The organism is Sphingopyxis sp. 550B (assembly GCF_057401805.1).
Genome location: NZ_CM171610.1, coordinates 711288 through 1161179 on the forward strand (window position 1 = coordinate 711288; position 449892 = coordinate 1161179).

General features: G+C 68.4%; 430 protein-coding genes, 2 tRNA genes, 2 pseudogenes and 1 riboswitch (2 of these 435 running past the window's edge). Of the genes and pseudogenes, 217 read left to right on the top strand and 217 right to left on the bottom strand.

Features of this window, described 5'->3' with window-relative positions; all coding sequences use genetic code 11:
* The 8 genes from mmsB to AC2S9W_RS03300 form a co-directional block, all read right to left on the bottom strand.
* Positions 1-308: the beginning of a 3-hydroxyisobutyrate dehydrogenase gene (mmsB, locus tag AC2S9W_RS03265; protein WP_486571629.1), read on the bottom strand. Its footprint begins 583 nt before the window's first position; the window shows 308 of its 891 coding nt (coding positions 1-308); it begins with the start codon at positions 306-308; its stop codon lies beyond the left edge, outside the window.
* A 141-nt stretch (positions 309-449) separates the two neighbouring features.
* The gene (locus tag AC2S9W_RS03270; RefSeq protein ID WP_067186494.1) at positions 450-1232 is read right to left on the bottom strand and encodes an enoyl-CoA hydratase-related protein; all 783 of its coding nucleotides are present in this window, start codon (positions 1230-1232) and stop codon (positions 450-452) included.
* A 97-nt stretch (positions 1233-1329) separates the two neighbouring features.
* Positions 1330-2376 (bottom strand): enoyl-CoA hydratase/isomerase family protein, encoded by a 1047-nt coding sequence (locus tag AC2S9W_RS03275; RefSeq protein ID WP_286750121.1) that lies wholly within the window; start codon positions 2374-2376, stop codon positions 1330-1332.
* Positions 2373-3518, bottom strand: a complete 1146-nt coding sequence (locus tag AC2S9W_RS03280; RefSeq protein WP_067109756.1) for an acyl-CoA dehydrogenase family protein — start codon at positions 3516-3518, stop codon at positions 2373-2375. Before AC2S9W_RS03280 ends, AC2S9W_RS03275 begins: the two co-directional genes overlap by 4 nt.
* A gap of 49 nt (positions 3519-3567) precedes the next feature.
* Entirely contained in the window at positions 3568-3873 is a 306-nt protein-coding gene (locus AC2S9W_RS03285) for a GIY-YIG nuclease family protein (RefSeq protein WP_286750122.1), read from the bottom strand.
* 255 nt (positions 3874-4128) lie between these two features.
* Positions 4129-4428: an I78 family peptidase inhibitor gene (locus tag AC2S9W_RS03290; RefSeq protein WP_286750123.1), complete on the bottom strand. Its 300-nt coding sequence runs from the start codon at positions 4426-4428 to the stop codon at positions 4129-4131.
* Positions 4429-4456: 28 nt separating this feature from the next.
* Entirely contained in the window at positions 4457-5029 is a 573-nt protein-coding gene (locus AC2S9W_RS03295) for a hypothetical protein (RefSeq protein WP_255211458.1), read from the bottom strand.
* A 64-nt stretch (positions 5030-5093) separates the two neighbouring features.
* Positions 5094-6587 (bottom strand): CoA-acylating methylmalonate-semialdehyde dehydrogenase, encoded by a 1494-nt coding sequence (locus AC2S9W_RS03300; RefSeq protein ID WP_286750124.1) that lies wholly within the window; start codon positions 6585-6587, stop codon positions 5094-5096.
* 99 nt (positions 6588-6686) lie between these two features.
* On the opposite strand from AC2S9W_RS03300, the gene AC2S9W_RS03305 reads away from it, so the two are divergent.
* From AC2S9W_RS03305 to AC2S9W_RS03335, 7 genes are all read left to right on the top strand, one after another.
* Positions 6687-7571 (top strand): LysR family transcriptional regulator, encoded by an 885-nt coding sequence (locus tag AC2S9W_RS03305; RefSeq protein WP_286750125.1) that lies wholly within the window; start codon positions 6687-6689, stop codon positions 7569-7571.
* 125 nt (positions 7572-7696) lie between these two features.
* Positions 7697-8878 (top strand): efflux RND transporter periplasmic adaptor subunit, encoded by a 1182-nt coding sequence (locus tag AC2S9W_RS03310; protein WP_286750126.1) that lies wholly within the window; start codon positions 7697-7699, stop codon positions 8876-8878.
* Positions 8879-8884: 6 nt separating this feature from the next.
* A complete protein-coding gene (locus tag AC2S9W_RS03315) occupies positions 8885-12073 on the top strand; it encodes a multidrug efflux RND transporter permease subunit (RefSeq protein ID WP_286750127.1) in 3189 nt (1062 codons plus the stop codon).
* Positions 12070-13473 (top strand): efflux transporter outer membrane subunit, encoded by a 1404-nt coding sequence (locus AC2S9W_RS03320; RefSeq protein ID WP_286750128.1) that lies wholly within the window; start codon positions 12070-12072, stop codon positions 13471-13473. The genes AC2S9W_RS03315 and AC2S9W_RS03320 overlap by 4 nt, the downstream gene beginning before the upstream one ends.
* Before the next feature lie 296 nt (positions 13474-13769).
* The gene (locus AC2S9W_RS03325; RefSeq protein ID WP_076077358.1) at positions 13770-14552 is read left to right on the top strand and encodes an ImuA family protein; all 783 of its coding nucleotides are present in this window, start codon (positions 13770-13772) and stop codon (positions 14550-14552) included.
* A complete protein-coding gene (locus AC2S9W_RS03330; protein WP_286750129.1) occupies positions 14455-15993 on the top strand; it encodes a Y-family DNA polymerase in 1539 nt (512 codons plus the stop codon). Before AC2S9W_RS03325 ends, AC2S9W_RS03330 begins: the two co-directional genes overlap by 98 nt.
* Positions 15990-19244, top strand: coding sequence for an error-prone DNA polymerase (locus AC2S9W_RS03335; protein WP_286750130.1), 3255 nt, complete (start codon positions 15990-15992; stop codon positions 19242-19244). The genes AC2S9W_RS03330 and AC2S9W_RS03335 overlap by 4 nt, the downstream gene beginning before the upstream one ends.
* A gap of 321 nt (positions 19245-19565) precedes the next feature.
* Here AC2S9W_RS03335 and AC2S9W_RS03340 read toward each other — a convergent pair whose 3' ends face one another.
* Positions 19566-20465, bottom strand: coding sequence for a flagellin N-terminal helical domain-containing protein (locus tag AC2S9W_RS03340; protein WP_067186514.1), 900 nt, complete (start codon positions 20463-20465; stop codon positions 19566-19568).
* Between the two features lie 199 nt (positions 20466-20664).
* Entirely contained in the window at positions 20665-21573 is a 909-nt protein-coding gene (locus AC2S9W_RS03345) for a flagellin N-terminal helical domain-containing protein (protein ID WP_241942318.1), read from the bottom strand.
* Between the two features lie 245 nt (positions 21574-21818).
* Between AC2S9W_RS03345 and fliE the strand changes: the two genes are divergently transcribed.
* The 17 genes from fliE (at position 21819) to AC2S9W_RS03430 (ending at position 35543) form a co-directional block, all read left to right on the top strand.
* Positions 21819-22160, top strand: coding sequence for a flagellar hook-basal body complex protein FliE (gene fliE, locus AC2S9W_RS03350; RefSeq protein WP_067112328.1), 342 nt, complete (start codon positions 21819-21821; stop codon positions 22158-22160).
* A 3-nt stretch (positions 22161-22163) separates the two neighbouring features.
* Positions 22164-23822, top strand: a complete 1659-nt coding sequence (gene fliF, locus AC2S9W_RS03355; RefSeq protein WP_286749961.1) for a flagellar basal-body MS-ring/collar protein FliF — start codon at positions 22164-22166, stop codon at positions 23820-23822.
* Positions 23815-24855: a flagellar motor switch protein FliG gene (fliG, locus tag AC2S9W_RS03360; RefSeq protein WP_286749960.1), complete on the top strand. Its 1041-nt coding sequence runs from the start codon at positions 23815-23817 to the stop codon at positions 24853-24855. Before fliF ends, fliG begins: the two co-directional genes overlap by 8 nt.
* A complete protein-coding gene (locus tag AC2S9W_RS03365; protein ID WP_067186523.1) occupies positions 24848-25459 on the top strand; it encodes a FliH/SctL family protein in 612 nt (203 codons plus the stop codon). Before fliG ends, AC2S9W_RS03365 begins: the two co-directional genes overlap by 8 nt.
* A complete protein-coding gene (locus AC2S9W_RS03370; protein ID WP_067112339.1) occupies positions 25456-26787 on the top strand; it encodes a FliI/YscN family ATPase in 1332 nt (443 codons plus the stop codon). The genes AC2S9W_RS03365 and AC2S9W_RS03370 overlap by 4 nt, the downstream gene beginning before the upstream one ends.
* Positions 26784-27227 carry a hypothetical protein gene (locus AC2S9W_RS03375; protein WP_212597986.1) on the top strand — a complete coding sequence of 148 codons (444 nt, stop codon included), beginning with the start codon at positions 26784-26786 and terminating at the stop codon, positions 27225-27227. The genes AC2S9W_RS03370 and AC2S9W_RS03375 overlap by 4 nt, the downstream gene beginning before the upstream one ends.
* Positions 27224-28573, top strand: a complete 1350-nt coding sequence (locus AC2S9W_RS03380; RefSeq protein ID WP_486571630.1) for a flagellar hook-length control protein FliK — start codon at positions 27224-27226, stop codon at positions 28571-28573. The genes AC2S9W_RS03375 and AC2S9W_RS03380 overlap by 4 nt, the downstream gene beginning before the upstream one ends.
* A 20-nt stretch (positions 28574-28593) precedes the next feature.
* Positions 28594-29205: a flagellar basal body-associated FliL family protein gene (locus AC2S9W_RS03385; protein ID WP_067112348.1), complete on the top strand. Its 612-nt coding sequence runs from the start codon at positions 28594-28596 to the stop codon at positions 29203-29205.
* On the top strand, positions 29202-30107 hold the full coding sequence (locus AC2S9W_RS03390) for a FliM/FliN family flagellar motor switch protein (protein ID WP_286749957.1): 906 nt from the start codon (positions 29202-29204) through the stop codon (positions 30105-30107). Before AC2S9W_RS03385 ends, AC2S9W_RS03390 begins: the two co-directional genes overlap by 4 nt.
* Positions 30100-30435 carry a flagellar motor switch protein FliN gene (gene fliN, locus AC2S9W_RS03395; RefSeq protein WP_067112354.1) on the top strand — a complete coding sequence of 112 codons (336 nt, stop codon included), beginning with the start codon at positions 30100-30102 and terminating at the stop codon, positions 30433-30435. The genes AC2S9W_RS03390 and fliN overlap by 8 nt, the downstream gene beginning before the upstream one ends.
* On the top strand, positions 30435-30710 hold the full coding sequence (locus tag AC2S9W_RS03400) for a flagellar biosynthetic protein FliO (RefSeq protein ID WP_067112356.1): 276 nt from the start codon (positions 30435-30437) through the stop codon (positions 30708-30710). The genes fliN and AC2S9W_RS03400 overlap by 1 nt, the downstream gene beginning before the upstream one ends.
* Entirely contained in the window at positions 30700-31491 is a 792-nt protein-coding gene (fliP, locus tag AC2S9W_RS03405) for a flagellar type III secretion system pore protein FliP (RefSeq protein WP_104960135.1), read from the top strand. The genes AC2S9W_RS03400 and fliP overlap by 11 nt, the downstream gene beginning before the upstream one ends.
* Positions 31492-31501: 10 nt before the next feature.
* Positions 31502-31771, top strand: a complete 270-nt coding sequence (locus tag AC2S9W_RS03410; RefSeq protein ID WP_067112359.1) for a flagellar biosynthetic protein FliQ — start codon at positions 31502-31504, stop codon at positions 31769-31771.
* A gap of 7 nt (positions 31772-31778) precedes the next feature.
* The gene (gene fliR / locus AC2S9W_RS03415) at positions 31779-32558 is read left to right on the top strand and encodes a flagellar biosynthetic protein FliR (protein WP_286749952.1); all 780 of its coding nucleotides are present in this window, start codon (positions 31779-31781) and stop codon (positions 32556-32558) included.
* 4 nt (positions 32559-32562) lie between these two features.
* Positions 32563-33702 (top strand): flagellar type III secretion system protein FlhB, encoded by a 1140-nt coding sequence (gene flhB, locus AC2S9W_RS03420; RefSeq protein ID WP_067112365.1) that lies wholly within the window; start codon positions 32563-32565, stop codon positions 33700-33702.
* Positions 33703-33765: 63 nt separating this feature from the next.
* On the top strand, positions 33766-35142 hold the full coding sequence (fliD, locus tag AC2S9W_RS03425; RefSeq protein ID WP_286749948.1) for a flagellar filament capping protein FliD: 1377 nt from the start codon (positions 33766-33768) through the stop codon (positions 35140-35142).
* 11 nt (positions 35143-35153) lie between these two features.
* Positions 35154-35543, top strand: coding sequence for a flagellar export chaperone FliS (locus tag AC2S9W_RS03430; protein WP_067112371.1), 390 nt, complete (start codon positions 35154-35156; stop codon positions 35541-35543).
* Positions 35544-35923: 380 nt separating this feature from the next.
* On the opposite strand, the gene AC2S9W_RS03435 is transcribed toward AC2S9W_RS03430, so the two are convergent.
* From AC2S9W_RS03435 to flgB, 14 genes are all read right to left on the bottom strand, one after another.
* A complete protein-coding gene (locus tag AC2S9W_RS03435) occupies positions 35924-36988 on the bottom strand; it encodes a sigma-54 interaction domain-containing protein (RefSeq protein WP_286749946.1) in 1065 nt (354 codons plus the stop codon).
* A 179-nt stretch (positions 36989-37167) separates the two neighbouring features.
* Positions 37168-38028 carry a flagellar motor protein MotB gene (locus AC2S9W_RS03440; RefSeq protein ID WP_067112806.1) on the bottom strand — a complete coding sequence of 287 codons (861 nt, stop codon included), beginning with the start codon at positions 38026-38028 and terminating at the stop codon, positions 37168-37170.
* On the bottom strand, positions 38028-38891 hold the full coding sequence (motA, locus tag AC2S9W_RS03445; protein WP_067112809.1) for a flagellar motor stator protein MotA: 864 nt from the start codon (positions 38889-38891) through the stop codon (positions 38028-38030). The genes AC2S9W_RS03440 and motA overlap by 1 nt, the downstream gene beginning before the upstream one ends.
* 91 nt (positions 38892-38982) lie before the next feature.
* Complete coding sequence (locus AC2S9W_RS03450) at positions 38983-39813, bottom strand: flagellin (RefSeq protein WP_067112811.1); 831 nt, start codon at positions 39811-39813, stop codon at positions 38983-38985.
* Positions 39814-39829: 16 nt separating this feature from the next.
* Complete coding sequence (gene flgK / locus AC2S9W_RS03455; RefSeq protein WP_286749944.1) at positions 39830-41158, bottom strand: flagellar hook-associated protein FlgK; 1329 nt, start codon at positions 41156-41158, stop codon at positions 39830-39832.
* A complete protein-coding gene (locus AC2S9W_RS03460; RefSeq protein ID WP_076077365.1) occupies positions 41155-41451 on the bottom strand; it encodes a rod-binding protein in 297 nt (98 codons plus the stop codon). Before AC2S9W_RS03460 ends, flgK begins: the two co-directional genes overlap by 4 nt.
* Positions 41448-42557: a flagellar basal body P-ring protein FlgI gene (locus AC2S9W_RS03465; RefSeq protein ID WP_082797209.1), complete on the bottom strand. Its 1110-nt coding sequence runs from the start codon at positions 42555-42557 to the stop codon at positions 41448-41450. The genes AC2S9W_RS03460 and AC2S9W_RS03465 overlap by 4 nt, the downstream gene beginning before the upstream one ends.
* Before the next feature lie 17 nt (positions 42558-42574).
* Complete coding sequence (locus tag AC2S9W_RS03470) at positions 42575-43234, bottom strand: flagellar basal body L-ring protein FlgH (RefSeq protein ID WP_067112817.1); 660 nt, start codon at positions 43232-43234, stop codon at positions 42575-42577.
* Positions 43215-44003, bottom strand: a complete 789-nt coding sequence (gene flgG, locus AC2S9W_RS03475; protein WP_067112820.1) for a flagellar basal-body rod protein FlgG — start codon at positions 44001-44003, stop codon at positions 43215-43217. The genes AC2S9W_RS03470 and flgG overlap by 20 nt, the downstream gene beginning before the upstream one ends.
* A gap of 12 nt (positions 44004-44015) precedes the next feature.
* Positions 44016-44759 (bottom strand): flagellar basal body rod protein FlgF, encoded by a 744-nt coding sequence (locus AC2S9W_RS03480; RefSeq protein WP_067112831.1) that lies wholly within the window; start codon positions 44757-44759, stop codon positions 44016-44018.
* Positions 44760-44791: 32 nt separating this feature from the next.
* Positions 44792-45622, bottom strand: a complete 831-nt coding sequence (locus AC2S9W_RS03485) for a flagellar hook protein FlgE (protein ID WP_067112834.1) — start codon at positions 45620-45622, stop codon at positions 44792-44794.
* A 4-nt stretch (positions 45623-45626) separates the two neighbouring features.
* Positions 45627-45941 (bottom strand): flagellar hook assembly protein FlgD, encoded by a 315-nt coding sequence (locus AC2S9W_RS03490; protein WP_067112837.1) that lies wholly within the window; start codon positions 45939-45941, stop codon positions 45627-45629.
* 3 nt (positions 45942-45944) lie between these two features.
* Entirely contained in the window at positions 45945-46352 is a 408-nt protein-coding gene (flgC, locus tag AC2S9W_RS03495; RefSeq protein ID WP_067112841.1) for a flagellar basal body rod protein FlgC, read from the bottom strand.
* Positions 46349-46705, bottom strand: coding sequence for a flagellar basal body rod protein FlgB (gene flgB / locus AC2S9W_RS03500; RefSeq protein WP_067112854.1), 357 nt, complete (start codon positions 46703-46705; stop codon positions 46349-46351). Before flgB ends, flgC begins: the two co-directional genes overlap by 4 nt.
* A 282-nt stretch (positions 46706-46987) precedes the next feature.
* On the opposite strand from flgB, the gene AC2S9W_RS03505 reads away from it, so the two are divergent.
* The 6 genes from AC2S9W_RS03505 to AC2S9W_RS03530 all read left to right on the top strand — a co-directional run bounded on the left by AC2S9W_RS03505 (position 46988) and on the right by AC2S9W_RS03530 (position 52277).
* A complete protein-coding gene (locus AC2S9W_RS03505; protein ID WP_286749937.1) occupies positions 46988-47494 on the top strand; it encodes a flagella basal body P-ring formation protein FlgA in 507 nt (168 codons plus the stop codon).
* A 410-nt stretch (positions 47495-47904) separates the two neighbouring features.
* Positions 47905-48225, top strand: coding sequence for a flagellar biosynthesis anti-sigma factor FlgM (gene flgM, locus AC2S9W_RS03510; RefSeq protein WP_486571631.1), 321 nt, complete (start codon positions 47905-47907; stop codon positions 48223-48225).
* The gene (locus AC2S9W_RS03515) at positions 48219-48524 is read left to right on the top strand and encodes a hypothetical protein (protein ID WP_286749933.1); all 306 of its coding nucleotides are present in this window, start codon (positions 48219-48221) and stop codon (positions 48522-48524) included. Before flgM ends, AC2S9W_RS03515 begins: the two co-directional genes overlap by 7 nt.
* 78 nt (positions 48525-48602) lie before the next feature.
* Positions 48603-49424 carry a transglycosylase SLT domain-containing protein gene (locus AC2S9W_RS03520; RefSeq protein WP_486571632.1) on the top strand — a complete coding sequence of 274 codons (822 nt, stop codon included), beginning with the start codon at positions 48603-48605 and terminating at the stop codon, positions 49422-49424.
* Entirely contained in the window at positions 49421-51544 is a 2124-nt protein-coding gene (gene flhA / locus AC2S9W_RS03525) for a flagellar biosynthesis protein FlhA (RefSeq protein ID WP_486571633.1), read from the top strand. The genes AC2S9W_RS03520 and flhA overlap by 4 nt, the downstream gene beginning before the upstream one ends.
* Complete coding sequence (locus AC2S9W_RS03530) at positions 51534-52277, top strand: sigma-70 family RNA polymerase sigma factor (RefSeq protein ID WP_241942292.1); 744 nt, start codon at positions 51534-51536, stop codon at positions 52275-52277. Before flhA ends, AC2S9W_RS03530 begins: the two co-directional genes overlap by 11 nt.
* Before the next feature lie 19 nt (positions 52278-52296).
* Here AC2S9W_RS03530 and AC2S9W_RS03535 read toward each other — a convergent pair whose 3' ends face one another.
* From AC2S9W_RS03535 to AC2S9W_RS03550, 4 genes are read right to left on the bottom strand one after another with little or no spacing between them, the layout of a single operon-like run.
* Positions 52297-52785, bottom strand: a complete 489-nt coding sequence (locus AC2S9W_RS03535; protein ID WP_067186554.1) for a winged helix DNA-binding protein — start codon at positions 52783-52785, stop codon at positions 52297-52299.
* Positions 52786-52817: 32 nt separating this feature from the next.
* Complete coding sequence (locus AC2S9W_RS03540; protein ID WP_067186556.1) at positions 52818-53228, bottom strand: hypothetical protein; 411 nt, start codon at positions 53226-53228, stop codon at positions 52818-52820.
* Positions 53229-53254: 26 nt separating this feature from the next.
* Entirely contained in the window at positions 53255-53635 is a 381-nt protein-coding gene (locus AC2S9W_RS03545; protein ID WP_486571634.1) for a hypothetical protein, read from the bottom strand.
* Between the two features lie 58 nt (positions 53636-53693).
* A complete protein-coding gene (locus AC2S9W_RS03550; RefSeq protein ID WP_067186560.1) occupies positions 53694-54185 on the bottom strand; it encodes a response regulator transcription factor in 492 nt (163 codons plus the stop codon).
* Positions 54186-54713: 528 nt separating this feature from the next.
* Between AC2S9W_RS03550 and AC2S9W_RS03555 the strand changes: the two genes are divergently transcribed.
* From AC2S9W_RS03555 to AC2S9W_RS03570, 4 genes are read left to right on the top strand one after another with little or no spacing between them, the layout of a single operon-like run.
* Positions 54714-55361 carry a TetR/AcrR family transcriptional regulator gene (locus AC2S9W_RS03555; RefSeq protein WP_212598001.1) on the top strand — a complete coding sequence of 216 codons (648 nt, stop codon included), beginning with the start codon at positions 54714-54716 and terminating at the stop codon, positions 55359-55361.
* On the top strand, positions 55354-57039 hold the full coding sequence (locus AC2S9W_RS03560) for an MFS transporter (protein WP_067110415.1): 1686 nt from the start codon (positions 55354-55356) through the stop codon (positions 57037-57039). Before AC2S9W_RS03555 ends, AC2S9W_RS03560 begins: the two co-directional genes overlap by 8 nt.
* Positions 57036-58175: an HlyD family secretion protein gene (locus AC2S9W_RS03565; RefSeq protein WP_475283135.1), complete on the top strand. Its 1140-nt coding sequence runs from the start codon at positions 57036-57038 to the stop codon at positions 58173-58175. Before AC2S9W_RS03560 ends, AC2S9W_RS03565 begins: the two co-directional genes overlap by 4 nt.
* Positions 58176-58177: 2 nt before the next feature.
* Positions 58178-59545: an efflux transporter outer membrane subunit gene (locus tag AC2S9W_RS03570; RefSeq protein ID WP_486572055.1), complete on the top strand. Its 1368-nt coding sequence runs from the start codon at positions 58178-58180 to the stop codon at positions 59543-59545.
* Positions 59546-59690: 145 nt separating this feature from the next.
* Here the strand turns inward: AC2S9W_RS03570 and ligD are convergent, their stop codons facing one another.
* The 3 genes from ligD to AC2S9W_RS03585 form a co-directional block, all read right to left on the bottom strand.
* Positions 59691-62216 (bottom strand): DNA ligase D, encoded by a 2526-nt coding sequence (gene ligD / locus AC2S9W_RS03575; RefSeq protein ID WP_486571635.1) that lies wholly within the window; start codon positions 62214-62216, stop codon positions 59691-59693.
* Between the two features lies 1 nt (position 62217).
* On the bottom strand, positions 62218-63090 hold the full coding sequence (ku, locus tag AC2S9W_RS03580) for a non-homologous end joining protein Ku (protein ID WP_486571636.1): 873 nt from the start codon (positions 63088-63090) through the stop codon (positions 62218-62220).
* Between the two features lie 90 nt (positions 63091-63180).
* The gene (locus AC2S9W_RS03585; protein WP_486571637.1) at positions 63181-64881 is read right to left on the bottom strand and encodes an N-acyl-D-amino-acid deacylase family protein; all 1701 of its coding nucleotides are present in this window, start codon (positions 64879-64881) and stop codon (positions 63181-63183) included.
* A gap of 122 nt (positions 64882-65003) precedes the next feature.
* Here AC2S9W_RS03585 and AC2S9W_RS03590 point away from each other — a divergent pair, with 122 nt between their 5' ends.
* Positions 65004-67508, top strand: coding sequence for a serine/threonine-protein kinase (locus AC2S9W_RS03590; RefSeq protein WP_486571638.1), 2505 nt, complete (start codon positions 65004-65006; stop codon positions 67506-67508).
* On the top strand, positions 67501-67875 hold the full coding sequence (locus AC2S9W_RS03595) for a sulfatase family protein (RefSeq protein ID WP_286749910.1): 375 nt from the start codon (positions 67501-67503) through the stop codon (positions 67873-67875). The genes AC2S9W_RS03590 and AC2S9W_RS03595 overlap by 8 nt, the downstream gene beginning before the upstream one ends.
* Positions 67876-67926: 51 nt before the next feature.
* Here AC2S9W_RS03595 and AC2S9W_RS03600 read toward each other — a convergent pair whose 3' ends face one another.
* Positions 67927-68472, bottom strand: coding sequence for an ECF-type sigma factor (locus tag AC2S9W_RS03600; protein ID WP_067186572.1), 546 nt, complete (start codon positions 68470-68472; stop codon positions 67927-67929).
* 183 nt (positions 68473-68655) lie between these two features.
* Here AC2S9W_RS03600 and AC2S9W_RS03605 point away from each other — a divergent pair, with 183 nt between their 5' ends.
* Positions 68656-70788: a hypothetical protein gene (locus AC2S9W_RS03605; protein ID WP_286749909.1), complete on the top strand. Its 2133-nt coding sequence runs from the start codon at positions 68656-68658 to the stop codon at positions 70786-70788.
* 47 nt (positions 70789-70835) lie between these two features.
* On the opposite strand, the gene AC2S9W_RS03610 is transcribed toward AC2S9W_RS03605, so the two are convergent.
* The 5 genes from AC2S9W_RS03610 to AC2S9W_RS03630 all read right to left on the bottom strand — a co-directional run bounded on the left by AC2S9W_RS03610 (position 70836) and on the right by AC2S9W_RS03630 (position 74883).
* Entirely contained in the window at positions 70836-71471 is a 636-nt protein-coding gene (locus AC2S9W_RS03610; protein ID WP_286749907.1) for a uracil-DNA glycosylase family protein, read from the bottom strand.
* 55 nt (positions 71472-71526) lie between these two features.
* Positions 71527-72081, bottom strand: coding sequence for a DUF488 domain-containing protein (locus AC2S9W_RS03615; RefSeq protein ID WP_286749906.1), 555 nt, complete (start codon positions 72079-72081; stop codon positions 71527-71529).
* On the bottom strand, positions 72074-72289 hold the full coding sequence (locus AC2S9W_RS03620; RefSeq protein ID WP_067110379.1) for a hypervirulence associated TUDOR domain-containing protein: 216 nt from the start codon (positions 72287-72289) through the stop codon (positions 72074-72076). The genes AC2S9W_RS03615 and AC2S9W_RS03620 overlap by 8 nt, the downstream gene beginning before the upstream one ends.
* A 114-nt stretch (positions 72290-72403) precedes the next feature.
* A complete protein-coding gene (locus AC2S9W_RS03625; protein WP_286749905.1) occupies positions 72404-74425 on the bottom strand; it encodes a TonB-dependent receptor family protein in 2022 nt (673 codons plus the stop codon).
* 68 nt (positions 74426-74493) lie between these two features.
* Positions 74494-74883: a hypothetical protein gene (locus AC2S9W_RS03630; protein WP_067110373.1), complete on the bottom strand. Its 390-nt coding sequence runs from the start codon at positions 74881-74883 to the stop codon at positions 74494-74496.
* A gap of 105 nt (positions 74884-74988) precedes the next feature.
* Positions 74989-75209: riboswitch (cobalamin riboswitch) on the top strand.
* A gap of 180 nt (positions 75210-75389) precedes the next feature.
* Between AC2S9W_RS03630 and AC2S9W_RS03635 the strand changes: the two genes are divergently transcribed.
* Genes AC2S9W_RS03635 through AC2S9W_RS03655 form a run of 5 tightly spaced genes read left to right on the top strand, consistent with a single transcriptional unit; the run spans position 75390 to position 81420 of the window.
* A complete protein-coding gene (locus AC2S9W_RS03635; protein ID WP_486571639.1) occupies positions 75390-77318 on the top strand; it encodes a TonB-dependent receptor plug domain-containing protein in 1929 nt (642 codons plus the stop codon).
* A gap of 16 nt (positions 77319-77334) precedes the next feature.
* Entirely contained in the window at positions 77335-78198 is an 864-nt protein-coding gene (locus AC2S9W_RS03640) for an ABC transporter substrate-binding protein (RefSeq protein ID WP_286749903.1), read from the top strand.
* A 2-nt stretch (positions 78199-78200) separates the two neighbouring features.
* The gene (locus AC2S9W_RS03645; RefSeq protein ID WP_486572056.1) at positions 78201-79199 is read left to right on the top strand and encodes a FecCD family ABC transporter permease; all 999 of its coding nucleotides are present in this window, start codon (positions 78201-78203) and stop codon (positions 79197-79199) included.
* Positions 79193-79969 (top strand): ABC transporter ATP-binding protein, encoded by a 777-nt coding sequence (locus AC2S9W_RS03650; RefSeq protein WP_286749902.1) that lies wholly within the window; start codon positions 79193-79195, stop codon positions 79967-79969. The genes AC2S9W_RS03645 and AC2S9W_RS03650 overlap by 7 nt, the downstream gene beginning before the upstream one ends.
* Complete coding sequence (locus AC2S9W_RS03655) at positions 79966-81420, top strand: cobyric acid synthase (RefSeq protein WP_286749901.1); 1455 nt, start codon at positions 79966-79968, stop codon at positions 81418-81420. Before AC2S9W_RS03650 ends, AC2S9W_RS03655 begins: the two co-directional genes overlap by 4 nt.
* Before the next feature lie 61 nt (positions 81421-81481).
* Here AC2S9W_RS03655 and AC2S9W_RS03660 read toward each other — a convergent pair whose 3' ends face one another.
* The 7 genes from AC2S9W_RS03660 to AC2S9W_RS03690 all read right to left on the bottom strand — a co-directional run bounded on the left by AC2S9W_RS03660 (position 81482) and on the right by AC2S9W_RS03690 (position 92318).
* A complete protein-coding gene (locus tag AC2S9W_RS03660) occupies positions 81482-83239 on the bottom strand; it encodes a DUF885 domain-containing protein (protein ID WP_286749900.1) in 1758 nt (585 codons plus the stop codon).
* 27 nt (positions 83240-83266) lie between these two features.
* Positions 83267-83893 carry a peptidylprolyl isomerase gene (locus tag AC2S9W_RS03665; protein ID WP_286749899.1) on the bottom strand — a complete coding sequence of 209 codons (627 nt, stop codon included), beginning with the start codon at positions 83891-83893 and terminating at the stop codon, positions 83267-83269.
* On the bottom strand, positions 83890-86310 hold the full coding sequence (locus tag AC2S9W_RS03670; RefSeq protein ID WP_486571640.1) for a S9 family peptidase: 2421 nt from the start codon (positions 86308-86310) through the stop codon (positions 83890-83892). Before AC2S9W_RS03670 ends, AC2S9W_RS03665 begins: the two co-directional genes overlap by 4 nt.
* 47 nt (positions 86311-86357) lie before the next feature.
* Complete coding sequence (locus AC2S9W_RS03675) at positions 86358-89354, bottom strand: TonB-dependent receptor (RefSeq protein WP_286749897.1); 2997 nt, start codon at positions 89352-89354, stop codon at positions 86358-86360.
* A gap of 209 nt (positions 89355-89563) precedes the next feature.
* Positions 89564-90313: a FecR family protein gene (locus AC2S9W_RS03680; protein WP_286749896.1), complete on the bottom strand. Its 750-nt coding sequence runs from the start codon at positions 90311-90313 to the stop codon at positions 89564-89566.
* A gap of 295 nt (positions 90314-90608) precedes the next feature.
* On the bottom strand, positions 90609-91226 hold the full coding sequence (locus tag AC2S9W_RS03685) for a sigma-70 family RNA polymerase sigma factor (protein ID WP_286749895.1): 618 nt from the start codon (positions 91224-91226) through the stop codon (positions 90609-90611).
* A 57-nt stretch (positions 91227-91283) separates the two neighbouring features.
* Positions 91284-92318, bottom strand: a complete 1035-nt coding sequence (locus AC2S9W_RS03690; RefSeq protein WP_486571641.1) for a PLP-dependent cysteine synthase family protein — start codon at positions 92316-92318, stop codon at positions 91284-91286.
* Positions 92319-92436: 118 nt separating this feature from the next.
* Between AC2S9W_RS03690 and AC2S9W_RS03695 the strand changes: the two genes are divergently transcribed.
* The gene (locus AC2S9W_RS03695; protein ID WP_067186591.1) at positions 92437-92895 is read left to right on the top strand and encodes an Lrp/AsnC family transcriptional regulator; all 459 of its coding nucleotides are present in this window, start codon (positions 92437-92439) and stop codon (positions 92893-92895) included.
* Between the two features lie 185 nt (positions 92896-93080).
* On the opposite strand, the gene metW is transcribed toward AC2S9W_RS03695, so the two are convergent.
* Entirely contained in the window at positions 93081-93668 is a 588-nt protein-coding gene (gene metW / locus AC2S9W_RS03700; RefSeq protein ID WP_067109378.1) for a methionine biosynthesis protein MetW, read from the bottom strand.
* A 2-nt stretch (positions 93669-93670) separates the two neighbouring features.
* Positions 93671-94789, bottom strand: a complete 1119-nt coding sequence (gene metX / locus AC2S9W_RS03705) for a homoserine O-acetyltransferase MetX (RefSeq protein WP_067109381.1) — start codon at positions 94787-94789, stop codon at positions 93671-93673.
* Positions 94790-94868: 79 nt separating this feature from the next.
* On the opposite strand from metX, the gene hisC reads away from it, so the two are divergent.
* Together hisC and AC2S9W_RS03715 are read left to right on the top strand one after the other, a co-directional pair.
* On the top strand, positions 94869-95984 hold the full coding sequence (gene hisC, locus AC2S9W_RS03710) for a histidinol-phosphate transaminase (RefSeq protein WP_212598013.1): 1116 nt from the start codon (positions 94869-94871) through the stop codon (positions 95982-95984).
* Between the two features lie 5 nt (positions 95985-95989).
* On the top strand, positions 95990-96898 hold the full coding sequence (locus tag AC2S9W_RS03715) for a prephenate/arogenate dehydrogenase family protein (protein ID WP_286749892.1): 909 nt from the start codon (positions 95990-95992) through the stop codon (positions 96896-96898).
* A gap of 335 nt (positions 96899-97233) precedes the next feature.
* Here AC2S9W_RS03715 and AC2S9W_RS03720 read toward each other — a convergent pair whose 3' ends face one another.
* The 4 genes from AC2S9W_RS03720 to ftsE are packed head-to-tail and all read right to left on the bottom strand — an operon-like array spanning position 97234 to position 100124.
* Entirely contained in the window at positions 97234-97959 is a 726-nt protein-coding gene (locus tag AC2S9W_RS03720; protein ID WP_067109394.1) for a lysophospholipid acyltransferase family protein, read from the bottom strand.
* Positions 97956-98486 (bottom strand): YdcF family protein, encoded by a 531-nt coding sequence (locus AC2S9W_RS03725; protein WP_067109397.1) that lies wholly within the window; start codon positions 98484-98486, stop codon positions 97956-97958. The genes AC2S9W_RS03720 and AC2S9W_RS03725 overlap by 4 nt, the downstream gene beginning before the upstream one ends.
* On the bottom strand, positions 98483-99391 hold the full coding sequence (locus tag AC2S9W_RS03730; protein ID WP_067109400.1) for a cell division protein FtsX: 909 nt from the start codon (positions 99389-99391) through the stop codon (positions 98483-98485). Before AC2S9W_RS03730 ends, AC2S9W_RS03725 begins: the two co-directional genes overlap by 4 nt.
* 4 nt (positions 99392-99395) lie before the next feature.
* Positions 99396-100124, bottom strand: a complete 729-nt coding sequence (gene ftsE, locus AC2S9W_RS03735; RefSeq protein ID WP_067109442.1) for a cell division ATP-binding protein FtsE — start codon at positions 100122-100124, stop codon at positions 99396-99398.
* A gap of 188 nt (positions 100125-100312) precedes the next feature.
* Here ftsE and AC2S9W_RS03740 point away from each other — a divergent pair, with 188 nt between their 5' ends.
* The gene (locus AC2S9W_RS03740; protein WP_067109403.1) at positions 100313-101077 is read left to right on the top strand and encodes a zinc-ribbon domain-containing protein; all 765 of its coding nucleotides are present in this window, start codon (positions 100313-100315) and stop codon (positions 101075-101077) included.
* A gap of 158 nt (positions 101078-101235) precedes the next feature.
* Positions 101236-101312 (top strand) — tRNA-Arg (locus AC2S9W_RS03745).
* Positions 101313-101344: 32 nt separating this feature from the next.
* On the opposite strand, the gene AC2S9W_RS03750 is transcribed toward AC2S9W_RS03745, so the two are convergent.
* Genes AC2S9W_RS03750 through AC2S9W_RS03765 form a run of 4 tightly spaced genes read right to left on the bottom strand, consistent with a single transcriptional unit; the run spans position 101345 to position 106566 of the window.
* Positions 101345-102487: an alpha/beta hydrolase family protein gene (locus tag AC2S9W_RS03750; RefSeq protein WP_486571642.1), complete on the bottom strand. Its 1143-nt coding sequence runs from the start codon at positions 102485-102487 to the stop codon at positions 101345-101347.
* A 12-nt stretch (positions 102488-102499) separates the two neighbouring features.
* Positions 102500-103072 (bottom strand): VOC family protein, encoded by a 573-nt coding sequence (locus AC2S9W_RS03755; protein ID WP_067109407.1) that lies wholly within the window; start codon positions 103070-103072, stop codon positions 102500-102502.
* 22 nt (positions 103073-103094) lie between these two features.
* The gene (locus AC2S9W_RS03760; RefSeq protein WP_486571643.1) at positions 103095-104375 is read right to left on the bottom strand and encodes a cytochrome P450; all 1281 of its coding nucleotides are present in this window, start codon (positions 104373-104375) and stop codon (positions 103095-103097) included.
* A 16-nt stretch (positions 104376-104391) separates the two neighbouring features.
* A complete protein-coding gene (locus AC2S9W_RS03765; RefSeq protein WP_486571644.1) occupies positions 104392-106566 on the bottom strand; it encodes a TonB-dependent receptor in 2175 nt (724 codons plus the stop codon).
* A 316-nt stretch (positions 106567-106882) separates the two neighbouring features.
* Here AC2S9W_RS03765 and AC2S9W_RS03770 point away from each other — a divergent pair, with 316 nt between their 5' ends.
* Together AC2S9W_RS03770 and AC2S9W_RS03775 are read left to right on the top strand one after the other, a co-directional pair.
* On the top strand, positions 106883-108271 hold the full coding sequence (locus AC2S9W_RS03770) for a sulfatase-like hydrolase/transferase (protein ID WP_486571645.1): 1389 nt from the start codon (positions 106883-106885) through the stop codon (positions 108269-108271).
* A gap of 25 nt (positions 108272-108296) precedes the next feature.
* On the top strand, positions 108297-109100 hold the full coding sequence (locus AC2S9W_RS03775; protein ID WP_486571646.1) for an enoyl-CoA hydratase/isomerase family protein: 804 nt from the start codon (positions 108297-108299) through the stop codon (positions 109098-109100).
* On the opposite strand, the gene AC2S9W_RS03780 is transcribed toward AC2S9W_RS03775, so the two are convergent.
* From AC2S9W_RS03780 to AC2S9W_RS03795, 4 genes are all read right to left on the bottom strand, one after another.
* Positions 109091-109561, bottom strand: a complete 471-nt coding sequence (locus AC2S9W_RS03780) for a MarR family winged helix-turn-helix transcriptional regulator (RefSeq protein WP_067109418.1) — start codon at positions 109559-109561, stop codon at positions 109091-109093. The two genes, AC2S9W_RS03775 and AC2S9W_RS03780, sit on opposite strands and share 10 nt — an antisense overlap.
* Before the next feature lie 118 nt (positions 109562-109679).
* A complete protein-coding gene (locus tag AC2S9W_RS03785) occupies positions 109680-110921 on the bottom strand; it encodes a cytochrome P450 (protein ID WP_486571647.1) in 1242 nt (413 codons plus the stop codon).
* 28 nt (positions 110922-110949) lie between these two features.
* Positions 110950-112461 (bottom strand): AMP-binding protein, encoded by a 1512-nt coding sequence (locus tag AC2S9W_RS03790; protein WP_486571648.1) that lies wholly within the window; start codon positions 112459-112461, stop codon positions 110950-110952.
* A gap of 120 nt (positions 112462-112581) precedes the next feature.
* Complete coding sequence (locus AC2S9W_RS03795; RefSeq protein WP_286750252.1) at positions 112582-113559, bottom strand: flavin reductase; 978 nt, start codon at positions 113557-113559, stop codon at positions 112582-112584.
* A gap of 96 nt (positions 113560-113655) precedes the next feature.
* On the opposite strand from AC2S9W_RS03795, the gene AC2S9W_RS03800 reads away from it, so the two are divergent.
* Positions 113656-114891 (top strand): acyl-CoA dehydrogenase family protein, encoded by a 1236-nt coding sequence (locus AC2S9W_RS03800; RefSeq protein WP_207797328.1) that lies wholly within the window; start codon positions 113656-113658, stop codon positions 114889-114891.
* Positions 114892-115588: 697 nt separating this feature from the next.
* On the opposite strand, the gene AC2S9W_RS03805 is transcribed toward AC2S9W_RS03800, so the two are convergent.
* The gene (locus tag AC2S9W_RS03805; RefSeq protein WP_234002533.1) at positions 115589-116245 is read right to left on the bottom strand and encodes a TetR/AcrR family transcriptional regulator; all 657 of its coding nucleotides are present in this window, start codon (positions 116243-116245) and stop codon (positions 115589-115591) included.
* A 199-nt stretch (positions 116246-116444) separates the two neighbouring features.
* Between AC2S9W_RS03805 and AC2S9W_RS03810 the strand changes: the two genes are divergently transcribed.
* Positions 116445-118772, top strand: coding sequence for a TonB-dependent receptor (locus AC2S9W_RS03810; protein ID WP_486571649.1), 2328 nt, complete (start codon positions 116445-116447; stop codon positions 118770-118772).
* Between the two features lie 54 nt (positions 118773-118826).
* On the opposite strand, the gene AC2S9W_RS03815 is transcribed toward AC2S9W_RS03810, so the two are convergent.
* The 4 genes from AC2S9W_RS03815 to hemC all read right to left on the bottom strand — a co-directional run bounded on the left by AC2S9W_RS03815 (position 118827) and on the right by hemC (position 122592).
* Positions 118827-119951: a CaiB/BaiF CoA transferase family protein gene (locus tag AC2S9W_RS03815; RefSeq protein WP_104960196.1), complete on the bottom strand. Its 1125-nt coding sequence runs from the start codon at positions 119949-119951 to the stop codon at positions 118827-118829.
* A 68-nt stretch (positions 119952-120019) separates the two neighbouring features.
* A complete protein-coding gene (locus AC2S9W_RS03820; protein WP_076073366.1) occupies positions 120020-120934 on the bottom strand; it encodes a mitofilin family membrane protein in 915 nt (304 codons plus the stop codon).
* A gap of 9 nt (positions 120935-120943) precedes the next feature.
* Entirely contained in the window at positions 120944-121642 is a 699-nt protein-coding gene (locus AC2S9W_RS03825) for a uroporphyrinogen-III synthase (RefSeq protein ID WP_076073367.1), read from the bottom strand.
* Positions 121639-122592: a hydroxymethylbilane synthase gene (gene hemC / locus AC2S9W_RS03830; RefSeq protein ID WP_486571650.1), complete on the bottom strand. Its 954-nt coding sequence runs from the start codon at positions 122590-122592 to the stop codon at positions 121639-121641. Before hemC ends, AC2S9W_RS03825 begins: the two co-directional genes overlap by 4 nt.
* A gap of 441 nt (positions 122593-123033) precedes the next feature.
* Here hemC and tsaD point away from each other — a divergent pair, with 441 nt between their 5' ends.
* The 3 genes from tsaD to AC2S9W_RS03845 all read left to right on the top strand — a co-directional run bounded on the left by tsaD (position 123034) and on the right by AC2S9W_RS03845 (position 126690).
* Complete coding sequence (gene tsaD, locus AC2S9W_RS03835) at positions 123034-124068, top strand: tRNA (adenosine(37)-N6)-threonylcarbamoyltransferase complex transferase subunit TsaD (RefSeq protein WP_212598071.1); 1035 nt, start codon at positions 123034-123036, stop codon at positions 124066-124068.
* A complete protein-coding gene (locus tag AC2S9W_RS03840) occupies positions 124065-125057 on the top strand; it encodes an NAD(P)H-dependent glycerol-3-phosphate dehydrogenase (protein WP_486571651.1) in 993 nt (330 codons plus the stop codon). Before tsaD ends, AC2S9W_RS03840 begins: the two co-directional genes overlap by 4 nt.
* A 91-nt stretch (positions 125058-125148) precedes the next feature.
* Entirely contained in the window at positions 125149-126690 is a 1542-nt protein-coding gene (locus AC2S9W_RS03845; protein WP_486571652.1) for a lipopolysaccharide biosynthesis protein, read from the top strand.
* A gap of 13 nt (positions 126691-126703) precedes the next feature.
* On the opposite strand, the gene AC2S9W_RS03850 is transcribed toward AC2S9W_RS03845, so the two are convergent.
* A complete protein-coding gene (locus AC2S9W_RS03850) occupies positions 126704-127702 on the bottom strand; it encodes an adenosine kinase (RefSeq protein WP_067180006.1) in 999 nt (332 codons plus the stop codon).
* Positions 127703-127810: 108 nt separating this feature from the next.
* On the opposite strand from AC2S9W_RS03850, the gene AC2S9W_RS03855 reads away from it, so the two are divergent.
* Together AC2S9W_RS03855 and AC2S9W_RS03860 are read left to right on the top strand one after the other, a co-directional pair.
* Entirely contained in the window at positions 127811-128506 is a 696-nt protein-coding gene (locus tag AC2S9W_RS03855) for an EI24 domain-containing protein (protein ID WP_486571653.1), read from the top strand.
* Complete coding sequence (locus AC2S9W_RS03860; protein ID WP_067113076.1) at positions 128503-128880, top strand: hypothetical protein; 378 nt, start codon at positions 128503-128505, stop codon at positions 128878-128880. The genes AC2S9W_RS03855 and AC2S9W_RS03860 overlap by 4 nt, the downstream gene beginning before the upstream one ends.
* Here the strand turns inward: AC2S9W_RS03860 and queG are convergent.
* Positions 128877-129953, bottom strand: coding sequence for a tRNA epoxyqueuosine(34) reductase QueG (gene queG / locus AC2S9W_RS03865; RefSeq protein ID WP_212598074.1), 1077 nt, complete (start codon positions 129951-129953; stop codon positions 128877-128879). The genes AC2S9W_RS03860 and queG overlap by 4 nt on opposite strands.
* Before the next feature lie 67 nt (positions 129954-130020).
* Here queG and AC2S9W_RS03870 point away from each other — a divergent pair, with 67 nt between their 5' ends.
* The 3 genes from AC2S9W_RS03870 to AC2S9W_RS03880 all read left to right on the top strand — a co-directional run bounded on the left by AC2S9W_RS03870 (position 130021) and on the right by AC2S9W_RS03880 (position 134086).
* Positions 130021-130977, top strand: coding sequence for an ABC transporter ATP-binding protein (locus AC2S9W_RS03870; RefSeq protein ID WP_212598075.1), 957 nt, complete (start codon positions 130021-130023; stop codon positions 130975-130977).
* Positions 130974-132212 (top strand): ABC transporter permease, encoded by a 1239-nt coding sequence (locus tag AC2S9W_RS03875; RefSeq protein ID WP_067113070.1) that lies wholly within the window; start codon positions 130974-130976, stop codon positions 132210-132212. Before AC2S9W_RS03870 ends, AC2S9W_RS03875 begins: the two co-directional genes overlap by 4 nt.
* Positions 132213-132829: 617 nt before the next feature.
* Complete coding sequence (locus AC2S9W_RS03880; RefSeq protein WP_067180023.1) at positions 132830-134086, top strand: cytochrome P450; 1257 nt, start codon at positions 132830-132832, stop codon at positions 134084-134086.
* Between the two features lie 21 nt (positions 134087-134107).
* On the opposite strand, the gene AC2S9W_RS03885 is transcribed toward AC2S9W_RS03880, so the two are convergent.
* Genes AC2S9W_RS03885 through AC2S9W_RS03895 form a run of 3 tightly spaced genes read right to left on the bottom strand, consistent with a single transcriptional unit; the run spans position 134108 to position 137913 of the window.
* On the bottom strand, positions 134108-135931 hold the full coding sequence (locus AC2S9W_RS03885; RefSeq protein ID WP_486571654.1) for a hypothetical protein: 1824 nt from the start codon (positions 135929-135931) through the stop codon (positions 134108-134110).
* Entirely contained in the window at positions 135928-136362 is a 435-nt protein-coding gene (locus AC2S9W_RS03890; protein ID WP_486571655.1) for a GtrA family protein, read from the bottom strand. The genes AC2S9W_RS03885 and AC2S9W_RS03890 overlap by 4 nt, the downstream gene beginning before the upstream one ends.
* 24 nt (positions 136363-136386) lie before the next feature.
* Positions 136387-137913: an NAD(P)/FAD-dependent oxidoreductase gene (locus tag AC2S9W_RS03895; RefSeq protein WP_486571656.1), complete on the bottom strand. Its 1527-nt coding sequence runs from the start codon at positions 137911-137913 to the stop codon at positions 136387-136389.
* Between the two features lie 731 nt (positions 137914-138644).
* On the opposite strand from AC2S9W_RS03895, the gene AC2S9W_RS03900 reads away from it, so the two are divergent.
* Entirely contained in the window at positions 138645-139025 is a 381-nt protein-coding gene (locus tag AC2S9W_RS03900; RefSeq protein ID WP_067112633.1) for a glycine zipper 2TM domain-containing protein, read from the top strand.
* Between the two features lie 163 nt (positions 139026-139188).
* Here AC2S9W_RS03900 and AC2S9W_RS03905 read toward each other — a convergent pair whose 3' ends face one another.
* From AC2S9W_RS03905 to AC2S9W_RS03915, 3 genes are all read right to left on the bottom strand, one after another.
* Complete coding sequence (locus AC2S9W_RS03905) at positions 139189-141936, bottom strand: MSCRAMM family protein (protein WP_486571657.1); 2748 nt, start codon at positions 141934-141936, stop codon at positions 139189-139191.
* A gap of 33 nt (positions 141937-141969) precedes the next feature.
* A complete protein-coding gene (locus AC2S9W_RS03910) occupies positions 141970-142791 on the bottom strand; it encodes a fimbrial biogenesis chaperone (protein ID WP_486571658.1) in 822 nt (273 codons plus the stop codon).
* Positions 142792-143006: 215 nt separating this feature from the next.
* The gene (locus AC2S9W_RS03915; RefSeq protein ID WP_076073380.1) at positions 143007-143504 is read right to left on the bottom strand and encodes a DUF4402 domain-containing protein; all 498 of its coding nucleotides are present in this window, start codon (positions 143502-143504) and stop codon (positions 143007-143009) included.
* 241 nt (positions 143505-143745) lie between these two features.
* Between AC2S9W_RS03915 and AC2S9W_RS03920 the strand changes: the two genes are divergently transcribed.
* The gene (locus tag AC2S9W_RS03920; RefSeq protein WP_104960423.1) at positions 143746-144075 is read left to right on the top strand and encodes a hypothetical protein; all 330 of its coding nucleotides are present in this window, start codon (positions 143746-143748) and stop codon (positions 144073-144075) included.
* A gap of 21 nt (positions 144076-144096) precedes the next feature.
* Here the strand turns inward: AC2S9W_RS03920 and AC2S9W_RS03925 are convergent, their stop codons facing one another.
* From AC2S9W_RS03925 to AC2S9W_RS03950, 6 genes are all read right to left on the bottom strand, one after another.
* The gene (locus AC2S9W_RS03925) at positions 144097-145050 is read right to left on the bottom strand and encodes a ParB/RepB/Spo0J family partition protein (RefSeq protein WP_067112616.1); all 954 of its coding nucleotides are present in this window, start codon (positions 145048-145050) and stop codon (positions 144097-144099) included.
* Positions 145051-145833, bottom strand: coding sequence for a ParA family protein (locus AC2S9W_RS03930; RefSeq protein ID WP_067112612.1), 783 nt, complete (start codon positions 145831-145833; stop codon positions 145051-145053).
* Positions 145830-146495, bottom strand: a complete 666-nt coding sequence (gene rsmG / locus AC2S9W_RS03935; RefSeq protein ID WP_486571659.1) for a 16S rRNA (guanine(527)-N(7))-methyltransferase RsmG — start codon at positions 146493-146495, stop codon at positions 145830-145832. Before rsmG ends, AC2S9W_RS03930 begins: the two co-directional genes overlap by 4 nt.
* The gene (gene mnmG, locus AC2S9W_RS03940) at positions 146492-148354 is read right to left on the bottom strand and encodes a tRNA uridine-5-carboxymethylaminomethyl(34) synthesis enzyme MnmG (RefSeq protein ID WP_486571660.1); all 1863 of its coding nucleotides are present in this window, start codon (positions 148352-148354) and stop codon (positions 146492-146494) included. The genes rsmG and mnmG overlap by 4 nt, the downstream gene beginning before the upstream one ends.
* Positions 148355-148431: 77 nt before the next feature.
* Entirely contained in the window at positions 148432-149736 is a 1305-nt protein-coding gene (gene mnmE / locus AC2S9W_RS03945; protein WP_486572057.1) for a tRNA uridine-5-carboxymethylaminomethyl(34) synthesis GTPase MnmE, read from the bottom strand.
* 23 nt (positions 149737-149759) lie between these two features.
* Positions 149760-150056 (bottom strand): DUF6489 family protein, encoded by a 297-nt coding sequence (locus AC2S9W_RS03950; RefSeq protein ID WP_067180060.1) that lies wholly within the window; start codon positions 150054-150056, stop codon positions 149760-149762.
* Positions 150057-150171: 115 nt separating this feature from the next.
* Between AC2S9W_RS03950 and AC2S9W_RS03955 the strand changes: the two genes are divergently transcribed.
* From AC2S9W_RS03955 to AC2S9W_RS03965, 3 genes are read left to right on the top strand one after another with little or no spacing between them, the layout of a single operon-like run.
* Positions 150172-150870, top strand: a complete 699-nt coding sequence (locus tag AC2S9W_RS03955; protein ID WP_067112600.1) for a dienelactone hydrolase family protein — start codon at positions 150172-150174, stop codon at positions 150868-150870.
* A complete protein-coding gene (locus AC2S9W_RS03960; RefSeq protein ID WP_486571661.1) occupies positions 150867-151265 on the top strand; it encodes a nuclear transport factor 2 family protein in 399 nt (132 codons plus the stop codon). Before AC2S9W_RS03955 ends, AC2S9W_RS03960 begins: the two co-directional genes overlap by 4 nt.
* A gap of 15 nt (positions 151266-151280) precedes the next feature.
* Positions 151281-152873: an FMN-binding glutamate synthase family protein gene (locus AC2S9W_RS03965; RefSeq protein WP_486571662.1), complete on the top strand. Its 1593-nt coding sequence runs from the start codon at positions 151281-151283 to the stop codon at positions 152871-152873.
* Positions 152874-153169: 296 nt separating this feature from the next.
* Here the strand turns inward: AC2S9W_RS03965 and AC2S9W_RS03970 are convergent, their stop codons facing one another.
* The 7 genes from AC2S9W_RS03970 to hemE all read right to left on the bottom strand — a co-directional run bounded on the left by AC2S9W_RS03970 (position 153170) and on the right by hemE (position 158632).
* Complete coding sequence (locus tag AC2S9W_RS03970) at positions 153170-153556, bottom strand: DUF1489 domain-containing protein (protein WP_237233679.1); 387 nt, start codon at positions 153554-153556, stop codon at positions 153170-153172.
* A 60-nt stretch (positions 153557-153616) separates the two neighbouring features.
* A complete protein-coding gene (locus AC2S9W_RS03975; RefSeq protein ID WP_486571663.1) occupies positions 153617-154087 on the bottom strand; it encodes a hypothetical protein in 471 nt (156 codons plus the stop codon).
* Between the two features lie 400 nt (positions 154088-154487).
* Positions 154488-155210, bottom strand: coding sequence for a TerC family protein (locus tag AC2S9W_RS03980; protein ID WP_067186791.1), 723 nt, complete (start codon positions 155208-155210; stop codon positions 154488-154490).
* Positions 155211-155212: 2 nt separating this feature from the next.
* Positions 155213-155506, bottom strand: coding sequence for an antibiotic biosynthesis monooxygenase family protein (locus AC2S9W_RS03985; protein ID WP_067108836.1), 294 nt, complete (start codon positions 155504-155506; stop codon positions 155213-155215).
* A 9-nt stretch (positions 155507-155515) separates the two neighbouring features.
* Entirely contained in the window at positions 155516-156772 is a 1257-nt protein-coding gene (gene rho / locus AC2S9W_RS03990) for a transcription termination factor Rho (RefSeq protein ID WP_067108834.1), read from the bottom strand.
* A gap of 377 nt (positions 156773-157149) precedes the next feature.
* The gene (locus AC2S9W_RS03995) at positions 157150-157599 is read right to left on the bottom strand and encodes a CopD family protein (RefSeq protein ID WP_241942188.1); all 450 of its coding nucleotides are present in this window, start codon (positions 157597-157599) and stop codon (positions 157150-157152) included.
* Positions 157600-157603: 4 nt separating this feature from the next.
* Positions 157604-158632, bottom strand: a complete 1029-nt coding sequence (hemE, locus tag AC2S9W_RS04000) for a uroporphyrinogen decarboxylase (RefSeq protein ID WP_486571664.1) — start codon at positions 158630-158632, stop codon at positions 157604-157606.
* A 335-nt stretch (positions 158633-158967) separates the two neighbouring features.
* Between hemE and AC2S9W_RS04005 the strand changes: the two genes are divergently transcribed.
* The 11 genes from AC2S9W_RS04005 to AC2S9W_RS04055 all read left to right on the top strand — a co-directional run bounded on the left by AC2S9W_RS04005 (position 158968) and on the right by AC2S9W_RS04055 (position 167119).
* Complete coding sequence (locus AC2S9W_RS04005) at positions 158968-159786, top strand: pyruvate, water dikinase regulatory protein (RefSeq protein WP_067108827.1); 819 nt, start codon at positions 158968-158970, stop codon at positions 159784-159786.
* Positions 159783-160382 carry a Maf family protein gene (locus AC2S9W_RS04010; RefSeq protein ID WP_076073388.1) on the top strand — a complete coding sequence of 200 codons (600 nt, stop codon included), beginning with the start codon at positions 159783-159785 and terminating at the stop codon, positions 160380-160382. Before AC2S9W_RS04005 ends, AC2S9W_RS04010 begins: the two co-directional genes overlap by 4 nt.
* Positions 160379-161206 carry a shikimate dehydrogenase gene (gene aroE / locus AC2S9W_RS04015; RefSeq protein ID WP_234002536.1) on the top strand — a complete coding sequence of 276 codons (828 nt, stop codon included), beginning with the start codon at positions 160379-160381 and terminating at the stop codon, positions 161204-161206. Before AC2S9W_RS04010 ends, aroE begins: the two co-directional genes overlap by 4 nt.
* The gene (gene coaE, locus AC2S9W_RS04020) at positions 161203-161826 is read left to right on the top strand and encodes a dephospho-CoA kinase (protein ID WP_067108824.1); all 624 of its coding nucleotides are present in this window, start codon (positions 161203-161205) and stop codon (positions 161824-161826) included. The genes aroE and coaE overlap by 4 nt, the downstream gene beginning before the upstream one ends.
* A 20-nt stretch (positions 161827-161846) precedes the next feature.
* Complete coding sequence (gene dnaQ, locus AC2S9W_RS04025; protein ID WP_076073390.1) at positions 161847-162539, top strand: DNA polymerase III subunit epsilon; 693 nt, start codon at positions 161847-161849, stop codon at positions 162537-162539.
* A gap of 44 nt (positions 162540-162583) precedes the next feature.
* Positions 162584-163156 (top strand): ribosome hibernation-promoting factor, HPF/YfiA family, encoded by a 573-nt coding sequence (gene hpf, locus AC2S9W_RS04030; protein ID WP_067108823.1) that lies wholly within the window; start codon positions 162584-162586, stop codon positions 163154-163156.
* 149 nt (positions 163157-163305) lie between these two features.
* Positions 163306-163770: a PTS sugar transporter subunit IIA gene (locus tag AC2S9W_RS04035; RefSeq protein WP_067108822.1), complete on the top strand. Its 465-nt coding sequence runs from the start codon at positions 163306-163308 to the stop codon at positions 163768-163770.
* Positions 163771-163893: 123 nt separating this feature from the next.
* Positions 163894-164277: a DUF1491 family protein gene (locus AC2S9W_RS04040; RefSeq protein ID WP_324787689.1), complete on the top strand. Its 384-nt coding sequence runs from the start codon at positions 163894-163896 to the stop codon at positions 164275-164277.
* Positions 164278-164472: 195 nt separating this feature from the next.
* Entirely contained in the window at positions 164473-165120 is a 648-nt protein-coding gene (locus AC2S9W_RS04045) for a cell wall hydrolase (protein ID WP_104960203.1), read from the top strand.
* 266 nt (positions 165121-165386) lie between these two features.
* Positions 165387-166013: a DUF4136 domain-containing protein gene (locus tag AC2S9W_RS04050; protein ID WP_076073392.1), complete on the top strand. Its 627-nt coding sequence runs from the start codon at positions 165387-165389 to the stop codon at positions 166011-166013.
* Entirely contained in the window at positions 166010-167119 is a 1110-nt protein-coding gene (locus tag AC2S9W_RS04055; RefSeq protein ID WP_104960204.1) for a M14 family metallopeptidase, read from the top strand. The genes AC2S9W_RS04050 and AC2S9W_RS04055 overlap by 4 nt, the downstream gene beginning before the upstream one ends.
* A gap of 81 nt (positions 167120-167200) precedes the next feature.
* Here AC2S9W_RS04055 and AC2S9W_RS04060 read toward each other — a convergent pair whose 3' ends face one another.
* Positions 167201-167662, bottom strand: coding sequence for an Hsp20 family protein (locus AC2S9W_RS04060; protein ID WP_076073393.1), 462 nt, complete (start codon positions 167660-167662; stop codon positions 167201-167203).
* Positions 167663-167853: 191 nt separating this feature from the next.
* Here AC2S9W_RS04060 and gpmA point away from each other — a divergent pair, with 191 nt between their 5' ends.
* Positions 167854-168540 (top strand): 2,3-diphosphoglycerate-dependent phosphoglycerate mutase, encoded by a 687-nt coding sequence (gene gpmA, locus AC2S9W_RS04065; RefSeq protein WP_076073394.1) that lies wholly within the window; start codon positions 167854-167856, stop codon positions 168538-168540.
* 28 nt (positions 168541-168568) lie between these two features.
* On the opposite strand, the gene AC2S9W_RS04070 is transcribed toward gpmA, so the two are convergent.
* The 4 genes from AC2S9W_RS04070 to AC2S9W_RS04085 form a co-directional block, all read right to left on the bottom strand.
* Positions 168569-170662 (bottom strand): TonB-dependent receptor, encoded by a 2094-nt coding sequence (locus tag AC2S9W_RS04070; RefSeq protein WP_104960205.1) that lies wholly within the window; start codon positions 170660-170662, stop codon positions 168569-168571.
* A 134-nt stretch (positions 170663-170796) separates the two neighbouring features.
* The gene (gene dapD, locus AC2S9W_RS04075; RefSeq protein ID WP_076073396.1) at positions 170797-171639 is read right to left on the bottom strand and encodes a 2,3,4,5-tetrahydropyridine-2,6-dicarboxylate N-succinyltransferase; all 843 of its coding nucleotides are present in this window, start codon (positions 171637-171639) and stop codon (positions 170797-170799) included.
* Entirely contained in the window at positions 171636-172325 is a 690-nt protein-coding gene (locus AC2S9W_RS04080) for a pyrimidine 5'-nucleotidase (RefSeq protein WP_076073397.1), read from the bottom strand. Before AC2S9W_RS04080 ends, dapD begins: the two co-directional genes overlap by 4 nt.
* A 10-nt stretch (positions 172326-172335) precedes the next feature.
* Positions 172336-172851 carry a DNA-deoxyinosine glycosylase gene (locus AC2S9W_RS04085; protein ID WP_076073398.1) on the bottom strand — a complete coding sequence of 172 codons (516 nt, stop codon included), beginning with the start codon at positions 172849-172851 and terminating at the stop codon, positions 172336-172338.
* A 328-nt stretch (positions 172852-173179) separates the two neighbouring features.
* Between AC2S9W_RS04085 and rpsL the strand changes: the two genes are divergently transcribed.
* The 28 genes from rpsL to AC2S9W_RS04225 all read left to right on the top strand — a co-directional run bounded on the left by rpsL (position 173180) and on the right by AC2S9W_RS04225 (position 190248).
* The gene (gene rpsL, locus AC2S9W_RS04090; RefSeq protein ID WP_067108793.1) at positions 173180-173551 is read left to right on the top strand and encodes a 30S ribosomal protein S12; all 372 of its coding nucleotides are present in this window, start codon (positions 173180-173182) and stop codon (positions 173549-173551) included.
* Positions 173552-173711: 160 nt separating this feature from the next.
* Positions 173712-174182 (top strand): 30S ribosomal protein S7, encoded by a 471-nt coding sequence (gene rpsG / locus AC2S9W_RS04095; protein WP_067108789.1) that lies wholly within the window; start codon positions 173712-173714, stop codon positions 174180-174182.
* 93 nt (positions 174183-174275) lie between these two features.
* The gene (gene fusA / locus AC2S9W_RS04100; protein WP_076073399.1) at positions 174276-176348 is read left to right on the top strand and encodes an elongation factor G; all 2073 of its coding nucleotides are present in this window, start codon (positions 174276-174278) and stop codon (positions 176346-176348) included.
* A gap of 122 nt (positions 176349-176470) precedes the next feature.
* Positions 176471-177661, top strand: a complete 1191-nt coding sequence (gene tuf, locus AC2S9W_RS04105) for an elongation factor Tu (RefSeq protein ID WP_067108781.1) — start codon at positions 176471-176473, stop codon at positions 177659-177661.
* 168 nt (positions 177662-177829) lie between these two features.
* Positions 177830-178141 (top strand): 30S ribosomal protein S10, encoded by a 312-nt coding sequence (rpsJ, locus tag AC2S9W_RS04110; RefSeq protein WP_011543089.1) that lies wholly within the window; start codon positions 177830-177832, stop codon positions 178139-178141.
* 304 nt (positions 178142-178445) lie between these two features.
* Positions 178446-179204, top strand: coding sequence for a 50S ribosomal protein L3 (rplC, locus tag AC2S9W_RS04115; RefSeq protein ID WP_067108780.1), 759 nt, complete (start codon positions 178446-178448; stop codon positions 179202-179204).
* Between the two features lie 2 nt (positions 179205-179206).
* On the top strand, positions 179207-179833 hold the full coding sequence (gene rplD, locus AC2S9W_RS04120) for a 50S ribosomal protein L4 (RefSeq protein ID WP_067108779.1): 627 nt from the start codon (positions 179207-179209) through the stop codon (positions 179831-179833).
* Complete coding sequence (locus AC2S9W_RS04125) at positions 179826-180134, top strand: 50S ribosomal protein L23 (protein ID WP_067108778.1); 309 nt, start codon at positions 179826-179828, stop codon at positions 180132-180134. The genes rplD and AC2S9W_RS04125 overlap by 8 nt, the downstream gene beginning before the upstream one ends.
* 22 nt (positions 180135-180156) lie before the next feature.
* Positions 180157-180993 (top strand): 50S ribosomal protein L2, encoded by an 837-nt coding sequence (rplB, locus tag AC2S9W_RS04130; RefSeq protein WP_067180130.1) that lies wholly within the window; start codon positions 180157-180159, stop codon positions 180991-180993.
* 3 nt (positions 180994-180996) lie between these two features.
* Entirely contained in the window at positions 180997-181272 is a 276-nt protein-coding gene (gene rpsS / locus AC2S9W_RS04135; RefSeq protein WP_003042215.1) for a 30S ribosomal protein S19, read from the top strand.
* On the top strand, positions 181272-181652 hold the full coding sequence (gene rplV / locus AC2S9W_RS04140) for a 50S ribosomal protein L22 (protein ID WP_067108769.1): 381 nt from the start codon (positions 181272-181274) through the stop codon (positions 181650-181652). The genes rpsS and rplV overlap by 1 nt, the downstream gene beginning before the upstream one ends.
* Before the next feature lies 1 nt (position 181653).
* Positions 181654-182361, top strand: a complete 708-nt coding sequence (gene rpsC, locus AC2S9W_RS04145; RefSeq protein ID WP_067108768.1) for a 30S ribosomal protein S3 — start codon at positions 181654-181656, stop codon at positions 182359-182361.
* Positions 182362-182372: 11 nt separating this feature from the next.
* Complete coding sequence (gene rplP, locus AC2S9W_RS04150; protein ID WP_067108766.1) at positions 182373-182804, top strand: 50S ribosomal protein L16; 432 nt, start codon at positions 182373-182375, stop codon at positions 182802-182804.
* A 5-nt stretch (positions 182805-182809) separates the two neighbouring features.
* A complete protein-coding gene (rpmC, locus tag AC2S9W_RS04155; protein ID WP_067108764.1) occupies positions 182810-183016 on the top strand; it encodes a 50S ribosomal protein L29 in 207 nt (68 codons plus the stop codon).
* Positions 183017-183026: 10 nt separating this feature from the next.
* Complete coding sequence (rpsQ, locus tag AC2S9W_RS04160) at positions 183027-183320, top strand: 30S ribosomal protein S17 (protein ID WP_067108762.1); 294 nt, start codon at positions 183027-183029, stop codon at positions 183318-183320.
* A gap of 57 nt (positions 183321-183377) precedes the next feature.
* Positions 183378-183746, top strand: a complete 369-nt coding sequence (gene rplN, locus AC2S9W_RS04165; RefSeq protein ID WP_011543078.1) for a 50S ribosomal protein L14 — start codon at positions 183378-183380, stop codon at positions 183744-183746.
* Between the two features lie 2 nt (positions 183747-183748).
* Entirely contained in the window at positions 183749-184069 is a 321-nt protein-coding gene (gene rplX / locus AC2S9W_RS04170) for a 50S ribosomal protein L24 (RefSeq protein ID WP_067108760.1), read from the top strand.
* A complete protein-coding gene (gene rplE, locus AC2S9W_RS04175) occupies positions 184062-184640 on the top strand; it encodes a 50S ribosomal protein L5 (RefSeq protein WP_067108758.1) in 579 nt (192 codons plus the stop codon). The genes rplX and rplE overlap by 8 nt, the downstream gene beginning before the upstream one ends.
* Before the next feature lie 50 nt (positions 184641-184690).
* A complete protein-coding gene (gene rpsN, locus AC2S9W_RS04180; protein ID WP_067108754.1) occupies positions 184691-184996 on the top strand; it encodes a 30S ribosomal protein S14 in 306 nt (101 codons plus the stop codon).
* A 12-nt stretch (positions 184997-185008) separates the two neighbouring features.
* Positions 185009-185413 carry a 30S ribosomal protein S8 gene (gene rpsH, locus AC2S9W_RS04185; RefSeq protein ID WP_067108750.1) on the top strand — a complete coding sequence of 135 codons (405 nt, stop codon included), beginning with the start codon at positions 185009-185011 and terminating at the stop codon, positions 185411-185413.
* A complete protein-coding gene (rplF, locus tag AC2S9W_RS04190) occupies positions 185413-185946 on the top strand; it encodes a 50S ribosomal protein L6 (protein ID WP_067108742.1) in 534 nt (177 codons plus the stop codon). Before rpsH ends, rplF begins: the two co-directional genes overlap by 1 nt.
* Before the next feature lie 3 nt (positions 185947-185949).
* Positions 185950-186303 carry a 50S ribosomal protein L18 gene (gene rplR, locus AC2S9W_RS04195; protein ID WP_067108739.1) on the top strand — a complete coding sequence of 118 codons (354 nt, stop codon included), beginning with the start codon at positions 185950-185952 and terminating at the stop codon, positions 186301-186303.
* A 2-nt stretch (positions 186304-186305) separates the two neighbouring features.
* The gene (gene rpsE, locus AC2S9W_RS04200) at positions 186306-186998 is read left to right on the top strand and encodes a 30S ribosomal protein S5 (protein WP_076073401.1); all 693 of its coding nucleotides are present in this window, start codon (positions 186306-186308) and stop codon (positions 186996-186998) included.
* Between the two features lie 4 nt (positions 186999-187002).
* The gene (gene rpmD, locus AC2S9W_RS04205) at positions 187003-187188 is read left to right on the top strand and encodes a 50S ribosomal protein L30 (RefSeq protein WP_067108737.1); all 186 of its coding nucleotides are present in this window, start codon (positions 187003-187005) and stop codon (positions 187186-187188) included.
* 7 nt (positions 187189-187195) lie between these two features.
* Complete coding sequence (locus tag AC2S9W_RS04210) at positions 187196-187402, top strand: DUF1737 domain-containing protein (RefSeq protein ID WP_067180143.1); 207 nt, start codon at positions 187196-187198, stop codon at positions 187400-187402.
* Positions 187403-187455: 53 nt separating this feature from the next.
* Positions 187456-187941, top strand: a complete 486-nt coding sequence (gene rplO, locus AC2S9W_RS04215) for a 50S ribosomal protein L15 (protein WP_067108837.1) — start codon at positions 187456-187458, stop codon at positions 187939-187941.
* 229 nt (positions 187942-188170) lie between these two features.
* Complete coding sequence (secY, locus tag AC2S9W_RS04220) at positions 188171-189544, top strand: preprotein translocase subunit SecY (RefSeq protein ID WP_067108732.1); 1374 nt, start codon at positions 188171-188173, stop codon at positions 189542-189544.
* Between the two features lie 50 nt (positions 189545-189594).
* Entirely contained in the window at positions 189595-190248 is a 654-nt protein-coding gene (locus AC2S9W_RS04225) for an adenylate kinase (RefSeq protein ID WP_067108722.1), read from the top strand.
* Between the two features lie 201 nt (positions 190249-190449).
* Here the strand turns inward: AC2S9W_RS04225 and AC2S9W_RS04230 are convergent, their stop codons facing one another.
* Together AC2S9W_RS04230 and AC2S9W_RS04235 are read right to left on the bottom strand one after the other, a co-directional pair.
* The gene (locus AC2S9W_RS04230) at positions 190450-190770 is read right to left on the bottom strand and encodes a cupredoxin domain-containing protein (protein WP_076073404.1); all 321 of its coding nucleotides are present in this window, start codon (positions 190768-190770) and stop codon (positions 190450-190452) included.
* Complete coding sequence (locus AC2S9W_RS04235; RefSeq protein ID WP_067108715.1) at positions 190767-191294, bottom strand: DUF4142 domain-containing protein; 528 nt, start codon at positions 191292-191294, stop codon at positions 190767-190769. Before AC2S9W_RS04235 ends, AC2S9W_RS04230 begins: the two co-directional genes overlap by 4 nt.
* A gap of 112 nt (positions 191295-191406) precedes the next feature.
* Here AC2S9W_RS04235 and folE point away from each other — a divergent pair, with 112 nt between their 5' ends.
* The 3 genes from folE (at position 191407) to AC2S9W_RS04250 (ending at position 193524) form a co-directional block, all read left to right on the top strand.
* Positions 191407-192066 (top strand): GTP cyclohydrolase I FolE, encoded by a 660-nt coding sequence (gene folE / locus AC2S9W_RS04240; protein ID WP_199775127.1) that lies wholly within the window; start codon positions 191407-191409, stop codon positions 192064-192066.
* Positions 192063-192749, top strand: coding sequence for an RNA polymerase sigma factor (locus tag AC2S9W_RS04245; protein WP_076073405.1), 687 nt, complete (start codon positions 192063-192065; stop codon positions 192747-192749). The genes folE and AC2S9W_RS04245 overlap by 4 nt, the downstream gene beginning before the upstream one ends.
* Positions 192750-192855: 106 nt before the next feature.
* Positions 192856-193524 (top strand): hypothetical protein, encoded by a 669-nt coding sequence (locus AC2S9W_RS04250; RefSeq protein WP_076073406.1) that lies wholly within the window; start codon positions 192856-192858, stop codon positions 193522-193524.
* A 242-nt stretch (positions 193525-193766) separates the two neighbouring features.
* Here AC2S9W_RS04250 and AC2S9W_RS04255 read toward each other — a convergent pair whose 3' ends face one another.
* Together AC2S9W_RS04255 and AC2S9W_RS04260 are read right to left on the bottom strand one after the other, a co-directional pair.
* Positions 193767-194294 carry a YceD family protein gene (locus AC2S9W_RS04255; protein ID WP_076073407.1) on the bottom strand — a complete coding sequence of 176 codons (528 nt, stop codon included), beginning with the start codon at positions 194292-194294 and terminating at the stop codon, positions 193767-193769.
* Positions 194291-194833: a ubiquinol-cytochrome C chaperone family protein gene (locus tag AC2S9W_RS04260; protein WP_076073408.1), complete on the bottom strand. Its 543-nt coding sequence runs from the start codon at positions 194831-194833 to the stop codon at positions 194291-194293. The genes AC2S9W_RS04255 and AC2S9W_RS04260 overlap by 4 nt, the downstream gene beginning before the upstream one ends.
* A 199-nt stretch (positions 194834-195032) precedes the next feature.
* Between AC2S9W_RS04260 and AC2S9W_RS04265 the strand changes: the two genes are divergently transcribed.
* Entirely contained in the window at positions 195033-195521 is a 489-nt protein-coding gene (locus tag AC2S9W_RS04265; RefSeq protein WP_067112146.1) for an outer membrane protein assembly factor BamE, read from the top strand.
* A 44-nt stretch (positions 195522-195565) separates the two neighbouring features.
* Here the strand turns inward: AC2S9W_RS04265 and AC2S9W_RS04270 are convergent, their stop codons facing one another.
* Positions 195566-197830: an NADP-dependent malic enzyme gene (locus tag AC2S9W_RS04270; RefSeq protein ID WP_067112149.1), complete on the bottom strand. Its 2265-nt coding sequence runs from the start codon at positions 197828-197830 to the stop codon at positions 195566-195568.
* A gap of 179 nt (positions 197831-198009) precedes the next feature.
* Between AC2S9W_RS04270 and mutS the strand changes: the two genes are divergently transcribed.
* Both mutS and AC2S9W_RS04280 read left to right on the top strand, forming a co-directional pair.
* Positions 198010-200670: a DNA mismatch repair protein MutS gene (gene mutS, locus AC2S9W_RS04275; protein WP_486571665.1), complete on the top strand. Its 2661-nt coding sequence runs from the start codon at positions 198010-198012 to the stop codon at positions 200668-200670.
* Between the two features lie 135 nt (positions 200671-200805).
* Positions 200806-203565, top strand: coding sequence for a [protein-PII] uridylyltransferase (locus AC2S9W_RS04280; RefSeq protein ID WP_486571666.1), 2760 nt, complete (start codon positions 200806-200808; stop codon positions 203563-203565).
* Between the two features lie 6 nt (positions 203566-203571).
* Here AC2S9W_RS04280 and pheT read toward each other — a convergent pair whose 3' ends face one another.
* From pheT to AC2S9W_RS04320, 8 genes are all read right to left on the bottom strand, one after another.
* The gene (pheT, locus tag AC2S9W_RS04285) at positions 203572-205968 is read right to left on the bottom strand and encodes a phenylalanine--tRNA ligase subunit beta (RefSeq protein ID WP_486571667.1); all 2397 of its coding nucleotides are present in this window, start codon (positions 205966-205968) and stop codon (positions 203572-203574) included.
* Entirely contained in the window at positions 205965-207065 is a 1101-nt protein-coding gene (gene pheS, locus AC2S9W_RS04290; RefSeq protein ID WP_241942159.1) for a phenylalanine--tRNA ligase subunit alpha, read from the bottom strand. Before pheS ends, pheT begins: the two co-directional genes overlap by 4 nt.
* 125 nt (positions 207066-207190) lie before the next feature.
* Complete coding sequence (locus AC2S9W_RS04295; protein ID WP_241942158.1) at positions 207191-208093, bottom strand: helix-turn-helix domain-containing protein; 903 nt, start codon at positions 208091-208093, stop codon at positions 207191-207193.
* 331 nt (positions 208094-208424) lie between these two features.
* The gene (gene rplT / locus AC2S9W_RS04300) at positions 208425-208790 is read right to left on the bottom strand and encodes a 50S ribosomal protein L20 (protein WP_067112161.1); all 366 of its coding nucleotides are present in this window, start codon (positions 208788-208790) and stop codon (positions 208425-208427) included.
* Between the two features lie 12 nt (positions 208791-208802).
* On the bottom strand, positions 208803-209006 hold the full coding sequence (rpmI, locus tag AC2S9W_RS04305; protein WP_067112163.1) for a 50S ribosomal protein L35: 204 nt from the start codon (positions 209004-209006) through the stop codon (positions 208803-208805).
* A gap of 373 nt (positions 209007-209379) precedes the next feature.
* On the bottom strand, positions 209380-209730 hold the full coding sequence (locus tag AC2S9W_RS04310) for a GFA family protein (RefSeq protein ID WP_067113564.1): 351 nt from the start codon (positions 209728-209730) through the stop codon (positions 209380-209382).
* 25 nt (positions 209731-209755) lie between these two features.
* Positions 209756-210538, bottom strand: coding sequence for a histidinol-phosphatase (gene hisN / locus AC2S9W_RS04315; protein WP_104960426.1), 783 nt, complete (start codon positions 210536-210538; stop codon positions 209756-209758).
* A 118-nt stretch (positions 210539-210656) separates the two neighbouring features.
* Positions 210657-211592: a ribose-phosphate pyrophosphokinase gene (locus tag AC2S9W_RS04320; RefSeq protein ID WP_076073414.1), complete on the bottom strand. Its 936-nt coding sequence runs from the start codon at positions 211590-211592 to the stop codon at positions 210657-210659.
* Between the two features lie 151 nt (positions 211593-211743).
* On the opposite strand from AC2S9W_RS04320, the gene AC2S9W_RS04325 reads away from it, so the two are divergent.
* Complete coding sequence (locus AC2S9W_RS04325) at positions 211744-213405, top strand: NAD+ synthase (RefSeq protein WP_076073415.1); 1662 nt, start codon at positions 211744-211746, stop codon at positions 213403-213405.
* A 108-nt stretch (positions 213406-213513) separates the two neighbouring features.
* On the opposite strand, the gene AC2S9W_RS04330 is transcribed toward AC2S9W_RS04325, so the two are convergent.
* The gene (locus tag AC2S9W_RS04330) at positions 213514-213681 is read right to left on the bottom strand and encodes a hypothetical protein (RefSeq protein WP_486571668.1); all 168 of its coding nucleotides are present in this window, start codon (positions 213679-213681) and stop codon (positions 213514-213516) included.
* 41 nt (positions 213682-213722) lie between these two features.
* Here AC2S9W_RS04330 and gltX point away from each other — a divergent pair, with 41 nt between their 5' ends.
* From gltX to AC2S9W_RS04355, 5 genes are all read left to right on the top strand, one after another.
* Positions 213723-215033, top strand: coding sequence for a glutamate--tRNA ligase (gene gltX / locus AC2S9W_RS04335; protein WP_486571669.1), 1311 nt, complete (start codon positions 213723-213725; stop codon positions 215031-215033).
* Between the two features lie 357 nt (positions 215034-215390).
* Complete coding sequence (locus tag AC2S9W_RS04340; protein WP_104960207.1) at positions 215391-216116, top strand: energy transducer TonB; 726 nt, start codon at positions 215391-215393, stop codon at positions 216114-216116.
* Between the two features lie 504 nt (positions 216117-216620).
* On the top strand, positions 216621-216788 hold the full coding sequence (gene rpmG / locus AC2S9W_RS04345; RefSeq protein WP_067113762.1) for a 50S ribosomal protein L33: 168 nt from the start codon (positions 216621-216623) through the stop codon (positions 216786-216788).
* Between the two features lie 326 nt (positions 216789-217114).
* Positions 217115-218395 carry an SDR family oxidoreductase gene (locus AC2S9W_RS04350; protein WP_076073418.1) on the top strand — a complete coding sequence of 427 codons (1281 nt, stop codon included), beginning with the start codon at positions 217115-217117 and terminating at the stop codon, positions 218393-218395.
* Positions 218392-218868, top strand: a complete 477-nt coding sequence (locus AC2S9W_RS04355) for a DUF2269 family protein (RefSeq protein WP_067113767.1) — start codon at positions 218392-218394, stop codon at positions 218866-218868. Before AC2S9W_RS04350 ends, AC2S9W_RS04355 begins: the two co-directional genes overlap by 4 nt.
* A 4-nt stretch (positions 218869-218872) precedes the next feature.
* On the opposite strand, the gene AC2S9W_RS04360 is transcribed toward AC2S9W_RS04355, so the two are convergent.
* Positions 218873-219358 (bottom strand): Lrp/AsnC family transcriptional regulator, encoded by a 486-nt coding sequence (locus AC2S9W_RS04360; RefSeq protein WP_067113769.1) that lies wholly within the window; start codon positions 219356-219358, stop codon positions 218873-218875.
* Between the two features lie 150 nt (positions 219359-219508).
* Between AC2S9W_RS04360 and AC2S9W_RS04365 the strand changes: the two genes are divergently transcribed.
* Positions 219509-219670: a hypothetical protein gene (locus AC2S9W_RS04365; RefSeq protein WP_156483138.1), complete on the top strand. Its 162-nt coding sequence runs from the start codon at positions 219509-219511 to the stop codon at positions 219668-219670.
* A gap of 219 nt (positions 219671-219889) precedes the next feature.
* Here AC2S9W_RS04365 and AC2S9W_RS04370 read toward each other — a convergent pair whose 3' ends face one another.
* The gene (locus AC2S9W_RS04370) at positions 219890-220252 is read right to left on the bottom strand and encodes a response regulator (protein ID WP_067113488.1); all 363 of its coding nucleotides are present in this window, start codon (positions 220250-220252) and stop codon (positions 219890-219892) included.
* An 87-nt stretch (positions 220253-220339) separates the two neighbouring features.
* Between AC2S9W_RS04370 and AC2S9W_RS04375 the strand changes: the two genes are divergently transcribed.
* The 4 genes from AC2S9W_RS04375 (at position 220340) to AC2S9W_RS04390 (ending at position 223031) form a co-directional block, all read left to right on the top strand.
* Positions 220340-220612, top strand: coding sequence for a DUF3572 family protein (locus tag AC2S9W_RS04375; protein ID WP_067113486.1), 273 nt, complete (start codon positions 220340-220342; stop codon positions 220610-220612).
* Positions 220609-221241 carry a hypothetical protein gene (locus AC2S9W_RS04380; RefSeq protein ID WP_076073419.1) on the top strand — a complete coding sequence of 211 codons (633 nt, stop codon included), beginning with the start codon at positions 220609-220611 and terminating at the stop codon, positions 221239-221241. The genes AC2S9W_RS04375 and AC2S9W_RS04380 overlap by 4 nt, the downstream gene beginning before the upstream one ends.
* A 26-nt stretch (positions 221242-221267) precedes the next feature.
* Complete coding sequence (locus AC2S9W_RS04385) at positions 221268-221732, top strand: RidA family protein (RefSeq protein ID WP_104960210.1); 465 nt, start codon at positions 221268-221270, stop codon at positions 221730-221732.
* 150 nt (positions 221733-221882) lie between these two features.
* Positions 221883-223031, top strand: coding sequence for a GNAT family N-acetyltransferase (locus AC2S9W_RS04390; RefSeq protein ID WP_076073420.1), 1149 nt, complete (start codon positions 221883-221885; stop codon positions 223029-223031).
* A gap of 282 nt (positions 223032-223313) precedes the next feature.
* Here the strand turns inward: AC2S9W_RS04390 and AC2S9W_RS04395 are convergent, their stop codons facing one another.
* Positions 223314-223628, bottom strand: coding sequence for an SEL1-like repeat protein (locus tag AC2S9W_RS04395; protein WP_067113472.1), 315 nt, complete (start codon positions 223626-223628; stop codon positions 223314-223316).
* A gap of 159 nt (positions 223629-223787) precedes the next feature.
* Positions 223788-224627, bottom strand: coding sequence for a pantoate--beta-alanine ligase (gene panC / locus AC2S9W_RS04400; RefSeq protein WP_076077417.1), 840 nt, complete (start codon positions 224625-224627; stop codon positions 223788-223790).
* 85 nt (positions 224628-224712) lie between these two features.
* On the opposite strand from panC, the gene AC2S9W_RS04405 reads away from it, so the two are divergent.
* The 6 genes from AC2S9W_RS04405 (at position 224713) to AC2S9W_RS04430 (ending at position 231237) form a co-directional block, all read left to right on the top strand.
* Positions 224713-225522, top strand: coding sequence for a division plane positioning ATPase MipZ (locus tag AC2S9W_RS04405; protein ID WP_067113470.1), 810 nt, complete (start codon positions 224713-224715; stop codon positions 225520-225522).
* Between the two features lie 25 nt (positions 225523-225547).
* A complete protein-coding gene (pgmG, locus tag AC2S9W_RS04410; protein WP_104960211.1) occupies positions 225548-226954 on the top strand; it encodes a phosphoglucomutase/phosphomannomutase PgmG in 1407 nt (468 codons plus the stop codon).
* A gap of 562 nt (positions 226955-227516) precedes the next feature.
* The gene (gene lptB, locus AC2S9W_RS04415) at positions 227517-228329 is read left to right on the top strand and encodes an LPS export ABC transporter ATP-binding protein (protein ID WP_486571670.1); all 813 of its coding nucleotides are present in this window, start codon (positions 227517-227519) and stop codon (positions 228327-228329) included.
* 147 nt (positions 228330-228476) lie between these two features.
* Entirely contained in the window at positions 228477-229934 is a 1458-nt protein-coding gene (rpoN, locus tag AC2S9W_RS04420; protein WP_486571671.1) for an RNA polymerase factor sigma-54, read from the top strand.
* 471 nt (positions 229935-230405) lie between these two features.
* Positions 230406-230531: a type B 50S ribosomal protein L36 gene (ykgO, locus tag AC2S9W_RS04425; RefSeq protein ID WP_003046794.1), complete on the top strand. Its 126-nt coding sequence runs from the start codon at positions 230406-230408 to the stop codon at positions 230529-230531.
* A 94-nt stretch (positions 230532-230625) separates the two neighbouring features.
* Positions 230626-231237, top strand: coding sequence for an HAD-IA family hydrolase (locus AC2S9W_RS04430; protein ID WP_486571672.1), 612 nt, complete (start codon positions 230626-230628; stop codon positions 231235-231237).
* 168 nt (positions 231238-231405) lie between these two features.
* Here the strand turns inward: AC2S9W_RS04430 and AC2S9W_RS04435 are convergent, their stop codons facing one another.
* On the bottom strand, positions 231406-233484 hold the full coding sequence (locus AC2S9W_RS04435; protein ID WP_486571673.1) for a S9 family peptidase: 2079 nt from the start codon (positions 233482-233484) through the stop codon (positions 231406-231408).
* A 155-nt stretch (positions 233485-233639) separates the two neighbouring features.
* Between AC2S9W_RS04435 and AC2S9W_RS04440 the strand changes: the two genes are divergently transcribed.
* The 5 genes from AC2S9W_RS04440 to AC2S9W_RS04460 all read left to right on the top strand — a co-directional run bounded on the left by AC2S9W_RS04440 (position 233640) and on the right by AC2S9W_RS04460 (position 238342).
* Positions 233640-235466: an aminopeptidase P family protein gene (locus tag AC2S9W_RS04440; protein WP_486571674.1), complete on the top strand. Its 1827-nt coding sequence runs from the start codon at positions 233640-233642 to the stop codon at positions 235464-235466.
* Positions 235467-235473: 7 nt separating this feature from the next.
* Positions 235474-235935: an acyl-CoA thioesterase gene (locus tag AC2S9W_RS04445; RefSeq protein ID WP_212598120.1), complete on the top strand. Its 462-nt coding sequence runs from the start codon at positions 235474-235476 to the stop codon at positions 235933-235935.
* Between the two features lie 332 nt (positions 235936-236267).
* Complete coding sequence (locus tag AC2S9W_RS04450; RefSeq protein ID WP_486571675.1) at positions 236268-236726, top strand: hypothetical protein; 459 nt, start codon at positions 236268-236270, stop codon at positions 236724-236726.
* Positions 236727-236763: 37 nt separating this feature from the next.
* The gene (ribD, locus tag AC2S9W_RS04455) at positions 236764-237708 is read left to right on the top strand and encodes a bifunctional diaminohydroxyphosphoribosylaminopyrimidine deaminase/5-amino-6-(5-phosphoribosylamino)uracil reductase RibD (RefSeq protein WP_104960427.1); all 945 of its coding nucleotides are present in this window, start codon (positions 236764-236766) and stop codon (positions 237706-237708) included.
* 7 nt (positions 237709-237715) lie between these two features.
* Entirely contained in the window at positions 237716-238342 is a 627-nt protein-coding gene (locus tag AC2S9W_RS04460; RefSeq protein WP_076073428.1) for a riboflavin synthase, read from the top strand.
* Between the two features lie 288 nt (positions 238343-238630).
* Here AC2S9W_RS04460 and AC2S9W_RS04465 read toward each other — a convergent pair whose 3' ends face one another.
* From AC2S9W_RS04465 to AC2S9W_RS04490, 6 genes are read right to left on the bottom strand one after another with little or no spacing between them, the layout of a single operon-like run.
* Positions 238631-239113 (bottom strand): MmcB family DNA repair protein, encoded by a 483-nt coding sequence (locus AC2S9W_RS04465; protein WP_076073429.1) that lies wholly within the window; start codon positions 239111-239113, stop codon positions 238631-238633.
* 28 nt (positions 239114-239141) lie between these two features.
* Positions 239142-239690, bottom strand: coding sequence for a single-stranded DNA-binding protein (ssb, locus tag AC2S9W_RS04470; RefSeq protein WP_104960214.1), 549 nt, complete (start codon positions 239688-239690; stop codon positions 239142-239144).
* Between the two features lie 32 nt (positions 239691-239722).
* Positions 239723-241597, bottom strand: coding sequence for a ferrous iron transporter B (feoB, locus tag AC2S9W_RS04475; RefSeq protein ID WP_076073431.1), 1875 nt, complete (start codon positions 241595-241597; stop codon positions 239723-239725).
* The gene (locus AC2S9W_RS04480; RefSeq protein ID WP_067111673.1) at positions 241594-241845 is read right to left on the bottom strand and encodes a FeoA family protein; all 252 of its coding nucleotides are present in this window, start codon (positions 241843-241845) and stop codon (positions 241594-241596) included. The genes feoB and AC2S9W_RS04480 overlap by 4 nt, the downstream gene beginning before the upstream one ends.
* A 53-nt stretch (positions 241846-241898) precedes the next feature.
* Positions 241899-242582, bottom strand: a complete 684-nt coding sequence (locus AC2S9W_RS04485) for a COQ9 family protein (RefSeq protein WP_486571676.1) — start codon at positions 242580-242582, stop codon at positions 241899-241901.
* On the bottom strand, positions 242582-243496 hold the full coding sequence (locus tag AC2S9W_RS04490) for a DMT family transporter (protein ID WP_083674930.1): 915 nt from the start codon (positions 243494-243496) through the stop codon (positions 242582-242584). The genes AC2S9W_RS04485 and AC2S9W_RS04490 overlap by 1 nt, the downstream gene beginning before the upstream one ends.
* A 113-nt stretch (positions 243497-243609) precedes the next feature.
* On the opposite strand from AC2S9W_RS04490, the gene AC2S9W_RS04495 reads away from it, so the two are divergent.
* Positions 243610-244695, top strand: coding sequence for an alkene reductase (locus AC2S9W_RS04495; protein WP_486571677.1), 1086 nt, complete (start codon positions 243610-243612; stop codon positions 244693-244695).
* Between the two features lie 46 nt (positions 244696-244741).
* Here the strand turns inward: AC2S9W_RS04495 and AC2S9W_RS04500 are convergent, their stop codons facing one another.
* From AC2S9W_RS04500 to AC2S9W_RS04515, 4 genes are all read right to left on the bottom strand, one after another.
* A complete protein-coding gene (locus tag AC2S9W_RS04500; protein WP_486571678.1) occupies positions 244742-245350 on the bottom strand; it encodes a hypothetical protein in 609 nt (202 codons plus the stop codon).
* On the bottom strand, positions 245343-245768 hold the full coding sequence (ribH, locus tag AC2S9W_RS04505; protein WP_486571679.1) for a 6,7-dimethyl-8-ribityllumazine synthase: 426 nt from the start codon (positions 245766-245768) through the stop codon (positions 245343-245345). Before ribH ends, AC2S9W_RS04500 begins: the two co-directional genes overlap by 8 nt.
* A complete protein-coding gene (ribB, locus tag AC2S9W_RS04510; RefSeq protein WP_067180267.1) occupies positions 245768-247045 on the bottom strand; it encodes a 3,4-dihydroxy-2-butanone-4-phosphate synthase in 1278 nt (425 codons plus the stop codon). Before ribB ends, ribH begins: the two co-directional genes overlap by 1 nt.
* Positions 247046-247301: 256 nt before the next feature.
* Complete coding sequence (locus tag AC2S9W_RS04515; RefSeq protein WP_486571680.1) at positions 247302-247922, bottom strand: ankyrin repeat domain-containing protein; 621 nt, start codon at positions 247920-247922, stop codon at positions 247302-247304.
* A gap of 85 nt (positions 247923-248007) precedes the next feature.
* On the opposite strand from AC2S9W_RS04515, the gene AC2S9W_RS04520 reads away from it, so the two are divergent.
* The 3 genes from AC2S9W_RS04520 to AC2S9W_RS04530 are packed head-to-tail and all read left to right on the top strand — an operon-like array spanning position 248008 to position 249795.
* Positions 248008-248652, top strand: a complete 645-nt coding sequence (locus AC2S9W_RS04520; RefSeq protein WP_174521668.1) for an SCO family protein — start codon at positions 248008-248010, stop codon at positions 248650-248652.
* Positions 248640-249086, top strand: coding sequence for a YcgN family cysteine cluster protein (locus tag AC2S9W_RS04525; protein WP_212598127.1), 447 nt, complete (start codon positions 248640-248642; stop codon positions 249084-249086). The genes AC2S9W_RS04520 and AC2S9W_RS04525 overlap by 13 nt, the downstream gene beginning before the upstream one ends.
* Positions 249067-249795 carry a M48 family metallopeptidase gene (locus AC2S9W_RS04530; protein ID WP_234002537.1) on the top strand — a complete coding sequence of 243 codons (729 nt, stop codon included), beginning with the start codon at positions 249067-249069 and terminating at the stop codon, positions 249793-249795. Before AC2S9W_RS04525 ends, AC2S9W_RS04530 begins: the two co-directional genes overlap by 20 nt.
* Positions 249796-249977: 182 nt before the next feature.
* On the opposite strand, the gene AC2S9W_RS04535 is transcribed toward AC2S9W_RS04530, so the two are convergent.
* The gene (locus AC2S9W_RS04535) at positions 249978-252188 is read right to left on the bottom strand and encodes a transglycosylase domain-containing protein (RefSeq protein ID WP_486571681.1); all 2211 of its coding nucleotides are present in this window, start codon (positions 252186-252188) and stop codon (positions 249978-249980) included.
* Between the two features lie 77 nt (positions 252189-252265).
* Positions 252266-252667 carry a peptide-methionine (R)-S-oxide reductase MsrB gene (gene msrB / locus AC2S9W_RS04540; protein WP_076073441.1) on the bottom strand — a complete coding sequence of 134 codons (402 nt, stop codon included), beginning with the start codon at positions 252665-252667 and terminating at the stop codon, positions 252266-252268.
* Positions 252668-252830: 163 nt separating this feature from the next.
* Here msrB and AC2S9W_RS04545 point away from each other — a divergent pair, with 163 nt between their 5' ends.
* A complete protein-coding gene (locus AC2S9W_RS04545) occupies positions 252831-253349 on the top strand; it encodes a DUF4402 domain-containing protein (RefSeq protein ID WP_076073442.1) in 519 nt (172 codons plus the stop codon).
* A gap of 209 nt (positions 253350-253558) precedes the next feature.
* Here AC2S9W_RS04545 and AC2S9W_RS04550 read toward each other — a convergent pair whose 3' ends face one another.
* Entirely contained in the window at positions 253559-254197 is a 639-nt protein-coding gene (locus tag AC2S9W_RS04550; protein WP_067111702.1) for a peroxiredoxin, read from the bottom strand.
* A 353-nt stretch (positions 254198-254550) separates the two neighbouring features.
* Between AC2S9W_RS04550 and AC2S9W_RS04555 the strand changes: the two genes are divergently transcribed.
* Both AC2S9W_RS04555 and AC2S9W_RS04560 read left to right on the top strand, forming a co-directional pair.
* Complete coding sequence (locus tag AC2S9W_RS04555) at positions 254551-256380, top strand: assimilatory sulfite reductase (NADPH) flavoprotein subunit (RefSeq protein WP_234002538.1); 1830 nt, start codon at positions 254551-254553, stop codon at positions 256378-256380.
* A gap of 11 nt (positions 256381-256391) precedes the next feature.
* Positions 256392-258110, top strand: coding sequence for an NADPH-dependent assimilatory sulfite reductase hemoprotein subunit (locus AC2S9W_RS04560; RefSeq protein ID WP_076073443.1), 1719 nt, complete (start codon positions 256392-256394; stop codon positions 258108-258110).
* A gap of 22 nt (positions 258111-258132) precedes the next feature.
* Here AC2S9W_RS04560 and AC2S9W_RS04565 read toward each other — a convergent pair whose 3' ends face one another.
* Both AC2S9W_RS04565 and AC2S9W_RS04570 read right to left on the bottom strand, forming a co-directional pair.
* A complete protein-coding gene (locus AC2S9W_RS04565; protein WP_076073444.1) occupies positions 258133-259476 on the bottom strand; it encodes an MFS transporter in 1344 nt (447 codons plus the stop codon).
* A gap of 31 nt (positions 259477-259507) precedes the next feature.
* Positions 259508-260170, bottom strand: a complete 663-nt coding sequence (locus tag AC2S9W_RS04570; RefSeq protein ID WP_076073445.1) for a YggS family pyridoxal phosphate-dependent enzyme — start codon at positions 260168-260170, stop codon at positions 259508-259510.
* Positions 260171-260232: 62 nt separating this feature from the next.
* Here AC2S9W_RS04570 and AC2S9W_RS04575 point away from each other — a divergent pair, with 62 nt between their 5' ends.
* Complete coding sequence (locus AC2S9W_RS04575; RefSeq protein ID WP_475283118.1) at positions 260233-260889, top strand: thiamine phosphate synthase; 657 nt, start codon at positions 260233-260235, stop codon at positions 260887-260889.
* On the opposite strand, the gene AC2S9W_RS04580 is transcribed toward AC2S9W_RS04575, so the two are convergent.
* A complete protein-coding gene (locus tag AC2S9W_RS04580) occupies positions 260862-261491 on the bottom strand; it encodes a hypothetical protein (protein WP_243469457.1) in 630 nt (209 codons plus the stop codon). The genes AC2S9W_RS04575 and AC2S9W_RS04580 overlap by 28 nt on opposite strands.
* Before the next feature lie 339 nt (positions 261492-261830).
* On the opposite strand from AC2S9W_RS04580, the gene AC2S9W_RS04585 reads away from it, so the two are divergent.
* The 4 genes from AC2S9W_RS04585 (at position 261831) to holA (ending at position 266690) form a co-directional block, all read left to right on the top strand.
* Positions 261831-262295 carry a DUF3576 domain-containing protein gene (locus AC2S9W_RS04585; protein WP_067186816.1) on the top strand — a complete coding sequence of 155 codons (465 nt, stop codon included), beginning with the start codon at positions 261831-261833 and terminating at the stop codon, positions 262293-262295.
* A 50-nt stretch (positions 262296-262345) separates the two neighbouring features.
* Positions 262346-264910 carry a leucine--tRNA ligase gene (leuS, locus tag AC2S9W_RS04590; protein WP_067110995.1) on the top strand — a complete coding sequence of 855 codons (2565 nt, stop codon included), beginning with the start codon at positions 262346-262348 and terminating at the stop codon, positions 264908-264910.
* A 196-nt stretch (positions 264911-265106) separates the two neighbouring features.
* Positions 265107-265652 carry an LPS assembly lipoprotein LptE gene (gene lptE / locus AC2S9W_RS04595; RefSeq protein WP_067110997.1) on the top strand — a complete coding sequence of 182 codons (546 nt, stop codon included), beginning with the start codon at positions 265107-265109 and terminating at the stop codon, positions 265650-265652.
* Between the two features lie 6 nt (positions 265653-265658).
* Positions 265659-266690, top strand: coding sequence for a DNA polymerase III subunit delta (gene holA, locus AC2S9W_RS04600; protein WP_486571682.1), 1032 nt, complete (start codon positions 265659-265661; stop codon positions 266688-266690).
* 13 nt (positions 266691-266703) lie between these two features.
* Here holA and AC2S9W_RS04605 read toward each other — a convergent pair whose 3' ends face one another.
* The 11 genes from AC2S9W_RS04605 to gyrB all read right to left on the bottom strand — a co-directional run bounded on the left by AC2S9W_RS04605 (position 266704) and on the right by gyrB (position 283569).
* Positions 266704-268521, bottom strand: coding sequence for a cation:proton antiporter (locus tag AC2S9W_RS04605; RefSeq protein ID WP_199775033.1), 1818 nt, complete (start codon positions 268519-268521; stop codon positions 266704-266706).
* Positions 268522-268613: 92 nt separating this feature from the next.
* The gene (locus AC2S9W_RS04610) at positions 268614-271346 is read right to left on the bottom strand and encodes a TonB-dependent receptor (protein WP_286749082.1); all 2733 of its coding nucleotides are present in this window, start codon (positions 271344-271346) and stop codon (positions 268614-268616) included.
* Between the two features lie 227 nt (positions 271347-271573).
* Positions 271574-274396: a TonB-dependent receptor gene (locus tag AC2S9W_RS04615; protein WP_104960220.1), complete on the bottom strand. Its 2823-nt coding sequence runs from the start codon at positions 274394-274396 to the stop codon at positions 271574-271576.
* 168 nt (positions 274397-274564) lie between these two features.
* Entirely contained in the window at positions 274565-275299 is a 735-nt protein-coding gene (gene pdeM / locus AC2S9W_RS04620) for a ligase-associated DNA damage response endonuclease PdeM (protein WP_104960221.1), read from the bottom strand.
* Between the two features lie 59 nt (positions 275300-275358).
* A complete protein-coding gene (locus AC2S9W_RS04625) occupies positions 275359-276405 on the bottom strand; it encodes a retroviral-like aspartic protease family protein (protein WP_076073450.1) in 1047 nt (348 codons plus the stop codon).
* An 82-nt stretch (positions 276406-276487) separates the two neighbouring features.
* The gene (locus AC2S9W_RS04630; protein ID WP_067111014.1) at positions 276488-278893 is read right to left on the bottom strand and encodes a ligase-associated DNA damage response DEXH box helicase; all 2406 of its coding nucleotides are present in this window, start codon (positions 278891-278893) and stop codon (positions 276488-276490) included.
* Between the two features lie 171 nt (positions 278894-279064).
* Positions 279065-279535, bottom strand: coding sequence for an SRPBCC domain-containing protein (locus AC2S9W_RS04635; RefSeq protein WP_234002539.1), 471 nt, complete (start codon positions 279533-279535; stop codon positions 279065-279067).
* Positions 279532-279861: an ArsR/SmtB family transcription factor gene (locus AC2S9W_RS04640; RefSeq protein ID WP_076073451.1), complete on the bottom strand. Its 330-nt coding sequence runs from the start codon at positions 279859-279861 to the stop codon at positions 279532-279534. The genes AC2S9W_RS04635 and AC2S9W_RS04640 overlap by 4 nt, the downstream gene beginning before the upstream one ends.
* Positions 279858-280331: a VOC family protein gene (locus tag AC2S9W_RS04645; protein ID WP_067111019.1), complete on the bottom strand. Its 474-nt coding sequence runs from the start codon at positions 280329-280331 to the stop codon at positions 279858-279860. The genes AC2S9W_RS04640 and AC2S9W_RS04645 overlap by 4 nt, the downstream gene beginning before the upstream one ends.
* A 178-nt stretch (positions 280332-280509) precedes the next feature.
* Positions 280510-280908: a septal ring lytic transglycosylase RlpA family protein gene (locus tag AC2S9W_RS04650; RefSeq protein WP_324787691.1), complete on the bottom strand. Its 399-nt coding sequence runs from the start codon at positions 280906-280908 to the stop codon at positions 280510-280512.
* A 117-nt stretch (positions 280909-281025) separates the two neighbouring features.
* Complete coding sequence (gene gyrB / locus AC2S9W_RS04655; RefSeq protein ID WP_076077427.1) at positions 281026-283569, bottom strand: DNA topoisomerase (ATP-hydrolyzing) subunit B; 2544 nt, start codon at positions 283567-283569, stop codon at positions 281026-281028.
* A gap of 106 nt (positions 283570-283675) precedes the next feature.
* Here gyrB and AC2S9W_RS04660 point away from each other — a divergent pair, with 106 nt between their 5' ends.
* Positions 283676-284125, top strand: a complete 450-nt coding sequence (locus tag AC2S9W_RS04660; protein ID WP_067111024.1) for a hypothetical protein — start codon at positions 283676-283678, stop codon at positions 284123-284125.
* 324 nt (positions 284126-284449) lie between these two features.
* Here AC2S9W_RS04660 and AC2S9W_RS04665 read toward each other — a convergent pair whose 3' ends face one another.
* The 8 genes from AC2S9W_RS04665 to AC2S9W_RS04700 are packed head-to-tail and all read right to left on the bottom strand — an operon-like array spanning position 284450 to position 291747.
* Positions 284450-284992: a hypothetical protein gene (locus AC2S9W_RS04665; RefSeq protein WP_486571683.1), complete on the bottom strand. Its 543-nt coding sequence runs from the start codon at positions 284990-284992 to the stop codon at positions 284450-284452.
* Positions 284949-285650 (bottom strand): nitroreductase, encoded by a 702-nt coding sequence (locus tag AC2S9W_RS04670; protein ID WP_076073454.1) that lies wholly within the window; start codon positions 285648-285650, stop codon positions 284949-284951. The genes AC2S9W_RS04665 and AC2S9W_RS04670 overlap by 44 nt, the downstream gene beginning before the upstream one ends.
* Positions 285637-286491, bottom strand: a complete 855-nt coding sequence (locus tag AC2S9W_RS04675) for an RDD family protein (protein ID WP_076073455.1) — start codon at positions 286489-286491, stop codon at positions 285637-285639. The genes AC2S9W_RS04670 and AC2S9W_RS04675 overlap by 14 nt, the downstream gene beginning before the upstream one ends.
* Positions 286488-287534 carry a stage II sporulation protein M gene (locus AC2S9W_RS04680; protein WP_104960223.1) on the bottom strand — a complete coding sequence of 349 codons (1047 nt, stop codon included), beginning with the start codon at positions 287532-287534 and terminating at the stop codon, positions 286488-286490. Before AC2S9W_RS04680 ends, AC2S9W_RS04675 begins: the two co-directional genes overlap by 4 nt.
* Complete coding sequence (locus AC2S9W_RS04685) at positions 287534-288859, bottom strand: DUF58 domain-containing protein (protein WP_076073457.1); 1326 nt, start codon at positions 288857-288859, stop codon at positions 287534-287536. Before AC2S9W_RS04685 ends, AC2S9W_RS04680 begins: the two co-directional genes overlap by 1 nt.
* A complete protein-coding gene (locus AC2S9W_RS04690) occupies positions 288856-289821 on the bottom strand; it encodes an AAA family ATPase (protein ID WP_234002540.1) in 966 nt (321 codons plus the stop codon). Before AC2S9W_RS04690 ends, AC2S9W_RS04685 begins: the two co-directional genes overlap by 4 nt.
* Positions 289811-291040, bottom strand: a complete 1230-nt coding sequence (locus AC2S9W_RS04695; protein ID WP_076073459.1) for a DUF4350 domain-containing protein — start codon at positions 291038-291040, stop codon at positions 289811-289813. Before AC2S9W_RS04695 ends, AC2S9W_RS04690 begins: the two co-directional genes overlap by 11 nt.
* Positions 291037-291747: a DUF4129 domain-containing protein gene (locus tag AC2S9W_RS04700; RefSeq protein ID WP_486571684.1), complete on the bottom strand. Its 711-nt coding sequence runs from the start codon at positions 291745-291747 to the stop codon at positions 291037-291039. Before AC2S9W_RS04700 ends, AC2S9W_RS04695 begins: the two co-directional genes overlap by 4 nt.
* Positions 291748-291906: 159 nt before the next feature.
* Here AC2S9W_RS04700 and AC2S9W_RS04705 point away from each other — a divergent pair, with 159 nt between their 5' ends.
* Positions 291907-294114, top strand: coding sequence for a dehydrogenase E1 component subunit alpha/beta (locus AC2S9W_RS04705; RefSeq protein WP_486571685.1), 2208 nt, complete (start codon positions 291907-291909; stop codon positions 294112-294114).
* A 112-nt stretch (positions 294115-294226) separates the two neighbouring features.
* Positions 294227-295276 carry an ACP S-malonyltransferase gene (locus AC2S9W_RS04710; RefSeq protein WP_486571686.1) on the top strand — a complete coding sequence of 350 codons (1050 nt, stop codon included), beginning with the start codon at positions 294227-294229 and terminating at the stop codon, positions 295274-295276.
* A 194-nt stretch (positions 295277-295470) separates the two neighbouring features.
* Here the strand turns inward: AC2S9W_RS04710 and AC2S9W_RS04715 are convergent, their stop codons facing one another.
* The 4 genes from AC2S9W_RS04715 to AC2S9W_RS04730 all read right to left on the bottom strand — a co-directional run bounded on the left by AC2S9W_RS04715 (position 295471) and on the right by AC2S9W_RS04730 (position 300316).
* A complete protein-coding gene (locus AC2S9W_RS04715) occupies positions 295471-295803 on the bottom strand; it encodes a LuxR C-terminal-related transcriptional regulator (protein WP_337180419.1) in 333 nt (110 codons plus the stop codon).
* The gene (locus AC2S9W_RS04720; protein ID WP_486571687.1) at positions 295719-296132 is read right to left on the bottom strand and encodes a response regulator transcription factor; all 414 of its coding nucleotides are present in this window, start codon (positions 296130-296132) and stop codon (positions 295719-295721) included. Before AC2S9W_RS04720 ends, AC2S9W_RS04715 begins: the two co-directional genes overlap by 85 nt.
* A gap of 90 nt (positions 296133-296222) precedes the next feature.
* On the bottom strand, positions 296223-297929 hold the full coding sequence (locus tag AC2S9W_RS04725; protein ID WP_486571688.1) for a sulfatase family protein: 1707 nt from the start codon (positions 297927-297929) through the stop codon (positions 296223-296225).
* Between the two features lie 77 nt (positions 297930-298006).
* Positions 298007-300316, bottom strand: a complete 2310-nt coding sequence (locus tag AC2S9W_RS04730) for a TonB-dependent receptor (protein ID WP_169799692.1) — start codon at positions 300314-300316, stop codon at positions 298007-298009.
* A 453-nt stretch (positions 300317-300769) separates the two neighbouring features.
* Between AC2S9W_RS04730 and leuC the strand changes: the two genes are divergently transcribed.
* Positions 300770-302191: a 3-isopropylmalate dehydratase large subunit gene (gene leuC / locus AC2S9W_RS04735; RefSeq protein WP_076073464.1), complete on the top strand. Its 1422-nt coding sequence runs from the start codon at positions 300770-300772 to the stop codon at positions 302189-302191.
* 258 nt (positions 302192-302449) lie between these two features.
* On the opposite strand, the gene leuD (AC2S9W_RS04740) is transcribed toward leuC, so the two are convergent.
* Positions 302450-303058 carry a 3-isopropylmalate dehydratase small subunit gene (gene leuD, locus AC2S9W_RS04740; RefSeq protein WP_076073465.1) on the bottom strand — a complete coding sequence of 203 codons (609 nt, stop codon included), beginning with the start codon at positions 303056-303058 and terminating at the stop codon, positions 302450-302452.
* Between the two features lie 170 nt (positions 303059-303228).
* Between leuD (AC2S9W_RS04740) and AC2S9W_RS04745 the strand changes: the two genes are divergently transcribed.
* Both AC2S9W_RS04745 and AC2S9W_RS04750 read left to right on the top strand, forming a co-directional pair.
* Positions 303229-303735 carry a MarR family winged helix-turn-helix transcriptional regulator gene (locus AC2S9W_RS04745; RefSeq protein ID WP_076073466.1) on the top strand — a complete coding sequence of 169 codons (507 nt, stop codon included), beginning with the start codon at positions 303229-303231 and terminating at the stop codon, positions 303733-303735.
* A gap of 71 nt (positions 303736-303806) precedes the next feature.
* Complete coding sequence (locus AC2S9W_RS04750) at positions 303807-304382, top strand: NADPH-dependent FMN reductase (protein WP_104960226.1); 576 nt, start codon at positions 303807-303809, stop codon at positions 304380-304382.
* Between the two features lie 4 nt (positions 304383-304386).
* Here the strand turns inward: AC2S9W_RS04750 and AC2S9W_RS04755 are convergent, their stop codons facing one another.
* Positions 304387-304836, bottom strand: coding sequence for a MarR family winged helix-turn-helix transcriptional regulator (locus AC2S9W_RS04755; RefSeq protein WP_067111196.1), 450 nt, complete (start codon positions 304834-304836; stop codon positions 304387-304389).
* A gap of 175 nt (positions 304837-305011) precedes the next feature.
* Between AC2S9W_RS04755 and AC2S9W_RS04760 the strand changes: the two genes are divergently transcribed.
* From AC2S9W_RS04760 to AC2S9W_RS04785, 6 genes are all read left to right on the top strand, one after another.
* The gene (locus AC2S9W_RS04760; protein WP_486571689.1) at positions 305012-306646 is read left to right on the top strand and encodes a long-chain-fatty-acid--CoA ligase; all 1635 of its coding nucleotides are present in this window, start codon (positions 305012-305014) and stop codon (positions 306644-306646) included.
* A gap of 76 nt (positions 306647-306722) precedes the next feature.
* Positions 306723-307850 carry an alpha/beta hydrolase gene (locus AC2S9W_RS04765; protein ID WP_104960227.1) on the top strand — a complete coding sequence of 376 codons (1128 nt, stop codon included), beginning with the start codon at positions 306723-306725 and terminating at the stop codon, positions 307848-307850.
* Positions 307851-308831 (top strand): phosphotransferase family protein, encoded by a 981-nt coding sequence (locus tag AC2S9W_RS04770; RefSeq protein ID WP_486571690.1) that lies wholly within the window; start codon positions 307851-307853, stop codon positions 308829-308831.
* Positions 308828-310126 (top strand): phosphopyruvate hydratase, encoded by a 1299-nt coding sequence (gene eno / locus AC2S9W_RS04775; RefSeq protein ID WP_076073472.1) that lies wholly within the window; start codon positions 308828-308830, stop codon positions 310124-310126. The genes AC2S9W_RS04770 and eno overlap by 4 nt, the downstream gene beginning before the upstream one ends.
* Complete coding sequence (locus tag AC2S9W_RS04780) at positions 310123-311043, top strand: NAD(P)-dependent oxidoreductase (RefSeq protein WP_076073473.1); 921 nt, start codon at positions 310123-310125, stop codon at positions 311041-311043. Before eno ends, AC2S9W_RS04780 begins: the two co-directional genes overlap by 4 nt.
* A gap of 26 nt (positions 311044-311069) precedes the next feature.
* Positions 311070-311762: an alpha/beta fold hydrolase gene (locus tag AC2S9W_RS04785; protein ID WP_067111178.1), complete on the top strand. Its 693-nt coding sequence runs from the start codon at positions 311070-311072 to the stop codon at positions 311760-311762.
* 102 nt (positions 311763-311864) lie between these two features.
* On the opposite strand, the gene AC2S9W_RS04790 is transcribed toward AC2S9W_RS04785, so the two are convergent.
* Positions 311865-312917, bottom strand: a complete 1053-nt coding sequence (locus AC2S9W_RS04790) for a cobalamin-independent methionine synthase II family protein (protein ID WP_076073474.1) — start codon at positions 312915-312917, stop codon at positions 311865-311867.
* A gap of 84 nt (positions 312918-313001) precedes the next feature.
* On the opposite strand from AC2S9W_RS04790, the gene AC2S9W_RS04795 reads away from it, so the two are divergent.
* Positions 313002-314567, top strand: coding sequence for a long-chain-fatty-acid--CoA ligase (locus AC2S9W_RS04795; protein ID WP_486571691.1), 1566 nt, complete (start codon positions 313002-313004; stop codon positions 314565-314567).
* A gap of 563 nt (positions 314568-315130) precedes the next feature.
* On the opposite strand, the gene AC2S9W_RS04800 is transcribed toward AC2S9W_RS04795, so the two are convergent.
* From AC2S9W_RS04800 to AC2S9W_RS04820, 5 genes are all read right to left on the bottom strand, one after another.
* The gene (locus AC2S9W_RS04800) at positions 315131-315769 is read right to left on the bottom strand and encodes a VOC family protein (RefSeq protein WP_082737042.1); all 639 of its coding nucleotides are present in this window, start codon (positions 315767-315769) and stop codon (positions 315131-315133) included.
* A 30-nt stretch (positions 315770-315799) separates the two neighbouring features.
* Positions 315800-316423 (bottom strand): glutathione S-transferase family protein, encoded by a 624-nt coding sequence (locus AC2S9W_RS04805; RefSeq protein WP_486571692.1) that lies wholly within the window; start codon positions 316421-316423, stop codon positions 315800-315802.
* Between the two features lie 91 nt (positions 316424-316514).
* Positions 316515-317186 (bottom strand): carboxymuconolactone decarboxylase family protein, encoded by a 672-nt coding sequence (locus AC2S9W_RS04810; protein ID WP_255211403.1) that lies wholly within the window; start codon positions 317184-317186, stop codon positions 316515-316517.
* Positions 317173-317568 (bottom strand): nuclear transport factor 2 family protein, encoded by a 396-nt coding sequence (locus AC2S9W_RS04815; protein WP_076077436.1) that lies wholly within the window; start codon positions 317566-317568, stop codon positions 317173-317175. Before AC2S9W_RS04815 ends, AC2S9W_RS04810 begins: the two co-directional genes overlap by 14 nt.
* 32 nt (positions 317569-317600) lie before the next feature.
* On the bottom strand, positions 317601-318920 hold the full coding sequence (locus AC2S9W_RS04820) for a spinster family MFS transporter (protein ID WP_076073476.1): 1320 nt from the start codon (positions 318918-318920) through the stop codon (positions 317601-317603).
* 106 nt (positions 318921-319026) lie between these two features.
* Between AC2S9W_RS04820 and AC2S9W_RS04825 the strand changes: the two genes are divergently transcribed.
* On the top strand, positions 319027-319797 hold the full coding sequence (locus tag AC2S9W_RS04825) for an SDR family NAD(P)-dependent oxidoreductase (RefSeq protein ID WP_486571693.1): 771 nt from the start codon (positions 319027-319029) through the stop codon (positions 319795-319797).
* A gap of 152 nt (positions 319798-319949) precedes the next feature.
* On the opposite strand, the gene AC2S9W_RS04830 is transcribed toward AC2S9W_RS04825, so the two are convergent.
* Positions 319950-322145, bottom strand: coding sequence for a TonB-dependent receptor (locus AC2S9W_RS04830; RefSeq protein WP_067106797.1), 2196 nt, complete (start codon positions 322143-322145; stop codon positions 319950-319952).
* A gap of 119 nt (positions 322146-322264) precedes the next feature.
* Between AC2S9W_RS04830 and AC2S9W_RS04835 the strand changes: the two genes are divergently transcribed.
* Positions 322265-322768: a DUF3237 domain-containing protein gene (locus AC2S9W_RS04835; protein WP_212598171.1), complete on the top strand. Its 504-nt coding sequence runs from the start codon at positions 322265-322267 to the stop codon at positions 322766-322768.
* Between the two features lie 186 nt (positions 322769-322954).
* On the opposite strand, the gene AC2S9W_RS04840 is transcribed toward AC2S9W_RS04835, so the two are convergent.
* Complete coding sequence (locus AC2S9W_RS04840; RefSeq protein WP_486571694.1) at positions 322955-324121, bottom strand: CaiB/BaiF CoA transferase family protein; 1167 nt, start codon at positions 324119-324121, stop codon at positions 322955-322957.
* Positions 324122-324259: 138 nt separating this feature from the next.
* Here AC2S9W_RS04840 and AC2S9W_RS04845 point away from each other — a divergent pair, with 138 nt between their 5' ends.
* Positions 324260-325174: a hydroxymethylglutaryl-CoA lyase gene (locus AC2S9W_RS04845; RefSeq protein WP_076077438.1), complete on the top strand. Its 915-nt coding sequence runs from the start codon at positions 324260-324262 to the stop codon at positions 325172-325174.
* A 12-nt stretch (positions 325175-325186) separates the two neighbouring features.
* Here the strand turns inward: AC2S9W_RS04845 and AC2S9W_RS04850 are convergent, their stop codons facing one another.
* Positions 325187-326332: a CapA family protein gene (locus AC2S9W_RS04850; RefSeq protein WP_158682365.1), complete on the bottom strand. Its 1146-nt coding sequence runs from the start codon at positions 326330-326332 to the stop codon at positions 325187-325189.
* A gap of 155 nt (positions 326333-326487) precedes the next feature.
* On the opposite strand from AC2S9W_RS04850, the gene AC2S9W_RS04855 reads away from it, so the two are divergent.
* The 5 genes from AC2S9W_RS04855 to AC2S9W_RS04875 all read left to right on the top strand — a co-directional run bounded on the left by AC2S9W_RS04855 (position 326488) and on the right by AC2S9W_RS04875 (position 335962).
* A complete protein-coding gene (locus tag AC2S9W_RS04855; protein WP_076073481.1) occupies positions 326488-329379 on the top strand; it encodes a TonB-dependent receptor in 2892 nt (963 codons plus the stop codon).
* A 62-nt stretch (positions 329380-329441) separates the two neighbouring features.
* Positions 329442-330980, top strand: coding sequence for an AbgT family transporter (locus AC2S9W_RS04860; protein WP_486571695.1), 1539 nt, complete (start codon positions 329442-329444; stop codon positions 330978-330980).
* On the top strand, positions 330977-332809 hold the full coding sequence (locus tag AC2S9W_RS04865) for a CocE/NonD family hydrolase (RefSeq protein WP_199775035.1): 1833 nt from the start codon (positions 330977-330979) through the stop codon (positions 332807-332809). The genes AC2S9W_RS04860 and AC2S9W_RS04865 overlap by 4 nt, the downstream gene beginning before the upstream one ends.
* A 2-nt stretch (positions 332810-332811) precedes the next feature.
* Positions 332812-333759 (top strand): LysR family transcriptional regulator, encoded by a 948-nt coding sequence (locus AC2S9W_RS04870; protein WP_067106816.1) that lies wholly within the window; start codon positions 332812-332814, stop codon positions 333757-333759.
* 175 nt (positions 333760-333934) lie between these two features.
* On the top strand, positions 333935-335962 hold the full coding sequence (locus AC2S9W_RS04875) for a TonB-dependent receptor plug domain-containing protein (protein ID WP_486571696.1): 2028 nt from the start codon (positions 333935-333937) through the stop codon (positions 335960-335962).
* 6 nt (positions 335963-335968) lie between these two features.
* On the opposite strand, the gene AC2S9W_RS04880 is transcribed toward AC2S9W_RS04875, so the two are convergent.
* Positions 335969-337198 carry a histidine-type phosphatase gene (locus tag AC2S9W_RS04880; protein WP_424538124.1) on the bottom strand — a complete coding sequence of 410 codons (1230 nt, stop codon included), beginning with the start codon at positions 337196-337198 and terminating at the stop codon, positions 335969-335971.
* Positions 337199-337334: 136 nt separating this feature from the next.
* Between AC2S9W_RS04880 and AC2S9W_RS04885 the strand changes: the two genes are divergently transcribed.
* The 4 genes from AC2S9W_RS04885 to AC2S9W_RS04900 all read left to right on the top strand — a co-directional run bounded on the left by AC2S9W_RS04885 (position 337335) and on the right by AC2S9W_RS04900 (position 342359).
* Positions 337335-337649 (top strand): PepSY domain-containing protein, encoded by a 315-nt coding sequence (locus tag AC2S9W_RS04885; RefSeq protein WP_067106825.1) that lies wholly within the window; start codon positions 337335-337337, stop codon positions 337647-337649.
* Positions 337649-338314, top strand: a complete 666-nt coding sequence (locus AC2S9W_RS04890) for a response regulator transcription factor (RefSeq protein ID WP_067106828.1) — start codon at positions 337649-337651, stop codon at positions 338312-338314. Before AC2S9W_RS04885 ends, AC2S9W_RS04890 begins: the two co-directional genes overlap by 1 nt.
* 41 nt (positions 338315-338355) lie before the next feature.
* Positions 338356-339648, top strand: coding sequence for a sensor histidine kinase (locus tag AC2S9W_RS04895; protein WP_241942078.1), 1293 nt, complete (start codon positions 338356-338358; stop codon positions 339646-339648).
* 224 nt (positions 339649-339872) lie between these two features.
* Positions 339873-342359, top strand: a complete 2487-nt coding sequence (locus AC2S9W_RS04900; RefSeq protein ID WP_158682367.1) for a TonB-dependent receptor — start codon at positions 339873-339875, stop codon at positions 342357-342359.
* Between the two features lie 316 nt (positions 342360-342675).
* On the opposite strand, the gene iolG is transcribed toward AC2S9W_RS04900, so the two are convergent.
* The gene (gene iolG / locus AC2S9W_RS04905; protein WP_486571697.1) at positions 342676-343659 is read right to left on the bottom strand and encodes an inositol 2-dehydrogenase; all 984 of its coding nucleotides are present in this window, start codon (positions 343657-343659) and stop codon (positions 342676-342678) included.
* A gap of 147 nt (positions 343660-343806) precedes the next feature.
* Between iolG and AC2S9W_RS04910 the strand changes: the two genes are divergently transcribed.
* From AC2S9W_RS04910 to AC2S9W_RS04955, 10 genes are all read left to right on the top strand, one after another.
* Complete coding sequence (locus tag AC2S9W_RS04910; RefSeq protein WP_199775038.1) at positions 343807-344679, top strand: MurR/RpiR family transcriptional regulator; 873 nt, start codon at positions 343807-343809, stop codon at positions 344677-344679.
* 94 nt (positions 344680-344773) lie between these two features.
* Positions 344774-346714, top strand: coding sequence for a bifunctional 5-dehydro-2-deoxygluconokinase/5-dehydro-2-deoxyphosphogluconate aldolase (locus AC2S9W_RS04915; RefSeq protein WP_104960235.1), 1941 nt, complete (start codon positions 344774-344776; stop codon positions 346712-346714).
* Positions 346711-348546, top strand: coding sequence for a 3D-(3,5/4)-trihydroxycyclohexane-1,2-dione acylhydrolase (decyclizing) (gene iolD, locus AC2S9W_RS04920; RefSeq protein ID WP_486571698.1), 1836 nt, complete (start codon positions 346711-346713; stop codon positions 348544-348546). Before AC2S9W_RS04915 ends, iolD begins: the two co-directional genes overlap by 4 nt.
* A complete protein-coding gene (iolE, locus tag AC2S9W_RS04925; RefSeq protein WP_486571699.1) occupies positions 348543-349436 on the top strand; it encodes a myo-inosose-2 dehydratase in 894 nt (297 codons plus the stop codon). Before iolD ends, iolE begins: the two co-directional genes overlap by 4 nt.
* Positions 349436-350227 (top strand): 5-deoxy-glucuronate isomerase, encoded by a 792-nt coding sequence (gene iolB / locus AC2S9W_RS04930; RefSeq protein ID WP_486571700.1) that lies wholly within the window; start codon positions 349436-349438, stop codon positions 350225-350227. The genes iolE and iolB overlap by 1 nt, the downstream gene beginning before the upstream one ends.
* A 9-nt stretch (positions 350228-350236) precedes the next feature.
* Positions 350237-351745, top strand: a complete 1509-nt coding sequence (locus tag AC2S9W_RS04935) for a CoA-acylating methylmalonate-semialdehyde dehydrogenase (RefSeq protein WP_486571701.1) — start codon at positions 350237-350239, stop codon at positions 351743-351745.
* 98 nt (positions 351746-351843) lie between these two features.
* Entirely contained in the window at positions 351844-353178 is a 1335-nt protein-coding gene (locus AC2S9W_RS04940) for an MFS transporter (protein WP_486571702.1), read from the top strand.
* Between the two features lie 11 nt (positions 353179-353189).
* The gene (locus AC2S9W_RS04945) at positions 353190-354593 is read left to right on the top strand and encodes an alkaline phosphatase D family protein (RefSeq protein ID WP_158682368.1); all 1404 of its coding nucleotides are present in this window, start codon (positions 353190-353192) and stop codon (positions 354591-354593) included.
* Positions 354594-354598: 5 nt separating this feature from the next.
* Complete coding sequence (locus AC2S9W_RS04950; RefSeq protein WP_067106862.1) at positions 354599-354799, top strand: hypothetical protein; 201 nt, start codon at positions 354599-354601, stop codon at positions 354797-354799.
* On the top strand, positions 354796-355920 hold the full coding sequence (locus AC2S9W_RS04955; RefSeq protein WP_199775041.1) for a Gfo/Idh/MocA family protein: 1125 nt from the start codon (positions 354796-354798) through the stop codon (positions 355918-355920). Before AC2S9W_RS04950 ends, AC2S9W_RS04955 begins: the two co-directional genes overlap by 4 nt.
* Here the strand turns inward: AC2S9W_RS04955 and AC2S9W_RS04960 are convergent.
* The gene (locus AC2S9W_RS04960; protein WP_104960241.1) at positions 355908-356708 is read right to left on the bottom strand and encodes an inositol monophosphatase family protein; all 801 of its coding nucleotides are present in this window, start codon (positions 356706-356708) and stop codon (positions 355908-355910) included. The genes AC2S9W_RS04955 and AC2S9W_RS04960 overlap by 13 nt on opposite strands.
* 194 nt (positions 356709-356902) lie before the next feature.
* On the opposite strand from AC2S9W_RS04960, the gene AC2S9W_RS04965 reads away from it, so the two are divergent.
* Positions 356903-358852 (top strand): phytase, encoded by a 1950-nt coding sequence (locus AC2S9W_RS04965; RefSeq protein WP_104960242.1) that lies wholly within the window; start codon positions 356903-356905, stop codon positions 358850-358852.
* A 552-nt stretch (positions 358853-359404) separates the two neighbouring features.
* Here the strand turns inward: AC2S9W_RS04965 and AC2S9W_RS04970 are convergent.
* The 5 genes from AC2S9W_RS04970 to AC2S9W_RS04990 all read right to left on the bottom strand — a co-directional run bounded on the left by AC2S9W_RS04970 (position 359405) and on the right by AC2S9W_RS04990 (position 363702).
* A complete protein-coding gene (locus tag AC2S9W_RS04970; RefSeq protein WP_104960243.1) occupies positions 359405-360322 on the bottom strand; it encodes a polysaccharide deacetylase family protein in 918 nt (305 codons plus the stop codon).
* Positions 360319-361194: a polysaccharide deacetylase family protein gene (locus tag AC2S9W_RS04975; protein WP_104960244.1), complete on the bottom strand. Its 876-nt coding sequence runs from the start codon at positions 361192-361194 to the stop codon at positions 360319-360321. The genes AC2S9W_RS04970 and AC2S9W_RS04975 overlap by 4 nt, the downstream gene beginning before the upstream one ends.
* Positions 361187-361882 (bottom strand): isochorismatase family protein, encoded by a 696-nt coding sequence (locus AC2S9W_RS04980; RefSeq protein ID WP_199775043.1) that lies wholly within the window; start codon positions 361880-361882, stop codon positions 361187-361189. Before AC2S9W_RS04980 ends, AC2S9W_RS04975 begins: the two co-directional genes overlap by 8 nt.
* Complete coding sequence (locus AC2S9W_RS04985; protein ID WP_324787693.1) at positions 361879-362838, bottom strand: hydroxymethylglutaryl-CoA lyase; 960 nt, start codon at positions 362836-362838, stop codon at positions 361879-361881. Before AC2S9W_RS04985 ends, AC2S9W_RS04980 begins: the two co-directional genes overlap by 4 nt.
* Positions 362839-362928: 90 nt before the next feature.
* Positions 362929-363702 (bottom strand): GntR family transcriptional regulator, encoded by a 774-nt coding sequence (locus AC2S9W_RS04990; RefSeq protein WP_104960245.1) that lies wholly within the window; start codon positions 363700-363702, stop codon positions 362929-362931.
* Positions 363703-363910: 208 nt separating this feature from the next.
* On the opposite strand from AC2S9W_RS04990, the gene AC2S9W_RS04995 reads away from it, so the two are divergent.
* The 5 genes from AC2S9W_RS04995 (at position 363911) to AC2S9W_RS05015 (ending at position 370946) form a co-directional block, all read left to right on the top strand.
* Entirely contained in the window at positions 363911-365230 is a 1320-nt protein-coding gene (locus AC2S9W_RS04995; RefSeq protein WP_104960246.1) for an MFS transporter, read from the top strand.
* A 253-nt stretch (positions 365231-365483) separates the two neighbouring features.
* Positions 365484-367703: a TonB-dependent receptor gene (locus tag AC2S9W_RS05000; RefSeq protein ID WP_158682370.1), complete on the top strand. Its 2220-nt coding sequence runs from the start codon at positions 365484-365486 to the stop codon at positions 367701-367703.
* Positions 367704-367807: 104 nt separating this feature from the next.
* Positions 367808-368818, top strand: a complete 1011-nt coding sequence (locus AC2S9W_RS05005; RefSeq protein ID WP_158682371.1) for a DUF4437 domain-containing protein — start codon at positions 367808-367810, stop codon at positions 368816-368818.
* Positions 368819-368872: 54 nt separating this feature from the next.
* Positions 368873-369805, top strand: a complete 933-nt coding sequence (locus tag AC2S9W_RS05010; RefSeq protein ID WP_104960249.1) for a DUF4437 domain-containing protein — start codon at positions 368873-368875, stop codon at positions 369803-369805.
* A 13-nt stretch (positions 369806-369818) separates the two neighbouring features.
* A complete protein-coding gene (locus AC2S9W_RS05015; RefSeq protein WP_158682372.1) occupies positions 369819-370946 on the top strand; it encodes a DUF4437 domain-containing protein in 1128 nt (375 codons plus the stop codon).
* Positions 370947-371008: 62 nt separating this feature from the next.
* On the opposite strand, the gene leuD (AC2S9W_RS05020) is transcribed toward AC2S9W_RS05015, so the two are convergent.
* From leuD (AC2S9W_RS05020) to AC2S9W_RS05030, 3 genes are read right to left on the bottom strand one after another with little or no spacing between them, the layout of a single operon-like run.
* Positions 371009-371599 (bottom strand): 3-isopropylmalate dehydratase small subunit, encoded by a 591-nt coding sequence (gene leuD / locus AC2S9W_RS05020; protein WP_104960251.1) that lies wholly within the window; start codon positions 371597-371599, stop codon positions 371009-371011.
* The gene (locus AC2S9W_RS05025; protein WP_104960252.1) at positions 371596-373005 is read right to left on the bottom strand and encodes a 3-isopropylmalate dehydratase large subunit; all 1410 of its coding nucleotides are present in this window, start codon (positions 373003-373005) and stop codon (positions 371596-371598) included. Before AC2S9W_RS05025 ends, leuD (AC2S9W_RS05020) begins: the two co-directional genes overlap by 4 nt.
* Complete coding sequence (locus AC2S9W_RS05030) at positions 373002-374186, bottom strand: CaiB/BaiF CoA transferase family protein (RefSeq protein ID WP_104960253.1); 1185 nt, start codon at positions 374184-374186, stop codon at positions 373002-373004. The genes AC2S9W_RS05025 and AC2S9W_RS05030 overlap by 4 nt, the downstream gene beginning before the upstream one ends.
* Positions 374187-374702: 516 nt before the next feature.
* Here AC2S9W_RS05030 and AC2S9W_RS05035 point away from each other — a divergent pair.
* A pseudogene (locus AC2S9W_RS05035) lies at positions 374703-374834 on the top strand (helix-turn-helix transcriptional regulator); the annotation flags it as partial.
* 81 nt (positions 374835-374915) lie between these two features.
* Here the strand turns inward: AC2S9W_RS05035 and AC2S9W_RS05040 are convergent.
* The 4 genes from AC2S9W_RS05040 to AC2S9W_RS05055 all read right to left on the bottom strand — a co-directional run bounded on the left by AC2S9W_RS05040 (position 374916) and on the right by AC2S9W_RS05055 (position 376381).
* Positions 374916-375068, bottom strand: coding sequence for a hypothetical protein (locus AC2S9W_RS05040; protein WP_286749046.1), 153 nt, complete (start codon positions 375066-375068; stop codon positions 374916-374918).
* Positions 375069-375210: 142 nt separating this feature from the next.
* On the bottom strand, positions 375211-375615 hold the full coding sequence (locus AC2S9W_RS05045) for an Arm DNA-binding domain-containing protein (protein WP_234002541.1): 405 nt from the start codon (positions 375613-375615) through the stop codon (positions 375211-375213).
* Between the two features lie 79 nt (positions 375616-375694).
* Positions 375695-375769: transfer RNA gene (locus tag AC2S9W_RS05050), tRNA-Glu, on the bottom strand.
* Between the two features lie 99 nt (positions 375770-375868).
* Positions 375869-376381, bottom strand: a complete 513-nt coding sequence (locus AC2S9W_RS05055) for an Lrp/AsnC family transcriptional regulator (protein WP_076077459.1) — start codon at positions 376379-376381, stop codon at positions 375869-375871.
* Positions 376382-376479: 98 nt separating this feature from the next.
* Between AC2S9W_RS05055 and AC2S9W_RS05060 the strand changes: the two genes are divergently transcribed.
* Both AC2S9W_RS05060 and AC2S9W_RS05065 read left to right on the top strand, forming a co-directional pair.
* Positions 376480-377454 carry a DMT family transporter gene (locus tag AC2S9W_RS05060; protein WP_076073506.1) on the top strand — a complete coding sequence of 325 codons (975 nt, stop codon included), beginning with the start codon at positions 376480-376482 and terminating at the stop codon, positions 377452-377454.
* A gap of 183 nt (positions 377455-377637) precedes the next feature.
* Positions 377638-379341 carry a class I adenylate-forming enzyme family protein gene (locus tag AC2S9W_RS05065; protein WP_420894044.1) on the top strand — a complete coding sequence of 568 codons (1704 nt, stop codon included), beginning with the start codon at positions 377638-377640 and terminating at the stop codon, positions 379339-379341.
* Positions 379342-379360: 19 nt separating this feature from the next.
* Here the strand turns inward: AC2S9W_RS05065 and AC2S9W_RS05070 are convergent, their stop codons facing one another.
* The 4 genes from AC2S9W_RS05070 to AC2S9W_RS05085 form a co-directional block, all read right to left on the bottom strand.
* Positions 379361-380821, bottom strand: coding sequence for a S41 family peptidase (locus AC2S9W_RS05070; RefSeq protein ID WP_104960263.1), 1461 nt, complete (start codon positions 380819-380821; stop codon positions 379361-379363).
* Between the two features lie 19 nt (positions 380822-380840).
* The gene (locus AC2S9W_RS05075) at positions 380841-381572 is read right to left on the bottom strand and encodes an RlmE family RNA methyltransferase (RefSeq protein WP_076073510.1); all 732 of its coding nucleotides are present in this window, start codon (positions 381570-381572) and stop codon (positions 380841-380843) included.
* On the bottom strand, positions 381569-382663 hold the full coding sequence (locus tag AC2S9W_RS05080) for a Ppx/GppA phosphatase family protein (protein ID WP_076073512.1): 1095 nt from the start codon (positions 382661-382663) through the stop codon (positions 381569-381571). The genes AC2S9W_RS05075 and AC2S9W_RS05080 overlap by 4 nt, the downstream gene beginning before the upstream one ends.
* Positions 382664-382865: 202 nt before the next feature.
* Positions 382866-383255: a glycine zipper 2TM domain-containing protein gene (locus AC2S9W_RS05085; RefSeq protein ID WP_104960264.1), complete on the bottom strand. Its 390-nt coding sequence runs from the start codon at positions 383253-383255 to the stop codon at positions 382866-382868.
* A 162-nt stretch (positions 383256-383417) separates the two neighbouring features.
* Between AC2S9W_RS05085 and AC2S9W_RS05090 the strand changes: the two genes are divergently transcribed.
* Positions 383418-384416, top strand: a complete 999-nt coding sequence (locus tag AC2S9W_RS05090; protein WP_076073514.1) for an esterase-like activity of phytase family protein — start codon at positions 383418-383420, stop codon at positions 384414-384416.
* Positions 384417-384452: 36 nt separating this feature from the next.
* Here the strand turns inward: AC2S9W_RS05090 and rpmB are convergent, their stop codons facing one another.
* Positions 384453-384746: a 50S ribosomal protein L28 gene (rpmB, locus tag AC2S9W_RS05095; protein ID WP_076073516.1), complete on the bottom strand. Its 294-nt coding sequence runs from the start codon at positions 384744-384746 to the stop codon at positions 384453-384455.
* 130 nt (positions 384747-384876) lie between these two features.
* On the opposite strand from rpmB, the gene tadA reads away from it, so the two are divergent.
* Positions 384877-385332 (top strand): tRNA adenosine(34) deaminase TadA, encoded by a 456-nt coding sequence (gene tadA / locus AC2S9W_RS05100; RefSeq protein ID WP_076073518.1) that lies wholly within the window; start codon positions 384877-384879, stop codon positions 385330-385332.
* 21 nt (positions 385333-385353) lie between these two features.
* On the opposite strand, the gene AC2S9W_RS05105 is transcribed toward tadA, so the two are convergent.
* The gene (locus AC2S9W_RS05105) at positions 385354-386058 is read right to left on the bottom strand and encodes an NAD-dependent deacylase (RefSeq protein ID WP_076073520.1); all 705 of its coding nucleotides are present in this window, start codon (positions 386056-386058) and stop codon (positions 385354-385356) included.
* A 110-nt stretch (positions 386059-386168) separates the two neighbouring features.
* On the opposite strand from AC2S9W_RS05105, the gene dapB reads away from it, so the two are divergent.
* The 5 genes from dapB to AC2S9W_RS05130 all read left to right on the top strand — a co-directional run bounded on the left by dapB (position 386169) and on the right by AC2S9W_RS05130 (position 392220).
* Positions 386169-386897, top strand: coding sequence for a 4-hydroxy-tetrahydrodipicolinate reductase (gene dapB / locus AC2S9W_RS05110; protein WP_212597913.1), 729 nt, complete (start codon positions 386169-386171; stop codon positions 386895-386897).
* Positions 386898-386903: 6 nt separating this feature from the next.
* Positions 386904-387560: an endonuclease III gene (gene nth / locus AC2S9W_RS05115; protein ID WP_076073524.1), complete on the top strand. Its 657-nt coding sequence runs from the start codon at positions 386904-386906 to the stop codon at positions 387558-387560.
* A 125-nt stretch (positions 387561-387685) separates the two neighbouring features.
* Positions 387686-389056 (top strand): M20/M25/M40 family metallo-hydrolase, encoded by a 1371-nt coding sequence (locus tag AC2S9W_RS05120; RefSeq protein ID WP_076073526.1) that lies wholly within the window; start codon positions 387686-387688, stop codon positions 389054-389056.
* Between the two features lie 342 nt (positions 389057-389398).
* Positions 389399-390619 carry an FAD-dependent oxidoreductase gene (locus AC2S9W_RS05125; protein ID WP_286750190.1) on the top strand — a complete coding sequence of 407 codons (1221 nt, stop codon included), beginning with the start codon at positions 389399-389401 and terminating at the stop codon, positions 390617-390619.
* Entirely contained in the window at positions 390616-392220 is a 1605-nt protein-coding gene (locus AC2S9W_RS05130; RefSeq protein WP_486571703.1) for a phytoene desaturase family protein, read from the top strand. The genes AC2S9W_RS05125 and AC2S9W_RS05130 overlap by 4 nt, the downstream gene beginning before the upstream one ends.
* Before the next feature lie 10 nt (positions 392221-392230).
* Here AC2S9W_RS05130 and AC2S9W_RS05135 read toward each other — a convergent pair whose 3' ends face one another.
* Positions 392231-393208 (bottom strand): DsbA family protein, encoded by a 978-nt coding sequence (locus AC2S9W_RS05135; RefSeq protein WP_486571704.1) that lies wholly within the window; start codon positions 393206-393208, stop codon positions 392231-392233.
* A gap of 90 nt (positions 393209-393298) precedes the next feature.
* Here AC2S9W_RS05135 and AC2S9W_RS05140 point away from each other — a divergent pair, with 90 nt between their 5' ends.
* Entirely contained in the window at positions 393299-393649 is a 351-nt protein-coding gene (locus AC2S9W_RS05140) for a hypothetical protein (protein ID WP_486571705.1), read from the top strand.
* Positions 393650-393858: 209 nt separating this feature from the next.
* On the opposite strand, the gene AC2S9W_RS05145 is transcribed toward AC2S9W_RS05140, so the two are convergent.
* The gene (locus AC2S9W_RS05145) at positions 393859-395256 is read right to left on the bottom strand and encodes a M48 family metalloprotease (RefSeq protein WP_486572058.1); all 1398 of its coding nucleotides are present in this window, start codon (positions 395254-395256) and stop codon (positions 393859-393861) included.
* Positions 395257-395801: 545 nt separating this feature from the next.
* Positions 395802-398450: an Rne/Rng family ribonuclease gene (locus AC2S9W_RS05150; RefSeq protein ID WP_486571706.1), complete on the bottom strand. Its 2649-nt coding sequence runs from the start codon at positions 398448-398450 to the stop codon at positions 395802-395804.
* Between the two features lie 621 nt (positions 398451-399071).
* Between AC2S9W_RS05150 and AC2S9W_RS05155 the strand changes: the two genes are divergently transcribed.
* The 5 genes from AC2S9W_RS05155 to AC2S9W_RS05175 all read left to right on the top strand — a co-directional run bounded on the left by AC2S9W_RS05155 (position 399072) and on the right by AC2S9W_RS05175 (position 406093).
* Entirely contained in the window at positions 399072-400334 is a 1263-nt protein-coding gene (locus tag AC2S9W_RS05155) for an N-acetylmuramoyl-L-alanine amidase (protein ID WP_486571707.1), read from the top strand.
* A 73-nt stretch (positions 400335-400407) separates the two neighbouring features.
* The gene (locus tag AC2S9W_RS05160) at positions 400408-401553 is read left to right on the top strand and encodes a DSD1 family PLP-dependent enzyme (protein ID WP_076073534.1); all 1146 of its coding nucleotides are present in this window, start codon (positions 400408-400410) and stop codon (positions 401551-401553) included.
* A gap of 87 nt (positions 401554-401640) precedes the next feature.
* Positions 401641-404157 carry a penicillin-binding protein 1A gene (locus AC2S9W_RS05165; RefSeq protein WP_104960266.1) on the top strand — a complete coding sequence of 839 codons (2517 nt, stop codon included), beginning with the start codon at positions 401641-401643 and terminating at the stop codon, positions 404155-404157.
* 68 nt (positions 404158-404225) lie between these two features.
* The gene (gene prfB / locus AC2S9W_RS05170; protein ID WP_067112061.1) at positions 404226-405353 is read left to right on the top strand and encodes a peptide chain release factor 2; all 1128 of its coding nucleotides are present in this window, start codon (positions 404226-404228) and stop codon (positions 405351-405353) included.
* A complete protein-coding gene (locus tag AC2S9W_RS05175) occupies positions 405353-406093 on the top strand; it encodes a class I SAM-dependent methyltransferase (protein ID WP_486571708.1) in 741 nt (246 codons plus the stop codon). The genes prfB and AC2S9W_RS05175 overlap by 1 nt, the downstream gene beginning before the upstream one ends.
* A gap of 216 nt (positions 406094-406309) precedes the next feature.
* On the opposite strand, the gene AC2S9W_RS05180 is transcribed toward AC2S9W_RS05175, so the two are convergent.
* From AC2S9W_RS05180 to AC2S9W_RS05215, 8 genes and pseudogenes are all read right to left on the bottom strand, one after another.
* A complete protein-coding gene (locus AC2S9W_RS05180; RefSeq protein WP_486572059.1) occupies positions 406310-406675 on the bottom strand; it encodes a DsrE family protein in 366 nt (121 codons plus the stop codon).
* A complete protein-coding gene (locus AC2S9W_RS05185; RefSeq protein WP_486571709.1) occupies positions 406663-407412 on the bottom strand; it encodes a HesA/MoeB/ThiF family protein in 750 nt (249 codons plus the stop codon). The genes AC2S9W_RS05180 and AC2S9W_RS05185 overlap by 13 nt, the downstream gene beginning before the upstream one ends.
* Before the next feature lie 88 nt (positions 407413-407500).
* Positions 407501-407962 (bottom strand): annotated as a pseudogene (dut, locus tag AC2S9W_RS05190) (dUTP diphosphatase); the annotation flags it as partial.
* Positions 407925-409193, bottom strand: coding sequence for a bifunctional phosphopantothenoylcysteine decarboxylase/phosphopantothenate--cysteine ligase CoaBC (gene coaBC, locus AC2S9W_RS05195; protein ID WP_076073542.1), 1269 nt, complete (start codon positions 409191-409193; stop codon positions 407925-407927). The pseudogene dut and the gene coaBC, both read right to left, overlap by 38 nt.
* Positions 409194-409196: 3 nt before the next feature.
* Positions 409197-409493, bottom strand: coding sequence for a CcdB family protein (locus AC2S9W_RS05200; RefSeq protein ID WP_067112079.1), 297 nt, complete (start codon positions 409491-409493; stop codon positions 409197-409199).
* Complete coding sequence (locus AC2S9W_RS05205) at positions 409493-409738, bottom strand: type II toxin-antitoxin system CcdA family antitoxin (protein ID WP_076077465.1); 246 nt, start codon at positions 409736-409738, stop codon at positions 409493-409495. The genes AC2S9W_RS05200 and AC2S9W_RS05205 overlap by 1 nt, the downstream gene beginning before the upstream one ends.
* Before the next feature lie 44 nt (positions 409739-409782).
* Complete coding sequence (gene ubiB, locus AC2S9W_RS05210; protein WP_067112082.1) at positions 409783-411327, bottom strand: 2-polyprenylphenol 6-hydroxylase; 1545 nt, start codon at positions 411325-411327, stop codon at positions 409783-409785.
* A gap of 121 nt (positions 411328-411448) precedes the next feature.
* Positions 411449-412186, bottom strand: coding sequence for a class I SAM-dependent methyltransferase (locus AC2S9W_RS05215; protein ID WP_486571710.1), 738 nt, complete (start codon positions 412184-412186; stop codon positions 411449-411451).
* 94 nt (positions 412187-412280) lie between these two features.
* Between AC2S9W_RS05215 and mutM the strand changes: the two genes are divergently transcribed.
* The 3 genes from mutM to dnaA all read left to right on the top strand — a co-directional run bounded on the left by mutM (position 412281) and on the right by dnaA (position 415406).
* A complete protein-coding gene (mutM, locus tag AC2S9W_RS05220; protein WP_486571711.1) occupies positions 412281-413093 on the top strand; it encodes a bifunctional DNA-formamidopyrimidine glycosylase/DNA-(apurinic or apyrimidinic site) lyase in 813 nt (270 codons plus the stop codon).
* A 187-nt stretch (positions 413094-413280) separates the two neighbouring features.
* The gene (gene rpsT / locus AC2S9W_RS05225) at positions 413281-413544 is read left to right on the top strand and encodes a 30S ribosomal protein S20 (protein WP_067112560.1); all 264 of its coding nucleotides are present in this window, start codon (positions 413281-413283) and stop codon (positions 413542-413544) included.
* A 500-nt stretch (positions 413545-414044) separates the two neighbouring features.
* Entirely contained in the window at positions 414045-415406 is a 1362-nt protein-coding gene (gene dnaA / locus AC2S9W_RS05230) for a chromosomal replication initiator protein DnaA (RefSeq protein WP_486571712.1), read from the top strand.
* Between the two features lie 54 nt (positions 415407-415460).
* Here dnaA and AC2S9W_RS05235 read toward each other — a convergent pair whose 3' ends face one another.
* From AC2S9W_RS05235 to secB, 4 genes are all read right to left on the bottom strand, one after another.
* Positions 415461-416159, bottom strand: a complete 699-nt coding sequence (locus AC2S9W_RS05235) for a DUF4136 domain-containing protein (protein WP_076073552.1) — start codon at positions 416157-416159, stop codon at positions 415461-415463.
* 114 nt (positions 416160-416273) lie between these two features.
* Positions 416274-417290 carry a tryptophan--tRNA ligase gene (trpS, locus tag AC2S9W_RS05240; RefSeq protein ID WP_076073554.1) on the bottom strand — a complete coding sequence of 339 codons (1017 nt, stop codon included), beginning with the start codon at positions 417288-417290 and terminating at the stop codon, positions 416274-416276.
* Between the two features lie 3 nt (positions 417291-417293).
* The gene (murJ, locus tag AC2S9W_RS05245; RefSeq protein WP_486571713.1) at positions 417294-418901 is read right to left on the bottom strand and encodes a murein biosynthesis integral membrane protein MurJ; all 1608 of its coding nucleotides are present in this window, start codon (positions 418899-418901) and stop codon (positions 417294-417296) included.
* Positions 418902-418995: 94 nt separating this feature from the next.
* Entirely contained in the window at positions 418996-419511 is a 516-nt protein-coding gene (gene secB, locus AC2S9W_RS05250) for a protein-export chaperone SecB (protein ID WP_067112542.1), read from the bottom strand.
* A 245-nt stretch (positions 419512-419756) separates the two neighbouring features.
* Between secB and AC2S9W_RS05255 the strand changes: the two genes are divergently transcribed.
* From AC2S9W_RS05255 to AC2S9W_RS05265, 3 genes are all read left to right on the top strand, one after another.
* Positions 419757-420425, top strand: coding sequence for a Tim44/TimA family putative adaptor protein (locus AC2S9W_RS05255; protein WP_424539231.1), 669 nt, complete (start codon positions 419757-419759; stop codon positions 420423-420425).
* A gap of 95 nt (positions 420426-420520) precedes the next feature.
* The gene (mltA, locus tag AC2S9W_RS05260) at positions 420521-421846 is read left to right on the top strand and encodes a murein transglycosylase A (protein ID WP_486571714.1); all 1326 of its coding nucleotides are present in this window, start codon (positions 420521-420523) and stop codon (positions 421844-421846) included.
* Positions 421847-421851: 5 nt separating this feature from the next.
* Positions 421852-422427, top strand: a complete 576-nt coding sequence (locus tag AC2S9W_RS05265) for a Smr/MutS family protein (protein WP_486572060.1) — start codon at positions 421852-421854, stop codon at positions 422425-422427.
* Positions 422428-422429: 2 nt separating this feature from the next.
* Here AC2S9W_RS05265 and dapE read toward each other — a convergent pair whose 3' ends face one another.
* Positions 422430-423563, bottom strand: coding sequence for a succinyl-diaminopimelate desuccinylase (gene dapE / locus AC2S9W_RS05270; protein ID WP_420894030.1), 1134 nt, complete (start codon positions 423561-423563; stop codon positions 422430-422432).
* 120 nt (positions 423564-423683) lie between these two features.
* On the opposite strand from dapE, the gene AC2S9W_RS05275 reads away from it, so the two are divergent.
* The gene (locus tag AC2S9W_RS05275) at positions 423684-424151 is read left to right on the top strand and encodes a cupin domain-containing protein (protein WP_067112537.1); all 468 of its coding nucleotides are present in this window, start codon (positions 423684-423686) and stop codon (positions 424149-424151) included.
* 24 nt (positions 424152-424175) lie between these two features.
* On the opposite strand, the gene AC2S9W_RS05280 is transcribed toward AC2S9W_RS05275, so the two are convergent.
* The 18 genes from AC2S9W_RS05280 to AC2S9W_RS05365 all read right to left on the bottom strand — a co-directional run bounded on the left by AC2S9W_RS05280 (position 424176) and on the right by AC2S9W_RS05365 (position 435661).
* Positions 424176-424847, bottom strand: a complete 672-nt coding sequence (locus AC2S9W_RS05280) for a glutathione S-transferase family protein (protein ID WP_067112534.1) — start codon at positions 424845-424847, stop codon at positions 424176-424178.
* A 124-nt stretch (positions 424848-424971) separates the two neighbouring features.
* Positions 424972-425613 (bottom strand): ribosome biogenesis GTP-binding protein YihA/YsxC, encoded by a 642-nt coding sequence (gene yihA, locus AC2S9W_RS05285; RefSeq protein ID WP_067110590.1) that lies wholly within the window; start codon positions 425611-425613, stop codon positions 424972-424974.
* On the bottom strand, positions 425610-427358 hold the full coding sequence (yidC, locus tag AC2S9W_RS05290) for a membrane protein insertase YidC (protein ID WP_076073560.1): 1749 nt from the start codon (positions 427356-427358) through the stop codon (positions 425610-425612). The genes yihA and yidC overlap by 4 nt, the downstream gene beginning before the upstream one ends.
* A 47-nt stretch (positions 427359-427405) precedes the next feature.
* Positions 427406-427618 carry a membrane protein insertion efficiency factor YidD gene (gene yidD, locus AC2S9W_RS05295; protein WP_054586362.1) on the bottom strand — a complete coding sequence of 71 codons (213 nt, stop codon included), beginning with the start codon at positions 427616-427618 and terminating at the stop codon, positions 427406-427408.
* Positions 427619-427781: 163 nt separating this feature from the next.
* Positions 427782-428120 (bottom strand): ribonuclease P protein component, encoded by a 339-nt coding sequence (rnpA, locus tag AC2S9W_RS05300; protein WP_067110584.1) that lies wholly within the window; start codon positions 428118-428120, stop codon positions 427782-427784.
* Positions 428121-428161: 41 nt separating this feature from the next.
* On the bottom strand, positions 428162-428296 hold the full coding sequence (gene rpmH, locus AC2S9W_RS05305; RefSeq protein WP_003046693.1) for a 50S ribosomal protein L34: 135 nt from the start codon (positions 428294-428296) through the stop codon (positions 428162-428164).
* A gap of 101 nt (positions 428297-428397) precedes the next feature.
* Complete coding sequence (locus AC2S9W_RS05310) at positions 428398-428706, bottom strand: hypothetical protein (protein WP_067110582.1); 309 nt, start codon at positions 428704-428706, stop codon at positions 428398-428400.
* Positions 428707-428799: 93 nt separating this feature from the next.
* Positions 428800-429600, bottom strand: a complete 801-nt coding sequence (locus tag AC2S9W_RS05315; RefSeq protein WP_076073562.1) for an alpha/beta hydrolase — start codon at positions 429598-429600, stop codon at positions 428800-428802.
* An 83-nt stretch (positions 429601-429683) separates the two neighbouring features.
* The gene (locus AC2S9W_RS05320) at positions 429684-430148 is read right to left on the bottom strand and encodes an SRPBCC domain-containing protein (RefSeq protein WP_286750041.1); all 465 of its coding nucleotides are present in this window, start codon (positions 430146-430148) and stop codon (positions 429684-429686) included.
* Between the two features lie 19 nt (positions 430149-430167).
* Entirely contained in the window at positions 430168-430821 is a 654-nt protein-coding gene (locus AC2S9W_RS05325; RefSeq protein WP_199775046.1) for a glutathione S-transferase family protein, read from the bottom strand.
* A complete protein-coding gene (locus AC2S9W_RS05330) occupies positions 430821-431273 on the bottom strand; it encodes a hypothetical protein (RefSeq protein ID WP_104960270.1) in 453 nt (150 codons plus the stop codon). Before AC2S9W_RS05330 ends, AC2S9W_RS05325 begins: the two co-directional genes overlap by 1 nt.
* Before the next feature lie 4 nt (positions 431274-431277).
* Positions 431278-431763 carry a VOC family protein gene (locus AC2S9W_RS05335; protein WP_104959265.1) on the bottom strand — a complete coding sequence of 162 codons (486 nt, stop codon included), beginning with the start codon at positions 431761-431763 and terminating at the stop codon, positions 431278-431280.
* Complete coding sequence (locus tag AC2S9W_RS05340) at positions 431760-432185, bottom strand: VOC family protein (RefSeq protein WP_076073570.1); 426 nt, start codon at positions 432183-432185, stop codon at positions 431760-431762. Before AC2S9W_RS05340 ends, AC2S9W_RS05335 begins: the two co-directional genes overlap by 4 nt.
* Positions 432186-432235: 50 nt before the next feature.
* The gene (locus AC2S9W_RS05345; protein WP_076073572.1) at positions 432236-433033 is read right to left on the bottom strand and encodes a VOC family protein; all 798 of its coding nucleotides are present in this window, start codon (positions 433031-433033) and stop codon (positions 432236-432238) included.
* A 36-nt stretch (positions 433034-433069) separates the two neighbouring features.
* On the bottom strand, positions 433070-433789 hold the full coding sequence (locus AC2S9W_RS05350) for a DUF1428 domain-containing protein (RefSeq protein WP_067110563.1): 720 nt from the start codon (positions 433787-433789) through the stop codon (positions 433070-433072).
* A 53-nt stretch (positions 433790-433842) separates the two neighbouring features.
* Positions 433843-434517 (bottom strand): glutathione S-transferase family protein, encoded by a 675-nt coding sequence (locus AC2S9W_RS05355; protein ID WP_076073574.1) that lies wholly within the window; start codon positions 434515-434517, stop codon positions 433843-433845.
* Between the two features lie 21 nt (positions 434518-434538).
* Positions 434539-434970 carry a VOC family protein gene (locus AC2S9W_RS05360; RefSeq protein ID WP_083674953.1) on the bottom strand — a complete coding sequence of 144 codons (432 nt, stop codon included), beginning with the start codon at positions 434968-434970 and terminating at the stop codon, positions 434539-434541.
* A gap of 49 nt (positions 434971-435019) precedes the next feature.
* Positions 435020-435661, bottom strand: a complete 642-nt coding sequence (locus AC2S9W_RS05365; protein WP_076073579.1) for a TetR/AcrR family transcriptional regulator — start codon at positions 435659-435661, stop codon at positions 435020-435022.
* A 325-nt stretch (positions 435662-435986) separates the two neighbouring features.
* Here AC2S9W_RS05365 and AC2S9W_RS05370 point away from each other — a divergent pair, with 325 nt between their 5' ends.
* The 3 genes from AC2S9W_RS05370 (at position 435987) to AC2S9W_RS05380 (ending at position 438502) form a co-directional block, all read left to right on the top strand.
* Positions 435987-437495: a YifB family Mg chelatase-like AAA ATPase gene (locus tag AC2S9W_RS05370; RefSeq protein ID WP_076073581.1), complete on the top strand. Its 1509-nt coding sequence runs from the start codon at positions 435987-435989 to the stop codon at positions 437493-437495.
* Between the two features lie 140 nt (positions 437496-437635).
* Entirely contained in the window at positions 437636-438109 is a 474-nt protein-coding gene (locus AC2S9W_RS05375; protein ID WP_158682034.1) for a GFA family protein, read from the top strand.
* A 21-nt stretch (positions 438110-438130) separates the two neighbouring features.
* Positions 438131-438502, top strand: coding sequence for a SpoIIAA family protein (locus AC2S9W_RS05380; RefSeq protein ID WP_076073584.1), 372 nt, complete (start codon positions 438131-438133; stop codon positions 438500-438502).
* A gap of 12 nt (positions 438503-438514) precedes the next feature.
* On the opposite strand, the gene AC2S9W_RS05385 is transcribed toward AC2S9W_RS05380, so the two are convergent.
* Entirely contained in the window at positions 438515-438913 is a 399-nt protein-coding gene (locus AC2S9W_RS05385; protein WP_067180702.1) for a bactofilin family protein, read from the bottom strand.
* A 1-nt stretch (position 438914) separates the two neighbouring features.
* Complete coding sequence (locus AC2S9W_RS05390) at positions 438915-440138, bottom strand: M23 family metallopeptidase (RefSeq protein ID WP_486571715.1); 1224 nt, start codon at positions 440136-440138, stop codon at positions 438915-438917.
* Between the two features lie 509 nt (positions 440139-440647).
* Here AC2S9W_RS05390 and AC2S9W_RS05395 point away from each other — a divergent pair.
* Positions 440648-442045, top strand: coding sequence for a methyltransferase family protein (locus AC2S9W_RS05395; protein ID WP_486571716.1), 1398 nt, complete (start codon positions 440648-440650; stop codon positions 442043-442045).
* A 128-nt stretch (positions 442046-442173) separates the two neighbouring features.
* On the opposite strand, the gene AC2S9W_RS05400 is transcribed toward AC2S9W_RS05395, so the two are convergent.
* The gene (locus AC2S9W_RS05400; RefSeq protein WP_286749978.1) at positions 442174-443547 is read right to left on the bottom strand and encodes a glutamate--cysteine ligase; all 1374 of its coding nucleotides are present in this window, start codon (positions 443545-443547) and stop codon (positions 442174-442176) included.
* Between the two features lie 118 nt (positions 443548-443665).
* Between AC2S9W_RS05400 and AC2S9W_RS05405 the strand changes: the two genes are divergently transcribed.
* Entirely contained in the window at positions 443666-445612 is a 1947-nt protein-coding gene (locus AC2S9W_RS05405; RefSeq protein ID WP_234002543.1) for a CshA/CshB family fibrillar adhesin-related protein, read from the top strand.
* Positions 445613-445615: 3 nt separating this feature from the next.
* Here the strand turns inward: AC2S9W_RS05405 and AC2S9W_RS05410 are convergent, their stop codons facing one another.
* Positions 445616-446386, bottom strand: a complete 771-nt coding sequence (locus AC2S9W_RS05410; protein WP_076073595.1) for a 16S rRNA (uracil(1498)-N(3))-methyltransferase — start codon at positions 446384-446386, stop codon at positions 445616-445618.
* Positions 446387-446590: 204 nt separating this feature from the next.
* Between AC2S9W_RS05410 and AC2S9W_RS05415 the strand changes: the two genes are divergently transcribed.
* The 4 genes from AC2S9W_RS05415 to ubiA form a co-directional block, all read left to right on the top strand.
* Positions 446591-448552: a TadE/TadG family type IV pilus assembly protein gene (locus AC2S9W_RS05415; protein ID WP_104959277.1), complete on the top strand. Its 1962-nt coding sequence runs from the start codon at positions 446591-446593 to the stop codon at positions 448550-448552.
* The gene (locus AC2S9W_RS05420; RefSeq protein WP_076073598.1) at positions 448549-449118 is read left to right on the top strand and encodes a TadE family protein; all 570 of its coding nucleotides are present in this window, start codon (positions 448549-448551) and stop codon (positions 449116-449118) included. The genes AC2S9W_RS05415 and AC2S9W_RS05420 overlap by 4 nt, the downstream gene beginning before the upstream one ends.
* Entirely contained in the window at positions 449115-449798 is a 684-nt protein-coding gene (locus AC2S9W_RS05425) for a TadE/TadG family type IV pilus assembly protein (RefSeq protein WP_104959278.1), read from the top strand. The genes AC2S9W_RS05420 and AC2S9W_RS05425 overlap by 4 nt, the downstream gene beginning before the upstream one ends.
* A 66-nt stretch (positions 449799-449864) precedes the next feature.
* Positions 449865-449892, top strand: the beginning of a protein-coding gene (gene ubiA, locus AC2S9W_RS05430; RefSeq protein WP_076073603.1) for a 4-hydroxybenzoate octaprenyltransferase. 881 nt of this gene lie beyond the right edge of the window; only the first 28 of its 909 coding nucleotides appear in the window; its start codon is at positions 449865-449867; its stop codon lies off the right edge, out of view.

The following is a 449892-nucleotide window of genomic DNA, read 5'->3' on the forward strand; positions in this document are numbered from 1 at the left end:
ATATTCGCCCGCGCGGTCGCGACGTCGATCGTCGAGCAGTCGAGCAGCAGGGTGCCGGGCGCGGCGTTAGGGAAGACGTCGGCTTCATAGACGCCGGCGACATGCCGGCCCGCGGGGAGCATCGTCACCACCGCCTCGGCACCCGACACCGCCTCGGCGGCCGACGCGGCGCGGGCGCAGCCGGCCTCGACGGCGCGCGCGAGCGCCTCTTCGCTGAGGTCGAAGGCGCGCACCTCGTGCCCCGCCTTCGCGAGGTTCGCGGCCATCCCGCCGCCCATGTTGCCGAGTCCGATGAAGGCGATTTTCATGTCATTCTCCATAAGCCCTCTCCCCTTCAGGGGAGAGGGTTGGGAGAGGGGGAGGCGTGCATTCCCCCTCTCCAACTCCGGCTAGGCGCTATGCGCCAAGCCTCCATATCCTCTCCCCTGAAGGGGAGAGGGCTCAGAAGATCACCGCCCCTTCCACACGCCTTCGCGCTTTTCGATGAATGCGGCCATGCCCTCCGCCTTGTCCTCGGTCGCGGCGAGGATCTGGAACAGGCGGCGTTCGTAGATCAGCCCCTGGTCGAGCGTCGTCTCGAACGCGGCATTGACCATGTCCTTGTTCACCATCGCGGCCATCGGCGGCATCGACGCGATCAGCGCGGCCGATTTGAGCGCTTCGTCGATCAGGCTTTCGTGCGGCACGACGCGCGCGACCAGCCCCGCGCGTTCGGCTTCCTCGGCATCCATCATCCGGCCGGTCAGGCACATCTCCATCGCCTTCGCCTTGCCGACCGCGCGGGTCAGCCGCTGCGAGCCGCCCATGCCGGGGGCTACGCCGAGCTTGATCTCGGGCTGGCCGAATTTCGCCTTCTCCGACGCGATAATGAAGTCGGCCATCATCGCCAGTTCGCAGCCGCCGCCCAGCGCGAAGCCGTTGACCGCGGCGATCCACGGCTTCCTCACCTTCTTCACGAAGTCGCTCGTCCATTTCGAGAAGAAATCCTGAAGATAGAAATCGGCGGCGGGCTTGTCGGCCATTTCCTTGATGTCGGCACCCGCGGCAAAGGCCTTGTCGCCCGAGCCGGTAAGCACCGCGCAGCGCTGGCCCGGGTCCGCCTCATAGGCGGCGAAGGCCGCGATCAGATCATCGAGCACCGACGAGTTGAGGGCGTTGAGCGCCTGCGGGCGGTTGAGCGTCACCAAGGTAACGGCGCCGTGCGTTTCGACGAGGAGGGTTTCGTAGGTCATTCTTGTCTCCGGTTTTTCGTCATGCCGGACTTGATCCGGCATCCATTCCGCCCCGCGAGGCCTGAATGGACCCCGGATCAAGTCCGGGGTGACGAGCCTATGTTAGCGGCGTCCACGCTTCAGCCGGCGGCAAAGGCGCGAAGATCGCGTCGATCCATTCGTCGGTCACCGCTTCGGGCGTCGGCGGGTCCCATTTCGGGCTGTTGTCCTTGTCGACGATCAGCGCGCGGACGCCTTCGAGGAAGTCGTGCATTTGGACGACGCGGCTGCCGATCGCATATTCCTGGCGCATCTCGGCGGCAAAATCGGGTATCGCCGCACCCTCGCGAAGCTGGCGCAGCGCGACCTTGCAGGTCTGCGGGCTCTTGGTACGCAGCGCGCCCAATTCCTTCTGCGCCCATTCGCCGCCGTCCTTTTCCAGCGCGGCGAGAATATCCTCGTAGCGGTCGCTGGCGAACAGCCGGTTGATCTTGTCGATCTGGCCGGTGATCGCGGCGGGGGGCGCGGTGACCGACAGCTCGCCCAATATGCCGCCGATGCGGTCGGGGTGCTGCGCGATGCGCTCCTTCGCCTCGGTCAGCTTCGCCGACGGCAGATAATGGGTGGCGAGGCCGAGCGCGAGGCATTCGGCCCCGTCGAGCCGCGCGCCGGTGAGCGCGAGGAAGGCGCCGACGCGCCCCTCCAGCCGCGGCAGATACCAGCCGCCGCCGACGTCGGGGAACAGGCCGATCCCGGTCTCGGGCATCGCGAAGCGCGTATGTTCGGTCGCGACGCGATATTTCGCCGGCTGCGAAATGCCGACCCCGCCGCCCATGGTGATGCCGTCCATGAAAGCGACGACGGGCTTCGCATAGGTGAAGAGCAGGTGGTTGAGGCGATATTCGGTGTGGAAGAAGGCCCGCGCCTCGCGCCCGTCCTTCGCCCCGCTTTCCGCGAGCATGCGGATGTCGCCGCCGGCGCAGAAGCCGCGGCCCTCGCTATGGTCGATGACGACGGCCTCGATCGCGGCATCGTCGCGCCAGGCGAGCAGCGCGTCGATCATCGCCTGACACATCGGCAGGTTGAGCGCGTGGATCGCCTGCGGGCGGTTCAGCGCGATGCGGCCGACGCGGCCCTCGACACCGATCAATACATCTTCGGTCATTGGCGCAGCAGGTCCCTTCCCACGATCATCCGCATCACCTGATTCGTCCCTTCGAGGATCGAATGAACGCGCAGGTCGCGCCAGAAGCGCTCGATCGGATAGTCCTTCAGATAGCCGTAACCCCCGAAAAGCTGGAGCGCGCGGTCGACGACGGCGCTGCCGTTGTCGGTCGCGAGCCGCTTCGCCATCGCCGAGAAGCGCGACTTGTCGGGGGCGTTCGCGGTGACCTTCGCCGCGGCGAGATAGAGCAGCGCGCGCGCGGCTTCGAGGTCGGTCGCCATGTCGGCGAGCGTGAACTGGGTGTTCTGGAAATCGGCGATCGGCTGGCCGAACTGCTGGCGATCCTTCGTGTAGCCGATCGCCTCGTCGAGGCAGCGCTGCGCCCCGCCGAGCGAACAGGCGCCGATGTTGAGCCGCCCGCCGTCGAGCCCCGCCATCGCGAAGCGGAAGCCGTCGCCTTCCGCCCCGACGCGGTTTTCGACCGGCACCTTCACATTGTCGAGGATCACCTGCGCGGTCGGCGATGCGTTCCAGCCGAGCTTGCGCTCCTTGGCGCCGAAGCTGACGCCGGGCATGTCCTTTTCGATGACGAGGCACGAAATACCCTTCGGCCCCGGCGCGCCGGTGCGGACCATCGTCACATAGATGTCGTTGACCCCGGCGCCCGAAATGAACTGCTTGGTGCCGTTGACGACATAATGGTCGCCCTCCAGCTTCGCCGTGGTCTTGAGCGCCGCGGCGTCGGACCCCGAGCCGGGCTCGGTCAGGCAATAGCTCGCCATCCGGTCCATGGTGACGAGGTCGGGCAGATATTTCGCCTTGACTTCGGCGCTGCCGAAACTGTCGATCATCCAGCTCGCCATATTGTGGATCGAGACGAAGGCGCTGGTCGCGGGACAGCCATAGGCCATCGCCTCCATAATCAGCGCCGCCTCGAGCCGGCCGAGCCCGATACCGCCCGATTCCTCGCCGACATAGATGGCGGCGAAGCCGAGCTCCGCCGCCGCCTTGATGACGTCGCGCGGGAAATGGCCCTGCTCGTCCCATTCGGCCGCGAACGGCGTGATCGCGTCGGCCGTGAACTTGCGCGCCATGTCCTGAATGGCAAGTTGGTCGTCGGTAAGCTGGAACTGGTCGGTCATCATCACTCGTCTCTGCGTCATGCCGACGAAAGTCAGCATCCATTCGGAACTAGGTCAGCGGGAAGCCAAGGTGAACGGCCAGATCCTCCCAAAAAGGATTGTCCGTCTCGATCAGGGCGGTCTTCCAGTCGCGTTTCCATGCCTTAAGCCGTTTTTCCCGCACGATCGCCGCGTCCATCGTTTCGTGCATCTCGTAAAAGACCAGCCGCTTCACGCCATAGCGTTTCGTGAAGCCGTCGATCAGCCCTTCGCGATGCTGATGGACGCGAGCCATCAGATCGGACGTGACTCCGATGTAGATCGTGCCGTGGCGGCCGCTTGCCATGATATAGACGCACGGGTTCCGCTCGCGCATTTTGCTCCCTCCCCGTCATGCTGACGAAAGTCAGCATCCATTTGGCGCTCCGGGTACGGAGACAAGGTACGGGGGCGGCATCTTCCTGTATCCCTTTCGCGGTTTTCCGCCGCAGGCGACGCTTCGAATGGATGCTGACTTTCGTCAGCATGACGAGAGGGCGCCCACGATCGCCTCGGACTCGACGCGCACGCCCCTGTCTAGCCATCGAGGGGCTCACCGAACAAGACGGAGCCGTGGCTGCGACGGGCAGCGTCAGCCACAGGTGACCTGCGTGATCTTGTAGGCGTCGTCGTACATCACGTTCACCCGGTCCTGACGATAGTCCATCGTCATCGCCGAGCGTGGCGGGCCCCAACGCAGCGTGCGCGCGCCGGTCACCTTCAGCACCGCGGCGCCGAGGTCGGGCGCCGCGGTCTGGCCGACGAAGCCTTGCCCCGCATCGGCGTTGCAGGTCATCGCGGCGGGTGGCGGCGTCGATTCGGCAGGTCCGTCGGCGCTCGCGCAGGCGGCGAGCGGCAGGGCGAGGGCGGCGGCGATCCAACGAATATCCATGTCTCTATTCCCCTTCTCTCTTCCCCGGTCAGGGCGTACAACGCCTATAGCGCATCGGCTCGGGCGCCGCACCCTCGCCGTAGTCGCGGCGCACCAGCGTCTTGCCGCCGTCGACGAGCGCCAGCAGCATCAGCCGGTCCCATTGCTCGCCTTCGCCGCTGAACTTGTAATCGGCGACGATGCGGTTCGCGCTCCGCTCGCGCACGCGGGCGAGATCGCCGGCCGATTCGAAGAAGCGCAGCGTCTTCGCGTCGATGACCAGCGCGGTGAGATCGGTACCGGCGCGCGCGGCGCAATCCCCGGCCTCGAGCGCCCAGCGACCCTGGATCGCGGCGGGAATCGCCTTGGCACCGCTGCCGATGCCCGCCTCAGGAGCGGCGGGGGGCGCCAGCGCCGGGTCGGCCGCATAGGTGAGGTCGGCGTCGGCGGGCATGGGTTCGGCCGGGGCGGACGGAGCCGGGGCGACGGGTGCCGGCGCCGCCTTTTCAGCGGTCTCGGCCGGCGGCTGCTCATCGTTGCCGCCGCTGCACGCGGCAAGCAGCAGCGTGGCCGCCATCAAGCCCAGCCCCGTCGAGGAGGCGCTGCCGTTTCCAAATCTCATCGTCTTTCTCCTTCGCAGGAGAAATGCCCGGCGGCCGGGTCCGGTTTCATCGGCGCGGCCGTCGTCAGCCCATCGTCGGGATGACGAAGGCGTTCGATCCGTCGCCGCCGCCGTCGGGCCAGCGCGCGGTGATCGTCTTGACCTTGGTCCAGAATTTGACGCCTTCCATGCCGTGCTGGTTGGTGTCGCCGAACGCCGAGCGTTTCCAGCCGCCGAAGGTGTGATAGGCGACCGGCACCGGGATCGGCACGTTGATGCCGACCATGCCGACGTTGACGCGCTGCGCGAATTCGCGCGCGGCGTGGCCGTTGCGGGTGAAGATGGCGACGCCGTTGCCGTACTGGTGCTTCGAGGGCAGGTCGAGCGCACTCTCGAAATCGGGGGCGCGGACGATCTGGAGCACCGGGCCGAAAATCTCTTCGCGATAGCTTTCCATGTCGGGGGTGACATGGTCGAACAGCGTCGGACCGACGAAGAAGCCGTCCTCATGCCCCTGCAGCGTGAAGCCGCGGCCGTCGATGACGAGTTCGGCGCCCTCGTCGGCGCATTTCTGGATCCAGCCTTCGACCTTTTCCTTGTGCGCAGCCGAGACGACGGGGCCGTAATGCGCCTCGGCATCGGTCGACACGCCGACGCGCAGCGCCTCGATCGCGGGGATCAGCTTGGCGCGCAGCCGGTTCGCGGTGTCCTCGCCGACCGGCACGACGACCGGCAGCGCCATGCAGCGCTCGCCCGCCGAGCCGAAGGCAGCGCCGGTCAGGTCGTTCACTACCTGGTCGAGGTCGGCGTCGGGCATGACGATGCCGTGGTTCTTCGCCCCGCCCATCGCCTGCACGCGCTTGCCGTTCGACACGCCGCGATTGTAGACATAATGGGCGATGTCCGACGAGCCGACGAAGCTGACCGCGCCGATGTCGGGATGATCGAGGATCGCGTCGACCATCTCCTTGTCGCCGTGGACGACCTGGAGGATGCCCTCGGGCAGTCCGGCCTCGAGCATCAGTTCGCCGAGGCGCACCGGCACGCTCGGATCGCGCTCGCTGGGCTTGAGGATAAAGGCGTTGCCGGTCGCGATCGCCGGGCCGAACATCCACATCGGGATCATCGCCGGGAAGTTGAACGGCGTGATGCCCGCGCCGATGCCGATCGGCTGACGCATCGAATAGACGTCGATGCCGGGGCCCGCGCCCTGCGTATATTCGCCCTTCAGCACATGCGGGATGCCGCAGCAGAATTCGATAACGTCGAGCCCGCGCTGCACGTCGCCGCGCGCGTCGGCGACCACCTTGCCATGCTCGCTCGCCAGCAGTTCGGCCAGTTCGTCGAGATGGGATTCGACGATCCGCTTGTAATCGAACATCACGCGCGCGCGGCGCTGCGGATTGACCGCCGCCCAAGCGGGTTGCGCCGCCTTTGCGGCGGCGACGACGCGGTCGAGCAGCGCGGCGTCGCCGAGCGCGACCGCGGCCTGCACGCCGCCGTTGTTGGGGTCGAAGATGTCGCTGTGGCGCGAGCCGCCGCCGGCACCGCCGACGATATGATGGTCGATCTGTCGCATGGTCAAGTCTCCCGTCTGTCCTTGCCTTTCGCCACAGACCAACGGCGGGCCGATTGCAAGGGATAGACTTGCAGTTTAATCCTGCATATCTGCAGGAATATGGACTGGGATGGGCTGCAATATTTCCTGATGGTCGCGCGGCACGGCACGCTGGCGCGTGCCGGACAGGCGCTGCAGGTCGACGCGACGACGGTGAGCCGGCGGGTCAGCGCGCTCGAACGCGCGCTGCAGCAGACGCTGTTCGAGCGCGCGCCGACGGGATTCGCGCTGACCGCCGCGGGCCGCGCGCTCGTCCCGCATGCCGAGGCGATGGCGGCGGCGGCCGCACGCGTCGATTCGGCGGGCGAAGGCGGCGCGGCGCTGTCGGGCCAGCTTCGCCTGAGCGTGTCGGAGGGCTTCGGCAGCAGCTTCATCGCCCCGCGCCTCGCCGGCTTCGCCGCCGCGCACCCCGAACTGGAGATCGACCTCGTCGCCTCGTCGGGGTTCCTCAACCCCTCGCGGCGCGAGGCCGACATGGCGATCCTGCTCGCTCGGCCCAGAAGAGGCCCGCTGATCACGCGCAAACTCGCCGACTACAGCCTCGGCCTCTATGCGCCCGCGGATCGGCCCGACTGGCAGGCGGCGGTCGAGGAATCGCCGCTGGCGCGCGCTGGCCTGCCCGTGGTCGGCTATGTCCCTGACATCCTCTATGCCCCCGAACTCGACTATCTGGACGAGATCGAGCCGGGGCTGCGCGCGACCGTGCGGTCGTCGTCGATTCTCGCCCAGCGGCGGATGATCGCGAGCGGCGCGGGCGTCGGGGTGCTTCCCTGCTTCCTGGCGGCCGAGGATGCTGCGCTGGTGCGGGTGCGGCCCGACCAGACGATCGGCCGCAGTTTTTGGCTCGCGCTCCACCGCGACATCGCGCCGCAACCGCGGATTCGCGCCTTTATCGACTGGCTCGACGGCGCGGTGCAGGCGCATCGGAAGTTGCTCGTTCCCTGACCGGACGATAAAAATGTCGCAAATTGTCGCACAGCGGCTATTTCCCTTGCTTCCTTCGGTTCAATCGGTTGAATAGGCCCGAATTCCCGCTCCCTCCCCGCGGATCGACACGAGATTTATCGACTATGCCCCACAAGAGGCTGCCGTCCCTGAGCGGGACCCTGGTCGCAGCGATTCTGTTGCTGACCGGCTGCGCGAACAAGGATGACGATTCCGGCCAGCGCGGGCAGGCTGCGCAAGTCGGCTATGTGGTCGTGACCACCGCGGCGGTGCCGATCACGACCGAGCTCGGCGGGCGCACCGTCGCCTTCGAAACGAGCGAGGTGCGACCGCAGGTGAACGGCCTGATCCGCCAGCGCCTGTTCACCGAGGGCGCGACGGTGCGCGCGGGCCAGCCGCTGTTCCAGATCGACGCGAGCCTCTATCGCGCCGCGGTCGCGCAGGCCGAGGCCAATCTGGCGAGCGCGCGGGCCAATGCGCAGGCGGCGGAGGAAAAGGCGAAGCGCTTTGAACCGCTCGCCAAGATGCAGGCGATCGCCGAGCAGGATTACAGCGACGCGCTCGCCGCCGCGCGCGTCGCCCGCGCCGCGGTGGCGCAGACCGCCGCCGCGCTCGACACGGCGCGGATCAACCTGCGCTACACCGCGATCGCGGCGCCGATCAGCGGCCGCATCGGCCGGTCGCTGGCGACGCCCGGCGCGCTCGTCAGCGCGAACCAGGCCGAACCGCTCGCCGTCATCCAGCGCACCGACCCGCTCTATGTCGATATCCAGCAGTCGGCGGCCGAACTGACCGCGCTGCGCCGCTCGCTCGCCGCCGGCGGGGTGCAGCCGGGCAGCACCGCCGTGCGCCTGCGGCTTGAGGACGGCAGCCTCTATCCAATCGTGGGGACGGTGCAATTCTCCGAAGTCACCGTCAACGAGGCGACGGGCACGGTGACGCTGCGCGCGCGCTTCCCCAATCCGCAGGGGCTGCTGCTGCCCGGCATGTTCGTGACCGCGCTGTTCGAGCAGGCGGTCGATCCGAAGGCGATGCTGGTGCCGCAGACCGCGGTGCAGCGCGACTTCGACGGATCGGCCTTCGTCTATCTCGTCGGCAAGGACGACAAGGCGGCGCGGCGCAAGGTCGTCGCCGAACGCACCGTCGGCGCCGACTGGGTCGTCACCGACGGGCTGAAGCCGGGCGACAGGGTGATCACGCAGGGGGTCGGCAACCTTCGGCAGGGCGCGCAGGTGAAACCGGTTCCCGCCAGCAGCCCGGAACGCGTGGGGGCATCCGCGGGCAAGGATGCGAACGAAGGAAAATAGCAGCCGATGTCGCGCCTCTTCATCGACCGGCCGATCTTTGCCTGGGTGCTGGCGATCATCGTCATGCTCGGCGGACTCGGCGCGCTGCGCGCGCTACCGCTCGAACAATATCCCGACATCGCGCCGACGCAGGTCAATATCCGCGCTTCCTATCCGGGCGCGTCGGCCGAAACGATCGAGAACAGCGTCACGCAGGTCCTCGAACAGCAGCTGACCGGGATCGACGGCCTGCTCTATTTCAGCTCGCAGTCGAGTTCGCGCGGGCAGGCGAGCATCACCGCCATCTTCGCCAAGGGCACCGACCCCGACATCGCGCAGGTCCAGGTCCAGAACAAGATTCAGACCGCCGTTTCCCGCCTGCCGCAGCAGGTGCAGCAGCAGGGGGTGCGCGTCACCAAGTCCAATTCGGACTCGCTGCTGCTCGTCGGCGTCTATGACGAGACCAACACGCGGTCGAACCAGGACGTGTCCGACTATATGGCGTCGAACATCCAGGACCCGCTGTCGCGCGTCGAGGGCGTCGGCGACGTCAATGTCTATGGCGCCCCGCACGCGATGCGCATCTGGCTGAACCCGCAGCGGCTCGCCGCGGTGTCGCTGATGCCAAGCGACGTGATCAACGCGATCAGCGCCCAGAACAGCGAGATCGCGGCAGGCGACGTCGGCGGCCTGCCCGCGCCACAGGGCCAGATGCTCAACGCGACCGTCACCGCCCAGTCGCGATTGCAGACCCCCGAAGAGTTCGAGGCGATCATCCTCAAGACACTCCCCGACGGATCGACGGTGCGGATCAAGGACGTCGCGCGGGTCGAGATCGGCGCCGAAAGCTATACGACGATCAGCCGGATCAACGGCCATCCCGGCGCGGGCATGTCGATCTCGCTGTCGCCGGGGGCCGACGCGCTCGAAACCGCCGACCGCGTCAAGACGCGGATGGAGGAACTGGCTGCCGACTTCCCCGACGGCCTCACCTACGGCTACACCAACGATTCGACCGCCTTCATCAAGCTGTCGGTCAAGGAAGTGCAGAAGTCGCTGTTCGAGGCGATCCTGCTCGTCGTCCTCGTCATGTTCGTCTTCCTGCAAAGCTGGCGCGCGGTGCTGATCCCGGCGATCGCGGTGCCCGTCGTGTTGCTCGGCACCTTCGCCGTTTTCTACATATTGGGTTTCAGTATCAACACGCTGACGCTGTTCGGGCTGACCCTCGCGATCGGGCTGCTCGTCGACGACGCGATCGTCGTCGTCGAGAATGTCGAGCGATTGATGGAAGAGAATCCCGGCATGTCGGCGCGCGAGGCGACGATCCAGTCGATGAAGGAATTGCAGGTCGCACTGATCGCGATCGCGCTCGTGCTGTCGGCGGTGTTCCTGCCGATGGCCTTCTTCGGCGGCTCGACCGGCGTCATCTATCGCCAATTCTCGGTCACCATCGTCTCGGCCATGGCGCTGTCGGTGCTCGTCGCGCTGATCCTGAGCCCGGCGCTGACCTCGACGTTGCTCAAGCCCCGCACGCACGGCGGCGAGCGGCCGCATCGCTTCCCGCGCCTGCATGCCGCGATGATCCGCGCCCGCGACGGCTTCAACACGCGCTTCGACCGCACGGTCGACCGCTATGTCGGCAACGTCACCACCGTGGTCGACCGCAAGTGGCTGTTCCTCGCCATCTATGCGCTGCTCCTCGTCCTGCTCGCGGCGATGTTCATGCGGCTGCCGGGCGGCTTCCTGCCCAACGAGGATCAGGGCCGCGTCTCGATCCAGTTCCGTCTGCCCGCGGGCGCGACCCAGGCGCGGACGCTGGAGGTGCGCGACCAGATCGAGCGCTATCTGCTGACGGAGGAGAAGGCGAATGTGCAGTCGGCCTTCCTGATCGCCGGCGGCGGGGGGGGCGGTGCGTCGGGGCAGAATACCGGTCAGGGCTTCGTCAACCTCGTCCATTGGGACGACCGGCCGGGCAAGGAGAACAGCGCCGACGCGATCGCCCAGCGTGCGCGCAAGGCGCTGTCGGGCCTGCGCGATGCGCAGGTGTTCGCGCTCGTCCCCGGTGCAGTGCGCGGGCTCGGCGACACGTCGGGCTTCACGATGGAGTTGCAGAATCGCGGCGGGATGACCCACGAACAATTCGCCGCGGCGCGCGACCGGCTGCTCACGATGGCGAACGCCAATGCGAAGCTGCAATCGGTGCGCCTCAGCGACCTTCCCGACGTCGCGACGCTGAAGATCGACATCGATACGCAGCGGCTGACCGCCTATGGCCTGTCGAACAGCGACGTCAACAGCACGCTCGCGACCGCGTGGGGCGGGCGCTACGTCAACGACTTCATCGACAAGGGGCGCGTCAAGCGCGTCTATGTTCAGGGCGACGCCCCCTATCGCGCGCGGCCCGAGGATATCGGCCAATGGTATGTCCGCTCGTCGAACGGGCAGATGGCACCCTTCTCCGCCTTTGCCGACATCGGCTGGTCGACGACGCCGAGCAGCACCTCGCGCTTCCAGGGCGTCTCCGCCTTCGAAATCTCGGGCCAGCCGGCCCCCGGCACCAGTTCGGGCGAAGCGATGAACGAGATGGAGCGGATGGCGGCCGAGATTCCCGGCACCAGCGTCGCCTGGGCGGGCGCCTCCTATCAGGAGCGGCTGTCGTCGGGTCAGGCGCCGCTGCTCTACGCGCTGTCGCTGCTCGTCGTCTTCCTCTGTCTCGCGGCGCTCTACGAAAGCTGGTCGATCCCGCTCGCGGTGCTGCTGGTTATCCCGCTCGGGCTCGTCGGTTCGGTGTTCGCCGTGTCGCTGCGCGGGCTGCAGAACGACGTCTATCTGCAGATCGGCCTGCTGACGACGATGGGGCTCGCGGCGAAGAACGCGATCCTAATGATCGAGTTCGCCGAGCAGGAGGAAAAGAAGGGCAAGCGCGTGATCGAGGCAGCGGTCGAGGCGGCGCGCATCCGTCTGCGCCCGATCCTGATGACGAGCTTCGCCTTCATCTTCGGCGTGCTGCCGCTGGCGCTCGCGACCGGCGCGGGCGCGAACAGCCGCGTCGCGATCGGCACCGCGGTGATCGGCGGCATGATGACCGCCGCTTTCCTCGCCATCTTCTTCATCCCGCTGTTCTTCGTCCTCGTGCGGCGTGGGGTGCGCGACGGGTTCGCGGCGCTCCGCGCCCGTTTCGGCAAACGCGGCGCCGGGCGGGGGGCAGCGGCATGAGGCGCGCGCCGCTCGCTCTCGCCGCGCTGCCGCTGCTGCTCGCGGGCTGTTCGCTCGCGCCGCAGAAGGTGCTGCCGACGCCGCCGGTGCCGCAAAGCTGGCCGGTGGGCGACGCCTATCTGGCCCAGAGCGAGGCGGCGCTGCCGATCCTGTCCTATACGCAAATCTTCACCGACCCGCGGCTGCAGACGCTCGTCGAGCAGGCGCTGGTGGCCAATCGCGACCTGCGCACCGCCTATGCCAATGTCGCCGCGGCGCGGGCGCAGGTGCGCGTGACGCGCGCGGCGCAATTTCCCGCGATCGGCGCAAGCGCCGGGGCCGGCTATGCCGATCGCGGCGCCGGCGGGGGCAGCGGCGATTTCGCCGTGCAGGGCGGGATCACCGGTTTCGAGCTCGACCTGTTCGGCCGTCTCGCCAATGCGACCGAAGCCGACCGCAACCGCGCGCTGGCGACCGAGGCGGCATCGCGCACGGTGCGCCTCGCGCTGATCGCCGACCTCGCGGGCGCCTGGGCCGCCTATGGCGCCGACCGCGACCTGCTGGCCATCGCCGAGGACACCGCTGCCAACGCGCGCGAGGCGGTGCGGCTGACCAGGGCCCGGCTCGACGGCGGCATCGCGCCGCGCACCGACCTGCGCCAGGCCGAACAGATATTGGCGACCGCCGAGGATTCGATCGCCCAGCAGAAGACGGCGCTGGCGCAGGACGAGAATGCGATCCGGCTGCTCGTCGGCGGCGACGTCGACCGCGCGCTGCTGCCCGCGACCCTTGTCGAGGCCAGCGCCGGAATCGCCGCGCCCCCCGCCGGGGTCCGCTCCGAAATCCTGCTGCGCCGTCCCGATGTGATCGAGGCCGAATATCGGCTGCGCGCCGCCAATGCCGACATCGGCGCGGCACGCGCGCGGCTGTTTCCGGCGATCTCGCTGACGGGCCTCGTCGGTTTCGCGAGCGACGCGCTGTCGGGCCTGTTCGACGGCGGCGCCTTCAACTGGTCGGCGGGCGCCGATGCGAGCGCGTCGATCTTCGATTTCGGCGGCCGCCGCGCCGGCGTCGCGGTGAGCGAAGCGCAGCGTGACGCGGCGCTTTCCAGCTATGAAGGCGCGATCCAGACCGCGTTCCGCGATGTCGCCGACGCGCTCGCGGTGCAGGGCACCATCGCCGAGCGCGTTCGCGCCGCGGCGGCGAACAGCGAAGCGACGGCCGACACCGCGGCGCTGACCGAGGCGCGCTATCGCGGCGGCGTCGACAGCTTCCTCTCCAGCCTCGACGCGCAGCGCAGCCTCTACAACGCGCGGCGCAGCGAAACCGCGACGCGCCTGCTGCTCGCGCAGACGCGCATCGCGCTGTTCCGCGCGCTGGGCGGCGACAGCGGCGCCGGGAGCGACGCGGCGGCGCGCTGAAATCCCTTTCGCACGAAGACGCGAAGCAAGCCCGTGCGGCCTTGGTAAGCGGATCATTATGAATTTCGTGCGTCCATCCGATCTCCCCTCCCGCTTGCGGGAGGGATCGGGGGTGGGCCAGCGGCGTTGCATTCGCCCACCCCGCTGCGGCTAGCGAACAAGTTCGCAAGCCTCGTCGCCCCTCCCGCAAGCGGGAGGGGGACCGAGCCTTTGCAGCCTATTCAAAACGCCCCCACACCCGCCGTCTTGACAAGCGGCGGGACTCACGCGCTAATAGAACATATAGAGAACATGTCATGCGCGATTCGTCCTCCCCTCTCGCCGGGCTGCGCCGCCGCATCGCCCGGATCGCCGCCGCCGGCGCGCCGCCCGGCGACGGCGCGTGGCTGACGAGCGGGCATGCGGGATTCGATGCCGCGCTCGGCGGCGGGCTGGCGATGGGGCGAGCGCATGAAATCTTCGCCGCCGACGCGCTCGATGCGGCCAGTGCCGCCGCCTTCGCCGCGCTGCTCGCCCTGCGCGGGCCCGGCGAAGCGCCGGTCCTGTGGCTGCGCACGGCGGACGGCGCGCGGCGTCAGGGGCATCTCTATGCGCCGGGCCTCGCCGAACTGGGGGGCGATCCGAACCGGCTGCTGCTCGTCGAGGCGCGCGATGCGACCGCGCTGCTCGCCGCCGCCAACGATGCCGTGCGCTGCCCCGGATCGGCGGCGGTCGTCGTCGAAAGCCGCGGCGCACTGGCGGCGCTCGACCTGACCGCGGGGCGGCGGCTCGCGCTCGGCGCGCGCGACGCGGGAACGGTGCTGCTGCTGCTGCGCTTCGCCGCCGAGCCGGTGCCGAGCATCGCCGAGACGCGCTGGCGCCTGGCCGCCGCGCCGTCGCGCGAACTGGAGGCGCAGGCACCGGGGGCGCCCGCCTTCGACCTGGAATTGCTGCGCTGGCGCGCCGGCCCTGCGGGCGCGCGCTGGCGGCTGGAGTGGAACCGTGACGAACGAGCCTTTGGGGACGCGGCGCTATCTGGCGCTCTTCTTCCCCTATCTTCCCGCCGAGCGTCTGTCGCGCACCGCGCCGCGGCCGCCTGACGCCCCGCTCGTCTTCGCCGAAAAGCGGCGCGGGGCGCTGTGCCTCGCGAGCGTCGGCGCCGATGCCGAGGCGCTGGGACTGGTCCCCGGCCTGCCGCTCGCCGACGCGCGGGCGCGCGTGCCCGACCTCGCCGTGGCCGCACACGATCCGGCGGGCGACCTGCTCTGGCTCGACCGGATCGCCGAGGGATGCGGGCGCTACACGCCGCTCGTCGCGCTCGATCCTCCCGACGGGCTGATCCTCGACATCGCGGGATGCGCGCACCTGTTCGGCGGCGAAGCGGCGCTGGTCGCCGATGTCGAGTCGCGGCTCGACCGGCTCGGGATGACGGTGCGCGCCGCGCTCGGCCCCACCGCCGATGCCGCCCGCGCGCTGACGCGCCACCCGGCCCCGCCCGCGCCCGACGAAGCGGCGGCGGTCCGGCGCCTGCCCGTCGCGGCGCTCGACCTCGAAGGCGAGGCGACGCGCGCGCTGCTGCGCGCCGGGCTGCGGACGATCGGCGATCTCGCGAGCCGGCCGATGGCGTCGATCGCCGCGCGCTTCGGCGCCGAGGCGGCCGGGAAGCTGCGCCGTATCCTCGGCGATGCGCCGAGCCCGCTCGCGCCGCGCCGGACGCCGCCGCCCGTCGCCGCCGCGCGCCGTTTCGCCGAACCGGTCGCAAGCACGGCGCATGCGACGACGGTGCTCGCCGAACTGACCGCCGAGGCGATCGCGGAGATGCGCGCGCGCGGCAAGGGCGGCCGTGCGTTCCACGCCACCTTCTTCCGCAGCGACGGCCTCGCCCGGACGATCGTGGTCGAGACCGGCCGGCCGACCCGCGATCCGGCGCTGGTGATGCGGCTGTTCGCCGAGCGCATCGACGGTCTGCGCGACCCGATCGATCCCGGCTTCGGCTTCGACATGATCCGGCTGGCGGTGCCGCGGCTCGAGGCGCTCGGCGCGAGCCAGCTGCGGCTCGAAGGCGGGGCGGTGCGGCGCGCGGCGATCGACGACCTGACCGACCGCCTCGCGGTCCGGCTCGGGCGCGGCCGCGTGCGCCGCCTTCGCCCCGCCGACACCCATATTCCCGAGCAGGCGCAGCTCGAACTGCCCGCGACCGACGCCGCGCCGCCGCAGCCCTGGCCCGCGGCGCCCGACGGCGAGCCGCCGCAGCGCCCCTTCTATCTCTTCGATCCGCCGCAGCCGATCGAGGTGATCGCCGAGGTGCCCGACGGGCCGCCGCAGCGCTTTCGCTGGCGCCGCGCGCTGCACGCGGTGCGTCTGTACGAGGGGCCCGAGCGCATCGCCGCCGAATGGTGGCGCCGCCGCGACAACAGGGGGCTGACGCGCGACTATTACCGCGTCGAGGATGTACAGGGCCGCCGCTACTGGCTGTTCCGCCACGGCCTTTACGACGAAAAGGACGGGCCGCGCTGGTATATCCACGGGCTGTTCGCATGAGCGAGACCTCCACCCCCGAACCGCCGCCCGAACCGGGTTTCGCCGAACTGGTCGCCGCGACCAATTACAGCTTCCTGCGCGGCGCCTCGCATCCCGCAGATATGGTAGCGGAGGCGATGGCGCTTGGTTTGAACGGCATCGGCATCGCCGACCGCAACAGCGTCGCGGGCGTCGTGCGGGCGCTGATCGGATTGCGGGACCTGCGCGCGAAAGCCGAGGCGGATGGGGTCGTACTTGCCCCTTTCAAGCTGGTGGTCGGCGCCCGGCTGGTCTTCGACGACGGCACACCCGACATCGTCGCCTACCCCACCACGCGCCACGGCTGGGGCCGCCTGACCCGCATGCTCACCATAGGCAATCGCCGCACCGAAAAAGGCGACTGCGTGATGAAGTTCCGGAATCTGCTGATTCATTGCGAAGACATGGTCCTGATCGCGTTGGCGACCGGGAAGGATGAATGTCTGTTGCATCGCCTCGCCAAAGCGGCCCCCGGCTCCCTGTGGCTTGGTGCGACCATGCCTCGCGGCGGCAGCGACCGGCGTCAGCTCGCCCGTCTCAGAGCCTTGGCCGAGCGGATCGGCATCCCCATGCTGGCCACCAACGACGCTCTTTACGCTACGCGCGCGGAGCGCCCCCTCCACGATATCGTCACCTGCATCCGCGAGGGCACGACCGTCCACGATGCCGGCCGCCTGCTTCACGCCAATGGCGAACGCCATCTGAAATCGCCGCGCGAGATGCGCCGCCTGTTCCGCGACTGTCCCGAAGCCATCGGCGAGAGCAACATCATCCTCGATCGCATCGCCTTCTCGCTCACCGATCTCGCTTATGCATATCCGCATGAGCCGGTCCCCGACGGCTGGACCCCGCAAAGCTGGCTCGAACATATGGTGATGGAAGCCGCGGCAAGTCATCATCCTGATGGATTGCCGACGCGTTGGCAGGAAGTGCTGGACGAAGAACTCAGCCTCATCCGCAAACGCAATTACGCCTGCTACTTTCTGACCGTCCACGACATCGTGAATCATGCACGGACGCGGAATCCGCCCATCCTTTGTCAGGGGCGCGGATCGGCCGCCAATTCGCTCGTCTGCTACCTGCTCGAAATCACGTCGATCGACCCGATCGCGAACAACCTGCTCTTCTCCCGCTTCCTGTCCGAAAAGCGCGGCGAGCCGCCCGACATCGACGTCGATTTCGAGCATGAGCGACGCGAGGAGGTGATGCAATATGTCTATCGCCGCTATACGCGACGTCGCGCCGGTATCGTCGCGACGGTCATCCATTATCGCCCGCGCAGCGCGATTCGCGAGGTGGGAAAGGCACTCGGCCTCAGCGAAGACGTCACTGCGCGGCTTGCCGATACGAGTTGGGGAAGCTGGGGTGACGAGGTGCCGGTGCAGCGATTGGCCGAGGCCGGGCTCGATCCGACAAATGGCGAGATCGAACGACTACACCGCTTCATCAGCGAACTGCTGACCTTTCCACGCCACTTGTCGCAGCATGTCGGAGGCTATGTGCTGACCGAGGATCGGCTCGACGAGACGGTGCCGATCCACAATGCCGCGATGGAGGATCGCACCTTTATCGAATGGGACAAGGACGATATCGACGCGCTGAACCTGATGAAGGTCGACGTTCTCGCGCTCGGCATGCTGACCTGCATCCGCAAATGCTTCGACCTGATGCGATGCCACGATCTCGGCGACCATGATCTCAAGAGCGTGCCGGAAGAGGATCCAGCCGTTTACGACATGCTCTGCAAGGGCGACAGCATCGGCGTCTTTCAGGTCGAAAGCCGCGCGCAGATCAATATGCTGCCGCGGTTGAAGCCCAGGACATTCTACGATCTCGTCATTCAGGTCGCGATTGTCCGGCCCGGACCGATCGAAGGAGATATGGTCCACCCCTATCTGCGCCGCCGCAACAAGGAAGAATCTCCGGACCTCCCTTTGCGCGCAGGACACGCTGCGAATGAACTCGAAGAGATATTGGGAAAGACCGAAGGGGTGCCGCTGTTTCAGGAACAGGCGATGAAGCTTGCCATCACCGCCGCAGGCTTCACCCCCGATGAAGCGAACGGATTGCGGCGCGCGATGGCGACCTTTCGCAATCTGGGCACTATCGACCAATATGAAGAAAAGATGATCGGAGGCATGGTCCGTCGCGGCTACCAGAGAGATTTCGCCGAGCGCTGTTACAACCAGATCAAGGGTTTCGGCAGCTATGGCTTTCCAGAGAGTCACGCCCAGTCCTTCGCCAAGCTCGTTTACGTGTCGTCATGGCTGAAATGTCATCACCCCGCCGTCTTCGCCTGCGGCATCCTGAACTCGCAGCCGATGGGCTTCTATGCCCCCGCGCAGCTCGTCGGCGACGCGCGCGCGCATGGGGTCGAGGTGCGCGCGGCCGATGTGAACGCCAGCGGGTGGGACAACAGCCTCGAACGCCGGGACGACGACCGCCTCGCGCTGCGGCTCGGTTTCCGGCAGGTCGACGGGTTCCGCGAGGCGTGGGCGCAGCGGCTTGTCGAGGCGCGCACCGCTCCCCCCGCCTCCCCGTTCGTCAGCGTCGAGGATCTGGCGCGGCGCACCGGTCTGCCGCCGCGCGCGCTGCGCCTGCTGGCGGAAGCCGACGCGTGCCGCTCGATGGAACTCGAACGGCGACCGGCGCTGTGGAACGCGCGGCGGGTGCGGCAGGGGGTGCTGCCGCTGTTCGACGCCGCCGGGGCGGACGAACTGGGGCCGGAGGCGGAGGCCGACCTGCCGCCGACGCCGCTCGTCGAGCATGTCCTCACCGATTATCAGACGACGCGTCTGTCGCTGAAGGGGCATCCGATGGCGTTCCTGCGCCGCGCCTTCACCGACGAGGGCGTGCTGAGCTGCACGGAGGCCGCGGCGGCGAAGAACGGGCGGATCGTCCGTACCGCAGGGGTCGTGCTGATCCGCCAGCGGCCGGGCAAGGGGAACGCGATTTTCATCACGCTCGAGGACGAGAGCGGGATCGTCAATGTGCTGCTGTGGGCGCGCCACTTCGAGCGCTATCGCCGCGCCGTCATGGCGTCGCGGCTGATGCTGGTCGAGGGCGAGGTGCAACGGAGCCGGGAGGGCGTCGTCCACCTGATGGCGAGCCGCATCGTCGACCGCACCGCGATGCTCGACGCACTGGGCAACGCCGCGCCGCAGGCGCCGATGCCGCGCCCCGGCCATCCGCGCAACGTCCGCATCCTGCCCAAATCACGCGATTTCCATTGACCGCATGAAGGCCGAGAATATTCGCGCAGCGGCGCAAAGGCAGGGATACGGTTCGCGCCGGGCGATGTCCCCGACTGAAAAGCCCCGTGCTCCCGCGCAGGCGGGAGCCCAGAGCGGATAGCGCCAAGGTCGGCGTCGGATCGCTCTGGGTCCCCGCCTGCGCGGGGACACACAAGCCTTACACAGGCTCCGCCCCCATGGCCCCGGCGCCACCGCGCGAATCCAAACGAAAGACGCCCCGGTCGTGGGGAGACCGGGGCGTCTGGATCAGGCCAATAAGGGACCAACCAAAGTCGGCCTGAAAATCAGTCTTGCGGCGCCTTAGCGCAGCAGGTTCATCACGCCCTGCTGGCTCTGGTTCGCCTGGGCGAGCATCGCCGTCGAGGCCTGGGCGAGGATGCCGGCGGCCGCGAGGTTGGTCGATTCGGCCGAGAAGTCGGCGTCTTCGATGCGCGACTTCGAGTCCGCCAGATTGGTGACGCCCGAGGTCAGATTGTTGATCGCCGCATCGAGACGGTTCTGCTGCGCACCGAGGTTGGCACGCTCGGTCGCCACCGTCTGGATCGCGTCGTCGAGAATCTTCAGCGCGTCCTTGGCATCGGCTTTACCGGCCGTCACGGTGGTCAGCGACAGGTCGATGTCGGCAACCGAGCTACCAGCAACCGGCGTATTGCCTGCCGTCGCCACCGTGCCCAGCGCGTTGGCATGCAGATCGCCGATCGTAATCGTCACCTCGTCACCACTGTTGAGACCCGTCTGGATATCGAAGCTGGCGGCGGTGGTGGCCGTGTTCGCGCCGCCATTGGTGCCGAACAGCTTGTTGTCGTTGAAGGTGGTGCGATTGACGACGTCGTTGATCTGGTCCTTCAGCGCCGTGAATTCGGTCTGGAGCGCCTTGCGGTCGTTGTCGCCCAGCGTGCCGTTCGACGCCTGGAGCGCCAGTTCGCGCATGCGGACGAGGATGTCGGCGACGCTGCCCGCGGCGCTGTCGGCGGTCTGCGCCAGCGAGATGCCGTCGTTGGCATTGCGGATCGCCTGGCTCATGCCGCGCGACGCCGCGTTCATGCGGGTCGCGATGGCGAGGCCGGCGGCGTCGTCCTTCGCGCTGTTGATGCGCTTGCCGCTCGACAGGCGTTCCATCGCGGTGGCCTGCATCTGATTGGCAACACGCGAGCTGTTCTGCGCGCGCAACGCGCTCACATTGGTGTTGATGACAGTCATGTTGTTCCTTTCCGGCCGAGAGGCCATTCCCGTGGTGTGATGGCTCGGCGAGCGGTCACGGATGAGGTAACGGCGGGATGCTGCGCGGATTAAGCCGATGCATCAAAAAAAGACGCCCCGGTCGTGGGGAGACCGGGGCGTCTGGATCAGGCCAATAAGGGACCAACCAAAGTCGGCCTGAAAATCAGCCTTGCGGCGCTTAGCGCAGCAGGTTCATCACGCCCTGCTGGCTCTGGTTCGCCTGGGCGAGCATCGCCGTCGAGGCCTGGGCGAGGATGCCGGCGGCCGCGAGGTTGGTCGATTCGGCCGAGAAGTCGGCGTCCTCGATGCGCGACTTCGAGTCCGCCAGATTGGTGACGCCCGAGGTCAGATTGTTGACCGCCGCATCGAGACGGTTCTGCTGCGCACCGAGGTTGGCACGCTCGGTCGCCACCGTCTGGATCGCGTCGTCGAGGATCTTCAGCGCATCCTTTGCATCGGACTTTGATGCCGTCGACGCCGCCAGCGACAGGTCGATGTCGGCAACCGACTTGCCGGCCGCCGGCGTGGCGGTGGCCGTCGCACCCGTGCCCAGCGCGTTGGCATGAAGATCGCCAAGCTTGATGGTCACCGTCTCGGTCTTGTTGAGACCGGTCTGGATATCGAAGCTGGCGGGCGTGATGACCTCGGCGCCGCCACCAGCAGCGGGGTTGGCGCCGAACAGCTTGTTGTCGTTGAAGGTGGTGCGATTGACGACGTCGTTGATCTGGTCCTTCAGCGCCGTGAATTCGGTCTGGAGCGCCTTGCGGTCGTTGTCGCCCAGCGTGCCGTTCGACGCCTGGAGCGCCAGTTCGCGCATGCGGACGAGGATGTCGGCGACGCTGCCGGCAGCGCTGTCGGCGGTCTGCGCCAGCGAGATGCCGTCGTTGGCGTTGCGGATCGCCTGGCTCATGCCGCGCGACGCCGCGTTCATGCGGGTCGCGATGGCGAGGCCGGCGGCGTCGTCCTTCGCGCTGTTGATGCGCTTGCCGCTCGACAGGCGTTCCATCGCAGTGGCCTGCATCTGATTGGCAACACGCGAGCTGTTCTGGGCCCGCAGCGCGCTCACATTGGTGTTGATGACAGTCATATTAATCCTTTCAGGCCGAGAGGCCGTTCCCGTGGAGTGAGGGCTCAGCGAGCGGTCACGAAGCCAGTAACGGCGGAGCGCGGGTCGGATTAAGCCGCGGTGTCAAAAAAATGTCGGACGCGGCGTCAAGCCTGTCGGCATCCGATCAAATCACTGAAAATCAGCCGATAAATATTCTGGCACGCGCCTTGCATTGTTCTTTGGCGTGCGGCGCGCCGCGCCACGACGGAACCGGATGAGAGCGAATGAGCACCATCGATCAGAGCCGACTGCTGCAGATGCGCAGTTCGATCCTCAATCAGAACCAGGCGCTGCAGCGCGCCGCGGGTCGCGGCGGCATCGACGCGGGCGGCGCCGCGGAAGGGACGCCCGATTTCGGGTCGGCGATCTCGGCCGCGCTCGAACAGGTCAACGCCCAGCAGCATCGGGCGAGCGACGTCAGCGAAGCCTATGAACGCGGCGACACGCACGACATCGTCAGCGTGATGATCGAGCGGCAGAAGGCCTCGCTCGGCTTCGAGACGACCCTGCAGGTCCGCAACAAGCTGCTCTCCGCCTATCGCGACATCATGAACATGCCGGTGTAACCCATGGCCGAAGCCCAAGTCCTGACCCCCGTCGAAACCGCCAACCGCCTGCCCGTCCCAGCGATGGGCGGCCGGTTCGCGCCCGTCCAGCAATTCATCCGCCAGCCCGCGGTCCAGCGCGCGCTGCCCGCGATCGCCACCAGCACCGCGATCGGCATCGCCGCGCTCGCCTGGTTCATGACCTCGGCCGCGCCGCAGACCCAGCTCTTCGCCGGGCTCGACGACGCCGACAAGGCGGCGGTCGCCGACGCGCTGCAGACGCAGGGTATCGCCCACAGCATCGACCCCGCGACCGGCGCGCTGACCGTCGATGCCGACAAGCTCTATCAGGCGCGCATCGCGCTCGCCGGCCAGGGCCTGCCCCGGGCGCAGCCGAGCGGCGACAGCCTGATCGCCGCGCTGCCGATGGGATCGAGCCGCGCGATCGAGGGCGAAACGCTGCGCTCGGCGCGCGAGGCCGACCTGTCGCGGACGATCGAGACGATCGACGCGGTCCGCAGCGCACGCGTCCATATCGCCGCCGCCGAGCCGAGCCTGTTCGTCCGCGAGGACAAGCCCGCGACCGCGTCGGTGATGCTGACGCTGCAGAACGGCCGCTCGCTGTCCGAGGGGCAGGTGCAGGCGATCCGCTTCCTCGTCGCCTCGTCGGTGCCCGGCATGAACGCCGACCAGGTGCAGGTGATCGACCAGCGCGGCGCGCTGCTGTCCGACGGCGCGACGAGCGGCGACATGAAGGCCTTTCAGCTCCAGACGCAGATCGAGGACCGCTTCCGCCGCGCGCTCGAAACGCTGCTCGGGCCGATGCTCGGCGCCGGCAACTACAGCGTCGAGGTCCACGCCGACATCGACATGTCCGAAAGCCAGGCGACGCGCGAAAGCTTTCCCGAGAATGATCGCGCGCTGCGCAGCGAGCAGGTGACGCGCACCGTGAGCGGCCAGGGCACCCCGCCCGCGGTCGGCATCCCCGGCGCGCTGTCGAACCAGCCGCCGCCCGCCACCACCCTGTCGCAGGCGCCCGAGGCGGCGCCGGCCGGGGCGCCCGCCGCCTCGACGCAGAGCAACGAGAATGCCGCCCGCGCCTATGAGGTCGGCCGCGAGATTTCGGTGACGCACAGCCCGCAGGGCCGCCTGCGCCGCGTCTCGGTCGCGGTCGCGCTCAACCAGGGACAGAAGGCGCTGAGCCAGGGCGACATCGCCAAGATCGACGGGCTGGTGAAGGGCGCGATCGGATATGATCAGACGCGCGGCGACATGGTCGCGATCAGCCAGCGCCCCTTCGCCAAGGTCGAGGACAGCGCCCCCGCCTTCTACGATCAGGCCTGGTTCCTGCCGCTGGTCAAGCAGGCCGGCGCGATCCTCGCTGCCCTGCTCGCCTTCCTGTTCGTCGGCCGGCCGCTGATCAAGGCGGCGAAGGCGCGCACCGCCGCGCGTGCCGAGCGCGACGCGGCGATCGAGGAAAGCTTGCTCGCCGCCACCGAAGGCAGTCCCGCGCTCGCCGCGCCCGACGCGCAGCGCGCGAACCGCGAGATCACGCTGGAGATGATCGAGGCGGCGCCGAGCTATGAAGCGCGCGCCAATCTGGTGCGCGCCTTCGTCCGCCAGGATTCGCAGCGCGCCGCGCTCGTCGTCCGCCAACTGATGCAGGAGGCGGCCCGTGGCTGATGTCCTCGACGCCGAGATCGCCCCGCCGGTGGAGGTCCGTCCCGCGATCGACGGGTCGTCGGCCGCGGCGATCCTGCTGATGCTGCTCGACGAAAGCGAGGCGGCGACGATCCTCAAGCATCTCGATCCCGACGAGGTGCGCCAGCTCGCCAAGTCGATGTTCGACACCGCGAACGCGTCGGAAGTGCAGATCGAGCAGGCGCTCGACCGCTTCGTGACGCGCAGCCGCAACGTCAGCGCACTCGCGGTCGGTGCCGACACCCGCATCCGCGCGGTGATCAACCAGGCGGTCGGCAACGTCCGCGCCGACAATATCCTCTCCGCCGTCGCGCCGCAGTCGAGCGCCGCATCGCTCGAGATGCTGCGCTGGATGGACGTCGAGGCGATCAGCGCGCTGCTCGCGAGCGAACATCCGCAGGTCGGCGCGCTGATCCTGTCGGTGCTCGTTCCCGACGTGGCGGCGCGCGCGATCGAATCGCTCGACGAACTGCTCCAGGCCGACCTCGTGTTGCGCGCGGCGCAGCTCACTGCCGTCCCGGTCGCCGCGATCGAGGATCTCGAAGCGGTGCTCACCGCCGCCAATGTCGGCGGGCAGCGCGTCGCGAAGCAGCCGATCGGCGGGCCGAGCGACGTCGCCAAGATCATGAAGGTGATGCCCCGTCACCTGTCCGAGCGCACCATCCGGGCGCTCAAGAAGCACGACAAGCAGCTGGCCCAGACGATCGAGGAGGAAATGTTCATCTTCGAGAATCTGCGCGACCTCGACATGCGCAGCCTCGGCACCATCCTGCGCGCGGTCGACGCCGCCCAGCTCGCGCTCGCGCTCAAGGGTTCGGACGAGGCGATGGCCGACCTCTGCCTGTCGACGATGTCGAAGCGTGCGGCGGAAACGATCCGCGACGAGATGGCCGAAATGACGATGGTCAAGCGCACCGACGTCGACGAGGCGCAGAAGGCGATCATGCAGATCGTCCGCCAGATGGCCGCGAACGGCGATATCGTGATCGCGGGCGGAGCCGACGATTATGTCTGATCGCTCCGTCGAAACCGGCTTCACCCCCGTCCTGCTCGCGGCCGCCCAGGCGCGCGGCGGCGGCTTTCGCCCGCTGCACCTCGGTCCCGCGCCGCGCGCCGCCGAGGCCCCACCGCCCGCCCCCGAACCCGCCGAGGCCGAGCCCGCCGACGATCCGTTCGCGCGCGGTCTGGCCGAAGGCCAGCGCCTCGCCGAGGCCGGCTTCGCGGTCGAGCGCCATCAGCTCCTCGCGCTCGTCGCCGCGGCCGAAGCGCTGCAGGACGAACCGAGCGAGGAACTGGCGCAGCTCATCGCCGAGACGGTCGAGCGACTGGTCCGCCAGATCGTCGAAAGCGCGCCGATCGACGCCGAATGGCTGCAGACGCAGGCCGACATCGCCGCCGCGATGGTCGCCGAGGCCGACAAGGCGCGCACGCTGTGGGTCAACCCCGCCGACGCCGTGCTGCTGTCGGGCAGCGGCATCGCGCTGCCGATCGAGGCCGACGCCGCGATGATGCGCGGCACCGTGCGCATCGAAACCTCGACCGGCTGGATCGAGCACGGCCGCGCCGTCTATCTCGACGAACTGCGCGCCGCGCTGGGCAGCCAGGACGCCGCCGCATGACGCGCCGGCTCGCCATGACCGCGCATCAGCTCCTCGGGCCGATCGACCTGACGCACGCCTCGCCGCGGCGCATCGGCACACTCGTCGCGCACGAAGGGATCATGCTCGAAGTATCGGGTTTCCCGATGCCGCTCGGCAGCAATGTCCGCATCAGGTCGGCGACGGGCGATCCGATCCACGGCGAGGTCGTCGGCTTTCGCGGCCAGAGCAGCCTCGTCCTGCCGTTCGACGCCAACATGCCGCTCGTCACCGGCGCGCCGGTCGAGCCGCACGGCGCGAGCAGCATGGTCGCGGTCGGCAAGGCGCTGCTCGGTCGCATCATCGACGCACAGGGCCATCCGCTCGACGGCCGCCCGCCGGTGCAGTCGCAATTCCAGTGGCCGCTCGCCGGCCGCAAGGTCAATCCGCTGCGCCGCGGCCGGGTGACGAAGCCGCTCAACATGGGCGTGCGCGCGATCAACGGGCTGCTCACCGTCGGCGAGGGCCAGCGCGTCGCGATCATCGCCGGATCGGGCGTCGGCAAGTCGGTGCTGATGGGCCAGATGATCGCCGGCACAGAATGCGACGTGATCGTCGTCGGCCTGATCGGCGAGCGCAGCCGCGAGGTCAGCGACTTCGTCGAGACCAAGCTGCCCCCCGCGGTGCGCAAGAAATCGGTCGTTGTCGCGGTTCCCGCCGACCATCCGCCGCTGCTCCGCCTGCGCGCCGCGATGCGCGCGACCGCGATCGCCGAGGCGTTCCGCCAGGAAGGCAAGAAGGTGCTGCTGCTGATCGACAGCCTGACCCGCGTCGCGCACGCGCAGCGCGAGATCGGGCTGACGCTGGGCGAACCGCCGACGATGAAGGGTTATCCGCCGTCGGTCTTCGCGCTCATCCCCTCGCTCGTCGAGCGCGCCGGCAACGACAGCCAGACCGGCGGCTCGATCACCGCGCTCTACACCGTGCTCGCCGACGGCGGCGACATCGATGATCCGGTCGTCGACAGCGCCCGCGCGATCGTCGACGGCCATATCATCCTGTCGCGCCAGCTCGCCGAACAGGGCGTCTATCCCGCGATCGACGTCGCGCGCTCGCTGTCGCGCACCATGGCCGATTCGGTCGATCCCGACCATGCCGCGGCCGCCGCGCGCTTTCGCCAGCTCTGGTCCGCCTATGAGGAGAATCGCGACCTGATGCTGATGGGCGCCTACGTCGCCGGCAGCGACCCGGTGCTCGATACCGCCATCGCGCGCCGCGCCGACCAACTCGCATTCGTTTCCCAACCCGCCGCCGCGCAGGTCGATTTCCAGACCTCGCGTCAGTCCCTTGTCGAAGGATATTCCGCATGAACGCCCGTACCGCACGCCGCAAACGCATCATCCGCGTGCGCTCCGTCGAACATCAGATGGCGGAGGCCAATCTGGCGCGCGCCAAGGGCGAGCTGGCGAGCCTCGTCGAACTGGCGCAGCGGCTCGAGACGCTGCGCGTCGACCTCGCGATGGCGAAGGGCGCGGTCGCGGGACGCGCGCTCAATTCGGTCGGCGAACTCGGCATGCGGCTCGACATGGCGAAGGAGAATCTCGCCGCGCCGCTCAGCCACGCCAGCGCCCGCCGCGACGAGATGGGCGTGCGCGCGCAGCATGCGATGATCAAGGAGGAATCGGCGGTGCGCCTCTACGAGCGCAGCCGCCGCTCCGACGAGGCCGACATGGAACGCCGTAGCGACGCCAACCGCCCCTTCCGCCGCCGCGCGATGAGCCTGCGCCTGATCGAGGGGGGCGCCGCATGATGAGCACCACCCTGCTCCAGACACCGACGCAGCCGGGCCTCGCGGCGATTGGCCAGACTCCGGCGGGCGACGGCGAGAGCGGGTTCGACGAGTTGATCGCCGCCATGCCGGGCGCTGCCGTCACGGCATCGCCTGCTGTGCCGTCCACCACGCCCGTCGCCGACGCGGCAGCGGCGCCGATTGCGGACGCCGAAACCACCTTGCCGGTCCCGGCGCCCGTCGTGCCGGGCGAAGCGGACGCCGCCCCGGTCGAAACCGTTCCCGCGGTGCCGGCAGACGACCAGCCCGTGTCGACCGAAGGTCCGCGACCCGATCTCGCCGGAAAGCCCGCTCCGGCGCCCGCAGCGCAGGTCGCCGGGGGCGAGGTCGAAACCGCGCCGACCCGCACGACGCCGCCGCACCGCCGGCCCGTCGAGGCCGAGGACAACCCCGTTGCCGCCGACCGGCGCGCTGCCGAGGCGGCCGCCAGCCTGATCGCCGTCTTTGCCGGCAAGCACGGCCGCGACGCGGCACCGATTCGCACCCATGCCGCCGCGGCCGAGGGCGAAACGGACGGACCCGTCCCGACGCCCCCCGATGGCGAAACGCCGACCGCCGCGACGACGACGCTGCCCTTCACGGCCGCACAGGCTGACGCATCCGCGCCTGCGCCCGCCACTGCGGCGCCTGCGGCACCGGTGCCCGGCGCTGCCGCAGCCGCGCCGACGCCGGACTTTGCGGGACCGCGCTACGCGGCACCCACGACCCCGGTTACGCCGGCCGTCGTCCGCCCGGACGCGATGCCAACGGCCGATCCGCAGGCGCCGAAGCCCGCCGCGACCGATGGCGGTGCTTCGATGACGGTGCTGTTCACCCAGCCGGCGGCCCCCGCCGCGACGGGTGTCGCGCCGACAGCGCAGCCCGTCCCGGTCGCCGAGCGCACGCTCGACATGGGCAGCGACGATCGCTGGATCGCGCAGCTCGCCGCCGACATCGCCGCGACCAAATCATCCGATGGCGACATCGCCTTTCGCCTGATGCCGCGTCATCTCGGCCGGCTCGACGTCGCGATGCGCCAGGGCGACGAGGGCGTGACGCTGAAGCTCGACACGCAGCATGAGGCGACCGCGACGATCGTCCACGCCGCGCAGGGCCGGCTGGTCGAGGATCTGCGCCAGCAGGGCGTGCGCGTCGCCGGCGCCGAAGTCACCTGCACCCCCGGCGAGACCGGACGCCAGTCGCAGCAGGGCCAGGGCCGCGGCGATCAACCCGCCGGCCAGACCGCCCATCTCATCGAAACCGCCACCGAGCGCGCCGAGCCGCGCGACACCGACCGAGCCGCCGATCGCCGCGGCCGGTTCGCCTGATCAGGAAAGGACAAAGGGTCATGTCCAAGGAACAGACCGAAACGCCCAAAAAGGGCGGCAAGATGAAGAAGATGCTGATGCTGGGCATCGGCGCCGTCGTGCTGATCGGCGCGGGCACCGGCGCCGGCATCTATCTGGGCGGCGGACTCGCGAGCGAGGCCGCGAAGCCCGAGGATCATTATCCCAAGCTGGTGCTGCGCAGCGCCGGCAGCGAAGCCGCGGCCGAGGGCGAAGGCGAGGGCGGCAAGAACGCGCCGCTGAAGGTCGGAACCGTGTCGGTTCCCAACGACCGCTTCCAGATCGATCCGCGCAAATATGAGATCACCTATTATCCGATGCCCGACAGCTTCACGACCAACCTGGCCGACGGGTCGGGCTTCCTGCAGGTCGGGATCAGCCTGTCGACCTTCTACGACGGCAAGGTCATCACCAACATCAAGCGCCAGGAAGTGCCGATCCGCTCGGCGGTGCTGATGGTGCTCGCCGAGCAGGACCCGGCGCTGCTGTCGACATCGGGCGGCAAGCAGCAGCTTCAGCGCCAGCTCACCGGCGCGATCAACCAGGTGCTGCGCGAGAAGGAAGGCTTCGGCGGCATCGACAATGTCTATTTCACCAGCCTGGTGATCCAGTGACGCAGGCCGCCCATACCACCGCCGCGCCCGAAGCCAGGGCGTCGCTGCTGCTGCGCAAGGCGGAGGGCAGCTATGCCTTTCCGGCGCTCGACGGCATCGCCAACCAGTTCGCGCGCAGCCTGCGCGACCTGATCCGTGCCCTCGGCGCGCCGCTGGTGCAGGTCGAGCGCGCGGCGGCCGGCCATATGAGCTTCGCCGACTGGTGCGGGTCGATCGCGCCCGGCATCCACTGGCGCTATCACGCGCCGCCGCTCAAGGGGCCGGTGCTGCTCGGCGCCGGACGCGGGCTCGTCCTCCAGCTCGTCGACATCTTCTATGGCGGCAAGGGCCAGCTCGCGGGCGACCGCGAGGACCTGACCGACGCCGAGGAACGATTCGCCGCGCGGATCGGCCGCGACATGGGGCGGCAACTCGCGATCGCGTGGCGCGGTACGATGGGGATCGAACCCGAACTCGATTGCGTGACCTGCGATCCGGCGAAGCTCGCGGCGGTGCGCGCCGACGACGAACTGCTCGTCCAGCGCTTCACGCTGCGCGGCGCGCCGTTCGACGGCCAGACGATCGTCTGCGCCTATCCGCTCGCCGCGCTGCGCGGAATCGCGGGCGCCGAGCCGGTTCCCGAGATCGACGACCATCCCGCGACCGACCCCGTGTGGGCGGCGAAGCTCGACGGCACGCTGCGCGGGGTACGCCTGCCGGTGCGCTCGGTCCTCGCGCGGCCCGAGATCAGCCTGACGAAATTATTGTCGCTGCAGGTCGGCGATATCATTCCGTTAACCATATCGCGTCATGTCCCGATAACCATAGCCGGCCGGAACTTCGCGGTCGGCAGCATCGGCGAGGCCAACGGCAACGCCGCCATATTGATCGACCGAATCGAAAGAGGATCGGACCATGAGTGACCTGGAAGAAGCCCCGCCCGCCGCGCGCCGCGACCGCCGCGATGCCGGTATCGGCGCGGCGCCCAATTTCGACCTGCTCGCGGGCGTTTCGCTGCGCGTTTCGGTCGAGGTCGGCTCGACCTCGATGACGCTCGCCGAACTGCTCGCGATGACCGAGGGCAGCGTCGTCGAGCTCGACCGCGCCGCGAACGACCTGCTCGACATCTATGCCAACGGCACGCTGATCGCGAAGGGCGAGATCGTCAGCGTCGACGGCCGCTACGGCATCCAGATCGCCGACGTCGTCGCCCCCGACAATCGCCTCGGCGGTTTCGAGCGGAGGGCCTGATGCTCGAATATCTCCTGCGTCTGCTGATCCTGCTGCCGCTGGTCGGCGGCATGGCGTGGGGCAGCCTGTGGCTGTGGAAGCGCGTCCAGATGGGCGGCCCGCTGGCCGGAGCGAGGCAGGAGCGGCCGATCGAGATGGTCGGCGTGCTGCCGCTCGGCCCCGGTACCAAGCTCGCCGTGGTCGAATTCGCCGGGCAGCGGATCCTGCTCTCGGTCTCGCGCGGCCAGGTCACGCGCCTCGCCGACAACAGCCAGGGCGATTTTCATGTCGGCTGATCCGGCCGGGACGACCCGCCGCCGCATCCGCTGGCTGCGTGCCGCCGCGATCGCCGGCGGCGTCGCGCTGCTCGCCGCGGCGCCCGCCGCGCACGCACAGGCCGCCGACGGGTTGACCCGCGCGGTCGGCGAGATCGGCGGCAACGGGCGACCGCTGACGCTGTCGCTCCAGATACTCATCCTGATGAGCCTGCTGACGGTGCTGCCGTCGCTGCTGCTGATGATGACCAGCTTCACGCGCATCATCATCGTGCTGTCGATCCTGCGCCACGCGCTCGGGCTCCAGCAGACGCCGCCGAACCAGGTGCTCGTCGGGCTCAGCCTGTTCCTGTCGCTGTTCGTGATGCAGCCGGTGATCAGCGAAGTGAACCGCGTCGCGATCACCCCCTACGGCCAGGAACAGATCGATATCGGCGAAGCGCTGGTCCGTTCGGGCGATTCGCTGCACGGCTTCATGATGCAGCAGACGCGCAAGACCGACCTGATGATGTTCGCGAAGATCGCCAAGGCGCCGACCTACGCGAGCCCGAAGGACGTGCCCTTCTCGATCCTGCTCCCCGCCTTCGTCACCAGCGAACTCAAGACCGCGTTTCAGATCGGCTTCCTGATCTTCCTGCCCTTCCTGGTCATCGACCTGATCGTCGCCTCGTCGCTGATGTCGCTGGGCATGATGATGCTGTCGCCGACGGTCATATCGATGCCCTTCAAGCTGCTGCTGTTCGTCCTCGTCGACGGCTGGGCGCTGACGATGGGCTCGCTCGCCTCCTCCTTCGGAACCTGAGGGGCTGACCATGGAAGCGGACTATTTCATCGGGGTCGCGCAGCAGTCGCTGTGGGTGCTGGCGCTCGCCGCCGCACCGATCCTGATTCCGGTGCTCGTCGTCGGCGTGCTGCTCGGCATGGTGCAGGCGGCGACCTCGATCAACGAACAGACGCTCAGCTTCGTGCCGAAGCTGATCATCACCGCGGTCTGCCTCGCCATCTTCGGCAGCAGCATCCTCGTGCTGCTCACCGACTTCACCCGCGATCTGTTCGCCCAGATACCCAATCTCGTCCGCTAGCGCCGCGATGGATCCCGCCGACATCCCGAACGTGGAGGCGATGCTCCAGCTCTGGATGCTGGGGATGATCCGCCCCGGCGCGGCCTTTCTGGCGGCGCCGGTGTTCGGCGCGGCCAATGTGCCGGTGCAATTGCGGCTGATCGTCGCGCTCGCGGTCGGCGTGCCCGCGGTCGCCGCTTCGGGCCTTGCGCTTCCCGTCGAGGGAATCGTCTCGCTGCCCGGCTTCCTGCTGATCGTCGGCGAGGTGGTGATCGGGCTCGGCATCGGCTTCGTGCTCCAGATGGGGCTCGCCGCCGCGCTGCTCGGCGGCGAGACGATCAGCAACGCGATGGGCCTCGGCTTCGCGTCGATGATCGATCCGCTGAGCGGCACCGCCAGTTCGGCGATCGGCCAGTTCCTCTCGATGCTGGCGACCGCGCTCTTCCTCGCCGCCGACGGCCACCTGCTGCTCGTCGGCATCATCGTCGACAGCTATACCGCGCTGCCGCCGGGGGGCGCCTTTCCCTCCTTCGCCGCGATCGGCGGCATCCTGCGCTTTGCGAGCCTGATGTTCGCCGCCGGGCTGACGATCGCGCTGCCGGTCGGCTTCGTGCTGATCCTCGTCCAGATGATCATGGGCGTGATCGGACGTTCGGCGCCGGCGATGAACCTGTTCGCGGTCGGCCTGCCCGCGACGCTGCTCGCCGGCGTCGTGCTGCTCGCCATGGCGACCCCGGTGATGGCGGAGGCGATCGCGCGCTTCCTGTCCGACGCGCTCGACATGGCGCGGCAGATCGCGGCGGGCTGACGCGATGTCGGGCACCACCGAAAAGGACCAGAAGACCGAACAGCCGACGCCGAAGAAACGCGCCGACGCGGCGCGCGAAGGCGATGTGCTGATGTCGCGCGAGCTGGCGACGGCGCTGATGATGCTCGCCGGCGCGGGGTGGCTGTTCGCGGCGGGCGGCTGGCTCGTCCGGTCGGCGGGCGAGCTGGTGCGGCGCGGGCTGACGCTCGACGCCGACGACGTCGCGCATTTCGCGCCCGGCGAGGCGGTGCTGCGCAACGGAGTCGAGGTGCTGCTGCCGCTCGCCAGCCTGTTCGCGCTCGCGCTGGTCGCGAGCATCGCGGCCCCCGCGATGCTCGGCTCGCTCGGCTGGCGCGGCAAGGCGCTGGGCTTCAAGGGCAACCGGATCAATCCGCTGAGCGGCATCAAGCGCATCTTCGGCATGCAGGGGCTGATCGAGCTCGCCAAGTCGATCGCCAAGGTGCTGCTGCTCGGCACCATCGGCTATCAGCTGATCGCGGTGAACCTGCCGGCGATCATGACGATGGCATCGACCGACCTCAACGCCGCGCTGGGGCTGGCGGGGAGCGCGGTCGCGCGGGCGATGCTCGCGATGGCGGGCGGGCTGGTCGTCATCGCGCTGATCGACGTTCCCGCGCAATGGTATCAGCGCAACCGCAAGCTGATGATGAGCAAGCAGGAGGTGAAGGAGGAGATGCGCCAGACCGAGGGCGCCCCCGAACTGAAGCAGGCGCAGCGCCAGCGCGCCCACGACATTTTGAGCGGGTCGGCGCGCAAGGCGGTGACCGAGGCGACCGTCGTCCTCACCAACCCCACCCATTTCTCGGTCGCGCTGCGCTATCGTCCCGGCGTCGATGCCGCGCCGGTCGTGGTCGCGCGCGGGCGCGGCGACGTCGCGCTGTCGATCCGCACGCTGGCGCGCGAGGCCGCGGTGCCGATCCTCGAATATCCGCAGCTCACCCGCGCCATCTATTTCACCGCACGCGCCGGCCGCGTGATTCCCGAGGAACTGTTCGTCGCGGTGGCGACGGTGCTCGCCTTCGTCTTCCAGCTCGAACGCGCGGTCGCCGAAGGGCGGTCGCAGCCCGCGGTCGACGTGCCGTCGTCGCACCGCTTCGACCCCGACGGCCGCCGCGCCGCCTGACCGCCGCCGGCGCGCTTAAGGAATCGCGCGCGCCGCCGTTAAGCAGAGCGAAGGAAACGCACCATGGTCAGTTCAATCGCCAACAGCCTCGGCTTCGGCTCGGGCCTCGACATCAAGCAGCTCGTCACCGACCTGTCGAACGCCTCGCGCGAGCCCAAGATCGCGCGCATCGCGACGATGACGCAACAGAACCAGGCGCGGATCAGCGCCGTCGCGCAGGCGAAGTCCGACCTCGAGGGCTTTGCCGATTCGTTGAGTCAGATGATCGCCGACGGCGCGCTGCGCAGCAGCCCGACGGTCTCCGACGACAGCATGCTCGGCCTCAGCGCGCGCGCCGGGCTTCAGGCCGACAGCTTCGCCGCCACCGTCACCGTGTCGCAGCTCGCGCGCGCGCAGACCGCCTATTCGGGGGTCGTCGCCGACCGGGCCGCCGCGATCGGCCAGGGGACGATGACGCTGAGCGTCGGCGGCGTCGACCACAGCATCACCATCGACGCCGCCAACGACAGCCTCGACGGCCTCGCCACCGCGATCAATGCAAGCGGCAGCGGCGTCACCGCGTCGATCGTCGCCGACGAGGGCGGCTATCGTCTGATCCTGAAGGGCGCGAGCGGCGCCGCGAACGGTTTCACCCTGTCCGCCGACGCGGGCGCCGACCCGGGGCTCGCCGCGTTCGGCTATGGCAGCGGCGGCGCCATGACGCTCGGCCAGAGCGCCGCCGACGCGCAATTCACCATCGACGGCGTCGCGTTCAGCCGCCCGAGCAACACGATCGACGACGTTTTGCCCGGCCTGTCGCTGACGCTCAAGAAGGCGGCGCCCGGCCAGCCGGTCGATATCGGCGCCAGCCGGCCGCTCGACATGATCCGCCAGACCGCGGGCGATTTCGTCGACGTCTTCAACCAGCTCAAGAAAAGCCTGACCTCGGCGGCGAGCCTGGCGGGGGGAACGACGTCGCTGCGCCAGCTCGAAAGCGAGCTGGGCAGCCTGGTCAGCAAGACCCTGACCAGCCACGGCAGCATCAACAAGCTGAGCGACATCGGGATCAGCCTGACCAAGGACGGCCTGCTCGCGCTCGACAGCGCCAAGCTCGAAAAGGCGCTCGCCACCGACGCGGGCGCGGTCGAGGCGCTGTTCAACCCGCGCCGCGACGCCACCCACACCGAGGCCACCGATCCGGGCATCGCCTTCGTGCTCGACGCGATCCGCGACAAGGCGGTCGCCAGCGACGGCGTGCTCGGCCGCGCCACGTCGATGCTCGACGCCCGCCGCGCGTCGCTCGCCGAACAGCTCGAGAAGGTCGAGGAGCGCGAGGACATCTATCGCAAGCGGCTCGAGAAGCAGTATGGCGCGCTCGATGCCAAGCTGGCCGCGTTCAAGGCGACGCAATCCTATCTCGAACAGCAGATCGAGATGTGGAACAACCAGTATAAGAATTAGGGACGTCCGCCGTGGCAGCGACCGCATCGACCGTCCGGGCGGCCGGACAATATCGCAGATTGCAGAACGAAAGCCGCGCCGAGTCGGCCGACCCGGTCGAACTCGTCACCATGCTCTATGACGAGCTGGAGACGGCGGTGGGCGTGCTCGCCGCGATGGTGCGGCAGGGCCAGCGCATCTCGGCCACCGAACCCGCGCACCGCGCGCGAGCGATCCTGATCGCGCTCGACGCCGGGCTCGACCACGAGGCGGGGGGCGACGTCGCCGCGTCGCTGTCGCGCGTCTATCGCAGCATGCGCCGCAAGCTCGATACCGCGGTCGCCGCGAACAGCGAGTCCGACCTCGTCGAACTGCTCGACGGCATCCTGACGATCAGTTCCGCCTGGCGGCAACTACGCTAGAGCATCGAGCCTTAGATCCGACCCATCGTCCCGTTCGTGTCGAGCGAAGTCGAGACACCCATCGGCCTTGCGCCACACAGATAGGTGTCTCGACTTCGCTCGACACGAACGGATAAGGGGCGGTGCAGATTTATGGTACGCCGCTCTGGACTCTGATGACTTCTGGCCGGCCCTTCGCCACCCCGGACCTGATCCGGGGAAGCAATCCAGAGCGGTTTGCGCACGCTCTGGATTGCCGCGCTGATACAGGAAAGGCCTTTCGGGGGCAGCCCGAAACGACCTTGCGCCCGGCCGCCCTAGGTGGGGACGGGCGGCCGGGCGACTGGGCAGGGGCGGACCAGAGCCCCTTGTTTCAGCGGTGCTGAACCGGTGTGCGGCGATCACGCCGCCTGTTGGTGGACCCCATATTTGCGCATCTTCTCGATCAGCGTCGTGCGCTTGAGCGTCAGCAGGCGCGCGGCCTCCGAAATGATGCCGTCGGCAAGGTCGAGCGCGACGTGGATCTGTTCGAGTTCGATCGTCTCGATCTCGCGCTTGAGGTCGATCGGGCGCCCCGGCGCCGGCGTCTTGGGATGCGCGGCGTGGAAGGCGGCGTCGTCCGCGCTGGCCTGCACCGCGGCGAAGCTGCTGGGGACAGCCGGCCGCGGCGCAGGCGCTGCGGTGGGGTTCAGAAGGCGCGCGACATCGTCGGCGCCGAGCGTCTCGCCGCCGTGCAGCACGCTGGCGCGCTCGACGAAATTGCGCAGCTCGCGGACGTTGCCCGGCCAGTCATGGCGCAGCAGCACCGCCAGCGCGGCATCGTCGTAACGGCATTTGGCGTCGGCGGGCATCTTGCGCTGGAAATGGCGGATCAGCGCCGGAATATCCTCGACCCGGCTCGCGAGGCTGGGGACCTGGAGCACGATGACGCCGAGGCGGAAGAACAGGTCCTCGCGGAACTTGCCCTCGGCGATCGCGGCGCCCAGATCCTGGTGCGTCGCCGAAATGACGCGGACGTCGACGCGGCGCATCTCGCTGCTGCCGACGCGGACGATCGTCCGCTCCTCGAGCACGCGGAGCAGTTTCACCTGCATGTCGAAGCGCATGTCGCCGATTTCGTCGAGGAACAGCGTCCCGCCGTCGCTCGCCTCGAAATGGCCGATGCGGCGGGCGTGGGCGCCGGTGAAGCTGCCCTTTTCATGCCCGAACAGTTCGGATTCGATGAGGTCGGAGGGAATGGCGCCGCAGTTGATCGCGGCAAAGGCCTTGCCGGCGCGGACGCCTTCGTCGTGGATCGCGCGGGCGACGAGTTCCTTGCCCGATCCCGACGGGCCGCACAGCATCACCGAGGCGTTCGACCGCGCGACGCGCCGGATCATGTCGCGAAGCTGGCAGATCGCCGGGCTGCTGCCGATGATCGATGCCTCCAGCGCCGCCGCTGCCTTGTTGTGCCCACCCTCGGTCATTTTCGTCTCCACCGCGCCCCCCGTCGGCGCCTCTGCGATGGGCAAGAGATTGAGGAAAGTGGTAAACAAAAGATTATCCATCCCGACATAACCCTTTCAAAACAAAGGGATATTGCCATAATGGAAGTAATAGGAACGCAATTGCGTTCTTAACCGTCCGATATGCTGCCAGATTGGCACTAATTATAAGCGGCGGTCCGCCAGCCGAGGGTGATCGAGATGCGGCGGTTGCGCGGATCGAGTCGGTCGGCGGGGACATAGGGCTCGCGATCGGCGACCCCCTCGATGCGCGCGAAGCGCTCGGCGGCGATGCCGCGGAACTGAAGATAGTGGCGCGTCACTTCCGCCCGGTCGACCGACAGCCGCCAGTTGTTCATGCCGCCCTGCGCCGACCAGGGCGCCGCATCGGTGTGCCCGCGGATCATCAGCTGGTTCGGCGCCTCGGCGATCGGCGCCGCGATCTCCGCAAACAACCGCGCACCCTCAGGCGTAAGCTGGCTGGTGCCAATCACGAACATCGAGAAGTCGGCGTCGTCGACGACGTCGATCCGCATCCCCTCCGACGTTTCGGTGAAGCGCAGGTTGCGCGCGAGGCGCTTGAGCTCGCCCTTCTTCTGCACCCGTTCGCGCAGCGACTTGGCGACCTGCTGGAATTTCTCGCGATCCTGCTCGCGTCCCGACGCCTCCTTCGGCCCGCCGACGACGTCGCGCGGGATGGTGATCGAGCGCGTCCCGGTCTGGCCCGCGCGGTGCGGATAATTGTCGGCAGCGATGATCGAATCGCCGCCGAACATGCCGTTCGACCCGGCACTTTCCTGCTTGGTCTTGACGATCGTCGGCGCGAAATAGTCGGCGAGCGCCTTGCGCTGCTTCTCGGTCGTCGCGCCGAGCAGCCACATCAGCAGGAAGAAGGCCATCATCGCTGTCACGAAGTCGGCATAGGCAACCTTCCACGCACCGCCATGATGACCGCCATGCGCCTCCTCGATCACCTTCTTGACGATGATCGGGCGCAGCGGGGTGTTGGGGCGCGCGGCCATTAGCGGCCTCTCATTCCATCAAAGACCTCGGCGAAGCTCGGCTGGTTGTCATGCGCGACGCCCGAACGCGCCGCCTCGATCACCAGCGGCTGCGGATGGCCGTGGAGCGAGGCGATGATGAGCTGCTTCACCGTCTGGTAGATGGCGGCGTCGCTTTCGATCACCGCGCGCGCGCGCGTCGCGAACGGGCCGACGAGGCCATAGGCGAGCAGCACTCCCAGAAAGGTGCCGACCAGCGCCGAGCCGATCATCGCGCCCAGGATCTCGGGCGGCTTGTCGATCGAGCCCATCGTCTTGACGACGCCGAGCACCGCCGCGACGATGCCAAGCGCGGGCAGCGCGTCGGCGAGGTTCTGCAACCCGTCGGCGGGCTTGATCGCGTGGTGATGGTGCGTCTTCACCGCATGGTCCATCACCTCCTCGACCGCATGCGGATCGAGCGTCCCCGACGACACGACGACGAGGCGCAGCGTGTCGCAGATCAGGTGGACGAGCGTCTTGTCCTTGAGCAGCTTCGGATATTGCTGGAACAGCGGCGAGCTGGCGGGGTCCTCGATATGCGGTTCGACCGCGACCGGCCCCTCGGTCCGCATCATCTTCATCAGCGACGAGACGAGCAGGATGCAGTCGAGATAGTCCTGCTTCTTGTACTGCGGCCCCTTGAACACCTTGCCGAGCCCGGCGCCGAGCGCCTTCAGCTCCTGCCCCGAATTGCCGATGATCAGCGAACCGACCGCAGCGCCGCCGATGATCAGCATCTCGTGCGGCAGCGCATGCATGACGGGACCCAGATTGCCCCCGGTCAGCGCAAAGCCCCCGAAAACCAGCAGGATCAGAACGACGATGCCGATAACGGGAAACATGCGGGGTCAACTCCAATCGGGCCAGCGGGGGTCCGGCAAAAAGGGGGGCGCCTTATGCTTAACGGCAGCGCGCGCCGGATATTGAGGGCGATCAGTTCAAAATATCGAACAAGGTCTGGCGGTTGATCTTAGCGAAGGCCGCCTGGGCCGCGCCGAGCGTCAGGTCCTGGGCGTTGAGCTGGGCGATCGCGATCGAAAGGTCGGTGTCCTCGACCGCCGAGCGCTCGTCGGCGAGCGCGATGCCGCGCGCCTTGAGCCCGTCGCCGATCCGTTCGAGCCGCCCGGCCGACAGGCCGATCGCGGCATGCTGGTCGGCGACATGGCCGATCGCCGCCGACAATGCGTCGAGCGCGTCGCCCATGCCGGCGCTGTCGCTCGCCGCCACGGCGGCGGCGGCATCGCGCAGGCCGGTCGACAGACTGTTGCCCCCGACGACGAAAACATCGGCGGCCGAGGGTACCGGCGCGAAGGTCACGTCCGAATCGAAGCGCATCACGCGCGCCGCGCCGCCGGCGAACAGCGGCTCGCCGTTCGAATCGCGGGTCGCCGCCAGCGCGTCGAGCTCGTCGGCGATGGCGCCCAGTTCGGCGGCGACGGTCGCGCGGTCGGTCGGGCTCATCGACCCGGTCGATGCGGAAAGCGTCAGCTCGCGCGCGCGGCCCAGCAGGTCGCTCGCGGTCTTGAGCACGCCGTCGGCCTGCGACGCGAGCGCGGTCGCCGTGTTGAGATTCGCGGTCCAGCCGTCGATGCTCGCCTGCGTCTTGCCGATCGTCGCGATGCGGCGCGCCGCGACGGCGTCGTCGGACATGCGCTGGAGCCGCTTGCCGGTCGAGATCTGCACCTGCGTGCGTTCGAGCTGGTCGGCGAGTTTCTGCTGGCGCGCGATCTCGCGCGTCATGCGATTGCCCACGGCGTTGATCATGGCGACCGCCTTTCCCTTAAAGTGAGCTGAGCAGCGTCTGGATGGTTTCGCGCGCGACCTGGATCGTCCGCGCCGCGGCCGAATAGGCCTGCTGGAAGCGCAGCAGATCGGCCGCCTCGCGGTCGAGATCGATTTCGCTCACCGCGCCGCGCGCCGCGGCCGCGGCATCGCGGCGCGTCGTCGCCGCGGCGTCCTGCGCTCGCGCCGAGGCGGTCGCCTGCGCCTGGGTGGCGAGATGCCCCGACCAGGTGCTTTCAGGATCGCCGTTGCCGCGCATCTCGCCGAGCGCGAGCATGGTGCCATTGCCGCTCGTCGCATCCGCAGCCGCGACCTGATTCGCGGTAAGCGGCGCGGCGGTCAGCGTCGCCGCGCTTGCGGTGCCGGTGAACAGGGCCGCGCCGGGATTGCCGCCCGCATCGAGCCCCGCCTGATGCGCGGCGTTGAGCTGGCCCGCGATCTGCGCCGCCATTGTGTCGAGCCCGGCGCGCTGGTCGGCGACATGGTTCGCCGCCTCGGCCAGTCCCGCGAGCGAACCCGTCGCGTTCGGAAAGGGCGCGCCGCCGATGGTGAAGGCGAGCCGCCCGTCGGCGGCGCTCGTCACCGCGATCGGCGTGACCACGCCGCCGCCGACCAGCAGGTCGCCGCTGCCCGACGCGCGCAGCGTCACCGCGCCATGATTGTCGAAGGTCGCGGTGACCCCCGCCTGCGACGCGAGCTGGTCGAGCAGCCGGTCGCGCTCGTCGAGCAGGCTCGCCTCGTTGGTCGAGCCGGGCCGCGCCTTGCGCAGGCCGATGTTGATCTGTTCGAGCGCGTCGAGGTTGGCGTTGAATGCCTCGACCTCGCTCGTCGCCGCGCCGGCGATGCCGTCGGCCATGCCCGAAAGCTGGCCCGCCGCGGTGCGAAAGCCCGACGCGACGTCGTCGACCGCCTGCAGGAACTGGCTGCGCAGCGTCAGATTGTTCGGATCGGCGGTCAACTGGTCGGCGGTGGTGAACAGCCGGGTCAGCCCGGTCGCGATGCCGTTGGTCTCGTCGCTCAGCGCACCCTCGACGCGGTTCATCCAGTCGAGCCGCGTCGCCGAGCGTTCGGCATCGCCCGAAGAGATGCGCGAATCCTCGATCAGCCAGGCATCGACCGATCGGGTCACGCCGCTGATCTGTACCCCACCCGGCTTGATCGCGCTGCGATAGAGCGGCATGTCGCCCGCGGCCTGGTTTTCGGTGAGATCGAGCGTGCGCCGCGCATAGCCCGGCGTCTGGGCGTTGGCGATATTGTCCCCGATCGTCGACAGCGCGCGCGAATAAGCCTTGAGCCCGCTCGCGCCGATGGCCAGCAGGTCGCTCATTGCACGCCTCCCGCCGCGCGGGCGCGGAACTGCGCCTCGACCATGTCGGCGATGCCGAACTGGCGCATCGCGGCGATGCTGTCGGCGGTTTTCGAATCCGCCATCTCGCGGAAATTGTCGGTCGCGCTCGACCCGAAGATGTCGTCGCCGAGCTTCGCCTGGCGCATCGATGCCATGAGCTGGCGCAGGATCACCGCCTCGAAGGCCTCGGCCGCCTTGCGCAGCCCGCCGTCGCCGCCGCCGGCAGCGGCCGGCGCAGCAGTCGGCACGATCGAAGAAAGAGGAGCCGTCATATGATCACCAGTTCGGCTGTGAGCGCGCCGGCCTGGCTCAGCGCCTCGAGGATGGCGACGAGGTCGCCGGGGGGCACGCCCATGCGGTTGATCGCATCGACAAGCTCGGACAGCGACGCGGTCGGCTGCACCATCATCACCGGGCGGTAGGCCTCGCTGACCTCGATGTCGCTCGACGGCTCGATCGCCGTCTGGCCGCGGCTGAACGGCGCGGGCTGGACCACGGTCGGCGATTCCTTGATCGACACCGTCAGCTTGCCCTGCGTCACCGCCGCGGTGCCGACGCGCACGGCGCCGTTGATCACCACCGTGCCGGTGCGCGCGTTGACGATCACCTTCGCGGGCGGCTCGGCGCGCTGGACGGTCAGATTCTCGACCCGCGAGATCAGCCGCATGCGCTCGTCGCCATTGCCTTCGGCGCGGATCGCGATGCTGGCGCCGTCGATCATCGAGGCGGAGCCGGGCAGCGCGGCATTGATCGCGTCGGCGACGCGCTTGGCATTGGTCGCGTCGAACTGGTGCAGGTTGAAGGTCAGCCAGTCGCCCGCGGCGAAGCCGGTGTCGACCGCGCGCTCGACCGTCGCGCCGCCGGCGATCCGGCCGCTCGACGGCACGTTGACCGTCAGCTTCGACCCGTCGGCGGCATCGACGCCGAGGCCGCCGATGACGAGATTGCCCTGCACCATCGCGTAAATCTGTCCGTCGGCGCCATAGAGCGGCGCGAGGACGAGCGTGCCGCCGCGCAGGCTCTTGGCCTTGCCGATCGCCGAGACCGTGACGTCGAGGCGCTGGCCGGGCTTGGCGAAGGGAGGCAGTTCGGCGGTGATCATCACCGCCGCGGCATTCTTGAGCGCCGGGTTGATCCCGGCGGGCAGCGTCAGGCCGAAGCGCGATACCGCGCCCTTCATGCCGAGCGTCGCATAGTCGAGGCTGTCGTCGCCGGTGCCCGCGAGCCCGACGACGATGCCGTAGCCGGTGAGCTGGTTGGCGCGCAGGCCTTGGAACTGGCCCATGTCCTTGATGCGCTCGGCATGCGCCGGCGCCGCGAAAACGAAGCTCGCGAGCAGCAGGGCGAAGAGGGCGAACAGGGTGGGACGCTGGGCCACGACGGGTTCCTTCACGCTTAAAAGGGGCTGATGATGGAGAAGAAGCGCTGCAGCCAGCCTTGCTTGCTGGCGCGCGCAATCTCTCCCTTGCCGACATATCGGATGTTGGCGTCGGCGACGCGGGTCGATGCGATACGGTTGTCGGGGCCGATGTCGATCGCGCGGACGATGCCCGAGATCTGGACCCGCTCGTCGCCGCGATTGAGGGTGAGCAGCTTTTCGCCTTTCACCAGCATCGTGCCGTTCGGATAGACTTCGGCGATCGTCACGCTGATCTCGCCCGCGAGTTGGTTCGACTGCGATGCCTCGCCCTTGCCCTTGAACGCCTGGTCGCCGCCCATGCCGATGTCGCTCGGGTTGAACAGCGACAGCGGACCGGTCGACGGCGGCGACAGGCCGATGCTGCCACCGCGCTGGGTGCCGGCGGCGTTGCTCTTCGACGCGATGGTGCGCTCGACGAGCTGGATGGTGACGATGTCGCCGACGCGCCCCGCCCGCCCGCCAGAGGTGAGCGCGACATAGCCGCCCTGAAAGATCGCGCCGTTGGCCGGCGCGGCAGGCGGCGGCACGGGCGCGGTGGGCGCGAAGGCGTCCTCCGGAACCCGGTCCTTCGCCGCCGCCGCGACGGGCAGCGCCGCGACCAGCAGGATCAGCGCGCTAGAGAGTCTGCGTCGCATTTTTCATCATCTCGTCGGTGGCCTGGATCATCTTCGAATTGACCTCGTAGGCGCGCTGCGTCTCGATCATGTCGACGAGTTCCTCGACGACATTGACGTTCGATCCCTCGAGCATCTGCGCGCGCAGGATGCCGCGCCCCTCCTCGCCCGCGGCGCCGACCTGCGGCGCGCCAGAGGCCTGGGTTTCGACCAGGATATTGTCGCCGATCGCCTGCAGGCCCGACGGGTTGACGAAGCGCGCGATCTCGATCCGGCCGAGCTCGGTGGCCTCGGCCTGGCCGGGGACGGTCGCCGACACGGTGCCGTCGGCGGCGACCGAGATGCCGGTCGCATCCTCGGGCACCTGGATCTGCGGCTGCAGCGGCTTGCCGTCGGAGGTCACGATGGTGCCGTCGGCGGCCATCGAGAAATTGCCCGCGCGCGTATAGCCGGTGCGTCCGTCGGGAAGCTGGACCTGAAAGAAGCCCGCGCCCTCGATCGCCATGTCGAGCGCGTTGCCGGTGGCGTTCAGCGTGCCCTGCGTGTCGATGCGCGCGGTGCCGCTGAGCTCGACCCCGGTGCCGAGGTTGAGCCCGACCGCATAGCGGTTCTCCGACGAGGAGGGCGCCCCCGGCTGGGTCATCATCTGATAGCCCAGCGTCTCGAAATTGGCGCGGTCGCGCTTGAAGCCGGTGGTGTTCACGTTCGCGAGGTTGTTCGCGATCACCTGCATGCGAAAGCTCTGGGCATCCAGCCCGGTTCGCGCGACGTGCAAGGCACCGAAGCTCATCGTCTGTCTCCTTTAACGGGGGAGCTGCATCAGGTTGGCGGTCGCGCTATCCATGTCGCGCGCGTCGCTGATCAGCTTGAGTTGCGAATCCCACTGCTTGCTCGCCTCGATCATCTCGACGAGCGCGGCGGTGGCGGTGACGTTCGATCCTTCGAGCGAACGGGTGACGACGCGCGCCTCCGGATCGTCGGGCAGGATGCCGCCGCCGCGCACACGGAACAGGCCGTCGAGTCCCTTGACGATCTCCGACCCCGCGGGGGTCGCGAGCCGCAGCCGGTCGATTTCCTGCGGGTTTTCGGGGTCGCCGCCCGCGGGCACGACCCAGATGCGCCCTTCGGCGTCGATCTTCACCGAATCGGCGGGCGGCAGGGTGATCGGACCCTGTGCGCCCTGCACCGGATGATTGTCGCCGGTGGTCAGCAGGCCACTCGGCGAAAGCTGGAGGTCGCCGCGCCGCGTATAGGCCTGTTCGCCGTCGGGCGCCTGGACCACCAGCATCGCGTCGCCCTGCATCGCGATGTCGAGGTCGCGCCCCGTCGCCGCGATGGTGCCGGCGCGCATGTCGGCGCCGACCACCTCTTCGGACGCCATGGCGCGCGCGTCGAAACCGGCGCCGTGCAGCCACAGGCTCTGCGCCTCGGCCATCTCGCCCCGGAAGCCCGGGGTCTGCACATTGGCGAGGTTGTTCGCGATCGCCGTCTGCCGGGCCATGCTGCCCCGCATCGCGGTGAGGCTGGTATAGATGAGGCGGTCCATGGATCAGTTCCCGGCAGGCGGCGACGGCGGCGTCAGGACCGCATGTTGATCAGGGTCTGCGTCAGCGTCGACGCGCCCTCGATCGCCTTGGCGTTCGCCTGGAAGTTGCGCTGCGCCGCGATCAGCAGCACCAGTTCCTCGGTGATGTCGACGTTCGACCGTTCGAGCGCGCCCGAGCGGATCGTCCCCATCGGGCCGTTGGTCGCGGCGTCGATCGTCGGCTGGCCGCTTTCGCCCGTCGACTGGTAATGCGCGTCGCCGATCGGCCGCAGCCCTTCCATCGAGGGGAAGGTCGCCATCGCCACCTTGCCGAGCATCTGGTCCTCGCCATTGGCGAAGGTCGCGGTGACGAGCCCGTCGAGCCCGATCGAGATGTTGACCAGCGACGCGGTGGGATCCGAAGGAGCACCCGTCGGCAGGATCATGTCGGTCATGCCGCCGAGCGTGCGATCGGTTACCTCGCCATTGGCGTCGACCGGCAGCAGCTGCAGCTTCTGCCCTGTCGTGTCGACGATATGCCCGTCGTCGGTCGGCGTGAAGGATCCGTTGCGGGTATAGCTCACCTGCTCGCGCGGCGGCTCGCCCTTGACGACGAACATGCCCTCGCCGGCGATCGCCAGGTCGAGCGTCTTCTCGCTCGCCTCGAGTGTGCCCTGGGTGAACTGCTGGATGATGCCGTTGAGGCGCTGGCCCTGGCCCGCGACCATGCGCGTCGACTGGGTCGGCGACGAGGCGAACAGGTCGCCGAACTGCGCGCGGCTGCGCTTGAAGCCGGTCGAGCTGGCGTTGGCGATGTTGTTCGAGATGACCGACATGTCGGTCTGGGCGCCCTTGAGGCCCGAAAGCGACGTATAGAATGACATGCTCTTATCCTTCCTGCGTGGATTGCGTGGTGGGGGTCGCGGCGATCTGGGCCGCCTTGATGTCCTTGAGCAGCGCGGTCTGCGCGCCGAGCTGGTCGGCGATGCTCTTCAGCGTCGTGTTGGTCTCGCTGATCCCGGCCAGGCTGGAGAATTGCGCCATCTGGGCGACCATCTGCTGGTTGTCGACCGGGTTGAACGGGTCCTGCTGCGACAGTTGCGCGGTCATCAGCCGCAGGAAATCCTGCTGGCCGAGCTGGGTGCCGCTGTTCTTCGGCACGACGGCGATATTGCTTCCGTTGACGGCAGAGGTGCTGGTCATCGCTTATTGTCCCAACCGCAGCGTTTCGTTGATCAGGCCCTTTGCGGTTTCGAGGACCTGGACATTGTTCTGATACTGGCGGGCGGTCTCGACCATCTCGACCAGTTCGGCGGCGCTATCGACCGCGGCTTCCCAGACGTTGCCGTCTTTGTCGGCGAGCGGATTGTTCGGGTCGTACCGCTTCGTCGGCGCCATCTTCGACGTCGCGACCTGATCGACCTGCACCGTCGCGCGGCCGGCGTCGTCCATCACGGTGCGGAACACCGGCTTCATCGACCGGAAGGCCGAGGTCTCGCTGCCCGCGACGGTCCCCGCATTGGCGAGGTTCGACGCGGTGGTGTTGAGCCGGACGAGTTGCGCCGACATCGCACGCCCGCTGATGTCGAAGATCGAAAAGCCGCTCATCGTCATTCGCCCTTCAGCGCGCGCGTCAGCGTGCCGATGCGGCCCTGCAGGAACGCGAGGCTGGAGCGGTAGGCGAGCGCATTTTCGGCGAAGGCGGTCTGCTCGGTCGCCATCTCGACGGTGTTGCCGTCGAGCGACGACTGCACCGGCACGCGATAGGCGACCGCGCCTTCGAGCGCCTGCCCGGCCGACCCGCCCTGCTGCTGCGCGAGGTCGAGTGCCTTGGAGAAATCGAGGTCGCGCGCCTTGTAATTGGGCGTCGCGGCGTTGGCGATGTTCGACGCGATCAGCATCATGCGCTGGCTGCGCAGCTGAAGCGCCGTCGCATGCAGGCCGAAAAGCTTTTCCGAAGCCATCATCATCATCCTTCTTTCGCCGCCTGCCGTTCGAACCGGACGGACCGGCACGACATGCGGAAAAACACGCAGGACATGATGCAATGCCCATGCCAATTCCCGATTACGGCCATTTTTCAAACGCCTGAGCGAAGGTTTCGGTGGCCGGCCGTGCCCGGCGCGGCGGCTCGTCAAAAGTTTGACGGCGGCGGCGCGGCGGGCGCGGGAAAGCGCGGCAGTGCGTCCTTGGCACGCTTCCTGCACCGCGCGGGGCCAGCATTTTGGGACCGACGAAGGAGATGGGTCATGCAGGGGAAGACGATGGCGGGCCTGGCGCTCGCACTGGCCGCGATCCCGGCCGCGAGCGCGCAGCAGGCGACCGAGGACTGGCAGACGATCGACACGCTCACCGCGATGGTGGCGAACGCGATGGGCCGCAGCGCCGCCCCGATCGATCGCCGCATCAAGCTGGCCCGCTGTCCCGAGCAGGCGTCGATCACCGCGATCGACAGCCAGACGCTCGCGGTCCGCTGTCCCTCGCTCGGCTGGCGGCTGCGCGTGCCGATGACGGGGCCGGCGGGCGCCATGCCGATCGCGGCGCAAAGCGTCCGGCCCGCCGCCGCCGCGCCGGCGATCCGCCGCGGCGATCATGTCCGCGTCTCGATCGACACCGAAAGCTTCTCGATCGCTTATACCGCGGTCGCCGCCGAGGACGGCCGCGTCGGCGAAGCGATCGCGCTGCGCGGCACCGATGCCAAGAGCATGTTGAGTGCCGTCGTCACCGGCCCCGGCCGCGCCCGCCTCGCCGACTAGGCCCCGGGGGGATTCGGCCTTTCCACAGGCGGGCCTGCGCCTTCGTCATGCTGAACTCGTTTGGCAATTATCCCCTTCCGACAAGTGAGCGTTCCCCGGCGAAAGCCGGGGTCCAGCTACGTGCGCCTGCCTCGCATGAACCCCGGCTTTCGCCGGGGATCACCAGCGTCCCTGTCTCAAGGGTATAAACGCCAAACAAGTTCAGGGTCTTCTCTGGATGACACATGACGTGTCTCCGCGCAGACGGGACCCGGAGCGGTGTGACACCGGCCTTGGTCCCTGCGTCACCGACCCGACGCATCCGACGGGCCGGTCCTTTTTTAACTTTTTCACAACTTCCGCTTAATCCGTCGCCGCGCTCGCCGTTAAGACAGGCACAGACGGTTCCGTCGCTTTTTCGGCGGCACAGGATGGAGGCGAAGATGTCGGGTGACAGCAAGATCGGGCTGCAGGTCGGCGGCGTTGTCCGCATCGGCACCGCGCGCAGCATCGGCGGCAGCGCGCCTGCTGCGACGCAGGCACCGGCATCCGTCCGTCCCGCGTCCGAATCGCTTCCCGTCACGCGCCTCGCCGGGCTCGCCCGCGACCTCGCGGGGCAGGACGCGCCGGTCGACGCCGAACGCGTCGCCGCGCTGCGCAGCGCGATCGCCGACGGTCGCTACACGGTCGATCCCGGCGCCATCGCGGGCGCGATACTCGATTTCCACCAGCGCCAGGATACGTCATGCTGATGCAGATGGACGAGATGCAGGCGCGGCTCGACGCGCTGGTCGAAGCGCTTGACGGGCAGGACCCCGGCGCGATCATCGCCGCGTCGGAGGCGCTGGCGACCGCGGTCATCCTGTTCCGCAACGGCACGATCCCGGCGGGCGCCGAACAACGCGCGCGCCTGCTGATCACGCGGACGCTCGGCCAGCTCGAAGCGGCGGCGATCCGCGTCAACATCCTGAAGAACTGGACGCGTCAGAGGATTGACAGAAACCATGCAATCCGTGGCATGGCGGCGCAGGGCGCGGCCCTAACCTATTGATAACCATATAATACACGGCCATTTATAAAAATGGCACGATGATTGCTTCAGGTTTCGCGAACCAGCGGAACCGACAGCATGACGTCTATCAATTCCTCCCTGCCCTCGACCGGAAGCCCGCTTCCCGTCATGGATGCGATGCACAGCGCCTCGGCGCGCACGGGGGTCGATTTCGACTATCTGGTCGACGTCGCGCGCGTCGAAAGCCGCTTCAACCCGACCGCCCGGGCATCGACCTCGTCGGCGCGCGGGCTGTTCCAGTTCACCAAGCAGACGTGGCTCGCGACGCTGCGCCGGCACGGCGCCGGGCACGGGCTCGACTGGGCGGCGGGCGCGATCGGCCAGGACGGCGCTGGGCGCTTCTTCGTCGCCGATCCCGCGCTTCGCCAGCAAATCTTCGACCTGCGCGATGATCCCGCCGCGGCGTCGAGCATGGCGGCGGCGCTGACCGCCGACAATCGCGCCGCCATCGAGGGACGGCTCGGCCGCAGCGCCGAGCCCGTCGACCTCTACCTCGCCCATTTCCTCGGCAGCGCGGGCGCGGTGCGCTTCCTCGCCGCGTGGGAGGCGAACCCCGATCAGCCCGGCGCGACGATGCTGCCCGAGGCGGCCGCCGCCAACCGCTCGGTCTTCTATGCCGGCGACGGCAGCATGCGCAGCCTGGGCGAGATACGCGAACGCTTCCGCGCCAAGCTCGACGAGGACGGCGGCCCCGCCGCGCTTCCCGCCGGGCCCGCCGCCGCGCCCGCCTGGCAACTCCGTATGGCCCGCTCGGCGGGCGTCGAAGGCGGCCGGGCGCCGCTGCCCATGATGGATATCGAACCGATGCCCCAGAAACTGTCGATGGACTTCGCCGCGCGCACCTATCGGCGCCTCGCCTCGCTGGGAGGCGCGGCATGATCGCCGGTTTCGACCTGCGCCAGGCGGGCCGCATGGCTGGCGCCGCCGCGCTGCCGGTGGCGATGCTGGTGCTCGTCGCGCTGATGGTGATCCCGGTCTCGCCGACGATCCTCGACATCAGCTTCATCGGCAACATCATGATCAGCCTCGCGATCCTGATGGTCGCGCTGTCGGCGTCGAAGCCGCTCGATTTCTCCTCCTTCCCGACGGTGCTGCTGCTCGCGACGCTGTTCCGCCTCGCGCTCAACGTCGCCTCGACGCGCGTGGTGCTCGTCCACGGGCACGAGGGGACGGCCGCCGCCGGCCACGTCATCGAGGCCTTCGGCCGGGTGCTGATCGGCGGCGACTATGTCGTCGGCCTGTTCGTCTTCGTCGTGCTGATGATCATCAACCTCGTCGTCATCACCAAGGGCGCGGGGCGCGTGTCCGAAGTGTCGGCGCGCTTCACCCTCGACGCGCTGCCCGGCAAGCAGATGGCGATCGACGCCGACCTCAACGCCGGGCTGCTGACCCCCGACGAAGCCAAGGCGCGCCGGCAGGAGGTCGCGACCGAGGCCGATTTCTATGGCTCGATGGACGGCGCCTCGAAATTCGTGAAGGGCGACGCGGTCGCCGGCCTGCTGATCCTGTTCGTCAACATCGTCGGCGGGCTGATCCTGGGCATGTCGAGCCACGGGCTCAGCTTTTCGGAAGCCGGCGCCACCTATGTCACGCTGGCGATCGGCGACGCGCTGGTCGCGCAGATCCCGGCGCTGCTGCTGTCGATCGCCGCCGCCGCGATCGTCACCCGCGTCGCCTCGCCGCATGACCTGTCGGGCCAGATCGGCAGCCAGTTTGCCTCGCCGCACGTCTGGATGGCGGTCGGCGGCATCCTGTTCATCCTCGGCCTCGTCCCCGCGATGCCGCAGATGCTGATCCTGCCCGCGTCGACGCTGGCCTTCGCGATCGGCTGGCAGATGCGCCGCACCGCCGCCGAGGCCGAGGCCGCGCCGCCCCCCGCGGCGCCTGCACCCGACCCGCACCACATCGAATGGGCCGACGTCAGCGACATCGGGCCGTGCCAGCTCGAGATCGGCTATGCGCTCGTCGCGCTGGTCGACGACCGCAAGGGCGCGCCGCTGATGGGCCGGATCACCGGCATCCGCCGCCAGCTGTCCCGCGAACTGGGTTTCGTCGTTCCCGCGGTGAAGGTCACGGACGACCTGTCGCTGCCCGGCAACGCCTATCGCATCTCGATCGCCGGGGTGATCGTCGGCGAGGACGAGGTGTTCCCGCACGAGATGCTCGCGCTCGATTCGGGCGACCTCGTCACCAAGGTCGCCGGACGGCCGTGCAAGGACCCGACCTTCGGGCTCGACGCGCTGTGGATTCCCAAAGCGTCGCAGAACGACGCGATCGCGGCGGGCTATACCGTCGTCGATCCGGCAACCGTCGTCGCCACGCATCTCAACAACAGCATCATCGCATCGGCGGCCGAGCTGTTCGGCATCGACGACGCGCAGGCGCTGATCGACCATCTGAAGGCACATTATCCGCAGCTGGCGCAGAATCTCTGTCCGCAGGGCTATGCGCTGCCGCGCGTCGCGGCGCTGTGCAAGGCGCTGCTCGTCGAGCGCGTGCCGCTGCGCGACTTCCGCAAGATCGCCGAGGCGATGGTCGCGCTCGCCGGCCAGCAGCTCGGCGACGTCGAGCTGGTCGAGGCGGTGCGCCAGCGCATCGGCGCGCTGATCGTCCAGACGATCGTGCCATCGCGCATGCCCCTGCCCGTCGTCACTTTCAGCCCCGACGTCGAGATGCTGCTCAACCAGTCGGTGCGCGCCAACCCCGGCGCCGAATGGCCGTTCGAGCACGGCATGGCGATGAAGATCATCGAGCAGATCGGGCAGGCGGTCGAACCGCTGCTGCTGTCGACGCGCAGCTTCGCGCTCGTCGCCTCGCCGCTGTGCCGGTCGGCGCTGTCGCGGCTGGTGCGCGCGACCTTCCCCGACGTCGCCGTCATTTCCTACCTCGAAATCCCGGCGAACAAGGCGACCGAGATCGTCGCGACGATCGGCGCCGAAGTGCCGCGCCTGACCGGCGATTCCGCCGCAGCGATGGAGGAGCACCAGCATGAGGATTGAGCCCGCCGCCCACTTCGCCGGGTCGGCGCAGCCGCTGCGTCCGCACGCCTACCTGGGCAGCGTCGAGGCGCTGGTCGAGGAATATGCGCCGCTGGTGCGCAAGATTGCCTGGCAGGTCTTTTCGCGCGTGGCGCGGACGAACGAGCTGGAGGACCTGATCCAGACCGGGCTGATCGCGCTGATCGAGGCGAGCCGGCACTATGAGGAGCGCGGCTATGCCTTTGCCACCTATGCGACGACGCGGATCCGCGGCGCGATGATCGACCAGCTGCGGCGCGAGGCCGATGTCGGCCGGTCGGCGATGGTCGCCAACAAGCGGCTGCGCGCGATGCGCGCGGCGCTCGAACAGCAATATATGCGCGCGCCGACGACCGCCGAAATGGCGGCGGCGTTCGACATGACGGCGGAGGAATATTTCATGTTCGAACAGAATGCGGCGCAGCGCCGCTCCGCCTCGCTCGACGAGATGATGGAGGCTGGGAGCGTCCTGATCGCCGACGACGCGTTGGCGACAGGCGAACTGTGCGAGCGGGGCGACCTGCTCGCCGCGCTGCGCGACTGCATCGCCGCGCTGAACGAGCGCGAGCAGATGGTGCTGCAACTCTATTTCTTCGAGGAGCTGAACCTGCAGGAAATCGGCCGGACGCTCGACGTCAGCGCCGCGCGGGTCTGCCAGATCAAGCGCGACGCGATGGCGAAGATCGAAGCGATGATGCGCGCGCGCACCGAATGAGCGGCGCGCGGAGCGCGCGTCACATCGCGATGGTCCGGCGCGTCTGCCGGATGAGCGCGATCTCCTCGAAATAGCTCGCCATCCGCTCGATGCCCTTCTCGGTCAGCCGAACGAGCGACCGGCGGCGGTCGCGATCGTCGATCGAACGGTGCGCGAGGCCGAGCCGTTCGAGCGCCGCGATCATCCGCAGTCCCGACGACAGCGGCACCCCGGCGCCGGTGGCGAGGTCGCTGGCGCTCAGATTGCGTCCGCTCGTCTGCGCGACCATCAGGTCGAGCATCATGTCCCACGTCGGCCCCGAAAGCGGTTCGTCGCCGAAGTGCCCCTTGCGCAGCCGCCGGATCTGGATGTGAAAGGCCAGCTGGTCGAGCAGCCGGACATTCGCCGCGGCCGCCGTCGGCGCGTCTGGACCGTCATCCGCCTCAGGGCCGCGTGCGGCGAGAAGCGCATGGATCTGGTCGATGCGCGAGCGCAGCTCGGCAATGTCATGGTTCGAGAATTGCTGCATGCGATGCCATCCACCCTCTGGGATTCATCCCGTCAGGCCGCAACCTCGCTCCGTCTGGACGAACCCGATGCATAAAGGATCAGAAGCAGGATCGGGTAGGATATGTAGATCGAAAGCAGCGAATAGGGCCGCGCCAATATCTCCGGAAACATCATCTTCTGGATATGGCCGAAAATGGCGATCAACTGCCATCCGGTGATCCAGTAGGGCCAGAAACGCTGCGTCTTCAAGGCTATGAACCAGAAGCTCAGCAGAACCAGCACGTCGATGAAGAAGATATTATATTCGATGCTCGTCCAGGTCGGGGCGGGCGCGACAAGACTGGTGAGGACCGAGGCGATCAATGCCGTATAGGCTGCCCCGCGTTCAAGGGGACCGCCGCGTCGAACCGCGACGGCCACCGTGATGAGCAGAACGGCATAATAGAGCGCCACGGACCCCATGGGACCTCGTCAACCCTGCGCCGGACTCACGACGCCCGGGCGAGCGGCAGCGCCACGACGTCGGCATCCGCCGCGCCGCCGGCGCCCTCGTCGACCAGCGTCGCGCTGGCGGGCTTCACCCCGGCACCGAACATGCGGGTGCCGAGGCCGACCTGCTTCTGCGTCACGGTCAGCGCCTGGTGGGCGTCGATCAGCAGCTGGCGAACCTCCCCCGCGGCGGCGAGCGCGTTGGCGATCTTCGCCACCGCTTCCTGGCCGACGATCGCCGACATGTTGGTTTCGCGGCGCGCCGCGGGCAGCGTCGCGGCGAGCTGGGCGATGCGGATCATCGTTTCGTCGATCGCGTCTTCGGCCCCGTGCAGCTCGGCGGCTATCTTCTGCGCTGCGGAAAGGCGTTCGTTCAGCATGATCTTTGGTCCTTGAAAGAGAATGCCGACGGACCCCCCCGCAGCATTCGGTTCGACATCAGGTCAGAACCCGGCCGAGGCCGACAAGGATCGAATAGAGGGCGGAAAAGGCCAATATGGTCGCCAAGGCGATCAGGATCGGCCAGATGATCCTTTCCATCAACCCATGCCGGTTGGCCGGCTGGGACGCGGTGGGAAACGGCGTGCCGATATCGAATATCCGCCAAAGCCGACTGCGCCCCGGTCCCGCATCGGCGGGGGGCGGACCATCGCCTAGGTCGTCCAATTGATATGTCAAAGGCTGATAGGGAGTAACCTGACCGAAGACACCGTTACGCGCCAGGATGGTCGCCGCCTCTATCCTATTGGAAACATTGAGCTTTCTTAGCGATCGTCGAACCCGTTCATCGACGGTGTGCGGCGATACGTTCATCAGCCGCGCAATTTCCTTGGAATTTTTGTGCTCGAAAACGTGCCGCAACGTTTCGATTTGCGCGGCAGAAAGGAGGCTGATGTAATTGTCGGGGTCGCCCTGCACGGCGCCGTGCATAGAGCATCGGGTCCCGAAATCAAGTTTGGCGGGCCGCGACTCGCGGATGTCACCGTTACATGGTCCGACACGCGCCGCCATATCAACCGATGGCACGCCGCGACAGTGAAATCATTTTGCATGGGACTGCCGAACATCGTCTCCCACCCGCCTGCAGGAGGGGCAGCGAGGCTCGCGAACTCGTTCGCTAGTGCATGATGATGTGAGTTGGAATCGTCATTGCGAGCGGAGCGAAGCAATCCAGGGTGGTTTACACCGCTCTGGATTGCTTCGCTCCGCTCGCAATGACGAGGTAGATCGGTCAATGTCATCAGACTCTGGCCGCAGCGGGTTGGGCAACCGCAACGGTGCCGGTCCACCCCCGCCCCGCCCGCAAGCGGGAGGGGCGATCGAATGGCCGCATAGAGTTCGAAATGCCCCCGCTGACACCACCGCTATTCCGATTCCGCCGCTTATTTCATCACTTGTTGAATTAATCCACGGATCACGCTATCGGAACGATGCGGCCAGCGAGAAGGTTCCCGATCGATGCATGGAGCAGCAACGACAGGCGCGGCGTCGCGCCGCGGGCGCCGGCCCGCCGACCGCGGCGACACCGAACGGACGATCCGGCGAGCCGCGCTGCGGCGTTTCGCCGACCTCGGCTTCGACGCCGCCGCGCTGCGCGACATCGCGGCCGACGCGGGCGTCGATCCCGCGATGATCGCCTATCGCTTCGGGTCGAAGCTCAGCCTGTGGAAGGCGGTGGTTGAGGCGGTCGGCGCGGGAAAGATGGACATGCTGCGCCGCACCGCGGCGGCCAAGGCGAGCGCGGCCGCTTCGCCCCTCGCCGCGTCGATGGAGGCGCTCGTCGACCTCTATTGCGCCAACGAGACCGTCCCGCGCTTCCTGCTGCGCGACGCCGGCCACGATCCGGAACGCGCCGCCTGGGTGTTCGACCATGTCTCGCGCCCGCTGCTCGATCATTTCCTGCCGCTGATCCGGCGCGCGAACGAGACCGGGCGGATCGCCACCCCGGTCCCCGAAATGTTCCTCCTCAGCTTCGCCTATGGCGTCGCGGTCAGCGTCGTACGGCGCGAGATGCTTGCCGGCTTTGCGCCGCAACTCGCCAACGACAATGATTTCCGCGCCGCGCTCTACGCAACGCTGATCGAGCCGCGGCTCCGCCATGGCTGAGCCCGCCGCCCCGCCCGCGCCGCCCGCCGGCGGCTATGTCTTCAAGCCGCACGAGCGCCCGCTGATGCCGGGATCGCCCGCGTCGCCCGACCATCCGCTGCGCCGCCAGATCTTCTATCTGCTGATCGGCCTCTATCTCGCGATCGTCGGCGGCTTCCAGAACGGGCTGCTGATCGCCAACCTGACCGCGATGCAGGGACATCTCGACCTGACCCCGGTCGACGCCGGCTGGGTGACGGTCGCCTACAACATGACCAACGCGTGCATGAGCATCCTGCTCTACAAGTCGCGCCAGCAGTTCGGCATCCAGCGTTTCGTGCGCGCGGTGATGATCGCGCTGCTGATCGCCAATTTCGTGCAGCTGTTCGACGCGGGCTATCGCATGGAACTCGTGGCGCGCGGCGTGTCGGGGATCGCGGCGAGCGGGCTGTCGACGCTCGCCGCCTTCTACATGATGCAGGGCCTGCCGCAGAAGCTGCGCATCGCGGGCTTCCTGCTCGCGATCGGGCTGACGCAGGTCGCGGTGCCGCTGGCGCGCGCGATGTCGCCGCTGCTGCTCGCCGACGGCGACATCGCCAACCTGTTCGTCTTTCAGTTCGCGCTGTCGCTCGTCGCCGTCGGGCTCGTCAACATCCTCCATCTGCCGCCCGGCGAGACGATGCGCTCGTTCGAGAAGCTCGACCTCGTCACCTTTCCGATGCTCGCGGTCGGGGTCGGGCTGCTGTGCGCCTTCCTTGTCCAGGGTCGCATCCAGTGGTGGTCGACGCCGTGGCTGGGCGGCGCACTTGCGGCGGCGGTGGTGCTGATCGGCTTCGCCTTCCTGATCGAGCATTACCGCGCCAATCCGATGCTGCAGACGCGCTGGATGGGAAGCCGCGATCTCGTCAAATTCGCGCTCACCGGGGCGCTGGTGCGCGTGCTGACCTCCGAGCAGAATTTCGGCGCCACCGGCCTTCTCTCGACGGTGGGGCTGGTGAACGACCAGCTCGTCACCTATTATGTCGTGCTCACCGCCGCGACGCTGCTCGGCGCCCTGCTCGCGATCGCGCGGCTCGATCCCACCGACCTGCGCCGCCCGACGCTCGTCTCGCTCGGCGTGATCGCGGTCGGCGCCTGGCTCGACACCCATTCGGGACTGCGCACCGGCCCCGTGAATCTTTATTTCTCGCAAGCCGCGATCGCCTTCGCGGCGGTCTATTTCATGGGACCGATGCTGATGGAGGGGCTGCTGCGCGCGCTGACCAAGGGACCGTCCTATCTCGTCAGCTTCGTCGGCGTGTTCAGCCTGTCGCAGACGCTGGGCGGGCTCGCCGGGGTGGCGGCGCTGTCGGCCTTCCACACGCTGCGCACCAAGGCGCACCTGATGACGTTGGGCCAGACGCTGGCGACGACCAACCCCGACCTTGCGCGCGGCATCGAGACGATCGCCGCCGGCCTGACCGGCAGCATTTCCGACCCGGCGCTGCGCAGCGCGACCGCCGCGTCGCAGGTGGTGCGCGAGGCGGCGCGCGAGGCGACCATCCTCGCCTTCAACGACGTGTTCTTCGTGATCGGATCGCTGGCGGGGATCGCGTTCCTGATCATGCTCGCGCGCTGGGTCTACGACCGGCGGCGCGGCCACAATCCGCTCGCCGCCGAGCTCGAGGCATTGCAGAAGATGAGGGCTGCCAACCTATGACCGACGACCCGAAAACGCCCGCGCCGGCGGAGGCGCCCACCGCGCCGCCGCCGGCCAACGAACCCGCGGCGCCCGCCGCGCCGCCCGAAGAGGGCTGGAAACCCGAGCAGTCGCGCGGCCGCATCCTGCTGTTCGGCAGCCTCGTGCTGGTCGGCGCGCTCGCCATCCTCTACGCCTGGGGTCTGCCGCCCTTCCGCCCGGCCAGCCAGACCACCGACAACGCCTATGTCCGCGGCCAGACGACGATCATCGCGCCGCAGGTCGGCGGCTATGTCACCGAGGTGCTGGTGCAGGATTTCGAGCGGGTGAAGGCGGGGCAGCTGCTCGTCCGCATCGACGACCGCATCTATCGCGAGCGCGTCGCGCAGGGCGCCGCGAGCGTCGCCGCGCAATCGGCGAACCTCGACAACAGCGCGCAGAGCCTGCGCTCGGCCGAGGCGCAGGTGCGGCTTCAGGACGCCGCGACAGCGAGCGCGCGTGCGCAGTTCGCCCGCGCCCAGGCCGACATGCGGCGCGTGAACGAGCTGGTCGACGCCGGATCGGTGTCGCTGCGCGAGCGCGACCAGACGCTCGCCGCGCTCCGCCAGGCCGAGGCGGCCGTCCGCCAGGCAGAGGCGCAGCGCGCGATCGCCGCCGAGCAGCTGCGCTCGGTCGGCGTCGGGCGCGGCGGACTGGAAGCGGGCGTCGCCAATGCTAAGGCGCAGCGCGAGCTCGCCGGTATCGACCTGCAGAACAGCGCCATCCGCGCCCCGCGCGACGGGCGCCTCAGCGAGGTGAGCGTGCGCGTCGGCCAGCTCGTCAGCCCGGGCACGCAGCTGATGTATCTGGTTCCCGAGCGTCACTGGGTCGTCGCCAATTTCAAGGAGGCGCAGACCGCCAACATCCGCGTCGGCCAGTCCGCGACGCTGCGCATCGACGCGCTCGGCGGCGCGAAGCTGAAGGGGCATGTCGAGCGCATCGCCCCCGCCGCGGGCAGCGAGTTCAGCATCATCAAACCCGACACCGGATCGGGCAATTTCGTCAAGGTGCCGCAGCGCATCGCGGTGCGCATCCGCATCGACGACGGCCAGGCGCTGAGCAAGCGGCTCGGCCCCGGCATGTCGGTCGTCGCGACCGTGCATACGGGGCGACCGTGACGATGCGCCCCGTCCCGCGCGCGGCGCTGGTCCTGCCGCTGCTGCTCGCCGCCTGCGCGCCGCCGATCACGCCGCGCCCCGAAACGAGCACGGTCGCGCCGCCCGCCGACTGGCGCACCGACCTTCCCGCAAGCGGCGCGATCGACCGGCAATGGTGGGACCGCTTCGGCGACCCGCAGCTCGCCGTGCTGGTCGAGCGCGCGCGCGCGAACAACAGCGACCTCGCGATCGCCGCGGCGCGCGTCGCCGAGGCGCGCGCGCAGGAAAGGGTCGCGCGATCGCTGCTGCTGCCGTCGCTGAGCGCCAGCGCGCCGGGCGCCGAATCGCGCAGCCTCAATCCCTTCGGCGTCGCGACCGAGGGCTTTGCCGCGCAGCCCGTCTTCCAGGCCGCCTATGAAGTCGACCTGTTCGGCCGCAACGCCGCGCAGGTCGAGGCGGCGCGCGCCAACGCCGCGGCGGTCGCGGCGGCGCACGAGGCGGCGACGCTGTCGGTGAGCGCGGCGGCGGCAAGCGGCTATATCGCCCTGCTCGCGCTCGACGCGCGGCGCGAGCTGCTGCAACAGACGCTGGCATCGCGCGGCGAGGCGCTGCGCATCGCGCGCGACCGTGCCGAGGCGGGCTATACCTCGCAGCTCGAACTGCGGCAGGCCGAGGCCGAGTATCGCGCGACCGAGCAACAGGTCCCGGCGATCGAGGCGGCGATCGCGCGGCAGGAGAACGCCCTGTCGCTGCTCGCCGGCGAGACCCCGCACGCGATCGCACGCGGCGCGGGCTTCGGATCGCTGACGACGCCCGCCGTCCCCGCGATGCTGCCGTCGCAACTCGTCCGCCGCCGGCCCGACATCGCGCAGTCCGAATATGCGCTCGCCGCAACCGACGCCAACCTGCGCGCCGCGCGCGCGCAATTCCTACCGCAGCTTCGCCTGTCGGCGTCGGCCGGCGCGGTGATCTCGTCGGCGCTGTCCGATCCGGTGGGCATCTGGTCGGTCGGCGGCAGCATCCTCGCCCCGCTGTTCCAGGGCGGGCGGCTGCACGGTCAGTTCGACGCCGCGACCGCGCAGCGCGATCAGGCCGCCTTCGCCTATCGCCGCACGGTGCTCACCGCCTTTCGCGAGGTCGAGGACCAGCTCGCGGTGATCGACCGGCTCGGCGCGCAGGAACAGGCGCTGGTCGCGCAACGGACCGCGGTCGCCGACGCGCTGCGCCACGCCACCAACCGCTATCGCGCCGGCTATTCGCCCTACCTCGAACAGATCGACGCGCAGCGCGCGCTGCTGTCGGTCGATCTCGCGCTGATCCAGCTGCGCGCCGACCGCCTCACCGCCTATGTCGCACTCTATCAGGCACTCGGCGGCGGCGCTGAACGCTAGATTGCCGTATTTGCAATCTTCACCACCTACTCCGCCTGTGCCGAGCTTGTCGAAGCACCGCCCTTCTCGCGGTGCTGAAAGAAAGAACGGCCCTTCGACAAGCTCAGGACAAACGGCGCATATTTGTGGTGTGGCCCTTCAGCCCTCACAAATCGGGAAGCGTCTGGCGCGCGAAGCCCCAGCCCTTGAGCTCGGCGCTCGCCGCGCGTTCGAGCAGCGCATCGGCGTCGGCGATCGTCCAGTGGCGCGGGCTGTCGATGTCCGCCAGCGCATCCCAGCCGATCGGCGCCGCGACCGGCGCGCCTTCGCGGGCGCGGGCCGACCAGGGCATGATCGCGGTGCTGCCGCGCTGGTTGCGCAGCCAGTCGATGAAGATCTTGCCCTTGCGCTTCGCCTTGCTCATCGTCGCGGTGAAACGGTCGGGCTCGGCGAGGCTGAGCGCTTCGGCGAAGCGCTTCGCGAAATCCTTGTGCGCGTCCCAGTCCGGCCCCGGGTCGAGCGGCACGACGACATGCACCCCCTTGCCGCCCGACAGCATCGCGAAGCTGATCAGGCCGATGTCGGAAAGCTGGCGATGGAGGTCGGCCGCCGCCTTGCGGACGTCGCCGAAATCGAGCCCTTCGTCGGGGTCGAGATCGAAGACCATCCGGTCGGGCGTCTCGAGCGTGTCGACATGGCTGCCCCAGCCGTGGAATTCGATCGTCCCCATCTGGACGCAGGCGAGGATGCCGCCGGCGTCCTCGACATAGAGATAATCCTCGACCCCGCCGTCCTTCTCGCGGATCGGGACATGGTGGACCTGCGGACCGAACGATCCCGAATCATGCTTCTGGAAAAAGCATTGCTTGGCGCGACCCTGCGGGCAGCGGACGAGGCTGACCGGGCGGCGCGCCATGTGCGGCAGCATGATCGGCGCGACCGCGGCATAATAGTCGGCAAGGTCGCCCTTGGTCGCCTTCGATTCGGGAAAGATGACGCGGTCGCGGTTGCTGATCCGCACGTCGGCGGTCGGGCGGGGCGCCGCCTGCTTCGTCTCCGGAGTCACGTCCTTCGCCTCCTTGTCCTCGCGCAGGCCGACGAAGCTCGCGTGGCGCACCGATCCGCCGGCGGTATATTCGGCGAAGGCGATTTCGGCGACGAGGTCGGGGGTCAGCCAGCGGACGTCGCGCGCCGCCGCGCGTTCGACCGCCAGCGGCGGGGTCTTGCGCGCACGGCTCGCGAACTTGCGCGCCAGCATCGCCATCGTCGCAGCGTCGAAGCCGGTGCCGACATTGCCCTTGTAGACCAGCGCATCGCCCTCGCGCTGCGCGAGGAGCAGCGAGGCGAAGGGGCGCGCCTTCGCCGAAGACGGCTTCCAGCCGACGATGATGAATTCCTGGCGGCGGGTGCATTTGACCTTGACCCAGTTGCGCGTCCGGCGGCCGGCATAGGGAGCGTCGGCGCGCTTCGAGATGATGCCTTCCTGCCCCGCGCCGCACATCGCCGTATACAGGCGTTCGCCCGCGCCGATGACGTGGTCGGCGACCGCGATCGGCGGCGCGGCGGCGCGCAGCAGCGCTTCGAGCCGTTCCTTGCGTTCGAGATTGCCCAGCTTCGCCAGCGACTTGCCATCCTCTTCGAGCAGGTCGAAGGCGAAGAAGTTCAGCGCCGTATCGGCATCCTGTGCGCCATGGCCGCGCTTGATCACCGCCTGCAGCGACGAGAAATCGGGATTGCCTGTACCGTCATAGGCGACGATCTCTCCGTCGATCAGGCACGGCGGCAGGTCGAGCGCGGCGAACTGCGCGGCGAGCGGCGCGAACTTGTCGGTCCAGTCGAGGCCGTTTCGCGTATGGATGCGCACCGCGCTCCCCGCCGCCGCGACGAGCGCGCGATAGCCATCATATTTGATCTCGTGGAACCAGTTGTTGCCGCCCGGCACCGCATCGACGAGCGTCGCGAGCTGGGGCTTGCGAAAGGCGGGCGGCTTGCCCCCGCCGGCGCGGCGCTTCGCGACCGCCGCATTATGCTTCGCCGTGGCCTTCATCTTCTGCGTGAAGGCGGCGCCCTTCGCACCGCGCAGCGACTGCGCGCCGCCCGCGTCGCCCGCGATCTCGGCCATGGTGCGGCCGGTGAGGACGCTCGTCAGATGGCGACCGACCAGATCGTCGCTGCCGCCGGCATGGGCGTCGTCGATCTTGCGCAGCAGCCAGTTCTCGCGCTTTTCGCCCGCGCGCGGCTTCATGCGGACGAGCAGCCATTCGCCCTTCATCCGTTCGCCGTCGAGCGTGAAGTGCAGATGGCCGCGGTCGATGTCCTTCGCGCTCTTGCCCGCGACCGGCGCCCAGGTGCCGCGGTCCCACAGCATCACCGTGCCGCCGCCATATTCGCCCTTGGGGATCGCGCCCTCGAAATCGGCGTAGGCAAGCGGATGATCCTCGGTGCGCACCGCGAGCCGCTTGTCGGCGGGATCGGCGCTCGGCCCTTTCGTCACCGCCCAGCTCTTGAGCACACCGTCGGCCTCGAGGCGGAAGTCATAATGAAGGCGCGTCGCGTCGTGCTTCTGGACGATGAAGCGTCCGCCCTCCGCCTTCGCCGCCTTTCCCGTCGCCACCTGCCCCGCCGGCTCGGGCGTGGCGGCGAAGTCGCGCTTGGCCTTGTACTGCGCGAGCGGGTCGGCGCGCCGCGCCATGTCAGGCGCGCTTCTTCGCCGGCGCGCGGCGCGTCGACGCCTTGCGCGCCGGGGCCTTAGTCTTTGCCGCCGGCGTCGTCTTGCGCCCGCCAACCGACGCCTTGAGCGCCGCCATCAGGTCGATGACGTTCGATCCCTCGCGCGCGGCGGCGGGCTCCTCGACATCCTCCAGCACCTTGCGGCCTTTCGCCTTGGCCTTCTTGGCGATCAGCCGCTTCAGCGCGTCGACATAATGGTTGTGATAGTCGCTCGCGTCGAACCGGCCGCTCTTCCTGTCGATCAGCGTCTCGGCCAGGTCGAGCAGGTCGGCGTCGGGCTTCGCGGCGCCGACGTCGCGGAAATAATTCGCCGCCCGATTGACCTCGTCGGCGTAGCGCAGCACTTCGAGGACGAGGCCCTTGCCGCACGGGCGCAGCGCGACGAGCTGTTCCTCGCCGCGCAGCGCGAGCTGGCCGAGCCCGACCTTGCGCGTGCGGCGCAGCGCCTCGCGCAGGACGATATAGGCCTCCTCCGCCAGCTCGTCGGCGGGGACGACATAATAGGGCTTTTCATAATAAAGGATGTCGATCTCGCCCGCGTCGACGAACTGGACGAGCTCCAGCGTCCGCTTGCTTTCGAGCTTGACCGCCTCGATCTCCTCTTCGTCGAGCAGGACATAGCTGCCCCTCGAAAGCTCATAGCCCTTGACGATATCGTCCTTGTCGATCGGCCCGATACCGGGGACGACCTTCTCATACTTGACCGGCTTGCCGCTCGGTTCGTGGATCTGGCGAAAGCTGACGCTCGCGCCCGACCGGGTCGCCGGATAGATTTCGACGGGGATCGACACCAGCGCGAGCCGGATCTGCCCCTTCCAATAGGCGCGGGCGGGCATGGCATCCTCCCATGAGCGTGACCCATGGGCAATGCGCGAGGGCAGGATGCGGTTCCCTTTCGGCCGGGCGGTGCCCGATGCCGCCCGCTCCTAGCGGCACGTCCCGAAGCCGGCGCCGCGCAGCGCGCGGCCGGGCGTCGCGCCCGTCGGCTCGCCGCCCTGCAGCGCCGCGACGCCGTTCACGAACACGTCGCGCACCCCGACCGCATATTGGTGCGGCGCCTCGAAGGTCGCGCGGTCGGCGACGGTCTTCGGGTCGAAGACGACGACGTCGGCGTAATAGCCGGGCCTGAGCGCGCCGCGCTCCTTCAGCCCCAGATTGGTCGCGGGCAGCGTCGTCAGGCGATACACCGCCTGTTCGAGCGGGATCAGCTTCTCGTCGCGCACATAGCGGCCGAGCAGCCGCGCGAAATTGCCGTAGGTGCGCGGGTGCGCGCCCGATTTCAGGAACACGCCCTCGGTCGATTGCGACGCGGCGTCCGAGCCGAAGCTCATCCACGGCAGCCGGATCTGCTGGCGGACATTGTCCTCGGACATCAGGAAATAGACGGTGCCGACGCGCGAACCGTCCTCGACCACCAGGTCCATCGCGGTATCCTCGGGCGAGGTGCCGCGCATCGCCGCGACCTCGGCGAGCGTCTTGCCGGTGAGCGGCTTGAGCGCCGGATTCTTGAAGCCGGTGAGAATCATCTTGTCGGCCCCGGCGCCGAAATAGAGATTCTCCCAGTCATCGCCCGGCGCGCGCATCTCCGCGGCGACGCGCGCACGGACCTGCGGGTCCTTCAGCCTCTCGATCCACGCCTCGACCCCGCCCGCCTGCACCCAGGTCGGCATCGCGGCATCGAGCCCGGTCGCGCCGGCGGTATAGGTGTACATGTCGGCGGTGATCCGCAGCCCCGCCGCGCGCGCCGCCTCGATCTTCGCGACGACGGGGGCCAGCTTGTCCCAATTGGCGCGCCCGCCCATCTTGAGGTGATAGATTTCGGCGGGCGCGCCCGACCGGCGCGCGATCTCGATCAGCTCATCGACTGCTTCCTCGACCCGGTCGCCCTCTGAGCGCATGTGGCTGATGTACATGCCGCCGCAAGCGGCCGCCGCCTGCATCAGCGCGACCAGTTCGTCGGTCTCTGCATAGGAACCGGGCGCATAGATCAGCGAGCTGCCGACGCCCAGCGCGCCCTCGTCCATCGCCTGGCGCACCAGCGCCTGCATCCGGTCCAGCTGTTCGGGGGTCGGATCGACGTCGCCTTCGCCCAGTTCGTGGACGCGCACCGTCGCGGCGCCGACGAAGCTCGCGACATTGGGCGCGATGCCGCGCTTTTCGAGATAGGCGAAATAATCGCCCAGCGTCGTCCATTCGATCGGAAAGCGGATGTCGCCCTGGCGTTCGGTCTCCTGCGCCTTCATCGTCGCGTTGAGCGGCCCCATCGACCAGCCCTCGCCCATCACCTCCAGCGTCACGCCCTGCCGGATGTCGCTCTGGCTGCGCGGATCGGCGATCAGCGATTCGGTCGCCCAGCTGAGCATGTTGATGAAGCCCGGCGCGACCGCCATGCCGTCCGCCCGGACCTCGCGCGCGCCGCGCCCCTCGACCGTGCCGACCGCGACGATGCGGTCGCCGCGGATCGCGACGTCGCCGACCAGCGCCGCGCCGCCCGACCCGTCATAGATGGTGCCGCCGCGGATCACGACATCATAGGCGGCGGGGGCTGCCCCGCCCGCCTGCACGGGGGAAAGGAAGGACGCGCCGAACAGCGCCGCCGCCATGCCGAAATATCTGTCCCTCGCCATCATCGCCAACCCCTTCCCCGTCCGTATCGACCGGCGGCCATTGTGCCGCAAGCACGGACGGGATCAAGGCCCCCGTCACGGTCAAATAAGCGATTGCGCGGCGCCGCTTCTTCGGATCAACTGTGCCGGACGATCGGGACCGGACGATCGGAGGAGGGGCGATGGAGGCGTTGAACCGCGACGACTGGCAGGCCGTCCAGCGCCTCTTCGAGCAACTGGTCGACCTTCCGCCCGACATGCAGGCACAGCGCCTCGCGAAGGCGCCGCAATCCGCGGGGATCGTCGAAACGACGCGCCGCCTGCTGCTCGCCGCGCGCGGCGACGGCATATTGGACGGCGCGCCGCCATCGCTGGCGCCCCCGTCGCCGGCGGGCGAGTCGGCGCCCGCAAGCTTCGGCTCGCTCGCCCCCGGGCAGGCGATCGGCGGCTTCACCGTCGAACGGCCGATCGGGCGCGGCGGGTTGGGTGAGGTCTATCTCGCGTATCGCACGGGGGCCGATTTCGACCAGCGCGTCGCGCTGAAGCTGCTCCGCGTCGACGCCGCCGAGCGTGCCGAGAGCTTCGCGCGCGAGCGGCGGCTGCTCGCGCGGCTCGATCATCCGGGAATCGCGCGGCTGATCGACGCCGGGGTTGCTCCCGACGGGCGGCCCTATATCGCGATGGATTATGTCGACGGCCAGCCGATCGACGCCTGGTGCACCGCACATGGCGCCGACCTCGACACGCGGCTCGACCTGTTCCGCACCGTCTGCGACGCGCTCGCCTATGCGCACGGCAACCTTGTCGTCCACCGCGACATCAAGCCTTCGAACATCCTGATCGACGCGGGCGGCAAGCCGCGCCTGCTCGACTTCGGGATCGGCAAGCTGCTCGACGACAGCGCGGCGCTGCCCGCGACGACGCAGGCGATGCTCACCCCCGACTATGCCGCGCCCGAACAGCTGGGCGGCGAGGAAGCGACGGTCGCGACCGACGTCTACGCGCTCGGCGTCCTCCTCTACGAACTGGTCAGCGGGCGGAGCCCCTGGCGCGGCGGCAAGGCGTCGGTGCCGATGATGATCCGCCGCGTCCTCTATGAGGACCCCGAACTGCCGAGCCGCGCCGCGGCACGTGGCGAGGCGCCGGTGCCGGCGCGGCGGATCGCGGGCGACCTCGACGCGATCGTCCTGAAGGCGATGCGGCGCGACCCGGCGCAGCGCTATCGCAGCGTCAGCGCGCTGGCCGAGGATATCGCACGCCACCAGCAATATCTGCCCGTCCATGCGCGCGACGGATCGACACGCTACATGCTTGGCCGCTTCCTGCGCCGCTATCGCTGGGGGGTCGCGGCGACCGCCGCGGTGCTCGCGGCGCTGCTCGTCGGCGCGGGCGGCATCGCATGGCAGGCGCGCGAGACCGCGGTCGAGCGCGACCTCGCGGTCGCCGAGGCGCGGCGGTCGGAGGCGATCAACCGGATGCTGACCGTGATGGTGCGCGACACTGCCGAGGATGCGAACAGCGAGAATGTCACCGTCAAGCAGATGCTCGACCAGACCGCGACCCGCCTCGCCGCCTCGCTCGACACCAGTTCCAAATCGGCCGACCTGATCGTCACATTGTTCGACCTCTATGTGAATCTGGAGGATACGGCGGGTGCCGACGCGCTGATCCAAAAGGCGCTGGCGCGCGGCGTCGGACGCGGCGACCCGGTGGCGACCGCGCAGCTTCGCATGCGCGCCGCCGCCGCCGCGGGGGGCCTCGGCCGGACCGAGGAGATCGGCCCCAACATCGACGCCGCCGAGCCCGTGTTTCGCGCCGACCCCGCGCATTTCCGCCGCGAACTGGTCGAGATCGCCCTCGCGCGCGCGCAGTTGTGGCGGCGCACCGGGCGGCTGGAGGATGCGATCGCGCTGCTGATCCGGACGCTGCCCGATGCCGACATCGTCTATGCCGAGAACCACCGCGACCTGCTGACCACCTACAACAACCTGCTCGTCTATATGGCCGAGGCGAACCAGCTCGATGCGATGCCCGCGATCTTCGACCGCGCCGAGGCGGTGATCCGCCGCACCGGGCAGGAAGCGAGCATGCAGGGACTGACGATCGCCCAGTTGAAGGCCGTGCGTCTGCTCAAGCTCGACCAGCCAGCCGCCGCCGAGCGGATCGTCACGCGGGTGGCGGCGCAGCGGCGCGCGACCTTCGGCCGTTCGGCGGGGCTCGCGGTCGATCTGCTCCAGCTCGGCCGCGCCAGGCTGGCGCTCGGCAAATATGCCGACGCGAAAGCGGTTCTCGCCGAGGCGCGCCCGATGGCGGCGCAATATCTGAGCCCGCGTGCGGCGCCGACGCTGATCATCGCCGCGGGGCTGATCGAGGCGCAGGCCGAATCGGGCGATATCGCGGGCGCGCGCCGCACGATCGCCGAGACGCAGCCGTTGATCGACGCCTTGCCCAAACCCGGCCTGCCGCAGGCGATCTTCGCCCGCGCGAAGGCGGTTACGCTGCTCAGGCAAGGCAGGCTCGCCGAGGCGCGGCAGGAAACCGACCGCGCCGCAGCGCTGTTCGAGGCCGAGGGCGCAGCGGGCGCCTCCTACCTCAAATCCTTCCCCGCGCTGCGGGCACGGCTGGGGACGAGCTTATCCCATGCGTAGCGTGCGCACGCCGAAGTGGAAGTATATCTCCAACCTGCACCCCGAATATGTCTACACGACGCACATCGACCAATATGTGCGAAACATTGACGATTCGGGACGCTATTTCCCGTCGTGGCGTCGTTCGACCGATCCCGCCGCTCAGCAGATCGTCAACAGCTATTACCGGCGTCCGGCGGAGGAACTCTATGACCTCGAGGCCGACCCCGCCGAACGCAACAATCTGGCGGCGGATTCGCGCTACAAAACAGTCCTGCAGTCGCTTCGCCGGAAGCTGAAGGTCTGGCGAACGAAGCAGGGCGACACGCGTCCCGTCGAAGGGACGCCGCACTTCCAGGAAGGGCCGATCGACGGCAAGGTCGACTGAGCCGCTGAACGACGATCATCGGCGCGCCAAGTCCTTTCGCTCCGGGCAGGATCAGGCTGCCGCCATCTCGTGGTGGATCCACGCGCGCGCCTGCACCCACCAGCGGCGGATCGTGCGGTCGGAGACGCCAAGGATCAGCGCGGTCTCCTTCTCGTCCATCCCCGCGAAGAAGCGGCAGTCGACGACCTGCGCGAGGTTGGCGTCGAGCCGTTTCAGTTCTTCGAGCGCCTCGCCGAGCCGGACGACCTGTTCGTCCTCCGGAACCGCGGCGGCGAGCGAGTCGAGGCTCTGGGTGAAGCTGTAGGTCGGCGCATTGCGCTTCGAGGCGAGCCGCGCGCGCGCCGCGTCGATCAATATGTGCCGCATCGCGGTCGCCGCGCAGGCTAGGAAATGCGACCGGCTGTCCCAGCCGTCGGCCTTGCGCAGCTTCACATAGGCTTCGTTGATCAGCGCCGTGGTCTGGAGCGTCTGCGGCTGTCCGGCGCGATAATGCTCGCGCCGCGCGATGGCGCGCAATTCGCCGTAAAGCCCCGCGATCAGCGCGTCCGGGCCCTCCGCCCCATTTTTTTCGGCCGGCGTGTCCGCTTCCTCGGAAATTTCCCGTCTCGCTCTCTGTCAGGCGTCCGCCGTTCTTCGCAGGTCGGCGGATGCAAGGCAAGCGCGGCAAGGCAAGCGCGCCGCGCGCGAAACGGGAAGAGGCGCCGGGGCAGGCGTCGCCCGCCGGGTCGAGACATCCACCGTGGGGGCCGATGGCCTTCGCCCGATAGGAGGGAAGAGAATATGCGTAAATTGAACCTGCTGATCGCCGCAGCCGCTCCGGCCATCGTCATCGCGATGCTGACGGCCGCCCCGGCGCGCGCCGACGTCACCCCCGAATGCAATGTCAATGCGGGCCCTGACGGCATATCCGGCAACGCCGATGACGTGAGCGGCAGCACCGAATGCGGCGAAGTCAGCGTCGCGAGCGGCCTCGTCAGCACCGCCGTGGGCAGCAACAGCTCGGCAACCGGCGAAGAAAGCACTGCGCTGGGTCAGGCGACCGAAGCAAGCGGCGAGCGCAGCACGGCGGTCGGTCGCAACGCCCGCGCCACTTCCGCAAGCAGCACCGCGCTGGGCCAATCGAGTCGCGCGACCGGGGACAACAGCACCGCCGTCGGCCAATTGGCGAACGCCGATTCGACCAACGCCACTGCGATCGGCAAGAGTTCCAACGCAACCGCCGCCTTCACCACCGCAGTGGGGCAGAACTCCGGCGCCACCAGCAGCGGCGCCACCGCACTCGGCGTATCGACCCAGGCCTTCGGCTTCAACAGCTCCGCGCTCGGCAACACCAGCAAGGCGACCGCCGATTACACTACGGCGGCAGGCGCGTTCAGCGAGGCCACGGCCGAATATGCGAGCGCGTTCGGAGTGCTCGCCAATGCGTCGGCGGAAGGCGCCACGGCGCTAGGCCAGAATGCGCAGGCATCCGCCGAGCGCAGCGTGGCGATCGGTGCGGGGTCGATCGCGGACCGCACGAATAGCGTCTCGTTCGGCGCGGCGACTTACCAGCGCCAGCTCACCAATGTCGCCGCGGGCACGCAGGCGACCGACGCGGTGAACAAGGCGCAGCTCGACGCCGTGGCTGCGGGGGCCGTCAATCCCTATGTCGCGATCAATTCGGTGGGGGCAGGCGCGAGCGCCACGGGGATCAGCGCGATCGCGATCGGCCGCACTGCCGGGGCCACGGGGATCGACTCGGTCGCCCTCGGAGACGCCGCCAACGCCGCGGGCTACGCGATCGCGGCAGGAGGCAGTTCCGTCGCCAGCAAGGCTGGCGCCTCCGCATTTGGCTATCTGAGCGAAGCCTCCGGCTCTGCCAGCACGGCGGTAGGCGCCAACAGCAAGGCGGCGGGCGACGATGCGACAGCCGTCGGGAGAATGAGCGAGGCCACGACCTTTTATACGACGGCGCTGGGCACACTGGCCAAGGCAACGGTCATCAGCGCCACGGCGGTCGGCTATGGCGCGGAGGCCACGGCCGCGGGCAGTGTCGCACTCGGCACCGGATCGATCGCCGATCGCGCGAACGGCGTCTCCATCGGTTCGGCGGCCCTGCAACGCCAGCTCGTCAACGTCGCGGCGGGCACGCAGGCGACCGACGCCGTGAACAAGGCGCAGCTCGATGTCGTGGACGCGAAGGCGACCGCAGCGCAGACCACGGCCAATGCCGCGCTTGCCGCCGCGACGGCGGGCGCAGGCAGCGCGGGCGCGGCGCAGGCGACCGCCGACGCCGCCGTCGCCAGTGCGGCGGCTGCGCAGACGACCGCCGACATCGCCCGCAGCGAAGCGGCCGCGGCGCAAGGGACAGCCAACTCGGCACTCGCCAACGCCGCGACGGCGCAGGGCACCGCCGATACAGCGCTTGCCAACGCGGCGACCGCCCAGTCCAGTGCCGGCGCCGCGCAAGCGACCGCAAACATCGCCGTGCTGCGCGGCGACACCGCCGGCGCGGGCCTCGCCTCCGCGCTCGGCGGCGGCGCGGCCTACAATGCCGCGACGGGCGCGGTCAGCGCGCCGAGCTATTCGGTCGGCGGCACCGCCTATCACGACGTCGGCTCGGCGATCGGGGCGCTCGACGGCAATATCAGCGCGCTGAACGGCCGGATCGACGCGCTGAGCCTCGGCAACGACCGCCGATTCCGCGAAGCGACGGGCGGTATCGTCACCGCGATGGCGATGGGCGGCACGATGATCGTCCCCGACAGCAATGTCTCGGTCTCGTTCAACCTCGCCACCTATCAGGGCGAACAGGGTTTCTCGGGCGCCGCCGTCGTGCGCCTGACTCCGCGCGTCTACGTCAGCGGCGGCTTTGCCGGATCGACGGTGAAGGGCACCACCGGCGGCCGGGTCGGGATCGCCTTCGGTTTCTGACCATCGTCCCTTCCCGGCCCGCCGGCCGGGAAGGGCTCCGCGCCCGATCAGACCAGCAGGGCGTGCACCTCGCGCCGCAGCTCGGGCAGCAGGTCCTGCTCGAACCAGCCGTGGGTCTTGAGCCAGCGATTGTTGTGCCACGACGGGTGCGGCAGCGGGACGATGCGCGGCGATGCGCCGGCGGCGCCGATCTCGCGCCAGGCGTGCACGGTTTGGGTGACGCCGCGCCGGGCCCATTCGGCACCCAGATGCCAGCGCAGCGCATGACCGCCGATGACGAGCAGCAGCTTCAGGTCGGGCAGCCGCGCGAACAGCCGGTGCTGCCAGATCTCGCGGCACTCGCGCCGCGGCGGCAGGTCGCCTCCGGCGCCGACGCCGGGAAAGCAGAAGCCCATCGGCAGGATCGCGACGCGCGAGGCGTCATAGAATTGCGCCTCGTCGATCCCCATCCATTCGCGCAGGCGCACCCCCGACGGGTCGTCGAACGGCCGGCCGCTGGTGTGCGCCCTTATGCCCGGGGCCTGGCTCGCGATGCAGATGCGCGCGCTTTCCGACAATTGCAGGATCGGGCGCGGCTCATGGCCCAGCGGCGGCCCGTAGCGCGGCGCGTCGCGGCAGATGCGGCAGGCGCGAACGGCCTCGACGAGGCTTTCGAACGGCTCGTCCGCCTTCACCCCGTCCATTGCCGCCTTCTCTCCCCTTTGCCGATCGCCGAGTCGCGCGCCTGCGCCGCCCGCGCTATACGCCTTTTTCCGGCGCGGGGGCGGGATAGACGATCGAACCGTCGGACCGCGGGATCGCCCCGTGCGTCAGCCGCGCGGGCTCCGGGCCGCGCTCCATGATGTGCGCGACGGCGGCGCCCGACACGATCAGATAGTCGGCGACGATGCGGCGGTGGCAGCGCCACCAGACGGCTTCCGAGCACATGATCGCGCAGCGGCGCTCACGGCCGACGTCGATCAGATGCGCCAATCCCTCTCGAAACGTGGCGCCGAGCGCATAGTCGGCATAATTGTGGAAGCTGGCGTTGGTCCAGAATCCGTTGAGCGCGCGCGGCACCTCGCGCTCGCGCTTGCGCAGGCCGCCGAGCGCCGCGATGCGCTCCCACGACAGGCCGCGCGCCGCGAGCGCATCGGGCAGGACGTCCTCGTTGAACTGCGGGTTCGACCGCGATCGCGGCATCCGCCGGATATCGACGAGGTGGCGAACGCCGGCGTCCGCGAGCAGCTCGGCGAACGCGTCGAACGAGCGGCTGGAATGACCGATGGTGAAGAAGGGGACGGCCTCAGCCATCTATGCGTTCGAGCGCGCCGCCCTTGTGCGCCGCGACATGGTCGGTCTTGTCGCTCTTGATCTCATATTGCGGATCGTCCTTCGACGCGCGGTGGGTGTGGCCCTTGTAGTCGAAGTCGGCGGTGTGCACCTTGATGATCTTTCCCGAGACATGGCCCGCCTCCGAATTCCAGCGAACATGATCGCCGATCCTGAACCGCTTCGTCATCGCCTGCTCTCCTTTCCGCTTCGCCCCTTTCCATAGAGTCGCGGACCCGCGTCAAGGTTCCGTCGCTCCCGCACGCCCCTCCCCCGGCCGGAAGGAGCATGCGGGAGCACGGCGTCAGAAGCGGGCGCGCAGGCCCGCGGAAACGGCGCGGCGCTCGACCGGGTAATAGATCGCCGATGCGGCGTCGGCGGCGATCACCGCGCTGACGTCGCCGATCGCTTTCTTGCCGGCGATGTTGCGGACGTCGACGAAGGCGTCGATCCCGTCGGTAATACGCGCGCCGCCGGTCAGGCCGACCAGCGCATAGCCCGGCGTGCGCACCCGGTTGGCATAATCGGCCCACGGTCCCTGCGGCACCCATTCGAGCGTCGGCGCGACGTGCAGCGCCTCGCCGCCGATGCGGACCTCCGCCCGATAGACATGCCTCGGCACCACCGGCAGGCGATTGTCGCCGAACTGCGCGTCGCCCCGGAAGCGGAAGTCGCTGTAGGCATAGGTCTGGCGCAGCCGCAGCCAGGGTGCGAGGGTCAGCTCCAGCCCGGCCTCCACCCCCCGATGCAGCGTCCGGTCGGCGTTGAAGGTGGCGGCGGGGATGCTGCCGTTCACCGTATATTGCAGCATCTCGCCGGTGATCGCCGCGCGATACCAGGCGACGTCCCAACGCACCGGACCCATCGTTCCGCGCGTGCCGATCTCCGCCGTCCAGGCGCGCTGCGGCCGGATGTCGGCGATCAGCGCGCTGGCGGGCGGCATGCCGATCGACTGGAACACCTCCCCGAAACCGGGAAATTCGGCCGAGCGGCTGTAGTTGGCGAAGATCTGGACATGCTCCGCCGGTTCGACCAGCACGCCGAACTTGGGCGAAAAGGCGTCGAACGCGACGCGCCCGTCGGCGGCCGGGGTCGCCGAAAAGCCGACGCGCCGCTTGCGCATGCCATCGGCATAGACGCCCCCCGCGATCAGCGTCACCGGCGGCACCGGCCGCACGCGCAGTTCGCCATAGAGGTTCGCGGTCCGCGCCTCCTGATCGGCGTCGAGGGTCAGCGCGCCGCGCCGGCCGGCGACGTTGACGAACTGCCGCGCGTGGGTGCTGCCACGGCGAATCTCGCCCCCCAGCGTCACCTCGACCGGCCCCGCGGCATAGTCGAGCCGCGCGAACCCGCCGACGTCGGTCGATTTCTGGTCGATCAGCTGAAAGATCGGGTGAAAGAGCGATTTCGCGTTGACGAAACCCCCGACCTCGAGCGTCGCGGTGCCGAGGTCGAAGCGGGTGCGGTTCTGCAAGCGCAGCGAATCGATGTCGCGTCGCTGATCGCCCGCGATGCTGCCCGCATTGGCGCCGCGCGGGGCGGTCAGCGCCTGCGCCTCGGTCAGCGCGCCCGGCAATTGCTGGCGGATGCGGTTGATGCTCGCATAGAAGCGCGTCGCGACCCCGTCGCCGAGCGTTAGCCCGACATTGCCGTGGAAGCGCAGGCTGCGGCGCCGCGCATGGTCGCGGTCGCCGTCCGACGTGTCGGCGCTGACCGCGCCCCAGGCGTCGACCGGCCCGCTGGCGACGCCCGCCGAAACCAGGCCGCGCAGCAGGCCGAAGCTGCCGGCGTCGCCGCGCAGATAGACGCCGTGGGCGGTGCGCCCGGTCGGAGTCACGCCGTTGATCGCGCCGCCCAGCGTTCCCGAACCGAAGCGCAGCGCATTGGCGCCGCGATAGACTTCGAGATGGTCGAAGAAGATCGGCTCCAGCTCCTGAAAATCACCATTGTCGTCGGCGAGGTTGATCGGCACCCCGTCCTGCAACAGCGTGACGCCGCGCATGTGGAAGCCGCGCGAGAGGCCCGAGCCGCGGATCGCGAGGCGCACCTCCTGCCCATAGCGCGGCTGGAGGTAGACGCCGGGCGAGAAGGCGAGCGTATCGCGCAGCGACACGATCGTCTTGTCGGCATAATCCTGATGCGTGACGACATCGGTGCCGCCGGGGGTCTGCGCCGCGCGCTGCTGCGCGGCGTCGGCGAGCGTCGGCGCGGTGACGATGATCGTCGCCTCCTCGGCGTGAGCGGCGGGGGAAAAGGGCACCGGGGAAAACGACAGGGCGAGGGCGAGCGCCGGCAGGGGCGCCGCGCGGGTAACGGAACGGGTCATGGAAAATCCTTCGCTGAAAATCAGGCAAGGCCGGCGCGCGCGGAAGCGCGGCCGGCGATCGGTCTGAATCAGGCGAAGGCGGGCGGGCCGGTGCTGGGAGGAAGCGGCGAGGCGATGCCCGGCGCGAAGCCGAGCGAGGGGATCGCCAGCGGCGTGGGGGCGGCCGGTGCCGGCGCCGCGGGCAGTGCCGGGGCATCGGGCACGATCGGCGCCACCGCGAGCGCGCCCCACGGGCAATGCTGCTGCCCCTCGCCATCGGGATGATCGCCCGCGGTCTGGACCGGGATGGTCATCGTCCCGCCGGGGTTCGACGGGTCCGAACAGACGCGGACGGTGATCGAACCCCCGGCATCGGGCCCGATCATCCAGCCCGGCGCGACCAGCACCCGCGCGAGCAGCGCGAGAAGCACCGGTAGCAGCAGCCAGCCCGGTCGGCGGAAGGCGGAAAGATCGGCCACGCCGCGCTCCTAGTCCCGGCGGACGGTTCGGGCAAGCGCGCAGGCCCCGCAAAAGCCGATTGCCAAAATATGCCGAGGCGCTATGGGCGGGCGCCGCAAGGGCAACCTTGCATTGATCGCGCCGGTGCCCCGATGGGGCTTAAAAGGGAACGCGGTAAGGGGGTCCGGCCGGGCCTTCGAAACCGGGGCTGTCCCTGCAACTGTAAGCGGCGAGCGCGATGCACCGACCCGGTCCCCGACCGGGTCTGCCACTGGGGCGACCTGGGAAGGCGTGCATCAAGCGACGACCCGCGAGCCAGGAGACCTGCCGGCGCGGGTCGCTCAATGCCTCGGTCCAGGGAAAGGCCAGGGCACGGAGAACTCCGTCGAGCGACGACCCAGCGGCCGGGGCCGCTTCGGGGCACGAAATGCGGGCGCCTTGCGCCAGCCCGCCGCCCGTGCGCCGGTCGATCGCGCACGCGGCTCGGCAGGTCCCCGCCTTCGCTCTCGGCGCATGGGGGACTCCCATGTTGAAATACGGCCTTTCCATCGTGGCGCTGGCGGCGACGTCGCCGGCGCTGGCCCAGACCGGCGATGCCGCCGCCGACCCGCGCCCCGGCGACGCGATCATCGTCACTGCCTCGCGTTCGGGCGAAGGGGTCCGGGCGGACCAGCTCGGCGCCTCGGTCACGGCGATCGACAGCGAAGCGCTCGAACAGCGCCAGACGCGCATCGTTTCCGACGTGCTGCGCGACGTGCCCGGCGTCGCGGTCAGCCGCACCGGCGGCCTCGGCGGCATGACCGATATCCGCATCCGCGGCAGCGAAGCCAATCACGTCCTCGTCCTGGTCGACGGCATCGAGGTCGCCGACCCCTATCAGGGCCAGTTCGATTTCGGCGGTCTGCTCGCCGACCCCGCCGCGCGGATCGAGGTGCTGCGCGGCCAGCAATCGTCGCTCTATGGCTCCGACGCGATCGGCGGCGTGATCCATTACATCACCCTGTCGGGACGCGAGGCGCCGGGCCTGAGCGCCCGGATCGAGGGCGGGTCGTTCGGCACCGTCGCCGGCAGCGCCCGCGCCGCGGGCGCATCGGACAGCTTCGACTATGCGATCACCGGTACCTATTACGGCGCGAACGGCTATCCGACCGCGCGCGGCGGGGTGCGCGACGTCGGGATGCAGACGGTCGGCGCGAGCGCGAAGCTGGGCTGGACGCCGAGCGACGCCTTCCGGCTGAACGCCGTGCTGCGCTATGGCTTCAGCGACGCCGACAACAACGACAGCGAATATGATACGACGAGCCCGCGCTTCGGCTATATCGTCGACAGCCCCGGCGTCCATGTCGAGACCGAATCCTTCCATGCCCTGCTGGCGGCCGAACTGACCGCGCTCGACGGGCGCTGGGTGACCAGCCTGTCGGGGCAGCTTTCCGACACCGCGCGCCACGGCCGCTCCCCCTTCGGGTTGGACTATGGCAGCAAGGGACAGCGCTACAAGGGATCGCTGACCTCGAGCATCCGCTTCGGGACCGATGCGATCGCCCACCGGCTGACCGGTGCGGTCGATGTCGAGCGCGAGGCCTTCCGCACGCTGACGCCGGGCGCCTTTCAGGGAAAGCGCCACACCGACAATCTGGGGCTGGTCGCCCAATATGAGCTGACCGCGGGCGCGCTCTCGCTCGGCGCGTCGCTGCGCCACGACGACAACAACCGCTTCGACGATGCGACGACCTGGCGCGTCCAGGGCAGCTATCGCCTTCCGACCGGCACGCGCATCCGCGGCGCCTATGGCACCGGGGTCAAGAATCCGGGCTATTTCGAGCTGTTCGGCTATATCGACGGCCGCTACATCGGCAATCCCGACCTGAAACCCGAAAAGTCCGAGGGCTGGGAAGCGGGGATCGAGCAGAGCTTCGGCGCCGACGACTGGGCGACGGTCGGGGCGACCTGGTTCGATTCGACGCTGAAGGACGAGATCTTCACCGACTATCCGGCGCCCGACTTCACCGCGACTCCGGCGAACCGCGCGACGACGAGCAAGCAGCACGGCATCGAGGCCTTCGCCAGCGCGCGGCCGCTGCCGCAGCTTCGCTTCGACCTCGCCTACAGCTGGATCAAGGCGCGCGAGAACGGCGCGCCCGAAGTGCGGCGGCCGAAGCATATCGCCAGCTTCAACACCACCGTGTCGAGCAGCGACCAGCGCTTTGCGGGGACCCTGACGCTGCGCTACAACGGCCGCACGACCGACCTCGCCTATATCGACCCCAGCTATGTCCCGGTCGTGGTCGCGATGAAGGACTATGTGCTCGTCAACCTTGGCGCCGATTACCGGGTGACCGATGCCATCTCGGTCTTCGGGCGCGTCGAGAATCTGCTCGGGGTCGACTATGAGGAGGTTTTCAGCATCGCGACGCCGGGCCGGGCCGCCTATGGCGGCGTCCGCCTGCGCTTCTGAGGGAAGAGGAACCCGCTTGACCCCGCACGCCGCCCTGCCCGCGCTCGCGCTGCTGCTCGCCGGCGGCGGCGCACTGTGGGCGCAGCAGGGCGGCCGCGCGGCGCCGGCGACGCCACCGGCCGCGCCGCAGCGCGTCGTGTCGCTCAACCTGTGCGCCGACCAGCTGCTGCTCGCGCTCGCCGACCGCGACCGGATCGCCGGGCTGACGCGCAACGCGACCGACCCCGGCATGTCCGCGGCCGCCGCGGCGGCGCGCGGGCTGCCGCTGATCCGCAACGCCGCCGAACAGATACTGGTCGCGGCGCCCGACCTGATCGTCGGCATGCCCGCGAGCGGCAGCGCGGCGGTCGCGGCGCTGCCGCGCGGCAGCTTTCGGACGCTCGACCTGCCGACCGCCGACAGCTTCGACGTCATCCGCCGGACGATCCGCCTGACCGCGACCGCGCTCGGCGATCCGGCGCGCGGCGAAGCGCTGATCGCGCGGATGGAGCGCGACCTCGCCGGCGTGCCCCGCCCGGGGCGCGGCCGGGTCGCCGCCTATTACCAGCGGCGCGGCTACATGACCGGGACGGGGACGCTGATCGACGAAATGATGGGGCGCGTCGGGCTGGTCAATCTTGCCGCAAAGCTGGGCAAGCCGCCGCTGTCGCAACTGAGCCTCGAGGAGATGGTGGCGGCGAACCCCGATTTCCTGATCGTCGAAAGCGCGAGCGACACCATCACCGATCAGGGCAGCGAGATGCTGCATCATCCCGCGCTTCGGGGCATTCCGCGGCTCAGCGTGCCGGAGGCGTGGACCGTTTGCGGCGGCCCCGCTTATGGGGCGGCCGTGCACCGCCTTGCCGGGCAGATCCAGCGCCACGACGGCGCGCGCCGATGACGATGCGCGACGCCCGATCGCCCCGGCGGCTGACGCTGGCGCTGCTCGCGCTTGCATGCGGCGTGGCGGCAGCTTCGCTGTGCTTCGGCACCGTCGACCTGCCGCTCGCCCGCCTGTTTGCCGCCGCATCCGGCCGCGGCGATCATGTCGCGACCGTCATCCTCTTCGACCTGCGCCTGCCGCGCCTGCTGGTCGGGCTCGCGGTCGGCGCCATGCTCGGGCTCGCGGGCGCGGCGCTGCAAGGCTATCTGCGCAATCCCCTCGCCGAGCCGTCGGTGCTCGGCACCTCGAACGCCGCGGCGCTTGGCGCGGTCGCCGCGCTCTATTTCGGGCTCGCCAATCTTCACCCTGCGGCGCTGCCGCTGCTGTCGATCGTCGGTGCGCTGCTGTCGCTCGCGCTGCTCTTCGCGCTCGCGGGCCGCTCCGAAAGCCCGCTGACGCTGATCCTCGCCGGCATCGCCGTCGGCACGCTCGCGGGGGCGGGCATCAGCCTCGCGCTCAACCTGTCGCCCAACCCCTTCGCGGCGATGGAGATCATGACCTGGCTGATGGGCAGCCTCGAAAATCGTTCGTTCGGCCATTTGTGGGCGGCGCTGCCGTGCATCGGCGCCGGGATGGCGCTGCTGCTGTGGAACGGGCGCGCGCTCGACGCGCTGACGCTGGGCGAGGACGGTGCGCAGGCGCTCGGCGTCGACCTTGCCCGCACGCGCCTGCGCCTGCTGCTCGGCACCGCGATCGGGGTCGGCGGCGCGGTCGCGGTGTCGGGCGCGATCGGCTTCGTCGGGCTGATCGTCCCGCATCTGATCCGCCCGCTGACCGACCGCAGCCCGTCGGCGATCCTGCTGCCCTCGGCGATCGGCGGCGCGGCGCTGCTGACGCTCGCCGACCTGGCGGTGCGGCTGATCGATACGACCAGCGAGCTCAAGCTGGGCGTCGTGACCGCCTTTCTGGGCGTGCCCGTCTTCCTGTTCCACCTGATGCGCGAGCGCCGGCTGTGGTGACGCTGACGCTCGATCATGTCGATGTCCGCCTCGGGCGGCGCCCCGTGGTGCGCGACGTCAGCGCGGCGCTGGCCGGGGGCACGCTCACCGGCATCGTCGGCCCCAATGGCGCGGGCAAGTCGACGCTGGCGTGCGCGCTGCTCGCGCTGGTGCCGAGCACCGGGCGCATCCGCATCGACGGCGCCGACGTCGCCGCGATGCCGCGCGCGACGCTGGCGCGATGCGCCGCCTATCTGCCGCAGGGCCAGACACTCCACTGGCCGCTGACCGTCGAGCGGCTCGTCGGGCTCGGCCGCCTGCCGCACCTCGGCCCGATGTCGCGCCCGGGCGCCGCCGACCTCGCCGCGATCGAGCGCGCGATGACGCGCGCCGGGGTGCTCGACCTGCGGGATCGCGACGCGACCCACGTGTCGGGCGGCGAGCGCGCGCGCATCCTTCTCGCCCGCGCGCTGGCGGTCGAAGCGCCGATGCTGGTCGCCGACGAACCGCTCGCCAGCCTCGACCCCGGCCACCAGATCGACGTCATGGACCTGCTGCGCGGCGAAGCGCACGGCGGCGGCCTCGTCATCGCGGTACTCCACGACCTGACCATGGCGGCGCGCTATTGCGACCGGCTGCTGCTGATCGACAAGGGCGCGATCGTTGCCGACGGTCCGCCCGCCGCGGTGCTGACGCGCGCGAATCTGCGCGCGGTCTATGGCATAGAGGCCGAGGTCGACCTTGGCGGCGCCTGGCCGACGATCACCGCGCTGGGGCGCAGCCGCGAATGAGCGGCGCGCTGATGCTGCAAGGCACGGGATCGGATGTCGGCAAGTCGGTGCTCGTCGCCGGGCTGTGCCGCGCCTGGACCAACCGCGGCCTGCGCGTCCGCCCCTTCAAGCCGCAGAACATGTCGAACAACGCCGCGGTGACGGCCGACGGCGGAGAAATCGGCCGCGCGCAGGCGCTTCAGGCGCTTGCCTGCCGCGTCGAACCGCACAGCGACATGAACCCGGTGCTGCTGAAGCCGCAGGCCGACCGCAGTTCGCAGCTGATCGTCCACGGCCGGGTGCGCGGCACGCTGGGCAGCAACAATTTCCGCGAAGCACGCGGCACGCTGCTGGCCGATGTGATGCAGAGCCACGACCGGCTGCGCGCCGAATGCGACCTCCTGCTCGTCGAGGGCGCGGGGTCGCCCGCCGAGATCAATCTGCGCGCCGGCGACATCGCCAACATGGGTTTCGCGCGGGCGGCGGGGGTGCCGGTGGTGCTGGTCGGCGACATCGACCGCGGCGGCGTGATCGCGTCGCTGGTCGGCACGCGCGCGGTGATCGACCCCGCCGACGCCGCGATGATCCGCGGCTTCCTGGTCAACAAGTTTCGCGGCGACCCGGCGCTGTTCGCGGACGGCTATCGCGCGGTCGAGGCGCGGACCGGGTGGCGCGGCTTCGGCATCATTCCCTGGCTGCCCGCCGCCGCCCGCCTGCCGAGCGAAGATGCGGTGATCCTCGACCGGCGCTCCATGCCCGACAGCGGCCGCCGGATCGTCGCCTGCCCGATCCTGCCGCGCATCGCCAATTTCGACGACCTCGACCCGTTTCGGCTCGAACCCGGCATCGAGCTCGTCATGGTGCCGCCCGGGCGCCCGATCCCCGCCGAGGCCGCGATCGTCGTCCTGCCCGGATCGAAGGCGACGATCGCCGACCTCGCGGCGGTGCGCGCCGAAGGCTGGGACATCGACATCCGCGCGCATCATCGGCGCGGCGGTCTGATCGTCGGCCTGTGCGGCGGCTATCAGATGCTCGGCCGCCGCATCGCCGATCCGCACGGCATCGAGGGGGTGCCGTCGGAGGTCGAGGGGCTCGGCCTGCTCGACGTGACGACCACCCTCTCCCCCGTGAAGGTCCTGCGCCGCGTCCACGGCGAAGCGCTGGGCGTCCCGGTCGAGGGGTATGAGATGCACATGGGGGAGACGCGCGGCCCCGGCACCGCGGCGCCCTTCGCCAGGCTCGACGGAGGCGGCGCCGACGGCGCGATCGACCCGGGCGGAACGGTGATGGGAACCTATCTCCACGGCCTGTTCGCCGCGCCGGCGCTCCGCCGCGCGCTGCTCGCCCATATCGGGGTCGCGGCCCGCGCGCACGACCATGGCGCCGACGTCGATGCCGCGCTCGACGCGATCGCCGAAACGCTGTCGGACCATATCGACATCGACGGCCTGCTCCGCCTCGCTGCCAGCTGACAAAGCGCCGTTCGAGCCTGTCCGGCCTCGGCCGTCCTGTTTCGGCCGGCCGCCGGCGCGATCAGACCGCGCCGGGGAAGGGGTTCTTGCCGCCCTCGGCGGTCCAGCGCTCCATTTCCTGCTCGAACATGTCGAGCGGCACCGACCCGAGGCTCAGCAGCTTGTCGTGGAACCAGCGCTGGTCGAAGGCGGGACCCAGCGCCGCTTCGGCCTTCGCGCGCTGGCGGCGGATGGCCAGCTCGCCCAGCTTGTAGGCGAGCGCCTGTCCCGGCCAGCTGATATAGCGGTCGACCTCGGTCTCCACCTCGTGCCGCGACAGCGCGCTGTGATCGGCGAGGTAGGCGATCGCCTGATCGCGCGTCCAGCCATAATGGTGGATGCCGGTGTCGATGACGAGACGGCAGGCGCGCCAGATTTCGTAGGACTGGCGGCCGAACTCCTCATAGGGCGTGCGATAGATGCCGATCTTGCTGCCCAGCCATTCGGTGTAGAGCCCCCACCCCTCGCCATAGCCCGAAAAATAGGTTTGCTTGCGGAACTCGGGCCGGTCGGGAACGGGCGCCTCCATCGCGATCGCCCCCTGCAGGCTGTGCCCGGGGGTGCATTCGTGGAGCGTCAGCGCCGGAATCTGATACAGCGGGCGCGACGGCAGGTCATAGGTGTTCATCAGGCACGCCTCGCGCCCGCCGCGGCCCGCGGTGAAGAAGGGCGCGATCGCATCGGGCACCGGCCGGATGGTGAAGCGGTAGCGCGGCAGGAAGCCGATGGTGGTGCGGAGCAGCCCGTCCATCCGCTTGGCGGTATAGGCGGACACGCCCATCAGCTCGTCGGGCGTCCGCGCATAGAATTGCGGGTCGGTGCGCAGGAAATGGATGAACGCCTTGAGGTCGCCCTTGAACCCGGCGGCTTCCCGGGTCTTCTCCATGTCGGCGGTGATGCGCGCCACTTCTTCGAGGCCGATGCGGTGGATCTGCTCCGGGGTGAGGTCGGTCGTCGTATATTCGCGGATCTGCGCCTGATAGAAGGCCTTGCCGTCGGGCATCGCCTCGGCCGCCAGCGTCTTGCGCGCCTGCGGCAGATATTCGTTGCGATAGAATTCGAGCAGCTTCGCATAGGCGGGGACGATCTTCTGCGCGATGATCTGCCTCGCCTCGGCCTGGATCGCGGCCTTCTCGCTCGCCGGGATCGCGGCCGGCAGATCGGCGAACGCCCCCCAGAAGGGATTGCCTTCGGGATCGGCGACCATATGCGCCTCGATCGACTTGTCGCGCCCCGCCAGCGTCACCCCGGGCACGCTGAAGCCGCGCTTCAGCCCCGCGCGCATATTGACGATCTGCTCGTCGAAATAGCGCGGCAGGTCGGAAAGACGGGCGAGGTAGCGCCGATATTGCGCCTCGGTCCGATACGGGGTGCGCGCCGCGATGCCCGCCCAGAACTGGCTGTCGGCGTTGAACGGCATTTCCCAGGTGCGGAACCGCCCGTTGGCGACGAACGCCTCCAGGCTGGTGCGGAACACCGCGGCGTTGATCCGTTCCTCGGGCGACAGCCGGTCGACCGGAATCCGGTCGAGCGCCTTCAGAATATCCGCCCAATGCGCAACGCGCGCCTGCTGGCTCGCGGCATCCACCCTGGGGAAATGGTCGAGCGGCCCGGTCTCGTCATCGCCGCGCCAATGGCCCAGCTCGGTACCACGCCACGCCCATTCGGCCTCATAGAGCGCGCGAAGCTGCTCGTCGGCGCTGTTCGCCGGCGCCTGTGCCTGCGCCGCGACGGGCGCTGCAAGCGCCAGCACTGTCAGCCACGAATAAGTATAGCGCATCCGTCTTCTCCCCCGCTCCTGTCGATATCACACGCGCACGGCGCGCGTGATCGCGATGGGCTGCTCGAGAATCTGGCCGGTCATGACCGGCGATTGCGACGCCCCGTTCGTTCTTCTCTGCTGGATCGCCCGGACGATGTCCATCCCCGCGGTCACCTGTCCGAAGGCTGCGAATCCCAGCCCATCGGGATGGCGCCCGCCGCCGTAGTCGAGCGCCGGGGAAGCATCGGCGCAGATGAAGAAGGTCGCACCCGACGCCGTCCCCAGCGCTCCACGCGCCAGCGATATGGTGCCCGCCACGTGCCGCAGCCCGGTCTGCCGTGTGTCCTCGTGCGCGATCGGCGGAAAGCTTTCGACACCCGGCGCCGTGACGGCCTGGATGACCGAGATTTTCTGATCCGATAGATCATTGTCCTCGCGCACCGCGCGAAAGAAGTGCGCGCCCGTATATTTGCCGGCATCGACATAGCGCAGGAAATCGCCGCCCGACAGCGGCGCCACATCGTTGCGAACTTCGATCACGATCGTCCCCAGCGGCGTCAGCAGCGCGACGCGCGGGCGGTGGACGAGTGTCGGACGCGGCGCGGCGCAGGCCGAAACCGTCGCGGCGAGCGACAGCAGCACCGCGCGGCGGCCGAACCCCGTCGCGGTCATTTGTCGGTCGCCACGCTCCGCAATTGCGTCGCCGTGCGCAAGCTGCCGAGTTCCTGCTGGCTTTGATGATGCAATCCGGCCGGCAGATGCTCCTCCCGCAGATGCTCGAGGAAATAGCTCCACATCCGCCGCTGGGCATAGCCGGTCAGCGCGTGCCCCTCCTGTGGCATCAGCACGGTATCGAAGTCCTTGTGCGCGTCCTGCAGCGCCTGCATGAACTGGAAGACACCGGCGGGATGCACCCAGAAATCATTGAGGCCGTGGATGATCAGCAACTTGCCCCGTAGCCGGTCGGCATGGGTCGCCAGTGCCTGCTGCTCGTAATTATTCCCGTCGGGCATGCCCTGAAAGCGTTCGCCCCAGCTATGCCAGAACAACCGCTGGTCAGCGTTCATTCCCCCGGCGACGCCAACCTTGAAGAATTCGGGGAAGCGCAGCATCGCCATTGCAGTCATGTAACCGCCCCCCGAAAATCCATAGATCCCCGTCCGTTCGAGGTCGATCGACGGCTCACGGTCGGCGAGTTGGCGAAGGCCGGCGACATGGTCGGCCAATTCGCTCGCATGGTCGATCTGGCGCCACGCATGTTCGTGAAAGGCGCGCGAGCGCTCGGGCGTGCCGCGGCCGTCGATGATCGCGACGATGAAGCCCAGTTCCGCAAGCGACGCGGCCTCCAGATAGGCGCGGCTTGCCGTCCGGTGCGGCACATTGGCCATCTGCGGCCCGCCATAGATGTAATCGATGACCGGATAGCGCTCGCCGGCGGTCCAGAAGGACGGTTTGAACAGCAAGCCGCTGATCGGCGTCTTTTCGTCCGCCGCGACAAGCTGCACCGGTGTCGGCCAGCGCCAGCCCTGCGGCATCGCCGACGTATCGGCGCGCGCGATCGACAGGACCGCGCGGCCGTCGAGGTCGATCACGTCGCTGTCCGCTACGCCGTCGACCCGTCCGGCAGTGCGCATCAGATAGCGCCCGCTGGGCGACAGCGCCGTCGGCCAGTTGACGCGCCTCTCGGGGTCGACCGTGATCCGCGCGCCAATGTTCGGGATCGCGGCAAGATCGGCGTCGCGCTGCTCCAGCAGGCGCGTTCGGCCGCTCGCCAGTTCGACATAAGCCAGTTCGCGCTGATAGGGATCGCCGCCGGGGCGCGTGCTGCCGCGTGAGAAGATCAGCCGTCGCCCGCCGTCTGCCAACCCGATCACCTCGCGGACCGGCGTGCTGCCCTTGGTCAGCTGCCGCTTCATCCGTCCCGTTTTCAGGTCATAGACGTAAAGCTGTCCAATTCCCGAACGCTGCGAATACCAGACTATGTCCTCGCTGCCGGGCAGCGGCACGATCGGCACCGGATCGAAGAAATTCGCCCCCAGCTCCAGCCAGGCCTCGTTCGTCTCCGTAAAGACGGGTCGGGTAGCGCCGGTGACGGTATCGAAGGCAACGACAGTCACCCGCCGCTCGTCGCGCGCGACATCGACGAAATAGGCCTGGTTCGCGGACCCGAACCAGGCGAGGTTGCTCGAAATCGGCGGGTGATTCATGCGGACCGACGGCAACGCCGGATAGTCGGCGCGCACGATCCGCCCCGACGCGACGTCGATCGCCATCATTTCGAACATCGGAACATGGGGGTCGCCCGGCAGCGCGACCCGCCGGCTGTAGGCGACGGGCCGCGGCGAGCCGTCCTTCGGCGCGAAATCGACCATCGGCAGTTCGGCAACATTCCGCTCGTCGAGCCGCGTCGCCAGCAACTGGCGCGAATCGGGGGACCAGGCGACCTGCACCGGGGCGGCCGGATTGCTCAGTGCGTCGGTGTCCGCGCCATAGGCATGGAAGCGCTCGCCATCGCTGGTCAGCGGCCGGTCGCTTCCCGTCGTCAGGTCGCGCAGCCAGATATCGTTCCCCTTGCGATAGGCGCCAAGGCGGCCGTCGGGCGACACCGACATCGGTGCCGGGGCGACATCACCCAATGCGATCAGGTCGGGCTGCCCTTCGCCATAGCGCCAGCGCTTGCCAAGCGCATCGAACGTCATCCCGCGCAGATTCGCGTCGAACCGGAGGTCGGACAGCGGAAGAGCACTCGCAGCCACCGACTTGCCCGAGGCGCGGGTCAGCGCGGCGGCCACCGCGTCATGATCGAAGGCATCCCGCTGCATGCGCCGCTCGACATCGGCGATCAGAAACCGCTTCCCGCCCTCCTCCTGCCGTTCGAACCAGAAGATATCGGTGCCGTTGATCCAGTTCGGCCTGATGGTGAGGTTCCGAAGCAGGCGGACGTTGGCGCCTTGCAGCACGGCGGCGCGCGTATAGCGGTCGCGCAGGACCTGTTCGGAGGTCGGCGCGCCTTCCATCGCCTGCGCGGGTTGCACCGGAAGCAGCAACGTCGCCAGCAGCAGGCCTTTCCAATGGCGAGAAACAGCCATCTTCACATCCTTTGAAAAGAGATTGAAAGATATCGGGCCGGGCGGGGCTAGAACGTCACCGAACCGCCGAGGAAGAAGACGCGGCCCAGCGCGTCGTACAACCCTGACCGCGCCGCCTGTACGGCTTCGGGCAGGACCGGCGGATTGGCCGCGGTCACATTGTTGACCCCCGCGAAGAGTGAGACGGATTCCGAAACGCCGTAACCGAGGTTCAGGTCGAGGTAGAATCGGGCGCTCGCATCGTTGCGATCACGGAATTCCCTGCTCGCCTGCTGGTCTGCCTTTGCGGCGCTGATGAAGCGTCCGACCGCGCCGATCGACCACGGCTTGTGCGAATAATTGACCTGGGCCGTTCCCCGGAAGCGCGGATTGCTGACCTCGCCATCCTCGACCAGCAGGGTCGTCGGATCATTGGCCCGGCCGAGCAGTTCGTTCTTCAGCAGATAGGTGCCGTTGAACAGCAGTTGCAGCCGCCCTACGCCGAGCGCATGCGTATAGCCGATCTGTGTGTCGACCCCCGAGGCGTCGAGGCGTCCGACGTTGATGACGTTCTGGCGCACCAGCGTGATCGAATGAGCATTGCCGTTGCCGATGCGGTCGAACCCGCCGCGCTCGATCAGCGAGCAATAGACATTGTCGAGCGATGAAGCGTCGTAGCAGCTGTTCGCGGCGGTCTGCGCATCGATCGAGCTGGTCGCGCCGTTGATACGGATGCGCCACCAGTCGGTCGTCCAGGTCAGTCCCGGCAGGAAAGCCGGCGTCAGGATCAGGCCCGCCGTATAGGACGTCGACTTTTCTTCGTGCAGGTCGCGATTGCCGCCGGTCAGCAGCGATTTGGTGGACCCGATCGTCGGATCGACATAACCCACCGGCACACCCGCTGCGCGGCAGTTTCTGGTCCGGTTGTCGCTCGCGTTGATCAGCGCCGCGGTGCAGGGATCCTGCAACGTGCCGATCGTCCCGAGCACGCCCGGATTATAGAGCTCGAACAGGTTCGGCGCACGCACGCTGCGCGCCACCGAGCCACGGATGCGAATCGTGTCGTTGAAAGCCCAGTTGGCGCCGGCCTTCCACGCGACGGTCGAACCGATCGTGCTATAATCGGACGCGCGCGCCGCAGCCTCGATTTCCAGCGACTTGAAGAAAGGGCGGTCGGCAAGCAGCGGCACCACGACTTCGCCGAACACCTCTTTCACCTCGAAGCCGGCATCGACCGGCTGCGTGCCGGTCATGAACAGGATCGCACCGCTGAGCGCCAGCGCATCGTCCTGCCGCTGCAGGCGCTCGCGGCGCCATTCGCCGCCGAACGCCGCCTTCACCATCCCGGCCGGCAATTCGAGCACGTCGCCCTTGAACTGCACGCCCGCCAGATCCTGCGTCTGCTGGAAGAAGGTCTTGAGCACCGGCTTGAAATAGTCGAGCGCCTGCGCGCTGGAGACGGTCTCGCCCAGGATGTTCACCGGCAGGCAGCCGGCGGCGCGCGCCGTTGCACTGCGGCAGACGGGGTCACCGGTGACGGGATCGCTGATCACGTCAATCGCCTCGGCATAGCGTGCGGCAATGCGGCGCCCGGTCGTCTGCGTGTTCTGGCGATAACTGCCGTGCTGCGCGAAGGCGGTGTAGCTCCAGCCATTGTCCAGATGGCCTTCGATCCCGCCCGCGACTGTCAGGACGTCGGCGTCTGTCCGATCGTTGCGCACGCCCTGGTCGCGGCTCGACCGCGTCACGGTGATCTGCTGAACACCATTGTCGATCATCAGGTCGCGCAGCGCCTGCGGCACGAACGGATTGTCGATGCGGATCGTCGACCCCAGATCGAAATCGCCGACGCCGGGCGAGTTCGCACGCTTGTTGGCATATTCGAAATCGACGAACAGCCGCATGTCGTCGGCGACCTCATAGCCGAGCCGACCGATCGCCGACACGGTCTGGACCTGTCGGCGCAGATAATCGAAATCGACGTTGTTATAGCCGTCACCGCCCTGTGCGACCGACCCGAACACGCCGTTGGGCGCGGCGTCGTGCCGCGTCAGGCGGAGCTGGCCCTGATCGACGACGTATCGCTTTCCGCCGAGCGCGAACACGCCGTCATAGGCATAGGCGGGAAAGACGGCGTCGGTATAGACGATCTGGTCGAAAATGCCGTCCTTGGGACCCGTATTCTTGGGGTTGGCGCTCAGCGTGATGTCGCCGTTCTCGCGATAGAAGCGCCGCTGCAGCGTCCGCAGCGGTTCGACACGCTGATAGGCCACGCCCAGCGTCACCGATCCGCGCCCGTCGACGAAACGGCCGCCGCCGATCACCGATGCGACATAGTCCTTCGATCCGCCTTCACCGGTCACGCCGACGCGCCCGTTCGCCTGCAGGCCTTCGAAATCCCGCTTCAGGATGACGTTGACTGCACCGGTGACGGCGTCGGCACCGTAGATGGCCGACGCACCGCCGGTCACGATCTCGACCCGCTCGATCAGGGCCGCGGGATAGATCGACATGTCGACAGCGGAGGATACCGGCGATCCCGACACGCGACGGCGACCGTCGATGACGGTCAGAGTGCGATTGACGCCGAGACCGCGCAGATTGAGGAACACCTGCGTCGAATTGCGCGATCCTTCGCCCACGGAAATCGATGGCGTCTGCATCAGAAGATCGCCGATATTGGCGACGCCCGAATTCATGATCCGCTTGTCCGACAGCGTGGTGACGGGCGATGCGGCTGCCACCGCGCTGCGCTCGACACGCGACCCGGTGACGATGATTTCCTCACCGTCAGGCACCTCGTCGGGGCCGGTTTCCGTCGCCGGGGCGGGAACGGCACGCCGCGAGGGCGCCGCAACGGGCGCGGAAGTCTGGGCGACGACGCGGGCGGGCGTCGGCGCCATGCGCGTGCCGACATCGGCGTTCGCCAGCGTGATCGTCGTCCCGTTGTCCGACACCACGCGCAGGCCGGTGCCGGCAAGTAGTTTGCGGAGCGCTTCGCGCACGTCGTGCGATCCGACGAGCCGCGGTGTCGTGATCTTGGACAGCGTGCGGCCCGGCGCCACGATGCGAACTCCGGCCTGCCTCGCGAATTCTGGGATCGACCTGGACCCGCTCTGTTGTTCGAGATTGAAGGTCCGCTGCTGCGCCGCGGCAGCCGCGGGAAGCGCCAGACCGACTACAGCCGCCCCGCAAATCAGGGCCGCACGCATCTTTTCCATCGAAATCCCCCTCCATATGGATGCGCCCCCGGACCGGACGCCTCCCTCCGTATCTATTGTTGCGCGGGGGAAGATGTTTCCGCAGCAGACGGGAGATTTTTTTGGGCATCGCGGGTCAACACGATTCCCCGTGAATCGGGATATGCCTTCAAATCAAGGCTTTGAGCGACAGCACGGGCAAATCCCAGCGGATCGTCCGCCGGATATAGCCCGGTGATCGTCTCCTCCGCGATCGCCTCGTCGGCGAAACGGATGCGCTGATCGCTATAGCGGGCGAATTCGGCGGCGGCTTCGCGAAGCGGCTGATTCTCGAACACCAGATTGCCGTCGCGCCATGCCAGTTCGCGCCCGAACGCGTTCTTGTCGACCGAGGCCGTCCGAATGTCGTGGTCCGGGCCGATGTCGGCGCGCATGCCGGCTGCAAGGCGGCGCGACCGCATCTGCCCGCCTTCGCGCACGCGCACCTCGACGATTCCTTCCGATACGATGATCCGGGTCGGCTGGCCGGGCAGACGCCGCACCACGAAGCTCGTTCCCACCGCCTCTACTTCGGTATCGCCGGCGATCACCACGAAAGGGCGCGCGCGATCCTTGGCGACATCGAACACCGCTTCGCCATGCTCCAACGTGACGCGCCGCCGCCGCTCGGTCATGCGAACCTTGACCGCGGTGGCCGTATTCAGGGTCAAGCGCGAGCCGTCGGAGAGCGGCATCGATCGCACTTCGCCCCGCTCGGTCGCATAAAGGCCCGATAGCGTGCGCCAATAGGATTCGCCGAACAGCACGGCGATCGCCGCGGCCATCCCGACCCCGCCTGCCCGCGCCAGAAAGCGCCGCCGATCCGGTCCGCGCGCCGCCCCCTGCCCGCCGGGCTCTGCCATGGAAAGCATCGCCTGGCCGCCGGTCGCGACATAATCGTCACCGTCGAAATCGCGGCCAAGCGCCTTGACCCGATTCGCCTCGGCCAGCACCGCGTTGAACCGCGCGAAAGCGCCGCGACGCCGGATATCGGCGGCGAGCCAGGACTGAAGCTCGGCCTCTTCCATTTCACCCAGGGGGGCGCCATGGCGTCGCAAGGCCCAATCGGCGGCCGCCCGATCAATCTCTGCGCTCGACTCGCGCCGTTCCATCACCTTCACCTGCCAAGACGGCCGTCCCCCTATGAGATGCGCGACGGGGTCGTTTTCCGCGCCGACCGAGCAAAGCCGCCAGATCGACCAGCATCGCCACGAGACTGCGCTGGACGCGATCCTCGCTGATGCTCAGTCGGTCCGCAATCTCTCTTTGCGTCATCTCCTCGACGAAACGCAGCAAAAAGATCGACCGTCCCGGCTCTTCCAGTTCGCCGACGGCGAGGGCGAGCCTGTGGAGCTGCTGACGATCCGATACCTGTTCGTCAACCCACGCCTCGTCGGACGGAATCGCCAGTTGCTCCAGATCTTCGACGGCCTGGATCGATACGACCCGCGACCGACGCCAGTAGGCAAGAACGATGTTCCGCGCGATGCCGCGCATATAGGCGCCGACGTTGCGGATGGCGGCATGGTCGTCGACCTCCGCCAGATTCCCGAAGACTTCCTGGACAATGTCATCGGCATCGACGCCGTCGGGCAAGCGCCAGCGCGCGATCGCGGCGCGCAACGCACCTTCCCGCGGAAGGACATGGCGTGCCAGCCATTTGTTGCGTTGCCCGAAATCGTCATCCACGGCCGGCATATACCGATGGGCGCTCCTTCCGTACAAGCTCGCAGAGGCGGCGAAGGACTGGCTGCCTCAGCAAGCCCGGATCATAGACACATGGTCGAAGCGGACGTCGCCGACGATCGAGCCCGGCCGTGCCGGCTCCTCGCGCGCGAGATCGGTCGACAGATAGCGCAGGCTGTTGTCGCAAAAGACCGTCGCCACCACGGCCGCCTCGTCCAGATCGCGCGCGACCTCGATCGCGGCGAGCAGGTTGGCGCCGCTCGAGATGCCGACCCCCATGCCAAGCTCGCTTCCCAGCCGCTGCGCCATACGGATCGCGCAGCTGTCGGAGATCGCCACCGGCCGCGCGAGCCGGTCGAGCCGCACGATCGGCGGGATGAACTCGTCGGAAATGCCCTGGATGCGATGATGGCCGACCTTGTGCCCGGTCGACAGCGTCGGCGATTCGAGCGGCTCGACCGGGTGGACCGACGCCGCGATCCCCGCCGCCGCGAAGCATTCGGCGACCCCCATGACGGTGCCGCCGGTCCCGACCCCAGCCGCAAAGGCATCGGGCCGCAGCCCGAGCGCGACGAGCTGGCGTAGCAGCTCGGTCCCCGTGCCGTCGCGATGCGCGCGGACATTGTCGGCATTGGCGAACTGCCGCGTCAGGAACGCCCCGCGCTCCGCCGCATAGGCTTCGCTCAGGTCTAGCGCGCCGCAAAAGCCCCCCTCGTCGCGGCTCACCAGCCGCAGGTTGGCGCCGAAGGAGCGCAGCAGGCCGCGCCGTTCCTCGCTCATCCAGTCGGGCATGAAGATCGTCACCTTGTGCCCGAGGCTGGTGCCGATCGCCGCCAGCGCGATGCCGGCGTTGCCGCTGGTCATCTCGACGATTGCCTGGCCGGGCGCCAGCTCGCCGCGTTCGCGCGCGCGCAGGATGACCGATGCCGCCATCCGGTCCTTCGTCGATCCCGTCAGGCTGTGGAACTCGGCCTTGGCGAAGATGCGGCACGCGCGCCCCGCGACGGTAAGGTCGAGCCGGATCAGCGGCGTGTTGCCGATCAACGCGTCGAGCCCGAGCCCGGTGGCGACCGTCGGTGAGCGGAAGGCGGTAACAGCATTCATATGGCGGCGTCCTCCAGATTTCGACAGGACGGGCCTAGCAAAGCGGGCGCGATGAAATCATCGCAGAATTCCCCGATTATGCTGGCATATCCGGGAAAATATTCCTATAAATCCTCATATGGTCGAACTGGATGAGACAGATCGCCGCCTGCTTCGCAAATTACAGGCGGATGCCTCGCTTTCGCTCGAACAGCTCGGCGCGGCGGTGCAGCTATCGACGAACAGCGTGTGGCGGCGCGTCAAGCGGCTCGAGGCCGAGGGCGTCATCACGCGGCGGATCGCGCTGCTCGATCCGCAGGCGGTCGGTCTGGGACTGACGGTGTTCGTCGCGATCAAGACCGGCGATCACAGCTTCGCCTGGCTGTCGCGCTTTCGCGAGGCCGCGTCGGCGCACCCGGAAATCGTCGAAATCTATCGCATGGCGGGCGACACCGACTATCTGCTCAAGCTGCACGTCGCGGGCATGGAAGATTATGATCGGGTCTACAAGAAACTGATCGCCAAGGTCGCGCTCAGCGACGTGAGTGCGAGTTTCGCCATGGAAACGCTCAAGAACGAGCGCGCCCTGCCGGTATAGCCATGGCAGGGATTCCGCTTTGCCCCGCGGTGTCACCCGAAACTCGGGTCGCAATTGCCCCCTTTTGACAAGGAACCATTCCCCGGCGAAAGCCGGGGCCCACGCGGAATAGCGCCATGCCATCTGGACCCCGGCTTTCGCCGGGGAACGGGCAGGCCATCGGGCGCACTCGGGAGCGCGCCGCTTCAGCCGCGCGAGATCAGGAAGATCGCGTGCTCGGCGCGCCAGCTCGCCGCGGCGGCGCTCGTCGGCCGGTCGCCCGACAGATACCAGGCACGCTCGACGACGATGCCGCGCTCGCGCAGCAGCTCGCGGAAATCGCTGACCGTCAGATGGTGGATGTTCGGCGTCTCATACCACGCGACGGGCAGCAGCCGCGTCACCGGCATCCGCCCGTTCCACAGCAGCGCGAGCCGGATGCGCCAGTGCGCGAAATTGGGAAAGCTGACGAAGGCGTGCGGCGCGATGCGCAGCAGCTCCTCGATCACCCGGTCGGGGCGCTCGGTCGTCTGCAAGGTCTGCGACAGGATCGCATAATCGAAGGCGCCCGCCGGATACTCGCCGAGGTCGTGGTTCGCGTCGCCCTGCACCACCGACTGGCCGCGCGCGATCGCCGCGGTGACGTTGGCGGGGTCGATCTCCAGCCCGCGCGCGTCGACGCCCTTGTCGCGCAGCGCCGCGATCAGCGTGCCGTCGCCGCAGCCGACGTCGAGCACGCGCGTTCCCGCGGGCACCGCGTCAGCGATGATGGCGAGGTCGGGGCGCAGCGCCATCGTCAGCCGCCGTTCCGCAGCGCGCCGGCGACGAGGCGATCGAGCGCGGGCACGTCGAGCAGGAAGCTGTCGTGGCCGAAGGGCGCCGACAGTTCGACGAAGCTCGCCGCCGCGCCGACGCTTTGCAGCGCCTGGACGATGCGCCGCGATTCGGCGGTCGGATAGAGCCAGTCGGTGTCGAAACTGACCAGCGTGAACCGCACGTCGCCCGCGCCGGCGAAGGCCGCGGCGAGCCGCCCGCCATGCGCTTCGGCGAGGTCGAAATAATCCATCGCGCGCGTGATGTAGAGATAGGCGTTGGCGTCGAAGCGGTCGGTGAAGGCCAGCCCCTGATAGCGCAGATAGGATTCGACCTGGAAATCGGCGTCGAAGCCGAAGCTTTTCGCATCGCGCGCCTGCAGGCGCCGGCCGAACTTCTCGGTCAGCCCGGCTTCCGACAGATAGGTGATGTGCGCGGCCATCCGCGCCACCGCCAGCCCCTTGGTCGGGGCGTGCGCGGCATAATATTGGCCGCCCTGCCAGTCGGGATCGGCCATGATCGCCTGGCGGCCGACTTCGTGGAAGGCGATGTTTTGCGCCGAATGACGCGCCGCGCTGGCGATGACGATCGCCGAGACGAGCCGTTCGGGATAGGCCGAAGCCCAGGCGAGCGCCTGCATCCCGCCCATCGATCCGCCGACGACCGCGTGCAGCCGCGCGATGCCCAGATGGTCGAGCAGCATCGCCTGCGCGCGCACCATGTCGGCGATCGTGATCACCGGAAAACCCATGCCGAAGGGCGCGCCCGTCGCCGGATCGACGGTCGCCGGTCCGCTCGTCCCCATGCAGCTTCCCAGCACGTTCGCGCAGAGGACGAAATAGCGGTCGGTGTCGATCGGCTTGCCCGGCCCGACCATGCGCGCCCACCAGCCGGGCTTGCCGGTCGTCGGATGGTCGCACGCGACATATTGGTCGCCGGTCAGCGCATGGCAGACGAGCACCGCGTTCGACCGATCGGCGTTGAGCGTACCATAGCTCTGGTAGGCGATCGTCACCGACGCAAGCTGCTGCCCGCTGTCGAGCGGCAGCGGCCGGTCGATCGTCACATCCTGATGCCGGAACTGGTGGAGAAGGCTCGCCATGGCTTGCGCGGGGCTAGGCGCGCGCACGAAGGCTGTCAACGTGCTGGACTCGCGGCGCGCAGGCGCTAAACCGCGCGGCATGACCGACACGACCGCTCCCCTAACCCCCAAGCCGTGGATCAGCGGCATCGCGCCCTATGTCCCCGGCAAGTCGGCGGGGGCCGACGGGCGTCCGCTGGTCAAGCTCAGCGCCAACGAAAATCCGCTGGGCACCGGCGAAAAGGCGCGGGCCGCCTTTCGCGCCGCCGCCACCGACGCCGACGCGCTGTCGCGCTACCCCGACCCCGGCGCCGCGGCGCTGCGCGAGGCGATCGCGGCGAAGTTCGGGCTCGACCCGGCGCGCGTCATCTATGGCACCGGGTCCGACGACCTGCTCCACCTCGCCGCGGGCGCATATGCCGGGCCGGGCGACGAGATCCTCTATGTCCGCTATGGCTTCGCGGTCTACGAGATCGCGGCGCGGCGGGTCGGCGCGACGCCGGTCGAGGCCGACGACCGCGACTATGCGACCGACGTCGACGCGCTGCTCGCCCGCGTGACCGAGCGGACGCGGGTCGTCTATCTCGCCAACCCCAACAACCCGACCGGCACGCTCGCGACGCGCGAAGAGGTCGCGCGGCTGCACGCGGGGCTGCCGCGCGATGTGCTGCTCGTCATCGACCAGGCCTATGCCGAATATCTCGACCCGCAGCAGGACGACGGCGGGCTGGAGCTGGCGAAAAGCGCCCCCAACGTGTTCGTCACGCGGACCTTTTCCAAGATCCACGGCCTGGCCGCCGAACGCATCGGCTGGGGCTATGCCAGCGACGAGGTGATCGCGGCGCTGCACCGCATCCGCCTGCCGTTCAACGTCACGCGCTGCGGACAGGCGGCGGCGATCGCGGCGCTGGGCGACGAGGATTTCGTCACCGCCAGCCGCACCCACAACGCCCGCTGGCGCACATGGCTGGCGCAGGAACTCGACGGTTTCGGCAACCGCGGCGTCCGCGTGGTGCCGTCGGCGACCAATTTCCTGCTGGTGCTGTTCGAAGGCGACGTCACCGCGGAGGCGATGTACCAGCGGCTGATGGAGGCGGGCTATATCGTGCGCTGGCTGCCCGGACAGGGCCTGCCGCACGCATTGCGGATGACGATCGGCACCGAGGACGAGACGCGCGGGCTCGCGGCGGCGATCCGCGCCGCGCTCGAAGGCTGAACCGCGTGGCGCGCACCATCGGGACGGTGACGGTCGTCGGGCTCGGGCTGATCGGCTCGTCGATCGCGCGCGCGGTCATGGCGCGGCTGCCCGACGTGACGGTGACCGGCCACGACGCCAGCGCCGGGGTGCGCGCCGAGGCGCGCGCGCTGGGCCTGTGCCACCGGATCGCCGACGATCCGGCCGACGCGGTGACGGGCGCCGACCTCGTCATCCTCGCGGTGCCGGTGGGGCGGATGGCCGATGCGGCGCGCGTCTGCGCGCCGGGGCTGAAGCCCGACGCGATCATATCCGACGTCGGATCGTCGAAGAGCGGCGTCGGCGCGGCGCTGCGCGCGGCGCTGCCCGATCATCTCGTCATCCCCGCGCACCCGGTCGCGGGGACCGAGAACAGCGGCCCGGCGGCGGGCTTCGCGACGCTGTTCGAGGGGCGCTGGTGCATCGTCACCCCGGCCGCCGACGCCCCGGCGGACGCGGTCGCGGCGCTCACCGGCTTCTGGCAGGCGCTCGGCGCGCGGATCGAGACGATGGACGCCGCGCATCACGATCTGGTGCTCGCGGTGACGAGCCACCTGCCGCACCTGATCGCCTATACGATCGTCGGCACCGCCAGCGAGCTCGAAGAGGTGACCGAGAGCGAGGTGATCAAATATTCGGCCGGCGGCTTCCGCGACTTTACGCGCATCGCCGCGAGCGACCCGGTGATGTGGCGCGACGTCTTCCTCGCCAACCGCGACGCGGTGCTGGCGACGCTCCAGCGCTTCAACGAGGATCTGACCGTGCTCCAGCAGGCGATCCGCCGCGGCGACGGCGACAAGCTGGAGGCATGGTTCACCCGCACCCGCGCGATCCGCCGCTCGATCATCGCCGAAGGACAGGACGATCCCGCCCCCGATTTCGGGCGGAAGCACTGAACGCCATAGTCGCCCCGGCGAAAGCCGGAGCCGCTATCGGCCTTGCGCTCCATCTCGATCGGCCCTGGCTTTCGTTAGAGTATGTGGACAAATTCCGATTGTGCATTCTGGCAGGTTTGGGGTGGGAAGCGGTCGTTTGAGACATGCCCTGGTTTCCCCTCCCGCAGGCGGGAGGGGCAGCGAGACTTACGAACTTGTTCGTTAGTCGCAGCGGGGTGGGCCTTTGCACCGTCGCTGCCCACCCCCAACCCCTCCCGCTTGCGGGAGGGGAGACGGACGGCAGCTTCCGGTCGCTTGCAGTCGCCCGAATTTGTCCACGCTACCTATGGCGACAATTATTCCGATGCCGTTTCCAGCGCCGCGGGCGGATTGAGCGCGTTGATCGCGCGCCAGACGCGGTCCTCCGCCTCGTCGCGCGGCAGGCCGGCGGGAATCGTCTCGCCGATCCGGTAGGTAATCGTGCCCGACCATTTGACCCAGCGGCGCGGCGGATAGGCGACGCCGCTGTTCACCGCGACCGGGATCACCGGCACGCCCAGCATCCGGTACATGCCCGCGAATCCCGCGCGCAGCGACGGTGCCTGGCCGTGCGGCACGCGCGTTCCCTCGGCGAACAGCACCAGCGGCCGGCCGTTGGCCAGCGCCGCCTTCGCCGCGGCGAGCATCGCGCGCATCGCCTTGCCGCCGCCGTCGCGGTCGACCGGGATCAGGCCATAGAAGCGCGCCGCCTGCCCCCAGACGGGGATCGAGAACAGTTCCTCCTTCGCGAACACCGCGGGCCAGCGGAACAGCATCGGCTGTTCGATCGTCTCGAACGCGCTTTCATGCTTGAAGACATAGAGGACCGGCGTGTCGGGCATCGCGCCCTCGACCACGACGCGGTGGCCGAGGATGAAGCGGCAGATCAGGCGGTGGAACTGCGCCCACAGCCGCACGAACCAGCGCGTCGCATGGTGCGAGACGGGAAGCGCGACGACCGCGCCGATCGAGCAGATGCTGCTCATGATGACGAAGGCGATCCAGAACAGGATCGACCGGACAAGGGCGAGCGCGTATCTCACAGGCCGAGCAGGCCGCCCGCGAGCCCGGCCAGAAACTTGTGATATTCGCGGAACAGCGTCGAAAAGCTCGGCTGGCTGCGCACCGCGTCGGGCAGGATCGTCACCTTGTCGCCGAGCGCGCGACCGAGTTCGTAGCGGGCGCGGCGCATGTGCCAGTCGGTCGTCACCAGCCGGATGCTGCGATAGTTGCGCCGCGCAACCCAGCTGGCGACCTCGGTCGCGTTCGAGCGCGTGTCCTCCGCCTCGAACCCCAGCGCGATGCAGCAGTCGAACAGCGCCTGCGGCCGCCGGTATTCGGCCGCCAGTTCCTTCGGCTTGACCTCGCGCGCGACGCCGCTGATCAGGACGCGCTTCGCCTGTCCCGCCTCGAGCAGGTCGAGCGCGCGGTCGATGCGCCCGGGGCCGCCGGTGAGCACGACGATCGCGTCGGTCTTCTGCGGCGGCGCAGGCATCGGCGGCAGCAGCGCGAACCAGGCGAAGCCGAGCACCCAGGCCAGGAACAGGAGCGATATCAGGCGCTTGATCATAATATCTTCTTGAGCGCGGCGAGCAGCGTCTGGCGCGCCGTCAGAGCGGCTAGCGCGATAGCCAATAGGGGCAGCGCCAGCAAGAGCGCCCAGCCCGCCGGGCCGAGCGAGGCGGTCGCGGCGAGGCCGGCGGTGACGCCCGACCATTGCCAGCCGATCAGCAGCAGGATCGCCGCCGCGACCGCGCTGCCGAGCGCGATGCCATAGGCGGTGTCGATCGCGATCCGGCGCTGGAACAGCCGCGCGATCTGGCGGTCGGTCGCGCCGATCAGGTGCAGCATCTCGATCGTCGCATAATGGGTGCCGAGCGCGGCGCGTGCCGTCATGATCACCACCGCGGCGCTCGCGGCGATCATCAGCAGGACGAGCCCGCCGGCCACCCAGGCGAGCGAGCGGATCAGCCGCGCGACGGGGCCCAGCCATTCGGCGTGCGGGATGATGCGCGCGCCCGGCGCCTCGGCGCTGACCAGCGCGCGCAGCCGCGCCATCTGGCCGGCGCGGTCGCCGCCGCCGACGAAGTCGATGTCGACGAGCGCGGGAAGCGGCAGCGACTTCAGCACCGGGTCGTCGCCCCCCTCGCTGCCGAACCATTGCCCGAGCGTCGCGAGCAGTTCGTCCTGTTCGACCGCGCGCGCCGCGCGGACATAGGGCTCGCCCGCGGCACGGCGCCGCAGCGCCGCGGCCTGTGCGGCGCGCGCCACGGGGTTCGCCGTGACGATCTGCACCGTCACCCGCCCGGCGATCGCGTCGCCGATCGCGTTCGCCGATCGCGCCAGCCCGATCCCGGCGGCGGCGGCGAGCAAGGTCAGCATCATCAGGATCGCGATCACCCACGGGGTGGGCCCCGTCAGGCGGCGGTCGGGAAGCAGGCGGCGGTGCTGGACGGGAACGCGCGGGATGATCATGACGTCACGCGCGATTGGGCGGATAGCGCAGCGCGCCGGTGGGGTCGGACAGCCGTCCCTTTTCGAGCCGCATCATCTGGGCGTTGTCGATGCGGCTGATCAGGTGGATGTCGTGCGTCGCGACGACGACGGTGGTGCCCAGCCGGTTGAGCGCCTCGAACAGCCCCAGCAGGCGCATCGCCATGTCCGGGTCGACGTTGCCGGTCGGCTCGTCGGCGACGAGCAGCTGCGGCCGCGCGATCACCGCGCGCGCGATCGCGACGCGCTGCTGCTCGCCGCCCGACAGCGTCGGCGGAAAGGCGTCGGCGCGCGCGCTGAGCCCGATCCAGCTCAGCATCTCGCCGACCGGGCCCGCCAGATCCTCCTCGCTCACCCCCGCGATGCGCAGCGGCAGCGCGATATTGTCGCGCGCGCTCAGGTGCGGGATCAGCCGGAAATCCTGGAAGACGACGCCGATGCGGCGGCGGAAACCGGGCAGGCGATGGCGCGGCATCGCCACCAGATCCTCGCCGAACAGCCGCACGATGCCGCGGCTCGGCCGCTGCGCCAGATAGAGCATGCGGAGCAGCGACGTCTTTCCCGCACCCGACGCGCCGGTGAGGAAATAGAAGCTGCCGGGCTGGAGATTGAAGCTGATGTCGGACAGGATTTCGGCGTCGGGACCGTAGCGCAGCCCGACCCCGCTGAACTCGACCATCGCGCCGCCGGGGCGCGGGGGCGCAGCGTCCGTCATGGCGTCACCGGCGCGCGGCATCGCGCCCCGCCGGGTTGCGGAAGAAGGGAGCCTCGGCGCTCATCCGCTGCCTGTTGCATGCCTTCCCCGCGACGTAAAGCGCTTAGCGGTGCCGTTTGCGGCCCCGGCGGCGCGCGGCCCGCCACGCGGCGCTTGCCAGCGCGCGACTCAGCGTGTTTAGAGGGGCCATGATCCTCGCCTGCCCTTCGTGCCACACGCGCTACGTCGTTCCCGATACGGCGATCGGACCGAACGGCCGCACCGTGCGATGCGCCAACTGCCGCCATAGCTGGTTCCAGGAACCGTCGGCGGCCGCCGCACAGTCCGAAGCGATCGTCGTGCCGCCGCCCGCCGACGGTCCCTCCGCGCCGCCAGCCCAGGCTGCCGCCGGCGTCCCCGCCGCGCCACCGGCCGAACAAGCCGCCGATCCGGCGCCGCCCCCGCCGCAGGCTTTCGCCGCAGAGGCGCCTCCGCGCCCCGCCGCGCCCCCGGCCGAGGAGCCGCTGCCTTTCCGCCGTCCGCGCCGCAATCCCGCGAAGCGCTGGACGCTGGTCGCCGCGGCGGCCGCGGTGCTGATGATCGGCGCGACCGCCGGCCTCTACATGTTCGGCCTGCCGGGCTGGGCGCAGGGGCTCGGCCTGCCGGGCACCGCCGCCGAGCCCGATCTGGTCATCGAACTGCCGCCCAATCAGGATCATCGCGAGCTTGCCGACGGCACCATCTATTTCGCGGCGAGCGGCACGATCATCAACCCGACCGACCGCGCGCAGACGGTGCCCCCGATCCTCGCCGAACTGCGCGACGCGCAGGGAACGATCGTCTACAGCTGGACGATCAAGCCGCCCGTGCGCACGCTGCCGCCCAACGAGAAGGTCAATTTCTCCGAAGCCAAGCTCGACATTCCGCGCCGCGCTACACAGCTCACCGTCAGCTGGTCGCTGCCGAAAGGCTGACCGCGCCGCCAGCCGCCGCGATGCCATGACGTCACCAGCGCAGACGCGGGCGGGATAGTCGGCGGACGGCCATCGCGGGTTGTTTCGCCCAATGCCGCACAACGGTCGATAGACCATTGCTGGCACGTCACGCTCTTGCTAGAGGCCGCGCTCTACCGGCACCCGTAGCTCAGCTGGATAGAGCGCTGCCCTCCGAAGGCAGAGGTCACAGGTTCGAATCCTGTCGGGTGCGCCACACCGCTAAAAGCCATCCCGGAATATCGGCCTTCACCGCTGCGCCGCAATCCAGTCGTGGACGATGTCGGCGGCCTGCTGTGCCAGTTCGGGCTGCCCGAAATAATAATGGTTGGCGCCCTCGATCACATGATGGTCCTTGGTGCAATGGACCGCGGCGTCCATCAGCCGCGCCGCGTGGCTGGGCGTGCAGGCGTCGTCGGCGCCGTTCTCGATCACCAGCATCGGGCAGGCGATGCGCGCGGCGCATTTGAGGCCGTCGGCGTTGGATTCGTCATAGGCCCATTGCGACAGCCAGCTGCGCAGCGTGGTGAAGCGGGCGAGGCCCACCGGGCCGTCGTTGACGACCTTCGGGTCGCCCAGCATGCACCAGTTCGGCCTGCGGTCGCTGGGGTCGAGCGTCGGGTCGAGGAAGCGCGGGTCGGCCATCGTCCCCTGCACGGTGAAGCAGCGTTCGTGATCGGCGAGCCCCGCCGCCTTCAGCGCCGCCAGTTCCTGTTTCGCCCACGCCGTGATGCGCCGGTTGCGCGCGATCTGTGCCGCACGATACTCGGCGACGAACGCCGCCGAATAGGGCGGCCTGGGTCCATCCGCGGCATAGAGGTCGAGGCGGGGATCGCGGTCGAAGGGCCGCGTCTCGTCGGTGATCGACGGATCGAGCCATTCGGTGAGCGTCAGGTTGCGCGACAGATGCGCGGCGAGCAGCAGCACGCCGTCGGCGGGAATGAACTTCGCCGCGGTCAGGTCGTAGGGATCGCCCGCGGGCGTGTGCGTGACGCGCGGGTCCTGCGCCTCGGCCTGGTAGAACATCGACAGCGCGCCGCCGCCCGACCAGCCGCCGAGATAGACCTTGCTGTAGCCCAGCCGTTCCTTCGCATCGCGGATGCAGGCGGCGAAATCCATGACCGCGCGCTCCATGATCAGCGCCGTGTCGTTGCCGCGATAGCGGGTGTTGCAATAGATGGTGTGGACGCCGCGCTTCGCCAGCGTGCTGACCAGCGGCAGCCAGGCGCCGCCGCCGATCGGGTGCGAGAAGATGACGACGCTGTCCGACGGCACCTCGGGCTTCAGCAGATGCGCCTCGATCGCGACCTTGCCGATCTGCCCGCCATAGGTGTCCTTGAAGGCGCTGACCTCGTCGAAGACGACCAGATAGGGAATGCGTTCATATTTCATGCCGGTTCCCCCTCACGCGTCGCCGCGGCTGCGGCGGTCGAGCGCCTCGGCGCCGAATTTCGCTTCCTTCGCCGCGCGCGTGCGCTCGCTCCACCGGGCGAGCGTCTGCCCGAAGTTGCGCTGCTCCTCGTCGAGGATGCGGTCGTGATCGGCGGTGCGGTACGTCAGCTCGATCTGGATGCCGTTGGGGTCGTACATGTAGATGGAGCGGACGAAATGATGGTCGATCGGTCCGTGCGCGGTGACGCCGTGGGCGCGGATGCGGTCGCGCATCGCGATCAGGTCGTCCTCGCCCCCGACCTCGAACGCCCAGTGCATGTCGAAGCTGTCCTTGCGCGCGAACCACGCCGGGTCGGCCGATCCGGGGGCGTCGAAGAAGGCGATATGTTCGCCGTTCCGCATGCGGAAGAAGACATGCAGATAGGGATCGTCGGCGCCGCTGCCGGGCACCTCCTCGACGATGATGCCGGTCGGATCGGCGAGCCCCAGCACGTCGCGGTAGAACCAGATCGTCTGTTCGGCATCGCGGCAGCGAAAGGCGGCGTGGTGGACGCCGACGATCGGCCTGGGTTCGATGGATGTCATAGGGCCTCCTTGCGCGATGCCGTCAGCGGCCGCCCGGCGACAGCGATATGTCCAGCCGCTTCATGGCGAGGACGAAATTGGAACGGATATAGGTGGGGTCCGACACGACCTCGTAGCGGGGAAAGCGGCGCAGCAACGCCTCGAGGATCAGCGAGAGCTGGAGCATCGCAAGCCGCGAGCCGAGGCAGTGGTGGATGCCATAGCCGAAGGCGATGTGCCGGTTGGCGTTGGCGCGGCCGATGTCGAGCGCATAGGGATCGGCGAACAGCGCGGGATCGTGATTGGCCGCGCCATAGAGCATCGCGACGCGCTCGCCCGCCGCGACCTGCGCCGGTCCGACCTCGACGTCCCGCGTCGCGGTCCGCGCCATGTGGATGACGGGACTGAAGCGGCGCAGGATCTCCTGCACCGCGCGCGGGATCAGCGCGGGGTCGTCGACCAGCGCGCGCCGCTGGTCGGGATGGTTCGCGAGCAGCCAGATCGCGCCCGACAGCGAACTGCGCGTCGTTTCGTTGCCCGCGGCGATCAGGTTGGAGAAATAGCTGACCTGCTCGGTGCGGCTGAGCGGCCGTCCGTCGGGCAGCGTCGCGTGCGCGATGCAGCTGATCACATCGTCGCGCGGTTCGCGGCGGCGGCTTTCGAGCAGTGACCAGCCATAGTCGAAGATGGCGAGGTAGCGCTCGTTCGCCACCGCCTTCGACGGCGCGAGTTCGGGATCGTCGGTGCCGAAGACCGCGTTGGTGAATTCGAAGACGCGCCATTCGTCCTCGGGCGGGACGCCGATGATCGCGCAGATCGTGCTGATCGGCACCCGCGCGCCGATCTCTTCGACGAACTCCACCCGGTCGCGGCCGGCGAGTCCGGCCATCAGCCGGTCGACGCCCTGCCGCACCAGCGGTTCGACCGCGGCGATGCCCGACGGCATGAAGAAGGGCGTGACCAGCCGGCGGAACGGCGCATGCTCCGGCTCGTCCATCGACAGCATGAAGCGGCTGAGCACCTTGCCGATTTCCGGGTCCATCGACGCGCGGTGCGCGGTGTGGACGCGAAAGCCGCGCGCGGTGCTGAAATGCGCGCTGTCGGCGCTGATCGCCCGGATCGCCTCGTGATCGGTGGCGAGCCACAGCCGCTCGCCGTCGGCGCCTTCGACCGGCACGACGGGCCCCTGCCGCCGCAACGCATCATAGGCGGCATGCGGGTGGCCGGCGCGGAAGCAGTCGGGATCGACCAGGTCGAAGCGCCCGGTCGATCCCGCCGCCGCGTCTGCCGAAGGAGCCGGCGATGGAGCCGCCGCGACCGTCACGTCCGCCCCCGCCGCGTCAGAAGTTGAGTTTCGCCTGGACGGCGATCGTCCGCGGCGGATTGATGAACTTGGAAATGATCCCCGCCGCCAGCGGCGTGTTGAAGGCGTGCGAGCCGGTCAGCTTGTTGGTCAGATTCTTTCCGACCAGCGCCAGTTCCCACGCCTTGTCCGACGAGCGGACGCCGAGGCGCAGGTCGAGCTTGGCGAAGCTGCGCTGGACCGCGTCGGGGTTGTAGCTTTCCTCCAGATAGGTGTTGCTGCGGAAGGTCATGCCGCCGTTGGCGATGAAGTCGATCGCGCCGCTGACGGGCAGCGCGATATCGGCGAACAGCGTTCCGCTCCATTTCGGGGCGCGCGGCAACGGCCGGCCCGCGGCGTTGTTGTTCGCCGGGACGCAGGTCGGATTGTCGAACGGACAGGGCGCGCCGAGGAAATCGAGATAGGTCGAATCGAGATAGGCGAGCGAGCCGGTGAGCGAGACGCCGTCGGCCACGTCCAGGATGAAATCGCTTTCGAAGCCCTGGCTGCGCGCCTTGCCCGCGTTGGTCGTGATGAAGGCGGTCGAGACCGCGTCGAACGAACTGACCTGGAGATTCTTGAAGATGGTGCGATAGGCCGAGATGTTGAAGCGCAGCCGGCGGTCGAACAGCGCCACCTTGGCACCCGCCTCGATCGTTTCGGCGCTTTCGGGCTCGATCTCGAACTGCGCCGCGGTCGTCGTCGACTGCGCGCCGATGAAGCCGCCCGCCTTCGACCCCTGGCCGTAGGAGAGATAGAGCATCGCATCGGGACCGGCGTCCCACTGGATCGCGGCCGAAGGATCCCATTCGCGCTCGATCCGCTTGCCCGACAGCGGCGTGGCGAGCCAGGTCGGCTGCACGACGCCGGTGTTCGCGCGCGTCTGATCCGCGATCTTGCGGTCATAGGTGTAGCGCAGGCTGCCGATCAGCCGCAGCGTGTCGCCGATGTGCCAGGTCGCGCTGCCGAAGCCCGACCATACGACATTCTCCTGCCGGAAGACGCGGTCGGCGCGGCCGTCGAAGGGACCGAACGCGATCAGCGTGGTCTGGAACAGGTCGTAGTCGTTCACATGGAAATAGCCGCCGACGATATATTCGAGCGCGCCGTTCGTCGGCGACGCGAGCCGGATTTCCTGCGACAGCTGGTCGAAATTCTCGCCGAAGGACGAGGCGAAGCTGGGGCTGGGACCGAAGTCGGCGTCGAGCCGCTTCTCGAAGCTGTAGGCGGAATAGCCGGTGATCGAGGTCAGCACATGGTCGCCGATCTCGATATTGGCGGTTGCCGAGGCGTTGAAATTCTTCGTGTTGTCGTAATCCTTGTCGACGAAGCCGGGAAAGCCGCTCGTCGAGCGTTCGAGGTCGGGGTCGTTGGGGGTCAGGAAGCGTTCGACGGGGTTGCCGGTCAGGTCGACCTTGCCGCCCTCGACCTTGACCAGCACATCGACCGGCCCGCCCGAATCGAGCAGCACCGAAGCGCGGCCGAACCAGGCCTCGCGCTTGGTCTCGTTGCCGCCCTGGATCAGGTTCCGGACATAGCCGTCGGACTTTTCATACTGGCCGGCGAGGCGGACGCTGACGAGGTCGGACACCGGGCCGGACACCATGCCGAACAGCCGCCCGCCGCCCAGCTCGAATTCATAGCTGGCGTCGATCTGGCCGCGGAAATCGCGCGTCGGCTTCGCGCTGACGACGCTGATCGCGCCGGCGCTGGTGTTCTTGCCGACCAGCGCGCCCTGCGGCCCGCGCAGCACCTCGATCCGCTCGACGTCGAGGAAGGGGGCCTGGAACTGGCGCGCGTGGCCGCCGTAGATGCCGTCGACGAACAGGCCGACGGTCTGTTCGAAGGCGAGGTTCCCGGGCTGCGAGCCGATGCCGCGAATGTAGAAGGCATTGTTGCCGGGCGTCGTCTGGACATAGAGGTTGGGGACGTAGCGATCGAGCTCGTTGAAATCCTTGATGCCCATGTCCGCGAGCTGTTCGCCGCCGACGACCGACATCGAGATCGGCACGTCCTGGATGTCCTGCTCGCGCTTCTGCGCGGTGACGACGATGACATTGTCGCTGCTCGCCGCTCCGGGGGCAGCCTGCTGCGCGAACGCGGGCGCGCCGAGCGCGACCGAGCCGACCGAAGCAATCAGAAGAGCACGACGACGAACCGTGCGGACAGTCACTCCCTGCATCCCTCATCTCCCTTTTCGGAACCGGCTCCTGCGATCGGGCCGACCCTTCGTTGCACGACTGCCCGGGGGCGGACCCCTCTGGCATTCCTGTGGGAGAAGCTTAGATTGAAGTCTAAGTATTGTAAAGTAGCTTGACATTTTTTACAGTGGTCCGCACGTTGGACGAGCGGCACAAACGCCGGAAATCCGACATATTTGGCGAGACATATCAATCGGATCGCCATGACGTATGTGAAAGTTTTTTACATTATCCCGTGCGGCGATCGGAGCCGGAAAGACACGGGGATCGACGGGAAGAGGAGGTCTTATGTGGTCGCGGCGCAACATGGTGAAGGCAGGCGCGGCATCGGTCGTCGCCGGCATGGCGAGCGCGACCGGTTTCGCGCGATCCCCCCGGCGCGATGCGCCCAACATCGTCTTCATCCTCGCCGACGATCTGGGCGTTGCCGATCTCGGCTGTTTCGGACGCGAGGATTTCCAGACGCCGCATCTCGATCGCCTCGCCGCGGGCGGGATCGCGCTCGACCGGGCCTATTCCAATTCGAGCGTCTGTTCGCCGACGCGCCTCGCGCTGATGACCGGGCGCTATCAATATCGCCTGCCGGGCGGGCTCGACGAGCCGCTGGGGGTGCATCCCGACCTCGGCCTGCCCCCGTCGGTCGCGACCCTGCCCAGCCTGCTGAAGCGCGCGGGCTATGCGACCTCGCTGGTCGGCAAGTGGCACCTCGGCGGCCTGCCGCAATATGGCCCGCTCAAGAGCGGCTACGACCGCTTCTTCGGCATCTATCAGGGCGGCGCCGACTATTTCCAGCATGGCATGACGATTCGCGGCAAATTCATCCACGACCTGTGGGAGGACGAGACCGAGATTCATCGCCACGGCTATCTGACCGACCTGATCACCGCGCGCAGCGTCGACGAGATGGCGCGGCTGTCGCAGGCGAAGCAGCCCTTCCTGCTCAGCGTCCATTATACCGCGCCGCACTGGCCGTGGGAGGGGCCCGAGGACGAGGCGGTCGCGAAGACGATCCGCGATTCCTTCCATTATGACGGCGGCAGCAACGCGGTCTATGCGGCGATGGTCAAGAGCCTCGACGACGGCGTCGGCCGGATTCTCGAGGCGATCGAGGCGAGCGGACAGGCCGGCAACACGATCGTCGTCTTCACCAGCGACAACGGCGGCGAGCGTTTCTCGAAGGTCTGGCCGTTCCGCGGCATGAAGGGCGAATTGCTCGAAGGGGGCATCCGCGTCCCGGCGATCTTCCGCTGGCCGGGCCACGTTCCCGCCGGCACCCGCAGCGCGCTGACCAACATCACCATGGACTGGGTGCCGACCCTGCTCGCCGCCGCCGCGGCGGAGGCGCCGGCCGGGCTCGGGCTCGAAGGGCGCGACCTGCTGCCCGATCTGGCCGCCGGAAGCGCCGGGCCCGACCGCCTGCTCTTCTGGCGCCACAAGGCGCAGGACCAGCGCGCGGCGATGCGCGGCGCGATGAAATATCTGGCGATGAGCGGGCACGAGTTCCTGTTCGACGTCGCCGCCGACCCGCGCGAGGTCGCCAACCTCCGGACGGTCCGCCCCGACGTCTTCGACGCGCTGAAGGCCGAGTTCGCGGCGTGGGACAAGCAGATGCTGCCCTATCTCGATTCGACCTTCAGCTACGAACTGCGCGGCAACGGCCATCTCGCCGGCTATTGAGCGGACCGGCCGACAGGATATGGACATGACCGCGGATGCACTCCTGCTGATCGAGCGGCGCGGCGACGTCGAATGGGTGACGCTCAACCGGCCCGGGCGGCTCAACGCGCTCGACGACCGGTTGACGGCCGAGCTGCGCGAATATTTCGAGCGGCTCTATCGCCGCCGCGACTGCCGCATCGTCGTGCTGCGCGGCGCCGGCCGGGCTTTCTGCGCGGGGCTCGACCTGGCGAGCGACCAGGCGCGGCGCTTCGCCGAGGGCGGGCTCGCCGAGGCGATGGATGTCCAGCGCGACATCCGCGACATCATGCTGGCGATGCGCCGCTGCCCGCAGCCGATCCTCGCGCTGATGCACGGCGCGGCGGCCGGCGGCGGCTTCGTCCTCGCGTTCGCCGCCGACATCCGCATCGCGACCCCCGACACGCGGATGAACGCCGCCTTCATCAAGGTCGGCCTCGGAGGCTGCGACGTCGGGGCGAGCTATCTGCTGCCGCGGCTGATCGGCGCCTCCCCCGCCGCTTCGATCCTGTTCACCGGGCGCGACCTGTCCGCCGACCGCGCGCTGACGCTGGGCCTGCTGTCCGACGTCGTCGCGCCGGAGGCGCTGGAATCGACCGCCGAAGCCTATCTCGCCGCGATGCGCGCGACCGCGCCGGAGGCGCTGCGGATGACGAAGCAATGCTTCAACCACAGCCTCGACGCGCCGAGTTTCGAGGCGGCGCTCGCGATGGAGGATCGCAACCAGCTGTTGCTGGGGAACGAGCCCGCCTTTCGCGAAGGCCGGACCGCCTTCCTCGAAAAGCGAGCGCCGCGCTTCGATCAGCCCTGATCGCGCGGCGCTTCGGGGTCGGGCTTCGAATCGAGCGTGACGGGGTCGCCCCACGGCTGGCGGAAGGCGCTGCGCAGCGCATCGATCTGCTGCTGGCCGATGCGATAGGCCAAGACGTCGGTCACTTCGCGCACGATGCGGTTCGCATTCTTGCGCATCCAGCGTCCCTTTTCGGTGAGCGCGACGATCTTGACCCGCTTGTCGCCGGGATCGGGGCGCAGCTCGAAAACGCCGCGCTTGACGAGCGATCCGATGGTCAGGTGGACCGCCTGCCGCGTCAGGCGCAGGTTGCGCGCGATTTCGGCGGGGCGCACGATGTTCATCTGGACGTGGATCATGATCATCGATTCGGTCCGCGACAGTTGCGGAATGCCCGCCGCCTTCAGGCTGCGCTGCAGGCTTTCGTCGAACCATTCGAACCCCTCCATCAGCGATACGAACAGAAATTCGGTTTCGATCACGACGCAAATCCCCTGCCGCCCGGCCCGGCCCGGCGATACACGGCAGCCGCCGAAAGGTTAAGTCGCTTGACGAGACGCGGGGCGGGCTACTGCGACGCCGCGGAAACCGATGACCCCTTCAGCGCCGCTCGGGGCCCAGATGAACGGCGAGATGCTTGATCCCGCACACGAAATTGCTCTGAAGATAGGCCGGGTCCCGCACCGCGCCGATTTCGGGGAACCGGCCCAGCAGCGCGCGCAGGATCGCATTCAGCTGCAGCGCCGCGATCCGCGCGCCGAGGCAATGGTGGATGCCGATTCCGAACGACAGATGGCGCGCCGCGTTCGGCCGCGCGATGTCGAGCCGGTGCGGATCGTCGAACATTTCGGGGTCGCGATTGGCCGCGCCATAGAGCATGGCGACGCGGTCGCCGGCCGCGATCGGCTGCCCGCCCACCTCGACGTCCGACCGGGCGACGCGCATCATCTGGATGACCGGGGTGACGAAGCGCAGCAACTCGGGGATCGCCCGCGCGATCAGATCGGGATTTTCGGCGAGCATCCGCCGCTGGTCGGGCGCGGCGCTCAGCGCGACGATGCTGCCCGACAGCGAATTGCGCGTCGTTTCGTTGCCCGCCGCCAGCAGCAGGGTGAACATCCCCCGCCGGACGTTCCGCATCCCTGCCTCTTCGCCGCCGAACATCTGCGCCACCACGCTCAGCAGGTCGTCGCCGGGCTCGGCCGAACGGCGTTCGAGAAGCCGGGTGCCATAATCGAAGACCTCCTCGAACACGGCGTTCGAATCCTCGGCGCTCGCGCCATATTCGGGGTCGGACGTGCCGACCAGCCGGTTCGTCCAGTCAAAGACGCGCGCCCGGTCGGCCTCGGGAATGTCGAGCAGCAGGCACAGCGTGCGAATGGGGACCACCGCCGCCACCCGCGTGACGAACTCGATTTCCGTGTTGGCGGGCAGCGCCGCCACCATGTCGCGAACGAAGCTGTCGATCCGGGCCTCGAGCCGGTGCAGCGCCGACGGCAGGAAATGCGCCTGCATCGGCCGGCGGATTCGCGTATGGTCGGGCGGATCCATGGTCAGCAGCGTGCTGGTGATCGCTTCGCGGATATGCGGCTTCAAGGCCGCGACGCCGCCCTGCTCGAAGACCCGGAAACCCTGGGTCGAGGTGAAATTCGCGGTGTCGCGCGAAACGGCCTCGACGTCCCGGTGCCGCGTCAGGACCCAGATCGGCGGCGATCGGCCATCGCCGGGGTTGCGATAGACCGGCTCCGCCGTCCGGATCGCGTCATAGACGGCAAAGGGATGGCCGTCGCGGAAGGTTTCGGACCGGGTGAGATCGAACGGCCTCGTCCGTGTGTCGAGCATGGGTCGTTTGTCCTTTCCGTGGTCGTGGTCATGGCGCATCGCCGATCCGCGCATCGCGGAGCGCCCGCTTCAGCACCTTGCCGGCGGCGGACCGCGGAAGCGGTTCGGCAAGGAATTCATAGCTTTTCGGAATCTTGTATCCGGCGATCCGTTCGCGGCAGATGCTGTCGAGATCGGCCTCGGACGGGGGTTCGGCGCCTTCGGCCACCACCAGGATCGCGTGGACGCGCTCTCCCCAGTCGGGGTCGGGCAGACCGATGACCGCGCTTTCGATGACCGCCGGGTGATAGGACAGCGCATTCTCGACCTCGATCGAATAGACATTCTCGGCGCCCGAGACGATCATGTCCTTCAGCCGGTCGGTGATGAAGAGATAGCCGTCGGCGTTGCGATAGCCCGCATCGCGCGTGTGCAGCCAGCCGTCGCGCAGCACCTCGGCGGTTTCCTCCGGCCGGCCGAGATAGCCCATCATCACATTGTCGCCGCGCCCGACGATCTCGCCCACCTCGCCCGGCGCGCATTCGCGGCCCTGCGGGTCGAGGATGCGGATGTCGTACCCCACGCAGGGCCGGCCGCACGAGCGCAGCAGCGCGGGATCGGCGTCGGCGGCGTGATCCGCGGGCGACAGGAAGGCCGCGGCCGGGAATTCCGTCTGGCCATAGCCCTGGACGAAGCGAATCCCCGGAAACTGGCGCCGCGCCCTTTCGAGCGAGGCGGCCGCCATCGGCGACCCGCCATAGCCGAGGTAGCGTAGCTGCGACAGGTCGAGCCCGCGGTCGGCGGCTTCGCGGGTCAGCCGCTCGATCATCACCGGGACGGTGAAGCAGTGGGTGACGCCGAAGCGCGCGAAATCGGCGAGCATCGCCCCGCAATCGAAGGCGGGGCGAAAGACATGGGTGCCGGCGGCCATGGTGCCGAACAGCGTGCCGATGTCGGCGAGGTGGAACATCGGCGCGGCGTGGAAGAGCACGTCGCCCGGGGCGAAATCGATATGCGCGAGAAGGTTCATCGCCATCGCGGTCAGATTGCCGTGGCTGAGCATCACGCCCTTCGGCAGCCCGGTCGTGCCGCCGGTGTAGAAGATGCCCGCGAGTTCGCCCGCGCCGTCATGTTCGGCGCGCGGTTCCGCCGCCGCGGCGAGCGCCGGCAGCTCCGCATCGAGCGAAAGGGTACGCGCGACCGCGCCGCGTGCGCGCAGTTCCGCCGCCGCGCCCGCGAACGCCGCATCGTGAAGCAGAAGGCCCACCTGCGCATCGCGAAGCTGGAAATCGAGTTCGGCGACGGCGAGCCGCGTGTTGAGCGGCACGAGGACGCCGCCGCACCACGGCACCGCGTACCACGCCTCGAAATAGGCGATGCCGTTGTGCGCGAGGACCGCGACGCGCCGCTCGGGATCGATTCCCGCATCGGCGAGGACGGCGGCGATGCGCGCCACGCGATCGGCGATCTCGCGCCACGTCAGAGCGCGCTCCCCCTCGATCGCGGCGATCCTGTCCGGCGCCGCCCGCGCGGCCCGGACGAGCGCGTTGCTCACCCTCATCCCATGATTCCTCTTGTCAATTTAATTGACAATATTATCGGGACGGCGCGACGTGTCAATGACGGCGCGGCGCAGCAGGCGCGCGCGACCGGCAAGCAGGATATTGGCCGGAGACCGGCGCTAGGCGGGCAGCGCGCCCCAATCCTGGCCGAGCGCGGCGCGCAGCGCCTTCAGCGCGCGGGCGCCGATGCGCTCGCCGATCGTGCGTTCGAGCTGCATGAGAATCTCGAGCGCGTCGGCGCGCAGTTGCGCGGACTTTTCGCTGAAACCGACGAGCGAGGCCCGCTTGTCGTCGGGGTCCGGTTCGACGGTGATCAGCCCCTGTTCGCCCATTTCCTGGAGCATCTTGCTCACCGCCTGCCGCGAGATGCCGAGGTTGCGCGCGATGTCGGACGGCCGGTGGATGCCGAGCGCGATATTGGCGAGCGTGAACGATTGCGACCGCGAGATGCTCTGCCAGCCGCGCGCCTTGAGCGCCGACTGCAACCCTTCGTCGAACCAGTAGAAGGCGCGCATCAGATCCATCATCAGATAACCGTCGTTCATCCCGTCCGCTTCGCCTGTTTTGCGCGATTGCGCAACCAGGTTGAGCGCGGCCTGCGTCAGCGGGAAGAAATAGGCGCCGTCGTGAAAGGCCAGCGGCGCCGGGGCCGCACCGTGGGCGATATCGACGATCTCGCCGATCACCACGACATGCGTGCCGTGGTCGACGCATTGGGCGATGCGCAAGACCATCGCCGCGCAGCCGTCGGCGAGCCGCGGCGGCTTTCCCGCCTCGAGCAGCCATTCGCCGACCGCGAACTTGTCCTCGCCCGCCGCGCCGCCGCCGCAGCGGCGCGACACCTCTTCCTGCTCCTCCGACAGCAGGCTGAGGCCGATCTCGGTTCCCTCGGCCACTGCGGTATAGGTGGCATTGGACCGGTTGATGCACACCAGCATCGACGGCGGGTCCATGCTCACCTCGCAGAAAGCGGTGGCGGCCATGGCATGGCGCACGCCGCGATGCTCGGCGGTGAGCACCGCGACGGGGCGCACCAGCCCGCGTAGCGCAAGGCGCAGCGCGGCGGCGATCTCCTGAGTGGTTTGCGGCTTTTCCATCGCCCTCCCTTGCCATCCCCTATAATATTAGTCAACTAAGTTGACATTATAGAGCGCGTGACTATGACTCGCTCCGGAAATTGGAAGGAGAGGATGATGACCGAACCCCTGGCCGATCGCCGCATTCCGGCGGGCGACGATTATCTGAGCCGCGAGGAACTGGACGCGATCACCCCCGAGGGGCTGATCGAGCGCACGCGCGCGCTAAAGCCGCTGGTCGCCGCGCGCGCGGCCTCGGCCGAGCGCCAGCGGCGTCCCGACGACGAGGTATGGAATGCACTGCGCCGCAGTGGCTATTTCTATCTTTACGTGCCGCGGCGCTTCGGCGGGCTGGAGTTCGACCCCGACACCTATATCAGCGCGACGCTGCCGATCGCCGAGGCCTGTCCCTCGACCGGCTGGACCGCCTGCTTCGCCGCCGAGCATAACTGGCTGATCGCGCAGCTGCCCGAAGCGACGCAGGCCGAGGTGTGGGGCAGGACCCCCTACGTCATCGCCCCCAGCGTCGCCGCGCCGCCGGGAACGGCGACCCCGGTCGAGGGCGGCTATCGCCTGTCCGGCCGCTGGAAGTGGGGCACGGTGGTGATGCACGCCGACTGGGTGCTGCTCAACGCGCTGGAGGCGCGGGAGGGCGCGCCGCCGATCGTGCGCATGATGCTGCTTCCCGCCGATCAGGTGCGCGTGATCGACACGTGGCACATGGCGGGCATGGCGGCGACGGGAAGCAACGACATCGTCGCCGAGGACGTCTTCGTCCCCGCCGGCTATCAGTTCGCGGTGCAGCCGGTCCGTTCGGGGCGCGGCAACGGCCGCGCACTTTATGGTCCCGGCCTTTACGGCTCGCCGATGCTGCCCAATCTGTGCGTGACCGCGTCGATCCCGGCGCTCGGCGCCGCGCGGCAGGCGATCGCGCTGTGCGGCGAGCGGCTGAAGAACCATGTCAAGATGGGCAGCGGCAACGCCAGCGTCGAAAAGCCCGCGGCGCAGATGCGCCTCGCGCGCGCCGACCTGCTGGCGCGGTCCGCCGAGCGCACGATCCGCTGGGCCGCGAAGGAGAATCTGGCGATCGGCGAAATCGACGAGCCCGAACAGACGACCGAGCGCATCCGCCTTCGCGCCGAAATCGCCATCGCGGTCCAGCAATGCGTCGAGGCGGTCCGGACGTGCTGCGAGGCGGTGGGATCGAGCGTCCATGCGCTCGACAACCCGATGCAGCGCCTGCTGCGCGACGTGCAGGTCATGCAGAGCCACATCGTCTATGACCTCGACGTCGCGACCGAACTGCATGGCCGCGCGCTCGTCGGACTGCCGCCGAACTCGCTCCTGCTTTAGAGCATCGAGCATTAAATCTGAACCGTTTGCCCTGAGCTTGTCGAAGCCTGTCCTGAGCGCCTGCAAGGCAGTCGAAGGGGGCCGTTCTTTCTTTCGGCGCCGCAAGAAGAAGGACGGTGCTTCGACAAGCTCAGCACGAACGGCAGAAAGGGTGATGCAGATTTAACGCACGACAGCTCATCGCCGCCGGAAAACCGCCAAAGGTCGCCATCACTGCTATCATGCGAAAAATCATCGTCACCGCAAACGCTCTCCTCAAAGCCAATAGACTCTGGGTCAAAGTACGCGCTTGACCATCACGGATACTCTAAGACCCGTGGGGATTCGGATTTCGGCACGGTTTCTCTTTTCCGCCACCCTGACCTTGTCCGGCAATGATCCCCTTTCGACAAGTCACCGTTCCCCGGCGAAAGCCGGGGGCCATGCGGGGCGGCGCTGTGCCATCTGGACCCCGGCTTTCGCCGGGGAACAGCGCCTGACCTGACTGAAGGGTATAGATGCCAGCCTGTTTCAGAGCCTGCCCCCGGACCCGATCGGGGGGGCATGGTCCGCCCTCGTCTGAAAGGCGGCGCAAAAGGGAAGGTCCGGCCATGGATGCTGAAACAAGTTCAGCATGACGAATCGATGAGGCAGCGTGCCGAACGCCGAATCCCCACAGGCCTTAAAGGATGCGCCGCGCGCGGACCGCGCCGGCGCGTCAATCGCGCTTCGCCAGCCCGTTCGCCAGCAGGTCGTTCGCGGTCCGCGCGACCGCCTCGATATCGGCGTCGGCGTCCCACAGGCCATAGCGCATGCCGAGGAAGACGTTCATGCCGGCGATCGCCCAGGCGGCGACCTCGCCGGCGTCGGCGCGAATCTCGCCGCGCGCCGCGCCGCTCGCCAGCCGCTGGCGGATACGCTCGACCGTCGTTTCATAGTGGCGGCGGTAACTGGCGTAATCGACGAACTCCGCCTCGTCGATGATGCGATAGATTTCCCGATGCTCGCGCACGAAGCCGAGGAAGGATTCGAGGCCGATGCGCTCGGCGGCGATCTCGTCGGGCGCGGCCTGGACGATCGGCGTGACATGATCGCGCAATTGCTCACTCATGTAACGGACGAGCGCCTGGAAGATCTCCTCCTTCGAATCGAAATAGGTGTAGAAGCTACCGAGCGCGGTTCCCGCGCGGCGGGTGATGCCGCTGATCGACGCGTCGTGAAAACCGCGCTCGCCGAACTCGACCGCCGCAGCGTCGAGCAGCTTGCGCAGCGTGCGCCGGCCGCGCTCGGTGCGCGGCGCCTTATCCGGATTGCCCGGATTGGCCGGGTTATCCGGATTGCCGGCTTCGGCTCCCGCCGTCTGCGCCCGATCCATGACTGCCTTCCATCTCCCCATTCTCCGGCCTTTCTGCATCGTGGCTTTTATGCATCGCTGACAAGCAAAAAAACCGGGGCTGAAGTTCAAAGTTGAAACCCGGTTCAACTTTCATTATTGGGTGGCTCGCGGCTTGGCAAGCGCCAGCCCCGAAAAATCAAACGGACGGCAAGGGGCCGTCCGTCCATGGGAGAGTCACATGCGTCCGTTCGCCCGCCGCCTCCGCACTGCTATCTGCGCGACCAGCGCGCTGTCGCTGCTCGCCTTCACCCCCGCCGCCTTCGCGCAGCAGGACGAAGGCGCGAGCAACGACGACAGCGCCGAAATCATCGTCACCGCGCGCCGCCGCGACGAACGGCTGATCGACGTGCCGATCGCCGTCACCGCGCTGTCGGCGGACACGCTGTCCAAGGCCGGGGCGATCGACATCACCGACGTCGCCAACATGGCGCCCAACACGACGCTGGAAAATTCGCGCGGCACCAATTCGACGCTCACCGCCTTCATCCGCGGCGTCGGCCAGCAGGACCCGGTGCCGGGGTTCGAGGCGGGCATCGGCATCTATCTCGACGACGTCTATCTGAACCGGCCGCAGGGCGCGGTTCTCGACATCTATGACGTCGAGCGGATCGAGGTGCTGCGCGGTCCGCAGGGCACGCTCTATGGCCGCAACACGATCGGCGGCGCCGTCAAATATGTGACGCGCGCGCTCAACCCCGATTCGCCCGAGCTGCGCATCCGCGGCACGCTGGGCACCTACAAGCAGGCCGACCTCGTCGTCACCGCAAGCGCGCCGATCAGCGACATCGTCCGCGTCGGCGGCTCGGTCGCGCGCCTGTCGCGCGGCGGCTTCGGCGACAATCTGAACATCAAGGGGCTGGAAAACTACAACAAGGACGTCTGGGCCGGCCGCGCGACGGTCGAAATGGGCGGCAACGGCGCGCCGGTGCTCATCCGCATCTCGGGCGACTACACGCGCGACAAGTCCGATCCGCGTAACGGCCACCGCCTGATCCCCGGGCTCGTCTCGGGCGCGCCGGTGCTCGACAATGTCTACGACACGCGCGCCGGGCTCAACGACCCCAGGCAGGACGTCAAGGCCTATGGCCTTGCGATGAACGTCTCGGCCGAACTCGGCGACACGGTGACGCTGCGGTCGATCAGCGCGTGGCGCAAGGACACCAGCTTCACGCCGATCGATTTCGACGCGCTGCCGTCGGTCGACGTCGACGTGCCCGCCGTCTATCGCAACGAGCAGCTCAGCCAGGAATTCCAGCTTCTCTATGAGGGCGACCGGCTGCACGGCCTCGTCGGCTTCTATTATCTCGATGCCAAGGCGGCGACCTCGTTCGACGTGCTGCTGGGGCTGTCCGGCGACCGCCTCTATGGGCTTCCCGGCCTCAACGGCTACACGGCGGGCGACGTGCGGACGAACACCTGGTCGGTGTTCGGCGACGCCACCATCGACTTCACCGACCAGCTCAGCCTGTCGGTCGGCGGCCGCTATACGAACGACAAGCGCCATGCCTTCATCTACAAGGCGAACCGGATCACCGGCCTGTCGCCCGAATTCGGCGGCACGCTCGACCCGATCGCGATCGCGGTCGCGACCGATTTCCGGGGCGAGCGCACGTTCAAGGAATTCACCCCGCGCGCTTCGCTGAGCTTCAAGCCCGACGCCGACAACATGATCTACGCCTCCTATTCGAAGGGCTTCAAGGGCGGCGGCTTCGACCCGCGCGGATCGGGCACGTCGGCGCCGATCAGCAACCCTTCGGCGGGCCGCACCTATGAGGATATCTACAACTTCCTCGCCTTCGATCCCGAAAAGGTCGACAGCTACGAAATCGGCTACAAGGGCTCGCTGCTCGACCGCCGCCTGACGCTCAGCCTTGCCGGATTCTACATGGACTATAAGGATGTGCAGATTCCCGGCTCGGTGGGCTGCACCGTCGGCGGGGTACAGACCTTCTGCGGCATCACCACCAATGCCGCGAAGGCGCGGCTTCAGGGCATCGAGGCCGAGGCGAACGCCATCCTCGCGCGCGATTTCGCGGGTGCCGGCTCGACCTTCCGCTTCAACGGCGGGTTCGGCTATATCGACGCCAAGTACAAGCGCTTCATCGGCCCCACCGGCGACGATGTCGCCAACCAGCGCACGTTCCAGAACACGCCCAAATGGACGGCGATGGGCTCGCTCGCGGCGGGCATCCCCGCGATGGGTGGCATGGTCGATGCCTCGACCGGCCTCACCTATCGCAGCAAGACGCATCAGTTCGAGGTGCCGATCCCGGCGCTCGACCAGCCCGGCTATGTGCTGTGGGACGCAAGCCTCGTCTGGACCGCCGACGGCGGCGATTATTCGATCGGGCTGCACGGCAAGAATCTGACCGACAAGCGCTATATCACCTCGGGCTATAATTATCAGAACGCCGCCGGCGTCTCGACGCTGGGCGACGAGGGCGTGCTGACCGCCTTCTACGGCAACCCACGGCAGGTCTTCGTCACCGGCACGGTCAAATTCTGACCCGCCGCACCGTCAAAAAGGGGGAAAGGGGCGTCCGTAGCGGCGCCCCTTTTTCTATGGGTGTCCGCCGAGCGGCGGCGCGGCGGTCGCGGCGACCATGCGTTCGCCGTCGATGACGATCGGGCTCGCGACGCCGTCGATCGATGCGCCTTCGGGGCGGAAGCGCATCCCGCGCGCGATCACCTGCGGGTCGGCGAAGACGCCGGCGAGGTCGTTGATCGGCCCGGCGGGCACGCCTTCGGCCTCGAGCGCGAGCGACAGCGGCTGGCCTTCCCAGGTCGCGATCTTCGCCGCGAGCAGCGGGATCAGCTCGGCGCGGTTGGCCAGCCGTGCCGCGTTGGTCGCGAAGCGCGGGTCGTCGCCCCATTGCGGCTCGCCCAGGATCGCGCAGAGCTTGCGATACTGCCCGTCGTTGCCGACCGCGACGACGAGCTGGCCGTCGGCGGTCGCGAACGCCTGATAGGGCACGACATTGGCGTGGCCGTTGCCCATGCGCTTCGGCGCCACGCCGCTCGCCAGATAATTGGCGGCCTGGTTCGCGAGCACCGCGACCTGCGCGTCGAGCAAGGCCATATCGACATGCGCGCCCGCGCCGGTGACGTCACGGCGCCGCAGCGCCGCGAGGATCGCGACCGTCGCATACATGCCGGTGAAGATGTCGGCATAGGCGATCCCCGCCTTCTGCGGCGCTCCGTCGGGTTCGCCGGTCAGCGACATGAAACCGCTCATCGCCTGGACGATGAAGTCGTAGCCGGCGCGGTGCGCGTAGGGACCGGTCTGGCCGAAGCCGGTGATCGAACAGACGATCAGGCGCGGGAAATCGGCGCGCAGCCGCGCGGGATCGAGCCCATATTTGACCAGCCCGCCGACCTTGTAATTCTCGATCACGACATCGGCGTCGGCGAGCAGCGCGCGCACCTCGGCCTGTCCCTGCGCGGTCGCGATGTCGATCGCGACGCTGCGCTTGCCGCGGTTGCAGCTGTGATAATAAGCGGCGCCCAGATTCGCGCCGTCCTCGTCCGTGACGAAGGGCGGCCCCCAGTGGCGGGTGTCGTCGCCCGCGACCGGCCGCTCGACCTTGACCACCTCGGCGCCGAGGTCGGCGAGCAATTGCCCGCACCACGGCCCCGCGAGCACGCGCGCCAGCTCGACGACGCGCAGACCTTCCAGCGGCCTCATCCCGGGAAAAAGCGCTGCGGGTCGGCGAGAGCCATGGCGATGTTCCTTTGGAGTGCGGCCCGGAAATCCTAGGGCGTGGTTTCGGCCTGCTTGCGGACCATCGCGGCGGCCTGGCCGTCGCGCGGCTCCAATATCGCCGCGGTTTCGATCAGGTCGAGCGCGCGGCGCGCCTCGTGATAGCGGCGCGCGTCGATCAGCCACTCGGTCGCCGCCTCGGCACCGGGCAGCGCCTGCACCTCTTCGATCGCCTTGTCCACCTGCCCGCCCGCCAGATAGCGGCGCGCCCGGTCGAGCCGTTCCGACGCGCGCGTCGACTGGCTGCCCGCCGGCCGCACGACGAACAGTTCGCCGAACTCGCGCTTGATGCCGGTCCACAGATTGCCGTTGCCGTCGCTCCGCCCGACGAGCTGCGGCGCCAGACCGTCGAGGTCGCTGCGCAGCTGTTCGAGCGTGATCGGATCGCGCGAGGTGTCGATGATCGTCTTGACCGCATTGGGCTGATCGTCGCCGAAGCGCAGGCGCAGCTGCGCGTCGAGATAGCCGAGCGACAGGCCGCGATCGAGCGCGCGGCGCACCGCGAAGGCGACGAGCAGCCCCTCCGCGCGCGAGGCGTTGCCCGACGCCGACGCCGCCTCGATCGTGATGCGCGACAGTCTTTGTTCGAGTTCGGCGACCCGCGCCGCGAGCGCATTGGCGCCGTCGACCGGCGCGACGACGAGCGCCGGCTGGCTCGCCGCCGCAGCCGGCGCAGCCGCCTCGTCGGCGCCGCCCGCCACCGGCACGCCGCCGGGAACGGGCGCTTCGAGGACCTTCGCCACCGGCGGCGCCTGCCGGCCGGTCATCAGCCGGCTCATCGCCCAGCCGCCGCCGACCAGGCCGATCAGCAGCAGCAGGAGCGCCCCGATCGCGAGCATCCGCAACGACGGCCCCCGGCCCTGGACACTCGGTTCGGCGCGCGCCATTTTGTCGCTGTCGATTGCCATATTCTTCTTTCAGACGACCCTGTGCGCGCCCTTGTGGCACAAAGCATGCGCCTCTGCCAACATCGCGGCGTCATCGGGCCGCGCGGCGAGTGAAACCGCGCGCCATCCCCGGCCCGCGCGCGCAGCGACCGATTCGCTGATCGCGACCAGCGCCAGATGATCGCGCGCGCCCCCGGTCAGCGCCGCGATTCGCGCGGCCGCGCGCCCCGAATAGGCGAGCAGCACCGCGGGCCTTTCGATCAGCGCCGCCCATTCGGACGGCGGATCGACCGGATCGACGGCATAGCAGGGAAGCGGCGTCAGCACGGTCGCACCGGCGACCAGCGGCGAATGATCGCGCCCGCACAGCCACAGCACGCGCCGGGCGCCCCGTGACGGCATGGCATCGATCAGCGTCTGCCCGTCACTGTCCCCCGTGACCGCGACGTGCAGGCCCGCCGCCGTCGCCGCGGCGGCCGAGGGCGCCCCCACCGCGTGCACCGGCAGCGCGGCAAGCCGCGCCAGCCCGGGCCCCGCCAGCCGCATCGCCTGCGCGCTCGTCACCAGCAGCGCGTCGAAATCGTCCGGATCGGGCACCGTCCAGCCCAGCGCGCGCGCCGCGAACAGCGGCAGGTGCCGCGCGTCGAGCCCCATCGCCCGCGCGCGCGCCACGGTCGCCGCACCGCCGGGGTCGGCGCGCGTCACCAGCAGCGGCAGCGCGGCCGTCATGCCGCGAACAGCCGCCGCACCGCATCGGGCGCCTCGTCGAGCAGGCGCCGCGCCAGCGTCGCGGCGTCGGCGGGGCCGGCCACCTGCGTCCAGCCCGCGACATGATCGGCGCCGTCCTCCGAATAGATTTCGGCATCGAGGCGCAGCGCGCCATCGTCCAGCCAGCGCGCATGCGCCGCGACCGGCGAGCGGCAGTCCCCGCCCAGCGCGGCAAGGAACGCGCGCTCCGCGGCGACCGCGGCATGCGTCGGCGCATGATCGACGGCGGCGATCAGCGCGCGCAGCGGGGCATCCTCCGCCCGGCATTCGATGCCGATCGCGCCTTGCGAGGCGGCGGGCAGCAGCAGGTCGATCGGCTGCGCCGTCCCGACCGCGTCCATGCCGAGCCGCGCGAGTCCCGCCGCGGCGAGCAGCGTCGCATCGGCATCGCCCGCCGCGAGCTTGGCGAGCCGCGTCGCGACATTGCCGCGCAGCAGCGGGGTTTCGAGGTCGGGCCGGATACGCCGCACCTGCGCCGCGCGGCGCGGGCTGCTCGTCCCCAGCCGCGCGCCGCGCGGCAGGTCGGCGATCGTCCGCGCGGTGCCGCCGTCGGGCACCACCATCCGGTCGCGCGGATCGGCGCGTTCGAGCATCGCGGCGAGGAAGAAGCGGTCGTCGCGCAGCGTTTCGACATCCTTGAGCGAATGCACCGCCATGTCGATGATCTTCGCGTCGAGCGCGATGTCGAGTTCGCGCGTCCACAGCGCCTTGCCCCCGACCTCGGCCAGCGCGCGGTCCTGAATCTTGTCGCCGGTCGCCGTCATCGGCAGGATTTCGAGCGCGCGCGGGTCGAGGCCGTGCGCCGCGACGAGCGCCGCCGCCGCGAGATTCGCCTGCGCCATCGCGAGCGGCGAGGCGCGGGTGCCGATACGCAGCGGGCTGGCGGGCGTGGGAAGCGGGATCGAAGTCATGCGGCCTGCTAGACCATGATGACATCGAATGGAAACGTCATTGCGAGCGGCGAATGACGAAGAGGGTCAATCCAAAATCATCAGAGTCCAGTCACCCGGAGCGGACGCATAGGGGCGTGCCCCCGCGAAGGCGGGGACCCGGTGCGGTGGAACGCAAACCCCGATTTCCTCCGCTCTGGGCTCCCGCCTTCGCGGGAGCACGCGGTTTTGTTTTGCGAAAAAGCGGAATCCCCACAGGCCATAGACCATGATGGCATTAGAAGGATTCGTCATTGCGAGCGGCGAAGCCGCGCGGCAATCCAGAGCAGGCGCAAACCGCTCTGGATTGCTTCCCCCGGATCAGTCCGGGGCCCGCAATGACGAAGTAGAGCCAATCCAAAGTCATCGGTCTGGCGCGGCTTGCCCTGCCGATAAAGGGGCGGGTATGGGTTGCGCAGCAATATGACCCTGATCCTCGGCCTCGAATCGAGCTGCGACGAAACCGCGGCCGCCCTGGTGGACACGAACCGCCGCATCCTCGCGCATCGCGTCGCCGGGCAGGAGGCCGAGCATCGCCCCTATGGCGGCGTGGTGCCGGAGATCGCGGCGCGCGCGCATGTCGACCGCCTCGCCCCGCTCGTCGAAGCCGTGCTCGCCGATGCGGGGCTCGCGCTGGCGGACGTCGACGCGATCGCCGCGACCGCCGGTCCCGGCCTGATCGGCGGGGTGATGGTCGGGCTCGTCACCGGCAAGGCGCTCGCGCACGCGGCGGGCAAGCCGCTGATCGCGGTCAATCATCTCGAAGGCCACGCGCTCAGCCCGCGCCTCACCGATGCGGAGCTGGCCTTTCCCTATCTGCTGCTGCTCGTCTCGGGCGGCCATTGCCAGCTGCTGCTCGTCGAGGGCGTCGGGGCCTATCGCCGCCTCGCGACGACGATCGACGATGCGGCGGGCGAGGCGTTCGACAAGACCGCGAAGCTGCTCGGGCTCGGCTATCCGGGCGGACCGGCGGTCGAACGCATCGCGCGGGACGGCGACCCCCACGCGGTGCCGCTGCCGCGTCCGCTCGTCGGCAGCGCCGAGCCGCATTTCTCCTTCGCCGGGCTCAAGAGCGCGGTCGCGCGCGCGGCGGCCTCGGGCGAGCATCGCACCGCCGACCTCGCCGCCTCCTTCCAGCAGGCGGTCGTCGACTGCCTCGTCGACCGCAGCCGCATCGCGCTCGCTGCCTGTCCCGGGGCCACCGCCTTCGTCGTCGCGGGGGGCGTCGCCGCCAACGGCGCGATCCGCACCGCGCTCGCCGACCTCGCGCACCGCTTCGACAGGCGCTTCGTCGCGCCGCCGCTGTGGCTGTGCACCGACAATGGCGCGATGATCGCCTGGGCGGGCGCCGAGCGCTTCGCCGCCGGGCTGACCGATCCGCTCGACGTCGCCGCGCGCCCGCGCTGGCCGCTCGATCCCGCCGCCGAGGCCGTGCGCGGCGCCGGGGTGAAGGCATGACGTCCTTCGCCCGCTTCGGCGTTGTCGGCGGGGGGGCGTGGGGGACCGCGCTCGCACAATTGCTCGCGGCCGATGGCGCCCCGGTGCTGCTGTGGGCGCGTGAGGCGGAGGTGACGGCGGCGATCAACGCCGAACATCGCAATCCGCTCTTCCTGCCCGGCGCGCCGCTCTCGCCGTCGCTGCGCGCGACCGACGCTCTCGCCGACCTCGCCGGCCTCGACGCGCTGCTGGTCGTCGTGCCCGTGCCCTATCTGCGCGCCGTTCTGGCCGACCTGCCGACGGACACCGCGCCGCTGATCTTCTGCAGCAAGGGGATGGAGGCGGGCAGCTTCGCCTTTCCGGTCGACATCGCGCACGCTCTGTTTCCCGAACGACCGCTCGCCGTCCTCTCGGGCCCCACCTTCGCGCACGAGGTCGCCGCCGGGCTGCCGACCGCGATCACGCTGGCCGCGGCCGATCCGGCGCTCGCCGATGCGCTGGCCCGCGCGCTCGCGCGCCCGCATTTCCGCCCCTATGCCTCGACCGACATGATCGGTGCGGAGATCGGCGGGGCGGTCAAGAATATCCTCGCGATCGCCTGCGGCATCGTCGATGGGGCCGGGCTGGGGCTGAATGCGCGCGCCGCGCTGATCAGCCGCGGCTTCGCGGAGATGACGCGCTTCGGCCTCGCGCGCGGCGCCCAGGCCGAAACGCTCGCGGGACTGGCCGGGCTCGGCGATCTCGTCCTCACCTGCACCTCGTCCAATTCGCGCAATTTCGCGCTCGGCCAGGGGCTCGGGCGCGGGGAAAGCGCCGCCGTCCTGATGCGCGACCGCCGCACCGTGGCCGAGGGCGCGTTCAGCGCGCCGGTGATCGCCGAGGCGGCCCGCGCCGGGGGCATCGACATGCCGATCACCGACACCGTCGCGCGGCTGGTCGCGGGCGAGACTGGGGTCGCCCAGGCCATTCAGGCCCTGCTCAGCCGCCCGCTGCGACGCGAAGGCGCGTGAGGACACCGCCGATGATATGCCGCGCGCAATTGCCTGCCCCGCCGCAGCGCGCTAAACCGGCGCGCGGGGAAAAGCAGAAGGGGCGCCAGGCTTGAGCCAGACGGACAGTGCGGCAACGCGCACCCCCGATTCGGCCGCGCCGCCTGCGCCGCTGGCCGATGCCGACGCCGCGGCGCTCGCCAAGGGCGGGCGGACCAATTTTCTCGGCTTCCTCCTGCGCCTCGTCGCGCGGCTGCCCTTCCTCTATTTCGCGGGCCGCTGGTACGGACCGGAGGCGGTCGGGCGCTTCGCCTTCGCCGTGCTCGTCATCGAACTGGTCGCGCAGCTCGCGACGCTCGGGCTCAAGCGCGGGCTCGCCGAACAGCTGAGCGCCCCCGGCGCCGACCATCGCATCGTCGTGTGGGACGGCATGTTCGTCGCCTTCGTCGCCTCGGCGGCGGGCTCGGCGATCCTCTTCGCCTTTCCGCAGCTCATGTTCCCCGCGGGCGACGTCGCGGGCTGGGATCGCTGGATGGCGACGACGGTCTTCGCCATCGCCGGCGCCGACATCGCGCTCGCCGCCTGCGCCTATCGCTACGACATCGGCGCGACGGTGCGCGCGCGCTCGGTCGTCGAGCCGTGGGTGATCAGCTTCGCGGCGTTCGGCTTCGCCTTCTATTCGCTGCGCGACGGGTTGATCCTTTCCTACGCCGCCGCGATGATCGCGACCTTCTTCACCGCGCTCGTCCCGATGGTTCGCCATTATGGCGGGCCCGGCGTCTGGCGGCCGCACCCTGCGCAGCTCATCTCGCTGGCGCGCCGCAACGCGCCGCTCGCCGCCGCCGACGCGATCGAATGGGGCACGCGGCGGCTCGATCTCTTCATCCTCGGCCAGTTCACCTCGCCCGCCATCTACGGCATCTATTACATGGCGCAGCAGGTCGCCTCGCTGCCGCAGAAACTCAAGACCAGCTTCGAACCGATCCTCGGCCCCGTCATCACCCGCAACCTCGCCGAAAAGCGGCTGGGCGCCGTCGCCGCGCAGGTCAGCCAGGTCGGTTTCTGGATCATCGCCGCGCAGGCCGGGGTCGCGCTCGCGCTCGGTATTCCGGGCGAGGCGGTGATGGGGCTCGTCGGCCCCGAATTCGTCAGCGGCACCACCGCGCTCGCCTTCCTGCTCGCGGCCGAGGTCGTCGCCGCGACCGCGGTGGTCAGCGAGGCGGCGCTGGTCTATGTCGCGCGGCACCGCAACCTGGTGATCAGCCTTGCGACGCTGGCGCTCCAGGCGGCGCTCAGCGTGACGCTGATCCTCGTCGCCCGGTCGATGGGCCTCGCCCCGATCCACTATGCCGCCGCGGTCGCGCTCGCGCTGATGCTCGCGCTCGGCTTCGCGTCGGTCGCCAAGGCGTGGCTGCTCGCGCGCATCCTGCACGCGCCGGTCAACAGCCTGCGCTGGGCGCTCGTCTGGGCGACCGCGGGCGCGGCGATCCTCGGCTGGGGGGCGACCAAGCTGCCCGAGTGGGCCGAACTGCTGTTCGGCATCCCCTTCATCCTCGGCATCTACGGCTGGCTGATCTGGACGCGCGGCTTCGGCCCCGCCGACCGCGCGCTGTTCCGCAAGCACCCTGAGACGGCGGAAGCGCCCGCCGGCTGAATCGGCCCCGGGCCTATGCCAGGCGTTCGGCGACCTTTGCCTTGAGGTCGGTCTGCGCGCGCGGGCCGACCTGCGCGATGATCTCGCGCGCGCAGACCGCGCCCATCGTCAGGCAGTCGGCGACCGGCCGGCCCCCGGCATGGCCGGCGAGGAAGCCCGCGGCGAACAGGTCGCCGGCGCCGGTGGTGTCGACCACCGCGTCGATCGGTTCCGCCTTCACCTCGGTGCGCGCGCCGCCGGTCAGCGCGATCGCGCCCTTTTCGCTGCGCGTCACGACGAGCAGCGGCACCTGCGGCGCGATGCGCGCGACCGCGGCCTCGAAGTCGGTTTCCTCCGCCAGCGCGCAGATCTCGACCTCGTTGGCGAACAGGATATCGAACAGCCCCTCGGCGATCAGCGCGCGGAAATCCTCGCCGTGGCGGTCGATGATGAAGGCGTCGGACAGGGTGAAGGCGACCTTGCCCCCCGCCGCGCGCGCCACGTCGATCGCACGCCGCATCGCCGCGCGCGACAGCGGCGGATCCCACAGATAGCCTTCGAGATAGAGGATGTCCGACGCGGCGATCAGCGCCTCGTCGATCATCTCGCGGCCCAGCAGATGGCTGGCGCCGAGGAAGGTGTTCATCGTGCGCTGGCCGTCGGGGGTGACGAGGATCAGGCAGCGCGCGGTCGGCGCCCCGCCCGCCAGCGGCGGCGTGTCGTAGGCGACGCCCAGTGTGCGCAGATCGTGCGTGAAGACGCCGCCGAGCTGGTCGTCGGCGACCTGCCCGATGAAGGCGCACCGGCGCCCGAGCGCCGCCATGCCCGCGAGCGTGTTCGCCGCCGAGCCGCCCGACATCTCGACCGCCGGCCCCATCGCTTCATAGAGGCGCGCGGCCTCCGCGGCGTCGATCAGCCGCATCGATCCCTTGGCCAGGCCCTCGGCGGCGATCAGCGCGTCGTCGGCGCGGGCGATGACGTCGACGATCGCGTTGCCGATCGCAACGACGTCGAAACGGGCGGTGGAGGCCATGGATGATCCTGTCTTGCGGGGGAAAACTGCGCGCGCCTTAAGCGGCTGCACGGCGCAAGGCAAGCGCGGCTCTTGACGCGGCCCGCCGCTCCGCGCCATCGCTGCGCCATGGCCCGCGCCGTCCAAGCCTTTCTGCTCGCGCTCCGCGACCTGCCGAACGCGCGCGTGCTGCGCATCCTCGCGCTCAGCCTCGCCCTGACGCTGCTGCTCTTCGTGGCCGCCGGCGCCGCGATCCTGTTCGCGGCGCGCCGGCTGCTCGATCACGGGCGGTGGCTCGGCGAAAGCGGCACCGACATGGCGAGCGCGCTGCTGGTGCTGCTGCTCGTCGCCGGGAGCTGGCTGCTGTTCCGCGCCGCCGCGATCGTCGTCGTCGGCCTGTTCGCCGACGGGATCGTCGCCGAGGTCGAGGCGCGCCACTATCCCGCCGCCGCGGGGCGCGCGGTGCCGGTCGGCTGGGGCCGCGGCATCCGCCTCGCGCTCGCCTCGCTCGGCCGGCTGATCGGCGGCAACCTCGTCGCGCTGCCCTTCTACATCCTGCTGCTGGTCACCGGGGTCGGGACGGTGCTGCTCGCGCTCGGCGTCAACGCGCTGCTGCTCGGCCGCGATCTCGAGGCGATGGTGCTCGCGCGCCACCCGGACCGGCCGCGCTTCGACCGCGGCGCGCGCTGGACGGCGGGCCTGCTGTCCGCCGCATCTTTCCTGGTCCCCGTCGTCAACCTGTTGGCGCCGATCGTCAGCGCGGCTATGGCCGTCCACCTGCTCCACCTGCCCCGGCGGGCGCCGACCATGAAGGACCGAGGATGATCCGCAGCCACCGCCCGTTCGCCGCCGCCGCGATCGCCGCCACGCTCTCCGGCTGCGCCGCCACCGCGGTGCCGCGTCCCGCCGCGCCCCCGACGCCGACCGTCTTTCCGCCAAGCACGCCGCGCATCACCCAGAACAACAACCTGGTCGGCCGCGACGCCGACAGCACGATCCGCCTGTTCGGAAAGCCTCGGCTCGACGTCACCGAAGGCGCGGGCCGCAAGCTGCAGTTCGCCGGATCCGCGTGCACGATCGACGTCTATTATTATCCGCCGCGCGTCGGCGCAACGCCGGTCGCCACCCATGTCGACGCGCGCACCCCCGACGGGCGCGACACCAATGTCGACGGCTGCATCGGCGCGTTGAGACGTTAGGGCGTCAACACAGCGGACAGCTCCGTCAGCGCCCACGCCGCCGCCTCGGCGACCACGGGCGAGGCATCGCCGGTCAGTTCGGTCAGGCGCGGGCGAAAGCGCGGGTCGCCGCTGTTGCCCGCCGCGATCGCGGCGTTGCGCACCATGCGGTCGCGCCCGATGCGCTTGATCGGCGACCCCGCGAACACCTGCCGGAACCCCGCATCGTCGAGCGCGAGCAGGTCGGCGAGCGACGGCGCCGCCAGCTCGGCGCGCGGCAGGAAGGCGCGGTGGCGGTGCGCGGTGTCCGCGAACTTGTTCCACGGGCACACCGCGAGGCAATCGTCGCAGCCATAGACACGGTTGCCGATCGCCCGCCGCAGCGCGACCGGGATCGGCCCGGCATGCTCGATCGTGAGATAGGAAATGCAGCGCCGCGCATCGACGCGATAGGGCGCCGGAAAGGCCTGCGTCGGACAGGCGTCCTGGCAGGCGCGGCAGCGCCCGCAGCGGTCGCGCCCCGGCGCGCCGGGCCCAAGCGCCAGCGTCGTATAGATGGCGCCGAGGAACAGCCAGCTGCCATGATCGCGGCTGACCAGATTGCTGTGCTTGCCCTGCCAGCCGAGCCCGGCCGCGGCGGCGAGCGGCTTTTCCATCACCGGCGCGGTGTCGACGAACACCTTGACCTCGGCCCCCGGCACCTCGGCGACCAGCCAGCGCGCGACCGCCTTCAGCGCCTTTTTCACGACGTCATGATAGTCGGTGCCCTGCGCATAGACCGAGATGCGCCCGCGATCGGGGTGCGCCGCCAGCGCCAGCGGATCGGCGGCGGGGGCATAGTTCATCCCGAGCGCGATCACCGACCGCACCTCGGGCCACAGGCCGCGCGGCGACCCGCGCTGAGCGGCGCGCCCCTCCATCCAGATCATGTCGCCATGGCATCCATCGGCCAGCCAGGCGTTCAGCCGCGCGGCGGTCTGCGGCGCCGCCCCGGCGTCGGCGATGCCGAACGCCGCGAAGCCGTGCGCGCGCGCGACCGCTTCGAGCCGTTCTTCGAGCCGTCCTTCGGGCGTTGGCAAGGCGTCTGAAACCATTGCGGCCCTATACGACAGCCGACGCGCCATGCCATAGTGTCGCGGCATTGGGATCGGGGACCGGATTTTGAGCGATTGCAGCGTCGAGGCGACCGGCCTCACCAAATATTTCGGCGCGTTCAAGGCCGTCGACGGAGTCGATCTCGCGGTGCCGGCGGGCAGCATCTACGGCGTGCTCGGCCCCAATGGCGCAGGCAAGACGACCAGCCTGCGGATGATGCTGGGCATCATCGATCCCGATGCCGGGGTCAGCCGGCTGCTCGGCGGCCATACGCCGCAATCGGTGCGCCACCGCATCGGCTACCTGCCCGAGGAACGCGGGCTCTATCCGGGCATGAAGGCGCGCGAAGCCATCGCCTTCATGGGCGCGCTGCGCGGGCTCGACTGGTCCGAGGGGCGCCGCCGCGCCGCCGCCTTCATGGCCGAGCTCGGCCTCGAACGCGTGATCGACGAAAAGATCCGCAAGATGTCGAAGGGCATGGCGCAGATGGTCCAGCTCATCGGCTCGATCGTCCATGCGCCCGACCTGATCGTACTCGACGAGCCTTTCTCCGGTCTCGACCCGGTCAACCAGGAGCGACTCGAAGCGCTGGTGCGGCGCGAGCGGGAGCGCGGCGCGACGATCCTCTTTTCCACCCATGTGATGGCGCATGCCGAGCGGCTGTGCGACCGGATCGCGATCATCGCGCGCGCGCAGCGGCGCTTCGAGGGCAGCGTCGACGATGCGCGCGCGCTGCTGCCGATGCAGGTGCGTTACACCCCGCGCGTCGCGGCCGAGGCATCGGCGATTCGCGCGCTGCTCCCCGCCGCCGCCGAACCGCATGGCGAGGCGTGGCATTTCGCGATCGGCGATGCCGACGTCGAACCGCTGCTCGCCCGCATCACCGCGAGCGGGTTCGGGGTGACCGGCCTGTCGATCAGCCGTCCGGCGCTGCACGACGCCTTCGTCCACATCGTCCGTCAGGTCGATGCCGGCTTTCACGCCGACGCGGAGGATGCGGCGATCGAGGAGGCCGCCGCATGACCCCCTTCCTTCGCACGATGACCGTCGTTGCGCGGCGCGACTTTCTGGCGATCGTCGCGACGCCGACCTTCCTGCTCTTCCTGCTCGCGCCGCTGTTCATGCTCGGCATGGGGCTGGCGGGGGGCATGGGCGCGTCGCAGCTTGCCGACAGCGCGCGCGGCACCGGCCGCATCGTCGCGGTCGCCGATGCCGCCGATCTCGAAGCGCTGCGCGCCGCCGATGCGCGCCTGCGCGCCGCGATGCCGCGCCCGCCGGCGACGCTCGAACTGCGCGCCGCCACGCCCGCGAACGCCGACCCGGTCGCGATCGCCCATGAAAAGGGCAGCGATACCTATGCGGTGATGATCGGCGCGCTCGCCGCCCCGCATATCGTCGAGCGCGAGGCGGGCGGCAGCGCCGGCCGTTATCTGGCGCTGCTCGCCGGCGAGGCGCTGCACAGCCGCGCGGCAGGCCCGCCACCGCCCGTCACGCCGCGTTTCGAGGCGCTCGCCAGCGGCGGCACCAGCGTCGCGCTTCAACAATCGATCGGCTTTGCCGCGGTGTTCGTGATCTTCCTCCTGACCCTGCTGCTCGCCGGACAGACGGTGAGTTCGCTGGCCGAGGAAAAGGGCAACAAGGTGATCGAGATCCTCGCCGCCGCGGTGCCGCTCGAAGGCGTGTTTCTCGGCAAGCTGCTCGGCATGCTGGGGGTCGCTATCCTCTTCATCGCCTTCTGGCTGGCGATCGCGGTCGTGGCCGGGCTGATCTATGCGGCCGGGCTCGACCCCGCGGCGCTCGCCGCCGCCGGCGCGGCGCCTGTCCCGGCGCTGGCGACCGCGCCGGCGACCGGCTGGCCCTTCTTCCTCGCCATCGGCTTCGCCTATTTCGTCATGGCCTTCCTGCTGCTCGGCGCGGTGTTCCTGGGGATCGGCTCGCAGGCGGGCACGGTGCGCGAGATCCAGATGCTCAGCCTGCCGATCACCATCTTCCAGGTCGCGATGTTCAGCCTGTCGTCGGCCGGGGCCAGCGCGCCGGGCAGCGGCCTCGCGACCTTCGCGCAGATATTCCCCTTCTCCTCGCCGCTGGCGATGGCGGCGCGCGCGGCGACCGACGAGGCGCGCGGCATCCACCTGCTCGCGCTCGGTTGGCAGGCGCTGTGGGTCGCGCTCGTCGTCTATCTTTCGGTGCGCCTCTTCCGTTCGGGGGTGCTCAGCGGGCGCGGCGACTGGCGATTCTGGAAGCGCCGGCTGCGCTGACTTTAGCGCGACGTGCGTGAAATCTGACACACCCTCTCAGCCGTTCGTGCTGAGCTTGTCGAAGCACCGTCCTTCTTCTTGCGTCCGCGAAAGAAAGAACGGCCCCCTTCGACTGCCTTGCAGGCGCTCAGGACAGGCTTCGACAAGCTCAGAGCCTGCCCCCGCGAAAGCGGGGGGCAAACGGTTCAGATATAATGCTCTATGGCCGGTGGAGATTCAGTTTTTTTCGCAAAACAAAACCACGTGCTCCCGCGAAGGCGGGAGCCCAGAGCGTATGAAATCAGGGTTTGCGTTCCACCGCACTGGGTCCCCGCCTTCGCGGGGACACGCCCCTATGCGTCCGCAAGCACCCGAACCCCCACAGACCCCGATATGGTGGACTCAAAGTTTTTGTCCTCATCGTCACCCCGGGCTTGACCCGGGGTCCCGCTTTTCCTCCGTCCGTGCGCGAAAGGAAGCGGGATCCCAGGTCAAGCCCGGGATGACGGGATCGATGGGGCAAACGTCAGATTCAGGCAACTAGGGTCTTTCCCCCAGGGTCGTTGACAAAGCTGTAAACAGTGGCATTCTGCAACCCGATCGGCCGCGCGAAGACGGCCGCGAGAGGAGCTGCCCCCATGGCCACCGTGATCCGCGAAGCCCCCGAAACCGTGAATCCGCTCGACGTCTCCCGCGCCGAATTGTGGCGCGAGGATCGCTGGCAGGAACCGATGCGGCGCCTGCGCGCCGAATCGCCGATCCATTATTGCGAGGATTCGAAGTTCGGTCCCTATTGGTCGGTGACGACCTACAAGCCGATCCAGCATGTCGAGGCGCTGCCCAAGATATTCTCCTCCTCGTGGGAGTATGGCGGCATCACCGTCGCGGGGGACGGCGTCGAGCATCTGCAGGAGGGCGAGGTCCCGATGCCGATGTTCATCGCGATGGACCCGCCGCAGCATACCGCGCAGCGCCGCACCGTCGCCCCGGCCTTCGGCCCCTCGGAAACCGAGCGCATGCGCGCCGATACGCTGAAGCGCACCAGCGACGTGCTCGATTCGCTTCCGGTCGGCGAGCCGTTCGACTGGGTCGAGAAGCTGTCGATCGAACTGACGACGCAAATGCTCGCGATCCTCTTCGATTTCCCGTGGGAGGAACGCCACAAGCTGACCGCCTGGTCCGACGCGCTGGGCGACATCGAAAGCTTCAACACCGCCGAGGAACGGCAGCAGCGGCTCGCCATCGCCTATGAAATGGGCGCCGCCTTCAAGGAGCTGTGGGACCGCAAGGCACAGAATCCGGGGCAGCACGACCTGATCTCGATCATGCTCCAGTCCGACGCGATGAGCCACATGAGCCACGAGGAATTCATGGGCAACCTGATCCTGCTCATCGTCGGCGGCAACGATACGACGCGCAATTCGATGTCGGCCTATGCCTATGGCCTGCACCAGTTCCCCGAGGAACGCGCGAAGCTCGAGGCGAATCACGATCCCGACCTCGCGGTCAATGCGATGCACGAGATCCTGCGCTGGCAGACCCCGCTCGCGCACATGCGCCGCACCGCGACCGAGGATACCGAATTGTTCGGGCACCAGATCCGCAAGCGCGACAAGATCGCGCTCTGGTACGCCTCGGCGAATCGCGACGAGAGCGTCTTTCCCGACGGCGACCGGATCATCGTCGATCGCGAGAATGCGCGCCGCCATCTGGCTTTCGGTTACGGCATCCATCGCTGCGTCGGCGCCCGCGTCGCCGAACTTCAGCTCACTGCGCTGATCTCCGAGATGCAGAAGCGGCGCCTGCGCGTCAACGTGCTGGCCGAGCCCGAGCGGGTGAATGCCTGCTTCGTCCACGGCTATCGCCACATGCAGGTCGAGCTCGAACGCTACTGACCTCCGGCCCGGCCGCGCGAGCTACGGCTGACGCGGCAGCGCCCTGACGCGCCAGACGCCGAGCCCGGTCCCGGCACCGATCGGCAGCGGTTCGAGCCAGGCGGGCGGCCGCCCGGCCGCAAGCTGCGCGGCGAGCCCGTCACGGCGCCCGCGCCGATACAGGCCGAAATCATTGGCGCCGCGGCAGACGACCACCAGCGTCGCCCGCTGTCGGCGGACCAGCGTTTCGGCCGCGTCCGGATCGCCGACGAAGGCGCGGATCGTGTCGGCCATCGCTTCCCGATTGCGGTGATGCGGCGTCGCGACGACGCTGTGGTGCGTCCAGAAAAGCAGCGGCGCGCCCAGGTCGATCGGTGCGAGGATCACCGCCGGGTCGAGCCGGTCGAGCGCCGCGATATTGGCCGGATCGAGGCAGGCCCCTTCCACCGAATCGAACGTGACACCCTGATCCGTGGACCGAAAGAAGGGAAAGGCCATGGCGAGCGGCACCGCCACCGCCATGCTGGCGAAGAGCGGCAGGCTGAAGATCGCGAGCGCCGAGGCCGCCAGCCGCAGCGGCATCGCGCGCAGCGCCCGCGCGCGGTCCCATATGCGCAGGCCGATCCAGGCGCAGCCGGGCAAGGCGAAAAGATGCGCCGTCGATACGCTGCGCAGCACCAGCAGCGACAGCAGCGCGGCGGCGGTCAGCGCGATGGCGATGGTGATCCAGTCGCGGCGTTCCGCCGCGGTGCGTGCGCTGCGCCAGGCGAGCAGCGTCCCGACGAGCCCGAGCAGCGACGGCACGACGACGAAGACGATGCTTTGTCCGCCCGACGCCCAGACGGGCTGGCCTTCGAGGACGGTGCGGTACCAATATTGGACGACGATCGGGTCGAGCGTGGCGAAGGGACCGCGCGCGCATTCCGGCGCCGTGCCGACCAGCGCGGCCGCTGCGAGGGCCGCGACGGCCCCGAGCAGCAGGAAACGCACGATGCGCCGCTCCGGTCGCAGCGCGACGACGCCGGCGGTGCCTGCGGCCGCGACGGCAAGCGCCACCAGATAGGGCGCCGACAGCGAATCGCACCAGCGTCCGACAAGGCCGGCGGGCCCGCGCGTCGCGAACTGGAGCAGGACCGCACCGCCGGCGAGCCCCGTCATGTAACCGATCAGCCGCGCCCGCTCGGCCGCACCCCCGCCCAGCGCCCAGCGCAACGCCACGATCGCCGCAAAACACCCCGCAAACACCCCCCCCTCAATCGACACCGCAAGCAGCATCGCCGCAAACAACCCTCCGAACAGCCCTGCGCTACGACTCGCGGGACGCAGGGCGTGCCAGAGGATCAGCATCGCGAGAAGAATCTGCCAGCCGTGATGATCGATGCGCAACGGGCGGAATTGCGCGATGATATAGATGCAGAAGATCAGGTATAAGGGCGCGGCCCAAGCAATGCGCCAGTCCGACAGGCCTCGAAAGCCGAGCGAGACGGCGATGAACAGTGTGCTGAGCAGCAGCGGTGGCCACAGCGCCATCACTACCTGTTCAGCAAGGGGCTGGCCGATCAGGGGCCTGAGCAACAGAATTCCGCCCGCGAGCGGAATGTCAACGATCCGCGACCAGTGCATCAGTACCCCGCCGCCCGCTGGATTTATGCGATGTTGGGTGAGATCCCACCAGTTTTGTCCGGCGATGAGGTCGCATACTTGGACCATCCGCATCGCATCGTCGGTGTCGCCGAGGAGGAGGGCTGTGGTTTCTGGCCAGTGGTTTGCGAAGATCATGGCGTGCGCGAGCGCCCAGAGGAGCAGCGCGAACCGGACCGGCGTCAGCCAGTTTCCGAAGCGTGGCCGGCGATCGTCCGCGTTCATGCGCGGCCCGGACGGAAGACGATGTGCCGGCGCAGCAGATAGGTCGTCTGGAAACTGATCGCGATCGCCGCAAGTTTTGCGATCCGCGGGTCGAGCCCCCAGCCGATGCCGATGCCGACGACGGCCGTGGTGACGGCGAGGCCGGCCAGCGCCGAGCCGACGAACAGCATCTTCTGCCGATGTCGCTCGCCGGTCCCGCGCGCCGCGGCGCTGTCGGCGAAGACGAGGCGGCTCGACACCAGCCAGTGCACCGCGATCCCGAGACCGTAGCCGAGCGCCGAGGCCGCCACCGGTTCGAGCCCGGCGCCGAGCAGCAGCAGGAACAGCCCGGCGTCGCAGCCGAGCGCGAGCACGCTCGCGAACAGATAGCCGATCCACCGGGCATCGCCGCGGCGGACGGCGCCGATCAGAAGGGCGAGCGGTTGCGGCATGACGTCATTCCGCCCGGCCGGCCATCAGGCCGCCCGCGCGGCGCGGACCGGAACGGCACGGACCGAGGCCAGGGCCGCGCCTTCGCCCTCGGCGCCGCTCTCGTGATATTCGGCGTCCTCGTTGACGCCCCAGATGTCATAGACGCGCGCGCCGGCGGCGATGTTGCGCACCGTCAGCATCGCGGTCATCATCGCATGATCCTGGTTGTTGTAGCGGTGCATGCCGTTGCGCCCGACCATGTGCAGCGTCGGATAGCGCGCCTCCAGCTCGGTGCGCAGCGCCGCGACATGCGCGGCATAATCATCGTCATAGACCGGATAGGCCTTTTCCTGCCGCACCACGACCCCGCCGACGACATCCTCCGCCCTGCACAGGCCGAGGATCGCCATCTCGTCGGTCGCGAGGCGGACAAGATCGGCGTCGCTCGACGACCACAGCCCGTCGCCTTCGAAGCAGAAATATTCGAGGCCGACGCAGGCAAGGTCGGGATCGGGTACCATCTCCGGCGACCAGCTGCGGAAGTTCTGGACCCGGCCCACCTTGACCTTGCTGTCGTGGATATAGATCCAGTTGTCGGGGAACAGGTCCTTCGACCGGATTTTCAGCGCAACGGTCAGGAAGTCGCGATATTTGAGGCTGGGCGCCGCGGTCAGCGCGGCGGCCGGAAGCGGATGGAGACGCGCCGCGAGTTCGCGCAGCGGCGCCGAGCTGATCACATGATCGGCGTCGATCACCACATCGCCGTCGGGACCGGTCGCGGTCAGGCGCCAACGGCCGGTCTTCTGGTCCTGGGAAAGCTGTTTGAGGCCGTGGCCCATCAACACATGGTTGCCGCCGACCACCACCTTGTCGCGCGCCGCTTCCCACATCATGCCGGGGCCAAGACGCGGATAGCGGAAGGTTTCGAGCAGGGTCTTGGCCGCCATGCCGTCATTCGGCGCCTTGCTGAGGCCAAGGCTGCGCTTGAGTCCGTCGAGCACCGCGGCGCCGAGGCTGAGCCCCTTGATGCGCTGCGCCGCCCAGTCGGCCGACATCTCGTCGCACGGCATCCCCCACACCTTTTCGGTATAGGTCTTGAAGAAGATCGAATAGAGCTTGTGCCCGAACTGGTTCACCGTCCAGTCCTCGAAGCTGCGCACGGTCCGGTTGGGCAGAAGCTTCGCCTTCGCATAGCTGGCCATGCACAGCGCCGAGCGGACGATGCCGAGGTTGAACAACGCCTCGAAAGCGCGCAGCGGGTAGGAATAGTAGCGGCCCTCGTAATAGATGCGGCTCATCCGCGGGCGCTGGATGAAATCGTCGGGCAGAATCTCGTTCCACAGATCGACGACCTCCTGGGCTTTCGAAAAGAAGCGATGCCCGCCGATATCGAAGCGAAAGCCGTCATGCTCGACGGTGCGGCTGATCCCGCCGACATAGACGGGGTCCTTCTCGATCACCGTCACCCGATAGCCCTGCTTCGTGAGCAGATAGGCGGCGGTCAATCCCGCCGGCCCGGCGCCGATGATCGCGACGTCGGCGCTGGTCGGCCCGTTCTGATTGTCAGGCATCGAAATTCCCCACGCAGCCCATGTTCACCCACCGCTGTGGCGCAGCGGCCCTAAAAACTGGTTAACGGAGCAGTAGGATTTGGGGCGTGGCTACCCAATACCCGCGGGAATTCAGGCTTCCTCAGGCCGGCCTGCTTTAGCATCCATGGCTGGGCCTTCCACTTTGCGCCACTTTTCATTCGGGAGCAGACCACGGCCCGTGAAACGGGTTAGGACGGATCGACATTCAGAAGATGGCGAGCCGGAGTCGAAGACGACCACAGGTCAAAATGGTGGATTTTCGGGACCCGGAGCGCAGCGTGCTGATGGCACGTGAGCACCGGAAGCGCGAAAAGCCGCCATTTGCAGGCCGCCAGAGCTGAATGTCGATCCGTCCTAGGCCCCTCAAGCAGTTGAGGCCTGTTCCCCGGCGAAAGCCGGGGTTCATATGGGGCAGCGCCATGCCATCTGGACCCCGGCTTTCGCCGGAGAACGGTTCCTTGCCGGAAACAACCGCCAAACAGGTTCAGGGTGACGCAAAAGAGGAACCACGCCGATATCCGCATTCGATAGGCATGGTCTGCCCCATCGACAAAGAGCCTCCTCGGCGGTCGAACGCGACGAAATGCGTCCGCCGGACGACGAAGCGAGACGCGATCGGCCGCATGGCGCCCGCGGGTTCAGCCAGGCGCCAGCATCGCGGTTCCAATCTGTCCCGCGGGGACCGACAGGAAAGGACGACCATGTTCTGGATGAAGAAATTCGCCCTGGCGGCGCTGATCGGCGCGAGCGCCGCGGCCGCCGTGCCGACCGACGCCGACGCGCGCGACCGCCACCACCGGAGCGGCTATTACGGACATCGCGACAATGATCGCTACCGCGATTACCGGCGCGATTACCGGCGCGACTATCGCCGCGATTATAGGCGCGATCATTATCGCGACCGCCGATATTACCGTTCCCGCCATCACTGCCGCAGCGGAGGAACGACAGGGCTGATCATCGGGGGCGCCGCCGGCGCGCTGCTGGGACGCGAGATCGACCGCTATGGCGACCGCACGCCCGGTACGATCATCGGCGCGGCCGGTGGTGCGCTTCTCGGTCGCGAGATCGATCGCAACAGCCGCTGCTGATCCGGGCCAGGCGGGCGGTGGAGAGCCCACCGGTGGCGTCATCGTCATCCCGGGCCTGCCCCGAGGTCCCCCGCTTCCTTTCGTGTACGGACGGAAGAAAAGCGGGATCCCGGGGCAAGCCCGCGATGACGACATCGATGTGGCGAACTTCAAATTCAGGTGATCAGGGCGATCCGTCGCTGGCCTCGCCGTCCGGCGCGGCCGCGCCGGGCCCTGCCAATGCGCGAGGCAGCGGCTTCAGCGCCAATGGGCCGAGCCGCACGCGCGGCGCCGCCTTGCCCGGGGAGGCGGCGATCGCGAAACCGGGGTCGAGACGCAGCGCGGCGGCCGATGTCCGATCGAGCCGTACCGTGTAGCGGCCATAGGGAACCCCTTCGAACAGAAAATAGCCGTCGAACTCGCTGAGCGTCGCCTTGCGCACGCGCCCTTCGGCATCGATCAGTTCGAGGCCCAGCCCCTCGATCGCCTGGCCGCCATCGCGCAGCGCCATGCCTTCGATCTCCCCCGCCGCGACCATCGGCAGCGTGACGCGCGTGGCAACGCCGGGACGCGGCGTCACGACGATGCCGGGCAGCGCCGACTGGACATAGGGGTCGGGCAGGCTGCCGGCATCGATCCCGATCATCACCGGGCGGAAGGGTTCGAGCCCGTCGATCATTGCCTGCCCCGCCGCGTCGGTCGCGGCATCGGCGTGGACCCGGCCCGCGGTCAGCGGCACGCCGGCCATCGCGCTCTCGCCCGGCTGGCGCACCCCGTCGCCATTGTCGTCGAGGAAGATATCGGCGAGCACCTGCCCGCGGCTCGCCAGCTTTTCGCTCGACAGCCGCCAGCCGCCGCCCGGTTTCGGACCGAAGCTGAAAGCGAGCGACAGCGACGCCGCCACCGACCCGTCGCTCGCCACCTCGCCGAACCCCGAAAGCTGGAAACGCCGGAAGCGCCGCGTGTAACCGATTCCGGCCCGCGCCCGGTCGTAGCCGCGATCATAGCCGACCTCGCCCCGCCACTCGGCATCGCCCTTGCCCGCCCACTCGCCGATCAGCGCCATGCGCGAGGCATCGTTGCCGCCCGCCAGCGCCACGCGCGCCTCGCCGCGCAGGCGGATGCGCCCGATCCGGGCGTTGGCGAGCAGGGTCGCGCCGAGATTGTCGGGCGGATCGGTGCCGAAGGGGTTATGGCTGCGGACCCAGTCGAGCTGGCCGGTCAGGCTGATCGCGCGCAGAGTGGCCGAGACGCGAGCGGTCGCCTCGAGACTCGAGACGCCCGTCCAGCGGTCGACCTGTCGCGCGTCGACGTGGAGGGGCAGCACCGTCCGTCCCAGCGTCACCGCCTGATCGAGCGAGAGCTGGTACAGGCCCCTGACGGACCCGGCGAACCGATCCGAGACGAAACCGCCCCACCCGCGCATCGCATCCGCGCGCACATAGGTTTCGCCGAAGGCGGCGAGCCAGCTGGCGCGCGCCGCCGATCCGCCATCCCCGGCATAGGCGCCCGCGACCTCGACCAGCGTCGGGCCGATTGCGCGGCGCAGCGCGACCTCGCCATAGGTCCGCCGGACATTCTCGATCATCAGGCTGTGTGCATAGGCGGCGACCGAGGTGCGCGCGTCGAGCCCGCGTTCGAGCCCCAGCGTGCCGCGCCAGCCGCGGCGGAAGGTCGCATGACGTCCGCCGAATTCGACGAGGTCGGCGTTTTCCTGCGCGATCCCCGCCCAATACCAGGTCTGCCGCGGCGGAATCGAGTCGATGCCAACCTGCAACTGCTTGATTTCACGCCGAATCTGCCCCTGCGGGCCGTACAATATGATCTCGAAGCGATTCGAGCCATATTGCAGCGGTACGTCGAGGAATTCATAGCGGCCGTCCGCACCGGGGGTCGCAAAGGCGAGCAGTTGGCCGTTGCGGTAGAGTTCGGCATCCCATCCGGCCGGCAGATCGCCGCGAAAATCGGTCCGGTCGAAACTGTCGGGCCGCTCGACCGGGCGATTGGTGACCACCGCGCCGCGCCCCGGCGCCGACTGCGCGACGAGTCCGGTGGACAGGAGCCCGACGTCGCCGACCGCATAATGGGTCGCCCGGAGCGGACCGAGCAACCGCCCCTCCGGATCGGTGCGATAGAGGCGCAGGCGGAGGCTGTCGGGAACGCCGCGATTGTCCGACGACAGGCGCGCATCGACGCTGTGCCCGAGCGCCTCGCCGGCGGCGAAAAGCTCGTAGCGCGCCTGGACGTGCGAACCGCCCCGCCGGTCGGCGATGGCGCCGGCCGAGGCGACGACATCGACCGACGGCGGGGTCCATGCACGGTACGGGCGACGCGCCTGCGGTAGGCTCGCGAGATCGAACGACACTTGCGGCCGGAGCGCGGCCGCGCGTGCGCGCCGCTCGGCGGCAAGCTGGAACGACAGCTTTTCCGCGGCGTCGATGCGCAGCACCGCGTTCGACAGGTCGGCGACGATCGGCAGGCCGAGCCAGGTGTCGAGGTTCTCCAGATCGACGCACCACCCCGCCGCGGTGTCGCGGATCGCACCCGGAGCGATCCGCAGGCGCTGGCTGCCCGCGCGCACCTCCCCCGCCTCGCGGTCGATGGTCAGCGTGCGCCGCTCGTCGAACACCCAGCCGGTTGCGCGGCGCAACTTGCGATCGATACGCAGCGACAGGTCGAGCGCGAGCACCATGTCGCCGAGATCGACGCAGATTCCCTGTGGCGTCTGATAGCCGCGCACGCCGCCGCCGAGCCGGTAGGCGCCCGAGCGCAGGTCGAACAGCCAGCTGTCGTCCTCGTTCGGCACCCAGCCGTCGGACGCGGCCGCGACCCCGCCGTCTTCGGCGGCACGCGCCGCGGCGGGCGTGCATCCGACCAGCGCGAGCAGCGCGAGGATCGCCGGCCGCCATCGCGTCAGGGTGCGCGTGAACATGGCTCGATCCGCCGAACCGGCGGCCGGTCCGCCCTATCGCACCACCCGGTCGGCCGCGTCGATCGTCGCGCCGCCGACCTCGCGATCCTCGGTGTAGCGGATATGCACCGGGCCCCGGAGCTGCGCCGCGAGGTCGGGCGGAATGCGCAGCGACACGGTGCGCGCATCGACCTCGGGATAGACGGCGATTCCGCGCGCGACGAGCAGCGGCCGCGGTTCGCCTCGCCGGGTCACCTCGATGTCGCCATAGACGGATCGCGTGCCCGAGCGCGTCAGATCGAATTCGAACGCGGGACCGTCGCGGGTCTCGCCGATCCGGGCATCGCCGATGGTCGCCGACGCCTGCAGATCGCCGATGCGGACGATCACCGGAATGGTGATGCCGTAGATCGGCGTGATCGCGATCGACACGCCCTCGCCCGCCGCCTTCGGCGCGGTCGCGGCGACGCTGTCGGGCACGGCGCGGAACAGCATGTGCGCACGATATTCGCCGGGCGGCGTGCCCTCGGGCACGCGGACGCCGACGCGGATGACCTGCGGCTGGTTCGGCGGCAGGACGACGCGGCGCGGGCTGAAGGCGATCATCGCGAGCGCGGCCTTTTCCGCCGGCGTCGCTTCCGCCTCGGCGATCTCGTCGAGTCCGCCGTCGGCGGCCATTCGCTTGACCTCGAGGCTGATGCGATAGGTCGCGGGCTCGCTGCCGATATTGTTGAGCACGACCTCGGCCCCGCGCGAACCGTCGAGGATGAGCCGCGTCGGTGCGACGAGCAGGTCGCCCGCCGCAAGAGCGGGCGTCGCGGGCAGCGCGAAGGCCGCCATGAAAAGGCACAGGAATGGCCCGAAAAGGCGCAGCATGGATACGATCCCCACAATCGTTGTCCGGCGCAGTCCCCACCGCACCGTCTGGTCGCATCCGGCTTTGCGCCACGATGGTTGATATTTCGCTAACCATGACGGCCGGGCGCGGGCACGGGGTTCGGCGCATGCGGAAAGGGCCGCGCGAGGCTGACGCCCCACGCGGCCCTTCGGATCGGCGGCTACTGGGGCCGCCCGCTCCCTTGCAGACGCCGTTACTGGTAGTTGACGGTCACATTATAGGTGCCGGCATAGTCGCCCGACGCCTGGTTGGCGCCGACGCTCAGCGTGCCGCCGACCTGGAAGGCGCCGCCGCTCGCGCCGAGCGTGACCGTGTTCGCCGAATAGGTGAGCGCCGCGGTCATCGTGCCGCTGATCGAGCCGTTGAGCGTCACGCTCGAATCGCCCGATACCGTCACGACGGCGCCGTTCGTGCCCTGGATGTCGAAGCTGCCGGCGGCGCCGGTGCCCGGACAGGACAGCCCCGAACCGCAGGTGCGCGTCCCCGCGGTCGTCATCGCGACGGTCGAGGCGGTCGAACCGCTGATGATCGTCCCGAAGTCGAGCGGGCTGCCGGCGGTGAGCTGGATCTGGCGAAGGATCTTGGCCTTGGCCTGTCCCGTGGCCGAAGCGGCCTGCGCCGCCTGGGCATTCATCGCGAAGGCAGCAATAGCGACGCCGGCGAGGGCGCGCTTCATTCCAATGGTGCGCATATGATTTGGTCCCTTGAACAGTCGATAGTCGAATGGAAATCCCACCCCATTCGCCGACCCCTTTAGCGGATCACCCGTTCAGGCTTTGCTCAACGACCATGGTTAACGGCGCGGAAGGGATTGGCCCGCACCGCCGGACGGTTCACCGAGCCGTCCGAATATGGTAATTTACGGGCGTGTCGATCCATGACGGTTGCCGCGACTCGAACCGCGGAGGCCGCGCGATGCGGGAGTTCCGGCCGTGCCTTCGCAGGAGGAAATCGCTCTCTACGAACGGCTGCTGAGCCGGTATCTGCGCTTCTACGACGCGCTGCGAAAGCGCGAAAGGCGCCCGAAAAGCGCGGCGCAGCGCCAGTTCCAGGACGTTGCCTGGGGCAAGGAGACACCCGTCACCGATCATGAAAAGGCCTATGTCTATCATCTGATCAGGGCCGGAATCCTGCGCACCCCGAAACCGCCGGTCGCGCCCGATCAGGACCCGATCGAAGCCTATCCGACCGGCATGAAGCCCGTTCCCAACGAGATCGGGCGCAAATGGGACGAACGCTGGATCGATCCGCCCGGCGGGTGATGCGCAAACGCCGGACGGAAGTCAGATCGCCTCGCCCGACAGGCGCTGGCAGATCATGTCGAGCTGGTCGAGCGACGCGAATTTCAGCGTCAGCGCGCCCTTGCCGCCCCCCGCATAGTGAATCGCCACGCCGATGCCGAGCAGTTCGGACAGATGCCGTTCGACCGCGACGATGTCCGGATCGCGCGCGCCGTCCATGCTCTTATATTCGAGCGGCGCCTTGCGCCCGCCGCCCTTCGCCTCGCGCACCAGCGCCTCGACCGCGCGTACCGACAGGCCGTCCTTCACCACCTTGCGCGCGATGCCCTCGGCATTGTCCGCCCCGATCAGCGCGCGCGCATGCCCCATCGACAGCGCGCCATCACCGACCAGATCCTGCACCGCCGCCGGCAGGTCGAGCAGGCGCATCAGATTCGCGACATGGCTGCGCGACTTGCCGACCAGCTTCGCGAGCGCGTCCTGGCTGTGCCCGAAATCCTCGATCAGCTTGCGATAGGCGCTCGCTTCTTCGATCGCGTTGAGGTCCTGCCGCTGGATATTCTCGACGAGCGCGATCTCGTAGGTCGCGGCGTCGTCGAGGTCGCGCACCAGCGCCGGTATCTGGTGCAGACCGGCGCGCTGCGCCGCGCGCCAGCGCCGTTCGCCCGCGACGAGCTGATATCCCTGCCCATCGGGCGCCCGCCGCACGATGATCGGCTGGAGCAGGCCGCGCGCGGCGATCGATTCGGCGAGCTCGACGATCGCCGCCTCGTCGAAATGCCGCCGCGGCTGGCCCGGAAGCGGGCGAATCGAGCCCACGGGGATCTGCTGGACCGCGTCGCCCGACATCGGCGCTGCCCGCGCCGCCGCGCCGGGCGCCGCGAGCACCGGCGCCTCGACCGCGGCGTCGCCGAACAGCGCATTCAGCCCGCGCCCCAGCCCCGAGGGCCGCTTGCGCGCCGGGGCCTGTCCAGTTTCCTCTTTCTTTTCCGTCATTTAAGCGGCCTTGCGAATGTTGGGAAGGCGGTCGATCAGCTCGCGCGCCAGCGCGATATAGGCGGCCGAACCCGCGCAGCGATGATCATAGATCAGCGCCGGGAGCCCATGGCTCGGCGCCTCCGACAGGCGCACGTTGCGGGGGATGACCGTTTCGAACACCACGGGGCCCAGACATTCGCGGACATCGTCCGACACCTGATCGGTCAGCCGGTTGCGCCGGTCGAACATGGTCAGCGCGACGCCGATGATCGAGAGTTGCGGATTGAAACGCCCGCGCACGCGCTCGACCGTGGTGAGCAACTGGCTCAGTCCCTCGAGCGCGAAGAATTCGCATTGCAGCGGCACGATCAGCGACTCGGCGGCGATCAGCGCGTTGAGCGTCAGCATGCCGAGCGACGGCGGACAGTCGATCAAACAGATATCCCATTGCCCGGCCTCGGCGCTCGACAGCGCCTGCTGCAAGCGATGCAGCCGATCGCCATATTCGATCAGCTCGATCTCGGCCCCCGACAGATCGACCGTCGCGGGAACGATGTCGAGCCGCGGCACCGCGGTGCGCACCGCGCATTCGGCCAGCGCCGCGTCGCCGCGCAGCAGTTCGTAGCTCGAGCATTCGCGTTGCGCCTGGCTGATCCCCAGCCCCGTCGAGGCATTGCCCTGCGGATCGAGGTCGATGATGAGCGTGCGCCAGCCGGTCGCCGCCAACGCGGTCGCGAGGTTGATCGCGGTCGTCGTCTTGCCGACCCCACCCTTCTGGTTCGCCACGGCGATCCGGATCATCGCTTCCCTCGCTGTCTTGCGCCGATTGCTCCGGCGCCGACCAATATTCGGCTGTCGGCATCGGTCAGGCTCTGTTCCACGTGGAACATTCTCTGCCACGCCGACGGGAGCAACGCCAGTTCCTTAACCGCATTTCGCCCCTTTGGCAGCAGCCAGCGCGTGTTTGCGGTGGAAAAACGCGTGGACAGCGCGATCAATCGGTCGAGCGGAGCGAAAGCGCGAGCGCTGATCGTCGCCGCCGGGCGCGTCGCGACCGCTTCGAGACGCGCTTCGGCCACCTCGACATGCGCCAGATCGAGCGCTTCGGCCACATCGCGCAGAAAGGCGCAGCGCCGCTTGCGCGACTCGACCAGCAGCATTGGCCGCTCGCTGAGAATCGCGACGACGAGGCCGGGCAGGCCTGGCCCGCTGCCAAGGTCGATCCACTGACCTTCTCCCTCGCGATCGAGGGCAAGCAGTTGCGCGCTATCGGCGATATGCCGGACCCACAGCGATGGAATCGTCGAAGCAGCGATCAGATTCTGCCGATCATTCTCCGCGACCAGCATCGTGGCGAAGCGCTCCAGCCGCTCCCATTGCCGCGCCGATGGAGAAAAAACCGCGTCGAGCCAGGCACGCGCCTGCTCGCCGTCGACGAGCAGCGATGGCGTTTCGGTCCTCACGCGGCCTGGCGGCGACTGTGCACCAGAATGGCGGTGAGCGCCGCCGGCGTCACGCCGTCGATGCGCGCCGCCTGTCCCAGCGTCTCGGGCCGTGCCAGCGACAGCCGCTCGACCATCTCGCGCGAGAGGCCGCCGATCACCGCATAATCGAGCGCCGGATCGAGCAGGATGGCTTCGTTCGCGGCCAGCGCGCGCAACTCGCTTTCCTGCCGCGCGATATAGGGCGCATAATGCGCGTCCTCGGCGAGTTCCGCGAGAATGGCCGGATCGATCCCCGCCAGCTGGGACGCCAGGCCACCAAGCGTGGCCATCGTGACGCCGGGGAAGCGCAGCAGGTCGATTCGCTTGCGGCCGACGCCATCGCCCGGAATGGCGATTCCGAGCGCGTGATAATCCGCCGTCGCCACAGGCTGATCGAGCAGGTGTTCGGCGCGCCGACGCTCCGCCATGCGCGCTTCGAACAGTTGCGCGGTTTCCGCGCGCACCAGCCCCAGACCGATTCCCTTCGGCGTCAGGCGCGTCGCGGCGTTGTCGGCGCGCAGCCGAAGCCGGTATTCGGCGCGCGCGGTCAGCATCCGATAGGGTTCGGTCACGCCCTGAAGCACCAGATCGTCAACCATCACCCCGATGTAGGATTCGGCACGGTCGAGGATCAGCGGTTCGCGGTCCTGCGCAGCCAGCGCGGCGTTGGCGCCGGCAACCAACCCCTGCGCCGCGGCTTCCTCATAGCCGGTCGTGCCGTTGATCTGGCCGGCGCAATAGAGGCCGTCGATGCCGCGGACCTGCAACGTCCGGTCGAGCGCGCGCGGATCGATATGATCATATTCGACCGCATAGCCCGGCACGGTCATCTCTACCCGTTCGAGCCCCTCCATCGTCCGCAACAGCGCGAGCTGGATTTCGGCGGGAAGCGATGTCGATACCCCGTTCGGATAGACGAGCGGCGTGTCGAGCCCCTCGGGCTCCAGAAACACCTGGTGCCCGTCGCGATCGGCAAAGCGATGAATCTTGTCCTCGATCGACGGACAGTAGCGCGGACCCTTGGCGCCGATCGCGCCGGTGAACAGCGGCGAGCGATGCAGATTCTCGGCGATGATCCGATGCGTCGCCGCATTGGTCCGGGTGATCGCGCAGAATATCTGCGGAACCGTGCGGCCCCTGTTCCACGTGGAACAGGTCCAGTCCCCGTCGTCGGAAGGCTGTTCCTCGAGCCGCGCCCAATCGATCGTCCGTCCATCGAGTCGCGGCGGCGTCCCGGTCTTGAGTCGCGCCATCGGCAGGGCGGCACCCCGGAGCTGTTCGGCGAGCCGATGCGCGCCCGCTTCGCCGACACGGCCGCCCTCGCTCTGCTCCTCGCCGCGAAACAGGCGTCCGCCGAGAAACGTGCCCGTCGCCAGAACGACGGCCCGCGCGGCGAGCACCGATCCGTCGCCGAGTTCGAGCCCTGTGACCCGCGATCCGTCGCTCGACCGGATCAGCGCCGCCGCTTCGCCCGAAACGACGGTGATGCCGGCCTCGGCCACGAGGAAGCTCTGGATCGCAGCGCGATAGCGCGCGCGGTCCGCCTGGATGCGCGGCCCCTGCACCGCCGCGCCCTTCGAGGCGTTGAGCATGCGATAATGGATGGCCGCCGCATCGGCGGCGCGCGCCATCCAGCCATCGAGCGCATCGACCTCGCGCATCAGATGGCCCTTGCCGAGACCGCCGATCGCCGGGTTGCACGACATGGTGCCGATCAGCGCCGGATCGAAGCTGACCAGCGCCACCCGCGCACCGAGCCGCGCCGCGGCGGCGGCGGCCTCGGTCCCGGCATGCCCACCGCCAACGACGATGACATCGAAATGGCTGCTGCTGTCCATGATCGTCGCGGCTCTTAGCGGAAAGCGAAGTTCAAATCCATCGGCGTCTCATCTCTGCTTTTGTTCCACGTGGAACATCATTTGCCGATGCAGAAACGGCCGAACAGCGTGTCGAGCATCTCCTCGACGCCAGCGCGCCCGGTGATGCGGTCGAGCGCCGCCGCCGCGAGGCGCAGCCGTTCCGCCAGCAGGATGAGGTCGCCCGCCTCGCGCGACGCCGTATCGATGGTCAGCCAGTTCCTCGCTTCGGCAAGTGCCGCGCGCTGGCGCTGGCGCAGCGCCGCTTCGCCCTCGCGCGGAAGCAGGGTGCGCGCCATTTCGACGATATGCCGGTGGAGCGCCTCCATCCCCTCGCCCGTTGCGGCCGACAGGACCACGTCGCAGCGCGCCGCATCGGCTTCGGCGGCCGCATCGCCGCGCCAGCGATCCGCCTGCGCCGCAATCAGGATGCAGCGCGGATGATCGGGCGTATCCTTCGGCGGCCCGAGCCATAGCAGAATGTCCGCCGCATCGACCGCGGCACGCGCGCGGTCGATGCCGATCGTCTCGATCGCATCGGCCCCTGCGCCGCGCAGCCCGGCCGTATCGGAAAAGCGCATCGCGATGCCGTCGAGCGCGAGCGGCGTTTCGATCACGTCGCGCGTCGTGCCCGCCACCGGCGACACGATCGCCAGCTCCCTTTGAGCCAAGGCATTGATAAGCGTTGATTTCCCGGTATTGGGCGGTCCGGCGATCACCACCGACAGCCCCTCGGCGATCACCTCCGCCGCCGGACGGGCAAGCCATGCATTCAGGTCCGCCGCCAGCGTCGCCATCGCTTCGGTCAGGCGATGCGCGGTCGCATCGCCATCGTCGACATCGTCTTCATCCGAGAAGTCGAGCTCGGCCTCGGCGCCCGCCATCAAGACGAGCAGCCGCGCCTGCCAGTCCTCGACCGCGCGCGACACGTGCCCGCTCGCCATCTCCAGCGCCTGGACGCGCTGGCTTTCGGTTTCGGCGGCGAGCAAATCCGCGAGCCCCTCGGCCTCGGCCAGATCGATCCGGCCGTTGAGGAAGGCGCGACGGGTGAATTCGCCCGGTTCGGCGCGGCGCAGGCCGGGCAGCGCGGCCAGTGCCGCCTCGACCGCGGCGATCACCGCGCGCCCGCCGTGCAGGTGCAGTTCGGCCAGATCCTCGCCCGTCGCGGTGGCGGGGCCCGGAAACCACAGGATCAGCGCCCGATCGAGCGGGCCGCCCGCGCGGTCGCGAAGCAGCGCCAGCGACGCGCGGCGCGGCGCGGGCAATCGCCCCGCCAGAGTCTCCAGAGCCGCGCCCGCCTGCGATCCGCTGAGGCGCACGACGCCGATTGCCGCCGGCGGCATCCCGCTCGACAGCGCAAAGATCGTGTCGTTCGCTTCGGGGTCGATCAGCTCTTGCGTCCCCCGCCCGTCTTGTCCGGATCGGCCTTGGGCGCGGGCTTCGCGCCGGCCCCCATCAACCCGCCGCCGAACTGTCCGAGCAGCGACTGGACGAGTCCCAGGCCCGATTCGCCCATCGGCACCCAGCTCTTGACCATCGCCTGCACCATTTCGGGGGTGATGCCCTTGGCCATCAACTCCTTGACGCGGCTCAGATAAATATCGTGCAGCGGTTCGAGATCGGGGAGCCCGAACAGGCGCCGCGCCTCTTCGGGCGTGCAATCCACCTCGATATTGAACTTCATTGCCCGTCTCCCACGAAGTGTCTCCCGCCCGAAAGCCGCTTTGGCTTGAGCCGCGCTGCCGCGACCGCTAGCTTCGCCTCTTCACCGGCAAGAAGCAAGAGTCAGGAGACCTCCCATGTCCGCAACCAACACCGAAATCCCCGCGCTCGACGGCGAGGGCCGGATTCCCGCCTATATCGCGCGCCCCGACGCCGAAAGCTCGCGCGCCATCATCGTGATTCCGGAGATTTTCGGCGTCAATGGCGGCATCCGGCAGAAGGTCGACGACTGGGCCGCGCTCGGCTATCTCGCCATCGCGCCCGACATCTTCTGGCGCTTCGCCCCCGGGGTCGAACTCGATCCCGACGTCGAGCCCGAATTCCAGCAGGCGCTCGGCTATTTCGGCCAGTATGACGCCGACGACGGGGTCAAGGACATCGAGGCGACGATCCGCTGGCTGCGCGATCAGGGCGTCGACAAGGTCGGCTGCGTCGGTTTCTGCCTGGGCGGCCGGCTCGCCTATATGGCGGCCGCGCGCACCGATATCGACGCGTCGGTCGGCTATTATGGCGTGATGATCGATACGATGCTGAACGAAAGCCACGCGATCTCGAACCCGCTGATGCTGCATATCCCGACCGCCGACCATTTCGTCGGCCCCGAGGCGCAGCAGAAGATTCACGAAGCGCTCGACCCGCATCCCAAGGTGACGCTCCACGACTATCCCGGTCTCGACCATGGTTTCGCCGCCACCAGCGGCAATCGCCGCGACGCCGAGGGCGCCGGGCAGGCCGACGCGCGCACCCGCGCCTTTTTCGCCGAGGCGCTGGCATGAGCGGTCCTACGGGGCTCGCCGCCTGGCACGCCTATATGGCGGGCGGCGGCGACCCGCAGGCGCTGCGCGACCTGCTCGCCGAGGATGCGGTGTTCCATTCGCCGGTCGTCCACACGCCGCAGCAGGGCCGCGACACGGTCTTCGCCTATCTGCACGCCGCCAGCCATGTGCTCGGCGGCGAGCATTTCCGCTATCTGCGCGAAATCGTCGACGGCGATCAGGCCTGCCTCGAGTTCGCGAGCGAGCTCGACGGCATCCATATCAACGGCGTCGACATCATCCGCTGGAACGGAGAAGGAAAGATACAGGATTTCAAGGTGATGGTCCGCCCGCTCAAGGCCATCAACAAGGTTTGGGAGAAAATGGCCGAAATGCTCGCCGCGCAGGCGGGCTGATCGCGCGGCCGTCCGATGCTTCGCTGGATCGCCTTTCCCGTCCTTTGCGCCGCGATCGTGCTCGCCGCGTGGTGGGGGCCGGCGCGCTGGACATTGATCCTGTGGGTGCCGCTGCTCGTCGTCGCCTTGTACGACGCCGGGCAGCGGCGCCATACGCTGCGCCGCAACTATCCGCTGATCGCGCATATCCGCTGGCTGTTCGAGGCGCTGCGTCCCTTTCTCTATGCCTATGTCGTCGAAAGTCCGTTCGACGGGCGCCCCTTCACCCGCAGCGAGCGCGACATCGTCTATGCGCGCGCCAAGGGCGATCTCGACGCGCATCCCTTCGGCACCGAGCTCGACGTCTATTCGGACGAATATGAATGGATGAGCCACAGCATCGCGCCCGTGGTCGCCGCCGACCGGACGCAGCGGGTGCGCGTCGGCACCGCGCAATGCTCGAGGCCCTATGACGCCGCGCTGCTCAACATTTCGGCGATGAGCTTCGGCTCGCTCGGCGCGAAGGCGATCGAGGCGCTCAACCTCGGTGCCCGCCGGGGCGGCTTCTATCACGACACGGGCGAGGGCGGCTTCAGCCCCTATCACCGCATCCACGGCGGCGATATCGTCTGGGAACTGGGCAGCGGCTATTTCGGCTGCCGCGACGCGACCGGCCGCTTCGACCCCGGCCGGTTCCGCGACCGCGCGCAGGACGATCAGGTCAAGATGATCGAGATCAAGCTGAGCCAGGGCGCCAAGCCCGGCCACGGCGGCGTGCTGCCCGGCGCCAAGGTCAGCGCCGAGATCGCCGCGACGCGCGGCGTGCCTGAAGGAGAGGACTGCATCTCCCCCGCCGCGCATTCAGCCTTCGCAACCCCGATCGAGATGGTCGAATGGGCCGCGAAGCTGCGCGAACTGTCGGGCGGCAAGCCCGTCGGCATCAAGCTGTGCGTCGGCCAACCGCACGAAATCTATGCCGTCATGAAGGCGATGCTCGAAACCGGAATCCGGCTCGATTTCATCGTCGTCGATGGCGCCGAGGGCGGCACCGGCGCGGCGCCGATCGAATTCTCGAACCGCGTCGGCATGCCGCTGCGCGAAGGGCTGATCTTCGTGCGCAACGCGCTCGCCGGTTGCGGATTGAAGGAGGAGATCCGCCTCGCCGCGTCGGGCAAGGTCCACTCGGGTGCCGGGCTCGCGGTCCATTGCGCGCTCGGCGCCGACTGGTCGAATGCCGCGCGCGCCTTCATGTTCAGCCTCGGCTGCGTCCAGTCGCTGCGCTGCCATACCGACCTGTGCCCGACCGGGGTCGCGACGCAGGACCCGGGCCGCCAGCGCGGGCTGGTGGTCGAGGACAAGGCAGCCCGCGTCCACCGCTTCCAGGCCGCGACCGTCTCCGCGCTATGGGACATCAGTTGCGCGATGGGGCTCGACAGCCCGTGGCGGATCCGCCCGCACCATCTGCACGAACGGCTCAATTCGGCGCGCTCGGATTCGATCGACCGCATCTATAATTTCTACCCGCGCAGCATCCTGCTCGACGATCCGGGGTCGGTCGCAAGCGCCCGTTACTGGGCGATGGCGCGCGCCGACAGCTTTCAGGCGGCGATGGAGGGAACGCCGGGATAAAGGCTGGAGTATCGTGCGTTAAATCCGGCGGTAACGAGAAAGCAGGAGCGTGATTTTGCTTTCATCGTCACCCGGATCAAGTCGGGATATATATCCTTCAGACAAGTAGGGAGCTGTTCCCCGGCGAAAGCCGGGGTCCATGCGTGGTAGCGCTGTGCCATCTGGACCCCGGCTTTCGCCGGGGAACAGTGACTTGTCGAAAAGGGATAAGTGCCGATCAAGTCCGGGGTGACGAGACAGGGAATTGCGCCTCCCTAATCCAAACTGCGTCACCGCCGGATTTAACGCTCGACGCCCTAGATCAGGCTGAGCTGGGCCAGTTCGCGGTAGAGGTGCGGCGGCAGGTCGGCGACGCCGCTGCCGTCCTCGGCGCTCGCCGGCGCATCGGCGTCGGCCAGGTAGCGCCAGCCCTGATGCGCGCGTTTCGGCTGCGGATGCACGCGCTCGAGCTTCGCCACGCAGACGATATCGAGCCGCCCGTCGGTGCGATCCTCGAAGCGCAATATCTCGACCCGGCCGACAAGCGTGTGCCGGATGATGAAATGCAGCTTGCCGCCGATCAGTTCGTCGGCGCGCTTCGGCCGCATCCGCGTCGTGAAACGCACCTCGCCCCCCTCGTCCCATGCCGCGATCCGCGCGGCGAGCGACGGATAATCGGGGCATCCGACGGCGACGCGAGTCATGTGGAGTTGGGGCATGAAAACCAAAATGGGCGCGATCGCGGCTGGTTCAAGGCACCCGGTTCACGGGGGGCCAGCACGCAAATGATATTCGCTCCGTCCCTCCATATTGACCGGCACCTGCAACAGGAGCAGCGGCGCGGAAAGGATCGCAAGCAAGGGTTTCAGGCCAAAGACCAACAGGGACGGCAGCGAGAACAGAGCCAGCGCCCCGGCCGCTGCCAGGGCGAACCGCCCGAGAGCGCGCGCCGCATGAGTGTTGGGCTCGGGCGCGGGCGCCGCGAGCATCTCCGACAGCACCGCCGAGGCATCCCGATGCTGCCAGGCGGGAACGGTCAGTCGAAAGCCGCCGATCGCCAGCACCGCGGGCGACACGCTCGCATAATGCTCGCCGCCGACATGGACGATAATCCCAGCCGCATCGAGCATGGCGGCGACGGCCAGCATCTCGCCGCGTCCCAATATCCACGCAATCGGCATCATCGCATCGCCCGCCATCGGCAGAGGATGAAACGGCGCGGCGGCCTTGTCCATGGCCGGTGGGGATTCGGGGTTCGGCACGGTTTCTCTTTCTCGTCACCCGAAACTTGTCTGGCAATGCCCCCTTTTCGACACGTCACTGTTCCCCGGCGAAAGCCGGGGTCCATGCGAGGCAGCGCTGTGCCATCTGGACCCCGGCTTTCGCCGGGGAACAGCGCCTGACCTGCCTGAAGAATATATATGCCGACTTGTTTCAGAGCCTGCCCCGGACCCGATCCGGGCCCATGGTCTGTCCTTGAATGAAAGGCGGCGCAAATGGGAAGGGCAGACCATGGACCCTGAAACAAGTTCAGGGTGACGAGGGGAGACGCCGTGCCGAAACCCGAATCCCCGCAGGCCATGGAGCAGCGTGTTTTCCGAGTCGTCAGGTGATTCCACCTGACTTGAAAACACTCTAGCCGAACAGCGTGCCGACGCCGACGCTCGGGTCGACCCAGCCTTCGTGGATCATCTTGACCGCGACATAGAGGATCACCGCCAGCCCGACATAGGCGATCCAGCGATAGCGCTCGATATATTTGGCGATGATGTTGGCGGCGATGCCCATCAGCGCGACGGCGACGATCAGCCCGACGATCAGGATGCCGGGATGCTCGCGCGCCGCGCCGGCGACCGCGAGGACATTGTCGAGGCTCATGCTGACGTCGGCGATCGCAACCGCCCAGGCGGCGCCGAGGAAGCTCTTCGCGGGCTTCAGGCCCGAATGCTCGTCGCCCTCGATCTCGGGCGAGCCTGCGGAATGGGCGCCGGCGCGCAGTTCGCGCCACATCTTCCACGCCACCCAGATCAGCAGCAGGCCGCCGACGAAGATCAGCCCGACGATCTGCATCAGTTGCGTGACGATCAGCGCGAAGGCGATGCGCAGCACCAGCGCCGCGATGACGCCGATGAAGATCACCTTGCGCCGCTGGTCCGCCGGCAGACCGGCCGCGAGCGCGCCGACGACGATCGCATTGTCGCCCGCCAGCACGATGTCGATCATCAGCACCTGCAGGAAGGCCGACAGCGCCGCGGGTTCGGTGATGTTCGAAAAATCGTTGACGATATGCGCCCAGATGCCGCCCGGTCCGCCGAAGCCCGTGGCGGCGACGGCACCTGCTTGGGCCAGGATTTCCAGGATCACAGCGGGTCTCCGAAATAGCTGACCTCGGGAACGGGGTCATAGAAAGGATGCAGCAATGCACGCCATTGCCGGTAGCGGTCGGACTGGCGGAAGCCATCGCGATGATCGGCGACCGACTCCCACAATGCCAACAGCAGATAGGGCTGTCCGGTTCCCGCCGGACGGCGTATCTCGAGCGAGATAAAGCCCGGCGACGCCTCGATCAACGGCCGCGCCTGCGCGACGGCCGCCTCGAACGCGGCCTCGCTTCCGGTGCGAACGGGAAGCAGCGCATGTTCGACGACGGCCATCCGCGCGGCCTATTGGTTCATCGACTCGAAGAAATCCTCGTTGGTCTTCGAATCCTTGATCTTGTCGAGCAGGAATTCCATCGCATCGACGGTGCCCATCTGCATGAGGATGCGCCGCAGCACCCACATCTTCGACAGCTTGTCCTTTTCGACCAGCAGCTCTTCCTTGCGGGTGCCCGACTTGCCGACATCGAGCGCGGGGAAGATGCGCTTGTCGGCGACCTTGCGGTCGAGCACGATCTCGCTGTTGCCGGTGCCCTTGAACTCCTCGAAGATCACCTCGTCCATGCGGCTGCCGGTGTCGATCAGCGCGGTCGCGATGATCGACAGCGAGCCGCCCTCCTCAATGTTGCGCGCGGCGCCGAAGAAGCGCTTCGGCCGCTGGAGCGCATTGGCGTCGACGCCGCCGGTGAGCACCTTGCCCGAGCTGGGAACCACGGTGTTGTAGGCGCGGCCGAGGCGGGTGATCGAATCGAGCAGGATGACGACATCCTTCTTGTGCTCGACGAGGCGCTTCGCCTTTTCGATCACCATTTCGGCGACCTGGACGTGACGCGTCGCGGGCTCGTCGAAGGTCGAGGAGACGACCTCGCCGTTGACGCTGCGCTGCATGTCGGTGACTTCCTCGGGCCGCTCGTCGATCAGCAGGACGATCAGATAGACCTCGGGATGATTGTCGGTGATCGCCTTGGCGATGTTCTGCAGCAGCACCGTCTTGCCGGTGCGCGGCGGCGCGACGATCAGCGCGCGCTGGCCCTTGCCCTGCGGGCTGACGAGGTCGATCACGCGCGCCGACTTGTCCTTGACGGTCGGGTCGAGCGCGTCGAGCGACAGCTTCTGGTTCGGATAGAGCGGCGTCAGATTGTCGAAATTGACGCGGTGGCGCACCGCTTCGGGATTGTCGAAATTGACCGCGGTCAGCTTGGTGAGCGCGAAATAGCGTTCGCCGTCCTTCGGCGCGCGGATCTCGCCCTCGACCGTGTCGCCGGTGCGCAGACCGTGTTTGCGGACCTGGTTCGGCGAGACGTAGATGTCGTCGGGGCCGGCGAGATAATTGGCCTCGGGACTGCGCAGGAAGCCGAAGCTGTCGGGCAGGACCTCGATCGTGCCCGACCCGATGATTTCCTCGCCCTCTTCGGCGAGTTCCTTGAGGATCGAGAACATCAGGTCCTGCTTGCGCAGCGTCGATGCGCCCTCGACGCCCAGTTCCTCGGCCATTTCGACGAGTTGGGCGGGCGATTTGGTCTTGAGTTCTTTGAGATGCATGGATGGATTTTCCAGAAATGAAATTCGGGACAGGGATATGGCAATTCGGCGCACCGGATGCGCCTATCCGGTCGGGGGACGACCGTTCACGATAGCATCGGCGCACGACGCGCCGCCCGCGCGGGACGGGGTTGATCGGCCCCTATATCCGGCTTTTGCCCAAGTCAATCGGGCCAAGTCGATCGGGGGCAATCGGGCGGCGGCATGGCGGTCGCGTCGGACGAGGCGAGGCGACGGCTTCGACCGCGTCGCCGTCGCTTACCGCGCCATGCCATCTGGACCCCGGCTTTCGCCAGGGAACCGTCGCTACACGGTCAGGGTGCGATAAATGCGGGGCCAGCCTCGATCGTAGCCGGTGAGTCCCTGCTCTTGCCCGATCAGGGCCGGACGATGACGAGGACGACGATGATCGCCGCGGCGATGCCGGGCACCTCGTTGAGCAGGCGGAGCCGCTTTTCGCTGAGCGGGCGCTCGCCCTTGCGCAGCTTCTTGAAATAGCCGACCAGCCAGCCGTGATAGCCGGAGAGCAGCAGCACGAGCAGCAGCTTGCCGTGGAACCAGCCCTCGCTCCAATAGCCGCCGTTGAAGGCGAGCAGCAGGCCGAACACCCAGACGAGGATGATCGAGGGGTTGAGGATGATCCGGCGCAGCCGGTCCTCGCGCTCGATCCATTTGCGGTCCTCTTCGGACCCCACCGCGCACTGGTGATGATAAATGAAGAAACGCGGCATCATGAACAGCCCCGCCATCAGGAAGATGACGAAGATCACATGCGCCGCCTTCATCCACAGCATCGTCGCCCCCAGAAATCCGACCCAGTCCGTCATTGCCCTACCCGCCTCGCACGCGCCTGATCAGATGTTCGACATGGGCAATCGGCGTATCGGGCACGATGCCATGGCCCAGATTGAAGATATGGGGGCGCGAAGGGAAAGCCGCAAGGATGCGGTCGACCGCCGCGTCGAGCGCCGCGCCGCCGGCGACGAGCGCGAGCGGGTCGAGATTGCCCTGCACGGGCAGGTGCGCGGGCAGCGCCGCATCGGCCCAGTCGGGATCGACCGTCTCGTCGAGCCCGATCGCATCGACGCCGGTCTCGTCCGCATAGGATGCGAGCTTGCCGCCCGCGCCCTTCGGAAAGCCGATGACCGGGGTATCGGGATGCAGCGCCTTCAACCGGCGGACGATCTCGGTATTGGGGGCGATCACCCAGCGTTCGAACTGCGCGGGGGACAGGCTGCCGGCCCAGCTGTCGAAAAGCTGCACCGCCTCGACCCCCTGCTCGATCTGTCCCGACAGATAGGCGACGCTGAGCTCGACGATCGCGTCGACGATCGCCTGGAAGGCGGCGGGATCGCCGAACGCCATGCGCCGCGCCGCGGCCTGGTCCTTCGACCCCTGCCCCGCGACCATATAGGTGGCGACGGTCCACGGACTGCCCGCGAAACCGAGGAAGCTCGTCTCCGGCGGCAGCGCCGCGGCGACGCGTGCGACGGTCGCATAGACGGGGTCGAGCCGCTGCGGCGCCGCTTCGAGCGCGGCGAGCGCCGTGTCGACGAGCGCCGGCGCGAGCCGCGGCCCCTCGCCCGCCTCGAACCACAGATTCTGCCCGAGCGCGTGCGGAACGACGAGGATGTCGGAAAAGAGGATCGCGCCGTCGAAGCCGAAGCGCCGGATCGGCTGCAGCGTCACTTCGGCCGCCGCCTCGGGATCGTAGCAGAGTTCGAGGAAGCCGCCCTTGGTCTCGCGAAGGGCGCGATATTCGGGGAGATAGCGGCCCGCCTGGCGCATCAGCCACAGCGGCGGCCGTTCCTGCCGCACCCCGCGCAGCGTCGCCAGCAAGCTCTTCGGTGTCGCCTTCACGCGGCCCCTCTTTCTTCTATCAAAACAAGTATAAATGGATTGTGGTGGATTGTTGGCGGGCGGATAAGTGCGCTTTAGGCGCCAGCGCCCCTTTTGCCAACATCTTGACTCCCCGGCCGCCGCCGCCCGCCGCGGAGTCGGTGGCGGTCGTCCCCGTTCTTCACAGCCTGTGGACAAGATTCGTCCCCTGTGGATAAACGGCGGGACGGAATCGGCGCGGCCGGGGATGGAATCGCTGTCCCGCTTCGCCCCCCGGCTTGTGCCGGACTTGTCCACAGCCGGCCCGCGATGCTTCGCCGCTTGCCTTTTCCGGCGGCGCGGGGACAAGAAGGGCGATGGACCGGCTCCACCTGCACCTCATATCCGATTCCACCGGCGAGACGCTCGAAAATATCGCCAAGGCGGCGATCGCCCAGTTCGACGATGTCGAGGTGGTGCGCCATTTCTGGCCGATGGTCCGATCCGAATCGCATCTCGACCGCATCATGGCGGAGGTGCAGGCGAGCCCGGGGATGATCCTGTTCACGCTGGTCAACGGCGACCTGCGCGCGAGCCTCGAGCGGCGCGCCGGCGCGCAGGGGCTGCCGCTCGTCCCGGCGCTCGACGCGGTCACCGATGCGCTGTCGCGGATGCTGGGACAGGAAGCGAAGGCGCGCCCCGGACGGCAGCATGTGCTCGACGCGGCCTATTTCGCGCGGGTCGAGGCAATCCAGTTCACCGTCGCGCACGACGACGGCATCGGCTGGGACAATTGGGAGGAAGCCGACATCCTGCTCGCCGGCGTGTCGCGCACGTCGAAGACGCCGACGAGCATCTATCTCGCCAATCGCGGCTACAAGACCGCGAACATCCCGATCGTCCCCGAATCGCCGCCGCCCGAGGCGCTGTTCACGCTGAAGCGCCCGCTGGTCGTCGGGCTGACGACCAGCTTCGACCGGCTGGTGCAGGTGCGGCGCAACCGGCTGCTGTCGCTGAATCAGGTGCCCGAGACCGCCTATGTCGACGAGGAACGGGTGAAGGCCGAGATCGCCTATGCCCGCCGCATCTTCGCCGACAACGACTGGCCGGTGATCGACGTGACGCGCCGGTCGATCGAGGAGACCGCCGCGGCGGTGATCCAGCTCGCCGAGGATCGCGCGGGGCGCGCCGCATGACGGAACTGGTCCTCGCCTCGCAGAGCAGCGGGCGCGCCGCGATGCTGCGCTCCGCCGGGCTGGCGTTCGAGGCCACCCCCGCGCATGTCGACGAGGAGGCGCTGACCGCGTCGCTGCGCGCGGCCGGGCAGACGCCGCGCAACATCGCCGACGCGCTGGCCGAGGCAAAGGCGATCAAGGTGTCGGCGCGGCTGCCCGGCGTCACGGTGATCGGCGCCGATTCGACCCTCGCGCTCGACGACGGGACGATGCTGACCAAGCCCGAAAGCCCGGAGGAGGCGGCCGCGCACCTGCGCCGCATGGCGGGAACGCGGCACCGGCTGTTCAGCGCCGCGGTCGCCGCGCGCGACGGCGCGCCGGTGTGGCGCGCGGTCGGCGAGGCGAAGCTGTGGATGCGCCCCTTGTCGGAGGGCTTCATCGCCGCCTATGTGGCGCGCCACTGGGACAGCATCCGCTGGACCGTCGGCTGTTACGAGATAGAGGGAGCGGGCGTGCAATTGTTCGACCGGGTCGAAGGCGACCCCTGGACCATCGTCGGCATGCCGATGCTGCCGCTGATGGCATGGCTGCGCGCGGCCGGGCTGGCGCCGGCATGAGCGGAATCCCCCCTGCCCCCCCTTATGCGGAGGTGATTGGCGATCCGATCGCGCATTCGAAGTCGCCGCTGATCCACACCTTCTGGCTGGAGGCGCTGGGCATCGCGGGCGATTACCGGCGCGCGCACGTCCGCCCCGACGGCCTTGCCGCCTATATCGCCGAGCGCCGCGCCGATCCCGACTGGCGCGGTTGCAACGTCACCATTCCGCACAAGGTCGCGGTGATGGATCTGGTCGACGACCCCGGCAATATCCGCGGCACCATCGGCGCGATGAACACGGTGGTGCGCCAGCCCGACGGCGCGCTGATCGGCACCAACACCGACGCCGCCGGCTTCTATGCGCCGCTTGCCGAACTCGACCTCGAGGGCGCGCCGGTCGCGGTCGTCGGCGCCGGCGGAGCGGCGCATGCGGTGCTGTTCGCGCTGGCACGGGCGAAGGTCGGGCCGGTCACCATCCTCAACCGCTCGCCGCTCAAGGCGATGGGCCTGCTCGCGGCCTTCGGGCTCAAGGGCGACGTCGTCGCGCTCGACGCGCCGCTGCCGCCGGCGGCGCTGCTCGTCAATGCGAGCAGCCTCGGCATGATCGGCCAGCCGCCGCTCGACCTCGACCTGGCGCCGCTGCCCGAGGGAGCGATCGTCTACGATCTCGTCTATGCGCCGCTGCGGACCGGGCTGCTTGCGGCCGCCGAGGCGCGCGGGCTCGACACGGTCGACGGGCTCGACATGCTGATCGGGCAGGCGGCGCTCGCCTTCGAGCTGTTCTTCGGCCGCCCGCCGCCCGAGGGCCGCGACGACGAACTGCGCGCGCTGCTGACCGCATGACGCATTACAAGCGCCCCGGCTCGCGGCTGCGCCGTCCCTTCATCCTCGGCCTCACCGGGTCGATCGGCATGGGCAAGTCGACCGCGGCGACGATGTTCGAGCGCGAGGGCGTGCCGGTGTTCGACGCCGACGCCGAGGTGCACCGGCTGCAGGGTCCGGGCGGCGCGCTGGTGGAGGCGATCGAGGCGCGCTTTCCCGGCACCACCGGGCCGGGCGGGGTCGACCGGCAGAAGCTGGGCGCGCGCGTCCTCGGCCACCCGCACGAACTCGCGGCGCTCGAGGCGATCGTCCACCCCGCGGTCGGCCGCGCGCAGAAGCGCTTCCTGGCGCGGCATCGCGCGCGTCCCGTCGTCGTGCTCGACATCCCGCTGCTGTTCGAAAAGGGCGGCTGGCACCGCGTCGGGGCGATCGCGGTCGTTTCCGCGCCGCTGTGGATGCAGCGCAAGCGCGTGCTGCGCCGGCCCGGCATGACCAACGCCAAATTCAAGGCGATCCGCCATCTGCAGGTGCCCGACCGGGTCAAGCGCGCGCGCGCCGACTTCGTCATCGAAACCGGCCGTCCGAAAAGCGAGACGCATCGCCAGATTCGGGCCATCACCTCTTGTTTCCGCGCCCGATAGGGTCCAGATTGGATCATCAGATGCGCGAGATAATCTTCGATACGGAAACCACGGGGCTCGACCCCAGATCGGGACATCGGCTGGTCGAGATCGGATGCATCGAGCTGGTCGATCGCCGCGAGTCGGGCCGAACCTTCCACGCCTATTTCCATCCCGAACGCGACATGCCGCCCGAGGCCGAGGCGGTGCACGGCCTGTCGATCCAGTTCCTTTCCGACAAGCCGCTGTTCGCCGCTCGCGCCGACGAGCTGCTCGAATTCCTGGGCGACGCGCCGATGATCGCGCACAACGCCGTCTTCGACTTCGGCTTCATCAACGCCGAACTCGAACGCGCCGGGCGCCCGGCGCTCGACCTCGCCCGCATGTGCTGCACGGTGCAGATGGCGCGCAAGCTGCATCCGGGCGCCAAGCACAGCCTCGACGCGCTCTGCACCCGCTACGGCATCGACCGCAGCCACCGCATCAAGCACGGCGCGCTGCTCGACGCCGAGCTGCTCGCCCATCTTTATATCGAGATGACCGGCGGCCGGCAGATCGGGCTTGGTCTGGGCGCCGAGTCCGCCGCGATGGCGGCGGGCCTGTCGATGCGACCCGCCGCGCCGTCCCGCCCGTTTCGCGAGCCGCGCGCGCACGCCGCCACCGCGGCCGAGCTGGCGCGCCATGCCGAATTCGTTGCCGCACTCAATCAACCTTTGTGGCACGATAGCCCGTGACGGCGGCTCCCAGCGCCGTCACCGACACTGGAAGGAGAAGAAAGATGGAAATCCGCGTCTCTGGCCACCAGATCGAAACCGGTGAAGCGCTGCAAGCGCGTGTTTCGGACCGGATGAACGCGATTGCCGACAAATATTTCTCTCGAGCGATCGGCGCGCATGCGATTTTCGGCAAGGGGCCGCACGACAGCTTCCAGTGCGACATCGTCGCGCATGTGATGCAGGGGCTGGTCCTGAAAGGTCATGGACAGGCGCAGGATGCGCATGTCGCGTTCGAGAATGCGGCCGAGCGCATCGAGAAGCAGTTGAGGCGCTATATGCGACGGCTCAAGGATCGCGGCACGCCGACGCAGCCGTCGCCGACCCTCGACGAGATCCGGGGCAATGCCGGCTACACCGTGTTCGAGGCCGGCAGCGAGGAGGAGGAAGCGGGCGACGCCCCGGCGATCATCGCCGAAACGCGCGTCGACGTGCCGACCAGCAGCGTGTCGGACGCGGTGATGATGCTCGACCTTCGCAACACCAATGCGCTGCTGTTCCTCAACAGCCGGACCGACACCTACAACATGGTCTATCGCCGCTCCGACGGCACGATCGGATGGGTCGAACCGCAATAGGGGCTGGATTTTCTCCGCCATCCGGCCTAAGGGCCGCGCCCAACGAAGCCCTGAACCCGGATGGCGGGGCCTTACGACCGATCCGTGATCGTTGCCATCAGGACGGCGGGACGGCGTTGCCCCGCGACCATGCAGATTTGACAAGACCGATGAACCTTTCTTCCCTTCTTTATCCCGCGACGGTGCGCGCGCACGTCCAGCTCGATTCGAAGAAGGCGCTTTTTCCCTACATCGGCGATCTTGCGAGCCGCGCGCTCGGGCTCGACGCCGGCGAGGTGAGCGAAGCGCTGCTCGAACGCGAACGGCTCGGCTCGACCGGCTTCGGGCGCGGCATCGCGCTGCCGCACGCCAAGCTGGCCGACCTGTCGGGGGTGCGCGGCCTGTTCCTGCAACTCGCGCGGCCGATCGATTTCCAGTCGGTCGACGGCCTGCCCGTCGACCTGCTGTTCGTGCTGCTGTCGCCGCTCGACGCCGGCGCCGATCATCTGAAGGCGCTGGCGGGCGTGTCGCGGATGCTGCGCGACGAAAAGGTCGCCGAACGGCTGCGCGGCGCCAAGAATGACGAAGCGCTCTATGCGCTGCTCGCCGACACCGAAACGCGCGACGCGGCCTGACGCCGTCGGCGCCGGCCCATACGGCTTGCGGGCCCGCAAGCGCGTGCTTCCCGGCGAAGGCCGGAATCCGGTCGATGTCGTGCTGCGATACGTGGACCCCGGCTTTCGCCTGGGAACGTTTCCTTGCCAGAAACCGGCGGCATCCGGCGGCGCCCGCTATCGTTCCCGGCCGATCCGATGCCGCGGCTGAAAAGCCGCTTCCTCGTCGACCTGCTGCTGCGCGAGGCGCAGGCGGCGGGCGGTTTCGCGGCCGTCCTCGCGCGCGGCGATGCCGATGCGGGGGCGATCCTGGTCCAGTGCAGCGATCGCGGCCGGCCGGGCCCGCTGCTCGAACGGCGCTTCGCGCTCGATGGCGGCTATCGCTGGGAAGCGGTCGGACCGGCCGATGGTGAAGACCGCGAAAACTATTGCGAGCGGCGGCGAAAGGCCGATCCCGACCTGTGGATCGTCGAACTGGATATCGCGGATGCGCCACGACTCGTCGCGGAGTGGGGCGCGTTAACTTGACTCTGTTGCACCGCACAATAGGTCGCCCGCACGTTTAACGCGTAGGTCGTCCCGCGGGTTGCATCGGTTTGTCCGGCGCGCCCGGTCGAACGGTTCGGACACGCAGTCGGATGAGGACCGCAGGCGGTATCGGGTCGATGACCCCCCACCTGTTTGTCATGGTTCGGTTCCTCAGCCGCCCTTTTGACGGACCTTATGAGTCGCATTCTGAACGCCGCCAGCACGGCCGCCGTGGGCATGACCGCCCTTGCCATGCTGGTTCTGGCCGAACCGGGTTTCGCGAGCGACCTGATCGCCGACGCGAGCCCGCCCGCCATCACCCTGCCCGCCGCCGATGCGCCGGAAGCGGAGATGGCGACAGCTTCGACCGATCCGGTTTCTCCGGTCGAAGCCCCCGAGACGATCGACGAACAGGACGAGCCGGCGCCGCAGGCCGATTCGCTCGCCGCGCTGGTCGCGGCGACGCCGCGCCCGGCCGAGCTCGATCCCGAACTGCGCTGCCTTGCCGGGGCGGTCTATTTCGAATCGCGCGGCGAATCGCTCGCCGGCCAGCTCGCGGTCGCGCATGTCGTGATCAACCGCGCCAAGTCGGGCCGTTTCCCGACCAGCCTGTGCGGCGTCGTCCATCAGAAGAGCCAGTTCAGCTTCGTCCGCGGCGGCCGGATGCCGAAGATCCGCGAAGGCGCGCAATGGGCGAACGCGGTCGCGATCGCGCAGATCGCCCGCGACGGCAGCTGGTCGAACCGCGCGCCGGGCGCGCTCTTCTTCCACGCGCGCCACGTTTCACCTGGCTGGCGCAAGACGCGCATCGCCGCGATCGACAATCACATCTTCTATCGCTGAGACGGACCGGGCGCCGCTGCATGGGCAGCGGGTCCGTTCGGGTTCGATGCGGCCGTCTTCTCCCCTCCCGCTTGCGGGAGGGGTCGGGGGTGGCCGGCGGCGAGACCAAGGCCCACCCCGCTGCGGCTAGCGAACGAGTTCGCAAGCCTCGCTGCCCTTCCCGCTTGCGGGAGGGGAGAGGGGTCTTTGCGGCCATATTCGATCCGGCCGTCCACCGCTGCGCGCCGTTCATTGCCAAGCCATGTTTCATCGCGCATGGTGCGGCGATGACGCGTCTTTCTTCCGTCGCCCTGCTGACCGCAGCGGCGCTTGCTCTCGGTGGCTGCGCAACGGCGGTGCCGCCGGTCGAGGTCACCCGCTTTCACGCCAATGCCGCCGCCGGCTGGGCGCCGGGGACGCGCTATGCCGTCGATCCCGCGCCGCTCGGCGATCCGGCGGCGACGATCGGTTCGGCGCAGCCGTCGCTCGAATGGGCGAGCTATCGCACCGCGGTCGAGCGGCAATTGGAGCTTCTGGGGCTGGTCGCGGCCGATTCGGGTGCGGCCGCGCCGCTGAAGGTCCGCATCGGCTTCGACCGCAGCGACCGGCAGACCGCGGGCAAGCGGTCGCCGGTGTCGGTCGGCGTCGGCGGCTCGACGGGCAGCTACGGCTCGGGCGTCGGGCTGGGCATCGGCCTGAACCTCGGCGGGGGCGCGCGGCAGATGCAGGATCTGCAGCTCAGCGTGCGCATCGACGACGGGGCGAGCGGGCAGGCCTTGTGGGAAGGGCGCGCGCTGACCGCGGTGCCGGTGAAGGCGCCCGCGGCGCAGCCGTCGCTTGCCGCGGCCAAACTGGCGGAGGCCCTATTCAGGGGGTTCCCCGGCGAATCGGGACGCACTATCACGGTGCCATGACCATCAGCATCAACGCCGCTTTCGACAGCGGCAATATCGTCGTGGAGTCGCTCGCCGGCACGTCCGCCCGCCTCTCGATTCGCAAGGATCGCGAGTCCGACTTTTTCCAGTGGTTCCATTTCCGCGTCGCCTGCGCCGCGGGCGATGCGCTCGACCTGGCGATCACCGGCCTGGCCGATTCGGCCTATCCCGACGGCTGGCCGGGCTATGCCGCCTGCGCGAGCTATGACCGCGAGCATTGGTTCCGGCTCGATACCGGCTATGATGCGGGGACGCTGACGATCCGCCACACGGCCGAGGGGCCCTTGCTGTGGATCGCCTATTTCGCGCCCTATTCGATGGAGCGGCACCACGACCTGATCGCCTCGGCCGCCGAATGCGAAGGCGTCGCCTATCGCTGCCTCGGCACCAGCCTGGAGGGGCAGCCGATCGACTGCCTCGAAATGGGCGAGGGGCCGGTGCAGGTCTGGCTCTATGCGCGCCAGCATCCGGGCGAGAGCATGGCCGAATGGTGGATGGAGGGCGCGCTCGACATGCTCACCGATCCCGCCGACCCGCACGGCCGCTCGCTGCGGCGCAAGTGCCGTTTCCACATCGTGCCCAACATGAATCCCGACGGCTCGCGCCGCGGCCACCTGCGCACCAACCATGCCGGGGTGAACCTCAACCGCGAATGGCACGCGCCGTCCGCCGAACGCAGCCCCGAGGTGCTGTGCGTCCGCAATGCGATGGACGAATCGGGGGTCGACTGGGCGATGGACGTCCATGGCGACGAGGCGATTCCCGCGGTCTTCCTCGCGGGGTTCGAGGGCATTCCGTCGCTGAAGCCCGAACAGCAGGAAAAATTCCTCGCCTTCCAGGCCGCGCTCGCCGCCGCGACGCCCGATTTCCAGACCGAACTGGGGTATGAGAGTTCGGCGCCGGGGCAGGCGAATCTGTCGATGTCGACGACCCAGCTCGCCGAACGCCATGGCGCGGTGTCGATGACGATCGAGATGCCGTTCAAGGACAACCGCGACCTGCCCGACCCGGTGCAGGGCTGGTCGCCCGACCGGTCCAAGCTGCTGGCGCGCGCCTGCCTCGAGACGCTCGACCGGATGCTGTAGATGTGAAAACGGGGCCCGGTCTTCCGGGCCCCGTTCGTCATGCCCCGAGAGGGAGGGGGCACAAGGGTATGAGCGGGCGGGTCAGGCCGCCTGCTTGCTGCCGTCCTCGACCAGCGTCGGCTTGCTGTCGCCGATCGCGATCTTGTGCGGCTTCATCGCCTCGGGCACCTCGCGCACCAGGTCGATGGTCAGCAGCCCGTCGGCGAGGTCGGCACGGTCCACCCGCACGAAGTCGGCGAGCTGGAAGCGGCGCTCGAAGGCGCGTGTCGCGATGCCGCTGTAGAGCAGCCTGCGCTCCTCGCCTTCCCTGGTCGGCGCCTTGCGGCCGGTGATCGCCAGCATGTTCTGCTGCGCGGTGATGTCGATCTCGTCTTCCTTGAAGCCGGCGACCGCGATGGTGATGCGGAAATGATCGTCGGCGACCTTCTCGATGTCGAAGGGCGGATAATTCTCCGCCGAGCCGCTGTTCTCGAGGAAATCGAACAGCCGGTCGAAACCGACGGTCGAGCGGCGATAGGGGGTCCAGTCAAAGCTGTTGCGCATGGGTCATTCCTTCCTTTCCAAGCGAAGTCATGGGGCTGCGGCAAAACCCGCCGCGGCCACCGTCCGGTCCCGTTCCGGCGACCGGATGCGATCAATCTGGTAACGGCCGAAACCATTTCAAGGGGGCATTGGCGTTCCGCGAAAAGCCGCGCTAAGGGGGCCGCGAATCCCCTCCAGCCGAAGGACAGACCATGCCGCAGCTCATCCTCATCCGTCACGGCCAGTCGCAGTGGAACCTCGAAAACCGCTTCACCGGCTGGTGGGATGTCGATGTGACCGAAAAGGGCGCGGCCGAGGCGTGGGCGGCGGGCGAGCTGATGAAGGCGAAGGGCATCGCGCCCGACGTCGGCTTCACCTCGGTCCAGACGCGCGCGATCAAGACGATGAACCTCGCGCTCGAGGCGATGGGGCGGCTGTGGCTGCCGGTCACCAAGGACTGGCACCTCAACGAGCGCCACTATGGCGGGCTGACCGGGCTCGACAAGGCCGAGACCGCGGCGAAGCACGGCGACGATCAGGTGAAGATCTGGCGCCGCAGCTTCGATGTCCCGCCGCCGCCGCTCGACCCGGGCTCGCCGTGGGACCTGTCGCACGATCCGCGCTATGCCGGGATCGCGGTGCCCGCGACCGAAAGCCTGAAGGATACGATCGCGCGCGTCCTGCCCTATCACGAAAGCGCGATCGTGCCCGAACTCAAGGCCGGAAAGACGGTGCTGGTCTCGGCGCACGGCAACAGCCTGCGCGCGCTGGTCAAGCATCTGTCGGGCATTTCGGACGCCGACATCACCGGCCTCGAAATCCCGACCGGCCAGCCGATCGTCTATGATCTGGCGGCCGACCTGACGCCGGGCGAACGCTATTATCTGAGCGAGCGCTGAGCCGGCCCCGCGCCGCGAACGGGACGGATCATATCTGGCCCGTCACGGTGAGCTGGAAATAGCGGCCATAGGCGCGGCGCCGGCTTTCGCCGAAGGCGACGGGGCCGTCGCGCCGGCCGACGAAGACGGTGCGGTCGTAGCCGTCCTTCTGCTCCGCGAGATTGCGGTAGGACAGCTTGACGGTGAAGCCCGCGACATTCTTGTGCTCGACGAAGGCGGTGACGAACGGGCCGGCGGTATATTCGCGCCGGATCGTATCGAGCCGGAATCCGGGGCTGAGGCGCTCGTCCGAATAGCCGCCGCCCCAGGCGAAATCGGTTCCCGGCACATCGTGGCGCAGGCTGAGGTCGGCGATATAATCCTGCCCGAAGCTCTGCTCTCGCCACGCGCCGGTCAGCGGGTCGCGCACGCGGTTGCGCCGCCAGGTGACGTCGGCGTTGATCCGCGCGCCGCGCCACCCCAGCGGATCGAGCAGCAGCGTCCCCTTGGTCGTGATGCGATAGAGATGCGCGGGCGGCAGGTTGCCGCGCCCCTCCTCGGTCGGCGACAGCGGGATCTGGTCGACCAGATCCTGCGCATAGGCATAGGCGAGAGCGATCGACGCATGGCCCCAGCGACCCATGTCCTGCACCACTTCCAGCTCGGTGCGGTTGACGATCGGCGGGACGAGTTCGCCGTTGCCCGTGTTCCCCTGATTGTTCGCGACGTCGACCGAGCTGGCGAAATCGAAGAAGTCGAGCTGGTCGACGCGGCGCTGGAGCAGCCAGTTGATCGTCGTCGCCGGCCCGACCTTCCACGCGAGCGCGAATTTGCCCTTCGGCCGGACGAAGCGCCGCGTCAGCCCGCCCGGCCCCGACGAGGTCAGTTCGCTATATTCGGCGGCGAGGTTGAGCTGCGCGGTCAGGTTGGGCGCCAGCGCCCGGCCCCAGGTCAGCGACGCTTCGGCGCGTCTTTCCTCGACCTCGGTCCGCTCGCCGCCGAAGGCGACGGGAAGGAAGCTGCCGTCGGCCTGGAGCAGCGCATATTCGGCATCGACGTCGAGCGTGTTGTAGGCGCCTTCGAGCGCGACCTGCCAGTCGGTGCCGCCGGCGGTGCGCCAGCCATATTCGCCGCGCAGGATCGATTCGCCTTCGTCGGCGGTCTGGCTGAAGCGTTCGCCGCTGCGCCCGCCCACCGCGCGATCGACGATGAAGGTATCGACGAAGGGGCTGTGCTCGAACCGGTAGAGGGCGATCAGCTTGAGCCGCCCGCCGGCGAGACCGAGTTCGTAATCGCCGCCGATGTCGTAGTTATATTCGTCCTCGGTCACGGTGAACAGCTCGTCGACCCGGCCGATGCCCGGCTGGACCGATTCGCCGCGGGTGCGGTTGTCGATCCGCTGCAATTGCCCGCCGACGCTGGCGTTCCACTTGTTGCCGTTCGCCGTCGTGCGCGTCAGCGCCGCCGACAGGCGCGGCGGATCGTTATAATAGCTGGCATGCTCGTCGCGCACGAAGCGCAGGGCGCCGGCGCCGTCGAACACGCGCTCCGGCCCCCAATGCCCCTGCCGCGTCGCCTCGTTCTTCAGGCTCAGCGTCACGCCGGTGCCGCCGATCCGCCCGGTGGTCGAAATCTCGCCGTTCAGCCAGTTGTTCGCGAGCCGCGACCGCCATTCGGGTTGCCAGCGCAGCGTCGTCTTGAAGCCGCCGCCGCCTTGGCGGCCGGCGACGAGGACGACATTGGCGACCTGTCCGGTCAGCCCCGGCACGTTCAGGCTGGCGCCGTCGACGATGTCGATATGCGCGACATCGCTGGCGGCGATGCGCGCCAGCGCGGTGCGCGCGTCGGTCGCCTTGCTGGCGATCCGCTCGCCGTCGATCAGCACATTCTCGGTCGCCTGCCCCAGCCCGCGCTCGCCACCGTTGGTGCCGGTGACGATCAGGAAGCCGGGAACCTTCTCGACCATGTCGAGCGCGGTGCGCGGTGCGAACCGGGCGAGATCGCCGGGCGTGTAGCGCTGCGCGCCCGCGACGGGCGTGGCGATCGGCGGCGGGTCGTCGCCCGTCACCTCCTGCGCGGCGGCGGGCAGGGCGGACAACGACGCCGTCACGGCGATCGAAGAGATGCGAATCCAGGCTGGCACTTTTCCTCCCCCGTCGCAGCCCTCGACGAGGAGGTCGCGCGCTTCATGCGAATAGTTCGCAATAGGGAGGGTGCACGCGCTTGTCTACCAACGCCCATCGGGCGTCGACGGGCGGCGGGCGGAGCGGTACGGCGTCAGTCGCGCAGCAGCTCGTTGATGGCGGTCTTGGCGCGCGTCTGCGCATCGACACGCTTGACGATCACCGCGCAATAGAGCGACGGACCCGGGCTGCCGTCGGGAAGCGGCTTGCCGGGCAGCGAGCCGGGGACGACCACCGCATAGGCGGGCACCTCGCCGACGAAAACCTCGCCCGTCGCGCGGTCGACGATCTTGGTCGATGCGCCGAGGTAGACGCCCATCGACAGCACCGCGCCCTCGCGCACGATCACCCCTTCGGCAACCTCGGCGCGGGCGCCGATGAAGGCGCCGTCCTCGATCACCACCGGGCCGGCCTGCAGCGGTTCGAGCACGCCGCCGATCCCGGCGCCGCCCGACAGGTGGACGCCCGCGCCGATCTGCGCGCAGCTTCCCACCGTCGCCCAGGTGTCGACCATCGTCCCTTCGCCGACGCGCGCGCCGATGTTGACGAAGCTGGGCATCAGCACCGCGCCCTTGCCGATATGCGCGCCGTGGCGGACGATCGCGCCCGGCACCGCGCGGAAGCCCGCGTCGCGGAAGCGGTTGTCGCCCCAGCCGGCGAATTTCGACGGCACCTTGTCCCACCAGGTCGCACCGCCGGGGCCGCCCTCGATCAGCGCCATGTCATTGAGACGAAAGGAGAGCAGCACCGCCTTCTTCAGCCACTGGTTGACCTGCCATGTTCCGGCATCGTCGCGCTCGGCGACGCGCAGGCTGCCGTCGTCGAGCCCGCCGAGCGCCGCCTCGACCGCTTCGCGCATCGGGCCCCGCGTCGTTACACCCACCGTGTCGCGCGCATCCCAGGCGGCCTCGATCGTCTTTTGCAGGTCGGTCGTCATGAAAATCCCCAAGATTGCGGCAAGCTGTCGAGCCAGTCGGCGATGTCGGTGACGTGGAAATCGACATGCTCCGGCCGGTGGTCGCGATGGCCGCTTTCGCTGCCGTTGTCCAGCCACACGGTGGTCATTCCCAGCGCCTTCGCCGGGGTCAGGTTGCGCGTCATGTCCTCGACGAACAGGCTGGTCGCCGGGTCGACGCCGAGATGGCCGATCATCGCCGTATAGGCGGCGGTGTCGGGCTTGGGCGCATAGCCGGTGACGCGGATGTCGCAGATGCCGTCGAACAGGTCGGCGATCCCGCGCGCGTCGAGCACGCGCGCGGCATAGTCGGCATCGGCATTGGTGAACACCAGCCGCCGCCCCGGCAGCCGCGCGAGCCCGGCGCGCAGCCGCGCGTCGGGGCCGATGCGGTCGAGCGCGATGGCGTGGACATCGGTCAGGAAATTCTCGGGATCGACACCGTGATGGCGCATCAGCCCCGCCATCGTCGTGCCGTGATCGTGGAAATAAAGCTTCTGCACCCGCCGCGCCTCCGCGGCGTCGCAGCCCAGCAGCCGCATGATGAAGGCGCCCATGCGCGCGTCGATCAGGTCGAACAGCTTCGCCGACGGCGGGTAGAGCGTGTTGTCGAGATCGAAGATCCAGCTGTCGATATGGTCGATGGGCGGAGGAGGGGGCGGGGCCATGGCGCGGCGCTTAGGGCTTCGGGGCGGCGGCGGCAAGCGCGGCGCGGAGCGCCTGCCAGCGCGCGAGCTTCGCGTCGAAGCCGATGGTGTGGGCGGCGCTGCTCGACGGCAGGTCGATCAGCGTCACGCCGGGCAGCGGCGGCAATTGCCGCCGTCCGATCGCCGCAGCCTTGCCGCCGTTGAATCCGATCATGCGCAAATCGGGGAGCGTTGCCACCAGCGCGGCGAGATCGTGCGGCCGTGCCTCGCGGATGTCGCCGTCGCTGCTGGTCCGCCGCTCGGCGCTGTGGATCGCGTCCCACAGGCCGATGTGCGCGGCGCGCAGCGCGGCGAGCCGCTGATCGTAGGGCAGCAGCGCGAGCGGCCGGTCGATCACCGCGCCGAGCAGGCGCCAGAACTGGTTGGTCGGATGCGCATAATATTGCCGCTCGGCCAGCGAGCGCGCGCCGGGCAGGCTGCCGAGGATCAGCAGCCGCGCGTCGGCGGCGACGTGCGGGGCAAAGCTGGCGTGGCGCGTCGCGGTCATGCGACGGGGCTATCGGCGGAATGGCGCGCCGACAAGCCGTCAGCGACGCGATCGGCGCAAGACGGTTCTTCTTGACCGGCAGGGGAATCGCCGCTAGGGGCGCCCGGTTCGAAAACGGCGGATGTCCGTCCTTTCGAGTCACAACAGCGCTTGAACATTGCTGGCGCGGATGGAGCCTCCGGAAGATCGCAGCGATCCGCCGGGGTCTTTTGCTGTTATCAGGTCGGCCTTTCTCACGACGGGACGAAGCTTCATCCACCGCGGTACAGTAACCGTTCGCTCCCCCCCCTGAAACGGAAGGATGCGGACACGAAAAGGTGAAGCATTCATGCCCACGATCAACCAGCTGGTCCGCAAGGGCCGGACGCCGCAGAAGGCGAAGTCCAAGGTCCCGGCGATGGAAGCGAACCCGCAGAAGCGCGGCGTTTGCACCCGTGTCTATACGACGACCCCGAAGAAGCCGAACTCGGCGCTCCGCAAGGTGGCCAAGGTTCGCCTGACCAACCAGCGCGAGGTCATCTCCTACATCCCCGGCGAAGGCCACAACCTGCAGGAACACAGCGTCGTGCTGATCCGCGGCGGCCGTGTGCGCGACCTTCCCGGCGTGCGCTATCACGTCCTGCGCGGCGTGCTCGACACCCAGGGGGTGAAGGACCGCAAGCAGAGCCGTTCGAAGTACGGCGCGAAGCGGCCGAAGTGACCCGTCCGGGGGACGGGTCATCCTGGAAAAATCGCCATCAGCGATTTTATCCGGGATTCAGACCCCGACCCCGATCGCAAGGTTTGGTTTAAACTCGCTCCTGGATTCCGGCTTTCGCCGGAAAACAGTTTGAAGCGAAAGATCGTAAAAGGAATATCCCATGGCTCGTCGTCGCCGTCCCGAACGTCGCGAAATCCTGCCCGACCCCCGTTTCGGGGATGTCGTGCTGTCCAAATTCATGAACAGCGTCATGCTCGACGGCAAGAAGTCCGTCGCCGAACGCATCGTCTATGGCGCGCTCGAATCGGTCGAAGCCCGCGCGAAGAAGGAACCGCTCGGCGTGTTCCACGAAGCGCTCGCCAACATCCGTCCGAGCATCGAGGTCCGCAGCCGCCGCGTCGGCGGTGCGACCTACCAGGTCCCCGTCGAGGTCCGCCCCGACCGCGCGCAGGCGCTGGCGATCCGCTGGCTGATCACCGCGGCGCGCAACCGCAGCGAGACGACGATGGCCGCGCGCCTGTCGGGCGAGCTGCTCGACGCGTCGAACAATCGCGGCAACGCGGTGAAGAAGCGCGAGGACACGCACCGCATGGCCGAGGCCAACCGCGCCTTCAGCCACTACCGCTGGTAAGCGCGCGGACGCATCGCGCGTCTCGCAATCGTAACACATCTTCCTATATCGGGGGCGGCCCGAAAGCCTCCCCCAAAACCCAAGGAAAAGACCATGGCCCGCAGCCATCCGCTCGAACGCTATCGCAATTTCGGTATCATGGCGCACATCGACGCCGGCAAGACCACGACGACCGAGCGCATCCTCTATTACACCGGCAAGAACTACAAGATCGGCGAAACCCACGAGGGTAGCGCGACGATGGACTGGATGGAGCAGGAGCAGGAGCGTGGCATCACGATCACCTCCGCCGCGACCACCTGTTTCTGGCGCGACCATCGGCTGAACATCATCGACACCCCCGGCCACGTCGACTTCACCATCGAGGTCGAGCGCAGCCTGCGCGTCCTCGACGGCGCGGTCGCCGCGTTCGACGGCGTTGCCGGCGTCGAGCCGCAGTCGGAAACCGTGTGGCGCCAGGCCGAGAAATACGGCGTGCCGCGCATGTGCTACATCAACAAGCTCGACCGGACCGGCGCGAACTTCTATTATTGCGTCCAGACGATCATCGACCGCCTCGGCGCGGTTCCGGCGCCGCTCTACCTGCCGATCGGCGCGGAGAGCGACTTCATCGGCCTCGTCGACCTCGTCGAAGAGCGCGGCATCGTCTGGAAGGACGAGAGCCTGGGCGCCGAGTTCGAATATATCGAGATTCCCGACGAGCTGAAGGACAAGGCCGCCGAATATCGCGAAAAGCTGATCGAACTGGCCGTCGAACAGGACGATGCGGCGATGGAAGCCTATCTCGAGGGCACGCTTCCAGACGTCGCCACGCTGAAGGCGCTGATCCGCAAGGGCACGCTGGCGCAGGCGTTCGTCCCCGTGCTGTGCGGTTCGTCGTTCAAGAACAAGGGCGTGCAGGCGCTGCTCGACGCGGTCGTCGACTATCTGCCGAGCCCGCTCGACATTCCCGACGTCCAGGGCATCAACCCGGCGAACGACGAACCCGACACGCGCGAGACGTCGGATTCGGCGCCGCTGTCGCTGCTCGCGTTCAAGATCATGAACGATCCGTTCGTCGGCTCGCTGACCTTCGCCCGCATCTATTCGGGCACGCTGAGCAAGGGCACCTACCTGAACTCGGTCAAGGACAAGAAGGAAAAGATCGGCCGCATGCTGCTGATGCATGCGAACAGCCGCGAGGACATCGACGAAGCCTATGCGGGCGACATCGTCGCGCTCGCCGGTCTCAAGGAAACCACGACGGGCGACACGATCTGCGCCTCGAACGCGCCGATCATCCTCGAGCGCATGGAATTCCCCGAGCCGGTGATCGAGCTGTCGGTCGAACCCAAGACCAAGGCCGACCAGGAGAAGATGGGCGTCGCGCTCAATCGCCTGGCCGCCGAGGACCCGAGCTTCCGCGTCTCGACCGACCATGAATCGGGTCAGACGATCATCAAGGGCATGGGCGAGCTTCACCTCGACATCCTCGTCGATCGCATGCGTCGCGAGTTCAAGGTCGAAGCGCATGTCGGCGCGCCGCAGGTGGCGTACCGCGAATCGCTCGCGAAGCCGGTCGAGGTCGACTACACCCACAAGAAGCAGTCGGGCGGCTCGGGCCAGTTCGGCCGCGTCAAGGTGCAGGTCACCCCGGGCGAGCGCGGCAGCGGCGTCACCTTCACCGACGAGATCAAGGGCGGCAACATTCCGCGCGAATATATCCCGGCGGTCGAGAAGGGCTTCCGCGAATCGGCGGAGAACGGCCACATGATCGGCTTCCCGATCATCGACTTCGACATCAAGCTGATCGACGGCGCCTATCACGACGTCGATTCGTCGGCGCTGGCGTTCGAGATCGCCGGCCGCGCGGCGATGCGCGAGGTGGCGGCGAAGGCCGGCATCAAGCTGCTCGAACCGGTGATGAAGGTCGAGGTGGTGACGCCCGAGGAATTCATGGGCGACGTGATCGGCGACCTCAACAGCCGTCGCGGGCAGATCCAGGGCACCGACACCCGCGGCAACGCGCAGGTGGTCGAGGCGATGGTGCCGCTCGCCAACATGTTCGGCTACGTCAACCAGCTCCGCAGCTTCACCCAGGGTCGTGCCCAGTACACGATGCAATTCTCTCACTATGAGGAAGTGCCGACGAACGTCGCCGAGGAAGTGAAGGCGAAGATGGCCTGACCGGCCGCCGGGCCGTGCGGGGGTTGCCTCGCACGGCAAGACCTACTAAGGGCGGCGCCTGATTCAGGCAGGCTCGTCCGGGACTGATCAACTCAACACGCGAACAAGAAGGTTCAAGAAACATGGCCAAGGCTAAATTTGAGCGGACGAAGCCGCACTGCAACATCGGCACCATCGGTCACGTCGACCATGGCAAGACCTCGCTGACCGCGGCGATCTCGAAGGTTCTTTCGGAACGTGGCGGCGGCGCTGCGGTCGATTTCGCCAACATCGACAAGGCGCCCGAAGAGCGCGAGCGCGGCATCACCATCTCGACCTCGCACATCGAGTATGAGACCGATGCGCGCCACTATGCGCACGTCGACTGCCCGGGCCACGCCGACTATGTGAAGAACATGATCACCGGCGCCGCGCAGATGGATGGCGCGATCCTCGTCGTGTCGGCCGCCGACGGCCCGATGCCGCAGACCAAGGAGCACATCCTGCTCGCCAAGCAGGTCGGCGTTCCGACCATGGTCGTCTTCCTGAACAAGGTCGACCAGGTCGACGATCCCGAGCTGCTCGAGCTGGTCGAGCTCGAAATCCGCGAAGAGCTTTCGAAGCGCGACTTCGACGGCGACAATATTCCGATCATCGCGGGTTCGGCGCTCGCCGCCCTCGAAGGCCGCGACGACAACATCGGCAAGGAAGCCGTCCTGAAGCTGATGGAAGCCGTCGACAGCTGGATCCCGCAGCCGGAACGTCCGGTCGACCAGCCCTTCCTGATGCCGATCGAGGACGTGTTCTCGATCTCGGGCCGCGGCACCGTCGTCACCGGCCGTGTCGAGACCGGCATCGTCAAGGTCGGCGAGGAAGTCGAGATCGTCGGCATCAAGGACACCAAGAAGACGACCGTCACCGGCGTCGAGATGTTCCGCAAGCTGCTCGACCAGGGCGAAGCCGGCGACAACATCGGTGCGCTGATCCGCGGCGTCGGCCGTGACGAGGTGGAGCGCGGCCAGGTCCTCGCGAAGCCCGGCTCGATCACCCCGCACACCGAGTTCACCTCGGAAGTCTATGTGCTGTCGAAGGACGAAGGCGGCCGTCACACGCCGTTCTTCGCCAACTATCGCCCGCAGTTCTACTTCCGCACCACCGACGTCACCGGCGAGGTCATCCTCCCCGAGGGCACCGAGATGGTGATGCCGGGCGACAACGTCCAGCTGTCGGTCAAGCTCATCGCTCCGATCGCCATGGACCAGGGCCTGCGCTTCGCGATCCGCGAAGGCGGCCGCACGGTCGGCGCAGGGGTTGTGGCGTCGATCACAAAGTAATATAGGGCCGCGAGCCGCGCGATTCGGACGAGTCGCGCGGCTCGTAGCTTACAGGTTTTTGATGGCCTCTCCGGTCTCTCCCAAGGGGACTCGGAACAGGCCGTTTCGGCTCTTTCGCCCAAGTTTTTGCTCTTTCGCATCGTCAGACGGGATTCGACTGGAACAGTCATGGAAACGCAGAATATTCGCATTCGCCTGAAGGCCTTTGATCACCGCGTGCTCGATCAGGCCACCACCGACATCGCCGACACGGCGCGTCGGACGGGCGCCCTCATTCGCGGTCCCATCCCGCTGCCGACGCGTATCGAGAAGTTCACCGTGAACCGCGGCCCGCACATCGACAAGAAGTCGCGCGAGCAGTTCGAGGTGCGCACCCACAAGCGGCTGCTCGACATCGTGCAGCCCACCCCGCAGACGGTCGACGCGCTGATGAAGCTCGACCTCGCCGCGGGCGTGAACGTCGAAATCAAGCTGGCCTAAGCCAGCGCAGCCCCGGACTCGATCCGGGGTCTCTATCGGCCAGGCGCCACGGCGCCGGCACACGTCCGGAGCGATCCGGACCGACGATAGGGTGGATACCGCCGGTCGCTTCCATCGGAAGCATCCAGACCGGGCTGCGTCCCCCGTCTCGCCGCACCACCCCATCGGGGCAGGCGGCACCTCAGCCCGGACGGGGCGACGCATCGAAATTTCGGGCTGGGAGGGTTTCCGTCGGGGCGTGTCCCGATGGGGTCCCGCAAGCCGCGCGGAATGGTCCGCCCGGCCTCTGTTAGGAGTATGGATCATGCGGACTGGCGTGATCGCGAAGAAAATGGGGATGACCCGCCTGTTTCAGGACGATGGCCGCCACGTGCCGGTCACCGTCCTGAGCCTCGAAGGCTGCCAGGTCGTCTCCGTGCGCGATAAGGAACGCGACGGCTATGTGGCCGTTCAATTGGGTGCCGGGTCGGCGAAGGCGAAGAATGTCGCCAAGCCGCAGCGCGGCGCCTATGGCAAGGCCGAGGTCGAGCCCAAGGCGAAGCTCGTCGAATTCCGCGTCGCCGACGACGCGACGCTCGACGTCGGCGCCGAGCTGTCGGCCGACCATTTCGTCGCCGGCCAGATCGTCGACATCCAGGGCGTCACGCAGGGCAAGGGCTTTGCCGGCGCGATGAAGCGCTGGGGCTTCGGCGGCATGCGCGCCAGCCACGGCGTCTCGATCAGCCACCGTGCCCATGGTTCGACCGGCAACCGCCAGGATCCGGGCCGCGTCTTCAAGAACAAGAAGATGGCCGGCCACATGGGCGCGCGCAACCGCACTCAGCAGAATCTGGAAATCGTCCGCACCGACGCCGAGCGCGGCCTCCTCTTCGTCAAGGGCTCGGTCCCGGGCTCGAAGGGCGGCTGGCTGCTCGTCCGCGATGCGGTGAAGCTGCCGCGCCACCCCGAGGCCCCCTATCCGGCGGGCGTCAAGAGCGCGGCGAACAGCAACAATGCCCCGGCTGAAACCCCTGCGGACGCAGCGGTCGAAGCACCCGCGGCCGACGGCGCACAGGAGTCCTGATCATGAAGGTCAAGGTTCAGACCCTCGATGGCAAGGCTGGCGCCGACATCGACCTCAACGACGACGTCTTCGGCGTCGATGCGCGTGCGGACATCCTGCACCGCGTCGTCGCCTGGCAGCTCGAGAAGCGCCGCGGCCCCGCCCGCGCCGCCCGCGAGCGCAGCGAAGTCGCCCGCACCGGCAAGAAGTTCGGTCGCCAGAAGGGCGGCGGCACCGCGCGTCACGGCGACCGCAAGGCGCCGATCTTCATCGGCGGCGGCAAGGCGCACGGCCCGCGGGCCCGCACCTTCGGCCATTCGCTGAACAAGAAGATCCGCACCCTCGGCCTGAAGATGGCGCTCAGCGACAAGGCGAAGGGCGGCAAGCTCGTCGTCCTCGACACGCTCGAGCTCAAGGATGCCAAGACCAAGGCGCTCGCCGGCAAGCTCGGCAAGCTGGAGCTTGGCGGCCGCGCGCTCTTCATCGACGGCGACGCCGTGCATGAGAGCTTCGTTCAGGCTTCGGCCAACATCGTCGGCGTCGATGCGCTGCCGGCGATCGGGGCCAATGTCTATGACATCATCCGTGCCGACACGCTGGTCCTGACCCGCGCGGCGGTCGAAAAGCTGGAGGCCCGCTGCAATGGCTAAGGCAAAGACCATCGATGCGCGTCACTATGACGTGATCCTGTCGCCGGTGATCACCGAGAAGTCGACGCTGCTCAGCGAGAACGACGCCGTCGTCTTCCGCGTCGCCAACGACGCGACCAAGCCGGCGATCAAGGCCGCCGTCGAGGCGCTGTTCGATGTCAAGGTGCTCAGCGTCAACACGCTGGTCACCAAGGGCAAGACCAAGCGCTGGAAGGGCAAGCCCTACACCCGCAGCGACGTGAAGAAGGCCGTCGTCCGCCTGGCCGAAGGCCAGTCGATCGACGTCACCTCGGGCGTCTGAGCGTCAGGGGAAGGCAAAGAAAATGGCACTCAAGCATTATAATCCGACCAGCCCCGCGCAGCGCGGCCTGATCCTCGTCGACAAGTCGTCGCTGTGGAAGGGCAAGCCCGTCAAGGCGCTGACCGAAGGCAAGCGCAAGACCGGTGGCCGCAACAACAAGGGCCACGTCACCTCGCGCGGCATCGCCGGCGGCCACAAGCAGAAGTACCGCTTCATCGATTTCAAGCGTCGCAAGTGGGACATGCCGGCAACCGTCGAGCGGCTCGAATACGACCCGAACCGCACCGCCTTCATCGCGCTGGTCAAGTATCAGGACGGCACGCTCGCCTATATCCTGGCGCCGCAGCGCTTGGCCGTCGGCGACACCATCGTCGCGGGCAAGAAGACCGACGTGAAGCCGGGCAATGCGATGGAACTGTCGCAGATGCCGGTCGGCACGATCGTCCACAACATCGAGATGAAGCCGGGCAAGGGCGGCCAGATCGCCCGCTCGGCCGGCACCTATGCGCAGGTCGTCGGCCGCGATCGCGGTCTCGTCATCGTGCGTCTCGGCTCGGGTGAGCAGCGCTACATCCGCGGCGAGTGCATGGGCACCGTCGGCGCGGTGTCGAACCCCGACAACGGCAACCAGAACCTCGCCAAGGCAGGTCGCGGCCGCTGGCTCGGCAAGCGCCCGCTGACCCGCGGCGTCGCCAAGAACCCGGTCGACCACCCGCACGGCGGCGGCGAAGGCCGCACCTCGGGCGGCCGCCACCCGGTCACCCCGTGGGGCAAGCCGACCAAGGGCGCCCGCACCCGCCACAACAAGTCGACCGACAAGATGATCATCCGGTCGCGTCACGCGAAGAAGAAGAGGTAAGCCATGGCACGCTCGGTCTGGAAGGGTCCGTTCGTCGACCTTCATCTCCTCAAGAAAGCCGAAGCGGCCCAGGACGGCGGCAGCTCTGCCCCGATCAAGACCTGGTCGCGTCGCTCCACCATCCTGCCGCAGTTCGTCGGGCTGACCTTCAACGTCTACAACGGCCGCAAGTTCGTGCCGGTGTCGGTCAATGAAGACATGGTCGGCATGAAGCTGGGTGAATTTGCGCCGACGCGCTTCTTCCCCGGCCACGCGGCCGACAAGAAGGGCAAACGCTAATGGGCAAGGAAAAGTCCCCCCGCCGCGTTGCGGACAATGAGGCGCTGTCGGTCGGCACGCAAATTCGCGGTTCGGCGCAGAAGCTGAACCTCGTCGCCGCGCTGATCCGCGGCCGCCGCGTCGAAGATGCGATGAACATCCTCGCTTTCTCGAAGCGGGCGATGGCGGTCGACGTGCGCAAGGTTCTCGCCAGCGCCGTTGCCAATGCCGAGAACAACCACAACCTCGACGTCGACGCGCTCGTCGTCAAGGAAGCGAGCGTCGGCAAGGCGTTCACGATGAAGCGCTGGCATGCGCGCGGCCGCGGCAAGTCGACCCGGATCGAAAAGCCGTTCAGCCGCATCCGCATCGTCGTCCGCGAACAGGAAGAAGAGGCGTAAGATGGGCCAGAAGAGCAATCCGATCGGCCTGCGCCTGCAGGTCAACCGCACCTGGGACAGCCGCTGGTTCGCCGAAGGGCAGGACTATGGCCGCATGCTGGTCGAGGATCTGAAGATCCGCAAGTTCATCTTCAAGTCGCTGCCGCAGGCCGCGATCTCGAAGGTGGTGATCGAGCGTCCCGCGAAGCTGTGCCGCGTGTCGATCTATGCCGCCCGTCCGGGCGTCATCATCGGCAAGAAGGGCGCCGACATCGAGAAGCTGCGCAAGAAGCTGGGCGAGATGACGGGCAGCGACGTGTCGCTGAACATCGTCGAGATCCGCAAGCCCGAGGTCGACGCCAAGCTCGTCGCACAGGGCATCGCCGACCAACTCGAACGCCGTGTCGCCTTCCGCCGCGCGATGAAGCGCGCGGTGCAGTCGGCGATGCGCCTCGGTGCCGAGGGCATCCGCATCAACTGCGCCGGCCGTCTGGGCGGCGCCGAGATCGCGCGCACCGAATGGTATCGCGAGGGCCGCGTGCCGCTGCACACGCTGCGCGCCAACGTCGACTATGCCGAGGCCGAAGCCCACACCGCCTATGGCGTGTGCGGGATCAAGGTCTGGATCTTCAAGGGCGAGATTCTCGGCCACGACCCGATGGCGACCGACCGGCTGATGCTCGACGCGCAGACGTCGGGCGTTCGCCCGGCGCGCGATGAACGCCGCTAAGGACTGCTGACATGCTGCAACCGAAGAAAACCAAGTTCCGCAAGGCCTTCAAGGGCCGCATCCACGGCCTCGCCAAGGGCGGCACGACGCTGAACTTCGGCTCCTATGGCCTGAAGGCGATGGAGCCGGAGCGCATCACCGCCCGCCAGATCGAAGCGGCGCGCCGCGCGATCAGCCGTGCGATCAAGCGCCAGGGCCGCCTGTGGATCCGCGTCTTCCCCGACCTTCCCGTGTCGTCGAAGCCCGCCGAAGTCCGCATGGGCAAGGGCAAGGGCGCGCCCGAATATTGGGCCGCGCGCGTGAAGCCGGGCCGCATCCTGTTCGAACTCGACGGCGTCCCCGGCCCGGTGGCCGCGCTGGCGTTCGAGCGCGCGGCGATGAAGCTGCCGATCAAGACCAAGGTCGTCGCCCGCCTCGGCGACACCTCGCACCTGGAGGGCTGAGGGCCATGGCCAAGAGTGAAGACGTGACCAAGAAGACCGACGACCAGCTCTCCGAAGAGCTGGGCGAGCTGAAGCGCGAGGCGTTCAACCTGCGTTTCCAGGCCGCCACCGGCCAGCTCGAAAAGGCCTCGCGGGTCAAGGACGTGCGGCGCACCATCGCCCGCATCAAGACCGAGCAGACCGCGCGCGTCCGCGCGGCTGCCGCGAAGTAAGGAGACTGTCATGCCGAAGCGCATTCTGACCGGCACGGTGGTGTCCGACAAGGGCGACAAGACCGTCGTGGTGAAGGTGGAGCGGAAGGTCAAGCACCCGCTCTACGGCAAGATCATCCGCCGCTCGAAGAAGTATCACGCCCACGATGAGGACAACAGCTTCAAGGCTGGCGAGACCGTCCGCATCGAGGAAACGAAGCCGATTTCGAAGCTGAAGACCTGGAAGGTGCTCGACAAGGTCGAGACCCCCACCAAGGCGAAGGCGGCCCCCGCTCCGGCCCCCGCGGCCGAAGTCGAGGCGTAAGAGTTTCACGGAACCGCCGGGACGGCCCGGTAGGCCAAGGAAGAAGGAAATGCATCGATGATCCAGATGCAGTCACAATTGGAAGTCGCCGACAACAGCGGCGCGAAGCGCGTCCAGTGCATCAAGGTGCTGGGCGGGTCGAAGCGTCGCACCGCCGGCGTCGGCGACGTGATCGTCGTGTCGATCAAGGAAGCGCAGCCGCGCGGCAAGGTGAAGAAGGGTGACGTGCATCGCGCCGTCATCGTCCGCACCGCCAAGGACGTGCGCCGCGCCGACGGATCGGTGATCCGTTTCGACAGCAACGCCGCCGTGCTCGTCAACAAGAACGAGGAGCCGATCGGCACCCGTATCTTCGGCCCCGTCGTCCGCGAACTGCGCGGCCGCGGCTATATGAAGATCATCAGCCTGGCGCCGGAGGTGCTTTGACCATGTCGATGGCCAAGATCAAGAAGGGCGACACGGTCGTCGTCCTGTCCGGCAAGGACAAGGGCAAGACCGGTGAAGTGACGCAGAGCCTGCCGAAGGACGGCAAGGTCGTCGTCGCGGGCGTCAACGTCATCACCCGCCACCGCAAGCCGAGCCAGGCGAACCCGCAGGGCGGCCTCGAACGCAAGGAAGCGCCGCTGCACGTCAGCAAGGTCGCGATCGCCGACCCCAAGTCGGGCAAGCCGACGCGCGTCCGCTTCGAAACCAAGGACGGCAAGAAGGTCCGCGTGGCCGTGAAGTCCGGGGAGACCATCAATGGCTGACAAATACACCCCGCGCATGAAGTCGCTCTATGACGACAACATCGTCAAGGCGATGATCGACAAGTTCGGTTACAAGAATGCGATGGAAGTGCCGAAGATCGAGAAGATCACGCTCAACATGGGCGTGGGCGACGCGGTCCAGGACAAGAAGAAGGTCGATACCGCCGCTTCGGAAATGGAGCTGATCGCGGGGCAGAAGCCCGTGATCACCAAGGCGAAGAAGTCGATCGCCGGCTTCAAGCTGCGCGAAGGCATGCCGATCGGCTGCAAGGTGACGCTGCGCCGCGAGCGGATGTACGAATTCCTCGACCGGCTGATCACCATCGCGATGCCGCGCATCCGCGACTTTCGCGGCGTGTCGGCGAAGAGCTTCGACGGCCGTGGCAATTATGCCATGGGCCTGAAAGAGCAGATCATCTTCCCCGAGATCAACTATGACCGCATCGATTCGGTGCGCGGCATGGACGTGATCGTGACCACCACCGCCCGCACGGACGACGAAGCCCGCGAACTGCTCCGGCTGTTCGGCTTCCCCTTCCCGATCGAGGCCAAGGAAAAGGAAGCCGCCTGATCCCGCGGGATCAGGCCGTGCTCTCTCAATAAGGAAAGAGAACTTAAGTCATGGCGAAACTGAGTTCGGTGAACAAGAACGAGCGTCGCAAGCGTCTGGTGAAGAAATATGCCGGTCGCTACGCGAAGCTGAAGGCCATCGCGGCCGACACCTCGCTCGACGATGGCGAGCGCCTGATCGCGCGCCTGAAGATGGCGGAGATTCCGCGCAACGGCAACCCGACCCGCATCCGCAACCGGTGCGAGCTGACCGGCCGTCCGCGCGCCTATTATCGCAAATTCCGGCTGTGCCGCGTTCAGCTGCGCGATCTGGCCAACAAGGGCCTGATCCCCGGCGTTGTGAAGTCGAGCTGGTAAGGAACACGCAAGATGGCAATGACCGATCCTTTGGGTGATATGCTCACCCGCATCCGCAACGGCCAGCAGGCGAAGAAGGACAGCGTCCTGACTCCCGCCTCGACGCTGCGTGTCCGCGTTCTCGACGTGCTGAAGCGCGAAGGCTATATCCGTGGCTACAGCGAGGAAGCGCTGGGCGCGAAGGGCCAGCACAAGGGCCTGCGCATCGAGCTGAAATATTTCGAGGGCCAGCCCGCGATCCGCCATGTGGCGCGCGTTTCCAAGCCCGGCCGCCGCGTCTATTCGGGCTCGAAAGAGCTGCCGATCGTGCGCAACGGCCTGGGCATCACCATCGTGTCGACCCCGCGCGGCGTCCTGTCGGATGCCGAGGCGCGCGAGCATAATGTCGGCGGCGAAGTGCTGGCGGAGGTGTTCTGATGTCTCGCATCGGTAAAAGGGCAGTCGAGATTCCCAGCGGCGTCACCGCCGCGATCGATGGCGGCACGCTGTCGGTCAAGGGCCCCAAGGGCACGCTGGCGATGCCGCTGTCCGACATCATCAAATATGAGGTCGGCGAAGGCAGCATTTCGGTACAGCCGGCGAACGACAGCCGCGAAGCGCGGGCCTTCTGGGGCATGCAGCGCACGCTGGTCCAGAATCTGGTCACGGGCGTGACCGAGGGCTTCACCAAGGTCCTCGAGATCACCGGCGTCGGCTATCGCGCCAACGCGCAGGGCAAGAACCTGAAGCTGAACCTCGGCTACAGCCACGATGTCGACTATGCGGTGCCCGAGGGCATCGAGATCAAGACGCCGGACAACACGACGATCGAGATCAGCGGCATCGACAAGCAGAAGGTCGGCCAGGTCGCGGCGGAGATCCGCCGCTGGCGCAAGCCCGAACCCTACAAGGGCAAGGGCATCAAGTATCGCGGCGAGTACATCTTCCGCAAAGAAGGCAAGAAGAAGTAAGCCATGGCACATCTCACCCCTTTCCAAAAACGTCGCCAGCGCGTCCGCACCGCGCTCCGTCTGCGCGCCGCCGGGCGTCCCCGCCTGTCGGTGCACCGTTCGGGCCGCCATATCTATGCGCAGCTCATCGATGACGCCGCCGGCAAGACGCTGGCCGCGGCCTCGACGCTCGACAAGGATCTGCGCGGCAAGACCGGCGCGACCGCGGAGGCCGCTGCCGAGGTGGGCAAGCGCCTTGCCGACGCCGCCAAGAAGGCGGGCGTGACGCAGGTCGTGTTCGACCGTGGCGGCTTCCTGTTCCACGGGCGCATCAAGGCGCTGGCCGACGCGGCGCGCGAAGGCGGATTGGAGTTCTAAGCATGGCTGACGAAGTACAGAACGTCGAAGGCGCGGTCGAAACGACCGAAAACACCGGCGCTCCCCGCCGTGGCCGTGGCGGCCGCGACGGCGGTCGCGGGGGTCGTGACGGTGGCCGTGGCCGCCGCGACGATCGCCGTCCGCGCGACGAGGACGGCGGCGAGGAGCTGATCGAGAAGCTCGTCCACATCAACCGCGTGTCGAAGACGGTGAAGGGCGGCAAGCGCTTTGGTTTCGCCGCGCTCGTCGTCGTCGGCGACGGCAAGGGCCGCGCCGGTTTCGGCCATGGCAAGGCGCGCGAAGTGCCCGAGGCGATTTCGAAGGCGACTGCCGCCGCGAAGAAGGCGATGATCCGCGTTCCGCTGCGCGACGGCCGCACGCTGCACCATGACGGCCGCGGCCATTTCGGCGCGGGCAAGGTCACGGTGCGCTCGGCCCCCGCGGGGACCGGCATCATCGCCGGCGGCCCGATGCGCGCCGTGTTCGAATCGCTGGGCGTCGCCGACGTGGTGACCAAGTCGGTCGGCACCTCGAACCCCTATAACATGATCCGCGCGACCTTCGAGGCGCTGGGCGAACAGACCAGCCCCAAGTCGGTGGCGCAGCGTCGCGGCAAGAAGGTTTCGGACCTGATCAAGCGGGGCGGCGCGGCCGACCGCGTGGCCGAGGCCGAAGCCGCGGCGGTGACGGAGTAAGACGATGGCCGACAAGACGATCAAGATCCGCCAGATCGGCTCGCCGATCCGCCGGCCCAAGGACCAGCGCAAGATCCTGACCGGCCTCGGGCTGGGCAAGATGAACCGCGAGGTCGAGCTGGTCGACACCCCGGAAGTGCGCGGCATGATCCGCAAGCTTCCGCACATGGTGGAAATCATCGAGGGCTGACGCACCGATGAAGCTCTATCGCCTGTTGACCGGACCCGACGACAGCGCCTTCTGCGCGCGCGTCGAGGGGCTGCTCAACCGGGGATGGCAGCTTCACGGCAGCCCGTCGATCACCCAGGTCGATGGCCGCGGCTACGTCGCCCAGGCCATCGTGATGGAGAAGGCCGGGCCCTATCCCGGCTTTCAGCCGTCGAGTGAAATCGAACCGGACTAGCCCCCGAGGGGACGGTCCATAGCGCGAACACAGCGAAAGCGAGTGCAATGACTATCAAGCTCAACGATCTTCGTGACAACAATGGCGCCCGCAAGGGCCGGATGCGGGTCGGACGCGGCATCGGCTCGGGCAAGGGCAAGACCGGCGGCCGCGGCCAGAAGGGCCAGAAGAGCCGCAGCGGCGTTTCGATCAACGGCTTCGAGGGCGGCCAGATGCCGCTCCACATGCGGATTCCGAAGCGCGGGTTCAACAACATCTTCGCGAAGGACTTCGCGATCGTGAACCTGGGGCAGGTCCAGAAGCTGGTCGATGCGAAGAAGCTCGACCCGAAGAAGACCGTCGACCACGCCGCGCTGAAGGCCGCGGGCGTCGCGCGCGGCGGCAAGGACGGCGTCCGCCTCCTCGCCAAGGGCGAACTGACCGCCAAGCTGAGCTTCGCGGTCGCCGGCGCGTCGAAGGGCGCGGTCGCCGCGGTCGAGAAGGCCGGCGGCAAGGTCGAACTGCCCGCCGCCGCCGCCGAGGAAGCGAAGGCGGAGTAAGGAATTGCGAGGGGGCGGTTCGGATCCGGACCGCCCCCTCGCCATTTAGAGACGATAGATTCGCGTTCGTGTCGAGCGAAGTCGAGACACCCATCAATGCGAACGGATAGATGGGGCGCTGTGAAGATCGCACCCCCAAATGGGCCTTTCCCCTTGCGCTTCGGCCTGAGCGAACGCACATAGGCGCCCGGGTCGCGGGGGGCGCGGTCCGCCACTGAGGAAAGATAGCATGGCCTCTCGCGCCGACCAGTTTGCTGCCAATCTGAACTTCTCGAAGTTCGGTCAGGCGACGGAGCTCAAGAACCGCATCTGGTTCACGATCGGTGCGCTGGTCGTCTTTCGCTTCCTGTCCTATGTTCCGCTGCCGGGCGTCGACCCGGTCGCGCTGTCGCAGCTGTACAGCCAGGCGGCGTCGGGCGGCGTGCTCGACCTGTTCAACACCTTCTCGGGCGGCAGCCTCGAGCGCATGAGCATCATCGCGCTCGGCGTCATGCCCTATATCACCGCCTCGATCGTCGTGCAGCTTGCCGCGGCGCTGTCGCCGACGCTTGCCGCGCTCAAGAAAGAGGGCGAGAGCGGGCGCACCAAGCTCAACCAGTATACGCGCTACGGTACGGTCGGGCTGACCGCGATTCAGGGCTATTTCGTCGCGGTGGGGCTCGAGACGCTGGGCGCCAGCCAGGGCGTCGGCGCCGTGGTCGATCCCGGCATGCTGTTCCGCATCGGCGCCGTCATCAGCATCGTCGGCGGCACGCTGTTCCTGATGTGGCTGGGCGAGCAGATCACCAGCCGCGGCATCGGCAACGGCGTCTCGCTGATCATCATGGCGGGCATTCTGGCCCAGCTGCCGCGCAGCTTCAGTCAGATGTTCACCCAGGTCCGCGAAGGTTCGATGGGCGGCGGCACCGTCCTGCTCGTCTTCGTCGGCGGCGCGGCGATCATCGCCTTCATCAGCTTCATGGAACTCGCGCAGCGCCGCGTCCTCGTCCAGTATCCGAAGCGCGCGACCCAGCGCGGGGTGATGCAGGCCGATCGCAGCCACCTGCCGCTCAAGGTCAACACCGCGGGCGTGATCCCGCCGATCTTCGCCTCGTCGCTGCTGCTGATGCCGCTGACCATCACCCAGATGCTCGGCAACCGCGTGTCGGGCGAATCGGTGTGGGGCGATTTCCTGATCACGCTCAACCAGTATCTGGCGGTCGGGCAGCCGCTCTACATGGGCCTCTATGGCGCGAGCATCATCTTCTTCTGCTTCTTCTATGTCGCGGTCGTCTTCAACCCCGAGGAAACCGCCGACAATCTGAAGCGGCAGAACGGCTTCATCCCCGGCATCCGCCCGGGCAAGAACACCGCCGCCTATCTCGATTTCGTGCTGACGCGCATCACGGTGATCGGCGCGACCTATCTGGCGCTGATCTGCCTCATTCCCGAATATTTCATCGCCAACGCCGGCCTGCCCGTCCACCTCGGCGGCACCAGCCTGCTGATCGTCGTCAACGTGACCATCGACACGATCACCCAGATGCAGAGCCACATGCTGGCGCATCAATATGGCGACCTGATCAAGAAGGCCAAACTGAAAGGCGGCATTGCACGCCGCTGAGGCGTCGGTTACGGCCACCGCGACGGATCAGGGAACAAAGAGGGGCTTTCATGACGCGCAACATCATCTTGCTCGGCCCGCCGGGAGCGGGGAAGGGGACGCAGGCCTCGCGGCTCGAGCAGGAGCATGGCATGATCCAGCTCTCGACCGGCGACATGCTGCGCGCCGCGGTCAAGGCGGGCACGCCGACCGGCCAGCAGGCGAAGGCGGTGATGGACGCGGGCGGGCTGGTGTCGGACGAAATCGTTTCGGGCCTGATCGGCGAGCGGCTCGACGAACTGGGCGGCGACACGTCGGTCATCTTCGACGGCTATCCGCGCACCGCGGCGCAGGCGACCGCGCTCGACGAAATCCTGGCGGCGCGCGGCCGCAAGCTCGACCATGTCATCGAACTGGTTGTCGACGAGGATGCGCTCGTCGACCGCATCACCGGGCGTTTCTCCTGCGCGCAGTGCGGCGAAGGGTATCACGACCGCCACAAGCAGCCGAAGGTCGCGGAAACCTGCGACGTCTGCGGCAGCCACGAGTTCAAGCGGCGTCCCGACGACAATGAGGAGACGGTGCGCACGCGCATGGCCGAATATCGCGCCAAGACCGCGCCGATCCTGCCGATCTACGAAGCGCGCGGCATCGTCAGCAAGGTCGACGGCATGGCGCCGATCGAAACGGTGAACGGCGCGATCGAGGCGATCCTCGGCGGCTAGACTCTGATGACTTTGGATTGACCCGCTTCGTCTTTGCGACCCCGGACCTGATCCGGGGGAAGCAATCCAGAGCGGTTACCGCACGCTCTGGATTGCCGCGCGGCTCCGCCGCTCGCAATGACGAGTCCATTCGATGTCATCACGGTCCAGAACCGGCCCATCCGGTCCTGCGGCTCGTCCGGCGTTCGGACCTGAAAGCCGTTAGCGCCCGACGATCAGCGTCCCCGTCATGCCCGGATGATAGATGCAATAGAAGCGGACGGCGCCGGGCCGCCTGAGCGTGGTCCTGCCGCTCTTTCCCGCCGGCAGATCGACGTTGAAGCTGCCGTTGCGCGCGGTGGCGGTGTGCCGGAACAGGTCCTTGTTGATCCACAGGATCGTGTCGCCGACCCGAACCCCCGGCGGTACGGGACCGAATTTCATCTTATCGATCACGACCTGGTGCACGCGGGGCGCGGGCGCCGCGCCGCCGAGCAGCGGCACGGCGGCGAGCGCGAGGGTGCAGAGGAGCGCGCGCCTCACCGGAGGCTCGCGGCCAGATGCTCGGCGTGCTTCTGATGCTCCCCGAACAGCGTCAGCCCGGTTTCGAGCAGCGATTTCAGCTCGCCATTGCTGGCGGACGGAATCAGCAGGTCGCGCAGCGCGCCGTTGACCGTCGCATGATAGGCGACTTCATTCGCGACATAGGCGCGGTCGAAGGCGGCGCCGTCGAGCTTCGCTAGCTCGTCGTGCTTCTGCGCCGCCTGCGCGGTCAGCGCGGCGCTCGTCGCATTGGCCTCCGGCGTCACGCCGAGCCGCCCGACCAGCGCCAGCGCCTGTTCGTTCACCGCGCCATGGTCGCGCACCATCTCTTCGGCGAACGCCCGCACCGCCGGATTCTTCGATTTGACGAGCGCCTGCTTGCCGGCGTCGATGTCGATCTGCCCCGCCGTGTAGGCGATGTGGGCGATCTGCGCGTCGCCGGGCTTCGCCGCGTCGTGCGACCAGGCCGTGCCGCCGACGGCGAGCGCCGCCGCGGCGCCGATCCGCAGGAATGTCTTGAGCATCGTGCTTCTCCTTGTCCGAATGCGGCCATTGGATGGCGCCGCCGCAAGAAGGTTCCCGGGAACCTGTCGCGCGGCGCGGCATCCAATGGGCGTCACGAGGCTGGAGGCGCGAATGGAGATGTACGATCCGGATCCCGAACCGGTCGCGATGGCGGCGGGCGAATCCCCGTGCGGGGCGGCGGCGCCGTCGCAGGCCGCGGTCGAGGCGGCGGTCCGCACCCTGATCGCCGCGGCGGGCGACGATCCCGCGCGCGAGGGGCTGGCCGACACGCCGGCGCGGGTGGCGCGTGCCTATCGCGAATGGTTCGCCGGCTATCGGGTCGATCCGCATCGCCTGCTGGACCGCAGCTTCGGCGATGCGGCGGGCTATGACGAAACCGTCCTGCTGCGCTCGATTCCGCTCGTTTCGACGTGCGAGCATCATCTGGCGCCGATCGTCGGGGTCGCGCACGTCGCCTATCGCCCGCGAGGCCGGGTGGTCGGCATCTCCAAGCTGTCGCGGCTCGTCGACGCCTATGCGCGGCGGCTGCAGTTGCAGGAACGGCTGACGCGGCAGATCGCCGCGGCGCTCGACGAGGCCTTGCAACCGCGCGGGGTTGCGGTGATCATAGAGGCCACGCACGGCTGCATGACGACGCGCGGGGTTCGGCAGCACGGCGTGTCGCTGGTCACCAAATGCTGGCTTGGCGAGTTCGGCGCCGACGCCGCGCTTCGCCGCGAACTGCTCGCGTCGTTGCCGTGTCGGGGCAATGGTGGGAGGATGGACGGATGACGGTGCAGACCCGGACCGATCCCGGCACCCTGTCCGACGTCGAACTGGCGGCGCGGATCGCCGCGCGCGACCGCGATGCGGTGCGGATCGTCACCGAACGCAACAACCAGCGGCTGTTCCGCGTCGCCTGGAGCGTGCTCAAGGAACGCGCCGAGGCCGAGGACGTCGTGCAGAGCACCTATATGCGCGGCTTCGCGGCGATCGACAGCTTCGCGGGCCGCTCATCGCTGTCGACCTGGCTGACGCGGATCGCGATCAACGAGGCGCTGGGCCGCGCCCGGGCGCGCGAGCGCCGGCGAAAGCGGCTCGATGCGACATCGGTCGTCGACCTCAACGATTATCGGGATCATCTGATGCGCGGATCGATGCAGGGCAGCAAGCCGGACGCCGAACTGGCGCAGGGCCAGATACGCGAGATGCTGGAGGCGGCGATCGCGCAGCTTCCGTCCGAATTTCGCACCACCTTCGTCCTGCGCGAGATCGAAGGCGTGTCGGTGGAGGATGCGGCGGCGCTGCTCGGCATCTCGCCGGCGACGGTCAAGACGCGCTGCCTGCGGGCGCGGCGGCGGCTCCAGCAATTGCTGTCGCCCGAGCTTCGCCTCGCGCTCAGCGGCAGCTTCCCCTTCGCCGGCGCCGACTGCCATGCGCTGACCGCGCGCGTCGTGGCGCAATGGTGCGGTTGAAACGGGCGCCGCTTCGACTCGGGTGATTTCCTCCGCGCGGAAAAGCCATTATGTCCGCACGGTATCGCCGCCGATCGGGCGCGGCGCCGGGCTGGGGGAATGGGACATGAAGCGCAGAAGCTGTTTCGCCGGGGCGCTGTTCGCCGCGGCGGTCGTTGCCGCGCCGGCGCAGGCCAAGGTGATCGACCAAGGCGATGCCGGCTTCACCGTCGCGCACACGGCGCAGGTCGCGGCGAGCCCCGACGATGTGTGGGCGATGCTTCGCATGCCCCAGAAATGGTGGTCGAAGGAGCATAGCTGGTCGGGCGATGCCGCCAATTTCTGGCTCGATTCGCAGGCCGGCGGCTGTTTCTGCGAAAAGCTGCCCGATACGGGGTCGGGGATGGGCAGCGTCCAGCATGCGCGCATCCTGTTCGCGAAGCCGAACCAGCTGCTGCGCCTGTCGGGCGCGCTGGGTCCGTTGCAGGGCGAGGCGCTGGCCGGCACGCTGACGATCCAGATCAAGGAGATGCCGACGGGCAGCGCGATCCGCTTCGACTATGTCGTCGGCGGCTATATGCGCTTCAAGATCGCCGACATCGCGCCCACGGTCGACGCGGTGATCGGCGAACAGCTCGCCGGGCTGGCGAACGCCCTCGGCGGCGCGCTGGCGGTCGAGCGCGGGAACGACAGGGACGACGAGACGAAGCCGGACGCCGAAGACAGGGAATCGGCGCGTGAGCCGGGGCTCGACGCCGCGGTCGCGGATCTCGTCAGGGAAGCGCCGAAGGATTAGGCCGAATGGCGGGTTCGATTTCCGCTGGATCGATTCGCGCAGAGGCGCTGAGATCGCAGAGAAGAAGGGGAGTTCAGGGGGCGTGGCCGACCGGCCCCTTGATCCGCCGGCTTAGCGGATGATGACATCGAATGGACTCGTCATTGCGAGCGGAGCGAAGCAATCCAGAGCGGTTTACACCGCTCTGGATTGCCGCGCGGCTTTGCCGCTCGCAATGACGAGTCCATTCGATGCACGCCGCTCTAGGCGTCCGGCTTGCTGCGCAGCCGGGCGAGTGCCGCGAAGGGGCCCGCCTGTTCCTCGCTCAGCACGCCCTTTTCGGCGAGGATGCGGTCGGCGTCGGGGTGGCGCGGGAAAGGGTCGAGCGCGAGCGACAGCGTCTGGACCGCCGCTTCGCCCAGATCGATCCGGTCGCCGTCGAGCGGCAATATGTCGCAATCCTCGCCGCTGATCTCGATCTCTTCATCGGCCGCGTCTCCGGTCTCCACCTCGCGCAGGAAGCGCAGGTCGAACGCTTCGCGCAGCGTCGCGGGCACCGGCAGGTCGGTCGCGGCGCACGACTGCACGACATCGGCCTCGACCGCGCCCGTCGCGGCGATGCCGCCGGCGACCGCGCGCACATCGGCCGTCAGCGCGAAGCGGTCGAGCGCGACCAGCCCGAGCCGCGTGGCGATGCGCGTGCGCGCCGCGGCGTCGGCCTCGATCGCGATGCAGCGCCCCTGTCCGGCCTCGGCCAGTGTCACGAGGTGCGAAAATTCGGTCGCGCTCATGCCCCGTCTCCGGCCGCGTCTCCGGGCAGCCGGTCGGCGGCGATCAGCGCGGCGACGGGCATCGCCGCCAACCCCGTGCGCAGCGCCGCCACCTGCGCCTCGACATGCGCGAGCGCGGCTTCGGCGGGTGCCTGTCCGCGCCACAGGTTGCGGACCAGCGCCGCGCGCAGTTCGGGCGAGCCGTCGGGCGCGGCATAGGCGCCCAGCCGTCCGCCGAGCGCCCCCATCATCCGCCCGACCTGTTTGCCGACGACCATGTCGCCGAAGCCGATCTGGCGCATCTGGCCGTCCATGTCGGCGACGAACAATTCGGTGAGCTGCACGCCGGCGATCGCCTGCTCCGGCTCTTCGTCGATCCGGTGGAGAACCAGCGCGAGCACGAGGCTGATCATGTCGAAACGCCCGTCGAGCGTGTCGGGAACGCCGCCCTCGACATACCAGTGCGGGGCGCGGGCCGTCGCGACGATCGCCTGCCACAGCGGGCGGCGCGCCTCGCGCGGGTCGGGGTCGGGCCGAAAGAGTTTGCGGAGCGAGATCATCCCGTCCGCTTAGGCGCAATCGGCGGCGCGGAAAAGGGGGCGGCTGTCGCCGGGCGCGCCGGGGCGGCGGCGCGACAAGCGGCTTGTGCGCCGCGCCTGCTTGCGGTTAAGAGGCGCGGGAGATGCGCAGCGGCCTGCGTCGGTCGCCGGGGCGGGCGGCCAGGGGCGAGGTCAGGACTGCGCGCGACGGAGATTGCTGATGTTCGAAGCCAAGCCTGTCCTTGCCGCCCCCCGCCTGCGCCTGCTGGCGGTGGGACTGATCGTCGCGCTGGCCGCCAGCGGCTGCACGCAGCTTCGCGGGCGGCAGGGCTATGTGGTCGACCCGGTGCTGACCGACGCGATCACCCCCGGGGTCGACAATCGCGAATCGGTCGAACGGACGCTGGGCCACCCGACCTTCGTCGGCCAGTTCAGCAACAACGAATATTATTATCTGTCGCGCGAGACGCGGGCGCTGGCCTTCGCCAATCCGCGTCCGGTCGCGCAGCAGGTGCTGCGGGTCCGCTTCGACCCCGCGGGCAATGTCGCCGCGGTCGATCGCACCGGGCTCGACCAGGTCAGCAAGATCAACCCCAATGGCGACAAGACGCCGACGCTGGGCCGCAGCCGCAGCTTCTTCGAGGACATCTTCGGCAATATCGGCGCCGTCGGAGCGCCGGGCATGGGCGGCGGAACGCCCGGCCAATAAGGCTCTCGCCCTCCCCGCCGCCGGTATGCGGGGGGAGGGTGGTCCTACCCCGCGATGCCGCCGGCGGCGAGCACGGCCAGCGTCACGAGATCGGATGCCGGCGACGCCATCGTCGCGACCTGCACCGGCTTTTCCATCCCGATCAGCATCGGGCCGATGACGGCGCTGCCGCCCAGTTCGCGCAGCAGCTTCGCCGACAGATTGCCCGATTGCAGCCCCGGCATGACCAGCACGTTCGCCGGGCCCGACAGGCGGCAGAAGGGGTAGTTCGCCATCACCTTCGCGTTGAGCGCGACGTCGGGCGCGATCTCGCCCTCATATTCGAATTCGGGCCGGCGCTCGTCGAGGATGTGCACCGCGTCGCGGATATTGTCGAGCCACGACCCCGGCGGATTGCCGAAGGTCGAATAGGAGAGGAAGGCGACGCGCGGTTCGTGCCCCATGCGCCGCGCGACCTGCGCGGTGCGTTCGGCGATGTCGGCGAGCATTTCCGCCGAGGGGCGTTCGTTGACCGTCGTGTCGGCCATGAAGATGGTGTGATGCTGGCCGACGAGGACATGGATGCCGAAGGCGGTCTTGCCCTCTGCCGGGTCGATCACGCGGCGCACTTCGCGCATCGTCTGCGAATAGGTGCGGGTGACGCCGGTGATCATCGCATCGCCAAGGCCGAGCTTGAGCAGCAGCGAGCCGAAGATGTTGCGGTCGCGGTTGACCATCCGTTCGATGTCGCGGCGCAGATAGCCGCGGCGCTGGAGCCGCTCGTAGAGCATCTCGACCATCTGCGGAACGTGCGGCGAGTTGACGCTGTTGTGGACCTCGAAGCTTTCGGGATCGGCGACGCCCATGTCGCGCAGCATGTCGTGCAGCCCTTCGCGCCCGACGAGCACCGGAATGCCGTAGCCGCCGTCGCGGAACTGGATCGCGGCGCGCAGCACCACCTCTTCCTCGCCCTCGGCGAAGACGACGCGCTTCGGATTCGCCCGCGCCGCTTCATAGGCGAGGGTGAGCACCGAGGTCGTCGGGTTGAGCCGGGCGCGCAGCCGGGTGCGATATTCGGCCATGTCGGCGATCGGCCGCTGCGCGACGCCGCTGTCGATCGCCGCCTTCGCGACCGCGGCGGGGACGATTTCCATCAGCCGCGGGTCGAAGGGCGAGGGGATGATATATTCGGGGCCGAAGCTGGCGGCGCGCCCGCCATAGGCCGCCGCGACCTCTTCGGGCACCTGCTGGCGCGCGAGGTCGGCGATGGCGTAGGCGGCGGCGATCTTCATCTCCTCGTTGATCGCGGTCGCGCGCACGTCGAGCGCGCCGCGGAAGATGAAGGGGAAGCAAAGGACGTTGTTGACCTGGTTCGGATAGTCCGAGCGTCCGGTCGCGATGATCGCGTCGGGCCGCGCGGCGCGCGCGTCGGGCGGCGAGATTTCGGGGTCCGGATTCGCCATCGCGAAGATGATCGGCGCCGGCGCCATGTCCTTCACCATCTCCGGCTTGAGCGCGCCGGCGGCCGAGAGGCCGAGGAAGACGTCGGCGCCCTTCAGCGCCTGCATCAGGTCGCGCGCCTCGGTCGGCACCGCGTGCGCCGACTTCCACTGGTCCATCCCTTCGGCGCGGCCCTGGTAGATCGTGCCCTTGCGGTCGCACATGATGACGTTTTCGTGGCGGACGCCCATCGCCTTGATCAGTTCGGTGCAGGCGATCGCCGCGGCGCCGGCGCCGTTGACGACCACCTTGATGTCCTTGAGGTCGCGCCCGGTCAGGTGGCAGGCGTTGATCAGGCCGGCGGCGGTGATGATCGCGGTGCCATGCTGGTCGTCATGGAACACCGGGATGTTCATCTTTTCCTTGAGCGCCGCCTCGATGATGAAGCAGTTGGGCGCGGCGATATCCTCGAGGTTGATGCCGCCGAAGCTCGGTTCGAGCAGTTCGACCGCGTCGATGAAGGCCTGCGGGTCCTCGGTATCGACCTCGAGGTCGATCGAATCGACGTCGGCGAAGCGCTTGAAGAGGACGGCCTTGCCCTCCATCACCGGCTTCGAGGCGAGCGCGCCCAGATTGCCGAGGCCGAGGATCGCGGTGCCGTTCGAGATGACGGCGACGAGGTTGCCCTTGGCGGTATAGTCGTAGGCGGTGGCGGGGTCGTCGGCGATGGCCTTGACCGGGACCGCGACGCCGGGGGAGTAGGCGAGGCTCAGGTCGCGCTGGGTCGCCATCGGTTTCGACGCGACGATCTCGATTTTGCCGGGTCGGCCGTGTTCGTGGTAGAGCAGGGCCTCTCGGTCCGAAAATTGCACCTTGCTGCCGCTGTCCATATTTTTCCCCTTGGGTTCGTTCAAGGCCCGCGCCGTTTCCCAATCCCCTAGCGTCACCGGCGGCGATTGTAACCGGGCTGAGCGAAAAAGATTCGCGGGACAGGGGTCATCCGTCCCACTCTTCCGCGATGGCCATGCGCGAACTTGCCATGCCGCCCTCAATCACTAAGCAGGGTTCGATGTCCGCAACCGCCCGCACCGCCGCCAACAGCAACGCCCCCCCCGCCGCGACGCCGATGATGGCGCAATATTGGTCGCTCAAGGAAAAGGCGGGCGACTGCCTGCTCTTCTACCGCATGGGCGATTTCTTCGAGCTGTTCTTCGACGATGCGAAGGCCGCCGCCGCGACGCTCGACATCGCGCTGACGTCGCGCGGCGAGCATGGCGGAGAGCCGGTGCCGATGTGCGGCGTGCCGGTCCATTCGGCCGAATCCTATCTTGCGCGGCTGATCCGCGCCGGACACCGCGTCGCCATCGCCGAACAGGTCGAAACCCCGGCCGAGGCGAAGGCGCGCGGCGGGTCGAAGGCGCTCGTCGCGCGCGCCATCGTACGGTTCGTGACGGCGGGGACGCTGACCGAGGAGGCGCTGCTCGAAGGGCGCAGCGCCAACCGGCTCGCCGCGCTTGCGCAGGTCGGCAGCGAAAGCGAGATCGCCATCGCCGCCGCCGATATTTCCACGGGCCGCTTCGAAGTCGTCGCGGTCCGCCCCGATCAGGTCGACGCCGAACTCGCGCGGCTCGCGCCGTCCGAACTGCTGGTGAGCGAAGCCGCCGAGGCGCTTCCCGCCTGGACCGCGCGGCAGGTGGTGCGCCGTCCGGCCGGCGAATTTTCGAGCGGCGCCGGGCAGAAGCGGCTCGAGTCGCTGTTCGCGGTCCAGACGCTCGACGGCTTCGGCGCCTTCACTCGCGGCGAGATCGCGGCAATGGGCGCGATCGCCGCCTATCTCGACCATGTCGGCACCGGCGGCGCGGTCTTTCTCCAGCCGCCGGTGCGCCACAGCGCGTCGGGGCGGATGGCGATCGACGCGGCGACGCGCGAAAGCCTGGAACTCGTCCGCACGATGGCGGGAACGCGCGACGGCAGCCTGCTCGGCACCATCGACCGGACCGTGACCGCGGCCGGCGCGCGGCTGCTCGCCGACGATCTCGCGAGCCCGCTGACCGACAGGGGCGCGATCCTCGACCGGCTCGACCTTGTCGATGCACTCGCGCGCGACGCGCTGTGGCGCGGCGAATTGCGCGCTGCGCTGCGCGCGCTGCCCGATGCGGGCCGCGCGCTCGGCCGCCTCGTCGCGGGGCGCGGCGGTCCGCGCGACCTCGCGCAGCTTCGCGACGCGCTCGGCGGCGCGCGGCTGCTGCGCGAACGGCTGGCGCGGCGGCCCGACCTGCCGCCGCTGCTCGCCCGGCTGCTTCCCGGTCTCGACGGGCACGGTGCGCTGGTCGACGAACTGTCGCGCGCGCTGATCGAGACGCCGCCGGTCGATGCCGCGCAGGGCGGCTATATCGCCGAAGGCTATGACGCCGCGCTCGACGCGCTGCGCGAGACCGCGCGCGACGGGCGCAAGGCGATCGCGGCGCTGGAGGCGCGCTATCGCGACCGCACCGGCATCGCCTCGCTCAAGATCCGTCACAATGGCGTACTCGGCTATCATGTCGAGGTGCCCGCGAAGCATGCCGACGCGCTGATGGCGCCCGAATCGGGCTTCACCCACCGCCAGACGCTCGCGGGCGTCGTGCGCTTCAACGCGTCCGACCTGCACGAGGCGGCGAGCCGGGTGACGCAGGCGGGCGTGCACGCGGTCGCCGCCGAGGCGGCGCACCTCGAAGCGTTGACCGAGGCCGCGGTAGCGCGGCGCGAGGCGATCGCCGCGAGCTGCGACGTGCTCGCGCGGCTCGACGTCGCCGCCGCGCTCGCCGATCATGCGATGAGCCACAACTGGTGCCGTCCCGACCTTGCCGACGATCCTTGCCTCGACGTGTCGGGCGGACGCCATCCGGTGGTCGAGGCGGCGCTGGCGAAAAGCGGCGAGCGCTTCGTGCCCAACGACGTCTCGCTTTCCGAGGCCGACCGGCTGTGGCTCGTCACCGGCCCCAACATGGGCGGCAAATCGACCTTCCTGCGCCAGAACGCGCTGATCGTGGTACTCGCGCAGGCGGGCGCCTTCGTGCCCGCCGCGTCGGCGAAGCTGGGGCTCGTCGACCGGCTGTTCAGCCGCGTCGGGGCGAGCGACAATCTGGCGCGGGGCCGCTCGACCTTCATGGTCGAGATGGTCGAGACCGCGGCGATCCTCGCGCAGGCGACGCCGCAAAGCTTCGTGATCCTCGACGAGGTCGGGCGCGGCACCTCGACCTATGACGGGCTCGCGCTCGCCTGGTCGGTGGTTGAGGCGGTGCACGAGGCGAACCGCTGCCGCTGCCTGTTCGCGACGCATTATCACGAGCTGACGCGGCTCGCCGAAACGCTGAACGCGCTGTCGCTTCATCATGTCCGCGCACGCGAATGGCAGGGCGATCTGGTGCTGCTGCACGAAGTCGCCGAGGGGCCCGCCGATCGCAGCTACGGCCTCGCCGTCGCGCGGCTCGCCGGGGTTCCCGCGGGCGTCGTCAGGCGCGCCGAGGCGGTGCTCGCGAAGCTGGAGGCGGGCCGCGAGGCGACCGGCGGCCTCGCCGCGGGGCTCGACGACCTGCCGCTGTTCGCCGCGACGATCGCCGAGGCGCCCGCGGCGAAGCCCGACGCGCTGCGCGAGGCGCTTGCCGGCATCGACCCCGATGCGCTCGCGCCGCGCGAGGCGCTCGACGCGCTCTACCGGCTGAAGCAGATCGTAATGGGGGAAGGATGACAATATGTTTCGGAGCCGCCCTCAAACCCCGTTCGTGTCGAGCGAAGTCGAGACACCCATCATGGTAGCGCCTGACCGATGGGTGTCTCGACTTCGCTCGACACGAACGGATGAGGTGATGTTCGGCATGCACCTGTGACCGACCTGTTCGCGCATCTCGACGACCGCCGCGCGATTATCGACCGGCGCGCGCTGGCGGGGCGGCTCGATGCGCTGGCGGCCGAGACGGGCGATACCGGGCAGCGCCGCCGCGCGATGGTCGCGCTGCTTCGGCAGGCGCTCGACGCGGGGCGCGCGGAGATCGGCCGCCGGCTGCTGCTCCATCCGTCGGCAGGGCGGGTGACGGCGCATGCGACCGCTTTTCTGACCGACCAGATCGTCCGCCTGAGCCACGATTTCACGGTCCACCACCTCTATCCGGCGAGCAACCCGTCGGCGGGCGAGCGGCTGACGCTGGTCGCGGTCGGCGGCTATGGCCGCGGCGACATGGCGCCGTTCAGCGACGTCGACATCGGCTTCCTGACCCCGTTCAAGCAGACGAGCTGGACTGAGCAGGTGATCGAGGCGCAGCTCTATACGCTGTGGGATCTTGGGCTGAAGGTCGGCCATTCGTCGCGCTCGCTCGACGAGATGATCCGCGCCGCGAAGGAGGATCTGACGGTGCGCACCGCGCTGCTCGAGGCGCGTTTCGTGTGGGGCGACCGAGCGCTCTACGATCAGGCCTCGGCGCGTTTCGATGCCGAGGTGGTTGCGGGCAATGCGCGCGCCTTCGTCGCCGACAAGCTGGCCGAGCGCGACGAGCGGCACAAAAGGATGGGCGATTCGCGCTATGTCGTCGAACCCAATGTGAAGGAGGGGAAGGGGGGGCTGCGCGACCTTCACACCCTGTTCTGGATCGGCAAGTTCATCCACCGCGTGCGCACCGTTCCCGAACTGGTCGACGCCGGGCTGCTCACCAGCCGCGAACTGCGCCAGTTCGCGCGCGCCGAGAATTTCCTGCTCGCCGTCCGCTGCCATCTCCACATGCTCGCGGGGCGCGCCGAGGACCGGCTGACCTTCGACGTCCAGCGCGAGATCGCGGCGCGGATGCAGTTCGCCGAGCGGCCGGGCAAGAGCGCGGTCGAGCGGTTCATGCAGCTCTATTTCCTCCATGCGAAGAGTGTCGGCGACCTCACCGGCACCTTCCTCGCGCATCTCGACGATCAGCTTGCGGCGCGCGGTCGCCGCTTCCTGCCGACGATCCGGCGACGGCCGGGCAAGCTTAACGGTTTCGTGCTCGACCGCGGCCGGCTGGCGCTGCCGTCTGACGACTTCTTTCAGCAGGATCCGGTGCGGCTGATCGAGATTTTCGCGCTCGCCGACCGGCATGGCCTCGAAATCCACCCGCAGGCGATGCGCCAGGCGCGCCACGACGCCAAACTGATCGAGACGCAGGGCGTGCGCCGCGTCGCGCGCGCGAATGCCCTGTTCCTCGACGTGCTGACGTCCCCGCGCGACCCCGAAACGGTGCTGCGCTGGATGAACGAGGCGGGGGTGTTCGGCCGCTTCGTGCCCGATTTCGGCCGCGTCGTCGCGCAGATGCAGTTCGACATGTATCATCATTATACGGTCGACGAGCACACGATCCGCGCGATCGGCCTGCTTTCGGACATCGAACAGGACCGGTTGAAGGACGATCATCCGCTGTCGACCGCGATCATGCAGCATGTCCAGTCGCGGCGCGTCATCTATGTCGCGGTGCTGCTCCACGACATCGCCAAGGGGCGCGGCGGCGATCACAGCATCCTGGGTGCCGAACTCGCGCTGCGCGTCTGCCCGCGGCTCGGGCTGACCGAGGCGGAGACCGAGACGGTGTCGTGGCTGGTGCGTCATCACCTGCTGATGGCGGCGACGGCGTTCAAGCGCGACCTCGCCGATTTCAAGACGATCCTCGACTTCGCGCAGATCGTCCAGAGCCCCGAGCGGCTGCGCCTGCTGCTCGTCCTCACCGTCGTCGATATCCGCGCGGTCGGCCCCGGCGTGTGGAACAGCTGGAAGCGGCAGTTGCTGGCCGAATTGTTCGACGCCGCCGAAGAGGTGCTGCGCCTCGGCCACAAGCAGCGCGGGCGGGCGGCGCGGATCGCGGGCAAGAAGGAGGAGGCGCAGCGCCTGCTCGCACTCGACGACAAGGCGTTCGCGCGGCTCGCGAGGCGGCTTCCCGAAAGCTATTGGATCGCCGAGCCGGTCGAGGTGATCGCGGCGAACCTGATCCATATCCAGAAGGCCGGCGGCGCCCCGCTGCATATCGCGGCGGTGCCCGACGACGATCGCGGCGCGACGCTGGTGATGGTGCTCGCGGCCGATCATCCGGGGCTCTTCTATCGCATCGCCGGGGGCATCCACCTCGCCGGCGGCAACATCATCGACGCGCGCATCCACACGACGCGCGACGGGCTCGCGCTCGACAATTTCCTGGTCCAGGATCCGCTCGGCCGCCCCTTTGCCGAGGCGGAGCAGATCGTCCGCCTGACGCGGGCGATCGAGGATGCGCTGGCGGGCCGCCAGAAACTGCTGCCCAAGCTGGAGGCGCGCGCGCTGCCGCGCACCCGCGCCGAGGCGTTCCGCATCGCGCCGAACGTCTTCATCGACAACAAGGCGTCGAACCGCTTCACCGTGATCGAGGTCAATGCGCAGGACCGCCCGGCACTGCTCAACCAGCTTGCCTATGCGCTGTTCCAGTCGAAGGTGACGGTGCACAGCGCGCATGTCGCCACCTATGGCGAGCGCGCGGTCGACACCTTCTATGTCACCGACCTGATCGGCGACAAGATCGACAGCGCGGCGCGCGTGAGATCGCTGGAAAAGCGCCTGCTCGAAGCCGCCGCGAGCCGCAGCGAGAATGCCGTCGCCGCCTGATCCGGCCTATCCCCGCAGCACCGCGCCCAGTTTCGCGGCGGCGGCGACGATTCTGTCGGCGATCGCCTTCAGATCGGCATCGGTGAAGCTCTTATCCGCCGGTTGCAGTTCGACCTCGACCGCGAGGCTGACCTGTCCTTCGGGAACGCCCTGGCCGGCGAAGCGGTCGAACAGGCGGGCGCCGGTAATCGCGCCCTTGTCGGCGCCCTTCACCGCGCGGACGAGGTCGGCGGCGGCGAGCGTTTCGGGGGCGAGGAAGGCGAAGTCGCGGCGCACCGCCTGCAGAGCGGGCGGCGCAAAGGCCGCGCGGGCCGGGCCGCTCGCGCGCTTTGCCGGGATCGCGTCGAGGAAGATCTGCACTGCCATAGCGGGTCCGTCGACGTCGAAATGCCGCGTCAGCGCGGGGTGGAGCGCGCCGAATTCCGCAAGTACCGTCTTGGGACCGAGCCGCAGCGTCGCCGCCTGACCGGGATGCCAGATCGCGCCCTGCGCGACCGGCTCCATCACCTGCAGCCGGTCGGCGGGGGCGCCGGCGGCTTCGAGCAGAGCGAGCGCCGCCGCCTTGGCGTCGAACGCGTCGAAGGGCTGCGCCTTGCCCGCCTGCCAGCTGCGCGCGCGGCGGTCGCCCGCCATCAACAGGGCCAGCGTCGGCTGCTCGGCATCGGCCAGATAGCGCCGGCCGATCTCGAACAGGCGGATGCTGTCCGCGCCGCGATTCGCGTTGCGTGCGGCCGCGGCGAGCAGGCCCGGCAGCAGCGACGGGCGCATCACCTTGAGGTCTTCGCTGATCGGGTTGGCGAGCGCCCAAGTGCCGCCGCCGAACGGCGCCGCCTCGCGTTCGCTGACGAAGCTCCACGTCACCGCCTCGTGGAAACCCGCCGCCGCCGCGGCGCGGCGCAGGCGGCGTTCGAGCATCTGGTCGACCGTCGCGGTCGGCTTCGCCACCCCGTCGCTGCGCGGCAACGGGGTCGAGGGAATGGCGTCGAAGCCGTGGATGCGCGCCACTTCCTCGACGATGTCGGGCGCGGCGTCGACGTCGCGGCGCCAGCTCGGCACCGTGACCTGCCAGCGTGCGCCCTGTTCGATGACCGTGAAGCCCAGCGCTTCCAGAATCTCGCGCTGGCGCGTGGGGTCGATCGCGACGCCGCCCAGCGTCGCGGCGAGCCCGGGGTCGTAATCGACGTGCCGCGTGGCGACCGGCGGGGCGCCGGCGCGCGTCACCGCCGAGGGGGTGCCGCCGCAGATGGCGAGGATGTGCCCGGTGACGATCGCGGTCGCGTCGTCGAGGAAAGCCGGATCGACGCCGCGCTCGAAACGGCTGCGCGCGTCGCTGGCGAGGCCGAGCGCCTGGCCGGTGAGCGCGATACGCTCCGGGGTGAACCAGGCGATTTCGAGCAGGACGTCGGTCGTCGCCTCGCTGCACCCGCTATGCTCGCCGCCCATGATGCCGGCGATGTCGTGGACGCCGGCATCGTCGGCGATCACCGTCATCGTGTCGGTGAGCGTATAGCTCTTGCCGTTGAGCGCGACGGCGCTTTCGCCTGCCTTCGCGCGGCGCGCGACGAGCGGTCCGGTCAGCGTCGCGCGGTCGTAGATATGGCTCGGGCGGCCGAGGTCGAACATCACATAGTTGCTGATGTCGACGAGCGCCGAGATCGAGCGCTGGCCGATCGCTTCGAGCCGGCGGCGCATCCATTCGGGCGCGGTGCCGTTGGTGACGCCGGCGATCGTGCGGCCATAGAAGGCGGGACAGCCTTCGGGATCGTGGGTGGCGATCCCGGTCGCGGGTTCGCCTTCGCCGAGGATCGTCGGGACGGCGAGCGGCTTGAGCGTGCCCAGCCCCGCCGCGGCGAGGTCGCGCGCGATCCCGCGCACGCCCATGCAGTCCTGCCGGTTGGGGGTGATCGATATGTCGATCACCGGATCGTTCGTGCCCGCATGGTCGGCGAAGGGCATTCCGACGGGGGCGTCGGCGGGCAGCTCGATGATGCCGTCATGGTCGTCGCCGAGTTCGAGCTCGCGCGTCGAACACATCATGCCGTTCGATTCGACGCCGCGGATCGCCGAGACCTTCAGCTCCATGCCGTTCGCCGGGACGACCGCGCCGGGCAGGCCGAGCACGCCGACGAGGCCGGCGCGCGCGTTGGGGGCGCCGCACACGACCTGCAACGGCGCGCCGCCGTTGACGTCCGGGCCGGCGTCGACGGTGAGCACCTGCAGCTTGTCGGCCTGCGGGTGGCGCTCGGCGGTCAGGACGCGCGCGACGCGAAAGCCGGCGAGCTTCTCGGCCGGATTCTCGACGCCTTCGACCTCGTGGCCGATGCGGTTGAGGGTCGCGACCACCGCCTCGACGGTCGCGTCGGTGTCGAGATGCTCCCTGAGCCAGTCGAGGGTGATCTTCATGCCGAAATCCCCCCCGACAGCGTCGGAACGCTCAGCGCGCCGAATCCGTAGTGGGACAGCCACCGGAGGTCGCCGTCGAAGAAGGCGCGCAGGTCGTCCATGCCATATTTGAGCATCGCGAGCCGGTCGATGCCGGCGCCGAAGGCGAAGCCCTGCCATTCGTCGGGGTCGAGCCCGCAATTGGCGATGACGCGCCGATTGACCATGCCGCTGCCGAGCAGCTCCATCCACGCATGCCCTTCGTCGTCGCCGCTGCCGCCGACGATGCGGCGGCCCTTTTCCTGCCGGTATCCGACATCGACCTCCGCCGACGGCTCGGTGAAGGGGAAATAGCTGGGGCGCAGACGCAGCACGATGTCGTCGCGCTCGAAATAGGCCTTGAGGAAGGTTTCGAGCGTCCATTTGAGGTGGCCCATATGGATGCCGCGGTCGATGACGAGACCTTCGACCTGGTGGAACATCGGCGTGTGGGTCGCGTCGCTGTCGCTGCGATAGACGCGCCCCGGCGCGATGATGCGGATCGGCGGCTGCTGGCTCATCATCGTGCGGACCTGCACCGGCGAGGTGTGGGTGCGAAGCAGCATCGGACGGCCATCGGCGTTCGCCATCTGCGGCGGGAAATAGAAGGTGTCGTGCATGGCGCGCGCGGGATGCGTCTCGGGGATGTTGAGCGCGGTGAAATTGCGCCAGTCGTCCTCGATCTCGGGCCCGGTGGCGACCGCGAAGCCCATGTCGGCGAAGATTTCCGCCAGCTCGTCCATCGCCTGGCTGACCGGGTGGACGCTGCCCTGCGGAGCGGCGTCGGCGGGGAGCGTCATGTCGAGCCGCTCGGCGGCGAGCCTTTGCTCGAGCGCCGCGGCTTCGAGCGCGGCCTTGCGCGCGGCGAGCGCGCCGGTGACGGCTTCGCGCAGGGCGTGGATCTGCGGTCCGCGCTCCTGCCGCTCCTCGGGGCTCATCGCGCCCAGCGTCTTGAGCAGCGCCGACACGCTGCCCGCCTTGCCGAGCGCGGCGACGCGCAGCGCCTCCAGCGCGTCGAGGTCGGCGGCCGCGGCGATGTCGCCCACAAGCTGGGCCTGCATGGCCTGATATTCGCTCATCTTCGTTCGTCCTGCGGCGGCCGCCCGCCGAGGCGCGCGCGATCGTCTATATGGTGGTTTCCGGTTGCCGGGTCGTTCCGCCGCCGCTTGCACCGAAGGCGGCGCGCGGGTCAACCCCGAAGCGCTCAGGCGCCGGGCCGGTGCAGGCCCTGCACCGCTTCGCCCGCGGCGGCGGCGCGGGCGCGGGCGGCGGCGCCGAGGATCGGCTTGGGCCGCGCCGCGTAGGCGCGCGGGCTCATCCCCATGAAACGCTGGAAGTCGCGGGTGAACTGCGCCTGGTCGTGATAGTGGTGATCGAGCGTGTCGATCCACGCCATCGTCGGGTCGAGCATGAAGCGCGCAAGGCTGCGCAGGAAGCGCTGGCGGCGGAGCAGCAGCTTGGGCGGAAAGCCGAAGGCCCGGCGGCTCAGCCGCTCGACCGAGCGCGCCGACAGGCCGAGCCGGTCCGCGAGGTCGGCGACGCTCGCCAGTTCCTCGTCGACGAGCGCGCCGTGCGCGGCACGGATCGCCGGATCGTCGCGCGGCGCGTCGGCGAGCAGCGCGGCGAAATGCGCGTCGATCGTCCGCGCCGCCTCTTCCGCGTCCGCGGCGCGAGGCAGCCGTGCGGCGAGCGGCGCGAAGGAGGCGAAGGCGGGATGCGCTTCGCCGTCGCAGAAACGGTCGGCCAATGCCTCGGCGGACATCGGGACATATTTGGCCCAGCCCATCGGCAACAGGCCGATCCCCCAGACGCGCATCGCGCCGGCCGCGAAATAGCTCGCCTTGCTCGTCGGGCCGGTGGCGATGAAGCGCGGCGCCGGGACCGGGACGCCGCCGCCGATCGCCGCGAGCGGCGCGGTGCCGTCGATGAAGCGCATGTTCGCCCATTCGGGGTGCAGATAATCGTCGACGCGGACCCCCGGCGGGGCGGCGACGTCGGTCAGATAGATGATGCTGGCATAGGGGCGCAGCGCCTCCGACACCGGGAAGAAGCGGGTCGTCACGCGCACATCGGCGCCTGGCCCCTGCGGTTGCGTCGCATCGGTCATGCCCTGTCGCTTCTGCGGACGGATGCGCAAAAAAACAACAAGCTAAGCGACCCGATTGTCGGGTTCTTACAATTATTGTCATCATCCGGACGGCATATGTCACGCCTCTTCGGCGCGGCTTGTGCCAGAGGATGGGAACACTTCCACCGGCCGTCGGCTTTCTGCGACCCACGGCTTAGCGGCTCGGAGGGAGGGGGGCGGTGTATCGCTTTGATCATCGTCGAGACGGCGCGGGGCCTGGCTCCGCGCCGTCTCTCTTTGCGCGGCGCGCACGAAAAAGGGCGGCCCCGGATGGGACCGCCCTCTTGCGATTCGATGGCTCGATCCGGCGTTACGCGGCCTTGGGCAGCGCCGCCTTCGCCTGGGCGATGATCGTGGTGAACACGCCGCCTTCGTTCATCGCCAGATCGGCCATGACCTTGCGGTCGAGTTCGATCCCCGCGAGCTTCACGCCGTGCATGAACTGCGAATAGGTCAGGCCTTCGGCGCGGACCGCCGCGTTGATGCGCTGGATCCACAGAGCGCGGAAGCTCCGCTTCTTCACCTTGCGGTCGCGATAGGCGTACTGGCCGGCCTTCTCGACCGCCTGCTTGGCGATGCGGATCGTGTTCTTGCGGCGGCCGTAATAGCCCTTCGCCTGGGCCAGAACCCGGTTGTGCTTGGCGCGCGTGGTCGTGCCGCGTTTGATACGGGACATGGGGTCCGCTCCTTACTTCAGGCCGTAGGGCGCCCAGAGGCGCACATGGGCGGTATCGGCATCGCTGAGCACGCTGGTGCCGCGATTGGTGCGGATATATTTCGCATTGTGCGAGATCAGGCGGTGGCGCTTGCCGGCGACGCCGTGCTTCACCTTGCCCGAGGCGGTGAACTTGAAGCGCTTCTTCACACCGCTCTTGGTCTTGAGCTTGGGCATTTTGGTCTCCTTTGGAAGTCCGTTTGCGTATCGGCCTGGCAGCCCTTTCAGCCAGCCGACACAATCGGAAGGCGCGCGCCTAGCGGGATTCGCGCCGAAATGCAAGCCTCGCGCAAGATCCGGTCATTGCGAGCGAAGCGAGGCAATCTCCAGCCATCGAGGCTTCCGCATGCCGGAGGCTGCGGGTTGCCACGCCCCCCGGATCAAGTCGGCATATACCCTTCAGGCAAGTCAGGAGCCATTCCCCGGCGAAAGCCGGGGTCCAGATGGCACAGCGCTGCCTCGTATGGACCCCGGCTTTCGCCGGGGAACAGTGACTTGACGGAAAAGGGAGGATTGCCGATCAAGTCCGGGGTCCTCGCAATGACGAGGTTCAGAAGCTCGCCCCGTCGACCTTCTGGATCGTCAGCGAATCGAGGTCGGCCGCGGGGACGCAGCGCAGATTGACCGCCGCCATCTTCGCCCCGTCGGGGCCGGTGCCGACCGAAAAGCCCTGACAGCCGCAGTCGGTGCAGAACTGGTGGTCGATATTATGCTTGTTGAACTTGTAGGAGGCGAGCTTGTCGGCGCCGCCGGTCAGCCGGAACTTGTCGATCGGGACGAAGGTCAGCAGGAACCCCTTGCGCCGGCAGTGCGAGCAGTTGCAGCTCATCGCCGTGTCGGGGATGTCGCCTTCGACCGTATAGGTCACCGCGCCGCAATGGCAGCTTCCGTCGAACGCCATGGTCTTCTCTCCCTGGGTCTTGGCCCTAATGGTGGCAGGCGAGGCCCTCGATAACATCTTCGAGCCGCGCGGGATCGCCCAATGCGACGACATGGCCGTCGCTGTCGGCGTTCAGCGGATCGCCGTTCCAGTCGCACATCGTGCCGCCCGCGCCCTCGACGACCGGCACCAGCGCCGCGAAATCGTGGAGCTTCAGCCCCGCCTCGACCACCAGGTCGACATGGCCGCTCGCCAGCAGGCCGTAATTGTAGCAGTCGCCGCCGAAGAACATGCGCTTGTGCGCGGTCTTTGCCGCGAGCGCCATGAAATGCGCGCCATCGTGATCGCTGAAATATTGCGGTCCCGTCGTCGCGAGCGCCGCGTCGGCGAGGCTGCGGCAGGCGCGCGTCGCGGCGGGACGGCCGTTGAACAGCGTTGCTTGTCCGGTAGCGCCGACCCAGCGTTCGCGCGCGATCGGCTGGTCGATGATGCCGAGCACGGGCCAGCCGTCCTGCAGGAGCGCGATCAGCGTGCCGAAGATCGGCCGGCCGGCCATGAAGCTGACCGTGCCGTCGATCGGGTCGAGCACCCACTGGCGCGCGGCGTCGGGCCGCTCGGCGCCATATTCCTCGCCGATGATGCCGTCGCGCGGCGCTTCGGCATCGAGCAGGCGGCGCATCGCGGCCTCGGCGGCGCGGTCGGCCTCGGTCACCGGCGAGTCGTCACCCTTCGCCTCGTGCGCGAAACCGGCGCGGAAATGGGGGCGGATCACGGCGCCCGCGGCGTCGGCGAGACGGATGGCGAGGGCGATGTCGGATTCGAGGGTCATGCCGGAAACCTCCATATCCCGTTCGCGTCGAGCGCAGTCGAGACACCCCGAAGGCATGCACGAACGATGAGCGTCTCGACTTCGCTCGACACGAACGGAATCTCGAAAATGTCGCGCCTCAATCGAACAGCGACGATACGCTGGTTTCGTCGGCGATGCGCTTGATCGCCTCGCCGAGCAGCGGCGCGACGGTCAGCGCGCGCACCTTGTCGCTGTCGTTGACCGCCTCGGTCGGCATGATCGAGTCGGTGATGACGAGTTCGGTCAGTTCGCTCGCGTTGACGCGCGCCACCGCGCCGCCCGACAGCACGCCGTGGGTGCAATAGGCGACGACGCCCTCTGCCCCCTGCGCCTTCAGCGCGGCGGCGGCGTTGCACAGCGTCCCCGCCGAATCGACGATGTCGTCGATCAGGATGCAGAAGCGCCCCGACACGTCGCCGATGATGTTCATCACCTCTGATTCGCCGGCGCGCTCGCGGCGCTTGTCGACGATCGCCAGCGGCGCGTTGTCGAGCCGCTTGGCGAGCGCGCGGGCGCGCACCACGCCGCCGACGTCGGGCGAGACGACCATCAAATTGCGGTCGCCGAAGCGCGCCTGGATGTCGGCGCTCATCACCGGCGCGGCATAGAGATTGTCGGTCGGGATGTCGAAGAAGCCCTGGATCTGCCCGGCGTGCAGGTCGATCGCGAGCACGCGGTCGGCGCCCGAGGTGGTGATGAGGTTGGCGACCAGCTTGGCCGAGATCGGGGTGCGCGGACCGGGCTTGCGGTCCTGCCGCGCATAGCCGAAATAGGGGATGACGGCGGTGATGCGCTTGGCCGAGGCGCGGCGCAGCGCGTCGGTGATGATCAGCAGTTCCATCAGATTGTCGTTCGCCGGATAGTTGGTCGGCTGGATGACGAACACGTCCTGGCCGCGGACATTCTCGTGAATCTCGACGAACACCTCTTCGTCGGCGAAGCGGCGCACGCTGGTGTCGGCGAGCGGCAATTCCAGATAGTCGGCGATCGCGCGGGCCAGGGGAAGATTGCTGTTGCCGGAAATGAGTTTCATGCGTGGCCCCTTGTCGCGGTGTGGTGGGGAAGGATGCGCGCCCCTTAACCAGCGGGCACGCGAAGGGGAAGGGGGTAAAGGCGGGCGGGCGGTCGCGAACGCGGCGACGCTCGGCGGTTGAAATCGGGGCGGTTGCGCTTAAACCCCTGCCATGACCGAACAGCTTACCATCGTCCTGTCGCAGATGACGCAGGCGGTCGGCGACCTTGCCGCCAACGCCGATGCGATGCGCGCGGCGCGCGCGCGGCACCCCGACGCCGACCTGATCCTGTTTCCCGAACTGCAGCTGATCGGCTATCCGCCCGAGGATCTGGTGCTGAAGCCGGCGCTGGCCCGGCGCGCGGCGGCGCTGCTCGGCGACCTGGCGGCCGAGACCGGCGACGGCGGTCCGGCGATGCTGGTCGGGTCGGTCGAGCGGGGCGACGACGGACGACTCTATAATATCGTCGCGCTGCTCGACGCGGGGCGGGTGGTCGCGACGCGGCGCAAGCACGAACTGCCCAATTACGGCACCTTCGACGAAAAGCGCGTGTTCGCGCCGGGGCCGCTGCCCGACGTCGTCACGTGGCGCGGGGTACGGCTGGGCCTGCCGATCTGCGAGGACGGCTGGCTGCCGACGGTGTGCGGGCATCTGGCGGCGCAGGGGGCCGAGCTGCTGATCTCGGTCAACGGCAGTCCCTATGAGATCGACAAGGACGACCGCCGCCTGACGCAGGTGTTCGCGGCGCGTGTCGCCGAAACCGGGTTGCCGCTGATCTTCCTCAACCGCGTCGGCGGGCAGGACGAGCTGGTGTTCGACGGCTGCTCGTTCGTGCTGAACGCCGACGGGGCGCCCGCGCACCGGCTGATCGACTGGGCGGAGGAGGATCGCGTCACGCGCTGGACGAAGGGAGCGGACGGCTGGGCGTGCGCGCCCGGCGACCTCGCCGAATGGGAGGCGCACCCCGCCGACATCTACAGCGCGATGATCGTCAGCCTGCGCGACTATGTGACGCGCAACGGCTTTCCCGGCGTCGTGCTCGGCCTGTCGGGGGGGATCGATTCGGCGCTGTGCGCCGCGATCGCCGCCGATGCGCTGGGGCCGGACAAGGTCTGGTGCGTGATGCTGCCGAGCCGCTTCACCAGCGCCGAAAGCCTCGACGATGCGCGGGGCTGCGCGCAGATGATCGGGTGCCGGCTCGACACCATCGCCATCGGCCCCGCGGTCGAGGCGTTCGACGCGATGCTGGCGGACAGCTTCGCCGGCCGCGCGGTCGATGCGACCGAGGAGAATATCCAGTCGCGCATCCGCGGGGTGACGCTGATGGCGCTGTCGAACAAGTTCGGGCCGATGCTGCTGACCACCGGCAACAAGAGCGAGATGAGCGTCGGCTATGCGACCATCTATGGCGACATGGCGGGCGGCTACAACCCGCTGAAGGATGCATACAAGACGACGGTGTTCGCCATCGCGCGGTGGCGCAACGCGCATGTCCCGCGGCTGTCGCGCAACCCGCGCGCGCCGGTGATGCCCGATTCGGTCATCACCAAGCCGCCGAGCGCCGAGCTGCGCCCCGACCAGAAGGACGAGGACAGCCTGCCTCCCTATGCGGACCTCGACCGGATGCTGCACATGCTGGTCGAGGAGGAAGCGAGCGTCGACGATGTCGTGGCGCGCCACGGCTTCGACCGCGCGGCGGTGGCGCGGATCGAGCGGCTGCTGATGCTCGCCGAATACAAGCGGCGGCAGGCGCCGCCGGGGGTGAAGCTGTCGACGCGCAACTTCGGCCGCGACCGGCGCTATCCGATCACCCACAGGTTCCGGACGGGGTAGGACGACGTTCGGAACGATTCGCGCAGAGGCGCAGAGATCGCAGAGAGTCCGGTTCAGGCGAAGGCGCGAAAGCGCGAAGAGGTCGCCTTTGCCGCGAAGCGGCTTTCCCTATCCCGCCGCATCCCGCGGCAGCGGGGTCTGAAACAGGACACCATCGGCCACATCTTTTTCGCGTCTTCGCGTGACCCTCTTTTTTCCCTTCTTCATTTTCTCCGCGATCTCTGCGCCTCTGCGCGCAAGAATCGCCTGGCACCGCCGCTCGTCGGCGCGAACCATATATTCCCACCGGCCCCGCAAAGCCGCTATAGGCGCGCATCATGACCGTCATCACCCGCTTCGCGCCCTCGCCAACCGGCAATCTCCATGTCGGCAACGTCCGCACCGCGCTGCACAACTGGCTCTGGGCGCGCAAGCATGGCGGGCGTTTCCTGCTGCGCATCGACGACACCGACCGCGAGCGGTCGAAGGGGGACTATGTCGAGGCGATCCGCACCGACCTTGCGTGGCTGGGGCTCGACGTCGACGGCGAGGAGCGGCAGTCGGCACGCTTCGCGCTCTATGACGAGGTGTTCGCGCGGCTGAAGGCGGCGGGGCGCGTCTATGCCTGTTACGAGACGCCCGAGGAGCTGGACATCCGGCGCAAGGTGCTGCTGTCGCGCGGGCTGCCGCCGGTGTACGAGCGCCGGCCCGACGGGGCGCCGGTGCCCGAAGGGCGCGCGCCGCACTGGCGCTTCCGGCTCGACCATGACGCGCCGATCGCATGGACCGACCTGATTCGCGGGCCGCAGCATTTCGAGCCGAAGACGCTGTCCGACCCGGTGGTGCGGCGCGCCGACGGAAGCTGGCTTTATCTGCTGCCGAGCGTGATCGACGATATCGCGATGGGCATTTCGCACGTCGTGCGCGGCGAGGATCATGTGTCGAACACCGCGGCGCAGATCCAGATGTTCGAAGCGCTGGGCGCGGCACCCCCCGCCTTTGCGCACGAGGCGCTGCTCGTCGGCACCGGGGGCAAATTGTCGAAGCGGCTCGGCGCGCTCGGCATGGCGGACTGGCGCGCGGCGGGGATCGAGCCGATCGCGCTCGCGGCGCTGCTCGCGCGGCTGGGGACGAGCGACCCGGTCGAGCCGGTGACGACGCTCGAGCCGCTGATCGCGGGCATCGACTTCGCGCGCTTCGGCCGCGCCCCGGCGCGCTTCGACGAGGCCGAGCTGGCGCTGCTGAATCAGAAGATCCTCCACCACACCCCCTATGCCGCGGTCGCGCCGCGCCTGCCCGCGGCGATCGACGAAGCGCGCTGGACCGCGATCCGCCCGAACCTGGCGACGGTGGCGGAGGCGGCCGACTGGGTGGCGGTGTTCGACGGCCCCTTCGCGCCGCCCGCGCCCGACGCGGCCGACCGGCCGGTGCTCGCAGCAGCGGCGGTGGCGGCGCCGGCGATCGACTGGAGCGCCGACCCCTGGCACGCGCTGACCGGCGCGGCAAAGGCGGCGACGGGCGCGAAGGGCCGCGCGCTGTTCCTGCCGCTGCGCCGCGCGCTGACCGGGCGCGACCACGGGCCCGACATGGGCGAGCTGCTGCCGCTGATCGCGAGGGACGAGGCGATCGCGCGGCTGTCGGCGGCATAGACGGGGCGGCTGTCCCGCCTCTGTCCGACGCACCGCCATGCTAAAACGCGTTGGCATCATCCCTTTTGGATAGGCAAATGTACCCCGGCGAAAGCCGGCGTCCACGCGGGGGGCCGCACCATGCCATCTGGACCCCGGCTTTCGCCGGGGTACAAGCTCCTACATGTCCGAAGAACCTGTGCGCCAAGCCAAGTCGGCATGACGACTGAAAAAGCGACGGAGCGTCCCCGGCATCTTGTCCTCCCCGCCTCTCCATTGACATTTGCAGTGATGTTATATTATTACATCAATCGACCCGACCGATAGCGGCGGTCGATACGCGGCGGGGCCGGGTCGGCACAGGCAAGGAGAGATGCCATGACGCTGATACCCCTGATTTCGGCCCTCGCGGCGGCGCCGGAGCGCGCCCCTGCCCCCGCCGGCACCCCCGCACCGGGCGCGCGCTACGACCCCGGCGCCGGGCACCGCCCGCTGGCGGCGCTGTTCGCCTTTGGCGTGCCCGCGGCGCTCGTCGTCGCGGTGGCACTGTCGCCGATGATCATCGAGCGCACGCCGACGAGCGCGCCGGTGCCGTGGAAAAGCTTCACCCTGCCCCCGGCGCCGCCGCCCGAACCCCAGCCGCAGCCGCCGCAGGCCGAACCGCAGCCGTCGGCGATGACGACGACGGTCTCGCCGCTGCCGCCGGTCGCGGCGGACCCGCCGTCGGTGCCGCCCGCGCCGCCGCTGACGCCGCCGTCGGGCAGCGGGGCGGGCGTGGCGGTCGCGGTCGATCCGCCGGCCCCGCCGCGCCCGGCGCTCGTCGCCGCCGCGGTCGATCCGCGCTTCGCCGGGACGTTCCAGCCCGACTATCCCGCGCGCGAGCAGCGCGCCGGGATCGAGGGCGTCGTCCGCGTCCGCGTGCTGATCGGCACCGACGGACGGGTCAAGGCGGTCGAGCTGGTCAGCACCGACGACCCCGCCTTCTTCGAGGCGACGCGCAAGCGCGCGCTGTCGAAATGGCGCTTCAAGCCCGCGACGCGCGGCGGCGTGCCCGAGGAAAGCTGGAAGGAGATGACCGTCCGCTTCCAGATCCGCGACGCCTGACGGCGGCGGGCCTGCGGGGAGCGGAGCGGATGGTGCTGCCCCGTTCCCACGCCGCATCGTTGTCCGTCATGCGGAACTGGTTTCAGCATCCATGACCGGACCCTGCGACAGGCACCGCCCGGCTTTTGCCGGGCCGCTCGAAGTGTGGTTGTCTTTGAGCGAACAGGCATGTGCTCCCGCGAAGGCGGGAGCCCAGAGTGTCGGAGAGCCAGCGTTGGCGCGATGAGGCTCTGGGTCCCCGCCTGCGCAGGGACACGGCGGTGCTCGATTCAAGAACGATCCAGCCACGCGGTCGATAAACGGGTTTGTCCAAGCTGGCGCAACCTCTCGCCCGGCCCCGCTTTCGCTTGACATAAGCACCGAATCCCGCCAAGGGCGCCGGGATGAAGGGGGGCGGCGTGCGACGCGGCCCTCTTTGTTTTTCAGCAATCGCCGGGGCCATCGTCCCGCCGCATGCGCCGGACGGGCCGGCGGATGCGTCAATAGTTCGAGGAACATGAGGCCATGGCCAAGCCGACGACCGTCAAGATCAAGCTGGTGAGCACCGCCGACACGGGCTTTTTCTATGTCACAAAGAAGAACCCGCGCACGATGACCGAGAAGATGGCGGTGCGCAAATACGACCCCGTCGCGCGCAAGCACGTCGAGTTCAAGGAAGCCAAGATCAAGTGACGCCGCGCCCGGCGCGCCGATGGCGCGCGGGGTTCGAAAGCGCGTCATCCGGCAAAGGCCGGACGATGGACAGAAGGGCGGCCGCGAGCCGCCCTTTTTCGTGCCCGGCGGTGTGGGGCGGCTTTCGGGGCCGTCCTGTCGGGGTTGAAGCGTATCCCGCCCCATCAGGAGAGGGGTGGGGACAGCGGCCTTGCGCAAGGGTTCGAGCCCTCACCCCCGACCCCTCCCGCAAGCGGGAGGGGAGATTGCTTCTTCGCCGTGCTCCTCGCAATGACGATTCCCTATCATGTCATCATGCTCTAACCCGCTGGGCGGAAGGAGCGGGCATGCGGGTGATGATCCTGGGGGCCGCCGGTTTCATCGGCCGGCACATTCTGACCGCGCTGCGCGACGCGGGGCACGAGGCGGTCGCGGTGGTTCGCCGGGTCGGGCACCTCGAGGCGGCATTTCCGGGGGTTCGGTTCGTGGCGGTCGACCTGGCCGGAGCGACCGATGCGGCGGCGTGGCGCACGCATCTGGACGGCGTCGCCTGCATCGTCAACGCCGCGGGCGTGCTGCGCGGGCCCGATATGGAGGCAGTCCACGTCGCGATGCCGCGCGCTCTGTATGCCGCCGCGCGCGAGGCGGGGGTCGCGCGCGTGGTGCTGCTGTCCGCGATCAGCGCCCGCGAGGAGGTCGGCACCGACTATGCGCGCGCGAAACTGGCGGGCGAGGCCGTGCTGCGCGCCTCGGGGCTCGGCTGGACGATCCTGCGCCCGTCGCTCGTCTATGGCGACGGCAGCTATGGCGGCACCTCGCTGCTGCGCGGAATGGCGGGGCTGCCGCTGGCCGTCCCGCTGCCCGGCGCGGGCGACCAGCGCTTCACCCCGATCCATGTCGACGATCTGGCGCGCGACGTGGCGCGCCTGTGCGCCGACGACCGCTTTGCCGGGCGGACGCTCGAGCCGGTGGGGCCAGAGACGATCGACCTGCGCGGCCTGCTGCGCGCCTATCGCGGCTGGCTGGGGTTCGGCGCGGCGCGCTTCGTGTCGATCCCGATGCCGGTCATGCGCCTGCTCGGCCGGATCGGCGACCTTGCGGGCGACGGGCCGATCGCGAGCAACAGCCTGGCGCAGCTCGTCGCGGGCAACGCCGGCGACAGCGCCGCCTATGCCCGCGAAACCGGCAGCGCGCCGCGCCGGCTGAACGATGCGCTCGCGGCGCGCCCGGCCGAGGTACAGGACCGCTGGCACGCGCGCCTCTTCTTCCTCGCGCCCGCGATCCGCGCGATACTGGCGCTGCTGTGGCTCGCCTCGGCATGGCTCGGGCTGACGCATGGCGGCGAAGCGGCGCGCGCGCTGGCGGCGAGCCTGGGGCTGCCCGCCGGCCTGGCCGACCCGCTGCGCATCGGCGCCAGCCTGGCCGATATCGCGGTGGCGGCGCTGGTGCTGCTCGACCGCAAGGCGCGCTGGAGCACGGTCGTCCAGATCGGCCTGATCCTCGGCTACACGATCGTCATCGGCCTCGCGCTGCCGCGCCTGTGGCTCGATCCGCTGGGTCCGCTGCTCAAGAATCTGCCGATCCTGCTGCTCGTCGCGGTGCACGGCGCCATCGGGGACAAGAGATGACCGACCTCTATCTGCTGGTGAAGATGCTGCACATCGTCAGCAGCACCGTGCTGTTCGGCTTCGGCGCCGGGACCGCCTGGTATCTGTGGAACGCCCATCTGACGCGCGACCCGGCGACGATCGCCGCCATCGGCCGCATGGTGGTGCGCGCCGACTGGATCTTCACCGGCACCAGCGGCGTCGTGCAGCCGGCGAGCGGCTTGTGGCTCGCGCATCACGCGGGCTATCCGCTGACCGAGCCGTGGCTGCTCGCGACATATGCGCTCTATGCGCTGGCCTTTGCCTGCTGGGCGCCGGTCGTCGGCCTGCAGATTCGTGCGCAGCGGCTTGCCGAGGCGGCGGCGCGCGCCGGGCGGCCGCTGGGGCCGGATTACGAGCAGACGATGCGGCTGTGGTTCCTGCTCGGCTGGCCCGCGTTTCTGGGGCTGGTCGGCGTCTTCTGGCTGATGGTGGCGAAGCCGGCGCTCTGGTGAGCGGTCACAGGTCGCGCAGGGGGCGGCGCGAGGCGTCGTCCTCGACGATCGTGCGGATCGCGATCAGCGTGGTGAAGGAATGCACGCCCTTATCCTCGCCGAGCGCGCGGCGCGTGAAGGCTTCATATTCCTCCATCGACCCGACCTGCACCTTCAGCAGGAAGTCGTCCTCGCCGGTCACGTCCCACGCGCCGGTGATTTCGGGGTGGCGCGCGATCTCGCGCGCGAAGCCGTCCATCGTCTGCGCGCCCGCCTGTTCCATCCGCACCAGCACATGCATGGTCAGCGCCGATCCGGTCAGCGCCGGGTCGACGATCGCGCGGTCGGCGACGATCACCTTTTCGTCGCGCAGCCGCCGCAGCCGCCGCAACACCGCCGACACCGACAGCCCCACCTTGTCGGCGAGAGTCCGCGCGGGTTCGAGATTGTCGGCGCGCACCAGTTCGAGCAGCCGGCGGTCGAAACGGTCGAGGTCGATCTTTTTTCGCATTCCTTGCGTCATAACGCGAATTTTGGTCGCCGCCATGACCAAAATCGGCGCCAATGGCCGGGCCCGATGGCGTAGATCATGGCTGCGCCAAGGGCTTCTCCCCTCCCCTCCCTTCTCCTTGCGCGCAACGATCGATTCAGGAGATACGACATGACTCGCAACGCATCCCGTTCGGGCCCGATCGGCCAGTTCTGGACCATGATGATCGAAGCATCGACCGCCGCGGTGGCGGTCCATTATGATTCGCCGTGGCAGCGGCAGCCCGCGCCGGCGGGCCTGCGCCGGACCGCGCGGCGTTCCGTCCTCGCCTGATCGCGGGCGGGGCTGGAGCGGCCGTCTTTGGATGACGCTCCGGTCGACCCGTCATTGCGAGCGGCGAAGCCGCGCGGCAATCCAGAGCGGTGTAAACCGCCCTGGATTGCTTCGCTCCGCTCGCAATGACGAAGTGGGCCAATCCAGGGTCGTCATGTTCCAGTCCTGGGCATCGGAAACCGCCTTCTGCGCCGGGACACATCGATTGATGGGACGGTCCTAGGCGAAGGCGCCGACGCTTTCGATGAAGCGGATCACCGATATGGGTTTCGAGACATAGGCTTCCGCCCCCGCGGCGCGGATCTGTTCCTCGTCGCCCTTTCCCGCATAGGCGGTCACCGCCATGATCGGCACCGCGCGCAGCGCCGGGTCGGCCTTGACCTGGCCGATCAGTTCGAGCCCGCTGACGTGCGGCAGCTGGATGTCCATGATGATCAGGTCGGGCGCGATCTCGCGCGCCTTCGCCAGCGCGTCGCGGCCGTCGCGCACCGGGTGCGCGCTGTAGCCGTGGGCGTTGAGCAGGTCGCAGAACAGGCGCAGGTTGAGCTCGTTATCCTCGACGACCAGGACGGTCTTTCCCATGATCTGCCGCTTTCCCCGCTTGCGTCCGCGGCTCGTTTAGGCGAATCGGCGGCCGGACACAATTGCTTCCCATGGAAGGATCGCCTCTTGCGGGATGATGACGCGGCGCTGGCGCTGCGGGCGCTCGGCTGGATCGTCGGCGACGAGTCGCGCGCCGAGCGGCTGCTCGCGACGACCGGGCTGACGCCCGATGGCCTGCGCGCCGCGCTGGGGCAGCGCGCGACGCTGGCGGCGGTGCTCGCCTTCCTGACCGCGTACGAGCCCGACCTTGTCGCCTGCGCCGCGGCACTCGATATAGAGCCGGAGGCGCTGGCCGCCGCGGCGCGCCGACTGGAAGGACAGGAAGGACAGGAAGCATGACTCGCCCGCTCGTCATCAGCGATTGCGACGAGGTGCTGATGCACATGGTCGTGCCCTTCGCGCAGTGGGTCGACGAGGCGCACGGCGTGCTGTTCCGCATGGAGGACACGAGCTTCGCCAATGCGCTGAAGCGCAAGGCGTGCGGCACGCCGCTGGAGGCGGCCGAGGTGTGGCCGCTGCTCGACGGATTCTTCCGCACCGAGATGGCGCGGCAATATCCGATCCCCGGCGCGGTCGCCGCGATGGCCGCGATCGCGCGCGTCGCCGACATCGTCATCCTGACCAACGTCGGCCCCGACCACCAGCAGCGCCGCGCCGACCAGCTCGCCGCGCTGGGCCTCGACGCGCCGGTGATCGGCAGCCGCGGCGGCAAGGGCGAGCCGGTGCGCCGGCTGATCGAGGAGCGCGCGCCGAGCGTCACGATATTCATCGACGACTTGCCGAATCACCACCATTCGGTCGCCGCCGCGGCGCCCGACGTGTGGCGGCTGCACATGGTCGGCGAGCCCGCGATCGCCGGCCGGATTCCCGCCGCCGCGCACGCGCACGCGCGCATCGACGAGTGGACCGCGGCGCGCGAGTGGATCCTCGCGCGCATCGCCGGAAACCTGCCGGCCCCGGCCCTTTGACCCGACAACCGATGGAAGGATTTACGATGGATATTGCCGCCAAGCTTGCCGAACTCGGCCTCGACCTGCCGACGCCCGCCGCGCCGGTCGCCGCCTATGTGCCCGTCGTCGAGCAGGGGGGGCTGCTGCACGTCAGCGGGCAGCTGCCGTTCCGCGACGGGCAACTCGTCACCGGGCGGCTGGGCGCCGACATGGACGAGGCGAGCGGCTATGACGCCGCGCGCCGCTGCGCGCTGATGATCGTCGCGCAGGTCGGCAAGGCGGTCGACGGCGACTGGTCGCGCGTCGAGCGAATCGTCAAGCTGGGCGTGTTCGTGAACAGCGATCCCGGTTTCACGCAGCAGCCCAAGGTCGCGAACGGCGCGTCGGAACTGATGGAATCGCTGTTCGGCGAGGCCGGGCGCCATGCGCGCAGCGCGGTCGGCGTTCCGGTGCTGCCGCTGGGCGCTGCGGTCGAGGTCGACGCCATCGTGGCGGTGCGGCCGGCGTAGGAAATCGCCTTGCGCGACGTCCCATGTCTTTCCGTGTCCCCGCGAAGGCGGGAACCCATCTCCTGCCGGTTCCATCTTGCGCCAACCGGAGATGGACCCCCGCCTTCGCGGGGGAACACGGCCTTTCCTTTCCTCGTCGGCGGCGTCTGAATGGCCGACGCCGACCCGCCCGCGCGGACGATTTCGCTCGGCACCGGGGTCGCCGCGGTCGAGGCGGCGGCGTGGGACGCGCTGGCGGGGGGCGCCAATCCCTTCGTCGGCCATGCCTTTCTGTCGCTGCTTGAGGAATCGGGAAGCGTCGGGCCGAGGACGGGCTGGCAGCCGGCGCCGCTGCTGGTCGACGACGGCGCGGGCGCGCTGGTCGCCGCGGCGCCCGCTTACCTGAAGACGCACAGCCAGGGCGAATATGTCTTCGACCACGGCTGGGCCGACGCGTGGGCGCGTGCGGGCGGCGCCTATTACCCAAAGCTGCAGATCGCGGTGCCCTTTACCCCGGTGCCGGGGCCGCGGCTGCTGGCGGCGGGGGACGAGGACGCGCGGCTGCTGATCCGCGCCGCCGAGGCGGTGGTGCGGCAGAACGAGCTGTCGTCGGCGCATGCGACCTTCGTCGCGCCCGAACAGATGCCGCTGTTCGAGGCGGCAGGATGGCTGGTGCGGCGCGACGTCCAGTTCCATTTCGCCAATCCCGGCTATCGCAGTTTCGACGATTTTCTCGCCACGCTGACCTCCGCCAAGCGCAAGCAACTGCGCAAGGAGCGCGCGCGCGCGGTGGTGGGGCTGCGGATCGAGCAGGTGACGGGCGATGCGATCGGCCCCGCGCACTGGGATGCGATGTGGGCCTTCTATCAGGACACCGGCGGGCGCAAATGGGGGCACCCCTATCTGACGCGCGCGGCGTTCGACCTGATCGGCGCGCGGATGGCCGATCGCGTGCTGCTGATCGTCGCCTATGACGGCGATACGCCGGTCGCGGGGGCGATGCACCTGATCGGCGCCGACACGCTTTATGGCCGCTATTGGGGCTGTGTGGCCGACATCCCCTATCTGCATTTCGAGCTTTGCTATTACCGCGCGATCGACGTCGCGATCGAACGCGGGCTGGCGCGCGTCGAGGCGGGCGCGCAGGGCGGGCACAAGCTCGCGCGCGGCTACGGCCCCGTCGCGACCTGGTCGGCGCATTTCATCGCCGACCCGGGGTTCCGGCGCGCGGTGGCAGATTTCCTGGAGCGCGAACGCGCGGCCGAGATGCAGGAAATGGAATGGCTGGAAGGCCATATGCCGTTCCGGCGGGCGGATTGAATCTCACGCAAAGGCGCGAAGGCGCGAAGAAGAAAATCTCACACGAAGACACGAAGAGGACGGTTTCTGCCGTTCTGTCTCGCGATCATCATAGGAGATTATCTGGCCGGACGTTGTCCGGCCCTTTTTCAACCGGCGTCGAAATCGGCGCAACGATCGAGTCGCATCACGCCCTCTTCGTGTCTTCGTGTGAGATTATCCGAAAACCGGCCATGCAATTCTCTTCGCGCCTTCGCGCCTTTGCGTGAGATTCCAGAACGCCCACGCAGACCGGGCAAGACGTCAGGCCGCGAAGCGGCGGGCGGCGGGACGGCGGGCGGTCTCGTCGAGCCAGGCGCGCGCCTGGCGCTGCGCCTCGGCGATTTCGTCGCGGCTCATTTCGTTCGACACGTCGGCGCGGCACTGCTGGCCTTCGACATTGCCGCCGAGCGCGGCGAGGTTGAACCATTTATGCGCCTGGATCAGGTCGACATCGACCCCGCCGGTGCCGGTCGAGAATGCGACGCCCAGGTCGAAATAGGCACTCGCATCGCCGCGCGCGGCGTCGAGCAGCCGGCTTTCGATCAGATATTGGGCAGACTTCAGACTGTTCGCCATGATAACCCCCTGTCGCCTCCACCCCACATGGAGACCTCGGCCCCAAAGTTGCGGCTTATGGTCAACAAAGCGTTAACGACGCGGCGGTTTTTTGGGGATTGGTAGCGGCGAGCGCCGTAATCCGCGGGTTTTCGAACCATGCTTTCCCGAAAGAGGGTGCTACTCGACCGCCAGATTGTCGATCAGGCGCGTGGTGCCGATCCGCGCCGCCGCGAGCAGGCGGGCCGGGGCGCGATATTCGGTCAGCCGTTCGAGGCTGTCGGCATCGGCGAGCGCGACATAGTCGACGCTGGCGAAACCGCCCGCGCGGATCGCCGCCTCGGCATCGGCGAGCGCCGCGGCGACCGCGCCGCCGCCGGCGATCGCCGCCGCCGCGGTGCGCAGCGCGGCGGGAAAGGCGGCGGCGGCGGCGCGCTGATCGGCGGTCAGATAGGCGTTGCGCGACGACAGCGCGAGCCCGTCGGGATCGCGCGCGATCGGCGCCCCCAGGATATCGATCGCGAAGTCGAGGTCGCGCGCCATGCGGCGGATGATCGCAAGCTGCTGCCAGTCCTTTTCGCCGAAGATCGCGATGTCGGGGCGCACCTGGTTGAACAGCTTGGCGACGACGGTCGCGACGCCGTCGAAATGGCCCGGCCGCGCCGCGCCGCAATAGTCGGCGCCGAGTTCGGCGACCGCGATATGCGTCGCATGGCCGGGCGGATACATGACGGAGACGTCGGGCGCCCAGAGCAGCGCCGCGCCTTCCTCGACCAGCAGCGCGGCGTCGTGCGCCTCGTCGCGCGGATAGGCGGCGAAATCCTCGTTCGGGCCGAACTGCGTCGGGTTGACGAAGATCGACACGACGACATGGTCGGCGACGCGCCGCGCCATCCGCACCAGCGACAGGTGCCCCGCGTGCAGCGCGCCCATCGTCGGGACCAGCGCGACGCTCTTGCGCCCCAGTTTGAGCGCGTCGACCGCGCGACGAAGCGTGGCGATATCACGGATGATTTGCACGGCCGCCCGCCCTCCGATATTGGCGGCGTCCATACGCCACCCCATGCGGCCGCCATGCCGCGCCGACAGGAAAATCGCAACGCTCATGACGAAGCCAGCCCCCCACCGGATCATCTTTGCCAATGAAAAGGGCGGGACGGGCAAGTCGACCTGCGCGGTGCATTTCGCGGTCGCGCTGGCGAGCATGGGGTGGCGCGTCGCCGGAATCGACCTCGACCCGCGCCAGCGCACCTTTCACCGCTATCTCGACAATCGCACCAGCACCGCGAAGCGCCGCGGCATCGAATTGCCCATCCCGCATTTCGAGGTGTTCGAAGGCTCGACGGTCGAGGAACTCGACGAACAGGTCGCGCGGCTGGCCGAGGACGCCGACTATCTGATCGCCGACACGCCGGGGCGCGACGACCCGTTCGCGCGGCACATCGCGACCAGCGCCGACACGCTGGTGACGCCGATCAACGACAGCTTCATCGATTTCGACCTGATCGGCCAGGTCGATCCCGAGACGTTCCAGGTCGTGCGCCCCAGCTTCTATTCGGAGCTGATCTGGGACACGCGCAAGGCGCGCGCCAAGAGCGACGGGCGGACGATCGACTGGATCATCCTGCGCAACCGTCTGCAGCATGTCGACGCGCACAACATGCGGCGCGTCGGCGAGGCGCTGAACCAGCTGTCGCGGCGCGTCGGCTTTCGCGTCATCCCGGGGCTGGGCGAACGCGTCATCTATCGCGAGCTGTTCCCGGCCGGGCTGACGCTGCTCGACAAGGCGCATCTCGGCGGCATGGGGATGGGGCATGTCGTCGCGCGGCAGGAACTGCGCGAGGCGATGGCGGGACTGAACCTTCCGGCGCGCGAGCGGTTTCATCCCGATGGCGACCTGTTCGCCGTCGCCTGACCCCCTTCGCGCAGGAGCATCATCCATGACCGCCGTTTCCGAGCCCGTTGCCGCCCACGTCTTTCACCCGACGATGCTGCGCGAATATGATATCCGAGGCGTCGTCGGCGACACGCTGACCGCCGCCGACGCAAGGGCGATCGGCCGCAGCTTTGCGACGCTGATCCGCCGCGCGGGCGGCCGGCGCATCGCCGTCGGCTATGACGGGCGGCTGTCGTCGCCGATGCTGGAAGAGGCGCTGGTCGAGGGGATCAACGCGGCGGGGATCGATGCGCTGCGCGTCGGGCTGGGGCCGACGCCGATGCTCTATTACGCCGCGTCAACCGAAGAGGTCGATGGCGGCATACAGATAACCGGCAGCCATAATCCCCCCGATTACAATGGCTTCAAGATGGTGTTTCAAGGACGCCCCTTCTTCGGCGCCGACATCAGGCGGATCGGCGAAATGGCCGCCGCGGGCGACTGGGACAGCGGTGAGGGCGGATCGCAGCGCATCGACATCGTCGACGCCTATGTCGATCGGCTGGTCGAGGGATTCGCCGGCGGCGCCTTTCGCATCGGCTGGGACGCCGGCAACGGCGCCGCGGGCACCGTGATCGAAAAGCTCACGGCGCGGCTGCCCGGGGAGCATCATCTGCTGTTCACCACCATCGACGGCCATTTCCCGAACCACCATCCCGATCCGACGGTCGAGGCGAACCTCGCCGATCTGCGCAAGCTGGTCGCGGAGAGAAGCCTCGATTTCGGCGTCGCTTTCGATGGCGACGGCGACCGCATCGGCGCGATCGACGGCCAGGGCCGCGTGATCTGGGGCGACCAGCTGCTGCAGATCTATGCCGCCGCGGTGCTCAGGGAGCATCCGGGCGCGACGATCATCGCCGACGTCAAGGCGAGCCAGGCGCTGTTCGACCGCGTCGCCGAACTGGGCGGCACGCCGCTGATGTGGAAGACCGGGCACAGCCTGATCAAGGCGAAGATGAAGGAAACCGGCAGCCCGCTCGCCGGCGAGATGAGCGGGCATATCTTCTTCGCCGACCGCTATTACGGCTATGACGACGCGCCCTATGCCGCGGTGCGGCTGATCGAGGCGGCGACCAAGCTGGGCAGGAGCGTCACCGAATTGCGCGACGCGATGCCGGCGATGGTCAACACCCCCGAATTGCGCTTCCAGGTCGACGAGGCGCGCAAATTCGCCATTGTGGACGAGGTTCTCGACCGGCTGACGGCGGCGGGCGCGCAGGTCGACCGCACCGACGGCGCGCGCGTGCTTACCGACGACGGCTGGTGGCTGCTGCGCGCGTCGAACACGCAGGACGTGCTCGTCGCGCGCGCCGAGGCGCGGGACGAGGCGGCGCTCGCGCGGCTGCTCGCGGCGATCGACGACCAACTCGCGCAGTCGGGGGTGGAAAGAGTGCCGCAAGCGGCGCACTGATCCCCTCCCCTCCCGGTGGCGCGAGGGGTCGTGAGACCCGGCTCGGTGCAGCGGGGCTATGGCCCGGGGATTCGGGTTTCGGCGCACTGCCCCGTTCGTTCGTCATGCTGAACTCGTTTCAGCATCCATGGCCGGACCCTCCCTTTTGTGCTGCCTTTCATTCGAGGGCAGACCATGGACTCCCGGATCGGGTCCGGGGGGGCGAGCTCTGAAACGAGTTGGCATATATGTTCTTCAGCCAAGTCAGGAGCTGTTCCCCGGCGGAAGCCGGGGCCCAGATGGCACAGCGCTGCTTCGCATGGACCCCGGCTTTCGCCGGGGAACAGTGACTTGTCGAAAATGTGCGGTAGAGCCGGATTCCGACGAGCCATGGTTGCAACCCGTTGGGTCGGCCGCGCTGTCGATGCCCACCCCGCTTCGGCTAGGCAGCGAGCTCGCGAGCCTCGCTGCCCCTCCCGCAAGCAGGCGGGGAAATCGTCCTTGCAAAATCCCTGCCAGATTGACGGTCGCCGCGTCGCTGCGCTAACGCCCCAGCGGGGGCCCGAACGGATCTGACCTGCCTATGACCGACGAATCCACTGCTGCACCTTTGGCCGAAGGCGACCATGGCGTCGCCGAGCATGTCTCGCACGTCCAGCAGGATGCGGCGGCGGGCAACGGGCTCGCGGTCGTGTCTATCGCGAAGAGCTACGACAAGCGCGTCGTGCTGTCCGACGTGTCGCTGTCGGTCGGCAAGGGCGAGGTCGTCGGCCTGCTCGGCCCGAACGGCGCGGGCAAGACGACCTGCTTCTATTCGATCATGGGGCTGGTGAAGCCCGACGCCGGGCGCATCATGCTCGACGGCGCCGACATCACCGAACTGCCGATGTATCGCCGCGCGATCCTGGGCCTCGGCTATCTGCCGCAGGAAACCTCGATCTTTCGCGGCATGACGGTCGAGCAGAATATCGCCGCGGTGCTCGAACTCGCCGAGCCCGACCGGCTGGCGCGCCAGCAGCGGCTCGACGAGCTGCTCGACGAATTCGGGCTGACGCGGCTGCGCGGCGCGTCGGCGATGGCGCTGTCGGGGGGCGAGCGGCGGCGCGCCGAAATCGCGCGCGCGCTGGCGGCGAACCCGTCGATCATGCTGCTCGACGAACCCTTCGCGGGCATCGACCCGATCTCGATCGCCGACATCCGCGACCTCGTCGCCGACCTCAAGACGCGCGGCATCGGGGTGCTGATCACCGACCACAATGTCCGCGAGACGCTCGACCTCGTCGACCGCGCCTGCATCATCTACGACGGCAAGGTGCTGCTCGCGGGATCGCCCGCCGAACTGGTCGCCGACCCCGACGTGCGCCGCCTGTATCTGGGCGAGGGTTTCTCGCTGTGACGAACTGGAGCTTTTCCGGTGCGGTTTGAGCAGTTTTCAGTTTCCGTTCGCATCAAGCGAAGTCGAGATGTTCCTCGGCCTTGCGCCACGCTGATGGGTGTCTCGACTTCGCTCGACACGAACGGAACAAGAAGCAGATAACCGCCGGTGGCGTTGGGTCCGCGCCTCGATCTCCGCCAGTCGCAATCGCTGGTGATGACGCCGCAGCTCCAGCAGGCGATCAAGCTGCTCGCGCTGTCGAACCTCGAACTCGAGGCCTATCTGGCCGAGGCGCTCGAAGGCAATCCGCTGCTCGACACCGCCTCCGCCGACGGCGACGGGGCGGGCGACGAGCGCGGGGAAGAGGCGGGCGAGGCGGCGCCCGAGGCCGCCGGTGAAGGTCCCGACGCCGAACCGACGCTCGCCTCCGACGCGGGCAGCGACCTCGACGTCGATTTCGACGAGCGCTTCCACCACGACAGCGCGAGCGACAGCGTCGGGCTGTCGGGATCGGGCGAGGCCGTCGATTTCGACAGCTTCGCGGGCGCCGAGGGCACGCTCTACGACCATCTGCTCGCGCAGGTCGGCGAGCGCTTCGACGGGATCGAGGCGATGGTCGCCGAACAGATCGTCGCGCTGATCGATGAGGCAGGCTATCTGCGCGCCGACCTCGCCGACCTCGCGCAGCGGCTCGGCGTGCCGCTGGCGCTGGTCGAGGCGGTGCTGGCGGGGGTGCAGGGCTTCGACCCCGCGGGCGTCGGCGCGCGCGACCTCGCCGAATGCATCGCGATCCAGGCGCGCGAGGCCGACCGCTACGATCCCGCGATGGCGACAATGATCGCGCACCTCGACCTGGTGGCGAAGGGCGCCTTTCCGCAGCTCAAGCGCATCTGCGGGGTCGACGACGAGGATCTGGCCGACATGATCCGCGAGCTGCGCGGCTACGACCCCAAGCCGGGGCTGCGCTTCGGCGGCGGCGCGGCGCAGGCGGTCGTCCCCGACCTGTTCGTGCAGCGCACCGCGCAGGGCTGGGCGGTCGAGGTCAACAGCGGCACGCTGCCGCGCCTGCTCGTCAATCGCCGCTATTACAGCGAACTGGCGCGCGGGGCGGCGGCGAAGAGCAAGGCGTGGCTGTCCGAACAGCTCGCGGGCGCCAACTGGCTGGTGCGCGCGCTCGACCAGCGCCAGCGCACGATCGTCAAGGTGGCGAGCGAGATCGTCCGGCAGCAGGAGGGCTTCTTCCTCCACGGCGTCGCGCACATGCGCCCGCTGACGCTGCGGCAGGTCGCCGAGGCGATCGGGATGCACGAATCGACCGTCAGCCGCGTCACCAGCAACAAATATCTGTCGTGCGCGCGCGGCCTGTTCGAGCTGAAATATTTCTTCTCGAGCGGTATCGCGGCGACCGACGGCGACGGCGCGGTGTCGGCCGAGGCGATCAAGAGCCGGATCCGCGCGCTGATCGAGGCCGAGGATGCCAAGGCGATCCTGTCCGACGAGACGATCGCGCAGAAGCTGGCGGCCGAGGGCCACGCGGTCGCGCGGCGCACCGTGGTCAAATATCGCGAGGCGATGGGCTATGGCTCGTCGGTGCAGCGGCGGCGGCAGAAGGCGCTGGCGGGGTAGGATTTGATTCGCGCAGAGGCGCAAAGATCGCAGAGATTCTCGTCATGCCGGACCTGTTTCAGCCTCCATGACCGGGCCTTTCGCCGGACACGATCCCATTTTTTCACGCGAAGACGCGAAGACGCGAAGAGGCTATGCTTGCCGCGAAGAGGCTTTCTCTTTCAACGTGGCGGCTGACCGCACCGTCCCGAAGAATAAGGGGCCTGTCGGCCCGAGCCTTCTTCTTCGCGCCTTCGCGTCTTCGCGTGAAATCAATTGGCGCTGCCCTGTCAGGCCGGCACGGGCCCATGGAGGCTGAAACAGGTCCGGCATGACGAGGGCGGCAATCGGCAGCCTTCCTTCTCCGTGATCTTTGCGCCGCTGCGCGAATCTTTTCCGGGCCGATCGGCGGCGGCGCGGTTGACTTTTCCTGCCCGTCGCCATAGGTGCGCGCCTTCGCGTGACAACGCTCAGACCTTTACGGAAAAGACCATGAAGATTCGCAACAGCCTGAAGTCGCTGAAGGACCGCCATCGGGACAACCGCGTGATTCGTCGCCGCGGCCGGACCTATGTGATCAACAAGACCAACCGCCGCTTCAAGGCGCGCCAGGGCTGACGGCCTTGCCGGGACCACGGGTCCCCGCGCATCTGCGAGCCAGCGTGACGCCGTCGGATGCTTCCGGCGGCGCTTTCGCGTGTCGGGAGCGGCCATGATCCGCCAAAGCGTGATCTTCGACGTCGGCAAGGTGCTGTTCGACTGGGACCTGCGCTACCTGTTCGCCAAGCTGATCGACGACCCGGCCGAGCTCGAATGGTTCGTGACCCACGTCGTCACCGCCGAATGGCATTTCCAGCACGACGCGGGGCGCCCGCTTGCGGAGATGGTGCCCGAGCGCAAGGCCGCATTCCCGGCGCACGGCGCGCTGATCGACGCTTATGCGACGCGCTTCAACGAGACGATCCCGGGGCCGGTGCCCGGCAGCCTCGACCTTGTCGCGCGGCTCGACGCGGCGGGGGTGCCGCTGTTCGCGATCACCAATTTCGGGCATGAATTCTGGCAGGCCTTCCGCCCGACGCAGCCGGTGTTCGACCGTTTCCGCGACATCATCGTGTCGGGCACCGAGCGGCTGACCAAGCCCGACGCGGCGATCTATGCGCTCGCGATCGAGCGATTCGGCATCGACCCGGCGGGCGCGCTGTTCGTCGACGACAATGCCGCCAATGTCGCGGGCGCCGAAGCCGCGGGTATCGCGGCGCATCTGTTCAGCGATGCGGCGGGGCTGGAGGCCGAGTTGGCGGCGCGGGGATTTCTGGCGGAATAATTCCATTTCACGCGAAGCCGCGAAGGCCCGAAGAAATGGCGCCTGCCGCGAAGCGGCCTTCTTTTCCCGGCGTCGCGGTCACCCGCATGCCGTGATGGGAAAAAGGCCTGTCGGCCCGAACCGGCCTCTTCGCGCCTTCGCGCCTTCGCGTGAAAATTTCAAAAAACCCTATTTCTCCACCCCGAGCTGGGTCAGCACGAAGGCATATTCCTCGGCATCCTCGCGCAGCGCGCCCCAGCGGCCCGACTTGCCGGCGTGGCCCGCGCCCATGTTGGTGCGCAGCAGCAGCGGCGCGTCGTTGGTGCGGACGCTGCGCAGCTTCGCGACCCATTTGGCGGGCTCCCAATAGGTGACGCGCGGGTCGTTGAGGCCCGCCGACACCAGCATCGGCGGATAGGCCTTTGCCGTCACATTGTCGTAGGGGCTGTACGACAGCATATAGTCGAACGCCGCCTTGTCGGTGATCGGATTGCCCCATTCGGGCCATTCGCCGGGGGTCAGCGGCAGCGTTTCGTCGACCATCGTGTTGATCACGTCGGCGAAGGGCACCCCCGCGAGCAACGCGCCCCACAATTCGGGCGCCTCGTTATACACCGCGCCCATCACCTGCCCGCCCGCCGAGCGGCCCTCGATCGAGATCCTGCCCGCGCTGGTATAGCCTTTCGCGATCAGCCCCTTCGCGACGTCGATGAAGTCGTGGAACGTGTTCTTGCGCCGGTCGGTCTTGCCCGCGAGATACCATGCGCGGCCGAGATCGTCGCCGCCGCGGACATGCGCGATCGCATAGATCATCCCGCGATCGACGAGGCTGAGCCGCGTCGTCGAAAAGCCCGGTGCAACGCGATAGCCGTAACTGCCGTAGACATAGAGGTGCATCGGCGCGCTGCCGTCGCGCGGCGTGCCCTTCCTGTAGACGAGCGAGGCGGGAATCATCGTCCGCCCGTCGCGCGAGGGCAGGTTAACCCATTCGGTTACATATTGACTTGCATCATAACCCGAAGGGATTTCCTGCACTTTCAAAGTTTCGAGCGTGCCGGCGGCGACGTCATAGTCGTAAACGGTGTCGGGGGTGACCATCGATTCATAATCGATGCGGATCTTGTCCTGATGATATTCGGGATTGTCGCCGAGCCCCGCGACGTAGGTCGCCTCCGGAAAGGCGATGCGCCCCGGCGTCAGCGGCGCGTCGTAGCGGCGCACGTCGACCTGATCGAGCCCGTCCTCGCGGCTTTCGAGCACGAAATAGTCGCGGAAGACCGACAGGCCGGTGATGTAGCTGTGGTCCGACCCCGCGATCAGCGTCGTCCATTCGCCAGGCGCCGCGAGGCTGGCGGTCGCGACGCGGAAATTGGGATGGTCGTCGTTGGTCAGGATGTAGAGCGTGCCCTCGCGCTCGTCGACGCTATACTCGCGGCCCTTCCGGCGCGGCGACACGAGCAGCGGTTTCGCCTCCGGATCGGCGGCGGGGAGCAGATAGACCTCGCTCGTTTCGTTGTCGCCGGTCGCGATGACGATATAATTGTCGGCGGCGGTCTTGCCGATGCCGACGCCGAAGCCGATGTCGGCCTCCTTGTAGAGCAATTTGTCGTCGGCGACCGGGGTGCCGAGCCGGTGCAGGTGGACATTGTCGGTGCGCCAGTTCTCGTTGGCGAGGCCATAGAGCAGCGCGTCGCCGCCCGCGGTCCACACCAGCGACGACAAAGTGCCGGGGATGACGTCGGGCAGCATGGCGCCGGTTTCGAGGTCGCGGAAGCGCACCTCGAAGCGTTCGGAGCCATTGTCGTCGACGGCATAGGCCATCAGGCGACCGTTCGGGCTGACCGCCATGTCGGAGAGGCGGAAATACTCCTTGCCCGCGGCGAGCGCGACCTCATCGAGGATCAGCTGCGCGTCGCCGCCCGCGACGGGGCGGCGGTACCATTTCTTATACTCCGCCCCTTCCTCGAATTCGATCCAGTAGAGCCAGTCGCCGTCCTTCTGCGGCACGCTGGCGTCGGCCTCCTTGATACGGCCCTTCATTTCCTGGAACAGCGTTTCGACCAGCCCCTCGTGCGGCTTCATCGCCGCGTCGAACCAGGCGTTTTCGGCCTTCACATAGGCGAGCACGTCGGGGTCGTCGACCACCGGATAGCTTTCGTCGCGCAACCAGTGCCACGGGTCGGACAGCGTCTTGCCGTGCAGGGTCAGCGTATGCGGGCGCTGCTCGGCGACGGGCGCGGAGGGCAGGGGGGCGGCAGGCTGGGTCAACGCTTTTTCTTCCTCTTCGGCGAAAACGGGAACGGTCCCGACAAGCAGGGTGGCAATTGCCGCCAGAAACGCCCAAATAGCGCGCATCGCAAAAACTCCCGCGGCATCGCCCCGACAGCGGGGATCGGCCGCGATGTAGGAACAAGGAAAGCCATATGTCCAGCGCCGTTCATGCCGACCGCCTCGCCCGCCTGCGCGCCGAGTTGAAGGCGCGCGGCCTCGACGGCTTCGTGGTACCGATCAGCGACGAGCATATGAGCGAATATGTCGGCGCCTATGCGCAGCGGCTCGCGTGGCTCACCGGCTTCGGCGGCTCGGCGGGCACCGCGGCGGTGCTGCCCGAAAAGGCGGCGATCTTCGTCGACGGGCGCTATACGGTGCAGGTGCGCGACCAGGTCGACGGGACGCTCTACGACTATGTCGGGGTGCCGCAGTCGAGCGTCGCCGAATGGCTGGGCGCCAACGTCGGCGCCGGGCAGCGGATCGGCTATGACCCGTGGCTGCACGGCATCGACTGGGCGCGCGGGCTCGCGCATGCTCTCGCGGCCAAGGGTGCCGAACTGGTCGCGGTCGACAGCAATCCGGTCGACGCGGCGTGGGACGAGCGGCCGGCGCCGAGCGCCGCGCCGGTGACGGTGCACGATACCGCGCTCGCCGGACAGTCGGCGGCCGACAAGCGCGCGATCATCGCCGACTGGCTGAAGGCGAAGGGGCTCGACACGACGGTGATGACCGCGCTCGATTCGATCGCCTGGACCTTCAACATCCGCGGCACCGACGTCACCCATACGCCGGTCGGGCTGGCCTTCGCGCTGCTTCATGCCGACGCCACCGCCGACCTGTTCATCGCGCCCGAGAAGATCACCGAGGCGGTGCGCGCGCATCTGGGCAACAGCGTGCGCATCCACGACCGCGACGCTTTCGAGGCGGCGCTCGCCGAGCTGGCAGGCAAGAAGGTGGCGGTCGATCCCGACCGCGCGGTCGCAGCGATCTTCACCGCGCTCGAAGGCGCGGGCGCGCGGATCGAGCGCCACCGCGACCCGGCGGTGCTGCCCAAGGCGATCAAGAACGACACCGAGCTGGGCGGCACCCGCGCCGCGCATGTCCGCGACGGCGTCGCGGTCGCGCGCTTCCTGAAATGGATGGAGGCGCACGCGCCGCAGGGCGGGCTCGACGAACTGTCCGCCGCGGCGAAGCTGCGCGCCTTTCGCGAGGAGAGCGGCGCGCTGAGGGACCTGTCGTTCGACACCATCTCGGCCGCGGGGCCGAACGGCGCGCTGCCGCATTACAAGGTCGACGAGACGACCAATCGCGCGGTCGAGACCGGCACGCTCTACCTCGTCGATTCGGGCGGCCAATATGCCGACGGCACCACCGACATCACCCGCACGATCGCGATCGGCCGGCCGACCGCCGAGATGCGCCGCCGCTTCACCCAGGTGCTGAAGGGGCATATCGCGCTCGCCACCGCGCGCTTTCCCAAGGGCACGCGCGGCAGCCAGCTCGACATCCTCGCGCGGCAATATCTGTGGGCCGACGGGGTCGATTATGCGCACGGCACCGGGCACGGCGTCGGCGCCTATCTGGCGGTGCACGAGGGACCGCAGCGTATCGCCAAGCCGTCGGGCGGGCAGGCGGGAACCGAGGAACCGCTGCACGCCGGGATGATCCTGTCGAACGAGCCCGGCTATTACAAGGCGGGGCATTTCGGCATCCGCATCGAGAATCTGGTGATCGTCGTGCCGCAGACGATCGCCGGCGCCGAAGAGGAGATGCTGGGGTTCGAGACGATCACCTTCGCCCCGATCGCGCGCGATCTGGTCGAGGGCGCACTGCTTTCGCCCGCCGAGGCCGACTGGCTCGACGCCTATCATGCGCAGGTGCTCGAAAAGCTGGCGCCCGGCATGGACGAGGCCGACCGCGCGTGGCTGGCCGCCGCCTGTGCGCCGATCGACCGCGGCGCCGCGGCGCTCGCCGCCTGAGGCCGCGATGGACCGCGACAACTGGGCCGTCCCGCTCGCCGATTTCCGCGTCCGCGAACGGGTGCGGGTGCGCTATAACGAGATCGACGGGCAGAACAGCGTCTTCAGCGCCATCTATCTGGTCTATGCCGACATCGGGGTGACCGAATATTTCCGCGCGCTGGGCGAAGGCCAGCCCGGTCCCTATTTTCACCAATATGGTACAGATATCCGCGAAACGCATAGCGAGATCGATTATCATGCCCCGGCGCGGCTCGACGATCTGATCACCATCGCGGCGCGGATCAGCCGTTTCGAGCGCACCAGCTTCACGCTGCACTGCGCGATCGCGCGCGACGAAGAGCGGCTTGCCGACATCGAGATCAGCTATGCGCATCTCGACCTCGACAGCGGGCAGGCGACGCCGCTGCCGGGCAGCTTCATCGCCGAGGTCCGCCGGTTCGAGACGCGGACCCCGCTGCAAGACTAGCCTGTTTTCAAGTCTTTAGGGTACAGGTCGCCGGATTTCTCCCGGCGCTTTGCGGGCGCGGCGGCAGCGCGGCCGCGTCGTCCGGCCCCGCCGTCGCAGGCGATTCGGCGTTGACGAAAAAAAGGGCCGCCCGAGGGCGACCCTTGAAAGTTTTTGGGAGAGGATGCCTAAAAGGCAAGTGTGATATTGCACTGCACAATGATTTGTGCAACTGCGAAATAAGCATTTATTGTTGCATTTTTTGCAATCGCTCGTGCCGGGGCTTTTGCGGCGCGCATTCGTCCTGCCCCCTCGCAAATCGAGGCGATATCGCCTAGATTGGGACGATGGGAATGTTCAACAATTGGGATGTCGGCGGCGGGCTTGGCGATTTCTGGGCCTATATCCGCGAACCGCGCCCGCATCGCTGGACGATGTGGGGGGTTGCGATCGCGCTGACCTGGGTGATCTTTCACGGCGTCTCGCAATATCTGATCCCCTATGAGAAGCCCGAGCGGCAGATCATCTATTTCGAGAACTGGCAGGCCGACCGCAGCGAGGCCGAGATTCGCGCCGACTGGGTCGCGCGCGCCAAGGAAACGACGCGCGAGAACGCCCGGCGCCGCGCTGAATATCAGAAGCTCGCCGACCTGCTGGGGGTCGATTATGATTCGAGCGAGGCCGACAAGCTGACGCGCGAGACGCTCGGCAAGGAAGCCGACGAGCTGGCGAAGAAGCCCGCGCCGACGCGCTCGACGCTCGCCGAACGTGCGGCGCGCGGGCCTAAACCCGCGACGGCGCCCCGGCCCTAAACCGCCGATGCCGCCCGCCCCGACCGATGCCGACTGGATGGCGGCCGCCGTCGCGCTGTCGCAGCGCGGCCGACCGGCGGCGGCGCCCAATCCCAATGTCGGGTGTCTGATCGTCAGGGACCGGCGGGTCGTCGCGCGCGGCTGGACGCAGCCCGGCGGGCGTCCGCACGCCGAGGCGATGGCGCTGGCGGCGGCGGGCGACGCGGCGCGCGGCGCGACCGCTTACGTCAGCCTCGAACCCTGCGCGCACGCCAGCCCGCGCGGTCCCTGCTGCACCGACGCGCTGATCGCCGCCGGGGTCGCGCGCGTCGTCGTCGCGGCAATCGACCCCGACCCGCGTACCGACGGGCAGGGCATCGCGCGGCTGCGTGCTGCGGGGATCGCGGTCGAGACCGGCGTGCTCGCCGACGCGGCGCGCGCCGCGATGGCGCCGTGGTGGACGCGGCAGACGCGCGGGGCGCCGTTCGTGACGCTGAAGCTCGCGACCTCGCTCGACGGCTGCATCGCGCTCGCCGACGGGTCGAGCCGCTGGATCACCGGGGAGCGTGCGCGCGCGCACGGTCATCTGGAGCGCGCGCGGCACGAGGCGATTCTGGTCGGGCGCGGGACGCTGCTGGCCGACGCGCCGCGCCTCGACGTGCGTCTGCCGGGTCTGGAAGCGCGGAGCCCGAAGAGGCTGCTGCTGACGCGTGGGGCGGTGCCCGAAGGCTGGACGGCGGTCGCTTCGCCCGAATCGGTTGCGGGCGTCGATTCGCTGCTCGTCGAGGGCGGCGCGCGCGCGGCCTCCGCCTTCCTCGCCGCCGACCGCGTCGACCGGCTGCTGCTCTATCGCGCGCCGATCCTGATCGGCGGCGGCAAGGCGGCGCTCGGCGACATCGGCCTGTCCGACCTCGCGGCGGCGCACGGGCGCTGGAGCCTTGTGGACAGCCGCCTGCTTGGCAGCGACCGGCTCGACGTCTACGAGCGCATCAGGAAGGAATGACCGCGCCATGTTCACGGGAATCATCACCGATATCGGCACCATCCGCAGCCGCGAGGACCGCGGCGACGCGCGGCTGGTCATCGGCACCGCCTATGATGTGAGCGGGATCGATCTTGGCGCGTCGATCGCCTGTTCGGGCGCGTGCCTGACCGTGGTGGACAAGGGCGTGGATGACGGCGGCAACGGCCCCGGCGGCTGGTTCGCGGTCGACGCCAGCGCCGAAACGCTGGCCTGCACCGCGCCGGGCATGTGGGACGCGGGCCGCCGCCTGAACCTCGAACGCGCGCTCAAGGTCGGCGACGAGCTGGGCGGGCATATCGTCACCGGCCATGTCGATGCGGTCGGGCGGATCGTATCGGTCGAGCCGGTCGGCGACAGCGTCAAGGTGACGGTGGAGGCGCCCGCGTCGCTGGCGCCGCATATCGCGCCCAAGGGCTCGATCACCCTCGACGGCGTATCGCTTACGGTCAATGAGGTGACCGATCAGGCGGACGGGACCGCGCATTTCACGCTCAACATCATCCCGCACACGCAGGAGATGACGACGCTGAACGAGGCGGCGGCGGGGCGGCCGGTGAACCTCGAGATCGACATCCTCGCGCGCTACCTTGCGCGGATGCAGGCGCGGGGATGAACGCGGGCTTCCGATAAATCTCACGCAAAGGCGCGAAGGCGCAAAGAAGAGCTGCGCCGACGGCTTCGCTTTCGGATAATCTCACACAAAGACACAAAGAGGGCGGGCATAGCCGTGGCGTCGCCCTTGATCATTGAACGGCCGGACTTTGTCCGGCCAATCTCCAATGAGCTGCCTCTTGCCCAGGAACGTGCAACGCAGCCGCGCACGCCCTCTTTGTGTCTTTGTGTGAGATTCTTCTTTCTTTGCGCCTTCGCGCCTTTGCGTGAGATTATCCGGGCTCCGCCCTCACCTCTCGACCCACCCCGCCGCCAGTTCGGGGTCCGCCATGATCATCGAGCGGCGCATTGCGAGGCGGCCGATGCGCAGCAGTTCGGCCTTGCGGCGCGCCGGGGCGAGCGTGCAGCGCGCCGCTTCGCGCACCACCGCCGCGCCGTAGCGGTCGGCGACGATCAGCCCGGAGGTTTCGGGGCGATAGGCCGCGGTGTCGAGGATCGCGGGGTCGAGCCCCGCGGCGAGCGCCCAGTAGAAATGGTCGCACCAGTCGCAATAGTCGGGCCACTTGCCGTCGCCGTGCAGGTCGGCGCGGCTGACCTTGATCTCGACGATGGTGATATGCCCGCGCGCGTCGATCGCGGTGAGGTCGGTGCGGCGGCCGTTGGGCAGCGGTACCTCCGGAATCGCGACCAGCCCCGCCTGCGCGAACAGCCGGCAGACGCCGCGTGCGACGTCGGGAGCGGTCAGGGGCGGTGCGAAATCGAGGCCCGCCATGGCGAAGCCTGCTTTCCTCTATAGTCGATCAGAACGGAACATCGTCGTCGAGGTCGTCGTCGAAGGGCGGGCGTCCGCCACCGCCGCCGCCGCCCGAGGCGCCGCCGCCCTGGTTCCAGCCGCCGCCGCCGGAAGAACCGCCGCCGCCGCCCTGTCCCCAGCTGTCGCCCGAACCCGATCCGCCGCCGCCCCAGTCACCGCCGCCGCGCGATCCGCCGCCGCCGGGGGCGCCGTCGAGCATCGTCAGCGCGCCGCCCATGCCGGCGATCACCACCTCGGTCGTATAGCGGTCGTTGCCGTCGCGGTCCTGCCACTTGCGGGTGCGCAGCGACCCCTCGACATAGACCTTGCTGCCCTTCTTCAGATAGCGCTCGACGACGCCGACCAGCCCGTCGCCGTTGATGACGACATTGTGCCATTCGGTGCGCTCCTTGCGCTCGCCGGTCATCCGGTCCTTCCAGCTTTCGGAGGTGGCGATGCGGATATTGGCGATCCGGCCGCCGTTCTGGAACGACTTGATTTCGGGATCGGCGCCCAGATTGCCGATCAGGATAACCTTGTTGACGCTGCCTGCCATCGCCGCTCCGCTCCGCTTTCCAAGTTGGGGGATCAGCCGAGTCCGAAGGCGACGGCCGTCCAATAGGTGATACCAGCAGCGGCATAGGCGAGCGCGAACAAATAGCCAACCATGAACAGCGGCCATTTCCATCCGTTGGTCTCTCGCCGCGTGATCGCGATGGTCGAGATGCACTGCGGCGCGAAGACGAACCAGGCGAGGAAGGCGAGCGCGGTGGCGAGGCTCCAGCGCCCCTGGAGGCGCTCGCCGAGCGACTGGGCGACGGCTTCCTCGTCGTCGTCGGCGTCGATCGCATTGGCGGTCGCCATCGCCGACACCGCGACCTCGCGCGCCGCCATCGCCGGGATCAGCGCGAGCGCGATGTCGTGGTTGAAGCCGATCGGCCGCACCGCGACCTCCAGCCCGCTGGCGATGCGGCCCGCGATGCTGTAGTCGACCTGGCGCACGTCGCTGTCCGCCGGCGCCTGCGGAAAGGTGAGCAGCAGCCACAGCACGACGGTGGTCATCGCGATGATCGTGCCGGCACGGCGCAGGAAGATCCACGCGCGCTGCCACAGCCCGATCGCGACGTCGCGCAGCCGCGGCCATTGATAGCGCGGCATCTCCATCATGAAGCCCGCCGCGCTGCCGCGCACGACGGTGCGGCGCAGCACGAAGGCGACGACGAGCGCGCCGACGATCCCCGCGACATAGAGGCCGAACAGCACCAGCCCCTGCATCCCGATCGGCGTCCCCGCGACGCCCCGGTTCGGGATGAAGACGCCGATGATCAGCGTGTAGACGGGCAGGCGCGCCGAACAGGTCATCAGCGGCGCGATGAGGATCGTCGTCAGCCGGTCCTTCTCGTCCGAGATCGACCGCGTCGCCATGATTCCGGGCACCGCGCAGGCGAAGCTCGACAGCAGCGGGATGAAACCGCGCCCCGACAGGCCGACCTTCGCCATCAGCCCGTCCATCAGGAAGGCGGCGCGGGTCATGTAGCCCGACGCCTCGAGCAGCAGGATGAAGAGGAAGAGGATCAGAATCTGCGGCAGGAAGACGACGACCGCGCCGACGCCGGCGAGCAGCCCCTCGACGATCAGTCCGCGCACGAAGCCGTCGGGAAGCGCGGCGGTCGCCGCGCCCTGCAAGGCGGCGATGCCGTCCTCGATCCAGCCGATCGGCGCTTCGGACCAGGCATAGACCGCCTGGAACATCACGAACATCAGCGCGAGCAGGATCAGGAAGCCCGCGACCGGATGGAGGATGATCGCATCGATGCGCTGCGTCCAGCGGCGCACCGGCGTTTCGGCGAGGATCGCGGCGCGCGCGAGCGCGCGGGCGCGCTGGTGGAGCGCGGCGTCGGACGGCGCCGCGGCCGGCGGCTGCGGCTCGCCCTGCGCGCGGCCCGCCTGCACCGCGGCATCGACCGCGGCGAGCAGCTCGGCGATTCCGCGCCGCCGCACCGCGACGGTCGGCACCACCGGCACGCCCAGCTCGCGCGCCAGCCGGTCGGGATCGAGCGTCAGCCCGTCGCGCTCGGCAAGGTCGACCATGTTGAGCGCGATCACGGTCGGCAGGCCGAGCGCGATCAGTTCGAGCGCGAAGCAGAGATGGTTGTCGAGGTTGGCGGCGTCGACGACGACGATCAGCGCGTCGGGGCGCGTCTCGCCCGCCTGGCGGCCGAGCACGACGTCGCGCGTCACCGCCTCGTCGGGGCTGGACGGGGTCAGGCTGTAGCTGCCCGGCAGGTCGACCAGCGCCAGCGGTCGGCCGTCGGCGAAGCTGGCGTGGCCCGCCTTGCGCTCGACGGTGACGCCGGGATAGTTGGCGATCTTCTGCCGCGCGCCGGTCAGCGCGTTGAACAGGCTCGACTTGCCGGCGTTGGGATTGCCGACCAGCGCGACGGTGGGGAGCGGGCCGGTCATGGTGTCGTCGGTTCGACCTCGATCGCCGCGGCCTGCTTGCCGCGGATGATGACCTTCATCCGCCCGATGGTCAGCGCGAGCGGTTCGCGCGAGAACAGGCTGCCGCGGTGCATCGGCACCACCTCGCAGCCCTCCATCAGCCCGAATTCGCGCAGCCGGCGTCCTTCGTCGTGCGTCATCGACGTCCAGTCGATGCGCGCGATGCGCACCGCGGTGCCGAGCGGAGAGGAATCGAGCTTCGCAAGCATTGCGAGCGATTATCAATAACCCCGGGGGAAGGCCAGCCCTTTGTTGGGTGCGGTCAGCGCCCCGGGTAGCGCAGGCGGCCGACGAAGCGGGCGAGGCTCGGGCGTTCGGTGCCGCGTGCGGCGCGGCGGTGTTTCCAGCCCTCGAAACGCATCACCTGATCGATACGGCGCGCAAGGAAGGCGCGCGTGTCGGCGAAATCCTCGCTCTCGTCGTTCAGCGCCACCGCCATCGTCGCGGCATAGACGCCCGCCAGGATCGTGCGCTTGCTGTAATGGTTGAAATCGGTCGCGGTGTCGCCCGCGAGCCGCCACATCAGGTCGGCGGCGCGCCAGCCGAGCCGGGCCGCGAAGCGCGCGTTGGTCGGCAGCGCGAGCAGCGCCAGCGCGCGGCGCAGCGATTCGCGATCCGGCGCGATCAGCGCGAGGCGCGTTTCGACGAGCGTCGTGATCCGCTGACGAATCTTGAGCGTCGCCAGCGCCTCGGGTGGGTAGCGTTCGGCCATCGCGGCGTCGATCGTGGCGAACCAGGCGTCGACCATGTCGCGGCCGCCGCCGGGAAAGGCGAGCCGCGCCACGTCCGGATCGACGCCCGCGCGCGCCGCGGCATCGGCGAGCGCGGCGTCGCCGAAACCGTCGAACGCGGCATTGCGTGCGATCAGCGGGGCGAGCGCGGCGCGAATCTCGTCGAGCGTCGGGTCGGCGGGCAGGGCGGCGGACGGGGACTGGACCATGACCATCAGATAGGCGCCATACGGCGGCTCGGCAACCGAATCAGCACCAGCGCGGCGCCGACGAGCATGCCGCCGAACAGGTCGATCGGCCCCAGCCGCTCGCCGAACATCAGCCAGCCGGCGAGCGCCGCCACCGCGGGCTGGACGAGCAGGGTCAGCCCGATCACCAGCGGCGTGAAGCGCGGCAGCGACCAGATCATCAGGCCCTGTCCGACGATCTGGCTGGTCAGCGCGAGCAGGATCAGCGGCGTCCAGTCGCCCGGCATCACCGGTTCGCCGAGCGCGAGCGCGACCGCGAGAAGCAAAGGCACGCACACCGCCGACGCGATGGTGAGCGCGGTCCACGGCTCCAGCGTGCCGCGCACCTGCTTCATCAGGATGACGTAGCCGGTGTAGAGCATCCCGGCGAGCAGGCTGAGCAGGTCGCCGGCGAGATAGGCGGGCGACAGCTCGTAGCTCTGTCCCATCAGCAGCGCCGATCCGGCGAAGGCGAGCAGGATCGCCAGCGCCTGCCAGCCGCGCGGCAGCTCGCGGGTCAGGAAAATGCCCCACAGGACGAGCAGCAGGCTCGCGCAATTGCCGAACAGCGTCGCGTTGGCGATCTTGGTATTGAGGATGCCGACATGCCATGCGGCGAGGTCGAGCGCGAAGAAGATGCCCGCCGCGGCGGCCACCGCGACCGCACGGCGGGGCGGGATGCGCCCGCCCGACTCGCGCCACGCGAACAGCAGCAGCAGCGGCAGCGCGAGCGTCATCCGCCAGAAGGCCGAGGCGGTGGGGCCGACGTCGTCGGCGAGCCGGACCAGCATCGCGCCGAGCGACAGCGCGATATTGCCGCCGAGCAGCGCGGCGAAGGCCCAGCGGTTCGCCCGCGCCTTCGCCTGCCCGCTGCCGTCGCCGCTGTCCATCTTCGCTGTCATTTAGATTTTCTTTTGCTACCTAGCATTGTGCCGGCACCGGAGCGTCCATAGCTTCGCTGCCCATAGCGGCGGCCATCGGGGCCGTCGCGCAGAAAGTGGATAGTGGAGGAATCATGCCCGCAACGCTGTTCGATCCGATCAAGCTGGGCGCCATCGCGGCGCCGAACCGCATCGTCATGGCGCCGCTGACGCGCGGCCGCGCCGGCCCCGGCTTCGTGCCGAACGAACTGGCTGTCGAATATTATCGCCAGCGCGCCTCGGCGGGGCTGATCATCTCCGAAGCGACGGGAATCTCGCAGGAAGGGCTCGGCTGGCCGTCGGCGCCGGGGCTGTGGACCGACGCGCAGGTCGAGGGCTGGAAGCCGGTGACCGAGGCGGTGCATGCCGCGGGCGGGCGCATCGTCGCGCAGCTCTGGCACATGGGCCGCGTCGTCCATTCGGTGTTCAACGACGGCCGGCCGCCGGTGTCGGCCTCTGCCACCACCGCGCCGGGCAAGGCGCACACACCGGTCGGGCGGCGCGACTATGAGGAGGCGCGGCCGCTGCGCCTCGACGAGATTCCGCGGCTGATCGACGATTATGCGAAGGCGGCGGAGAATGCGCGGAAAGCCGGGTTCGACGGGGTCCAGCTCCACGCCGCCAACGGCTATCTGATCGACCAGTTCCTGCGCGACGGGACCAATTCGCGCGACGACGCCTATGGCGGCCCGGTCGAGAACCGCATCCGCCTGCTCGGCGAGGTCACCGCGGCGCTGATCGGGGTGTGGGGCGCCGACCGCGTCGGCGTGCGCCTGTCGCCCAACGGCGATTCGCAGGGCGTCGACGACAGCGCGCCCGAGCGGCTGTTCCCCGCGGCGGCGGCGGCGCTCGACGCGCTCGGCATCGCCTTCCTCGAACTGCGCGAGCCGGGGCCCGACGGCACCTTCGGCCGCACCGACGTGCCCAGGCAGTCGCCCGCGATCCGCAAGGTCTTTGCCGGGCCGCTGATCCTCAACAGCGACTATGACGTCGACCAGGCGAAGGCGGCGCTGGAAAGCGGCGTCGCCGACGCGATCAGCTTCGGCCGCCCCTTCATCGCCAACCCCGACCTCGTCGAGCGCATCCGCACCGGCGCCGCATGGGCGCCCGACAATATGCAGACCTGGTATTCGCCGGGGCCGGAGGGCTATATCGACTATCCGGCGCTGGTCGCGGCCTGACCCGGAAAGGCGCGTCGCCCCTGCGAAAGCAGGGGCGACGTGGGGGTCAATCGCGCGCTGCGACCGCCTTGTCGACGATCCCGGCACCGATCGGACCCAGGATCTGCCCGCCGAAGCGGAAGAGCAGGAAGGCACCGGCGAAGGCGACCAGCGGCGCGATGAACAGCGCGGCGATGGCGACGACCAGCAGGACGAGGGCCAGCGTCGTGAAGCCGCTCGACAGCGTCTGCCGGCCCCTGGGGCCGAGCGCGATCGTGCGCGGACCCTTCGCGTCCCACCATTTGCCGGTGACGATCGTCTTGCGGCCGCTCGCGGCAGCGGCAGTGGGTCGCGATGCGCGGGCGGGAGCGGGCGGAGCAGCGGGCCTTGCGTCGCGATTCGTCCACGGCTGCTTGCGATTCGCCTTGGCGGCGACCGCGCGATCGGCCGCGGGTCGTGCGGGCGGCGGGGGCGCTTCGGGGATTTTGGCAGGCGCCGGGGCTTCGGGGACGGCGCGCGCGGCGGGGCGGATCGGCTCGTTGCCCATCCGCCGGTCGTGCTCGGCCATCCGCTCTGCGGCGGTCGGCGGCGTCCGGCCGGTGTCGCGGTCGAGCACCACCAGCCGCCCGCCGCGCTCGACGATCGCGTAGCGGCTGGGGGGCGGCCGGTCAGCCAATGCCGAATTTTTCCTTCAGGTCGAGCATCGCCAGCGCGGCCTTCGCCGCCCCGCCGCCCTTGTCCCCCCGCGTCCGGTCGGCGCGCGCCAGCGCCTGCGCCTCGTCCTCGACGGTCAGGATGCCGTTGCCGATCGCCAGCCCGTCGAGGGTCAGCGCCATCAGCCCGCGCGCGCTTTCGTTCGACACCACCTCGAAATGATAGGTCTCGCCGCGGATGATGACGCCGAGCGCGACATAGGCGTCGAAGCGCCCGGTCTCCGCGCCCAGCGCGATGGCGGCGGGCACCTCGAGCGCGCCGGGGACCGTCACCGTCTCGTGGCTGTGCCCCGCCGCCTCGATCGCGCGGCGCGCGCCGTCGAGCAGCATGTCGTTGAGATGCGAATAGAAGCGCGCTTCGACGATCAGGACATGCGCCATCAGGCCGCCTCCCCCGGGATCGCGCGCTCGCCGACGATCGACAGGCCATAGCCTTCCAGCCCGACGATATTGGTGTGCGACGGGGTGAGCAGCTCCATCGCATGGACGCCGAGGTCGGCGAGGATCTGCGCGCCGATGCCATAGGTGCGCAGGTCCATGCCGCCGGCGGGCGGCGGGCTGGCATCGGCGGCGGCCGAGCCGGGCAGCGGGCGCATCAGCATCACGATGACGCCGGCGCCGGCCGCGCCGATCGCCTCCATCGAGCGCTGCAGGCGGCGCTTGCGCGGCCCCGGTCGGCCCATGATGTCGTCGAAGATCGACACCGGATGCATCCGCACCAGCGTGACCGCCTCGGGATCGACGACGCCCTTCTGCAGCACGAGGTTCACCGACCCGTCGATCTTGTTGCGATAGGATTTGAGCCGCCAGTCGCCGCCGTAATCCGATTCGAAGGGCTCGTCGGACACGCATTCGACCAGCCGGTCGTTGCGGTGGCGATAGGCGATCAGGTCGGCGATCGTCCCGATCTTGAGCCCGTGGCGCCGCGCGAAGGGGATCAGGTCGTCGAGCCGTGCCATCGTGCCGTCGTCATTCATGATCTCGCAGATCACGCCCGAGGGGTTGAGCCCGGCGAGGCGGCTGATGTCGACCGCGGCCTCGGTATGGCCGGCGCGCACCAGCACGCCGCCGTCGCGCGCGATCAGCGGAAAGACGTGGCCCGGGGTGACGATGTCGTCGCGCCCCTTGCCCGCGTCGATCGCGACCGAGACGGTGCGTGCGCGGTCGCCTGCCGAAATCCCCGTGGTGACCCCCTCGCGCGCCTCGATCGAGGTGGTGAAGGCGGTTTCGTGGCGGGTGCCGTTGTTGCGGCTCATCAGTTCGAGGCCGAGCTGTTCGACGCGCTCGCGGGTCAGCGTCAGGCAGACGAGCCCGCGCCCGTGGGTGGCCATGAAGTTGATCGCGTCGGGGGTCGCCATCTGCGCCGGGATGACGAGGTCGCCCTCATTCTCGCGGTCCTCGTCGTCGACGAGGATGAACATGCGGCCGTTGCGCGCCTCCGCGATGATCTCCTCGGGCGTCGCCATCGGCGACAGGTCGCTGCCGTGCGTCAGCCAGCTTTCGAGCTTGCGCAGCGTTTCGGCGGTGGGATTCCAGCCGGGCGATTCGAGGTCGCGCAGGCTGTTGGCATGGAGACCGGCGGCGCGCGCAAGCCCCGAACGGGACATGCTGCCGTCATCGACGATGGCGCGGATGCGCTCGATGAGTTGTGTGGACATGGAGGGCAGTTTTCACACTGTGGTGTGAATGTCAATGTGGATATCACATTGATACGGCATTGTCGGGTTTTGGAGGGCGTGCGAATGCTTCTCCTCACCCCGGATCAAGTCGGGACCATGCCCCTCAGGCCAGCTCCCCGGCGAAAGCCGGGGTCCAGATGGCGTAGCGCTGCCCTGCGTGGACCCCGGCTTTCGCCGGGAAACGACACCGTGCTGAAAGAAGTGCGAGGCAGGGAAAGTCCCGCAGCCGGCCGGATCACTTCGGCCCGAAGACCGGCCCGATGTCGCGCAGCGGCGCGTCGGGCTTGGCGTCGAGCAGCGCGAGGAGCTGGCCGCTGCGGTCGTCGCGCTTCGCATAGTCGCGCGCCGACATGCCCGCGATATGGTCGGCCTTGTCGGGGTTGGCGCCGCGCCGGACGAGCAGACGGACCATCGCGCTGTTCTTTGCCTGCACCGCCAGGATCAGCGCGGTTTCGCCGCGGCGGTTGGTCTGGTCGACCGGCGCGTTCCGGTTCAGCAGTTCGTCCGCGCCGTCGGTGAAGTCGAGCAGCGCGCTGTGCATCAGCGGCGTCACCCCCTGCCGGTCGGCGATCGCCGGGTCGGCGCCCTTGCCGAGCAGGAAGCGCAGCCAGGTCGCGTCGCGGCGCTTGACGACGATCGCCAGCGCGGTCTCCCCCGTGTCGGGGTTGCGCGCGTTGATCAGCGTCGAATCGTCCTTCAGCGCGTCGGTCGCCTTGTTGCCGTCGCGATTCTCGACCGCTTGCAGAAAGGCATAGCCGCCGCGGAACTGCGCCTGCGCGCCCGGAACGGCGAGCGCCCCCAGCGTCGCCGCGATCAGCAGGGTGGAAGCGAAGCGAAAGGACGCGCGCCTGGACATGATCGAAGAACCCCCGAACAGGATCGTCGTCCCCCAGCGACGACAAAGGTTGATTTTCGGCGTCTAGCCCCGCAAGGCTGGCCCGATGATGAACGGCCTGAATATCGCCCGAAGCCTGCTCCGCGCAAGCCTGATGCTCGTCTTTTGCACTGCGCTCGCCGCGTGCGGCGGCCCGGCCAAGGCGCCCGAGGCGCAGCCGCCGCTCGCCGGGGCGCGGATCGGCGGCCCCTTCACGCTGACCGACCAGGACGGCCGCACGGTGCGCGACGGCGATTTCGCGGGGAAATACCGCATCGTCTATTTCGGCTACAGCTATTGCCCCGACATCTGCCCGGTCGATTTGCAGAAGCTGATGCGCGGGCTGGCGCAGTTCGAGAAGGCCGAGCCCGCGCGGGGCGCGAAGGTGCAGCCCCTGTTCGTCACCGTCGACCCGGCGCGCGACACGCCCGCGGCGCTGAAGCCCTTCGTCGCGCGCTATCACCCGCGCCTGCTCGGCCTCACCGGCACCCCCGAACAGATCGCGGCGGTCGCGAAGGATTATGCCGTCGTCTACAACAAGGTCGCGGGATCGGCGCCCGACCGCTACCTGATGGCGCACAGCCAGATCGCCTTTCTGATGGACCCCGACGACAAGCCGCTCGCGATGCTGCCGCTCGACGACCCGTCGACCGATGGCGACGAGGGCGCGCCGGCCGAGGTCGCCGCCGAGCTGGCGAAATGGGTGAAGTAACGCCCGCGCGCCGCTTCTGGGAGGCGCCGCTCGCCAGCCTCGACGCCGGCGAGTGGGAGGCGCTGTGCGACGGCTGCGGCAAATGCTGCCTCCACAAGCTGGAGGACGAGGACACGGGCCGCATCTATCCGACCAATGTCGCATGCCGCCTGCTCGACCTGAAGACCGCGCGGTGCGGCGACTATCGGCACCGCCGCCGCCACGTCCCCGACTGCCTGACGCTGACCAAGGCCAGGGTCGCCGATATCGAATGGCTGCCGCAAAGCTGCGCCTATCGGCTGCGTGCCGAGGGGCGGCCGCTGCCCGACTGGCACTATCTGGTGTGCGGCGACCGCGACGCGGTGCACCGCGCGGGCGAATCGATCGTCGGCTGGACGGTCGGTGAGGATGTCGCCGGGCCGCTGGAGAACCATCTTGTGGAACGCGTCGTCTGATCGCGCGGCGGAGGCGCCGCAGATCCGGATCGGCGACGAGGTCTGGCCGGTGCGGCTGGTCCACCATGCCCGCGCGCGGCGCTATCGCCTGGTCCTCGACGCCGCGCGCGCCGAACTGCGGCTGACGCTGCCGCGCCGGGGGAACAGCGCCAAGGCGCTGCGCTGGGCGAGCGAGCAGCAGGACTGGCTCGCCGAGCAGGTCGGCAAGGCGGCGGCGCCGGTGACGGTCGGACCCGACACGCTGCTGCCCCTGTTCGGGGTCGAGCGGCGCATCCTCTGGTCGGCCTCCGCGCCGCGCGCGGTGCGGCTGGCGGACGATGCCCTGCATGTCGGCGGCCCGGCGGCCGGGGTGGGGCGGCGGATCGAGCGCTGGCTGAGGGCCGAGGCGCTGGCGCTGATGGAACGCGAAAGCCGCGCGATCGCGGCGGCGGCGGGGCTGCGCGTCGGCCGCGTCGGGGTCGGCGACCCGCGCAGCCGCTGGGGAAGCTGCACCGCCGCGGGCGACCTGCGCTATAGCTGGCGGCTGATCCTGGCGCCCGACCATGTCCGCCGCGCCACCGTCGCGCACGAGGTCGCGCACCTCGCGCATATGGACCACGGCCCGGCGTTCCACGCGCTCGTCGCGGCGTTGCACGACGGTGACGTCGCCGCCGCGCGCGCCTGGCTGCGCCGCGAAGGGCGCGGACTGCACCGCTATCGCTTCGGCTGACCGGCCGGGCTGCGGCTGGTTCGGTATAGGGCTTTGGACACGCAAGGGCTCGTTCCCCGGCGAAAGCCGGGGTCCAGGTGGCGTGGCGCTGCCCCGCGTGGACCCCGGCTTTCGCCGGGGAACATTCAGGGCGTCTCCGGAAATCGAAAAGAAACGCCGGCGCGAGCCGCCCTCAACGGACGTCAGCCCGCCCGGTCGCCCTCGCCGTTCGGCGGGCGGGCCGGGGTCTTGGGCAGGGGGACGATGATCTTCGGGGCGGCGGCCGGCGGGGCCTTGAGCTGCGGCACGGCCCTGGGCGCCGCGCCGGGGTCGGCGGGCGGGCGGCGGCCGGTCTGCTCCTCGATCCACTGCTGGTTCAGCACCGGGCCGTCGGCGGGCGGGGGCGGCGGCGCGGCGGCGCCTTCTTCGGGCGACGGGCCGAGCGCGGGCAATTCGATCGGCATGCCGTTCTCGTCGACCAGCGCGCCGTCCTCCTCGGGGGCGCCGAAATAGGCCTCGCCATCCTCTTCGAGCTGCCATTCGGGCAGCTTGACCTCGGTATCGAAGGGCTCGATCGGGCGCTTGGCGACCGCGACGCGCATGAAGTCGGCGAAGGCGCGCGCCGGCGCGCGGCCGCCCTGCAGCCCGCCGACCGGCTTCGCATCGTCGCGGCCCATCCACACGCCGGTGGTGATGCCGCTCGAAAAGCCCAGGAACCAGCCGTCCTTGTTGCTTGACGTCGTGCCGGTCTTGCCCGCGACCGGGCGCCCGATCTGCGCCGCCTTGCCGGTGCCGGTGTTGACCGCGGTCTGGAGCAGGTCGGTGATGCCGGCGGCGACCCAGTGATCGACCAGCACCTGCCCGCGCTCGGCGGGGCGCTGATAGAGCAGGCGGCCGTCGGCGGTGGTCACCCGCGTGATGCCGTAGGGCTGCACCGATACGCCGCCGCGCGCGACCGCGGCGAAGGCGGCGGTCATGTCGATCACGCGCACCTCCGCGCTGCCCAGCACCATCGACGGATGGGTGTTGATCGGGGTGGTGATGCCCAGCCGGCGCGCCATGTTGGCGACCGACGAAAAGCCGATCTCGTCGCCCAGCTTCGCCGCGACGGTGTTCACCGAATAGGCGAAGGCGGTGCGCAGGCTCATCGGTCCGGCGAAGCGCCCCGACGAGTTGCGCGGGCTCCAGCCGTTGATCGTCACCGGCTCGTCGACCACCTGGTCGTCGACCTTGTAGCCCGCCTCGAGCGCGGCCATGTAGACGAACAGCTTCCACGCCGATCCCGGCTGGCGCACTGCCTGCGTCGCGCGGTTGTAGTTGGAGGTGACGTAATCGGTGCCGCCGACCATCGCGCGCACCGCGCCGTCGCGGTCGAGCGCGACGAGCGCGCCCTGCACGCCGCCGGGGGCGTTGGCCTGGATCGCCGCGGTCGCCGCGCGCTGCATGCCGAGGTCGATCGTCGTGTAGACGTCGAGCGGCTCGTTGCCCTCGTCGATCAGCATGTCGAGCTGCGGCAGCGCCCAGTCGGTGAAATAGCGCGCGCTGTTCTGTCCCGTCTCCTGCGCGAGCTGGACGTTGGCGGGCTCGGCGCCGGCGGCCTGCGAGCGGGTGATGAAGCCCGCGTCGACCATCGTTTCGAGCACGACGCCGGCGCGGCCCAGCGCCGCCTGCGCGTCGGCGGTCGGCGAATAGCGCGACGGCGCCTTGACCAGCCCCGCGATCACCGCCGCCTCCGACAGCGACATCTGGGTCGCGCTATGCCCGAAGAAGCGGCGCGACGCGGCGTCGACGCCATAGCTGCCGCCGCCGAAATAGACCTTGTTCAGATAGAGTTCGAGCAGCTCGTCCTTCGAGAATTTCCATTCGAGCGCGAGCGCGAGCACCATCTCGCGCCCCTTGCGCGTCCAGGTGTAGCTGTTCGACAGGAAGATGTTGCGCGCGAGTTGCTGGGTGATCGTCGAGGCGCCCTGCATGCGCCGCCCGGTGCCGTGGGTGCGCACCGCGAACACCGCGGCGCGGGTCATCCCGACCGGGTCGAGGCCGGGGTGATAGCGAAAGCGGCGGTCCTCGACCGCGACCATCGCGTCCTGCATCACCTGCGGCACCTCGCGCAGCGTCAGCCAGCGCCCGTAGTTCGGCCCGAGCGAGAAGAAGACGGTGCCGTCGGCGGCGTGGATGCGCACCGTCTGGCCGGCGGGCGATTTCTTGAGCGCCTCGAAGCTGGGCATCCGCTGCACCGCGAGCCCGACCGCGACCGCCAGCGCGACCGCGCCGACGAAGGCGAGCGCCAGCCCCCAGCGGACGGCGCGGCGCAGCCACAGCCGCCAGCGCGGCAGCGCCGCCGCGCCCGAGCGGGGCGTCTTGCCCGAAGACGAGGATTTTCCCGACGAAGCCGGCTGTCGTTCGCGGCGCAAAGTCCGTGTTCCTTCCCTCGCTGCGCCCTGTCAGTCACAGCCCGTTGACGTCGGCCCCTTGGGCGCGAGGGATGTAGTCAGCCCGCGCCGGTCTCCGCCTCATCCCGTCCGCGCTCGGCGAAGTCAAGCGCCGCGCTGTTGATGCAATAGCGCAGGCCCGCCGGGCCGGGGCCGTCGGGAAAGACATGGCCGAGATGGCCTTCGCACGCGGCGCAGCGCACCTCGATCCGCGTCATGCCGTGGCGCGTATCGCGATGCTCGCTGACCGCGCCCTCGCTCGCGGGGGCGGTGTAGCTCGGCCAGCCCGAGCCGCTGTCATATTTGGTGCGGCTGTCGAACAGCGGCGCGCCGCAGCCGGCGCAGCGATAGATGCCGTCGCCCTTGAAATCATTGTATTTGCCGGTGAAGGCGCGCTCGGTGCCGCTTTCGCGCAGCACATGATGCGCCATCGGGTCGAGGGCGGTTCGGTTGTCGGTCATCGGGGCTCTCCTTGCGGGTGCGCGCGGCGGGGCGGCGCGGCCTTCCGCTCGCATATATCGGCCCGCCGCGGCCGCGTCGCAAGGGGGCGGGCGGGGGCTGCCGTCCCCTTTGCGACGCGGCGGCTTTACGCGCACTTAACCATGATCGTGGCAGGGTGAGGGCGTGAGATGGCCCGTCGCCCTCGTTCCGATCCTGGCTTCCGCGGCGGCGCCGGCGGCGGCGCAATGCCTGCTGTGCGCGCCCGGCGCCGAAGCCGGGGCCGCGCCGCGAATCGGGCGCACAGCGGAAACGCCGCTGCGCGTCGAGATCGAGACGCAGCTCGACATGGGCCGCGTCGCGGTCGGCGCCGCGGGCGGCGAGGTCGAGGTCGACCCCGTATCGGGCGTGCGGCGGCTGCGCGGCGCGCTCTTCGATCTCGGGGGTTTCGCGCTGTCGGGGGTGGTATCGGTGCGCGGCGAGCCGGGCGCGGCGGTGCGCGTCGTGCTGCCGACGGCGGTCGACCTCGAAAGCGGCAGCGGGCGCGCGGCGCGCGTCACCGGGCTCGTCACCGACCTGCCGCCGGCGCCGCGGCTCGGCCCCGACGGCCGGCTGCGCTTCCGCTTCGGCGGCCGCCTGCAGGTCGCGGGGCTCGACGACGGCGACTATCGCGGCCGCATCCCGGTGACGGTCGAATATCAATAGCGGGTCCGCACCCCAGGACGGATCGACATTCAGAAGATGGCGAGCCGGAGTCGAAGACGACCACAGGTCAAAATGGTGGATTTTCGGGACCCGGAGCGCAGCGTGCTGATGGCACGTGAGCACCGGAAGCGCGAAAAGCCGCCATTTGCAGGCCGCCAGAGCTGAATGTCGATCCGTCCTAGGCCGATGCGGACCCGCCGTGCCGCGCCTCAGGCCGAGGCTTCGAGTTCGACCGAGCGGAGATAGGGTTTCAATGTCTTGAACCCCTGCGGGAAGCGCTGCTTCGCGTCCGCGTCGGACAGCTTCGGCGAGATGATGACCGCATCGCCGGGGTTCCAGTTGACCGGGGTCGCCACCGGCTGCGCGTCGGTGAGCTGGAGGCTGTCGATCGCCCGCAATATCTCCGCGAAATTGCGGCCCGAGCTGGGCGGATAGGTCAGGATCAGCCGGATTTTCTTGTTCGGGTCGACGACGAACACCGAGCGCACCGTATAGGTCGGGTCCGAATCGGGATGGATCATCTCGTAGAGCGCCGAGACCTTGCCGTCGAAATCGGCGAGCAGCGGATAGTCGAGCTTCTGCCCCTGCGTTTCCTCGATGTCCTTCGCCCAGCCGAAGTGCGAGTCGAGCGGATCGACCGACAGGCCGATCGTCTTGACCCCGCGCTTGTCCCACTCGCCGCGCAGCCGCGCGACCTCACCCAGTTCGGTGGTGCAGATCGGCGTATAATCCTTGGGGTGGCTGAACAGCAGCCCCCACGAGTCGCCGAGCCATTCGTGAAAGCGAATGGTCCCCGCGGTGCTTTCCTGTTCAAAATCGGGTGCGGTCTGTCCCAGCAAAATCGACATGTCAGCTCTCCTTGGCAATGGCGGCGACCATCGCAGAAGGCAGCGGGCGACCGAACCTAGATATTGTTGGGTAGCGCAAATCAAATATTGAATCCCGTTATGACTGCGGGATCGGAGCATTAAACAGAAAATATATTGAACATCATCATAAAAATTTTTGCTTCTTATTGAAGCAGTAAAGAATCCTTTGGCCGATCCCAACTTATTATCGCCGCGGATTCCCAACATTTCCTTTGCCAGTTTTCCGCCCGCCGTGCGATCTGCGCCGCCATTGCGCTCGCCTCGCTGCCGCGCCGCATACGAGTGGGCAGCCGGAGGCGAAGCGCCTCCCTATCGTCGAAGGGTCGAGAGAGATGACGGCTGAAATCATGACGGCACCGCAGCATGCCCCTGCCCTGCTGACGGGCGAGCAGGCCGGGCTGGTCGAGGCGCTGGGCGCGACGCTGACCGCCGAGCAGGCGCGCTGGGCGAGCGGTTATTTCGCGGGGCTGGCGCTCGGACTGGCGCGCGGCGGCGGTGCGGGAGCGCTCGCGTCGCCTGCCCCCGCCGCGCCGCGCCCGGCGGCGCGCACGCTCGCCATCCTTTATGGCAGCGAGACCGGCAACGGCGCCGAACTGGCGAAGAGCCTCGCCGCCGCGGCGACCGCGCAGGGTCTCGCCCCGCTACTGTCGGACATGGCCGACTACAAGCCGCGCCGGCTGAAGGACGAGCAGGACCTGCTGATCGTCGTCGCCACCCATGGCGAGGGCGACCCGCCGCAGCCCGCGGCCGATTTCTTCGATTTCGTCGAGAGCCGCAAGGCGCCGCCGCTGCCCGACCTGCGCTATGCCGTCCTCGCGCTCGGCGACATGAGCTATGAGCAGTTCTGCGGTGCCGGCAAGCGGATCGACGCGCGGCTGGAGGCGCTGGGGGCGCAGCGGCTGCGCCCGCGCGTCGACTGCGACGTCGATTTCGACGAGCCCGCGGCCGAATGGAGCGTCGACATATTGGCGCTGCTCGCCGCCGAACAGGCCGAAGCGGCGCCCGCAACGCCGGCCGCGCCGGCCGGTGCGGCGCCCGCGTCCGCCCCGGATGCCGGCCACGACAAGCGCAATCCCTTTCCGGCGACGGTGATCGAGAAGATTCGCCTGTCGGGGCGCGGGTCGAGCAAGGAGACCCAGCATGTCGAGCTGTCGCTCGCGGGATCGGGGCTCAGCTATCAGCCCGGCGACGCGCTGGGGTTCGTCGCGCGCAACGACCCGGCGGCGGTCGAGGCGCTGCTGGCCGCGCTCGACCTGCCGGGCAGCGCGCCGCTGACTCTCAAGGGGAAGGCGACGACGCTGGAAGAGGCGCTGGCGACGTCGCTCGAGGTGACGACCGCGACGCTGCGTTTTCTCGACCATTGGGGCGCGCTGACCGGAACCGGCGACGTGTTCGCGGCGATGGACAGCGGCGAGCGCGCGGCGTTCCTGCACGCCAACCACATCGTCGACATCGTCCGCGCCTTTCCGCTGAAGGGCGTTGATCCGCAGCGCTTCGCCGATGGGCTGCGGCCGCTCCAGCCGCGGCTCTATTCGATCGCGTCCAGTCTCGCCGCCTGCCCCGACGAGGCGCATATCACCGTCGCGCCGGTGCGCTATGCGCTGCACGACCAGCCGCGGTCGGGGGTCGCCTCCGGCCAGATCGCCGACCGCGTGGAAATCGACTCGGTGGTTCCCGTCTATATCCAGGCCAATCCGCATTTCCGCCTGCCGCCCGAGGGGCGGCCGATCATCATGATCGGCGCCGGCACCGGCGTTGCCCCCTATCGCGCCTTCCTGCAGGAGCGCGAAGCGCGCGGCGGCGGCCGGGCGTGGCTGTTCTTCGGCGAGCGCCATTTCCGCAGCGACTTCCTCTACCAGACCGAATGGCAGCAATGGCTGGCCGACGGCACGCTGACACGGATGGACGTCGCCTTCTCGCGCGACGGCACCCAGAAGCTCTACGTCCAGCACCGCCTCCGCGAACAGGCGCGCGACGTCCATGCCTGGCTGGAGGAGGGCGCGCACCTCTATGTCTGCGGCGACGCGGCGCGGCTCGCGCCCGACGTCCACGCCGCGCTGGTCGCGCTGATCGCCGAACAGGCGAGCGTCCAGACCGAGGATGCCGAGGAATATCTGCGCGATCTGCAGCGCGACGGCCGCTACCAGCGCGACATCTATTGAGGAACCGCCCGATGGACCTGCTTCCCCCCACCGACCGCAGCCAGGACGTGTCGCAGCCGCTCGACCGGCTGAGCCCCGACGAGACGTTGAAGGCCGAAAGCGACCAGCTGCGCGGGACAATTGCGCTCGGGCTGCTCGACCGCATCACCTCCGCGGTGCCCGGCAACGACATCAAGCTGATGAAGTTCCACGGCATCTATCAGCAGGACGACCGCGACGTCCGCGACGAGCGCCGCCGGCAGAAGCTGGAGCCCGCCTTTCAGTTCATGATCCGCGTCCGCTTGCCCGGGGGCATCTGCACGACCGAACGCTGGCTGAAGATCGCCGAACTGGCCTGCGCGCACGGCGGCGAGACGCTGCGCATGACGACGCGCCAGACCTTTCAGTTCCACTGGGTGCTCAAGCAGGACCTCGTCCCGCTGATCCGCGGGCTGCACGAGGTGCTGCTCGACACGGTGGCGGCGTGCGGCGACGATTCGCGCGGCGTGATGGCGACCGTCTATCCCGAATTCCCCGCGCTGCAGGCCGAACTCGCCGATCTGGCGAAGGCGGTCAGCGACCATGTGATCCCGAAAACGGGCGCCTATCACGAAATCTGGTACGGCGAGGAACGGGTTGCGACCTCCGGGCCTGAGGAGCCTTTCTACGGGCGCACCTACATGCCCCGCAAGTTCAAGATCGGCTTCGTCATCCCGCCGAACAACGACATCGACATCTATGCCCAGGACCTCGGCTATATCGCCATCGTCGGCGATGACGGGCGGATCGCCGGCTTCAACGTCGCGATCGGCGGCGGCATGGGGCGCACCGACAAGGCGCCGCACACCTATCCGCGCACCGCGTCGGTGATCGGCTTCATCACCCCCGACCGGCTCTATCCGGTGACCGAGGCGGTGATGGGCGTCCAGCGCGACTATGGCAATCGCGCCGACCGCGCGCGGGCGCGCTTCAAATATACGATCGACGACAAGGGGCTCGACTGGATCAAGGCGGCGATCGAGGATCGCGCCGGGCCGCTCGATCCCGCGCGCCCCTATGCCTTCACCTCGAACGCCGACCGCTATGGCTGGACCGAATCGGACGATGGCGTCCACCATTATACGCTGTTCGTCGAGAACGGCCGGCTCGACCGCGATCTGCTCGACCGGATCGAACCGATCGCGCGCGTCCACAAGGGGCATTTCCGCCTGACCCCCAACCAGAATCTGATGATCGCCGGGATCGCCGCCGCCGACCGGCCGGCAATCGAGGCGCTGCTCGCCGAGACCGGGCTCGCCGCGCTCAACGCGCGCAGCACGTTGCGGCTCAATGCGATGGCATGCGTCGCGCTGCCGACCTGCGGCCTCGCGATGGCGGACAGCGAACGCTATCTGCCCAGCCTGATCACCCGCATCGAGGCGATCCTGTCGCGCCACGGGCTGGAGAAGGAACCGATCACGCTGCGCATGACGGGATGCCCCAACGGCTGCGCCCGCCCCTATATCGCCGAGATCGGGCTGACCGGCCGCGCGCCGGGCAAATATAATCTCTATCTGGGCGGCGGTTTCCATGGCCAGCGCCTCGGGCGCCTCTATCGCGAGAATATCGGCGAGGCGGCGATCCTCGAGACGCTCGACGAAACGCTGGGCCGCTATGCCGCCGAGCGGCAGCCGGGCGAGCATTTCGGCGATTTCACCATCCGCGCGGGCATCGTCCGCGAAGTGACCGAGGGCCGCTTCTCGAACGATTAGGGCGTTTTCGGGTAAAGGCCGATCAGCCCGCCGCCGCCGCTGGGCGGTTGCGGTCGGCTGCGTCGAGCGCGAGCAGCGACGTGCCCCTGGTCTCGCGCATCGCCAGCGCCGACAGCAGGCTGACCGCGGCGGCGATGGCGATATAGGCGGCGATCGGGGTCCAGCTGTCATATTCGCGCAGCAGCGCGGTGCCGATCAGCGGCGCCCACGACCCCGCGACGATCGCCGTCACCTGATAGCCGAGCGACACGCCCGAATAGCGCATGCGCGTCGGGAACATCTCCGCCATGATCGCGGGCTGCGGCGCATACATCAGTGCGTGGATCGCGAGGCCGAGCATGATCGCGGCAAGGATCGTCGCGGTGGCGCCGGTGTCGAACATCGGGAAGGCGAGGAACGGCCAGACCATGGTGAGCGCGGCCCCGGCGATATAGACGGGCCGGCGCCCGATCCGGTCGGCGAGCGCGCCGACCAGCGGAATGGCGACGACGTGGACAATATGCGCGGCAAACAGCAGCGCGAGGATGCGCGTCGTGTCGATCTCGCGATGGTGAAGATAGGTGATCGAGAAGGTAACCACCATATAATAGACGATATTCTCGCCGAAGCGCAGACCCATCGCGGTGAACACGCCGCGCGGATAGTGGCGAAACACCTCGGTAAGACCATAGCCCCCTCCGGCCGAGGCCTCGGCGTGCGCCCGCGCCTCCTCGAAGATCGGCGAGTCGCTGACCTGGGTGCGGATATAATAGCCGATGACAACGATCACCGCCGACAGCCAGAAGCCGACGCGCCAGCCCCAGGCGAGGAAATCCGCGTCGGACAGCGTCGCCGCGAGGATCAGCAGCACCGCGGTCGCGAGCAGGTTGCCGAGCGGCACCCCCGCCTGCGGGAAGCTGCCCCAGAAGGCGCGGCTGCGGTTCGGGCTGTGCTCGGTGACGAGCAGCACCGCCCCGCCCCACTCGCCGCCGAGCGCGAAGCCCTGCACGAAGCGCAGCAGCACCAGCAGCGCCGGCGCCCAATAGCCGATGCTGTCGAAGCCCGGCAGGCAGCCCATCAGGAAGGTCGACACGCCGATCAGCACGAGGCTGAGCTGCAGCAGCGCCTTGCGGCCGATGCGGTCGCCGACATGGCCGAACACCACCCCGCCCAGCGGCCGGGCGAGGAAGCCGACGGCATAGGTGGCGAAGGCCGCGATGATGCCGTCGAGCTCGTTGCCGGTGTCGGGGAAGAAGAGCTTGCCGAACACCAGCGTCGCGGCGGTGCCGTAGAGGAAGAATTCATACCATTCGACGACGGTGCCGGCCATCGACGCGCCGACCACCTTCTTCAGATAGGGAAGGTCGGCTGTCTGTTCATGGTCCATCTCGCTTTCCTCCCCGACGCTGCTGTCTTCCTTAGTCCCGCGCCCCGAACAGGGCGGTGCCGACGCGCACGTGCGTCGCGCCCAGCATCACCGCGGTCGGATAATCGCCGCTCATCCCCATCGAGCGCAGCGGCAGCGCGTGCCGTTCGGCGAGTTCGTCGAGCAGCGCGAAATAGGGCGCGGGTTCGCGATCCGCCGGGGGGATCGCCATCAGCCCCTCGATGCGCAATCCGGCCTCCGCCGCCTCGGCGAGCAATGCGGGCAGGTCGGCGACCGCACAGCCGCCCTTCTGCGCCTCGTCGCCGACATTGACCTGGACGAAGAGGCGCGGGCGCCGGTCCAGCCGGTCGCACGCCTTCGCCAGCGCGTGTACCAGCGACGGGCGGTCGACCGAGTGGATTGCGTCGAACAGCATCACCGCATCCTCGGCCTTGTTCGACTGGAGCCGGCCGATCAGGTGCAACGTGATGCCAGATGCTTCGGCGCGCAGCGCGGGCCATTTGGCCGCGGCCTCCTGCACGCGATTCTCGCCGAAATGACGCTGGCCGGCGGCAATCAGCGGGCGGATGGCGTCGGCGTCGTGCGTCTTCGACACCGCGATCAGGCAGACGGCGTCGGCCTCGCGGCCGGCGCGCTTCGCCGCCGCCGCGATGTTGGCCCGCACCTCCGCCAGCCGCTCTGCCGCTTGGTCCATTCCGTTCGCCTCCGGGTGGCGTGCGCGTTGCGCGCCGCCCCGACGCGCCTATAGGAAGAGCGATGCCTCGACGCCACCCCCCGCCGCGCGGTGCCCGCCTTTCCGGTGTCTGGTTGTTCACCGACGAACGCGCCGCGACGCCGCTCGCGCGGCTGGCGGCGCTGCTGCCGCCGGGCAGCGGTATCGTCGTGCGGCACGACGGGCTGGCGCCCGGTGCGCGCTGGCGCCTGTTCCGGCGCCTCGCGCGCATCGCGCGAGCGCGGCACCTGTCGCTGCTGCTCGCGGGGCCGCCGGCGCTGGCGCGGCGCTGGGGCGCCGACGGCGTGCATCTGCGCCGGCAGGGGCGCGGCGCGGCGGCGCAGGCGCGGCGGCTGGATCTGGTCCGCACGATGGCTGTCCACGACCGCGCCGAGGCGCGCGCCGCGCGCCGCGCCGGTGCGCAAGCAGTGTTCGTCTCGCCGCTCCACCCGACGCGTTCGCACCCCGGCGCGCCGACGCTATCGACCGCCGAGTGGTTGCGGCTCGCGCGGCTGGCTGGCGGGCGGGCGGTCGCGCTCGGCGGCATGACGCCGGCGCGCGCGCGCGCGCTGCGGCTCCGCGCGGCGGGCGGCGGCATCGCCGTGCCCGGCTGGGCGGCGATCGACGCGTGGGATGATCGGGGAAAGACGAAAGCGGCGAAGCGCCGGCAGCGTCAGAAGCGGAACGCCGTCCCGACATAGACCGCCTGGCTGTCGCGGCGCGAATCGGTCAGCGGCTGGAAGCGGTCGTCGGTACGATAGCGCACGCCCGCGGTGACATCGAGATTCTTCGTCAGGCGATAGCTGCTGACGACATCGACGCTCTGGTTGTCGCCCGGCGCGGTGATGCGGTCGGTCGCGCCCGCCGGATCGCTGGCACGGTTGATGACGCGGGTGGCGAAGCGCGACTTGGCCTCTTCCTGCTCGGGCGCCTTGGCGACGGGCAGGTTGCGCAGGTCGGTGCCGCTCGGCAGCGCCGGGGTCACGAACTTCTGGAAGCCGACCGATGCGCCCAGATCATAGGCGACGGGGGCGATGCCGATCGGCGTCTTGCTGCGCCCGGCGGCCAGCGCGGCGGTGCGCGCGGCGCTCGACGCCTCGTCGCGGGCGCGGATCACGACGGTGATCGCGCGATTCTTGCGGCTGTCGTCGGTGATCGCGGGGGTGAAGCTGAACGCGCGGCGCGATTCTTCCGACATGCGGACGTAGCGCGCGATCAGGCGCGGATCGCCCGACGCGGGAGTGAACTGGCCGAGCAGCGTCTGCGACAGCGTCGTGTCGCGGATGCGGTCGGCGCGGCTCATCGCGGCGAGGGCAGGGGGCAGGGCGAGCGAAAGGGTCGCCAGAACGACGACGCTACCCCTCCAAAAATGTCGCGGTTTCCGCGCCATTATCCTGCGACTCCAACCCCAATCGAATCTTCAGATAGGACGGCTGCCGCCGGATTGCCAGCGTTTCCGCTTCGCCCGATCGTCCCATGCCTGCTTTTACCCGGATTGTTGCACGATGACCACAGTCGGGACCGCGGCGGATGGCGTATTGCCGCGCTTGCCGGACGGCGGCAACGGCGATAGAGACGCTTGCAATTCCCGCAGCGCAGCCGGCCGCCCGGCCCGGCGGCGCCCCATGATAAGGTATTCGGCATGCCCCAGCTTTCCTTCCTTGCCCGGCTCGGCCGCCGCCCGGCGGCGCTCGCCCTGCTCGGCGTCGCGGCGCTCGGCCTCGCGGGGTGCGGCGGCGGGAAGGAACGGCCCAAGGCCGACCTCGCCGCGTCGCAGGTGACGACGATCGGCGTGAACAGCTATCTGTGGCGCGCGTCGCTCGATTCGCTGTCGTTCATGCCGCTGCTCCAGGCCGATTCGTCGGGCGGGGTGATCATCACCGACTGGTACGCCAATCCGAGCAACCCGAACGAACGCATGAAGGTGACGGTGTCGATCCTCGACCAGGATCTGCGCGCCGACGCGCTGCGCGTCGCCGCGTCGCGCCAGGTCGCGCAGGGCGGCGGCTGGGTCGACGCGCCGGTGCAGGCGGCGACGGTGCAGAAGCTGGAGGAGATCATCCTCACCCGCGCCCGCGACCTGCGCCGCAGCGCGTTCGAAGGCTAATTCTCCGGCGCGGACCCGCGCCAACCGACAGACAACGGGGTAAACAGGACATGACCCGCGAATCGCGCTTTGGCGCCCTGGCTGCCGACGCCCGCTGGCAGGCGGCGTGGGAGGCCGCGAACAGCTTTGCCACCGACGACAGCAAAGATATGGTCGGGGGCGACAAGCCGAAAGCCTATATCCTCGAGATGTTCCCCTATCCGTCGGGGCGCATCCATATGGGGCACGTCCGCAACTATGCGATGGGCGACGTGCTCGCGCGCTTCAAGCGGATGACCGGGCACGCGGTGCTCCATCCGATGGGCTGGGACGCCTTCGGCATGCCGGCCGAGAATGCGGCGATGGAAAAGGGGGTCCACCCCGGCGGCTGGACGCGCGACAATATCGCCGCGATGCGCGCGCAGCTGAAGCGCCTCGGCCTCGCAATCGACTGGAGCCGCGAGCTCGCGACCTGCGAGCCCGACTATTACGGGCAGGAACAGGCGCTGTTCCTCGACCTGTTCGCCGCGGGGCTGGTCACGCGCAAGGAAAGCTACGTCAACTGGGACCCGGTCGACATGACCGTGCTCGCCAACGAGCAGGTGATCGACGGGCGCGGCTGGCGGTCGGGCGCGCCGGTCGAGAAGAAGAAGCTGTCGCAGTGGTTCCTGAAGATCACCGCCTTCGCCGACGATCTGCTCGACGGGCTCAAGAGCCTCGACCATTGGCCCGACAAGGTGCGGCTGATGCAGGAGAACTGGATCGGCAAGTCGCAGGGGCTGGAATTCTCGTTCCGCCTCGCGGGCGGCGCACCGGGGTTCGATGTCTTCACGACGCGCCCCGACACGCTGTACGGTGCGAGCTTCGCGGCGATCGCGCCCGACCATCCGCTCGCCGAGCGCCTCGCCAAGGATTCGCCCGAACTCGCGGCCTTCATCGCCGAATGCCGGCGCCAGGGCACCTCGGCCGAACAGCTCGAAACCGCGGACAAGATGGGCTTCGACACCGGCGTATCGGTCCAGCATCCGCTCGACCCCGACTGGCATCTGCCGGTATGGGTGGTGAACTATGTGTTGATGGATTATGGCACCGGTGCGATCTTCGGCTGCCCGGCGCACGACCAGCGCGACCTCGATTTCGCGCGCAAATATGGCCTGCCGGTCCACCGCGTGATCGCCGACGGCGACGAGACCGAACAGGTCTTCGCCGGCGACGAGGCCTACACCGGCCCCGGCAGGCTGGTGAACAGCCATTTCCTCGACGGCATGACCGTTGACGAGGCGAAAGCCGCGATCATCGCGCGCGCCGAGCATGAAGGCTGGGGCAAGGGCACGACCGTGTGGCGCCTGCGCGACTGGGGCGTGTCGCGCCAGCGCTATTGGGGAACGCCGATCCCCTTCATCCACTGTCCGGCGTGCGGCACGGTGCCGGTGCCCAGGGACCAGCTTCCCGTCGTGCTGCCCGAGGACGTCGATTTCTCGGTCCCCGGCAATCCGCTGCTGCGCCACCCGACGTGGAAGCATGTCGCCTGCCCGTCGTGCGGCGGCGCCGCCGAGCGCGAAACCGACACGCTCGACACCTTCGTCGATTCCTCCTGGTATTTCCTGCGCTTCGCGAGCGCGCCGGCGGACCGGCCGTTCGACCCGGAGGTCATCCGCCGCTGGCTGCCGGTCGACCAGTATATCGGCGGCATCGAGCATGCGATCCTCCACCTGCTCTATGCGCGCTTCTGGACGCGCGCGCTCGAACGGCTGGGGATGGTCGAGATCAAGGAGCCGTTCGCGAGCCTGTTCACGCAGGGTATGGTCACGCATGAAACCTATAGCCGGGCGCAGGGCGAGGGGATGCCGCCGCTCTATTTCACCCCCGACGAGGTGACGCGCACCGCCGACGGCGCGACGCTCGACGCCGACGGCGCGCCGGTCGCGGTCGGCCGCGTCATCAAGATGTCGAAGTCGAAGAAGAATGTCGTCGATCCCGACGCCATCCTCGACCAATATGGCGCCGACGCGGCGCGCTGGTTCATGCTCTCCGACAGCCCGCCCGAGCGCGACCTGCCGTGGAGCGAGGCGGGGATCGAGGGCGCGTGGCGCTTCGTGCAGCGTTTGTGGCGGATCTTCGGCGAGACCGAAGTCGTCGGCGACGGCGGCGAGGACAAGGCGCTCGCGCGCAAGCTGCACCAGGCGATCGCCGGGGTCGCCGCCGACATCGAGGCGCTCGGCTTCAACAAGGCGGTGGCGAAGATCCACGCGCTCGCCAACGAGATCGAGAAGGCGAAGCCCTCGGCGACCCGCGGCGAGGCGTGCCGGACGCTGATCCTGCTCGTCGCGCCGATGATGCCGCACCTCGCCGAAGAGGCGTGGGCGGCGCTTCCCGACAGCCGGCGCGGCGCCGCGATGGTCGCCGACGCGGCATGGCCGGCCGCCGATCCGGCGCTGCTCGTCGACGACGAGGTGACGATCGCGATCCAGATCGCCGGCAAGCTGCGCGATACGATGACGCTGGCCAAGGGCGCGGACAAGGCAGCGGCGGAGGCCGCGGCGCTGGCGCGGCCGCGCATCGCCGACCTGCTCGGCGGCGCGGCGCCGAGGAAGGTGATCGTCGTCCCCGACCGGCTGGTGAACATCGTTCCCTGAAGATGGGTGCTGCCGACTCTCCGGCTTCGTCGAGCGAAATCGGGATATCCCCAACCCCCTCCCGCCTGCGGGAGGGGAGAAGGATGGCCGCATGGAATGCGAAAGGGCCGCTACCTTGCATCGACTTCGGCCAGAGGTCCCCTGCGGGCGGTCGACGGGCTCGACACGAACAGGGATTGCGGTCATTATTCCCCCGATGCGTAGCCTCCTGACCTCCTCGCTCGTCGCCGCCTCGCTGTTGCTCGGCGGCTGCGGACTGCGCCCGCTCTATGCGAACGGCAGCCAGGGCGCGGTGGCGCGGACGCTCGCCGATGTCGATGTCGCGCCGATCGAGGGGCATTCGGGCTGGCTCGTCCGCAACGCGCTGCGCGACCGGCTCCAGCCGACGCAGGCGGGGCAGGGCGCGGGCGCGCGGCTGCGGCTCGATGTGCGGCTCGAGGATTCGATTACCGGCTTCGGCGTCCGCTCGGACGATGCGGTCACGCGCGAGCGGCGGACGCTGCGCGCGCGCTACCAGCTCGTCGATGCGGGGTCGGGCGAGGTGCTGCTCGACGCGACCGCCGCGGCCGACGCGGGGATCGACGTCGTCGGCAGCGAATATGCGACGATCGCCGCCGAATCCTCGACCCTCGAACGGCTCGCGCAGGGCATCGCTGACCAGATCGTCGCGCGCGTCGCGGTGTTCGCGAGCCGCGGCGGCGGGCAGGCCGCGGCTGCCCCGGCACCCCCGCCGGCGCGCTGAGCGGCGATGAAGCCGCTCAAGCCCGCCGACCTCGAACGCCAGACGCGCCTCGACCCCGCGGTCCGCTTCGTCCTGCTCACCGGTCCCGACGAGGCGACGATGGGCGCGGTCGCCGCGCATCTCGTCGGGCTTGCGGGCCCGGAGGCTGAGCGGCTCGACCTCGCCTCGCCGCAGCTGTCGCAGGATGCGGCGCTGCTAGCCGCTGAGGCGGCGTCGATGTCGCTCTTTTCGCCGGCGCGGGTGATCCGGCTGGAGATCGCGGGCAGCGGCGACGATTGCCTGTCGGCGGTTGAGGCGCTGCTCGCCGCCGACACCGCGATCAACCCGGTGATCGCGACCGGCGCGTCGGTGAGCGCGCGTTCGAAGCTCGTCAAGCTGGTCGAGGGCGCGGCGGGGGCGGTTGCCGCCATCTGCTACCAGCCCGACCGGCGCGCGCTGGTCGGCATCGCGATGGACGCGGCGCAGGATCAGGGGTTGCGCCTGTCCAACGCCGATGCACAGCTGCTCGTCGATCTCGTGTCGGGCGACCAGGCGCTGATGCGGCGCGAGATCGAGAAGATCGCGCTCTACCTCGACGCCGCGCCCGACCGGCAGCGGCAGGTGACGGCGGCGGACATCGCCGCGCTGGGCGCCGTGACGCACGAGGAGGACGTCAGCGCATGCATCAACGTCGCGCTCGGCGGCAAGGTGCGCGACCTGCCCGACATGCTGGCGAAGGCGGCGGCGATCGGCGTTGCCGAAATCCGCATCATCCGCGCGCTCGGCATCCGCGCGATGCAGCTCGCCCGGCTGCGCGCCGAGGTCGATGCGGGCGCACATCCGGCGACGGTGGTATCGGCGCGGAGCAGCGGCGTTTTCTGGAAGGAGCGCGATGCGGTGACGGCGCAGCTCCACATCTGGGATTCGCTGCGCGTCGCGCGGCTGATGACGCGGCTGCTTGATTGCGAGCGCGCGCTCAAATCGTCGGGCACCGCGGGGGCGGTGCTGTTCCGCAAGCTGATGACCGACATCGCGCACCAGGCGGCGCGAGCGCGCTAATTCAGGGATCGGTTCAGGGAGCCGCGTCGCGCGCCTCGATCCGCGTGCGCGGGTCGTCGGGCGGGACGAAGGTCCAGACGGTGTCGCCCGGCTCGACCGGCGGCCGGTGCTGGGCGGAAAAGACGGCGAGGTCGCCCGACGGCCGCGCGACCATCAGGCTGTCGCCGCCCGACGCCTTCATCCGCGCGACGAAATCGGCATAGGGGAATTTCTCGGTGATCCGGGTGCGGCCGAAGGTCCACCCCGCCTGCAGCCGGTCGAGCTGCGTCTCGATCGGCGTGCCCCCGAGCGTCAGGACGCGCCCGCGCCGCCGGCTGCCCCGCGGCGTCTCGGCGATCACCCGGCTGACCCGGTCGTGGCCGACCTCGGGCGCCAGCTCGCTGCACACCAGCGCGTTATAGGCGTCGTTGTCGGTCGCGGCGATCAGTTGCTGATAGCGGCCCATGTCGAGATGGTCGTCGTGCGTCTCGTCCAAGATATCGCCGTGATAGACGGGCAGGTCGGCGGCGCGGGCGCGGCGCAGCGCGAGCAGGCTGGTGTCGGCGACCAGCACCGCGCGGCCCTGTGCCTTGACGAACTCGGCGAAGGCGATCGTCCAGCCGTTGGCGCCGACGAGCAGCACCCCGTCGCCCTTGCCGCGGTCGAGCCCCAGCCAGCGCGCGAAGGGCGCGGCGGTGAAGCCGTGCGCGAAGATCGTCGCGATGACCACCGCAAAGGACAGTGGCACCAGCGCCTCCGCGCCCGGCACCCCGTAATCCGACAGGCGCAGCGCGAACAGGCCGGTCACGGCGGCGGCAACAATGCCGCGCGGCGCGATCCAGGCGACGAACAGGCGCTCGCGCAAGGGGATGCGGGTAAAGAGCAGCGCCGCCATGATCGTCAGCGGCCGCACCACGAAAAGCAGCAGGACGAGGAAGAGCAGGAAGCGGAGCTGGAAATTCTGGACGACGGTCCAGTCGAGCGTGGCGGACAGGATGATGAACACGCCCGAGACGAGGAGGACGGTCAAATCCTCCTTGAAGCGCATCAGCATATGGCTCGAATCGGTCTCGCGGTTCGCCATCACCACCCCCATCACCGTGACGGTGATCAGTCCCGTTTCGTGCATGATGAGGTCTGAGAGGACGAAGACCGCGATCACCGTCGTCAGCAGCACCGGCGCCTTCAGATATTCGGGCACCCAGCCGCGCACGAAGGCCGCGGTCAGCGCGAAGGCGGCGGCGCCGCCGATCAGCATCGCGAGCAGGCTGGCGGCGACGACATCGGTGACGATGCCGACGCCGTTCGCGTCGCTGCCGCCGTGGATGATGTAGGAATAGATGCCGACCGCGAGCAGCGCGCCGATCGGGTCGTTCACGATCGCTTCCCATTTCAGCATGTGCTTGACGCGCGGCGTGATGTTGAGCGTGCGCAGCAGCGGCACGATCACCGTCGGGCCGGTGACGACCATGATGCCGCCGAACAGCGCCGACAGCTCGAACGGCAGCCCCGCGCCGTAATAGGCGGCCGCGGTGCCGAGCGCCCAGCCGACCGGCACGCCGACGAAGACGAGCATGAACACCGCGACGCCGGCATGGCGCAGTTCGCGGAATTTCAGGCTGAGCCCGCCCTCGAACAGGATGACGGCGACCGCGAGCTTGATGATCGGTTCGCGCAGCGCCCCGAAATCCTTTGCCGGGTCGATCAGGCCCAGCACCGGACCGGCGACGATGCCGGCGAGCAGCATCAGCGCGATCGCGGGCCGTCCCGTCCGCCAGGCGACCCATTGCGCGCCGATGCCGATGACGCCGATCAGGGCGATTTTGACGAGCAGGGAGTCGATCGCGAACATCGCGCAAGCCTATGCAAGGACAGGCGAAAAGCAAAAGAAAACCGCCCGCGCGCGGGATGGCGCGCGGGCGGTCGAAGCGCGATTGCGCCGGATCAGAACTGGCCGCGCAGCGTCACGCCATAGGTGCGCGGTTCGCCGGGGAAGCCGACGAAAAGCTGGCTCGCCGTCGCCGGGAAGCCCAGCGATGCGGGCGCCGCGACCGATCGGAAGGTGCCGCTGCCCTGCAACGGCATGTCGGCCCCGATCTGGTAGTAGCGCTTGTTGAGCAGATTCTGCCCCCACAGCTCGATTCCCCAGCGCCGGTCGGGACCGTAGAGGCCGACGCGACCGTTGACGACCGCGAAGCCGTCCTGGATCTTCTCGACGTCGAGGTCGGAGCCGGTGTTGGTGTCGCTTTGCAGGCGCGTGTCGAGATAGAAGAGCGCGCTCATCCCCGACCCGCCGATCGGCGGCGTCCAGCTGATCCCGGCGGTTGCGACATATTTGGCGGCGTTCGACACGCCGCGACCGGGAAGCTGGAACAGCACCGGCGACAGCGGCCGGCCTCCGGTGCCGACGAGATTGCGGCGATAGAGGGTGTCGACATAGGTCAGCCCCATGTTGACCGACAGATAGCGCGCGGGGCGCAGGAAGGTCTCGATTTCCAGCCCCTTGGCGACGACGCCGGGTTTCAGCCGGTCGGCCGCGCAGCCGCCGGTAAGGGCGCTGTTGTCGATCGGGCCGGTGCCGAGGTCGTCCTTGCACGCCTGGATGTTCGTCACCTCGAAATTGACGCCATTGTAGGTGTTGAGCTGGTAATTGCTGTATTCCTGCCAGAAGGCGGCGATGTTGACGTCGATCCCCGGCCCGTCCCACTTGATGCCGAGTTCGTAGGCGTCGACCTTTTCGCTCGCGAACTGCAGGTCGCTCGCCTCGGGCCGCCCGTTGGCCGGGGTGTTGGCGGGAAGCGCGAGCAGCGCGGTGCAGGCGGCGTTCTGCGCCGCCGACCCCGCGGTGGTGCTGCACGGCCGGTCGAGCGCCGAGAAGTCGAGGTTGAAGCCCCCGGCCTTGTACCCCTTCGACGCCGAGCCATAGACGAGCAGGTCGGGCGTCGGTTTCCAGCTCAGCACCGCGGTGCCCGTCCACTGGCTGTCGCTGAAGCGCGTGCCCGGCGCGCCCTTGACGAGGTCGGGCGCTGTGCCGTTGATGACGCAGGCGAGGCTCGCGAGCGCCTGCAGCGATGAATTGACGATCGCCGGGCACAGCGTGTTGGTGAAATTGGCGTCGCCGGCCAGCGTCTTCTTTTCGTGCGTGTAGCGCGCGCCGATCGTCAGCGTCAGCCGGTCCTCGACGAGGTCGAAGCTGTTGTGGGTGAACAGCGCATAGTTGGTGCTGCGCTGGTGAAAGCTCGGATCGGCGGCGCCCGTGCCGTTGAGGCGCGGCGCGTTGAGCAGCGCGGCGATCCCCTGGAAGCCGGGGAAGGAGGTCGCGGGCAGGTTCGAGCAGGTGGCCGAGGCGGGATTGACCAGCGTCGGCGCGAGCGTCACCGCCGCGAGGCAGTTGGCGAAGCGCTCGTAATCGGCCCCATAGACGATGTCGTCGTCGATATCGAGCTTCTCGTTGGCGAAATAGCCGCCGATCAGCCAGTCGAGCCGCCCGTCGAGCGCATCGCCCTGCAACCGCAGTTCCTGCGTGAACAGGCGGAAGCGGCGGTCGAGGTCGGTGCGGTGCAGGATGTCGAGCGCGTTGAAGTCGGCGTCCTGCCCCTGCGCATTCTTGTAATCGCGATAGGCGGTGATCGAGGTCAGCGTCGCCGGGCCGAGCTCCCACGTCAGCTCGCCCGAAACGCCCCAGTCCTTGGTGTCGGAGCGATAGGTGATGCCGGGGGTGGTCGCCTGGGTGCGGATGAAGCTCTCCCCCGGGGGCGGCACCTGATGGTTGGCGCCGAGAAGCTGGAGCAGCGGCAGCAGCGTGTTGGGCCCGGCGACCGGAAAGCCGTCGGCGCCGCGCGTCAGGCCGCGCACCGGGCCGAGCAGCACGCCGCCGCAGCAATTCTCGTCGCGCTCGCTGTAATCGGCGATCAGGCGCAGCCTGATGCTGTCGCTCGGTTCGAACAGCATCTGCCCGCGCACCAGCCAGCGGTCGCGGTCGTTGATGTCGGGTTCGCCGGGCGTCGCATTCCTGATGAAGCCATCGCGCTTCTGCCATACGCCGTCGAGACGCAGCGCCGCCTTGTCGCCGAGCGGCGCGTTCAGCGACCCGTCGATGCGCCAGTAATCATAATTGCCGTAGCTGACCGACCCCTTGCCGCCGAAATGGCCGAGTTCGGGCCCCTTGGTGACGATGTTGATCAGCCCGGCGGTCGAGTTGCGGCCGAACAGCGTACCCTGCGGCCCGCGCAGCACCTCGACGCGTTCGATGTCGCCCAGTTCGGACAGGCCGACGCCAGTGCGGCTACGATAGACGCCGTCGATGAACAGGCCGACCGAGCTTTCGAGCCCGGGATTCTCGCCGACCGTACCGATGCCGCGGATGCGCGCGGTGAAATTGACTTCGCTCGTCGCGCCCGACACGAGCAGCGACGGTGCGACCTGCCCCAGCGCGCGCACGTCGGTCGCGCCGGTCTTTTCCAGCGTCTCGCCGGTCACGGCCGATACGGCGATCGGCACGTCCGACAGCATCTCGCTGCGCCTCGTCGCGGTGACGATGATCGAATCGGGATCCTCATATCCCTCGCCACCGCGCGCCTGCGCGAGCGCCGGGGCCGCGGCAAAGGCGACCGCCAGCGATACCCCTAGCGCGCTGGTGTGAAGCAGGTGGGACGCGGAAAAACGCTTGGCTTTCATCTGTGGTCCTCCTCTCGCAATATCTTTTCATTCTGCGAGGAAGGAGCATATCAAAATGGCGTGGAGCGACCAGAGGCCGCCCGTTTCCGTAGCGGTTTTACGCCGCGGGCGCGTCTTTTCTGCCACAGCTGCCACGAATGCCAGTTTGACAAAAAGAAAAAGGCGGGGCGCGCCGGCCCCGCCTTTTCCAATCGGGGCGGCCGCGGCCGCCCCGACCCCCTTGCGGCTCAGAACTTGCCGCGCAGCGTCACGCCATAGGTCCTCGGCTCGGCGAGGAACATCGAGAAGATCTGGCGACCGCCCGGATATTGCGGATCGGCGAAATCGGCCGTCGTCGCACCTTCCTGGAACGGCGAGTTGAAGGCGACCTGCGAATATTGCTTGTTGAAGATATTCTGCGCCCACAGCTCGATGCCCCATTTCTCGTCGGGGCCGCGCACGCCGAGGCGCGCGTTGAAGATGGCGTAGCCGTCCTGTTCCTTCTGCGGGAAGAGGTCGGAGCCGGTGTTGTAGTCGCTGGTCATGCGGCCGTCGACATAGACGAGCCCGGTCAGCCCGCTGCTGCCGATGTCGGGCGTCCAGGCGATGCTGCCGGTCGCGACCAGTTCGGGCGCGTTCGACATATTGTCGCCGGGAAGCTTGCGAAGCGCCTGGTCGAGCGGCGTGCCCGACGAGTTGCCGACCAGATTCTTATTATACTTGGTCCGGGCATAGGTCAGCCCCGCGGTCATGCGGAAGCTGCGTGCCGGGATCAGCGAGGCTTCGAGCTCGAAGCCCTGCGAGCGCACGCCCCAGGTCACGTCGTCCGCGGCGCAGGCGCCGGTCGTTGCGGCTGCCGCGTTGTAGTTGGGCGCACTCGTAAATTTGCTCTGGTCGCGGTCGGCCCCGCCGAGATCGGCCGAGCAGCCGTTGATCGTCTGCACGATATAGGTCGAGCCGTTGAAGGTGTTGAGCTGGAAGTTCTTGAAGTCGGTGCGGAACAGGGTCAGCCCGGCGCTGAACGGACCGCCCGAATATTTGGCGCCGAGTTCGTAGCTGGTGACGAGTTCGGGGTCGAACTGGAGGCCGCTGACCAGAGCTTGCGCGCCCGCTTGGCCGCCGAACGGAACGATCGGCGATTTCAGCGCCGAGCGGTCGAGGTTGAAACCACCCGCCTTGTAGCCGCGTGAATAGCTGGCATAGGTCATCAGATCGTCGGTGGGTTTCCACGACAGGATCGCGGTGCCGGTGAACTTGTCCTCGCTGCGCTGGTCGCTGATCGACACGCCATTGAGCTCGGCGGTAGCATTGCCCTGACAGCCGAGGCCGATCAGCGCGCCCGCCAGCGCCTTGGCGGTCGCATTGCTGGTAGTGCTCGTCAGGTCGTCGAGCACGAGACCTTGTATCGTCGTGCAGACCGTGTTGTCGTTGGTGAAGCTGGCCGAGAATTTCTTCTTGTCGTGCGTGTAGCGCAGGCCGAGCGTCAGATCGAGCGTGTCGGTGATGTGGAAGATATTGTGCGTGAACAGCGCCCAGTTCGTTCCGTTCTGCCGATAGCGGTCGTTGATCGAGCCGAGGTCGTTAAGGCCGTCGAGCGCGGAGAAGGCGGCGACGATATCCGCCCCCGAAGTGCCCGAGGCGCCGAGGATCGTATTGCGGCCCACCCCGAGCGGATTGTCGATGCCCCCCGCGACGCAGCCTGCCTGACCCGGCGAATAGAGGCCCGCAAGCGCGCTGCCGCTAACGAGGCGGCAGTTGGCGAAGCGGCCGTAATCGTCGCCGAAGCGCAGATTGTCGCGCACCGTCAGCTTTTCGTTCGCGTAGAATCCGCCGATCAGCCAGTCGAGCTTGCCGTCGAAGGCTTCGCCCTGCAGCCGCAGTTCCTGGGTGAAGGTGTGGAACTGGCGATAGGCGTCCTTGTCGTCGGCGCGATAGAGGATGTCGACCGCGCCATAGTCGAGGTCGCCCGCCTGTCCGGAGCGATATTCGCGATAAGCGGTGATCGACGTCAGCGTCGCGCCGCCGAAGTCATAGTCGATCTGGCCCGAGAAGCCGTAATCCTTGGTCTTGCCGGCATAGCTGCGGCCCGGGGTGACATAGATGTCGCGGTTGTAGCCGGGGGTCAGCGCCGCGGCGGGCTGTCCCAGGTCGATCAGCACCCGCGTGATGTTGTTGGTCGTCGCGGTCGCGGCCCCCGTCGGGCTCGGGTTGTTGAGGTTGCCGATGTAGGGATTGACGCTGTTGTCGACATAGATGGCAGCGCAGCAGCGCTCGTCGCGGTTGGTATAGTCCGCGATCAGGCGCAGCGACAGCGCGTCGGTCGGTTCGAACAGCAGCTGCCCGCGCAGGAAATAGCGGTCGCGGTTGTTGATCTGCGTGTTGTTGTTGACGTCGTTGTAGAAGCCGTCGCGCTTCACCCACACGCCGTCGATGCGCGCCGCGAGCGTGTCGCTGATCGGCCCGGTGACGCTGCCGCCGAGGCGCCAATAGTCGTGGTTGCCGTAGGTGACCTCGCCATTGGCGCCGAAGGTGAAGGAGGGTTTCTTCGAATAGATGCTGATCAGGCCCGCCGACGAGTTGCGGCCGCCCAGCGTGCCCTGCGGCCCGCGCTGCACCTCGACCCGGTCGATCTCGCCCAGTTCGTTGAGGCCGATGCCGGAGCGCGAGCGATAGACGCCGTCGATGAACACCGGAACCGAGCTTTCGAGCCCGGGGTTGTCGCCGACGGTGCCGATGCCGCGGATGCGCGCCGAGCCGTTGGCCTCCGAACCGGTCGACGAAACGAGCAGCGACGGGGCGACCTGGTTGAGCTGGCGGATGTCGTTGGCGCCGCTGTTCTGCAGCGTCTCGGCGCTGACCGCCGAGATGGCGACCGGCACGTCGGACAGCAGCTGCGCGCGGCCCTGCGCGGTGACGATGATCGGCGCGTCGCCGCTATCGTCCGCCGTCGCCTGATCCTGCGGCGCGGCGTCCTGCGCGAAGGCGGGAACGGCGGCCGCGGCGACCGCCAGCGATACGCCGAGCGCGCTCGTGCGCAGCAGGTGGGCAGACAGAAGGGAAGATGATTTCATTTGGGGCACTCCTCTCAGAGAATTTCTGTTCTCGTTGCCGCGCGATCATAGCCCGATCGCTTCCGCGTTCCAGTCAAGCTCGCGCTTTTGCGCGTTTCTTTGCAACGAGTGATGCTTTTTCGCCACAGCCACACCGGGGCGTGCCGGGCGCAAATTAGGGGAAATCCCCTATGCCGTAGCGTCACATCCGGCGGCGTCACGGCACGGGAAAGCGAGCAGCCGTCCCTGCGCGACGAGCATCGCGCGATACGGGCCGGAAAATTGCTCTGCGATCGCCGCGTCTCGGACGTCGAGGCCGCCTGTGAGGCTACCGAAGGCCGGCAGCATCAGGCGCCGGTCGTCGGCGGCGAAGCAGGGGCGCGACACGTTGCGGCCGCGCAGCGCGAGGCGCAGCTTGGGGTGGAAATGCCCCGAAATCTCGGGCCGCGTTTCGCCGGGCAAGCATTGGTGGCGCAGCACGATGCCGTCGACGACCAGCTCGTCGACGACGGTGCCGCCCCATGCATCGCCGCTCAGCCCGTCGTGGTTCCCGGCCACCCAGACGAGCCGCGCCCGTGCCGCGTGATGGGCGAGCCGCCGGGCGATCGCCGGCGCGACGGCGCGCGCCGCCTGCGGATCGTGGAAGCTGTCGCCGAGGCACCAGATCTGCCGCGCGCCGGTGTCGGCGGCGAGCCGCGCGAGCCGGTCGAGCGTATCGATACTGTCATAGGGCGGCAGCGGCTGGCCGCGCGCGGCATACCAGCGCGCCTTTTCGAGGTGCATGTCGGCAACGATCAGCGCGCCGTGCCGCGCCCAGAACAGCGCGCGGTCGCCCGCCACGGCAAAGCGGTGGCCGGCGAAGTCCAGCGCCGGTCGAGCGGACGGCGGCGGGACGAGCGGGGGGACGAGCGGGGCAGGCGCCATCGCGCGGCTATGGCAAGGCGGCGGGGCGGCGGCAAGCGCCGGGCGACGGGTTGCGCCGATCAGCTCCCGGCAGCGATCCCGGCGGCGGCATAGCGCAGTGCCGGGTCGCGGCTCGCGCGTTCGGGCAGGTCGAAGACGACGCGCTTGTTCGGGAAATCGATCTCGACCCGGTCGAACAGCGACAGGCTGTCCATGCCGAGCAGCAGCGCCGGACGCTCCGCGAGATCGAGCGCGCGAAACGCCTGCGAATCGGCGAAGCTGACCGGCAGGTCGTTGACCTCCATCCCGTTGATCGAGATGCGGCGGACGATCGTGCGCATCGCCGCGACCGGCTCGCCGGTCACCGCGTTGAGTGTCACCGGCAAGAAGGGCAGGCGGTTCTGCTTCCGGTTGGCGACGAGCCGCTGGAAGGCGAGGTTGCCGACGCTCGTCTGCGCCCCCGTATCGACGATCACGTCGACGCGGTGGCCGTCGAGCCGCGCGTCGGCGAGGATCAGCCGCCCCGCCTGATTGCGCGCGGTGACGACTATCGCGTCGTCGTCGCGGATGATCGGCCGCGCCCGGCGCCGGGTCTCGAGGATCGCCATGCTTTCCTTGCGGAAATCGATGAGGACGCGGCGGTCTTCGAGCATGTCGACGCCGATCAGCCCCGCGGCGCCGATATGGCGGCCGGCGAAGGCCGGGGCTTCGAACCCGCTCATGTGCAGGTCGGTCATCTGCAGCGCCGCGACGCGATAGCTCTGCGCGGTCGCCGAACCGCCGATCGTCGCGAGGCGCAGCGTCGCGCCGGGAAGCAGGCCGAGCCGCTCGGCGAGCTCCTTGGCGATCACGGTGCGTTCGGCGCCGGTATCGACGAGGAAGGAAAAGGGCCCCTGCCCGCCGACCATGACGTTGACCGCCATGCGCCGCGTCGCGTCGAGGTCGAACGGCTGGATGAAGGGCGTGACCTCGCTCGTCGTCGTCGCCGGGTCGGCGATGCCGTCGGTCGGGGGGGCGGGCACGATCGGCGCCGTCGGGATCGTCGCGCCCGGCGGGGTCGATCCCAGCAGCACGGGGGCGGCGAGCAGGAGGATCCAAAGCGGCGCGCGGGCGGCGGCGTGTCTCATGGCGGCATCCTTCTTTTGATGCCAGTCTACGCCTGCGGCGGCGCCGCGGCAAGCGGGACGAGGAGTCGCCCTTCTGGTGGCCCTAGGGCCCCATCGCCGCTTCGGCGAGCGTGTCGGCGAGTTCGCCGAGCAGCGCATCGTCGAGATCGGCGGCGGCGACATTCTCGCGGCCAATCAGGACGAGGACGGGGATTGCGAGCGGGCTGATGCGGTCGAGCCGCTGGTGCACCATCGTTCCGGCCGCGCGGTCGAGCAGGTCGCCGAGCCGCGCGACGTCGGTCAGCCGCTCGCGCGCATCGGCCCAGGCGGCCTCGAGCAGCAGATGGTCGGGCTCGTACTTGCGGAGCACGTCGAAGATCAGGTCGGTCGAAAAGGTCACCTGCTTGCCCGTCTTGCGCTTGCCCGGATGCTGGCGCTCGATGAGGCCGCCGATCACCGCGACCTCGCGGAAGGCGCGTTTCAGCAGGTGCGATGTCTCGACCCACTCGACGAATTCGCCTTCGAGGATCGTCGCGTCGAACAATGCCTCGGGATCGGTGACCGGCCGTAGCGACCAGAGCGCGATCGCATAGTCGGAGGCGACGAAGCCGAGCGGCTGCAGCCCCGCGCGCTCCATCCGCTTCGACAGCAGCATCCCCAGCGACTGGTGCGCGTTCCACCCCTCGAACGGATAGCAGACGAGATAATGCGCGCCTTCGTGCGGAAAACTCTCGACGAGCAGTTCGCCGGGACGCGGCAGCACCGACCGCAGCGCCTGCATCTCCAACCAGAAGCGGACATCCTCGGGAAAGCGTCGCCAGCTTGCCGGATCGGCGAGGAAAGCCCGCACCCGGTCGGCGAGGCGGGTCGAGATGGCGAGCCGCGCGCCCATATAGCTGGGGATGCGCGCGGGACGCGTCGTCGCGCGGACGATCAGGTCGGTGTCGCGGATCGCCTCGACCTCGAGGCTGAGCCCGGCGAAGGCGAAGGTGTCGCCCGGTGTCAGCGTGCTGGCGAAATATTCCTCGACCTGCCCCAGCCGCCGCCCGTTCCGGAACCGCACCGCCGCCATCGGCGCCTCGACGATGATCCCGGCGTTGAGCCGATGCTGCGCCGCGAGCCGGGGGTGCGCGACCCGCCAGCGCCCCGGTCCGTCGGGTGCGAGGCGGCGGAACCGGTCATAGCTCTTGAGCGCATAGCCGCCGTCGCGCACGAAGCCGAGCAGGCGCGCGAAAAGCCCGGCATCGACCCAGCGATAGGGCGTCGCGGTGCGAATCTCGGCAAGCAGTTCGGCCTCGTCGAACGGCGCCGCGCAGGCGAGCGCCATCACATGCTGCGCGAGCACGTCAAGCGCGCCGGGACGGAAGCGGTCGGCATCGCGCTCGCCCGCCGCGACCGCATCGAGCGCGGCGCGTGCCTCCAGATATTCGAAGCGGTTGCCGGGCACGATCAGCGCGCGGCTCGGCTCATCCAGCCGGTGGTTGGCGCGGCCGATGCGCTGGAGCAGCCGCGACGAGCCCTTGGGCGCGCCCATCTGGATCACGCAGTCGACGTCGCCCCAGTCGAGCCCGAGGTCGAGGCTGGCGGTCGCGACGAGCGCGCGCAGCCGCCCCTCGGCCATCGCCGTCTCGGCGCGCTGCCGCGCCTCGCGGTCGAGGCTGCCGTGGTGGATCGCGATCGGCAGCGACAGGTCGTTGACCTTCCACAGCTCCTGAAAGATCAGCTCGGCGAGCCCGCGCGTGTTGCAGAAGATGATCGTCGTGCGGTTCTTCGCGATCTCCGCCATCACCTGATGCACCGCATAGCGCCCCGAATGGCCGGCCCACGGCACCGCGCCTTCGGGCAGCAGGATGCGGATGTCGGGATCGGCCCCGGGCTCGCCCTCGACCAGCGTTACCCCCCCGGCATCGGCGTCGGGCGCCAGCCAGGCGCGATAGGCGTCGGGGTCGGCGATGGTGGCCGACAGGCCGACGCGGCGCAGACCGGGCGCGATCCGCTGAAGCCGCGCCATCGCGAGCGACAGGAGGTCGCCGCGCTTGCCGGGCGCAAAGGCATGTATCTCGTCGATCACCACCGTCTTCAGATCGGCGAACATCGCGAAGCTGTCGGGCCAGGAGAGCAATAGCGACAGCGATTCGGGCGTCGTCAGCAATATGTTCGGCGGCTTTGCGCGCTGCCGCGCCTTCCTGTCCGAACTGGTGTCGCCGCTGCGGCTCTCGACGCTGATGTCGAGGCCCATGGCGGCGATCGGGCCGAGCAGGTTGCGCTCGACATCGGCGGCGAGCGCCTTGAGCGGCGAGACGTACAGCGTGTGCAGCCGGTCGCTGGGACGACCCGCAAGGTCGGTCAGGCTGGGCAGGAAGCCCGCGAGCGTTTTGCCCGCGCCGGTCGCCGCGACGAGCAGCGCATGCTCGCCGCGCTCCGCCGCCGCGAGCATGGCGGCCTGATGTCCGCGCAGCCGCCATCCGCGCGCGGCAAACCAGTCGGCGAAGAGGGGTGGCAGGGCCATGCAGCGGATGTGGCGCCGCGGACGGCGGGGGGCAAGCCCCCGGACCGACGGCAGCGCTACGGATGTTCGCTTTCGACTGGAAGCGGACGTTTCTTCTCCCCTCCCGCCTGCGGGAGGGGAAACCAGGGCATGTCTCAAACGACCGCTTCCCACCCCAAAGCCGACACCGGTTCAGAGAAGTTCGCTCAACCCCTTGAGCAATCTTCGCCAATGTTCGCCCAGCCGGTGCTGGAACAGCATCAGCTCGAACCCGTGCCGCGCGGCGTGATGCTGCGGAATGCCGTCCCATCCGCGATGCTCGACCGTTACCCGCGTGTCGGCGCCGACCGCCTCGAAGCGCACCTCGACCTCGGTGGTCTGGTCGGGCGCGAAGCTGGGCAGCCGCCAGCCGAAGGCGAGGCGTTCGCCGGGCGACCAGTGCCGTACCGCCCCGATCTCCCACTCGGTGCCGTCGGCGAAGCGAGTGACGAGGCGGCCGCCGGGGCCGGGAGGATCGAAGCGCAGTTCGCCGTCGCCTTCCGGTGTCAGCGGGAAGAGCGGGTGGCTCGTCCACCAGCGGCCGATGTCGCGGGTGAAGGCGGTGAAGGCCGCCATCGGCGACGTGGCGACGCGCAGCGCGACGATCACCGCCGCACCGCTCACGTGCCCCGCCCTTCGACATGCGTCTTGAACGCCGCGAGCTGGTGCGCCCAGCGCGCCTCGGTCTCGGCGAGCCAGGCCTTGAGTTCGTCGGTCGCGCCATCCTTCAGGCGATAGATGCGCACGCGCGCGTCGAAATCGGGATGCGCATCCTCGACCAGCCCGCCGGCCTTGAGCGCGCGCAGATGGCGGCTCATCGCGGGCGGGGCGAGGCCGAGCGCGCCAGCGAGATCGCCGGCGCTGCGCGGTCGCTCGCGCAGCAGCTCGACCGCGCGGCGGCGCTGCGGATCGGCGAGCGCGGCGAGGGTGCGGTCGAGCGCGGCGCTCAATCGTCGAGCCGCGTCTTGGTGGTGAAACCGCCCTCGGCGTCCCATTCCGCCGCGGTTTTGGCTTCGACAGTGACGCCGAAGGTCCAGATATGCCCCTCCGGGTCTTTGGCGCGATAGGTACGGTCGCCGTAGAATTGCGTCTCGGGCGCGGCGATGATGTCGGCGCCCGCGGCGCGCGCGCGGCCGCAATGCGCGTCGATGTCCTCGCCGGCGCCGAGCTGGACATGCACCGACTGCGTATTCTTGCCGCCGATCGATTTCGGACTGCGGTGATGGTCCGACCATTCGCTGCCGACCATCACCACCGAATCGCCATAGCCCATCTCGCTGTGCGCGAGATTGCCGTCGGCGTCGAGCAGCACGAACAGCGGCTCGAAACCGAACGCCGCCTCGAGCCAGCGGAAGGCGGCCTTGCTGTCCCGATAGCTGACCGCGCTCGAAAGTCCCTTGGGACGGTGCTGTTCGGTCATTTTCCGTCTCTCCTGCGAATCATATGATTTTCCATATCTACAATATTTGCAGGAAATTGAAAATATATAGATGGAAAGCGATGTTCGAGCCCTGTCGGCGGCACCTGTCTTTTTTGAAACCGACCCCTCTCTGTAAGAAGAGGAGATTATCGGCCTTTCGGTCTGACCGGTCGACCGCTCAGTCGTCGAGCAAGGTCATGTTGACGCGTGCGGTGCCGGAGCGGTGCATGCCGATCTCCTTAGCAGCGGCGTGGCTGACGTCGATCACGCGGCCGCGGCCGAAGGGACCGCGATCATTGATGCGGACGACGACGCTCTGGCCGTTGGCGATGTTGGTCACGCGCACCTTGCTGCCGAAGGGCAGGGTGCGGTGCGCGGCGGTCAGTTCGTCGGGATCGAAGGGCTCGCCGCTCGCGGTGCGGTTTCCGGCGAGTTCGTCGCTGTAATAGCTGGCGACGCCGCTGCCCATCTCGGTGCCGTCGCCGGCGTCGGCTTCGCCCGGACCCTGATCCTGCGCGATCGCCGGCGCGGCCGACCACAAGGACGGGGCCAACAGCAGGGCCAGGGCCAATCCCATCGAACGCCGCATATGCAGACCTTCCCCTTTGACGTGGGCGGCATCAAGCAGCGGCGTCCGCGGGGTGCAAGCGGCCGGCGTCGTATCGGTTCGAATTCGCGGCCAGCGGTGGACCGGTCAGACGTCGAGATTGGCGACCGACAGCGCGTTGGTCTGGATGAAATCGCGCCGCGGTTCGACCTCGTCTCCCATCAGCCGCTCGAAGATGTCGTGCGCGATGTCGGCCTGTTCGGCCTCGACGCGCAGCAGCGAGCGGTTGGCGGGATCGAGCGTGGTTTCCCACAATTGCTCGGCATTCATCTCGCCCAGCCCCTTGTAGCGGCTGATCGCCAGCCCGCGGCGGCTGTGCGCGAAGATCGCGTCGAGCAGTTCGGACGGGCGCGTGACCGGCGTCGCGCGCGCGGCGGGCGTCCGGGCGGCCTCCGCCTCCTCGTCGTCGGGACCCGCCTCGACCTCGGCCGCGGCGCTGCCCGCCTTCACCAGCCGGGCGGGGCGCGCATAGGTTTCGACCTGCTCGGCGGCGAGCTTGTGAAGGCGGCGCGCCTCCTGGCTCGCGAGGAAGGCGGGGTCGATCGCATGATGATCGCTGACTCCGCGCCAGCGGCGTTCGAGCGTATAGCCGCCACCCTCGACCGCGGCGATCGTCCACACCGCTTCGTTGCCGCCGGTCAGCGCGCGCTCGGCGGCGTTCAGCCAGCGGCTGGCGGTTTCGGCGGCGCTGTGGCGGCCCGCGGCGTCGAGCTCTGGATCGAGCGCGCCCGCGAAGGCGAGCGCCTCGATCAGCCCGGCGTCGAGGGTGCGCGGCACGTAGCGCATCAGCGCGCGCAGTCGCCGCCCGTGCTCGATCAGCTCGCGCAGGTCTTTGCCCGAGCGCGCGCCGCCCGCGGTTTCGAGCAGCAGCGCGTCGATGCCGGCGTCGATCAGATAATTTTCGAGCGCGGTGTCGTCCTTCAGATAGACCTCGCTGCGCCCCTTCGCTACCTTGTAGAGCGGCGGCTGGGCGATGTAGAGATGGCCGTTCTCGATGATCTCCGGCATCTGGCGATAGAAGAAGGTGAGCAGCAGCGTGCGGATATGCGCGCCATCGACGTCGGCGTCGGTCATGATCACGATCTTGTGATAGCGCAGCTTCTCGACGTTGAATTCGTCGCGGATGCCGGTGCCGAGCGCCTGGATCAGCGTCCCGACCTCCTTCGACGAGATGATGCGGTCGAAGCGCGCGCGCTCGACGTTCAGAATCTTGCCCTTCAGCGGCAGGATCGCCTGGACGTGGCGGTCGCGGCCCTGCTTGGCCGACCCGCCCGCCGAGTCGCCCTCGACAAGGAACAGCTCGCATTTCGCCGGATCGCGCTCCTGGCAGTCGGCGAGCTTGCCGGGCAGGCTGGCGATGTCCATCGCGCCCTTGCGCCGCGTCAACTCGCGCGCCTTCTTTGCCGCTTCGCGCGCGGCGGCGGCGTCGACGACCTTCTGGATCACCGCCTTGGCATGGCCCGGATTTTCCTCGAGCCATTCGGTCATGCGGTCGGCCATCAGGCTTTCGAGCGGCTGGCGCACCTCGCTGCTGACCAGCTTGTCCTTGGTCTGCGACGAGAATTTGGGGTCGGGCAGCTTGACCGAGACGATCGCGGTCAGTCCCTCGCGCATGTCGTCGCCGGTCAGGCTGACCTTCTCCTTCTTGAGCAGTCCCGACTTCTCGCCATAATTGTTGAGCGTGCGCGTCAGCGCGGCGCGGAAGGCGGCGAGATGGGTGCCGCCGTCGCGCTGCGGGATGTTGTTGGTGAAGCAGAGGACATTTTCATAATAGCTGTCGTTCCATTCGAGCGCGACCTCGATGCCGATGCCGTCGCGTTCGGAGGTGATCGCGATCGGATCGGGAAGCAGCGCGGTCTTGTTGCGGTCGAGCCATTTGACGAACGCCGCGATGCCGCCTTCGTAGAAGAGGTCGTGGACGACATGCTCGGTGCTGCGCGCATCGACCAGCTTGATGCGGACCCCCGAGTTGAGGAAAGCGAGCTCGCGGTAGCGATGTTCGAGCTTCTCGAAATCGAACTCGGTGACGTTCTTGAACGTCTCGGTCGAGGCCTGGAAGGTGACGCGCGTTCCCTTCTTGCCCGCCGGCGCGGGGCCGCGGACGACCAGCGGCGCGACCGCGTCGCCATGCTCGAAGCGCATCCAATGCTCCTCGCCGCCCCGCCAGATGGTGAGTTCGAGCCATTCGGACAGCGCGTTGACGACGCTGACGCCGACGCCGTGCAGGCCGCCCGACACCTTGTAGGCGTTGTCATCGCTGGTATTCTCGAACTTCCCGCCGGCGTGGAGCTGGGTCATGATGACTTCGGCCGCCGACACGCCTTCTTCCGGATGGATGCCGGTCGGGATGCCGCGGCCATTGTCCTCGACGCTGACCGACCCGTCGCTGTTGAGCGTGATGAGAACGAGGTCGCAATGCCCGGCGAGCGCCTCGTCGATCGCATTGTCGCTGACCTCGAACACCATGTGGTGCAGGCCCGACCCGTCGTCGGTGTCGCCGATATACATGCCCGGCCGCTTGCGCACCGCGTCGAGGCCCTTGAGGACCTTGATCGAATCGGCGCCATAGGCATTGGTGTTGGGATGCTTGCCGCCGTGGTCCGGCGCGTTCGTCTCTGCAGTGTCCGTCATGTCGATCATATAGGGTCCGGGGGGGCAAAACCCAAGCGAAAATGCGCCTCTTGCCGCGGCGCCGGGGGGCGTTGCGCCGACGCCGCAGGACGGCTAATTTCGCGGCATGAGACAGACATATGCTCCCCGTTCGATGCTGTACGCGCTGGCGCTGATCGCGTTGCCGCTCGCCGGCTGTTCCAAGCCGGCGCCGCCGCCCGCCGACAATGCCCCGGCGGTGGCCGGCGACCCGATCGCCAGCCGGCCGGTGATGGTCGGCACCGAAGGGCCGAGCCTGCCCGCCTGTTCGAGCGTCAGCCGCGTCAAGGACGGCGGCACCGACGTCTATTGGGCGCCGGGTGAGACGCGCGCGGTCAAGGCGAAGCTGGCGGGCGGCGCGCCGGTGTCGCTGTGCGAGGCGACCGACGACGACGCCTGGTTCGGCGTCGTCTTCATCGCGCCGGGCACCGACAAGGACATGTGCGGCGTCGGCAAGCCGGTGCCCGCGGCGCGCGAATATCAGGGCCCGTGCCGTTGGGGCTGGATTCGCGGCGGCACGGTGCGGCTGGGGGCTTAAAGCGACAAAGGACTCGTATCGGGGGGTCCGATTTTTATCCTTTGTGGCTTTAGGGAGACGGTGCGCTGCTCGACGGCCTGCGGGGATTCGAGTTTTGGCGAGTTCCCACATTCTTCGTCATGCTGAACTTGTTTCAGCATCCATGGCCGAACCTTCCCTTTTGCGCTGCCTTTCCGTCGAGGTCAGATCATGGACCCTGAAACAAGTTCAGGGTGACGATGATGACAAGAACTTCGATTCCACCATACTAAAGCGGTGAGCCGTTAATCTGCACCGTTTCAGCACGAACGGAAGCGGGGATGGCGCATCATTTCCGAGCGCGCTTCATCGGCAATCCTCGATCACGCGGCCGATCTCGGACTGCACCGGCAGGGTCAGCGCGCGACCGGCGCCTTCGAGCGCGAAGCGGCCGCGGCTGAAGGCGATGCGGTCGAGGCGGATGTCGCGGTTCGGCACCGTCGCGCTGCCGCCATCGAAGCGGATCTGGTCGGTGCCCGCGCTGGTGCGCAGCGCGACCGGGCCGTCGAGCCCGGCGGTGAGGCGGATGGCGCCGCCGCTGCACGCCATTGTCAGCAGCGGGCTGGCGCCGCCCGTGGGCACGAAGCGGGCGGTGCGGCTGCCGGCGTCGTAGCGCCACGCGCCGCTGTCGAGCGCGCGTGCGTCCCACGCCGCGGCGGGCGGCGGCGGCGCGGGGACGGCGGCACCGCGGCGGGCGGCGGTGGCGCGGGCGGCGGCGCCTCTGGCGCCGGGATCGCGGTGCAGCCGGCGGCCGCGAGCAGCAGCGCCGCGGCGGCGGCGGAACGAAAGCGGATGGATGGGCGGTTCATGCGTCGAATCCCTGCCAGTCGATGACTTCGTCCAGCCCAACGCGCGGCACCGGCCAGCGGTTCACCGGCGCCTCCTCGTCGGCGTGGCCGATCGCGAGGCCCGAGAAGAGAATCTGGTCGTCGCCAAGCCCCAGTTCGGCCCGCACGGTCGCACCATACATCGCCCAGCATTCCTGCGGGCAGCTCGCAAGGCCGTGCTCGACGAGCAGCAGCATCACCGATTGCAGCCACATCCCCATGTCGGCCCATTGCGGCGGCCCCATGATCCGCGAGCAATGGAGGAAGAGCATCACCGGCGCGCCGAAGCCGCGGTAATTCTGCTGGAACTGGGCGATCCGCCCCGCCTTGTCATCGCGCGCGATGCCGAGCGAGGCGTAAAGCGCCTCGCCGACGCCGAAGCGGCGGCTGTCCCACGGATCGGTGAGCCCCCGGGGATAGATGTCATATTCGGGCTGGAACCCCTCGCGCCCCATCACGATACGCGCCGCGACCGCGTCCTGCACCGCCTGCCAGCGCTCGCCGGTGACGACGGTCGCCTGCCACGGCTGGAGGTTGCCGCCCGATGGCGCGCGCTGTGCGATCTCGAAGATCCGCGCGAGCAGCGCGCGGTCGACGGGCCGGTCGGTGAAGGCGCGCACCGAACGGCGGCGGGCGAGCGCCTCGCTGGCCGAAAGGGAGAGGGTGTCAGTCGCTGGCATATTTATCCTCGCGTCGCTTGCCGAACAGCAATTTGCGTTCGAGCCGGGTCTTGAGCTGGCGATAATAGGAAAGCAGGAAGACGTCATCCTCTTCGGCGATCGGCCGGCCGATCTTGTGCCGGATCGTGTCGGCGACCTCGCGCATCACCCGCGCGTCGCGCCCGCGCAGCACGCGTTCGAGTTCCTGCAGTTCGAAGATGCCATAGACCGAGAGCTCAGCATCGGTGAAGCGCAGGGCGTCGCCCGCCTCCGTCCCCGCCGCCATGTCGCGGTCGAGCTTCGCGCGCTGCGCCATCACCACCCAGGTGCCCGCGATCAGGTCGCCCATCCGCATCCGGTCGCGGTTGAACAGCAGGAAAAGGCTGAGCGTCGCCGACCACAGCACCCCCGCCAGCGCGGTCCAGCCCGACACCATATCCTCCGCCGCGCCGAAGCCGATCATCATCAGCGGCAGGAAAATCTCCAGCTCGCGCATCAGGTTGCGGGCGATCACCGCATCGGCGGTCAGCCGCCCGCCGTCGCGCGCGACGACGCGGATACCCATCGCGCGCTTGCCGGGGGTCGCAGCGCGCTGGCCCAGTTCGAAGCCGACGAACCAGAAGGTCCGCAGCACGAAGGCGCCGAGCAGCCAGATGCTGATCAGCAGGTCGGAGCGCGACGCGAAGCCTGCCCAGACCATGAGCAGCGTGAAGACGACCAGCGCCGCGAGCAGCAGCATGAGGTCGATCAGCAACGCCCCGAAGCGCAGCGACGCGCTGGCGATCCGCAGTTCGAGGTCGACGCCTTCGGGCGTGACGAAGGCGCGGACCTTGTCGCGCCGCGGGCGCGCGGCGGCGGTCATGCGGCGTCCTTTCGCCGCGGGAGGTAGTAATAGGCGAGCCAGAAGAGCAGCATCGCCGTCCCGATGCCGTAGCGCAGCAGCGTATCGGTGACGAGCTGCCGCCCGAAGCCTTCGAGCAGGCCGGCGGCGAGCAGCATGAGGATGACGCCGACCATCACCTTGCCCGCGGTGCGCCCCGCCTCCGACGCCGCCTGCAGCCGGCCGCGCGCGCCGGGGAAGAGGATCGCGGTGCCGATGCGCAGCCCGGCGGCGCCGGAGAGCGCGGCGGCGAACAGCTCGGTCGTGCCGTGGATGAACAGCCAGCCGCCGAAATCGACCCCCAGCCCCTTGCCCGTGAACAGCGCGAGCATCGCGCCGAGCCCGATCCCCTGATAATATTCGAGCATCATCGTCGGCACGCCGAAGGCAAAGCCGAGCGCGAAGGACAGGATCGACACGCGGCTGTTGTGCGTGAACAGATAGGTCGCGAAGATGTGCAGCCCGCTGTTCTGTTCGTCCGCCGCCTTGCCGTGGCCGATCGTCGCCTGCAGGAATTCGGCCGTGGCGCGCGGGTCGCGCCCGCCCGCCATCTCTTCGGGTACGAAATTGAAATACCATTCGGGATTGTGCGCGACGAGCGTCCAGCTGGTCAGCGCGCCGAGCAGGATGACGAGCGCGACGATCAGCGTCTCCTTCCACAGCGCGCGGACCGCGGCGGGCCAGTCGGTGCGGAAGAAGCGCCGCACCCGGCTCCAGCGCGTCTCGCGCACGCCATAGATCAGGAAATAGCCGCGCATCGACAGCGATTCGAGATAGTCGAGCAGCGCGCGGTCGAGGCTGGTCGCGCGCGCGATCGACAGCGATGACAGCGTCGCGCGGTACAGCGAGGGCAGTTGCAGCAGCTCGTCGCTGGTCAGCGCCTTCGCGCCCTTGCGTTCGAGCCGGCCGAGCAGGGTTTCGAAGGCGATCCAGTCGGCCTCGCGCTCGGCGCGGAAGCGGCTGGTCGAGAAATTCGGCGTGTCGAGCCGGGCGAGCGCTTCGGGGGCCGGGATCGCGGGCGGCATCACAGGCTGCCCTGGCGCTTGATCGCCAGATAGGCCTCGACGACGCTGGCACCCATCGCGTCGGCGGGCACCTCGATCACCTCGACGCCCAGCCGCTGGAGCCGCGCGATGACGCGCTGGCGGTCGCGCAGCATCGCGGCGGCGACGTTCGACCGGGTGACGTCCGACGCCTGTTCGGGGCGGCGGCGTTCCTCGCTCTCCAGCTCCTCGTCGCGCAGCACGACGCACAGCAGCCGGTGTTTGCGCACCAGCCGCCCGGCGGCGCGGATCATCAGGTCAGCGCTCGTCGCGTCGGTGAATTCGGTGAACAGGACGATCAGCGAGCGGCGGTCGAGCCCGGCCGACAGCGTCGCCAGCGCGAGGGTGAAATTGCTTTCGACCGGCGCATAGTCGATGCGGCTCGCCGCGCGCTGCAGCGCCGGAAAATCGCGCGTGTGCATATAGGCGGGGGTCAGCGCCTGTGGCTGCGCGGCGAAGGAGAAGAGGCTGATCCGGTCGCCGAGCTTGAGCCCCGCATAGGCGAGCAGCATCGCCGCCGACACCGCGCGGTCGACGCGCGGCATGCCGCCCGCCGGCTCGGCCATTGTCCGCCCGGCGTCGATCGCCAGGACGAGCCGGTTGTCGCGCTCGACGCGATATTCCTTCGCGAGCAGGCGGCCGTGGCGCGCCGAGGCGGTCCAGTCGATCGCACGGCGGTCCATCCCCGGATGATATTCGGCGAGCGCCTCATACTCGCTGCCCTCGCCGCGCAGCTGCTGGCGGCGCAGCCCGAACCAGTCGCCGCGCCGGAACAGCCGCGCCCCCTCCTCGCGCACCGCGCGCAGGCTGGGGACGACCGCGACGACGTGCCCGATCGGGAAGCGACGCTGTTTCCACGCGAGCCCGAGCGGCCCCGCCCAGCGCAGCCACAGCGTCTCGACCGGCGCCGGCCCGCGCCGCGCCGCCGCGAGGGTCAGCGTCGCCGACAGCGCCCCGCCCATCGCGCCCGCGCCGCCCGCGCGCATCGTCGCGGCGATGCGGCCGCCGGGCGCCAGCCGCTCGTCGAGCGCGAGCGCCATGTCGGCGCGCGGCGGCACCGCGCCGCCCGCCGCGGTGAAGGCCAGCTCGAACGGGTCCCCCACTCCCGCCTGGTGCGGAATCCGCGCGTCGAGCGCCAACCGGCGCGGATGCGGCCCGGCGAGCGCGTCGAGCGCGAGGCAGGCAAGGATGACCGCGATCCATCCCGGCGCGACGAGCCACAGTTCGGGCCGCGCCAGCCCGAGCAGCAGCGCCGCGGGGGCGCCGAGCAGTAGCAGATAGATGGCCCGGCGGGTCGGGTAGATCATCGCGGCACCTCTTCGCGTTCAAGCAGCGCGGCGACGACCTGTTCGACGTCGCGGCCCTCGATCTCGGCCGCCGCCGACAGGATGACACGGTGACGCAGCACCCCCGCCGCGAGGCGCTGGACGTCGTCGGGGATCACATAGTCGCGCCCGTCGAGCGCCGCCGCGGCGCACGCCCCGCGCGCGAGCAGGGTCGCGGCGCGCGGGCTCGCCCCGCATTCGAGGTCGGGGCTGGCGCGCGTCGCGCGGATCAGGCGGACGATATAGTCGACGATCTCGTCGGCGAGGCGGACCGTCGCGGTGGCGTCGATCGCGGCGGCGATGGCGTCGGCGTCGGCGATCCGCTCGACCCCGAAATCGGCGACCGCCGGGGTGCGGAAGCGGCCGCCATGCTCGGTGACGATGCGCCGTTCGGCGTCGGCGTCGGGATAGTCGACGACCAGCTTGAACAGGAAGCGGTCGAGCTGCGCCTCGGGCAGCGGATAGACGCCCTGCTGCTCGATCGGGTTCTGCGTCGCGAGGACGGTGAAGCGCGGGCTGAGTGCGTGCGGCTCGCCGCCCAGCGTCACGCGCCGTTCCTGCATCGCCTCCAGCAGCGCCGCCTGCGTCTTGGGCGGGGTCCGGTTGATCTCGTCGGCGAGCAGCAGCTCGGTGAAGATCGGTCCCTTGGTCAGCGTGAAGCTCGACGTCTGGAAGTTGAACAGGTTCGACCCCAATATGTCGCCCGGCATCAGGTCGGGGGTGAACTGGATGCGCCCGAAATCGAGCCCGACCGCGCGCGCGAAGGCCTGCGCGAGCAGCGTCTTGGCGGTGCCCGGCGGGCCTTCGAGCAGCACGTGGCCGCCGGCGAGCAGCGCGATCGTCACCATGCGCGTCAGATCGGCCTGGCCGATCACCGCCTTGGCGACCTCTGCCTCGATCGCGGCCCCGAGGGCGTGGACGCTGTCGATGGAGCTAGCTGTCACGGAGAAGATCCTTCCTGATGGCATGCAGCGCCTGTGCGTCTGCAAGGAAATCGTGGCGGCCCCGCGCCAGCGGCAGGCGCCGTGCGAGGACCGAGAAACGCGGGCCGTCGGCGCGCATCCGGCGGTCGATCCAGGCGTCGGTCGCCGCGGCGTCGAGGCCGGGGGGCGCGTGCAGCCGCCGCGCGATGGCGCGGCGCTGGCCCTGGACATAGGCGTCGGCGCCGTCGAGCTCGCGCCGCGCCTGGCGGATCAGGTCGGCGCTGTTCGCGATCAGCGCCGCCTTCGACACCGGGATCGCGCGCTGCGGGCGCAGCGTCGGGCCGAAGCGCATCCAGGCCTGCCACAGCGCGAGCAGCCCCGCCGCGATCAGGCACAGGGTGATGCCGATGAAGGGCGGCACGAAGGCGAAGCGGAGCAGCGACCGCTGGCCGCCGAAGCCGTTCAGCGTCAGGTCGAAGGCGAAGCCGTCGGCATCGGCATCCTCGGCGACCGCGTCGATCAGCAGCGCCGCGCCCTCGGCCTTCTGGCGCGAGGCGAAGGCGAGATTGTCGACGAGGTCGGGGTCGGCAAGAATATAGAGGTCGCGGTCGGTCGCGCGCGCCATTACCGCACCGCCGTCGGGGGCCGCGACCAGCGTTTCGAGGGCATCGCCTGCGATCGTCTGCGCGCGGTCGGGAAGATGCGCGGTGAAGCGGCGCCCCGCGACGTCGGCGGCTACCGCCCGCGGCCCCGCCTTCGAGGCATCGAAGCGCACCGGGCCGACGAGCGCCTCGACCAGGCGCGTAGAGGGCGCGCTGCGATAGGCCTGCGCGACCCAGCCGGGCTTGCCGCCCTGCCCGGGCGTGCGCATCGCCTGCCACTTGGGCAGGATGACGAGCAGCCGGCCGCCCTGCCGGTCGGCGAGTGCGCGCAGTTCGTCCGGTCGGGTGCGATGCGTCGGGGTCAGGATCAGCAGCGGCTGGTCGGAATAGCCCGTGCGCGGACCGGGCTGGCGGCGCAGCTCGACATCGCCGCCCGCGCGTTCGATCAGGTCGACGATCCCGGCATAGCCGGGCGCAGCGCGCGACAGCGCGTGGCCGCCGCCGTCGTTGCCGCTCGAAAGCTGGGGGCCGAGCGCGACGAGCGCCCACAGCGCGATGAAGGCGACGACGCCGATCGCCACCACCCCCGCGATCAGGCGCGGATCGAAGCCGCCTTCGGCGTCCGGCGCCGCACTCATGTCCGCGCCCAGGCGCGCGGGACGGTCAGCTCGGCATAGGCGGTGCGGCATTGCTCCCACGCGGCGGCGTCGATCGGCCGGCCGCCGAACAGGCTGATCTCGACCGCGCGGGCGATGCGCCCGAAGGCGTCGCGCGCCGCGCCGGGCAGGTCGCGCGCCCCCGCGAGCGCGCGCGAGGTCATCGCGGGCCGGACGAGGCCGGGGCGGCGGCCCGCGATGTCCTCGACGCTGCGGAAGAGCAGCAGGTGGACCGCCTCGGCATAGCGGCCCGCCGCGGCGAGCGCGTCGGCCTCCGCCAGCAGCACGCGCGCCGCGCCCGCCTCGGCCGTCCCCACCGGGTCGGGCGCGGGCGCGTCGCCGCGCCGGCGGCGCAGCGCATCGACAACGCGCGCGAAGGCGGGAACGAAATGATAGAGGAGAACCAGCGCGAGCAGCGCCACCGCGATCCACAGCAAAGGCTTGCCGGCGGGCGCGCTCCATTCGAAGAAGCGGGCGAGCGCCCTGCCGATCGCCAACAGCCATGTGGGCGTTTCGGGAACCGGCGGCGGGGGCGGGATGCTGGTCTGGATGCTGCCGGACGCCATCGTCTGGCCGAAGCCCGGACCGATCAGTTCGGGGTCGAGCAGCCATCCCCGGTCGGATGCCGCAGCGGATGGGGCAGCGGATTGGGCGGCCGCCGACGCCTGGGCGATTGCCAATGCCATCATGGGAAAAAACAGGCCCCGCGCCGCTCGCTCATCGCGACAGGTGGTAGCGCGAGGCGGCGCGACAAGGCAAGAGATGCTTGCGCCGCCGGGGACCGCACGGCAAAGGCGGCGATGGTTACAGGTGTAACCGGATGGCGAAGGCGCAGCAGGAGGATCGGCGTGGACGCGGCACAGGCGGTGCATGAAAAATTCCTCGCGGCGCTGGCGGCGGGCGCGCTGCCCGATCGCGCCGATGCCCCCGATCCGGGCGCCGTCGGCCTGTCGCGCGCCGAGGCGACCGACATCTTCCTGTCGCAGCTCACCAGCCGCCAGATGGACCGGCTGTCGCGCGCGCTGCAGGCGCGCGGCGAGGGTTTCTACACGATCGGGTCGTCGGGGCACGAGGGCAATGCCGCGGTCGCGGCGGCGCTGCGCGTCACCGACATGGCGTTCCTCCACTATCGCTCGAACGCCTTCCAGCTCCAGCGCGCGCGCCAGCTCCCGGGGCAGACGTCCGACTGGGACATGCTGCTGAGCTTCGCGGCGTCGGCCGAGGACCCGATTTCGGGCGGGCGGCACAAGGTGATCGGGTCGAAGCCGCTGTCCATCCCGCCGCAGACCTCGACCATCGCCTCGCACCTGCCCAAGGCGGTCGGCGCCGCCTTTTCGATCGGCATCGCGCGGCGGCTGGGGCGCACCGGCCTGCCGCTGCCCGACGACGCGGTGGTGCTCGCGAGCTTCGGCGACGCCTCGGCCAATCATTCGACCGCACAGGGCGCGTTCAACACCGCGGGCTGGGCGGCGTATCAGCGGACGCCGCTGCCGTTGATCTTCCTGTGCGAGGACAATGGTATCGGCATTTCGACGCGCACCCCCGACGGCTGGATCGCGGCGCAGTTCCGCCAGCGCGCGGGGCTGCACTATATCGCGTGCGACGGCAGCGACCTCGTCTCCGCCTATGCCGGGGCGAGGGAAGCGGCGGATTTCGCGCGCCGCACCCGCAAGCCGGTGTTCCTCCATATGCGCACGGTGCGGCTTTATGGCCATGCCGGGTCGGACGTGCAGGGCGCCTATCTGCCGAAAGCGCTGATCGAGGCCGACGAGGCGCGCGATCCGCTGCTGGCGGGCGCGGCGCTGATGACCGAACGCGGCTGGATGACCGCGGCCGAGGTCGCCGAGGCCTATGAGGAGATCGGCGCGACGCTGGCGCGGCAGGCCGAGGCGGCGATCCGGCGGCCGAAGATCACGACCGCCGCCGGGGTGATGGAAAACCTGATCCCGCCGAGGCGCGAGCGCGCGCGGGCGAACGCGCCGTCGGCCGAGGATCGCGCGGCGCTGTTCGGCGGCGACGCCGCGCAGATGGACAAGCCGATGCACATGGCGCGGCTGCTGTCGTGGGCGCTTGCCGACCTGATGCTCGCGCACGAGGAGATCGTCGTCGCGGGCGAGGACGTCGGGCCGAAGGGCGGCGTCTACAATGTCACAGCAAAGCTGCACCAGCGCTTCGGTTCGGCGCGCGTCGTCAACACCCTGCTCGACGAACAGGCGATCCTCGGCCTCGCGATCGGGCTGGCGCACAATGATTTCCTGCCGATGCCCGAGATCCAGTTCCTCGCCTATGTCCATAATGCCGAGGACCAGATCCGCGGCGAGGCGGCGACGCTCAGCTTCTTCTCGAACGGCCAATATGCGAACCCGATGGTGATCCGCATCGCCGGGCTCGGCTATCAGAAGGGGTTCGGCGGCCATTTCCACAACGACAACAGCCTGGCGGTGTTCCGCGACATTCCGGGGCTGATCCTGGCGGTGCCATCGAACGGCCGCGACGCGGTGGCGATGCTGCGCGAATGCGTGCGGCTGGCGCGCGAGGAGCAGCGGGTGGTGGTGTTCGTCGAGCCGATCGCGCTCTACATGACCCGCGATCTGCACGCGGAGGGCGACGGGTTGTGGACCAGCGTCTACGAGGCGCCGGGCGAAAGCGTGCCGATCCGGCTGGGCGAGCCGGGGGTGCATGGCGACGGGACCGATCTGGCCATCGTCACCTATGGCAACGGATATTATCTGTCGCGGCAGGCGGAAAAGCTGCTCGCCGCCGAGGGCATCGCGGCGCGGGTGATCGACCTGCGCTGGCTGGCGCCGCTCGACGCCGACGCGCTGCTCGCCGCGACCGGCGCGGCGGAGCGGGTGCTGATCGTCGACGAATGCCGGATCACCGGATCGCAGAGCGAGGCACTGATGGCGCTGTTCGCCGAGCGCGCGCCGGGCAAGCGGCTCGCGCGGATCGCCGCTTACGACAGCTTCATCCCGCTGGGCAAGGCGGCGACGCTGACGCTGCCGAGCCGCGATTCGATCGTCGCGGCGGCGCGGGAGCTTTTAGCCAGAGACTGATCCTCAAATCCGTTCGCCCTGAGCTTGTCGAAGGGCTGTCCTTGTTTTGAACCGAAGAGAGAAGAAAGAGAAGAACGGTGCTTCGACAAGCTCAGCACGAACGGAGGGCAGGATGACCGCGAACAAGAAGACCGCGATCGTCGTCGCGCCGGGGCGCGGCACCTATGGCAAAGGCGAACTGGGCAGCATCGCGCGGCTTCACGGCGCGCGCTTCGCCGGCCTCATCGCCGATTTCGACGCGCAGCGCCGCGCGCGCGGGCAGCCGACGGTGAGCGAACTCGACGGCGCCGACCGTTTCAGCGTCGCGACGCACATGCGCGGCGACGTCGCGGCGCCGCTGATCTATGCCGCGACGCTGCTCGACTGGCTGAGCATCGACCGCGAGCGCTACGACGTCGTCGCGGCGCTCGGCAATTCGATGGGCTGGTACAGCGCGCTCGCGATCGGCGGTGCGGTGTCGGTCGCCGACGGTTTCCGCATCGCCAATGCGATGGGGCTCAACAGCCAGGCGCACGGGCCGGGCGGGCAGATATTGCTCCAGATCGTCGATGCGGACTGGCGGCCGGTGCCGGGGTTGCGCAACACGCTGCTCGCGCTCGCCGCCGCGATCGACGCGCGGCCGGGGCATGCGCTGGCGCTGTCGATCGACCTTGCCGGGATGCTGGTGTTCGCGGGTAACGAGGACGGGCTCGCCGCGCTGCTGGCAGAGGCGCCGCCGACGCCGGGGCGCGACCCGCTGCGGCTCGCCGGGCATGGGCCGTTCCACACGCCGCTGATGGCAGGCAGCGCCGAACGCGCGCGCGCCGAACTGCCGGCGGCGCTGTTCGGCCGGCCCGCGCTGCCGCTGGTCGATGGGCGCGGGCATGTCTGGCGGCGCTTTTCCGCCGACCCGGCGATGCTTTGGGACTACAGCTTCGGGCACCAGATCCTCGCGCCCTATGATTTCGCGCTGTCGGTGCAGGTGGCGGTGAAGGAATATGCGCCCGACGTCATCATCCTGCCGGGCCCCGGCGACACGCTGGGCGGCGCGATCGCGCAGGCGCTGATCGGCATCGGCTGGCAGGGGCTGACGAGCAAGGCCGCCTTTGCGCGGCGGCAGGCGTCGGATCCGATCCTGCTGGCGATGGGCCGCGCCGAGCAGCGCGTGCTGGTGGCGGGGTAGAGCATAGAGCCATGAATCCGAACGATTGGGCGTGATGCAGATTTACGGCACGCCGCTTTAGGTTGCGGCCGGCGGAGGTGGAACCTCCTCCGCCGGCACGCGTGGGACGCACGGTCCAGGTGGGGTTGGGCCCGTGCAGACGAACGGCGACGCCGATGGGGACCAACTCAAGGGCGGACCGCCGTTCGATCTCCTTATAGGCGGGGCGCGGCGCCGCCGGCCGCGCCTGCGCCGAAATGGACCGGATTACCGCCGCGCGCGCCCTCCTGTTCGACGGTGAAATGCAGTCGCAGCAGCTCGGCGACGCTGGCGGCGCCGGCGCGGCGCATCATGCTGGCGCGGTGCACCTCGACGGTGCGCGGGCTGAGGTCGAAGCGCCGCGCGATCGCCTTGTTGCCGAGCCCGGCGGCGACCGCTTCCAATATGTCGCGCTCGCGCGGGGTCAGCGCGGCGAGCCGGGCGGCGGCCTCGCGGTGCCGCGCGGCGGCGCGTTCGCGTTCGCGCCACTCGTCGAGCGCCGCCTCCACCGTGCGGCGGACGAGCCGCGGGTCGAGCGGCGCGGGCAGCAGGTCGCGCGCGCCTCGTCGAAGCTGAGCCGCTCGGCGGCGACGAAGGCGATGAGGTCGCCGCGCCCGGCAATCCGGTCGAGCAGCGCGGCGCCGCTCGTCGGGCCGGGCTGGCGCCAGCGCAGCAGCAGGATGCCGCCGCGCGTACCGTCCTGCGCCTCCAGCCAGGCGTCGGCGCTGGCGAAGCTGCGCACCACGCGGTTGGCGCCGCGCGCCAGCAGCCGGAAACAGGCCGCGCGCTCGACCGGGTCGGGCAGGATGAGATGGATATGGCCGCCGCTGTCGCTCACGTCCGCGATGCTGCGGGCGGACGCCGGCAAAGCCCAGCGGGATTCGCTCGATTCCGGCGCCGATCCGAAGTGATCGCTGGGGCGCGGGGGTCAGGTGGGCTGGTTGTACATCTCCGTCGGCCCGGGATATTCGCGGCCGTCGTCGGCCCCGACCTCGCGCGCGACGAGCGCGTTGACCATCTTGTTGAGCCGCAGCACCTTCGCCTTGTGCTTCGGGTCGTTCGCGAGGTTGACCATCTCGCCGGGATCGGAGCTCGTATCGTAGAGTTCGAGGTCGTTCATCGCGGTCAGCGTCTTCCAGTCGGTCGGCGTGTGGTGATGCGCCGGCGCGAAATAGCGCGCGAACTTGTAGCGGCCGTCGTGGATGCCGCGGTGCAGGCGGCGCTTCGACAGATCGAAGCGCTTGCCGTAATCGGGCTCGCCCGACGGCAGGTTGGCGGCGCGGTCGGCCGCGACCGACGTCGGCTCCCAATAATGGGCGACCGCATAGTTGAAGAGATGCCCCTGCCGGTCGCGCTCGGTCGGCGCGGTGGGCGCCGCGAGCAGTCCCGAGACGTCGAGCCCGGGCAGGCCGGGGAAACGGGTCTTCTGCTCGTCCGCCGACAGCCCCGCGAGGCTCATCAGCGTCGGGGCGAGGTCGATCGCGCCCATCAGCCCGCGCGTCGTGCGCCCGCCCGCAAAATCGGGGTGGGCGACGATCATCGGGATATTGACCTCTTCGCGGTACATGGTTGCGCCCTTCTGGCGCATCCCGTGCGCGCCGGCGCGCTCGCCATGGTCGCTGGTGTAGATGATGATCGTGTTGTCGATCTGGCCGCTTTCCTTGAGCGCCCAGAGCAGCTGGCCGATGCTGCGGTCGACGTCGCGCAGGCAGTTGTAATAATAGTTGATGAAGCGGTGCCAGCTTTCCTCGTCGTCGTGGGGCATGGCGCCGTAGAAGAGGTCGTTGAGGCGGACGATCGCGCGATGCGCCTCGGGCTTGCCCGACAGATCGTCCTTGTAGAAGCTTTCGGGCAGGTCGAACTTGTTGTCGACCGCATAGAGCGGGTCGCCCGGCTCGCGGCGCAGAGGGCCCAGGATGTTGGGATCGGGGCGGCTTTCGGCCTGCTTGCCGGTCGCGTCATAGAACATGATGTCGTGCGGATTGACGAGCCCGACGACCTGGAACCAGGGTTTGCCGCCCGCCTTGTCCCGCTGCGCATAGTCGAAGATCGAGCGCGCCGCGTCGCCGGCGACGAACCGGTCGGCGCGATAGCCGTCCCAGGTCAGCCCGACCTCCTCGCCGTCGAAGCCGTAGTCGTGGAAGCCGTATTTCTCCATCGCATGTTCGGTGGTCGGATAGATGCCGCCCGGAATGCGCGTCCAGTTGCGGTCGAAGTTGATCCGGCTGAGGTGCCACTTGCCCTTGTAGCTGGTGTAATAGCCCGCGGCCTGCATCATGTGGCCGAGCGTCGGCATCGTCTCCGCCGCGACCGGATAGGGGGCGTTGTCGCTGTTGAGGAACAGCCCCGTCTGCTGGGTGTGGTGCCCCTGGAAGATCGTCGAGCGCGACGGGGTGCAGGGGGTGGTGTGAACGTGATAGTTTTCGACCAGCATCCCGCGTTCGAGCAGCTCGCGGTGCGCGGGCAGCTTTTCGAGCAGCCCCCTGGGATAGCTGGCGATGCTCTGTTCCTGGTCGGTGACGATCATCAGGACGTTCAGCTTCCGGCCGTTCTTCGCATAGGCTGGCAGCGCCAGCCCCGCGGTGGCGAGCGCGCCCATGCCGACGAACGTGCGGCGATCCAGATCCCAGGTCATCAGACTCTCCCGTATAGGTCCTTTTGCAGAAACAGAAAATCCCGCGGCGCCGGTCGGGGCGCCGCGGGACATGGCCGTCAGAATTTGACCGCGAAGTCGACCCCGAATTCGCGCGGCGGCTGATAGAATTGCGAGATCGGGGTCGCGCCGGCGTTGGTCGCGCCCGAAATCACCTTCTGGTCGGTGAGGTTCGAGCCGTAGAGGGTGACCTTCCACCGGTCGTCCTCGCCCGCGACCGCGATGCTCGCGTTGAGCAGCACGACCTCGTCGCGGTAATAGCCGGGCAGGTTGCTGCGGCCCCAGGTGTTGAAGCGCGACGAATAGCGCGCATCGCTGTGCAGCTTGATCTCGCCGAACGACATCGGGATCGCATAGTCGACCGCCAGGCTGCCGCTCCACTTCGGCGCGTTGGCGAGGTCGAGGCCCGACGAATCGGTCGGGACTGCGAAGGTGCCGTTGGGCACGCCGTTGATCAGGATCGGCTGCGCCGGACCGCACTGGCCGGGTTCGGGCGCCCCGTTGGTGAAGACGCCGTTCGTGTCCGCGCAGAAATCGGTATAGCGCGCGTGGAGATAGGCGAGGTTGGCCCCGATCGTGAGGCCGTCCGCCGGACGCAGCAGCGTCTCGACCTCGAAGCCGTAGATTTTCGCCGCGGCGATGTTGGTCGTGATATTCTCCGCGCGGACGGCGCCCATCTTCGTCACCGACCCCTGAAGGTCGCGATAATTGTTGACGAAGCCCGCGACGTTGAAGCGCAGCAGCCGGTCGAACAGGTCGGTCTTCGCGCCGACTTCGAAGGCGTTGACATATTCGGGGTTATAGGGGCCGACATTCTCCGCGATCGTGCCGCGCGAGTTGAAGCCGCCCGCCTTGTAGCCCTGCGAATAGTTGGCATAGACCATCGCGCTCGGCGACACGCGATATTCGACGGTCAGGCGCGGGGTGAATTCGGACCACGACGCCTTGAGGCTGGTCGCGAAGGACGAAAGCTGCGCGCCGCTGAGCAGCGATTGCATCACCGCCTGGGTATAGGCGTCCCCGGTCAGGTTCCCGACCGAGGTGGTATTCGTTCGCACCTGCGTCGCGATGTCGTATTTCTTGCTGTCATGGCTGAAGCGGCCGCCGATGGACAGCGTCAGCCCGTCGGCCGGATGCGCGTTGACCAGCGCGAACACCGCATAGCTTTCGGTGTTCTGGTGCAGTTGCGCCAACGTCGTCGTCGTGGGGGTCGCGAACACCGTATTGAACTGCCGCCACTTGTCGGTCTGGTAATAGAGGCCGACGACGAAATCGACCGGCTCGCCCGCCGGCGAGACATAGCGCAGCTCGCCGCTCTTCGATTCGCCCGAGAAATCGCGGATGACGTCGAGCGCCGGACGGGGATCGATCAGCCCGTCGAAGTCGCCACGCGTGACATAGGTCAGGTGGCGATAGCCGAGCACCGAGGTGATCGTGCCGTAGCCGACGTCGAGGTTCGAGGTCCACGACCCGCCATAGGTTTCGGTGTTGGCGTAGGGATCGAACAGCACCGCCGCCTTGCGGACGTCGGTCTTGACGACGTCGGGCAGCAGATCCCAGTTGGCATCGCCGTTGTCGAGGACGTGCGGCGCCGGACCGGTGGTCTTCTGCTTCAGCCAGTCGGCGACGATCGTCGAATCGAAAGCGCCGCCCCGGTCGAAGTTGAGCGCGCCGCGCACCGACTTCACATTGGCGCCGTTGAGGCGGTTGCCGGTGATCACGTTGCGGGCGTAGCCGTTATAGTCGCGGAAATTGACCGAGACCTTGGCCGCCAGCGCGTCGTCGGCGAAACGGCCCGAATTGAGCTTGCCGCGAAACTGCTTCAGCCCGAACGAGCCGAGCGTGACGCGCGCCTCGCCACCGAAATCGTCGGTCGGCCGCGCGGTGATGACGTTGATCGTGCCGGCGAGATTGTTCTTGCCGAACAGCACGCCCTGCGGACCCTTCAGCACCTCGATGCGCTCGACGTCGAACAGGTCGAGCATCGTGCTCGACACGAAGGGAATGTAGACGCCGTCGATGATCGTGCTGACCTTGGGGTCGGCGTTGGGATCGGGGTCCGCCGTGCTCATGCCGCGGATCGAGATCATCGGCACGTTGGCGACCAGCCCCTGCGTCTGCAGCACGACGTTGGGCGCGATGCCGTTGAGGCTTGTGATATTGGTGCTGCCGCTCGATTCGACCATCTCGCTGTTGAAGGCGGAGATCGAGATCGGCACGTCCTGCACGCTCTCGCTGCGGCGCTGCGCGGTGACGACGATGTCGCCGAAGCCGCCGCCCGAAGCGCCTTCGTCGGCCGACTGGGCGTGGGCGGGCGCGCTCGTCAGCGCGACGGCGGCGACCGAAAGAAACAGAAATGCGGTTTTCATCATGTCCTCCCTGATGGGCGGACGCACGCGCCCGCCCGCGCATTTGCGCGGCGGACCGTCATACGGCCGCTGCCTTGGTGGAACGGGAGTCCTGGGGGCTTTTTGCCTCTTCACTCGCGATGCGGCCCCGGCCTGTGTCCGGCGCCGACGGGTCTGCGATCCTCACGTCCCACGGCTCCATTAGCATAGGAAAAATATACTTCAAGTACTAAGTATTATCAGGATGAAAAAGGGGAAATCCCCGGAAAAGCGCTTGCTACATCGGGGGTGGATTGGCTACAAGTTAGATATCTAAGTATTTTGCGCGACTCCGCCCGGCGGGCGGGAGGCGCGTCGGGGGAGCGCGACGGTGCGAAAATCGAAAGGCGGCGACGAAAGGATGGCGGCGGCCCGGCGCGCGCTGCGCCCGAGTCGCTTCGCCGCGCGCGCCCGGCGCGGAAAGGCTGCCCGCCGATGATCGCGCCGCGCACGCTCTACGACAAGATATGGGACGCGCACGTCGTCGCCGAGGACGATGGCGAGACCTTGCTCTACATCGACCTGCACCTGCTGCACGAGGTGACCTCGCCGCAGGCTTTCTCCGCGCTTGCTGCCGCCGGGCGGCCGGTGCGGCGGCCTGCACTGGCGCTCGCGCTTTCCGATCATAATGTCCCGACCGAAGGGCAGGCGGGCGGGCCCGCCGCGGTCGCCGACGGCCAGGCGCGCGCGCAGATCGAGGCGCTTTCCGACAATTGCGCGCGCTTCGGCGTCGAGCAGTTCGCGATGGGCGACCCGCGCAACGGCATCGTCCATGTCGTCGGCCCCGAACAGGGGCGCTCGCAGCCGGGGATGACGATCGTCTGCGGCGACAGCCACACCTCGACTCACGGGGCCTTCGGCGCGCTCGCCTTCGGCATCGGGACGAGCGAGGTCGAGCATGTGCTCGCGACGCAGACGATCCGCCAGCGCCGCTCGCGCAACATGCGGATCACGGTCGACGGCGTGCTGGCGCCGCACGTCCACGCGAAGGACCTCGCGCTCCACCTGCTCGCGATGCTGGGGGTCGACGGCGCGACCGGGCATGTCATCGAATATGCCGGGTCGGCGATCCGCGCGCTGTCGATGGAGGCGCGGATGACGCTGTGCAACCTCAGCATCGAAATGGGCGCGCGCGCCGGGCTGATCGCGCCCGATGCGACGACCCATGCCTATCTGAAGGGGCGCCCGGCCGCACCGGCGGGGTCGGCGTGGGACGCGGCGCTGGCGCGCTGGGGCGTGCTGGCGAGCGACGAGGGCGCGCATTTCGACCATGAGCTGTGGGTCGATGCCGCCGCCGTCGGTCCGATGGTGAGCTGGGGCACCAATCCGGCACAGGTGGTCGGAATCGGCGGCCACGTCCCCGACCCGGCGCGCTTCGCCAGCGCCGAGGCGCGCGCCGCCGCGGCGCGGGCGCTCGCCTATATGGACCTGACGCCCGGGCAGCCGATCGCCGGGCAGCGGCTCGACCGCGTGTTCATCGGCAGCTGCACCAACAGCCGGATCGAGGACCTGCGCGCCGCCGCCGCGGTGCTGCGCGGGCGCCGCGTCGCGCCGCACGTCCGCGCGATGGCGGTGCCCGGATCGGGGCTGGTCAAGCGGCAGGCCGAGGCGGAGGGCCTCGACGCCGTCTTCCGCGCCGCGGGCTTCGACTGGCGCGAGCCGGGCTGCTCGATGTGCGTCGGGATGAACCCCGACCGGCTGCGTCCCGGCGAGCGCTGCGCGGCGACGTCGAACCGCAATTTCGAGAATCGCCAGGGGCGCGGCGGCCGCACCCACCTGATGAGCCCGGCGCTTGCGGCGGCGAGCGCGGTGGCGGGCGCGATCGCCGCGCCCGACGACCTCGACGCGCCGCGCTGAGCGGTGCGCCGGCGTTCAGCTTCGCTGCTCCACCCTCATCGCCTTTGGCCTATATGCCCATCGGTCAGGCAAGAGCCTGTTCCCCGGCGAAGGCCGGGGCCCGGATGGCGTAGCGCCGCCCCGCATGGACCCCGGCTTTCGCCGGGGGGACGATTCCGTGTCGGACCGGGATGATCGTCAACTTGTTTCCGGGGGCATGGATGCCGAAACAGGTTCAGCATGCCGAAGGAAAGGATGACTCCGTCGAAACCGGAATATTCACGAATCCCCGACCGAACGCGCCGCGCGGGCGGTCTCGAATCGGGCGATCGCGGCGGCGTGGCGCAGCGTGCGGTCGATGTCGTCGAGCCCCTCCATCAGCGTGCGCCGGTCATCGGGATCGACGGCGAAGGCCAGCGATTCGCCGGAGGCGAGGTCGATGCGCTGCTCGGCGAGGTCGACGGTGATCGGCGCGAACTGCGCCAGTTCGACCTCGCGGCGCAGCCGCTGGCACAGCGCGTCCGGAAGGCGGACCAGCAGCAGCCCGTTCTTGCGCGCATTGTTCGCGAAGATGTCGCCGAAGCTGGGCGCGATGACGCAGCGGATGCCGAAATCGGTGAGCGCCCACACCGCATGCTCGCGCGACGAGCCGCAGCCGAAATTGCGGTCGGCGATCAATATCTGCGCGTTCCGGCACGGGCCGCGGTTGAGGATGAACGAATCGCGCTCGGCGCCGTCGTCGCGGTAGCGCAGTTCGTGGAACAGGTGGCGGCCCAGCCCGTCGCGGGTGAGCGACGTCATGTAACGCGCCGGTATGACCATGTCGGTGTCGACATTGGCGAGTGGGAGCGGTGCGGCGGTCGCGGTCAGCCGATCGAATTTTAGCATGGCTCATCCTTTGAACTTAGGATACTAAGTATATCGGATCGGCGGCGCTGTCCAACCCTGCCGGCGCGCCGAAACTATTGCCGGACGAATCATAGGCCCCTACGGTCGGTTTCAGGTTCGTTCGATCAGGCAGGGTCCGCGCGCCCGCGGACCGATTGGGGGGAAGAGCATTGGCCAAGACGAATCCGACATTGCGCTATCCGGCCGAATATTTCACCAATCCGGAAAACAGCATCGGCTATCTCGCCCGCATCACCTTTCGCTCCTTTTCGCGCCTGCTCGAACGCGGCACGCTGTCGCACGGCGTGTCGTCGGGACAGTGGCGCTTCCTGCGCCAGCTGTGGCGCGAGGACGGCATCACCCAGCGCGAGTTGAGCGAGCGGGTCGGGATGCGCGAGCCGACGACGGTGGTCGCGCTGAAAGGGCTGGAGAAGGCCGGCTTCATCACGCGCCGCAAGACCGACGCGGACCGGCGCAAGACCTTCATCTATCTGACCCCGCACGCGAAGAAGCTGGAAATCCTGCTCGCGCCGATCAACGCCGAGGTGCACCAGATCGCGACGCGCGGGATGAGCGACGATGAGGTCGCGCAGTTGCAGGCACTGATGCGCCGCGTCATCGCCAACCTCGCCGACGAGACGGCGAAGCTGACGATCCTGTCGGACGCCAGCGCCTGATCCGTTTGTCGGCGGTTGCCCCCGCCCCGATTGAAGGTTAGAACACTAACCAATTTCGATCGGGAGGGACCATGACCCATATCGCAGTCATCGCCGGCAGCACGCGCGCCGGATCGTTCAACCGTGCGCTCGCCCGGCTCGCCGCGGCCCGGCTCGCGGCGCACGGCGCCGAGGTGGTCGAGGTCGATCTGGCGACCTTCGACCTGCCGCTCTATTCGGCGGCGCTGGAGGCGGAGGCCTTTCCGCCCGACGCGCTGCGCCTCAAGCAGCTGTTCGCGGCGCAGGACGGGCTGTTGTTCGTGTCGCCCGAATATAACGGTTCGGTGCCGCCGCTGCTCAAGAACGCGATCGACTGGGCGTCGCGCCCGACCGGCGACGAGGGGCTCGTCGCGCTGACCGCCTATCGCGGCAAGGCGACGGCGGTGATGGCGGCATCGATCAGCCCGTTCGGCGGGCTGCGGGCGCTCGCGCACCTGCGCCAGATCCTTTCGACCGTGCAGACGCTGGTGATTCCCGAACAGGTGCTGGTGCCGAACGCCCATGCGGCGTTCGACGCCGAAGGCGCGCTGAAGGATGCGCTGCCCGCGTCGCTGGTCGACATGACCGCGGCGCGGCTGGTCGCGGTCGCAGCCGCACTGGCGGGTTAGGACTTCAGGCGCGCTCGACGGCGGGCCGGCGCTCGATATTGTCGCCCCAGTCGGCCTCGAGCGCTTCGAGCAGCGCGTCGAAGCGATCCTGCCCCAGCTTTTCGGCGAGCTGGCCGGTGAGCGCGTCCATCGCGCGCTGTGCGTCGCGGCGCATCCGCGCGCCGAGTTCGGTGAGCGACACGATCATGTGGCGGCGGTCGCGCGGGTCGACCTCCAGCCGGACGACGCCGAGCCGGACCATCTGGTTGATCGTGCTGTGGATCGCCTGACGCGACACGCCGAGGTTGCGCGCGATGTCCGACGGGCGCACGATGCCGCTGGCGATGTTGGTCATGATCATCGACTGCGGCCGGCTGATGTCGGGCCAGCCGCGATCGTGAAGCCGCGACTGCAACCCTTCGTCGAGCCAGCAGAAGCGTTGGAATAGTGCGATGATGAGCTGATTGGTGCGCATGGAATGCCGCGATGAACCCCTGTTTCCCGGTCGGACGCCGGCGGCGCGACGCTAGAAGAAGGGACGGGGCGAAGCAAGGCAGAGCGGCGTTGCAAACCGGAGATACTTAGTATACTATGCTTTTACCGGCCGGGGATGCAAGGAGGCCGGACCAACGAGGGAGGACCGCGGGCCCATGGACGGACTGATGCAGAATGTGCCGCTGACCGTCGATCGCATCATCGATCATGCGGCCGCCTGGCACGGCGCGCGCGAGATCGTGTCGCGCGATGCCGAGGGGCGCGTCACCCGGTCCACCTATGCCGCCGTCCACGCCGACGCCGGGCGCGTGTCGAACGCGCTCGCCGCAGAGGGCATCGCGCCCGGCGACCGCGTCGCGACGATGGGCTGGAACGGCGCCCGCCACCTTGCCGCCTGGTACGGCGCGGCGGGGATGGGGGCGGTGCTCCACACGCTCAATCCGCGGCTGTTTCCCGAACAGATCGCCTATATTGCGAACCATGCCGGCGACCGGCTGCTGATCGCCGACCCGGCGACCGCCGACCTTGTCGAGGAATTGCTGCCGCAGGTGCCGTCGATCGAGAAGGTGATCTTCTTCTGCGATGCGGCCTCGCTGCCGAAGACGAGCTTTCCCGCCGTCGCCTTCGACGACTGGATCGCGGATCATCCGGCTGACTATGCGTGGGGGGATTTCGACGAGAATGCCGCCTGCGGTCTCTGCTACACCAGCGGGACGACGGGCAATCCGAAGGGCGTGCTCTATTCGCACCGCTCCAATTACATCCACGCGCTGATGACCTTGCAGCGCGACGCGCTCGCGCTTTCGGCGCGCGACACGGTGCTGCTCGTCGTGCCGATGTACCACGCCAACGCCTGGGGCGTCGTCTATTCGGCGCCCGCGGTCGGTGCGAAGCTGGTGCTGCCGGGGCAGCGGATGGACGGCGAATCGATCTACAACCTGATCGAGCAGGAGGGCGTCACCTATTCGGCCGCGGTGCCGACCGTGTGGCAGATGCTGCTGCAATATATGCAGGAGAACGGCAAGCGCTTCACGACGCTGGAGCGCGTGACGATCGGCGGATCGGCATGCCCCGAATCGATCATCCGCACCTTCCGCGACGATTATGGCGTCGACGTCATCCAGGGCTGGGGGATGACCGAGACCTCGCCGCTCGGTACCGTTTCGGTCCCGAACGCGTCGGTCGCGGCAAAGTCCGACGCCGAGCAGATGGCGTACAAGCTGAAGCAGGGCCGGCTGCTCTGCGGGCTGGAGATGAAGCTGGTCGACGATGCGGGGAACCGCCTGCCGCACGACGGCCGGACGCCCGGACGGCTGATGATCAAGGGGCCGACGATTGCGGCGGGCTATTTCGGCGGTGAGGGCGGCGACGTGCTCGACGAAGAAGGCTTCTTCGATACCGGCGACGTCAGCACGATCGACGCCGAAGGCTATATGCAGATCACCGACCGCGCCAAGGATGTGGTGAAATCGGGCGGCGAGTGGATCAGCTCGATCGAGATCGAGAATATCGCGATGGGGCACGATGCGGTCGCCAACGCCGCGGTGGTCGGCGTCGCGCACCCCAAATGGGACGAACGGCCGATCCTGCTGTGCGAACTGAAACCCGGCGCGACGGCTTCGGCCGACGACCTCAAGGCCTTTCTCGACGGCAAGATCGCCAGATGGTGGATGCCCGACGACGTGCTGTTCGTCGACGCCATCCCGCTCGGCCCCACCGGCAAGATCGACAAAAGGGCGATCCGCGCCGGGCTGGAAGGCTATGAACTGCCTTTCGAGGTCAGCCGTTGATATGTTCCCCACTTTCGTCATCCCGGATCAAGTCCGGGATGACGATGGTGAGATATAACCAGCAGGAGAGAAACTAATGGACCCGAACGGGATCGAAGGACTGGACGCGCAATTCATCGGAAGGGTGTCGCCGACCGCGCCGCGCATCCAGGCCGGCGGGCATCCGTGCCAGGGCATCTACTGGACCGAGGCGGGCAAGCGCCCGAAGGTCGCGATCATCGCCACCCATTACAACGTCGATTTCTCCGAACATTATATCGCGCCCTATTTCGCGCGGCAGGGCTTCGGCTTCCTCGGCTGGAACACGCGCTATCGCGGGATGGAGGACCAGTTCCTGCTCGAACATGCGGTGCTCGACATCGGCGTCGGGATGAAGTGGCTGAAGGAAGAGGCCGGGGTCGAACAGATCGTCATCCTCGGCAATTCGGGCGGCGGCTCGCTGATGGGGGCCTATCAGGCCGAAGCGATCGCGCCGACGCTGACCGACCGGCTTCCCTCCGCCGGGCAGGATGCGCTCGCGCAACTGGTGAAGGGCGACCTCTACATCAGCTTCAACGCGCACCAGGGACGCCCGGAGGTGCTGACCGACTGGATGGACGCGTCGGTGATCGACGAGAATGATCCGACGCTGACCGACCCCGAACTCGATCCGTTCAACCCCGACAACGGCCCGCCCTATTCGGACGAATTCATCGCCAAGTATCGCGCCGCGCAGCGCGCGCGCAACCAGCGGATCACCGACTGGGCGAAGGCGGAATTGAAGCGGCTCAACGATGCCGGAATCCCCGACCGGATTTTCCCGATGTTCCGCTGCTGGGGCGACATCCGCTGCGTCGATCCGGCGATCGACCCGTCGGACCGCAAGCCCAACTGGTGCTATCGCGGCGACCCCGCGATCGCTAACCGCTCGCCGAGCATCGGCCGCGCGAACACGATTCGGACGTGGCTCAACATGTGGAGCCTCGAAACCTCGCCCTGCCAGGGCCAGCCGCACCTCGCCAAGCACGACACCCCGGCGCTGGTCGTCCAGGGAACCGCCGACACCGGCGTCTTCCCGAGCGATGCGCGCAAGATCTTCGATTTCCTCGGATCGACCGACAAGCAGCTCGAACTGATCAAGGGCGCGCATTATTTCGAGGATTCGATCGAGGAGCGGCAGAATGCCGCCGACCTCGTCGGCGCGTGGATCCGGGAGAAGCTGTAAGTGGACACGGCCGGCGCCGACATCGTCGAAGGGTTGCGCGGCGCCGGCCTGATCGGGACGGAGGCGCCGGCGCTCGAACCGCTGACCGGCGGCGTATCATGCGACGTGTGGAAGGTCGAGACGGCGGCGGGGCCGATCGTCGTCAAACGCCCGCTCGAACAGCTCCGCGTCGCCGCCGAGTGGCACGCGCCGGTAGAGCGCGGCGCGAGCGAGGTGCGCTGGCTGAAGCGCGCGCGCGGCGTCGATCCGCGCATCGCGCCCGAGGTGCTCGCCGAGCTGCCGCACTACGGCTTCGCGATGCGCTTCCTGCCCGATTGCCCGGTGTGGAAGGACGAACTGATCGCGGGACGCGTCGATGCGGATTTCGCGGCGATGGTGGGCGCGCGGATCGCCGCGGTGCACGCCGCGACCGCGAACAGCGCCGCTGACCGCGACGCCTTTCCGACCCAGGCGATGTTCCGCGCGCTGCGCGTCGATCCCTTCCTGCTGCACGTCGCCGATCACGACGCCGAGCTGGCGCCGGTGCTGCGCGACCTCGCCGACGCGCTGTCGGCGACGAAGATCGCGCTGGTACATGGCGACGTCAGTCCCAAGAATATCCTCGTCGCCGCCGACGGCCCGGTGTTCCTCGATGCCGAATGCGCGGTCTATGGCGATCCGGCCTTCGACCTCGCCTTCTGCACGACGCACCTGCTGCTCAAGGCGGTGTGGCTGGACGATGCGCGGCTGGGCGATGCGGCGGTGGCGCTGGTCGCGGCCTATCGCGCCGGCATCGACTGGGAAGCGCCGGACGGGCTGCTGCTGCGCGCCGGCCGGCTCACCTCCGCGCTGCTGCTCGCGCGCGTCGAGGGCAAGTCGCCCGCCCCCTATCTGACCGACCCCGAACACAAGCGCGTCGTGCGCGATCAGGCGCGGGCGCTGCTGCGCGATCCCGCGCCCGTCGACGCACTCGTCGCCAACTGGAAAAGGACTTTTGTATGACCTCGCGTATCGCCTCCGTCACCGGCCGCCAGCTCTGGGATTCGCGCGGCCGGCCCACCGTCGAGGCCGAGGTGCTGCTCGAATCGGGCGCGGTCGGCCGCGCGATCGCGCCGGCGGGCGCCTCGCGCGGGGCGCATGAGGCGATCGACCTGCGCGACGGCGGCACGGCATTCGGTGGCTATGGCGTCAATGGCGCGGTCGCCGGAATCGGCGCCGAGATCGCGGGGGCGATCGCCGGCATGGACGCGCGCGATCAGGCGGCGGTCGACAAGGCGCTGTGCGACCTCGACGGGACGCCGAACAAGGCGCGGCTCGGCGCCAATGCAGTGGTCGCGGTGTCGATGGCGGTGCTCCACGCGGCCGCGGCCGATGCGCGCGAGCCGCTGTGGCGCTATCTGGCGGGCAGGCGTCCGGTGCGCATTCCGCTGCCCGAAATCCAGATTTTCGGCGGCGGCGCGCACGCGGGACGGCGAACCGACGTGCAGGATTTCATGGTGATGTGCCCGAAGGCGGGCAGCTTCCGCCGCGCGCTCGAGATCACCGACGACGTCTATCGCGCCGCGGGCCGCCTGATGGAGGCGAAGGGTCCGCTGTCGGGGGTCGCCGACGAAGGCGGCTGGTGGCCCAATTTCGACTCGAACGAGGATGCGCTCGACACGCTGACCAGGGCGATCGAGGCGAGCGGGCACCGCGCGGGCGAGGAGGTGTTCATCTCGCTCGACATCGCCGCGAACGAGCTGGGCGACGCATCGGGCTACAGCCTCGCGCTCGACGACGGGCGGCTGACGAGCGAGCAGATGGCGGCGCGGATCGTCGAATGGGCGAAACGCTATCCGATCCTGTCGATCGAGGATCCGGCGGGACAGGATGACTGGACGGCGATGGCGGCGGTGACCGCGGCGATCGGCGACCGGGTGCAGATCATCGGCGACGACGTGCTCGTCACCAATGCGGAGCGCGTCGAACGCGCGGGCGAGGCGGCGGTGTGCAACGCGGCGCTGATCAAGGTCAATCAGGTCGGCACCGTGACCGAGGCGAAGGCCGCGCTCGACGCGGCGGTGGCGCGCGGCTGGGGCGCGATCGTCTCGGCGCGCTCGGGCGAGAGCGAGGATGTCACCATCGCGCATCTCGCGACCGGCTGGGACGCGGGCCAGCTCAAGGTCGGCAGCTTCACCCGTTCCGAACGCATGGCGAAGTGGAACGAGATGCTGCGGATCGAGGAGGCGATGGGCGCCGACGCGGTGTTCGCGGGCTTCGGCGCCTTTGCCGCGCCGATCGGGACCGTCGCGGCATGATCGTCCTCCACGCGCGCCCCAGCCCCGGATTCCGCGACGCGGTCGACGCGGTCTTTGGCCCCGGCGTCGTGGTGCATGTCGACGAGGCGGCACCGCTCGGCGCGGTGGCGCCCGACATCACCGCGCTGCTCCACGTCCTGACTCCCGTCACGCCCGACTTCATTGCCTCGGCGCCGAAGCTGAAGCTGATCCAGAAGCTGGGGGTCGGCGTCAACACGATCGCGCTCGACGCGGCGCAGGGCCACGGCGTCGCGGTGTGCAACATGCCCGGCACCAACAGCCAGGCGGTCGCCGAGATGGCGCTGTCGCTGATGATGGCGGTGCTGCGCCGCACCTGCTTCTTCGACGCGCGGACGCGCGCCGGGGAGGGGTGGAGCGCCGACCCGGCCGAACTCGACAGCGTCGGCGAGGTGGCGGGGCGCACGGTCGGGCTGGTCGGTTTCGGCCATTCGGCGCAGTTGCTAGCGCCGGTGCTCGCGGCGCTGGGCGCCAGGGTCGTCTACACGGCGCGCAGCCGCCGCGACGCGCCCTACGACTATTGGCCGCTGGAGCGCATCGTCGCCGAGGCCGACATCGTCTCGCTGCACATGCCGCTGACCGACGAGACGCGCGGCGCCGTCGATCCGCTGGCGATGAAGAAAGGCGCGGTGCTGGTGAACACCGCGCGCGGCGAGCTGGTCGATGCGGCGCGGCTGGTCGAGGCGCTTGCCTCGGGGCATCTGCGCGGCGCCGGGCTCGACGTGTTCGACCGCGAGCCGGTGGCGCCGGGCGATCCACTGCTGGCGCTGCCCAACGTCGTGCTCGCGCCGCATATCGCGTGGCTGACGCCCGAGACGCTGGTGCGCAGCCTGTCGGTCGCGCACGAGAATATCCGCCGGCTCGGCGCGGGTGAAGCGTTGCTGCATCGGGTGGTATGAACCCCGATGCTTCAGGAATTCAGACCATGACTCTCCCCATCGTCCTCATCACCGGCCAGCTTCTGACCGACGCCGTCTGGCAGCCGCTGCTGGGCGCGTGGGCCGACCGCGAGGTCATCCTCGCCGACAATCGCAGCGACGACCGGATCGAGGATTTCGCGCAGCGGCTGCTCGACAACGCCCCGCCGCGCTTCGCGCTGATTGCGCACGCGATGGGCGGCTTCGTCGCCTTCGAGGTGATGCGCCGCGCGCCCGAACGCGTCGCCCGGCTCGCGCTGCTGTCGACGCTCGCCTCGGCCGACGGCCCGGCGCAGACGGCGCGGCGGCAGGGCTATATCGACCTGGTGGAAAGCGGGCGCTTCGACCAGGTGGTCGAGGAACGCATCCCGATCCTCTTCCCCGAGGAGAAGCGCGGCGACGAGCGGCTGCTCGGTATCGCGCGGCGGATGGCGGCCGACACCGGCGCCGACACCTTCCTCGCGCAGCAGCGCGCGATCATGGCGCGCATCGACAGCCGCCCGCGGCTCGGCGAGATCGCGGTGCCGACGCTGCTGGTCTGGGGCGAGAAGGACGGCATCACCAGCCGCGCGCATCATCAGGAGATCGCCGATGCGATTCCCGGCGCGCGGCTGGCGGTGGTGCCCGGCGCGGGGCATCTGACCACGATCGAGGCGCCCGAGGTGGTGGTGCCGCTGCTGACGGAATTCGTCGACGGGTGATTTGCGGCGCAATAACGCCTTGTCATCCCCGCGAAAGCGGGGATCCAGGGTGCGCGTCGGCTGATCCAACCCTGGATTCCCGCTTTCGCGGGAACGGCAAAGCTATTTCAGTTCCGCGCGCGCCAGCGCCGTGCCGTCGACCATCGCCTTGAGCTTGGCCAGCGAATGCTCGCGGCTGTGATATTTCATCCCGCAGTCGGGGGCGATCCACAGCCGGTCGGCGTCGACGTAGCGCAGCGCCTCGCGGATGCGGCCGGCGACGACCTCCGGGGTCTCGACCTCGGGAATCGAGAGGTCGAGGACGCCATACATGATCGTCTTGGACGGCAGCTCGGCGAGGATCGCGGGGTCGAGCCCCGGCTGCGCCGCCTCGATCGAGATGACGTCGATGTCGGAGGCTTCGAGCTCGGCGAGGAAATCATAGGCCTTCGGCTTGGGTCCGGTCGCCCCCGCGCCGTGGTGGACCATCGCATAGCCGAAGCAGATGTGGAGCGCGGTCATGCCCTCGACCCCGTCGAGCGCGCGGTTGATCGCCTCGATCGCATAGCCCTGCGCTTCGCCCGCGCGCGCTTGGAGATAGGGTTCGTCGAGCTGGACGACATCGACCCCGGCGGCGAACAGGTCGCGCACCTCGGCATTGACCGCGTCGGCATAGTCCATCGCCAGCGACCGCGCGTCGGGATAATAGCCGTTCTCGGCCTGCTGGGTCATGGTGAAGGGGCCGGGGAGGGTCAGCTTCACCGGCTTCGTCGAATGGCGGCGCAGGAAGGCGGCGTCCTGTGCCTCGATCGGCGCGACGCGGCGGATCGGGCCGGAGACGAGCGGCACCGGATTCGCGTTGCCGGTGCGGTCGATCGCGGTGCCGTGCCGTTCGCGGTCGATCCCCGACAGCGCGGTCGCGAGCCGGTTCGAATAGCTTTCGCGCCGCATCTCGCCGTCGCCGACGATGTCGATGCCGACTTCCTCCTGGTCGCGGATCGCCATCAGCGTCGCGGCTTCCTGCGCGTCGGCGAGCCACGGATCGGGGATGCGCCACAGCGTTTCGGCGCGCACACGCGGCGGCAGGCTGGCCTTGAGCCGCTCGCGGTCGATCAACCAGTCCGGCTGGGGGTAGCTTCCGACGATGGTTGTCGGCAGGATGGGGTGATCGACCAAGGCAAATCCTCTCTTTTTGGACTAGTCAAATATTTACTTAGTATTCTATCTAACTCAAGATCAAAGTGACGGTGGGAGAGCGAAATGATTGACCTGGATGCCATCCGCACGCTGGCCGACATACCGGCGGCGCAGGCGCGCAAGCGCGGCGACGCGGTCGCGGTGAAGTTCGGCGACCGCGAGACCCGCTTCGCCGAACTCGACGCGCAGTCGAACCGCGTGGCGCACGCGCTGATCGCCGCAGGGGTCGTGCCGGGCGACCGCGTGTCGGTGCTGACCAAGAATCACGACGCCTGGTATCCGCTCTTCTTCGGCACCGCGCGGGCGCGCGCCTGCCTTGCGCCGATCAACTGCCGGCTCGCGGCGGGCGAGATCGAATTCATCCTGGGTGATGCCGGGCCGAAGCTGCTGTTCGTCGGCGAGGATTTCTTCGACACCGCGCTGGCGGCGGTCGCCGGACTGCCGAACCCGCCGCGCCTCGTCGCGCTCTATGGCGCGCATCCGGCGTTCGAATCGCTCGACGCCTGGATCGGCGACGCGCCCGCGACGCCGCCCGCCGACGAGCCGCAGCTGGGCGACGACGTGCTCCAGCTCTATACCAGCGGCACCACCGGGCGGCCGAAGGGCGTAGTGCTGGCGAACCGGACCTATCGCCGCTTCCTCGAGATGGCGACCGAGATCGACGGCTTCGCCTATGACGAGGACGAGACGGTGATGATCGTCATGCCGCTGTTCCATGTCGCGGGGACGAACGTCAGTTTCTCCGGCCTCGCGCAGGGCGGGCGGCTGGTGCTGGTCAAGGATTTCGCCGCGGGCGACGCGATCGCGATGCTGAGCGAGGAACGCGTCGCGCACGCCTTCCTCGCGCCCGCGATGATCCAGATGATGCTGCAGCAGCCGGGGGCGGAGACGGGCGACTATGCGCGGCTGCGCTCGATCGCCTATGGCGCCTCGCCGATCGCCGAGGATGTGCTGCGCCGCGCCCGCGCCGTCTTCGGCTGCGACTTCGTGCAATTCTACGGCATGACCGAATCGGCGGGGGGCGGCTCCTATCTGTCGCCCGCGGCGCACGACCTGCCGGGCAAGCTGACCTCCTGCGGCCAGCCGTGGCCGGGGGCCGAGATGGCGATCCTCGACGGCGAGGGCCGGCCGCTCGGTGCCGGCGAGATCGGCGAGATCGCGATCCGCGGCGACATCGTGATGAAGGAATATTGGAACCGGCCCGAAGCGACCGCCGAGACGGTGGTCGACGGCTGGCTGCACACCGGCGACGTCGGCTACCGCGACGCCGACGGCTATTATTTCGTCCACGACCGGATCAAGGACATGATCGTCTCGGGCGGCGAGAATGTCTATCCGGCCGAGGTCGAAAGCGCGATCATGGGCTGCCCCGGCGTCGCCGACGTCGCGGTGATCGGGGTTCCCGACGCCAGGTGGGGCGAGGCGGTGAAGGCGCTGATCGTCCCGGCGCCCGGCGCCGAGGTGGCGGCCGACGACGTCATCGCCTGGGCGCGCGAGCGGATCGCCGCCTACAAGGCGCCAAAAAGCGTCGACATCATCGACGCGCTGCCGCGCAACCCGTCGGGCAAGGTGCTGCGCCGCGAACTGCGCGCGCCCTATTGGGAAGGCCGCGACCGCGCGGTGGGATAAAGGCTTTCCGACCCTGACGGCGTCATGGCGGGGACCGATTTCCGTCGTCCCGGCGAAAGCCGGGGCCGCCATCGCGCCGGCGTCAGCCTTCAGGCTTCGCGGGGGCGACGATTTGGCGTTCGATGGCCACCCAAAAAAGTGTTTATATCGTTTTGCCAATACCGAGGAACTATTCTCCTCACTTCGTCACCCAGAACTTGTTTGGCGTTTATACCCCTGAGACAGGGACGCTGGTGATCCCCGGCGAAAGCCGGGGTCCATGCGAGGCAGCGCTGTGCCATCTGGACCCCGGCTTTCGCCGGGGAACGCTCACGTGTCGGAAGGGGATGATTGCGAACTTGTTTCAGAGCCTGCCCCGGACCCGATCCGGGGGGCCATGGCCTGCCCCCGAAGCGAGCGCGGCGTACAAGGAGATATCCGGCCATGGATGCTGAAAACGAGTTCAGCATGACGAAGGCTGGGGAGGGCGGGACGCCTGCCTCATATTTGCAAACGATATAATCGCCAAAAAAAAAGGGCCCGGCGCGCGGCCGGGCCACAGGGGATTCCCAAATCGACGGGGCCTATTCGGCGGGCGTCATCTCGCCGGCCAGCGCCGCGTCGTTCGCCGCCAGCGCCTTGTTGCGCAGGACGAATCCCTCGCGCCGGGTGCCGTCGGCCTGGCGCGGGTCGTGCGCGACGTCGGCGTCGGTGAACTCGCCGTTCGCCATCGTCCACGCCGCGAATTCGAGGCAGACGCCGTCGGGGTCGAAGAAATAGATCGAGCGGACATAGACGCTGTCGTCGAAGCTGTCGGCGACCTGCGTTTCCGAATTGTCGTGGTTGAGGATCGGCGTGACGTCGATGCCCTTGTCGATCAGCCGCTGGTGATATTCCTCGAACTTCTCGGCGGGCACATTGAAGGCGATGTGGTTCATCGACCCGTGCGCCGACATGAAGTTGCCGCGGGTCGGCAGCGCCTCTGGCGCCGCGATGCCGGGCGCCGCCTCTGGCGCTTCGGGGAACCAGAAGAAGGCGAGGCTGTCGCCGTTGCCGAGGTCGAAGAAGAAATGCTGTCCGCGCCCGCCCGGCAGGTCGAGCGTCTTGACGAGCGGCATGCCGAGGACGTCGCGATAGAATTCGACCGTCTTCGCCATGTCCTTGCATACCAGCGCCAGGTGGTTGACGCCGCGAAATTCGAATTCCTTATTGGTTGCAGCCATGATCCGTCTCCTTCGTGCAATCGGCTGTAGTCAGTTTGGGTTGGCGCCGGGGCGGGCCTTCATCCCCGCGAACCAGCGCGCGATGTTGGTGCAGGCGGGGTCGAGCGGCTGGCCCACCGTGGCACCGAAATCGAGAAAGGCGAAAAGCAGCAGGTCGGCGAGGCTCAGCCGGTCGCCGGCGATGAAGTCGCGCCCGGCGATCAGCGGATCGAGCCAGCGCAGCCCGTCCTGCGCGATCGCCTTCAGCCCCGGCGCCGCCTCCGGCACGCAGCGCATCCGCGATTCGAACAGCGGCAGCCCTTCGGCGAAGCGGAAGCCGTTGGCGAGCGGCTCGCAGATCTTGAGGTCGACGCGGCGCACCCACATGCGCGTGCGTGCGCGTTCCTCGGCCGTGGTGCCGATCAGCGGCGGCGCGGGAAACAGCTCCTCCAGATATTCGCAGATCGCGGTGATCTCGGTCAGCACCGAGCCGTCGTCGAGCGCGAGCGCGGGGGTTTGCCCGGCGGGGTTCACCGCGCTGTTATAGGGCGCGCGCCGGTTCTCGCCGCCGCGCAGATCGACCTCGACCGTGGGGATGTCGATCCCCTTTTCCGCCATGAACAGGGTCACGACGCGGGGGTTGGGGCCGACCGAATTATAGAATTGCATCGCCATCCTCTCGGCACGATTCCTAGCATGTTCAGAGCCAACCGTCAATTAACTTGACGGTTGGCTCCGCGTCTCTTCGTACGACCTTTTCGCCCGGTCATTCGGGCTTGCGCGCCGGCGCGCTCAGGAAGTCGGCGGCGTTGAAGCCCTCGGGCGCCGCGATCTCGACGATCGGCTCCTCGCGCGCGTCATATTCCATGCGCAGCGCGCGGGTGATCACCGCGTGCATGTCGTAAAGGCAGGTGATGTAGGTGAATTCGAAGATCTGCTCGTCGTCCCAGAAGCTCTTGAGCTTGTCGAACACCGCGAGCGGGACGCGGCCGCCCGCCTGGCTGAGGCAGTCGGCATAGGCGAGCACGGCGCGTTCCTGCTCGTCGAAGCAGTCGGCGACCGCCCAATGCGGGATGGCGGCGATCTTCTCGTCGGACACGCCGAGCCCGCGCAGCGATTTGCAATGCTGCGAAAAGACGAACTGGCTACCCTTCACCCAGCCCGCGCGCGTCTGGCCGAGCTCGCGCAGCACCGGGTCGATCTTGCGCGCCGGATGGCGATAGACCGCGAAGCCGTCGACCGCATGCTTGAAGATGTCGGGCGCGAGCGCATAGACGGTCCACCAGTCGCCCGGCGTGCCGGTCGCGGTGCCCGGCTCGGCGACCGGGTCGCGATCGCCGAACAGGCGGTTGTAATAGGCGATGACGGTCTCGTCGGTCACTTCGGACCGGGGGACCTGGCGCAGCACGGGCATGGCGTCCTCCTCAGGCGTCGGCATATTTGCGGAATGCGGCAACATGCGCCGAATCGAAATATTCGTCGAGCCGCGCGATCTTGCCGTCCTCGACGCGGCAGACGATCGCGCAGGGCAGCCGCACCGCGACGTCGTCGTGCACCCGCCGGCCCTTCAGCACATGCTGCTGGACGAAGCCGCCGGGAAAGACGTGGAGTTGGCGTTCGGCATAGGCGCGGTCCTTGATCCGCGCGACCATGCCGGTCAGCGTCGCGGCGGTCTGCTCGGGGGTGACGATCGCCTCGTCGCTGTTGTGCCAGATCTCGGCACCGGGGGCGAAGCTGGCCTTCATCGTCTCTATGTCGCCGGCCTCGATCGCGTCGAAGAAGCGCTGGGCCATCGCCCGGATATCGTCCTGTTCTGCCATCATCGTCTCCCGATCATTTCCTGAAAATGGGGTCACTCGGCGAAATCGCCCTCGAGGTGGCGGGCCATCGCATATTGCGCGACCCCGGCCGCGGCGGCGAAGGGCAGGATGCTCAGCAGCGCCCAGCGCAGGCTCTCGTCGCCATGCACCGCCTTCAGCGCGTCGCTGACCATGCCCACGAACAGCGGCCCGAGCCCCAGCCCGACGATGTTGAACATCAGCAGCAGCAGGGCCACCGATGTCGCGCGCGAACCCGGCGGGGTCAGGTTCTGGACCAGCGCCAGCGCGGGCGCCACATAGACGGTGCAGGCCGCCATCGGCAGCAGCATCAGCGCCAGCGACAGCCGCCAGTCGTCGACCAGCAGCGCCGCCGCCAGCGTCGGGACGAGGATCAGCGTCGCGAGCGCCGGGATCGTGCCATAGGCCCGCGTCGAGCGGCGCGCGAAGCGGCTGACCAGCCAGCCGCCGCCGAGGATGCCGATGCCGAAGGTGAGTCCCGCGGCGCTCGCATACCAGGTCGCCATCGCCTCGAGCGGCATCTTCTGCGTCCGCATCAGGAAGGCGGGAATCCAGTTGAGCATGCCATAGCTGACGAAGGCGGCGAGCCCGCTGCCGACCAGCACCATCCGCAGCGAGGGGCGGCGGACGAAGGCGGCGAAGCATTGGGCGAAGGTCGGGCTGGCGTCGGTGGCCGTCCCGGCGTCCGCCGGCACGCGCGCCGGCGCGTCCATCTGCCCGCGCGGCGGCTCGCGCACCAGCCAGACGAGCAGCGGGGCGACGACGAGCCCGACGAGCCCGACCGCGAAAAAGGCCTGGCGCCAGCCGATGTGCGCGGCTGCCCACGCGCCGAAGGCCGTGCCGAGAAAGACCCCGAACGGCCCGTTGAGGGTGAAGAGACCCGACACGAACGGCCGCTGCGCCGGCGGATAATAGTCGGCGAGCACCGACAGCGACGGCGCGGTCCCGCCCGCCTCTCCGGTGCCGACGCCGAAGCGCATCACCGCGAGTTGCCAGAAATTCGACACCATGCCGCACGCGGCGGTGAAGACGCTCCATATCACGCAGGCGATGCCGACCAGCTTCACGCGGTTCCAGCGGTCGGCGATCATCGCCACCGGCACGCCCATCGCGGCATAGAAGAGCGCGAAGGCAAGGCCGGTGAGCAGCCCGAACTGGGTGTCGCTGAACTGCATCTCGGCGCGGATCGGCTCGACGAGCACAGAGAGGAGCTGGCGGTCGAGGAAGTTGATCGTCCCGACGAGGAACAGCATCGCGAGCGCGACGGTTCGGCGAAGGCCGAGGCCGCGATCGGGCGGCGCGGCGCCTGCTTCCAGCGCGGTGGCTTGCGTCATGGCTCTCCCCGAAACGTGATTCTTGCTTCGCCGGAATGCTTAGGTATTTAAGTTTATCTGTCAACGCGCTTTACGGTCGACCGGGCGCGGCAGCGGGAGAGATAGCATGGACATCAAGGGAAAACGCGCGATCGTCACCGGGGCGGCGTCGGGCATCGGCCGCGCGACCGCTCTGATGCTCGCCGGGCGCGATGCGGCGGAGATCGCGCTCGTCGATATCGACGGCGCGGGGCTGGAGGACAGCACGCGGCAGGTCGCGGCGCTGGGCGCGCACGCGATTTCGCATCGACTCGACCTTGCCGACCTCGCGGCGGTCGAGGCGTGGTTCGGTGCGCAGGGCGATGCCGACATCCTGCACAACAATGCCGGGGTCGTGTCGGGCCCCGACGCCTTTCCCGAAATGCCCGTCGACCGGATCGGCTGGATCGTCGACGTCAACCTGACCTCGCTGGTCGTCGCGACGCAGATCGCGGCGCGGGCGATGCGGGCGCGCGGCGGCGGCGTGATCGTCAACACCGTGTCGACCGTCGCGCTCGGCTCCGGCTTTCGCGATGCGATGTATGCGACGACCAAGGCGGGGGCGATGATGTTCACGCGCTGCTGCGCGGCGCTGAAGGCCGACTGGAACGTCCGCGTCATGGGGGTGCTCCCCGGTCTCACCGACACGCCGATCCTCCACACGACCGGCGGCGACCGCGCCGCCGACTGGATGGCCCCGATCCTCGCCAACAACGAACGCTGCCAGCCCGAAGACATCGCCGCGGCGGTGATCGACCTGATCGAGGACGACGGTCTTGCCGGCGGCGACTGGGTCGCGGTGCGGCGCGAGCAGGGCGTCGTCACGCGGCAGTGGGGACACGACACGCCGGCGGCATAGAGTGTCTTCACCGCCCGCCGACTCCGAAAATACGGCAAGACGACAATCCGGAGCGCCGGTTTTGATCCAATCAAAACCGAACACTCTATAGAAAACGGCCCCCTCCGTCGACGCGGAGGGGGCCGCCTTCACCCCAGGGACTGCCCCCTGTTTTAGAATTTCACCCCGGCCTCGATCGCGATGTTGCGCGGCGGTTCGACGAACAGGATCGAACGTTCCGAGGTGGTGATCGGGACCGGCAGGCGGAAGGCGCTGCCGGTGGTCAGCTTGTCGGTCAGGTTCTTGCCGACCAGCGCGATGTGCCAGCTGTCGTCCTGCGGCGCGAACTGCAGGCGCAGGTCGAGCTTCGCATAGCCGCCCTGATAGCCATAGAGCGGGCTCTGGTCGTCGGAGTCGAAGAAGCCCGAGCGGCCGCCGAGCACCGCCGTGCCGTCGAGCTTGTAGTCGCTGACGTCGACGCGGCCGTGGACCGCGACGTTGCCGGTGAACTTCGAAGTATAGGGCAGGCGGCGCCCGCTGAGATCGCAGATCGGGCCCGTCATGCCGGCCAGGCAGGGGGCGTCCGGATAGCGATCATATTTGATGTCCTGATAGGCGGCCGACGCCGTGATGTCGAAATAGCGGCTCGGCGCGATGCGCAGCGAGGCCTCGACGCCCTTCGCCGTCGCCGATGCCGCGTTCTTGGTGATGTAGGACGAGGAATCGGGGTCGTAGCCTGAGGTCTGGAGGTTGGTGAACTTGGTGTCGTAGACCGACAGGTTCAGCGTCGCGCGGCCGTCCCACAGCGTCGACTTGATGCCCGCCTCCCAGTTGCGCGAGCGTTCGGGCTTGTAGACGAAGGTCGCGTCGGTGGTGCCGAAGGTGTTCGACACGAAGCCGCCCGACTTCGACCCGCGACCGTAGACCGCATAGACCATCAGGTCGCGCGACAGGTCGTACTGGACCGTGATCGACGGATCGGTCAGGCCTTCGCTGATCGAACCGCTGGCCGTGGTCAGCGGCCGGAACATCTGGCCGTCGAGCAGCTTGCCGCTGAACGTCCCGTCCTTGTGCGTGTTGGTGTAGCGCAGGCTGCCGATGATTCGCACGCCTTCGACCGGGCGCACGGTCGCCTGGCCGAACACTGACAGGGTGCGCGATTTCTGGTGGAAATAGAGCTGGTTCAGCGAGACCAGATTATAGGCACGCAGGTCGTAGTAGAGAAAGGGGTCCACATTGTAGCGCGCGGTGTCGTAATAGGCGCCCACGACATATTCGAGCGCGCCGCCGGTCGGCGACAGCAGGCGGAGTTCCTGCGAGAACTGGTGGAAATTCTCGGGATATTTGTTGGCGACCGAATTTTCGACGACCGGACCAGCGGGCGTCTGCTGGTCGAAATAGTTGGTGACGTCGCCGTTGAACCACGAATAGCCGGTGATCGAGGTCAGCGTGTGGTCGCCGACCTTGAGATTGGCGATGACCGAACCGAGCACCGAGCGGTTGCTGTAACCTTCCCGGCCGAGCGGATATTCCTCGGTGTAGCGCTCGAGCTTTGGGCGCTGCCTGGTGTTGACGGGACTCGACACGCCGAGCCCGCCGATGCGGTCGTAGTTCGATATTTCGAGCTTCGCCGACATGTCGAAGCTGTCGCTGGGTTCCCACAGCGCGCTGACGCGGAACAGCTGCAGCTTGTTGCGCGGGTCGTCGCGGCCCGTGGCGAGATTCTTGATATAGCCTTCCTGATTCTGGAGCCGCGTCGCGACGCGCAGGCTCAGCGTGTCGCTGACCGGGCCGGAGACATAGCCGGTCAGGTCATAGCCTTCGAGGTCGAAATTATAGGTGCCGGTGACGCCGCCCTCGAACGAAGAGGTCGGACCGGCGCTGACGACGCTGACCGCGCCCGCCGGCGTGTTCTTGCCATAGAGCGCGCCCTGCGGGCCGCGCATCACCTCGACGCGCGCGACGTCGAAGAAGGGATTGAGCGCCTGGCGCATCTTGCCCGCATAGACGCCGTCCATATAGACGCTGACCGCCTGGTCGAACGAGAAATTCTGCGGCGGCGAGCCGAAGCCGCGGATATAGATGGTGTCGTTGCCGTTTGTCTGCTGCACGAAGACGTTGGGGACGTAATTCTGCACCGCCTTGAAATCGACGGCGGCAAAGTCGGCGATGCGTTCGCCGCTGACCACTTCCATCGAGATCGGCACATCCTGCAGATTCTGCGCGCGCTTCTGCGCGGTGACGATGATCTCGCTGCCGGTCGCGGCGGTATCGGCGGCATCCGCGGCCTGCGCCATCGCCGGTGCCGCGCCCGCGGTCATCGCGGCCAGGGCCACGCCGGATAGCAGAATCGGATGAAGAAACTTCATATGCACCCTCCCTTTTCGTTGTTCCGGCATCCCGATAGCCTTCGGGGTCCGTCAATCTGATTGACCCTTAGTATACTAATGGTTTTATACTGTCCATAGCTTTGGCAGGAGGATTCAGCATGACGCAGCAGGATAAGGCGCCGGTTCCGGCGGGACTCGAAAGCCGTCACCTGTGCACGGTGGAGTTCGATGTCGGCGGCGGCATCATCGCGATCGGGGCGTCGCCCTTTGGCGAGCAGCGCGTCGGCTATGTCACCGGCGGCCGCATCCTGGGGCCGCGAATCACCGGCGAAGTGCTGCCGGGCGGCGGCAACTGGCCGCGCTCGGGCCGGATCGGCGACGCGGCGGTGGGCACCTTCGACGCGCGCGCGGTGTGGAAGACGGACGAGGGCGACCTCATCTACCTGACCTATACGGGACGCAGCCTGATCCCCGACGACGTCCGGGCGCTGTTCGCCGACCCCGGCAAACCGCCGGTCGATCCGTCGCGCTATTATCTGCGTATCGCCGCGGTGTTCGAGACGGCGAGCGAGACCTACGGCTGGCTCAACGGCACCCTCGCGGTCGGGGTGGGCGAGGTCACCGGCTTCGGCGTGCGGCACGTCTTCTACGAGATCGGATGACGGTTCCGTCGTTCCGGCGCGTGAGGATTTTGAATGGACCCGCTTGCGTCATTGCGAGCGGAGCGAAGCAATCCAGGGCGGCATAAGTCCACTCTGGATTGCCGCGCGGCTCCGCCGCTCGCAATGACGGGTCGTTTGGGGGCGCCTTATCCCTCGCTCAATTCGCGATGACGATGCGCCAGCGTCCTACCCCTCGCGCCCCAGCCAGCGTTCGAGCACCGCGTCGGTGTCCTGTCCGACCGCGACCGGGGCGGGGCGGCGGATACCGCCCGGCGTCGCCGACAGCTTCGGAAAGACGCCCTGCATGGTGACGGTTCCGAACTCGGCGTCGGGCACCGTGACCAGCGCCTCGCGCGCGGCGAAATGCGGGTCGGCCATCATTTCTTCGGCGTCGTAGATGCGCCCGGCGGGGACGCTCGACTCGATCATCTTCGCTTCGAGTTCGGCGACGGTCAGCGTCGCGGTCCATTCGGCGATCAGCGCGTCGAGTTCCTCCTGATGCGCGCCGCGCGCGAGATGGGTCGCATAGCGCGGGTCGGCCGCAAGTTCGGGCCGCCCCATCGCCGCGGCGAGGCGCGCGAAGATGGCGTCGCCGTTGGCGCCGATCAGATATTCGCCGTCGCGGCACGGATAGACGTTCGACGGCGCGATCCCCGGCAGGGTCGATCCGGTGCGCCGGCGCCGGGTGCCGCTGACCGAATAGTCGGACACGGTCGATTCCATCACCTGCAGCACGGCTTCGTAGAGCGCCGAATCGACGATCTGGCCCTCGCCCGTCCGTTCGCGGTGGTGAAGCGCAGCGAGCGCTCCCATGCAGCCGTAGGTCGCGGCGAGGGTGTCGCCGATCGAGACGCCCATGCGCGCGGGCGGCCGGTCGGGATAGCCGACGATGGCGCGCCACCCGCCCATCGCCTCGCCGATGCCGCCGAAGCCGGCGCGCGCCGCATAAGGGCCGGTCTGGCCATAGCCCGACACGCGCACGACGATCAGCCGCGGGTTGGCGGCGCGCAGGTCGGCGGGGTCGAGATTCCATTTCTCGAGCGTGCCGGGCTTGAAATTCTCGATCAATATGTCGGCGCGGGCGGTCAGGTCGCGCGCCAGCTGCTGCCCCTCGTCCGACCGCAGGTCGCAGGCGACCGAATATTTGTTGCGTGCGATCACCCGCCACCAGCTCGGCTTGTCGCCCTGGCCCCAGTGGCGCATCGGGTCGCCGGTCCCGGGGGGTTCGAGCTTGACGATCTCGGCCCCCATGTCGCCGAGCAGCTGGCCGCAGAAGGGACCCGCGATCAGCTGTCCCATCTCGACGACGCGAATGCCGTCGAGCGGCCCCTTGCTCTTCCCCGTTGCAGTCATGATCTTCCTTTCGGCATCGATGTCGCTTCATGATAGGACGCCGGACGCGATCCGTCGTCCCCCCTTGGCCTCGATATACTTAGAGTGCTATGTATTTTTCAACCGCCAATGGGATGGCGAATGCGGAAAGGGCAGACGATGACGGGGTTTCGCAAGGTCGAGATGGTCGAGGTCGGGCCGCGCGACGGGCTGCAGAACGAGGCGGCGGTGGTCGCGACCGCCGACAAGGCCGAACTCGTCCGCCGCGCGCTGGCCTATGGGGTGCGGCGCATCGAGGTGACGAGCTTCGTCAACCCGAAGAAGGTGCCGCAGCTCGCCGACGCCGAGGAACTGGTGGCGCTGCTCCCCGACCGCGACGACGTCACCTACATCGGGTTGGTGCTCAACCGGCGCGGCGCCGAGCGCGCGCTGGCGACCGGGCGGATCGACGAGCTGGGCGCGGTGTGCGTGACGAGCGATACGTTCGGAATCCGCAACCAGGGACAGAGTTCGGCCGAATCGCTGGCGGCGGCGGCCGAGATCGTCGGGCTGGCGAAAGCGGCGGGGCGCGGCGGCCAGATCACCATCGCGACCGCCTTCGGCTGCCCGTTCGAGGGCGAGATCGCCGCGGCGCGCGTCGTCGAGATGGCGAAGCGCGCCGCCGACGCGGCGCCGCGCGAGGTCGCGCTCGCCGACACGATCGGCGTCGGCGTCCCGGCGCAGGTCGCCGAACTGGTGGGCCGGGTGCGCGAGGCGATCGCGCCGCTGCCGGTGCGCGTGCATTTCCACAATACGCGGGGATCGGGGCTCGCCAATGTCTGGGCGGCGGTCGGCGAGGGCGCGGCGAGCGTCGACGCGGCGCTCGGCGGCCTCGGCGGCTGCCCCTTCGCGCCGGGCGCGGCGGGCAATGTCGCGACCGAGGATGTCGCCTATATGCTCGAACGCAGCGGCGTCGCGACCGGGCTCGCGCTGCCGGGAGCGGTCGAGGCGGCGGGCTGGTTCACCGGCGTGATGGGCCGGCCGCTGCCCGCGATGGTCAGCAAGGCGCCTGTCTTTCCGCCCCCCGCCGCCTGAGCGCGGCGCGCGCTAGGACGGATCGACCTTGACGGTCCAGCCGCCGCGGCGCGACCGCTGGGGCGGCGCGAAGCGTGCCGATGCGCCGAGCCGGTCGCTGAGCGCCTCCAGCCGCTCGGCGATCGACCGCGCCGACGCGGCGGATGCCAGCCGCGGGCTGCCCCGCACGCGCCGCCCCGCGTGGACGAGCCCGTGGGCGTCGAGCTGGACCGGGACCAGCCGCGTCGCCGCGACCCGGCCGCCGACAAGGTCGAGTTCGGCGATCGCCGATTGCCACGCCTCGGGACCATAGGCGCCGTCGGGCTTTTCGGACTGGAATATGAAGGACGACAGTCCGTGGAACAGCGGCACGCCGCGATGAAATTCCATGCCTTGCAGTTCGGGAACGCCGTGCGCGACGAAGGTCGCGGCGCCCGCGTCGACGGCGCGCCGCGCCAGATCGCGCTGCCACGCCGGCGTGTCCGACTTGCGCGGCTCCCAATAATGATTGTGAAGATAGGCGATCACCGTCGCGCCGCCGCTCGCGGCGAAGCGGATGGCGCCGAGATAGCGTTCGACGTCGGCCGCGAACAGCGCCCCGCCTAGTTCGCGCCGCAACTCGTTGACGCCCGGCCGCGTCGCGGTCGCCGCGGCGCCGTCGCGGATCGCGCCCGCCGCCGCCGCGACCAGCGCGACCCGCCCCGCGACGCCCGGCGCGCTGGCCTGCGCCAGGTCGCGGCCCGTCCCGGCAAAGGCCAGCCCGCGCGCCCGCAACGCCTCGATCGTCGACACGATGCCGCCGGTGTCGAGGTCCCAGGCATGGTTGTTCGATGTCGCGACGATATTGACGCCGATCGCCTGCAGGCAGTCGATCACCTCCGGTTCGGCGACATGGAGCACCTCGCTGTCCGCCGGGCGCGTCGACCGGCCGGCCAGCGGTCCGCCGATCACCGTTTCGAGGTCGGTGAAGACCAAATCGCGTCCCGCCAGTATCCGCCGGAATTCGCCCAGGCCCCGCCAGCCGATCCGACGCAGATCGGTCTTGATCAGCGATTGGCCGAGCAGACTGATGCGCAGCGGGCGACGCCCGGCTCCCGCCACGACCGGCAGGAATATCAGGGGAAAACCTGCCTTCAGCAGCCGCCGCCGCGTTGGCGTATCGAAACCGGTCGACCCCATGACTCGTCCCCCTTTGATATCAGCCATACAAAGATTGTTTGGATCGGGGCAATCTCATGCACTTTCGTTATGACTGCATCCGCGAGTGTCATAATATTTTTCGCCGCCGCGCTTCCTCCTAAGCCGATGCACGAATCACAAACCTGGGGGACATCATGATCATCGCATCCGCTCGCTTCGCTCGGCGCCGTCATCTGGCCAAACTGGCCGCCGCCGCTGGAATCAGCCTCGGCGCCCTGGCCTGGCCGACGCTCGCGCAGGCGCAGGCATCGGGCGATGAAGCCGCCACGGCATCGGGCGGCGGCGACATCATCGTCACCGGGTCGCGCATCGGGCGCAAGGATGCCGATTCGGTCGGGCCGATCCTGACGCTGACGTCGGAGGACATCATCAAGTCGGGCACCTCGTCGATCGGCGACCTGCTCCAGAAGCTGCCGTCGGCGGGGGTCAGCCTCAATTCGAACGGCACGCAGGGCACCTCCTACGGCGCAAGCTCGATCAACCTGCGCTATCTGGGCGGCGCGGAGGGCAGCGGCAATCGCGTCCTCGTGCTCGTCGACGGCCATCGCTGGGTCGACGGCGTCGGCCAGCGCGGCTTCCGCGACTTCGTCGATCTCAACACCATGCCGCAGGGGATGATCGACGGCATCGAGATATTGAAGGACGGCGCCTCGGCGATCTACGGCGCCGACGCGATCGCGGGCGTCGTCAACATCAAGACGGTGCAGCCGTTCGACGGGTTGCGCGGGTCGGTCCGCGCCGGAATCACCAGCCATGGCGACGGCGCCGAACTGGGGGGCAAGCTGACGGTCGGCAAGACATGGGACCGCGCCTCGATCATCCTGTCGGGCAGCTATTCCCGGACGCGCGCGATCCGCACCGACGCGCGCAAGCTGACGACGCGGACGCTGGTGCCGCAGACCGCGGTCGGCAACAATCCCAACGGCCTGTTCATCCTGCCCGGTCTCGCGAACAACGGCTATTTCGGCACCGCGGCGGGATTCGCCAGCTCCGCCAATCCGATCGTGCTCAATCCGGGCGCGGCGATCGGCGCGGGCAATCTGGCCGACAATGCCTTTCACGTCGGCGCGCTGCCGGGCGACGCCTACAACACGCAGGCGCAGGGCATCTATTCGGCGGGGCCGTCGGAACGCTACGGCGTCTATGGCCGCTTCGACTATGAACTGGCCGACGACGTCACGATCCGGATCGACGGTGTCTACAACCGGCGCAAGTCGAACCAGCTTTTCTCGCCCGTCCTGCTCGACGTCGGCGGCACCGCGGGAACGGTGCGCGGCTTCGCGATCCCGAACAATCAGGCGTATAATCCCTTCGGCACCGCCAACGGCGTGCCGGCCGCCAATGCGCTCGCCTTCGGCGCCAACAGCGCGTGGCGTATCCGCAAGGTGATGACCGACGTCGGCAACCGTAACAATGTGCAGGATGTCGAGACGATTCGTCTGTCGGTCGGCGTCGACGGCAGCGTCGCGATCGGCGGCGGCGAATGGCGCTGGGACGTCTTCGGTTCCTATGCGAAGAACAGCATCCACACGATGGCGGAAAACGGCATCAACTACGATAATCTGTTCCTCGGCCTCGGCTCGCCAGCGACCTGCGCCGCGACGGCGGGCTGCGTGCCGATCAACCTCTTCGCCCCGATGACCGAGGCGCAGGCGGCCTATATCCGCTATACGACGCGCGAGTATAACCGCACCGAACTCTACAACGCCGCCTTCAACGTCACCGGCAACCTGTTCGACCTGCCCGCGGGGCCCGTCGCGCTCGCGGTCGGCTACGAATATCGCCAGAACCGCGGCTTCGACGCCCCCGACGCCTACGTCAACGCCGCGTCGCGTTTCCTGGCGTCGCAATATGCGACGACAACCTCGCAGACGCGCACCGCGACGGTCGGCAGCTATGACCTGCACGAGGCCTATGCCGAGCTCAACGTGCCGATCTTCCGCGACCAGCCCTTCGCCGAAAGCCTCGAACTGAGCCTGGCCGGCCGCTATTCGGACTATTCGACCGTCGGCAACAAGGTGACGCTGAAGGCCGGCGTCGGCTATCGTCCGATCGAGGACATATTGTTCCGCGGCACCTATTCGCAGGGCTTCCGCGCGCCGTCGATCCTCGAACTCTATCAGGGCGCGCGCCAGACGAGCTTCCAGGGCAACGATCCCTGCAACGGCGGCGCGGCGGCCAATCCGGGGCTGCCCGGCTGCGCGGGCGTGCCGGCGGGCTACAACCAGATCAACTATAATCTCAACGGCCTGATTCCCGGCGTGATCAGCGGCAACACCAGCCTGAAGCCCGAAACCGCCGATACGTTCAGCGCCGGGGTCGCCATCTCACCGCGCGGCGTGCGCGGGCTGTCGCTGACGGTCGATTACTACAAGATCAAGATCAAGGACGCGATCGCGTCGCAGACGCCGACCCAGATCATGCAGCTTTGCGCGGTGCGCGGCGGCGTCTTCTGCGACCTCGTCAGCCGCGACGCGGGAACCGGCGCGATCCTCGAACTGCTGCAGGGCGCGCAGAACCTCAACTCGATCACCACCGACGGGGTCGACGCGACGCTGCGCTACGATTTCAGCACGGGCATCGGGCGCATCTCGGCGGTGGTCGACGCCTCCTGGCTCCATTCGTTCAAGACGACCGCGCCCAATCCGGCGGGCGGCGCCCCGATCGTCGACGAACGCGCGGGGCGTGGCGATTCGCCGCGCGCGACCTATCCGCACTGGAAGGGACAGGCCTCGCTCGGCTGGACCGGCGACACTGCCGACGCGACGCTGCGCGCGCGCTACATCGGCCCGACCACCGACGTCGTGAACGCGGTCAAGGATGCGCGGACGCGGTCGATCGTCTACACCGACCTCGAAATCGGCTTCGCCATCGCCGACGACGCGGCGCGGTTCAGCCTGGGGGTCAACAACCTGTTCGACAAGGCGCCGCCGGCTTCCTACGCCAATGCACCGATCAACTACGACATCTATACCTATGACGCGCGTGGCCGCTTCCTCTACGCCAGCTTCTCGGTGAAGATGTGATCGGACGGCCGCGCCGGAACCCCGGCGCGGCCACCGGAACGGGATTGCGGGGCGGGTCGGCGATGCCAGCGAACAGCAAGACGCAGAAATGGCTCGACCGGGTCGAGCGCTGGGGCAATGCCCTTCCCGACCCGGTCTTCATCTTCCTCGGCCTGATGGCGCTGCTCGTCGCGGTGTCGGTCGCGGCGGCACAGCTGGGCTGGAGTGCGGTCCACCCGGTCACGGGCGCGACCCTGACCGCCAGCAGCCTGCTGTCGGCCGAAAATGTCCGCAAGCTGCTGACCCTGATGCCCGAGACGATGGCGGATTTCCCGCCGCTGGGGCTGATCCTGGTCGTCATGCTCGGCGCGGCGGTCGCCGAGCGGTCGGGGCTGTTCACCGCGCTGATGACGCGCGCGATGCGGGGCGTGTCGAACCGCTTCCTCAGCCCCGCCATCTTCCTGATCGGCCTGCTGTCGCATCAGGCGGCCGACGCCGCCTATGTCGTGCTGATCCCGCTCGCGGCGATCATCTTCGCGGCGGCGGGGCGGCATCCGTTCGCGGGCATCGCGATCGCCTATGCCGGCATTTCGGGCGCCTTCGCCGCCAATCTGCTGCCGGGACAATTCGACGTGCTGATGCTGGGGATCACCAAATCGGCGGCGGCGCTGCTGGGCCCGGCCCCGATGCTCAATCCGCTCGGCAACTGGTATTTCACCGCGGCGCTCGGCCTGATCCTGATCCCGATCACCTGGCTGGTGAACGACCGCATCGTCGAACCGCGGCTCGGCGTCTGGACCGATCCGCCGCCCGAAGGCGACATGGAGGATGCGGCCGACCCAGCGAGCCAGCGAAAGGGCCTGCGCCGCGCCGGGATCGCGGCGCTCGTCATCGCCCTTGCCTTCGCGGCGCTGGCGCTGTGGCCTGGCTATAGCCCACTGATCGATGCGGGCGCGACGGGGCCGGCGCGCCTCGAACCCTTCTATTCCTCGCTCGTCGCGGGCTTCATGCTGCTCTTTCTCGTCTGCGGCTGGATTTATGGCGCCGCGGTCGGCACGGTCCGCTCGCACCGCGACGTCGTGAAGATGATGACCGGCGGGCTGGCGACGATGACCCCGTTCCTCGTCATCGCCTTCTTCGCCGCCCATTTCATCGCGATGTTCGCCTGGTCGAACCTCGGCCCGGTGATGGCGATCAACGGCGCCGACTGGCTGCGCGCGCAGCAGCTCGCGACGCCTGTGATGCTGATCCTGCTGCTGCTGATGTCGTCGGTGTTCGACCTCGTCATCGGGTCGGCGTCGGCGAAGTGGAGCGCGATGGCACCGATCGTCGTGCCGATGCTGATGCTGCTCGGCGTCTCGCCCGAGATGACGACCGCGGCCTATCGGATGGGCGATTCGATCTTCAACATCGTCACCCCCGTCGCGTCGAACTTCGTGCTGGTGCTGGTCCTCGCCCAGCGCTGGCGCGCCGATTTCGGCGTCGGGTCGCTGATCGCGCTGATGCTGCCCTTCTCGATCGCCATCGGGCTGACAGGACTGTGTCTCGTCGGCCTGTGGACCGGCCTCGAACTGCCGGTCGGGCCGGGCGCTCCGGCCACTTATGCGATGCCGCTTCCGTGACCGGCGTCCTCATCCCGAACGTCATGGTGCCGATGCGCGACGGCGTCCGTCTCGCCACCGACGTCTATCTTCCCGATGGCGCGATCGACGCCCCGCTGCCGGTGCTGCTCGAACGCACCCCCTATGACAAGCGCGGCACCAACCATGCCGACTTCTCCGTCGCCGACGAAGTGCCGCTTTCGAAGCCGGAGATCGCGCGGATCTTCGCGGCGAACGGCTATGCCTTCGTGCTTCAGGACTGCCGCGGCCGCTATGCCTCCGAAGGCATGTTCCGCAAATATCTGTCGGAGGCGGAGGACGGCGCCGACACGCTCGCCTGGATCATGCGCCAACCGTGGTGCAACGGCCGGATCGGCACGCTCGGCCTGTCCTACAGCGCGCATGTCCAGGCGGCGCTTGCGACGCTCGACCCGCCCGGTCTCGCCGCGATGTTCCTCGATTCGGGCGGCTTTTCGAGCGCCTATCACAGCGGCATCCGTCAGGGCGGCGCCTATGAGCTCAAGCAGCTCACCTGGGCGCTGAAACACGCGCAGCTCGCGCCCGAGACGATGGCCGATCCCGCGCGCCGCGCGGCGCTCGAGGCCGTCGACATCCGCCGGTGGATCGGGGTCGAGAAATGGCGGCCCGGCCATTCGCCGATCAGCGCCGCCCCCGAATATGAGGATTTCATTCTCGAACAATGGAATGAGGAGGGGTTCTCCGACTTCTGGAAACAGCGCGGCATCTATGCCCGCGGCTGGTACGACGCCTTCGCCGACGTGCCGATGGTGCACATGTCGAGCTGGTACGATCCCTACGCGCTGACCGCGGTCGAGAATTTCGTCGGGCTGTCGCAGCGCAAGCGCGGCCTGGTGAAGCTGATCATGGGGCCGTGGACCCACGGCAAGCGCTCGCTCACCTGGTCCGGCGATGCCGATTTCGGCCCGCAATCGACGCTCGATCATCTGTTCGGCGACTATGTCGCGCTGCGCCGGCGCTGGTTCGACCGCCACCTGAAACGGGAGGGCGCCGATCCGCTGCCCGAACCCGTCTATCTGTTCACCATGGGCGGCGGGTCGGGGCGGCGGCTGCCGAGCGGGCGGCTCGACCACGGCGGGCGCTGGCGCACCGCGCCGGCATGGCCGCCGCCCGACATGGCGATGACGCCCTTCCACCTGCATCCCGACGGCGGCCTCCGCGCACAGCCTCCGGCCGAGCCGGGCCGCCGCAGCTTCGTCCACAATCCGCGTCATCCAGTGCCGACGATCGGCGGCGCCATCGCGTCGGGCGCGCCGGTGATGGAGGCGGGCGGCTACGATCAGCGCGAGGGTCCGGCCTTCTTCGGCGCCCGCGAACCATGGCGGCCGCTCGCCGAGCGGTCCGATCTGCTCGTCTTCGAAACCCCGGCGCTCGATACCGACGTCGAACTGACGGGACAGGCGGTCGCCGATCTGTTCGTGAGCTCGACCGCCGCCGACACCGACATTACGATCAAAATCGTTGATGTTTATCCGTCGAGCGCCGACTATCCGGACGGCTATGCGCTCAATATCGCGCACGGCATCTTGCGGATGCGGTTCCGGGATTCGTTCGAGGCGCCCGAACCGATGGAGCCCGGAAAGGTCTATCGCGTGCGGATCGCCTCTTTCCCGATGAGTAACCTGTTCGCGAAGGGGCATCGCATCCGCGTCGAGATCGCGGGCAGCAATTTCCCGCATTTCGACATCAACCCCAATGTCGACTGGCGCGTGCCCGGCCTGTCGCCGGTCGCGGCCGAAAACAGCGTGCATCTGGGGCCGCGCGCGGGATCGCGCCTCCTGCTGCCCGTCGTCCCTGCAAGGGCGGGCTGAGGGTGCGCAAGCCGCTGGCACCCGCGGGGGTCGAGCCCGACAAGGATGTCAGCTTCCGCGCGCTGCGCGTCTTTGCCGAGATCATGCGAACCGGTTCGGCGACCGCCGCCGGCAAGCGGCTTTCGCTGTCGCAGCCCGCGGTCAGCCGCCTGATCGCGCAGCTTGAGGCGCAGGTGGGCTTCGACCTCTTCTATCGCGACCGCGGCAAGCTGGTTCCCACCGCCGACGGCGTCAAGCTGCTGCAGGAGGTCGAACTGACGCTCGCCAGCCTCGACCGCTTCAACAGCCTGGTGCGCGACATCGCGGGCTATTCGGCCGGAACCGTTCGCATCGTCGCGCCGCCGAGCTTTGCCGAAGGGGTGCTGCCCGACATCGTCTCCCGCTTTCGCGAGCGCTTTCCGGGGGTCGAATTCAACATCGATTCGCGCAGCGTCGAAACCGCGCGGACGATGATCGCGATGCGCTACGTCGACTGTGGCTTCGTGAAGCTGCCGATCGACGAGAGCGACCTGGCGGTCGAGCGGATCGTGGCGAACGGTTCGGTGTGCGTGATGCGCCGCGATCATCCGCTGGCGGCGCTCGCCGCCGTCACGCCCGCCGACATCGGCCAGCATCCGCTGATCCTGCTCGGCGCCGGCCGCTATTGGCGCACGCAGGTCGATGCCGCCTTCGCGGCTTTCGGCCTGCGCCCGGTGGTCGCCATCGAAACGCACACCCACGGATCGGCGTGCGCGCTCGCGGCGCGCGGCAACGGCATGGCGATCCTGAACGCACTGCTCGTGAAGCCCTATCTGGACCCGGCGCTGGTAACGCGTCCGTTCGATCCGCCGATCACGCACGAATATGCCTTCGCCGTCTCGAACGTATCGCGCCCGTCGCGCCTGACCGAGGAGTTCCGGAAAGAGGTCCGCCGCTATTTCGACGCCCGCGCGTCGCAGCCCGCGGGCTGAACGCGGATCACCGACGGGCCACGGCTACGGACCTGGGCGGCCAGGTTACTGAGGCCCAGGATTTCTGAAACTGACGCCGAACTGACATGGACCGACGAGCAGATGTCAGTGGGACGGGTGCAATGGACCTTACGAGGGCGGGCGAGGTGGCCGCCTGTCGGAGGATCGGCGCCGCATGGGTCATGGCATTCGCATCGCGCTGCTTCTGTGGGCCGGGTCCGGCGCCATCGCGCCGGCGGCGGGGCAGGACGGCGGGGACGCTGGCAGCCCGGTTTACGACCAGCGCTTCTTCGACCGGACGCAACCCTCGAACGCTTACGAGATGGTGGCGCTGCTTCCGGCCTTTACGATCGCCGAAGGCAATGCGGACGTGCGCGGCTATTCGGGCGTTGCGGGCAATGTCCTGATCGACGGACAGCGCCCCGCCGGAAAGACCGACACGCTCGAAGCGATCCTGAAGCGGCTTCCCGCGACGCGCGTCGCCCGCATCGAACTGATACGCGCCGGGACGGCGGGCTACGACATGCAGGGCTATGCGCTGCTCGCCAACATCATCCTGGTGAAGACGGGCACGATCGGCGGCCGGATCGAGGCCGAGCAGGCGCTCTACCGGCACGGTCTGCGCGCCCCGCGCATTTCGGCGCAGGCGACGTTCGATGGGCGCGGGCGGGTGATCGACCTCTTCGCCACCGTCTATCGCGAGATCGACGACGAGCATGGTTTCGGCGTCCGCAACCGCTTTGCGAGCGACGGCACGCCGCTGCGCCTCGTCGATTATGCGCAGCCCGAGGGCGCCGACATCGCACAGGCGACGCTCGCCTATCGCCAGCCGCTGCTCGGCGGGACGCTTCGTCTCAACGGGCTGATCCAGGACAAACGCAAATTCGCCGATATCGCCCATGCCGTCACTTTCCCCGCGCCCGATGCCATCGTCGGCAGCGAGCGCAAGCATGCGCAAACCTATGAAGCGGGCGTGCGCTACGAACGCGCGCTCGGTCCCGCGGACGATCTCGAGCTGGTCGGAAGCTATCGGTCGGTGGCGACGGTCGGCCTCGATCGCGAATCCACCGCGTCGGAAAGCAGCGTCTCGGACGAGCGGTCGAACGCCAGCGAAGCGATCCTGCGCGCCGCGCTCCGCCACCACCGGGGCGGCGCGACGATCGAGATCGGCGCCGAGGGCGCGGTTAACAGTCTCGATGGCCGGAATGCGCTGGTCGAGGACGGCGAGCCGGTTCCGCTGCCCCAGGCCAACGTCCGGGTTGCCGAACGCCGCGCCGAATTGTTCGTGACCGCCAGCCGTCCGCTCGGCGCGCGGACCGTCGCGGAGTTCGGCATCAGATACGAAATGTCCCGCCTGTCGCAGGCGGGCGACATCGACCTCGTCAAATCCTTCGCCTTCTGGAAACCGCGCGCGCGGCTTGTCTGGACGCCGACGCCGAACCGGACGTTTCGCCTGCTGGCCGAGCGCGCGGTCGGCCAGCTCGATTTCGACGATTTCGTCGGCGCCGCGTCCTTGACCAGCGGAACGATCAGCGCCGGCAATGCCGATCTGGAGCCCGACAGCCTCTGGCGCATCGAGCTGAGCTACGAACGCCGCTTCGGCGCCGGATCCGTCACCGTTGCCGCGCGCCGCGAATGGATATCCGATCTGGTCGACCAGCTTCCCGTCGTCGTCGATGGGACCCTGTACGACGCGGTCGGCAATATCGGCGCGGCACGCCGCGATACCGTCGAAGCGTCGCTCAAATGGCCGCTGGACGCGTTTGGCGCCAGGGGGGTCGTGGTGACTGCCGATCTCGTCGCGCGGCGCGGCCGGGCGACCGATCCCGCGACCGGCGAGCGGCGGCCCATCTCGGGCGACCTTCCGGTCGAGGCGCGGGTGGCGTTGACCCATGACATTCCGGCGTGGAAGCTGCGCTGGGGCGGCGGCTATGCCTTCGCGCGCACCGAGACCGCGTTCAAGGTCGAGGAGGTCGAGGCCGATCGTCTGGCCGGGCGGCTCGATCTGTTCATCGAATATCGCCCCGATGCGCGCTGGACGCTTCGCCTGTTCGGCCGGAATCTGACCGACAGCGCCGCGACGCGGACGCGCGACATCTATGCCGGCGTCCGCGGCGACGCCGCGCTGCGCTATCGCGAGCTGCGGGTGCTGCGCAGCGGCCGCTATGTCGGGTTGACCGTCCAGCGCAGCTTCGGCGGATAGGCCGTCTTATCCGCGCGGCGCGGCGATCCGGGCGAAATCGCTCCAGCTGCACGCGGTCGCCGCGACCGAATCGCCGCACCCCGGAATGGGGAGATAGCGGCGGAACAGGGCATCGTCCGATCCCAGCGCTTCGAGGTTCCTCAACTGGTCCATCGTCTGCGCGCGATAGAAAGCGCGGACATAGCGGTCGCCCCTGGCATTGCTGACCAGCTCGAACCCCAGCGCGCTGCCGGGCGGAACTTCGTCGGCGGGGTAGCTCGGCACCTGCCAGTGCAGGTCGAAGAAACCGCCGAGGTCGGCGACGTTGGTGTCGTGTCCGGCAAGTAACGTCAGCCGCGCCGGATTCCGGTCACCGAGCGCCGTGACGATCTCGTGCACGATCGGCGCGGCAGCGGCAGCAGCGATATAGCCGGGACGGTTCGAATAACGGAACTTGAGCGGGTGGAAGCGCAGCAATTGCTCGATCTCGGCGCGGCTCACGCGGCCCCAGCCGACTTCGGCCATCGGCTTGCCTTCCAGATATTCGAGCAGCAGCGTCTGGCTGGCCGTCGATGCGACGGCGAGCGGGCCTTCGAGATCGGGACGATCGTGCGGCTGCGCGACCAGCCGGCTGGGTTCGGCGACGAGCGGACAGGCCGGCACGGCGCAATTCAGCACTTTCGCGAGCAGCGTCAGTTCGCCGCGATGGCGTTCGGTCTCGGCGGCGAGTCCGCCTTCGGGCGCTTGCGCCAGCGCCGCGTCATAGGCGCGATTCCCGTCGAACGACGCCGGGCCGCTGTCGAGACCATGAAAGATCGCGTCGTCGTCGGAACCGGCGGGGTGGGATATCGCCGCTGCGCAGCCGGGCATGAAGCCCGCCGCCCAGCTTCGCGCCGTTTCGATCGTGCGCTCCTTGTAACTCGCCTTCAGGGCGATCGTGCCGGGCGCGGGGCATCCGCCGGGAAACAGGCCGCGGGTGCCGAAATAGGCGCGGTCGCTTTCGCCGAGAAGCTTGACGCCCGCCGCGCCGCGCGGCGTCAACAGGCCGAAATCGACGGGCCAGCCGGACCATGTCTCGGACGAATAGCCCGGCGGGACGACGGCGGGCTTCGTCGGCGGACGGATGCCGTGCCGCATCAGCATCACGACCTTCTCCAGCTTCAGCGATGGCTGGCTGGCGGGGGGCGTGTCGGCGCCCGGCCCGGGCGCGGCGCAGGCCGCCAGCAGTGCGGTGGATAACAGCAGGATGCGCTTCACGGGCCTCTCCATTGTGGAATAAATTTATCGACACTATATAAATGGGAAAATTTATTTCATCAATGCCATTTGCCGATCCGCCCGTGCGGTCGGTGATGTCAGCTTCCTATCAGCGGCCTTGTGGCAGGGAGGGCGTATGAAAAAGACACTTCTCCTTGCGGTCGCTGTGACCGCTCTCACCGTCCCCGTCGCGATCTCCGCAAAGGACAAGGATGACAAGGCCGACCAACGCGCGGCGAGCGCCGCGCTGGCGCGCGGCGAAATCCTGCCGATCACCCGCGTCCTGGCGATCGCGACCGAGCGCGTCCCGGGCGACGTGCTCAAGGTCAAGCTGGAACGCGAATCCTTCGGGTTCAAATATGAGGTGAAAATCCTGACCGGCGGCGGCAGGGTGCGCGAGGTCGAAATCGACGCCAGGACCGGCCGGGTGATCAAGATCGAGGATGATTGATGCGCGCATTGGTGGTCGAGGACGATCCGGTCGTCGCTTCCGAACTTGTCCGCGGCATGACCGCGGCGGGCTTCGTCGTCGATCTTGCGGGTGACGGCCAGCAGGCGTGGTTCAACGGCGATGTCGAGGATTATGACGTCGCGATCGTCGACCTCGGCCTGCCGCGGCTCGACGGGCTGTCGGTGGTCCGGCGCTGGCGCGAGGCGGGACGGAATTTCCCCGTCCTGATCCTGTCGGCGCGGGGCGAATGGACCGACAAGGTCGCCGGGATCGAGGCGGGCGCCGACGATTATATGGCAAAGCCGTGGGCGATGGAGGAACTGGTGGCGCGCGTTCGCGGACTGATCCGCCGCGCCGCCGGACGGTCGAGCCCGATGATCGAGGCGGGGCCGCTGCGCATCGATACCCACCGGATGACCGCGACGCTCGACGGCGCGCTCGTCAAGCTCTCGCCGCTTGAGTATCGGCTTCTCGACTATCTCGCCCATCATGCCGGCCGCGCGGTGCCCGCAACCGAACTTTCCGATCATCTCTATGGCGACGCCGATACCGAAAACGCCAACGCGATCGAGGCGCTGATCGCGCGACTGCGGCGCAAGCTCGGCGCCGACACCATCCAGACCCGGCGCGGCTTCGGTTACGTCCTGCCGGCCGCCGCCGCGTGACGCGACGCTCGCTCCGGCTTCGGTTGATCACGGGGGCCGGTGTGGCGATCGCCCTGGCGCTGATCGTCGCCTGGTTCGCGATGACCTGGCTGTTCAACGGCCATGTCGAGCGGCGCGTCGAGGACGAACTGCTGGTTCAGGTGCGGCCGCTCCTCGCCGATCTGCAATTGGCCCATGGTGTGCCGGTTGCGGGGTCCGAGCCCGCCGATCCGCGCTTCGCGGTTCCAGCCGGTGGTCTCTACTGGCAGGCGTCGACCGCTGCCGGCGCGATCCGCTCGATTTCGCTTTGGGACAGTCATCTGCCGACCACCGTGTCGGCGCCCGCCGACCGGTGGCGGACTCGCCGCGCTGACGGCCCCTTTGGCCAGCAGCTGCTGTTGATGGAACGCGCGATTCGCCTGCAATCGCGGGAATCGCCGGTGATCGTTCAGCTCGGCTACGACCTCGCCAAGCTGGCTCCGGCGCAGCGCGAGTTCGGGCGCGAGATGGCGCTGTTCCTCGCATTGCTGTGGACCGTCCTCGCGCTTGCGGCCTGGGCGCAGGTTGGGCTGGGCCTCCGCCCGCTGCGGCGCGTCGGACAGGAGGTCGAGCGGCTGCGTCGCGATGCCGGGGCGCGTCTGGGCGGCGCCTATCCCCGTGAGCTGGCGCCGCTCACCGAATCGATCGATGCACTGGCCGACGCGCGCGAAGCCGATCTGGTGCGCGCCCGCCGCCGCGCCGCCGACCTTGCGCACGGACTCAAGACGCCGCTTGCTGCGCTTGCCGCGCAAAGTGCAAGGGTGCGCGAGAGCGGAGCGACGGCGATGGCCGATGGTCTCGATTCGTCGATCGCGGCGATGCGCGCGGCGATCGGCGGCGAACTGGCGCGGACGCGGATCAGCCTCGTTCCCGAAGGGCGCAGCACGATCGCGCTGCCGCTGATCGAGCGGCTCGTCGCGGTGATCGAGCAGACCGAGGCAGGCGAGCGCGTGGCGTTTTCGCTGGCCTGTGACGAAAGCGCGACGTTGCCGCTCGCGAGCGACGATGCCGCCGAACTGCTCGGCCCCCTGCTTGAGAATGCCGCGCGCCATGCGCGCCGCCTCGTCCGTGTCGCGGTCGAAGCTACCGGCGAGCGGCGGATGCTGGTCGTCGGCGACGACGGACCCGGTCTTGATGATGCGCAGCGCGAGGAAGCGATCCTGCGCGGCGCGCGCCTCGATTCGGGCGACGAAGGCCACGGGCTCGGCCTCGCCATCGCGCGCGAACTGGCCGAGGCGTCGGGCGGCGACCTGTCTCTCGCGCGCTCGCCGCTCGGCGGACTTGAAGTCCGCGTCGGCTGGGCGCTATCCGCCTGATCCTTCCGTCAGCCCGGTGTCAGATCGCGCGCCGCGCCGCCCGTTGCCGCGCGTCTCCGCAAGCTATTGTGCAAGATATATTCTATTTGTCTTGCAATATAGAATAATTGTGCCATTATGCTGCCCGAACGAGCGCGGCAGGGAGCCGTGCCGGGGGAGGAGAGTCCATAATGACACGGCGGTTCGGACGGGCGCTTTTGATCACGACATGTCTGGTGGTTCCGATGGCGAGTGCCTGGGCCCAGGATGCGTCGGATGCGGCGGAGCAGGGCGATGCGATCGTCGTCACCGGCCGACGCGCCGCCGACCGCGCGGCGCTAGAAACGAAGCGAAACACCGACACGCAGGTCGACGAAGTCCGCGCCGACGACGTCGGACGGTTGCCCGACCAGAATGTCGCCGAAACGCTGCGCCGCCTGCCGGGCCTCAGCGTCGCGAACGACATGGGCGAAGGGCGCTATCTGACCGTCCGCGGCGTGTCGCCCGACCTGCTCAACGTGACCTTGAACGGTCAGACCGCCGCCGCTCCCGAACCCGACTCGCGTCAGGTGAAGCTCGACGACATCCCGTCGGCGCTGATCGGCGCAGTGACGGTGTCGAAGACGCTGACCCCCGACATGGACGCCAATGCGATCGCGGGCGCCGCCAATATCGAAACCGTGACCGCTTTCGACCGGCCGGGCACCTTCGGCAGCCTGCGCGCCGCCTATGGCAAATATGATCTGAACGGCAAGCATCCCTATGAGTTCGACGCATCGATCGGGTCGCGCTTCGGCCCCGACCGTCAGTTCGGCTTCGTCTTCGCGCTCAACTATTCGAACCGCGAGTTCGAGGCGCAGAACATCCAGTCAGGCGGCAAATGGGAGGAGGTGGGCGGTGAATTCGTGCCGCTGCGCCAGACTCTGCGCGACTATCACACCCGCCGTCAGCGCTATGGCGCGGTCGCCAATTTCGACTGGCGCCCGACCGACGAGGTGAAGGTCTTCGCGCGCTTCCTCTATTCCAAATATAAGGACAAGGAATCGCGTCCGGGCTTCCAGGTCGACCTCGACGAGGACGAGATCACCAACCAAACCGCGACCAGCGGCGATTTCGCCGCCGCCAAGGCCAAGCGTGCTCTGCGCTCGCGCGAGGAAAATTCGGACACATTCACCTCGTCGTTCGGCGGTGAATTCGATCTCGGCCCGAGTTGGCTGCGCGTCGAGGGCAGCTATACCCAGGCCAACAAGCGCGACCCGCATCGCGACGAGATCATCTTCGCGGCCAAGAAGATGACCGGGTCGTACGACCTGTCGGGATCGATCCCGCTCTATCAATCCGATCCGCCGGCGTTCGACCCGACCCAGTATAAATTCGACGAAACAAGCTATGAACATCGCCGCGCGCGCGAGGATCTTTATCAGGCGCGCGCCGATTTCCGCACCCCGATCGGCATCGGCGACGACAGCACGATTCAGATCGGCACCAAATATACGCAGCGGCGCAAGACCAACGACGAAGAATCAGTCATTTATGGCGGCTATGACGACGACTTCACGCTCGACCAGGTTGAGGGCGCGCCGATCGACAGCATCTTCAAGGGTCGCTATCCGTTCGGCGCAACGATCAGCCGTCCGAGCGCCGACAGCTTTTTCCAGTCGAACCTTGCCGGGTTTGAGCTGGATGAGGAAGGCACCGTCGGCGATAGCCTTGCCGGCGACTATCTGATCCGCGAAAAGATTTTCGCCGCCTATGCGATGGCGACGCTGAAGTTCGGCACCTTTACCGCGATCCCCGGCGTCCGCATGGAAAGGACGAAGAGCAATTATGCGGCGAAGGACATTCTCGACACGACGACCGTCGCTGACCTCGGCAAGGATTACGATAGCTTCGGGTCGCAGAGCTACACCGATTTCTTCCCGGGTCTCAACCTGCGCTGGAATGCGACGCCGTCGCTCGTCCTGCGTGCCGCGGTGACGCGCGCGATCGGGCGGGCGAACTATGAACAGCTCGCGCCGACGACGGTCGTCAACACCAGCGACAATGAAGTCTCGATGGGCAATCCGAACCTGAAGCCGCTTACCTCGACCAACTACGACCTCGCGGGCGAATATTATATCGGGCGCAAGGGCATCGTCAGCATCGCCGGCTTCTACAAGACGATCCAGAATCCGATCTATTCGGCGACCACCGAGCAGAGCGGCACCTTTGCCGGACAGGCGCTCGTCGATGCGCAGGTGACGATGCCGGTCAATGCCGACAGCGCGTTCGTGAAGGGGGTCGAGATCAACGCCCAGACCGAGCTCAGCTTCCTGCCCGCGCCGCTCGACGGCTTCAGCATCGGCGGCAGCATCACCTTCGTGAAATCGCGCGCGAAGGGTATCCCGGGCCGCGGTAACGAGCGGCTGCCGCTCGCCAGCCAGTCGAACCGGGTGGCATCGGCCTTCCTCTCCTATGAGAAGGGCGGGCTGTCGGCGCGCATCGCCTATACCCACCGCTCGGCCTATCTGCTCGAACCCGGCGAGGATACCGACACCGATCTGTATGTCGGCTCGTTCAACCAGTGGGACGCGCGCATCGGCTACGACATCGTCAAGAATGTGACGATCTTCCTCGAAGGATCGAACCTCAACGACGAACCCTATCGCGTCTTCCAGGGCATTTCGTCGCGGACCGACGAAGTCGAACGCTACGGCTACTCGGTCAAGACGGGCGTCCAGTTCAAATTCTGATCCCTGCAGGGAGCACTGGACCTGGGGCCGGGGAAACCCGGCCCCTTTCTTTTGAGCGGCTTCGCATATTTCGGTGACGCGGGCTTTGGAGTGGGAAACGGTCGTCTGAGCGATGCACCGGTCTCCCCTCCCGCCTGCGGGAGGGGAGACAATGGCGCCTTCCGGCGAAACCCGGCATTCCAGAAAATTCGCACAGAGGCGCGGAGATCTCAAAGGGGTGAGTTCCATACCCCTTTGAGATCTCCGCGCCTCTGTGCGAATCCCGTTCGAAGCGCTTTGACGGGCAGCTGTGGATCGATTGCTGCCTGCCAGCGAACTATAACAGTACCCGTTCCCCCGTCCGCGCCGACTGCGCCGCCGCTTCGGCCAGCGCCAGCGCCGCGACGCCGTCGCGAAAATCGACGAGCGGTACGGCGCCGTCGAGGATGTCGGCGAAATGATCGGTTTCACGCGCGTAGGCGACCGCGTAGCGATCGAGGAAGAAATTCTGGAAGCGGTCGGCGGCGGCGCCCTCTTCGCCCCACGTCTCGACCGTCGTTTCGAGCTGGTTCTGCGCCCGGATCATGCCCTTCGATCCGAAGGCCTCGATCCGCTGGTCATAGCCATAGCCGCTACGGCGGCTCGACGAGATCATGCAGAGCCGGCCCGACGCCGTGCGCAGGATCGTCTTCGCGGTATCGGCATCGCCCGCCTCGCCGATCGCGGGATCGACGAGCACGGACGCGCTGGCAAAGACTTCCGTCACGTCCTCGCCGAGCAGCCAGCGCGCCATGTCGAAATCGTGAATGACCATGTCCTTGAAGATACCGCCCGACACTTTGACATAATCGACCGGCGGCGGTGCGGGGTCGTGGCTGATGATGTGCAGCGTTTCGAGCGTGCCGACCGCGCCGGCAGAAAGCCGCGCCTGCAATGCCGAGAAGTTCGGGTCGAAGCGGCGGTTGAATGCCAGGAACAACCGCGCGTCCAGCGCCGCGAACCGCGCCGCCGATTCGCGCGCGGCGGCCAGATCCTGATCGAGCGGCTTTTCGCAGAAGATCGCCTTGCCGGCCTCGGCAGCGGCGAGGCTGTAGGGAAGATGGGTGTCGGTCGAACTCGCGACGACGACCCCCGCAACCGCCGGATCGGCCAGCGCTTCCTCGATTGTCGAGACGCGAGCGTCATATTGCGCCGCGGTCGCCGCCGCTGCCTCGGGAAAGGGATCGACAACCCGCGTCAGCCGCAGGCGTGGGTTGGCGGTCAGGTTCGCCGCGTGGATTTTGCCGATCCTGCCGGCGCCGATCAGTGCGATGTCGTGCATTCTATCCTCTTCCGGTTGAAACCATATTCCATGTCTATATGATATGGAATATATATTCCATAGCGTGGAACGGGCCGCAGGGCGACAGTTGCGTTACAAGTTTTGAACAGATATTCCGTTTTTCCGGATGAATGGGGGAGAATATATTTGACCGACGTCCCGACTGCCCCCGCCTCGGCGGAGGAACTGCGCGCCGAGATCGTGAGCCGTTACGAGACGCTGAGCAAGCGGCTCAAGCAGATCGCGCGCTATATCCTCGACGAACCCAACGACATTGCGCTCGAAACGCTTGCGGTGATCGCCGACCGTTGCGGCGTCCAGCCCTCGGCGATCGTGCGCTTTGCCAAGAGCTTCGGGTTCGAGGGCGCGAGCCAGATGCAACGACTGTTCCGCGACGGTCTGCTCAGCAACAACGCCGCGCTCGGTTATTCGGAGCGCGTCCGCCAGCTCGATCAGGCAACCAGCGCCAGCGATATCGAGCCCGCGAACCTTCTCTCCGAATTTGTCGAGGGCAACAGTCTCGCGATCCAGAATCTGTTGCAGACGGTCAGCGGCGCCGACATGCGCGCGGCGGTCGATTTGCTGATGGCGGCCGATACCGTGCATGTCGCGGGCTTTCGCCGCTCCTTCCCCGTCGCCTCCTATATCGCCTATTCGCTGCTCCAGGCGGGCAAGCGCGCGGTGTTCATCGACGGAGTCGGAGGTCTCGGGCTTCAGCAGGTGCATGCGATGGGTCCCGACGACCTGCTGATCGCGATCAGCTTTCACCCCTATTCGGAAGAGACGATCGCCGTCGTCAATGCCGCCCGGGCGAGCGGCGGCCGCGTTCTCGCGATCAGCGACAGCCTGGTAAGCCCGGTCGCCAAGCCCGCAGAGCAGGTTCTTCAGATTCGTGAGGCAGAGGTACGGAAATTCCGTTCGCTGTCCGCGTCGATGTGTCTCGCGCAGGCGCTCGTCATCAATTTTGCCTTCGAGGCGACACGCGCCGACGGCAAGGCACGCGAGGACGGCTCGGCATAGCCATTTCATTTCTGGCGCCGTGTGAAACATATGTTGCAAACATTCTAAAAGTGGAATAAGCGTTTCAGGCCAAGGAAGGATGGTCTCGAAAACGATGGCGCAACAAGGGCAGGAACGGGGCGGAGAGGACCGGCTGGACGTCGTCACGCTGGGGCGCGCGGGGATCGACCTTTACGGCGAGCAGATCGGCGGGCGGCTCGAAGATATGGCGAGCTTCGCCAAATATATCGGCGGCAGTCCCACCAATACCGCGGTCGGCGCGGCGCGCCTCGGTCTTCGCGCCGGGCTGATCACCCGCGTCGGCGCGGATCATTTCGGCCGCTTCATCGTCGAGGAGTTGAACCGCGAGGGCGTGGTGACGGACGGCGTCCGCACCGACCCCGACCGGCTGACCGCGCTTGCGATCCTCGGCATTCGCGATCCCGACACCTTTCCGCTGATCTTCTACCGTGAAAATTGTGCCGACATGGCGCTTTGCGCCGGCGACATCGATCCCGACTTCGTCGCTTCGGCGGATGCGCTGCTGATCAACGGCACCCATCTGTCGCAGCCGGGCGTGTTCGATGCGAGCATCAAGGCCGTGACGGTGATGAAGGCCGCCGGGGGGCGCGTCGTCTTCGACATCGATTACCGCCCGGTGCTCTGGGGGCTTGCCGGCAAGGACAATGGCGAGGATCGCTTTGTCGCCGACCAGGGCGTCACCGAAGCGTTGCAGCGTGTCCTGCCGCTCTGTGACCTGATCGTCGGCACCGAAGAGGAAATCCATATCCTTGGCGGCTCGACCGACACGCTCGCGGCGCTCCGTGCGATCCGCGCGAACAGTTCCGCGCTGCTGGTCTGCAAGCGCGGCGCACAGGGATGCGTCGCCTTTCCCGATGCCGTTCCCGCGTCGCTCGATGCCGGAATCGTCGGTCGCGGCTTTCCGATCGAGGTGTTCAACGTGCTCGGCGCGGGGGATGCCTTTATGGCGGGTTTCCTGCGCGGCTGGCTCAAAGACATGCCGCTCGAAAAATGCTGTGAAATCGCCAATGCGTGCGGTGCGCTCGTCGTGTCGCGGCACGGCTGCGCCCCGGCGATGGCGTCCTGGGACGAGCTTCGGCATTTTCTCGGTGGGCAATGGCCGCACCGCCTGCGCGAGAGCGCCGAGCTCGAACAACTGCACTGGTCGACCAACCGCCACGGCGAGCGCGACGAACTGACCGTGCTCGCGATCGATCACCGCAGCCAGTTCGACGACCTGCTCGCCGAGCTCGGCGAAAGCGACGAGGCGCGGATCCATCATTTCAAGAATCTCGCGCTCGAGGCGCTTCATCGGATGGGGGCTGGCGACCCCAATTACGGCGTTCTGCTCGACGGCCGCTTCGGCGCACGCGCGCTGGAGGCGGCGGCCGATCATCCCTATTGGATCGGGCGGCCGATCGAGGTGCCCGGATCGCGCCCGCTGCTCTTCGAAGGATCGCCTGACGTCGGCATGACGCTGCGCGACTGGCCGACGAACCACGTCGTCAAATGCCTCGTTTTCTATCATCCGGACGATGATGCCGAAATGCGCGCACGGCAGGATCGGCAGTTGCTGCGCCTCTTCGATGCCTGCCGTCGCACACGCCACGAATTTCTGCTTGAAATCATCGCGTCGAAGCACGGTCCGGTCGACAGCGGCACGATCGCCTCGGTGATCGATCATGTCTATTCGCTCGGCATCTATCCCGATTGGTGGAAGCTCGAACCGACGACCGATGCCGCCGCCTGGGCCGCGAGCGAGGCGGCGATATTGCGCCACGATCCGCTCTGCCGCGGCATCGTCCTGCTCGGCCTGTCGGCGCCGCGGGACGAAGTGCTCGCGGGCATCGTCGCGGCGGCGCCTTTTTCGCTGGTCAAGGGCTTCGCGGTGGGGCGCACCATCTTTCACGATGTCGCGCAGCAATGGCTGACGGGCGCGATCGACGACGAGGCCGCCATGACCGCGCTCGGTGAAAATCTGCGCGTTCTCGCCGATGGCTGGCGCGCGGCGCGCCGTGCTAGGGTGGCGGCATGAGCGGGCATGTACGATTGACGATGGCGCAGGCGCTGACGCGCTGGCTTGCGATGCAGCGGGTCGAGGTGGACGGCGTCGAATTGCCCTATTTCGCCGGCATGTGGGCGATCTTCGGCCATGGCAATGTTGCGGGGATGGGCGAAGCGCTCGCCGGGATGGAAGACGCGCTTCCGACGTATCGTGCGCATAACGAGCAGGGCATGGCGCATGCCGCGATCGCCTTTGCCAAGGCGAGCCGCCGCCGCCGCGCGATGGCGTGCACGACCTCGATCGGTCCCGGCGCGACGAACATGGTGACCGCGGCGGCGCTCGCGCACGTCAACCGGTTGCCGGTGCTTTTCCTGCCGGGCGACGTCTACGCGAGCCGCCGTCCCGACCCGGTGCTTCAGCAGATCGAGGATTTCGCCGACGGGGCGGTGAGCGCCAACGACTGTTTCCGTCCGGTGTCGCGCTATTTCGACCGCATCACGCGGCCCGAACAGATCATCGATGCGCTGCCGCGCGCGATGGCGGTGCTGACCGACCCGGCGCTCTGCGGGCCGGTGACCCTCGCGCTCTGTCAGGATGTGCAGGCCGAGGCCTATGATTATCCCGAGAGCTTCTTCGCCCCGCGAATATGGCGTTCACGTCGGCCGCGTCCCGACCGTGCAGAACTGAATAATCTCGTCGAAGCGATCCGCACCGCGAAAACGCCGTTGATCATCGCGGGCGGCGGTATCCTCTATTCGGAGGCCGAAAGAGTCCTCGCCGACCTCGCCGCACGGACCGGTATCCCGGTCGCCGAGACGCAGGCGGGGAAGGGCGCGCTCGTCTGGGATCATCCACAGGCGCTTGGCAGTATCGGCGTGACCGGGACGAGCGCGGCGAACGCCGCCGCCGAAGCCGCCGACCTGATCGTCGGGGTCGGAACCCGGCTGCAGGATTTCACCACCGGGTCGCGCACGCTTTTCGCGGGCAAGCGGTTGATGCAGATCAACATTGCGGCGCCCGACGCGATCAAGCAGGGCGCCGAAGCGGTCGTCGGCGATGCGCGTGAGACACTCGAAGCCTTGGCGGAGGCGCTTGCTGACCGGCAGGTCGATGATAGGTGGCGCGCCGCGAACCGCGCCGCGGTCGCCGAATGGAACGCCGCCTGGGACGTCGCGACAGCGCCAGTCAATGCGCTCCCCTCCGACGCGCAGGTGATCGGCGCGGTGTGGCGGCAGGCGGGGGACGACGCGACCGTCGTCTGCGCCGCGGGCGGCCTGCCTGGCGAACTCCACAAGCTTTGGCGGACCCACCGCCCCGGCGGCTATCATGTCGAATATGGCTTCTCGTGCATGGGCTATGAGGTCGCGGGCGGACTAGGGGTCAAGATGGCCGATCCGGCGCGTGACGTTTATGTGATGGTCGGCGACGGCAGCTATCTGATGCTCAATTCGGAGCTGGCGACCTCGGTGATGCTCGGGCGCAAGATCACTGTCATCCTGCTCGACAATCGTGGCTATGGCTGCATCAACCGACTGCAGCAGGGGACGGGCGGGCGCCCGTTCAACAATCTGCTCGCCGATGCGGCGCACGAAATCCTGCCTGACATAGACTTTGCGGCCCACGCCCGCAGTCTCGGCGCCGCGGCGGAGAAGGTCGGCGGCATCGCCGAACTCGAAGCCGCGCTCGTTCGTGCGAAGCAATCGCCGAAAAGCTATGTGATCGTCATCGACACCGATCCCGCGATCACCACCGAGGCGGGCGGCCATTGGTGGGACGTCGCGGTCCCCGAAGTTTCGGCGCGCGCCGAAGTGCAGGCCGCGCGCCGCGACTATGAAAATCGAATCGACGGAGGCAGGACATGACGATCCGCTGGGGCGTGAGCCCGATCGCCTGGTGCAACGACGACATGCGCGAACTGGGCGGCGACACGACGCTCGACGAACTGCTCGCCGATGTCCGCGACATCGGCTTCGACGGGGTCGAACTCGGGAACAAGTTCCCGCGCGATCCGGAGTTGCTTGCGCCGATCATGGCGAACTACGGCCTCGACATCGTCGGCGGCTGGTATTCGTCGAACCTGCTCGTGCGCGATGCCGATGCCGAAATCGAGGCGCTGTCGAAGCATCTTGCCTTGCTCGAATATATGGATTCGAGCGTCTTCATCCTCGCGGAAACGTCGAACGCGGTGCATTGCGACCGCTACGGCAGCCGGCTCGATACGCATCCGGTGCTTCCCGCCGCCGACTGGAAGCAGTTCGGCGAGCGGCTGGATACCGTCGCGCGCTTCATCAACGATCGCGGGCTGCGCTTCGCCTATCACCATCATCTCGGCACGGTCGTCGAGACGAAGGATGAACTCGAACGCTTCTTCGACGCGACCGGCGACCATGTCGGTCTGGTGCTCGACACGGGGCATGCGCTGTTCGGCGGGATCGAGCCCGTCGACGTGATCAAGGCGCGCCCGGAGCGCGTTGCGCACGTCCATTGCAAGGATGTCCGCACCGCCAAATATGACGAATTCCGCGCGAGCGGCACCAGCTTCCTCAACGGTGTCGTCGGCGGCATGTTCACCGCACCCGGCGACGGCGATTACGACTATGCACCGTTTATGCGTGCGCTTGCCGACATGCACTATTCGGGCTGGATCGTGATCGAGGCCGAACAGGATCCGGCGATCGCCAACCCCCGCGACTATAGCCAGCTCGGCCTCGACACGCTGAAGCGGCTGGCGCGTGAGGAGGCGCTGGTCTGATGTCGCTTCTCGTCCATCCCCATCCGCCCGCGGGCGACGGCACGGTGCTCGACATCACGCCCGAAAGCGCGGGTTGGAAATATGTCGGCTTTCGCGTGGTCCGCCTTGCGGCGGGGGCAAGCTATAATCGCGTCGAAGACGGTCGCGAGGCGTGTGTGGTCGTGCTTACGGGGACCGTTTCGATCATGGCGGGAGGCGAGAGCTTCGAGAATATCGGCGGTCGCCAGACGGTGTTCGACGGCGCGGCGACCTCGGTCTACGTGCCCGCGGGCCATCGCTACAGGATCGAGGCCGTGTCCGATGCGGAAATCGCGATCTGCACGGCGCCGGGAACCGGGGCGGGCGCGGTGCGCCTGATTCGCTCCGATGCGGTCGAGGTACGCGGCCAGGGCACGAACACGCGGCATGTCCGGAACATCCTGTCCGATGCCGATGCCGCCGAAAGCCTGCTTGTCGTCGAGGTGATCACGCCCGGGGGGCACTGGTCGAGCTACCCGCCGCACAAGCACGACCGCGACGCCTACCCCGAGGAGACTTTCCTTGAGGAGACCTATTACCACCGCCTCTCGCCATCGCAGGGCTTTGCCTTCCAGCGGGTCTATACCGACGAGCGCGACATCGACGAGACGATGGCGGTCGAGGATGGCGATGTCGTGATGGTGCCGCGCGGCTATCATCCGGTCGGCGCGCCGCATGGCTATGATCTTTATTATCTGAACGTGATGGCGGGACCCCGGCGCAACTGGGTGTTCCGCAACGACCCCGCGCACGAGTGGATCGTGCGCCAGTAAGGAAGAGCGATGAGACAGATTGACCCCTTCATCGCCGGCGATGCCGCCGGCGGCGGTTCCGTGCGCCCGGAAAACGGACGCGCCGGCGATGTGTTCAACCCGAGCACCGGACAGGTCCAGGCACGCGTCGCTTTCTCCACCGCCGCCGATCTCGACCGCGCGGTCGTCGCGGCCGCCGCGGCGCAGCCCGGTTGGGCGGCGACCAATCCGCAGCGCCGCGCGCGCGTCCTGTTCCGTTTCCGCGAACTGCTCGAGGCGAACATGCAGGATCTCGCGGAACTGCTGGCGAGCGAGCATGGCAAGGTCGTCGCCGACGCGCGGGGCGACGTTCTGCGCGGACTGGAAGTGATCGAATTTTCGTGCGGCATCCCGCATGCGATGAAGGGCGAATATACGCAGGGTGCCGGACCGGGAATCGACGTCTATGCCATGCGTCAGCCCCTCGGCGTGGTCGCGGGTATCACGCCATTCAACTTTCCCGCGATGATCCCGATGTGGATGTTCGGCCCCGCGATCGCGGCAGGCAACGCCTTCATCCTCAAGCCCAGCGAACGCGACCCGTCGGTGCCGGTGCGCCTCGCCGAACTGATGCTTGAGGCCGGGCTGCCCGAAGGCATCCTCCAGGTCGTCCACGGCGACAAGGAAATGGTCGACGCAATCCTGGATCATCCGGCGATTTCGGCGGTCAGCTTCGTGGGATCCTCCGACATCGCGCACTATGTCTATGGGCGTGGTGCCGCTGCCGGCAAGCGTGTGCAGGCGATGGGTGGCGCCAAGAATCACGGCATCGTCATGCCCGACGCCGACCTCGACCAGGTGGTGCACGACCTGTGCGGCGCCGCCTTCGGTTCGGCAGGCGAGCGCTGCATGGCGCTGCCCGTCGTGGTGCCGGTCGGCGACGCGACCGCCGACGCGCTTCGCGAGCGACTGATCCCGGCAATGGCCGCGCTCAAGGTCGGCGTGTCGACCGATCCCGATGCGCATTATGGCCCGGTCGTCAACGCCGCGCACAAGGCGCGTATCGAGGACTGGATCCAGACCGGGGTCGATGAAGGCGCCGAACTGGTCGTCGATGGCCGCGGTCTGGTCCTGCAGGGACATGAGCACGGATTCTTCGTCGGCCCAACGCTGTTCGACCGCGTGACGACTGCCATGCGCGCCTATCGCGAGGAAATCTTCGGCCCGGTGCTGCAGATCATCCGAGCCGCCGATTTCAAGACCGCTTTGCGCCTGCCGAGCGCACACCAATATGGCAATGGCGTGTCGATCTTCACGCGCAATGGTCACGCCGCGCGCGAATTCGCGCAGCGCGTCAATGTCGGCATGGTCGGCATCAACGTGCCGATCCCGGTGCCGGTCGCCTATCACAGCTTCGGCGGCTGGAAGCGCTCGGGTTTCGGCGACACCAATCAATATGGGATGGAGGGCGTGCGCTTCTGGACGAAGGTCAAGACGGTGACCCAGCGCTGGCCCGATGGCGGCGAAGGGGACAACGCCTTTCTCATTCCCACCTCCTGAGCAAAAACGAAACAAATCTTCCATTTCTATATAAAATGAAATAGCATCATGCTCCGGACACCCGAAACAACAGGGGCGCCGGATGCGGGAGAGAGGCGATGCTCAGATATTTCGCGACGGGTCCGGACCTGCCGGTCAGAACCGACGACGGCGTCGACGGCGCGTTCCGGCGCTATCGGATGCGGATCATCATGGCGATCACGCTTGCCTATGCCGTCAGCTATACGTGCCGGCTCGCGATCAATATCGTCAAGAAGCCGCTGATAGATCAGGGTATCTTCACCCCGCTCGAACTCGGCATGATCGGCTCGGCGCTGTTTTATACTTACGCCGCCGGCAAGCTGATCAACGGCTTCGTCGCCGACCACAGCAACGTGAAGCGTCTGTTCGCGGCCGGGATGATCCTGTCGGCGCTTTGCAACATCGCGATGGGTTTCTCGACGCTGTTCTGGGCGACGCTGCTGATCTGGGGGCTCAACGGCTGGTTCCAGAGCTATGGCGCGCCGGCGTGCGTCGTCGCGCTGGCCAGCTGGTTCTCGAACCGGGAGCGCGGGCGCTATTACGGCATCTGGTCGACCGCGCATTCGATCGGCGAGGGGCTGACCTTTGCGGTCGTCTCGGCGGTCGTCGCGATCGGAGGCTGGCGGTGGGGTTTCTGGGGTCCGGGTGTCGCGGCGGTGCTCGCGGGCGTCGCGGCCTATTACGCGATGGCCGATCGGCCCCGCGCGCTCGGCTTGCCGACCGTCGCCGACTGGCGGAACGACCATTATGCCCCGCCCGCGGAGGATGGGCCTGAGCGCGGGGTGTTCGCCACCCAGCTATCGATCCTGAAAATACCGGCGGTCTGGATTCTCGCGCTGGCGAGCGCGGCCAACTATGTGACGCGCTACGCGATCAACAGCTGGGGAATCCTCTATTTGCAGGAGGCGCGTGCCTATTCGCTGGCGGAAGCGGGTGCGATGCTCACCGCCAGCACGCTGGCGGGGGTTGCGGGCGCGGTCGCCTTCGGCTTCGTCTCGGACAAATTCTTCGGCGCGCGCCGTCCGCCCGCCAATCTGCTCTTCGGGGTCATCGAACTCGTCGGGCTTCTTCTGCTGTTCTTCGGTCCCAACAATCCGGTCATCGTCTTCATCGCGGTGATCATGTTCGGGCTCGGCATGACCGGCCTCGTCACCTCGCTTGGCGGGCTGTTCGCGATCGATATCTGCCCGAAGCGCGTCGCCGGCGCCGCACTCGGCCTGGTCGGCGTGTTCAGCTATATCGGCGCGGCGGTGCAGGAACAGGTATCGGGGGCGCTGATCGACGCCAACATGCATATGATAAATGGTACGAACGTCTATGATTTCGGGCCGGTGATCTGGTTCTGGATCGGTAGTTCGGTGCTGGCGACGTTGCTGGCGACGACGCTATGGAACACGAAGCTCCGCGACTGATGGAAAAGACGATGCATCGCCGCAATCTTCTGCGCGGGGGCGCTGCCCTTGCTTTTCTCGCCGCGCTGCCGCGCCGGCTCTATGCCGCAGCGGTCGGCTATCCACGCTTGCTCGACGGACCGATGATCGGCGCGACGACGCCGGACAGCTTCACCGTCTGGTCGCGCGCAAGCGGGGCGTTCGGGGTCGCGGTCGAATATGCGACGCGCCGCGACTTCGCCGATGCGAAAACAACCGCGCCGGTCGCCGCGACGCAGGACAACGACCTGTGCACGGTGGTCGAGGTTAGCGGCCTCAAGCCCGACACCATTTATTATTATCGCATCAAGGCCGATGGAATCGACGACCGCCACCAGCCGCTTGCCTTTCGCACCCGCACCGCGCCCGACCGGCCGCGCCCGATCCGGATCGCCTTCGGCTCGTGCGCGCGCGTCCAGCTCTACCCCGAGCAGCCGGTGTTCGAGGCGATCGCCGCGATGGAGCCCGATCTCTTCCTTTGGCTCGGCGACAATATCTATGCCGACAGTGACAGCGAGACCGCCTATTCGGCGCTCTATTCGCGCCAGCGGGGCGTGTCGGCGCTTGTTCCGCTGCTCCGCTCGGTGCCGCAACTCGCGATCTGGGACGATCATGATTTCGGCTATAATGACTCGGATCGTCACAACGGCGTGAAGGCGATGACCCGCCGCCTGTTCGACCGCTGGTGGGCGAATCCCGCTTCCGGCCTGCCCGACACGCCTGGAATTTTCTTCCGTCACAGCTTTGGTCCCGTCGACATCTTCATGCTCGACGGGCGCTACCACCGCGATCCGCCATCGGCCCCCGACGGCCCCGAAAAGACGATGCTCGGTGCCGGGCAGAAGGCGTGGCTGAAGCGCGAGCTCAAGGCATCGAAAGCGGCGTTCAAGATCCTTGCCTCGGGCACCGGCTGGTCGCTCGCCGAAAAGGGCGGCGACAGCTGGGCCGCCTATCTCCACGAGCGCAACGAGATCCTCGATTTCATCCGGGACGAGGGGATCGGCGGTTGCCTCGGCATTTCGGGCGACGTCCATCAGGGCGAAGTCAACTGCGTGCCCTGGTCCGAACGGGGCGGCTATGATTTCTATGATCTGGTGAGTTCGGGGCTGGCGCAATATCTGGCCCCCAAATTCGTCGACCAGCATCCCGAGGTGCGATTGCGCGCTCCGTGGGTGCGCAGCACCAATTTCGGGCTGCTCGAATTCAGCTTCGATCCCGAACCGCGCGTCGAACTCAGCGTTCGCGACGTGATCGGGGCATCGGCGTCGGGCGAGCCCGTCCGCCTTCGCGCCGCCGACCTCGTCAACGGCAAGCAGAGCTGGCGCGCCGTGATCGATCCGGATGAACTCGAACGGCGCGAGCGTGTCGAGCGCGGCGGCAGCTATTATGGGGAGTGAATAGGATGCGCTTCGGGATGGCGCCGATCGCGCGCGACGGGTTCGTGGCGGTGAAGGCGCGACTGCCGCTTGCAATGCCGGAGGAGGCGGTCGGGACCCACCGGATCGACCAGAACGACGGGCGCAAGCTGCGCGGCGGCCAACCGGTCAAGCGCCAGGCGATCGAACGGCGACGCGAACGCTGTCGACAGGCTGTCGGGGCGTGACGCGGCCCGCGCTCAATATCGCGCTGATCGGCAGCGGCTTCATGGGCCGCGCGCATGCCCTCGCCTTTGCGGCGGCCGACCGCACCTTCGACTTGCCGCGCGCGCCGCACGTCGCGCTCCTTGCCGACCGTGACCTGCCGAAAGCGACCGCCGCCGCGGCATCGCTCGGAATAGCGCGGGCGAGTGGCGACTGGCGCGAGGCTATCGACGATGCGGGCATCGACCTCGTCGCCATCGCGACCCCGAACAGGCTCCACGCCCCGATCGCCATCGCTGCTCTCGAAGCGGGCAAGGCGGTCTATTGCGAAAAGCCGCTGGCGACGACGATCGCCGAGTCCGAGGCGATGACTGCGGCCGCCGCGGCATCGGGGCTGCCCACCGCGGTCGGCTTCACCTATCTCTACAATCCGATGATCGTCCTTGCGCGCGAGTTGATCGCGGGCGGAGAGATTGGGGAGGTAACCGCCTTTCGCGGCATTCACGCGGAGGATTTCATGGCTTCGGCCGACGCGTCGTTCAATTGGCGATGCGAGCCCGATCAGGCGGGCGGCGCGCTCGCCGACATCGGCAGCCATATCATTGCGATGGCGCGCCATCTGGTGGGCGATATCGCCGTCGTGTCGGGCCGTCTCCATACCGCCTATCCGACGCGCCGCGATGCGCAGGGCACCGACCGCACGGTGACGGTCGACGATCAGATGGATGCCGTGATCGAATTCGCCAGCGGTGCGACGGGGACGCTCGCGGCGAGCTGGATCGCGAGCGGGCACAAGATGGGGCTGGCATTCGAGGTCAGCGGGACACGCGGATCGATCGCCTTCACGCAGGAGCGGTTCAACGAACTCAGGCTCTATCGCTCCGGACCGGGGCGCACCAATGGCTTCACGACGATCTGCGCGGGGCCGGAGCATGGCGACTATGGCGCCTTCTGTCCGGCGCCGGGGCATCAGATCGGCTACAACGACCTGAAGACGATCGAGGTCAAGGCCGTCGTGGAGGCGGCCGCAGGCTTGCCGTCGGCCGCGAAGAGCTTCGCCGACGCGCTGGCGGTCGAGCGGGTCGCCGACGCAATCCGCCGGTCGCATCGCGAAGGATGCTGGATCGGACTTCAGACGGCGTAGGCTGGCGCCAGCGCCGCCAGCATTTCCTCATGAATTGTGGGCGTCGATGCCAGCACGGTTCCGTTCATCAGGTCGAGCGCGTTGCCGCGCGTGTCGGTCACGACGCCGCCCGCCTCGCGGACGATCACGACCCCGGCCGCCATGTCCCAGGCGCTGACGCTCTGCTCCCAATAGGCGTCGTGGCGGCCGCAGGCGACCCAGGCCATGTCGATCGCTCCCGCCCCAAGGCGGCGGATGCCCGTGACGCGCGGGGTCAGCCGCTCCATCTCGGCATAGAATTGTTCGTGGTTCGGCTTGGTCGCAAAGGGAATGCCGACGCCCAGCACCGATTCCTCGATCGTCGTGCGCGTCGAGATATGGATGCGACGTTCGCCGAGCCATGCGCCGCCGCCGGTTTCCGCGCAGAACAGCTCGTCCATCGCGGGGACATAGGTGACCCCTGCGACGACCTCCCCCTGCTTCGCCAGCGCGATGTTGACCGCGAAGAGTGGGGATCCTGTCAGGAAGTTGGTCGTACCGTCGAGCGGATCGACCACCCACACATGGTCGGTGTCGCTGCCGGGCGTCAGCCCGCTTTCCTCACCGAGGAAGCCATAGTCGGGGGCATGGGCCATCAGCCGCTCACGGACGGTCGCCTCGGCCTTCAGGTCGGCCTCGGTGAACATGTCGGCGGCGCCGGCCTTGCTATGGATCGTGAGCGTGGCGATGCGCTCGCGATCGGCGATCAAACCTTCGCCGGCGGCGTGGGCGGCGGCGATCATGGCGGAAATAAGGGGTGACATTGGCATGGAATGAATATACGTTCTGTTTTCTGGAAAAGATAGAAAAATTATTCTGAAATGATGTTGCGGGCTGCTTTTGCGGCCGTTGTCGGACGATCGGGTATTGGCTCGATTGCGATCTCGAAGAGAAAAGGGAGGGGTGCGTGAAAACGAGTCTATTTGCAATCGCCGCCGGGCTGGCGGCTGTTCCGGCAGGCGTCATGGCACAGCAGGCTGCTTCGATTCCGGTCGTCGCCGCCTCCGCCGAAACGCAGGCGACCGACGGATCCGGTGCCGATGGCGCCGTGGTCGTCGCCGACCCCGCCGATGCATCGCGTTCGTTGATTCTCGCGGGCGCCGAATCCGCCGGAATCGATGTCTTCGATCTGGCCGGGAAACGTGTGGGGACGCACAAGGTCGGCAATATTCGCGCGCTCGATCTGCGCGCCGATGCCGCGCCGGGCGGGGGACCGTTGCTGGCCGCGCTCGATGGCAAGGATAATGCGCCCAAACTCTTTCGTGTGATGGCCGGTGGTGTCCCGGCGCCGCTCGCGCTGACCGGAATAGAGCCTGGGATGACGGTCGCGGGGCTCTGCTTCTCGCGCAGCCATCGCGACGATACCCTTTATCTGTTCCTCGTCGGTGACAAGGGAGAGATCGAGCAGTGGGGATTGTCGTCCGAAGCGTCGGGCGCCATGAACGGGCGGATTGCGCGGCGCTGGTCGCTCGGGTCGGAAATCGGCTATTGCGCCGCCGACGACCGCGGTTCGGTCTATTTCTCGCAGGAAGCCGTGGGGGTATGGCGCTTCGCCGCCGAACCCGAGGCCGAGATCGCACCCGAGATCGTCGATATCGTCCGCCTCGGCCACATCACCGAAGAAGCGAAGGGTGTCGGCATCGCCGCCGACGGCCGCCTGCTTGTTTCGGACGCGTCGGCCAATCGGCTGAACATTTACGATCCCCTCGATGGCTATGCCTATCTTGGCTCGGTGGCGCTCGCGGCGGGTACCGACCAGGTCGAGGATGGCGGCAGCGTCACGGTGGCAGGGCCGGTCGTGCTGGTCGCCGATGACGATAATTCGCCTGAGGAACCGAATTTCAAGATTGCGGGTTGGCAGGCGATCCTCGCCGCGGCGGGGCTTCCCGAACGGCCGGCGGTGCCGGCGCCCGAGACGATGCCGCTCGCGCGCCCGACAGTCGAAACAGTGCCGGTGGAGACCGGCGGCGACGCCGCAGACGATCCGGCGATCTGGATCAATCCCGCCGACCCCGCGCAAAGCGTCGTGATCGGGACGCAAAAGCAATCGGGACTCTATGTGTATGATCTGGAAGGGAAAGTCATTCAGTTCCTTCCCGACGGGCGCATGAACAATGTCGATTTGCGAAGCGGCTTCCGCCTCGGCGGCCGCGACGTGACGCTCGTGACGGCCAGCAATCGCACAACCAAAGGCATCTCGATCTATGTCCTCGATCCCGCGACGCGCAAGCTGACCGACGTTGCGGACGGGTTACAGGACACCGGTTTCAAGGATCCCTATGGCCTCTGCATGTATCGCAGCGCGAAGACGAAAAAGACCTATGTTTTCGTCAATCAGAGCGACGGCAAGATGCGCCAGTGGGAGTTGGTCGCGACGCCCGCCGGCAAGGTGCGGGCGAAACTCGTGCGCGACCTGCCTTTCGAAACGCAGGTCGAGGGCTGTGTCGCCGATGACGAGACCGGCATGCTTTATACCGGTGAAGAGGATGTCGGCATCTGGCGCGAGGGTGCCGAGCCGCGCGGTGGTCCCGCACGCACGACGCTGGCGAAAGTCGCCGACAACCCGGCGCTCAAGGACGATATGGAGGGGATCGGACTCTATGCCATGGCTGACGGCAAAGGCTATCTCGTCGTCTCGAGCCAGGGTAATGACAGCTATGCGGTGTTCCGCCGTGAAGGTGACAATGCCTATGTCGGCTCGTTCCGCATCGGCGCCGACATGGCGGCGGGGATCGACGGTGTATCCGAAACCGACGGCCTCGACGTCACCAGCATGGCGGCGGGACCGGCCTTTCCCCACGGCCTGATGGTCGCGCAGGATGGCCGAAATGTTTCGCCTCCCGAGAATCAGAATTTCAAGCTAGTACCGTGGGAGCGGGTGGCAAAGGCGCTCGGTCTCGAAATCGGCCAATAGCGGTACTTTGACAGAGATATGATCGCTGAGGCGGGGCAGCAATGCCCACATGGCGCTGCGGGCGCGCTCGGCCCGTGGATTATGCGCAGTCGCAGAATAGCCAACACAGCGCAGCGGCCGCCGCAGCTATTGGGGGGGAGAAAGCAGGGTACAGCGCGGCGGGCGACGGATACAGCTTGTCGCTGTGATCGCGATAAGGCGGCCAGCTTGCCTGACAATCGTTCGGCAGCGGCGATCTCCGCCTTGTCGATCGGCGGCAGGGCGGGGAATATGTCGATCAGCCGCGCCGGCGCCTGCGCATTGAGCCGAGGATAACGGGCGAGCGGATTGTGAGTCTCTTGCGTCCTGTGTGGCGCTCCCCGCAAGCGGGGAATGGATGACTGGCAGCCATCCTGAGGGTCAGGACCCGCTAACATCATACAGGTTCAGCCGGGGGCGGGCATTTGCCGTGAGCCACGTGCTGCTGGAACCGGGCTCGCGAGGTCATCGACAGCGAGCTTGGGAGGTGCTCAGCGCTGCTCCGCGACGCTTTCGGACTGCTTCTGCTCCGTTTTAACGCAGCGCGTCCGCGATCTCGCCCAGGCTGTGGAAGGCCGCGTCGTCCTGATCGGCCAGCCAACCCAGCAGCCGCTCAAGCGCGTCGATCCTGTAAGGCAGGCCCATGATATAGGGCGTGACGTTCAGCGGCAACATGCGGCTGGCGCCGAGCGTCGAGGCTTCGCCGTGCAGCAGCGTATAGGCGTCCATGATCTGCTCGACATAGGAATCGGCCGATTGCTGCTGGACGGTCACGATCTGCCGGTCGGAAAGCTCGTGGTTGACCGGCACGTTGACGATGGCGCCTGCGCCGGTCTCGAATCGATAGGGCAATTCGTCGTTCACCCAATCCGCCATATAGGTCAGCCCCGCCTCGGCGAGCAGGCGCGGCGTGTTGAACGATTGCGAACGCGCGATCGACATCCAGCCGCGCGGGCGCGTGCCCGCGGCCTGTTCCAACGCGTCGAGCGCGGCCGCGATCAGCGCGCGTTCCTCGTCCTCGGGCAGGCCCGATGCGATGGTGCCGTTCATGTCGGTCGAATGCGCGACGATCTCGTGCCCCGCGGACAGGATATCGGCGATAATCCGCGGATAGCGTTCGGCGATCGCGCTATTAATCGCGACCGATACCCGCGCATCCACCTTCGCGAACGCATCGAGCATCCGGTAGAAGCCGATCCGCGTGCCATATTCGCGCGCGGTATAGTGCCGGTAATCGGGATAAGGGGTGACCATATGCCCCGGCGCACGGAACGGCTTGTCCGCGGGCAGGATCGGAAACCATTCGAGATCGACGACGATCGCCACTGCGACGGTCTTGCCCGAAGGCCAGGCGATCGGTGGCCGTTCGAACAGGTTGGAATAGGGGTAATAATCGTGATCCATGCCCCGCTTGCGCAGGGGATAGTCGAGATAGGCCGGGTCGAGGCTCATGCCGCCACCTGCTGCATGTAATGATCGGCAATGTCGCCGCTTCGGGTGATCCAGGCGCGGCCGTCGGCGGCGATGTGCTTCAGCACCTCTTCGAACGGACCGATGCGATGCGGCTGGCCGATCAGATAGGCGTGCAGCGGGATGCACATCACCGTGCCGCCTTCGTCCGCCAGCCGTTGATATTGGCGGATCAGCGTGTCGGCATAGGCGCGCGGCGACATGTTGTAGACGAAGAAGCCGTAATGGTCGTTGACCTCCAGGCTGTAGGGCATCGAGATCAACCGGCCCGACTTCACATGAACCTCGCCCGGCTGGTCGTCGTGATAGAGGTCGCAGGTATAGGACAGGCCATAGTCGGCGATCAGGTCGAGCGTACGCGGCGTATGGGTCAGTGCGGGGGCGAGCCAGCCCTTGATCGTCTGGCCGGTCGCCTCGCGCACGGTGCGGATCGAATCCTCGATCAGCGCGCGCTCCTGCGCCTCGTCCATGCCATAGCTGTAGCGCGTGTTGTAGATGCCGTGGCTGAAGAACTCCCAGCCGCGCGCGGCGGCGTCGGCCACCACTTCGGGCAGATGCTGGCACATCGCCACCGACAGGCTGACCGATCCCGGGAAGCCGTGCCGCGACATCGCCTCTGCCAGCCGCCAGTGACCGACGCGGTTTCCGTAATCGCGGTGACCATAGCCGACCACGTCCGGATGCGGCTTGGGCCAGCTCTTGCGGTGGGGATTGGCGGGCGGATCGAGTTCGTAGAATTCGATATTGGGCGACACCCAGACCGCGACCTGCTTGCCCCCGGGCCATTCCAGCTTCGGACGGCCGCGATAGGGGCGGAAGTCATAGAGACCGGGGTCCTTCTCGCCCTCACGCATCGGCCTGGGCCTCCAGCCAGTCAATCACGGTCCGCACCGGTTCGACGTCCGCATATTTCAGCTGAAGGTCGGTCAAATTGGCGAAGTGATAGCTCTCGTGCTTGTCCGCGCAGGTCTCGACCGGCACGATCGTGCGATAGCCGCGGCTGAGGCTGTCCACCGCGGCGGCGCGGACGCATCCCGAGGTGGAGCCGCCGGTGATCACCACCGTGTCCACCTTGTGCCAGACCAGCAGGCTCTGAAGCGGGGTCTCGAAGAAGGGCGAAGGCATGCGCTTGGTGTAGATCGTGTCGCCCGGAGCGATCGCGCAGCGCTCGTCAAAGGCGTGGCGGTCGCTGTCGTACTTGATGTTCTGCAGGCTGTCCGGCGTATCGGTCCGCGTGCCCCATACGCCCGCGTCGCTGGCATCCTCGGCATAGGCGACACGGGTCCAGATCACCGGCATGCCCCTGGCGCGGGCGAGGGCCGAGATGGTGTTGACATGCTCGATCTGGCGCGGGTCGGTTTCGTAGGCGGTCCTGTACCGGTCGATCCGCGTATAGGCGTTCTGGAGATCGACATTGACGATGGCGAGCTTGCTGCCGAAGCCGAACTTGGCGCGGGCCGGATTGGCCATCACCTCCTCGAAGATCTGACGCGCGGTCCTGCCGTCGCTGACCATCCGGGTTCCGACGATTTCGCTTATCATACGATCTCCATGGCATGGGCGGGCCTGAAGCCCAGCGGCAGTTTCGCATCGGGCAGGAAGCCGTACATCTCCTCGTCCGGCAGTGCCGCGGTGACGATCTCACGAACCGCCAGCAGCCGGTCGATATCGATGCCGGTGCGCAGGCCCATCGCCTCGAGCATGAACACCAGATCCTCGGTCACGATATTGCCGCTGGCACCGGGGGCGAACGGGCATCCGCCAAGCCCGCCCAGCGACGCATCGAGCGTGGTCAGCCCGCATTCGAGCGCGGCAAGCGCGTTGGCGAGGCCAAGGCCGCGCGTGTTGTGCAGATGGATACCGGTCAGCGCACCGTCGCCGACCACGCCGCGCACCAGTCCGATCAGATGCTTCACCGCGCGCGGATCGGCATAGCCCGTCGTGTCCGACAGCCCGACCTCGTCGCAGCCCGCATCCATCAGCGCGGCGGCGAGCCGGGCGATCTGGGCGTCGGGGATCGCGCCCTCCAGCGTGCAGCCGAACGCGGTCGACAGGCTGCCCTCGAAATGCGGCCGATCAGCCGCGGGCAGTGCACGGATCAGAGTGGCGATGGCGATCGCCTCGTCGATCACCTGTTCGTGCGAGCGGCGCAGGTTGGCAAGGCTGTGCGTTTCGGAGACGGAAAGCGGCAGGGTGATCTTGTGCGCGCCGGCGCGAATCGCCGCCTCCGCGCCCTTGGCGTTGGGCACCAGTACCGCGACGCTGAGGCCCGGGATGGTGCGGGCATGGTCGACCAGCTCGGCTGTGTCGGCGAGCTGCGGGAGCAGCTTGGCGGGGACGAAGCTGCCCACCTCGATCTCGCGGACGCCGGCGGCGGCCTCGGCGTCGATCCACGCTTTCTTGGCCTCCAGCGACATGATGGTGGCGATGCTCTGAAGCCCGTCGCGCGGACCGACCTCGCTTACCAATATGTCGATATCGCCCATCGGATCGGCCACGGCTGACGCCCTATATTTGTACTACTCTTATAACAAATAGCCGAAGCGCATGGAATGGCAAGGGTGTCCGTTCAATTTTTTGCGCGCTGCTCAGATTTCGGCGTGGAGCGTGTGCGACTGGAGGTCGAAGCGCATCTGATACCGGTCAGCGCGATAATAGGCCTGGGTCAGCAGCATCGGCTCGCCCCCCTTGTCGCGAAACGCGCGGGTGATTCGCAGCAACGGCGCCATCGAGTCGATCTTGAGCGCGGCCGCCATCGCCGGATCCGCCGAAACCGCCGCGATCGTCTGCGCCGCACCGCCAAATTCTCGGCCCGATTGCTGGACGAGGTTGAGGATCGGGGTCCGCCTCAGGCTCTTTTCGGTGATCATGAAGCTGAGCGGCTCCGGCACATGGGCAATCGTCACCCCCAGCGGCTCGCCGTCGAGCCAGCGCAGGCGCACCGCGCGCATGACACGCGTTCCCGGCGGGACCCCCAGCAGCGACGCGACCGGATCCTGCACCTCCTCGCGCGTCAGTTCGAGCACAGTCACCTTGGTCTTGCGGCCGAAGGTCACCAGCGAATCGACGGCTTTGCCGATATCGGCCTCGATGGGCCGCACCGGCAGGTCATAAATGACGCGGGTACCGACGCGGCGCTTGCGCTCGACGAAATGCTGCAGCGCCAACTCGTCCAGCGCGCGGCGCGCGGTGATCCGCGATACCCCGAAGGTGTCCGATAACTCCTGTTCCGTCGGCACGAGCGAGCCGTGCGGGCGGCTGCCTGAAACTATTTCGTCGCGCAACTGCACGAAAATCTGATGATACAGCGGAACGGCGGTCTTGCGATCGACGCTGGATAGTTCCTGCTTGCCGCTAATCATCCAATCCCTCTCCGCGCGACTGAAGGCGCATATATGGCCGGGTGCCCGTCGGGCATCGCGGCTATTCCTATAACTTGGCAGTTCGGCGCGTGGAAAGCCGTTTACCGGGCCGAATGTGAAATTTGCTATAAAGTTATAAGTCTATAACAAATAACTTGCCGCCCCGTCATCCCGGCGTATATCCCATCCGGCACGAGGGGAGACGAAGATGGCGACGGGCGGCACGACAGGCGATCTTCACGCAGCGGCGCCCGGCACCGCCGGTTGGACCCCGATTCAGGTCACCGTGGTCGCAATCTGCGCGGTGATCAACATGCTCGATGGCATGGACGTGCTCATAATCTCCTACATCGCTCCGGCAATGGCCAAGGACTGGGGGGTCAGTTTCGAGGTGCTGGGGGTGATCTTCAGCGCGGGACTGGTCGGCATGATGCTCGGTTCGATCGTAATCGCGCCGCTGGCCGACGGAATCGGGAGGCGCCCGGTCGTGCTCGGCGCGCTGATGGTGATCACGGTCGGCGCGTTCGGTACCGGTCTGGCCCAGACGATTCCCGCCTTTGTGGGGTTCCGCTTTCTGACCGGCCTCGGCATCGGCACCTTGCTCGCCAGCGTCGCCGCTTTGGCGAGCGAATATGCGCCGCCGGGCAAGCGCAGCATCGCGATCGGCTGGTTCCAGGCAGGCTATCCGATCGGCGCGGTGCTGACCGGCCTGGTATCGATCTGGTCGATCCCGCAATTTGGCTGGCAAGCGACGTTGCTGGGCACCGCGGTGGTCAGCGCGGTGGTGCTGCCGTTCGCCTTCATGCTCCTGCCCGAGTCGCTGGATTTCCTCCAGAACCGCCAGCCCGCTGGCGCGCTGGCGAAGATCAATGCACTGCGCCTCCGCCTCGAACTGCCGCAGCTCGACAGCCTGCCGCCGCCGCGCAGCCGCGGTGCCGTTCCCAAGCTGGGGCACCTGTTCGCAGGCGGACTGTGGAAATCGACGCTCATTCTGTGGCTGTCGATCTTCCTTGGTTATCTGGTGCTCTATTTCGTGACGAGTTGGATCCCGCGCCTGGCGTCGGAAGCGGGATTGAGTGCCGCCAATTCGCTCTGGGCCGGCTCGGTCTTCAATGTCGGCGGGATTATCGGCACGACCAGCATCGGCTGGCTGGCGACCAAACGCGACATCGGCTGGCTGATCCGCGGCTATATGCTGGTCGGCGCGGTGCTGCTGGTGGTGTTCAGCCAGCCGATGCCGCTGGTGGCGGTGCTTGGGGTCGCGGTCGGCATGGGGCTCGCGGTGCAGGGCGGCTTCAGCGGCTTCTATTCGCTGGCGGCGCAGATCTACCCGACCGAAGTCCGCAGTTCGGGCATCGGCTGGGCGATCGGCATCGGTCGCGGCGGATCGGTGATCGGGCCGCTGCTCGGCGGTTTCCTGCTCGGACAGCACTTGCCGCTGTGGATCGTCTTCCTGTGCTTCGCCATCCCGCTCGCACTGTCGGGCATTCTTGCCGCGCTTGTCCGTGGGCGGGCCGATTTGGCCTGATTTCGCGCTCCGCGGCGCACGAACCTTGCGAGCCAAGTCACCGAAATGACGCTTTCAACCACTCAATCATCATAAATCTATAACAAATCACTTGCCGATCCGGCCAACTCATGATTTGATATGAATGCATAACAAATGAGGTCACGCAGCTCCCGCGAGTCGCGGCCTGACCTCGAAGCATAAAAGACGCTCCGCGCGCAGAGTCGGGGAGCAATTGGCCGATTGGGCCACAGGGATAATGAGGGGGGTCATCATGACGCATCTGTCCAAGCCTACAGCACGCGCAATCCTGCTTGCTGCACTTCTGGGTTCCGTCGCGATGGCCGGGCCCGCCTGGGCTCAGGAGGCATCGGACAGTCAGGCGACCGAAGCCACGACCGCCGACGAATCGCGGAATGCCGGTAGCGGAGAGATCGTCGTCACCGCCGAGCGCTATGGCGGCACGGTGCGGACCACTCCCATCTCGGTGACGGCACTGGGCGAGGGCGCGCTGGAAGAGCGGCAGGTTCGCGACGTTCGCGATATCGCCAACCAGGTCCCCGGCATCACGCTGTCGCAGGCGACGGCGGGTTCGTCCCAGATGAAGATCGTCGTGCGCGGCGCCGGTACGGAGACGGGCGGTATCCGCGCGAACGGCACCGTCGGCGTCTATATCGACAACGTCATCCAGCCCCGGCCCAACGGCGCCTTTTTCGATTTCTTCGATGTCGAGCGGGTCGAGTTCCTGCGCGGTCCGCAAGGAACGCTCTATGGGCGCAACACCTCGGGCGGCGCGATCAAGCTGGTGACCAAGCGGCCTTCCTATGACTGGACCGGCGCGGGACAGCTGGGGATCGGCAACTATGAGGCGTTCGAAGCCAAGGGCTATCTCAGCGGGCCGATTATTGACGATGTGCTGTCGTTCGCGGTGAGCGGCATCTACCGCAAGCGTGACGGCTTCGTCTACGGCATCGAGCATGGCGAGCGGATCGGCGATCTCGACCGTTCCGCTCAGCGCATCAAGCTCCTGTTCGAGCCGACCCCCGACCTGACGTTCGAGCTTTCGGGCTATGCGATGCAGGACCGTTCGGACTCCAACATCCCCATTCCGCTGATCGCGCCGCTCGGCGTGACCGATCCTTATGCGGTTCCGGACCGCGACCTGTCGGTCAACGAAGTGTACGCCAACCTCTATCAGCGGATCTATCAGCGCGGCTTCAGCCTCAACGCGACCTATGCGATCACGGACAATCTCGAGATCGGCTCGATCACCGGCTATGGCCGGCTGAACCAGGAGAGCCTCGGCAATGACAGCTTTCTGTCGCCGGCGCGTATCGCCGCCAATGGCGGGCGACTGGTCGTCGCCAACCCCAACCGCGTGCAGTTCGACAGCGAATGGTGGACCCAGGAAGTCAACCTCATCTACACGAGCGACAGGTTGAAGGCTGTCGCCGGCGTCTATTATTTCACCGAAAAAGGCACCCAGCAGGGCGCAGCGGGAACCGCGCAGACCGACGATGCCTCCAACAAGGTGGAAGCGCCCGCAGTCTTCGCCCAGGCGACCTACACGATCGGCGGCGGGGTCAGCGTGCTGGGCGGCCTGCGCTACACCCGCGAGACGACGGACTATTATGCGCTGACGATCGGGTCGGCGGCCGGCTCGCAGGTGGGCCACTCCACCTTCTCCTCGCTTACGCCCAAGCTGGGCCTGAACTGGGAGGTCAACGAGAATCTGTTCACCTATATCTCATGGACGAAGGGTACGCGCAGCGGCGGCTTCAACTCGCGCGATCCGATCACCGCGCAGCTCGTGCCGACTCCGTTCGGTGCGGAGTTCGTCGACAGCTATGAGCTGGGCGCCAAGATGAACTTCCCGAGCATCGGGTTCAGGCTCAACGCGACAGGATATGTGGCGGATTACAGCGATCTGCAGTTGAGCACGATCATTCCCGGCGCCGCGTTCATCGTGACGCTCAACGCCGGCGCGGCGCGCGTCTGGGGTCTCGAACTGGAACCGAACTGGAAGGTGACCGACGATCTCGAACTCTATGGCAACATGGCGTTCAACGACGGAAAATATACCAAGAGCTTCTCCTGCGCGAACCAGTTCGGCGTCTGGGTCGATTGTACCGCCAACGAGATCAAGGGGCTGCCCAAGGCGAAGATCGGCCTTGGCTTCCGCTACTCGCCGACGCTGGCCGATGGCTGGGGCTCGCTGACGATCGGCGGCAACTGGGACCACACGTCCAAGGTGTACAATACTATTTCCAACCAGACCGACCTGGTTCAGACCGCACCGCTGGATCTGTTCAACGGCTCGATCGGATGGCGCAGCGACGATCGCACCTGGAGTTTTTCGATTGAGGGGCGCAACCTCGCCAATAAGCGCTATCTGGTGGCGGGGTTGCTGAGCGCCAATGCGACGCGGCCTGCGGTGACCGGCTATCCCGGAGAGCCGCGCCAGGTCTTGTTCCGCGTCGGGTTCTCCTTCTGATGCGGGCGGCGGGCCGAGCGGGAGCGACCCGCGGCGCGGGCGCGGCATCGCGTGGTGTCGCGCTGCGGACGATCCTGTCGGCCTGTTGTGCCGCTATGGCCTTGTTGCCCGCTGCGGCCCAGACGGAGGGGCCGCCTTCCACCGATCAGGCGCCGCCCTTCGCGGTGCCTGACGACGGCTATGCGGTCGAGGGCCGCCCGGGGCCGCCCGGCTCCGGGTTCGTCCTCCATTACGACACGACCAAGGTGGCGTGGCAGCCCTTTGTCGCACCGGGCATTCCCGAGGGGCTGCAGCGCCGTCCGTTGAGCGAGTCGCCCAGCATGGGCGCCGTGGCGCAGATCACCTATGTGCCCGCGGGCTGGAGCCAGCCGATCGGATATGACGAGGTCGACAACGAAATCCTGGTGCTCGACGGCGATCTGTCCATCGGCGACGAAAAGCTGGGCAAATATTCCTACAGCTACGTCCCCGCGGGCGTGGTGCGCGGGCCGGTGCGGTCACGGCAGGGCGCGGTGCTGCTGCAATGGTTCAAGGGGGCGCCCAAATTCGTCGCCGCGACCAGGAGCAAGAAGGGCGCCCGCGAAAATGCCCGTGTTCGCGACTGGAATCATTTCTCGGCCGCCTGGTATATCGACAAGCCCTTTCCGGATTATCGCACCGGCGGAAACTTTCCCGGCGCGCTCCACAAGCTGCTGCGTCAGGATCCCGATTCGGGCGAGATGACATGGATGACCTTCGGCGCGAGCATCCCGGCGGCGCCCAGCGGAAAGCCGGGAAATTTCGGCGGGGGCTACGAAGTGCATCCCAGCTTCGAGGAATATTATTTCCTCGAAAAGACTCACGACACTGTCATCGGCGAGTGCCTCGAACAGGGCGAAACACCGGTCACCTATGGCAACGGCACCTATTGGTGGCGCCCCGGCGGCGTCGCGCATGGCGGTTCGCATGGCACGTCGCCCGGCACGCCCGGCTACACGATATCGTTGGTGCGGACGGGGACGTCGCTCTGGGCCACCTATGTCACCGACTGCACCTATGAAACCGGGCTCGAATACACCCGAAAAGGCTGGAAAAAATACGATTACAATGTGCCGCGATACCGGCCGAAGCCGTAGCGCGGCGCCCATGACGCCTACCGTCTGACGACATCGAAACCAGGGGAGCTAACAATGCCGACAAGCAAAAGACTGCGAACGGGCCTGTCACTGTGCGGCGCGTTGCTGCTCGGGACCGGAGCACTGGCTCAGGACATCCGCATCCCCCAGTCGCGCGATCGATCGAGCGAATTTGTCGGCTTCGTGGCGCCGCGCAACCTGCACCTGCGCCCGCTGATTTTCGCGGGCCTGCCGCCGGTCGAATTCAAGCAGCTGAGCTTCGATGAAAAGACCGGCGCGCGGACGCTGCTCGTCACGTTGCCGGCCGGCTGGAAACAGCCCTCCGGCTATCATGGTGCCGATCTGGAGATGTTCGTGGTCGAAGGCGGGATCAGCATCGGCGACAAGCCGATGGGCCGCTATGCCTATGCCTATTACCCGGCCGGCACCGCGCACAGCTTCGGCACCAAGGAAGGCGCGACCGTCCTGTTCTTCTGGAACGGAGCGCCGGATTACATCGCGAGCGCGACGTCGCGCCCCGGGGCCAAGCCGGGTGCGATCGACGGGCTTGCCTATCACGACGTGCCCACCGCCACGCCGAACGTCCTGCCCAAGTTCCGCGACGAACCGATCATGAAGAATTCGCCGGTGCATGTGAAACTGCTCCGGTCCGATCCGGCTACCGGCGAGGTGACCTGGATCGCAACCTCGCCCGGCGGTTATCCGGTCATGAGCGGCGAAGGTGACCTGCCGCTTTGGGCGACCAGCAAGAGTTGGGAAGAGGGCTATATGCTCGCCGGCGACATGACGATCGCCGAATGCCTGCCCGAGGGGCAGGTGGCCGGGACCTATGCTCCGAACGGCTATTTCTTCCGCCCCGCCGGCATCGCGCATGGCGGCTTGAGCCAGTTTTCCGACAGCTATTCCGTGTGGCTCTACCGCAGGGGGCCCGGCTCATGGAAAACCTATGGCAATTCGTGCGCCGAGCCTTCGGCCCAGGCGAAGTGAGGGGGAGGATACCATGTCGCGCAAAACGCATCTGACCCTGGCTTTGTCGGCCGGTCTCGCCGCCGTGGCGGTCCCCGCGCTCGCCCAGTCCTATGGTCCGCCCACAGTCAGCCAGGCGCCGCCCTTTCCGGTGCCCGACAAGGGCTATGAGGTCGAAGGGCGTCCGGGGCTGATGCACAACATCCCCAACATCGAATTCGTGGATTGGAAACCCTTCGACGCGCCGGGCTTCTCCCCGGGCCTGTATCGCCGCCTGCTGAGCGAGTCGCCCAGCATGGATGCAGTGGCGCAGATTACCTACGTTCCCGCAGGCTGGAGCCTTCCCCCCGGCTATGACGAGGTCGATAACGAGATCGTCGTCCTCGATGGCGACCTGAGCATTGGCGACGAGAAGCTGACCAAATATTCCTACAGCTATATCCCGGCCGGTATGTTTCGCGGCCAGGTCAAGTCGCGTCAGGGCGCGGTGCTGCTGCAATGGTTCAAGGGACCGCCGAAGTTTGTCGCCGCGGCCAAGGGCAAGGCCGGCGCGCGCACCCACGCGCGTGTCCGCGACTGGAACCGTTACAAGGAGCCCTGGTATATCGACGAGCCGTTCCCGGCCTATCGCACCGGCGGCAACTTCCCCGGCTATCTGCACAATCTGATGCGCAAGGATCCGGACACCGGCGAAATGACCTGGATGACCTTCGTGTCCAGCATTCCCGCCCCGCCGAGTTCGAAGCCCGGCAATTTCGGCGGCGGCGCCGAGGTGCACCCCAGTTTCGAGGAATATTACATCCCCGAGGGCACCCGCGTCGCCACCAGTGACGAACGCGGTCCCACCCGCGCCGTCTATGGCGGGGAATGCGTCGAGCAGGGCATTTCCACCTACAAACGCGGGACGCGTGGCTATTTCTGGCGCGCCGCCGGCGTGGCGCACGGCACCGTCGCCCAGGCGCCTCCGGGCGAACGGGACGGTGACGGGAACCTCAAAAAGGGCAATGGCGAACCCAGTTGGGGCTGGACGCTGGTGCGTACCGGCACGCGGCTCTGGGCGACCTATGTCACCGATTGCAGCTACAAGACCGGCATCGAATATATCAACGGCGAGTGGCGCCAATATGATTATGACGTGCCGCGATACGAGCCGCACGACTAGGCTCGCAAGGGCCGTCATCGCCTGCCGCGAAACTTCGGGTCGCTTCGGCGGCCCGTCTTCTTTTAGAGATAGGCCCAGGGACGCCGGTTGCGGTCGGCTTCCCGAAAGCGCGCGATCTCGGCGGCGCGGGTTAGGGTCATGTCGATCGCGTCGAGTCCGCCGATCAGCATCGCCTTGGCCTCCGCGTCGATCGCGAAGGCGATGTCCCGCCCCGATGCGCTCGTCAGCGTCAGCCGCGGCAGGTCGATCGTGATCGGCCCGTCGGCGTCGATCAGCATCGCGTCGATCTCCACCGGGACGATGCCGTTGCGTACGCAATTGCCGCGAAAGATCGGATTGAATGACGCCGCGACGATCGCCCGAAAGCCATATTCGGCGAGCGCCCAGACGGCATGTTCGCGGCTCGACCCGCAGCCGACATTGGCCCCGGCGAGCAGAATCTGCGCCCCGGCATAGCGTGGATCGTTTAGTATGAACGACGGGTCGGGCTCGCGCGATCCGATCGCGGTGTAGCGCCATCCGGCGAACAGCCCGTCGGCGAGTCCGGTCTTTCCGATCGACTTCATCTCTCGCGAGGGGATGATCGCGTCGGTATCGATATTATCGCGGATCAGCGGCGCGGCGATCGCGGTGAGGATGGTGAACGGGGTCATGCGCCGATCCGGCGCGGATCGGCGATACGGCCTGCAACGGCCGAAGCAGCGACGGTTTCGGGCGAGGCGAGATGGGTGCGCGTGCCGGGGCCCTGGCGGCTCTCGAAATTGCGGTTGGTCGAACTGATCACGCGCTCCTGCACCCCAAAGCTCTCGCCGCCCGCGAAGAAACACATCGAACAGCCCGACTCGCGCCATTCGAACCCCGCGTTGCGGAAGACGCGGTCGAGCCCCTCCGCCTCGGCCGCGGCCTTGACCATGGTCGATCCTGGCACGCAGATCGCTCTGACGCCATCGGCGACACGGCGGCCCTTCAGGATCGCTGCGGCGCGGCGCAGGTCGGACAGGCGACTGTTGGTGCAGGATCCGATAAACGCCGCATCGATCGCCAGCCCCTCGATCGCCTGGCCAGCCTTCAGCCCCATATAGGCGAGTGCGCGGTCATAAGCCTCGCGTGTGTCGCGCCCCGCGATCGCGTCGTGATCCGGCACCGGCCGACCCAGCGGCACCGCCTGTTGCGGGCTGGTGCCCCAGCTCACCATCGGAGCGACATCGGCGGCATCGACCGTCAGCTCTGCGTCGAACATCGCGCCCGCATCGGTGACAAGCCCGCGCCAATTCTCGACGGCGCGATCCCATTCCGCGCCCTCCGGGGCATAGGCGCGGCCCCTCAGATAGTCGAACGTCACCTCGTCGGGGGCGATAAAGGCACTGAATGCCGAGAATTCGGTTGCCATGTTGCACAAGGTCAGCCGCGCCTCGATATCGAGCGCGCGGACGGCTTCACCGGCATATTCGACGACATGACCCTTCGCGCCGGAGGAGCCGAACCGGTCGAGCAGGTGCAACGCCAGGTCCTTGGCAGTGACTCCCGCGCCCAGCCGGCCGGTGACGGTGACCCGCATCGTCTTCGGCTTGCCGACGCGCAGCGTGTTGGTCGCCAGCGCATGCTCTGCTTCGGTCGAACCGATCCCCCAGGCGAGCGCGCCGAGCGCGCCCTGGCTGCAGGTGTGGCTGTCGGGACACACCAGGGTGAGCCCGGGCAGGACGATCGCCAGTTCGGGCGAGATGACATGGACGATCCCCTGGCGGGGGTCGTCCAGATCGAACAGCGTCAGCCCCGCGGCGTGGGCGGCGGCGCGGGTTGCCGCGATGAACCGGGTGCCCGTGGGCATCATGGTGGTATCGGTGCGCCCCGGCCGCGTATCGACGACATGATCCATCGTCGCGAAGACCTGCGTCGGTGCCGCCACGGTACGCCCCGCCTCGGCCAGGCTGTTCAGCGCGACGCCGCCGGTGCGTTCGTGCAGCAGAATGCGATCGATCAGCAGCAGCCCGGTCTCATCGCCGAGATCCGCCACCAGATGGTCAGCCCAGATCTTCTCGAAAGCGGTTCGCGGTGTCATCCGGCGACGGCGATGCGTGTCAGTTCGGCGATATCCTCTTCGCCAAATCCGATTTCGCGCAGAATGTCCGCGCCATTCTGATCGATCGCCGGGATGTCGTGGCGCAGTGCGGGGCGTTCGTCGTCGAACGCGATCGGCAGCGCGGGAAGGCGCGTCGCCTCGCCGCCCGGGATGGTGACGTCGACCAGCCCGTTGCTGGCGATCAGGTGCGGGTCGTCGAACAGATCTTCGGGCCGCACGATCGCGGCGAAAGGCAGGCCGATCGTTTCGAGCTTCGCGACCAGATCCGCCCGGGACATCGATTCGAACAGCGTGCGCACCCGGGGCAGCAGCGTGTCGCGCGCCATCACCCGCTGATTGTTCGTCGCATAGGCTGGCTCGGCAGCGAGTGCGTCGAATCCGAACGCGCGGCAAAAGGCCTGCCACTGGCTGTCGCTGACCACGCCGACGAAGAGCTGTTCGTCGGCATTGGCGGTTTCGAACACGTCGTAGATCGCCCAGGCCGAAATCCGCACCGGCATCGGCGCGGCCGCCCTACCGGTGACCGCCTTTTGCGCCATATGCTGGCCGACGAGGAACGCGGTGGTTTCGTAGAGCGAGCATTTAACCTCGCCCCCCTGGCCGGTGCGGTGGCGGCGCTCGAGCGCGGCGAGGACGCCGATCACCCCGAACATACCGCCGGTGATGTCGATTACCGACGATCCGGCGCGCAGCGGCCGGCCCGGTGGCCCCGTCATATAGGCGAGACCGCCCATCATCTGGGTGACCTCGTCCAGTGCGGTCCGATTCTCATAGGGACCGGGGAGAAAGCCCTTGGCCGAGCAATAGATCAGCCGTTCGTTGATCGCGCGCAGCGCTTCATAGCCCAGGCCGAGCCGGTCGAGCGTACCGGGGCGAAAATTCTCAATCACGATATCAGCCTTCTCCGCCAGACGGCGCGCGGCATCGACCCCCTTGGCGCTTTTCAGATCAAGACAGATGCTCCGCTTGTTGCGGTTGAACATCGGGAAATAGCCCGCGCCCGACCCCATCAGGCGTCGCGTCTGATCGCCGCCGATCGGCTCGACCTTGATCACGTTCGCACCCAGATCGGCGAGGATCACACCGACGGCTGGACCCATGACCATGTGTGAAAATTCAACGATCCTGATGCCGGCAAGCGGCAGCTCCTGTTCGTCCATATATCTTCGAATCCCGCCTCGTCCTCAAATGCAAACTCGCAATTTGATATAGATATATAACAAAAATGCCAAGAGGTTTTGCGCGGGTTGAACACGCATCTGAGCGCCATTGCGCCGTTGAAAACTGTAGATCCGAGATTCACCGGCATTCGGCGATCGGCTCTCCGCAAACGAAGGGCAACTGCTGAGCCCATCGACGGATCGACTGAATGACCGATTAGGAGGCGCCAAGCGTTTTGGGGGTTGCCATAGCGATAACGTCGAGCCTGACGCCCACGAGGGCAAGTCAGTGCGCTGGAATCCGTGTGCCTCCGTTTGCGCGGCTAAGACGAACTGGGAAAATATTTTTCACCATGCCGGTGCACGGCAAGCAACGCCGCGGGACGATAGCGGACGCCAGACCTCGATTCCAAAAGCGACACCATGGCGCCATACCCTTGCTCGACGCGGCAGCATGGTCATTCTGACCCTAGGGGAGAACACAGCTGTCAGCAATGGAGTGTGTTCTTCCCATGCCTGCCCCCGGGGAGAATCATCCGCCTCAAGACCGTCCTCGCCCGCACCGGACTGTCCCGCTCGACGCTCTACCGCAAGATCGCCGAGGGGACGTTTCCGGCGCAGTTGAAGATCAGCATCCATGGTACTGGCTGACACGAATCAGCCGTCGATCGCTGGATCGCCAATCCCACCAGCTACTGCGAAGATCATGCCGAGTGAGAGGCGGCCGGGCTAATGTCTGGCCTTCGCCTTTCGGAACATGCCCTTGATGACCTTCGCGCCATCGCGGAGAAGATCGAGATGGTCCGACCAATGCTGCATCATGCGAACGCGCTCGTCCCAATACTCGCCCCACGTGTAGGCACGGCGACCCTTGCTCTCCATCTTGTGGAGCATTACTAGAAGCTTCTGCGCGGTGATGGAGGCGACCGGGCGGTTGCCGATCGATTCGTTTGATGAAGTCCAGGAGCTAGCGCAGCTTCTTCATGGTGACGGCGGAACGGCCCTCAAGCTCGACCTTGATCAGCTATTCGTCGGCAACCGCATTGAAGCTGTTGGATGCGGCGACCGCTGCCGCGATGCGTTCAAGCTTGATCTGCTCGGCGGGATCGGAGCCGCGTGCCAGAAGCTTCCGGGCTGCATTCCGTTGCTCGCGGGCCTCGGCGAGGCTGATATCGGGATAGACGCCGAACGCCAGCGTCTTCTGCTTGCCGAGATAGCGATAGTTCATGCGCCAATAGCGTCCGCCATTGGGAGTGGCGTAGAGAAATAATCCGTCACCATCGGTGAGTTTATGGGCTTTGCGCGGCCCTTGGCGTTTTGATCGAAACAGCGGTAAGCGCCATGATGGCATCTCCGACATGGGGAGGACCGCGCTACCATCAGATATACCATCACCATGGTGGTATTCGGTGGAATGAAGCCACTCCATATGGGAATACCTATACCACGAAAAACCCTCAGAAATCAGCCGCTTGTGGTATTGTCTGGAATCCTCCGCGAGAGGATTTTGGTGACCCCTACGGGAATCGAACCCGTGTTTCAGCCGTGAGAGGGCCGCGTCCTGACCGCTAGACGAAGGGGCCATGGCATGGCCGGGCGGGTCTCTACCCTGCTTCCGCGGCGCAGGCAAGAGCCGGTCGCTTTTCCGCCCGCTGACGCAGACAGCCTTGCCGTTGCGGCGATCAGCGGCGCGGGGCGGGCGAGGTCGTCGCGGGGATTTCGATTTCCATTCCGGCCTTGACCCGGTGGAGTGCGATCAGGCTGCGGAAGCTCTTCACCGATTCGTTCTGCGCGAACAGCCGGCGTGTCGAGGCTTCGTAGGCGGCCATGTCGGGCACGACGATCACCAGCACAAGGCTGATCCCGCCGGTCACATAATAGCATTGCTGCACTTCGGGCGCGGCGCGGAACAGCGCCTTGGCCCTGTCGACGGTCGGCAGCTTCTCGTCGGTCAGATGCACTTCGACGATCGCGGTGATCGCCATGCGGACCGCGGCGGGGTCGACGATCGCCACGTTCCGATCGATGATGCCCGCATCCTCCATCGCGGCGATGCGGCGCTGCACTGCCGCCGCCGACAGGCCGACCGCTTCGGCGATCAATCGCTGCGGCTTCTTCGCGTCGCGCTGTACGATGCGCAGGATGGCACGATCGAAATTGTCGAGTTCGCTGCGTCTGGTGGAGCGGGCCGGCATCATGAAGCGAGTTTTTGTTGCATTTCGCCCTCGAATCAAGGGCGCAATTCCCGCTTTGACGGTGATATTTCCCAGCAATCGTCACCAAGGACAGCGTCATGATCCCAGATACCGCCGGACCGCATGCGTCGCGCCGCACAATGCTGGGGATCGCGTGCGGAATGGGGGCGGGGGCGCTGTGGGGGCTGGTGTTCCTCGCGCCGGCGCTTGCGCATGATTTCAGCCCGATCCAGCTCACGATCGGTCGCTATGTCTTCTACGGCCTTTTTTCCGCGGCGATCATGGCGCCGCGCTGGCGCCGCACCGTCGCGCAGGCGACGCGCAGCGACTGGCTGGCGCTCGGCTGGCTGGGGCTTTGCGGCAACATCCTCTATTATATCCTGCTGTCCGGCGCGGTGCAGCTCGGCGGGATCGCGATGACGTCGCTCGTCATCGGCTTCCTTCCGGTTGCAGTCACCCTGGTCGGAAGCTGCGATCATGGCGCGGTTCCACTCGTCCGGCTGTGGCCGTCGCTGCTGCTGTCGGTCGCTGGCGTGCTGTGCATCGGCTGGCAGGCGGTCGCCGCGCCTGCGACGGGTTCGACCGGCCGACAGCTCCTCGGGCTCGCGTGCGCCGGCGGCGCGCTGCTCAGCTGGGTCGTGTTCGCGGTGGGGAACAGCCGCGCGCTGAACCGCCTGGACCATATCGGCGCGCACGACTGGAACCTGCTGATGGGGATCGTCACCGGTTCGCTGTCGCTGCTGCTGATCCCCTGGTCGCTGGCGTTCGACGGCGAACCGCATGCGATGCTCGACTGGGCGCGGCTCGCTGGCGTGTCGATGGGCGTCGCGCTGCTCGCGTCGATCCTCGGCAATCTGCTGTGGAACCGGATGAGCCGGCTGCTGCCGCTGACCCTCGTCGGGCAGATGATCCTCTTCGAGACGCTGTTCGCTCTCCTATACGGTTTCCTGTGGGAAGCACGCCTGCCCACCGGGCTTGAAGCGGCCGCTTTCGTGCTGGTCGTCGCCAGCGTGCTGTCGTGCATCGCCGCGCACAGGGAGCCGGCGGCGCCCGAAGCGATCCAGCCGGCCTGACCGGAGCGGGCGGGCGGGGGCTGCTCGTGCGCGCCGAGCCGCACCCTTGTCGAACGGGCCGGGCGATCCTAACCTTGCCGCCGAGCCGCCGATTCAACGGCGCGCAGGATGATGGAGAGATGTCTCGTGGCGAATGATCCGACCGGCGAACCCGTGGTGCCCCTCGACCCCAGCTGGCCGAAGATGTCGCTGGCCGATGCGACCGCGGCGCTGACCGCGCCGGGCGCTCCGTTCGAGATGGAGGTGGTGCCGATCCGCGGCATTGCGACGCGGGTGTGGAAGAATGCGCCGCACGATCTGGGCGAACTGCTCGACCTGTCGCGCGTGCACGGGGAGCGGCCGTTCACGATCCTCGACGACGAGCGGATCAGCTATGCGGCGAACTGGCGCGCGACCGCGGCCTTCGCGCGGGCGCTGCAGGCGATGGGCGTCGGCCCGGGCGACCGGGTCGCCTTCGCGATGCGCAACCTGCCCGAATGGCCGATGGTCTTTTTCGCCATCACCACGATCGGCGCGATCGCGGTGCCGCTCAACGCCTGGTGGACCGGCGCCGAACTGGCCTATGGCATTCGCGATTCGGGATCGAAGATCGTGATCGTCGATGGCGAGCGCTACGAGCGGCTGCGCGAGCATCGCGCGATGCTGCCCGACGTCGAACAGTGGATCGTCGCGCGCGGCGCGGGGCCGATCGCCGATACGACGGCGCTGGAGGAGATCGTCGGCGCTCCGGCAAGCTGGGCCGCTCTGCCCGGCGACGATCGCCCGCGCGTCGCGATCGACAGCGACGATGCGGCGGCGATCTTCTATACCAGCGGCACGACGGGGCAGCCCAAGGGAGCGCTCGGCACGCATCGCAACATGATGACCAACATCCTCTCGGGCGCTTTTTCGGGAGCGCGCAGCTTCCTGCGCCGCGGCGAGACGTTGCCGGAGCCCCAGCCGCGCACGATCTTGACGGTGATCCCGATGTTCCACGTTACCGCCTGTTCGGCCATGCTGATGGGCGCGATGGCGGCGGGTAACACGACCATCTTCATGCGCAAATGGGACGCGGTGCGCGCGATGGAGATCATCGAGCGCGAGCAGGTCAACGTCACCGGCGGTGTCCCGACGATCGCCTGGCAGCTCATCGAGCATCCCGACCGCGCGAATTACGATCTCTCGTCGCTCGAGGCGATCGCCTATGGCGGCGCGCCGTCGGCGCCCGAACTGGTGCGGCGCATCTATGAGGAGTTCGGCGCGCTGCCCGGCAACGGCTGGGGAATGACCGAGACGATGGCGACGGTGACCTCGCACGGGGCGGAGGATTATCTGAACCGCCCGGCGAGCGCGGGGCCGCCGGTCGCGGTCGCCGACCTCGAAATCCGCGCCGAAGACGGCGTTACGGTGCTGCCGGTCGGCACGGTCGGCGAGCTGTGGGCGCGCGGGCCGATGATCGTGATGGGGTATTGGAACAAGCCAGAGGCAACCGCCGAGACCTTCGTCGACGGCTGGGTGCGCACCGGCGACCTCGCGCGGCTCGACGAGGAGGGCTTCGTCTATATCGTCGACCGCGCGAAGGACATGGTGCTGCGCGGCGGCGAGAATATCTATTCGTCGGAGGTCGAGAATGTGCTGTACGACCATCCGGCGGTGACCGACTGTGCGGTAATCGGCATTCCGCACCGTACGCTGGGCGAGGAGCCCGCGGCGATCGTGCATCTCGCGCCCGGCACGACGGCGACCGAGGTCGAACTGCAGGATTGGGTGCGTGCCCGGCTCGCGGCGTTCAAGGTGCCGGTCGCGATCCGCTTCGCCGCCGACACGCTGCCGCGCAACGCCAACGGCAAGATATTGAAGAAGGATCTGAAAGCGCTGTTCGCCGACCGCGAGAGCGCCGCCGCCTGAGCGGCGTCAGTTCGGCACTTCAGAACAATCCGGGCAGTTCGCGCTGTGCCGTGGTCGGCCGGGCTGGGGCGAGCATCTCGGTCGGTTCGCGCACCGCGGCGATGCTGCGCGTCGTCGATGCGCTGAGCCCGGTGATCGGCGCGCCGCAGCTTCGCCCGGCTAGGAAATCGATCGCTGCGCGAACCGACGCCTCGCGCGGGTCGCCGAGCGGCAGGTCGAGATCGTCCGCGGCCGCGCAGCTGTTCGCGATCCGGGGCGCCAGCCCGCCGAAATAATCGCCGGCCCCCGCCGCATTACCGGTCGCGAAGGCGATCACGCGCAAGCGGTCGTCGCACTCGGGGCGGTCGAGCGCGATCTGCCCGACCGGCTTGCCATAGGTGTTGCCGCCGACCAGCGTCATGTTGGTGCCGAGCCACGGCAGCATGCCGTTGATGACGAGTTCGCTCGCCGAGGCGGTCGACCCGGTGCCGATGAAGGCGATGCGCGTCGGCGCGATTGCCTGGGCCTGTGCGGTGAAGAAATGCCGTTCGTCCTTCGATGCCTTTTCCGGGCGGAACCGTGTCTGCGAAAAAATCTCGCTCGCGTTGCGGTCGCGGCCCAGCAGGTCGCCGAACAGTTCGGCGGTCGAAACCAGCCCGCCGCCGTTGTAGCGCAGGTCGACGACGATGTCGGTCACGCCCCGGTCGCGGAAGGTCTGGAACGCGTCGCGAAGCTGCTGGTCGGCCGAGCGGATGAAGGTGCGCAGATTGACGTAGCCATAGCTACGCCCGCCCTCGCTGATGACCTTGGCGCCATAGCGGTCGGACACCGGGTCGATGTCATATTCGGCCTTGGTCACGCGCACGTCGCGCGTGTCGGAGGCGTCGGTGACGCGCAGCACGCGCGTCACGCCGGCTTCGTCGGGACCGAGCGCGGCGATGATCGCGTCGGTGCCGCCCGCGGCGGCGAGCGACGACAGCGTGCGCATCGAATCGGCGCTGGTGCCGATCGCCGATATGCGCGCGCCCCGGTCGATTCCCGCCGCCAGCGCCGGCGCACCCTCATAGGCTTCGGCGATGACGATGCGCTGCGCATAGGGATCGTAGGCGAGCCGCAATCCGAATCCCGCACTCGCGCCGCGTGCGTAGAAGGCCGTCTCCTCGGCGATCGAGGTAATGTAGGTGAAATAGCGATCCTTGCCGAGCGCGCGCGCCGGCGCGGTGAGTGCGTCGATATAGGATTGGACGTCGGCGTACCGCGCCGGATCGGCGTTACGCGCCATGTCGCCGGGGAACAGATACCATTCGTCGAGCACGGCCTTTGCGAACCCCTGGCGCGCCGAAAGGGTGCAACTCGCGGTCGGCGCCGGGGTGGGCGATGGTGTCGGCGTCACCGTGACCGGCGGTGCGCCGGTTCCGCCGCCGCCACCTCCGCCGCCGCACGCGGCCAGCATCAGCGCCGCCAGCACGACCGAAGCCCCCGATGCCCCTGTCCGCTTCATGCCGTCCCCCCGCCTTCGTTCAAGGCATCTCGTCTTCGCTTGCCCCGGCGCCTTCCCGGCCCTTGAAGCCCTGTGCGACGACATAGAGTTCGGGCGATCCCTTGCGGCTGGCCGGCGGCTTGGCGTGCTTCACCGTGGCGAAATTCCGCTTGAGGATGGTCAGCAGCTCGCGGTCGGCGCCGCCCGCGAAAACTTTCGCGACAAAGGCGCCGCCGGGCTGCAGCGTCTGCACCGCGAAATCGGCGGCGGTTTCGGCGAGCGCGATGGTGCGCAGATGGTCGGTCTGGGGATGGCCGACGGTGTTCGCCGCCATATCGGAGATGACGAGATCGGGGGCGCTGCCCAGCGCCTCGATCAGTGCGTCGGGGGCGGTGTCGTCCATGAAATCCATCTCGAGGATCGCGACCCCTTCGATGGGCTCGCAGGCGAGCAGGTCGATCCCGACAACGCGCGCGCGCGGGTTGGTCTTGCGCACGACCTGCGACCAGCCACCCGGCGTGATGCCGAGGTCGACGACCGCGCGCGCCTTTTTCAGGAAGCCGAATTTCTCGTCGAGCTCGATCAGCTTGTAAGCGGCGCGCGAGCGATAGCCCTCCGCCTGCGCGCGGCGGACATAGGGATCGTTGAGTTGGCGCTGCAGCCAGCGCGTCGACGATGCGGTGCGCCGCCGCGCGGTCTTCACCCGCTCGTGCAGGCCGCCGCGTCCGCTGCCGCCCCCGGCGCCCCCGCCTTTGCGATGCGGGCCGCTCACCGGCGATGCTCGCGGCGCGTCACCGGTACGTCGCGGCCCTGCACCGCCAGCGTGCGCAATATCCCCTCGCGGATACCGCGGTCGGCGACGCCGACGCGCGCGGCGGGCCACAGGTCGATGATGCTTTCGAGGATCGCGCAGCCCGCCACGACCAGGTCGGCGCGCTCGCGCCCGATGCAGGCGATCTCCGCGCGGTCGGCGAGGCTTGCCTCGGCGAGGCGGTGGCTGATGTCGCGCATCGATCTGGTGGGAACGATCAGCCCGTCGACCGCACGCCGGTCGTAGCGCGGCAGGTCGAGGAAGACGCTGGCGAGCGTCGTCACGGTGCCGCTGGTACCGAGCAGGCGCAGCGGCTGGCCCGCGAATCGCTGCGCGCGATCGGCGAAGGCGGCGAAGGCGGCGCGCGTTACCTCGCGCATCTGCGCATAGCTTGCGCGCCGCGCCGGCAGGTCGTCGGTCGTCGTCGCGGCATGCTCGGTCAGCGACACGACGCCCCACGGCACGCTCACCCAGTCGTGGATCGCGACGTCGTGACCGTTCACCTCGACCTGCATCAACTCGGTCGATCCGCCGCCGATGTCGAAGATCAGCGCCGGCCCGTCGCCGGGCTCCATCAGATTGTGGCAGCCGAGCACCGCGAGCCGCGCCTCTTCGGCGGCCGAGATCACGTCGAGCACGATGCCCGTCTCGCGCCGCACCCGGTCGACCAGTTCGTCGCAATTGGATGCGCGGCGGCAGGCTTCGGTCGCGACGGCGCGCGACAGCGCGACATGGCGGCGGCGCAGCTTGTCGGCGCAGACGGCGAGCGCGGCGACCGCGCGGTCGATTGCCGCCGCGCCGATTCGGCCGCTGCCGTGCAGACCCTCGCCCAGCCGCACGATCCGTGAAAAGGCATCGATGACGACGAGTTCGCCGTCCTGCGGCCGCGCGATCAGCAGGCGGCAGTTGTTGGTGCCGAGGTCGATGGCGCCATAGCTTTTCGGTCGCGTGAATGCGAAGGGGCGAGGTAGGGAACCGCCCTTTCGTCTGTCCGTCGCCACCGCTGCTCCGGGCCGCGGCGGCTGCCCTGTTGGCGCTGCCATTTGCCGCATGGCTATGATTACCTGTCTCAATTCACGCGCCCGCAGGACCGCGGACGTGCACTTGGCATCGAGACTAGGCGCGCCCTGCGGCGATGGCAAGCCGCATCGCCTCGCTTCCCCATCCCCATTCGGCGCAAGCAAAACCCCGCCCGGCGCAAACCGGACGGGGCAGGAGGGAAGAGCATTTTCGTTGGGGGTCGGGTCTGCCTTCTTAACGGCAGCCGTCATTCCCCTTGTCGATCGCGCGGCCCGCGATGGCGCCGACGGCGCCGCCGATGATCGCGCCGACGGTGCGGTCGCCGCGGCCGGCGATCTCGTGGCCGGCGAGCCCGCCGGCGATGGCGCCGATCACCGTGCCGCCGGTGCCGTTGTCGCACTGGCGATAATTGCGACGGTCATAGCGCTGGTTGTAATAGCGCCGGTCGTTCCGATAATCGCGGCGGTCCGAGCGATCGTAGCGCCGGTTGTCGCGATGGCCCGCATAATAGGTCGAATAGCCGTCGCGGTCGTAATAGCCGTTCTGCGCCGCGGCCGGAGTCGCCAGGCCCAGGGTCGCAGTGGACATCAGGGCGGCGAGGGAGAGCGTCATCATCTTTTTCATCTCTTGTCTCCTTCTTTCGTCTTGGGCCCTTGCCGGGCGGTGGGTCGATGATGCGGTTTTGCCCGATTCGGTTTGAGCGAAGCCTGAACATGGCTGTCGGCTGGCGTTCAGCTTCGATGCGCGGCTTTCCTTTCCCGCGTCGCGGCCCTACGCCCGGCGGCGATGCGCCGCCGCCTGCTCTTCGCCCTGCTGATCTTCCTTGCCGTCGGCCCCGTTCTGGGGACGGCCTTTCGCTTTCCGGTCGATAACTTCACCCAAAGCATCGTCGCGCGCCCGCTCGACGGCGCGCCGGGTCGGACCGGGGCGCTCCGCTTCGTGCGCGGCTGGCATCTGGTCAGCCCGAACAGCCGCTTCGGCGGCTTCTCCGCGCTCGCCCGGGTGGGGCCGGGCCGCTTCCAGCTCGTCAGCGACGCCGGCGGCTGGACACGCCTGACGCTGCACCCCGACGGCCGCGTGACCAATGTGCGCATCGGTCTGTTGCCGACGCTGGAGGGCGGATCGGGGCGCAAGTCGCTGGTCGATGCCGAGGCGATGGCGATCGATCCGGCAAGCGGCGCGAGTTGGATCGCATTCGAGGGCGTCAACGAGATCCGGCGATACGATCCGGCGCTGTCGCGGATCGAATCGCGCCGGACGCTGCCGCAGCCCGCCTGGCCGGGCAATGGCGGGCCGGAAGCGATGGCACGGCTGGCCGACGGGCGCACTATCGTCTTTTCGGAAGATGCCGACGATGATCCGCGCGGCCGCGAGGCGCTGCTCTACGCCACCGATCCGGCGGCGCCGGGCCCGCCGCCGCTGCGTTTCTTCTACGATGCACAGGCCAAGGGATCGGTCAGCGACGCGGCGCCGCTTCCCGACGGGCGCGTCCTGCTCGTCCATCGCAGGCTCGGCCTGTTGCCGGTCTTCACGACGATCCTCGCCGTGGTCGATCCCGCCGACATCGGCTCCGATACGGTCGTCCGGTCGCGCACCATCGGCCGCGTTCCGCGCGCGATCGCCGACAATTTCGAAGGCGCGGCGGTTTCGGTCGAGCGCGGGCGCACCTATGTCTGGCTGGTGTCCGACGACAATTTCACCAGCTGGCAGCGCAGCTTGTTGCTGCAATTCGAACTCGTCGGGCTGCCGCCGCGCACTGCGGACAGCAAAAAGGCGGCGCCGTAACCGGGCCGCCTGATTGCGTCGGCGATGGAAAGGCGGTCAGGCGGCCGTTTCGGCCAGCTTCTTCGCCACTTCCTTCTTCACCTTGCGGGCGTTGGCCGAAAGCAGGTCGTCGCCGGTCTTCATCAGCCAGTTGTCGAGGCCGCCGTTGTGCTCGACCGAACGCAGGCCGTGCGTCGAGACGCGCAGCTTGACGCCGCGACCCAGCGCTTCCGACAACAGCGTCACATTCTGCAGATTGGGCAGGAAGGTGCGCTTGGTCTTGTTGTTGGCGTGGCTGACATTGTGGCCCACCTGGCGGCCCTTGCCGGTCAGTTCGCAAATGCGCGACATCGTCTTCGTCCTCACAAAATCTGGGCGGCGCGCCGGTTGGCGCGACAAGCGCCAAGGAAACCGGATCGGCCGGGAAAGGCGCGCGCTTATCCGCTTGCCGGAGATTCGTCAAGCGATTAGCGGGAAAGCCATGGCCTGTTTCCCACTTCCCGACCCGATGCGCCGCGCGCTCGATCTGGCGCGAATCGCCGCCGAATGGGGCGAGGTGCCGGTCGGCGCCGTCATCGTCAAGGACGGCGCGATCATTGCCGAAGGGCACAACCGTCCGCGCGAATCGCACGATCCCACCGCGCACGCCGAAATCGTCGCGATTCGCGCCGCGGCGACCAAGCTCGGCAACGAGCGGCTCGACGGCTGCGACCTCTATGTGACGCTGGAGCCCTGCGCGATGTGTGCGGGCGCGATCGCCCATGCACGGATCGCGCGGCTCTATTACGGCGCCGACGATGCGAAGGGCGGCGCGGTCGCGCATGGCGCGCTCGTCTTTTCGCAGCCGACGGTCCATCACCGCCCCGAAATCTACGACGGCATCGGCGCGGGCGAGGCGGCGGTGCTGCTCCGCGATTTCTTCGCCGCGCGCCGTTGAAAAGCGCGCGGAGGCTCGAGCTCAGACCTCCAGCATCCGGTCGACCCATGTCGGCACCAGCCGCGTTGCCGGACCGTGCCGCGCCTCGGCGAACCAATGGCTGCCCTCGCTCGGCTCCATGTTGAGTTCGAGCGTGCGTGCGCCCGACTGGCGCGCTTCGCGGACGAAACCCGCGGCGGGATAGACCGCGCCCGAGGTGCCGATCGACACGAACAGGTCGGCCCGGTTCAGCGCGCGATAGATGTCGTCCATCCGATAGGGCATCTCGCCGAACCATACGACGTCGGGGCGCAGATGGCCGGCCACGCCGCATGCGGGGCAGGGGGGGCGGTCGATCAGCGGCCCGGTCCAGCGGCTGCGCGTGTCGCATGCGGTGCACCAGGCGTTCAGATGCTCGCCGTGCATGTGGACCAGCCGCCGGGCGCCGGCGCGTTCGTGCAGGTCGTCGACATTCTGGGTGACGATCAGCAGGTCGCCGGGCCAGTAGGCGTCGAGCCGCGCCAGCGCCTCGTGCGCCGCGTTCGGGACCTTGGTCTGGATCGCCTCGCGCCGCGCGTCGTAGAAGCGGTGGACGAGGTCGGGATCGCGCGCGAAAGCCTCGGGCGTCGCGACGTCCTCGACCCGATGCTGCTCCCACAACCCGCCCGCGTCGCGGAAGGTGTCGATGCCGCTTTCGGCCGAAACCCCGGCGCCGGTCAGGATCACGATATTCTGGATGGGAGTCATGTTATCCTTGCTTCGTCCCCCCGAACGTGATTCGGGGTCCATTCTCGCTACGCGGGTGCGAATGGATGCTGAACCGGATTTCAGCATGACGGGGACGGGAAAGGCAAGGCATGACCAGCATCGGGATCGTCGGCAGCCAGGGGCGGATGGGCGTCGCGCTCGCCGCCGCAGCAGCGGAAGCGGGGCATGGACATTGCGGCATCGACAAGGGCGGCAATATCGCGAAACTGGCGGCAAGCGCCGACGTGCTCGTCGATTTCTCCTCGCCCGCCGCGCTCGAGGCGACGCTCGACGCCTGCGTGGCGGCGAAGAAGCCGATCGTCATCGGCACGACGGGGCTCGAGGAGCGGCATCATTATCTGATCGACGAAGCGGCGCGCGACATCGCGGTGCTCCAGACCGGCAATACGTCGCTCGGCGTCACCCTGCTCGCGCATCTGGTGCGCGAGGCAGCGGCGCGACTCGACCCCGAATGGGATATCGAAATCCTCGAAATGCATCATCGGAACAAGGTCGACGCGCCGAGCGGCACCGCGCTGCTGCTCGGGCAGGCGGCGGCCGAGGGGCGCCGCATCGATCTCGTCCGCTGCTCGGAGTGCGGCCGCGACGGTGTCACCGGCGCGCGCGGGCACGGCAAGATCGGTTTCGCCAGCCTGCGCGGCGGTACCGTCGCCGGCGACCATGACGTCATCTTCGCGGGTCCCGAGGAGATGATCACCCTGTCGCACCGCGCCGAGAATCGCATGATCTTCGCGCGCGGCGCGGTGAAGGCGGCGCTGTGGCTGATCCACCAGAAGTCCGGGCGCTACACGATGCCGCAGGTGATCGGGCTGTCCTGACCCGCGATGACGAAAGCCGACATCTTCGAATTTTTCCGCCGCCTGGCCGAGCTCAATCCCGATCCGCAGACCGAGCTGGCGTTCGGCAACACCTATCAGCTGCTCGTCGCCGTCGTGCTCTCGGCGCAGGCGACCGACGTCGGGGTGAACAAGGCGACGCGGGGGCTGTTCGAGACGGTGAAGACGCCGCAGCAGATGCTCGACCTCGGCGAAGACGGGCTGAAGCGGCACATCCGTACGATCGGGCTGTTCAATGCCAAGGCGAAGAATGTCATCGCGCTGTCCGAAATCCTCGTCCGCGACCATGGCGGCGAGGTGCCCGCCGACCGCGATGCGCTGGTCGCGCTTCCGGGAGTCGGGCGCAAGACCGCCAATGTCGTGATGAACTGCGCGTTCGGTGCGGAAACCTTCGCGGTCGACACGCACATCTTCCGCGTCGGCAACCGCACCGGGCTCGCGCCGGGCAAGACGGTGCTCGTGGTCGAAAAGCAGCTCGAACGCAAGGTGCCGGCGCCGTTCCGCGTCGGCGCGCACCACTGGCTGATCCTGCACGGCCGCTATATCTGCAAGGCGCGGACGCCCGAATGCTGGCGCTGCCCGGTCGCCGACCTGTGCCGCTACAAGCCCAAGACGCCGGCGCCGAACGCGAAGAAAGCAGCCTGACCCGAAGATTCTGCTCGCCATGAACTTGTCGAAGGCCCGTTCTTCCGCCAGCATGGCAGCCGGGACAGGGCTTCCATAGGCTCGGTCCGAACGGATCAGAATAACTCGCTAAAGGGGTCGATCACATGCGTTTTGCTTCCATCTTTCTGGCCTCCGCCGCCCTGCTGGCCGCGGCGCCCGTCCACGCCAAGCCCGCCGATCCCACGGCGGCGAAGGCGATCCTGACGGACAGCATCGCGATTCCGACCGTCGCCGGACGCGGCAAGGTCCCCGAACTGGCGGCCTATTATGCCGGGGTGCTCAAGGCGGCGGGCTTTGCCGACGGCGATATCGTCATCACTCCGATGGGCGAGACCGCTACCTTCGCCGCGACGCTGAAGGGCACGACCGACGCGAAACCCATCCTGCTGCTGGGCCATATGGACGTCGTCGAGGCCGATCCCAAGGACTGGGTACGCGACCCCTTCGTGCCGGTGGAGGAAGGCGGCTATATCTTCGGGCGCGGATCGGAGGACAATAAGTTCGACGTTGCGATGATGGTCGCGACGCTCGCGCAGCTCAAGAAGGACGGGTTCCGGCCGAAGCGCTCGATCATCCTGCTGCTGTCAGGCGACGAGGAAACCGCGATGGACACGACACGCGCGCTCGCCGCGGCCTACAAGGGGGCGGAATTCGCGCTCAACGGCGACGGCGGCGGCGGGCTGATCGGAGAGGATGGCAAGGCCCGATATTACGGTCTGCAGGCGGGCGAGAAGACCTATGCCGACTATGTGCTCGAAGTGACCAATCCCGGCGGGCACAGCTCGCGCCCCGGCGCGGTCAACGCGATCGTCCAGCTGTCCGAAGCGCTGGCGAAGATCGGCGCCTATCGCTTCGCGCCGCAGCAGAACGAACTGACGAAAGCGGGGATGCAGATCGTCGCCGACCAGGTCGGCGGCGCCATCGGCGCGGCGCTCAAGGCCTTCGCCGCCAACCCCGCGGATGCCGGGGCGGTCGCGGCGATCCGCGCCGACCCCGAATATGTCGGCCAGATCGGCACGACCTGCGTGCCGACCCTGATCAAGGGTGGCCATGCCGAGAATGCGCTGCCGCAAAGGGCGACGGCGAACGTCAATTGCCGCATCTTTCCGGGCGTGAGTATCGAGGCGGTGCGTGCCGAACTGGAAAAGGTCGTCGCCGATCCCGCGATCAAGGTGAACACCGACCCCGATGCCACCGCGAGCGACGCCTCGCCGCTGCGCCCCGATGTCGTGGCGGCGGTGACGAAAGCGGTGCACGCGCGCTACCCCGGGCTGCCGATCATCCCGTCGATGAGCGCGGGCGCGACCGACAGCCTGCATTTTCGCGCGCAAGGCGTTCCCAGCTATGGCGTCGCGGGGCTGTTCAGCAAGGCGAGCGACAGCTTCGCGCACGGCCTCGACGAGCGCGCGCCGGTCGATGCGATCCCCGGCGCGCTGGCGCATTGGGACAGCCTGCTGCGCGACCTGTCGAAATAGAGCGTGATCACCTTGGATTGAAAATGTCGGATACTTCCGTACTGGCGGGAGCCCGGAGTGGGAAGAGCCGAGGTCGGCACCGGCCCGCTCCGGGTTCCGGCCTAGGGGCCGATCGGCAACTATCCCTTTCCGGCAAGGGCCGTTCCCCGGCGAAAGCCGGGGTCCGGATGGCGTAGTCTGCCCCGCGCGGACCCCGGCTTTCGCCGGGGAACGGGACCTTACCTGCCTGAGGAGCATATATGCAGGGGTCTCTTCGCTCGCCGTCGGGCGGGCGAAGAGCGGGTGGCAAATCTCCGTCGTCGGGTCCAATATGGGGGAAGGGGGGCAGCGGCTGGAGCGAAGATGGGCGAGAGGCTTTCCACCGTGATCGTCGGCGGCGGTCCGGCCGGCATGGTCGCCGGGCTGCTGCTCGCGCGCGCCGGCGTTCGCGTGACGGTGCTCGAAAAGCATCGGGATTTTCTGCGCGACTTCCGCGGCGACACGGTGCATCCGTCGACGCTCGACCTGTTCCGCCAGATCGGGCTGCTCGACGAGTTGCTTGCCCTGCCGCATGCGCGGTTCGACACCGCGACGCTCGACCTGCTCGGCCGCCGCTATACGATCGCGACCCTCCGGCATTTGCCGGTCGCGGCGCCCTATATCGCGATGATGCCGCAATGGGACCTGCTCGATTTCATCGCGCGGCAGGCGCGGCGCTATCCGACCTTCGACCTGCGGATGACAACCGAAGCGGTCGCGCCGGTACTCGACGCCGCGGGCCGCGTCGCAGGCGTGTCGCTGGCGAGCGGCGAGGCGCTGCCTGCGCGGCTCGTCATCGCCGCCGACGGCCGTCGCTCGGTGCTGCGCGAGGCAGCCGGCCTGCCGCGCGAGGACCTCGGCGCGCCGATGGACGTGCTCTGGTTCCGCGTCCCGATGCCCGAAGGCGGCGCGCCCGCCGACGTCCCGCTCGGCTCGATCGGCCGGCGCGGCATGGTCGTCGCCATCCCGCGGACCGGCTATTGGCAATGCGCTCGGATCATCGAGAAGGACGGCTTTCCGGCAATCGCGGCGCGGGGGATCGACGCCTTCCGCGCCGACGTCGTCGCGCTCGCGCCGGGACTGGCCGCCGGAATCGACGCCATCGCCGGCTTCGACGACGTCAAACTGCTGTCGGTCGCGCTCGACCGCCTCACCCTCTGGTCGCGGCCGGGGCTGCTCGCGATCGGCGACGCCGCGCATGCGATGTCGCCGGTCGGCGGCGTCGGCATCAATCTCGCGGTACAGGATGCGGTCGCTGCGGCAAATGTCCTGGCCGCCCCGCTGGCACGCGGCGACGACCCCGACCCGCTGCTGCCGCGCGTGCAGGCGCGGCGCTGGACGCCGACCGTGCGGATGCAGGCGATCCAGCGTATCGCGCACGACCGCGTGATCCTGCCGGTGCTGCGCGGCGAGGTCGACCATGTGCCCTTCGCCGTGAAGCTGCTCGACCGCGTCCCGCTGCTTCGCCGCATCCCCGGCCGCATCCTCGGTCTCGGCTTCGGGCGCGAGCATGTCGAATCGCCGCTGGCCGGGGCCGGGCGATGACCTCATCCTACGACGCGCTGATCATCGGCGCCGGGCACAACGGCCTCGTCTGCGCCTTCTATCTTGCGCGCGCGGGGTTGAAGGTGCGGATCGTCGAGGCGCGCGACGTCGTCGGCGGCGCCGCGGTGACGGAGGAATTCGCGCCGGGCTTCCGCAACTCGGTCGCGAGCTATACGGTCAGCCTGCTTCAGCCGAAGGTGATCGCCGACATGGCGTTGGCCGAGCACGGCTATCGCGTGATCGAGCGCCCGATCAGCAATTTCCTGCCGCAGCCGGGCGGCGGCTATCTGAAGCTCGGCGGCGGGATCGCGCGCACGCAGGCCGAATTCCGCAAGTTCAGTTCGCGCGATGCCGAGGCTCTGCCTGCCTATTATGCCGCGCTCGAACGGGTCGCCGACCTGCTCCGCGACCTTGCGCTGCGCGTGCCGCCCAATGTCGGCGAAGGGATGCGGACGTGGCTCGACGGCGTGCGGCAGGGGCAGCGCTTCGCGCGCCTCGACCTCGAAACGCAGCGCGACGTGCTCGACCTGTTCGCGCGGTCGGCGCGCACCGTCCTCGACGGCTGGTTCGAGAGCGAGGCGGTGAAGGCGGCCTTCGGCTTCGACGCGGTGGTCGGCAACTATGCCTCGCCCGACGCGCTCGGCAGCGCCTATGTCCTGCTCCACCATGTCTTCGGCGAGGTGAACGGGCGGAGGGGGGCATGGGGCCACAGCGTCGGCGGCATGGGCGCGATCACGCAGATCATGGCGCAGGTCTGCCGCGCCGCGGGGGTCGAGATCAGCCTCGAAAGCCCGGTCGCGCGGGTGCTCGTCGACGGGGAGCGGGCGGTCGGGGTGCGGCTGTTGGGGGGTGAGGAGATTGCCGCCGACCGCGTCGTCGCCAATGTCGGGCCGAAGCTGCTCTACGATCGCCTGATCGACGCCGCCGACCTTCCCGCCGATTTCCGGCGGCGGATCAGGGCGTTCAAGGTAGGAAGCGGCACCTTCCGGATGAACGTCGCACTGACCGGACTGCCGAAATTCACCTGTCTTCCCGAACCCGGCGAGCATCACCAGTCGGGAATCATTCTGGCACCGACGCTCGATTACATGGACCGTGCCTTCCTCGATGCGAAGCGCTACGGCTGGTCGAAGGCGCCGATCGTCGAGATGCTGATTCCGTCGACCGTCGACGACAGTCTCGCGCCCCCAGGCTACCATGTCGCGAGCCTGTTCTGCCAGCAATTCGCGCCCGAACTGCCCGATGGACGCGACTGGGATACGGAAGAAGGCGCGGCGGCCGACGCGATCCTCGACACGGTCGAGGCACACGCCCCCGGCTTTCGCGCCAGCATCGTCGCCCAGACACGGCTCAGCCCCAAAGGGCTCGAACGCCGGTTCGGCCTGGTCGGCGGCGACATCATGCACGGCGCGATGAGCCTCGACCAGCTATGGGCGGCGCGGCCGGTGCTCGGTCACGGCGGCTATCGCGGGCCGGTGAAGGGACTCTATATGTGCGGCGCGGGCACCCACCCCGGCGGCGGCGTCACCGGCGCGCCGGGGCATAATGCCGCGCACGTCATCCTGCGCGACCGCAGTCTGTTCGCGCCGCGCTGGCGCTGAGCGGGCGCGTTCAGCCCTTCGCCCGCGCCTTGGCGATCGCCTGCTTGAGCGCGGCAAAGCCGACCTGCCCCTGGAACAGCTGATCGCCGACGACCCAGGTCGGGGTGGCGTTGAGCTGGAGTTGGCTGGCGATGGCGAGGTTGCTGTCGAGTTCGCGCTGAAACAATGCCTCGTTCGCGGTCGCGTCGGCGCTGCCGTCGGTGACCACCCCAGCCCTGGACGCCGCCTCGGCGATCGCCGCAGGGGATAGCGAGGAGGCGGCGAACATCGCGTGGTGGAAGGCATCGTAGCGCCCCTGCCGCGCCGCGGCGAGCGCCATCAGCGCGGCGTCGCGGCTCTGCGGCGCGATGATCGGCAATTCGCGGAACACGACCTTCAGCCTCTTGTCCTCGCGGATCAGCCGGTCGACGTCGGGCACGCTCGCGCGGCAGAAGCCGCAGGCATAGTCGGTGAAGACGACCAGCGTGACGTCGCCGTCGGCATGTCCCGCCCAGGCGCCGGCATAGGGTTTTTCGAGCGCGGGGCGGATTGCGTCGATCGCCTTCGCGATCTCCTTGTCGCGCTGCGCCTCCAGCGCCTGCGGGATGAGGTGGGGGTTGGATTGGATGTAATTTGCGACGATCGTCTCAACCTCGCCCTTGCTGAGGCCGCCGCCGAAGCGCCCGCCGAGCCAGAAAGCCGCGGCGAGCAGCACGATCGCGGCGATGCCGCCCGCCAGCCATGCCCGTGTCGATCCGCCGTCCATTCCCGCTCCCCCGATATGCGGCATAGGCCCGGCCGCTAGCGCGCGCGGCGGCGGCGGCGAACGGTCGTCCACCTCGGCGACCGCGCCGGATTTCGTCTTCTTCGGCGCCGGCGCGACCGCGGGCTCGCCGGCGAACAGCGGCAGGTCGGGCGCCGCCGGCTTCGCCTCGGCGGCCTCGCGTGCGAGGAGCTGTTCGAGCCCCGAGGGCGGCGGAGCGGGCTCCTCGGGCGGGGAGGGGCGCAATTTGGTCGCGGCCTCGCCGATCCCTTCCTTGCCCGCCTTCGCGACCGATTCGAGTCCGGCGCGCGTCCGGTCCGCGACCTCGCCGAGCCCGTGTCCGGCCTTGCTCGACAGCTTCGCGACCCGGTCGCCGAGCGCGAGGCCGGCCCAGCCGCGCCGCCCGCCTTCGCGGCGGCGCGTCCGGCGCCCGCGGCCCCGCGGCCCACGGCGCGCGCCGCGCGGGCCGAGAGGGCGCCGCCCAGCCGCGCGAGCGCGCGGCTGCGGCGCGGAATCTCCATCGCCTCGACCTTCGCGGGAATATCGGCGCGCGCGCCGACCGCGATCGTCCAGTCGGCAAAGGCCTCGGCGCCCGTGCGCAGCCGTTGCCACGCGCCCTGCGCGCCCGCGCGTATCCGGTCGGGCTTCACCAGCGGCGCACGCGGCCGCTCCTCCGCCGCGGGATAGCGCGACAGGTCGATGCCGACCGGCGGCGACTCCTTCGGCTTGGCGAGCCCTCCGTCGTCGAGTCCCCCGCCGGCGCGCGGTGCGCCTTGCGGGCCCGGCGCCGGCCCCGGATCACGAAGCCAGGGCTGGTAATAATCTTCCTTGTTGTCCGTCACTTGCTGCCCTTGTGCATCACAGGATCGCGATGCCGTCCCGTCGTTTGCGCGAATCTAGCGCCGTTTGCGCGTTCGTTCCACCTCGGCGCGGGCGACCAGCGAAATATCCTGCGCCCGTATCCAGTCGGGCGAGCCTTGCGGCAGGCCCTGCATCGCGGTTTCGGCATTACGCAGCGCAAGCGATGCCTGTCCACCCTCGAGGCTGAATCGCTCCGCCGAGGCGAGCGCGGCGCGCGCCTGATCGCCCTTGCTCGCATAGACGATGCCGAGCTGGTACCAAGCGAAGGGATTTTCATTGTCGAGCGCGACCGCGGTCTTCAGCACCTTTTCGGCCTCGGGGTAATTGGCCGGATCCTCGGTCGCGATCAGCGCATGGCCGAGCAGCGCGGCGATCAGCGGCTGCGACCGCGAATTGGCGACCGCCTTGCGCAGCGCCGGGATCGCGTCGCGCGGGCGCCCCGATTCGAGCAGGATCTGGCCTTCGAGTTCGAGGAAATAGGGATCCTCGGGATCGGCGGCGATCAGCCCCTCGACTTCGGTCAGCGCCTTTTGCGGATAGGCGCTCTTGTGCCAGGCATAGGCGCGGGCATAGCGCGCGGGGACGCTGGTGTTGCTTTCGGGATAGAGGCGCAGCGTTTTCGCCGGTTCCGCGACGAATCCCACCAGTTTCGCCTTTACCCGCTCGAAACGCCGTTCGATCTGCGGGTCCGACGGCTTGTCCCACGCCGGATCGACGACATAGACCTCGCGCAGCGCCTGGATGCGGTCGCCCGACAGCGGGTGGGTGCGGCCATAGGCCTGGTCGTCGTCCTGCTTGATCGCATAGCGGAATTCGATGTTCTGCAGCCGCTTGAAGAAGGCGAGGCTGCCCTTGCCGCTGATCCCCGCCTTCGACAGATATTGCGCGCCCGCGGCGTCGGCGGTCGCTTCCTGCACGCGGCTGTAGGCGAGGAATTTGCCGAGCGCCGCCTGCTGGCCCGCCATCAATATTCCCATGCCCGCCTCGCCGCCGCCCGCGGCGATCGCCGCGGCGCCGAGCAGCAGGCTGACCAGCGAGATGCCGGTCGCGGCCTTGATGCCGTCGTTGGTGCGGATCGCGTGGCCGCCCATGACGTGGCCCAGTTCGTGCGCGAGCACGCCCTGCACCTCGTTGGCGCTGCCGGCCGCCTCGATCAGCCCGCTGAAGACATAGATGTCCTGGCTGCCCGCGACGAAGGCGTTGATACTGGGATCGCCGAGCATGTGGACGCGCACCTGGCCCGGGCGCAATCCCGCCGCGACGAGCAGCGGGTCCATCATGTCCTTCAGCAATGCCTCGGTCTCGGCGTCGCGCAGGATCGATTGCGCCATCGCCGGCCGCACCGCGACCGCGAGCATCGCCAGCAGCACCAGCAGGGCGCGCAGCAAGGAACGCGGGCCGGCGGCCCGGTGCGTGGCGTGCGGCAGGGTCATCGCTGCCTTGGTGGCGCCCCGCGCCTGAACATCGACTGAAGCCATGCAGGACTTATTGGGGCGCGGCGGACGGCGGCGCAAGATGCGCCGCACCGATTCCGCGGCGGGGCGTCGACCGCCCCGGCCGCGGAATCGGCATTGGGGGGCGGGCGGTGCCGATATCCGCCGACGAAAGTCGGTTGCCGGACGAGGACGCGCCAGAGCATGATGACTTTGGTTCGACCCGCTTCGTCATTGTGACCCCGGACCTGATCGGCGTTTATACCTTGGAGACAGGGACGCTGGTGATCCCCGGCGAAAGCCGGGGCCCATGCGAGGCAGGCGCACATAGCTGGACCCCGGCTTTCGCCGGGGAACGCTCACTTGTCGGATGGGGATAATTGCGGACCTGATCCGGGGAAAGCCATCCAGGGCGGTTTGCACTACCCTGGATTGCCGCGCGGCTTCGCCGCTCGCAATGACGAGTCCATTCGATGTCATCGCCCTTTTGGAACGGCCCCCGACTTTCGCCGGGGACCGCGCGGCGCCGCGCGGCCCGGCGTGGATCAGTTGCCGAAGGTGCGCTGCCACCAGCCGCGACGCGGCTCGCCCGTGGCTTCGTCCACCGCGTCGTCGCCGTCGGCGACGGTCGCCGGTTCGGCCTCGCGTTCGGGCGCCGTGACGGGAGCCTCGGCAGCTTCCGCTGGGGTGGCTTCGGCGGCGGCGACAGCCTTCTTGCTGCGGCTTGCGCGCTTTTTCGGCGCGGGCTTGGCTTCGGCTTCCACCGGCGGCGTCGCTTCGGGCGCGGCGGCGGGGGCTTCGGTGGCTTCGGCTTCGGCCGGGGCTTCGGCCGGAGCAGCCTTGGGCTTGCGCGGCGCGCGCTTGCGCTTCGGCTTCTCTTCGGCGGCCGGCGCTTCGGCCTCGACCTCGGCTTCGACGGCGACGGGCTCGGGCGTTTCGGCTTCGGGAGCTTCGGCTTCGACCGGTGCGGCTTCGGTCACACCCTCGTCGGTGGCCTCGGCCTTCTTGCGGCCGCGTCCGCCGCGGCGACGGCGCGGCTTGGCTTCCGCTTCGTCGGCCGGAGCCTCGGCAGGCGCTTCGGCTTCCGCCGGTTCGACGTCAGCCGATTCGGCCGCCATTCCGGTGTCCGCTTCCGCGTCGGTATCGGCATCGCCGGCGTCGCCATTCTCGCCGCTTTCGCCATTTTCGTCGTCGCGACGTCCGCGGCGCCCGCGGCGGCGGCGGCGGCGGCGCTTGCGGCCGTCGCCATCGCCTTCGTCGTGCGGACGATCGGCGCGTTCCTCCTCGTCCTCCTCGGCGGTCTCATCGTCGAAGCTCTCGTCTTCCTCCTCCTCGATCTCGACGATCGGGGCGAAGCTGCGCTGCTGCGTGGGCGGCGGACCGCCGACCTCGACCGCCATCCGCGCGCCCTCGGTTTCGCCGTCGGGCAGGATTTCGACGGAGACGCCGTAGAGTTCCTCGATCTCGCGCAGTTCGCGGCGCTTTTCGTTGAGCAGGTAGAAGGTCGCTTCCTGGCTCGCGCGCAGCGTGATCCGGCTGCCCTTGCCGCGCGCCGCTTCCTCCTCGATCAGGCGCAGCGCCGACAGGCCGGCCGAGCTGGCGGTGCGGACGAGCCCGGTGCCCTCGCAATGCGGGCAGGGGCGCGTCGAGGCTTCGAGCACGCCGGTGCGCAGGCGCTGGCGGCTCATCTCCATCAGCCCGAAGCCCGAGATGCGGCCGATCTGGATGCGGGCGCGGTCGTTCTTCAGCGCTTCCTTCATCGCACGCTCGACCTTGCGGACGTTCGAGCCGTGATCCATGTCGATGAAGTCGATGACGATCAGCCCCGCCATGTCGCGCAGGCGCAGCTGGCGCGCGATCTCGTGCGCGGCCTCCAGGTTGGTGTTGAGCGCGGTCTGCTCGATATTATGCTCGCGCGTCGAACGGCCCGAGTTGATGTCGATCGACACCAGCGCCTCGGTCGGGTTGATGACCAGATAGCCGCCCGACTTGAGCTGGACGACGGGATTGAGCATCCCGGCGAGCTGATCCTCGACCCCGTAGCGCTGATAGAGCGACACCGGGTCGGCATATTGCTTCACGCGCCGCGCGTGGCTGGGCATCAGCAGCTTCATGAACTGCTTCGCGGCCTTGTAGCCCTCGTCGCCCTCGACGAGCACTTCCTCGATATCCTTGTGATAGATGTCGCGGATCGCGCGCTTGACCAGGTCGCTGTCCGAATGGACCAGTGCTGGGGCGCTCGACGCCAGCGTCTTTTCGCGAATCTCGTCCCACAGGCGGGCCAGATAGTCGAAGTCGCGCTTGATCTCGGTCTTGGTGCGGCTCATCCCCGCGGTCCGGACGATGCAGCCCATCGTCGGCGGCAGATTGAGATCGTCGATCATCGCCTTGAGCTTGCGACGGTCGGCGCCGTTCGAGATCTTGCGGCTGATGCCGCCGCCGTGCATCGTGTTCGGCATCAGCACGCAATAGCGGCCGGCGAGCGACAGATAGGTGGTCAGCGCGGCGCCCTTGTTGCCGCGCTCTTCCTTGACGACCTGAACCAGCATCACCTGGCGGCGGCGGATGACGTCCTGAATCTTGTAGCGGCGGCGCAGCGACATGCGGCTTTCGCCGTCGTCTTCGCCGTTCCGGCCGCGCCCGCGGCCCTTGCGGCCACCGCGCGCCCGTCCGCGCCCGCGGCGCCCGCCGCGGTCGTCCTTCGATTCCTCGGCGTCGCCATTGTCGGTATCGGATTCGCCGTCGCCATCGCCGGCCTCGGCGTCCATGTCGTCGTCGCTGTCCTCGCCGACCGTCACCGGTGCCGGGGCGTCGCCATTCTCGTCGTCGTCATGTCCCTCGACCTCGGCGACGTCGCCTTCCAGCTCGTCGAGATCCTCTTCGGCGCGCATCGCCGCCTCGGCGGCATGCTCGGCCTCTTCGCGGAGCAGCGCTTCGCGGTCTTCCTTCGGAATCTGGTAATAATCGGGGTGGATTTCGCTGAAGGCCAGGAAGCCGTGACGGTTGCCGCCATATTCGACGAACGCCGCCTGCAGCGACGGTTCGACGCGGGTGACCTTGGCCAGATAGATATTGCCCTTGAGCTGCTTGTGCTCGGCGGACTCGAAATCAAACTCCTCGATGCGGTTTCCCTTGGTGACGGCGACCCGGGTTTCTTCCCGGTGCCGCGCGTCGATCAACATGCGCGTGGTCATTGTAAACACTCCAAGCGCGCCGCGGCGCGCCAACAGAAAATCCCGCGGACGCGCCCGATCGGCGGCCGCGGCGGATAAGGGTGAAACGGAAAAAGACGTTATTGCCGCGCGGGCCCCGCGTCCGATCGTGGGCGCGCATGCGGTCTTCCGCCGCGACGACCGCGGGCGCGAAGGCGCCTGCGTCGCGGGAAGAAGAGGGCATGGCAAGCCTCATGCGGCATCAACCTGGTTATCGGGGCGACCGGATCGGCTGGGCGACACCTGAAGGATCGCGTCGGCCGCCCGGTCATCCGGGTGGACTGGCGGCGGGTCGTCCTTCCCCGCGTGTCCGGCGCCGGGGCAGCCGCGATCCGCGATTCGCGCGGGTCGGGCCCTTCCCCTCGAAAGGCCGGACGGCGCCGGGAACGACACCGCCAGTGCGGGGGGTGCTAGCATCGGCATCGCCGGACGGCAACCTCCACCGCCCGATAAAGATGGGAAGGCGCCCGTGCGTTGCAAGATTGCCGCACCGGGGCGCACCGGCGAATCGTGCTGAATCGCCGGTTAACCCTGCCGGTTGACGCCCGTTTGAGGTGCGATGGCTAATGGACGGTTCACGACTTTCCGCCGCCGGGGGCCTCGATGTTCTGGAATAAGCGCTGGACCACTGCCTGTCAGGGACGGCATAATCGCCCGATGGGCCTGCTGTTCGTCCTCCTGACGCTGCTGTGGAATCCGCCGGTGGCGCTCGCGGGGCAGATCGGTGCGATCGAGATCGGCGATTCCGAAATCACCCTGCGCTTCGATGATCTCGTCGCAGGCGCCTCGACGCTGCTGCTCGCGGGGCCGGATCGCATCGCGCTCGACATCGCGGGGGCGCAGGCGGGGCGGTCGCCCGGCGGGGCGGGGATCGTCCGCGCGGTGCGCCAGGGCCAGCGCGACCCCGCGACCGCGCGCGTCGTGCTCGACCTCGCGCAGCCGGCGCTTGTCTCCGACGCGCGCTTCGCCGCCGACGGCCGCAGCCTCAGCCTGCGCCTGCGGCCCGTCTCGGCCGACGCGTTCGAGCGCGCCGCGCGCGGACCGCGCCTCGAATTGCAGCCGCCCGCGCAATTCCGCGCCAAGCCGCCGCAGAAACGCTACAGCGTCTCGGTGCCGATCGGCCAGCCGAAGCCCGCGCTGCCGCTGCCGCGGATCGAGGGCCCCGACAATCCGCGCCTGCCGCTCGTCGTCATCGACGCCGGGCATGGCGGGCACGATCCCGGCGCCATCTCTCCGCACAGCGGCAAGCGCGAGAAGGACATCACGCTGGCGATCGCCCGCGCGACGCGCGACGAACTGCTCGCGTCGGGCCGGGTGCGCGTCGCGCTGACCCGCGCCGACGACCGCTATCTGGTGCTCGAGGAGCGCTACGGCATCGCCCGGCGCCTGAAGGCCGACCTGTTCATCTCGATCCACGCCGACGCGGCGGAGAATGAACAGGCGAACGGCGCGTCGGTCTATACGCTGTCCGAGGTCGCGTCGGACCGCGAGGCCGCGAAGCTCGCGGCGCGCGAGAACAAGGCGAACATCATCAATGGCGTCGACCTCGGCGCGCACAGCAGCGAGGTGTCGTCGATCCTGCTCGACCTGACCCAGCGCGAGACGATGAACGTCGCCTCCGACTTCGCGCGGCTGCTCCAGCGCGAGGCCGCCGATGCCGTGCATTTCCGCACCACCGCGCATCGCTTCGCTTCCTTCGTCGTGCTCAAGGCGCCCGACACGCCGTCGGTCCTGTTCGAAACCGGCTTCATCTCGAACAGGGAGGACGCTGATTTCCTGAGTTCGGCGACGGGGCAGAAGAAGGTCGCGCGCGGGGTTCGCGACGCGGTGCAGGTGCATTTCGCGCGGCAGATCGCGGCGCGCTGACGCTTCACCTTGATTTCGGCGGCGTGCGGCGCCAGCCTCGGGCCCTTCTCCATTCGAGGCAAGAAGGCGACGCATGGCCGACGATCTCACCCTCCACGCGCATCTCATCGGCCGCCAGGGCTCGCGCGCCGACCTCAACACCCCGGTGCTGGTGCTCGACGTCGACGCGCTCGACCGCAACATCGCGGCGATGGCGGCAACGGCCGCGCGGCACGGCGTCGCGCTGCGCCCGCATGCCAAGACGCACAAGAGCGTCGACATCGCGCGGCGCCAGATCGCCGCCGGGGCGGTCGGTGTCTGTTGCGCGAAGATCGGCGAGGCCGAGGCGCTGACCGGGGGCGGCATCGCGGGCATTCTGATCACCTCGCCCGTCGCCGCGCCGCGCGCGATCGAGCGGCTGGCGAAGCTGGCGGCGCACGCCGACGGGCTGATCGCGGTGGTTGACCATCCCGACGTCGCGGCGCGGATCGACGCCGCGCTCGCCGCGGAGGACGCGCGGCTCGACGTGCTGATCGACATCGACCCCGGCATCGCGCGCACCGGCGTCGCATCGCCCGAGGCGGCGGTCGCGCTGGCGCGGACGATCGCGGGGCTGCCGCGCCTCGACCTGCGCGGCGTGCAATTTTATTGCGGGTCGCAGCAGCATATCGCCGACCATGCCGAGCGCGCCGCCGCGATCGCGGAGCGCACCCGCTATCTGGAAAGCGCGATCGCGGCGCTGACCGGCGCGGGCTTCGCGCCCGGCATCGTCAGCGGATCGGGGACGGGCACCCACCGCATCGACATGGACCTGGGCGTCTTCACCGAATATCAGGCGGGCAGCTATGTCTTCATGGACAAGCAGTATCTCGATTGCGACCTGACCGGCGACGGCGCCTGCCCCTTCGAGGTCGCGCTCGGCGTCGATGCGCGCGTGGTCAGCGCCAACCACGAGCGGCTGGTGACGATCGACGCGGGCTTCAAGGCGTTGTCGACCGACGGCGGGGTGGCGGTCGTGCGGCGCGGCGCGCCCGAAAGCGCGCAGTTCGCCTTCATGGGCGACGAGCATGCCGCGCTCGTCGCGCCGGGCATCGGGGCGATGCTCGCGCCCGGCGATCCGGTGACGCTGACCGTGCCGCACTGCGACCCGACGGTGAATCTCTACGATCATTACCATGTCGTGTCGGGTGACACGCTCGTCGCCATCTGGCCGGTCAGCGCGCGCGGCCGGGCGCGATAGCGCGCCTTCGCGGGCCCGGGCGGGCCGGGCGGTCCGCCGCAAGCCCGCTTCCCTTTCGACGATGCAGGCTTTAGAGGCTGTGCGCATATGGCTTCCGACACCGCGTCCCATTTCCGCCTGCGCCTGCGCCGCGACAGCAATGCCGTCATCGCCTGGCTGCGCGAGATGTGGGCACGCCGCTGGTTCCGCTGGCTCGGCTCGCTCGCGGTGGCCGGGCTGGTGGCGTTCCTGCTGGCCTGGGCGATCTTCGCGCGCGACCTGCCGTCGGTCGACCAGCTGCGCGATTACGAGCCGCCGCTGCCCACCCTGGTCCGCGACGGCGAGGGCAAGCCGGTGCACGCCTATGCCCGCGAACGGCGCGTCCAGCTCGAATACAGCGAATATCCGCAGCTGCTGGTTCGGGCCTATCTGGCGGCGGAGGACCGCACCTTCTTCGAACATGGCGGCATCGACTATCCAGGCGTCGTCTCCGCGATCCTCACCAACCTGAAGAGCGACGGCCGCCCGGTCGGCGCCTCGACGATCACCCAGCAGGTCGCGAAGAACCTGCTCCTCTCCAACGAAGTCAGCTACACGCGCAAGATTCGCGAGGCGATCCTCGCCAAGCGCATCGAGGCGGCGCTGAGCAAGGAGCAGATCCTCGAACTCTACCTCAACGAAATCCCGCTCGGCCGTCGCGCCTTCGGCGTGCAGGCGGCGGCGCGCGCCTATTTCGACAAGGACGTCGACCAGCTCGCGCTGCACGAGATGGCGTTCCTCGCCATCCTGCCCAAGGCGCCCGAAACCTATGGCCGCGCGCGCAACGCCGACAAGGCGCTGGCGCGGCGCAACTTCGTTCTCGGCCAGATGCAGCGCAACGGCTGGATCACCGCGGCGCAGCGCGACGCGGCGCAGGCGATGCCGCTCGGCCTGACCGACGCCGGCAACCGGGCGGTCGCGCAGGTCGGCGGCTATTATATGGAAGAGGTGCGGCGCCAGCTGATCGACGCGTTCGGCGAAACCGCCGAGGACGGACCGCACAGCGTCTATGCCGGCGGCCTGTGGGTGCGCACCGGCTATGACGGCGCGATGCAGACGGCGACGACCGCCGCGCTGCGCCGCGGCCTGATCCGCTACGACGCGGGCAAGGGCTGGTCGGGGCCGATCGCGACGATCGAGGCTGACGACCAATGGGCGAGCCGTCTCGCATCGAGCTTCATCGGCATCGATTACGACGGCTGGCGCGTCGCCGCGGTGCTGTCGAAATCGGCGGGCGAGGCGCGGATCGGTTTCGCCGACGGGTCGACCGGGCGGTTGCCGGCGGGCGCCGCGGGCATCGGCTATCGCAAGACCGGCGGCAGCGCCTTTTCGGCGCTGCGCCCCGGCTATCTGATCGCGGTCAAGGCGACCGCGCCCGGCGTCTACGCGCTGAAGAACATTCCCGAGGTGTCGGGGGGCATGGTGGTCGAAAGCCCGCATTCGGGCCGCATCTATGCGATGCAGGGCGGTTTCGACGTCCGCCTGTCGCCGTTCAACCGCGCGACGCAGGCCGAACGGCAGCCGGGATCGACGATCAAGCCCTTCGTCTATGCGACCGCGCTCGACAACGGCATGACCCCGGCGACGATGATCGTCGACGGACCCTTCTGCGTCTATCAGGGGGCGAATCTCGGCAACAAATGCTTCCGCAACTTCGGCGGCGGCGGCGGGTCGGGCGAGCACACGATGCGCTGGGGCCTCGAACAGTCGCGCAACCTGATGACGGTGCGCACCGCGAGCCAGATCGGCATGGAACCGATCGTCGAAACGATCAAGACGATGGGCATCGGCCAGCACGAACCCTATCTGTCGACCGCGCTCGGCGCCGGGACGACGACGGTCGAGAAACTGGTCAACGCTTATGCGATGCTCGCCAACCACGGCCGCGAGCTGAGGCCGCGCGTCATCGACTATGTGCAGGACCGCCGCGGCAAGGTGATCCTGCCGAAGAACTGGAAGCCGTGCGAGGGCTGCAACGCGTCCGACTGGAACGGCCGGCCGATGCCGCGCTTCGCGCCGTCGGGCAAGCAACTGATGGACCCGATGACCGCCTATCAGACCGTCCACATGCTGGAAGGCGTCGTCCAGCGCGGCACCGCGGTGCGGCTGCGCGACCTGGGCGTGCCGCTGTTCGGCAAGACGGGGACGACCTCCGGGCCGAAGGACGTGTGGTTCGTGGGCGGCACCCCCGATGTGATCGCGGGCGTCTATATCGGCTTCGACCAGCCGCGGAACATGGGCGGCTATGCGCAGGGCGGCAGCCTCGCGGCGCCGATCTTCAAGGATTTCTTCCTCGCCGCGCTGACCGACGCGCCGCCGGTGCCCTTCACGGCGCCGAAGGGGGTCCGCATGGTCCGCATCGACCGCCAGTCGGGCCGCCGCGTCTATGGCAGCTGGCCGGGCAGCGACCCCAAGGCGTCGGTGATCTGGGAAGCCTTCAAGCCCGAAAGCGAGCCGCGGCGGACGATCCGCGAGGAAGAGATCAAGCCGTCGAAGCCCGCGGCGCGCCCCGACGCCCCGGTCCAGCAGGGACCGAACCGCCGCAGCGACAGCGATTTCCTCGACGATCGCGGCGGGATTATCTGACGCGCGGCGGCTTTTCCTCCGGCGCGCGAGCCTCTATGGCCGGCCCGACTTGATTCAGGAGCAAGACCATGCGCGCCGAAGCGCAGGACCATATCGACACGATCAACGCCGCGCTCGCGCTGGTGCGCCGCTTTCTCGACTGGGACCGCGCGCTGCGCCGTCTCGACGAACTCAATGCGAAGGTCGAGGACCCGACGCTGTGGGACAATCCCAAGGCGGCGCAGGAAGTGATGCGCGAGCGTCGCCGCCTCGACGAAGCGATCGGCGCGACGCGCGCGATCGAGACCGAGATGGCCGACACCGCCGAGCTGATCGAACTGGCCGAGGCGGAGGGCGACGACGCGCTGGTCGACGATGCGGTCGCCAGCCTCGCGGCGCTGGCCGCGCGCGCCGAGGAGGACAAGGTCCGGGCGCTGCTGGCGGGCGAAGCCGACGGCTATGACTGCTATATCGAGGTGCATGCGGGCGCCGGCGGCACCGAAAGCCAGGACTGGGCCGAGATGCTGCAGCGCATGTACATGCGCTGGGCCGAGAAGCGCGGCATGAAGGTCGAACTGATCGAATATCAGGCCGGCGAGCAGGCGGGCATCAAGTCGGCGACGATGCTGGTCAAGGGCGAGAACGCCTATGGCTACGCCAAGACCGAAAGCGGCGTCCACCGGCTCGTCCGCATCTCGCCCTACGACAGCTCGGCGCGCCGCCACACCAGCTTCTCCAGCGTCTGGGTGTATCCGGTGATCGACGACAATATCGAGATCGAGATCAAGGAAAGCGACCTCAAGATCGACACCTACCGCGCGAGCGGAGCGGGCGGCCAGCACGTCAACACGACCGATTCGGCGGTGCGCATCACCCACGTGCCGACCGGCATCATCGTCGCCTCGCAGATCGACCGGTCGCAGCACAAGAACCGTGCGACCGCGATGAACATGCTGAAGGCGCGCCTCTACGAAGCCGAGTTGCAGAAGCGCGAGGCCGAGGCGTCGGGCGAATATCAGGCGAAGACCGAGATCGGCTGGGGGCACCAGATCCGTTCCTATGTCCTCCAGCCCTATCAGCTGGTGAAGGACCTGCGCACCGGCGTCACCTCGACCGCGCCGCAGGACGTGCTCGACGGGGCGCTCGATCCGTTCATGGCGGCGGCGCTGTCGCAGAAGGTGACGGGCGAGACGGTCGAGGTGGAGGACATCGACTGATGGCCTTCGCGGGCGTCCGCCCGGCGGCCGCCGCGCTGGCGCTGCTCGCCGCGCCGCTGGCGCTCGCCGGCTGCGACGCGCCGTGGAGCGACGATAGCGACCGCGTCGAGACCGCGCGCGAATTTCCGCCCGCCGACCGCCCCGTCGCGCCGATCACCTCGACCAAATGGTCGACCGAGGAAGCGCGCGACCGCGTCAACGAGGCAGAGGACGTCATGGATTCGGCCGATGTCCGTCCCGGCATGACCGTCGCCGACATCGGCGCGGGCGACGGCTATTACACCGTCCGCCTCGCCCAGCGGGTCGGCCCCGGCGGCCGCGTCCTCGCGCAGGACATCCAGCCCGAGGTGATCGAGCGGCTCGCCGACCGCGTCGCGCGCGAACGGCTCGACAATGTCTCGCTGAAACTCGGCGCGGTCGACGATCCACGGCTTCCCGCCGCCAGCTTCGACCGCGTCTTCATGGTGCACATGTATCACGAGATCGGCGAACCCTACGCCTTCCTCTGGCGGCTGCGCCCGGCGCTGCGCCGGAACGGGCAGGTAATCGTCGTCGACGGCGACCGGCCGGTCGCGCAGCACGGCACCCCGTTCCGCCTGCTCGTCTGCGAATTCCAGGCGGTCGGCTACAAGCTGCTCTCCTACAACGACAAGCAGCACGCCGGCGGCTATCTCGCGCGCTTCGTCCCCAGCGGCCAGCGTCCGCGTCCCGACGCGATCAGGGTGTGCAAGAATCCATAGGGCATGTGACGACATCGAATGGCCTCGTCATCGCCCGACTGCGCATCGGGTCGGCAATTATTCCTTTTCGACAAATAACCGTTCCCCGGCGAAAGCCGGGGTCCACGTGGGGCAGCGCTATGCCATCTGGGCCCCGGCTTTCGCCGGGGAACAGCGCCTTACCTGCCTGAAGGACATATGTGCCGATCGGGTCCGGGGTCGCAATGACGAAGTGCGTCAGTAAACGACCAGCGAATCCCCCGGCCCCAGCCCGGCGAGGAAGCTGACGAGTCCGCCCGCCTGTGCTTGCGGCACCAGTTCGCCCGCGGCGGTGCCGGTCAGCGCCAGCCCCGACTGGCAGACGATCAGCGCGACGTCCATCGCGGCCGCTTCCTCGACCATCTGCGCGAGCGTCGGCTGGCCTGCGGCCCGGCGCGGCGCGTCGCCGGCGAAGCGCACGGGCGCGCGCAGCAGGGCCGCCGCATCGCCCTGCAGGAACAGGCGTGCAGGCCGCCCGAGCGCCGCCGAAGCCATCGCCGTTTCGAGCGCCGCATAGAGGCACCGCGCGTCGTCGGCCGCCACGATGATGCTCAGCCCCGGCATGTCGGGCAATCCGGGTCCTTGGCGACCGCGACCTCGCGCCAGCGCCGGTCGAGCATGTCGATGATCGCCAGCCGGCCGGTCAGCGGTCGTCCCCAGCCGGTCAGCGCGCGCACCGCTTCGAGCGCCGCCATCGTCCCGATCATGCCCGGCAGCGCGCCCATCACGCCCTGCTCGGCGCAGTTGATGCCGGGGCGGTCGGGGTCGTCGCCGACCAGGCAGGCGTAGCAGGGGCTGTCGGCGCGCCATCCCTCATAGAGCGCGACCTGCCCGTCGAACGCTCCAATCGCGGCGCTGAGCAAGGGGATATGCCGCGCGACCGCGGTGCGGTTGACCGCGAGCCGCGTGGCGAAATTGTCGCAGCCGTCGAGGATCAGGCTCGCGCCCGCCAGCAGCGCGTCCGCATTGTCCGCGCCGAGCCGCTCGACCGCCGGCACCGCCTCGACATGCGGGTTGATCCGCCGCGCGGCCCGGGCGGCGCACTCGGCCTTGGGGGCGCCGATGTCGGCGTCGGTGAACAGCGGCTGGCGGTGGAGGTTCGACAGTTCGACATGGTCATGGTCGATGATGGTCAGCCGGCCCACGCCCGCCGCGGCCAGATAGGCGGCGGCGGGGCAGCCGATCCCGCCCGCGCCGATCAGCGCGACATGCGCATCCTTCAGCTTCGCCTGGCCCGCGCCGCCGAACTGCGGCACGATGATCTGGCGCGCGTAGCGGTCGAGTTCGGCGTCGGACAGCAAGAGATCAGTCGCCCGGACGCCGCATCTTCATCGCGGACAGCGACCCGACGTCGCGCGGCTTCGGCTCGTCGCCCGCGGCGCCCGCGATGCCGGTCGACCCGAAGCCGCCCGCGCCGCGCGCGGTCTCGTCGAGCGACTCGACCTCGGCAAAGGCCGCGCGCTGGACGGGGGCCGGGACAAGTTGAGCGATGCGGTCGCCGCGCTTCACCTCGAACGGCTCGTCGGACAGGTTGGCGAGGATCACCTTCACCTCACCGCGATAATCGCTGTCGATCGTTCCCGGCGTGTTGAGGCAGGTGATGCCGTGCTTGAGCGCGAGCCCCGAACGCGGGCGCACCTGCACCTCGTATCCCGCGGGAATCGCCATCGCGAAGCCGGTCGCGACGGCGTGGCGCGTGCTCGGACGCAGCGTCAGCGTCTCGGCGGCGACGACGTCCATCCCCGCCGCGCCCGCGCTGGCATAAGCGGGCAGCGGCAGGCCGCCGCCGTTGGGCAGGCGCTGGATGGCGATCTCAATCGTGGGGAAGGGGAATGCGGGTGTCGAGCTCATCGGCGATCTTTTCCATCAATTTGCGGGCGACCGCCTCCTTGGGCAATCTCTCCCAACTGTCCACGCCGTTCTTGCCGACGATGTGAACGCGGTTCGTCTCGCCGCCCATCGGGTCGGCGGCGACGTCGTTGGCGACGATCCAGTCGCAGCCCTTGCGGGCGAGCTTGGCCTCGGCGTGGGCGATCACGTCGTTGGTCTCCGCCGCGAAGCCAACCAGCAGCGGGGGGCGCCGCGGGCTCGTCGCGAGGCTGGCGAGGATGTCGGGATTCTCGGCCAGCGCGAGCGGCGGAACCCGGCCGCTGCCGTCCTTCTTGATCTTTTGCGCTGAGGTGTCGGCGGCGCGCCAGTCGGCGACCGCCGCGACCATGATCGCGGCATCGGCGGGCAGGCCCGCCTCGACCTCGGCCGCCATCTCGCGCGCGGTCTCGACATCGATGCGAATCACGCCCGGCGGGGTGGGCAGCGGCACCGGCCCCGCGATCAGCAGCACCTCGGCCCCCGCCTCGGCGGCGGCGGCGGCGATCGCGAACCCCTGCTTGCCGCTCGACCGGTTGGCGATGTAGCGCACCGGGTCGATCGGCTCGTGCGTCGGTCCCGCGGTGATCAGGATACGGCGGCCGAACAGCGGACGGTGGTTCGCGGGGGCGAAGTCGGGCTGGCCGTCGATGCCTCCTGTCCCGCCGGCGGGCGAGGAAAGAAGCGCCGCGTCGATGGCTTCCATGATCGCGGCTGGCTCGGGAAGCCGGCCCGGCCCATATTCGCCGCACGCCATCTCGCCCTCGTCGGGATCGAGGATCGTCACCCCGTCGCGGCGCAGCGTTGCGACGTTGCGCTGCGTCGCGGGGTGCAGCCACATGCGCACGTTCATCGCGGGCGCGGCAAGCACCGGCTTGTCGGTGGCGAGCAGCAGCGTCGTCGCCAGATCGTCGGCGACGCCCGTCGCCATCCTGGCCAGCAGATCGGCGGTCGCCGGCGCGACGACGACCAGGTCGGCCTGCCGACTGAGCTGGATATGCCCCATCTCGACCTCGTCCTTCAGGTCGAAGAGGCTGGTATAGACCTTGTCCTCGCTGAGCGCGGCGAGCGTCAGCGGGGTCACGAACTGCTCGCCGGCGCGGGTGAGGACACAGCGCACGCCATGCCCCGCCTTCCGCAGCAGGCGCACGAGTTCGATGCTCTTGTAAGCGGCGATGCCGCCGCCGACGATCAGCAGGATGCGCTTGGCGGCCATCGTTCAATATCCCGTCAGAAGTACGTCGAGTGCGCCGACGATGGTAAAATGCTCGCTCTCCAGATTGGCCACCGGCCGCTGAAGCCGCTCGCGCGGTATGGCGAAGATCAACTGGGTCGCCATGACCAGTCGTGCGCCGTTTATGGCAAAGACGGGGTTGAGACGCGGCACCGGGTCGAATCCAGCGACAGGCATAAGCGGAACGACGACACGCGTGACCAGATCATCGAGCAGATCGCTTTGGCAATCGAGCAGGAAACCCAATCCTCGCGACCCCGGATAGACATCGTAGCGTGCCATCAAAACTGCCGATATTGGTCATACGGCATGCCATTTTCGCGGATATAGTCGTTCCAGCTTTCGATTGCGGCGCGATTCTCTTCCTTCCACGCGGCTTCGCGCGCCTTCTTCACCTCGGCGGCGAGTCCGGTCTGGCACGCTTCGCTGACATTGATTCCCAGCCGCCTGGCCTCTTCGACCAGCTCGGCGCTCAGCGACACGTTGGTGGCTTTCTTGGGGCCTTCGAAGCGCGCGGGCCGATTCATCGCCATCTCCTTTGCGCATAAGATATGCGCATATCGGACCTGCTTCAACCCAGCCAGTGCAGCGCGCCCGCGCCCACCGCCGCGCCCGCCAGCGCGGTCAGCGCGTAGCGCCAGCCGACGCGCTTGCCGTTCCGTTCCCACATCAGCGGAATGTCGGGCAGCGGCGGGGCGGGCGGGGCGGCGCCCTTGCGCGGAAGCTGGTCGTCGAGACGGCGGATGATGTCGGGGATCAGCGCCAGCGTCCGGCCCTGTTCGCGGATGCCGTCGGCCAGCGCCGCCTCCGGCCCCAGCTCGTCGCGGATCCATTCCTTCACGAAGGGGCCGGAGACGTCCCACATGTTGATTTTGGGATCGAGCATCGTCGCGACGCCCTCGACCATCACCATCGTCTTTTGGAGCAACAGCAGGTGCGGCTGCGTCTGCATGTCGAAATCGCGCGTGATCGCGAACAGCCCGTCGAGCATCTGCCCGACCGACAGCTCGCTCACCGGCTTGCCGCGCATCGGCTCGCCCACCGCGCGCAGGGCCGTCGCGAACTCCTCGACGCTGTGATAGGCGGGCACATATTGCGCCTCGAAATGGATTTCGGCGACGCGGCGGTAATTGCCCGTGGTCAGCCCATAGAGGATTTCGGCGAGCCAGTAGCGCGCCTGGCGGTTGATCCGCCCCATGATGCCGAAATCGACCGCGGCGATCGTCCCGTCCGCCTTCACGAACAAATTGCCCTGGTGCATGTCGGCGTGGAAGAAACCCTCGGCGATCGCCTGGCGCAGGAAGGCGTGGACGAGATTCGCGGCCAGCGCCTCCATATCGTGCCCGGCGGCGATCAGGGCGTCGCGGTGCGAAATCTTGATGCCGTCGATCCAGTCGAGCGTCATCACGCGCGTCGCCGTGCGGTCCCAGTCGATCGCCGGCACCTGATAGGTCGGCACCGCCGCCATCGCGTCGGCGAGTTCGGACGCCGACGCCGCCTCGCGCCGCAGGTCGAGTTCGCGCAGCGTCCAGCGGCGGAAATTGGCGATCACCTGTCGCGGGCGCAGCCGCGCCGCTTCGCCCCCGAATGCCTCGAGATGCGCGGCCGCCCATTCATAGGTTTCGATATCGCGCGCGAACTGCTTGTCGATGCCGGGGCGGCGGACCTTGACCGCGACCTGGCGTCCGTCGGTGGTCACCGCCCGGTGCACCTGCGCGATCGAGGCCGATCCGACCGGATCGGGATCGAATTCGGAATAAAGGCTGTCCAGCGGCGCCTCGAACGCCGTCTCGATCTCGCGGCGGATCGCGTCGAAGCCGACCGGCGCCAGCGCGTCCTGAAGCGTCAGCAGGTTGCGCGCCGCCTCTTCACCGACGAGGTCGGGACGTGTCGCGAGCGTCTGCCCCAGCTTGACTGCGGCGGGGCCGATCGCCTGGAAGGCGGCGGCATAGTCGGGCACCTTCGGCTGGATCGTTCCCAGCCGTGCGATGCGGCAAAGGCGCTTGACGCCGGCGGGCGTCGTCGGCGCGCTCTCGATTCCGCGCAGCGCGCCGTGGCGCGCCAGAATGCGCCCCCATTTGAGCAGGCGCAGGATATGGGTGACGGGGCGGGTCATTATCTGTTCCCCTCCCGCTTGCGGGAGGGGTCAGGGGAGGGGATGTCGAGGTCGCGCGCTGTGAAACAGGCCCTCCCTCGACCCCTCCCGCAAGCGGGAGGGGAGAAAGTTGGCCCGCTTCTCACGCCTTCCGCCCGCTGTGGATCGCGACGAGGCCGCCGAGGATCGGTTCGACCTTCACCGCGGTAAAGCCCGCGTCGCGAATCATCTGCGCGAAGGCGGGCATCGGCGGAAAGCGGCGAATCGATTCGATCAGATAGCGATAGCTGTCTTCGTCGTCGGCGATCAGCTTGCCGAGCCGCGGCACCAGATGGTGCGAATAGGCGTCATAGGCCTGCGCGAAGCCCGGCCATTCGTTGGTCGAGAATTCGAGGCAGAAGAAGCGCCCGCCATAGCGCAGCACGCGGTGCGCCTCGGCGAGCGCGGCGGGAATGTCGGTGACGTTGCGGATGCCGAAGGCGATCGTATAGGCGTCGAAGAAGCGGTCGGGAAAGGACAGGCTTTCGGCGTTCTGCTCGCTCCATACGAGGCTGTCGATGCCGCGCGCCGCCGCGCGCTCCATGCCGACGGCCAGCATATCGGGATTGATGTCGGCGACGGTGATGCTGGCGCCCGACGGCTCCATGCGAAAGGCGATGTCGCCGGTACCCCCCGCCATGTCGAGGATCGCCTCGCCGGCGCGCGGCTTGACGCGGCGCACGAAGCGGTCCTTCCACAACCGGTGGAGACCGCCTGACATCGCGTCGTTCATGATGTCGTATTTGCGCGCGACGCGGCTGAACACCTCGCCGACCATTGCGGTCTTCCGGCCCGCTGGAACCTGTTCGTAACCGAAGCTGACGGTGTCGGGCGTAGCCATGGAGTCGCGCCTTTGCGGGATGGGGGAGAGAAGTCTGACCGGCCTTTAGCCGGGCCTTGCCGCCCGCGCAAATGCCAGTTACCGCGCGGAGGAAATGCCCGAACTTCCCGAAGTCGAAACCACCGTCCGCGGTCTGGCGCCCTTCCTCGAAGGGCAGCGGCTGGCGACGGTGACGACCTTTCGTCCCGACTTGCGCCGCCCCTTCCCGGCCGACCTCGCGCAGCGGCTGACCGGCGCGACGGTGACGGGGCTGTCGCGGCGCGCCAAATACGGCATCGTGTCGACCGATCGCGACGACCACATGATCTTCCATCTCGGCATGTCCGGACGCTGGCGCACCGAGGGCGGCGAGGCGGGCAAGCACGACCATCTGCTCCTCGAAACCGGTGCGGGGCAGCGGTTGTTCCTTCACGATCCGCGCCGGTTCGGTTCGGTCGACCTGGTGGCGGGCGACCCGCTGACGCGCTTTCCGGCCTTCGTCACGCTGGGCCCGGAACCGCTGTCCGACGCGTTTGACGCCGCTTATCTCGCCAAGGCGCTCGCGGGGCGCCGGGCGCCGATCAAGGCGATGCTGCTCGACCAGACGGTCGTCGCCGGGCTCGGCAACATCTATGTCTGCGAGGCGCTCAACATGGCGCGGATCGCGCCGACGCGCGCCGCGGCCGACGTGCCCAAGGCGAAGCTCGCCGCGCTCGTGCCCGCGATCAAGGCGGTGCTCCGCGCCGCTATCGCGGCGGGCGGCTCCACGCTGCGCGATTTCCTGAGCCCGGAAGGCGATCTCGGCTATTTCGCGAAGGACTGGCGCGTCTATGGGCGCGAGGGCGAGCGATGCGAATGCGGCGGCACGATCGCGCGCATCGTGCAGAGCGGCCGGTCGACCTTTCATTGCCCGAAATGCCAGCGCTGATGCGGTCTTTTCCCGCGAAGAGCATTGACCGGGGCGCCCTTCATGGCTATGGGCGCACCCTTCGAGCAGGGTCCGGTCTTCCGGAACCGGCCGCATCCGGACATTGATTCGCTGCACCCGCGCGATTCGGCTGCTCCGCTTTCGGCTGTGCTCCGACCGTTGAACCGATTGGAAGTTTGAGGAATTTATGGCCAATACGCCGCAGGCAAAGAAGCGCATCCGCCGGAACCAGGCGCGCGCCAGCGTCAACAAGAACCGCGTTTCGCGCATCCGCACGCTGGTGAAGAAGGTCGAAGCCGCCGTCGCCGCGGGCGACAAGGACGCGGCGCAGGCTGCGCTCAAGGTGGCGCAGCCCGAAATGGCGCGCGGCGTCGCCAAGGGCGTGCTGCACAAGAACACGGTCGCGCGCAAATATTCGCGCCTGACCAAGAGCGTGAACGCGATCGCCTGATCCGTCGTCCCGAAAGGGGACAAGAGGGCCCGCCGGATATCCTCCGGCGGGCTCTTTTTTGTGCCCGCGATCATGACGCGTCGATGACCATGCTGTTGCATCGCGGTAAGTCGCGGATTTGCCGCGATTCGTTGCCGACGCCACGTTGGCGACTGTCTATAATACTGAAAAATATGAAAAAAACAGGCATTTGACGATTTTCCGAGGGGTCCGGTGAGTCAAGGTTTTTATTTCAGTATTTTTACAGGCCGCGCCCTTGATCGACTCGCCCGAGCCTGACTAGACAAGGGCGTCGCTGGCCATCGCCGACGGCCGTCACTCGACATGATTCGATTCCCCTTCGGGCCGCGCGCCCGGGGTCGGATGCATGCGCCCGGCTGGAAACGCCGGGTCGGGACGGACAGGCGCGGCGGCGGACGGGGGCGACCGGAACTCAAAGGGGGCGGGACGGCGTGACAGGGAGTGGCGATCGGCATGACGGCAATGCGGACCTTGGAGCGATGAGCGGCGATGCCGCGGCGCTCTGGCCGCGCGTTGCCGAAGGGCTGCGCCGCGATCTGGGCGCCCGCACCTTCGACCATTGGCTGAAGCCCGTGCGCTTCGCCGATTACTGCACCCTGTCGGCGGTCGTCACGCTCGAAACTGCGAGCCGCTTTTCGGCCAACTGGATCAACGACCGCTTCGGCGAGCGGCTGCTGCTGGCATGGCGCCAGTATCTGCCGGCGGTGCGCAGCGTCACCGTGCGCGGCGGCGCGGCGGCGAGCGATCGCGCCGCGACGCTGGCGACCGCCCCGCTTCCCGCCTTCGACGCGGCGCCGGTCCCGGCCGCGCAGGCCGTGCCGTCGCCGTTCGACGCGCGGCTGTGCTTCGACCGCTTCGTGGTGGCGCGCAGCAACATCCTCGCCGCCAACGCCGCGCGGCGCATGGCGATGGCCGAGGCGCCGCAGTTCAACCCGCTCTATCTCTGCTCGGGCACCGGGCAGGGCAAGACGCACCTGCTGCACGCGATCGCGCAAGCCTATGCGGCGATCCGGCCGACCGCGAACATCATCCTGATGTCGGCGGAAAAGTTCATGCTCGAATTCGTCGGCGCGATGCGCGGCGGCGACATGATGGCGTTCAAGGCGCGGCTGCGCGCCGCCGACCTGCTGCTGCTCGACGATCTGCAGTTCGTGATCGGCAAGAATTCGACGCAGGAAGAACTGCTGCACACGATCGACGACCTGATGTGCTCGGGCAAGCGACTCGTCGTCACCGCCGACCGCCCGCCGGCGATGCTCGACGGGGTCGAGGCGCGCCTGCTGTCGCGCCTGTCGGGCGGGCTGGTCGCCGACATCGAGGCGCCCGAGGACGACCTGCGCGAGCGGATCATCCGCCAGCGGCTCGCTGCGATGCCGATGGTCGCGGTGCCCGACGACGTCGTCGCCTATCTGGTCCGCCATTTCACGCGCAACATCCGCGAGCTCGAGGGCGCGCTCAACAAGCTGCTCGCCTATGCCGCGCTGACCGGCGTCGATGTCGATCTCGCGCTTGCCGAGGACCGGCTGGCGGAGAATGTGCGCAGCGCCCGGCCGCGAATCACGATCGACGAAATCCAGCGCGCGGTCTGCGCGCACTACCGGCTCGACAAGGCGGAGATGGCGTCTAAGCGCCGGGTGCGGGCGATCGCGCGTCCGCGCCAGGTCGCCATGTATCTGGCGAAGGAACTGACGCCGCGCTCCTATCCCGAGATCGGGCGCCGCTTCGGCGGGCGCGACCACTCCACGGTGATCCACGCGGTGCGCACGGTCGAGGCGCTGCGCGTCACCGACAGCGAACTCGACGCCGAGATCGCGGCGATCCGGCGCAGCCTCAACAATTAGGCTTTTCCCTTTCCGGCGCGGCGCGCGCCGGAGAATGACGGGGGTCGCGTGCGCTTACCGCTTTTCGGGCGGGGCCACCGTGATGCGGACCCGCTCGCCCGAATTGCCGGGGAAGCCGGTGAACATCGCCTCGACGAGATTCGGTACCAGCTGCTGAAGATCGTTGCTGCGCGATTGCGCCTGCGCGTGACCTTCGAACAGGCGATGGCCGTCGGCCGCGCGGTCGATCTGCAGGTCGAGGCCGCTGGTGTAGACGGTATAGCTCTGAACGTCGTTATAGCCCCAGCCGGGCCCGAAACCGCCCCAATACCAAGGGTCGTACCAGCCGTGGACATAGCGCCGGCCGTTGGGGCCGCGGATCACCATCGGGCGATAGAAGCCGCGGTTGAACCCGTAGCCGCCATACCAGGGATCGCCGAAACCGGGGCTCGACACGACGCGTTCGCGGCCCTTGTCGATGCCATAGTCCATGCGGACGACGAGGTCCGCCTTCTCGCCCGGTGCGGCGGGGCGATAGCCGTAGCGGGTCAGTTCGCCGGCAACGAGGCCGGCGTACTGGCTGAACTCGATGCCGCCCTGCAGCGCCGGATTGGCCGCCTCGATGGCGAAGCTCTGCCCCTGCGGCGCCGGAAGCTGCGTCTGGAAGCGCGCGACGTCGGCGCGAAACGGGGTCGCGCAGCCGGCGAGCGCCAGCGCCGCCCCTGTCATGGCAGCGAGACCCAGCCGCCGGAGATTCGTCTTGCTCATTGTCATGCTCCGTATTCGGTGCGCGGATGACTCCACGCTTTACCCCATGACTATGCCGATGCGACTTAACCTTGGTTGAACCCGGCTCGCTGCGATTTCGTTCCGACAAATCCCCGGAATTTACCGGCAAAGCCCCAACACATGATATGTGGCGTCGAGCGTCGGCTTTGCAAGGGCGCGCGCCTTTGCCGCGCCGCGCTCGAGAATCGCGTCGAGCGCCGCGACATCGTCCCTGAGCGCGACGAAGCGCGCGTTGATCGGCGCGAGCTTTTCGACCAGCAGCTCGCCGAGCGCGGGCTTGAAGGCGCCGAAGCCCTGGCCGCCGAAATCGCGCAGCACGGCGTCGACGCCGACGTCGGCCAGCGTCGCATAGATGCCGACGAGGTTGCGGGCCTCCGCCCGCCCTTCCAGCCCCGCCGCCTCCGACGGCAGCGGCTCGGGGTCGGTCTTTGCCTTCTTCACCTTCTGCATCATCGCGTCGGCATCGTCGGTCAGGTTGATCCGGCTCATGTCCGAAGGGTCCGATTTCGACATCTTCGCGCTGCCGTCGCGCAGGCTCATGATCCGCGCGGCATCGGCGGGGATGATCGGTTCGGGCAGGGTGAAGACCGGCGCCTCCTCGCTGGCATAGTCGTTGTTGAACTTCTGCGCGATGTCGCGCGCCAGTTCGAGATGCTGCTTCTGGTCCTCGCCGACCGGGACGTGCGTCGCCTGATAGAGCAGCACGTCGGCCGCCTGGAGCACCGGATAGGTGTAGAGCGCCGCCGAGGCGCTTTCGCGATTCTTGCCCGACTTGTCCTTGAACTGCGTCATCCGGTTGAGCCAGCCGAGCCGCGCGGTCCCGTTGAGCAGCCATTGGAGTTCGGCATGCGCGGGAACGCGCGCCTGGTTGAACAGGGTCGAGCGGTCGGGGTCGATCCCGCAGGCGACGAGCGCCGCGGTCATCGCGCGCGTGTTCGCGGTGAGTTCGGCGGGCACGTGCGGCATCGAGATCGCATGAAGGTCGGCGAGGAAGAAGAGGCAATCGCCGCCTTGCGCCGCCGCGTCGTCCTGCATCCGCACCCAGTTGCGAATCGCGCCCAGATAGTTGCCGAGGTGCAAATTTCCGGTGGGCTGGATGCCCGAAACGATCCGCATGTCCTATTCCTTCGTGGTCGCCGCTCCAGTGCGGCGGCGCCGCGTCAACATGGCGAGCAGCTCCTTGTCAAGCGCGCCGACCAGGAAAGCGACGGCGAAGAAGACCGCGCCGCCGGCGACGACGAGCGCGCTCAGCGACCAGACGCGCTCGAACGCGCTGCCCGCATAATGGGGCGCGAGGCGCGGCATCATCCACCACAGCAGCGCCGCCATCGCCGCGACCGCGACGATCTGGCGCGCGATCCGGCTCGCGAGCCGCGCGGTGAAATGGAACCAGCCGCGCCGGTGGAGAACGATGTAGAGGAGCAGGCAGTTGAGGCTGGCCGAGGCCGCGGTCGCGCCCGCCAGCCCGACGATGCCGAAGCGACGCACGACATAGAGGTTGATCGCGATGTTGACGATCAGCGAGGCGAGCGCGGTCCACACCGGCGTCCGCGTATCCTCGCGCGCGAAGAAGCCGGGGTTCAATATCTTGACGATGACGTAGGCGGGCAGGCCGGCGACGAGCGCGACGACGATGTTCGCCATGATCGCCCCGTCGGCATCGGTGAACTTGCCGCCGACGAAGAAGGCGGCGGTGAAGGCGGGGGCGCAGATGGCGAGCGCGGCGGCGGCGGGCAGGGTGAGCAGCGTCGCCATCTCGAAGGCGTTGCTTTGCAGGCGCTGCGCCTCTGCCGCGTCGCCCGCGTGGATGTGGCGCGCGAGCATCGGCAGGATCGCGGTGCCGAGCGCGATGCCGACGATGCCGAGCGGCATCTGGTTGAGCCGGTCGGCGAGCTTGAGCAGGGTGAGCGAGCCCTGCGGGAGCGAGGTGGCGAAGAATGTGTCGACGAACTGGCTGATCTGATAGATGCCGGCGCCGAAGGTCGCGGGCAGGATCAGCATGCCGAGCCGCCGCACCTCTGGCGTCAGCTTCGGCAGGCGCAGGCGCAGGCGCAGGCCGGCGCGGCGCACCGCCCACCACAGATAGGCGAATTGCGCGAGCCCCGCGACGCTGACCGATATGGCGAGCGCGAGCGCGACGATGCGGTCGTCGCCGCTGTCGCCGCGCAGTTTCCAGCCGATAATGATCCCGGCGATCAGCACGATGTTGAGCAGCACCGGCGCGAAGGCCCCCGGCGCAAAGCGCGCGCGCGCGTTGAGCACCCCCGACAGCATCGCGACGAGGCTGATGAAACCGAGATAGGGGAAGGTGATGCGGCTCAGCAGCACCGCGAGCTCGAATTTTCCGGGCACGTCCTGATAGTCGCGCGCCAGAATCCAGACGATGGCCGGCATCGCGATCATCGCGACCGCCGAAAAGACCAGCAGCACCCACAGGAACACCGCGAGCACGTCGTCGGCGAAGCGCGCCGCCGTCGCCTCTCCGCCGCCTTCGCTCTCGCTGCCGTGCAGCGCGCGGCTGTACATCGGCACGAAGGCGACCGAGAAGGCGCCTTCAGCGAACAGCCGGCGGAAGGTGTTGGGCAGGGTGAAGGCGAGCTGATAGGCGTCGGCCGCAAGCCCGGCGCCGAGCACGCGCGCGAGCAGCATGTCGCGCACGAAGCCGAAGATGCGGCTGACCAGCGTCAGCCCGCCGATCGTCCCGACGCTGCGGACGAGGCTGCTCATCCTGAAATCCCCTTCCCGTCAGGGAAGAGGTCGAGGCGATTGACCGCGTCGCGCAAGGTCGAGGGCCGCACCCCGCCGCGCCCCGTCGGTCGGGTCAGGCCTGACCGACCGGCGTGGGGATGTCGCCCTGGCCCTCGGCCTGCGCCTGGGCCTGTTGCAGGAACAGGCCGTGGAAATCGATCGGTTCGAGCAGCAGCGGCGGGAAACCGCCGTCGCGCACCGCATCGGCGACCACGCGGCGCGCGAAGGGGAAGAGGATGCGCGGCGCTTCGGCGAGGAAGAAGGGCTGGAGCTGGTCCTCGGGGACGTTGCGCACCCCGAACAGGCCGGCATATTTGAGCTCGATGACGAAGGCGGTTCCCTCGTCGGCCTTCGAGGTGACGTCGATCTTCAGCGTCACTTCGAACAGATTCTCGCCGACGCCGTCGGCGCCGATGTTGAACTGGACGTCGATCTGCGGCGCGGCCTGCCACTGATAGACCGCAGGCGCGTTCGGATTCTCGAACGACAGATCCTTCACATATTGCGAGATCAGACCGATCGCCGGGCTGTTGTCCTCGCCGTTGGGCAGGGTTTCGGGGGTGAAGTCGCTGCTGGTCTCGTCGGCCATGTCCAAAATGCCTTCATTCTCTGGTCGGGAAGGGTCCGGTCCCCTGTCCCGGGGGGCAGGCGGCGGACGGTTGCCGGGCGCTTAGCAGCGGCGGGCGGCGAGCACAATGGGCGCCGGACCGGCTTTTGCGGCGGGCGAATCGTTGACCTGCCGCGCGGCTGCGGCCATGGAGATTTGAAACATGGCGGCGTATCGCCTATGTTGGAATCGAGACTTTCCCCACCGTCCGCATCGGATATCTGCCTGTGACCGCTTTTTCGATCGTCCTGCTCGCCATGATCGCCGCCTTTTTGGGCATGCGGCTCTATTCGGTCCTCGGCAAGCGCACGGGGCATGAACAGGAGCCGGTGCTGCCGCGCCGCGACGAGCGCACGGCGCGCGCACCCGTGCGCCTCGACGAAAGCGACGCGCAGCCCGCGCCACAGCCGGGCGCGCCAGCGACCTCGGGCCTCGTCTACGAACCCGCGGCCGAAGCGGGGCTGCGCGCGCTGCTCGCCGCCGATCGGAATTTCGACGCCGGGCGCTTCATGGAGGGCGCCGAGGCGGCGTATCGCATGATCCTCGAGGCCTATTGGGCGGGCGACCGCGACACGCTGCGCGATCTGTGCGACGATGACAGCTACGAAGCCTTCGTCGCGGCGATCGACGCGCGTGCGGCGCGCGGCGAAACGCTGGAGAACCGCCTGATCGGCATCGATTCGGCGAAGATCACCGCGGTCGAGATGAACCGCAGCGAGGCGCGCATCACGGTGCGCTATCAGGCCGACATCAGCGCCATCACGCGCGACGCCGACGGGCGGATGATCGCCGGATCGATGAGCGACGCGGCGCAGACGAACGATCTGTGGACCTTCCGCCGCGCGATCGGCGCCAGCGATCCCAACTGGCTGCTCGACGAAGCCGAGGCGGCCTGATCCGCATGCCGCGTGGCGGGCGGGGGGCAGGCGACGGGGCGGCTGCCGTCCGGACCGCCGTGCGTGCGAAGCGTGGGAAAAGCCATCGACCGAAGGTGTCGCGTATCGGCCGCTATGCGTTGTTCGCCGCGCTGCCGCTGCTGTCGGCCTGCGCGTCGGTGATCCCCGAGGCCGGCGGCGCACGCCCCGGCACCGCGCCGCCATCCGCTCCGCCGACAGCGCAACAGCCGCCGCCCGCGCCGAGCGGGCCGACGCGCCCCTATCAGCCGCGCCCCTCGACGCCCCCCGGCGCCGCCGCCAAGCCGATCCCTGCGACGCCGCGCCCGCCGCTCGCCGCGCCGGCGATGCCGGCGACCGCGACCAGCGCCGCCGAGGCGGGCGTCGTGCTGGGCCCCGAATATACCGAACTGGGCATCGCGCCCGACCAGGCGACCGCCGCGCTCAAGGCCTACCGCCTGAGCTGCCCCTCGGTGCAGCGCCGTGCCGACGCGAGCGGCCTCACGCAGAATGGCGAATGGACCGAAAGCTGCCAGGCCGCCGCGGGCTGGCTCGACCGCGACGCCGGCAATTTCTTCAGCCGCTATTTCGGCACCGTGCAGGTCGGCGCGGGCACCGCCTTCGTCACCGGCTATTTCGAGCCCGAGATCGCGGCATCGCGCGACCGGCGTCCGGGCTATGACGTGCCGATCTATCGCCGCCCGCCCGATCTGATCGATGTCGATCTCGGCCTTTTTTCCGACGCGCTGCAGGGCAGGAAGATCCGCGGCCGCGTCGATGGCAACGCCTTCGTTCCCTATTACGACCGCACGGCGATCGAGCGCGGCGCGCTGGGCGGACGCGGGCTCGAAATCGCCTGGGCGGCCGACGCCGCCGAATTCTTCTTCCTGCAGGTGCAGGGATCGGGGCGGTTGCGCCTGCCCGACGGGTCGATCATGCGCATCGGTTACGACAGCCAGAACGGGCGCGACTATGTCGGCATCGGCAAGCTGCTGCTCGATCGCGGCGAGCTTCAGCCGGGGCAGGCGTCGATGCAGGGCATCCTCGATTATCTGCGCGCCGATCCGGTGCGCGGCGCCGCGGTGATGAACGAGAATCCGAGCTGGGTCTTCTTTCGCGAACTGACCGGCCCCGGCCCGCTGGGCGCGCTCGGCGTGCCGGTGACGGGACGCAGCAGCGTTGCCGCCGATCCCAAATATGTGCCGCTCGGCGCCCCCGTCATCCTGTCGCTCGACCGCGCCGAGCCCAATGGGCTGTGGATCGCGCAGGACACTGGCGGCGCGATCAAGGGCGCCAACCGCTTCGACAGCTTCTGGGGCGCGGGCGATCAGGCGCGCGCGATCGCGGGCGGCATGGCGGCGCGCGGATCGGCGCTGATCCTGCTGCCGCGCGCCGCCGTGGCGCGGCTGACCGCGCGGCGTTGACCGCGATGCCGCGGCGGCTCGCCCCGGAGGAAAGCGCGCTCTGGAAAAAGGTCGCCGCGACGGTCGAACCGCTCCGCAAGCCGGTCCCTTCGCTGGAACCCAAGGCACCGCCCACCGTCCGGCCGCCGAAGCCCGCGCCGCGGAGCAGCGCGCCGCCGGCCGCGCGGACTCCCTCGCCGTCTCCGCTGCCGCCGTCGCGCCGCACCCACGCCGCGGCGACGCTCGACAGCCATTGGGACCGGCGGCTGCGCAAGGGGCAGGTCCGCCCCGACAGCAGCATCGACCTCCACGGCCATAGCCTCGCCTCGGCGCAGGCGCTGCTCGACACGGCGATCGGCCACGCCTTGCAGCGCGGTGCGCGGGTGCTGCTCGTCGTTGCGGGGCGGATGCGGCCGGGCGCCGACCGCCTGCCGCAGATGCATGGCGGACCGCGCCCGCGCGGCGCGATCCGCGCCTCGCTCGCCGACTGGCTCGCCGCCTCCCCGCACGCCGACCGGATCGTCGCGCTGCGCGCCGCGCATGTCAGCCACGGCGGGGCGGGCGCGGTCTATGTGATCCTGCGCCGGGGGCGCGAGGGATAGAGTCAGGCGCCGAACGCGCGCGTCAATATCCCGCGATAGATGGCGGCGAGCGTGTGCAGGTCCGCGACAGCGACCGCTTCGTCGAGCTTGTGCATCGTCGCGTTGATAAGGCCGAATTCGACCACCGGGCAGAGCGTGTGGAGAAAGCGCGCGTCGGAGGTGCCGCCGGTGGTCGACAGTTCGGGCGTCAGGCCCGTTTCGGCGTGGATCGCGTCGGAAACCAGCGCCGACAGCGCGCCCGGCGGGGTCAGGAAGGCCTCGCCCGAGATCTTGCCGACGACCTTGGCATTCGGTTCGACATCCTGCGCGATGCGCTCGACCATCTGGATCAGTTCGGCGCCGCGCTGCTGGTCGTTGAAGCGGATCGACAGCCTCGCCCGCGCCGAGGCGGGAATGACGTTGGTCGCGCCGTTGCCGACCTCGATATCGGTGAATTCGATGTTCGAGCGCTGGAACCAGCGCGTGCCCTCGTCGAGCGTCACCGTGTCGATGGCGGCGAGGATGCGCACCAGCTTCGGGATCGGATTGTCGGCGAGGTGCGGATAGGCGACGTGCCCCTGCGTCCCCGGCACGTCGATCCAGATGTTGACCGAGCCGCGCCGCCCGATCTTCACCATGTCGCCGAGCCGCTGCATCGAGGTCGGCTCGCCGACGACGATCAGGTCGGGTTTCAGCGCGCGCGCGTCTATATGCTCGATCAGCGCGCGGGTACCGAAGACCGCCGGGCCTTCCTCGTCGCCGGTGACGATCAGGCTGATCGTGCCCGCTTCGGGCGGGGTGGTCGCCGCCGCGGCGACGAAGGCGGCGATCGCTCCCTTCATGTCGACCGCGCCGCGGCCGTAGAGCAGGTCGCCGCGGACCTGCGGGTCGAAGGCGTCGCCGGTCCAGCCGACGCCGGGCGGCACGACGTCGAGATGCCCGGCAAAGCCGAAATGCCGCGGCCCCGCGCTCTTGCGGACGGCGAGCAGATTCTCGACCGGCCCGTCGGGCTCGATCCCGTCGATGAAGCGCTCGACCGTGAAGCCGAGCGGCATGAGCGCCGCTTCGAGCACGTCGAACACGGCGCCGGTGGCGGGGGTCACGCTGGGCGCGGCGATCAGCGCCTTGGCGAGGTCGACGGGGTCGATGGTCATCATCGCCGGCTTTTAACCGTTCGGGCGGAGCGAAGTCGAGACACCAATCGTCGGGGGCACCTTGCCGGGGAGCATCTCGACTTCGCGCGGCGCGGGCGGCAAGAAGGGGGCAGGAGGACCGCCATGCCCAAGCTCGACCTCGACGCGATCCCGCAGACCAACGCGACCGGCTATCCCACGCCCTACGATGCGCCGGTTCAGGGCCGCTGGTATCGCCGCCTCGCGCCGCCTACGGGGCTCACCGATTTCGCCGCGAGCCACGTCGTGCTGAAACCCGGCGCCTGGTCGTCGCAGCGCCACTGGCACGACGGCGAGGACGAGATGCTGGTGATGATCGCCGGCGAGGCGGTGCTCGTCGAGGATGACGGCCGCTGGCCGATGCGGCCGGGCGATATCGCCGTGTGGCCCAAGGGCAGCACCAACGGCCACCACCTGATCAACGAATCGGACGCCGACTGCGTGTTCGTCGCGCTCGGCGGCGGCAAGCGGTGCGACACCGGCGGCGGCTATTCGGACATCGACATGCTGTTCACGCCCGACGGCTATTTCCACAAGGACGGGACGCCCTATCCGACGAAGCGCATCCCCTGATTCGCCGGAGGATCGCGACGGGCGTCAGCCTTCCGCCGGCCCCTCGAACTGTTCGATCACCCAATCCTCGGCCTGCGCGCCGCCGATCCATTCCTGCATGTGCGGGTGGCTGACCACTGCCTGGCAATAGGGAACGGCGAAGCGCGGCAGCGGGATCGAATAGGTGATGAGGCGCGTCACCACCGGCGCGAACATCATGTCGGCCGCCGACCATTCGCCGAACAGATAATCGCCCTCGCCGCCGAAGCGCGCGCGGGCCTCGGCCCAGATCTGCATGATGCGCACGACGTCGGCCTGCACCTCGGGCAGCAGGTCGGCGGAAGGGTAGATGCGGCGGATGTTCATGCTGTGATGGCGGCGCAGCGCCGCGAAGCCCGAGTGCATTTCGGCCGCCATCGACCGCGCCATCGCGCGCGCCGCCCAATCCTCGGGCCAATAGCCGCGCGTGCCGCCGGTCTTTTCATTGAGATAGTCGATGATCGCCAGACTGTCCCAGACGACGATGTCCGCGCCGTCCCACAGGATCGGCACCTTGCCGCCCGACGGCGCGAACTCGTCGCCCTCGCGTCGGTTCGACCAATCCTCGTCGTAGAGCGGGACGTTGACCTCCTCGAAGGCGAGGCCGCTCTGCCGCACCGCCAGCCAGCCGCGCAGGCTCCAGCTCGAATAGGCTTTGTTGCCGATGACCAGTTTCATGCGTCACTCTCATTCCCCTCCCGCTTGCGGGAGGGGTTAGGGATGGGGCTAGCCGCAGGCGAGCGGCGGCGGTTGCAGCCTTCATGCCCACCCCCGACCCCTCCCGCAAGCGGGCGGGGGGAATTTATGACTCCACCGCCTCCAGCACCGCGGTGCGCAGGTCGGCGATTCCCATGCCCTTTTCGCTGCTCGTCACGATCACCTCCGGATGCGCGGCGGGGTGTTTGCGCGCCTCGGCCTCGGTCGCGGCGTGGACGGCGGCGAGGTCGCTCGCCTTCACCTTGTCGGCCTTGGTGAGGACGAGGCGATAGCTGACCGCCGCGACGTCGAGCATCGCCAGCACCTCGCGGTCGACGTCCTTGATGCCGTGGCGGCTGTCGATCAGCACCAGCGTGCGCTTGAGCACCGCGCGCCCGCGCAGATAGTCGTTGACCAGGAATCGCCACTTTTTGACCACGTCCTTCGGCGCCTTGGCGAAGCCGTAGCCGGGCATGTCGACGAGGCGGAAGACCAGCGGGCTGCCGACGTCGAAATAGTTGAGTTCCTGCGTCCGCCCCGGCGTCACCGAGGTGCGCGCAAGGCCGTTCCGTCCCGTCAGCGCGTTGAGCAGCGACGACTTGCCGACGTTCGAGCGGCCCGCAAAGGCGATCTCGGGCACGCCCGGCGCCGGCAGATGCTGGAGCGCGGGCGCCGATTTCAGGAAGGCGATTGGGCCCGCGAACAGCTTGCGCGCGCGTTCGCTCCTGTCGTCGGCACCATCCGTCACTTCGCCACCGCGGTCCTGAGCTGCGGGAACTTGCGATACATCCACTGCTGCTGCGCGATCGACAGCACGTTGTTGGTGATCCAGTAGAGCAGCAGCCCCGCCGCGAAGGGCGCCATGATGAACATGAACAGCCACGGCATGATCTTGAACACCTGTTGCTGCACCGGGTCGGTCGCCTGCGGGTTCAGGCGGAACTGCAGGAACATGGTGATGCCCAGCATCAGCGCGAGCGGCCCGAGCGCCAGCAGCGACGGCGGGGTGAAGGGCAGCAGGCCGAACAGGTTCAGGAAATGCAGCGGGTCGGGTGCCGACAGATCCTTGATCCACAGCGCGAAGGGCTGGTGCCGCATCTCGATCGTCAGCATCAGCACCTTGTAGAGCGCGTAGAAGATCGGGATCTGGATGACGATCGGCAGGCAGCCGGCGAGCGGATTGATCTTTTCGTCCTTGTAGAGCTTCATCAGCTCCTGCTGCATCTTCGGCTTGTCGTCCTTGAACCGCTCCTGCAGCGTCTTCATCTTCGGCTGGACGAGGCGCATCTGTGCCATCGAGTGGAACTGGCGCTGCGCGATCGGGAACATCGCGCCGCGGATGATCAGGGTCAGCACCATGATCGCGACGCCGAAATTGCCGATCTGGCGGAACAGCCAGTCGAGCAGCTTGAAGATCGGCACCGCGAAGAATTCGAACCAGCCCCAGTCGATCGCGTTCGACAGGCGGGTGATGCCCTGGTCGTCCTGATAGGCCGACAGCGTCCGCACCTCCTTCGCGCCCGCGAAGATGCGGCTGGTCGTCGAGACCTGTGTGCCGGGGGCGATCTGGCGGAAATCGCGTGCGAACAGGGTCTGGTAATTGTCGGGCGCGGGGGCGCTCATCGACGCGGTGACGCGCTCGCCCTTTGCCGGGATGATCGCGGCGAGCCAATATTTGTCGGTGAAGCCGAGCCACGCCGCCGAATCATACTTGACCGCGCCGTCCTTATCGAGGTCCTTGTAGTCGACGTCGAACACCGACTTGCCGCCCAAATAGCCGGTCGGGCCGACGTGGATCGTCCAGCTGTCCTGTTCGTGCGGGTCGGTCGGCTTGCCGAGGCGGTCGATCAGCGCATAGCTGCTGACCGTCACCGGCGCGGCGCCGGTGTTGGCGATCGTCTGCTTCGCAGTGATCAGATAATTGGCGTCGATGCTGTATTCGATGCGGAAGGTCTGGCCGGTCGGGTTCGCCCAGCTCAGCGTCACCGGCGTCGTCGGGGTCAGCTTCGCGCCCGACGCGGTCCACACGGTTGCGGGGCCGGGAACCTCGATCCCCTGCGCCGACCAGCCGACGCTCGCGAAATAGGCGGCCTTGGTGTTCGCCGGCGCGAACAGGCGCACCGGCGGCGCGTTCTTCTCGATCGTCTGGCGGTAGCGGGTCAGCGTGATGTCGTCGATGCGCGCGCCGACGAGGTTGATCGAACCCGACAGCGCCGGGGTCTCGATCGCCACGCGGTTGTCCGCGGCGAGCGCCGCCTCGACCGGGACGGTCGCCTTGGCGGCGGGCGCGACCTGGGCCGGGGGCGTGGGCAGGCCGCTCGGCTGACCCTGCGGCGTCGCGGCGGGCGCGCCGTTCGCGTCGGCCCCGGCGACCGTGGTGGTCACGTCGGGTTTGGCGGGAGTCGGGAAGAATTTCTCCGCGACGAAGTTCCAGCCCAGCAGGATGGCGACCGACAGTAAAATCGCCGCGATCAGGTTCCGCTTGTCATCCACGCTTTTCGGTCTCTCTTCATCTCAACAAATGTCGGGAAATGCCTGTTTCATGGCACCGGGTCGTAACCGTGTCCGCCCCAGGGGTGGCAGCGCAATAGCCGCTTTGTCGCCAGCCAGCCACCCTTGATCGCACCATGGCGTTTCAGCGCGACGATCGCATATTCGCTGCACGACGGCGCGTAGCGGCATGTCGGCGGCAGGATGCGCGACGGGCCGAGCTGCCAGCCGCGCGCGATCAGGATCAGCAACCGGGCGATCATGCGGAACCCCCCGGAAACTGCGCAACTTCACACGCGATTCGGGTTTTCGCGCAGCTGAAATCATCGTCACCCCGGACTTGATCCGGGGTCCCGCTCAGCAACGTGGAAAAGCGGGACCCCGGATCAAGTCCGGGGTGACGACAAGGGGAAACGCTCACGCCACTCATTGAGCCAGCTTCTTCGCGGCGCGCTTCAGCGCCGAATCGAGGTGCCCCGCCAGCTCGGCAAAGGCGATGGCGTTGCCGCCGGGGCGACCGATCAGCACATGGTCGGCGCCCGCGATCCCCGATTCGGGCAAGGCGGCGCGGGCGAGGGCGCGCAGGCGGCGCTTCATCCGGTTGCGCACGACCGCGTTGCCGACCTTCTTGCTGACCGTGAAGCCGATGCCCGGCGCGTCGTCGTCGTCACCGCGCGGGCGGACGAGCAGGACGAAGCCGGGCATGGGAAAGCGAAGGCCGCGATTCGCGGCCAGAAACTCGCTGCGTCTGGAGAGCGTTCGCACCAGCCCAGATCCTTCCAGGCTCGGCGGCGAAGCGACGGCGCTTAGGCCGACAGCTTCTTGCGGCCGCGGGCGCGGCGGGCGGCGAGGACCTTGCGGCCGCCGACGGTGGCCTTGCGGGCGCGGAAGCCGTGGCGGCGCTTGCGCACGAGGCGGCTCGGTTGATAGGTGCGCTTCATCGCGAAATCCCCAAAATCTCTTCAATCGTTGCAACGAAAAAGGGCCGCCAAACGCGGGCGGCCGCCAGTGGGGGCGCGGATAGGCGAGAGTCGGCGCAAAGTCAATCGCCATCGAGCCGGTCGAGCGCGGCGCGCGCGCGCCGCCGCGCGGCGCTGACCCGCCGCATCAGCCGGTCGGCCCAGTCGCCGTAGCGCGGGTGGCGCATCTTGAACCGGACATAGCGGCGCTTTGCCCACAGGCTGTTCTGCAGCGCGAGCATCAGCCCAATCGGGAAGAGGATGACGAAGCCGGGACCGGGCAGCGGCCCGATCAGCGCTGCGACGATCATCAGCAGCACGCCGGTCACGAACAGCGCGTAGCGCACCTGCGCATTCGCCCGCAACCGCTGGTAGAGATTCGGCTTCGCCATGCCCGGCGATGTGGGAAGGCGGGCGGCGTGTTGCAAGGATAGGGCACGTCGGCCGGGTGCGCCGGCGCGATGGCTCGCTATGCGGCGGCGGGGTCAGTCGAGCGCGACGAAGCGGGCCATGTCGGCGCGCGTCAGGGTGCGGACGGTGTCGAACGGCGTGCTGTTGGTCAGCGCATAGAAGGCGCGCGCTTTCGAATCGTCCATCCCCAGTTCGCGATAGAGCCCCAGATATTCGGCGTGGACGGGATCGTCGGCGGGATAGTCGTTCGCCTCGCGCCCTTCTTCGTCGATCCAGCTGTGGACGCCGAATTCGGCGTCGGGCGCGGCGCGGCGGACGGCGCCGGCGAGCCACAGCTCGACCGCGCCCGAGCGCACTGATCCGCCGCTCGGCACGACGGTTTCCAGCCCCGCGCGGCGGATCGCGCGGGCGAGGATCAGGTTCGCCTCTTCGTCGAGGCTGCCGGGGCAGTCGATCATCTCGATCCGCCGCAGCGCCGGAAAGGCCGCGAGCATCGCCGCGAACTGGCGCGGCGTCGCCGCGGTGACGTCGCCCGCCATGCGCGCGGTGCCGGCGTCGACCACCGCGAAGGGACCGAAGCGCGCCTTCGCGGGACCGAGGGTCGCGAGCGTCGCGGCAGGCGCATAGCGCCGCGTCGCGCCGAGGTCGGCCGCATCGGCGAGCGCCGCATCGTCGAGCAGTGCCGCGTCCTCGTCGAGGGCGGTCGGGTCGAGATTGGCGGCCGGACCGTCCACCTCTTCATAGGTCCAGCCGATCGTCGTGGTGACGGTCACCACCGTCTGCGCCTGCGCGGGCGCGAAGGCGAGCACCGCCGCCAGCAGGGCGACGATCGCGGAACGCAGCAGCGCGGGGGGCAAGGCGGACGGGCGGGCCATCCCGCCGCTCTCGCGCGCGGGCGCCTACCAGAGCGTCAAGCCATGCAGTCAGCGCGGCGTTAACCGCGTTTCGGGACGTTCCATCAGGCGGCTTCGCACAGCGCCTTGAGCTGTTCGGCGACGACGGTCCAGCCGGCGGTGAAGCCCATGTCCTGATGCTGCTGGCGCGCCTCGTCGCTCCAGTGGCGCGCCCAGCCGGTGAAGCGGGTGCCGGCGCCGTCGGGCACGATCTCCCAGCCGCCGATCATGAACGGATCGCGCGGCGCGATGCGGCCGTCGGCGCCGCGCACCACCGCATCGGTGGTCACGAAGCGCACCCCCGGCACGACCTCGAGGAACAGGCCGTCGGTCGGCTGCACCTCGCCGTCGGGACCGCGCATCGTCATCGCGCAGCGTCCGCCGGGGCGCAGGTCGACATCGTCGAGCGTGACGGTCCACGGCTTCGGACACCACCATTCGGCCATCCGCTCGGTCATCACCCGCCAGACCGCGTCGGGCGGCGCGGCGATGCGGATCGAGATCGACAGTTCGCGGGGATCGTCGGACATGCTGCTTCTCCTTTGCGGGTCAGTCGCGATCGGGGGCGCCGAGCGGGAAGAAGGGACGATAGGGCCGCGCATCCTCGACGCAGCGGCGGACCGACGGATGCGCGAGCAGCCGCGCGCGATAGGCGCGCAGATTGGCGTAGGCGGGCGCGATTTCGTGCATCCAGTCGGCATAGAAGAGCGAGGGCGCCGCGGCGCAATCGGCGAGGGTGAAGCCATGGGGGGTCGCCCAGCCGCCGCCGGCCAGTTCGGTATCGAGCCAGCGGTAGACGGTTTCGAGCGACTCCCTCGCCTTGTCGACGATGATCTGGAGATGATGTTCCGGCCCGCGCAGCGCGTCGGCCACCACCTCCTGCATCGGGGTCATCACATGATTGTCGAATATCCGGTCGAGCAGCCGGACGCGCAGCGCCGCGTCGCGGTCCGCCGGGATCAGGCGCGGTTCGGGGGCGAGTGCGTCGAGATGCTCGATGATGATCGACGCCTCGAACAGCGCGGTGTCGCCGTCGACGAGCAGCGGGAACTTGCCGACCGGCCAGTGCGCGCGCAACTCGTCGCCATGCTGCGGCGTGTCGGGGCCGATCACGCGGTAATCGAAGGGAAGCTCCTTCTCGTAGAGCGCGATCAGCGCCTTCCACGTGTAGGAGGAGAAGGGGTGGCCGTAATAGATCAGCATCAGCGGGCCTCCGGACGCGCGAACAGCCATGCGAGCGGCAGTCCGACGAAAAAGATGTGGGGAAAGAGCGCGACCGCGCCCTTGAACAGGTCGGCGGGCGGAAAAGGCGTGCCGAAGCGCAGCGGCAGCACGATGCCGTTCATCACGCCGTAGAGGATCAGGCCATAGACGAGGCCGACCCATCCCCACGGCCAGCGGCGCAGCCCCGCCCAATGGCGCGCCAGCAGGACGAAGGCCGCGACCATCGCGCCCATGATCGCATAATGGGTGACGAGGCCGAGCAGCGCGCCGCCGAGGCCCCAGTCGACCGCGGCGTCGCCGAACGGCCCCTTGGCGACCCCGCGCAGCATGCCGCCGACGGTGCCGCCCGCCGACAGGCTCCAGAGCGCGGCATAGACGATGTCGAGCGTGCCGCAGAGCAGCCAGGCGGACAGGGGCGAGGGGCGGCGCATCACCCTAGTCCCCCCGCACCGCGGCCTCGATCGCCGCGACGTCGATCTTCTTCATCGTCATCATCGCCTCGAACGCGCGTTTCGCCGCCGCCTTGTCGTCGCCCATCACGGCATCGGTCAGGGCGCGCGGGGTGATCTGCCAGTTGACGCCCCATTTGTCCTTGCACCAGCCGCACATGCTTTCCTGGCCGCCGTTGCCGACGATCGCGTTCCAGTAGCGGTCGGTTTCCTCCTGCGTCCCGGTATGGACCTGGAAGGAAAAGGCCTCGCTGTGCGGAAAGGCGGGGCCGCCGTTGAGGCCGACGCACGGGATGCCGAGCACGGTGAAATCGACGGTCAGCACGTCGCCCTCTCTGCCGCTCGGGTTGTCGCCGGGGGCGCGGTGGACCGCGCCGACGCGGCTTTCGGGGAAGGTGGCGGCATAGAAAGCCGCGGCTTCCTCGGCATCCTTATCGTACCACAGGCACAGCGTGACGGGATCGCGGGTCATCCTTCCTCTCCTTGCAGCGGGGTGCCGAGCGACCAGAGGTGGCCGAACGGGTCGCGCACCTGCGCATAACGGTCGCCCCAGAACATGTTGTCGGGCGCCATCACGCTTTCGGCGCCGGCGGCGACGGCGCGGTCGTACCAGGCGTCGGTGTCGTCGACCTGCAGGTGCAGCACGACGCTGGCCGGCGCGGGCGCCGGACCGCCCGTATATTCGGGGAAATCGTCGTGGATCATCAGCGATGCGCCGTTGAGATGCAGGTGCGCGTGCATCAGCCGCACGCCGTCGTCAGCGGGGACGCGCACGACCTCGCTCGCGCCGAAGGCGGCGGTGTAGAAGGTGATCGCTTCGACCGCGCGCCTGTCGCGGATCGTCAGGTGCGGGGTCAGGCCGCCGGTCGGCGCCTGGTTGGCGGGGGTGGTCATGGCTTCTCTCCTCTTCCAACGTCCCTCCCTTTGGGGGAGGGACTTGTCTGTCAGCGCCGCGGCCCCACCAGCCCGAAGGCGGCACCCTGCGGGTCGACGCCGTTCATCGCATATTCGCCGCCGGGGATTTCCATCGGGCCGTTGGTCACCGTGCCGCCGGCCGCCGCGACTGTCGCCGCGGCGCGGTCGATGTCGTCGACCCCGATGTAGAAGGTCCAGGTCGACGCCGGGGTTTCGGGCATCAGCGGCATTACCGCGCCGATGCCGACGTCGCCGACCTGAAGGAAGCGGTAGGCGCCCAGCGCCCCCATATCCATCGCGCCTTCCTGACCCCAGCCGAAATGCCTGCGGTAGAAGGCGATCGCGGCGTCGGGGTCGCTCGTCATCAGTTCGTTCCAGCGGACGTGCTGCGCCTCGGTGACCGAGAAGGCGTCGCTGTCCATGTCCTCCTGCCCCGCGGGCGGGATCGGGTTCATGACGTAGAAGGGCGCGCCCTGCGGGTCCGCCAGCATCGCGATGCGCCCGACGGGCAGGTCGGTCGGCGGCATGTGGACGCTGCCGCCGTCGGCCCCGATCGCCGCGACCGTGGCGTCGACATCGGGGGTATAGAGATAGCCGAGCCACGCCGGCCGCGCGCCGCCCGCCAGCATGTCGGCGTTCAGCGCCAGCACACCGCCGGCCTGGCCGCCGTCGCTGCGGCCGATCATGCGATAATCGACGCCGCCGTCCGCGGGGTCGCCGTGCGCCGCGATCGTCCAGCCGACCACGGCGCCGTAGAAGCGCGCCGCGCCGTCGGGATCGCTCGTCATCAGCTCGTACCAGATGAAGCTGCCCTTGGGATTCGTCATCGTCCTTCTCCTTGTGCGTCCCGGCGGTGGGAGGTGTCAGGCGTCGACGATCGGAACGAAGCCGCCATAGATCATGCGGGCGCCGTCGAAGCTCTGGTCGTTCGGATCGTGCCGCATCCGCTCGTCGGCCATGACCTTTTCCCAGCCCGCGACGCGCGCCGCCTTGTCGGGCCATTCGATCCAGCTGAAGGCGGGGGTCTCGCCGGGCTTTGCATGCGTCGCGCGCCGATAGTCGGTGACCTTGCCGTCGGGCACGTCGTCGCCCCAGCATTCGAGGACGCGCGTCGCGCCATGATCGAGGAAGACAAGCGAGGCGCGGGCGGCGAGCGCGCGATAGGCCTCCTTGTTGGCGTCGGGCACCGCGAACACGAAGCCGTCGGTATAGCCCATCGATCCGCCGAGCCCTTCCTCGACGATCGGCGCGAAGCCGCCGACGATCATGCGCTGGCCGTCGCCGGGCATGTCGGTGCCCATCTCCGCCATGCGCGGATCGGTGCGAATCTTCTCGTTCGCGGCGTCGCGCGTCGCGCGGTCGGGATATTCGAACCAGCTGAAGACGACCGTCTCCCCGTCCTTCGCCTGCACCGCGGTGCGGAAGTCGTTGAGCTTGCCGACGGGAATGTCGTCGCCCCAGCATTCGACGTGGCGACGCACGCCGAACTCCTTGAACAGCGGCACCGATCGGGCGGCAAGGTCGCGATATCTGTCCTGCTCGGCGGTCGGAACCGCAAGCACGAAGCCTTCGACATAGGTCATCGTCTCTCTCCTGCTCTGTCTTCCCCCTCCTTCTGAAGAGGAGGGGCTCATGCTTATCTTTCCGCCGGTCCCGCCTCTTCGCGGAAGGCGGCGAGCTGCGCCTTGAGCGCGCGGTCGAAGGCGGGGCGTTCGAGGCAGCGGGCAAGATAGGCCTCGAGCTGCGGATGCTCGGCGACCGCACCCGATTCGATACCCTCGCGCAGCACCGTCGCCATCGCGATGTCGGCGACGCTGAAAACGCCCGCGAGATACGGCCGGTCGCCCAGCGCCTCGGCGAGCTTGCCGAAGCGGGTATGGATGAAGTCTATCAGGCCGGGCCGGCGCAGCTTCGCCCATGGTTCGCCCGCCGCGAACAGGTCGACGGTCGACAGTTCGAACATCGCCGGTTCGACGCTGTTGTAGGCGGCGAACAGCCAGCTCGTCACGGTCGCGCGGCCCTGCGGGTCGCGCGGCAGCAGCCGCTCGTCCTTTTCCGCCAGATGCAGCAGGATGGCGCCGCTTTCGAACAGATGCACGTCGCCGTCGCGCAGCACCGGCACCTGCCCCCATGGCTGGTCGCGGAAATGTTCGGACGGACGGTCGACCGCGCTGATCAGCCGCTCGGCATAGTCGAGCCCGACTTCCTCGCACGCCCAGCGCGGACGCAGGTCGCGGACGAAACCGCGCGCGAAATCGGGCACCCAGTCGAAGGCGGTGATCTCGATTATGGCGGCGGGATTCACGGGCATGATGCCGCTCCTTTCGTCGCCTCAGGCGGCGGGTGGGGGTGCGTCGCCGTTCGCGACCGCCGGGTCCATCCAGAACGGTTCCCAGACATGGCCGTCGGGATCCAGAATGTCGCGGCCGTACATGAAGCCATGTTCCTGCACCGGGTTGACGTCGGCGGTGCCGCCGTGGGCGGCGGCGGCCGCGACCATCGCATCGACCGCCTCGCGGCTGTCGAGGGCCAGCGCGAGCATCGCCTCGCTCGATGCCGTCGGCGGGATCGGCCGGTCGGTGAAGCTGCGCCACTTGTCGTGCGTCAGGATCATCACGAAGATCGCGTCGGACCAGACCATGCAGGCGGCGGTCTCGTCGGTGAAGCGCGGCTCGTTGGCGAAGCCGAGCGCCTCGTAGAAGGCGATCGACCGGTCGAGGTCGCGGACCGGCAGGTTGACGAAAATCATCCTGGGGGTGGGCATCGGAAATTCCTCTCTCGTCGGAAGGCTTCAGGGGATGGTTTCGCGGCGGTCACGTCCGTCCGAACAGCATGCGGACGTAACGCGTCAGATGGACGACGCTTTCCCTGGCAATCGCCGGGTCGTTGGTGGTTTTCGCCAGAACGAAGCCGCCCTGCAGCACCGACTGGATATGGCGCGCGAGATCGATCGCGGTCATCCCGTCGGGCGCGCCATATTGCGCCATCGTCGCCTCGATGTCGGGGGAGAGCGCTTCGCAATAGGCGGCGATGCTCGCTTCGCAGGCAAGGCGGATCGGCTCGCTGGTCGCATAGGCGTCCTGCACCATCGTGCCGATGAAGCAGGTGAAGCCGTCGACCGGGCCGTGCAGCAGCGAAAAGCGGAAATCGATATGGCCGAGCAGCCGGTCGAGCGGGTCCTCCAGCTTCGTGTGCGGCAGCATGTCGAACATCGGCCGCGCGCGCTCGGTCCACGCTTCGGCGGCGGCGACCGCCAGCGCCTCCTTCGATTCGAAATGGTGGAAGAAGGCGCCCTTGGTCACCCCGGCGGCGGCGCAGATCTGGTCGACCGTGGTCGCGGCATAGCCGTGCCGCCGCACCTCCTGATGCGCGGCGGCAATCAGCTTCGCCCGCGCGCTGCCCCGCGGTGCGCGGCGGGGCGGCGTCGAAGGAGGGGAGGGGTGAGTCGGCGTCATGGAGATTTACATACCGACTGGTTGGTATGATGTCAAATTGGACGGCGATGACGGTCTTGGGACAGGATTTCGTGCAGAGGCGCAGAGATCGCAAAGAAAAGGGGAAGGCGGCAAAGCCGCCATTTTCTTCTTTCTTCTCCGCGCCTCCGCGCCTCCGCGCGAACAAAAATCTCTGCGGACTCTGCGCCTCTGCGCGAAATTCCTCCCTTTTTGTCTCCGTCATTCCCGCGCGATTCCTGTCCCCGACAAAAAGGGACTCGACGCCCGGCGCCTCCCGCCTATGAAGGATGGGGAACAAATGGGGGCCGGCTGCAAGGGGGTATCATTGGTCGCGATCGTTTCGACCGTCGCCTATCTCGGGCTCGAGGCGCGCGGGGTCGAGGTGCAGTGCCAGATCGCGCCCGGGATGCCCGCCTTCGCGGTCGTCGGCCTGCCCGACAAGGCGGTCGCCGAAAGCCGCGAGCGGGTGCGCGCGGCGCTGTCGGCGATCGGCCTCGCGCTGCCGCCGAAGCGGATCACGGTCAACCTGTCGCCCGCCGACCTGCCCAAGGAAGGCTCGCACTACGACCTGCCGATCGCGCTCGCTCTGCTCGGCGCGATGGGGGTCGTCGATCCCGAAACGCTCGCCGCCTATGTCGTCGTCGGCGAACTCGGCCTCGACGGGCGCGTCGCGCCGTCGCCAGGCGTGCTGCTTGCCGCGCTGCACGCGGGCAGCGTCGAGCGCGGGCTCGTCTGCCCCGCCGCGCAGGGGCCGGAGGCGGCGTGGGCGGGGCATGTCGAGGTGCTCGCGGCGCCCGACCTCCTGTCGCTGCTCGGGCATTTCAAGGGCGCCGCGCTGCTGCCCGCGCCGGTGCCGGGCGAGGTCGCGGCGCCGGCGCGAACCGCCGATCTGGCGCAGGTGAAGGGGCAGGAAACGGCGAAGCGCGCGCTCGAAATCGCGGCGGCGGGCGGCCACAACCTGCTGATGGTCGGGCCGCCGGGGGCGGGCAAGTCGCTGATGGCCGCTTGCCTGCCCGGCATCCTGCCCGAACTGACCCCCGCAGAAGCGCTGGAGGTGTCGATGATCGCCTCGGTCGCGGGCGGGCTGGAAGGTGGGCGGCTGGTCCGCGCGCGGCCGTTCCGCAGCCCGCATCATTCGGCGTCGATGCCGGCGCTGATCGGCGGCGGGCTGCGCGTGCGGCCGGGCGAGGTCAGCCTCGCGCATCTGGGGGTGCTGTTCCTCGACGAGCTGCCCGAATTCCAGCGCGGGGTGCTCGACAGCCTGCGCCAGCCGCTGGAGACGGGCGAGGTCAGCGTCGCGCGCGCCAATGCGCATGTCACCTTCCCGGCGCGGGTGCAGCTGATCGCCGCGATGAATCCGTGCCGCTGCGGCCATTTGGGTGATCCGGCGCTCGCGTGCAGCCGCGCGCCGCGCTGCGCCGCTGACTATCAGGCGAAGCTGTCGGGGCCGCTGCTCGACCGTATCGACCTGCATGTCGAAGTGCGTGCGGTGAGCGCCGCCGACCTCGTCCTGCCGCCGCCCGCCGAGGGCAGCGCCGAGGTCGCGGCGCGCGTCGCGGCGGCGCGTGCGGTCCAGACGGCGCGCTACGCCGGGCACAAGGCGCGCACCAATGCCGAGATCGACGGCGAGCTGCTCGAAGCCGTCGCCACCCCCGACGAGCCGGGGCGCCATCTGCTCGCGCAGGCGGCCGAGGCGATGCGGTTGTCGGCGCGCGGCTATACGCGGATGCTGCGCGTGGCGCGGACGATCGCTGACCTTGCCGGGGCGGAGACGATCGGCCGCATCCATATCGCCGAGGCGCTGAGCTATCGCCGGCAGGCGCCGCGGAACTGAGGGCGGGTTCCGCGCTTTCCGGCAAGCCTCTGGGCCCCAGCGACCGCCGGGAAGCAGACAGGAGCAGACCCCGCTTTATGCGATTGCGGTCGGCCCCGATCCGCCTATCTTCGCCGGATCGGATGCGGGAGGAGGGTTCCATGTCCAAGCCAATCACCGGATCGTGCTTGTGCGGGGCGGTGGCGTTCGCGATCGAGGGAAAGATCGGCCCGGCCGGGCAGTGCCATTGCTCGAAATGCCGCAAGGTGTCGGGGACCGACGGCAATGCCGTCTTCTACACTGCGGTGGGTAGTTTCCGCTGGCTGCGCGGCGAGGCCGAGGTCGCCCGCTTCGTGGTGCCGGAAAGCGACGGCTGGACGTCGAGCTTCTGCCCGACATGCGGGAGCCCCGCGCCGCATGCCGACCCCGGCGGCAAAATCTATTTCGTGCCGGCGGGCCTGCTCGACGACGATCCGGGGTTCCGGGGCTATGCGGCGCATATCTTCGTCGAATCGAAGGCGCCGTGGGTGCGGATCACCGACGACGCCCCGCAATATACCGAGGGTTTCGGCTCGCCGCTGGTGCGGGACGGAAAGCCGCGCCCCAATGGAACGGCCGGGCGCAGCGGCGCGTAGGGACGAAGCAGGAGAAAGGCCATGCTCGACATGATCGACAGCGCGGACGATGTGATCGCGCTCAAGGTATCGGACCGGATCAGCGGCAGCGAACTCGATGCGATCATGGACCGCCTCGACGGCGCGATGGCGCGCCATGACAAGGTGCACGTCTTCGTCGAGACGCAGGCGATCGACGGCATCGAGATCGCGGGACTGGGCGCCTATATGAAGCGCGCGCTGCCGCTGTTCGGCAAGCTGGATCGCTTCGGCCGCGTCGCGGTGGTTGCCGATCAGGGCTGGATCCGCGCGGCGACGAAGATCGAGAGCGCGTTGCTGCCGCGCATCAGCTACCGCGTCTTCGAGCCCGGCGCGCGCGACGAAGCGCTGGCGTGGGTCGTCGGCGGCGGGTGAGCGCGCGCGCCGTTACGCGGTGCGGGTCTCGACGATTTCCAGCGGCGGCGGCGCCTTGGCCGCGCCCGGCGCCGCGGCGCCGTGGCGGCGGTGCGACAGCTTGCCGTCGACCCGGCCGCCATTCTCGATCGTGATCGTTTCGTAGGTCACGTCGCCGGTGATCCGCGCGGTCGCGTGGACGATCAGCGTCTTCGCCTCGATCGAGCCGTCAACCAGCCCGGCGATCTTCGCGGTTTCGGCGGCCACGGCGCCCTTGATCTCGCTCGCCTCGCCCTGGACGAGGTTGGCGCATTTCAGGTCGCCCTCGATCTTGCCGTCGACGTGCAGGTCGACGCTGGCCGATACGTTGCCGGTGACGACGACATCCGATCCGAGGATCGAGAAGGTCGTATGGCGCGCGCCGGTCGCCATCCTAGCGGGCGCCCCGGCCGGGGGTGGCGGAAGCGAGGGCGCCGACTCGCTGTCGGGCGTCGTCTTTGACTTCAAGAACATCGGCTTTGGCCTCCAGGAACCGGCGCGGGTTGACCGCGACGCCGTTCAGACGGACTTCGAAATGCAGGTGGCTGCCGGTCGAACGCCCGGTCGAGCCCATCTTGGCGATCTGCTGCCCGGCGGCGACCTGCGCTCCCGCCCGCGTCGTGAAACCCGACAGGTGAGCATAGCGGGTCATGATCCCCTGGCCGTGATCGACCTCGATGACATTGCCATAGCCCGCGCGCTGGCCGACGTACACCACCTTGCCCGGCGCCGCGGCGAGGATCGGGGTGCCGAGCGGACCGGGGAAATCGAGCCCCGAATGCATCGCGCTCGCGCCGGTGAAGGGATCGCTGCGATAGCCGTAGCTCGACGAGAGCATCAGCACATGCGCGGGCTGGCCCGAGGGGATGGCGACGAGCGTGCGTTCGAGCACCTCCATGCGGAACAGCGCGCCTTCGAGCGCCGCGAAACTCTTGCCCAGCGCGCCCGCAGCGCCGATGCGGCCGCGGAAGGGGATGAAGGGACCGCCGCGGCCGGCCGCTGCGTTGCGGACCAGCGACGCGGGGTCGAGCCCCAGCTTCGCCACCGCGCCCTCGGCCTTTGCGGCGCGCGCGCCGACCGCGGCGAGCAGCCGCGCCGAAAAGACCTCCTGCCGCGCCTCGATGCGCGCGAGCGCCTGCGCCTCGGGCGGCAGGCGCGGATCGACCGCGCTCGTCTTGAGGGGATTTGTTTCGGGCGGCTTGTCCGCGGCGGCCCCGGTCTTGTCGTCATCGGCGGCGGCGGGCAGCGCCTCGGCGCCGAAATAGGTCTTTTGCCATTCCTCGAGTTGCGCCTGGCGCTCGTCGAGGTCGGCCGCGATTTCGCCGACACGGTCGCGATACTGGGCGATGCGCGCCTCGGCGGCAGTTGCGGCGGCCTGCTTGCGCGCGACCTCGGCCCGTTCGTCGGCGGAAAGAAGCTGGTTGACAAAAATCGCGACGGTGACCGCCGCCCAGGCGAGCAGTACCGCCGCGGCGATCAGCGCGACGCGCTTCTGCCAGACCGCACTGACCCGCACGAACCGGACATGGCCGTGGGTGCGGATGAAGATTTCATGGTCCTGAAACAGCGCATTCCAGCGCTGGCGCCATGGGCGCAGGCCCGTCGATTGGGAAGACAAGTCACGACCCCGTCTTGTTGTTCTGCTTGGAGCCCTCCGCCCCCGACTGGAACGGCGCCTTACCAGCGACTCCCCGCCAGCGCGAATCCGCACGCCGCGAGTCGGGCTGAATCGAACCGATGGCACGATGAACGGTGGAAAACGGCCAAAATGGTTGCTTTCTGACGCGGCGAGGGCGCGCGACTCGCCCGCATCGTTGACGGCTTGCTTACCATTTCGGGCTAGGGGCAGGACCCATGGATTGCGCGCTCGAGGTTTGAAGCGATTTTGCTCAGGGCGAGGAGGCAAGGCGTAGGAATATGTCGATATTTCCAGACTTGCCGACGAAGCCATGGGCAAAATCGGTCAAATCGCGAAGCGACGCCGAAATGGCTTCGATCTCAGGCCCGCGCGGCCTTGCGGGTAGCGATGCTACCCGCTGCATCCGCCCAAACCCGATATCTTCGCCATTTCGACGCCTCGAACGTGCAATCCATGGGTCCTGACCCTATGGGAAAAGCGTGACCGCCATGTCCGATCTTCCGCTCTCCCCCGCGACCGGCGCTGCGGCCGAAGACGCGCCCGCCGCCGATTCGCGGCCGCGTTCGGCGGTCAGCGCCGGGGTCGGCATCGTCGGTATCGCCGGACTATTCTCCTACCTGCTGATCGCGCGCCACGCGCCGCAGATCGCGGCCGCGTTCGGCATCGACTGGGGTACGCGCGGCCCGATGGACGGCCCCAATTCGGCAATCGTCAGCGTGCTCGCCTGCGGCATCCCGATGGTGCTGTGGTCGCTGTTCGTCGACAAGGTGCATCGCAACCCCTCGACCGGCATCGACTGGTCGCAGCGCCGGCCGTGGCGCGAAACGGTCGACATCAGCCTGACCAAGATCGCCGGCCTGTGGGCGACCTGGGGGCTGATCGCGCTCTTCTATGCGACGATGCGCTATTATTGGGAGGGCAATTATGCCTTCGCGATGGACCTGCTGGAGCGGGTAGCGCCGTGGCTGCTGCTCGTCTCCGTGCCCTATATGCTGTGGCTCGACCGCCGCATGGTCGAACCGCGCGACGGCTGCTACCAGTTCGGCCGCTGGCTGATTGCTCCCGGCCAACCCGTCGACGGCCGCGCGATCGGCCATCATTTCCGCGCCTGGGCGGTGAAGGGCTTCTTCACCGCCTTCATGCTGTCGATCGTGCCGGGCAATTTCGCGGCGCTGGTCACCGTGCCGGTGAGCGAGGCGCTCGCCAATCCCTACATGATCGCGCTGTGGACGATCAATCTGCTCTATCTGGTCGACGTCCATGTCGCGACGGTCGGCTATATCCTGACGCTGAAGCCGCTCGACTCGCACATCCGCACCGCCAACCCTTATGGTATGGCGTGGGTCGCGGCGCTCGTCTGCTACCCACCCTTCATCCTGATGAACGGCGGCCCGCTCGACTATACGGTGAACGGGTCCGACTGGGGCTATTGGCTGGAGGGGCACGAGACGCTGATGATGCTGTGGGGCGTCGTGCTCGTCGCGCTGGTCGCGGTCTATGCCTGGGCGACGATGGCGTTCGGCATCCGCTTCTCGAACCTCACGCATCGCGGCGTCATCACCCACGGTCCCTATGCGCTGACCCGCCACCCCGCCTATGTGTCCAAGAATCTGAGCTGGTGGGTCGGCTCGCTGCCCTTTCTGGTCACTGCCGGAGGCTGGGTCGAAGGCGCGCGCAACATGGTCATCCTCGGGCTGGTCAGCGGGGTCTATTACTGGCGCGCCAAGACAGAGGAAAAGCATCTGCTCGCCGATCCCGCCTATGTCGCCTATTGGAACTGGGCCCAGCGGCACGCGCTGGTGCCGCGCCTGTTCACGCGGCTGACGGGCCGGGCGCGCCCGCTGATCCGGCTGGAGCCCGACCCGCGGGTGGGGCCGGTGGCGTGATCCTTATTCTCCCTTCCGCTTGCGGGGGGAAGGGACTGGCGACGGTGTGATTGCCCACCCCGCTGCGACTAGGGAGCAAGCTCCCAAGTCTCGCTGCCCCTCCCGCAAGCGGGAGGGGAGAATCGTATTCAGAAGCTCAACTCGCCATAAATCCTGGACAGGTCGCGGCCCCATGCGCCTTCGTAGCGGTCGAGCAGGTCGTGCGCGGGCGACTTGCCGCTCTTGGCGATCTGTCGCAGCGGTTCTAGGAAGCCGACCTCGTTGTCGCCCATCGAATTGACCTCGTCGCGCGCTGCCAGCCCCTGCGCCGCGATATCGAGAACGCGGTGCGCGAGGTCGCCGACGGTGCCGCCGCCCGGCGCCGCCGCGTCCAGCCCCTCGCGCGGCACCGCGTCGCGCAGCGCCTGCTGGTCGGCGATGCTCCAGTCCTTGACGAGGTCCCACGCCGCGTCGAGCGCGCCCTGGTCGTAGAGCAGCCCGACCCACAGCGCGGGCAGCGCGCAGATGCGATTCCACGGTCCGCCGTCGGCGCCGCGCATTTCGAGGAAGCTCTTGAGCCGCACCTCGGGAAAGGCGGTCGACAGATGGTCGGCCCAGTCGGAAAGGCGCGGGAGCTCGCCGGGCAGCGCCGGAAGCCGGCCCTTCAGGAAATCGCGGAAGCTCTGTCCCGCCGCGTCGATGTAGCGCCCGTCGCGGAACACGAAATACATCGGCACGTCGAGCATATAGTCGACATAGCGGTCGTAGCCGAAGCCGTCCTCGAACACGAAGGGCAGCATGCCGGTGCGCGCGGGGTCGGTGTCGGTCCAGATGTGGCTGCGATAGGACAGATAGCCGTTGGGCCGGCCGTCGGTGAAGGGCGACGCCGCGAACAGCGCGGTCGCCAGCGGCTGGAGCGCGAGCGAGACGCGGAATTTCTGCACCATGTCGGCCTCGCTCGCATAGTCGAGGTTGGTCTGGATGGTGCAGGTGCGCAGCATCATGTCGAGCCCCATGCCGCCGACGCGCGGCATGTGGTCGAGCATGATCGCATAGCGTCCCTTCGGCATGCGCGGCAGTTCGTCGCGCGTCTTGTCGGGCCACATGCCGAGGCCGAGGAAACCGAGGCCGAGTTCGGCGCCGACCTCCTTCACCTGCTTCAGGTGGCGGCCGGTCTCGGCGCAGGTCTGGTGGAGATTCTCGAGCGGCGCGCCCGACAGTTCGAGCTGCCCCGCCGGTTCGAGACTGATCGCGCCGTCACTGCCCGACAGGGCGATGACGTTCCCCCCTTCCTCGACCGGTTCCCAGCCATAGCGGGTCAGCGCGGTCAGCAGGTCGCGGATGCCGCCCGGCTCGTCATAGGAGGGCGCGCGATGATCGGCGGTGCGATAGACGAATTTCTCGTGCTCGGTGCCGATTCGCCAGCGGTCCTTCGGCTTCTCGCCTTTGATCATGGGCGCCGCGAGCTGGTCGCGGCTCTCGATGATGGGATCGTTTCGATCTGAAACCGTACGCGTGCTCATCGCGCCGCTTTAGGCAGGCGCCGCGGCTTGCACCAGCAAAAAGGACGGGCCCCGCGCAGGGGGTAAAGGAGGGGACAGGTTGACCGCGAATTAACCTTTCGCTGCCACAAGCGCGGGCATGACCAGGGACCAGATTGCGTCGCGGGCCGGTGGGTGGCGGACCGCGAGCCCACCGCCGTGCGCCTCGTCGATGCGAGCGTGCGCGCGCGGCGTCTTCCGCCCGCTGCTGCTGGCCTGTTTCGCGTTGCTGATGGCGTTGCTGCTCGCCGCCGCGCCGGCGTATGCCCAAAGCTGCGCCCCCGCGACGAGCCAGGGGACCGCGCCCGCGGGGTGGGAGACCTATTGCTGGCTCGACCTCAGCCAATATAGCGACGCGACCGCGCGCAGCGCGGCGGGCCAGAATATGAGCTTCACGCTGACCGACGGTTCGGTCCTGCGCTTCAACCTGCGCGTGACGCCGACATCGGGCAGCGCCTTCTCCGCCGTCGCCGCGCCGTCGTGGACCGGCGCCGCGGTCGGCAACTCGGCCTTCCTCGGGATACCGGGCCGCCCGGTGCTCTATTCGACGGCATCGGGAACGCGCACCGTCACGATCGGAGGCATCGCGATCACCCCGCCCGCAGGGGCGGCCGCATCTGCCTATTCCTTCGTCGTCGCCGACGCCGAATCGTCGAACGAGACTGAATCTCTAGTGTTCACGACCAACGGCGGCGCGTGGCAGCTGCTCGACCAGGTGCCGCCGACCAGCGGAACGACCTATCCGGCCCGATCGGGCATCGGCACCTCGACCGTCACCGTCACCGGCACCGCCGGGACGGTCGGCGCCTATATCGTCGGGTCGAACAGCCCGACGACCGTCACCGCCCAGATCACCTCGGGCGGGCTGCAGGGCATCATGCTTGCGGTGCGTTTCGCCTCGGTCCGGCTGTCGAAGCAGATCGCGGGGGTGCGAATCGACGCCAGCGACCAGTTCCTCTTCCGCATCCGCGCGGCGAGCGGCGGCGCGCTGCTGGGGCAGGGGACGACGAGCGGCAGCGGCAACGGCCCGTTCAACGCGATGCCGGTCAGCCTCGCCTCCAGCCTTTCGGTGACGCTGAGCGAGGAGATGGCGGCGGGCAGCGCCAGCGCGCTGTCCGCCTATCGCTCGACGATCAGCTGCACCAACGGCAACAGCGGATCGGCGACGCCGCTGCCCGTCGGGGTGGTCGCGACATCGTTCACCCTGCCGCCGCTGCAATTCGGCGATGCGATCGCCTGCACCTTCACCAACACCCCCTATCCGCACCTGCGCCTCCGCAAGGCGCTGGGCAGCGGAGGGCGGCGCTACAGCGGCGACCAGTTCACCGTCCGCATTCTCGATGGCGCGGTGGCGGTGGCGAACGCGACCACCAGCGGCACCGGCACCACGGTCGGCGGCGGCGACACCGGCATGGTGCGGCTGACCCCCGGCACCGCCTATACGCTCGACGAGATCGCGGCGGGGACCGCTGACCTCGCGCGCTACGATGCGGTGCTTGGCTGCACCAACGCCGCCGCCGGCTCCTCGACCGTGCTGCCGGGTGTGGCGCCGGGGACGATCACGCCGCAGCTCGGCGACGTCGTCACCTGCATCGTCACCAACACGCGCGCGACCGGCGGCGTGCTGGTCATCGCGAAAAGCTCGACGCCGATTTCGGACCCCGTCAACGGCACGACCAATCCCAAGCTGATCCCCGGCGCGATCGTCGAATATGCGATCACCGTGACCAGCATCGGGACCGGAAGCAACAGCAACCGGGCGAATGCGATCGTGCTCGTCGATCCGCTGCCGCCGGGCGTCACCTTCCAGACCGGCTCGGTCAGTTTCAGCAACGGATCGCCGGCGAGCGGCCTGGGATTCAGCGCGTCGAACGTCGGCTATTCGAACCAGCCGGGCGGCGGCGCACCCTATAGCTACACGCCGACGGGGACCTACGACCCGGCGGTGCGGGGGCTGCGGATCGCGCCCTCGGGCAATATGAGCCACGCGACCAGCGCGACGAGCCGCCCCAGCTTCACCATCCGCTTTCGCGCCCGCATCGACTGATCGTCACGCTTCGGGGGAGACCGCGCCCGCCGCTGCCCCCCAGTCGCCGTGCTGCGCCATCCACAGGGCGGTCGCGGCGACGGCGGCGGTCTCGGCGCGCAGGATGCGCGGGCCGAGCGCGATACGGCGGACGGCGGGGCAGGCGAGCAGCGCGGCGCGCTCGCGCTCGGTGAAGCCGCCCTCGGGGCCGGTCAGGATTGCGGCGGGCGCGGGCGCATCGACCGTTCCGAACGGCGAACCCCCCGCTTCGTCGGCGAACAGCAGCGCGCGGCTCTGTGGCCAGTCGCGCAGCAGCGCGGGCAGCTTCACCGGCTCGGCCAGCGTCGGCAGCGCGGTGCGGCCGCATTGCTCGCACGCCTCGACGATCTGCGCCTCCAGCCGCTCGCGCTTGACGCGCTCGACGATCGTGCGCTCGGTGATGACCGGCTGCAGCCGCGCGACGCCCAGTTCGGTCGCCTTCTCGATGATCCAGTCGAGCCGCGCCTTCTTGACCGGCGCGAAGCACAGCCAGAGGTCGGGCACCGCCTCGATCGCGCGCGTCCGGCGCTCGATGCGGACGGTCAGCGCGCGCTTGCCCGCATCGGCGACCGTGGCGAGCCACTCGCCGCTGCGATTGTCGAACAGCAGCAGCGGGTCTCCGGGCTTCAGCCGCATGACGTGCAGCAGATAATGCGCCGCCGCGCCGTCGACGACCGGTGCGGCGTCGGGGCCGAGCGGCGTGTCGACGAACAGGCGGGGCGTGCTGGCGGGGGGCCAGGCGGGAGTCGCGGGCATCGCGGGGCCATAGCATGGGCGGCGGCGGCGCGCACCCGCGCTCATCCCTGCGCGCGGACTGTCCCGTTGCGGGGCAGGAGGCGCGGTTTTCCGGGCCATGCGGGCGGTGCGGCTTAGCATTTTGGTAAGCAGTTTTCCGATAGAGGCAGGATACCCGCCGCGCATCTGTGGGGCGTACGCGGGTCGATCGAGGGGTTTGAGACCATGGGTGGGACCGACATCCGACATATCGGGCGCCGTCTTGGGTGCCGCCTCCGGCAGGGCGCCGGACGCCTGATCCGCGACCAGCGCGGCAACGCGCTGATGCTGACCGCGGCCGCGATCGTGCCGGTGATCGGCATCGTCGGGTCGGCGGTCGACATCGGCCGCGCCTATATGACGCAGCTTCGCCTGCAACAGGCGTGCGACGCCGGCGTGCTCGCGGGGCGGCGCGCGATGGCGGCGGGCGTCTATGGCGACGACCACAAGGCCGAGGCGAACAAGATGTTCGCCTTCAACTTTCCGAACGGCATCTATGGCAGCGAGGCGGTGAACTTTTCCTCGCAGTCGACGAGCGCCGCCGATGTCGTCGGCACCGCCAGCGTCAAGCTGCCGACGGCGATCATGTACATTTTCGGCAAGGACAAGTTCGACCTCGGCGTGAACTGCACCGCCAAGCTCGAAATCTCGAACGTCGACGTGATGCTGGTGCTCGACGTCACCGGGTCGATGGCGCGCAAGGCCTCCTCTTCGGACGACGACACCAAGATCGAGGCGCTGCGCAAGGCGGCGGTCGATTTCTTCGACACGCTGACCAACGCCGACATCGGCGACGGACGGCTGCGCTTCGGCGTCGTTCCCTACAGCTCGTCGGTCAATGTCGGCCAGATTCTGGTGGCGAAGAATTCCAACTGGCTCGCCGACACCGTCTGGCTCCCGTCCCGCAAGCCGGTGACCAAGGAGGTCTGGGGCGACGCCCGGACGGTGGTGTCCGACGATTATACCGCGACCGATCCCGTTTCTGACAAGAAGAAGAACGGGCAGGAGGATTGGAAGAGCGCGGGGACGGCGGACAAGACCAGAGACGAATGCACGACCTGGGACGACAGCGCCTCGGCCAAGATGATCGAGAGCAAGGATCAGAATGTCTCGAATCCGGTTGTCGACGGCACTACGCGCATCACCACATCCGATTCGAAGCGGACCTACGAATATTACAGCTACAAGGGAACATGGAGTTCCAGGAGTTGCAAGATCGACAGGCTCCGCTGGACGTTCACGCGCACCTACAAGGTGACGAAGACCGAGACGCTGACTACGGTCTTCGACGGCAAATACACCTATTTCGACCGCAAGTTCGACACCGGCCCGTTGAAGAGCGGATCGACGATCGAGACCGACACCGGCTATCAGGGGACGACGGTCACGACCAGCTGGGCGGGGTGCATCATCGAGCGGGCGACGACGCAATTCGGGTCGAGCCAGTCCGCGCCGTCGGACGCTTATGACATGGACATCGACATGGTCCCGTCCGCCAGCGATGCCGAGACGCAATGGAAGATGTTCCTGCCCGACGTCACCTACGACCGCGAGCGGGTGACCGAACGCACCGGGGTGACGACCAATTACCAGAATTTCGTCGACAAGGGCGGCGACTATGCCGCCTGCCCGGTCGCGGCGATGAACCTGACGACGATGACCAAGGCGGATCACGACGACTTCGATAAATATATCAAGACGCTGCAACCCAAGGGCTATACCTATCACGACGCCGGCATGGCGTGGGGTGCGCGCCTGATCTCTCCGACCGGGCTGTTCGCGGCCGACAACGGGCCCTATAACGGGCGGCCGGTCAGCCGGCATATCGTGTTCATGACCGACGGCGACATGATGACGCCGCGCGCCAACCTGTCGCACCAAGGGCAGGAGCGGTCGATGCCGCGCATCGGCGCGACCAGCGACAATGATGCGATCGACCGGCACAACAACCGCTTCCGGCAGCTGTGCGAAAGCGCGAAGCGCAAGGGCCTGACGATCTGGGTGATCTCGTTCGGCGTCGGCAGCAACAGCAACCTCAACAGCTGCGCCTCGACGGGGCAGGCGTTCGAGGCCGACAATGCGGCGCAGCTCAACGCGCAGTTCCAGGCGATCGCCCGCCAGATCTCGAAGCTCAGGCTGTCGCAATGAGCCGTCGCCGCGCCCTGATCCGCCGGCTTCGCCGCGACCGTCGCGGCGTCGCGCTGGTCGAATTCGCGCTCACCGCGCCGCTGTTCCTGCTGATCCTGATGGGGATCTTCGATTTCTGCTGGCAGATGTACGCGCAGCAGGTCCTGCAAGGCGCCGTCGCCAAGGCGGGGCGCGATTCGACGCTGGAGCTTTATTCCAGCGACCAATCGGCGCTCGATGCCCGCGTCAAGGAGCAGGTCCAGCAGGTGTTCGCGGGCGCCGATGTGAAATTCACGCGGCGCGCCTATGACGAGTTCAGCAAGCTCAACGTCCCTCGGCGCTATTATGATACGAACAAGAACGGCTATCTGGATGCCGAGGATTGTTTCGAGGATGGCGGCAAGGCCGGCAACGGCGGCGCCGACGACGTCGTCCTCTATACGGTGACGATGCGCTTCGACCGCGTGCTGCCGGTGTGGAAGATGCTGGGGCAGTCCCCCTATTCGACGCTGTCGGCGGTCACGATCCTGCGCAACCAGCCCTTTGCGAACGGTAGCGACATTACACCGGATAGCTGCCTGAAATGATGCTTCTTTCCCGCCCTTGCCGCCGCCTGGCGATCACCGCGCGGCGCCTGGCGCGCAACATTCGCGCCACGGTGCTGATCGAGATGGCCTTCGCCATTCCCTTTCTGGTGCTGGTGGGATTCGCCGGACTGGAGATCGCGAACCTTGCGCTGACTCACACGCGGATCAGCCAGATCGGCCTCAACACCGCCGACAACGCCTCGCGCATCGCAGCGGGCAGCAATCTGTCGCTGCCGCCGATCCGCGAGATCGATATCAACGAGTTGTTCATCGGGGCGGAAAAGCAGGCCGACGCGCTCGATTTCAAGCGGCACGGGCGGATCATCCTGTCGAGCCTCGAACGCAACAAGGATGGCGGCCAGTGGATTCACTGGCAGCGCTGCTATGGCGATCTCGCGGTGTCCTCGGCCTATGGCGCGCAGGGCACCGGCAAGACCGGAACGAGTTTTCCGGGCATGGGGCTGAAAGGCAAGGAGGTCACGGCCGCGGCGGGGACGGCGGTGATGTTCGTCGAGATCAGCTACGACTATCAGCCGCTGCTCTATGGCAAGTGGCTGGGCGCGCGGCGAATCTCCACGACGGCGGCCTTCAATATCCGCGAGCCGCGCGATCTGGATGGGCCGAAGGACGGCGACGGCGTCTACAACCCCTCTCCGGCGGCCACCAAGTCCGCCTGCTGATCGGCGCACGCCGCGCCCGGTCCGGCATTTATCTCGTCGGCGCGCTCTGCTATCGCCCCGGCACGCATGACCACCGCCCCTCCTCCCGACAGCC

Bases quoted from the DNA above. Each gene is read 5' to 3' on its own strand.
- AC2S9W_RS03270 (WP_067186494.1), bottom strand. From the start codon at position 1,232: ATGACCTACGAAACCCTCCTCGTCGAAACGCACGGCGCCGTTACCTTG.
- AC2S9W_RS03275 (WP_286750121.1), bottom strand. From the start codon at position 2,376: ATGACCGAAGATGTATTGATCGGTGTCGAGGGCCGCGTCGGCCGCATC.
- AC2S9W_RS03280 (WP_067109756.1), bottom strand. From the start codon at position 3,518: ATGACCGACCAGTTCCAGCTTACCGACGACCAACTTGCCATTCAGGAC.
- AC2S9W_RS03285 (WP_286750122.1), bottom strand. From the start codon at position 3,873: ATGCGCGAGCGGAACCCGTGCGTCTATATCATGGCAAGCGGCCGCCAC.
- AC2S9W_RS03290 (WP_286750123.1), bottom strand. From the start codon at position 4,428: ATGGATATTCGTTGGATCGCCGCCGCCCTCGCCCTGCCGCTCGCCGCC.
- AC2S9W_RS03295 (WP_255211458.1), bottom strand. From the start codon at position 5,029: ATGAGATTTGGAAACGGCAGCGCCTCCTCGACGGGGCTGGGCTTGATG.
- AC2S9W_RS03300 (WP_286750124.1), bottom strand. From the start codon at position 6,587: ATGCGACAGATCGACCATCATATCGTCGGCGGTGCCGGCGGCGGCTCG.
- AC2S9W_RS03305 (WP_286750125.1), top strand. From the start codon at position 6,687: ATGGACTGGGATGGGCTGCAATATTTCCTGATGGTCGCGCGGCACGGC.
- AC2S9W_RS03310 (WP_286750126.1), top strand. From the start codon at position 7,697: ATGCCCCACAAGAGGCTGCCGTCCCTGAGCGGGACCCTGGTCGCAGCG.
- AC2S9W_RS03315 (WP_286750127.1), top strand. From the start codon at position 8,885: ATGTCGCGCCTCTTCATCGACCGGCCGATCTTTGCCTGGGTGCTGGCG.
- AC2S9W_RS03320 (WP_286750128.1), top strand. From the start codon at position 12,070: ATGAGGCGCGCGCCGCTCGCTCTCGCCGCGCTGCCGCTGCTGCTCGCG.
- AC2S9W_RS03325 (WP_076077358.1), top strand. From the start codon at position 13,770: ATGCGCGATTCGTCCTCCCCTCTCGCCGGGCTGCGCCGCCGCATCGCC.
- AC2S9W_RS03335 (WP_286750130.1), top strand. From the start codon at position 15,990: ATGAGCGAGACCTCCACCCCCGAACCGCCGCCCGAACCGGGTTTCGCC.
- AC2S9W_RS03340 (WP_067186514.1), bottom strand. From the start codon at position 20,465: ATGACTGTCATCAACACCAATGTGAGCGCGTTGCGCGCGCAGAACAGC.
- AC2S9W_RS03345 (WP_241942318.1), bottom strand. From the start codon at position 21,573: ATGACTGTCATCAACACCAATGTGAGCGCGCTGCGGGCCCAGAACAGC.
- fliE (WP_067112328.1), top strand. From the start codon at position 21,819: ATGAGCACCATCGATCAGAGCCGACTGCTGCAGATGCGCAGTTCGATC.
- fliF (WP_286749961.1), top strand. From the start codon at position 22,164: ATGGCCGAAGCCCAAGTCCTGACCCCCGTCGAAACCGCCAACCGCCTG.
- AC2S9W_RS03365 (WP_067186523.1), top strand. From the start codon at position 24,848: ATGTCTGATCGCTCCGTCGAAACCGGCTTCACCCCCGTCCTGCTCGCG.
- AC2S9W_RS03370 (WP_067112339.1), top strand. From the start codon at position 25,456: ATGACGCGCCGGCTCGCCATGACCGCGCATCAGCTCCTCGGGCCGATC.
- AC2S9W_RS03375 (WP_212597986.1), top strand. From the start codon at position 26,784: ATGAACGCCCGTACCGCACGCCGCAAACGCATCATCCGCGTGCGCTCC.
- AC2S9W_RS03380 (WP_486571630.1), top strand. From the start codon at position 27,224: ATGATGAGCACCACCCTGCTCCAGACACCGACGCAGCCGGGCCTCGCG.
- AC2S9W_RS03385 (WP_067112348.1), top strand. From the start codon at position 28,594: ATGTCCAAGGAACAGACCGAAACGCCCAAAAAGGGCGGCAAGATGAAG.
- fliN (WP_067112354.1), top strand. From the start codon at position 30,100: ATGAGTGACCTGGAAGAAGCCCCGCCCGCCGCGCGCCGCGACCGCCGC.
- AC2S9W_RS03400 (WP_067112356.1), top strand. From the start codon at position 30,435: ATGCTCGAATATCTCCTGCGTCTGCTGATCCTGCTGCCGCTGGTCGGC.
- fliP (WP_104960135.1), top strand. From the start codon at position 30,700: ATGTCGGCTGATCCGGCCGGGACGACCCGCCGCCGCATCCGCTGGCTG.
- AC2S9W_RS03410 (WP_067112359.1), top strand. From the start codon at position 31,502: ATGGAAGCGGACTATTTCATCGGGGTCGCGCAGCAGTCGCTGTGGGTG.
- fliR (WP_286749952.1), top strand. From the start codon at position 31,779: ATGGATCCCGCCGACATCCCGAACGTGGAGGCGATGCTCCAGCTCTGG.
- flhB (WP_067112365.1), top strand. From the start codon at position 32,563: ATGTCGGGCACCACCGAAAAGGACCAGAAGACCGAACAGCCGACGCCG.
- fliD (WP_286749948.1), top strand. From the start codon at position 33,766: ATGGTCAGTTCAATCGCCAACAGCCTCGGCTTCGGCTCGGGCCTCGAC.
- AC2S9W_RS03435 (WP_286749946.1), bottom strand. From the start codon at position 36,988: ATGACCGAGGGTGGGCACAACAAGGCAGCGGCGGCGCTGGAGGCATCG.
- AC2S9W_RS03440 (WP_067112806.1), bottom strand. From the start codon at position 38,028: ATGGCCGCGCGCCCCAACACCCCGCTGCGCCCGATCATCGTCAAGAAG.
- motA (WP_067112809.1), bottom strand. From the start codon at position 38,891: ATGTTTCCCGTTATCGGCATCGTCGTTCTGATCCTGCTGGTTTTCGGG.
- AC2S9W_RS03450 (WP_067112811.1), bottom strand. From the start codon at position 39,813: ATGATCAACGCCGTGGGCAATCGCATGACGCGCGAGATCGCGCGCCAG.
- flgK (WP_286749944.1), bottom strand. From the start codon at position 41,158: ATGAGCGACCTGCTGGCCATCGGCGCGAGCGGGCTCAAGGCTTATTCG.
- AC2S9W_RS03460 (WP_076077365.1), bottom strand. From the start codon at position 41,451: ATGACGGCTCCTCTTTCTTCGATCGTGCCGACTGCTGCGCCGGCCGCT.
- AC2S9W_RS03470 (WP_067112817.1), bottom strand. From the start codon at position 43,234: ATGCGACGCAGACTCTCTAGCGCGCTGATCCTGCTGGTCGCGGCGCTG.
- flgG (WP_067112820.1), bottom strand. From the start codon at position 44,003: ATGAGCTTCGGTGCCTTGCACGTCGCGCGAACCGGGCTGGATGCCCAG.
- AC2S9W_RS03480 (WP_067112831.1), bottom strand. From the start codon at position 44,759: ATGGACCGCCTCATCTATACCAGCCTCACCGCGATGCGGGGCAGCATG.
- AC2S9W_RS03485 (WP_067112834.1), bottom strand. From the start codon at position 45,622: ATGTCATTCTATACGTCGCTTTCGGGCCTCAAGGGCGCCCAGACCGAC.
- AC2S9W_RS03490 (WP_067112837.1), bottom strand. From the start codon at position 45,941: ATGACCAGCACCTCTGCCGTCAACGGAAGCAATATCGCCGTCGTGCCG.
- flgC (WP_067112841.1), bottom strand. From the start codon at position 46,352: ATGACGATGAGCGGCTTTTCGATCTTCGACATCAGCGGGCGTGCGATG.
- flgB (WP_067112854.1), bottom strand. From the start codon at position 46,705: ATGATGGCTTCGGAAAAGCTTTTCGGCCTGCATGCGACGGCGCTTCAG.
- AC2S9W_RS03505 (WP_286749937.1), top strand. From the start codon at position 46,988: ATGCAGGGGAAGACGATGGCGGGCCTGGCGCTCGCACTGGCCGCGATC.
- flgM (WP_486571631.1), top strand. From the start codon at position 47,905: ATGGAGGCGAAGATGTCGGGTGACAGCAAGATCGGGCTGCAGGTCGGC.
- AC2S9W_RS03515 (WP_286749933.1), top strand. From the start codon at position 48,219: ATGCTGATGCAGATGGACGAGATGCAGGCGCGGCTCGACGCGCTGGTC.
- AC2S9W_RS03520 (WP_486571632.1), top strand. From the start codon at position 48,603: ATGACGTCTATCAATTCCTCCCTGCCCTCGACCGGAAGCCCGCTTCCC.
- flhA (WP_486571633.1), top strand. From the start codon at position 49,421: ATGATCGCCGGTTTCGACCTGCGCCAGGCGGGCCGCATGGCTGGCGCC.
- AC2S9W_RS03530 (WP_241942292.1), top strand. From the start codon at position 51,534: ATGAGGATTGAGCCCGCCGCCCACTTCGCCGGGTCGGCGCAGCCGCTG.
- AC2S9W_RS03535 (WP_067186554.1), bottom strand. From the start codon at position 52,785: ATGCAGCAATTCTCGAACCATGACATTGCCGAGCTGCGCTCGCGCATC.
- AC2S9W_RS03540 (WP_067186556.1), bottom strand. From the start codon at position 53,228: ATGGGGTCCGTGGCGCTCTATTATGCCGTTCTGCTCATCACGGTGGCC.
- AC2S9W_RS03545 (WP_486571634.1), bottom strand. From the start codon at position 53,635: ATGCTGAACGAACGCCTTTCCGCAGCGCAGAAGATAGCCGCCGAGCTG.
- AC2S9W_RS03550 (WP_067186560.1), bottom strand. From the start codon at position 54,185: ATGCACGGCGCCGTGCAGGGCGACCCCGACAATTACATCAGCCTCCTT.
- AC2S9W_RS03555 (WP_212598001.1), top strand. From the start codon at position 54,714: ATGCATGGAGCAGCAACGACAGGCGCGGCGTCGCGCCGCGGGCGCCGG.
- AC2S9W_RS03560 (WP_067110415.1), top strand. From the start codon at position 55,354: ATGGCTGAGCCCGCCGCCCCGCCCGCGCCGCCCGCCGGCGGCTATGTC.
- AC2S9W_RS03565 (WP_475283135.1), top strand. From the start codon at position 57,036: ATGACCGACGACCCGAAAACGCCCGCGCCGGCGGAGGCGCCCACCGCG.
- AC2S9W_RS03570 (WP_486572055.1), top strand. From the start codon at position 58,178: ATGCGCCCCGTCCCGCGCGCGGCGCTGGTCCTGCCGCTGCTGCTCGCC.
- ligD (WP_486571635.1), bottom strand. From the start codon at position 62,216: ATGGCGCGGCGCGCCGACCCGCTCGCGCAGTACAAGGCCAAGCGCGAC.
- ku (WP_486571636.1), bottom strand. From the start codon at position 63,090: ATGCCCGCCCGCGCCTATTGGAAGGGGCAGATCCGGCTCGCGCTGGTG.
- AC2S9W_RS03585 (WP_486571637.1), bottom strand. From the start codon at position 64,881: ATGGCGAGGGACAGATATTTCGGCATGGCGGCGGCGCTGTTCGGCGCG.
- AC2S9W_RS03595 (WP_286749910.1), top strand. From the start codon at position 67,501: ATGCGTAGCGTGCGCACGCCGAAGTGGAAGTATATCTCCAACCTGCAC.
- AC2S9W_RS03605 (WP_286749909.1), top strand. From the start codon at position 68,656: ATGCGTAAATTGAACCTGCTGATCGCCGCAGCCGCTCCGGCCATCGTC.
- AC2S9W_RS03610 (WP_286749907.1), bottom strand. From the start codon at position 71,471: ATGGACGGGGTGAAGGCGGACGAGCCGTTCGAAAGCCTCGTCGAGGCC.
- AC2S9W_RS03615 (WP_286749906.1), bottom strand. From the start codon at position 72,081: ATGGCTGAGGCCGTCCCCTTCTTCACCATCGGTCATTCCAGCCGCTCG.
- AC2S9W_RS03620 (WP_067110379.1), bottom strand. From the start codon at position 72,289: ATGACGAAGCGGTTCAGGATCGGCGATCATGTTCGCTGGAATTCGGAG.
- AC2S9W_RS03625 (WP_286749905.1), bottom strand. From the start codon at position 74,425: ATGACCCGTTCCGTTACCCGCGCGGCGCCCCTGCCGGCGCTCGCCCTC.
- AC2S9W_RS03635 (WP_486571639.1), top strand. From the start codon at position 75,390: ATGTTGAAATACGGCCTTTCCATCGTGGCGCTGGCGGCGACGTCGCCG.
- AC2S9W_RS03645 (WP_486572056.1), top strand. From the start codon at position 78,201: ATGCGCGACGCCCGATCGCCCCGGCGGCTGACGCTGGCGCTGCTCGCG.
- AC2S9W_RS03655 (WP_286749901.1), top strand. From the start codon at position 79,966: ATGAGCGGCGCGCTGATGCTGCAAGGCACGGGATCGGATGTCGGCAAG.
- AC2S9W_RS03660 (WP_286749900.1), bottom strand. From the start codon at position 83,239: ATGCGCTATACTTATTCGTGGCTGACAGTGCTGGCGCTTGCAGCGCCC.
- AC2S9W_RS03665 (WP_286749899.1), bottom strand. From the start codon at position 83,893: ATGACCGCGACGGGGTTCGGCCGCCGCGCGGTGCTGCTGTCGCTCGCC.
- AC2S9W_RS03670 (WP_486571640.1), bottom strand. From the start codon at position 86,310: ATGGCTGTTTCTCGCCATTGGAAAGGCCTGCTGCTGGCGACGTTGCTG.
- AC2S9W_RS03680 (WP_286749896.1), bottom strand. From the start codon at position 90,313: ATGGCCGCGGCGATCGCCGTGCTGTTCGGCGAATCCTATTGGCGCACG.
- AC2S9W_RS03685 (WP_286749895.1), bottom strand. From the start codon at position 91,226: ATGCCGGCCGTGGATGACGATTTCGGGCAACGCAACAAATGGCTGGCA.
- AC2S9W_RS03690 (WP_486571641.1), bottom strand. From the start codon at position 92,318: ATGAATGCTGTTACCGCCTTCCGCTCACCGACGGTCGCCACCGGGCTC.
- AC2S9W_RS03695 (WP_067186591.1), top strand. From the start codon at position 92,437: ATGGTCGAACTGGATGAGACAGATCGCCGCCTGCTTCGCAAATTACAG.
- metW (WP_067109378.1), bottom strand. From the start codon at position 93,668: ATGGCGCTGCGCCCCGACCTCGCCATCATCGCTGACGCGGTGCCCGCG.
- metX (WP_067109381.1), bottom strand. From the start codon at position 94,789: ATGGCGAGCCTTCTCCACCAGTTCCGGCATCAGGATGTGACGATCGAC.
- hisC (WP_212598013.1), top strand. From the start codon at position 94,869: ATGACCGACACGACCGCTCCCCTAACCCCCAAGCCGTGGATCAGCGGC.
- AC2S9W_RS03725 (WP_067109397.1), bottom strand. From the start codon at position 98,486: ATGATCAAGCGCCTGATATCGCTCCTGTTCCTGGCCTGGGTGCTCGGC.
- AC2S9W_RS03730 (WP_067109400.1), bottom strand. From the start codon at position 99,391: ATGATCATCCCGCGCGTTCCCGTCCAGCACCGCCGCCTGCTTCCCGAC.
- ftsE (WP_067109442.1), bottom strand. From the start codon at position 100,124: ATGACGGACGCTGCGCCCCCGCGCCCCGGCGGCGCGATGGTCGAGTTC.
- AC2S9W_RS03740 (WP_067109403.1), top strand. From the start codon at position 100,313: ATGATCCTCGCCTGCCCTTCGTGCCACACGCGCTACGTCGTTCCCGAT.
- AC2S9W_RS03750 (WP_486571642.1), bottom strand. From the start codon at position 102,487: ATGAAATATGAACGCATTCCCTATCTGGTCGTCTTCGACGAGGTCAGC.
- AC2S9W_RS03755 (WP_067109407.1), bottom strand. From the start codon at position 103,072: ATGACATCCATCGAACCCAGGCCGATCGTCGGCGTCCACCACGCCGCC.
- AC2S9W_RS03770 (WP_486571645.1), top strand. From the start codon at position 106,883: ATGTGGTCGCGGCGCAACATGGTGAAGGCAGGCGCGGCATCGGTCGTC.
- AC2S9W_RS03775 (WP_486571646.1), top strand. From the start codon at position 108,297: ATGACCGCGGATGCACTCCTGCTGATCGAGCGGCGCGGCGACGTCGAA.
- AC2S9W_RS03785 (WP_486571647.1), bottom strand. From the start codon at position 110,921: ATGCTCGACACACGGACGAGGCCGTTCGATCTCACCCGGTCCGAAACC.
- AC2S9W_RS03790 (WP_486571648.1), bottom strand. From the start codon at position 112,461: ATGAGGGTGAGCAACGCGCTCGTCCGGGCCGCGCGGGCGGCGCCGGAC.
- AC2S9W_RS03795 (WP_286750252.1), bottom strand. From the start codon at position 113,559: ATGGAAAAGCCGCAAACCACTCAGGAGATCGCCGCCGCGCTGCGCCTT.
- AC2S9W_RS03800 (WP_207797328.1), top strand. From the start codon at position 113,656: ATGACCGAACCCCTGGCCGATCGCCGCATTCCGGCGGGCGACGATTAT.
- AC2S9W_RS03805 (WP_234002533.1), bottom strand. From the start codon at position 116,245: ATGGATCGGGCGCAGACGGCGGGAGCCGAAGCCGGCAATCCGGATAAC.
- AC2S9W_RS03810 (WP_486571649.1), top strand. From the start codon at position 116,445: ATGCGTCCGTTCGCCCGCCGCCTCCGCACTGCTATCTGCGCGACCAGC.
- AC2S9W_RS03815 (WP_104960196.1), bottom strand. From the start codon at position 119,951: ATGAGGCCGCTGGAAGGTCTGCGCGTCGTCGAGCTGGCGCGCGTGCTC.
- AC2S9W_RS03820 (WP_076073366.1), bottom strand. From the start codon at position 120,934: ATGGCAATCGACAGCGACAAAATGGCGCGCGCCGAACCGAGTGTCCAG.
- AC2S9W_RS03825 (WP_076073367.1), bottom strand. From the start codon at position 121,642: ATGACGGCCGCGCTGCCGCTGCTGGTGACGCGCGCCGACCCCGGCGGT.
- hemC (WP_486571650.1), bottom strand. From the start codon at position 122,592: ATGACTTCGATCCCGCTTCCCACGCCCGCCAGCCCGCTGCGTATCGGC.
- tsaD (WP_212598071.1), top strand. From the start codon at position 123,034: ATGACCCTGATCCTCGGCCTCGAATCGAGCTGCGACGAAACCGCGGCC.
- AC2S9W_RS03840 (WP_486571651.1), top strand. From the start codon at position 124,065: ATGACGTCCTTCGCCCGCTTCGGCGTTGTCGGCGGGGGGGCGTGGGGG.
- AC2S9W_RS03850 (WP_067180006.1), bottom strand. From the start codon at position 127,702: ATGGCCTCCACCGCCCGTTTCGACGTCGTTGCGATCGGCAACGCGATC.
- AC2S9W_RS03855 (WP_486571653.1), top strand. From the start codon at position 127,811: ATGGCCCGCGCCGTCCAAGCCTTTCTGCTCGCGCTCCGCGACCTGCCG.
- AC2S9W_RS03860 (WP_067113076.1), top strand. From the start codon at position 128,503: ATGATCCGCAGCCACCGCCCGTTCGCCGCCGCCGCGATCGCCGCCACG.
- queG (WP_212598074.1), bottom strand. From the start codon at position 129,953: ATGGTTTCAGACGCCTTGCCAACGCCCGAAGGACGGCTCGAAGAACGG.
- AC2S9W_RS03875 (WP_067113070.1), top strand. From the start codon at position 130,974: ATGACCCCCTTCCTTCGCACGATGACCGTCGTTGCGCGGCGCGACTTT.
- AC2S9W_RS03880 (WP_067180023.1), top strand. From the start codon at position 132,830: ATGGCCACCGTGATCCGCGAAGCCCCCGAAACCGTGAATCCGCTCGAC.
- AC2S9W_RS03885 (WP_486571654.1), bottom strand. From the start codon at position 135,931: ATGAACGCGGACGATCGCCGGCCACGCTTCGGAAACTGGCTGACGCCG.
- AC2S9W_RS03890 (WP_486571655.1), bottom strand. From the start codon at position 136,362: ATGCCGCAACCGCTCGCCCTTCTGATCGGCGCCGTCCGCCGCGGCGAT.
- AC2S9W_RS03895 (WP_486571656.1), bottom strand. From the start codon at position 137,913: ATGCCTGACAATCAGAACGGGCCGACCAGCGCCGACGTCGCGATCATC.
- AC2S9W_RS03900 (WP_067112633.1), top strand. From the start codon at position 138,645: ATGAAGAAATTCGCCCTGGCGGCGCTGATCGGCGCGAGCGCCGCGGCC.
- AC2S9W_RS03905 (WP_486571657.1), bottom strand. From the start codon at position 141,936: ATGTTCACGCGCACCCTGACGCGATGGCGGCCGGCGATCCTCGCGCTG.
- AC2S9W_RS03910 (WP_486571658.1), bottom strand. From the start codon at position 142,791: ATGCTGCGCCTTTTCGGGCCATTCCTGTGCCTTTTCATGGCGGCCTTC.
- AC2S9W_RS03915 (WP_076073380.1), bottom strand. From the start codon at position 143,504: ATGCGCACCATTGGAATGAAGCGCGCCCTCGCCGGCGTCGCTATTGCT.
- AC2S9W_RS03925 (WP_067112616.1), bottom strand. From the start codon at position 145,050: ATGACGGAAAAGAAAGAGGAAACTGGACAGGCCCCGGCGCGCAAGCGG.
- AC2S9W_RS03930 (WP_067112612.1), bottom strand. From the start codon at position 145,833: ATGATCCGGATCGCCGTGGCGAACCAGAAGGGTGGGGTCGGCAAGACG.
- mnmG (WP_486571660.1), bottom strand. From the start codon at position 148,354: ATGGACAGCAGCAGCCATTTCGATGTCATCGTCGTTGGCGGTGGGCAT.
- AC2S9W_RS03950 (WP_067180060.1), bottom strand. From the start codon at position 150,056: ATGAAGTTCAATATCGAGGTGGATTGCACGCCCGAAGAGGCGCGGCGC.
- AC2S9W_RS03955 (WP_067112600.1), top strand. From the start codon at position 150,172: ATGTCCGCAACCAACACCGAAATCCCCGCGCTCGACGGCGAGGGCCGG.
- AC2S9W_RS03960 (WP_486571661.1), top strand. From the start codon at position 150,867: ATGAGCGGTCCTACGGGGCTCGCCGCCTGGCACGCCTATATGGCGGGC.
- AC2S9W_RS03965 (WP_486571662.1), top strand. From the start codon at position 151,281: ATGCTTCGCTGGATCGCCTTTCCCGTCCTTTGCGCCGCGATCGTGCTC.
- AC2S9W_RS03970 (WP_237233679.1), bottom strand. From the start codon at position 153,556: ATGACTCGCGTCGCCGTCGGATGCCCCGATTATCCGTCGCTCGCCGCG.
- AC2S9W_RS03975 (WP_486571663.1), bottom strand. From the start codon at position 154,087: ATGGACAAGGCCGCCGCGCCGTTTCATCCTCTGCCGATGGCGGGCGAT.
- AC2S9W_RS03985 (WP_067108836.1), bottom strand. From the start codon at position 155,506: ATGGCCGTCGTCGAACATGCGCTGCTTCCCGTTCGCACCGGAAGCGAG.
- rho (WP_067108834.1), bottom strand. From the start codon at position 156,772: ATGCATCTCAAAGAACTCAAGACCAAATCGCCCGCCCAACTCGTCGAA.
- AC2S9W_RS03995 (WP_241942188.1), bottom strand. From the start codon at position 157,599: ATGACGGACTGGGTCGGATTTCTGGGGGCGACGATGCTGTGGATGAAG.
- AC2S9W_RS04005 (WP_067108827.1), top strand. From the start codon at position 158,968: ATGGACCGGCTCCACCTGCACCTCATATCCGATTCCACCGGCGAGACG.
- AC2S9W_RS04010 (WP_076073388.1), top strand. From the start codon at position 159,783: ATGACGGAACTGGTCCTCGCCTCGCAGAGCAGCGGGCGCGCCGCGATG.
- aroE (WP_234002536.1), top strand. From the start codon at position 160,379: ATGAGCGGAATCCCCCCTGCCCCCCCTTATGCGGAGGTGATTGGCGAT.
- coaE (WP_067108824.1), top strand. From the start codon at position 161,203: ATGACGCATTACAAGCGCCCCGGCTCGCGGCTGCGCCGTCCCTTCATC.
- dnaQ (WP_076073390.1), top strand. From the start codon at position 161,847: ATGCGCGAGATAATCTTCGATACGGAAACCACGGGGCTCGACCCCAGA.
- hpf (WP_067108823.1), top strand. From the start codon at position 162,584: ATGGAAATCCGCGTCTCTGGCCACCAGATCGAAACCGGTGAAGCGCTG.
- AC2S9W_RS04035 (WP_067108822.1), top strand. From the start codon at position 163,306: ATGAACCTTTCTTCCCTTCTTTATCCCGCGACGGTGCGCGCGCACGTC.
- AC2S9W_RS04045 (WP_104960203.1), top strand. From the start codon at position 164,473: ATGAGTCGCATTCTGAACGCCGCCAGCACGGCCGCCGTGGGCATGACC.
- AC2S9W_RS04050 (WP_076073392.1), top strand. From the start codon at position 165,387: ATGACGCGTCTTTCTTCCGTCGCCCTGCTGACCGCAGCGGCGCTTGCT.
- AC2S9W_RS04055 (WP_104960204.1), top strand. From the start codon at position 166,010: ATGACCATCAGCATCAACGCCGCTTTCGACAGCGGCAATATCGTCGTG.
- AC2S9W_RS04060 (WP_076073393.1), bottom strand. From the start codon at position 167,662: ATGCGCAACAGCTTTGACTGGACCCCCTATCGCCGCTCGACCGTCGGT.
- gpmA (WP_076073394.1), top strand. From the start codon at position 167,854: ATGCCGCAGCTCATCCTCATCCGTCACGGCCAGTCGCAGTGGAACCTC.
- dapD (WP_076073396.1), bottom strand. From the start codon at position 171,639: ATGACGACCGACCTGCAAAAGACGATCGAGGCCGCCTGGGATGCGCGC.
- AC2S9W_RS04080 (WP_076073397.1), bottom strand. From the start codon at position 172,325: ATGGCCCCGCCCCCTCCTCCGCCCATCGACCATATCGACAGCTGGATC.
- AC2S9W_RS04085 (WP_076073398.1), bottom strand. From the start codon at position 172,851: ATGACCGCGACGCGCCACGCCAGCTTTGCCCCGCACGTCGCCGCCGAC.
- rpsL (WP_067108793.1), top strand. From the start codon at position 173,180: ATGCCCACGATCAACCAGCTGGTCCGCAAGGGCCGGACGCCGCAGAAG.
- rpsG (WP_067108789.1), top strand. From the start codon at position 173,712: ATGGCTCGTCGTCGCCGTCCCGAACGTCGCGAAATCCTGCCCGACCCC.
- fusA (WP_076073399.1), top strand. From the start codon at position 174,276: ATGGCCCGCAGCCATCCGCTCGAACGCTATCGCAATTTCGGTATCATG.
- tuf (WP_067108781.1), top strand. From the start codon at position 176,471: ATGGCCAAGGCTAAATTTGAGCGGACGAAGCCGCACTGCAACATCGGC.
- rpsJ (WP_011543089.1), top strand. From the start codon at position 177,830: ATGGAAACGCAGAATATTCGCATTCGCCTGAAGGCCTTTGATCACCGC.
- rplC (WP_067108780.1), top strand. From the start codon at position 178,446: ATGCGGACTGGCGTGATCGCGAAGAAAATGGGGATGACCCGCCTGTTT.
- rplD (WP_067108779.1), top strand. From the start codon at position 179,207: ATGAAGGTCAAGGTTCAGACCCTCGATGGCAAGGCTGGCGCCGACATC.
- AC2S9W_RS04125 (WP_067108778.1), top strand. From the start codon at position 179,826: ATGGCTAAGGCAAAGACCATCGATGCGCGTCACTATGACGTGATCCTG.
- rplB (WP_067180130.1), top strand. From the start codon at position 180,157: ATGGCACTCAAGCATTATAATCCGACCAGCCCCGCGCAGCGCGGCCTG.
- rpsS (WP_003042215.1), top strand. From the start codon at position 180,997: ATGGCACGCTCGGTCTGGAAGGGTCCGTTCGTCGACCTTCATCTCCTC.
- rplV (WP_067108769.1), top strand. From the start codon at position 181,272: ATGGGCAAGGAAAAGTCCCCCCGCCGCGTTGCGGACAATGAGGCGCTG.
- rpsC (WP_067108768.1), top strand. From the start codon at position 181,654: ATGGGCCAGAAGAGCAATCCGATCGGCCTGCGCCTGCAGGTCAACCGC.
- rplP (WP_067108766.1), top strand. From the start codon at position 182,373: ATGCTGCAACCGAAGAAAACCAAGTTCCGCAAGGCCTTCAAGGGCCGC.
- rpmC (WP_067108764.1), top strand. From the start codon at position 182,810: ATGGCCAAGAGTGAAGACGTGACCAAGAAGACCGACGACCAGCTCTCC.
- rpsQ (WP_067108762.1), top strand. From the start codon at position 183,027: ATGCCGAAGCGCATTCTGACCGGCACGGTGGTGTCCGACAAGGGCGAC.
- rplN (WP_011543078.1), top strand. From the start codon at position 183,378: ATGATCCAGATGCAGTCACAATTGGAAGTCGCCGACAACAGCGGCGCG.
- rplX (WP_067108760.1), top strand. From the start codon at position 183,749: ATGTCGATGGCCAAGATCAAGAAGGGCGACACGGTCGTCGTCCTGTCC.
- rplE (WP_067108758.1), top strand. From the start codon at position 184,062: ATGGCTGACAAATACACCCCGCGCATGAAGTCGCTCTATGACGACAAC.
- rpsN (WP_067108754.1), top strand. From the start codon at position 184,691: ATGGCGAAACTGAGTTCGGTGAACAAGAACGAGCGTCGCAAGCGTCTG.
- rpsH (WP_067108750.1), top strand. From the start codon at position 185,009: ATGGCAATGACCGATCCTTTGGGTGATATGCTCACCCGCATCCGCAAC.
- rplF (WP_067108742.1), top strand. From the start codon at position 185,413: ATGTCTCGCATCGGTAAAAGGGCAGTCGAGATTCCCAGCGGCGTCACC.
- rplR (WP_067108739.1), top strand. From the start codon at position 185,950: ATGGCACATCTCACCCCTTTCCAAAAACGTCGCCAGCGCGTCCGCACC.
- rpsE (WP_076073401.1), top strand. From the start codon at position 186,306: ATGGCTGACGAAGTACAGAACGTCGAAGGCGCGGTCGAAACGACCGAA.
- rpmD (WP_067108737.1), top strand. From the start codon at position 187,003: ATGGCCGACAAGACGATCAAGATCCGCCAGATCGGCTCGCCGATCCGC.
- AC2S9W_RS04210 (WP_067180143.1), top strand. From the start codon at position 187,196: ATGAAGCTCTATCGCCTGTTGACCGGACCCGACGACAGCGCCTTCTGC.
- secY (WP_067108732.1), top strand. From the start codon at position 188,171: ATGGCCTCTCGCGCCGACCAGTTTGCTGCCAATCTGAACTTCTCGAAG.
- AC2S9W_RS04225 (WP_067108722.1), top strand. From the start codon at position 189,595: ATGACGCGCAACATCATCTTGCTCGGCCCGCCGGGAGCGGGGAAGGGG.
- AC2S9W_RS04235 (WP_067108715.1), bottom strand. From the start codon at position 191,294: ATGCTCAAGACATTCCTGCGGATCGGCGCCGCGGCGGCGCTCGCCGTC.
- folE (WP_199775127.1), top strand. From the start codon at position 191,407: ATGGAGATGTACGATCCGGATCCCGAACCGGTCGCGATGGCGGCGGGC.
- AC2S9W_RS04245 (WP_076073405.1), top strand. From the start codon at position 192,063: ATGACGGTGCAGACCCGGACCGATCCCGGCACCCTGTCCGACGTCGAA.
- AC2S9W_RS04250 (WP_076073406.1), top strand. From the start codon at position 192,856: ATGAAGCGCAGAAGCTGTTTCGCCGGGGCGCTGTTCGCCGCGGCGGTC.
- AC2S9W_RS04255 (WP_076073407.1), bottom strand. From the start codon at position 194,294: ATGAGCGCGACCGAATTTTCGCACCTCGTGACACTGGCCGAGGCCGGA.
- AC2S9W_RS04260 (WP_076073408.1), bottom strand. From the start codon at position 194,833: ATGATCTCGCTCCGCAAACTCTTTCGGCCCGACCCCGACCCGCGCGAG.
- AC2S9W_RS04265 (WP_067112146.1), top strand. From the start codon at position 195,033: ATGTTCGAAGCCAAGCCTGTCCTTGCCGCCCCCCGCCTGCGCCTGCTG.
- AC2S9W_RS04270 (WP_067112149.1), bottom strand. From the start codon at position 197,830: ATGGACAGCGGCAGCAAGGTGCAATTTTCGGACCGAGAGGCCCTGCTC.
- mutS (WP_486571665.1), top strand. From the start codon at position 198,010: ATGTCCGCAACCGCCCGCACCGCCGCCAACAGCAACGCCCCCCCCGCC.
- pheT (WP_486571667.1), bottom strand. From the start codon at position 205,968: ATGAAGATCACCCTCGACTGGCTCAGGGAGCATCTCGACACCGACGCG.
- pheS (WP_241942159.1), bottom strand. From the start codon at position 207,065: ATGAGCGAATATCAGGCCATGCAGGCCCAGCTTGTGGGCGACATCGCC.
- AC2S9W_RS04295 (WP_241942158.1), bottom strand. From the start codon at position 208,093: ATGACCGATGCGACGCAACCGCAGGGGCCAGGCGCCGATGTGCGCGTG.
- rplT (WP_067112161.1), bottom strand. From the start codon at position 208,790: ATGTCCCGTATCAAACGCGGCACGACCACGCGCGCCAAGCACAACCGG.
- rpmI (WP_067112163.1), bottom strand. From the start codon at position 209,006: ATGCCCAAGCTCAAGACCAAGAGCGGTGTGAAGAAGCGCTTCAAGTTC.
- AC2S9W_RS04310 (WP_067113564.1), bottom strand. From the start codon at position 209,730: ATGGCGTTCGACGGAAGCTGCCATTGCGGCGCGGTGACCTATACGGTC.
- hisN (WP_104960426.1), bottom strand. From the start codon at position 210,538: ATGACCCTCGAATCCGACATCGCCCTCGCCATCCGTCTCGCCGACGCC.
- AC2S9W_RS04320 (WP_076073414.1), bottom strand. From the start codon at position 211,592: ATGAAACTCATTTCCGGCAACAGCAATCTTCCCCTGGCCCGCGCGATC.
- AC2S9W_RS04325 (WP_076073415.1), top strand. From the start codon at position 211,744: ATGACCGAACAGCTTACCATCGTCCTGTCGCAGATGACGCAGGCGGTC.
- AC2S9W_RS04330 (WP_486571668.1), bottom strand. From the start codon at position 213,681: ATGGTTCGCGCCGACGAGCGGCGGTGCCAGGCGATTCTTGCGCGCAGA.
- gltX (WP_486571669.1), top strand. From the start codon at position 213,723: ATGACCGTCATCACCCGCTTCGCGCCCTCGCCAACCGGCAATCTCCAT.
- AC2S9W_RS04340 (WP_104960207.1), top strand. From the start codon at position 215,391: ATGACGCTGATACCCCTGATTTCGGCCCTCGCGGCGGCGCCGGAGCGC.
- rpmG (WP_067113762.1), top strand. From the start codon at position 216,621: ATGGCCAAGCCGACGACCGTCAAGATCAAGCTGGTGAGCACCGCCGAC.
- AC2S9W_RS04350 (WP_076073418.1), top strand. From the start codon at position 217,115: ATGCGGGTGATGATCCTGGGGGCCGCCGGTTTCATCGGCCGGCACATT.
- AC2S9W_RS04355 (WP_067113767.1), top strand. From the start codon at position 218,392: ATGACCGACCTCTATCTGCTGGTGAAGATGCTGCACATCGTCAGCAGC.
- AC2S9W_RS04360 (WP_067113769.1), bottom strand. From the start codon at position 219,358: ATGCGAAAAAAGATCGACCTCGACCGTTTCGACCGCCGGCTGCTCGAA.
- AC2S9W_RS04365 (WP_156483138.1), top strand. From the start codon at position 219,509: ATGACTCGCAACGCATCCCGTTCGGGCCCGATCGGCCAGTTCTGGACC.
- AC2S9W_RS04370 (WP_067113488.1), bottom strand. From the start codon at position 220,252: ATGGGAAAGACCGTCCTGGTCGTCGAGGATAACGAGCTCAACCTGCGC.
- AC2S9W_RS04380 (WP_076073419.1), top strand. From the start codon at position 220,609: ATGACTCGCCCGCTCGTCATCAGCGATTGCGACGAGGTGCTGATGCAC.
- AC2S9W_RS04385 (WP_104960210.1), top strand. From the start codon at position 221,268: ATGGATATTGCCGCCAAGCTTGCCGAACTCGGCCTCGACCTGCCGACG.
- AC2S9W_RS04390 (WP_076073420.1), top strand. From the start codon at position 221,883: ATGGCCGACGCCGACCCGCCCGCGCGGACGATTTCGCTCGGCACCGGG.
- AC2S9W_RS04395 (WP_067113472.1), bottom strand. From the start codon at position 223,628: ATGGCGAACAGTCTGAAGTCTGCCCAATATCTGATCGAAAGCCGGCTG.
- AC2S9W_RS04405 (WP_067113470.1), top strand. From the start codon at position 224,713: ATGACGAAGCCAGCCCCCCACCGGATCATCTTTGCCAATGAAAAGGGC.
- pgmG (WP_104960211.1), top strand. From the start codon at position 225,548: ATGACCGCCGTTTCCGAGCCCGTTGCCGCCCACGTCTTTCACCCGACG.
- lptB (WP_486571670.1), top strand. From the start codon at position 227,517: ATGACCGACGAATCCACTGCTGCACCTTTGGCCGAAGGCGACCATGGC.
- ykgO (WP_003046794.1), top strand. From the start codon at position 230,406: ATGAAGATTCGCAACAGCCTGAAGTCGCTGAAGGACCGCCATCGGGAC.
- AC2S9W_RS04430 (WP_486571672.1), top strand. From the start codon at position 230,626: ATGATCCGCCAAAGCGTGATCTTCGACGTCGGCAAGGTGCTGTTCGAC.
- AC2S9W_RS04440 (WP_486571674.1), top strand. From the start codon at position 233,640: ATGTCCAGCGCCGTTCATGCCGACCGCCTCGCCCGCCTGCGCGCCGAG.
- AC2S9W_RS04445 (WP_212598120.1), top strand. From the start codon at position 235,474: ATGGACCGCGACAACTGGGCCGTCCCGCTCGCCGATTTCCGCGTCCGC.
- AC2S9W_RS04450 (WP_486571675.1), top strand. From the start codon at position 236,268: ATGTTCAACAATTGGGATGTCGGCGGCGGGCTTGGCGATTTCTGGGCC.
- ribD (WP_104960427.1), top strand. From the start codon at position 236,764: ATGGCGGCCGCCGTCGCGCTGTCGCAGCGCGGCCGACCGGCGGCGGCG.
- AC2S9W_RS04460 (WP_076073428.1), top strand. From the start codon at position 237,716: ATGTTCACGGGAATCATCACCGATATCGGCACCATCCGCAGCCGCGAG.
- AC2S9W_RS04465 (WP_076073429.1), bottom strand. From the start codon at position 239,113: ATGGCGGGCCTCGATTTCGCACCGCCCCTGACCGCTCCCGACGTCGCA.
- ssb (WP_104960214.1), bottom strand. From the start codon at position 239,690: ATGGCAGGCAGCGTCAACAAGGTTATCCTGATCGGCAATCTGGGCGCC.
- feoB (WP_076073431.1), bottom strand. From the start codon at position 241,597: ATGACCGGCCCGCTCCCCACCGTCGCGCTGGTCGGCAATCCCAACGCC.
- AC2S9W_RS04480 (WP_067111673.1), bottom strand. From the start codon at position 241,845: ATGCTTGCGAAGCTCGATTCCTCTCCGCTCGGCACCGCGGTGCGCATC.
- AC2S9W_RS04485 (WP_486571676.1), bottom strand. From the start codon at position 242,582: ATGGTCATGGTCCAGTCCCCGTCCGCCGCCCTGCCCGCCGACCCGACG.
- AC2S9W_RS04490 (WP_083674930.1), bottom strand. From the start codon at position 243,496: ATGACAGCGAAGATGGACAGCGGCGACGGCAGCGGGCAGGCGAAGGCG.
- AC2S9W_RS04495 (WP_486571677.1), top strand. From the start codon at position 243,610: ATGCCCGCAACGCTGTTCGATCCGATCAAGCTGGGCGCCATCGCGGCG.
- ribH (WP_486571679.1), bottom strand. From the start codon at position 245,768: ATGGCGCATGTCCTGATCGTCGAAGCGCGCTTCTATTCGCATCTCAAC.
- ribB (WP_067180267.1), bottom strand. From the start codon at position 247,045: ATGTCCACACAACTCATCGAGCGCATCCGCGCCATCGTCGATGACGGC.
- AC2S9W_RS04515 (WP_486571680.1), bottom strand. From the start codon at position 247,922: ATGTCCAGGCGCGCGTCCTTTCGCTTCGCTTCCACCCTGCTGATCGCG.
- AC2S9W_RS04520 (WP_174521668.1), top strand. From the start codon at position 248,008: ATGATGAACGGCCTGAATATCGCCCGAAGCCTGCTCCGCGCAAGCCTG.
- AC2S9W_RS04525 (WP_212598127.1), top strand. From the start codon at position 248,640: ATGGGTGAAGTAACGCCCGCGCGCCGCTTCTGGGAGGCGCCGCTCGCC.
- msrB (WP_076073441.1), bottom strand. From the start codon at position 252,667: ATGACCGACAACCGAACCGCCCTCGACCCGATGGCGCATCATGTGCTG.
- AC2S9W_RS04550 (WP_067111702.1), bottom strand. From the start codon at position 254,197: ATGTCGATTTTGCTGGGACAGACCGCACCCGATTTTGAACAGGAAAGC.
- AC2S9W_RS04555 (WP_234002538.1), top strand. From the start codon at position 254,551: ATGACGGCTGAAATCATGACGGCACCGCAGCATGCCCCTGCCCTGCTG.
- AC2S9W_RS04560 (WP_076073443.1), top strand. From the start codon at position 256,392: ATGGACCTGCTTCCCCCCACCGACCGCAGCCAGGACGTGTCGCAGCCG.
- AC2S9W_RS04565 (WP_076073444.1), bottom strand. From the start codon at position 259,476: ATGGACCATGAACAGACAGCCGACCTTCCCTATCTGAAGAAGGTGGTC.
- AC2S9W_RS04570 (WP_076073445.1), bottom strand. From the start codon at position 260,170: ATGGACCAAGCGGCAGAGCGGCTGGCGGAGGTGCGGGCCAACATCGCG.
- AC2S9W_RS04575 (WP_475283118.1), top strand. From the start codon at position 260,233: ATGCCTCGACGCCACCCCCCGCCGCGCGGTGCCCGCCTTTCCGGTGTC.
- AC2S9W_RS04580 (WP_243469457.1), bottom strand. From the start codon at position 261,491: ATGAGCCGCGCCGACCGCATCCGCGACACGACGCTGTCGCAGACGCTG.
- AC2S9W_RS04585 (WP_067186816.1), top strand. From the start codon at position 261,831: ATGCCCCAGCTTTCCTTCCTTGCCCGGCTCGGCCGCCGCCCGGCGGCG.
- leuS (WP_067110995.1), top strand. From the start codon at position 262,346: ATGACCCGCGAATCGCGCTTTGGCGCCCTGGCTGCCGACGCCCGCTGG.
- lptE (WP_067110997.1), top strand. From the start codon at position 265,107: ATGCGTAGCCTCCTGACCTCCTCGCTCGTCGCCGCCTCGCTGTTGCTC.
- holA (WP_486571682.1), top strand. From the start codon at position 265,659: ATGAAGCCGCTCAAGCCCGCCGACCTCGAACGCCAGACGCGCCTCGAC.
- AC2S9W_RS04605 (WP_199775033.1), bottom strand. From the start codon at position 268,521: ATGTTCGCGATCGACTCCCTGCTCGTCAAAATCGCCCTGATCGGCGTC.
- AC2S9W_RS04610 (WP_286749082.1), bottom strand. From the start codon at position 271,346: ATGAAAGCCAAGCGTTTTTCCGCGTCCCACCTGCTTCACACCAGCGCG.
- AC2S9W_RS04615 (WP_104960220.1), bottom strand. From the start codon at position 274,396: ATGAAATCATCTTCCCTTCTGTCTGCCCACCTGCTGCGCACGAGCGCG.
- pdeM (WP_104960221.1), bottom strand. From the start codon at position 275,299: ATGGCGCCTGCCCCGCTCGTCCCCCCGCTCGTCCCGCCGCCGTCCGCT.
- AC2S9W_RS04625 (WP_076073450.1), bottom strand. From the start codon at position 276,405: ATGAGACACGCCGCCGCCCGCGCGCCGCTTTGGATCCTCCTGCTCGCC.
- AC2S9W_RS04630 (WP_067111014.1), bottom strand. From the start codon at position 278,893: ATGGCCCTGCCACCCCTCTTCGCCGACTGGTTTGCCGCGCGCGGATGG.
- AC2S9W_RS04645 (WP_067111019.1), bottom strand. From the start codon at position 280,331: ATGACCGAACAGCACCGTCCCAAGGGACTTTCGAGCGCGGTCAGCTAT.
- AC2S9W_RS04650 (WP_324787691.1), bottom strand. From the start codon at position 280,908: ATGGGATTGGCCCTGGCCCTGCTGTTGGCCCCGTCCTTGTGGTCGGCC.
- gyrB (WP_076077427.1), bottom strand. From the start codon at position 283,569: ATGACGGACACTGCAGAGACGAACGCGCCGGACCACGGCGGCAAGCAT.
- AC2S9W_RS04660 (WP_067111024.1), top strand. From the start codon at position 283,676: ATGAGACAGACATATGCTCCCCGTTCGATGCTGTACGCGCTGGCGCTG.
- AC2S9W_RS04670 (WP_076073454.1), bottom strand. From the start codon at position 285,650: ATGCCAGCGACTGACACCCTCTCCCTTTCGGCCAGCGAGGCGCTCGCC.
- AC2S9W_RS04675 (WP_076073455.1), bottom strand. From the start codon at position 286,491: ATGACCGCCGCCGCGCGCCCGCGGCGCGACAAGGTCCGCGCCTTCGTC.
- AC2S9W_RS04680 (WP_104960223.1), bottom strand. From the start codon at position 287,534: ATGCCGCCCGCGATCCCGGCCCCCGAAGCGCTCGCCCGGCTCGACACG.
- AC2S9W_RS04685 (WP_076073457.1), bottom strand. From the start codon at position 288,859: ATGATCTACCCGACCCGCCGGGCCATCTATCTGCTACTGCTCGGCGCC.
- AC2S9W_RS04695 (WP_076073459.1), bottom strand. From the start codon at position 291,040: ATGAGTGCGGCGCCGGACGCCGAAGGCGGCTTCGATCCGCGCCTGATC.
- AC2S9W_RS04700 (WP_486571684.1), bottom strand. From the start codon at position 291,747: ATGATGGCATTGGCAATCGCCCAGGCGTCGGCGGCCGCCCAATCCGCT.
- AC2S9W_RS04710 (WP_486571686.1), top strand. From the start codon at position 294,227: ATGACCGCGAACAAGAAGACCGCGATCGTCGTCGCGCCGGGGCGCGGC.
- AC2S9W_RS04725 (WP_486571688.1), bottom strand. From the start codon at position 297,929: ATGACCTGGGATCTGGATCGCCGCACGTTCGTCGGCATGGGCGCGCTC.
- AC2S9W_RS04730 (WP_169799692.1), bottom strand. From the start codon at position 300,316: ATGAAAACCGCATTTCTGTTTCTTTCGGTCGCCGCCGTCGCGCTGACG.
- leuC (WP_076073464.1), top strand. From the start codon at position 300,770: ATGATCGCGCCGCGCACGCTCTACGACAAGATATGGGACGCGCACGTC.
- leuD (WP_076073465.1), bottom strand. From the start codon at position 303,058: ATGCTAAAATTCGATCGGCTGACCGCGACCGCCGCACCGCTCCCACTC.
- AC2S9W_RS04750 (WP_104960226.1), top strand. From the start codon at position 303,807: ATGACCCATATCGCAGTCATCGCCGGCAGCACGCGCGCCGGATCGTTC.
- AC2S9W_RS04755 (WP_067111196.1), bottom strand. From the start codon at position 304,836: ATGCGCACCAATCAGCTCATCATCGCACTATTCCAACGCTTCTGCTGG.
- AC2S9W_RS04760 (WP_486571689.1), top strand. From the start codon at position 305,012: ATGGACGGACTGATGCAGAATGTGCCGCTGACCGTCGATCGCATCATC.
- AC2S9W_RS04765 (WP_104960227.1), top strand. From the start codon at position 306,723: ATGGACCCGAACGGGATCGAAGGACTGGACGCGCAATTCATCGGAAGG.
- eno (WP_076073472.1), top strand. From the start codon at position 308,828: ATGACCTCGCGTATCGCCTCCGTCACCGGCCGCCAGCTCTGGGATTCG.
- AC2S9W_RS04780 (WP_076073473.1), top strand. From the start codon at position 310,123: ATGATCGTCCTCCACGCGCGCCCCAGCCCCGGATTCCGCGACGCGGTC.
- AC2S9W_RS04785 (WP_067111178.1), top strand. From the start codon at position 311,070: ATGACTCTCCCCATCGTCCTCATCACCGGCCAGCTTCTGACCGACGCC.
- AC2S9W_RS04795 (WP_486571691.1), top strand. From the start codon at position 313,002: ATGATTGACCTGGATGCCATCCGCACGCTGGCCGACATACCGGCGGCG.
- AC2S9W_RS04800 (WP_082737042.1), bottom strand. From the start codon at position 315,769: ATGGCTGCAACCAATAAGGAATTCGAATTTCGCGGCGTCAACCACCTG.
- AC2S9W_RS04805 (WP_486571692.1), bottom strand. From the start codon at position 316,423: ATGGCGATGCAATTCTATAATTCGGTCGGCCCCAACCCCCGCGTCGTG.
- AC2S9W_RS04810 (WP_255211403.1), bottom strand. From the start codon at position 317,186: ATGCCGACGCCTGAGGAGGACGCCATGCCCGTGCTGCGCCAGGTCCCC.
- AC2S9W_RS04815 (WP_076077436.1), bottom strand. From the start codon at position 317,568: ATGGCAGAACAGGACGATATCCGGGCGATGGCCCAGCGCTTCTTCGAC.
- AC2S9W_RS04820 (WP_076073476.1), bottom strand. From the start codon at position 318,920: ATGACGCAAGCCACCGCGCTGGAAGCAGGCGCCGCGCCGCCCGATCGC.
- AC2S9W_RS04825 (WP_486571693.1), top strand. From the start codon at position 319,027: ATGGACATCAAGGGAAAACGCGCGATCGTCACCGGGGCGGCGTCGGGC.
- AC2S9W_RS04830 (WP_067106797.1), bottom strand. From the start codon at position 322,145: ATGAAGTTTCTTCATCCGATTCTGCTATCCGGCGTGGCCCTGGCCGCG.
- AC2S9W_RS04835 (WP_212598171.1), top strand. From the start codon at position 322,265: ATGACGCAGCAGGATAAGGCGCCGGTTCCGGCGGGACTCGAAAGCCGT.
- AC2S9W_RS04840 (WP_486571694.1), bottom strand. From the start codon at position 324,121: ATGACTGCAACGGGGAAGAGCAAGGGGCCGCTCGACGGCATTCGCGTC.
- AC2S9W_RS04845 (WP_076077438.1), top strand. From the start codon at position 324,260: ATGACGGGGTTTCGCAAGGTCGAGATGGTCGAGGTCGGGCCGCGCGAC.
- AC2S9W_RS04850 (WP_158682365.1), bottom strand. From the start codon at position 326,332: ATGGGGTCGACCGGTTTCGATACGCCAACGCGGCGGCGGCTGCTGAAG.
- AC2S9W_RS04855 (WP_076073481.1), top strand. From the start codon at position 326,488: ATGATCATCGCATCCGCTCGCTTCGCTCGGCGCCGTCATCTGGCCAAA.
- AC2S9W_RS04860 (WP_486571695.1), top strand. From the start codon at position 329,442: ATGCCAGCGAACAGCAAGACGCAGAAATGGCTCGACCGGGTCGAGCGC.
- AC2S9W_RS04875 (WP_486571696.1), top strand. From the start codon at position 333,935: ATGGGTCATGGCATTCGCATCGCGCTGCTTCTGTGGGCCGGGTCCGGC.
- AC2S9W_RS04885 (WP_067106825.1), top strand. From the start codon at position 337,335: ATGAAAAAGACACTTCTCCTTGCGGTCGCTGTGACCGCTCTCACCGTC.
- AC2S9W_RS04890 (WP_067106828.1), top strand. From the start codon at position 337,649: ATGCGCGCATTGGTGGTCGAGGACGATCCGGTCGTCGCTTCCGAACTT.
- AC2S9W_RS04900 (WP_158682367.1), top strand. From the start codon at position 339,873: ATGGCGAGTGCCTGGGCCCAGGATGCGTCGGATGCGGCGGAGCAGGGC.
- iolG (WP_486571697.1), bottom strand. From the start codon at position 343,659: ATGCACGACATCGCACTGATCGGCGCCGGCAGGATCGGCAAAATCCAC.
- AC2S9W_RS04915 (WP_104960235.1), top strand. From the start codon at position 344,774: ATGGCGCAACAAGGGCAGGAACGGGGCGGAGAGGACCGGCTGGACGTC.
- iolD (WP_486571698.1), top strand. From the start codon at position 346,711: ATGAGCGGGCATGTACGATTGACGATGGCGCAGGCGCTGACGCGCTGG.
- iolE (WP_486571699.1), top strand. From the start codon at position 348,543: ATGACGATCCGCTGGGGCGTGAGCCCGATCGCCTGGTGCAACGACGAC.
- iolB (WP_486571700.1), top strand. From the start codon at position 349,436: ATGTCGCTTCTCGTCCATCCCCATCCGCCCGCGGGCGACGGCACGGTG.
- AC2S9W_RS04935 (WP_486571701.1), top strand. From the start codon at position 350,237: ATGAGACAGATTGACCCCTTCATCGCCGGCGATGCCGCCGGCGGCGGT.
- AC2S9W_RS04940 (WP_486571702.1), top strand. From the start codon at position 351,844: ATGCTCAGATATTTCGCGACGGGTCCGGACCTGCCGGTCAGAACCGAC.
- AC2S9W_RS04945 (WP_158682368.1), top strand. From the start codon at position 353,190: ATGCATCGCCGCAATCTTCTGCGCGGGGGCGCTGCCCTTGCTTTTCTC.
- AC2S9W_RS04950 (WP_067106862.1), top strand. From the start codon at position 354,599: ATGCGCTTCGGGATGGCGCCGATCGCGCGCGACGGGTTCGTGGCGGTG.
- AC2S9W_RS04960 (WP_104960241.1), bottom strand. From the start codon at position 356,708: ATGCCAATGTCACCCCTTATTTCCGCCATGATCGCCGCCGCCCACGCC.
- AC2S9W_RS04965 (WP_104960242.1), top strand. From the start codon at position 356,903: ATGGCACAGCAGGCTGCTTCGATTCCGGTCGTCGCCGCCTCCGCCGAA.
- AC2S9W_RS04970 (WP_104960243.1), bottom strand. From the start codon at position 360,322: ATGAGCCTCGACCCGGCCTATCTCGACTATCCCCTGCGCAAGCGGGGC.
- AC2S9W_RS04975 (WP_104960244.1), bottom strand. From the start codon at position 361,194: ATGCGTGAGGGCGAGAAGGACCCCGGTCTCTATGACTTCCGCCCCTAT.
- AC2S9W_RS04980 (WP_199775043.1), bottom strand. From the start codon at position 361,882: ATGATAAGCGAAATCGTCGGAACCCGGATGGTCAGCGACGGCAGGACC.
- AC2S9W_RS04990 (WP_104960245.1), bottom strand. From the start codon at position 363,702: ATGATTAGCGGCAAGCAGGAACTATCCAGCGTCGATCGCAAGACCGCC.
- AC2S9W_RS04995 (WP_104960246.1), top strand. From the start codon at position 363,911: ATGGCGACGGGCGGCACGACAGGCGATCTTCACGCAGCGGCGCCCGGC.
- AC2S9W_RS05000 (WP_158682370.1), top strand. From the start codon at position 365,484: ATGACGCATCTGTCCAAGCCTACAGCACGCGCAATCCTGCTTGCTGCA.
- AC2S9W_RS05010 (WP_104960249.1), top strand. From the start codon at position 368,873: ATGCCGACAAGCAAAAGACTGCGAACGGGCCTGTCACTGTGCGGCGCG.
- AC2S9W_RS05015 (WP_158682372.1), top strand. From the start codon at position 369,819: ATGTCGCGCAAAACGCATCTGACCCTGGCTTTGTCGGCCGGTCTCGCC.
- leuD (WP_104960251.1), bottom strand. From the start codon at position 371,599: ATGACCCCGTTCACCATCCTCACCGCGATCGCCGCGCCGCTGATCCGC.
- AC2S9W_RS05025 (WP_104960252.1), bottom strand. From the start codon at position 373,005: ATGACACCGCGAACCGCTTTCGAGAAGATCTGGGCTGACCATCTGGTG.
- AC2S9W_RS05030 (WP_104960253.1), bottom strand. From the start codon at position 374,186: ATGGACGAACAGGAGCTGCCGCTTGCCGGCATCAGGATCGTTGAATTT.
- AC2S9W_RS05040 (WP_286749046.1), bottom strand. From the start codon at position 375,068: ATGGAGAGCAAGGGTCGCCGTGCCTACACGTGGGGCGAGTATTGGGAC.
- AC2S9W_RS05045 (WP_234002541.1), bottom strand. From the start codon at position 375,615: ATGGAGTGGCTTCATTCCACCGAATACCACCATGGTGATGGTATATCT.
- AC2S9W_RS05055 (WP_076077459.1), bottom strand. From the start codon at position 376,381: ATGCCGGCCCGCTCCACCAGACGCAGCGAACTCGACAATTTCGATCGT.
- AC2S9W_RS05060 (WP_076073506.1), top strand. From the start codon at position 376,480: ATGATCCCAGATACCGCCGGACCGCATGCGTCGCGCCGCACAATGCTG.
- AC2S9W_RS05065 (WP_420894044.1), top strand. From the start codon at position 377,638: ATGTCGCTGGCCGATGCGACCGCGGCGCTGACCGCGCCGGGCGCTCCG.
- AC2S9W_RS05070 (WP_104960263.1), bottom strand. From the start codon at position 380,821: ATGAAGCGGACAGGGGCATCGGGGGCTTCGGTCGTGCTGGCGGCGCTG.
- AC2S9W_RS05080 (WP_076073512.1), bottom strand. From the start codon at position 382,663: ATGCGGCAAATGGCAGCGCCAACAGGGCAGCCGCCGCGGCCCGGAGCA.
- AC2S9W_RS05085 (WP_104960264.1), bottom strand. From the start codon at position 383,255: ATGAAAAAGATGATGACGCTCTCCCTCGCCGCCCTGATGTCCACTGCG.
- AC2S9W_RS05090 (WP_076073514.1), top strand. From the start codon at position 383,418: ATGCGCCGCCGCCTGCTCTTCGCCCTGCTGATCTTCCTTGCCGTCGGC.
- rpmB (WP_076073516.1), bottom strand. From the start codon at position 384,746: ATGTCGCGCATTTGCGAACTGACCGGCAAGGGCCGCCAGGTGGGCCAC.
- tadA (WP_076073518.1), top strand. From the start codon at position 384,877: ATGGCCTGTTTCCCACTTCCCGACCCGATGCGCCGCGCGCTCGATCTG.
- AC2S9W_RS05105 (WP_076073520.1), bottom strand. From the start codon at position 386,058: ATGACTCCCATCCAGAATATCGTGATCCTGACCGGCGCCGGGGTTTCG.
- dapB (WP_212597913.1), top strand. From the start codon at position 386,169: ATGACCAGCATCGGGATCGTCGGCAGCCAGGGGCGGATGGGCGTCGCG.
- nth (WP_076073524.1), top strand. From the start codon at position 386,904: ATGACGAAAGCCGACATCTTCGAATTTTTCCGCCGCCTGGCCGAGCTC.
- AC2S9W_RS05120 (WP_076073526.1), top strand. From the start codon at position 387,686: ATGCGTTTTGCTTCCATCTTTCTGGCCTCCGCCGCCCTGCTGGCCGCG.
- AC2S9W_RS05125 (WP_286750190.1), top strand. From the start codon at position 389,399: ATGGGCGAGAGGCTTTCCACCGTGATCGTCGGCGGCGGTCCGGCCGGC.
- AC2S9W_RS05130 (WP_486571703.1), top strand. From the start codon at position 390,616: ATGACCTCATCCTACGACGCGCTGATCATCGGCGCCGGGCACAACGGC.
- AC2S9W_RS05145 (WP_486572058.1), bottom strand. From the start codon at position 395,256: ATGACCCTGCCGCACGCCACGCACCGGGCCGCCGGCCCGCGTTCCTTG.
- AC2S9W_RS05150 (WP_486571706.1), bottom strand. From the start codon at position 398,450: ATGACCACGCGCATGTTGATCGACGCGCGGCACCGGGAAGAAACCCGG.
- AC2S9W_RS05155 (WP_486571707.1), top strand. From the start codon at position 399,072: ATGTTCTGGAATAAGCGCTGGACCACTGCCTGTCAGGGACGGCATAAT.
- AC2S9W_RS05160 (WP_076073534.1), top strand. From the start codon at position 400,408: ATGGCCGACGATCTCACCCTCCACGCGCATCTCATCGGCCGCCAGGGC.
- AC2S9W_RS05165 (WP_104960266.1), top strand. From the start codon at position 401,641: ATGGCTTCCGACACCGCGTCCCATTTCCGCCTGCGCCTGCGCCGCGAC.
- prfB (WP_067112061.1), top strand. From the start codon at position 404,226: ATGCGCGCCGAAGCGCAGGACCATATCGACACGATCAACGCCGCGCTC.
- AC2S9W_RS05175 (WP_486571708.1), top strand. From the start codon at position 405,353: ATGGCCTTCGCGGGCGTCCGCCCGGCGGCCGCCGCGCTGGCGCTGCTC.
- AC2S9W_RS05180 (WP_486572059.1), bottom strand. From the start codon at position 406,675: ATGCCGGGGCTGAGCATCATCGTGGCGGCCGACGACGCGCGGTGCCTC.
- coaBC (WP_076073542.1), bottom strand. From the start codon at position 409,193: ATGGCCGCCAAGCGCATCCTGCTGATCGTCGGCGGCGGCATCGCCGCT.
- AC2S9W_RS05200 (WP_067112079.1), bottom strand. From the start codon at position 409,493: ATGGCACGCTACGATGTCTATCCGGGGTCGCGAGGATTGGGTTTCCTG.
- AC2S9W_RS05205 (WP_076077465.1), bottom strand. From the start codon at position 409,738: ATGAATCGGCCCGCGCGCTTCGAAGGCCCCAAGAAAGCCACCAACGTG.
- ubiB (WP_067112082.1), bottom strand. From the start codon at position 411,327: ATGACCCGCCCCGTCACCCATATCCTGCGCCTGCTCAAATGGGGGCGC.
- AC2S9W_RS05215 (WP_486571710.1), bottom strand. From the start codon at position 412,186: ATGGCTACGCCCGACACCGTCAGCTTCGGTTACGAACAGGTTCCAGCG.
- mutM (WP_486571711.1), top strand. From the start codon at position 412,281: ATGCCCGAACTTCCCGAAGTCGAAACCACCGTCCGCGGTCTGGCGCCC.
- rpsT (WP_067112560.1), top strand. From the start codon at position 413,281: ATGGCCAATACGCCGCAGGCAAAGAAGCGCATCCGCCGGAACCAGGCG.
- dnaA (WP_486571712.1), top strand. From the start codon at position 414,045: ATGAGCGGCGATGCCGCGGCGCTCTGGCCGCGCGTTGCCGAAGGGCTG.
- AC2S9W_RS05235 (WP_076073552.1), bottom strand. From the start codon at position 416,159: ATGACAATGAGCAAGACGAATCTCCGGCGGCTGGGTCTCGCTGCCATG.
- trpS (WP_076073554.1), bottom strand. From the start codon at position 417,290: ATGCGGATCGTTTCGGGCATCCAGCCCACCGGAAATTTGCACCTCGGC.
- murJ (WP_486571713.1), bottom strand. From the start codon at position 418,901: ATGAGCAGCCTCGTCCGCAGCGTCGGGACGATCGGCGGGCTGACGCTG.
- secB (WP_067112542.1), bottom strand. From the start codon at position 419,511: ATGGCCGACGAGACCAGCAGCGACTTCACCCCCGAAACCCTGCCCAAC.
- AC2S9W_RS05265 (WP_486572060.1), top strand. From the start codon at position 421,852: ATGCCGCGGCGGCTCGCCCCGGAGGAAAGCGCGCTCTGGAAAAAGGTC.
- dapE (WP_420894030.1), bottom strand. From the start codon at position 423,563: ATGATGACCATCGACCCCGTCGACCTCGCCAAGGCGCTGATCGCCGCG.
- AC2S9W_RS05275 (WP_067112537.1), top strand. From the start codon at position 423,684: ATGCCCAAGCTCGACCTCGACGCGATCCCGCAGACCAACGCGACCGGC.
- AC2S9W_RS05280 (WP_067112534.1), bottom strand. From the start codon at position 424,847: ATGAAACTGGTCATCGGCAACAAAGCCTATTCGAGCTGGAGCCTGCGC.
- yidD (WP_054586362.1), bottom strand. From the start codon at position 427,618: ATGATCGCCCGGTTGCTGATCCTGATCGCGCGCGGCTGGCAGCTCGGC.
- rpmH (WP_003046693.1), bottom strand. From the start codon at position 428,296: ATGAAGCGCACCTATCAACCGAGCCGCCTCGTGCGCAAGCGCCGCCAC.
- AC2S9W_RS05310 (WP_067110582.1), bottom strand. From the start codon at position 428,706: ATGGCGAAGCCGAATCTCTACCAGCGGTTGCGGGCGAATGCGCAGGTG.
- AC2S9W_RS05315 (WP_076073562.1), bottom strand. From the start codon at position 429,600: ATGGCCCGCCCGTCCGCCTTGCCCCCCGCGCTGCTGCGTTCCGCGATC.
- AC2S9W_RS05320 (WP_286750041.1), bottom strand. From the start codon at position 430,148: ATGTCCGACGATCCCCGCGAACTGTCGATCTCGATCCGCATCGCCGCG.
- AC2S9W_RS05325 (WP_199775046.1), bottom strand. From the start codon at position 430,821: ATGCTGATCTATTACGGCCACCCCTTCTCCTCCTACACGTGGAAGGCG.
- AC2S9W_RS05330 (WP_104960270.1), bottom strand. From the start codon at position 431,273: ATGCGCCGCCCCTCGCCCCTGTCCGCCTGGCTGCTCTGCGGCACGCTC.
- AC2S9W_RS05335 (WP_104959265.1), bottom strand. From the start codon at position 431,763: ATGACCCGCGATCCCGTCACGCTGTGCCTGTGGTACGATAAGGATGCC.
- AC2S9W_RS05340 (WP_076073570.1), bottom strand. From the start codon at position 432,185: ATGACCACCCCCGCCAACCAGGCGCCGACCGGCGGCCTGACCCCGCAC.
- AC2S9W_RS05345 (WP_076073572.1), bottom strand. From the start codon at position 433,033: ATGACGAATCCCAAGGGCAGCTTCATCTGGTACGAGCTGATGACGAGC.
- AC2S9W_RS05350 (WP_067110563.1), bottom strand. From the start codon at position 433,789: ATGACCTATGTCGAAGGCTTCGTGCTTGCGGTTCCGACCGCCGAGCAG.
- AC2S9W_RS05355 (WP_076073574.1), bottom strand. From the start codon at position 434,517: ATGCCCGTGAATCCCGCCGCCATAATCGAGATCACCGCCTTCGACTGG.
- AC2S9W_RS05360 (WP_083674953.1), bottom strand. From the start codon at position 434,970: ATGCCCACCCCCAGGATGATTTTCGTCAACCTGCCGGTCCGCGACCTC.
- AC2S9W_RS05365 (WP_076073579.1), bottom strand. From the start codon at position 435,661: ATGACGCCGACTCACCCCTCCCCTCCTTCGACGCCGCCCCGCCGCGCA.
- AC2S9W_RS05375 (WP_158682034.1), top strand. From the start codon at position 437,636: ATGTCCAAGCCAATCACCGGATCGTGCTTGTGCGGGGCGGTGGCGTTC.
- AC2S9W_RS05380 (WP_076073584.1), top strand. From the start codon at position 438,131: ATGCTCGACATGATCGACAGCGCGGACGATGTGATCGCGCTCAAGGTA.
- AC2S9W_RS05385 (WP_067180702.1), bottom strand. From the start codon at position 438,913: ATGGCGACCGGCGCGCGCCATACGACCTTCTCGATCCTCGGATCGGAT.
- AC2S9W_RS05395 (WP_486571716.1), top strand. From the start codon at position 440,648: ATGTCCGATCTTCCGCTCTCCCCCGCGACCGGCGCTGCGGCCGAAGAC.
- AC2S9W_RS05400 (WP_286749978.1), bottom strand. From the start codon at position 443,547: ATGAGCACGCGTACGGTTTCAGATCGAAACGATCCCATCATCGAGAGC.
- AC2S9W_RS05405 (WP_234002543.1), top strand. From the start codon at position 443,666: ATGACCAGGGACCAGATTGCGTCGCGGGCCGGTGGGTGGCGGACCGCG.
- AC2S9W_RS05410 (WP_076073595.1), bottom strand. From the start codon at position 446,386: ATGCCCGCGACTCCCGCCTGGCCCCCCGCCAGCACGCCCCGCCTGTTC.
- AC2S9W_RS05415 (WP_104959277.1), top strand. From the start codon at position 446,591: ATGGGTGGGACCGACATCCGACATATCGGGCGCCGTCTTGGGTGCCGC.
- AC2S9W_RS05420 (WP_076073598.1), top strand. From the start codon at position 448,549: ATGAGCCGTCGCCGCGCCCTGATCCGCCGGCTTCGCCGCGACCGTCGC.
- AC2S9W_RS05425 (WP_104959278.1), top strand. From the start codon at position 449,115: ATGATGCTTCTTTCCCGCCCTTGCCGCCGCCTGGCGATCACCGCGCGG.